Origin of the sequence: Falsirhodobacter sp. 1013, assembly GCF_051195255.1 — a bacterium.
GTDB lineage: Bacteria > Pseudomonadota > Alphaproteobacteria > Rhodobacterales > Rhodobacteraceae > Falsirhodobacter.
Genome location: NZ_JBNJLK010000001.1, coordinates 218,340 through 660,279, shown reverse-complemented (window position 1 = coordinate 660,279; position 441,940 = coordinate 218,340). Strand labels below are relative to the sequence as shown.

At 66.2% G+C, this 441,940-nt stretch carries 431 protein-coding genes, 3 tRNA genes and 4 pseudogenes (2 of these 438 only partly in view); 219 read left to right on the top strand and 219 right to left on the bottom strand.

The annotated features are described in order from the left end of the window. From ACSHZY_RS03365 to ACSHZY_RS03340, 6 genes are all read right to left on the bottom strand, one after another. On the bottom strand, nt 1–7 hold the beginning of the coding sequence (locus ACSHZY_RS03365; RefSeq protein WP_435165361.1) for a DNA polymerase IV. Its footprint begins 1,247 nt before the window's first position; the window shows 7 of its 1,254 coding nt (coding positions 1–7); its start codon is at nt 5–7; its stop codon lies off the left edge, out of view. A gap of 15 nt (nt 8–22) precedes the next feature. Continuing rightward, nucleotides 23–910 (bottom strand): DMT family transporter, encoded by an 888-nt coding sequence (locus tag ACSHZY_RS03360; RefSeq protein WP_435165359.1) that lies wholly within the window; start codon nt 908–910, stop codon nt 23–25. 59 nt (nt 911–969) lie between these two features. Further along, on the bottom strand, nt 970–1,260 hold the full coding sequence (locus ACSHZY_RS03355; protein WP_271972865.1) for an HU family DNA-binding protein: 291 nt from the start codon (nt 1,258–1,260) through the stop codon (nt 970–972). Between the two features lie 112 nt (nt 1,261–1,372). Next, nucleotides 1,373–2,833, bottom strand: coding sequence for an AMP nucleosidase (locus ACSHZY_RS03350; RefSeq protein WP_435165356.1), 1,461 nt, complete (start codon nt 2,831–2,833; stop codon nt 1,373–1,375). 212 nt (nt 2,834–3,045) lie between these two features. Further along, nucleotides 3,046–4,734 carry a malto-oligosyltrehalose trehalohydrolase gene (treZ, locus tag ACSHZY_RS03345; protein ID WP_435165353.1) on the bottom strand — a complete coding sequence of 563 codons (1,689 nt, stop codon included), beginning with the start codon at nt 4,732–4,734 and terminating at the stop codon, nt 3,046–3,048. 60 nt (nt 4,735–4,794) lie between these two features. Further along, entirely contained in the window at nt 4,795–5,592 is a 798-nt protein-coding gene (locus ACSHZY_RS03340) for an SDR family oxidoreductase (RefSeq protein WP_435165351.1), read from the bottom strand. 117 nt (nt 5,593–5,709) lie between these two features. Here ACSHZY_RS03340 and otsB point away from each other — a divergent pair, with 117 nt between their 5' ends. The 6 genes from otsB to ACSHZY_RS03310 all read left to right on the top strand — a co-directional run bounded on the left by otsB (nt 5,710) and on the right by ACSHZY_RS03310 (nt 13,341). Continuing rightward, complete coding sequence (gene otsB / locus ACSHZY_RS03335) at nt 5,710–6,459, top strand: trehalose-phosphatase (RefSeq protein WP_435165348.1); 750 nt, start codon at nt 5,710–5,712, stop codon at nt 6,457–6,459. Then, nucleotides 6,447–7,868: an alpha,alpha-trehalose-phosphate synthase (UDP-forming) gene (gene otsA, locus ACSHZY_RS03330; protein ID WP_435165345.1), complete on the top strand. Its 1,422-nt coding sequence runs from the start codon at nt 6,447–6,449 to the stop codon at nt 7,866–7,868. The genes otsB and otsA overlap by 13 nt, the downstream gene beginning before the upstream one ends. After that, nucleotides 7,865–8,299 (top strand): type II 3-dehydroquinate dehydratase, encoded by a 435-nt coding sequence (gene aroQ / locus ACSHZY_RS03325; RefSeq protein ID WP_435165343.1) that lies wholly within the window; start codon nt 7,865–7,867, stop codon nt 8,297–8,299. The genes otsA and aroQ overlap by 4 nt, the downstream gene beginning before the upstream one ends. 158 nt (nt 8,300–8,457) lie before the next feature. Beyond that, nucleotides 8,458–8,982: a TetR/AcrR family transcriptional regulator gene (locus ACSHZY_RS03320; protein ID WP_435165340.1), complete on the top strand. Its 525-nt coding sequence runs from the start codon at nt 8,458–8,460 to the stop codon at nt 8,980–8,982. Between the two features lie 30 nt (nt 8,983–9,012). After that, nucleotides 9,013–10,188 carry an efflux RND transporter periplasmic adaptor subunit gene (locus ACSHZY_RS03315; RefSeq protein WP_435165338.1) on the top strand — a complete coding sequence of 392 codons (1,176 nt, stop codon included), beginning with the start codon at nt 9,013–9,015 and terminating at the stop codon, nt 10,186–10,188. A 9-nt stretch (nt 10,189–10,197) separates the two neighbouring features. Then, nucleotides 10,198–13,341: a multidrug efflux RND transporter permease subunit gene (locus tag ACSHZY_RS03310; RefSeq protein WP_435165335.1), complete on the top strand. Its 3,144-nt coding sequence runs from the start codon at nt 10,198–10,200 to the stop codon at nt 13,339–13,341. Nucleotides 13,342–13,395: 54 nt separating this feature from the next. Here the strand turns inward: ACSHZY_RS03310 and ahcY are convergent, their stop codons facing one another. Together ahcY and ACSHZY_RS03300 are read right to left on the bottom strand one after the other, a co-directional pair. Then, nucleotides 13,396–14,784 (bottom strand): adenosylhomocysteinase, encoded by a 1,389-nt coding sequence (ahcY, locus tag ACSHZY_RS03305; RefSeq protein ID WP_435165332.1) that lies wholly within the window; start codon nt 14,782–14,784, stop codon nt 13,396–13,398. 57 nt (nt 14,785–14,841) lie between these two features. Continuing rightward, nucleotides 14,842–15,246, bottom strand: coding sequence for a hypothetical protein (locus ACSHZY_RS03300; RefSeq protein ID WP_435165330.1), 405 nt, complete (start codon nt 15,244–15,246; stop codon nt 14,842–14,844). 274 nt (nt 15,247–15,520) lie between these two features. On the opposite strand from ACSHZY_RS03300, the gene ACSHZY_RS03295 reads away from it, so the two are divergent. Beyond that, nucleotides 15,521–16,099 (top strand): HD domain-containing protein, encoded by a 579-nt coding sequence (locus ACSHZY_RS03295; protein WP_435165475.1) that lies wholly within the window; start codon nt 15,521–15,523, stop codon nt 16,097–16,099. Here ACSHZY_RS03295 and ACSHZY_RS03290 read toward each other — a convergent pair whose 3' ends face one another. Together ACSHZY_RS03290 and ACSHZY_RS03285 are read right to left on the bottom strand one after the other, a co-directional pair. Next, on the bottom strand, nt 16,100–16,414 hold the full coding sequence (locus ACSHZY_RS03290) for an H-NS family nucleoid-associated regulatory protein (RefSeq protein WP_435165327.1): 315 nt from the start codon (nt 16,412–16,414) through the stop codon (nt 16,100–16,102). An 89-nt stretch (nt 16,415–16,503) separates the two neighbouring features. Then, nucleotides 16,504–17,058 carry an ActR/PrrA/RegA family redox response regulator transcription factor gene (locus ACSHZY_RS03285; protein ID WP_435165324.1) on the bottom strand — a complete coding sequence of 185 codons (555 nt, stop codon included), beginning with the start codon at nt 17,056–17,058 and terminating at the stop codon, nt 16,504–16,506. Nucleotides 17,059–17,177: 119 nt separating this feature from the next. On the opposite strand from ACSHZY_RS03285, the gene regB reads away from it, so the two are divergent. The 7 genes and pseudogenes from regB to addA all read left to right on the top strand — a co-directional run bounded on the left by regB (nt 17,178) and on the right by addA (nt 28,292). Further along, nucleotides 17,178–18,551 carry a sensor histidine kinase RegB gene (regB, locus tag ACSHZY_RS03280; RefSeq protein ID WP_435165321.1) on the top strand — a complete coding sequence of 458 codons (1,374 nt, stop codon included), beginning with the start codon at nt 17,178–17,180 and terminating at the stop codon, nt 18,549–18,551. Between the two features lie 96 nt (nt 18,552–18,647). Continuing rightward, nucleotides 18,648–20,093: a PAS-domain containing protein gene (locus ACSHZY_RS03275; RefSeq protein WP_435165319.1), complete on the top strand. Its 1,446-nt coding sequence runs from the start codon at nt 18,648–18,650 to the stop codon at nt 20,091–20,093. A 43-nt stretch (nt 20,094–20,136) separates the two neighbouring features. Beyond that, nucleotides 20,137–20,529, top strand: a pseudogene (gene tsaE / locus ACSHZY_RS03270) (tRNA (adenosine(37)-N6)-threonylcarbamoyltransferase complex ATPase subunit type 1 TsaE); the annotation flags it as partial. Nucleotides 20,530–20,589: 60 nt separating this feature from the next. Further along, complete coding sequence (locus tag ACSHZY_RS03265) at nt 20,590–21,528, top strand: aminoglycoside phosphotransferase family protein (protein ID WP_435165472.1); 939 nt, start codon at nt 20,590–20,592, stop codon at nt 21,526–21,528. After that, nucleotides 21,516–22,169, top strand: coding sequence for a nucleotidyltransferase family protein (locus tag ACSHZY_RS03260; protein ID WP_435165316.1), 654 nt, complete (start codon nt 21,516–21,518; stop codon nt 22,167–22,169). Before ACSHZY_RS03265 ends, ACSHZY_RS03260 begins: the two co-directional genes overlap by 13 nt. Then, nucleotides 22,162–25,047 (top strand): double-strand break repair protein AddB, encoded by a 2,886-nt coding sequence (gene addB / locus ACSHZY_RS03255; protein ID WP_435165313.1) that lies wholly within the window; start codon nt 22,162–22,164, stop codon nt 25,045–25,047. The genes ACSHZY_RS03260 and addB overlap by 8 nt, the downstream gene beginning before the upstream one ends. After that, complete coding sequence (addA, locus tag ACSHZY_RS03250; protein ID WP_435165311.1) at nt 25,044–28,292, top strand: double-strand break repair helicase AddA; 3,249 nt, start codon at nt 25,044–25,046, stop codon at nt 28,290–28,292. The genes addB and addA overlap by 4 nt, the downstream gene beginning before the upstream one ends. Nucleotides 28,293–28,295: 3 nt before the next feature. Here the strand turns inward: addA and metF are convergent, their stop codons facing one another. From metF to rfbC, 6 genes are all read right to left on the bottom strand, one after another. Beyond that, entirely contained in the window at nt 28,296–29,153 is an 858-nt protein-coding gene (gene metF / locus ACSHZY_RS03245) for a methylenetetrahydrofolate reductase [NAD(P)H] (protein ID WP_435165308.1), read from the bottom strand. Between the two features lie 93 nt (nt 29,154–29,246). Next, on the bottom strand, nt 29,247–29,924 hold the full coding sequence (locus tag ACSHZY_RS03240) for an SDR family NAD(P)-dependent oxidoreductase (protein ID WP_435165305.1): 678 nt from the start codon (nt 29,922–29,924) through the stop codon (nt 29,247–29,249). A gap of 58 nt (nt 29,925–29,982) precedes the next feature. Beyond that, on the bottom strand, nt 29,983–30,855 hold the full coding sequence (rfbA, locus tag ACSHZY_RS03235; RefSeq protein WP_435165303.1) for a glucose-1-phosphate thymidylyltransferase RfbA: 873 nt from the start codon (nt 30,853–30,855) through the stop codon (nt 29,983–29,985). Beyond that, complete coding sequence (gene rfbD / locus ACSHZY_RS03230; RefSeq protein WP_435165300.1) at nt 30,852–31,697, bottom strand: dTDP-4-dehydrorhamnose reductase; 846 nt, start codon at nt 31,695–31,697, stop codon at nt 30,852–30,854. Before rfbD ends, rfbA begins: the two co-directional genes overlap by 4 nt. After that, on the bottom strand, nt 31,694–32,734 hold the full coding sequence (gene rfbB, locus ACSHZY_RS03225) for a dTDP-glucose 4,6-dehydratase (protein WP_435165298.1): 1,041 nt from the start codon (nt 32,732–32,734) through the stop codon (nt 31,694–31,696). Before rfbB ends, rfbD begins: the two co-directional genes overlap by 4 nt. Next, on the bottom strand, nt 32,731–33,297 hold the full coding sequence (rfbC, locus tag ACSHZY_RS03220; RefSeq protein ID WP_435165296.1) for a dTDP-4-dehydrorhamnose 3,5-epimerase: 567 nt from the start codon (nt 33,295–33,297) through the stop codon (nt 32,731–32,733). The genes rfbB and rfbC overlap by 4 nt, the downstream gene beginning before the upstream one ends. 123 nt (nt 33,298–33,420) lie before the next feature. Here rfbC and trxA (ACSHZY_RS03215) point away from each other — a divergent pair, with 123 nt between their 5' ends. Together trxA (ACSHZY_RS03215) and hslV are read left to right on the top strand one after the other, a co-directional pair. Then, on the top strand, nt 33,421–33,741 hold the full coding sequence (gene trxA, locus ACSHZY_RS03215; RefSeq protein ID WP_435165293.1) for a thioredoxin: 321 nt from the start codon (nt 33,421–33,423) through the stop codon (nt 33,739–33,741). A gap of 168 nt (nt 33,742–33,909) precedes the next feature. After that, nucleotides 33,910–34,473, top strand: a complete 564-nt coding sequence (hslV, locus tag ACSHZY_RS03210) for an ATP-dependent protease subunit HslV (protein ID WP_435165291.1) — start codon at nt 33,910–33,912, stop codon at nt 34,471–34,473. 31 nt (nt 34,474–34,504) lie between these two features. Here hslV and ACSHZY_RS03205 read toward each other — a convergent pair whose 3' ends face one another. Continuing rightward, complete coding sequence (locus ACSHZY_RS03205) at nt 34,505–34,993, bottom strand: pyridoxamine 5'-phosphate oxidase family protein (RefSeq protein ID WP_435165289.1); 489 nt, start codon at nt 34,991–34,993, stop codon at nt 34,505–34,507. 76 nt (nt 34,994–35,069) lie between these two features. Between ACSHZY_RS03205 and hslU the strand changes: the two genes are divergently transcribed. Further along, a complete protein-coding gene (gene hslU / locus ACSHZY_RS03200; RefSeq protein ID WP_435165286.1) occupies nt 35,070–36,368 on the top strand; it encodes an ATP-dependent protease ATPase subunit HslU in 1,299 nt (432 codons plus the stop codon). An 82-nt stretch (nt 36,369–36,450) separates the two neighbouring features. Here the strand turns inward: hslU and ACSHZY_RS03195 are convergent, their stop codons facing one another. Both ACSHZY_RS03195 and ACSHZY_RS03190 read right to left on the bottom strand, forming a co-directional pair. Beyond that, on the bottom strand, nt 36,451–37,038 hold the full coding sequence (locus ACSHZY_RS03195; protein WP_435165283.1) for a Smr/MutS family protein: 588 nt from the start codon (nt 37,036–37,038) through the stop codon (nt 36,451–36,453). 61 nt (nt 37,039–37,099) lie between these two features. Next, complete coding sequence (locus tag ACSHZY_RS03190) at nt 37,100–37,762, bottom strand: Tim44/TimA family putative adaptor protein (RefSeq protein ID WP_435165280.1); 663 nt, start codon at nt 37,760–37,762, stop codon at nt 37,100–37,102. A 102-nt stretch (nt 37,763–37,864) separates the two neighbouring features. On the opposite strand from ACSHZY_RS03190, the gene ACSHZY_RS03185 reads away from it, so the two are divergent. Beyond that, nucleotides 37,865–38,305: an FxsA family protein gene (locus ACSHZY_RS03185; RefSeq protein WP_435165277.1), complete on the top strand. Its 441-nt coding sequence runs from the start codon at nt 37,865–37,867 to the stop codon at nt 38,303–38,305. 40 nt (nt 38,306–38,345) lie between these two features. Next, nucleotides 38,346–38,864, top strand: coding sequence for a protein-export chaperone SecB (secB, locus tag ACSHZY_RS03180; protein WP_435165274.1), 519 nt, complete (start codon nt 38,346–38,348; stop codon nt 38,862–38,864). On the opposite strand, the gene dnaQ is transcribed toward secB, so the two are convergent. From dnaQ to ACSHZY_RS03160, 4 genes are read right to left on the bottom strand one after another with little or no spacing between them, the layout of a single operon-like run. Continuing rightward, on the bottom strand, nt 38,861–39,547 hold the full coding sequence (gene dnaQ, locus ACSHZY_RS03175) for a DNA polymerase III subunit epsilon (RefSeq protein ID WP_435165271.1): 687 nt from the start codon (nt 39,545–39,547) through the stop codon (nt 38,861–38,863). The genes secB and dnaQ overlap by 4 nt on opposite strands. Beyond that, the gene (coaE, locus tag ACSHZY_RS03170; protein ID WP_435165269.1) at nt 39,540–40,106 is read right to left on the bottom strand and encodes a dephospho-CoA kinase; all 567 of its coding nucleotides are present in this window, start codon (nt 40,104–40,106) and stop codon (nt 39,540–39,542) included. Before coaE ends, dnaQ begins: the two co-directional genes overlap by 8 nt. Continuing rightward, complete coding sequence (locus ACSHZY_RS03165) at nt 40,103–40,933, bottom strand: shikimate dehydrogenase (protein ID WP_435165266.1); 831 nt, start codon at nt 40,931–40,933, stop codon at nt 40,103–40,105. The genes coaE and ACSHZY_RS03165 overlap by 4 nt, the downstream gene beginning before the upstream one ends. Further along, nucleotides 40,926–41,525: a Maf family protein gene (locus ACSHZY_RS03160; RefSeq protein ID WP_435165263.1), complete on the bottom strand. Its 600-nt coding sequence runs from the start codon at nt 41,523–41,525 to the stop codon at nt 40,926–40,928. Before ACSHZY_RS03160 ends, ACSHZY_RS03165 begins: the two co-directional genes overlap by 8 nt. 410 nt (nt 41,526–41,935) lie before the next feature. Here ACSHZY_RS03160 and hemJ point away from each other — a divergent pair, with 410 nt between their 5' ends. From hemJ to ACSHZY_RS03125, 7 genes are all read left to right on the top strand, one after another. Then, nucleotides 41,936–42,373 (top strand): protoporphyrinogen oxidase HemJ, encoded by a 438-nt coding sequence (gene hemJ / locus ACSHZY_RS03155; protein ID WP_435165260.1) that lies wholly within the window; start codon nt 41,936–41,938, stop codon nt 42,371–42,373. A gap of 138 nt (nt 42,374–42,511) precedes the next feature. Further along, the gene (gene rho, locus ACSHZY_RS03150; protein WP_435165470.1) at nt 42,512–43,780 is read left to right on the top strand and encodes a transcription termination factor Rho; all 1,269 of its coding nucleotides are present in this window, start codon (nt 42,512–42,514) and stop codon (nt 43,778–43,780) included. Between the two features lie 18 nt (nt 43,781–43,798). Further along, a complete protein-coding gene (mnmE, locus tag ACSHZY_RS03145; RefSeq protein ID WP_435165258.1) occupies nt 43,799–45,070 on the top strand; it encodes a tRNA uridine-5-carboxymethylaminomethyl(34) synthesis GTPase MnmE in 1,272 nt (423 codons plus the stop codon). A 9-nt stretch (nt 45,071–45,079) separates the two neighbouring features. Further along, nucleotides 45,080–46,942 (top strand): tRNA uridine-5-carboxymethylaminomethyl(34) synthesis enzyme MnmG, encoded by a 1,863-nt coding sequence (gene mnmG, locus ACSHZY_RS03140; RefSeq protein ID WP_435165256.1) that lies wholly within the window; start codon nt 45,080–45,082, stop codon nt 46,940–46,942. Beyond that, nucleotides 46,932–47,528 carry a 16S rRNA (guanine(527)-N(7))-methyltransferase RsmG gene (gene rsmG / locus ACSHZY_RS03135; protein WP_435165253.1) on the top strand — a complete coding sequence of 199 codons (597 nt, stop codon included), beginning with the start codon at nt 46,932–46,934 and terminating at the stop codon, nt 47,526–47,528. The genes mnmG and rsmG overlap by 11 nt, the downstream gene beginning before the upstream one ends. Continuing rightward, a complete protein-coding gene (locus ACSHZY_RS03130) occupies nt 47,521–48,315 on the top strand; it encodes a ParA family protein (protein WP_435165250.1) in 795 nt (264 codons plus the stop codon). Before rsmG ends, ACSHZY_RS03130 begins: the two co-directional genes overlap by 8 nt. Next, nucleotides 48,312–49,202 (top strand): ParB/RepB/Spo0J family partition protein, encoded by an 891-nt coding sequence (locus ACSHZY_RS03125; protein ID WP_435165248.1) that lies wholly within the window; start codon nt 48,312–48,314, stop codon nt 49,200–49,202. The genes ACSHZY_RS03130 and ACSHZY_RS03125 overlap by 4 nt, the downstream gene beginning before the upstream one ends. Nucleotides 49,203–49,233: 31 nt before the next feature. On the opposite strand, the gene ACSHZY_RS03120 is transcribed toward ACSHZY_RS03125, so the two are convergent. Next, on the bottom strand, nt 49,234–49,725 hold the full coding sequence (locus ACSHZY_RS03120) for a nucleotide exchange factor GrpE (protein ID WP_435165467.1): 492 nt from the start codon (nt 49,723–49,725) through the stop codon (nt 49,234–49,236). Nucleotides 49,726–49,774: 49 nt separating this feature from the next. After that, entirely contained in the window at nt 49,775–50,833 is a 1,059-nt protein-coding gene (gene hrcA, locus ACSHZY_RS03115; RefSeq protein WP_435165245.1) for a heat-inducible transcriptional repressor HrcA, read from the bottom strand. Between the two features lie 97 nt (nt 50,834–50,930). Between hrcA and rph the strand changes: the two genes are divergently transcribed. From rph to hemW, 4 genes are read left to right on the top strand one after another with little or no spacing between them, the layout of a single operon-like run. Then, nucleotides 50,931–51,644, top strand: a complete 714-nt coding sequence (gene rph / locus ACSHZY_RS03110) for a ribonuclease PH (RefSeq protein ID WP_435165242.1) — start codon at nt 50,931–50,933, stop codon at nt 51,642–51,644. Continuing rightward, nucleotides 51,641–52,249 carry an RdgB/HAM1 family non-canonical purine NTP pyrophosphatase gene (gene rdgB, locus ACSHZY_RS03105; protein WP_435165239.1) on the top strand — a complete coding sequence of 203 codons (609 nt, stop codon included), beginning with the start codon at nt 51,641–51,643 and terminating at the stop codon, nt 52,247–52,249. Before rph ends, rdgB begins: the two co-directional genes overlap by 4 nt. After that, nucleotides 52,246–52,617: a RidA family protein gene (locus tag ACSHZY_RS03100; protein ID WP_435165464.1), complete on the top strand. Its 372-nt coding sequence runs from the start codon at nt 52,246–52,248 to the stop codon at nt 52,615–52,617. The genes rdgB and ACSHZY_RS03100 overlap by 4 nt, the downstream gene beginning before the upstream one ends. A 5-nt stretch (nt 52,618–52,622) precedes the next feature. Continuing rightward, nucleotides 52,623–53,774 carry a radical SAM family heme chaperone HemW gene (gene hemW / locus ACSHZY_RS03095; RefSeq protein ID WP_435165236.1) on the top strand — a complete coding sequence of 384 codons (1,152 nt, stop codon included), beginning with the start codon at nt 52,623–52,625 and terminating at the stop codon, nt 53,772–53,774. Here the strand turns inward: hemW and mutS are convergent, their stop codons facing one another. Next, on the bottom strand, nt 53,775–56,372 hold the full coding sequence (gene mutS / locus ACSHZY_RS03090) for a DNA mismatch repair protein MutS (RefSeq protein ID WP_435165233.1): 2,598 nt from the start codon (nt 56,370–56,372) through the stop codon (nt 53,775–53,777). A gap of 93 nt (nt 56,373–56,465) precedes the next feature. Between mutS and ACSHZY_RS03085 the strand changes: the two genes are divergently transcribed. Together ACSHZY_RS03085 and ACSHZY_RS03080 are read left to right on the top strand one after the other, a co-directional pair. Further along, entirely contained in the window at nt 56,466–58,721 is a 2,256-nt protein-coding gene (locus tag ACSHZY_RS03085; protein WP_435165230.1) for an NADP-dependent malic enzyme, read from the top strand. Nucleotides 58,722–58,771: 50 nt separating this feature from the next. After that, complete coding sequence (locus tag ACSHZY_RS03080) at nt 58,772–59,611, top strand: ribokinase (RefSeq protein WP_435165227.1); 840 nt, start codon at nt 58,772–58,774, stop codon at nt 59,609–59,611. 31 nt (nt 59,612–59,642) lie between these two features. Here ACSHZY_RS03080 and ACSHZY_RS03075 read toward each other — a convergent pair whose 3' ends face one another. Beyond that, entirely contained in the window at nt 59,643–59,774 is a 132-nt protein-coding gene (locus tag ACSHZY_RS03075; protein WP_435165224.1) for a hypothetical protein, read from the bottom strand. 13 nt (nt 59,775–59,787) lie between these two features. Then, complete coding sequence (locus tag ACSHZY_RS03070) at nt 59,788–61,011, bottom strand: argininosuccinate synthase (RefSeq protein WP_435165221.1); 1,224 nt, start codon at nt 61,009–61,011, stop codon at nt 59,788–59,790. A gap of 235 nt (nt 61,012–61,246) precedes the next feature. On the opposite strand from ACSHZY_RS03070, the gene ACSHZY_RS03065 reads away from it, so the two are divergent. The 3 genes from ACSHZY_RS03065 to ilvA are packed head-to-tail and all read left to right on the top strand — an operon-like array spanning nt 61,247 to nt 63,205. After that, the gene (locus ACSHZY_RS03065) at nt 61,247–61,462 is read left to right on the top strand and encodes a hypothetical protein (RefSeq protein WP_435165218.1); all 216 of its coding nucleotides are present in this window, start codon (nt 61,247–61,249) and stop codon (nt 61,460–61,462) included. Beyond that, nucleotides 61,462–61,920, top strand: a complete 459-nt coding sequence (locus ACSHZY_RS03060; protein WP_435165215.1) for a hypothetical protein — start codon at nt 61,462–61,464, stop codon at nt 61,918–61,920. Before ACSHZY_RS03065 ends, ACSHZY_RS03060 begins: the two co-directional genes overlap by 1 nt. Nucleotides 61,921–61,957: 37 nt before the next feature. Next, the gene (ilvA, locus tag ACSHZY_RS03055) at nt 61,958–63,205 is read left to right on the top strand and encodes a threonine ammonia-lyase IlvA (RefSeq protein ID WP_435165212.1); all 1,248 of its coding nucleotides are present in this window, start codon (nt 61,958–61,960) and stop codon (nt 63,203–63,205) included. 12 nt (nt 63,206–63,217) lie between these two features. On the opposite strand, the gene ACSHZY_RS03050 is transcribed toward ilvA, so the two are convergent. The 3 genes from ACSHZY_RS03050 to tsaD are packed head-to-tail and all read right to left on the bottom strand — an operon-like array spanning nt 63,218 to nt 65,000. Then, entirely contained in the window at nt 63,218–63,631 is a 414-nt protein-coding gene (locus ACSHZY_RS03050) for an EVE domain-containing protein (protein WP_435165209.1), read from the bottom strand. Beyond that, on the bottom strand, nt 63,631–63,903 hold the full coding sequence (locus ACSHZY_RS03045; RefSeq protein WP_435165207.1) for a YciI family protein: 273 nt from the start codon (nt 63,901–63,903) through the stop codon (nt 63,631–63,633). Before ACSHZY_RS03045 ends, ACSHZY_RS03050 begins: the two co-directional genes overlap by 1 nt. A 17-nt stretch (nt 63,904–63,920) precedes the next feature. Then, the gene (gene tsaD / locus ACSHZY_RS03040) at nt 63,921–65,000 is read right to left on the bottom strand and encodes a tRNA (adenosine(37)-N6)-threonylcarbamoyltransferase complex transferase subunit TsaD (RefSeq protein ID WP_435165204.1); all 1,080 of its coding nucleotides are present in this window, start codon (nt 64,998–65,000) and stop codon (nt 63,921–63,923) included. Nucleotides 65,001–65,048: 48 nt separating this feature from the next. Between tsaD and ACSHZY_RS03035 the strand changes: the two genes are divergently transcribed. From ACSHZY_RS03035 to ACSHZY_RS03020, 4 genes are all read left to right on the top strand, one after another. Further along, nucleotides 65,049–65,732, top strand: coding sequence for a uroporphyrinogen-III synthase (locus tag ACSHZY_RS03035; protein WP_435165201.1), 684 nt, complete (start codon nt 65,049–65,051; stop codon nt 65,730–65,732). Nucleotides 65,733–65,770: 38 nt separating this feature from the next. Continuing rightward, nucleotides 65,771–66,835 (top strand): COG4223 family protein, encoded by a 1,065-nt coding sequence (locus ACSHZY_RS03030; RefSeq protein WP_435165198.1) that lies wholly within the window; start codon nt 65,771–65,773, stop codon nt 66,833–66,835. Then, nucleotides 66,835–68,286 carry a heme biosynthesis protein HemY gene (locus tag ACSHZY_RS03025; protein ID WP_435165195.1) on the top strand — a complete coding sequence of 484 codons (1,452 nt, stop codon included), beginning with the start codon at nt 66,835–66,837 and terminating at the stop codon, nt 68,284–68,286. Before ACSHZY_RS03030 ends, ACSHZY_RS03025 begins: the two co-directional genes overlap by 1 nt. A 43-nt stretch (nt 68,287–68,329) precedes the next feature. Next, a tRNA-Thr gene (locus ACSHZY_RS03020) sits at nt 68,330–68,405 on the top strand. 116 nt (nt 68,406–68,521) lie between these two features. Here ACSHZY_RS03020 and ACSHZY_RS03015 read toward each other — a convergent pair. After that, nucleotides 68,522–69,181 (bottom strand): anti-sigma factor, encoded by a 660-nt coding sequence (locus ACSHZY_RS03015; protein WP_435165192.1) that lies wholly within the window; start codon nt 69,179–69,181, stop codon nt 68,522–68,524. Then, complete coding sequence (locus ACSHZY_RS03010) at nt 69,178–69,720, bottom strand: sigma-70 family RNA polymerase sigma factor (protein ID WP_435165189.1); 543 nt, start codon at nt 69,718–69,720, stop codon at nt 69,178–69,180. Before ACSHZY_RS03010 ends, ACSHZY_RS03015 begins: the two co-directional genes overlap by 4 nt. A 179-nt stretch (nt 69,721–69,899) precedes the next feature. Between ACSHZY_RS03010 and ACSHZY_RS03005 the strand changes: the two genes are divergently transcribed. After that, entirely contained in the window at nt 69,900–70,688 is a 789-nt protein-coding gene (locus ACSHZY_RS03005) for a DUF4394 domain-containing protein (RefSeq protein WP_435165187.1), read from the top strand. Between the two features lie 40 nt (nt 70,689–70,728). On the opposite strand, the gene ACSHZY_RS03000 is transcribed toward ACSHZY_RS03005, so the two are convergent. Continuing rightward, nucleotides 70,729–71,679: a cation diffusion facilitator family transporter gene (locus tag ACSHZY_RS03000; RefSeq protein ID WP_435165184.1), complete on the bottom strand. Its 951-nt coding sequence runs from the start codon at nt 71,677–71,679 to the stop codon at nt 70,729–70,731. Nucleotides 71,680–71,871: 192 nt separating this feature from the next. Between ACSHZY_RS03000 and ampC the strand changes: the two genes are divergently transcribed. Together ampC and rsgA are read left to right on the top strand one after the other, a co-directional pair. Next, nucleotides 71,872–73,029, top strand: a complete 1,158-nt coding sequence (ampC, locus tag ACSHZY_RS02995; RefSeq protein ID WP_435165181.1) for a class C beta-lactamase — start codon at nt 71,872–71,874, stop codon at nt 73,027–73,029. Nucleotides 73,030–73,078: 49 nt separating this feature from the next. After that, nucleotides 73,079–74,110 carry a ribosome small subunit-dependent GTPase A gene (rsgA, locus tag ACSHZY_RS02990; RefSeq protein ID WP_435165178.1) on the top strand — a complete coding sequence of 344 codons (1,032 nt, stop codon included), beginning with the start codon at nt 73,079–73,081 and terminating at the stop codon, nt 74,108–74,110. A 21-nt stretch (nt 74,111–74,131) separates the two neighbouring features. Here the strand turns inward: rsgA and ACSHZY_RS02985 are convergent, their stop codons facing one another. Genes ACSHZY_RS02985 through ACSHZY_RS02965 form a run of 5 tightly spaced genes read right to left on the bottom strand, consistent with a single transcriptional unit; the run spans nt 74,132 to nt 78,578 of the window. Further along, nucleotides 74,132–74,965 (bottom strand): transporter substrate-binding domain-containing protein, encoded by an 834-nt coding sequence (locus ACSHZY_RS02985; protein WP_435165175.1) that lies wholly within the window; start codon nt 74,963–74,965, stop codon nt 74,132–74,134. Nucleotides 74,966–74,984: 19 nt separating this feature from the next. Beyond that, complete coding sequence (locus ACSHZY_RS02980) at nt 74,985–75,740, bottom strand: ABC transporter ATP-binding protein (RefSeq protein WP_435165172.1); 756 nt, start codon at nt 75,738–75,740, stop codon at nt 74,985–74,987. Then, nucleotides 75,737–76,447 carry an ABC transporter permease gene (locus ACSHZY_RS02975; RefSeq protein WP_435165170.1) on the bottom strand — a complete coding sequence of 237 codons (711 nt, stop codon included), beginning with the start codon at nt 76,445–76,447 and terminating at the stop codon, nt 75,737–75,739. Before ACSHZY_RS02975 ends, ACSHZY_RS02980 begins: the two co-directional genes overlap by 4 nt. 2 nt (nt 76,448–76,449) lie before the next feature. Then, the gene (locus ACSHZY_RS02970; RefSeq protein WP_435165167.1) at nt 76,450–77,157 is read right to left on the bottom strand and encodes an ABC transporter permease; all 708 of its coding nucleotides are present in this window, start codon (nt 77,155–77,157) and stop codon (nt 76,450–76,452) included. Further along, entirely contained in the window at nt 77,157–78,578 is a 1,422-nt protein-coding gene (locus ACSHZY_RS02965; RefSeq protein ID WP_435165164.1) for a M20 family metallopeptidase, read from the bottom strand. Before ACSHZY_RS02965 ends, ACSHZY_RS02970 begins: the two co-directional genes overlap by 1 nt. Nucleotides 78,579–78,772: 194 nt before the next feature. Between ACSHZY_RS02965 and ACSHZY_RS02960 the strand changes: the two genes are divergently transcribed. Beyond that, nucleotides 78,773–79,381, top strand: coding sequence for a GntR family transcriptional regulator (locus ACSHZY_RS02960; protein ID WP_435165462.1), 609 nt, complete (start codon nt 78,773–78,775; stop codon nt 79,379–79,381). Nucleotides 79,382–79,456: 75 nt separating this feature from the next. Here ACSHZY_RS02960 and ACSHZY_RS02955 read toward each other — a convergent pair. Then, nucleotides 79,457–80,014 (bottom strand): annotated as a pseudogene (locus tag ACSHZY_RS02955) (helix-turn-helix domain-containing protein); the annotation flags it as partial. A gap of 209 nt (nt 80,015–80,223) precedes the next feature. On the opposite strand from ACSHZY_RS02955, the gene ACSHZY_RS02950 reads away from it, so the two are divergent. Together ACSHZY_RS02950 and ACSHZY_RS02945 are read left to right on the top strand one after the other, a co-directional pair. Next, nucleotides 80,224–81,528 (top strand): cation:proton antiporter, encoded by a 1,305-nt coding sequence (locus tag ACSHZY_RS02950; protein WP_435165161.1) that lies wholly within the window; start codon nt 80,224–80,226, stop codon nt 81,526–81,528. Nucleotides 81,529–81,622: 94 nt separating this feature from the next. Continuing rightward, nucleotides 81,623–84,052: a glycosyltransferase gene (locus tag ACSHZY_RS02945; protein ID WP_435165158.1), complete on the top strand. Its 2,430-nt coding sequence runs from the start codon at nt 81,623–81,625 to the stop codon at nt 84,050–84,052. Here ACSHZY_RS02945 and ACSHZY_RS02940 read toward each other — a convergent pair. The 5 genes from ACSHZY_RS02940 to ACSHZY_RS02920 are packed head-to-tail and all read right to left on the bottom strand — an operon-like array spanning nt 84,044 to nt 94,060. After that, nucleotides 84,044–84,823, bottom strand: coding sequence for a glycosyltransferase family A protein (locus tag ACSHZY_RS02940; protein ID WP_435165155.1), 780 nt, complete (start codon nt 84,821–84,823; stop codon nt 84,044–84,046). The two genes, ACSHZY_RS02945 and ACSHZY_RS02940, sit on opposite strands and share 9 nt — an antisense overlap. Then, nucleotides 84,823–88,329, bottom strand: a complete 3,507-nt coding sequence (locus ACSHZY_RS02935) for a glycosyltransferase family A protein (protein WP_435165152.1) — start codon at nt 88,327–88,329, stop codon at nt 84,823–84,825. The genes ACSHZY_RS02940 and ACSHZY_RS02935 overlap by 1 nt, the downstream gene beginning before the upstream one ends. Before the next feature lie 55 nt (nt 88,330–88,384). Next, complete coding sequence (locus ACSHZY_RS02930; protein ID WP_435165149.1) at nt 88,385–89,779, bottom strand: CgeB family protein; 1,395 nt, start codon at nt 89,777–89,779, stop codon at nt 88,385–88,387. Further along, nucleotides 89,772–93,323, bottom strand: coding sequence for a glycosyltransferase family 2 protein (locus ACSHZY_RS02925; protein WP_435165146.1), 3,552 nt, complete (start codon nt 93,321–93,323; stop codon nt 89,772–89,774). Before ACSHZY_RS02925 ends, ACSHZY_RS02930 begins: the two co-directional genes overlap by 8 nt. Beyond that, on the bottom strand, nt 93,320–94,060 hold the full coding sequence (locus tag ACSHZY_RS02920; protein WP_435165143.1) for a sulfotransferase family protein: 741 nt from the start codon (nt 94,058–94,060) through the stop codon (nt 93,320–93,322). The genes ACSHZY_RS02925 and ACSHZY_RS02920 overlap by 4 nt, the downstream gene beginning before the upstream one ends. Nucleotides 94,061–94,243: 183 nt before the next feature. Between ACSHZY_RS02920 and ACSHZY_RS02915 the strand changes: the two genes are divergently transcribed. Beyond that, nucleotides 94,244–95,320 carry a GSCFA domain-containing protein gene (locus tag ACSHZY_RS02915; RefSeq protein WP_435165140.1) on the top strand — a complete coding sequence of 359 codons (1,077 nt, stop codon included), beginning with the start codon at nt 94,244–94,246 and terminating at the stop codon, nt 95,318–95,320. A 4-nt stretch (nt 95,321–95,324) separates the two neighbouring features. Here the strand turns inward: ACSHZY_RS02915 and ACSHZY_RS02910 are convergent, their stop codons facing one another. The 5 genes from ACSHZY_RS02910 to ACSHZY_RS02890 form a co-directional block, all read right to left on the bottom strand. Further along, nucleotides 95,325–96,215, bottom strand: coding sequence for a hypothetical protein (locus tag ACSHZY_RS02910; protein WP_435165137.1), 891 nt, complete (start codon nt 96,213–96,215; stop codon nt 95,325–95,327). A 309-nt stretch (nt 96,216–96,524) separates the two neighbouring features. Next, nucleotides 96,525–99,860 (bottom strand): hypothetical protein, encoded by a 3,336-nt coding sequence (locus ACSHZY_RS02905; protein ID WP_435165134.1) that lies wholly within the window; start codon nt 99,858–99,860, stop codon nt 96,525–96,527. 95 nt (nt 99,861–99,955) lie between these two features. Continuing rightward, entirely contained in the window at nt 99,956–100,984 is a 1,029-nt protein-coding gene (locus ACSHZY_RS02900; protein WP_435165131.1) for a DUF2793 domain-containing protein, read from the bottom strand. 87 nt (nt 100,985–101,071) lie between these two features. Next, complete coding sequence (locus ACSHZY_RS02895) at nt 101,072–101,977, bottom strand: glycosyltransferase (RefSeq protein WP_435165128.1); 906 nt, start codon at nt 101,975–101,977, stop codon at nt 101,072–101,074. Next, the gene (locus ACSHZY_RS02890) at nt 101,974–102,795 is read right to left on the bottom strand and encodes an ABC transporter permease (RefSeq protein ID WP_435165125.1); all 822 of its coding nucleotides are present in this window, start codon (nt 102,793–102,795) and stop codon (nt 101,974–101,976) included. The genes ACSHZY_RS02895 and ACSHZY_RS02890 overlap by 4 nt, the downstream gene beginning before the upstream one ends. 251 nt (nt 102,796–103,046) lie before the next feature. Between ACSHZY_RS02890 and ACSHZY_RS02885 the strand changes: the two genes are divergently transcribed. Next, nucleotides 103,047–104,138 carry a hypothetical protein gene (locus ACSHZY_RS02885; RefSeq protein WP_435165122.1) on the top strand — a complete coding sequence of 364 codons (1,092 nt, stop codon included), beginning with the start codon at nt 103,047–103,049 and terminating at the stop codon, nt 104,136–104,138. A 5-nt stretch (nt 104,139–104,143) separates the two neighbouring features. Then, on the top strand, nt 104,144–104,800 hold the full coding sequence (locus tag ACSHZY_RS02880; protein ID WP_435165119.1) for an ABC transporter ATP-binding protein: 657 nt from the start codon (nt 104,144–104,146) through the stop codon (nt 104,798–104,800). Between the two features lie 20 nt (nt 104,801–104,820). Here the strand turns inward: ACSHZY_RS02880 and ACSHZY_RS02875 are convergent, their stop codons facing one another. Then, nucleotides 104,821–105,591: a Stf0 family sulfotransferase gene (locus ACSHZY_RS02875; RefSeq protein WP_435165460.1), complete on the bottom strand. Its 771-nt coding sequence runs from the start codon at nt 105,589–105,591 to the stop codon at nt 104,821–104,823. 148 nt (nt 105,592–105,739) lie between these two features. Here ACSHZY_RS02875 and galE point away from each other — a divergent pair, with 148 nt between their 5' ends. After that, entirely contained in the window at nt 105,740–106,726 is a 987-nt protein-coding gene (gene galE / locus ACSHZY_RS02870; protein WP_435165116.1) for a UDP-glucose 4-epimerase GalE, read from the top strand. Between the two features lie 64 nt (nt 106,727–106,790). Here galE and ACSHZY_RS02865 read toward each other — a convergent pair whose 3' ends face one another. Next, complete coding sequence (locus tag ACSHZY_RS02865) at nt 106,791–107,528, bottom strand: hypothetical protein (RefSeq protein ID WP_435165113.1); 738 nt, start codon at nt 107,526–107,528, stop codon at nt 106,791–106,793. Nucleotides 107,529–107,568: 40 nt separating this feature from the next. Between ACSHZY_RS02865 and ACSHZY_RS02860 the strand changes: the two genes are divergently transcribed. Continuing rightward, nucleotides 107,569–107,904: a hypothetical protein gene (locus tag ACSHZY_RS02860; RefSeq protein WP_435165110.1), complete on the top strand. Its 336-nt coding sequence runs from the start codon at nt 107,569–107,571 to the stop codon at nt 107,902–107,904. Here the strand turns inward: ACSHZY_RS02860 and ACSHZY_RS02855 are convergent. Beyond that, nucleotides 107,887–108,372, bottom strand: coding sequence for an NUDIX hydrolase (locus tag ACSHZY_RS02855; RefSeq protein WP_435165107.1), 486 nt, complete (start codon nt 108,370–108,372; stop codon nt 107,887–107,889). The genes ACSHZY_RS02860 and ACSHZY_RS02855 overlap by 18 nt on opposite strands. Before the next feature lie 92 nt (nt 108,373–108,464). Here ACSHZY_RS02855 and ACSHZY_RS02850 point away from each other — a divergent pair, with 92 nt between their 5' ends. The 7 genes from ACSHZY_RS02850 to ACSHZY_RS02820 all read left to right on the top strand — a co-directional run bounded on the left by ACSHZY_RS02850 (nt 108,465) and on the right by ACSHZY_RS02820 (nt 116,647). After that, a complete protein-coding gene (locus ACSHZY_RS02850; protein WP_435165104.1) occupies nt 108,465–109,442 on the top strand; it encodes an Hsp33 family molecular chaperone HslO in 978 nt (325 codons plus the stop codon). Further along, nucleotides 109,432–109,974 (top strand): CoA pyrophosphatase, encoded by a 543-nt coding sequence (locus ACSHZY_RS02845; protein ID WP_435165101.1) that lies wholly within the window; start codon nt 109,432–109,434, stop codon nt 109,972–109,974. Before ACSHZY_RS02850 ends, ACSHZY_RS02845 begins: the two co-directional genes overlap by 11 nt. Further along, the gene (locus ACSHZY_RS02840; protein WP_435165098.1) at nt 109,971–111,083 is read left to right on the top strand and encodes a CCA tRNA nucleotidyltransferase; all 1,113 of its coding nucleotides are present in this window, start codon (nt 109,971–109,973) and stop codon (nt 111,081–111,083) included. The genes ACSHZY_RS02845 and ACSHZY_RS02840 overlap by 4 nt, the downstream gene beginning before the upstream one ends. Before the next feature lie 57 nt (nt 111,084–111,140). Further along, nucleotides 111,141–112,982, top strand: a complete 1,842-nt coding sequence (locus tag ACSHZY_RS02835) for an ABC transporter ATP-binding protein (protein ID WP_435165095.1) — start codon at nt 111,141–111,143, stop codon at nt 112,980–112,982. Continuing rightward, entirely contained in the window at nt 112,979–114,826 is a 1,848-nt protein-coding gene (locus tag ACSHZY_RS02830; RefSeq protein ID WP_435165092.1) for an ABC transporter ATP-binding protein, read from the top strand. Before ACSHZY_RS02835 ends, ACSHZY_RS02830 begins: the two co-directional genes overlap by 4 nt. After that, complete coding sequence (locus tag ACSHZY_RS02825; protein WP_435165089.1) at nt 114,823–116,061, top strand: class I SAM-dependent RNA methyltransferase; 1,239 nt, start codon at nt 114,823–114,825, stop codon at nt 116,059–116,061. Before ACSHZY_RS02830 ends, ACSHZY_RS02825 begins: the two co-directional genes overlap by 4 nt. 79 nt (nt 116,062–116,140) lie before the next feature. Further along, a complete protein-coding gene (locus ACSHZY_RS02820; RefSeq protein ID WP_435165086.1) occupies nt 116,141–116,647 on the top strand; it encodes a L,D-transpeptidase family protein in 507 nt (168 codons plus the stop codon). A 34-nt stretch (nt 116,648–116,681) separates the two neighbouring features. On the opposite strand, the gene ACSHZY_RS02815 is transcribed toward ACSHZY_RS02820, so the two are convergent. After that, nucleotides 116,682–117,218 carry a CAP domain-containing protein gene (locus tag ACSHZY_RS02815; RefSeq protein WP_435165082.1) on the bottom strand — a complete coding sequence of 179 codons (537 nt, stop codon included), beginning with the start codon at nt 117,216–117,218 and terminating at the stop codon, nt 116,682–116,684. 160 nt (nt 117,219–117,378) lie between these two features. Here ACSHZY_RS02815 and ACSHZY_RS02810 point away from each other — a divergent pair, with 160 nt between their 5' ends. Both ACSHZY_RS02810 and ACSHZY_RS02805 read left to right on the top strand, forming a co-directional pair. Continuing rightward, nucleotides 117,379–117,984, top strand: a complete 606-nt coding sequence (locus tag ACSHZY_RS02810) for a L,D-transpeptidase (protein WP_435165079.1) — start codon at nt 117,379–117,381, stop codon at nt 117,982–117,984. Between the two features lie 147 nt (nt 117,985–118,131). Continuing rightward, nucleotides 118,132–118,326 carry a hypothetical protein gene (locus tag ACSHZY_RS02805; protein WP_435165457.1) on the top strand — a complete coding sequence of 65 codons (195 nt, stop codon included), beginning with the start codon at nt 118,132–118,134 and terminating at the stop codon, nt 118,324–118,326. Nucleotides 118,327–118,401: 75 nt separating this feature from the next. On the opposite strand, the gene hemH is transcribed toward ACSHZY_RS02805, so the two are convergent. Further along, nucleotides 118,402–119,415 carry a ferrochelatase gene (gene hemH / locus ACSHZY_RS02800; protein ID WP_435165076.1) on the bottom strand — a complete coding sequence of 338 codons (1,014 nt, stop codon included), beginning with the start codon at nt 119,413–119,415 and terminating at the stop codon, nt 118,402–118,404. A gap of 49 nt (nt 119,416–119,464) precedes the next feature. Beyond that, a complete protein-coding gene (locus ACSHZY_RS02795) occupies nt 119,465–120,247 on the bottom strand; it encodes a methyltransferase domain-containing protein (RefSeq protein ID WP_435165073.1) in 783 nt (260 codons plus the stop codon). A 24-nt stretch (nt 120,248–120,271) separates the two neighbouring features. Here ACSHZY_RS02795 and ACSHZY_RS02790 point away from each other — a divergent pair, with 24 nt between their 5' ends. The 8 genes from ACSHZY_RS02790 to ACSHZY_RS02755 all read left to right on the top strand — a co-directional run bounded on the left by ACSHZY_RS02790 (nt 120,272) and on the right by ACSHZY_RS02755 (nt 127,157). Continuing rightward, nucleotides 120,272–120,976, top strand: a complete 705-nt coding sequence (locus ACSHZY_RS02790) for a ComF family protein (RefSeq protein WP_435165070.1) — start codon at nt 120,272–120,274, stop codon at nt 120,974–120,976. Between the two features lie 28 nt (nt 120,977–121,004). Then, on the top strand, nt 121,005–121,256 hold the full coding sequence (grxC, locus tag ACSHZY_RS02785) for a glutaredoxin 3 (RefSeq protein WP_435165067.1): 252 nt from the start codon (nt 121,005–121,007) through the stop codon (nt 121,254–121,256). Nucleotides 121,257–121,311: 55 nt separating this feature from the next. Then, on the top strand, nt 121,312–121,704 hold the full coding sequence (locus ACSHZY_RS02780) for a MarR family winged helix-turn-helix transcriptional regulator (protein WP_435165454.1): 393 nt from the start codon (nt 121,312–121,314) through the stop codon (nt 121,702–121,704). After that, entirely contained in the window at nt 121,694–122,410 is a 717-nt protein-coding gene (locus ACSHZY_RS02775) for an NAD-dependent epimerase/dehydratase family protein (protein WP_435165064.1), read from the top strand. The genes ACSHZY_RS02780 and ACSHZY_RS02775 overlap by 11 nt, the downstream gene beginning before the upstream one ends. Beyond that, complete coding sequence (locus ACSHZY_RS02770) at nt 122,407–123,021, top strand: sugar transferase (RefSeq protein WP_435165061.1); 615 nt, start codon at nt 122,407–122,409, stop codon at nt 123,019–123,021. The genes ACSHZY_RS02775 and ACSHZY_RS02770 overlap by 4 nt, the downstream gene beginning before the upstream one ends. Nucleotides 123,022–123,105: 84 nt before the next feature. Beyond that, a complete protein-coding gene (locus ACSHZY_RS02765) occupies nt 123,106–125,016 on the top strand; it encodes a polysaccharide biosynthesis protein (RefSeq protein WP_435165059.1) in 1,911 nt (636 codons plus the stop codon). Between the two features lie 63 nt (nt 125,017–125,079). Continuing rightward, nucleotides 125,080–126,285: a capsule assembly Wzi family protein gene (locus tag ACSHZY_RS02760; RefSeq protein ID WP_435165056.1), complete on the top strand. Its 1,206-nt coding sequence runs from the start codon at nt 125,080–125,082 to the stop codon at nt 126,283–126,285. Nucleotides 126,286–126,323: 38 nt separating this feature from the next. After that, a complete protein-coding gene (locus ACSHZY_RS02755) occupies nt 126,324–127,157 on the top strand; it encodes a YihY/virulence factor BrkB family protein (RefSeq protein ID WP_435165053.1) in 834 nt (277 codons plus the stop codon). A 1-nt stretch (nt 127,158) separates the two neighbouring features. On the opposite strand, the gene ACSHZY_RS02750 is transcribed toward ACSHZY_RS02755, so the two are convergent. Together ACSHZY_RS02750 and ACSHZY_RS02745 are read right to left on the bottom strand one after the other, a co-directional pair. Continuing rightward, nucleotides 127,159–130,995 (bottom strand): translocation/assembly module TamB domain-containing protein, encoded by a 3,837-nt coding sequence (locus ACSHZY_RS02750; protein ID WP_435165050.1) that lies wholly within the window; start codon nt 130,993–130,995, stop codon nt 127,159–127,161. Beyond that, nucleotides 130,995–132,791 carry an autotransporter assembly complex protein TamA gene (locus ACSHZY_RS02745; RefSeq protein WP_435165047.1) on the bottom strand — a complete coding sequence of 599 codons (1,797 nt, stop codon included), beginning with the start codon at nt 132,789–132,791 and terminating at the stop codon, nt 130,995–130,997. Before ACSHZY_RS02745 ends, ACSHZY_RS02750 begins: the two co-directional genes overlap by 1 nt. A 132-nt stretch (nt 132,792–132,923) precedes the next feature. Here ACSHZY_RS02745 and xylB point away from each other — a divergent pair, with 132 nt between their 5' ends. Beyond that, a complete protein-coding gene (xylB, locus tag ACSHZY_RS02740; protein ID WP_435165044.1) occupies nt 132,924–134,357 on the top strand; it encodes a xylulokinase in 1,434 nt (477 codons plus the stop codon). Between the two features lie 15 nt (nt 134,358–134,372). Here xylB and ubiG read toward each other — a convergent pair whose 3' ends face one another. Next, on the bottom strand, nt 134,373–135,107 hold the full coding sequence (ubiG, locus tag ACSHZY_RS02735) for a bifunctional 2-polyprenyl-6-hydroxyphenol methylase/3-demethylubiquinol 3-O-methyltransferase UbiG (RefSeq protein ID WP_435165041.1): 735 nt from the start codon (nt 135,105–135,107) through the stop codon (nt 134,373–134,375). Nucleotides 135,108–135,164: 57 nt separating this feature from the next. Between ubiG and pip the strand changes: the two genes are divergently transcribed. From pip to radC, 4 genes are all read left to right on the top strand, one after another. Continuing rightward, nucleotides 135,165–136,142 (top strand): prolyl aminopeptidase, encoded by a 978-nt coding sequence (gene pip, locus ACSHZY_RS02730; RefSeq protein ID WP_435165038.1) that lies wholly within the window; start codon nt 135,165–135,167, stop codon nt 136,140–136,142. Between the two features lie 163 nt (nt 136,143–136,305). After that, nucleotides 136,306–138,210 carry a molecular chaperone DnaK gene (gene dnaK, locus ACSHZY_RS02725; protein WP_435165035.1) on the top strand — a complete coding sequence of 635 codons (1,905 nt, stop codon included), beginning with the start codon at nt 136,306–136,308 and terminating at the stop codon, nt 138,208–138,210. A gap of 69 nt (nt 138,211–138,279) precedes the next feature. Continuing rightward, nucleotides 138,280–139,419, top strand: a complete 1,140-nt coding sequence (dnaJ, locus tag ACSHZY_RS02720; RefSeq protein ID WP_435165032.1) for a molecular chaperone DnaJ — start codon at nt 138,280–138,282, stop codon at nt 139,417–139,419. Nucleotides 139,420–139,481: 62 nt separating this feature from the next. After that, nucleotides 139,482–140,228, top strand: a complete 747-nt coding sequence (gene radC / locus ACSHZY_RS02715) for a RadC family protein (protein ID WP_435165029.1) — start codon at nt 139,482–139,484, stop codon at nt 140,226–140,228. 31 nt (nt 140,229–140,259) lie between these two features. On the opposite strand, the gene secA is transcribed toward radC, so the two are convergent. Next, nucleotides 140,260–142,965 (bottom strand): preprotein translocase subunit SecA, encoded by a 2,706-nt coding sequence (secA, locus tag ACSHZY_RS02710; RefSeq protein ID WP_435165026.1) that lies wholly within the window; start codon nt 142,963–142,965, stop codon nt 140,260–140,262. 194 nt (nt 142,966–143,159) lie between these two features. On the opposite strand from secA, the gene ACSHZY_RS02705 reads away from it, so the two are divergent. The 4 genes from ACSHZY_RS02705 to ACSHZY_RS02690 all read left to right on the top strand — a co-directional run bounded on the left by ACSHZY_RS02705 (nt 143,160) and on the right by ACSHZY_RS02690 (nt 146,064). Beyond that, the gene (locus tag ACSHZY_RS02705) at nt 143,160–144,062 is read left to right on the top strand and encodes a peptidylprolyl isomerase (RefSeq protein WP_435165023.1); all 903 of its coding nucleotides are present in this window, start codon (nt 143,160–143,162) and stop codon (nt 144,060–144,062) included. 11 nt (nt 144,063–144,073) lie between these two features. Beyond that, on the top strand, nt 144,074–145,414 hold the full coding sequence (gene argJ / locus ACSHZY_RS02700; protein ID WP_435165020.1) for a bifunctional glutamate N-acetyltransferase/amino-acid acetyltransferase ArgJ: 1,341 nt from the start codon (nt 144,074–144,076) through the stop codon (nt 145,412–145,414). Between the two features lie 2 nt (nt 145,415–145,416). After that, nucleotides 145,417–145,809: an 8-oxo-dGTP diphosphatase MutT gene (gene mutT / locus ACSHZY_RS02695; RefSeq protein WP_435165452.1), complete on the top strand. Its 393-nt coding sequence runs from the start codon at nt 145,417–145,419 to the stop codon at nt 145,807–145,809. A gap of 111 nt (nt 145,810–145,920) precedes the next feature. Beyond that, nucleotides 145,921–146,064: a hypothetical protein gene (locus ACSHZY_RS02690; RefSeq protein ID WP_435165017.1), complete on the top strand. Its 144-nt coding sequence runs from the start codon at nt 145,921–145,923 to the stop codon at nt 146,062–146,064. Between the two features lie 112 nt (nt 146,065–146,176). Here the strand turns inward: ACSHZY_RS02690 and infB are convergent, their stop codons facing one another. The 5 genes from infB to ACSHZY_RS02665 form a co-directional block, all read right to left on the bottom strand. Further along, complete coding sequence (gene infB, locus ACSHZY_RS02685) at nt 146,177–148,678, bottom strand: translation initiation factor IF-2 (RefSeq protein ID WP_435165014.1); 2,502 nt, start codon at nt 148,676–148,678, stop codon at nt 146,177–146,179. Further along, nucleotides 148,675–149,307 (bottom strand): RNA-binding protein, encoded by a 633-nt coding sequence (locus tag ACSHZY_RS02680; RefSeq protein ID WP_435165011.1) that lies wholly within the window; start codon nt 149,305–149,307, stop codon nt 148,675–148,677. Before ACSHZY_RS02680 ends, infB begins: the two co-directional genes overlap by 4 nt. Beyond that, nucleotides 149,308–150,915 carry a transcription termination factor NusA gene (nusA, locus tag ACSHZY_RS02675; RefSeq protein WP_435165008.1) on the bottom strand — a complete coding sequence of 536 codons (1,608 nt, stop codon included), beginning with the start codon at nt 150,913–150,915 and terminating at the stop codon, nt 149,308–149,310. A gap of 18 nt (nt 150,916–150,933) precedes the next feature. Further along, nucleotides 150,934–151,566, bottom strand: a complete 633-nt coding sequence (rimP, locus tag ACSHZY_RS02670) for a ribosome maturation factor RimP (RefSeq protein ID WP_435165005.1) — start codon at nt 151,564–151,566, stop codon at nt 150,934–150,936. A gap of 125 nt (nt 151,567–151,691) precedes the next feature. Then, nucleotides 151,692–152,516, bottom strand: coding sequence for an ABC transporter permease (locus ACSHZY_RS02665; RefSeq protein ID WP_435165002.1), 825 nt, complete (start codon nt 152,514–152,516; stop codon nt 151,692–151,694). Between the two features lie 120 nt (nt 152,517–152,636). Here ACSHZY_RS02665 and cysQ point away from each other — a divergent pair, with 120 nt between their 5' ends. The 7 genes from cysQ (at nt 152,637) to ACSHZY_RS02630 (ending at nt 160,498) form a co-directional block, all read left to right on the top strand. Next, nucleotides 152,637–153,428 carry a 3'(2'),5'-bisphosphate nucleotidase CysQ gene (gene cysQ / locus ACSHZY_RS02660; RefSeq protein WP_435164999.1) on the top strand — a complete coding sequence of 264 codons (792 nt, stop codon included), beginning with the start codon at nt 152,637–152,639 and terminating at the stop codon, nt 153,426–153,428. After that, the gene (locus ACSHZY_RS02655; RefSeq protein ID WP_435164997.1) at nt 153,428–154,219 is read left to right on the top strand and encodes a 3-deoxy-manno-octulosonate cytidylyltransferase; all 792 of its coding nucleotides are present in this window, start codon (nt 153,428–153,430) and stop codon (nt 154,217–154,219) included. The genes cysQ and ACSHZY_RS02655 overlap by 1 nt, the downstream gene beginning before the upstream one ends. A gap of 138 nt (nt 154,220–154,357) precedes the next feature. Beyond that, on the top strand, nt 154,358–155,251 hold the full coding sequence (galU, locus tag ACSHZY_RS02650) for a UTP--glucose-1-phosphate uridylyltransferase GalU (protein WP_435164994.1): 894 nt from the start codon (nt 154,358–154,360) through the stop codon (nt 155,249–155,251). Nucleotides 155,252–155,255: 4 nt separating this feature from the next. Beyond that, a complete protein-coding gene (locus tag ACSHZY_RS02645; RefSeq protein WP_435164991.1) occupies nt 155,256–156,326 on the top strand; it encodes a glycosyltransferase family 2 protein in 1,071 nt (356 codons plus the stop codon). A gap of 110 nt (nt 156,327–156,436) precedes the next feature. Then, nucleotides 156,437–157,405, top strand: a complete 969-nt coding sequence (locus tag ACSHZY_RS02640) for a glycosyltransferase family 2 protein (protein WP_435165449.1) — start codon at nt 156,437–156,439, stop codon at nt 157,403–157,405. After that, nucleotides 157,402–159,099, top strand: coding sequence for a DUF5927 domain-containing protein (locus ACSHZY_RS02635; protein WP_435164988.1), 1,698 nt, complete (start codon nt 157,402–157,404; stop codon nt 159,097–159,099). The genes ACSHZY_RS02640 and ACSHZY_RS02635 overlap by 4 nt, the downstream gene beginning before the upstream one ends. A gap of 1 nt (nt 159,100) precedes the next feature. Beyond that, nucleotides 159,101–160,498 carry a nodulation protein NodH gene (locus ACSHZY_RS02630; protein WP_435164985.1) on the top strand — a complete coding sequence of 466 codons (1,398 nt, stop codon included), beginning with the start codon at nt 159,101–159,103 and terminating at the stop codon, nt 160,496–160,498. On the opposite strand, the gene ACSHZY_RS02625 is transcribed toward ACSHZY_RS02630, so the two are convergent. From ACSHZY_RS02625 to ACSHZY_RS02595, 7 genes are all read right to left on the bottom strand, one after another. After that, nucleotides 160,495–160,959, bottom strand: a complete 465-nt coding sequence (locus ACSHZY_RS02625) for a PTS sugar transporter subunit IIA (protein WP_435164983.1) — start codon at nt 160,957–160,959, stop codon at nt 160,495–160,497. The genes ACSHZY_RS02630 and ACSHZY_RS02625 overlap by 4 nt on opposite strands. A gap of 24 nt (nt 160,960–160,983) precedes the next feature. Further along, the gene (gene hpf, locus ACSHZY_RS02620; RefSeq protein ID WP_435164980.1) at nt 160,984–161,559 is read right to left on the bottom strand and encodes a ribosome hibernation-promoting factor, HPF/YfiA family; all 576 of its coding nucleotides are present in this window, start codon (nt 161,557–161,559) and stop codon (nt 160,984–160,986) included. Nucleotides 161,560–161,669: 110 nt separating this feature from the next. Next, the gene (lptB, locus tag ACSHZY_RS02615; RefSeq protein ID WP_435164978.1) at nt 161,670–162,401 is read right to left on the bottom strand and encodes an LPS export ABC transporter ATP-binding protein; all 732 of its coding nucleotides are present in this window, start codon (nt 162,399–162,401) and stop codon (nt 161,670–161,672) included. After that, nucleotides 162,398–162,883, bottom strand: coding sequence for a lipopolysaccharide transport periplasmic protein LptA (gene lptA, locus ACSHZY_RS02610; protein ID WP_435164975.1), 486 nt, complete (start codon nt 162,881–162,883; stop codon nt 162,398–162,400). The genes lptB and lptA overlap by 4 nt, the downstream gene beginning before the upstream one ends. Before the next feature lie 14 nt (nt 162,884–162,897). After that, the gene (locus tag ACSHZY_RS02605; RefSeq protein WP_435164972.1) at nt 162,898–163,503 is read right to left on the bottom strand and encodes a hypothetical protein; all 606 of its coding nucleotides are present in this window, start codon (nt 163,501–163,503) and stop codon (nt 162,898–162,900) included. A 1-nt stretch (nt 163,504) separates the two neighbouring features. After that, the gene (locus tag ACSHZY_RS02600; protein ID WP_435164969.1) at nt 163,505–164,458 is read right to left on the bottom strand and encodes a KpsF/GutQ family sugar-phosphate isomerase; all 954 of its coding nucleotides are present in this window, start codon (nt 164,456–164,458) and stop codon (nt 163,505–163,507) included. Then, on the bottom strand, nt 164,439–165,053 hold the full coding sequence (locus tag ACSHZY_RS02595) for a ribonuclease D (RefSeq protein ID WP_435164966.1): 615 nt from the start codon (nt 165,051–165,053) through the stop codon (nt 164,439–164,441). Before ACSHZY_RS02595 ends, ACSHZY_RS02600 begins: the two co-directional genes overlap by 20 nt. Before the next feature lie 108 nt (nt 165,054–165,161). Between ACSHZY_RS02595 and ACSHZY_RS02590 the strand changes: the two genes are divergently transcribed. Then, nucleotides 165,162–166,559 carry a metallophosphoesterase family protein gene (locus ACSHZY_RS02590; protein WP_435164963.1) on the top strand — a complete coding sequence of 466 codons (1,398 nt, stop codon included), beginning with the start codon at nt 165,162–165,164 and terminating at the stop codon, nt 166,557–166,559. Here ACSHZY_RS02590 and ACSHZY_RS02585 read toward each other — a convergent pair. The 5 genes from ACSHZY_RS02585 to pncA form a co-directional block, all read right to left on the bottom strand. Then, on the bottom strand, nt 166,541–167,230 hold the full coding sequence (locus ACSHZY_RS02585) for a fumarylacetoacetate hydrolase family protein (protein WP_435164960.1): 690 nt from the start codon (nt 167,228–167,230) through the stop codon (nt 166,541–166,543). The two genes, ACSHZY_RS02590 and ACSHZY_RS02585, sit on opposite strands and share 19 nt — an antisense overlap. 51 nt (nt 167,231–167,281) lie before the next feature. Further along, nucleotides 167,282–167,935 (bottom strand): peroxiredoxin, encoded by a 654-nt coding sequence (locus tag ACSHZY_RS02580; protein WP_435164957.1) that lies wholly within the window; start codon nt 167,933–167,935, stop codon nt 167,282–167,284. A gap of 122 nt (nt 167,936–168,057) precedes the next feature. Further along, nucleotides 168,058–168,528 (bottom strand): RNA pyrophosphohydrolase, encoded by a 471-nt coding sequence (locus ACSHZY_RS02575; protein ID WP_435164954.1) that lies wholly within the window; start codon nt 168,526–168,528, stop codon nt 168,058–168,060. A 5-nt stretch (nt 168,529–168,533) separates the two neighbouring features. Then, nucleotides 168,534–169,826 carry a nicotinate phosphoribosyltransferase gene (pncB, locus tag ACSHZY_RS02570; RefSeq protein WP_435164951.1) on the bottom strand — a complete coding sequence of 431 codons (1,293 nt, stop codon included), beginning with the start codon at nt 169,824–169,826 and terminating at the stop codon, nt 168,534–168,536. Next, complete coding sequence (gene pncA, locus ACSHZY_RS02565; protein WP_435164948.1) at nt 169,827–170,420, bottom strand: bifunctional nicotinamidase/pyrazinamidase; 594 nt, start codon at nt 170,418–170,420, stop codon at nt 169,827–169,829. A 114-nt stretch (nt 170,421–170,534) separates the two neighbouring features. Between pncA and ACSHZY_RS02560 the strand changes: the two genes are divergently transcribed. The 4 genes from ACSHZY_RS02560 to ACSHZY_RS02545 are packed head-to-tail and all read left to right on the top strand — an operon-like array spanning nt 170,535 to nt 175,454. After that, a complete protein-coding gene (locus ACSHZY_RS02560) occupies nt 170,535–171,401 on the top strand; it encodes a rhodanese-related sulfurtransferase (protein WP_435164945.1) in 867 nt (288 codons plus the stop codon). Nucleotides 171,402–171,457: 56 nt separating this feature from the next. Beyond that, entirely contained in the window at nt 171,458–172,966 is a 1,509-nt protein-coding gene (gene gpmI / locus ACSHZY_RS02555; protein ID WP_435164942.1) for a 2,3-bisphosphoglycerate-independent phosphoglycerate mutase, read from the top strand. Further along, a complete protein-coding gene (locus tag ACSHZY_RS02550) occupies nt 172,963–174,099 on the top strand; it encodes a murein hydrolase activator EnvC family protein (RefSeq protein WP_435164939.1) in 1,137 nt (378 codons plus the stop codon). Before gpmI ends, ACSHZY_RS02550 begins: the two co-directional genes overlap by 4 nt. Nucleotides 174,100–174,107: 8 nt before the next feature. Further along, nucleotides 174,108–175,454 carry a S41 family peptidase gene (locus ACSHZY_RS02545; protein WP_435164936.1) on the top strand — a complete coding sequence of 449 codons (1,347 nt, stop codon included), beginning with the start codon at nt 174,108–174,110 and terminating at the stop codon, nt 175,452–175,454. Nucleotides 175,455–175,484: 30 nt separating this feature from the next. On the opposite strand, the gene arfB is transcribed toward ACSHZY_RS02545, so the two are convergent. From arfB to ACSHZY_RS02520, 5 genes are all read right to left on the bottom strand, one after another. Continuing rightward, nucleotides 175,485–175,910 carry an alternative ribosome rescue aminoacyl-tRNA hydrolase ArfB gene (gene arfB / locus ACSHZY_RS02540; RefSeq protein WP_435164933.1) on the bottom strand — a complete coding sequence of 142 codons (426 nt, stop codon included), beginning with the start codon at nt 175,908–175,910 and terminating at the stop codon, nt 175,485–175,487. Nucleotides 175,911–176,154: 244 nt separating this feature from the next. After that, nucleotides 176,155–176,778, bottom strand: coding sequence for a queuosine precursor transporter (locus ACSHZY_RS02535; protein WP_435164930.1), 624 nt, complete (start codon nt 176,776–176,778; stop codon nt 176,155–176,157). Between the two features lie 66 nt (nt 176,779–176,844). Next, nucleotides 176,845–177,708 carry an esterase-like activity of phytase family protein gene (locus ACSHZY_RS02530; RefSeq protein WP_435164927.1) on the bottom strand — a complete coding sequence of 288 codons (864 nt, stop codon included), beginning with the start codon at nt 177,706–177,708 and terminating at the stop codon, nt 176,845–176,847. Beyond that, entirely contained in the window at nt 177,681–178,544 is an 864-nt protein-coding gene (mepA, locus tag ACSHZY_RS02525) for a penicillin-insensitive murein endopeptidase (RefSeq protein WP_435164924.1), read from the bottom strand. The genes ACSHZY_RS02530 and mepA overlap by 28 nt, the downstream gene beginning before the upstream one ends. Further along, entirely contained in the window at nt 178,541–179,857 is a 1,317-nt protein-coding gene (locus ACSHZY_RS02520) for an MFS transporter (RefSeq protein WP_435164921.1), read from the bottom strand. Before ACSHZY_RS02520 ends, mepA begins: the two co-directional genes overlap by 4 nt. Nucleotides 179,858–179,975: 118 nt before the next feature. On the opposite strand from ACSHZY_RS02520, the gene ACSHZY_RS02515 reads away from it, so the two are divergent. From ACSHZY_RS02515 to cysN, 4 genes are all read left to right on the top strand, one after another. Continuing rightward, nucleotides 179,976–180,263, top strand: coding sequence for a YggT family protein (locus ACSHZY_RS02515; RefSeq protein WP_435164918.1), 288 nt, complete (start codon nt 179,976–179,978; stop codon nt 180,261–180,263). After that, nucleotides 180,263–182,299 (top strand): DNA helicase RecQ, encoded by a 2,037-nt coding sequence (gene recQ, locus ACSHZY_RS02510; RefSeq protein ID WP_435164915.1) that lies wholly within the window; start codon nt 180,263–180,265, stop codon nt 182,297–182,299. Before ACSHZY_RS02515 ends, recQ begins: the two co-directional genes overlap by 1 nt. 154 nt (nt 182,300–182,453) lie before the next feature. Next, the gene (gene cysD, locus ACSHZY_RS02505; protein WP_435164912.1) at nt 182,454–183,383 is read left to right on the top strand and encodes a sulfate adenylyltransferase subunit CysD; all 930 of its coding nucleotides are present in this window, start codon (nt 182,454–182,456) and stop codon (nt 183,381–183,383) included. Beyond that, nucleotides 183,383–185,296 carry a sulfate adenylyltransferase subunit CysN gene (gene cysN, locus ACSHZY_RS02500; RefSeq protein ID WP_435164909.1) on the top strand — a complete coding sequence of 638 codons (1,914 nt, stop codon included), beginning with the start codon at nt 183,383–183,385 and terminating at the stop codon, nt 185,294–185,296. The genes cysD and cysN overlap by 1 nt, the downstream gene beginning before the upstream one ends. Before the next feature lie 70 nt (nt 185,297–185,366). Here the strand turns inward: cysN and ACSHZY_RS02495 are convergent, their stop codons facing one another. Continuing rightward, nucleotides 185,367–186,695, bottom strand: coding sequence for an MFS transporter (locus ACSHZY_RS02495; protein ID WP_435164906.1), 1,329 nt, complete (start codon nt 186,693–186,695; stop codon nt 185,367–185,369). 161 nt (nt 186,696–186,856) lie between these two features. Here ACSHZY_RS02495 and cyoA point away from each other — a divergent pair, with 161 nt between their 5' ends. Genes cyoA through ACSHZY_RS02460 form a run of 7 tightly spaced genes read left to right on the top strand, consistent with a single transcriptional unit; the run spans nt 186,857 to nt 193,563 of the window. After that, on the top strand, nt 186,857–188,017 hold the full coding sequence (gene cyoA / locus ACSHZY_RS02490; RefSeq protein ID WP_435164903.1) for a ubiquinol oxidase subunit II: 1,161 nt from the start codon (nt 186,857–186,859) through the stop codon (nt 188,015–188,017). Nucleotides 188,018–188,030: 13 nt separating this feature from the next. After that, nucleotides 188,031–190,022, top strand: coding sequence for a cytochrome o ubiquinol oxidase subunit I (gene cyoB / locus ACSHZY_RS02485; protein WP_435164900.1), 1,992 nt, complete (start codon nt 188,031–188,033; stop codon nt 190,020–190,022). Nucleotides 190,023–190,025: 3 nt separating this feature from the next. Further along, the gene (gene cyoC / locus ACSHZY_RS02480) at nt 190,026–190,643 is read left to right on the top strand and encodes a cytochrome o ubiquinol oxidase subunit III (protein ID WP_435164897.1); all 618 of its coding nucleotides are present in this window, start codon (nt 190,026–190,028) and stop codon (nt 190,641–190,643) included. Then, nucleotides 190,643–191,071: a cytochrome o ubiquinol oxidase subunit IV gene (gene cyoD, locus ACSHZY_RS02475; protein ID WP_435164895.1), complete on the top strand. Its 429-nt coding sequence runs from the start codon at nt 190,643–190,645 to the stop codon at nt 191,069–191,071. Before cyoC ends, cyoD begins: the two co-directional genes overlap by 1 nt. Beyond that, nucleotides 191,068–191,799, top strand: coding sequence for an SURF1 family protein (locus tag ACSHZY_RS02470; RefSeq protein ID WP_435164892.1), 732 nt, complete (start codon nt 191,068–191,070; stop codon nt 191,797–191,799). The genes cyoD and ACSHZY_RS02470 overlap by 4 nt, the downstream gene beginning before the upstream one ends. Beyond that, a complete protein-coding gene (locus ACSHZY_RS02465; RefSeq protein ID WP_435164889.1) occupies nt 191,796–193,040 on the top strand; it encodes an ATP-binding protein in 1,245 nt (414 codons plus the stop codon). The genes ACSHZY_RS02470 and ACSHZY_RS02465 overlap by 4 nt, the downstream gene beginning before the upstream one ends. Then, entirely contained in the window at nt 193,033–193,563 is a 531-nt protein-coding gene (locus ACSHZY_RS02460; RefSeq protein ID WP_435164886.1) for a response regulator transcription factor, read from the top strand. The genes ACSHZY_RS02465 and ACSHZY_RS02460 overlap by 8 nt, the downstream gene beginning before the upstream one ends. A gap of 9 nt (nt 193,564–193,572) precedes the next feature. Here ACSHZY_RS02460 and ACSHZY_RS02455 read toward each other — a convergent pair whose 3' ends face one another. The 5 genes from ACSHZY_RS02455 to ACSHZY_RS02435 form a co-directional block, all read right to left on the bottom strand. After that, complete coding sequence (locus tag ACSHZY_RS02455; RefSeq protein ID WP_435164883.1) at nt 193,573–194,076, bottom strand: cell wall hydrolase; 504 nt, start codon at nt 194,074–194,076, stop codon at nt 193,573–193,575. 64 nt (nt 194,077–194,140) lie between these two features. After that, nucleotides 194,141–194,344 (bottom strand): hypothetical protein, encoded by a 204-nt coding sequence (locus ACSHZY_RS02450; RefSeq protein WP_435164880.1) that lies wholly within the window; start codon nt 194,342–194,344, stop codon nt 194,141–194,143. Nucleotides 194,345–194,350: 6 nt separating this feature from the next. Continuing rightward, nucleotides 194,351–194,581 (bottom strand): LysR substrate-binding domain-containing protein, encoded by a 231-nt coding sequence (locus tag ACSHZY_RS02445; protein ID WP_435164877.1) that lies wholly within the window; start codon nt 194,579–194,581, stop codon nt 194,351–194,353. Then, entirely contained in the window at nt 194,559–194,927 is a 369-nt protein-coding gene (locus ACSHZY_RS02440) for a LysR substrate-binding domain-containing protein (RefSeq protein WP_435164874.1), read from the bottom strand. Before ACSHZY_RS02440 ends, ACSHZY_RS02445 begins: the two co-directional genes overlap by 23 nt. Further along, a complete protein-coding gene (locus ACSHZY_RS02435; RefSeq protein ID WP_435164871.1) occupies nt 194,882–195,100 on the bottom strand; it encodes a helix-turn-helix domain-containing protein in 219 nt (72 codons plus the stop codon). The genes ACSHZY_RS02440 and ACSHZY_RS02435 overlap by 46 nt, the downstream gene beginning before the upstream one ends. Nucleotides 195,101–195,178: 78 nt before the next feature. Here ACSHZY_RS02435 and ACSHZY_RS02430 point away from each other — a divergent pair, with 78 nt between their 5' ends. Continuing rightward, nucleotides 195,179–195,592 carry a DoxX family protein gene (locus ACSHZY_RS02430; protein WP_435164868.1) on the top strand — a complete coding sequence of 138 codons (414 nt, stop codon included), beginning with the start codon at nt 195,179–195,181 and terminating at the stop codon, nt 195,590–195,592. A gap of 74 nt (nt 195,593–195,666) precedes the next feature. Continuing rightward, nucleotides 195,667–196,263, top strand: coding sequence for a glutathione binding-like protein (locus tag ACSHZY_RS02425; protein WP_435164865.1), 597 nt, complete (start codon nt 195,667–195,669; stop codon nt 196,261–196,263). Between the two features lie 47 nt (nt 196,264–196,310). Here ACSHZY_RS02425 and ACSHZY_RS02420 read toward each other — a convergent pair whose 3' ends face one another. Then, a complete protein-coding gene (locus ACSHZY_RS02420) occupies nt 196,311–197,822 on the bottom strand; it encodes a CoA-acylating methylmalonate-semialdehyde dehydrogenase (protein ID WP_435164862.1) in 1,512 nt (503 codons plus the stop codon). Nucleotides 197,823–198,146: 324 nt separating this feature from the next. Between ACSHZY_RS02420 and ACSHZY_RS02415 the strand changes: the two genes are divergently transcribed. After that, nucleotides 198,147–198,551, top strand: a complete 405-nt coding sequence (locus ACSHZY_RS02415) for a cupin domain-containing protein (RefSeq protein ID WP_435164859.1) — start codon at nt 198,147–198,149, stop codon at nt 198,549–198,551. Between the two features lie 106 nt (nt 198,552–198,657). Here the strand turns inward: ACSHZY_RS02415 and ACSHZY_RS02410 are convergent. Beyond that, nucleotides 198,658–198,733 (bottom strand) — tRNA-Lys (locus ACSHZY_RS02410). Nucleotides 198,734–198,831: 98 nt separating this feature from the next. On the opposite strand from ACSHZY_RS02410, the gene dapF reads away from it, so the two are divergent. Beyond that, nucleotides 198,832–199,641 carry a diaminopimelate epimerase gene (gene dapF / locus ACSHZY_RS02405; RefSeq protein WP_435164856.1) on the top strand — a complete coding sequence of 270 codons (810 nt, stop codon included), beginning with the start codon at nt 198,832–198,834 and terminating at the stop codon, nt 199,639–199,641. Then, on the top strand, nt 199,638–200,891 hold the full coding sequence (gene mtaB / locus ACSHZY_RS02400; RefSeq protein WP_435164853.1) for a tRNA (N(6)-L-threonylcarbamoyladenosine(37)-C(2))-methylthiotransferase MtaB: 1,254 nt from the start codon (nt 199,638–199,640) through the stop codon (nt 200,889–200,891). The genes dapF and mtaB overlap by 4 nt, the downstream gene beginning before the upstream one ends. Nucleotides 200,892–200,895: 4 nt before the next feature. On the opposite strand, the gene ACSHZY_RS02395 is transcribed toward mtaB, so the two are convergent. Then, the gene (locus ACSHZY_RS02395) at nt 200,896–201,909 is read right to left on the bottom strand and encodes a LacI family DNA-binding transcriptional regulator (protein ID WP_435164850.1); all 1,014 of its coding nucleotides are present in this window, start codon (nt 201,907–201,909) and stop codon (nt 200,896–200,898) included. Nucleotides 201,910–202,007: 98 nt separating this feature from the next. On the opposite strand from ACSHZY_RS02395, the gene ACSHZY_RS02390 reads away from it, so the two are divergent. Next, nucleotides 202,008–202,084: transfer RNA gene (locus tag ACSHZY_RS02390), tRNA-Arg, on the top strand. A 150-nt stretch (nt 202,085–202,234) separates the two neighbouring features. Here the strand turns inward: ACSHZY_RS02390 and ACSHZY_RS02385 are convergent. The 4 genes from ACSHZY_RS02385 to ACSHZY_RS02370 form a co-directional block, all read right to left on the bottom strand. Then, nucleotides 202,235–204,070 (bottom strand): TniQ family protein, encoded by a 1,836-nt coding sequence (locus ACSHZY_RS02385; protein ID WP_435164847.1) that lies wholly within the window; start codon nt 204,068–204,070, stop codon nt 202,235–202,237. 168 nt (nt 204,071–204,238) lie between these two features. Next, nucleotides 204,239–204,664, bottom strand: coding sequence for a YqaA family protein (locus ACSHZY_RS02380; RefSeq protein WP_435164844.1), 426 nt, complete (start codon nt 204,662–204,664; stop codon nt 204,239–204,241). A gap of 67 nt (nt 204,665–204,731) precedes the next feature. Next, nucleotides 204,732–205,859, bottom strand: coding sequence for a nickel/cobalt efflux transporter (locus ACSHZY_RS02375; RefSeq protein WP_435164841.1), 1,128 nt, complete (start codon nt 205,857–205,859; stop codon nt 204,732–204,734). 91 nt (nt 205,860–205,950) lie between these two features. Continuing rightward, complete coding sequence (locus ACSHZY_RS02370; RefSeq protein ID WP_435164838.1) at nt 205,951–206,220, bottom strand: metal-sensing transcriptional repressor; 270 nt, start codon at nt 206,218–206,220, stop codon at nt 205,951–205,953. A 49-nt stretch (nt 206,221–206,269) separates the two neighbouring features. Between ACSHZY_RS02370 and ACSHZY_RS02365 the strand changes: the two genes are divergently transcribed. The 8 genes from ACSHZY_RS02365 to ACSHZY_RS02330 all read left to right on the top strand — a co-directional run bounded on the left by ACSHZY_RS02365 (nt 206,270) and on the right by ACSHZY_RS02330 (nt 213,240). Further along, the gene (locus ACSHZY_RS02365; RefSeq protein ID WP_435164835.1) at nt 206,270–206,599 is read left to right on the top strand and encodes a hypothetical protein; all 330 of its coding nucleotides are present in this window, start codon (nt 206,270–206,272) and stop codon (nt 206,597–206,599) included. 110 nt (nt 206,600–206,709) lie between these two features. Then, the gene (locus ACSHZY_RS02360; protein WP_435164832.1) at nt 206,710–207,387 is read left to right on the top strand and encodes a HupE/UreJ family protein; all 678 of its coding nucleotides are present in this window, start codon (nt 206,710–206,712) and stop codon (nt 207,385–207,387) included. Between the two features lie 28 nt (nt 207,388–207,415). Continuing rightward, nucleotides 207,416–208,036, top strand: coding sequence for a transmembrane anchor protein (locus ACSHZY_RS02355; protein ID WP_435164829.1), 621 nt, complete (start codon nt 207,416–207,418; stop codon nt 208,034–208,036). Between the two features lie 178 nt (nt 208,037–208,214). Continuing rightward, the gene (locus tag ACSHZY_RS02350) at nt 208,215–209,006 is read left to right on the top strand and encodes a chromate resistance protein ChrB domain-containing protein (protein WP_435164826.1); all 792 of its coding nucleotides are present in this window, start codon (nt 208,215–208,217) and stop codon (nt 209,004–209,006) included. Next, nucleotides 209,003–210,355, top strand: a complete 1,353-nt coding sequence (gene chrA, locus ACSHZY_RS02345) for a chromate efflux transporter (RefSeq protein WP_435164824.1) — start codon at nt 209,003–209,005, stop codon at nt 210,353–210,355. Before ACSHZY_RS02350 ends, chrA (ACSHZY_RS02345) begins: the two co-directional genes overlap by 4 nt. Before the next feature lie 599 nt (nt 210,356–210,954). Beyond that, on the top strand, nt 210,955–211,662 hold the full coding sequence (locus ACSHZY_RS02340) for an MT-A70 family methyltransferase (protein ID WP_435164821.1): 708 nt from the start codon (nt 210,955–210,957) through the stop codon (nt 211,660–211,662). Nucleotides 211,663–211,666: 4 nt separating this feature from the next. After that, nucleotides 211,667–212,764 (top strand): hypothetical protein, encoded by a 1,098-nt coding sequence (locus ACSHZY_RS02335; protein ID WP_435164818.1) that lies wholly within the window; start codon nt 211,667–211,669, stop codon nt 212,762–212,764. Then, a complete protein-coding gene (locus ACSHZY_RS02330) occupies nt 212,761–213,240 on the top strand; it encodes a type II toxin-antitoxin system VapC family toxin (protein ID WP_435164815.1) in 480 nt (159 codons plus the stop codon). Before ACSHZY_RS02335 ends, ACSHZY_RS02330 begins: the two co-directional genes overlap by 4 nt. 1 nt (nt 213,241) lies before the next feature. Here ACSHZY_RS02330 and ACSHZY_RS02325 read toward each other — a convergent pair whose 3' ends face one another. From ACSHZY_RS02325 to ACSHZY_RS02305, 5 genes are all read right to left on the bottom strand, one after another. Next, a complete protein-coding gene (locus ACSHZY_RS02325) occupies nt 213,242–213,976 on the bottom strand; it encodes a BglII/BstYI family type II restriction endonuclease (protein WP_435164812.1) in 735 nt (244 codons plus the stop codon). Between the two features lie 200 nt (nt 213,977–214,176). Next, a complete protein-coding gene (locus ACSHZY_RS02320; protein ID WP_435164809.1) occupies nt 214,177–214,740 on the bottom strand; it encodes a metallophosphoesterase in 564 nt (187 codons plus the stop codon). A gap of 99 nt (nt 214,741–214,839) precedes the next feature. Continuing rightward, complete coding sequence (locus ACSHZY_RS02315; RefSeq protein WP_435164806.1) at nt 214,840–215,559, bottom strand: hypothetical protein; 720 nt, start codon at nt 215,557–215,559, stop codon at nt 214,840–214,842. After that, nucleotides 215,546–216,262: an HAD family hydrolase gene (locus ACSHZY_RS02310; RefSeq protein WP_435165446.1), complete on the bottom strand. Its 717-nt coding sequence runs from the start codon at nt 216,260–216,262 to the stop codon at nt 215,546–215,548. The genes ACSHZY_RS02315 and ACSHZY_RS02310 overlap by 14 nt, the downstream gene beginning before the upstream one ends. 43 nt (nt 216,263–216,305) lie before the next feature. Continuing rightward, complete coding sequence (locus ACSHZY_RS02305; RefSeq protein WP_435164803.1) at nt 216,306–217,349, bottom strand: AAA family ATPase; 1,044 nt, start codon at nt 217,347–217,349, stop codon at nt 216,306–216,308. Nucleotides 217,350–217,839: 490 nt separating this feature from the next. On the opposite strand from ACSHZY_RS02305, the gene ACSHZY_RS02300 reads away from it, so the two are divergent. The 4 genes from ACSHZY_RS02300 to ACSHZY_RS02285 all read left to right on the top strand — a co-directional run bounded on the left by ACSHZY_RS02300 (nt 217,840) and on the right by ACSHZY_RS02285 (nt 222,958). Then, complete coding sequence (locus tag ACSHZY_RS02300; protein ID WP_435164800.1) at nt 217,840–218,385, top strand: transposase; 546 nt, start codon at nt 217,840–217,842, stop codon at nt 218,383–218,385. Between the two features lie 489 nt (nt 218,386–218,874). Further along, nucleotides 218,875–219,621, top strand: a complete 747-nt coding sequence (locus ACSHZY_RS02295; RefSeq protein ID WP_435164798.1) for a hypothetical protein — start codon at nt 218,875–218,877, stop codon at nt 219,619–219,621. Then, on the top strand, nt 219,618–221,975 hold the full coding sequence (locus tag ACSHZY_RS02290; protein WP_435164795.1) for a hypothetical protein: 2,358 nt from the start codon (nt 219,618–219,620) through the stop codon (nt 221,973–221,975). Before ACSHZY_RS02295 ends, ACSHZY_RS02290 begins: the two co-directional genes overlap by 4 nt. Then, complete coding sequence (locus ACSHZY_RS02285) at nt 221,972–222,958, top strand: ATP-binding protein (protein ID WP_435164792.1); 987 nt, start codon at nt 221,972–221,974, stop codon at nt 222,956–222,958. The genes ACSHZY_RS02290 and ACSHZY_RS02285 overlap by 4 nt, the downstream gene beginning before the upstream one ends. Before the next feature lie 606 nt (nt 222,959–223,564). Here ACSHZY_RS02285 and ACSHZY_RS02280 read toward each other — a convergent pair. The 7 genes from ACSHZY_RS02280 to ACSHZY_RS02250 are packed head-to-tail and all read right to left on the bottom strand — an operon-like array spanning nt 223,565 to nt 230,240. Continuing rightward, nucleotides 223,565–224,422: an inositol monophosphatase family protein gene (locus ACSHZY_RS02280; protein WP_435164790.1), complete on the bottom strand. Its 858-nt coding sequence runs from the start codon at nt 224,420–224,422 to the stop codon at nt 223,565–223,567. After that, entirely contained in the window at nt 224,419–225,243 is an 825-nt protein-coding gene (locus ACSHZY_RS02275) for a glycerophosphodiester phosphodiesterase family protein (protein WP_435164788.1), read from the bottom strand. Before ACSHZY_RS02275 ends, ACSHZY_RS02280 begins: the two co-directional genes overlap by 4 nt. After that, nucleotides 225,240–226,010 (bottom strand): glycerophosphodiester phosphodiesterase family protein, encoded by a 771-nt coding sequence (locus ACSHZY_RS02270; protein WP_435164787.1) that lies wholly within the window; start codon nt 226,008–226,010, stop codon nt 225,240–225,242. The genes ACSHZY_RS02275 and ACSHZY_RS02270 overlap by 4 nt, the downstream gene beginning before the upstream one ends. Next, on the bottom strand, nt 226,007–227,104 hold the full coding sequence (locus tag ACSHZY_RS02265; RefSeq protein WP_435164785.1) for an ABC transporter ATP-binding protein: 1,098 nt from the start codon (nt 227,102–227,104) through the stop codon (nt 226,007–226,009). Before ACSHZY_RS02265 ends, ACSHZY_RS02270 begins: the two co-directional genes overlap by 4 nt. A 2-nt stretch (nt 227,105–227,106) precedes the next feature. Further along, nucleotides 227,107–227,994 carry an ABC transporter permease subunit gene (locus tag ACSHZY_RS02260; protein ID WP_435164783.1) on the bottom strand — a complete coding sequence of 296 codons (888 nt, stop codon included), beginning with the start codon at nt 227,992–227,994 and terminating at the stop codon, nt 227,107–227,109. 1 nt (nt 227,995) lies between these two features. Continuing rightward, nucleotides 227,996–228,886: a carbohydrate ABC transporter permease gene (locus ACSHZY_RS02255; protein ID WP_435164781.1), complete on the bottom strand. Its 891-nt coding sequence runs from the start codon at nt 228,884–228,886 to the stop codon at nt 227,996–227,998. A 49-nt stretch (nt 228,887–228,935) separates the two neighbouring features. Then, nucleotides 228,936–230,240: an extracellular solute-binding protein gene (locus tag ACSHZY_RS02250; RefSeq protein ID WP_435164779.1), complete on the bottom strand. Its 1,305-nt coding sequence runs from the start codon at nt 230,238–230,240 to the stop codon at nt 228,936–228,938. A 133-nt stretch (nt 230,241–230,373) separates the two neighbouring features. Between ACSHZY_RS02250 and ACSHZY_RS02245 the strand changes: the two genes are divergently transcribed. Continuing rightward, nucleotides 230,374–231,528 carry an ROK family transcriptional regulator gene (locus tag ACSHZY_RS02245; protein WP_435164777.1) on the top strand — a complete coding sequence of 385 codons (1,155 nt, stop codon included), beginning with the start codon at nt 230,374–230,376 and terminating at the stop codon, nt 231,526–231,528. Between the two features lie 19 nt (nt 231,529–231,547). Here ACSHZY_RS02245 and ACSHZY_RS02240 read toward each other — a convergent pair. Beyond that, a pseudogene (locus ACSHZY_RS02240) lies at nt 231,548–231,658 on the bottom strand (IS5/IS1182 family transposase); the annotation flags it as partial. On the opposite strand from ACSHZY_RS02240, the gene ACSHZY_RS02235 reads away from it, so the two are divergent. After that, nucleotides 231,642–231,773 carry a hypothetical protein gene (locus ACSHZY_RS02235; RefSeq protein WP_435164774.1) on the top strand — a complete coding sequence of 44 codons (132 nt, stop codon included), beginning with the start codon at nt 231,642–231,644 and terminating at the stop codon, nt 231,771–231,773. The pseudogene ACSHZY_RS02240 and the gene ACSHZY_RS02235 sit on opposite strands and share 17 nt — an antisense overlap. Nucleotides 231,774–231,786: 13 nt before the next feature. Here the strand turns inward: ACSHZY_RS02235 and ACSHZY_RS02230 are convergent, their stop codons facing one another. The 4 genes from ACSHZY_RS02230 to ACSHZY_RS02215 are packed head-to-tail and all read right to left on the bottom strand — an operon-like array spanning nt 231,787 to nt 236,408. Beyond that, the gene (locus ACSHZY_RS02230) at nt 231,787–232,872 is read right to left on the bottom strand and encodes an ABC transporter ATP-binding protein (protein ID WP_435164771.1); all 1,086 of its coding nucleotides are present in this window, start codon (nt 232,870–232,872) and stop codon (nt 231,787–231,789) included. A 2-nt stretch (nt 232,873–232,874) separates the two neighbouring features. Further along, a complete protein-coding gene (locus ACSHZY_RS02225; protein WP_435164768.1) occupies nt 232,875–234,050 on the bottom strand; it encodes a carbohydrate ABC transporter permease in 1,176 nt (391 codons plus the stop codon). Nucleotide 234,051: 1 nt separating this feature from the next. Continuing rightward, nucleotides 234,052–235,038 (bottom strand): carbohydrate ABC transporter permease, encoded by a 987-nt coding sequence (locus tag ACSHZY_RS02220; protein WP_435164766.1) that lies wholly within the window; start codon nt 235,036–235,038, stop codon nt 234,052–234,054. Beyond that, nucleotides 235,035–236,408: an ABC transporter substrate-binding protein gene (locus ACSHZY_RS02215; protein WP_435164763.1), complete on the bottom strand. Its 1,374-nt coding sequence runs from the start codon at nt 236,406–236,408 to the stop codon at nt 235,035–235,037. Before ACSHZY_RS02215 ends, ACSHZY_RS02220 begins: the two co-directional genes overlap by 4 nt. Before the next feature lie 223 nt (nt 236,409–236,631). Between ACSHZY_RS02215 and ACSHZY_RS02210 the strand changes: the two genes are divergently transcribed. Then, the gene (locus ACSHZY_RS02210) at nt 236,632–236,985 is read left to right on the top strand and encodes a YsnF/AvaK domain-containing protein (RefSeq protein WP_435164760.1); all 354 of its coding nucleotides are present in this window, start codon (nt 236,632–236,634) and stop codon (nt 236,983–236,985) included. A gap of 29 nt (nt 236,986–237,014) precedes the next feature. After that, on the top strand, nt 237,015–237,878 hold the full coding sequence (locus ACSHZY_RS02205) for a YsnF/AvaK domain-containing protein (protein ID WP_435164757.1): 864 nt from the start codon (nt 237,015–237,017) through the stop codon (nt 237,876–237,878). A 58-nt stretch (nt 237,879–237,936) separates the two neighbouring features. Here the strand turns inward: ACSHZY_RS02205 and ACSHZY_RS02200 are convergent, their stop codons facing one another. Next, nucleotides 237,937–238,161, bottom strand: coding sequence for a DUF982 domain-containing protein (locus tag ACSHZY_RS02200; RefSeq protein ID WP_435164754.1), 225 nt, complete (start codon nt 238,159–238,161; stop codon nt 237,937–237,939). Between the two features lie 431 nt (nt 238,162–238,592). On the opposite strand from ACSHZY_RS02200, the gene ACSHZY_RS02195 reads away from it, so the two are divergent. The 7 genes from ACSHZY_RS02195 to ACSHZY_RS02165 all read left to right on the top strand — a co-directional run bounded on the left by ACSHZY_RS02195 (nt 238,593) and on the right by ACSHZY_RS02165 (nt 246,684). Continuing rightward, nucleotides 238,593–238,775 carry a hypothetical protein gene (locus ACSHZY_RS02195; protein WP_435164752.1) on the top strand — a complete coding sequence of 61 codons (183 nt, stop codon included), beginning with the start codon at nt 238,593–238,595 and terminating at the stop codon, nt 238,773–238,775. 223 nt (nt 238,776–238,998) lie between these two features. After that, nucleotides 238,999–239,094, top strand: coding sequence for a K(+)-transporting ATPase subunit F (locus tag ACSHZY_RS02190; protein WP_435164749.1), 96 nt, complete (start codon nt 238,999–239,001; stop codon nt 239,092–239,094). 9 nt (nt 239,095–239,103) lie between these two features. After that, nucleotides 239,104–240,762, top strand: coding sequence for a potassium-transporting ATPase subunit KdpA (gene kdpA / locus ACSHZY_RS02185; protein ID WP_435164746.1), 1,659 nt, complete (start codon nt 239,104–239,106; stop codon nt 240,760–240,762). Between the two features lie 14 nt (nt 240,763–240,776). Further along, on the top strand, nt 240,777–242,762 hold the full coding sequence (gene kdpB / locus ACSHZY_RS02180; RefSeq protein ID WP_435164744.1) for a potassium-transporting ATPase subunit KdpB: 1,986 nt from the start codon (nt 240,777–240,779) through the stop codon (nt 242,760–242,762). 8 nt (nt 242,763–242,770) lie between these two features. After that, nucleotides 242,771–243,343 carry a potassium-transporting ATPase subunit KdpC gene (kdpC, locus tag ACSHZY_RS02175; RefSeq protein ID WP_435164742.1) on the top strand — a complete coding sequence of 191 codons (573 nt, stop codon included), beginning with the start codon at nt 242,771–242,773 and terminating at the stop codon, nt 243,341–243,343. A 9-nt stretch (nt 243,344–243,352) separates the two neighbouring features. Then, nucleotides 243,353–246,004, top strand: coding sequence for a DUF4118 domain-containing protein (locus ACSHZY_RS02170; RefSeq protein WP_435164739.1), 2,652 nt, complete (start codon nt 243,353–243,355; stop codon nt 246,002–246,004). Next, nucleotides 246,001–246,684: a response regulator gene (locus ACSHZY_RS02165; protein WP_435164736.1), complete on the top strand. Its 684-nt coding sequence runs from the start codon at nt 246,001–246,003 to the stop codon at nt 246,682–246,684. Before ACSHZY_RS02170 ends, ACSHZY_RS02165 begins: the two co-directional genes overlap by 4 nt. On the opposite strand, the gene ACSHZY_RS02160 is transcribed toward ACSHZY_RS02165, so the two are convergent. The 4 genes from ACSHZY_RS02160 to ACSHZY_RS02145 all read right to left on the bottom strand — a co-directional run bounded on the left by ACSHZY_RS02160 (nt 246,685) and on the right by ACSHZY_RS02145 (nt 251,996). Beyond that, a complete protein-coding gene (locus ACSHZY_RS02160; protein WP_435165443.1) occupies nt 246,685–246,900 on the bottom strand; it encodes a DUF167 domain-containing protein in 216 nt (71 codons plus the stop codon). 7 nt (nt 246,901–246,907) lie between these two features. Beyond that, on the bottom strand, nt 246,908–249,490 hold the full coding sequence (locus ACSHZY_RS02155; protein WP_435164733.1) for a response regulator: 2,583 nt from the start codon (nt 249,488–249,490) through the stop codon (nt 246,908–246,910). Between the two features lie 111 nt (nt 249,491–249,601). Continuing rightward, nucleotides 249,602–250,837: a saccharopine dehydrogenase family protein gene (locus ACSHZY_RS02150; RefSeq protein ID WP_435164730.1), complete on the bottom strand. Its 1,236-nt coding sequence runs from the start codon at nt 250,835–250,837 to the stop codon at nt 249,602–249,604. A 64-nt stretch (nt 250,838–250,901) separates the two neighbouring features. Continuing rightward, entirely contained in the window at nt 250,902–251,996 is a 1,095-nt protein-coding gene (locus tag ACSHZY_RS02145; protein ID WP_435164728.1) for a carboxynorspermidine decarboxylase, read from the bottom strand. A gap of 122 nt (nt 251,997–252,118) precedes the next feature. On the opposite strand from ACSHZY_RS02145, the gene ACSHZY_RS02140 reads away from it, so the two are divergent. Then, nucleotides 252,119–252,772, top strand: a complete 654-nt coding sequence (locus ACSHZY_RS02140) for a ribonuclease HII (RefSeq protein WP_435164725.1) — start codon at nt 252,119–252,121, stop codon at nt 252,770–252,772. 91 nt (nt 252,773–252,863) lie between these two features. Then, on the top strand, nt 252,864–253,964 hold the full coding sequence (locus tag ACSHZY_RS02135; RefSeq protein WP_435164722.1) for a site-specific DNA-methyltransferase: 1,101 nt from the start codon (nt 252,864–252,866) through the stop codon (nt 253,962–253,964). Between the two features lie 76 nt (nt 253,965–254,040). Here ACSHZY_RS02135 and ACSHZY_RS02130 read toward each other — a convergent pair whose 3' ends face one another. After that, nucleotides 254,041–254,634 (bottom strand): exopolysaccharide biosynthesis protein, encoded by a 594-nt coding sequence (locus ACSHZY_RS02130; protein WP_435164719.1) that lies wholly within the window; start codon nt 254,632–254,634, stop codon nt 254,041–254,043. A gap of 22 nt (nt 254,635–254,656) precedes the next feature. Next, entirely contained in the window at nt 254,657–255,694 is a 1,038-nt protein-coding gene (gene mutY, locus ACSHZY_RS02125; protein WP_435164716.1) for an A/G-specific adenine glycosylase, read from the bottom strand. 83 nt (nt 255,695–255,777) lie between these two features. Between mutY and ACSHZY_RS02120 the strand changes: the two genes are divergently transcribed. Together ACSHZY_RS02120 and ACSHZY_RS02115 are read left to right on the top strand one after the other, a co-directional pair. Further along, entirely contained in the window at nt 255,778–256,308 is a 531-nt protein-coding gene (locus ACSHZY_RS02120; protein ID WP_435164714.1) for a DUF721 domain-containing protein, read from the top strand. Further along, nucleotides 256,305–256,949: a DsbA family protein gene (locus tag ACSHZY_RS02115; protein WP_435164711.1), complete on the top strand. Its 645-nt coding sequence runs from the start codon at nt 256,305–256,307 to the stop codon at nt 256,947–256,949. The genes ACSHZY_RS02120 and ACSHZY_RS02115 overlap by 4 nt, the downstream gene beginning before the upstream one ends. On the opposite strand, the gene lpxK is transcribed toward ACSHZY_RS02115, so the two are convergent. Genes lpxK through ACSHZY_RS02100 form a run of 3 tightly spaced genes read right to left on the bottom strand, consistent with a single transcriptional unit; the run spans nt 256,924 to nt 259,331 of the window. Then, complete coding sequence (gene lpxK / locus ACSHZY_RS02110; protein ID WP_435164709.1) at nt 256,924–257,898, bottom strand: tetraacyldisaccharide 4'-kinase; 975 nt, start codon at nt 257,896–257,898, stop codon at nt 256,924–256,926. The two genes, ACSHZY_RS02115 and lpxK, sit on opposite strands and share 26 nt — an antisense overlap. Further along, nucleotides 257,898–259,070 carry a 3-deoxy-D-manno-octulosonic acid transferase gene (locus tag ACSHZY_RS02105; RefSeq protein WP_435164706.1) on the bottom strand — a complete coding sequence of 391 codons (1,173 nt, stop codon included), beginning with the start codon at nt 259,068–259,070 and terminating at the stop codon, nt 257,898–257,900. Before ACSHZY_RS02105 ends, lpxK begins: the two co-directional genes overlap by 1 nt. Nucleotides 259,071–259,085: 15 nt before the next feature. After that, the gene (locus tag ACSHZY_RS02100) at nt 259,086–259,331 is read right to left on the bottom strand and encodes a DUF4170 domain-containing protein (RefSeq protein WP_435164703.1); all 246 of its coding nucleotides are present in this window, start codon (nt 259,329–259,331) and stop codon (nt 259,086–259,088) included. Nucleotides 259,332–259,554: 223 nt separating this feature from the next. On the opposite strand from ACSHZY_RS02100, the gene ACSHZY_RS02095 reads away from it, so the two are divergent. Then, nucleotides 259,555–261,666, top strand: coding sequence for a DEAD/DEAH box helicase (locus ACSHZY_RS02095; RefSeq protein WP_435164700.1), 2,112 nt, complete (start codon nt 259,555–259,557; stop codon nt 261,664–261,666). Between the two features lie 27 nt (nt 261,667–261,693). Here ACSHZY_RS02095 and ACSHZY_RS02090 read toward each other — a convergent pair whose 3' ends face one another. Beyond that, nucleotides 261,694–262,428 (bottom strand): SDR family oxidoreductase, encoded by a 735-nt coding sequence (locus tag ACSHZY_RS02090; protein WP_435164697.1) that lies wholly within the window; start codon nt 262,426–262,428, stop codon nt 261,694–261,696. 82 nt (nt 262,429–262,510) lie between these two features. Here ACSHZY_RS02090 and ACSHZY_RS02085 point away from each other — a divergent pair, with 82 nt between their 5' ends. From ACSHZY_RS02085 to ACSHZY_RS02070, 4 genes are read left to right on the top strand one after another with little or no spacing between them, the layout of a single operon-like run. After that, complete coding sequence (locus ACSHZY_RS02085; protein WP_435164695.1) at nt 262,511–263,917, top strand: hypothetical protein; 1,407 nt, start codon at nt 262,511–262,513, stop codon at nt 263,915–263,917. Between the two features lie 50 nt (nt 263,918–263,967). After that, entirely contained in the window at nt 263,968–265,311 is a 1,344-nt protein-coding gene (locus ACSHZY_RS02080; protein WP_435164692.1) for a TldD/PmbA family protein, read from the top strand. Next, nucleotides 265,298–266,065, top strand: coding sequence for a 3'(2'),5'-bisphosphate nucleotidase CysQ (locus tag ACSHZY_RS02075; RefSeq protein ID WP_435164690.1), 768 nt, complete (start codon nt 265,298–265,300; stop codon nt 266,063–266,065). The genes ACSHZY_RS02080 and ACSHZY_RS02075 overlap by 14 nt, the downstream gene beginning before the upstream one ends. Next, complete coding sequence (locus ACSHZY_RS02070) at nt 266,062–267,189, top strand: TIGR03862 family flavoprotein (RefSeq protein WP_435164687.1); 1,128 nt, start codon at nt 266,062–266,064, stop codon at nt 267,187–267,189. Before ACSHZY_RS02075 ends, ACSHZY_RS02070 begins: the two co-directional genes overlap by 4 nt. Here ACSHZY_RS02070 and ACSHZY_RS02065 read toward each other — a convergent pair. From ACSHZY_RS02065 to leuS, 4 genes are all read right to left on the bottom strand, one after another. After that, nucleotides 267,173–267,874, bottom strand: coding sequence for a hypothetical protein (locus ACSHZY_RS02065; RefSeq protein ID WP_435164684.1), 702 nt, complete (start codon nt 267,872–267,874; stop codon nt 267,173–267,175). The genes ACSHZY_RS02070 and ACSHZY_RS02065 overlap by 17 nt on opposite strands. 63 nt (nt 267,875–267,937) lie before the next feature. Next, complete coding sequence (gene holA / locus ACSHZY_RS02060) at nt 267,938–268,957, bottom strand: DNA polymerase III subunit delta (protein ID WP_435164681.1); 1,020 nt, start codon at nt 268,955–268,957, stop codon at nt 267,938–267,940. Continuing rightward, nucleotides 268,954–269,451, bottom strand: a complete 498-nt coding sequence (lptE, locus tag ACSHZY_RS02055; protein ID WP_435164678.1) for an LPS assembly lipoprotein LptE — start codon at nt 269,449–269,451, stop codon at nt 268,954–268,956. Before lptE ends, holA begins: the two co-directional genes overlap by 4 nt. Next, the gene (gene leuS, locus ACSHZY_RS02050; RefSeq protein ID WP_435164676.1) at nt 269,438–271,969 is read right to left on the bottom strand and encodes a leucine--tRNA ligase; all 2,532 of its coding nucleotides are present in this window, start codon (nt 271,967–271,969) and stop codon (nt 269,438–269,440) included. Before leuS ends, lptE begins: the two co-directional genes overlap by 14 nt. 167 nt (nt 271,970–272,136) lie before the next feature. Here leuS and ACSHZY_RS02045 point away from each other — a divergent pair, with 167 nt between their 5' ends. Then, nucleotides 272,137–273,162: an LLM class flavin-dependent oxidoreductase gene (locus tag ACSHZY_RS02045; RefSeq protein ID WP_435164674.1), complete on the top strand. Its 1,026-nt coding sequence runs from the start codon at nt 272,137–272,139 to the stop codon at nt 273,160–273,162. Nucleotides 273,163–273,168: 6 nt separating this feature from the next. Here ACSHZY_RS02045 and ACSHZY_RS02040 read toward each other — a convergent pair whose 3' ends face one another. From ACSHZY_RS02040 to hspQ, 3 genes are read right to left on the bottom strand one after another with little or no spacing between them, the layout of a single operon-like run. After that, nucleotides 273,169–273,816: a pseudouridine synthase gene (locus ACSHZY_RS02040; RefSeq protein WP_435164671.1), complete on the bottom strand. Its 648-nt coding sequence runs from the start codon at nt 273,814–273,816 to the stop codon at nt 273,169–273,171. Beyond that, nucleotides 273,813–274,265 (bottom strand): GAF domain-containing protein, encoded by a 453-nt coding sequence (locus ACSHZY_RS02035; protein ID WP_435164669.1) that lies wholly within the window; start codon nt 274,263–274,265, stop codon nt 273,813–273,815. The genes ACSHZY_RS02040 and ACSHZY_RS02035 overlap by 4 nt, the downstream gene beginning before the upstream one ends. Beyond that, nucleotides 274,265–274,594: a heat shock protein HspQ gene (hspQ, locus tag ACSHZY_RS02030; RefSeq protein ID WP_435164666.1), complete on the bottom strand. Its 330-nt coding sequence runs from the start codon at nt 274,592–274,594 to the stop codon at nt 274,265–274,267. The genes ACSHZY_RS02035 and hspQ overlap by 1 nt, the downstream gene beginning before the upstream one ends. Nucleotides 274,595–274,764: 170 nt before the next feature. Here hspQ and ACSHZY_RS02025 point away from each other — a divergent pair, with 170 nt between their 5' ends. Beyond that, complete coding sequence (locus ACSHZY_RS02025) at nt 274,765–275,346, top strand: lytic transglycosylase (RefSeq protein ID WP_435164663.1); 582 nt, start codon at nt 274,765–274,767, stop codon at nt 275,344–275,346. Here ACSHZY_RS02025 and ACSHZY_RS02020 read toward each other — a convergent pair. The 4 genes from ACSHZY_RS02020 to ACSHZY_RS02005 form a co-directional block, all read right to left on the bottom strand. Beyond that, nucleotides 275,343–275,927 (bottom strand): LolA family protein, encoded by a 585-nt coding sequence (locus ACSHZY_RS02020; RefSeq protein ID WP_435164660.1) that lies wholly within the window; start codon nt 275,925–275,927, stop codon nt 275,343–275,345. The two genes, ACSHZY_RS02025 and ACSHZY_RS02020, sit on opposite strands and share 4 nt — an antisense overlap. 139 nt (nt 275,928–276,066) lie before the next feature. Continuing rightward, nucleotides 276,067–279,141, bottom strand: a complete 3,075-nt coding sequence (locus ACSHZY_RS02015; RefSeq protein ID WP_435164657.1) for a DNA translocase FtsK 4TM domain-containing protein — start codon at nt 279,139–279,141, stop codon at nt 276,067–276,069. Nucleotides 279,142–279,144: 3 nt separating this feature from the next. After that, complete coding sequence (locus ACSHZY_RS02010; RefSeq protein ID WP_435164654.1) at nt 279,145–280,329, bottom strand: aminotransferase class I/II-fold pyridoxal phosphate-dependent enzyme; 1,185 nt, start codon at nt 280,327–280,329, stop codon at nt 279,145–279,147. Between the two features lie 115 nt (nt 280,330–280,444). Next, nucleotides 280,445–281,770: an amidase gene (locus tag ACSHZY_RS02005; protein WP_435164651.1), complete on the bottom strand. Its 1,326-nt coding sequence runs from the start codon at nt 281,768–281,770 to the stop codon at nt 280,445–280,447. Nucleotides 281,771–281,849: 79 nt separating this feature from the next. On the opposite strand from ACSHZY_RS02005, the gene ACSHZY_RS02000 reads away from it, so the two are divergent. Continuing rightward, the gene (locus ACSHZY_RS02000; RefSeq protein ID WP_435165440.1) at nt 281,850–283,064 is read left to right on the top strand and encodes a UbiH/UbiF/VisC/COQ6 family ubiquinone biosynthesis hydroxylase; all 1,215 of its coding nucleotides are present in this window, start codon (nt 281,850–281,852) and stop codon (nt 283,062–283,064) included. Here ACSHZY_RS02000 and ACSHZY_RS01995 read toward each other — a convergent pair whose 3' ends face one another. The 5 genes from ACSHZY_RS01995 to ACSHZY_RS01975 form a co-directional block, all read right to left on the bottom strand. Further along, nucleotides 283,065–283,244, bottom strand: coding sequence for a Trm112 family protein (locus tag ACSHZY_RS01995; protein WP_435164648.1), 180 nt, complete (start codon nt 283,242–283,244; stop codon nt 283,065–283,067). Then, nucleotides 283,241–283,879, bottom strand: coding sequence for an LON peptidase substrate-binding domain-containing protein (locus ACSHZY_RS01990; protein WP_435164645.1), 639 nt, complete (start codon nt 283,877–283,879; stop codon nt 283,241–283,243). Before ACSHZY_RS01990 ends, ACSHZY_RS01995 begins: the two co-directional genes overlap by 4 nt. A 39-nt stretch (nt 283,880–283,918) precedes the next feature. Further along, nucleotides 283,919–284,824, bottom strand: a complete 906-nt coding sequence (trxA, locus tag ACSHZY_RS01985; RefSeq protein WP_435164643.1) for a thioredoxin — start codon at nt 284,822–284,824, stop codon at nt 283,919–283,921. Nucleotides 284,825–284,884: 60 nt separating this feature from the next. Next, nucleotides 284,885–285,673 (bottom strand): exodeoxyribonuclease III, encoded by a 789-nt coding sequence (locus ACSHZY_RS01980; RefSeq protein ID WP_435164640.1) that lies wholly within the window; start codon nt 285,671–285,673, stop codon nt 284,885–284,887. 137 nt (nt 285,674–285,810) lie between these two features. Beyond that, on the bottom strand, nt 285,811–286,497 hold the full coding sequence (locus ACSHZY_RS01975) for a response regulator transcription factor (protein ID WP_435164637.1): 687 nt from the start codon (nt 286,495–286,497) through the stop codon (nt 285,811–285,813). Nucleotides 286,498–286,647: 150 nt separating this feature from the next. On the opposite strand from ACSHZY_RS01975, the gene ribA reads away from it, so the two are divergent. Together ribA and ACSHZY_RS01965 are read left to right on the top strand one after the other, a co-directional pair. Continuing rightward, on the top strand, nt 286,648–287,709 hold the full coding sequence (gene ribA, locus ACSHZY_RS01970) for a GTP cyclohydrolase II (RefSeq protein WP_435164634.1): 1,062 nt from the start codon (nt 286,648–286,650) through the stop codon (nt 287,707–287,709). A gap of 14 nt (nt 287,710–287,723) precedes the next feature. Continuing rightward, nucleotides 287,724–288,185 carry a L,D-transpeptidase family protein gene (locus tag ACSHZY_RS01965; protein ID WP_435165437.1) on the top strand — a complete coding sequence of 154 codons (462 nt, stop codon included), beginning with the start codon at nt 287,724–287,726 and terminating at the stop codon, nt 288,183–288,185. On the opposite strand, the gene ACSHZY_RS01960 is transcribed toward ACSHZY_RS01965, so the two are convergent. Both ACSHZY_RS01960 and ACSHZY_RS01955 read right to left on the bottom strand, forming a co-directional pair. Then, a complete protein-coding gene (locus tag ACSHZY_RS01960; RefSeq protein WP_435164631.1) occupies nt 288,179–288,829 on the bottom strand; it encodes a YggS family pyridoxal phosphate-dependent enzyme in 651 nt (216 codons plus the stop codon). The genes ACSHZY_RS01965 and ACSHZY_RS01960 overlap by 7 nt on opposite strands. Before the next feature lie 82 nt (nt 288,830–288,911). Continuing rightward, entirely contained in the window at nt 288,912–289,979 is a 1,068-nt protein-coding gene (locus ACSHZY_RS01955) for a porin (RefSeq protein WP_435164628.1), read from the bottom strand. Nucleotides 289,980–290,197: 218 nt separating this feature from the next. On the opposite strand from ACSHZY_RS01955, the gene ACSHZY_RS01950 reads away from it, so the two are divergent. Next, complete coding sequence (locus tag ACSHZY_RS01950) at nt 290,198–290,698, top strand: DUF3576 domain-containing protein (RefSeq protein WP_435164625.1); 501 nt, start codon at nt 290,198–290,200, stop codon at nt 290,696–290,698. On the opposite strand, the gene ACSHZY_RS01945 is transcribed toward ACSHZY_RS01950, so the two are convergent. The 3 genes from ACSHZY_RS01945 to ACSHZY_RS01935 all read right to left on the bottom strand — a co-directional run bounded on the left by ACSHZY_RS01945 (nt 290,695) and on the right by ACSHZY_RS01935 (nt 293,958). After that, nucleotides 290,695–291,933: a bifunctional folylpolyglutamate synthase/dihydrofolate synthase gene (locus ACSHZY_RS01945; RefSeq protein WP_435164623.1), complete on the bottom strand. Its 1,239-nt coding sequence runs from the start codon at nt 291,931–291,933 to the stop codon at nt 290,695–290,697. The genes ACSHZY_RS01950 and ACSHZY_RS01945 overlap by 4 nt on opposite strands. Before the next feature lie 26 nt (nt 291,934–291,959). Then, nucleotides 291,960–292,883 (bottom strand): acetyl-CoA carboxylase, carboxyltransferase subunit beta, encoded by a 924-nt coding sequence (accD, locus tag ACSHZY_RS01940; RefSeq protein WP_435164620.1) that lies wholly within the window; start codon nt 292,881–292,883, stop codon nt 291,960–291,962. 67 nt (nt 292,884–292,950) lie between these two features. Continuing rightward, nucleotides 292,951–293,958: a calcium-binding protein gene (locus ACSHZY_RS01935; RefSeq protein WP_435164617.1), complete on the bottom strand. Its 1,008-nt coding sequence runs from the start codon at nt 293,956–293,958 to the stop codon at nt 292,951–292,953. Between the two features lie 257 nt (nt 293,959–294,215). On the opposite strand from ACSHZY_RS01935, the gene rpsO reads away from it, so the two are divergent. Together rpsO and pnp are read left to right on the top strand one after the other, a co-directional pair. After that, complete coding sequence (gene rpsO, locus ACSHZY_RS01930) at nt 294,216–294,485, top strand: 30S ribosomal protein S15 (protein ID WP_435164615.1); 270 nt, start codon at nt 294,216–294,218, stop codon at nt 294,483–294,485. A gap of 153 nt (nt 294,486–294,638) precedes the next feature. Next, entirely contained in the window at nt 294,639–296,780 is a 2,142-nt protein-coding gene (gene pnp / locus ACSHZY_RS01925; protein ID WP_435164613.1) for a polyribonucleotide nucleotidyltransferase, read from the top strand. Between the two features lie 54 nt (nt 296,781–296,834). On the opposite strand, the gene ACSHZY_RS01920 is transcribed toward pnp, so the two are convergent. The 13 genes from ACSHZY_RS01920 to ACSHZY_RS01860 form a co-directional block, all read right to left on the bottom strand. Next, entirely contained in the window at nt 296,835–297,278 is a 444-nt protein-coding gene (locus tag ACSHZY_RS01920) for a TspO/MBR family protein (protein WP_435164611.1), read from the bottom strand. Nucleotides 297,279–297,329: 51 nt separating this feature from the next. After that, nucleotides 297,330–298,076 carry a metallophosphoesterase gene (locus ACSHZY_RS01915; protein ID WP_435164609.1) on the bottom strand — a complete coding sequence of 249 codons (747 nt, stop codon included), beginning with the start codon at nt 298,074–298,076 and terminating at the stop codon, nt 297,330–297,332. Between the two features lie 67 nt (nt 298,077–298,143). After that, the gene (gene serA / locus ACSHZY_RS01910) at nt 298,144–299,739 is read right to left on the bottom strand and encodes a phosphoglycerate dehydrogenase (RefSeq protein ID WP_435164606.1); all 1,596 of its coding nucleotides are present in this window, start codon (nt 299,737–299,739) and stop codon (nt 298,144–298,146) included. Nucleotides 299,740–299,780: 41 nt separating this feature from the next. Next, on the bottom strand, nt 299,781–300,923 hold the full coding sequence (locus ACSHZY_RS01905; protein ID WP_435164603.1) for a phosphoserine transaminase: 1,143 nt from the start codon (nt 300,921–300,923) through the stop codon (nt 299,781–299,783). 128 nt (nt 300,924–301,051) lie between these two features. Then, on the bottom strand, nt 301,052–302,065 hold the full coding sequence (locus tag ACSHZY_RS01900; RefSeq protein WP_435164601.1) for a zinc-dependent alcohol dehydrogenase: 1,014 nt from the start codon (nt 302,063–302,065) through the stop codon (nt 301,052–301,054). A 52-nt stretch (nt 302,066–302,117) separates the two neighbouring features. Then, nucleotides 302,118–302,888 carry a transporter substrate-binding domain-containing protein gene (locus ACSHZY_RS01895; RefSeq protein ID WP_435164598.1) on the bottom strand — a complete coding sequence of 257 codons (771 nt, stop codon included), beginning with the start codon at nt 302,886–302,888 and terminating at the stop codon, nt 302,118–302,120. Nucleotides 302,889–302,928: 40 nt separating this feature from the next. Beyond that, entirely contained in the window at nt 302,929–303,657 is a 729-nt protein-coding gene (locus ACSHZY_RS01890) for an amino acid ABC transporter ATP-binding protein (RefSeq protein ID WP_435164595.1), read from the bottom strand. Next, a complete protein-coding gene (locus ACSHZY_RS01885) occupies nt 303,635–304,291 on the bottom strand; it encodes an amino acid ABC transporter permease (RefSeq protein ID WP_435164592.1) in 657 nt (218 codons plus the stop codon). The genes ACSHZY_RS01890 and ACSHZY_RS01885 overlap by 23 nt, the downstream gene beginning before the upstream one ends. Continuing rightward, entirely contained in the window at nt 304,291–304,971 is a 681-nt protein-coding gene (locus ACSHZY_RS01880) for an amino acid ABC transporter permease (protein ID WP_435164589.1), read from the bottom strand. The genes ACSHZY_RS01885 and ACSHZY_RS01880 overlap by 1 nt, the downstream gene beginning before the upstream one ends. A 28-nt stretch (nt 304,972–304,999) precedes the next feature. Next, the gene (kduD, locus tag ACSHZY_RS01875) at nt 305,000–305,752 is read right to left on the bottom strand and encodes a 2-dehydro-3-deoxy-D-gluconate 5-dehydrogenase KduD (protein ID WP_435164587.1); all 753 of its coding nucleotides are present in this window, start codon (nt 305,750–305,752) and stop codon (nt 305,000–305,002) included. Beyond that, nucleotides 305,749–306,498: a GntR family transcriptional regulator gene (locus ACSHZY_RS01870; protein WP_435164584.1), complete on the bottom strand. Its 750-nt coding sequence runs from the start codon at nt 306,496–306,498 to the stop codon at nt 305,749–305,751. The genes kduD and ACSHZY_RS01870 overlap by 4 nt, the downstream gene beginning before the upstream one ends. Nucleotides 306,499–306,574: 76 nt before the next feature. Beyond that, entirely contained in the window at nt 306,575–308,200 is a 1,626-nt protein-coding gene (locus tag ACSHZY_RS01865) for a GMC family oxidoreductase (protein ID WP_435164581.1), read from the bottom strand. 6 nt (nt 308,201–308,206) lie between these two features. Next, a complete protein-coding gene (locus tag ACSHZY_RS01860; protein WP_435164578.1) occupies nt 308,207–308,923 on the bottom strand; it encodes an FCD domain-containing protein in 717 nt (238 codons plus the stop codon). Between the two features lie 149 nt (nt 308,924–309,072). Between ACSHZY_RS01860 and ACSHZY_RS01855 the strand changes: the two genes are divergently transcribed. The 8 genes from ACSHZY_RS01855 to ACSHZY_RS01820 all read left to right on the top strand — a co-directional run bounded on the left by ACSHZY_RS01855 (nt 309,073) and on the right by ACSHZY_RS01820 (nt 318,654). Further along, entirely contained in the window at nt 309,073–309,786 is a 714-nt protein-coding gene (locus ACSHZY_RS01855; protein WP_435164576.1) for an aldehyde dehydrogenase family protein, read from the top strand. A gap of 114 nt (nt 309,787–309,900) precedes the next feature. Then, a complete protein-coding gene (locus ACSHZY_RS01850) occupies nt 309,901–310,878 on the top strand; it encodes an ABC transporter substrate-binding protein (RefSeq protein ID WP_435164574.1) in 978 nt (325 codons plus the stop codon). A 60-nt stretch (nt 310,879–310,938) separates the two neighbouring features. Then, nucleotides 310,939–312,453, top strand: a complete 1,515-nt coding sequence (locus tag ACSHZY_RS01845; protein WP_435164572.1) for a sugar ABC transporter ATP-binding protein — start codon at nt 310,939–310,941, stop codon at nt 312,451–312,453. Then, nucleotides 312,453–313,403, top strand: a complete 951-nt coding sequence (locus ACSHZY_RS01840) for an ABC transporter permease (protein ID WP_435164569.1) — start codon at nt 312,453–312,455, stop codon at nt 313,401–313,403. The genes ACSHZY_RS01845 and ACSHZY_RS01840 overlap by 1 nt, the downstream gene beginning before the upstream one ends. Further along, nucleotides 313,403–314,389 (top strand): ABC transporter permease, encoded by a 987-nt coding sequence (locus ACSHZY_RS01835; protein WP_435164566.1) that lies wholly within the window; start codon nt 313,403–313,405, stop codon nt 314,387–314,389. Before ACSHZY_RS01840 ends, ACSHZY_RS01835 begins: the two co-directional genes overlap by 1 nt. 8 nt (nt 314,390–314,397) lie before the next feature. Next, a complete protein-coding gene (locus ACSHZY_RS01830) occupies nt 314,398–315,489 on the top strand; it encodes a mandelate racemase/muconate lactonizing enzyme family protein (RefSeq protein WP_435164563.1) in 1,092 nt (363 codons plus the stop codon). A 177-nt stretch (nt 315,490–315,666) separates the two neighbouring features. Next, complete coding sequence (locus ACSHZY_RS01825; protein WP_435164561.1) at nt 315,667–317,091, top strand: M20 family metallopeptidase; 1,425 nt, start codon at nt 315,667–315,669, stop codon at nt 317,089–317,091. Between the two features lie 30 nt (nt 317,092–317,121). Continuing rightward, entirely contained in the window at nt 317,122–318,654 is a 1,533-nt protein-coding gene (locus ACSHZY_RS01820) for an AbgT family transporter (protein ID WP_435164558.1), read from the top strand. Between the two features lie 42 nt (nt 318,655–318,696). Here the strand turns inward: ACSHZY_RS01820 and chrA (ACSHZY_RS01815) are convergent, their stop codons facing one another. Next, nucleotides 318,697–319,884 (bottom strand): chromate efflux transporter, encoded by a 1,188-nt coding sequence (gene chrA, locus ACSHZY_RS01815; RefSeq protein ID WP_435164555.1) that lies wholly within the window; start codon nt 319,882–319,884, stop codon nt 318,697–318,699. Between the two features lie 165 nt (nt 319,885–320,049). Here chrA (ACSHZY_RS01815) and ACSHZY_RS01810 point away from each other — a divergent pair, with 165 nt between their 5' ends. After that, entirely contained in the window at nt 320,050–322,323 is a 2,274-nt protein-coding gene (locus ACSHZY_RS01810) for a hypothetical protein (protein WP_435164553.1), read from the top strand. A gap of 81 nt (nt 322,324–322,404) precedes the next feature. On the opposite strand, the gene ACSHZY_RS01805 is transcribed toward ACSHZY_RS01810, so the two are convergent. Beyond that, nucleotides 322,405–323,517, bottom strand: a complete 1,113-nt coding sequence (locus ACSHZY_RS01805) for a 5-methyltetrahydropteroyltriglutamate--homocysteine S-methyltransferase (protein WP_435164550.1) — start codon at nt 323,515–323,517, stop codon at nt 322,405–322,407. Between the two features lie 195 nt (nt 323,518–323,712). On the opposite strand from ACSHZY_RS01805, the gene serB reads away from it, so the two are divergent. Continuing rightward, nucleotides 323,713–324,597 carry a phosphoserine phosphatase SerB gene (gene serB, locus ACSHZY_RS01800; protein ID WP_435164547.1) on the top strand — a complete coding sequence of 295 codons (885 nt, stop codon included), beginning with the start codon at nt 323,713–323,715 and terminating at the stop codon, nt 324,595–324,597. On the opposite strand, the gene ACSHZY_RS01795 is transcribed toward serB, so the two are convergent. Beyond that, entirely contained in the window at nt 324,582–325,976 is a 1,395-nt protein-coding gene (locus ACSHZY_RS01795) for a mannose-1-phosphate guanylyltransferase/mannose-6-phosphate isomerase (RefSeq protein ID WP_435164545.1), read from the bottom strand. The two genes, serB and ACSHZY_RS01795, sit on opposite strands and share 16 nt — an antisense overlap. A gap of 85 nt (nt 325,977–326,061) precedes the next feature. On the opposite strand from ACSHZY_RS01795, the gene ACSHZY_RS01790 reads away from it, so the two are divergent. Beyond that, nucleotides 326,062–326,550: an acyl-CoA thioesterase gene (locus ACSHZY_RS01790; RefSeq protein WP_435164542.1), complete on the top strand. Its 489-nt coding sequence runs from the start codon at nt 326,062–326,064 to the stop codon at nt 326,548–326,550. Here the strand turns inward: ACSHZY_RS01790 and zapE are convergent. The 7 genes from zapE to mutM all read right to left on the bottom strand — a co-directional run bounded on the left by zapE (nt 326,541) and on the right by mutM (nt 335,425). Next, nucleotides 326,541–327,626 (bottom strand): cell division protein ZapE, encoded by a 1,086-nt coding sequence (zapE, locus tag ACSHZY_RS01785; protein WP_435164539.1) that lies wholly within the window; start codon nt 327,624–327,626, stop codon nt 326,541–326,543. The genes ACSHZY_RS01790 and zapE overlap by 10 nt on opposite strands. A 1-nt stretch (nt 327,627) precedes the next feature. Continuing rightward, on the bottom strand, nt 327,628–330,072 hold the full coding sequence (gyrB, locus tag ACSHZY_RS01780) for a DNA topoisomerase (ATP-hydrolyzing) subunit B (protein WP_435164536.1): 2,445 nt from the start codon (nt 330,070–330,072) through the stop codon (nt 327,628–327,630). Between the two features lie 80 nt (nt 330,073–330,152). Further along, the gene (recF, locus tag ACSHZY_RS01775) at nt 330,153–331,223 is read right to left on the bottom strand and encodes a DNA replication/repair protein RecF (protein ID WP_435164533.1); all 1,071 of its coding nucleotides are present in this window, start codon (nt 331,221–331,223) and stop codon (nt 330,153–330,155) included. Then, the gene (gene dnaN, locus ACSHZY_RS01770) at nt 331,216–332,334 is read right to left on the bottom strand and encodes a DNA polymerase III subunit beta (protein WP_435164530.1); all 1,119 of its coding nucleotides are present in this window, start codon (nt 332,332–332,334) and stop codon (nt 331,216–331,218) included. Before dnaN ends, recF begins: the two co-directional genes overlap by 8 nt. Nucleotides 332,335–332,409: 75 nt before the next feature. Beyond that, nucleotides 332,410–333,774 (bottom strand): chromosomal replication initiator protein DnaA, encoded by a 1,365-nt coding sequence (gene dnaA / locus ACSHZY_RS01765; RefSeq protein ID WP_435164527.1) that lies wholly within the window; start codon nt 333,772–333,774, stop codon nt 332,410–332,412. A gap of 463 nt (nt 333,775–334,237) precedes the next feature. Next, entirely contained in the window at nt 334,238–334,513 is a 276-nt protein-coding gene (rpsT, locus tag ACSHZY_RS01760) for a 30S ribosomal protein S20 (protein ID WP_435164524.1), read from the bottom strand. A 69-nt stretch (nt 334,514–334,582) separates the two neighbouring features. Further along, a complete protein-coding gene (mutM, locus tag ACSHZY_RS01755) occupies nt 334,583–335,425 on the bottom strand; it encodes a bifunctional DNA-formamidopyrimidine glycosylase/DNA-(apurinic or apyrimidinic site) lyase (RefSeq protein WP_435164522.1) in 843 nt (280 codons plus the stop codon). 121 nt (nt 335,426–335,546) lie between these two features. On the opposite strand from mutM, the gene ubiE reads away from it, so the two are divergent. Beyond that, entirely contained in the window at nt 335,547–336,290 is a 744-nt protein-coding gene (ubiE, locus tag ACSHZY_RS01750; RefSeq protein ID WP_435164519.1) for a bifunctional demethylmenaquinone methyltransferase/2-methoxy-6-polyprenyl-1,4-benzoquinol methylase UbiE, read from the top strand. Between the two features lies 1 nt (nt 336,291). After that, the gene (ubiB, locus tag ACSHZY_RS01745; RefSeq protein WP_435164517.1) at nt 336,292–337,812 is read left to right on the top strand and encodes a 2-polyprenylphenol 6-hydroxylase; all 1,521 of its coding nucleotides are present in this window, start codon (nt 336,292–336,294) and stop codon (nt 337,810–337,812) included. Here the strand turns inward: ubiB and ACSHZY_RS01740 are convergent. Then, the gene (locus tag ACSHZY_RS01740; RefSeq protein ID WP_435164516.1) at nt 337,809–338,456 is read right to left on the bottom strand and encodes a flagellar hook capping FlgD N-terminal domain-containing protein; all 648 of its coding nucleotides are present in this window, start codon (nt 338,454–338,456) and stop codon (nt 337,809–337,811) included. The genes ubiB and ACSHZY_RS01740 overlap by 4 nt on opposite strands. Nucleotides 338,457–338,465: 9 nt before the next feature. After that, nucleotides 338,466–339,158 carry a flagellar hook-length control protein FliK gene (locus ACSHZY_RS01735; protein ID WP_435164514.1) on the bottom strand — a complete coding sequence of 231 codons (693 nt, stop codon included), beginning with the start codon at nt 339,156–339,158 and terminating at the stop codon, nt 338,466–338,468. 916 nt (nt 339,159–340,074) lie between these two features. Between ACSHZY_RS01735 and ACSHZY_RS01730 the strand changes: the two genes are divergently transcribed. The 6 genes from ACSHZY_RS01730 (at nt 340,075) to ACSHZY_RS01705 (ending at nt 343,360) form a co-directional block, all read left to right on the top strand. Beyond that, entirely contained in the window at nt 340,075–340,335 is a 261-nt protein-coding gene (locus ACSHZY_RS01730) for a rod-binding protein (RefSeq protein ID WP_435164512.1), read from the top strand. Then, nucleotides 340,332–340,649, top strand: coding sequence for a hypothetical protein (locus ACSHZY_RS01725; RefSeq protein WP_435164510.1), 318 nt, complete (start codon nt 340,332–340,334; stop codon nt 340,647–340,649). The genes ACSHZY_RS01730 and ACSHZY_RS01725 overlap by 4 nt, the downstream gene beginning before the upstream one ends. 179 nt (nt 340,650–340,828) lie before the next feature. Then, on the top strand, nt 340,829–341,710 hold the full coding sequence (locus tag ACSHZY_RS01720) for a flagellin (RefSeq protein ID WP_435164508.1): 882 nt from the start codon (nt 340,829–340,831) through the stop codon (nt 341,708–341,710). A gap of 62 nt (nt 341,711–341,772) precedes the next feature. Continuing rightward, nucleotides 341,773–342,141 (top strand): flagellar biosynthesis regulator FlaF, encoded by a 369-nt coding sequence (gene flaF / locus ACSHZY_RS01715; protein ID WP_435164506.1) that lies wholly within the window; start codon nt 341,773–341,775, stop codon nt 342,139–342,141. Then, nucleotides 342,138–342,542: a flagellar biosynthesis repressor FlbT gene (gene flbT, locus ACSHZY_RS01710; protein WP_435164504.1), complete on the top strand. Its 405-nt coding sequence runs from the start codon at nt 342,138–342,140 to the stop codon at nt 342,540–342,542. Before flaF ends, flbT begins: the two co-directional genes overlap by 4 nt. Beyond that, a complete protein-coding gene (locus ACSHZY_RS01705) occupies nt 342,539–343,360 on the top strand; it encodes a DUF1217 domain-containing protein (protein WP_435164502.1) in 822 nt (273 codons plus the stop codon). The genes flbT and ACSHZY_RS01705 overlap by 4 nt, the downstream gene beginning before the upstream one ends. On the opposite strand, the gene ACSHZY_RS01700 is transcribed toward ACSHZY_RS01705, so the two are convergent. Continuing rightward, nucleotides 343,357–344,652, bottom strand: coding sequence for a FliI/YscN family ATPase (locus ACSHZY_RS01700; RefSeq protein ID WP_435164501.1), 1,296 nt, complete (start codon nt 344,650–344,652; stop codon nt 343,357–343,359). The two genes, ACSHZY_RS01705 and ACSHZY_RS01700, sit on opposite strands and share 4 nt — an antisense overlap. An 80-nt stretch (nt 344,653–344,732) precedes the next feature. Between ACSHZY_RS01700 and ACSHZY_RS01695 the strand changes: the two genes are divergently transcribed. The 9 genes from ACSHZY_RS01695 to ACSHZY_RS01655 are packed head-to-tail and all read left to right on the top strand — an operon-like array spanning nt 344,733 to nt 349,163. Further along, nucleotides 344,733–345,110: a FlgB family protein gene (locus ACSHZY_RS01695; protein ID WP_435164499.1), complete on the top strand. Its 378-nt coding sequence runs from the start codon at nt 344,733–344,735 to the stop codon at nt 345,108–345,110. Then, entirely contained in the window at nt 345,107–345,484 is a 378-nt protein-coding gene (gene flgC, locus ACSHZY_RS01690) for a flagellar basal body rod protein FlgC (RefSeq protein WP_435164497.1), read from the top strand. The genes ACSHZY_RS01695 and flgC overlap by 4 nt, the downstream gene beginning before the upstream one ends. 12 nt (nt 345,485–345,496) lie before the next feature. After that, the gene (fliE, locus tag ACSHZY_RS01685) at nt 345,497–345,769 is read left to right on the top strand and encodes a flagellar hook-basal body complex protein FliE (RefSeq protein WP_435164495.1); all 273 of its coding nucleotides are present in this window, start codon (nt 345,497–345,499) and stop codon (nt 345,767–345,769) included. A 2-nt stretch (nt 345,770–345,771) separates the two neighbouring features. Beyond that, on the top strand, nt 345,772–346,038 hold the full coding sequence (locus ACSHZY_RS01680) for a flagellar biosynthetic protein FliQ (protein WP_435164494.1): 267 nt from the start codon (nt 345,772–345,774) through the stop codon (nt 346,036–346,038). Next, nucleotides 346,038–346,745 (top strand): flagellar hook-basal body complex protein, encoded by a 708-nt coding sequence (locus ACSHZY_RS01675; protein ID WP_435165435.1) that lies wholly within the window; start codon nt 346,038–346,040, stop codon nt 346,743–346,745. Before ACSHZY_RS01680 ends, ACSHZY_RS01675 begins: the two co-directional genes overlap by 1 nt. Before the next feature lie 9 nt (nt 346,746–346,754). After that, nucleotides 346,755–347,540 carry a flagellar basal-body rod protein FlgG gene (gene flgG, locus ACSHZY_RS01670; RefSeq protein WP_435164492.1) on the top strand — a complete coding sequence of 262 codons (786 nt, stop codon included), beginning with the start codon at nt 346,755–346,757 and terminating at the stop codon, nt 347,538–347,540. After that, nucleotides 347,537–347,971 carry a flagellar basal body P-ring formation chaperone FlgA gene (gene flgA / locus ACSHZY_RS01665; RefSeq protein WP_435164490.1) on the top strand — a complete coding sequence of 145 codons (435 nt, stop codon included), beginning with the start codon at nt 347,537–347,539 and terminating at the stop codon, nt 347,969–347,971. The genes flgG and flgA overlap by 4 nt, the downstream gene beginning before the upstream one ends. 8 nt (nt 347,972–347,979) lie before the next feature. Further along, nucleotides 347,980–348,711 (top strand): flagellar basal body L-ring protein FlgH, encoded by a 732-nt coding sequence (gene flgH, locus ACSHZY_RS01660; protein WP_435164489.1) that lies wholly within the window; start codon nt 347,980–347,982, stop codon nt 348,709–348,711. Next, nucleotides 348,711–349,163, top strand: coding sequence for a flagellar basal body-associated FliL family protein (locus ACSHZY_RS01655; protein WP_435164487.1), 453 nt, complete (start codon nt 348,711–348,713; stop codon nt 349,161–349,163). Before flgH ends, ACSHZY_RS01655 begins: the two co-directional genes overlap by 1 nt. Here ACSHZY_RS01655 and ACSHZY_RS01650 read toward each other — a convergent pair whose 3' ends face one another. The 10 genes from ACSHZY_RS01650 to ACSHZY_RS01605 form a co-directional block, all read right to left on the bottom strand. Continuing rightward, nucleotides 349,164–349,463 (bottom strand): hypothetical protein, encoded by a 300-nt coding sequence (locus ACSHZY_RS01650; protein ID WP_435164485.1) that lies wholly within the window; start codon nt 349,461–349,463, stop codon nt 349,164–349,166. Next, entirely contained in the window at nt 349,460–350,533 is a 1,074-nt protein-coding gene (flhB, locus tag ACSHZY_RS01645; protein ID WP_435164483.1) for a flagellar type III secretion system protein FlhB, read from the bottom strand. The genes ACSHZY_RS01650 and flhB overlap by 4 nt, the downstream gene beginning before the upstream one ends. Continuing rightward, nucleotides 350,530–351,282: a flagellar biosynthetic protein FliR gene (locus ACSHZY_RS01640; protein WP_435164481.1), complete on the bottom strand. Its 753-nt coding sequence runs from the start codon at nt 351,280–351,282 to the stop codon at nt 350,530–350,532. The genes flhB and ACSHZY_RS01640 overlap by 4 nt, the downstream gene beginning before the upstream one ends. Next, on the bottom strand, nt 351,279–353,327 hold the full coding sequence (locus ACSHZY_RS01635; protein WP_435164479.1) for a flagellar biosynthesis protein FlhA: 2,049 nt from the start codon (nt 353,325–353,327) through the stop codon (nt 351,279–351,281). The genes ACSHZY_RS01640 and ACSHZY_RS01635 overlap by 4 nt, the downstream gene beginning before the upstream one ends. A 1-nt stretch (nt 353,328) precedes the next feature. Continuing rightward, a complete protein-coding gene (locus ACSHZY_RS01630) occupies nt 353,329–353,979 on the bottom strand; it encodes a transglycosylase SLT domain-containing protein (RefSeq protein ID WP_435164478.1) in 651 nt (216 codons plus the stop codon). A gap of 63 nt (nt 353,980–354,042) precedes the next feature. Further along, a complete protein-coding gene (locus ACSHZY_RS01625; RefSeq protein ID WP_435164476.1) occupies nt 354,043–356,013 on the bottom strand; it encodes a hypothetical protein in 1,971 nt (656 codons plus the stop codon). Next, on the bottom strand, nt 356,010–356,876 hold the full coding sequence (motA, locus tag ACSHZY_RS01620) for a flagellar motor stator protein MotA (RefSeq protein ID WP_435164474.1): 867 nt from the start codon (nt 356,874–356,876) through the stop codon (nt 356,010–356,012). The genes ACSHZY_RS01625 and motA overlap by 4 nt, the downstream gene beginning before the upstream one ends. Before the next feature lie 3 nt (nt 356,877–356,879). Continuing rightward, nucleotides 356,880–357,434, bottom strand: coding sequence for a MotE family protein (locus tag ACSHZY_RS01615; RefSeq protein ID WP_435164472.1), 555 nt, complete (start codon nt 357,432–357,434; stop codon nt 356,880–356,882). Further along, nucleotides 357,431–357,730 carry a DUF6468 domain-containing protein gene (locus ACSHZY_RS01610; protein ID WP_435164470.1) on the bottom strand — a complete coding sequence of 100 codons (300 nt, stop codon included), beginning with the start codon at nt 357,728–357,730 and terminating at the stop codon, nt 357,431–357,433. Before ACSHZY_RS01610 ends, ACSHZY_RS01615 begins: the two co-directional genes overlap by 4 nt. A gap of 13 nt (nt 357,731–357,743) precedes the next feature. Beyond that, nucleotides 357,744–358,208: a flagellar basal body-associated FliL family protein gene (locus ACSHZY_RS01605; protein WP_435164468.1), complete on the bottom strand. Its 465-nt coding sequence runs from the start codon at nt 358,206–358,208 to the stop codon at nt 357,744–357,746. Between the two features lie 131 nt (nt 358,209–358,339). Here ACSHZY_RS01605 and fliF point away from each other — a divergent pair, with 131 nt between their 5' ends. From fliF to panC, 7 genes are all read left to right on the top strand, one after another. Then, nucleotides 358,340–359,851 carry a flagellar basal-body MS-ring/collar protein FliF gene (gene fliF, locus ACSHZY_RS01600; protein ID WP_435164466.1) on the top strand — a complete coding sequence of 504 codons (1,512 nt, stop codon included), beginning with the start codon at nt 358,340–358,342 and terminating at the stop codon, nt 359,849–359,851. Continuing rightward, nucleotides 359,848–360,423, top strand: a complete 576-nt coding sequence (locus tag ACSHZY_RS01595) for a hypothetical protein (RefSeq protein ID WP_435164464.1) — start codon at nt 359,848–359,850, stop codon at nt 360,421–360,423. Before fliF ends, ACSHZY_RS01595 begins: the two co-directional genes overlap by 4 nt. After that, on the top strand, nt 360,416–360,673 hold the full coding sequence (locus ACSHZY_RS01590; RefSeq protein ID WP_435164462.1) for a FliM/FliN family flagellar motor switch protein: 258 nt from the start codon (nt 360,416–360,418) through the stop codon (nt 360,671–360,673). The genes ACSHZY_RS01595 and ACSHZY_RS01590 overlap by 8 nt, the downstream gene beginning before the upstream one ends. Continuing rightward, nucleotides 360,673–361,383 (top strand): flagellar type III secretion system pore protein FliP, encoded by a 711-nt coding sequence (gene fliP, locus ACSHZY_RS01585; RefSeq protein ID WP_435165432.1) that lies wholly within the window; start codon nt 360,673–360,675, stop codon nt 361,381–361,383. Before ACSHZY_RS01590 ends, fliP begins: the two co-directional genes overlap by 1 nt. A gap of 150 nt (nt 361,384–361,533) precedes the next feature. Further along, nucleotides 361,534–362,214 carry a L,D-transpeptidase gene (locus ACSHZY_RS01580; protein WP_435165430.1) on the top strand — a complete coding sequence of 227 codons (681 nt, stop codon included), beginning with the start codon at nt 361,534–361,536 and terminating at the stop codon, nt 362,212–362,214. A 61-nt stretch (nt 362,215–362,275) separates the two neighbouring features. After that, entirely contained in the window at nt 362,276–363,097 is an 822-nt protein-coding gene (gene panB / locus ACSHZY_RS01575) for a 3-methyl-2-oxobutanoate hydroxymethyltransferase (protein ID WP_435164460.1), read from the top strand. Further along, entirely contained in the window at nt 363,094–363,921 is an 828-nt protein-coding gene (gene panC / locus ACSHZY_RS01570; RefSeq protein ID WP_435164458.1) for a pantoate--beta-alanine ligase, read from the top strand. Before panB ends, panC begins: the two co-directional genes overlap by 4 nt. Nucleotides 363,922–363,928: 7 nt before the next feature. On the opposite strand, the gene pheT is transcribed toward panC, so the two are convergent. From pheT to pyk, 5 genes are all read right to left on the bottom strand, one after another. Next, a complete protein-coding gene (gene pheT, locus ACSHZY_RS01565; protein WP_435164456.1) occupies nt 363,929–366,325 on the bottom strand; it encodes a phenylalanine--tRNA ligase subunit beta in 2,397 nt (798 codons plus the stop codon). A 12-nt stretch (nt 366,326–366,337) separates the two neighbouring features. Further along, on the bottom strand, nt 366,338–367,420 hold the full coding sequence (pheS, locus tag ACSHZY_RS01560) for a phenylalanine--tRNA ligase subunit alpha (protein WP_435164454.1): 1,083 nt from the start codon (nt 367,418–367,420) through the stop codon (nt 366,338–366,340). A gap of 95 nt (nt 367,421–367,515) precedes the next feature. Beyond that, on the bottom strand, nt 367,516–367,878 hold the full coding sequence (gene rplT / locus ACSHZY_RS01555) for a 50S ribosomal protein L20 (RefSeq protein WP_435164452.1): 363 nt from the start codon (nt 367,876–367,878) through the stop codon (nt 367,516–367,518). 11 nt (nt 367,879–367,889) lie between these two features. Further along, entirely contained in the window at nt 367,890–368,090 is a 201-nt protein-coding gene (gene rpmI / locus ACSHZY_RS01550; RefSeq protein ID WP_045387658.1) for a 50S ribosomal protein L35, read from the bottom strand. Between the two features lie 110 nt (nt 368,091–368,200). Continuing rightward, entirely contained in the window at nt 368,201–369,646 is a 1,446-nt protein-coding gene (gene pyk, locus ACSHZY_RS01545; RefSeq protein ID WP_435164450.1) for a pyruvate kinase, read from the bottom strand. 129 nt (nt 369,647–369,775) lie between these two features. On the opposite strand from pyk, the gene ACSHZY_RS01540 reads away from it, so the two are divergent. Continuing rightward, nucleotides 369,776–370,531: an N-formylglutamate amidohydrolase gene (locus ACSHZY_RS01540; RefSeq protein ID WP_435164448.1), complete on the top strand. Its 756-nt coding sequence runs from the start codon at nt 369,776–369,778 to the stop codon at nt 370,529–370,531. A 46-nt stretch (nt 370,532–370,577) separates the two neighbouring features. Continuing rightward, the gene (locus tag ACSHZY_RS01535) at nt 370,578–370,760 is read left to right on the top strand and encodes a hypothetical protein (RefSeq protein ID WP_435164446.1); all 183 of its coding nucleotides are present in this window, start codon (nt 370,578–370,580) and stop codon (nt 370,758–370,760) included. On the opposite strand, the gene ACSHZY_RS01530 is transcribed toward ACSHZY_RS01535, so the two are convergent. The 3 genes from ACSHZY_RS01530 to dgcN are packed head-to-tail and all read right to left on the bottom strand — an operon-like array spanning nt 370,757 to nt 373,632. Next, on the bottom strand, nt 370,757–371,617 hold the full coding sequence (locus ACSHZY_RS01530) for a D-amino-acid transaminase (protein ID WP_435164444.1): 861 nt from the start codon (nt 371,615–371,617) through the stop codon (nt 370,757–370,759). The two genes, ACSHZY_RS01535 and ACSHZY_RS01530, sit on opposite strands and share 4 nt — an antisense overlap. A gap of 3 nt (nt 371,618–371,620) precedes the next feature. Further along, complete coding sequence (dgcA, locus tag ACSHZY_RS01525; RefSeq protein ID WP_435164442.1) at nt 371,621–372,583, bottom strand: N-acetyl-D-Glu racemase DgcA; 963 nt, start codon at nt 372,581–372,583, stop codon at nt 371,621–371,623. Nucleotides 372,584–372,630: 47 nt separating this feature from the next. After that, nucleotides 372,631–373,632: an N-acetyltransferase DgcN gene (gene dgcN / locus ACSHZY_RS01520; RefSeq protein ID WP_435164440.1), complete on the bottom strand. Its 1,002-nt coding sequence runs from the start codon at nt 373,630–373,632 to the stop codon at nt 372,631–372,633. A 428-nt stretch (nt 373,633–374,060) separates the two neighbouring features. On the opposite strand from dgcN, the gene ACSHZY_RS01515 reads away from it, so the two are divergent. Then, complete coding sequence (locus ACSHZY_RS01515) at nt 374,061–375,020, top strand: acetyl-CoA carboxylase carboxyltransferase subunit alpha (protein WP_435164438.1); 960 nt, start codon at nt 374,061–374,063, stop codon at nt 375,018–375,020. A gap of 3 nt (nt 375,021–375,023) precedes the next feature. Here ACSHZY_RS01515 and ACSHZY_RS01510 read toward each other — a convergent pair whose 3' ends face one another. Genes ACSHZY_RS01510 through ACSHZY_RS01495 form a run of 4 tightly spaced genes read right to left on the bottom strand, consistent with a single transcriptional unit; the run spans nt 375,024 to nt 377,887 of the window. Further along, the gene (locus tag ACSHZY_RS01510; protein WP_435164436.1) at nt 375,024–375,629 is read right to left on the bottom strand and encodes a pyridoxamine 5'-phosphate oxidase family protein; all 606 of its coding nucleotides are present in this window, start codon (nt 375,627–375,629) and stop codon (nt 375,024–375,026) included. Next, nucleotides 375,607–376,317, bottom strand: coding sequence for a lysophospholipid acyltransferase family protein (locus ACSHZY_RS01505; protein ID WP_435164435.1), 711 nt, complete (start codon nt 376,315–376,317; stop codon nt 375,607–375,609). Before ACSHZY_RS01505 ends, ACSHZY_RS01510 begins: the two co-directional genes overlap by 23 nt. Then, a complete protein-coding gene (locus ACSHZY_RS01500; protein ID WP_435164433.1) occupies nt 376,314–377,216 on the bottom strand; it encodes a cell division protein FtsX in 903 nt (300 codons plus the stop codon). Before ACSHZY_RS01500 ends, ACSHZY_RS01505 begins: the two co-directional genes overlap by 4 nt. Beyond that, a complete protein-coding gene (locus tag ACSHZY_RS01495) occupies nt 377,216–377,887 on the bottom strand; it encodes a cell division ATP-binding protein FtsE (RefSeq protein WP_435164431.1) in 672 nt (223 codons plus the stop codon). Before ACSHZY_RS01495 ends, ACSHZY_RS01500 begins: the two co-directional genes overlap by 1 nt. An 86-nt stretch (nt 377,888–377,973) precedes the next feature. Here ACSHZY_RS01495 and ACSHZY_RS01490 point away from each other — a divergent pair, with 86 nt between their 5' ends. Further along, a complete protein-coding gene (locus ACSHZY_RS01490; RefSeq protein WP_435164429.1) occupies nt 377,974–378,450 on the top strand; it encodes a zinc-ribbon domain-containing protein in 477 nt (158 codons plus the stop codon). Here the strand turns inward: ACSHZY_RS01490 and ACSHZY_RS01485 are convergent. The 5 genes from ACSHZY_RS01485 to argH are packed head-to-tail and all read right to left on the bottom strand — an operon-like array spanning nt 378,447 to nt 383,843. Continuing rightward, complete coding sequence (locus ACSHZY_RS01485; protein WP_435164427.1) at nt 378,447–380,849, bottom strand: DUF4175 domain-containing protein; 2,403 nt, start codon at nt 380,847–380,849, stop codon at nt 378,447–378,449. The two genes, ACSHZY_RS01490 and ACSHZY_RS01485, sit on opposite strands and share 4 nt — an antisense overlap. A gap of 24 nt (nt 380,850–380,873) precedes the next feature. Continuing rightward, nucleotides 380,874–382,139: a diaminopimelate decarboxylase gene (gene lysA / locus ACSHZY_RS01480; RefSeq protein ID WP_435164425.1), complete on the bottom strand. Its 1,266-nt coding sequence runs from the start codon at nt 382,137–382,139 to the stop codon at nt 380,874–380,876. Then, entirely contained in the window at nt 382,140–382,283 is a 144-nt protein-coding gene (locus ACSHZY_RS01475) for a hypothetical protein (RefSeq protein ID WP_435164423.1), read from the bottom strand. It lies immediately after the preceding gene. Between the two features lie 7 nt (nt 382,284–382,290). Next, nucleotides 382,291–382,446, bottom strand: coding sequence for a hypothetical protein (locus ACSHZY_RS01470; protein ID WP_435164421.1), 156 nt, complete (start codon nt 382,444–382,446; stop codon nt 382,291–382,293). Beyond that, the gene (gene argH / locus ACSHZY_RS01465) at nt 382,443–383,843 is read right to left on the bottom strand and encodes an argininosuccinate lyase (protein ID WP_435164420.1); all 1,401 of its coding nucleotides are present in this window, start codon (nt 383,841–383,843) and stop codon (nt 382,443–382,445) included. The genes ACSHZY_RS01470 and argH overlap by 4 nt, the downstream gene beginning before the upstream one ends. A 22-nt stretch (nt 383,844–383,865) precedes the next feature. Between argH and ACSHZY_RS01460 the strand changes: the two genes are divergently transcribed. Then, entirely contained in the window at nt 383,866–384,396 is a 531-nt protein-coding gene (locus ACSHZY_RS01460; RefSeq protein WP_435164418.1) for a TlpA family protein disulfide reductase, read from the top strand. On the opposite strand, the gene ACSHZY_RS01455 is transcribed toward ACSHZY_RS01460, so the two are convergent. After that, nucleotides 384,355–384,948, bottom strand: coding sequence for a DNA-3-methyladenine glycosylase I (locus ACSHZY_RS01455; protein WP_435164416.1), 594 nt, complete (start codon nt 384,946–384,948; stop codon nt 384,355–384,357). The two genes, ACSHZY_RS01460 and ACSHZY_RS01455, sit on opposite strands and share 42 nt — an antisense overlap. Before the next feature lie 97 nt (nt 384,949–385,045). Between ACSHZY_RS01455 and ACSHZY_RS01450 the strand changes: the two genes are divergently transcribed. Continuing rightward, nucleotides 385,046–385,870 carry an EAL domain-containing protein gene (locus ACSHZY_RS01450; RefSeq protein ID WP_435164414.1) on the top strand — a complete coding sequence of 275 codons (825 nt, stop codon included), beginning with the start codon at nt 385,046–385,048 and terminating at the stop codon, nt 385,868–385,870. A gap of 44 nt (nt 385,871–385,914) precedes the next feature. Here ACSHZY_RS01450 and ACSHZY_RS01445 read toward each other — a convergent pair whose 3' ends face one another. The 3 genes from ACSHZY_RS01445 to ACSHZY_RS01435 all read right to left on the bottom strand — a co-directional run bounded on the left by ACSHZY_RS01445 (nt 385,915) and on the right by ACSHZY_RS01435 (nt 387,136). Beyond that, complete coding sequence (locus tag ACSHZY_RS01445; RefSeq protein WP_435164412.1) at nt 385,915–386,082, bottom strand: YdcH family protein; 168 nt, start codon at nt 386,080–386,082, stop codon at nt 385,915–385,917. An 83-nt stretch (nt 386,083–386,165) separates the two neighbouring features. Then, the gene (locus ACSHZY_RS01440; RefSeq protein WP_435164410.1) at nt 386,166–386,921 is read right to left on the bottom strand and encodes a tRNA1(Val) (adenine(37)-N6)-methyltransferase; all 756 of its coding nucleotides are present in this window, start codon (nt 386,919–386,921) and stop codon (nt 386,166–386,168) included. Further along, the gene (locus tag ACSHZY_RS01435) at nt 386,921–387,136 is read right to left on the bottom strand and encodes a DUF2007 domain-containing protein (protein ID WP_435164408.1); all 216 of its coding nucleotides are present in this window, start codon (nt 387,134–387,136) and stop codon (nt 386,921–386,923) included. Before ACSHZY_RS01435 ends, ACSHZY_RS01440 begins: the two co-directional genes overlap by 1 nt. 45 nt (nt 387,137–387,181) lie before the next feature. Between ACSHZY_RS01435 and ACSHZY_RS01430 the strand changes: the two genes are divergently transcribed. Then, the gene (locus tag ACSHZY_RS01430) at nt 387,182–388,183 is read left to right on the top strand and encodes a polyprenyl synthetase family protein (RefSeq protein WP_435165427.1); all 1,002 of its coding nucleotides are present in this window, start codon (nt 387,182–387,184) and stop codon (nt 388,181–388,183) included. Here the strand turns inward: ACSHZY_RS01430 and ACSHZY_RS01425 are convergent. From ACSHZY_RS01425 to ACSHZY_RS01415, 3 genes are all read right to left on the bottom strand, one after another. Next, entirely contained in the window at nt 388,180–388,995 is an 816-nt protein-coding gene (locus tag ACSHZY_RS01425) for a 4-(cytidine 5'-diphospho)-2-C-methyl-D-erythritol kinase (RefSeq protein WP_435164406.1), read from the bottom strand. The two genes, ACSHZY_RS01430 and ACSHZY_RS01425, sit on opposite strands and share 4 nt — an antisense overlap. After that, nucleotides 388,982–390,688 (bottom strand): tetratricopeptide repeat protein, encoded by a 1,707-nt coding sequence (locus ACSHZY_RS01420; RefSeq protein ID WP_435164404.1) that lies wholly within the window; start codon nt 390,686–390,688, stop codon nt 388,982–388,984. Before ACSHZY_RS01420 ends, ACSHZY_RS01425 begins: the two co-directional genes overlap by 14 nt. 85 nt (nt 390,689–390,773) lie before the next feature. Beyond that, nucleotides 390,774–392,420 (bottom strand): electron transfer flavoprotein-ubiquinone oxidoreductase, encoded by a 1,647-nt coding sequence (locus ACSHZY_RS01415; RefSeq protein ID WP_435164402.1) that lies wholly within the window; start codon nt 392,418–392,420, stop codon nt 390,774–390,776. A 239-nt stretch (nt 392,421–392,659) separates the two neighbouring features. Here ACSHZY_RS01415 and greA point away from each other — a divergent pair, with 239 nt between their 5' ends. Further along, entirely contained in the window at nt 392,660–393,130 is a 471-nt protein-coding gene (greA, locus tag ACSHZY_RS01410; RefSeq protein WP_435164400.1) for a transcription elongation factor GreA, read from the top strand. A 7-nt stretch (nt 393,131–393,137) separates the two neighbouring features. Then, nucleotides 393,138–394,001, top strand: a complete 864-nt coding sequence (locus ACSHZY_RS01405; RefSeq protein WP_435164398.1) for a hypothetical protein — start codon at nt 393,138–393,140, stop codon at nt 393,999–394,001. Nucleotides 394,002–394,011: 10 nt separating this feature from the next. On the opposite strand, the gene ACSHZY_RS01400 is transcribed toward ACSHZY_RS01405, so the two are convergent. Beyond that, a complete protein-coding gene (locus ACSHZY_RS01400) occupies nt 394,012–394,611 on the bottom strand; it encodes a GNAT family N-acetyltransferase (protein WP_435164397.1) in 600 nt (199 codons plus the stop codon). Nucleotides 394,612–394,691: 80 nt separating this feature from the next. Between ACSHZY_RS01400 and ACSHZY_RS01395 the strand changes: the two genes are divergently transcribed. Together ACSHZY_RS01395 and ACSHZY_RS01390 are read left to right on the top strand one after the other, a co-directional pair. Then, nucleotides 394,692–395,387 (top strand): AzlC family ABC transporter permease, encoded by a 696-nt coding sequence (locus ACSHZY_RS01395; protein WP_435164395.1) that lies wholly within the window; start codon nt 394,692–394,694, stop codon nt 395,385–395,387. Then, the gene (locus ACSHZY_RS01390; protein ID WP_435165424.1) at nt 395,384–395,704 is read left to right on the top strand and encodes an AzlD domain-containing protein; all 321 of its coding nucleotides are present in this window, start codon (nt 395,384–395,386) and stop codon (nt 395,702–395,704) included. Before ACSHZY_RS01395 ends, ACSHZY_RS01390 begins: the two co-directional genes overlap by 4 nt. Here the strand turns inward: ACSHZY_RS01390 and ACSHZY_RS01385 are convergent. Then, nucleotides 395,698–396,318, bottom strand: coding sequence for a hypothetical protein (locus ACSHZY_RS01385; RefSeq protein ID WP_435164393.1), 621 nt, complete (start codon nt 396,316–396,318; stop codon nt 395,698–395,700). The genes ACSHZY_RS01390 and ACSHZY_RS01385 overlap by 7 nt on opposite strands. A gap of 114 nt (nt 396,319–396,432) precedes the next feature. Here ACSHZY_RS01385 and ACSHZY_RS01380 point away from each other — a divergent pair, with 114 nt between their 5' ends. After that, on the top strand, nt 396,433–397,368 hold the full coding sequence (locus tag ACSHZY_RS01380) for an L-threonylcarbamoyladenylate synthase (RefSeq protein WP_435164392.1): 936 nt from the start codon (nt 396,433–396,435) through the stop codon (nt 397,366–397,368). A gap of 13 nt (nt 397,369–397,381) precedes the next feature. Here ACSHZY_RS01380 and ACSHZY_RS01375 read toward each other — a convergent pair whose 3' ends face one another. Next, nucleotides 397,382–398,206 (bottom strand): prephenate dehydratase, encoded by an 825-nt coding sequence (locus ACSHZY_RS01375; RefSeq protein ID WP_435164390.1) that lies wholly within the window; start codon nt 398,204–398,206, stop codon nt 397,382–397,384. A gap of 86 nt (nt 398,207–398,292) precedes the next feature. On the opposite strand from ACSHZY_RS01375, the gene ACSHZY_RS01370 reads away from it, so the two are divergent. The 6 genes from ACSHZY_RS01370 (at nt 398,293) to ACSHZY_RS01345 (ending at nt 405,685) form a co-directional block, all read left to right on the top strand. Beyond that, a complete protein-coding gene (locus ACSHZY_RS01370; RefSeq protein ID WP_435164388.1) occupies nt 398,293–398,760 on the top strand; it encodes a c-type cytochrome in 468 nt (155 codons plus the stop codon). 88 nt (nt 398,761–398,848) lie between these two features. After that, nucleotides 398,849–400,702, top strand: coding sequence for an extracellular solute-binding protein (locus tag ACSHZY_RS01365; protein ID WP_435164386.1), 1,854 nt, complete (start codon nt 398,849–398,851; stop codon nt 400,700–400,702). After that, the gene (locus tag ACSHZY_RS01360) at nt 400,703–401,797 is read left to right on the top strand and encodes a microcin C ABC transporter permease YejB (RefSeq protein ID WP_435164384.1); all 1,095 of its coding nucleotides are present in this window, start codon (nt 400,703–400,705) and stop codon (nt 401,795–401,797) included. Further along, nucleotides 401,794–402,897, top strand: coding sequence for an ABC transporter permease (locus ACSHZY_RS01355; RefSeq protein ID WP_435164382.1), 1,104 nt, complete (start codon nt 401,794–401,796; stop codon nt 402,895–402,897). Before ACSHZY_RS01360 ends, ACSHZY_RS01355 begins: the two co-directional genes overlap by 4 nt. Then, nucleotides 402,894–404,468, top strand: a complete 1,575-nt coding sequence (locus ACSHZY_RS01350) for an ABC transporter ATP-binding protein (RefSeq protein WP_435164381.1) — start codon at nt 402,894–402,896, stop codon at nt 404,466–404,468. The genes ACSHZY_RS01355 and ACSHZY_RS01350 overlap by 4 nt, the downstream gene beginning before the upstream one ends. Further along, a complete protein-coding gene (locus ACSHZY_RS01345; RefSeq protein WP_435164379.1) occupies nt 404,465–405,685 on the top strand; it encodes a glycosyltransferase in 1,221 nt (406 codons plus the stop codon). Before ACSHZY_RS01350 ends, ACSHZY_RS01345 begins: the two co-directional genes overlap by 4 nt. Nucleotides 405,686–405,701: 16 nt before the next feature. On the opposite strand, the gene ACSHZY_RS01340 is transcribed toward ACSHZY_RS01345, so the two are convergent. Both ACSHZY_RS01340 and ACSHZY_RS01335 read right to left on the bottom strand, forming a co-directional pair. Next, complete coding sequence (locus ACSHZY_RS01340) at nt 405,702–407,096, bottom strand: D-alanyl-D-alanine carboxypeptidase family protein (RefSeq protein WP_435164377.1); 1,395 nt, start codon at nt 407,094–407,096, stop codon at nt 405,702–405,704. A gap of 134 nt (nt 407,097–407,230) precedes the next feature. After that, nucleotides 407,231–407,941 (bottom strand): HAD family hydrolase, encoded by a 711-nt coding sequence (locus ACSHZY_RS01335; RefSeq protein ID WP_435164375.1) that lies wholly within the window; start codon nt 407,939–407,941, stop codon nt 407,231–407,233. Nucleotides 407,942–408,020: 79 nt separating this feature from the next. On the opposite strand from ACSHZY_RS01335, the gene clpS reads away from it, so the two are divergent. Then, nucleotides 408,021–408,365 (top strand): ATP-dependent Clp protease adapter ClpS, encoded by a 345-nt coding sequence (gene clpS, locus ACSHZY_RS01330; RefSeq protein ID WP_435164373.1) that lies wholly within the window; start codon nt 408,021–408,023, stop codon nt 408,363–408,365. Then, nucleotides 408,366–409,328, top strand: coding sequence for a class I SAM-dependent methyltransferase (locus tag ACSHZY_RS01325; protein WP_435164371.1), 963 nt, complete (start codon nt 408,366–408,368; stop codon nt 409,326–409,328). Here the strand turns inward: ACSHZY_RS01325 and ACSHZY_RS01320 are convergent. After that, the gene (locus ACSHZY_RS01320) at nt 409,310–409,720 is read right to left on the bottom strand and encodes a hypothetical protein (protein ID WP_435164370.1); all 411 of its coding nucleotides are present in this window, start codon (nt 409,718–409,720) and stop codon (nt 409,310–409,312) included. The two genes, ACSHZY_RS01325 and ACSHZY_RS01320, sit on opposite strands and share 19 nt — an antisense overlap. A gap of 100 nt (nt 409,721–409,820) precedes the next feature. Here ACSHZY_RS01320 and hemF point away from each other — a divergent pair, with 100 nt between their 5' ends. Next, the gene (gene hemF / locus ACSHZY_RS01315) at nt 409,821–410,675 is read left to right on the top strand and encodes an oxygen-dependent coproporphyrinogen oxidase (RefSeq protein WP_435164368.1); all 855 of its coding nucleotides are present in this window, start codon (nt 409,821–409,823) and stop codon (nt 410,673–410,675) included. Nucleotides 410,676–410,852: 177 nt separating this feature from the next. Here hemF and ACSHZY_RS01310 read toward each other — a convergent pair whose 3' ends face one another. After that, entirely contained in the window at nt 410,853–413,243 is a 2,391-nt protein-coding gene (locus ACSHZY_RS01310) for a ligase-associated DNA damage response DEXH box helicase (protein WP_435164366.1), read from the bottom strand. An 87-nt stretch (nt 413,244–413,330) separates the two neighbouring features. On the opposite strand from ACSHZY_RS01310, the gene ACSHZY_RS01305 reads away from it, so the two are divergent. From ACSHZY_RS01305 to ACSHZY_RS01295, 3 genes are all read left to right on the top strand, one after another. Next, nucleotides 413,331–414,143, top strand: a complete 813-nt coding sequence (locus ACSHZY_RS01305) for a TIGR00282 family metallophosphoesterase (protein ID WP_435164364.1) — start codon at nt 413,331–413,333, stop codon at nt 414,141–414,143. After that, nucleotides 414,136–415,908, top strand: coding sequence for an SLC13 family permease (locus ACSHZY_RS01300; protein ID WP_435164362.1), 1,773 nt, complete (start codon nt 414,136–414,138; stop codon nt 415,906–415,908). The genes ACSHZY_RS01305 and ACSHZY_RS01300 overlap by 8 nt, the downstream gene beginning before the upstream one ends. A 63-nt stretch (nt 415,909–415,971) precedes the next feature. After that, nucleotides 415,972–416,715 carry a YebC/PmpR family DNA-binding transcriptional regulator gene (locus ACSHZY_RS01295; protein ID WP_435164360.1) on the top strand — a complete coding sequence of 248 codons (744 nt, stop codon included), beginning with the start codon at nt 415,972–415,974 and terminating at the stop codon, nt 416,713–416,715. Here ACSHZY_RS01295 and ACSHZY_RS01290 read toward each other — a convergent pair. Then, nucleotides 416,712–416,897 (bottom strand): hypothetical protein, encoded by a 186-nt coding sequence (locus ACSHZY_RS01290; RefSeq protein WP_435164358.1) that lies wholly within the window; start codon nt 416,895–416,897, stop codon nt 416,712–416,714. The genes ACSHZY_RS01295 and ACSHZY_RS01290 overlap by 4 nt on opposite strands. Nucleotides 416,898–416,964: 67 nt before the next feature. Between ACSHZY_RS01290 and ACSHZY_RS01285 the strand changes: the two are divergent. Together ACSHZY_RS01285 and ACSHZY_RS01280 are read left to right on the top strand one after the other, a co-directional pair. Beyond that, a pseudogene (locus ACSHZY_RS01285) lies at nt 416,965–417,548 on the top strand (LysE/ArgO family amino acid transporter). Next, nucleotides 417,541–418,410 carry a DMT family transporter gene (locus ACSHZY_RS01280; RefSeq protein WP_435164356.1) on the top strand — a complete coding sequence of 290 codons (870 nt, stop codon included), beginning with the start codon at nt 417,541–417,543 and terminating at the stop codon, nt 418,408–418,410. Before ACSHZY_RS01285 ends, ACSHZY_RS01280 begins: the two are co-directional and overlap by 8 nt. Here the strand turns inward: ACSHZY_RS01280 and glgX are convergent. The 3 genes from glgX to treY form a co-directional block, all read right to left on the bottom strand. Beyond that, on the bottom strand, nt 418,395–420,434 hold the full coding sequence (glgX, locus tag ACSHZY_RS01275) for a glycogen debranching protein GlgX (protein WP_435164354.1): 2,040 nt from the start codon (nt 420,432–420,434) through the stop codon (nt 418,395–418,397). The two genes, ACSHZY_RS01280 and glgX, sit on opposite strands and share 16 nt — an antisense overlap. Further along, the gene (locus ACSHZY_RS01270; protein WP_435164353.1) at nt 420,434–421,654 is read right to left on the bottom strand and encodes a sugar phosphate nucleotidyltransferase; all 1,221 of its coding nucleotides are present in this window, start codon (nt 421,652–421,654) and stop codon (nt 420,434–420,436) included. Before ACSHZY_RS01270 ends, glgX begins: the two co-directional genes overlap by 1 nt. 119 nt (nt 421,655–421,773) lie before the next feature. Next, nucleotides 421,774–424,008, bottom strand: coding sequence for a malto-oligosyltrehalose synthase (gene treY / locus ACSHZY_RS01265; RefSeq protein ID WP_435164352.1), 2,235 nt, complete (start codon nt 424,006–424,008; stop codon nt 421,774–421,776). Between the two features lie 105 nt (nt 424,009–424,113). Between treY and ACSHZY_RS01260 the strand changes: the two genes are divergently transcribed. The 3 genes from ACSHZY_RS01260 to ACSHZY_RS01250 all read left to right on the top strand — a co-directional run bounded on the left by ACSHZY_RS01260 (nt 424,114) and on the right by ACSHZY_RS01250 (nt 427,619). Beyond that, nucleotides 424,114–424,773, top strand: a complete 660-nt coding sequence (locus ACSHZY_RS01260) for a hypothetical protein (RefSeq protein WP_435164350.1) — start codon at nt 424,114–424,116, stop codon at nt 424,771–424,773. Between the two features lie 210 nt (nt 424,774–424,983). Further along, a complete protein-coding gene (locus ACSHZY_RS01255) occupies nt 424,984–426,204 on the top strand; it encodes a putative DNA modification/repair radical SAM protein (protein ID WP_435164349.1) in 1,221 nt (406 codons plus the stop codon). Continuing rightward, nucleotides 426,201–427,619: a UdgX family uracil-DNA binding protein gene (locus ACSHZY_RS01250; RefSeq protein WP_435165422.1), complete on the top strand. Its 1,419-nt coding sequence runs from the start codon at nt 426,201–426,203 to the stop codon at nt 427,617–427,619. The genes ACSHZY_RS01255 and ACSHZY_RS01250 overlap by 4 nt, the downstream gene beginning before the upstream one ends. A gap of 33 nt (nt 427,620–427,652) precedes the next feature. Here the strand turns inward: ACSHZY_RS01250 and ACSHZY_RS01245 are convergent, their stop codons facing one another. Both ACSHZY_RS01245 and ACSHZY_RS01240 read right to left on the bottom strand, forming a co-directional pair. Continuing rightward, nucleotides 427,653–429,851, bottom strand: a complete 2,199-nt coding sequence (locus ACSHZY_RS01245) for a mechanosensitive ion channel domain-containing protein (RefSeq protein ID WP_435164348.1) — start codon at nt 429,849–429,851, stop codon at nt 427,653–427,655. An 80-nt stretch (nt 429,852–429,931) separates the two neighbouring features. Next, the gene (locus tag ACSHZY_RS01240; RefSeq protein WP_435164346.1) at nt 429,932–430,921 is read right to left on the bottom strand and encodes a zinc-binding metallopeptidase family protein; all 990 of its coding nucleotides are present in this window, start codon (nt 430,919–430,921) and stop codon (nt 429,932–429,934) included. A 147-nt stretch (nt 430,922–431,068) separates the two neighbouring features. Here ACSHZY_RS01240 and ACSHZY_RS01235 point away from each other — a divergent pair, with 147 nt between their 5' ends. Next, nucleotides 431,069–433,570, top strand: coding sequence for a cation:proton antiporter (locus ACSHZY_RS01235; RefSeq protein WP_435164345.1), 2,502 nt, complete (start codon nt 431,069–431,071; stop codon nt 433,568–433,570). Nucleotides 433,571–433,603: 33 nt separating this feature from the next. Here ACSHZY_RS01235 and metG read toward each other — a convergent pair whose 3' ends face one another. Next, nucleotides 433,604–435,322: a methionine--tRNA ligase gene (gene metG / locus ACSHZY_RS01230; RefSeq protein ID WP_435164343.1), complete on the bottom strand. Its 1,719-nt coding sequence runs from the start codon at nt 435,320–435,322 to the stop codon at nt 433,604–433,606. A gap of 118 nt (nt 435,323–435,440) precedes the next feature. Between metG and ACSHZY_RS01225 the strand changes: the two genes are divergently transcribed. The 6 genes from ACSHZY_RS01225 to ACSHZY_RS01200 all read left to right on the top strand — a co-directional run bounded on the left by ACSHZY_RS01225 (nt 435,441) and on the right by ACSHZY_RS01200 (nt 438,970). Beyond that, complete coding sequence (locus ACSHZY_RS01225) at nt 435,441–436,475, top strand: aldo/keto reductase (RefSeq protein WP_435164341.1); 1,035 nt, start codon at nt 435,441–435,443, stop codon at nt 436,473–436,475. Continuing rightward, nucleotides 436,475–436,954 carry a lipocalin family protein gene (locus ACSHZY_RS01220; RefSeq protein WP_435164339.1) on the top strand — a complete coding sequence of 160 codons (480 nt, stop codon included), beginning with the start codon at nt 436,475–436,477 and terminating at the stop codon, nt 436,952–436,954. Before ACSHZY_RS01225 ends, ACSHZY_RS01220 begins: the two co-directional genes overlap by 1 nt. Before the next feature lie 97 nt (nt 436,955–437,051). Then, nucleotides 437,052–437,537 (top strand): EF-hand domain-containing protein, encoded by a 486-nt coding sequence (locus tag ACSHZY_RS01215; RefSeq protein WP_435164337.1) that lies wholly within the window; start codon nt 437,052–437,054, stop codon nt 437,535–437,537. 54 nt (nt 437,538–437,591) lie between these two features. Continuing rightward, nucleotides 437,592–438,176: an RNA polymerase sigma factor gene (locus ACSHZY_RS01210; RefSeq protein ID WP_435164335.1), complete on the top strand. Its 585-nt coding sequence runs from the start codon at nt 437,592–437,594 to the stop codon at nt 438,174–438,176. After that, nucleotides 438,177–438,503, top strand: coding sequence for a dihydroorotate dehydrogenase (locus ACSHZY_RS01205; RefSeq protein WP_435164333.1), 327 nt, complete (start codon nt 438,177–438,179; stop codon nt 438,501–438,503). 5 nt (nt 438,504–438,508) lie between these two features. Further along, the gene (locus tag ACSHZY_RS01200) at nt 438,509–438,970 is read left to right on the top strand and encodes a periplasmic heavy metal sensor (RefSeq protein ID WP_435164331.1); all 462 of its coding nucleotides are present in this window, start codon (nt 438,509–438,511) and stop codon (nt 438,968–438,970) included. 3 nt (nt 438,971–438,973) lie between these two features. On the opposite strand, the gene ACSHZY_RS01195 is transcribed toward ACSHZY_RS01200, so the two are convergent. Then, complete coding sequence (locus ACSHZY_RS01195; protein WP_435164329.1) at nt 438,974–440,302, bottom strand: diguanylate cyclase; 1,329 nt, start codon at nt 440,300–440,302, stop codon at nt 438,974–438,976. Nucleotides 440,303–440,416: 114 nt separating this feature from the next. On the opposite strand from ACSHZY_RS01195, the gene ACSHZY_RS01190 reads away from it, so the two are divergent. The 3 genes from ACSHZY_RS01190 to acs form a co-directional block, all read left to right on the top strand. Then, the gene (locus tag ACSHZY_RS01190) at nt 440,417–440,710 is read left to right on the top strand and encodes a DUF3572 domain-containing protein (RefSeq protein WP_435164327.1); all 294 of its coding nucleotides are present in this window, start codon (nt 440,417–440,419) and stop codon (nt 440,708–440,710) included. 1 nt (nt 440,711) lies between these two features. After that, entirely contained in the window at nt 440,712–441,392 is a 681-nt protein-coding gene (locus tag ACSHZY_RS01185; RefSeq protein ID WP_435164325.1) for an HAD family hydrolase, read from the top strand. Between the two features lie 104 nt (nt 441,393–441,496). After that, nucleotides 441,497–441,940: the beginning of an acetate--CoA ligase gene (acs, locus tag ACSHZY_RS01180; protein WP_435164323.1), read on the top strand. The gene runs 1,518 nt beyond the window's last position; only the first 444 of its 1,962 coding nucleotides appear in the window; the start codon lies at nt 441,497–441,499; the stop codon falls past the right edge of the window.

Sequence of the window (441,940 nt, the reverse complement as noted above, 5' to 3'; positions counted from 1 at the left end):
TGGACATGATGCCGCGAGCGTATCACGTTCTTGCCTTGTTCTCAATCTCGCGCGCTTTGGAAATCTGCACGGCCAGAATGCCGCCGGCCACGATGACAGCGCCAAGGATGTCCCAGCGGCCCACCGGTTCCCCCAGAAGGGCAGCCGCGATCAGCACGCCGAAGAAGGGGTTGAGGAAGTGGAAGGTGGAGGCGCGGACGGCCCCGATCCGCCCTACCAGCCCGAACCAGACCCATGTCGCGCCGAGGCCGGACACCAGCGTGGTGTAAAGGAAGGCCCAGATCAGTCGCGGGGTCGGGTTGATGCGCCACGGCTCCGCCACCATCGCGACGGTGCCGAGGATCACGGCGCCGACCAGCATCTGAAGGCCCACCACCATCAGAAGGTTGCCCTTGCCGGACGCGCCCTTCACTGTCAGCGCGGCAAAGGCCAGCGCCACGACCGCGATCAGGCACAGGGCGACGCCCAACGGATCGGCCCCGCCCGACAGGCGGCTGCCCATGATGACGGCCACCCCGACCACCCCGGCCACCAGCCCCGCGACCCCAAGGGGCCGCACCCGTTCGCCAAAGATCATCCAGCCCGCCAGCGCCACGACCAGCGGCATGGCCGAGGCGATGATGGACGCAAGGCTCGCCTCGATCCACTGCATCGCGACGAAGTTGCAGCCCAGGTAGATGACGTTCTGGAACAGCCCGAACAGCACCGTTCCGCGCCACTGGGCCCGCGTCAGGCGGGCCGTCTGGCCCATGGCAGCGGCGATGGCCACGCCGATCAGCCCCGCCACCAGAAAGCGCAGCGCCAGCGCGTGCAGGGGCGGCGCGTCGATCACGATCATCCGCCCGGTGGTGAAGGCCGAGGACCACATCAGCGCAAAGCCGATCCCCATCGCAAGCGAACGCCAGTCCATGCCGTCTCCATGCAAAAAGGGGCCGCCCGAAGGCAGCCCCTGAAACATCCGATCCCGGATCAGCCGTTGACGCTGTCTTTCAGCGCCTTTGCGATCGTGACCTTGACCTGCTTGTCGGCCGGCTTGGTCATCGTTTCGCCCGTGGCGGGGTTACGGACCTGACGCTCCGGACGCTCGCGGCAGACGACCTTGCCGATGCCCGGGATGGTGACGGCGCCGCCGGCGGCGACTTCGCGCGTCACGATCGCAGCGATGGCGTCCAGTGCGGCCGTGGCGGTTTTCTTGTCTCCGCCCATCTCCTCGGCAAGCGTGGCGACCAGCTGGGTCTTGGTCATCGGTTTGTTGGACATCTGCTGTCTCCTGTTCGGTTATTTCGTTTGCCCCGGAAGGGCGCCTGAGCCGCTACACCCTTTTTTTCCTCGCGTGGCAAGCCCCTGCATGGCGAAAATGGCCGGGGCCGCCCTACAAGAACGCAGTTTCATCAAAACTGCGCAATTTCCTGCTGTGTATCCGTTCGATCGGCATGTCGCGCAGCTTCTCCATCGCGCGGATGCCGATCATCAGGTGCCGCGACACCTGCGTGCGGTAGAAGTCCGAGGCCATGCCGGGCAGCTTCAGCTCTCCGTGCAGCGGCTTGTCGGACACGCACAGCAACGTGCCGTAGGGCACGCGGAAGCGGAACCCGTTGGCGGCGATCGTGGCGCTTTCCATGTCCAGCGCGATGGCGCGCGACAAAGACAGCCGGTGCACGGGGCCCGACTGGTCGCGCAGTTCCCAGTTGCGGTTGTCGATGGTGGCGACGGTGCCCGTGCGCATGATGCGCTTCAGCTCGTAACCTTGAAGCTGGGTCACCTCCTCCACCGCCTCCTCCAGCGAGGTCTGGATTTCGGCCAGCGCCGGGATCGGCACCCAGACGGGCAGGTCCGCATCCAGCACGTGATCTTCGCGCAGATAGGCATGGGCCAGGACGAAATCGCCGAGGTTCTGGCTGTTGCGCAGGCCGGCGCAGTGGCCCACCATCAGCCAGGCGTGCGGGCGCAGCACGGCGATGTGGTCCGTCGCCGTTTTCGCGTTGGAAGGGCCGACGCCGATGTTGACCAGCGTGATCCCCTGACCGTCCGCCCGCTTCAGGTGATAGGCCGGCATCTGCGGCAACCGCGCCAGTGGCGTGATGGGCTGGTCGGCCGCCGTGATCTCCTGGTTGCCCGGCGCCACGAAGGCGGTGTAGCCGCCTTCGGCCAGCATGCGGCGGCCATAGGCCTCGAACTCGTCCACATAGAACTGGTAGTTGGTGAACAGCACGTGGTTCTGGAAATGCACCGGGTCCGTGGCGGTGTAATGCGCCAGGCGGGCCAGCGAATAATCCACGCGCTGGGCGGTGAACGGGGCCAGGGGCGCTTCCCCCGTGGGAAGACGGCGGGCGCCATTCACGATGTCATCGCTGGTGGTGTTCAGGTCCGGGACATCGAACACATCGCGCAAGGAAAATTGCAGGATGCCTTCCTGCGGGATCAGCACCGACGGATTGCCCGCCAGCGCGAAGTGCAGCGGCATCGGCGTGGTAGAGGTGGCGATCTGCACCGGAACGCCGTGGTTCTGGATCAGAAGCTCGATCTGCTGGATCAGGTAGTTCTCGAACAGGTCGGGGCGGGTGATCGTCGCCACATAGGTGCCGGGTTCGGGGACATAGCCGAAGGACAAACGACTGTCGACGCGGGTGTAGCTGGTCGTGGTCAGCCGCACCTCGGGGTAGAAGGCGCGGATGCGGCCAGAGGGAGGGTGCCCCCCCAGCACGTCGGCGAATCCTTGGGCCAGATAGTCCGTGGCCGTATCATACAGATGGCGCAGATGGGCCACGGCCTCTGCCGCGTTCATGAAATGGGCGGGGGCCGGAACTTCGGGGCTGCGGATCGTTTCGTGCATCATGCGTCCTTTTTCCGGTAGGATAAGGCATGACGTGCAACAAACAAGCGACCGCCCGCAGGAGAGGGAAAGATCCTGCGGGCGGTTTGGGGACAAGCCTGCGGCGGGAACATGACATGCGATGGGGACGCAATCTGCCGCGGGCTTCACATGGACAACATCAGGCCTTCAAATTCGTTCCAAAGATAATGATCACGGGTGCGTGATCCGCCTCAGGCCTCGATGAAGCAGGCCAGACGGTAGGCCCCGCAGTTGATCCTCCAGTCCCCTCCGTCCGGGAACGGACCGCCATTGCCAAGATCCAGGGCGATGCGCAGCGTTCCGGCGGCGTAGGGCCATTCCGCCACCAGGGATTTCGGCCCCACACGTTCGATCACCGGATCGCCGGCGCGACCAGACTTCATCAGGGGCACGATCCGGTCCTGACGGAAGGCCAGCAATTCGCGCGTCAGGCTGCGCCATTCCTCGGCCACGGCGGCATCGCCCTTGTAGGGGCGGCAGGCCTCGTAGGTGTCGATCGACATGGGATCGGGGAATTCCTTCACGCCGGGAAACTCCTCCAGCCGGCCCTTGCGGGTGGCCTCGGCCAGATCGCCAGTGAAATCGGCGAAGAACTGGAACGGCACCGTCTCGCCCGACTCCTCCCCCATGAAGATCAGCGGGATGAACGGGCCCAGCAGCAGCAGCGCGTGCACCACCTTGGCCGCATCCGGATCGGCCAGCGCCAGAAGGCGTTCGCCCTTGGCGCGGTTGCCCGTCTGGTCATGGTTCTGGTTGAAGTTGACAAAGGCGTGCCACGGCAGATGGCAGGATCGTTCGCCCCGTCCGGTCTTCTGTGGCGGGCGGGGCTGGCCCTGTTCCACGTAACCGCATTCCAGCGACAGGCACAGATCCTCGAACGGGGCGGCACCGAAGCTGGCGTAATAGTCGTAGGTTTCGCCCGTCAGCAGGACGTGGATGCAGTGGTGATAGTCGTCGTTCCATTCGCCGTCATACAGGCCCGCTTCCGGGTCATGCAGGCGGGTGATATTGCGGTTGTCCTCGGTCGTGAGGTGGATCGGCCGGTCGAACCCGCCCTTGCGGATGGAGCGGGCCAGCTCCTCCAGGAACTCCGGCTCGATCTTGTCGCGGATCTGGTCCACGGCGTCGAAGCGGAAGCCGTCCAGATGGTATTCGCGCAACCAGTGCAGCGCGTTGCCGATGAAGAAGCGACGTACGGCCGGTTCGTCGAAGGCGATGGCGGCGCCCCAGGGGGTCTTGATCTCCGGATCGAAGAAGGACGGGGCCACCTGCCCGATCCAGGCCCCATCCGGCCCGAAGTGGTTGTAGACGACATCAAGGATGACGCTGATCCCGGCCTTGTGCGCGGCGTCCACAAAATCACGGAAGTCGGCGGGGGAGCCATAGGCCGGATGCGGCGCCCAAGGCAGAACGCCGTCATAGCCCCAGCCGCGCGATCCGGGGAACTGCCCCACAGGCATCACCTCGATCACGGTGATGCCCAGCGCCGCCAGATCCGGCAGTTTCGCGGCGGCGGAGGCGAAGGTGCCTTCGGGCGTGAACAGGCCCACATGCATCTCGAAGATGACGGCCTCTTCCCACGGGCGACCGTCCCAGGGGGAAAATTCGTGGGACGGATCGACCAGCACGGAATCGGCGTGCACGTCGCCCGCCTGCGCACGAGAGGCGGGATCGGGGATGGAATGTTCCCCGACCTTCAGCCGGTAGGTGTCGCCCGCCTTCGCATCCAGTTCCACCCGGTGCCAGCCGTCGGCCTCGGTGGTCATCGGATGCGCGGTACCGCCCAGTTCCACGGCCACCTCCGCCGCGTCTGGGGACCAGAGCGCGAAGCTCCACCGTCCCGGCGCCACCTGTTCCGCACCCCATTCATATTGCCGCATGCCTGTCTCCGCTTGAACCCGAAGATCAAGTGCGGTCAGGCCAGATGGTTCCCGTTCGTGTCAACCGTTGATGGGAATGCCGCCATTCGGGTGCAGGACCTGCCCTGTCATGTAGCTGGAATCGCGGCAGGCCAGAAACAGGTAGCAGGGCGCCACCTCGTTCGGCTGGCCCGGACGCTTCATGGGAACGTCGCTGCCGAAGTTCTTCACGTCCTCCTCCGGCATGGTTTCCCCGATCAGCGGGGTCCAGATCGGACCGGGGGCCACCCCGTTCACGCGGATGCCCTTGTCGGCCAGGCTGGCGGCCAGCGCGCGCAGGAAGCCAAGCTCCGCCCCTTTGGTGGCTGCATAGTCGATCAGATACTTGTGCCCGCGATAGGCGTTGACCGAGGTGGTGAAGATCAGCGCCGCGCCTTCCGTCATCTTCTCCAGCGCCGCCTGCGCCAGCCACATGTAGCCGAAGACGTTGGTCCTGAAGATCGTCTCGATCCATTCCGGGTCCACCTTCGTGAAATCCGGCTGGGACTTCTGGACGCCGGCATTGGCCACCAGCACGTCCAGCCGCCCGAAATGGTCGACGGTCTGCCGGATCGCGTCAAAGCAGGCGTCCCGGTCGGTCGCGTCCAGCTGCAGCAGCAGCACCTCCGCCCCTTCAGCGCGCATCTGGGCGGCGGCGTCCTTGCCTTCTTCCTGGTCCTTGTGCCAGGTCACCACGACCTTCGCGCCTTCGGCCGCGTAAAGGCGCGCGACGGCCCGACCGATGCCGGAGGAGGACCCAGACACGAAGCAGACCTTGTCCTTCAACCGGCCCGAGCTGGCAAAGTGGGGGGTGAAGTCGGCGGGGGCATCACGATCCATCGGGACCTCCTTGAACATGTCGGGGCCACAGCGCCTGAAGGGGCCAGCTTGTTCCACGGTGGATTTCCCCCGCCGGCGGGCCACATACCCGTTCACCCGCAACAAGCCCGAGACACGATGACCGACCCTCTTGCCCCCCTTCTTGAAGATCCCGGCGCTTATGCGCTGTTTCTGGACATCGACGGCTGCCTGATCGATCTGGCGCCGACGCCGGAAGGCATCACGGTGCCCGAAGGCCTGCCGGCCACCCTGTCCCGCCTGTCCGCCCGCATGGGCGGCGCGCTGGCGCTGGTGACGGGGCGGAAGATGGAATGGGTGGACGTCACCTTCGCGCCCGAGATCTTTCCCCTGGCCGGCCTTCACGGCTTCCAGCGCCGTCGCGCCGACGGGCAGGTGCTGGAGGTGACGGTGCCCCCGGGGCTGGACCGGGTGCGGGCGCAGCTGGCCCGCTATGCCGACGTCCCGGGCCTCGTGGTGGAGGACAAGGGCCTTGCCATGGGCCTGCATTACCGTCAGGCGCCCGAGCGGATGGACGAAGTGAAGGCCATCATGCAGACCCTTGCGGCCGAGATCGGCCCGCAGTGGGAACTGCAGTTCGGCAAGGGCGTGGTCGAATTACGGCCCGCCGGCGCCACCAAGGGCGGGGCCGTCACCGCCTTTCTGACCGAGGCGCCCTTTGCCGGCCGCATCCCCGTCACCATCGGCGACGACGTCACGGACGAGACGATGTTCCCGATCGCGAACGCGCAGGGCGGGCTGTCGATCCGGATCGCGGACCCGTCCGAACCCACTGCCGCGCGGGCGCATCTGCCCTCGCCCTCGGCGCTGCGCGCCAGCCTTGAAAGGATTGCCCAATGGGACGCATGATCGTCGTGTCAAACCGTGTGCCGCTGCCGGACAAGGACGGCGTTATGCCGGCGGGCGGCCTTGCAGTCGCCGTGAACGCGGCCCTTCAGGAAAGTGGTGGCATCTGGTTCGGCTGGTCCGGTGAATCGGTTGGCGAAGGCGAACCCGGTCCCGTCACCCACCGTCAGCATGGCGCCATCGACTTCGCTCTGACCGACCTGTCCGAAAAGGACATGGACGAATATTACAGCGGCTTCGCGAACCGGGTTCTGTGGCCGCTGTTTCATTGCCGGATCGACCTTGCGGAATATTCGCGCCGCGACAAGGACGGCTATTTCCGGGTGAACCGCATGTTCGCGGACCGGCTGATGCCGCTGATCGAACCCGACGACATCATCTGGGTGCACGACTATCACCTGATCCCGCTGGCCGAGGAGTTGCGCCGCCGCGGCGTGACCAACCGCATCGGCTTCTTCCTGCACATTCCCTGGCCCCCGGCGGACATCCTGTTCGCGGCCCCCATCCATGACCAGATCATGAAGGGGCTGTCAGCCTACGACCTTGTCGGATTCCAGACCGACCACGATCTGGACAACTACATCTCGTGCCTGATCCGCGAAGGCGTGGGCGGGCGGGCCGAAGGCAGCGTGGCGGACGATCCGTCGCAGGCGGTGCTGACCGCCTATGGCCGCACCTTCCACGCCCGCACCTTCGGCATCGGGATCGAGACGCAGGCCTTTGCGGATCTTGCCGCGGAAGCCATCTCGGCCGAGGCGGTGCAGGAACTGCGCCGGTCGATGAACGGGCGCGACCTGATCATCGGGGTGGACCGGCTGGATTACTCCAAGGGCATTCCGCAGCGCATCCTCGCGTTCGAGCAGTTCCTGGAGATGAACCCCGACCGCGCGGGCAACGTCACCCTGTTGCAGATCGCGCCGTCGTCGAGGTCCGACGTGCCGGAATACCGCGACATGCGGGCCGAAGTCGAATCGCTGGCGGGCCATGTGAATGGCGTCATGGGCCGGATCGACTGGACGCCCATCCGCTATATCAACCAGTCGGTGGATCGGGAATCGCTGGCAGGCCTATATCGAGAGGCGCGGGTGGGACTGGTCACGCCCTTGCGCGACGGGATGAATCTGGTGGCCAAGGAATACGTGGCCGCGCAGAACCCCGATGATCCGGGCGTGCTGGTCCTGTCGCGTTTCGCGGGCGCCGCCCGGGAACTCAAGGGTGCCGTCCTGTGCAACCCTTATGACAGCGAGCAGACGGCGCGAGCCATCGAATGGGCCCTGTCGATGACGCTGGAGGAACGCCGGAGCCGCTGGCGCGACATGATGGATTATCTGGTGGAACACGACATCCAGTCGTGGTGCAAATCCTATCTGGAGGCGCTGGCCGAAACGGAACCCAGAAAGGACTTCGCATGACCATCTACATCCTCAATGGCCCGAACCTGAACCTTCTGGGCCAGCGCCAGCCCGAGATCTACGGCTACGAAACCTTGGCCGATGTGGAAGCGCGCTGCGAAACGGAGGCGCGCGACTTGGGGCTGGAGATCCGTTTCCTGCAGTCCAACCACGAAGGGCAGCTGATCGACTGGATCCACGAAGCGCGGATGGCGGCGCAGGGCATCATCATCAATGCCGGCGCCTACACCCACACCTCGGTGGCGCTTCTGGACGCGCTGAAGGCGTTCGACGGGCTGGTAATCGAACTTCACATCTCCAACGTGCACGCCCGAGAGGCCTTCCGGCACCATTCCTACATCAGCACACGCGCGGACGGGGTCATCGCCGGGTTCGGCACCCAAGGGTATGAGCTGGCGCTTCAGCGGCTTCACCGTCTTCTGGCCGCCTGACCGTAAAAACCTGCACTACAAACGCAGGATTCCTCGGTCCGGACACGCAAAGCGGGTTGACCCGCAGCTTCGCGCCCCATATCCGAACGCTCGTATGGCTATTTCCAGAACGGGACACGGATTTGGGACGCAAGCGCACGATTGACCGCGATGTGACCATGGATGCGATCGAGGCCGTGGTGCGCGAGCATGGCGTGGCCGGCCTTTCGATCGAGGCGGTGGCGCGCGCCGCCGGCATCAGCAAGTCCAGCGTTGTGTACGACTTCAACTCCAAGAACGCGCTGCTGGCGGCCTTCGTGCAAAAGCGGCTGGAACGGAAATACGACGAGCTGGAGCGTGTGACGGAGGCGTATACCGGCCAGCCGGACGCCTTCCTGCAAGGCATGCTGACTCATTGCACGCAATCCCCCTCGGATGAGGATATTTCCTGTGCCATGGCGATTACCACAAGCTTCTCGGACGACAACACGTGCCGCGAACTGATGGGCGCCTCGTTCAAGGGCGATCTTGAACGTGTCACGAAGGAAGCCGCCGATCCCAGCCGGGCCCGTCTGGCCTGGGCCGCGCTTCATGGCCTCATGTCCTTGGAGTACCTTGGTTTTTATCGTTTTCCACCGGAAGAACGCCGGCAACTTCTGGCAGACATTGCCTCTCTCGTGTCTGCCCCCTCACCCTCGACCTGACCTCCTCCCCCTCTTTTCTACAGGTTCCCCATGAAACGTCTTTGCATTGCCGTTCTGGCCGCACTGATCCCCGTTCAGGCCGCACTGGCCCAGGCCCCGGGGGGCGGTGAGATGCCGCCTCTGCCCGTCTCGTTCGTGCAGGTCCAGCCCGAGGTCCTTCCCATCATCAACGATCTGCCGGGCCGCATCTCCGCCACCCGCGTGGCGGAGGTCCGCCCCCGCGTCGGCGGCATCGTGATCGAGCGCGTGTTTGAACAAGGAAGCCGCGTTCAGGCGGGCGATGTCCTGTACCGCCTTGATCCCGCGCAATACCAGGTTCAGGTGGCCAGCGCCGAAGGCACACTGGCCCGCGCGCGGGCGGCCCAGACGAACGCGCAAGCGGAAGCCAAGCGTCAGGAAGAGTTGCGCGAACGCAACGTGTCCTCCGGATCGTCCTATGACACGGCCGTCAGCACGCTGGCCCAGGCCGATGCCGATGTCACCATCGCGCAGGCCCAGCTTCAGGAAGCCCAGCTGAACCTCGACTATACCGAAGTTCGGGCACCCATCACCGGTGTCATTGGCCGCGCGACGATCACCGAAGGTGCGCTGGTCGCGGCCCAGACCGACGTGATGGCGACGATCCAGCAACTGGACCCGCTTTACGCCGACTTCACGCAATCCACCGCCCAGATGCTGCAACTTCGCCGCCAGATGGCCGAAGGCCAACTGGTCGCCGCGGCCCCCGGAGAGGCGCAAGTGTCCATCTACTATGACGACGGCACCAAGTACGAGCATCCCGGCAAGCTGCTGTTCTCGGAAGCCACGGTGGACGAAACCACCGGTCAGGTGACCCTGCGCGCCGAAGTCCCTAACCCCGAAGGCTACCTGCTGCCCGGTCTTTATGTGCGCGTGCAGATCGAACAGGCCGTCCGCAACGACGCCCTGGCCGTGCCGCAGATGGCCGTCCAGCGGGCGCAGGATTCGTCCACCAGCGTCTTCGTCATCGGCGAGGACAACACCGTGCAGCCCCGCCCGGTCACGCTGGGTTCGGTCATCAACGGCCGCTGGGTTGTGACAGACGGCCTGAATGCGGGCGACCGTGTCGTGGTGTCGGGGGCCCAGAAGCTGAAGCCCGGAATGGCGGTCAAAGGGGAACCTTGGCAGCCGAATGCCGATCCCAACGCCCAGGGCGATACCGCCCAGGGTGAGCAACCGGCCAACTGAGGCGGCCCGATGTCACAATTCTTCATCCTCCGACCCGTGCTGGCGTGGGTCATATCCATCTTCATCGTCATCGCGGGGTTCCTGAGCCTTCAGTCTCTGCCCATCTCGCAATATCCGGCCGTTGCGCCGCCGCAGATCTCCATCTCGGCGACCTATACCGGTTCCTCCCCCGAGGAAATGTATGAAGCCGTCGCCCAGCCGATCGAGGAGGAGCTGAACAGCGTCGACGGCATCCAGTACTTCGAATCGACCTCGGACAGCTCGGGCGCCATCTCCATCACGGCGACCTTCGCGCCGGGCACGGACACGGCCCAGGCGCAGGTGGACGTGCAGAACGCCGTCGCCCGCGTGGAACCGGTCCTGCCGCAAACCGTGACCGACCAGGGCGTCACCGTGGAGGAGGCGAGCCAAGGCTTCCTGATGGTCGTGGCACTGACCTCGTCGGACGGATCGATGAACGCGGTGTCGCTGGGGGACTACCTCAGCCGCAACGTCGTGAACGAGATCCAGCGGACGGCGGGCGTCGGACGGGCGCAGGTCTTCTCCTCGGAAGAGGCGATGCGCATCTGGATCGATCCCGACAAGCTGACGGGCTTCAACCTGTCCACCGCCGACGTGATCAGCGCGATCGAGGCGCAGAATGCCCAGGTCGCCGCCGGTCAGGTGGGCGCGGACCCAAACCCCATCGGCCAACAACTGACCGCGACCGTGCTCGTGAAGGGCCAGCTGTCCTCGGCCGAGGAGTTCGGCAAGATCGTCCTGCGCGCCAACCCGGACGGATCCACCGTGCGCCTTGCGGACGTGGCCCGCGTGGAAGTAGGGGCAGATTCCTACGCCTTCAACTCGCGTCTGAACGCGCAACCGGCCGCCGCCCTTGGCGTGCAACTGTCCAGCGACGGCAACGCGCTGGAAACGTCCGAAGCCATCCGCGCCAAACTGGAGGAACTGAAGCAGTACTTCCCGCAAGGCGTCGAATACTCCATTCCCTACGACACGACCCCCTTTGTCGAGGCCTCCATCGAGAAGGTGCTGCACACCCTCGTCGAGGCCGTCGTGCTCGTGTTCCTCGTGATGTTCCTGTTCCTGCAGAACATCCGCTACACCCTGATCCCGACGATCGTCGTGCCGATCGCGCTGGCGGGCGCCTTGTCCGTCATGTTCGTGCTGGGGCTGTCGATCAACGTTCTGACCATGTTCGCGATGGTGCTGGCCATCGGCATCCTTGTCGATGACGCCATCGTCGTGATCGAGAACGTCGAACGCATCATGGCGCAGGAAGGGCTGGGCCCGAAGGCGGCGACGCAAAAGGCCATGGGCCAGATCCAGGGCGCCATCATCGGCATCACGCTGGTGCTGACGGCCGTGTTCATCCCGATGGCCTTCTTCCCCGGATCCACCGGCATCATCTACCGCCAGTTCTCGCTGACGATGGTGGCCTCGATCCTGTTCTCGGCCTTCCTGGCGCTGTCGCTGACGCCGGCCTTGTGCGCCACCTTCCTGAAGCCGATCACCAGCCACCACGAGAAGAAGGGCTTCTTCGGCTGGTTCAACCGCAAGTTCGACGCGGGCACCGAACGCTATTCGCGCGGTGTGCGGATGCTGGCCCGCCGGTCGGTGATGATGATGCTTCTGTATCTTGTCATCGCCGGGGTCACGGGCTGGGGCTTCCTGCGGCTTCCGACCTCGTTCCTGCCGAACGAGGATCAGGGCTACGTCATCTCCGACATCCAGACGCCGCCCACGTCCAGCTCGCAACGGACCGATGCGGTGCTGAAGCAGGTGGAAGGCTACTACCTGTCGAACGAGGCCGTAACGAATACGGTGGCGATCCGCGGGTTCTCCTTCTCGGGTCAGGGGCCGAACGCGGGCCTGATGTTCACGACCTTCAAGGACTGGTCCGAACGCAGCCAAAGCGCCGACGAGATCGCGGCCGGTGCCAACCAGGCGCTGTTCTTCGGCGTGCAGGACGCGCAGGCCTTCTCGCTGTCGCCGCCGCCCATCCCGGGCTTCGGCACCACGGGCGGCTTTGCCTTCCGTCTGGAAGATCGCGGCGGCGTCGGTCAGGCGGCCCTGCAACAGGCGGCCCAGCAGCTGATGGCCAAGGCGCAGGAAGGCGGCCAAGTCGTCGGTCTTCGCGTCGAAGGCATGCCTTCGGCCGCGCAGGTGTCCGTCACCGTCGACCGCGACAAGGCGCAGACCTTCGGCGTGACCTTCGCCGACATCAACCGCACGATCTCCTCCAACCTCGGCTCCAGCTATGTGAACGACTTCCCAAACGGCGGTCGTCAGCAGCGCGTGATCGTGCAGGCGCGCGAGGAATCGCGGATGCAGACCCAGGACATCCTGGACCTGACCGTGCGCAACACGAATGGCGGCATGGTGCCCTTCTCCTCGTTCGCGACGGTGGAATGGGAAGTCGGCCCCAGCCAGGTCGTCGGCTACAACGGCTATCCGGCGGTCCGCATCGCGGGTCAGGCGGCGCCGGGCGTGTCGTCGGGCGACGCCATCGCGCTGATGGAAAATCTGGCCGGTGAACTGGGTCAGGGCTATGCTTATGAATGGACGGGCCAGACCGCCGAGGAGATTGCCTCGGGCAACACGATGGTCCTGCTGTTCGGCATGTCCATCCTGTTCGTCTTCCTGCTTCTGGCCGGTTTGTACGAAAGCTGGTCGATTCCGCTGGCCGTGATGCTGGTCACCCCCTTGGGGATCATCGGCTGTATCGCCGCGGTGATGCTGCGTGACATGCCCAATGACATCTACTTCAAGGTGGGCCTGATCGCGATCATCGGTTTGTCGGCCAAGAACGCCATCCTGATCGTGGAATTCGCCAAGGAGCTTCGCGCCGAAGGCAAGGGCCTGATCGATTCGGCGGTGGAGGCGGCGAAGCTGCGCTTCCGTCCGATCCTGATGACCTCCATGGCGTTCACGCTGGGCGTGGTGCCGCTGGCCATCGCTTCGGGCGCCTCGGCGGCCAGCCAGAACGCCATCGGCACGGGGGTGATCGGGGGCATGATCTCGGCCACTGTCCTTGCGGTGTTCTTCGTGCCGGTGTTCTTCGTGTTCGTTCTGGGCGCCGTGGTGAAGTTGCGTGGCAAGGATCACGATCCGTCCCGTCCGCATCACGACGATGACCATTCGGCGAAAGCCTGAAACGGAAAAGGCGCCCTGCAGGGCGCCTTTTTTATCGGGACCGCAGGATCGCGATCAGTAGCGGTAATGTTCCGGCTTGTAGGGGCCGTCCACCGTCACGCCGATATAGTCGGCCTGTTCCTTTTGCAGCACCGTCAGCTTCACGCCGATCTTGGCCAGATGCAGGCGCGCCACCTTTTCATCCAGCGTCTTCGGCAGGATGTAGACGCCGGGCTGATATTCGTCGCCCTTGGTCCACAGCTCGATCTGCGCCAGCGTCTGGTTGGTGAAGGAGGCCGACATCACGAAGGACGGGTGGCCGGTCGCGTTGCCCAGGTTCAGCAGACGCCCTTCGGACAGCAGGATGATGCGGCTGCCCGAAGGCATCTCGATCATGTCGACCTGGTCCTTGATGTTCGTCCACTTGTGGTTCTTCAGCGCGGCGACCTGGATCTCGTTGTCGAAGTGGCCGATGTTGCCGACGATGGCCATGTCCTTCATCGCGCGCATGTGCTCGATCCGGATCACGTCCTTGTTGCCGGTGGTGGTGATGAAGATGTCGGCGGTGCCAACCTCATCCTCCAGCAGCGTCACCTCGAACCCGTCCATGGCGGCCTGCAGGGCGCAGATCGGATCGACCTCGGTCACCTTCACGCGCGCCCCTGCCCCGCGCAGCGACGCGGCCGAACCCTTGCCCACGTCGCCGTAACCGCAGACCACGGCGACCTTGCCGGCCATCATCGTGTCCGTCGCGCGGCGGATGCCGTCGACCAGCGATTCCTTGCAACCGTACTTGTTGTCGAACTTCGACTTGGTGACGCTGTCGTTCACGTTGATCGCCGGGAAGGGCAGTTGGCCCTTCTTGTGCAGGTCGTACAGGCGGTGCACGCCGGTCGTCGTTTCTTCGGACACGCCTTTCAGCAGGTCGCGCTGTTTCGTGAACCAGCCGGGGCTTGCCGCAAGGCGCTTCTTGATCTGCGCGAACAGGAACGTTTCCTCCTCGCTGGTGGGGACGTCCAGAAGGGCAGTTTCGCCGGCTTCGACCCGCGCCCCCATGAGGATGTACATCGTGGCGTCGCCGCCATCGTCCAGGATCAGGTTCGCCCCGTCCTCGAACTGGAAGATCTGGTCCGTGTAGGTCCAGTATTCTTCCAGCGTTTCGCCCTTCACGGCAAACACGGGCACGCCGGCTTCGGCAATGGCCGCCGCCGCATGATCCTGGGTGGAGAAGATGTTGCAGGACGCCCAGCGAACCGTGGCACCCAAGGCCACCAGGGTTTCGATCAGGACCCCGGTCTGGATGGTCATGTGAAGGGAGCCCGCGATCCGCGCGCCCTTCAGGGGCTGCGCCGCGCCATATTCCTCGCGCAGGGACATCAAGCCCGGCATTTCGGTTTCGGCGATGGTCAACTCCTTGCGACCATAACCGGCGAGGGCGATGTCCTTGACGATGAAATCAGGCATATGACGCTCCGTTGAATGTGTCGGAGCGGGCATACCATTCCATCCCCTTGCGGGCAATCAGAGGCTCAGGCCGACTTCCTGCAGGCGGGCGGTGGCATTGTCGCCGCTGTCCCAACCGATGCCCGACCCGATCACGCAGGCGATGCCGTCCGGACGCGTGTAGCTGACGGTCCAGGTGCCGGCGCTGTCCGAGGCCCACACCTCGAACTGGCGGCCATTGTCGCGGGTGGCGGTCAGCATCCGGTCCTCGCCGTAGGTTTCGCCAAGGTCGGCGGCCAGCATCTCGGGATTGGCGCAGTACGGATCGGTCGGCAACTGGTCCATTCCGGTCCGCTGGATGCTGTCGTAATAGGCCAGATCCACCCGGTCGCCTTCCGGCGGCATCACGGCCGCAACAGGCAGTGCAACAGAGGTCAAAGCGGCCGCGGCGAGGGCAATACGGCAGGTCATCTTGCGAAACATGATCGGTCCCTTCCTTTCGCACACAACTGTCCCGGAAGGCCAATGTTCCCGTTTTTGCTGTATGACCTCCTCGGTGACGGCCCAAGCGGTCGCTGTCATGGCACCGGAAACGGCCGGAAAAGGATCGGCTTGCATTTGCAGGATCGCCCAATGTGGCTTATCCCTTCCGGCACCCGAACCTCTTGACGGAGTGGCCTGTGACATCCTTGAATTCAAACTCCGCCCTCCCGGAAATTTTTCCTTCGGCGATGTCCGGTCCGGAGGGGGAAAACTGATGCGCGCGTGGCAACGCATGTTGTCGGGTCGGCGGTTAGATCTGCTGAATCCAACTCCGATGGACATCGAGATCGAGGACATCGCCCATGGTCTGGCGTTCGTGGCACGCTGGAATGGCCAGACCTTCGGCGATTGGCCTTATTCGGTCGCCGAACACTCCCTTCTGGTAGAGCGGATATTCACCCGCCTTCAACCGGAAGCCACCGCGACCGAGAAATTGGCGGCCCTTTTGCACGATGCGCCGGAATATGTGATCGGCGACATGATCAGCCCGGTGAAGGGGGCCATCGGTCCGGCTTACCGGGATCTGGACGCAAGATTGACCACCGCCATCCATCATCGGTTCGGATTGCCGGCCGTTTTGCCGATCGCGCTGAAACGCCGCATCAAGCAGGCGGACCGCATTTCCGCCCGCATGGAAGCCGTGCAAATCGCCGGTTTCACCGAAGCCGAGGCCACGCGGTATTTCGGAAAGCCCGCCGATCCGGCCTGGATCGACGGGCTGGGAATCGTGTTGCGCCCCCCGGTGGAGCCACGCCGCGATTTCGTTCTTCGCTGTCGCGAATTGATGGCCTGATCAGACGGCCATCTCTTCGGGGGTGCGTCCGGCGGCCGTGGCTTCCACGAACCAGCGGGGCTTCCGCCCGCGGCCCGTCCAGGTGTCGGCCGGATTTTCCGGATTGGCGTATTTCGCAGCCGCGGCGGCGGTGACCCTTTTGCGAGGGCTTGCCAAATCCACCAGATCTTTCAGCGTGAAGCCCAACTCGCGGGCCTTGGCCTCCAGTTCCTCGGCCGCTTCGCGTTTGCGGCGGGTTTCGAAGGTTTCAATGGCGCGGTCTATCCGAGCCCGCAGATCCTTCAACTCTTTCAGCGAAAGCGAATCGATGTCCATTTTTGTCTTCCATGAATTTGCCTCGGCCTGCTGAAACAGAATAAGCCGAACACATCAATGTTCAAATCAAATGGATTAGAGTTAACGGATCATTTCGGGCTGCGTTTGGCAAGAATACGCTGAAGGGTCCGGCGATGCATGCTCAGCCGTCGCGCGGTTTCCGAGACATTCCGGTCGCACATCTCGTACACGCGCTGAATATGCTCCCACCGAACGCGATCTGCGGACATCGGGTTGTCGGGCAATTCAGGCAAGGCTTCGCCTTTTGCCAAAAGCGCATTGGTCAGTTCATTGGCGTCCGCGGGTTTCGACAAGTAATCCGTCGCGCCAATCTTTACCGCCGCCACCGCGGTCGCGATCGCACCATATCCCGTCAGCACGACAATCCGACATTCCGGCCGGCGTTCGCGCAGCAATTCCACCACGTCCAGCCCGTTCCCATCCTCCAGCCGCAAATCGACCACGGCATAGGCGGGGGGGGATTGCTCGACCACGGCGCGGCCTGCGGCCACGCTGTCGGCGGTCACGGGTTCGAAGCCGCGCTTTTCCATGGCACGCGCCAGCCGCTTCACGAACGGCTCGTCATCATCGACCAGCAGAAGAGAGCGGTCGGGGCCCATGTCCGGGTGCAGGTCTTCCGTCATGTATGGGATCTCCTGTCCATATGGTGGTGCAGCGTTAGAAGATCGCGCGGCCCCCGTCAAACAACCCCGATTGATCCGGACCTTCCCGAAGATTACGACTGCGTGACAGGAGGACGCCCATGCTTGCCGTTTCCCGCCCCATGATGCCGCGTGGCGACTGGCTGCGCCTGCGCACGCTTGTCAATCTTCGCTGGATTTCCATCTTCGGCCAGCTGGTGGCCATCACCGTGTGCTATCGCTGGCTGGACGTGCACCTTCCGCTGGGCCCCTGCTACGCCGTGGTGGCGGGTGCGGTGCTGGCCAACCTCGCCTTTGCGTGGTCCAGCCCCACCAACCGCCTCCTGACGGAGGCGGAGGCCCGGCTGACCCTGCTGTTCGACATGGCGCAACTGTCGGCGCTCGTCTTCCTGACGGGCGGACTGTCCAACCCGTTCGTGCTTCTGATCCTGGCGCCGGTGGTCATCGCTGCCTCCGCGCTCAGCCTGATGACCACGATCATCATGGCGGTCTGCGCCACCGGCTGGGTCACGCTCGTGACGATCTGGCACCTCCCGATGGAGCTTTCGGACAACACGCTCCTGGAAACGCCGGGCCTGTTCCGCTTCGGGTTCTGGATGTCCATGGTCATCGGGATCACCTTCACCTCCATCTACGCGCGAAGGGTGTCCACGGAAATCCGCACCACCACGAAGGCCCTTCTGGCCACGCAGATGGCCCTGGCCCGCGAACAGAAGCTGACCGACCTGGGCGGGGTCGTCGCGGCGGCCGCCCACGAACTTGGCACGCCGCTGGCCACGATCAAGCTGGTCAGCACCGAACTCATGGACGAACTGGCCGACCGGCCCGAACTTCACGAGGACGCCGCCCTGATCCGCGAACAGGCGGACCGCTGCCGCGACATCCTGCGATCCATGGGGCGAGCGGGCAAGGACGACACCCACATGCGCCAGGCCCCCCTGACATCCGTCCTGCGCGAGGCGGCGGAGCCGCACATGGCGCGCGGCAAGAAGGTCGAAATATCGGCCCGCGCCGAAGCGGGCATAGACGAGCGCGTTCCCACAATCCTTCGCCGCCCCGAAGTGATCCACGGGCTGCGCAACCTCATCCAGAACGCGGTGGATTTCGCCGAAAGCACGGTCTGGATTGACGCCCGCTGGTCCGACGACCGGATCCTGGTGCGCGTGGCCGATGACGGCGCGGGATACAGCCCGCAGATCCTGGGCCGCATCGGGGAGCCCTTCGTGCGGTCTCGAAAATCCGTCCCCGACCCGCAGCGGCCGGAATATGACGGCATGGGTCTGGGCCTGTTCATCGCGAAGACCCTGCTGGAACGCACCGGCGCCGAGCTGTCCTTCACCAACGGCTCCAGCCCGTTCCTGAAGCCGGAGGAACGCCTTTCACGCAGCGGCGCGGTGGCCGAACTGGTCTGGCCGCGCCGTGCGCTGGCCCCGGATGATGGTCCCTTGGCGGCAAATCGGCCCTTTGATGCGTGACATTCCTGTCGCGGCCACAGGGAGATAGAACAAACTTTAATAAGTTGTTAACCCTTGTGACAGACGGTTGCCTCGCTGAAACCAGGAAAGTTCATTGTGCCCATCGGTTGGATCGATCTGTTGCGCGCCGAGGCGGTGGCCCTGCTGGCCTGCGCGGGAGGATTCGTCGTGCTTGACACGTTGCGCCGCCGTGCGGCCGCCGCGCCCGCCGACGGGGGAAGCGTGTTCCTGTTCGACGAGGACCGCCTGATCGATTGCAGCCCCTCGGCCCGCCTTCTGCTGGCGGCGCTGGACGCGGAACCCGTCGAAGCCCGTCGTCGCCTGCAGGAGCATCTGACCCAGCACCTTCCCGATCTGGCCGATCGGCTGGCGCAACTGGACCGCGAAGGTCGGGTGCAACTGACCAGCCCGTCCGGCCTGACGGTGGAAGCAAGCCTGCACGGTGGCATCACCCGCATCGCATTGGACAGCGACGCACCGGGGCAGGACGCCCTGACGCAAGCCGCCCAGTCTGCCGAGATCGCCCGCCTGCGACGGATCGTCCAGCACGCCCAGACACCCTTGTGGGAGGAAGGCCCTGCGGGCGAGGTGACCTGGGCCAACCCCGCCTATGTCCGCGCTGCCGGCACCTCCGCCCCGCAATGGCCGCTGCCGCATCTCTTCCCGCAGGACGGGCCGGTCAACCTTCCCATCGGCTGGATGCATGCCGTCCGGCAGGCGCAGGTGGGCACCGCCTGGCCCCTGGACCGCGCTGTCCTGGCCGAGGCGCAGTTGCGGGAGTTTCGGCAGACGCTGGCCCGCACCTTCGCCGACCTGCCCATCGGCCTTGCGATCTTCGACCGCCAGCGCTTGCTGCAGATCTTCAACCCCGCCTTGATGGACCTCACCGGACTGCCGCCCGACATGCTGTCCTCGCGCCCCTCGCTGTTCTCGGTACTGGACGCGTTGCGGGAACGGTCGCTGATTCCGGAACCCAAGGATTACCGCCACTGGCGCAAGCAGATGATCGATCTGGAAGAAGCCGCCACCCATGGCCGGTTCGAGGAAACGTGGAACCTGCCCGGCGGCCAGACGTGGCGCGTGGTCGGGCGTCCCCATCCCGACGGCGCCATGGCCCTGCTGTTCGAGGACATTTCGGGCGAGATGACGCGCACCCGCCGCTACCGCGCCGATCTGGAACTGGGCCAGTCGGTGATCGACGCGATGGGCGAAGGGGTTGCGGTCTTCTCCCCCTCGGGCACGCTTGTCATCTCCAACGCCGCCTATGCGCGGATGTGGGACGACGATCCCGGAACCACGCTGGCCGAACTGGGGATCGGCGCGCTTTGCGCCCGCTGGCGCGCCGCCACCGCCCCCAGCGCCCTTTGGGCCGAGGTGGAGCATTTCACCGTCACCCTTGGCCCCCGCACCGGCGGAGAAGGAACGCTTCACCTTCTGGACGGGCGGCGGATGGACTGCCGCTACACCGCGCTGCCGGGCGGGGCGACGCTGGTCGGGTTCCGGCTGCGGGAAGCCGCGCAGAAGGTGGTCCGCTACGGCTGATCCCCCTTGCGCCGGACGGTGCGCGCCGTCATTTTCACGCGTGATGACGCTGCTGCTTCCCCTTGCCGACGAAGATGCCACGGCCCGCCTTGGCACCGACCTTGCCGCCATTCTGGGTGCCGGCGACACCGTGCTGCTGTCCGGCGGCATCGGCGCCGGCAAGACGCATCTGTCGCGCGCCCTGATCCATGCGCGCACGGGGGAGCACGACATCCCCTCGCCCACCTTTACGCTGGTGCAGACGTATGAAGGGGCTCCGGAAATCTGGCACGCCGACCTTTACCGCCTGTCCCACCCGGACGAGGTGAGCGAACTTGGTCTGGACGCCGCGATGGCCGAGGCGATCTGCCTGATCGAGTGGCCCGACCGTCTGGGCAATCTGGCCTCCTCCGACGCCCTGCGCGTTACGCTTGAGGTGGAGGGAGAGGGTCGGCTTGCCCGTCTGGACGGCCCGCCCGCCCTGATCGCCCGCCTGCGCCAGCAGCAGGCCAAACATATGCTGGTCGCGGCAGGATGGAGTGATGCCAAGCACACGCCCTTGGCCGGCGACGCCTCGGCCCGTAGCTATCAACGGTTGTCGGGGACGAAGGGGCAAGCGGTCCTGATGGACGCGCCACCCCGCAGCGGCGACGATCCGGCGGATTTCGTGGCCATCGGACAGCACCTGACGGGCCTTGGCCTGTCGGCGCCGAGGGTTCTGGCGCAAAACCTGCCGCAGGGTTTCCTGCTGCTGGAGGATCTGGGTGACGACCTCTACGCCCGCATCCTGACCCGGGCGCCGGAGCGTGAGGCCGAGCTTTATTCTGCGGCCACAGACGTCCTGATCCGGCTTCAGGATGCCCCTGCGCCCCAAGGTTTGCTCAATCTCCCCGCAGGGGAGTGGGCCGACGCGGTGCAGCCCGCCTTCGACTGGTATGGCCAATGTGCCGGGGCAACGGGAAATGCCACCGCCACCATCAGGGCCCTGACTGAAGCGCTGACCGCCCATGCCGACGGCCCCCGTGTCCTGATCCTGCGCGATTACCATGCGGAAAACCTGCTGTGGCTGCCCGAACGCGACGGGGTGGCGCGGGTCGGGCTTCTGGACTTCCAGCTGGGGCAGATGGGGCAGCCGGGCTATGACCTCGTGTCGCTGTTGCAGGACGCGCGCCGCGACGTGTCCCTCGCGACCGAGGAGGCGATGATCCGGCGGTTCGATCCGTCCGAGGCCTTCCGCGCGCAGTACGCCGTGCTGGGCGCCCAGCGCAACCTGCGCATCCTCGGCATCTTCGCGCGACTGGCCGTGATGGGAAAACCAGCCTATCTGCCGCTGATCCCGCGCGTCTGGGCCCATCTTCGACGCAACATGGCCCATCCGGCGCTGGCCGGGTTTCCCTTGGATCTGCCCGCCCCCACCCCTGACATTTTGGACAGGATCGCCCGATGCCGCCCCTGATGCTGTTTGCCGCGGGCCTAGGCACCCGCATGGGCGCCCTGACCGCCGATCGTCCCAAACCCATGATCCCGGTCGCGGGTCGCCCGCTGATCGACCACGCGCTGGCCATCGCGCGCGACGCGGGCGTCCCTCGGATCGTGGCCAATACGCATTATCTGGCCAACCGTCTTGTTCTGCCGCCCGACGTCATCGTCAGCCATGAACCGGACTTGCTGGAAACCGGCGGCGGCCTGCGCACGGCCCTGCCCCATCTGGATGCGGACACCGTGATGACCCTGAACACCGACGCGGTCTGGACCGGCGAAAACCCTCTGACCCAACTGTGGAGTGTTTGGGAACCTGACCGCATGGACGCCCTGCTGCTGCTGCTGCCCGCCGCGCAGGCCACCGGCTATCGTGGCACCGGTGATTTCAACGCAGGCCCCGTGCTGACGCGCGGCGGCGATCATGCGTATCTGGGCGCGCAGATCCTGAAGACGGACGGTCTGGCCCGCATTCCCGATCAGAAGTTCTCCCTGAACGTCCTGTGGGACCGGATGATCGCCGAGGGACGTCTGCACGGCGTGATCCACAAAGGCGGCTGGTGCGACGTGGGCCGTCCCGAAAGCATTCCCTTGGCGGAGGCGCTGCTGCATGGGTGAAGTGTCCGCCGTCCCGCTGGGCGTCGATTTTCCCTCCGCGCTGGTGCGCGGCCTTCTGCACCGCATGGACGGCCAGCCACCCGAGGCGATGGCCCGTGTCCAGCTGTTCCTGAACACCGCCCGGATGCGCCGCCGGGTGGTGGAGATCCTGACGGCCCGCGGCGCGCGCCTTCTGCCGCGCATCCACCTTCTGGGCGATCTGGCAAAGCTGGTGCCCGACCTGCCGGAAGCGGTTCCCCCCCTTCGCCTGCGGCTGGAACTGTCGCGCCTGATCGCGGCATTGCTGCAGGCGCAGCCCGATCTGGCCCCCCGCGCGGCCACCTATGACCTGGCCGACAGCCTCGCCACCCTGCTGGGAGAGATGGGGCAGGAGGACGTGACGCCCGAAGCCATCGCGAACATCGACGTGTCGCACCATTCGGCGCACTGGGCGCGGACGCAAAGCTTCCTGTCCATCGTGGCGCCGATCTTTGCCGGGCGGCCCGATGCCGACCGGCGCGGGCGGCTGGCCGCCGTGGCGCTCGCCGCGCGCTGGCAGGCGAACCCGCCGGGGCCGGTGATCGTCGCAGGCTCCACCGGATCACGCGGCGCGACGGCGCTGTTCATGCACGCGGTGGCACGGCTGGATCAGGGGGCGCTGGTGCTGCCGGGCTTTGACCGCGATCTGCCCTTGCCGGTGTGGGACACCCTGTCGGACGCGCTGACGGCCGAGGATCATCCCCAGTACCGCTTCCACCGCCTGATGCGCGATCTGGACCTGACGCCCGCGGATGTGACGGACTGGACGGACGACGTTCCAGTATCGCCCGACCGCAACCGCCTGATCTCCCTGTCCCTGCGCCCGGCGCCCGTGACCGACCAGTGGCTGGCCGAGGGCAAGGATTTGGGCGACCTGCGCGCCGCCACCCAGGACCTGACGCTGATCGAGGCGCCCCGCCCGCGGGTGGAGGCGCAGGCCATCGCCCTGATCCTGCGGCAGGCGGCCGAGGACGGAAAACGCGCGGCCCTGATCTCCCCCGACCGGGGGCTGACGCGGCGGGTCGCGGCGGCGCTGGACCGGTGGGGCATCGTGCCGGACGATTCCGCGGGCGAGCCGTTGCAGCAGACCGCCGCCGGCCGCCTGTTCCGCCACATCGGCCACCTGATGGGCCGCCGCCTGACGCCCGAGGCGCTGCTGACGCTGCTGAAGCACCCGCTGACAGCCACGGGTGCGGACCGGGGCAACCACCTGCGCTGGACACGGGATCTGGAACTGCACCTGCGCCGCAATGGCCCGCCCTTCCCCACGCCCGCCGACCTGACCGCCTGGGCCTCGGCCCGGCCCGCGGATGGGGTGGCCGACTGGGCCGCGTGGATCGGCGCCACGCTGGCGGCGTTGGAGCCTGTGGGCACGCGCCATCTGGCAGCGCATCTGGACCATCACCTGACCGTGGCCGCGCAGCTGGCCGCAGGGCCGGGGGCCACAGGGGCTGGCGACCTCTGGTCCGGCGCGGCGGGCGAGGCCGCCTTGTCCATCATCGGTGATCTTCAGGCCGAGGCGGAGCATGGCGGCGACATGACCACCGTCGATTACGCCGACCTGTTCGATTCCGTCCTGTCGCGCGGCGAGGTGCGGGAAACCGTCACCGCCCATCCCGGCATCATGATCTGGGGCACGCTGGAAGCGCGGGTGCAGGGCGCCGACCTCGTCATCCTTGGCGGGCTGAACGACGGGATCTGGCCCGCCCTGCCCGATCCCGATCCGTGGCTGAACCGGCAGATGCGGCTGCAGGCGGGCCTTTTGCTGCCCGAACGGCAGATCGGCCTGTCCTCGCACGATTACCAGCAGGCGATCGCCCTGCCCGAGGTGATCCTGTCCCGAGCGACCCGGGACGCAGAGGCGGAAACCGTGCCGTCGCGCTGGCTGAACCGGTTGCAGAACCTGATGGCGGGCCTTCCCGCGCAACAGGGGCCCGAAGCGCTGGACTGCATGCGCGCCAAGGGCCGCATTTGGCTGGAGATGGCGGCGCAACTGGAAGCGCCCGATGCGCCCGTGCCGCTGGCCCGCCGCCCCGCGCCCCGCCCGCCACTGGAAGCGCGCCCGAAGCAGCTGGCCGTGACGGGCATCCGCACGCTAATCCGCGACCCGTACGCGATCTACGCCCGCAACATCCTGCGCCTAAAGCCGCTGGACCCCCTGCGCCAGACACCGGACGCGCGTCTGCGGGGGTCCGTTCTGCACCGCATCCTGGAAACCTTCATCCGCGAGGGCGGCACGCCCACCCACGCCCGCCTGCTGGCCACCGCCGCGCAGGTTCTGGCCGAGGATGTGCCTTGGCCCGCCGCCCGTGCCCTGTGGCTGGCCCGGCTGGAGCGCGCGGCGGACTTCTTCATCGCGCTGGAAACCGCGTCCGAGGCAGAACCCGTCTGGTTGGAGGATTCGGGCGGCGTTCAGGTCGATCCGCTGGACTTCCGCCTGACGGCCCGGCCCGACCGGATCGACCGCCTGCTGGACGGTACGCTGCACATCGTCGATTACAAGACCGGCACGCCGCCCACGCAAAAGCAGCAGGCCGCGTTCGAAAAGCAGCTGTTGCTGGAAGCCGCCATGGCCGAACGCGGGGGCTTCAAGGCGCTGGGCCCGACGCCCGTCCGCCGTGTCAGCTATATTGGCCTTGGCCCCCGTCCGAAGATCGAAGCGACCGAAATCACGGAGGAGCTTCTGGGCAAGGTCTGGGAACAGCTGCACGCCCTGATCGGGCAATACGGGAACCGGGCGCAGGGCTATGCCGCCCGCCGCGCCGTGTTCGAGGACCGGATGGAAGGGGATTACGATCACCTTGCCCGGTTTGGAGAGTGGGAGATGCAGGACCCGTCGCATCCGGAGGACGTGGGATGAACATGGACGACGCCACCCTTCGCCAGGTGACCGCCGCGCGGCCCGACGCTTCCACCTGGCTGTCGGCCAATGCCGGATCGGGCAAGACGCGGGTGCTGACCGACCGCGTGGCGCGGCTGCTGCTGGCCGACGTGTCCCCCCAGCGCATCCTGTGCCTGACCTACACCAAGGCCGCCGCGACCGAGATGCAGAACCGCCTGTTCCGTCGCCTTGGCGAATGGGCGATGCTGGAAGACGCCGCCCTGACCGAGGCGCTGTCGCAGCTGGGCGTGGGCGCGCTGGCACCCGACACGCTGGCCAAGGCCCGCCGCCTGTTCGCCCGCGCGATCGAGACGCCGGGCGGTTTGCGCATCCAGACCATCCACTCGTTCTGCGCGACGCTTTTGCGGCGGTTCCCGCTGGAGGCGGGCGTGTCCCCCAGCTTCACCGAGATGGACGACCGCGCGGCCGCCCTTCTGCGCGACGACATCATCGAGGAGATGGCCGACCGTCTGGCCCCCGACGCCGTTGCCACGCTGGCGCGCGCCTTCACCGGCGCGGATTTCGCGGACCTGTCGGCCCAGATGGCCAGCCAGCGCGACGGGCTGGTGCCCGCCCTGCCCGCGGCGCAGATCCGGGCCGCCTGCGGGCTGGACGACGACGACACGCCTGACGCCATCCTGTCCCGCGTGTTCCTGGGGGGTGAGGCCGACTGGCTGGCGCAGGTGGCCGACATCCTGACAACGGGCAGTGCGACGGACGCGAAGAACGCGCCCCGCCTGCGCGTGCTTCCGGACATGGACGGGCTGGCCACGCTGGAAGACGTCCTGCTGACCGGCGCCGGCGCGAAGGAGCCGTTCACCGCCAAGATCGGCAGCTTCCCGACCAAGGCCACCCGTGCCGCCCTTGGCCCCCTTCTGGACCGGCTGGAAGACCTGATGCGCCGGGTGGAAGACGCGCGGCCGAAGCGCCTTGCCTTGCGCGCGGCCCAGCGCAGCGTGGCGCTGCACGATTTCGCCGCGGTGTTCCTGCCGGAATACGACAAGCGCAAGGCCGCCCGCGGCTGGCTGGACTTCGACGACCTGATCCGCCGCACCGTGCACCTGCTGACCGACCCGTCGGTGGCGCAATGGGTGCTGTTCCGGCTGGACGGCGGCATCGACCACATCCTTGTGGACGAGGCGCAGGACACTTCCCCCGAACAATGGCGCGTGATCGAGTTGCTGGCGCAGGAATTCGCCTCGGGCCAAGGGGCGCGGGACGTGGAACGCACCATCTTCGTGGTCGGTGACAAGAAGCAGTCGATCTATTCCTTCCAAGGCGCGGACGTGGCCGCCTTCGACCGGATGAAGGGGCATTTCGCCTCCCGCCTCGCCGAGGCGCAGCTTGGCCTTCAGGACCTGCAGTTGGAACATTCGTTCCGATCCTCGGCCACGATCCTGCGGCTGGTGGACCGCACCTTCGACGACACCCCGCCCGAGGCGCTGGGCGGAGCCATGCGCCACATCGCCTTCCGCGACATGCCGGGCCGGGCCGAGTTGTGGCCGGTGGTGGAGCCGTCGGAAACGCCGGAGGACGAAGACTGGTCCAGCCCCGTCGACCTGATTTCCGACGAGCATCACCACGCGCGGCTGGCGACCCGGATCGCGGACCGCATCGGAGAGATGATCCGCACCGGCGTGCAGATCCCCGACGGGCGCGGCTTCCGGCCCTGCCATGCCGGCGACTTCCTGATCCTGGTGCGCGGGCGGGGCGGCGTGTTCAACCCGCTGATCCGCGCCTGCAAGGTGGCGGGCCTGCCCATTGCCGGGGCCGACCGGCTGAAGCTGGGCGCCGAACTGGCCGTGCGCGACCTGACGGCGCTTTTGTCCTTCCTCTCCACCCCCGAGGATGACCTGTCGCTGGCCGCCATCCTGCGCTCCCCCCTGTTCGGGTGGAGCGAGGATGAGCTGTACCGTCTGGCCCAGCCGCGCGAAGGTTACCTTTGGGCCGCGCTGCGCCATGTGGAGGGCGAGACGACGCGCATCCTGCGCGACCTGCGCAACAATTCGGACTTCCTGCGCCCCTATGACCTGATCGAGCGGGTGCTGACCCGCCATGACGGCCGTCGCCGCCTTCTGGCGCGTCTGGGGGCCGAGGCGGAGGATGGCATCGACGAGCTGCTGTCGCAGGCGCTGGCCTATGAACAGACGGACGTGCCCAGCCTGACCGGCTTCCTGTCCTGGCTGACCACGGACGAGGTGGAGGTGAAGCGCCGCATGGACAGCGCGGGCCGCATGATCCGCGTGATGACGGTGCATGGCGCGAAGGGGCTGGAAGCGCCGATCGTGATCCTGCCCGACATCGCCGATCATCGCCCACAAGACCGCGAAGAACTGGTCGCCGTGGAAGGCGGCACGCTGTGGAAGGTGGCGCAGGCCGAGGCGCCCGCCGTCATGGCCGAGGCGCTGGCCGCCCGCAAGGCCGCGCGCGAAGCGGAGTCGCTGCGGCTGCTGTATGTGGCGCTGACCCGGGCCCAGTGCTGGCTGATCGCGGCGGCGGCGGGGAAGGTGGATCAGGATGACAACTGGTACAACCTGATCCGCCAAGGCATGAAGCGCGCCGGCGCCGTGGAACATGACCGCGGGCTGCGGCTGGAGGATGGGGTCTGGCCCGATCCCGCCCCCGCAGCGGCCGAGGCGGTGCCAGACCGGGTGGCGCTGCCCGACTGGACGTGGCGGCACGCGGGCGATCCCCCCGCGCTGCCGAAGCTGCTGTCGCCGTCGAACCTTGGCGGGGTCAAGGCCTTGGCCGGCGAGGGGCTTGAGGAAGAGGCCGCCAAGGCGCGCGGCACGCAGTTGCACCTGCTGCTGGAACATCTGCCGACCGCGCCGGACCGCGCGCTTCAACGGGTGCCCGATGAAACCCTTCTGGCCGAGGCTCGCGCCGTTCTGGCCACGCATCCCGCGCTGTTCGCGCCCGAAACACTGGCCGAAGTGCCGGTGACCGCCGATCTGCATGGGGAGCGTCTGTATGGCACCATCGACCGGCTGATCGTGGCGCCCGACCATGTGCTGGCCATCGACTTCAAGTCGAACATGACGGTGCCCGCAACGCCGGATCAGGTGCCGGAAGGGATCCTGCGCCAGATGGGCGCCTATGCTCACGCGCTGGCGCAGATCTGGCCGGACCTTCCGATCCGCACGGCGATCCTGTGGACCCGCAACGCGACGCTGATGGACCTGCCGCCGGATCTGGTGCAGGCGGCGCTGAACAGGCGGGACTGAGGCCTAGGCCACGTCCCGTTCGTTCGTGCTGCGCAGGCCCAGCGCCAGGCAGACGTCGCGGCTCAGATGCGGGCGGTTGAGGGTGTAGAAATGCAGATCCTCCACACCTTCATCCACAAGGCGGGTGCAGAGTTCGTAGCACAGCCGGATGGCCAGCGCCTCGTGCCGGTCCTTTTCCGTCGATTCGAAACGTGCGGAAAGCCAATCGGGAACGGTCTGGCCGCAGCGCAGGGCGAAGCGGCGGACGCCTTCGAAATTCTCGATCGGCAGGATGCCGGGCAGGATGGGCGCGGTGATGCCAGCTTTTGCACAGGCGTCGCGGAAGCGCAGGAAGGTGTCGGCTTCGAAGAAGAACTGGGTGATGGCGCTGTTCGCGCCCGCGTCGATCTTGCGCTTCAGCCATTCGACATCCGCGCCGGGATGCCCTGCTTCGGGGTGAGGTTCGGGATAGGCGCCCACGCGGATTTGGAAGCGGCCGGTGGCGGCCAGCGCCTTTACCAGTTCCACCGAATCCGCAAAGCCTTCGGGATGGGGCGTGAAGCGTTCCACCCCTTTCGGGGCGTCGCCGCGCAGGGCCACGATCTCGGTCACGCCGGCGTCGGCATAGGTGTTCGCGATTTCCAGCGTTTCGGTGCGCGTGGCGTCCACGCAGGTCAGGTGCGCCGCGACGTTCAGGCCGAAGTTGCGGCCGATCGTCGTCACCGCCTCATGCGTCAGCTGGCGGGTGGTGCCGCCCGCACCATAGGTAACGGAACAGAAGCCCGGCTCCAGCGGGGCCAGCATGCGCACGGTTTCCCACAACCGGAACGACGCATCCAGCGTCTTGGGGGGGAAGAATTCGAACGAGATCCGGGGGGCCATGCGCGCTCCTATGCCTGTGACGAGGTCATACCATAGGAGCCACCACGCAACCAATTCATTGTTTGCAACACAAACATGAGGCGCACCGCAGGATCATCCGGCATAGATCATCTTCTTCGTCATGCCGCCATCGATCGCAAGGCATTGGCCCGTCATGAATTCCGCCTGCGCCAGATACAGGACGGCCTGCGCGATGTCGTCCGGCCGCCCCACCCGCCCTGCAGGATGTTGCGCATGATCTTCGGGCGAAAGGTCGGTCGCGTCGGTGATCCAGCCCGGCGCGAGGGCGTTCGCGCGAATCCGCGGCCCCAACTGCACGGCCAGCGCCTGGGTCAGGCCGACCATCCCGCCCTTGGCGGCGGCATAAGCGAAATCTCCGCCTTCGGACATCAGCGCCCGTGTGGACGCCATCATGACGATGGACGCCCCTTCGCGCAGGATGGGAAGAGCGGCGCGGCTCATCAGGAAGGCGCCGGTCAGGTGGGTGTTCAGGAACCCGTTCCAGTCGTCCAGGGAGGTCGTGGCCAGATCCATGGAGGTTCCGCCTGTCACCCGCCCACCATTGTTGACCAGCAGATCGAGGCTGTCCCAGCCCAGCGCCTTCATCGCCGCCGTGACAGACGCCTCATCGCCCAGATCGCAGTCCACGTGCCGCCCCAGCCGCGAGGGGCGGAGGTCGAAGCTCGCGACCTCCCACCCTTCGTCCAGCAAGCGGGCGATGATGCCCTGCCCGATCAGGCCGGCTCCTCCGGTGACGATGGCGCGTTTCATGGCGGCTCCTTCCCTGCAAAAGCGGGGATCTAGTTCGGGGCGGCCATGAAGTCACGCTTCAGCGCAGCAGGTCCTGCAGCGCCTTGCCGTAGTTCGTCTTGCGGAACAGGTTGATCCGGTCGGCCAGCTGGCTTTCGTTGATCCAGCCCTGGGTGAAGCCGATCTCGTCCGGGCTGCCGGTCTGCAGACCCTGACGTTCCTCCAGCGTGCGCACGAAGTTGCCGGCGTCCAGAAGGCTGGCATGGGTGCCGGTGTCGAGCCAGGCGTAGCCGCGCCCCATCTGCTGCACATTCAGCAGGCCTTCCTCCAGATACATTTCCAGAAGCGAGGTGATCTCGAGCTCTCCCCGCCCCGAAGGCACCACCCGCGAGGCACGTTCAGACGCCGTGCCGTCCAGGAAGTAGAGCCCCGTCACGGCGTAGTTCGACGGCGGCACGTCCGGCTTTTCGATGATCGTGGACACGCGTCCCGCCTCGTCGAAGGCGACCACACCATAGCGTTCGGGATCGGCCACGTGATAGCCGAAGACGGTGCCGCCCTTGGGCTGCGCGTCCGCCGCCTTCAGAAGCTGCGGCAGGCCGTGGCCGAAGAAGATGTTGTCGCCCAGAACCATGGCCGAGGGCGCGCCATTCAGGAAGTCCTTCGCGATCAGGTAGGCCTGCGCCAGCCCGTCGGGGCTGGGCTGGACCAGCCAGGTGATGCGGATGCCCCACTGGCTGCCGTCTCCCATCAGCCGCTGGAATTGGTCCTGATCCTGCGGGGTGGTGATGATCGCGATCTCGCGGATGCCGGCCAGCATCAGGACCGACAACGGATAATAGATCATCGGCTTGTCATAGAGCGGCAGAAGCTGCTTCGACACGCCCATGGTGATCGGATACAGGCGCGTGCCCGATCCGCCGGCCAGAATGATACCTTTGCGTTGCGTCACTTGCCCGCTCCCAATTCGGTCAACACGTCTTTCAGGCCAAGGCGCCAGTCGGGGCGCGACAGGCCGAACACCGCCAGATCGCTGCAGTCCATCCGGCTGTTGGCGGGCCGTTTCCCCAGCGTCGGATAGCCGGAGGTCGGAATGTATTCCACCTCCGTCGTCAGGCCCGCGCCGTCAAAGATCGCGGAGGCGAAATCCGCCCAGCTGACATCCGGCCCGCCCGACAGGTGGTAGATGCCGGACTTCGACGGATCGTCCTGCAGGGCCTTGGCCATCGCGATGCAGGTGTCGGCGATGTCGGCAGCGGCGGTGGGACCACCGATCTGGTCTTCCACCACGCTGACCTTCCCGCGTTCGGCCAGCCGCAGCATCGTCTTGACGAAGTTGTTGCCGTGGGCCGAAAAGACCCAGCTGGTGCGCAGGATGGCGAAGGTGCCACCGGCCGCCTGCACGCCCTGTTCGCCCGCCAGCTTGGACCGGCCATAGGCCCCGATCGGACCCGTCGCGTCCGAGGGCGTCCAAGGTGCCGTGCCGCTGCCATCGAACACGTAGTCGGTGGAGATGTGGATGAACGGGATGCCCTTTTCGGCGCAGGCGCGGGCCATGGCCGCCGGCGCGTCCCCGTTGACGACGGTGGCGGCCGCTTCCTCGGTTTCCGCCTTGTCGACGGCGGTCCAGGCGGCTGCGTTGATCACGGCCGTCGCGTCGCTGTCACGGATGGCGGCGGCGCAGGCGGCCGGATCGGACAGGTCGGCATGGGTGCGCGACAGGAAGGTGGCGTCGGGCAGGCGGCGCTTCAGTTCCTGCGCGACCTGGCCGGTTTCTCCGAAAACGAGGATCATGCCTTCACACCCAGACGCTGGCCCACGCCCTGCCGGTCCTGCAGCGGACGCCACCAGGTTTCGTTCGCCAGATACCAGTCCACCGTCTTTTCCAGCCCCTGTTCCAGCGTGACCGACGGGCGCCAGCCCAGTTCGGTGCGGATGCGCGTGGGGTCGATGGCATAGCGCAGATCATGGCCCGGACGGTCGGTCACGAAGGTGATCTGATCGGCATAGGCGTGGTTCTTGGGGCGCTTTTCATCAAGGATCGCGCAGATGGTCTGCACGATGTCGATGTTCCTGGCCTCGTTCTCGCCGCCGATGTTGTAGCTGCGGCCGAGTTCGCCCTTTTGCACCACGGTCAGCAGCGCGTCGGCGTGGTCTTCCACATACAGCCAGTCGCGGACATTCTCCCCCTTGCCATAGACGGGGATCGGTTCACCGGCCAAAGCCTTCAGGATCACGACCGGGATCAGCTTTTCCGGAAAGTGATAGGGGCCGTAATTGTTGGAGCAGTTGGTCATCACCACCGGCAACCCGTAGGTTTCATGCCACGCGCGCACCAGATGGTCCGATCCGGCCTTGGAGGCGGAATAGGGGGAGTTCGGGGCGTAGGGCGTGTCTTCGGTGAACTGGCCGGTTTCGCCCAGCGTGCCGAACACCTCGTCGGTGGAGATGTGGTGGAAGCGGAACGTGTCGGGCTTGCCTTGCTGGGTCCAGAAGGCGCGTGCGGCTTCCAGCATGTTGAAGGTGCCCAGCACGTTCGTTTCGATGAAATCACCGGGGGCGTCGATGGAACGGTCCACGTGGGATTCGGCGGCCAGGTGCATCACGGCGTCCGGCTTGTGCTGCGCGAAGATGCGGTCCAGCGCGGCACGGTCGCGGATGTCGGCCTTCTCGAACACGTAGTTGGGGCTTTTCGCCGCCTCGGCCACGTTATCCTCGCAGGCGGCATAGGTCAGCGCGTCCACGTTCACGACCGAATGGCCGTCGCGGATCGCCTGACGCACCACGGCTGAACCGATGAAGCCGGCGCCGCCGGTGATCAGGATGTTCATGCAGGCTCCATCACGAAGGGGGATTTGAAATCGGCAAGGCTTTGCGCCGCGGCGTCCTTGTCGGACAGAAGCGGGATGACACCGGCCGGCAGCGGCCAGTCAATGCCCGCGCTGTCCCAGCGCACCGCGCCGTCGCATTCGGGGGCGTAGTGGTCGGTGCACTTGTAGCAGATCTCGGTATCGTCGGTCAGCGTGGCGAAGCCGTGCAGGAAACCGGCCGGGATCCACAGTTGCTTGCCATTCTCGAACGACAGTTCCGCCCCCGTCCATTGGCCGTAGGTGGGGGAGCCGATGCGGATGTCCACCGCCACGTCGAACAGCGATCCGCGCCCGCAGCGCACCAGCTTGCCCTGCGCGTGCGGCGGCGACTGGAAGTGCAGGCCGCGCACGGTTCCGGCCTTTGCCGACATGGAATGGTTGTCCTGAACAAACTCCGGCAGATCAACCCCGGATTGCATCAGTGTACGCCGATTCCAGCTTTCCGAGAAGAATCCGCGCGAGTCGCCGAAACGCCTTGGAGTCAAAAGAAGAACGCCCGGAAGGCTTGTCGGTTCGATCTGCATGGCCACCCTCTTGTTTGCGCTTAGGTTTGTCGGGAACGCGGGCATGACGCAAGCAAATACCGGGCGCTTGACGCGTTTGGGTTGCATGCCTACCTCTATGACCCATCAGACAGGAGTTTGCCCATGGCCACCGTTCCCGTAACCGACACGACCTTCGATGCCGAAGTGCGTCAGTCGGACATTCCCGTCGTCGTGGACTTCTGGGCCGAATGGTGCGGCCCTTGCCGCCAGATCGGGCCGGCCCTGGAAGAACTGGCCGTCGAATATGCCGGCAAGGTCAAGATCGTGAAGGTCAACGTCGACGAAAATCCCGTCAGCCCGGCCGAACTGGGCGTGCGCGGTATTCCGGCGCTGTTCATGTTCAAGGACGGGCAGGTCGTGTCGAACAAGATCGGCGCGGCGCCCAAGGCGGCCTTGGCCAACTGGATCAAGAGCGAGATCTGAGAAACGGGCCCCTTCGGGGGCCTTTTCTTTTCGCGCATCGTGCGGGATCCCCTCGCATACCCCTTATTCCCAAGCAAAGTTCCGCAAGGCCGTCCGGCCTCCACCCCCTGAAGGGTTGAGGCCTCCTTGCCCTGTCGCCATATACACCCCGACAGAAAAGGAGAAACCATGGCGGAGACGCAATTTCCCGGCTGGCACGGCACGACCATCATCGGCGTGCGCCGGGGCGACGAAGTTGTCATTGCCGGCGACGGACAGGTGAGCCTGGGTCAGACGGTGATCAAGGGCACGGCCCGCAAGGTGCGCCGCCTGTCCCCCGGCGGGCGGGATGTGGTGGCCGGGTTTGCAGGCTCCACCGCCGATGCCTTCACGTTGCTGGAACGTCTGGAAACGAAGCTGGAAGCGTTTCCGGGGCAGCTGGCCCGGGCCAGCGTCGAACTGGCCAAGGACTGGCGGACGGACAAGTATCTGCAAAAGCTGGAAGCCATGCTGATCGTCACCGATGGCACGGATCTTCTGGTCATCACCGGGGCCGGCGACGTGCTGGAGCCGGAGCATGACGTCGCGGCCATCGGATCGGGCGGGAATTTCGCACTGGCGGCCGCGCGGGGGCTGATGTCTACCGACCTTGGGGCCGAGGACATCGCCCGTCAGGCGATGGCCATCGCGGCGGACATCTGCGTCTATACCAACGGCAAGCTGACGGTGGAACGCATTGCACGCCAAGGCTGAAGGACATGCCGGCCCGAAGGCCGGCATCGCATCACAGCTGGACGGTGGCCTTCTTGCCCTGCGCGTCCTTTTTCGGGTCGGACAGGCCAAGGGCCGTCTTGACGCCGGCCACGACACTGGAGCTGTCTTCCCAGATCTCGGCATGGTCGGGCTCGAAGCGGATCAGGGCGATCTTGGGATCGTCCTTGCCGCCTTCGTACCAAGCGGCGACGTGGCTGTTCCACAAACGGTCGATGACCGCGCGGTCATAGGAAATGGTGACGTTGCCGTGGACGCAGGCCCAAAGGTCATGCCCCTTGGAGACGTAGTGGACGAAGGCCGCGCTTCCGGCATGGGCCGCTTCAACCATGTCGTTGTCCTTGGTGGTGAACACCCACAGCGGGCCGTGTTCGCCCCCTTCGCTGATCAGCGTCATCGGGCGTCCGTGCCCGTGTTCGGCGTTCGACAGGCCAAGGAAGGCCGTCGCGTGGTCGTTGAGGGCTTTCCACAGTTTCTTTTCAAGTTCTGCCGGTGTTGGCATGACCAATCCTCCATATATTTCCACGACAACGATGGTCGCGCGGCGAATGTTCCGCTGGCGGCCTGAAGGAGACGCGATGACAGACCTGACCCCCCGAGAGATCGTTGGCGAGCTGGACCGCTTCATCATCGGCCAGTCGGGCGCCAAGCGCGCCGTGGCCGTGGCCCTGCGCAACCGCTGGCGCCGCAAGCAGCTGGGCGACGATCTGCGCGACGAGGTCTATCCCAAGAACATCCTGATGATCGGCCCCACGGGTGTCGGCAAGACCGAGATCAGCCGCCGCTTGGCCAAGCTGGCGCGCGCGCCTTTCCTGAAGGTCGAGGCGACGAAGTTCACCGAGGTCGGCTATGTCGGGCGCGACGTGGAAAGCATCATCCGCGACCTGGTGGACGCCGCCATGGTGGAAACGCGCGAATGGATGCGCGAGGATGTGAAGGCCCGCGCCGCCAAGGCCGCCGAAGACCGCGTGATCGAGGCGCTGGCCGGCAAGGACGCGCGCGAGCAGACGCGCGAGATGTTCCGCAAGAAGCTGAAATCGGGCGAACTGGACGGCCAGGTGATCGAGCTGGAGGTGCGCGACACTTCCAACCCGCTGGGCAACATGGAGATCCCGGGCCAGCAGCCGGGCATGATGCAGTTGGGCGACATCTTCGGAAAGGCCTTCGGCGGGCGCACCGTGCGCAAGAAGATGACCGTGGCCGACAGCCATGACGTCCTGATGAACGACGAGGCCGACAAGCTGCTGGATGACGAGGCCGTGAAGGCCGCGGCGCTGGAGGCCGTGCAGCAGAACGGCATCGTCTTCATCGACGAGATCGACAAGGTCTGCGCCCGCAGCGACAACCGCAGCGGCGACGTGTCCCGCGAAGGCGTGCAGCGCGACCTGCTGCCGCTGATCGAGGGCACCACCGTGTCCACCAAGCATGGCGCGGTGAAGACGGACCACATCCTGTTCATCGCTTCGGGCGCGTTCCACGTGGCGAAACCGTCGGACCTGCTGCCGGAACTTCAGGGCCGTCTGCCCATCCGGGTGGAATTGCAGGCCCTGACCGAAGGCGACTTCATCCGCATCCTGACCGACACGGACAACGCCTTGACCCGCCAATACACCGCCCTGATGGCGACCGAGGGCGTGGATGTCTCGTTCAGCCCCGACGGCATTGCCGCGCTGGCGCGGATCGCGGCCGAGGTCAACGGCTCGGTCGAGAACATCGGGGCGCGGCGGCTGTACACCGTGATCGAGCGGGTGTTCGAGGAGTTGTCCTTTGTGGCCCCGGACCGGGACGGCCAGGCCGTGGTCGTCGACGCGGCCTATGTGGAGGCGAATCTTGGCACGCTGGCGCGCAGCACCGACGTGTCGCGTTACATGCTGTAAAGCCAAGGCCCGTCCTGTCCTTGCACCGGGTGCGAAGACGGGACGGTTGCTAAGGGGCCGATAAACGCAGCCGGCACCACGATCAGCGCCGGCGAAGATAAACGTAATAGGCGCCCATGCCGCCGTGCTTCAGATGCGCCTCGGCCACCTGCTGCACCACCGGGCCCAAAGGCGGCAGGCGCAGCCACTGGGGAACCTGGTGGCGCAGCACGCCCATGCGGGTGGGGATGGGGCCCCCTTCGTCGCGCACCTTGCCCTTGCCCGTGATGACCAGCACCAGCCGCATCCCCTGACGGTAGGCCTCCAGCACGAAATGCATCAGTTCGGGATGGGCTTCGGCCAGCGTCATGCCGTGAAGGTCGATCCGCGCTTCGGGCGCCAGGCGGCCGCGCGACATGCGGGCGAACTGCTTGGCGTCCATCTTGAGCGGATGGGCCGCTATCTGTTCCCGCAGCGTGGGTGCGATGTCATGCGGACGAGTGGAGGTTCGGGCGCCCATGGTGAAGGGCCCCAACGACACGGGATCGGCCTTCGGGGATGACGACATCGGGGGTTCGGGGGGCGTGACCGGAACAGGCACGCGCTTTTCGGCATGCATCGCGTGGGCGGTGCGGGCCACGGCCTGCCACAGCTCCTGCTCCTCGGGGCGGAGGGTGCGACGGCGGGCCATCAGGCATCCTGCCATGCAAAAGCCGCCGGAAGACCGGCGGCCCGGGGGGAAGACGGGGCGATCACTCGCCCGTCGCGACGAGACGCCAGTTCGGATCCTGTGCGCCCATCGCCCGCTGGAACGTCCACAGGTCGCGCTGGCGCTTCAGTTCGGTATCGCTGCCTTCCACGACCTCGCCGGCGGCGTTCTTCACGACCGTCGTCATCTCGGCCATGAAGCGGACGGTGATTTCCGCGATGCGGCTGGTGTCCGAGAAGGTCGCCTCGTTCACGGCCAGTTCGCGGATGCCGATGATGTTCGAATGCACCGTCAGGCCCTGCGCCCGGCGGGCTTCGACGGCTTGGGCGAAAGCGTCGTGCACTTCGGGTGCGATGAAGCCCCGCACGCTGTCCAGATCGCCACGGTCGAAGGCCTTAAGGATCATCTCATAGGCACTGCGGGCGCCCGTCAGGAATTCGCCCACCGAAAACGACGGCTCCACCCGCTTCATCGCGGCCAGCGCCTTCGCACTGTCGGAGGATTCGGGCACATGGTCCGTGATGTCGCGATCCGGCCCGCCCGCGACCACGTCCGGTCGAAGGGTTCCCACCGGTTCGACCGTGCCCGGCTGGATGGGCGGCTTTTCGTAACCGGTGCGCGTGCCAAGAACCGATCGCAGCTTCAGGATCAGGAACACTGCAATGGCTGCAAGGACAAGAAGCTGGATCACGGTCGACGAACTCATGCATTACCTCGGTCAGGGGTTTGGGATTTGCCCCGCAGCCCTTATGTAGGGACCGCGCGCGACCAAGTCCACAGCCGCGCCGTTTTGAGAAGGAGCCTTTGCATGTGGCCTTTTGCCCTGCTGATCGCCTTGCCGCTGATCGAGATCAGCCTGTTCGTGACCATCGGGTCGGCCATCGGGCTGGGCGCGACGCTGCTGATCATCCTCGCGACGGCCATGGGCGGCATGGCGCTGATCCGGGCCCAGGGCGGCACGTCCCGCATGCGGGAGTTTCAAACCAAGGGCGATCCGCTGTCGCCGCTGGCCCACAAGGCCATGCTGGTGGCGGCCGGCATCCTGCTGATCCTGCCCGGTTTCCTGACCGACACGCTGGGCCTGCTACTGATGCTGCCGCCCGTGCGTAAGCTGGTCATACGCCGGATCGCGGCCAAGGTGCGGATCAAACGCCCCCGTCCGGCCGAGGCGGCCATCGACGGGGAATTCATTGATCTTGAATCGGAAAAGGTAACCCACCGGCCGCCTTCGGCGTGGACCCGGCACTGATTGTCTTGCTAGAACATCTCCGGACATCAAGGAGTTTTCCATGACCGACGTGAACGGCACCGCCCCGTCTGCCCCGCCTTCTGCCCCGCCGCAGGTGCGTATGCAGGCCCTGGCCCAATATGTGCGCGACCTGTCCTTCGAGAACATGGTTGCCCAGAAGGGCATTTCGGGGGCGGACGTCCAGCCGGACATCCAAGTGCAGGTCAGCCTGGACGGTCGCAAGCGTGCTGCACCGAACCAGTACGAGGTCACGACGAAGTTCAAGGTGACGTCGAAGAACAAGAACGGCGGCGAGACGCTGTTCCTGCTGGAGTTGGATTACGGGGGGCTGTTCCAGATCGAGGGCGTTCCGGAGGAGCAGATCCACCCGTTCCTTCTGATCGAATGCCCGCGCCTGCTGTTCCCTTTCATCCGCCGCATCATCTCGGACGTGACTCGTGACGGCGGCTTCCCGTCACTGAACGTGGACAACGTCGACTTTCTGGCACTCTACCGGGCAGAGCTTCAGCGGCGCGCTGCAGCCCAGCAGAACGCGCCGTCCACCGACACGGTGGTCTAACCGCGCTTTCGCCAGATCGCGCCGTCGCCCAGCTTTGCCACGAAGGCAGCATGGGCGGCGGCTTCCGCTTCGGTCAGGCGCGGGGCTAGCGGGGTCGGTCGCGGACGCGGGCGCCAGTCGCTGACGATGCCGTCCTTGCGCGCAGGGCCCGTGGTCAGCACCAGATCGGGCTGGCGGCCGCCAATCAGTTCCAGATACACCTCTGCCAGAATTTCACTGTCCAGAAGCGCCCCGTGCTTGGTGCGGGAAGAGTTGTCGATGCCAAACCGCCGGCACAGCGCGTCGAGCGAGGCGGGCGAGCCCGGAAAACGGCGGCGGGCGATGGCCAGCGAATCCAGCGCCTGCGTCATTGGCAGTTCCGGAAGCCCCATCCGCTTCAACTCGTAGTTCAGGAATTTCATGTCGAAGCTGGCATTGTGGATGACCAGCCGCGCGTCACCGACGAAATCCAGAAACTCCTGCCCGATGCTGGCGAAGACCGGCTTGTCGCGCAGGAACTCCTCCGAGATGCCGTGCACGTCGAACGCCTCTTTCGGCATGTTGCGTTCGGGATTGATGTACTGGTGATAGGTGCGGCCCGTGGGCATGTGGTTCAGCAGCTCCACGCCGCCGATTTCGACGATCCGATCGCCGGTGAAGGGGTCGAGGCCGGTGGTCTCGGTATCCAGAACGATTTCACGCATGGGAACGGAGATAGCGGATCAGGGCATGGACCTGCAAGCGTGTCGCGTCCATCTCCAGCGTCTCCATCACGTGATCGGCGCGGGCCCGCTTTTCCCGGTCCGGCATCTGGCGCGACAGGATGAGGGCGAACGTCTCCTCGGTCATGCCGGGGCGGGCCAGCACGCGGGCGCGCTGGAGCGCGGGCGGCGCGGTCACGAGGAGGGTGGCATCCACCGGGATGCCCCGTTCGAACAGCAGGGGAATGTCGTAGACGACCAGATCCGTCTGCGGACGGAACCGGTCCCGATCCGCCGCGACCAGCGGATGCACGATGCCTTCGATGCGGGCCAAGGCCGTGGGATCGGCGGCGATGATCGCCTTCAGGACCGGACGGTCGACATGATCGGTGACCGCCGCGGGAAAGGCCGTGCGCATCGGTTCCACCGCCGCGCCACCCGGCCCGTACAGCCGGTGCACGGCCGCGTCGGCGTCCCAGACGGGCACCCCCGCCTCTGTGAACATGGCGGCCGTGGTCGACTTCCCCATCCCGATGGAGCCGGTGAGGCCGAGGCGGATCATCCCTGCACGAAGTCGCGCGTCGCCTGATCCACCTCAGGGCGCTGGCCAAACCAACGTTCGAACCCGGGCGCCGCCTGATGAAGAAGCATTCCCAGCCCGTCCACCACGGTGCAGCCCATGGCGCGCGCTTCCGCCAGCAGGGTGGTTTCCAGCGGGGTGTAGACGATGTCCGAAACCGTGGCCTTGGGGGACAGCGCGTCCAGCGGCACGCGGAAGTCGGGCTTGCCCACCATGCCAAGGGAGGAGGTGTTCACCACCGTCATCGCATCCTCCAGCATGTTGGCGGCCTGGATCCAGTCCTGCACAAGGACGCGGGGGCCGAAATCGGCGCGCAGCGCTTCGGCGCGGGCGCGGGTGCGGTTGGCCACGCGAATCTCGGGCACACCGGCCTCGATCAGGGCGGCGATCACGGCCCGGGCCGCGCCGCCGGCGCCGATCAGGGCCGCCGGGCCAGCCTTCGGGTCCCAGTTCGGGGCGCCCTGGCGCAGGCTGGCCAGAAACCCGGTACCATCCGTGTTATCGGCATAGATCCGGCCGTCGGGAAGGAACGTGATGGTGTTCGCGGCTCCGATCAGGGCGGCCCGGTCCGTCACCACATCGGCCAGACCGATCATCGCCTCCTTGTGCGGGATGGTGACGTTGACGCCGACGAAACCCGCCTTTGGAAGCGCGCGGATCACATGCTCCAGATCCGGCCCTCCGACATCCATGGGAACGTAATGCCCGGGAAGGCCATAGCGTTGCAGCCAGTAGCCGTGCAGGCGGGGAGAACGGCTGTGGGCGATCGGATGGCCGATGACGCCGGCCAGCGGAATGCGGTCAGCCATCGATGAACCCCCGGTTTCCCAGCCACGCCAGAAGCGGCAGCAGGGGAAGGCCCATCACGGTGAACCAGTCGCCTTTGACTTCGGTGAACAGGCGCACGCCTTCCTCCTCCAGTTTGTAGCCGCCGGCGGAATGGCGGAGGCTGTCCCAATTGCGTTGAAGATAGCCGTCGAGCCACGCTTCGGAAAAGGGACGCATGACCATCCGCACGTCATCGATGTGCCGCCACACGGGTTTGGCGTTTTCATAAACCACCACGGCCGAGAGCAGCTGGTGCGTCTGACCGCGCAACCTCAGAAGCTGGTCCCTCGCGCGGTCCGGAGTGTCAGGCTTTCCGTAGATTTGGCCGCCGAACAACAAAACCTGGTCGCTGCCGATGACGACGGCGTCCGGATGACGTTCGGCAATCTTGCGGGCCTTCATCTCGGCCAAGGTGTCCGCCACGTCCCGAGGCTTTGCGCTTTCAGCTTCGAGGGAAGCGCGGATGGAGCCTTCATCGATGCGGGCCGGAATGCAGTCCACGGACAGCCCCGCTTTCGCCATCATCTGGCGGCGTGATTCGGACGATGTGGCAAGAATAAGGCGAGTTGTCATGGGGCTGGGCGAATCTGTGGAGGAATCAGGGTCGAATCATGAGGGCCAGTTCCGGGAAAATTTCCCTTGACGCAGGGATGGACAGAGCGGCGCGCCAAGTCAAGATTCGGCCCAAACTTATCCACCTGTGGATGACGAAAATCCGCTTGGTGGCGAATCGGGGATATTCCCGATTCCTTCATCATCATTCACAGAGTTATCCACAAACAAGGAGCAGGCCTACTACCCCTTATTTATAGGGCTACTTATGAGAAATTGGTACAATTCGGAACTGAGTCGCCCCAGCGGCCATCCACAGGGCGCAGCTTGTGCAAAAGCCCTGTGCGGGATATCCGTGATTCAGATATCCACACCCCTTACTTCATCATCATTCTTCTTCTTATAAGACTTCTTTTTAGAAAGGAGAGGGCATGTCCGACGTGCTGACCAACGCCTACCCGTGGATCAAGGCGTTCCACGTGATCGCGGTGATCGCCTGGATGGCCGGTCTGTTCTATCTGCCACGGCTTTATGTCTATCACGCCGAAAATGACGTGCCCGAGGCCTTGTTCCAGACGATGGAGCGCCGGTTGCTGCGCGCGATCATCAACCCGGCCATGATCGCGACCTGGGTGCTCGGCCTGGCGCTGGTGTTTACGCCCGGCGTGGTGGACTGGTCGCAGGTCTGGCCTTGGACCAAGGCGGCTGGCGTTCTGGCGATGAGCGGGTTCCACGGATGGCTGGCGGCCCGGCGCAAGGACTTCGAGCGTGGGGAGAACCGCCTTTCCGGCCGGACCTACCGCATAATGAACGAGGTGCCGACGCTGCTGATGGTGTTGATCGTGGTGTCGGTGATCGTGCGGTTCTAGTTGACTCGAACGCTCGGGACGCCTATCTGCGGCATCAGCAGGACCGTCCGGTCCACAGCATCCTCCGTTCCGACGTGACCCGAGCGCGCCTTGCCGCGCCCCCAAGACAAGTTTCCCCGCATGACCGAAATGACCGAGATCATCGAACGCCTCAACCTTTCCGATCTGAAGGCCAAGACGCCTGCGGACCTTCTAGCCATGGCCGAGGAGTGGGAGATCGAGAACGCGCCGTCCATGCGCAAGGGCGAGATGATGTTCCAGCTGTTGAAGGAACATGCCGAGGAAGGCTGGGAGATCGGCGGGGACGGCGTTCTGGAAGTGCTGCAGGACGGCTTCGGCTTCCTTCGGTCGCCGGAAGCGAACTATCTGTCGGGTCCGGACGACATCTATGTCTCGCCCGAGATGATCCGGCAGTATTCGCTGCGCACCGGCGACACGGTCGAAGGCGTCATCAAGGCGCCCAGCGAGACGGAACGCTACTTCTGCCTGACCCGTCTGCAGAAGATCAACTTCGACACGCCGGAAAATGCCCGCCACAAGGTGCATTTCGACAACTTGACGCCGCTCTATCCCGACGAGCGGCTGAAGATGGAAGTCGAGGATCCGACCTTCAAGGACCGCTCGGCCCGCATCATCGATCTCGTCTCACCGATCGGGAAAGGGCAGCGCGCGCTGATCGTGGCCCCGCCGCGGACGGGCAAGACAGTGCTGCTGCAGAACATCGCCCATTCCATCGCGACCAATCACCCCGAGTGCTATCTGATCGTGCTGCTGATCGACGAGCGGCCTGAAGAGGTGACGGACATGCAGCGCAGCGTGAAGGGCGAGGTGGTGTCGTCGACCTTCGACGAGCCCGCGACGCGTCACGTGGCCGTGGCCGAGATGGTGATCGAGAAGGCCAAGCGCCTGGTGGAACACAAGCGCGACGTGGTGATCCTGCTGGACAGCATCACGCGCCTGGGCCGGGCCTTCAACACGGTCGTGCCGTCCTCGGGCAAGGTGCTGACAGGGGGTGTGGACGCGAACGCGCTGCAACGCCCCAAGCGCTTCTTCGGCGCGGCCCGGAACATCGAGGAAGGCGGCTCTCTGACCATCATCGCCACTGCGCTGATCGACACCGGCAGCCGGATGGACGAGGTGATCTTCGAGGAGTTCAAGGGCACCGGCAACTCCGAGATCGTGCTGGACCGCAAGGTGGCGGACAAGCGCGTCTTCCCGGCGATGGACATCCTCAAATCTGGTACGCGGAAAGAGGATCTGCTGGTCGACAAGTCGGATCTTCAGAAGACCTATGTGCTGCGCCGGATCCTGAACCCGATGGGCACCACGGACGCGATCGAGTTCCTGATTTCCAAGCTGAAGCAGACGAAATCGAACTCCGAATTCTTTGATTCGATGAATACCTGATATATCAAGGGGTTACGTATGGACACGATCTACGCCCTTGCCAGCGCCCGTGGCAGGGCGGGGGTCTCGGTCATACGTATCTCGGGACCGTTGGCATTTGACACGGTGAAGGCCTTGGGGGTGGAAACGCTCCCGGAGCCTCGTCGTGCCGCCTTGAGACGGTTGAGCGACGAGAACGGCACTTTGGACGAAGCCTTGGTGCTGTTGTTCCGCAAGGGCGCCAGCTTCACCGGCGAAGATGTGGCGGAACTGCATGTTCATGGTAGTGTGGCCACCATTTCCGCCGTGCTGCGTGCGTTATCCAGGTTGCCAGGATGCCGGCTGGCGGAGGCGGGGGAGTTCACCCGCCGCGCGCTCGAAAACGGCTGTCTGGACCTGGCGCAGGTCGAGGGACTGGCAGACCTGATCGACGCCGAGACGGAGTCCCAGCGGCGGCAGGCGCTGAGGGTTTTGTCCGGTGCGATCGGACGGCGCGCCGAAGGATGGCGTCGCGACTTGATCCGTGCGGCAGCCTTGATCGAAGCCACCATCGATTTCGCCGATGAAGAAGTGCCGGTCGATGTCTCTCCCGAGGTGACAGCGCTTCTGGATGCCGTGTTGGCTGATCTTCGCCATGAGGTTGAAGGAAGTCGGGCGGCAGAACGTATCCGGGACGGATTCGAAGTGGCCATCGTGGGCGCTCCGAATTCAGGAAAATCAACTCTTCTCAATGCCTTGGCAGGTCGCGATGCGGCATTGACCTCGGATGTTGCGGGCACGACGCGCGACATCATCGAAGTGCGCATGGATATGGGCGGATTGGCTGTCACGGTTCTGGACACCGCGGGTTTGCGGACCACCGATGACAGGATCGAAACCTTGGGCATCGAGCGTGCCTTGCACCGGGCTCGTCAGGCCGATCTGCGGGTATTCCTGGATGATGGTACGGATCTTGTTCTGGATCCTCTGGACGGCGATATCGTCGTGGGGGCCAAGGCTGACCTGACGGGTGCGGGTGTCTCGGGCCTGACGGGGCAGGGGTTGGATGCGTTGATGGACGCTATCACCTCCAAGTTGCAAGCCCTCAGCGCCCACTCCGGCACAATCACGCGAGAACGTCATCGCGTGGCGGTCCTGCAAGCGATTGGACATTTAGAATCCGCGCGGGATGAGTTAAGATCGGGAACACGAGATGAAGTGGCCGCGGAAAAGCTGCGTCGTGGGATTTTTGAACTGGACATGCTGGTCGGCCGTGTAGATGTCGAAGATCTTCTGAGCGAGATCTTTTCAAGTTTCTGTATTGGGAAATAGGTGTTTCACGTGAAACATTATTCAGTCATCGTTATCGGCGGGGGACATGCAGGCGTGGAAGCGGCTGCCGCTGCTGCGCGTATGGGTGTTCAGACACTTCTCGTCAGCTTGGATAAGGACAAGATCGGGATCATGTCCTGCAACCCGGCCATCGGTGGCTTGGGAAAAGGCCATTTGGTGCGCGAGATTGATGCCCTGGATGGCGTAATGGCACGGGCGGGAGATTTGGCGGGCATCCAGTATCGCCTTTTGAACCGCCGCAAAGGCGCGGCAGTACAAGGTCCTAGAATCCAAGCTGACCGTAAGCTGTACCGACTTGCAGTACAAGACGCTGTGCGGCGGACGCAAAACCTTGATGTTCTTTCGGGTGAAGTCGTCGGCCTTTTGTTGAGGAACGACAAGGTTTACGGTGTGGAACTGGCGGGCGATATTCAAATTACCGCTGAGGCTGTTGTTCTGACCTCCGGCACCTTCCTGAATGGCGTCATCCATATAGGCGACAAGCATCATGCTGGTGGCCGTATGGGGGATCGCCCCTCTATCTCTCTCGCCCACCAGTTGGCAGATCTAGGTCTTCATAAAGGTCGGTTGAAGACTGGAACCCCCCCCCGTTTGGATGGGCGTACGATTGATTGGGCGCGTCTTGAACATCAGGCTGGCGATGAAGAGCCTGTGATGCTGTCGTTTTTGTCGCCGGGACCTGCAGTACCTCAAATCTCGTGTGGAGTTACCCATACGAATGACCGGACACATGATATTGTTCGATCGAATCTGGCCAGGTCTGCGATGTATGGCGGGCATATCGAAGGGGTCGGGCCACGCTATTGCCCATCGATCGAAGATAAAATCGTTCGGTTCGCGGATAAGACGTCCCACCAGATCTTCTTGGAACCCGAAGGCCTTGATGACCCGACAGTGTATCCAAACGGAATCTCTACTTCCCTACCAGCCGAAGTTCAGGAAGAATATGTCCGGACAATTGTCGGGTTGGAAAATGTCAAGATTACCCAGCCTGGATACGCGATTGAGTATGACTTCTTCGACCCTCGGGGCCTGACGGAGGCGTTGGAGCTGCGGGATATCGAAAACTTCTGGATGGCGGGCCAGATCAATGGCACGACAGGCTATGAGGAAGCGGGTGCCCAAGGGCTGATCGCCGGTTTGAACGCTGCCCTCCGGGTTCAGATGAAAGAACAAAAAACGTTCAGCCGGACGGACACCTACCTTGGAGTGATGACATCCGATCTGGTAACTCGGGGGGTGACGGAACCGTATAGGATGTTCACCTCGCGAGCCGAATTCCGACTTTCTTTGCGTGCGGACAATGCGGATCAAAGGCTTACAGAGGTCGGTGTTGACCTTGGTGTGGTTCATGAAGAACGAGCACGAGCTTTCGAAGAAAAGGTGGGTTTGATAGATGCTGGTGTGACCGAGCTTTCCGCTCTTCAACTGTCGCCTAGCGAACTTCACGCGCGTGGGATCAAGATCAGCAAGGACGGGGTAAGGAGGAGTGGCCTCTCCGTTCTTGCCATTGATGGTGTATCGGATAATTCTCTTGATGATCTCGCACCAATCTTCGCGCGTCTTCCAAAAGGGATTCGTCAGCAGGTGGTGACGGATGCGATATACAGTCAATACACGGATCGGCAGAAGGTGGCGGCGGAAGCTCTTCAACGTGATGAAGCCACCATTCTTCCGGATGAACTGGATTTCCTGTCCATATCCGGCTTATCTAACGAGCTTATAGGCAAGTTGCTTCGCTACAAGCCCAAGACAATCGCTGCAGCGAAACAAATTGAAGGTATGACCCCCGCTGCCTTGATCTTGATCTTGGCTCGGATCAGGAAAAATGGGGCTAAACTTGCTGGATGATGTTTCACGTGAAACACAACTTGTGCTGGAGGACTTCACAGCCTCTTTGTTGAAGTGGACTCAGAAGATCAACCTCATTGGAAAAGCGTCCGAGGAGGATGTCTGGCAACGGCATATATTAGACTCCCTTCAGCTCTATGCCTTGGGGGGAGAAGGCCCTCATTGGGTTGATCTGGGCAGCGGGGGTGGTCTTCCAGGGTTGGTGATTGCTATTCTTTCAAAAGAGAAGCATGAGTGCCGCAAGGTGACCATGGTCGAGTCCGACCAACGGAAATGCGCCTTTCTGCGAGAAATGGCCAATCGCTACAAGCTGAGGGTCCAAGTCCTGAATGCTCGGATCGGGGCCGTTCCTCCGCTTGAGGCAGATATTCTCTCGGCCCGTGCCCTGACGGCCTTACCTACTTTATTGGAATACACCCACCTCCATCGATCTACCTCAGGCATCGCGTTGTTCCCCAAGGGCGCCAAGCATCTGGAAGAGATTGCGGAAGCCCAAAAGAAGTGGCAGTTTGAACATGTTGTTCATCCCAGTCGAACCGCTTCCGAAGGCGTGATTGTGGAAGTCGGAAAGCTCTCTCATGTCTGAAAAACCACGTATTATTGCCATTGCCAACCAGAAGGGTGGGGTGGGCAAGACTACGACCGCCATCAATGTCGCCGCTGGATTGGCTGAAAAGGGCAACAGGACCCTTCTTATCGATCTGGATCCTCAAGGGAACGCTTCGACAGGTTTGGGGATAGAGCCGGAGGCTCGCAACCTCACGACATATGATCTTCTTGTCGAAGGCATACCGATTGGCGACGTTCTGTGCCCGACCGCATTTGATCGGTTGTACATCTGTCCTGCTAATTCCGATCTCGCTTCGGCCGATATGGAATTGATAGCGAATGAGCGCCGGACGTTCCTGTTGCAGGACGCCTTGAAGACGCTTTCCGGCGACTTCGATTACGTTCTGATCGATTGCCCTCCATCGTTGAACCTGCTGACGATCAACGCTCTTGTTGCCGCAGACTCGGTGCTTGTTCCCCTTCAGGCCGAGTTCTTTGCACTTGAGGGGCTGTCGCAACTGATGTTGACGGTTCGGGAAGTGCGCCAGACGGCCAATCCCGCCTTGCGCATTGAGGGTGTGGTGCTGACGATGTACGACAAGCGCAACAACCTTTCCCAACTCGTTGAGAATGACGCTCGTCAGACCTTGGGGGAGCTCGTCTTCGCCACGATCATCCCCAGGAACGTAAGGGTCAGCGAGGCGCCGTCCTTCTCGGTTCCTGTTCTGGCCTATGATTCCACGTCCAAAGGCAGCGAAGCCTATCGCGCCTTGGTGGCCGAGATGACCGCGTCCCATCGTACACCCATGAGGAAAAGCGCATGATGGATCGCAAGCCCGAACGTCGCGGCCTAGGCCGTGGCCTTTCCGCCCTCATGGCCGACATCAACGTGTCCGCTCCGTCTGAGAGTGCTCCCCGGCGCGCCGACATGACGCTGCCGATCGAAAAGATCATCCCCAACCCCAACCAGCCCCGACGGGAGTTCTCGTCCGAAGGTCTGGCGGATCTGGCGGCCTCCATCCGGCAGAAGGGCGTGATCCAGCCCCTGATCGTCCGGCCGCTGGAAGGGTCGGATCGCTACGAGATCGTTGCTGGGGAACGTCGCTGGCGGGCCTCGCAGATGGCGCAGCTTCACGACGTTCCGGTCGTGGTACGCGATTTTGACGACACAGAAGTTCTGGAAGTCGCGATTATCGAGAACATTCAACGCGCGGACCTGAACCCGATCGAGGAGGCCATGGGCTTCCGTCAGTTGATGGATCGTTTCGGGCATACGCAGGAAAAACTGGCCGAAGCTCTCTCGAAAAGCCGTCCCCATATAGCTAACCTGTTGAGATTGCTTAATCTTCCAGAGGATGTGCAGGCGCTTTTGCGGGAGGGGCAGATTTCGGCCGGCCACGCCCGTGCCCTCATCACCAGCGAGAATGCCTCGGCCTTGGCTCGTCAGGTGGTGGATCGTGGGTTGTCCGTGCGGGACACGGAACGGCTGGCAAAAGGTCAAACGGAGCGGGGCGAACGTACTCGTGTGCCCAAGGCAGGTCCGAAAGATGCCGACACACGGTCGCTGGAAACGGACCTGACCATAAATCTTGGCATGGAAGTGCAGATCGATCATCTGGCCGGTGGGGAAGGCGGCGTTCTGTCGATCCGCTATGCCACTCTGGATGATCTCGACAATCTGTGCCGCGCACTGTCGTCGATCCGCAAGTAAACCGCCGCGCCCTACGGCGCGGCGGTTTCATTCAGGACGCGGGGGTGGAGGAAACGCCGACCTGGGCAGGACGCAGCAGGCGGTCGTGGATCATGAAGCCTTCGGTCATCACCTGGATGATCTGACCGGCCACAGTTCCGGGAACGGGCGCCTCGAACATCGCCTCGTGGCTTTGCGGATCGAACACATCCCCGACCTTCGGCGAGATCGCCTTCACGCCATGCTTGTCCATGACGTTCAGCAGCTCGCGCATGGTCAGTTCCACACCGTCGAACAAGGCCGCGGCGACCGCGCGCTGTTCCTCCGAGGCCGCTTCCAGCGCGCGACGCAGGTTGTCATGCACCGGCAGCAGATCGCGTGCCAGCCGTGTCCCGCCATAGTTCTCGGCCTCGCGCCGGTCCCGGTCGGCCCGCTTGCGCGCGTTCTCGGCATCCGCCAGCGCGCGCATGAAGCGGTCGCGGTATTCATCCCGCTCGGCCCGCAGGGCGTCCAGCTCGTTGCGATCCGAAACCTCCATGTCCATGGCTTCGGCGTTGTCGATCAGGTCGTCTTTGTGTTCGTCCGTCATCTTTTCATCCTTTTCCCCGTTGCGTGACGAGGCGCCCGACCAGTTGGGCCGTGTAATCGACAATCGGCACGATGCGTCCGTAGTTGAGACGCGTCGGTCCGATGACCCCCACCGCACCAATGATCTTACGATCGGCGTTCATATAGGGAGACACCACCAGAGAGGAACCCGAAAGTGAGAAAAGCTTGTTCTCGGAGCCGATAAAAATACGCACACCATCGCCGACCTCCGCCAGATGCAGGTATTCGGCGATGTCGCGCTTCATCTCCAGATCCTCGAACAGGCTGCGGATGCGTTCCAGATCCTGCGCGTCGTTTTCCAGAAGGTTGGCCTGGCCGCGCACGATCAGCCGCTCCGACGGCTCGCCCGCGTTCTCCCACAAGGCAAGACCGGCATCGACCAGCGCCTGCGCCAGCGTGTCGATCTCCCGCCGCCGCTGTCTCATGTCCTGCACGACGCTTTGGCGAAGTTCGGACAAGGTCCGCCCCCCCGCAAGCGCGTTCAGGAAATTCGCCGCTTCCCGCATGGAGGAGGCGGTCTGACCGGGCGGGGGGGTGAAAACGCGATTCTCAACCTGCCCGTCGGCCAGCACCAGCACGACCAGCGCGCGATCCGCGCCAAGGCTCACGAATTCTATATGGCGGATGGGGGCCTCGTGCTTCGGCGCCAGCACCAGGCTCGCGCCGCGCGTGACGCCCGAAAGCGTCTTGCCCACGCGGTCCAGCAGCGTGGCCACGTCCGCTTCCTCGCCGCTGGCGTCGATCCGTTCGCGGTCCGCGGCCGACACGGTGCCCACTTCCAGCAGCCCGTCCACGAACATCCGTAGCCCCAGATGCGTCGGCACCCGCCCGGCCGAAATGTGGGGGCTGTCCAGCAGACCCAGATGCTCCAGATCCTGCATGACGTTGCGCACCGTGGCCGCGCTGATCTTCTCGTTCATGACACGCGTCAGGGTGCGCGATCCCACCGGTTCGCCGCTGTCGAGATAGCCTTCGACCACGCGGCGAAACACCTCGCGCGAGCGGTCGTTCATATCGGCAAGAAGTTTTGATGTGTCGACCATTCCCCTGATGTAGGAGTTCGCGGCCCGAAACGTCAATCCGGCTTGCAAAAAAGGCCGTCCGGGCGGTATCTGGCGCCATCCAGCAAAGGAGCTTTCCATGCGTCCCTCCGGCCGTTCCCTGAACCAAATGCGCGACGTGGTCATCGAGACCGGCGTGACCAAACATGCCGAAGGCTCCTGCCTGATCAAGATGGGCGACACGCACGTCCTTTGCACCGCCTCGATTGAGGAGAAGCCCCCGTCCTTCCTGCGCAACACCGGTCTGGGCTGGGTCACGGCCGAATACGGCATGCTGCCCCGCGCCACGAACACCCGCACGCGGCGCGAGGCGGCGGCCGGCAAGCAATCCGGCCGCACGCAGGAAATCCAGCGCCTGATCGGCCGTTCGCTGCGCGCGGGCGTGGATCGCAGCGCCCTGGGCGAACGCCAGATCACCATCGACTGCGACGTGATTCAGGCGGATGGCGGCACCCGCTGCGCGTCCATCACCGGGGGCTGGGTGGCCCTGCGTCTGGCCGTGAACAAGCTGCTGAAAACGGGCGTGATCGTGTCCGACCCGATCATCGACCACGTGGCGGCCGTGTCCTGCGGCATCTATGCCGGCCAGCCGGTGCTGGATCTGGACTATGCCGAGGATTCGACCGCCGGCACCGACGGCAACTTCATCCTGACCGGATCGAAGCGCCTGATCGAGGTGCAGATGTCGGCCGAAGGCGCCACCTTCTCGCGCGCCGAGATGATCGAACTGCTGGATCTGGCCGAACTGGGCGTCGAGGGCCTGGTCGCGGCACAGAAGGCCGCCGTCGCATGAGGGCGTTCGAAGGCGACCGCATCCTGTTCGCGACCGGCAACAAGGGCAAGCTGGAGGAAATGCGCGCCCTGCTGGCCCCATACGGCATCACCGTCGAAAGCAACGCCGACCACAATCTGCCCGATCCAGACGAAACGGAAACCACCTTCGTCGGCAATGCACGCATCAAGGCCCATGCAGCGGCCAAGGCCACGGGCCTGCCCGCGTTGGCCGATGACAGCGGCATCACCATCAACGCGCTGGACGGCGCGCCGGGCGTCTACACCGCCGACTGGGCCGAAACCCCGAACGGCCGCGATTTCGTCATGGCCATGACGAAAACGTGGGAAAAGCTGGAAGCCATCGACGCCCCGTTCCCCCGCACCGCCCAGTTCAACGCCACGCTGGTGCTGGCCTGGCCCGACGGCCATGACGAGGTGTTCGTCGGCCGTCTGGACGGGCAGGTCGTCTGGCCGATGCGCGGCGCGCAAGGCCACGGCTACGACCCCATCTTCCAACCGGACGGCTTCGACACCACATTGGGTGAAATGTCGGCCGCGCAGAAGAACGACATCTCCCACCGCGCGGACGCGTTCCGCAAGCTCGTCAAAGGATGTTTCTCGTGAAGCTGATCTCCTCCGGCTCGCCGTTCGAATCGAAGATGGGCTATTCCCGCGCTGTTGTGAAAGGGGACTGGTGCTTCGTGTCCGGCACCACCGGTTACGGCGCAGACGGCACAATGCCGGAAGGCATCGCCGATCAGGCGCGCAACTGCTTTGCCACCATCGCCAAGGCGCTGGCCGAAGGCGGTTTCGCCATGACGGACGTGGTGCGCGTGCAATACACCGTCACCGACGCCGCACTGGTCGATGACCTTGTGCCCGCTTTGGGCGAGGTGTTCGCCGACATCCGCCCGGCGGCCACCATGGTCGTCGCGGGCCTGATCCGCCCCGAGATGCTGGTGGAAATTGAAGTCACCGGGCTGAAGGGCTGAGGAACATGGAAGACTGGCGGAACGGCGGGTTCGGGCTGTACCTGCACTGGCCGTTCTGCCAGTCGAAATGCCCGTATTGCGACTTCAACAGCCATGTGGCCACCCGCATCGACCAGTCCCGCTGGCAGGCGGCCTATCTGGCCGAGATCGACCGTGTGGGTCGCGAAACGTCCGGCCGCGTGCTGAACACGGTCTTTTTCGGCGGGGGCACCCCGTCGCTGATGGATCCGGAGGTCGTCCACGCGATCCTGGATCGCGTGCGCTCCACATGGAACATCGCCAACGATCTTGAGGTGACGCTGGAGGCCAATCCCGGTTCGGTGGAGGCGGGACGTTTCCGCGCCTATGCCGAAGGCGGGGTCAACCGCATCTCCATGGGGGTGCAGGCGCTGAACGACGCCGACCTGCGGCGTCTGGGCCGCCTGCATTCCGTGGCCGAGGCGCGGGCCGCCTTCGACATCGCCCGCGCCACTTTTGATCGCGTCAGCTTCGACCTCATCTACGCCCGTCAGGACCAGACCCTCCCTCAGTGGGAGGCGGAGCTGCGCGAGGCGCTGTCCATGGCCGTGGACCACCTGTCGATGTACCAGCTGACGATCGAGGACGGGACCGCCTTTGGCGATCGTTTAGCGCGGGGCGGGTTGAAGGGTCTGCCTTCGGACGACCTGGGGGCCGACATGTACGCCCTGACGCAGGAGGTATGCGAAGCCCATGGCATGCCCGCCTACGAGATCTCGAACCACGCCCGCGACGGGGCCGAGAGCCGCCACAACCGCATCTACTGGCAGGGCGGCGATTACGCCGGCATCGGCCCCGGCGCGCATGGCCGCCTGACGCTGGACAGCATCCGCTGGGCCACGGTGGCGCAGCGGATGCCGGCCGCCTGGCTCGCCGCCGCCGAGGCGGGGCGGGGGGAGGAGCCGCGCGAGGCGGTGCCCCCGTCCGAGATGGCGGACGAATACCTGATCATGGGGCTGCGCCTGCGCGAAGGCCTGGACCTGACCCGTCTGCGCGCGCTGGCACCCAAGGCGATCAGCGAACGGGGGCTGACCGACATGCTGGACCTTGGCATGGTGGCGCTGGAGGGCGAGCGCCTGCGCGCGACCCCGCAGGGGCGGGTCGTGCTGAACGCGGTCATCACCGCGCTGGCCGCCTGATCACAGCATCCCGCGCAGGTCGTACAGCAGGCGCAGCGCCTCCATCGGCGTCATCTCGTCGGGATGCACCTCGCGCAAGCGCGCTTCCACGGTTGACGGTTTCGGGGCCGCGGGCGCAGGGGGCGGTGGCACACGGAACAAAGGCAGGTCGTCGATCAGCGCCGTCTTGCGGGTGCCGTCGCGGTCGCCCGATTCTAGCGCCTCCAGCACGGCCTTCGCCCGCTCGATCACCGGCGCGGGCAGGCCCGCCAGCCGCGCGACCTGCACGCCATAGGAGCGGTCGGCCGCGCCCTTCGTCACCTCGTGCAGGAAGATCACGTCGCCGTTCCATTCGCGCACGGTGACGGTGGCATTGTCCACGCCCGAAAGCTTGGCCGACAGGGCCGTCATCTCGTGGTAATGGGTCGCAAACAGGGCGCGGCAGCGGTTCTGGTCGTGCAGATGCTCCAGCGTGGCCCAGGCGATGGACAACCCGTCATAGGTCGCCGTGCCGCGCCCGATCTCGTCCAGAATCACCAGCGCGCGGTCGTCGGCCTGGTTCAGGATGGCGGCGGTTTCCACCATCTCCACCATGAAGGTCGAACGGCCCCGCGCCAGATCGTCGGCGGCGCCCACGCGGCTGAACAACTGGCTGACCATGCCGATATGCGTCGACCGGGCCGGTACGAAACTGCCCGCCTGCGCCAGCAGCGCGATCAGCGCGTTCTGGCGCAGGAAGGTCGACTTCCCCGCCATGTTCGGCCCCGTCAACAGCCAGATCGCGGGGGTCGCGTCCGGCGTCAGCGCGCAGTCGTTGGCGACGAACGCCTCGCCCTTGCGGCGCAGGGCCCGCTCCACCACCGGGTGGCGGCCCTGTTCCACATGAAACGCGCGACTGTCGTCGATCTTCGGCTCCACCCAATCCTCGGACGCCGCCAGATCGGCCAGCGCCGCCGCGACGTCCAGCACCGCCAGCGCCCGCGCCGCGGTGCCGATGGCTGCCGCGTGGCGCAGGATGTCATTCCTCAAAGCCGCAAAATGCCGCCGCTCCAGCTCCATCGCGTGGCCGGAGGCGTTGAGGATGCGCGTCTCCAGCTCCGACAGTTCCAGCGTCGTGAAACGGATCTGGTTCGCGGTGGTCTGCCGGTGGATGAAGCCCGCCCCGCGCAGAGTGGCCTCATGGGTGGAGGTCACCTCGATGAAATAGCCCAGCACGTTGTTGTGCTTGATCTTCAGGCTTTGCACGCCGGTGCGGTCGATGAATTCGGCCTGCATGTGGGCGATGACGCCGCGCCCTTCGTCGCGCAGGCGGCGGGTGTCGTCCAGTTCGGCGTCATACCCTTCCGCGATGAAGCCCCCGTCGCGGGCCAGAAGCGGCGGTTCGGCCACAAGGGCCTGGTCCAGCAGCGCCACCAGATCGTCATGGCCGGTCAGCGCGGCCAGCGCCTCGGCCAGATGGGGAGGGGCGTCGGGCAGGGCGATGCGGCGCGCCTGTTCCAGACCCGTGCGGATCGCGGTCATGTCGCGCGGCCCCGCGCGGTCCAGCGCTAGCCGCTGCAAGGCCCGGTCCATGTCGGGCACCCGGCGCAGGCTGTCGCGCAGCCCGTCGCGCAACCGCGCGTCCAAAAGGAACCGCACCCCGTCCAGCCGCGCCCGGATCGTCCCCAGATCGCAGGAGGGCGCCGCCAGACGCCGTTCCAGCAACCGTGCCCCCGGAGCCGTCACCGTCCGGTCGATCGCCGCCAGAAGCGAGCCTTCGCGCCCGCCCGACAGCGCCTGCGAAATCTCCAGGTTGCGGCGGGTGGAGGCGTCGATCTGCATCGCAGCACCCGGCGCCTCGCGCACCGGCGGACGCAGAAGGGGCAGCTTCCCGCGCTGGGTCAGTTCCAGATACTCGACCACCGCGCCCAGGGCCGCCACCTCGCAGCGCCCGAAGGTCCCGAACGCTTCCAGCGATCCCACCTGCCACAACTCGCGCAGCCGCCTTTCTGCGGACGCGCTGTCGAAGCTGGATTTCGCCAAGGGCGTTACCGCGGCTCCCACCTCGGCCAGAAGGCCGGAAAGCTCCGCTTCCTGCGTGTCGCTCACCAGAACCTCGCGCGGGGACAGGCGGGCCAGTTCCGGCAGAAGGCGCGGCAGGGGGCAGGGCATGACCCGCAACTCTCCGGTGGAGATGTCGGTCCAGGCCAGCGCGCCTTCGTCCCGGATGCGGGCATAGGCCACAAGGAAGTTGTGCCGCCGCGCTTCCAGCAGCGCATCCTCGGTCAGGGTGCCGGGCGTCACCAGCCGCACCACCTCGCGCCGGACGACGGACTTGTAGCCGCGCTTCTTCGCCTCGGCCGGGTCCTCCATCTGCTCGGCGATGGCCACGCGGAAACCCTTGCGGATCAGGCCCAGCAGATAGCCTTCGGCCGCATGGGCCGGCACGCCACACATGGCGATGTCCTCGCCCAGATGCTTGCCGCGCTTGGTCAAGGCGATGTCCAGCGCCTCGGCTGCCAGAACCGCGTCGTCGAAGAACATCTCGTAGAAGTCGCCCATGCGATAGAACAGAAGCGCCGCCGGATGCTGCGCCTTGATCTCCAGATATTGCGCCATCATCGGGGTGGGTTCGGTCATCGCGCTCTCCTTCGCCGCCCGTCTTACGACGCCGGAACGGTTGCCGCAACGCAAGCGGGCCGCTATGGGTCACGGCTGAAAGGGGATCCCGCCATGTCCAAGACCAAGATCACACCCGAAGAAGCGCTTGCCTACCATCTGGAGCCGACGCCCGGAAAGTACGAGATCACGGCCTCGACCCCGATGGCGACGCAGCGGGACCTGTCGCTGGCCTATTCTCCCGGCGTGGCGGTGCCCGTGCAGGCGATCGCGGACAATCCCGAAACGGCCTACGACTACACGGTCAAGGGCAACATGGTGGCCGTCATCTCCAACGGGACGGCGATCCTTGGCATGGGCAACCTCGGCGCGCTGGCCTCTAAACCGGTGATGGAAGGCAAGGCGGTGCTGTTCAAGCGCTTCGCCGACGTGAACGCCATCGACATCGAACTGGACACCGAAGACCCGGACGAGATCATCAAGGCCGTGTCCCTGATGGGCCCCACCTTCGGCGGCATCAACCTTGAAGACATCAAGGCTCCCGAATGCTTCATCATCGAGCAGCGCCTGAAGGAGATCATGGACATCCCCGTGTTCCATGACGATCAGCATGGCACGGCGGTGATCTGCGCCGCCGGATTGATCAACGCGCTGTCCATCTCCGGCAAGAAGATCGAGGATGTGCGCATCGTGCTGAACGGCGCGGGGGCGGCGGGCATCGCCTGCCTGGAACTGCTGAAGTCAATGGGCGCGCGGCACGACAACTGCATCATGTGCGACACGAAAGGCGTGATCTACGCCGGCCGGACCGAAGGCATGAACCAGTGGAAATCGGCCCACGCTGCCAACACGTCCCTGCGCACACTGGCCGAGGCGATGGACGGCGCGGACGTGTTCCTCGGCGTGTCGGCCAAGGGCGCGGTCACGCCCGATATGGTGCGGTCCATGGCGCCGAACCCGGTGATCTTCGCCATGGCGAACCCCGATCCCGAGATCACGCCCGAAGAGGCGCACGCCGTGCGTGAGGACGCCATCGTGGCCACCGGGCGTTCGGATTATCCGAACCAGGTGAACAACGTCCTCGGCTTCCCCTACCTCTTCCGCGGCGCGCTGGACATCCACGCCCGCGCCATCAACGACGAGATGAAGATCGCCTGCGCCGAGGCGCTGGCGAAACTCGCGCGCGAGGATGTGCCGGACGAGGTTGCCGCCGCCTATGGACGCGACCTGACGTTCGGGCGCGACTACATCATCCCGACGCCCTTCGACCCGCGCCTGATCCACGTGGTGCCGCCGATGGTGGCGAAGGCCGGCATGGACACGGGCGTCGCCCGCCGCCCGATCGAAGATCTGGCCGCCTATGAACTGGCGCTGAAGTCGCGGATGGATCCGACGGCGTCCATCCTGCAGGGCGTGCACGCGCGCGCCAAGGCCGCGCAGGCCCGCATGATCTTCGCCGAAGGGGACGATCCGCGCGTGCTGCGCGCCGCCGTGGCCTATCAGCGGGCGGGCCTTGGCCACGCGCTGGTCGTGGGGCGCGAAGCCGACGTGGCCGAGAAGCTGGAAACCGCCGGCCTCGCCGACGCGGTGAAGGAGCTGGAGGTGGTGAACGCCGCCAACAGCCCGCATCTGGAAGCCTACAAGGACTTCCTTTACGCCCGCCTGCAACGTCAGGGCTTCGACAGCCATGACATCCGCCGCCTCGTGGGCCGGGACCGTCACGTCTTTTCGGCGTTGATGCTGGCGCATGGGCATGGCGACGGGCTGGTGACCGGTGTCACTCGCAAGTCGGCGCATGTGCTGTCGGCCATCAACCACGTCTTCGACGCGAAACCCGGTGACGGGGCCGTCGGCGTCACGGCGCTGCTGCACAAGGGAAAGATCCTGCTGATCGCCGACACGCTGGTCCATGAATGGCCCGAGCCGGAGGAGCTGGCCACCATCGCCGAACGCGCCGCGGGCGTGGCCCGCGATCTTGGTCTGGTGCCGCGGGTGGCCTTCGTGTCCTTCTCCACCTTCGGATCGCCGGCCTCGGAACGCGCGGCAAAGCTCGCGCAAGCACCAAAGGTGCTGGACGCCCGCGGTGTCGATTTTGAATATGATGGAGAGATGACCGTGGACGTGGCCCTGAACCCGTCCCAGCAGAAGGCCTATCCCTTCTGCCGCCTGACGGGACCGGCCAACATCCTCGTGGTGCCGGCGCGGCATTCGGCCTCCATCTCGGTCAAGCTGATGCAGGAAATGGCGGGGGCCACGGTCATCGGCCCGATCCTGACGGGCGTGGAAAAGCCGATCCAGCTTTGCTCCACCACCTCCTCGGTCAACGACATCCTGAACATGGCCGTCATGGCGGCCTGCAAGATCGGGTAAGGGAAACGCGGGGGGCCTCCGGCCCCCGTCATCCACAGGAGGGCGTGGCCGTGGCCATCTGGACGTTCGGGTCGATCAACCTCGACCATGTGTATCGCGTGCCGCATTTCGTGGCGGCGGGGGAAACGCTGGCCGCGCAGTCCTGTCGCGTGGGCCTGGGCGGCAAGGGCGCGAACCAGTCCGTGGCGGCGGCCCGCGCGGGCGCCCATGTCCGGCATGTGGGCGCGGTCGGGCAGGACGGGCGGGGCGCGCTGGACACCTTGCAGGGCTTCGGCGTGGACATGAGCCACGTGACGGTGGGCGATGTGCCCACGGGCCACGCGATCATTAGCGTCGATCCCCATGGGGAAAACAGCATCGTCATCTTCGATGGCGCGAACCGGGCCCTGAACGCCGCGCATCTGGCGGCGCTGGGCAGTGCGCAACCGGGTGACACGCTGCTGCTGCAAAACGAAACCTCCTTGCAGGTGGAGGCGGCGCAGGCCTTCGCGGGATCCCGCATCATCTATTCCGCCGCCCCCTTCGACGCCGAGGCGGTGCGACGGATCCTGCCCCATCTGTCCCTTCTGGTGATGAACGCCGGTGAGGCGGAGACCCTGCGCGCTGCCATGGGATCGCTGCCGCAGGTGGAGATGGTGATCACCCGCGGCGCGGAAGGGGCCGAATGGATCGGGGCCGAGCCTTTGCGCGTGCCGGCCTTCGCGGTCACGGCCGTGGACACCACGGGCGCGGGCGATTGTTTCACGGGAACGCTGGCGGCGGGGCTGGACCATGGCCTGCCCCCGGCGCAGGCCATGCGGCGGGCGGCCGCCGCCGCCGCGTTGCAGGTCACCCGGCACGGGGCGGCAGACGCGATGCCCACCGCCGCCGAAGTTGACGCGATGTTGTGAAAAAGGCGCCCCGGAGGGCGCCTTTTCTCTTTCAGCCGTGTTGCTTTCGCAAAAGGTCCATGGCTTCCTCGACCAGATCGATCGAGCTTCGTCCGGTCTGCGCGGCAAGCATCTTCAGATAGCGGACCCGGTCTTCGCTGATCTTGACGTTCAGCTCTTTCACCGGGTCGCGGCTATCACTTCACGCGGGCGTTGCGGGTCGCCAGAAGTTTCAGCCGCAGCGCGTTCAGGCGAATGAAGCCCGCCGCGTCCTTCTGATCATAGGCGCCGGCGTCATCCTCGAAGGTCACATGCGCCTCGGAATAAAGCGAGTGGTCGGACCAGCGGCCCACGCAGGTGGCCAGGCCCTTGTACAGCTTCAGGCGGACGGTCCCTGTCACATGCTCCTGCGACTTGTCGATCAGCGCCTGCAGCATCTCCCGCTCGGGCGAGAACCAGAAGCCGTTGTAGATCAGTTCCGCATAGCGCGGCATCAGGCTGTCCTTCAGGTGGCCCGCACCGGAATCCAGCGTGATCTGCTCGATGCCCCGGTGGGCTTCCAGAAGGACCGTGCCGCCGGGGGTTTCGTAGATGCCGCGGGACTTCATGCCGACGAAGCGGTTTTCGACGAAATCTAGACGGCCGATCCCGTGACGGCCACCCAGCTCGTTCAGACGGGTCAGGATCGTGGCGGGCGACATCGCCTCGCCGTCGATGGCGACGGCGTCACCCTTTTCGAACGACACCTCGATGAACTCGGGCGTGTTCGGCGCATCCTCGGGGTTCACGGTGCGCTGGTAGACGTAGTCGGGCGCGGCCTCGGCCGGGTTCTCCAGCGCCTTGCCTTCCGAAGACGTGTGCAGAAGGTTCGCGTCCACGCTGAACGGCGCCTCGCCGCGCTTGTCCTTGGCGATCGGGATCTGGTTCGCTTCGGCGAATTCCAGCAGCTTGGTACGGCTGGTCAGGTCCCATTCGCGCCAAGGGGCGATGACCTTGATCTCGGGGTTCAAGGCATAGGCCGAGAGTTCGAACCGCACCTGGTCGTTGCCCTTGCCGGTCGCGCCATGCGCCACGGCATCGGCCCCGACCTCGCGCGCGATCTCCACCAGACGCTTGGAGATCAGCGGGCGGGCGATCGACGTGCCCAGCAGGTAAAGCCCCTCGTACAGCGCATTCGCGCGGAACATCGGGAACACGAAGTCGCGCACGAACTCCTCGCGCACGTCCTCGATGTAGATGTTGGACGGCGCGATCCCCAGCAGTTCGGCCTTGGCGCGCGCAGGCTCCAGCTCCTCGCCCTGACCCAGATCGGCGGTGAAGGTCACCACTTCGCAACCGTATTCGGTTTGCAGCCATTTCAGGATGATGGAGGTGTCCAGACCGCCGGAATAGGCGAGGACGACTTTCTTCGGCGCGGACATGGGCGGCTCCCTGCGTATGAATTTTCCCGCGATTAGCGATTTTGACCTTGCGCCGCAAGTGAAGCTTGCGGCTGCCGGGACCCGGCTGGCGCAGATCACGCCATGCTCACGGTTTCGGAAGTTCGATGAAAAGCTACCGCATTCTCCGCCATTCCATCCGGCGGGTGACCGGCAACCTGCGCGCCGCCCTTGTCCTCTCCATCCCCCTGATCCTCCTTCTTGTTGCGCTTCAGATATGCTTCCTGCAAATGCGGCGGCAGAGGAACGGATCCTTGCGCCCACCGCGTTTGCGCGCCTGTGTCTTGTCACGATCCTTGTCACAGCGGCATCGCCGCTGCTGGCCGTGATTGGCACCGTCATGTCCTTCTGGAACAACCGGTCACCCTTCGACCGCGCGGCCGCCGCATGGGCGCCTACCTTCTGCGCGGACTTCAGATCGGGGTCGTCCTGATGATCGCGGCCCTGGTGGTGTTCGTGGCCGTCGTGGCGCTCAACACGATACTCGACATTTCGTTGACCCCGTTCACCGCCTTGGAAGGACTGTCGCTGGTCGCAACACTGGTGGCGTTGCTGGGCGTCGTGTCCGGGATGATCGTGGGCTTCTGGATCTACGCTATGATGCTGCGCATGTCGGTCATGCTTCCCGCCGCTGCCGTTGGAAGCGGCTTTGGCCCAAGGCAGGCGCTCGGGCGCATGCGGCGAACGTCGGGCACCATGGTGATGCTCCTCCTCCTGATGAGCCTCATGGCGATCGTGATGAGCGTTCCAATCATTCTCGCCTATGCCGTAGAACTTTTCCTCTTGGCGAACGTGCTGGAGTTTGCGCTGAACTGGTTCCTGACCTTTCTGGGCATCAGCGTGCTGACCACGCTTTACGGCCACTACGTGAAAGGCCGCGCCCTCAACTGACGCTTGCGCCGCCGCGAAAAGCGGATCAAATCGTCTCATGACCGATTTCACCTCCGCCGCCCGCACCGCCACCGCCGCCTTGCGCGACCTGTTCCCGCAGACGCCGCTTCAGCGCAACGATTACCTGTCGGCCCGCTACGGGGCCGACATCTGGCTGAAGCGCGAGGATCTGTCGCCGGTCCGCAGCTTCAAGCTGCGCGGCGCGTTCAACGCCATGCGCAAGGTGCGCGATCGGCTTCCACACCAGACCCGCTTCGTGTGCGCCAGCGCGGGCAACCACGCGCAGGGCATGGCCTTCTCGTGCCGGCATTTCGGGGTGAAGGGCACGATCTTCATGCCCATCACCACCCCCCAGCAGAAGATCGACAAGACCCGTGCCTTTGGCGGGGAGTTCGTGGAGATCGTGCTGACCGGCGACTATTTCGACCGGACGCTGGCCGCCGCCAAGGCGTGGTGCGAAACCGAAGGCGCGCACTTCCTCGCCCCCTTCGACGACGAGGACGTGATCGAGGGTCAGGCCAGCGTCGCGGTGGAGATGCTGGAGCAACTGGGCCGCGCCCCGGACATGGTGCTCCTGTCCGTGGGCGGGGGGGGGCTGGCCTCGGGTGTCACGAAATACATGCGGACCGAGGCGCCTGGCACGCAGTTCCGCTTCGTGGAACCGGCGGGCGGGGCATCCCTGCGCGCGGCGCTGCTGGCGGGCCGTCCCATGGCGCTGGACACGGTGGACGGGTTCGTGGACGGCGCGGCCGTGGCGCGGATCGGCGACGCGCCCTTCGCGGCCCTGTCCTGGGCCTTCCCCGACCAGGTGCTGATGACGCCCGAAGACCGCATCTGCGTCACCATGGTGGAAATGCTGAACGTCGAGGGGGTCGTGCTGGAGCCTGCGGGCGCCATGCCGATCACCGCCCTGCAGGACCTTGGTCCGGCCATCCAGGGCAAGACCGTGGTCTGCGTCATCTCGGGCGGGAACTTCGACTTCGAGCGTTTGCCCGAGGTGAAGGAACGCGCACAACGCTACACCGGCCTGAAGAAATACATGCTGCTGCGCCTGCCGCAGCGCCCGGGCGCACTGCGCGACTTCCTGATGCTGCTGGGCCCCGACGACGACGTGGCGCGGTTCGAATACTTGAAGAAGTCCGCCCGCAACTTCGGCTCCATCCTCATCGGGATCGAGACGAAGGCGCCGGAGAACTTCCCGCGCCTCTTCGCCCGGATGGAGGAGGAGGGCTTTGCCTTCCGCGACATCACGCAGGACGCGCTGCTGGGCGAATACCTGATCTGAAGGGGTGGGGCCTTACAGCCCCGCCATCCTGCACACGATCGCCCATTCGCGGTCCGTCACCGGCTGGACGGACATGCGCGAATTCTTCACCAGCACCATGTCGGCCAGTTCGGGCGCGGCCTTCACGTCTTCCAGCGTGACGGGGCTGGGAACGGGCTGGACGGCCTTGATCATCACGCAATCCCAGCGCGGGTCGTCGGCGGTGCTGTCGGGCTGGCTTTCGCGGCACACCTCGACGATGCCCACGATCTCCTTCCCGATGTTGGAATGGTAGAAGAAGCCCCGGTCGCCCACCTTCATCGCGCGCATGTTGTTGCGGGCCAGATAGTTGCGGACCCCGCCCCATTCCTCGCCCTCGTCGCCCTTGGCGACCTGCTGGTCCCAGCTCCAGGTGTCGGGTTCGGACTTGAACAGCCAGCAGGGCATCAGCCGATCACCTTCTTCCATTCCAGGATCTCGACGCTCTCGAAAACGCCGGCCTTGGCATAGGGATCCTCGGCGGCCCAGGTCTGCGCGATGTCCAGGCTGTCCACCCGCAGGATGATCAGCGATCCGCACATCTGGCCCTTGTCGTTCAGGAAGGGACCGGCGAATTCCACGACGCCGGTCCGGGCCACATAGTCCAGATGGGCTTGGCGGGTGTCCATCCGAAGGGTCAGCGCGTCGGACTTGTCACGGCAGATCAGGGCAGCATGCATCGTTCTCTCCTTCAGGGTCAGGCTTTGGCACCCTTGCGGCCCGCGCCGACAAGGGGGGTGGCGTTCTGGTCCAGCGGCCAGCGGGGGCGAGCGGTCAGATCCATGCCGTCGCGGCCCCCGTTGCGGAACCGCTCGATCCCGGCAAAGGCGATCATGGCCGCGTTGTCGGTGCACAGCCGCAGCGGGGGCGCGACAAAGGTCGCACCGACTTGGGCGGCCACATCTTCCAGCCGCGCACGGATCAGCGTGTTGGCCGCCACGCCACCGGCCACGGCCAAGGCAGGGGCCGACGGCGCCTCCTCCAGATAGGACACCAGCGCGCGGCGCGTCTTTTCGGCCAGCACATCGGCCACGGCCAGCTGGAATGCCGCGCACAGGTCCGCCCGGTCCTGACGGTACAACCCGCCCTGCGCCGCCACCAGCTTGTCGCGTTCGCGCAGCAGGGCGGTCTTCAGGCCCGAAAAGCTCATGTCGCAGCCCGGGCGGTCCAGAAGGGGGCGGGGCAGGGCGAAACGTTTCGGATCGCCCGCTTCGGCGGCGCGGCTGACCTCCGGCCCGCCGGGCTGGGGCAGGCCCAGAAGCTTCGCCGTCTTGTCGAACGCCTCGCCGGGTGCGTCGTCGATGGAGCCGCCCAGCCGCACGAAATCCTCGGCCCCGCGCACGATCAGGAACTGGCAATGCCCACCCGAGATGAGAAGCATCAGATACGGAAAGGCCAGCCCGTCCGTCAGCCGGGGCGTCAGCGCGTGGCCCGCCAGATGGTTCACCCCGACCATCGGCAGTCCGGTGGCCGCCGCCAGCCCCTTGGCCAGCATCACGCCCGACAGGACGCCCCCGATCAGCCCGGGCCCCGCCGTCACCGCGATGCCGTCCAGATCGCGCAGCGCCATCCCCGCCTGATCCAGCGCCTGCATCACGCAGCCGTCCAGCCGTTCGGCATGGGCGCGGGCCGCGATTTCGGGAACCACGCCGCCAAAGGCCGCGTGCAGCGCGGTCTGCCCTTCCACGACCGACGACAGGATCGTCCCGTCCCCGCGCACCACGGCGGCGGCGGTGTCGTCGCAGCTGCTTTCGATGCCAAGAAAGGTCAGGGTCATGGGGCCGGCCGGTTGCTTGAAAATCACGCCAGATGTAACCTGCGGCCCATGTCCCGGCAATGCCTGCCCGTTCTTCTGACCCGGCCTGAGGAGGGAAGCGTCCGCTTCGCCGCCCGGCTGAAAGGGCACGTCGTCCGTTCCCCTCTGCTGAAGCCGCGGTTTCTGGAGGCGCACCTGCCGCGCGCCGAAGGGCTGGTCTTGACCTCGGCCGTCGCGATCATGGCGCTGCGCGGTGCCCGTCCGGCCCTGCGGGCGTGGTGCGTGGGGGACCGCACGGCCGAGGTGGCGCGGAAGGCCGGCTTCGATGCCTGTTCAGCGCAAGGCGACGCCGAGGCGCTGTTCCGCCTGATTCTGGACAGCGGCGAGAATGGCCCGCTTCTGCATCCGCGTGGGCGCGAAAGCCGCGGCGATCTGGGGCGGCGGCTCACCACCGCCGGCATCCCCACCACCGAGGCCATCCTGTACGAGATGATCCCCCACCCCCTTTCATCCGAGGCGCGGGCCCTGCTGGACGGTCCGGTGGTGGTGCCGCTGTTCTCCCCCGCCTCGGCACGGCGCTTTCTGGAGGTGGCGGGGGGCGCGCGGCCGGTCTTTGCCTGCCTCAGCGAGGCGGTGGCGGCGGTGCTGCCCCCCGACGCCGCGCGGCATGTCGCCGCCCGGCCCGATGCGGCCGCGATGGTCGAACTCGTCACTCTGCTGCAAAGGCTTGAGACATCACCGGTGCAAAGCTAGGTTCAACCCCGACATCTGTATTTCGTGAAAGGTTTGGCATGGCAAACGAAGACACCCGCCCCGAGACCCAGGAGCCCGAGGTCAGGGATGTCCCGTCAGTCGCCACACCGGAGGCGGCGAAGGTCGAGCAGGACCGTCCGTCCGAGCCGCCGCACCTGACGACGCCGGCCGAACCCCATGTGTCCGAACCCGCAGTGAAAGCCCCGGCCGCCGCCCACAAGCGTTCGGTCTTCCTGCCGCTGCTGCTGGGCGGCGCTCTTGCGGCCCTTCTTGGCTTTGGGCTGGCGCGCGTGGTGCCCAACGGCTGGCCGGTGCAGGATATCGCCCCCCTGCAATCCGAACTCCAACGCCAGGCCCAGGAAATCACCGCTCTGCGCGACCAGATCGGCGCGCTGACAATTCCCAGCCTGACGCCGCTGGAAGGCCGCGTGTCGGCGCTGGAAAACCCGCCGGTCGCCCCCGCCGCCCTTCAGGCCCAGATCGAGGAATTGCGCAACCAGATCAACTCCGGCACCGTCGGGGCCGACCTTCAGGGCATGATCGACCGCACGCAGCAGGAATTGGCCGACGCCCAGAAACAGGCTGAAGCCCTGCGCCTGCAGTCACAGGACACCGCGCAGAAGGCGCTGGTGACGGCGGCACTGACGCGCATCGCCGGCGCACTGGACAGTGGCACCCCCTATGGGGCGGCTGTGCAGGAAATCCAGGAAGCGGGCCTTGAGGTGCCGCAGCCGTTGGCCGATGGCGCAAGCGGCGTTCCGGCCCTGACCACCCTTCAGCAGGAATTTCCCGAAGCTTCCCGCGCCGCGCTGGAAGAATCGCTGAAGGTCGATGGCGGCAACGGCGTCGGAAACCGTCTGGGGGCCTTCCTGCGCGCCCAGACCGGTGCCCGGTCGCTGGAGCCCCGCGAAGGCAACGACCCGGATGCGATCCTGTCCCGCGCCGAGGCGGCCGTGCAAGGCGGCAACCTGCCCCTGGCGCTGGACGAGATCGGGCACCTTCCGCTGGAAGGGCAGGCGGCGCTGTCGGACTGGCGCGCCAAGGCCGAACGTCGCATGGGCGCCGTGGACGCGCTGGCCCAGATGAACACGGGGACGCGTTGATGCTCTGGTCTCTCATCAAGATCCTTCTGTTCATCGGCATCGTCGCGGGGCTGAGCCTGTCGGCCGGCTGGATGCTGGACAACGGCACCGGGGTGCGGATGACCGTGTCCGGCTGGGAATTCACGCTGGGACCGGTGCAGCTTCTGATCGGGGCGATCCTGCTGATGGTGGCCTTGTGGCTGCTGATGCGGCTGGCCGGATTCCTGGTGGCCTTCCTTCACTTCCTGAACGGGGATGAAACGGCCCTGAGCCGTCACTTCCAGCGCAACCGCGAACGCAAGGGACGCGAAGCGGTCTCCGACGCGCTCGTGGCCCTCGCCTCCGGCGAGCCGAAGCAGGCGCTGACCCGGGCCGAGGCCGCGCACAAGTTCCTGAACGACCCCGTGCTGACGACGCTGCTGATCGCGCAGACCGCCGAACAGGCGGGCGAACGCCAGCGGGCCGAGGATGCGTGGAAGACGCTTCTGGCCCATGACCGCACCCGCTTCGTGGGCATCCGTGGCCTGCTGCGCCAGACGCTGGACGCCGGCGACACCGCCACCGCGCTGAAGCTGGCTGAACGGGCTTTTGCCCTGAAGCCGAAGCATCCGGAAACGCAGGACGTCCTTCTGAAGCTGCAGGCCGAGAATGCCGACTGGCAGGGGGCCCGCCAGACGCTGGAAGCCAAGCGCAAGATGGGCGCGCTGCCGAAAGCCGTGTATCAGCGCCGCGACGCGGTCCTGGCCCTGCAGCAGGCGCGCACGGTCCTGCAGGACGGCGCCGCGATCGAGGCGCGGGAGGCGGCGATCGAAGCCAACAAGCTGTCGCCGGACCTCATTCCGGCGGCCGTTCTGGCCGCGCGCAGCTACATCGCCGATGGCAACAAGCGCAACGCCACGCGCATCCTGCGCAAGGCGTGGGAAGTGCAGCCCCATCCGGATCTGGCCGGCGCCTTTGCCGAAATCGAGCCGGACGAAACGCCGCAACAGCGCCTGTCCCGCTTTGGGCCGCTGACGGATGTGCATGCGAACGATCCCGAGGCGATGATGCTGAAGGCCGAACTGGCCATCGCCGCCGAGGAGTTCCCGGAAGCGCGCCGCGCGCTGGGCAAGCTGGCCGTGGAACATCCGACCGTCCGTTCCCTGACCATCATGGCCGCCATCGAACGCGGCGAAGGGGCCGAAGACGCGGTGGTGCGCGGCTGGCTGACCCGGGCGCTGACGGCCCCGCGCGGGCCGCAATGGTGCTGCGACAAGTGCCAGTCGGTCCACGCGCAATGGACGCCCGTCTGCGACCAGTGCGGCGGTTTCGACACGCTCAGCTGGCGCGAGCCGGCGGACACGGCCGGTCCGTCCTCCACCGGAACGGAACTTCTGCCGCTGATCGTGGGAACGCCCGATCCCGCACCGCGCGTCGTGAATCCCGACCCGGTGCAGGAAAGTGCGAGCGAAGAGGAAAAACCCTCACATTAGGGCTTCACGCCCCGCGGCTGGGATGCTAAGTCCCCGCCACCACGCCGCTGTAGCTCAGCTGGTAGAGCACGTCATTCGTAATGATGGGGTCGGGGGTTCGAGTCCCTTCAGCGGCACCATAGATCTCTTTATGGTTCGATAGTGAAGCCGCCCCTCGGGGCGGCTTTCTACGTTTTCAGGGTCACTGATCGCGAAGCTTGGTGCTTGCGGTCCGCCTGAAACGGCACCGGACCTGTCAGATGCCATCCTGACGCGCGGCCAGACCCTTTGCCAGGATCGTGCCCGTCGGCCTGCCGGTGGGGGAACCGCCGGCAGGTTCCAGCGTGATCTCGTAAAGCTGGCCGTTGCCCGGATCGGGCAGGCGCGGGGCATCCAGATCGGCGCCCGCCTTGCCGCCCAGAATCCCCAGCGACACCGGCCCCATCTCGGCCGAGGGGAGCGTCCAGACCTGCATCTGCCGACCCTGCGGCACCTCGACGTCGCGGACAAAGCGGATGCGGGCGTCGGAATGGCCGAAATCCTCCACCACCGCCGTGGGGGCGCCTGCGTCATCGACCAGAACGGCCAGCACGATCGGGTCGGGGGTGAACCATGTCCCGCCGATGAACAGCCCGATCAGAAGGCCCGCCGCCGTGGCCGCCCCCAAGGGCAGCCAACGGCGTGGCGGTGCGCGATGTCCGGGCGCGGCGATGCGTCCGTCGATCCCCTTCCACAGGCGGCTGGCGCCGGGCATGTCGGGCGCCGTCTCGTCCAAAGGCAGCAGCCGGTCGCGTGCCCGTCCGACCGCTGCCGCCCAGTCGCGGTCCCGGGCCAGCGCCTCGGACAACTCGTCCTCGGTGGCCGGATCCAGAAGACCCAGCACGAATTCGTCGGCGCGGAGGTCGATCTCGCTCATGACAGGCACCTCCTCAGCGATTCGAGACCCCGGCGTATCCAGCTTTTGCAGGTGCCCAGCGGGACCGAAAGAGCCACCGAAATCTCGTCATGGTTGAAGCCGCCCACATGGGCCAGAACGATGGCGCGGGCGGCCGCCGGTTCCAGCTGCGACAGGCAGGCCTGCAGGGCCATCCCGTCTTCCAGACCCGCGGCGGCCTGGCTGGCGGCCTGCATCCGCGCATCCTGCATCGCCGTCAGATCCTCGGGCGCAAAGGCCGACAGGCGCGCGCCATCGCGCAGGATGTTCAGGCAGCGATTGCGCAGGATGGCGAAGATCCAGCCGCGCGGCGACCCGTCGCCGGCATGGAACTGGTGCGCCTTTTGCCAGATGCGGATCATGGCATCCTGAACGGCCTCCTCGGCCAGATCGCGCCGGTGCAGCATCCGCTGCGCCACGCCCAGCATGCGGCCGCCCTCGACCTCGAGGATCCGACGCAGCGCGCGCTTGTCCCCTTGGGCGCAACCGCGCAAGGCATCCGTCAGTTCGGCGGACGTCACCGGCACCCCTCCCATGGTTCACCCGCAGACTGGCATGGCGCGGGGGGCCAAGTCCAGATCGGGCCTTTTCAGAGGCAATGCGATTTTTTTTCACCCGCCTGCATCCAGACGCCGCGGCCGCGTGTCCTGAAGGGCATGGGCGGCACGACGTCACCCGCAAAAACCTGAAGGAACGATCCATGACCGCTTTCCGCACGGCCGTTTTCGCAACCCTGACGCTGGCCACCTCGGCCAGCATCGCTGCCGCCTTTCCCGTGATCGGGCTGGTCGACGGCACCAAGCTGATCCGCTTCGACAGCGAATCCCCGTCGGACGTCGCCATGATGGACGTCACGGGCGCGGGAACGCTGGTCGGCATCGACTATCGTCCGGGCAACGGGACGCTGGTGGGCGTCACCTCGGACAGCAAGATCGTCACGCTGGATCCGATGACGGGCGCGGCGACGGCGCTTTCCACCATGAACACGCCCCTGCCGATGGGCGACACGCCGGTGATCGTGGACTTCAACCCGATGGCCGACCGCCTGCGCCTGATGACCGGCACCACCAACCACCGCGTCAATGTCGAGACGGGCGAGGTGACGGTGGACGGATCGCTGGCCTATGCCGACACTGACATGCATGCGGGCGAAGCGCCGATGATCGCCGCCGCCGCCTACACCAACGCCTGGGGCAAGCCCGATGCCACGGCGATGTACGACATCGACACCAAGATCGGCGCGCTGATCCGCCAGACGTCGCCCAATGACGGCACGCTGGCGGCCGTGGGCAAGCTGGGCGTCGAACTGGACGACACCACGCCCGCCTTCGACATTCAGACGACCGAGGATGGCACCAACACCGCCTGGCTTGTGGCCGGTGGCATCATCCATACCGTGGATCTGGACACGGGCGCCGCGACGGTGGTCGGCCCGCTGGACGGCGTGGACGGCGACCTGACCGACGTCACGGCGATGCCCGCCATGTGACCGGCCCCGGGCGGGCCAGCCGTGCCCGCCCGACCCCCCGTCATTCCGCCCAGCGCAGGTCGCTGGTGAAGGTGATCGTCAGCCAGCGGTCGGGGCCTTTTCCGCCGATCGCGTCCCCCAGTTCGTCCCGCAGCAGGTCCCATTCCAGCAGCGGGCGGGTGGCGCGGTCCTCGGGCGCGACGATGAAGATGCTGATCTCCCTCGACCGGCCGATCCGGGCGACATAGGCGCGGAAATCTTCAAAGCCGTGCCGTTCCACAAAACGGGCCGTTTCGGTCAGGACATGCTGGTGCAGTTCGGTCGGCGTGACCAGCAGCACATCCGCCAGCGCGTCCTTCACCGTCTGGATCGGCAGGGGGATGATGACAAGGCAGACGACCACCAGCGTGGCCGGATCGACATAGGGAACCAGCCAGCCCAGCGGCGTGCCCGGCAGCAGCAGCGCGATCCCGAAGGCGACCAGCAACGCGCCCGAAATGCTGGCCGCGATGATCCAGCCCTTGATGTCCAGCGCGATCAGCGCCGATCCCAGCCGCCGGTTCGCGATGGTGGCGACCCGCGCCATCGCCACGCAGATGACCAGCGTCACGGCGGCATAGGCGATGGCCGCCCCCATGTGCAGTTCGGTTCCGCCTTCGAAGATCGTGCCAAGGGCGGTCACCAGCGCATAGACCGCGACCGCGATCAGAAGCGTTCCGTTCAGGCCCAGCACGATCGGTTCCAGATGCCAGAACCCCATGGAGAAGCGCCGCCGGATCCGGTCGGACAGATAGCCGGACTGCGTGTCGGACAGGATCAGCTTTGCAACGAACAACGACAGAAGGCTCATCACGGAATCCAGAAGGGAATAGATCCCGTCGAACATGATGGAAGCGGAGCCGGACAGGATGCCCATGGCGACGCCCAGACCTGCCACGAGGATGGTCATGGTGATGGACAGCCGGAAGACCCCCCGTTCGTCATGCAGATCGTAAAAGGTCTGGAGTGTCATCTGGAAAGGCTTTCTGAACCGGAAGCGCGTGTCTGCCTTGCGCGCGGACGAAAGTCACCCCTGCGGGGGCGCGCGATCCTCCGCCGGTGGGGGCCGGGCGTCGGTCTTTATGTTTGCCGCCCGGGGTCTGCCCCTCCTAGATGGCCGTGAACCGGGGCCCGACAACCCCATGCGATTCAGGCAAGGAAGACGATGAACCCGTTTTGCATTCTTGGGGCCGCCCTGGCCCTTCTGGCCGCCCCCGTCCACGCGCAGGGGCTGACGGAGGACCAGTTCCACGACATGGCCGAAAACATCTTCCGGCCAGTCATGAAGGAGTTCGACATTCCCGGCATGGCGATCGGGGTGACGCTGGACGGCCGGCACCACCTGTTCACCGAAGGCTTCGCCGATCGCGAAACCTCCCGCCCCGTCGACGAAGACACGCTGTTCGAGCTGGGGTCGATCAGCAAGCTGTTCAACATGGCGCTGGCCGGTCTTGCCGAGGAACAGGGACTTCTGTCGCTGGAGGATCCTGTTTCGAAAGATCTTCCGGCTTTGGAAGGGAGCGCCTTCGACCGCATCACCCCTTACGATCTGGCGGCGCATGCGACGGGGGGCCTTCCGCTTCAGGTGCCCGACAGTATCACCGACCAAGCAGAACTGATGGACTATCTGGCCGACTGGAACCCAGACGCGGACCCCCGCTCCCTTCGCTCCTATTCGAATGTCAGCATCGGCCTTCTGGGCCTGATCGTAGGGGAGCGGTTCGGCACGTCCTATGAAACGGCGGTGACGGACCGCCTTCTGCCGGGCCTTGGTCTGGACAGCACCTTCGTGACAGTGCCGGACGATGCGATGGGCCGCTACGCCTTCGGTTATTCCAAGACGGGCGCGCCGATCCGCGTCAGCCCCGGGATGCTGGATACGGAAGCCTACGGCCTGAAATCAAGCGTCACGGACATGACGCGCTTTCTTGACGCCCATCTGGGCAACCTCGATCTGGCCGAGGAGATGGAGGCCGCCCTGTCGCGCACCCGCCTGTCGGAATACGACACCGCCCACTTCGCCCAAGCCATGATCTGGGAAGGGTATCCCTGGCCGGTGGACCCGGCCCAACTGGCGGCCGGCAACGCGCCCGACATGGTGATGAAGCCGCAACCTGTCACCCGTCACGATCCCCGGGCGCTGGAGGGGGCCGTCTTCCTCAACAAGACGGGGGCCACCAACGGGTTCGGGGCCTATGTCGCGATGGTGCCGTCCGAACGGATCGGCGTCGTCGTGCTGGCCAACCGGAACTATCCCAACCCCGTCCGGGCCGAGGCGACGCTGCGCCTGATGAAGGACTTGCTGGCCGCGAAGGGGCAGTGAAGGCCGGGTAAGGCTTGCATCGGCGCGTCGTCCCGCGCATGCATTGTGGGTGACACATGCATCAGATCCTCCGCCGCTGACCTTGGCCGCCCTTGGCTGGTCGGCCTTCTACGACGACCAGCTTCAACCCGGGGAGGGGGAACTGGCGCCGATGCGCATCGCCACCGTCCACCGGGCCCGGCTGACGGCCGAATCCGTGTCCGGCCCGACCAAGCTGAACCTGCCCGGCCACGCCAACACCTCGGATTTCGCGGTGGGCGACTGGGTGCTGGTGGAGGCCGAAACCCGGACCCTTGTCCGGCGGCTGGACCGCAAGACCCTGCTGCAACGCCACACCGAAGGGGCGCGCGTGCCGCAGCTGATCGCGGCGAATGTCGACACCCTCTTCATCGTGTCCTCGTGCAACGAGGACCTCAACCCGGCGCGTCTGGAACGCTATCTGGCCTTGGCGAACGAAGCGGAAACGACGCCGGTGATCGTGCTGACCAAGGCCGATCAGGTGGCTGATCCCGAGCCCTACCGCCAGCAGGTGATCGGGTTGCAACGCGGGCTGGAGGTGGTCGCCCTGAACGCGCAGACGCCCGAGGCGGCGCTGGCGCTGGCGCCGTGGTGCGGGCCCGGCCAGACCGTGGCCCTTGTGGGATCGTCGGGCGTGGGGAAATCGTCGCTGCTGAACACCCTGTCGGCCAAGGCCTCGGAAGAGGCGCAGAAGACCGGCAGCATCCGCGAATCCGACGCCAAGGGCCGGCACACGACCACGTCCCGCTCGCTCCACTCCATCGCGGGGGGCGGGTGGGTGATCGACACGCCCGGCATCCGCACACTGCACATCAGCGACATCTCGGTCGGGCTGGACGTTCTGTTCGCCGAGATTGCGGAGCTGGCGCCCTTGTGCCGCTTCCGCGACTGCACCCATGCGCATGAACCCGGATGCGCCGTGCGCGCCGCCGTGGCCGAAGGCTCGCTGGATCAGGGGCGTCTGGACCGCTGGCGCAAGCTTACCGAGGAAAACCGCAGCAACACGCCCGTCCAGACGGGGCCGCGCGGAAACAAGATCCAGAAGATGCCCGGCAAGCGCTGAGCGCCTGCCGGGTGTGCGGCGTCAGTAGACGGTGACGTCGAAGCCGAACCATTTTTCCGACAGGCGCTTCATCGTGCCGTCGGCCTTGGCTTCGGTGATGGCCTTGTCGAAGGCCGCGCGCAGTTCGGTGTCTTCCTTGCGGAACGCGGCCGAGCTGCCCTTGCCCAAAATGCCGCCTTGGAAGCGGGGGCCCGCCAGCGCCATGTCGGCATTGGCCGGGTCCTTCATCGCCGTCATCAGATAGGCCGGCGAGGCCATGACCATGTCGATACGACCCGAAAGAAGGTCGAGGTCATGCTCCTCGGTCGATTTGTATTCGCGGATCGTCACCGTGTCGCCGAAATTGGCCTCGATGAACTTCGCGGCGATGGAGGCGGACTGAACGCCCACGGTCTTGCCCTCCAGCAGCGGGCGCAGCTCCTCCACGGCGGCGGCCGCGCCGTCGGGGTTGGAGACGAGCGAGAACAGCTCTCCCGTCCGGGGCAGGTCGGCCAGCGGGCCGTCCTTCAGCACCGCGAAGGTCTGGCCGGTGGAACCGTAGGGCTGCGAGAAGGCCACGACCTCCTCCCGCGCGGGGGTGGCCGACATGCCGGCCATGATCATGTCGTACTTGCCCGCCAGAAGGCCCGGGATGATGCCGTCGAAGGACTGCGACACCATCGTGCAGTCGAAGTTCGCGCGCGCGCAAAGGTCCTTGTAAAGATCGACCTCCAGCCCGTCGAGCGTGCCGTCGGCCTTGGTCAGGTTCCAGGGCGCGAAGGCGCCTTCGGTGGCGATGGTGATGTGGCGCTTTTCCTGCGCGGCGGCGGGAAGGGCCGTGGCGGTGATCAGCGCAAGGGCGGTCAGGATCTTCATGGATGTCTCCCTGTGGGTCTCAGGCGGAAATGAAGCGGGCGAAGCGGTCGGAACCGCCGCCGTTGAACAAGGTCTGGGGCGTGCCTTCGCAGTCGATGACGCCCTGGTGCAGGAACACCACGCGGTTCGACACGTCGCGGGCAAAGCCCATCTCGTGCGTGACGATCAGCATGGTGCGCCCTTCGTCGGCCAGGGCGCGCATCACGCGCAGCACCTCGCCCACAAGCTCGGGGTCGAGGGCGCTGGTGGGCTCGTCGAACAGCAGGACCTCGGGGCGCTGGGCCAGGGCGCGGGCGATGGCCGCGCGCTGCTGCTGCCCGCCGGACAGTTGCGCAGGGTAGGCGTCGGCCTTTTCGGCGATGCCGACCTTGGCCAGATAGCTCATCGCCTCGTCCCGAACCTCGGCCTTGGGGCGGCCCTGCACGTGGACGGGGGCTTCCATCACGTTTTGCAGGATCGTACGGTGCGACCACAGGTTGAAGCTTTGGAACACCATGCCAAGACGCTGGCGCACACGCTCCACCTGCCGGCGGTCGGCGGGGCGGGTGCCGCGGCGGTCGGTGACAAGGGCGATCTGCTCCTCGCCCACATGCACCTCGCCCGAGGTGGGCGTTTCCAGCATGTTGATGCAGCGCAGCATCGTCGACTTTCCCGACCCGGAGGATCCGAGGATCGACACGACCTCTCCCTTCGCGGCGGACAGGTCGATGCCCTTCAGCACCTCATTCGAGCCGAAGGACTTGCGCAGCGCGTGCAGGCGGATGGCGGGGGTCATGCGATGTCTCCCACGGGTTGGGTCAGCGGGCGCAGGTGCCGCGTTAGGGAACGGTCGAGGGCGGCCACCAGCAGCGTCAGCACGAAGTTCAGCGCAAGGTAGATGGCGCCGGCCACCACGAACACCTCCACCACGCGATAGGTGTCGGAGATCAGCTTCGCCGCCATGCCCGTGATCTCCATCAAGGTGATGATGGAAGCGAGGGCGGTGGACTTCGTCATCAGGATCAGCTCGTTGCCGTAACCGGGCAAGGCCTGCCGGATCGCTTGGGGCCCGATGACGCGGCGGAAGGTCAGCCAGGGGGACATGCCGCAGGCGCGCGCCGCCTCGATCTGGCCGGGGGGCACGGACAGAAGGCCGCCGCGCAGGATCTCCGACCCGTAGGCGCCGGTGTTCAGCGACAGGGCCAGGATCGCGCACCAGAAGGGTTCGCGCAGGATGGGCCAAAGGGCCGACGCCCGCACCTCGGGGAACTGGCCGAGGCCGTAATAGATCAGGAAGATCTGCACCAGAAGCGGCGTGCCGCGCAGCGCGAAGACATAGGCCCGCGCGGGCCAGGCGATCCAGGCCGGACCCCAGACGCGGGCCGAGGCGACCAGCACCGCGATCACGAAACCGATCGCCACCGACACCCCCGCCAGCAGCAGCGTCATGGGAACGCCGTGGATCAGGGTCAGGAAGGCGGTCCACATGAATGACAGGTCCATCGTCACCTCCCCATGCCGCGGCGGGTGAAGGCTTCCGCCCGCCCGAAGATGACGCCCGAAACGGAGGTGATCACCAGATACAGGACCGCCGCCGCGAAGAAGAAGGTGAACGGCTCGCGGGTGGAGCCGGAGCCGAGCTGGGCGGTGCGCAGCAGCTCCACCACCCCGGTGACGGAGACGAGGGCCGATTCCTTCAGCGTCAGCTGCCACACGTTGCCCAACCCCGGCAGGGCGTGGCGCGCGGTCAGCGGCAGAAGGATGCGGCGGAACAGGGTGGCGCGGGACATGCCCACGGCCATCGCGGCCTCGACTTCCCTCCGTGCGACGGCGCGGTAGGCGCCGCGATAGACTTCCGTGTGCTGCGCCCCCGACACGATGCCGATGGCCATAGCCCCGGCGATAAAGCCCGGAAGGTCCACGAAACCTTCATGGCCCAGCCAGGATGCGACCTTCGTCAGGGCGATGCTGCCCCCGAAATAGAACAGGTAGATCACCAGCAGGTCGGGAATGCCCCGCAGGACGGTGGTGTAGGTGGCCGCGATGGCGCGCGCCGTCTTGCCGCCCGCGATCTTGGCCCAGGCCGCCACGGCGCCCAGCATGGCACCGATGGCAAAGCCGCACAGCGCCAGCCCCACCGTCATGGCGGCGCCGCGCAGCAGCGCGGGGCCCCAGCCCTGCGCGCCAAAGCCCAGAAGGGACAGCGCCTCCATCATTCGGCGGCGACCGGCAGGTCGGGCATCACGTCGTCGGGGATCGGGTTCACGAAAGGCCGGCCGTCCCGTTCGGCCGCGAAGTCGGCCTTGGCCGCCGCCACCAGCGCGGGATCGGTCAGCAGCCGCTTCATCAGCGCGGCCATCGCCTTGGCGGCATGTTCGGTGCCCTTGTGGGCGATGCCCGACTTGCCCTGCGCCACAAGCTGCCAGCTGTGGCCCGGCGTGCCGATGGCATAGGTGGCGCCGCGCATCTGCACGGTGGGGACGACCCAGCTGACCGTGCCCACATCGGTGGAGCCCACGCCATCGCCCGCACCCATGCCGCGCGGCACGATCCGGTCGCACAAGGGCAGGTCCATCACGGGGGGCATCCCAAACCGCTTGAAGGCGGCGCGGATGTCGGCAGGCGAAAGGGTGGCGCGGATCTCCTCGGCGAAGGCGCGGTCGGCGTCGTCGAAGACGGGCGGGCCGAGGCGTTCAAGCTCCGCCTGCATCGCAGCTTCCAGCGCCTCGTTGCCCAGAAGGTTGGCGTCGCCGCTGACGACCTCATGCTCCACCCGCGTCTGGGTCATCAGCGCCGCACCGCGGGCGATGTCGCGGACGCGGTCCACCAGTTCCAGCATCTCGTCCAGTTGCTGCGCGCGCACCAGATAGCGCACCGCCGCTTCGGCCTGAACCACGTTCGGCGCGTGGCCGCCGGTGTTCGTCACCGCGTAATGGATCCGGGCCGAGGACGGCATGTGTTCGCGCATGTAGTTCACGCCGACATTCATCAGCTCCACCGCGTCCAAGGCCGAACGGCCCAGTTCCGGCGCGGCCGCCGCGTGCGAGGCGCGGCCGGTGAAGCGGAACACCACCTCCTGGCAGGCCAGCGACATCGGCGGGTTCACGGCCACCAGCGGCGCGGGGTGCCAGCAGATCGCCACGTCCACATCCCCGAACAATCCGGCGCGGACCATGAAGCCCTTGGCGCTGCCGCCTTCTTCGGCGGGGCAGCCGTAATAGCGCACGCGACCGGACAGGCCGCTGGCCGCCAGCCAGTTCTTCGCCGCGATCGCCGCCAGAAGCGAGCCTGCGCCCAGAAGGTTGTGCCCGCAGCCATGCCCGGCCCCGCCGGTCACCAGCGGGCGCCGCTCTGCCGTGCCCGCCGCCTGGCTGAGGCCGGGCAGCGCGTCGTATTCGCCAAGGATGGCGATGACAGGACCACCTGCGCCGGCTTCGGCCATCAGGGCCGTGGGCATCCCGGCGACACCGGTGTCCACGCGGAACCCTTCGGCGCGCAGCATGGCCTCATGCTCCTGCGCCGCGGCCGTTTCGGCGAAATTCAGTTCCGGGCGGTCCCAGATCCGGTCGGCCATCGCGCATAGGGCGGGGCTTGCCGCTTCCACCAGGGGCCAGGTTGCGTCGGTGTTCGTCATCGTCTGTCTCCCATCGTCCGCACGCTCATGTCATATTGGTGCCAATTCTGGAACCGATATTGCTTATGCAAGGCGCTTGGCCGTGCGAACTGCCTAAAAATACATCAAACCGATGCCGCAGCGGGCAGGGGGCGAACCTCCTCCCTTGGTAAGGGCGGGAAAATGCCCGTATCATCGGGTGACAGGAGTTTCAGATGATCGCCGTGCAGTGCCTTCTTGACCGTATGATCGCCGATCTGCGCAGCGGGGCGCTGGCGCCGGGGTCATGGCTGAAGCAGGTGGACCTGCAAACGCGCTATGGTGTGGGGCGCCCCACGGTCCGCAAGGCGCTGGAAGCGCTGGCCCATCGACGGATGATCCGCCACGACCTGCACCGGGGGTATTCCGTGCACCCGGCCGACGATGACGATGCGCAGGCCGCGCTGGAACTGCGCGCGGTGCTGGAGGCCGGGTTCACGCCGGCCATCGTCCGGAACGCCACGGCGGACGACGTTCAGGCACTGGAACGCCTTGCCGTGGAGTTCCGGGACCGGGTCGGGCAGGGCGGGATGTCCGACCTTTATGCCGCGAACCTGGCCTTCCACGCCCGTCTGCTGACGGCGGCCGGCAACCCGCTGCTGCTGTCGATGGTGGAGGAGTTGCGCGCCCGCACCTCTCCGGCGCCTGTGTCGCAATGGGGCGGCATGCCGCAACTCCACCGCTCCGCCGCGGAGCATCTGGACATGGTGGGGGCTCTGCGCGGCCGGGATGCCGACGCGCTGGCCCTCCTGATCCGGAGGCACATCCTGGGCGACGCCGCCTGAAACGTGGTCTTGCCGGCGCCGTGCCCGATCCAGTTCGGCCAGCACCCCGGTCACGCGCATCGCGATCCACAGGATCCGCGCCTCGTCGCCTCCGCCCGTCGTCAACGCGTGCCCCATGGAGGAATCGAAGTAGACGCTGTCGCCCGCCTCCAGCCGAAGGAGGGCGTAATGCTGGCTGTGCAGGATGACGGTGCCTTTCAGGACATGGATGAACTCCTCCCCCATATGGCCCTGAGGGTCGGCGAATTCATGAAGGCTGCGCGCGCGGATGCGGGTCAGAAGGGGCGTGAACTCCTTCGCGGCAAGGCCGGCGGGCAGCATCTGGTAATCGTAGTGGGGGGCCTGATCCAGCCCCTCGCCCTGCCGCGTCACCACCAGCCGGCCGGTCGCCGCGGGCTTGGGCTTGCTGCCGAACAGTTCCGTCACGTCGACGCCCAGGCTGATCGCCAGCCGCTGGATCGTGTCATAGGTCGGAGAGGTCTGGCCATTCTCGATCTTCGACACGGCGGACAGGGAAATCCCGGCCTGCCGCGCCAGATCGTTCAGTGTCAGGCCAGCCTGAGTCCGAAGGCGGTGCACGATCTGTCCGATCGCGGGAAAGTTGTGCGTCGTCACGCCGGCCGTTTCCGTCATCTTACGCTCTCTCGGATGAGAGGTCTTCAAGCCCGGTCAAGGCTGCAGTGGAAACCGCCACGTCCTCCTGCGCAAGGGCCTCCCACCGGCGCAACCCAGGGTGGTTCGTAAAGCCTGCATTCGACAAGGTGGACACCAGCGTTGTGGCGCGGGCGGCAAATGATCTGGTCGGGTGCGGGAGCAAAAATGCCTTTACGGGGTTATGTTGCATGGCAGCGTTTCTTGAACCGGACCCCTACATACTGTTCCTGACCGGGGCGGGCTTTCTGATCGCTCTGGTGGCCTGGCTGCCGCTGGCGCTGAAAAGGCTTCCCTTGTCGCTGCCCATCGTCTGTATATCGCTGGGGGCGGCCCTCTTCTCGTTGCCGCAGGTGACGCTTGTGCCCTCACCCCTGATCTATCCCGAGGTGACGGAGCGGTTCACCGAATTCGTCGTTATCATCGCGTTGATGGGGGCCGGGCTGAAGATCGACCGGATCTTCGGCATGCGCCGCTGGCAGGTGTCGTGGCGGCTGATCCTCATCACGCTTCCCCTCAGCATTCTGGCCATCACGGCCCTTGCGGCGGGATGGATGGGCCTGCCCTGGGCTGTGGCGTTGCTGCTGGGTGCGGCGCTGGCGCCCACGGATCCGGTTCTCGCCTCGGACGTGCAGGTCGGTCCCCCCCGTACCGGAGAGGAGGACGAGGTTCGTTTCGGCCTGACCTCCGAAGCGGGCATGAATGACGGCGCGGCATTCCCCTTCGTCCATCTGGCCATCGCCCTGACGCTTGCCGCGTCGAGCGGAGAGCCGTGGGCCCTGAAATGGCTGGGGTACAACGTCCTGTGGGAAATCGGGGCGGGCGTTCTGGGCGGCTATCTGATCGGCCGCGCCTTTGGCTGGGTCACCTTCAAGATCCCGGCGGAAACGAAGCTGGTGCAGACGGGGGACGGTCTGATCGCGCTGGCGGCCACCTTCGTGTCCTATGGCCTGACCGAGATCATCCATTCCTACGGCTTCCTGTCGGTCTTCGTGACGGCGCTGACCTTCCGCCACTCCCACCGCGCCCATGATTTCCACCGCGAGATGCACGACGTCACCGAACAGATCGAGCGGCTGGCGATGATGGTGCTTCTGCTGCTGTTCGGCGGGGCGCTGGCCAAGGGGCTTCTGAACGCGCTGGTCTGGACGGATGTGGTGGGGGCCTTCGTCATCTTGCTTCTGATACGGCCGGTGGCGGGGCTGATCGGCCTTCTGGGCCTGAACACCAGTTGGACCGAACGTCTGACGATCGCCTTCTTCGGCATACGCGGGGTCGGGTCCATCTACTACATGGCCTACGGCCTCAACCACATGCCGGCGGCAGGGGGGGACCGTCTTTGGGCGATCGTCGGACTTGTGGTTCTGGTGTCGGTGCTGATGCACGGGCTGACGGTGACGCCCGCCATGCGATGGCTGGACCGCAGCCACGGCCGCGACCCGGATGCGGGCGCGGCGGCCCCGCCCGGTCTTCAGGGGCCGGGGGCAAAGACGTAAGGCGGGTTCGGCACAACCACAGGTCGCTGACCGGATGGACAGGCCCGGACACGTCGCATAGATGTCAGGCACCTAAATTGCCTATGGATATTCGATGATCTCAAGGACCGCCCGCCGCCTCTTTGCGCGCTATGCGCTGCGGCACATGCGCATCTCGTGTGCGGGCTTTCCGTTGCGGAACCTCGATGGCACCGTGGCGGGACATGTCGAACGGGTCGTCTGGACGCGCGGTGGGGTGTCGCTGTGTGGCTGGACCACGGCGGACAGCGTGGCGCTTCTGGCGGCGACCGGCCTTGTGGCGACCGTGACCCCGCGCCAGAGCCGGCGAGACGTGGCACAGCAGCGCAACCTTCCCGACACGATCGGCTTCGTGGTCGAGGCCGCCTTGCCGGATCTTCATGCCGTCCTCTTGCTGCGACATCTCGCGGATCAACGGCTGGCCTATGTCCTTCCTCCGCCCACGCTGATCCAAAGGCGGGTGGCGCAGGCCCGGCTTGTTCCCGGTTTCTGCTGGCGCCTGATCGCCAGCGCAAGGGACAGCTTGCGGTGGGAGCGCCACCGCGACCAGTCCGCCCGGTCCCGTATCAAACGGCGTTTCGGACTGGACGACCTGCCTTCAGCGCAGCTTCTGGAACCCGGCCAACTGAACGCGCAGGGAGCGGAAGGCACGGCCGAACGGCTGACCATCATCCTGCCGGTCTTCAACGCGCTGGATCTTCTGCCCGAGGTTCTGGAAAGAGTCCTGTGCCACACTGACCTGCCGTTCCACCTGATCGTCATCGAGGATTGCTCCACGGATCCGGGTGTGCGGCCATTCCTGCGCGCCTGGGCGCAGGACCGGTCCTCCGTGCAGTTGATCGAGAACGAGACCAATCTGGGGTTCATCGGCAGCGTGAACCGTGCCTTCGACATCGCGCGCCGGCGGGGCGATCCGGTGGTGCTTCTGAATTCGGACGCCTTCGTTCCCGAAGGATGGGCCAGCCGCCTGCTGCGCCCCTTGGCCGACGCCTCGGTGGCGACTGTCACCCCCATGTCGAACGACGCGGAAATCTTCTCGGTCCCTCTCATCTGCCAGCGGACCATGTTGCGGCCGGGCGAGGGGGATGCGATCGACCGCATGGCCAGACGTTTCGGCGCGGCCGAGGCCGATGCCCCGACGGGGGTCGGCTTCTGCATGGCCATTCAGCCGCAGCTTCTGGAACGTCTTCCCGCCTTTGACACCATCTTCGGCCGGGGCTATGGCGAGGAGGTGGACTGGTGCCAGAAAGCCCGTGCGCTGGGCTTTCGTCATGTCGGCATCGGCTCGTTGTTCGTTGAGCACCGGGGCGGTGAAAGCTTTGGAAGCGATGCCAAACTTGCCTTGGTTCAGGCCAACAACAGCATCGTGACCACGCGCTATCCCGGCTACGATCTGGACGTCCAGCGTTTCATCCAGGCTGATCCGTTGCGCACGGTCCGGCTGGCGCTGGCGATCGCCTATCTTGGCGCGCGCGCCGAAAGGGTCCCGGTGCATCTGGCCCACAGCTTGGGGGGCGGGGCCGAAATCTATCTTCAGGACCGCCTGCAACAGGACATTGCCGCCACCGGCGGGGCCGTGGTCCTGCGCGTGGGCGGCTTCCAACGCTGGCAGGTGGAGGTGCATCTGCCGGGCGGCGTCACCTCGGGCGTCACGGACAGCGACGAGGTGATGTGGCAGCTTCTGGACGGGCTGCCCGCCCGGCACGTGATCTATGGCTGCGGAGTGGGAGATGCGGATCCCGTGACACTGCCTGCGATCCTGACGCGGCTGGCAATGCGGCCGCAGGATCGGCTGGACCTGCTGTTCCACGATTACTTCCCCGTGTCGCCGTCCTATTGCCTTCTGGATTCCGATGGATGCTATTGCGGCGATGTCTTTGCCGGCACCACGGATCCGGCCCATTCCCTGCGTCGGCCAGAGGGGGGCGTCGTGACCTTGCCCCAGTGGCAGGAGGCGTGGAAAGCCGCGATCGAGGTCAGTACCGAAATCACCGTCTTTTCGCAGGACACCCGGCGGCACGTCGTCCAGGTCTGGCCCGAGGCGGGGCCAAAAATCTGCGTTCGGCCCCACGTCCTGCGCCACCGCCCGCCTGCCATTGCACCGGCCGGGACCGCCGTGGGTGTGCTTGGCAATATCGGCCTGCAAAAAGGCGCAGCGGTGATCGGCGAGATGGGGCGGCGGGGACAGAAACTGGTCGTGATCGGCGATTTCGATCCTGCCTTCCCCCTGCCTCCCTCCATCCAGGTGCATGGCGCCTACGGAGTGGAGCATCTGCCCGCGCTGGTGCAGCGCTATGGCATCGGGCGCTGGCTCATCCCGTCCATCTGGCCCGAAACATTCTCGTTCACGACGCATGAGGCGCTGGCCACGGGGCTGCCGGTCTTCTGCTTCGACCTGGGCGCGCAGGGCGAAGCGGTGGGCGCTGCCCCCAACGGACGTTTGGTGCCCTTCCACGGCCAGAAGGATCTGGCCGCGGCGGTGATGGAGGCCTTGGCCTCAGGCTGAAAGCGAAAAGCCGAAGCGGTTCTGGAAATACGTTTCCAGCGCCACGACGGCACTGTCGTTCTTGCCGCCACGGTTGAAGCTCAGATACAGGCTGTCCTCGTAATCGGACTCCTCGAACGTGCCGGAGCGGTAGTTCGTGTTGATCAGATAGGTGTGGATCCCGTTCAGTGACAGGTGCCAGCGGAACCACAGGTCGTCGGCGGTTGGCGCCACCTGCAGCGCATCCTCCACGTTCAGCACGTTGATGGGGAAGAAGGCGGTGTCGTAAAGAACGCCGTCCTTGCCGGTGGGCACGATCAGGGTGCCGGGATTGGTATCCACGGTGCTGCGCATCCACGTGTTGTAAGGGGCCAGCTTCCCGTTGCGCACCACCACGCGATGCCCGCGAAAAGCAATAACGCATCCATAGGTGTCATAGGCCTGGATCATCGTGGTCAGCCAGTTCGTCGGATAGACAGTGTCGTCATCCACCGTGACCACGAGGCGTGAGCTTCCCCAATGTTCCCGAAGATAGGGCAGAAGTTTCCGGTACGGCCCGACATTGGGACAGTAATGCACCGTCAGGCGGCCTCCTGAACCGGCGGCAAGGGCGGCGATGTCGGCCGGAACCTCCGGCACGCCCGCATCCAGAAGGTAGGGTTCCTTCGACAGGTAAAGATGCACGTGCACGTCCGCATAATCCTGCGCCAGAAGCGATTTCAGTGTCGCGCCCAGCGTCGCCATGCGGGAACTGATGGAGGTAAGGGAAATGTCGATGGTGCCGTAGCTCATCACGCGTCGCCTTCTGTCTGGGGGCGGAGGGCCAGCGGCACGATCACCGCATGCTTCTTGCCAAGGGGCTGCTGATCCCGCCGCAAGGCCGCATAGGACGTGCGCCGGCTGATGTTGGTCCGGAAAAGCTGAAGATGCTCGGCGCTTTCGCTTTTCGTCTTCTGCGACAGCGTGGCGCTGTCAGCAAAGCAGAGCATTGCGGGCGCGGCCAGTTCCGTCATGGCATGCTTGCCGAAATAGGACAGGACGCGCTCGCGCATCTCCACGTCTCCGCGTGAGCGGACATGGGCAAAGGACCCTACGTCGTGGAACACCGATCTGCGGAACATCGACGTCATCGGACCGTCGCCAAAGACGGTGAAGCCGGCCTCCATCTGCACATGGCCGGCGCGATCGATGCGGATATGGGGGGTGGTGACCAGACGCAATCCGGGATCGGCGGCAAAGGCGGCCAACTGGGCACGGAACCGATCGGGGTGGGACCAGTCGTCAGCGTCCTGAATGGCTATGAATTCCCCCCGGGACCGTTGGATTGCAAGGTTCCGGCCGGCGTAAGGGCCGCTGTTGATCGCCATGTGCACATAGGTGGCACCCAATTCTTCCGCAACGGAGCGGATGCTGGCGCTGCTGTCGCTTTCGCTGGCATCGTCCACCACGAAGACTTCCACGTTCCCGTGGCTTTGGTTCAGGACAGAATGCAGCGAAAGACGCAGAAGCTCGATATCCGGGTTGAAGGCCGAGACGATGACCGACACCAGAGGGCCGCTTGTGGTAGGAACGGCCGCCGTGGTCACGGCGTTGCCGAAGACCGCGGCCACCGTGTCCCCTTCGATGCGCAGGGGCGGGATGCCGGTGCGCTCGAACTTGCGGGCAATCACGCGATTCAGGCTGGCATTGTCCCCCAGGATGTTCAAGGCGACGGCGTTGATGTCGATGTCCGCCGCCAAGTATCCCCCCGCCTTCAGTTCCCCAAGCACCTGCATGTCGCTGACGATCGCGGCCGTCAGCTTGCGCTTGTAAAGATCCTGCGCCCCGACCACCTGAAGACCGTTGAGGTTCATGTCCCGCAATTCGTTGCTGAGGCTTCGGAGCGTGTCCAGAAGCTTGGCAATGTCCACCCGCGCCATGAGGGCGGGAGTCCCCGTCAGCCGTGCAAGGGATGCGGAGTCACCTGCCAGGATCGCGCTGCGGATCAGATCGCCTGCGTCGACAGTGTTCCGGATGCGCTCCATCGTGTCCGGTCCTAGGATGTCCCGCAGCACGGGCAGGCGGGGCGACGACAGCAGGCGCTGGAACGAACGCAGAATGCCGGGGTCGGCCAGAAGGTCCGGACGCTCTCGTTGAAGCCGGCCCAAGGTCAGTGCCAGAAGCGGTTCGTCGCCGTAACGGCGCAAGCATTCGCAGATGCGGTAGATGGCCTTTGTGTGCAGATCGACCGCCATGGCGGCGAAGGACAGGGTGGCCAGCAGCGACGGGCGTGGCAGGCAGCAGGCCAGGAATTCGAACATCGGCAGGATGATCTCCGGTGCGATCGTGGCCAGACGGTCCGTCACGAGCGCGAGGTTGCCCGCAACAAGATCGGCCGAAGACGCGTGGCGCGCCAGTTCCACGAACCGGATGACATGTTCGCCCGAAAGGCCCAGCAGAACGCTTGGCGCCCGCGACAGTGCCAGTGCAAAGGCATCCACCTGTTCCAGGATCGACGACAGCACCGGGTCGCGCATGTCCAGCGTGTCCAGAAGGGCCATTGCCTGCGCCAGCGACGGGGTCGTGACAAACTCGTCCAGGGTAACGACCATCTGGCGGTGCCGGGTCACGGCCGGCGTCAGCAGGGAAGCGATGGCCCAGTTGCGCGGCACATCCTGCCGCGACAGCCACGCGTCGTCCACCGCCGCGTTGCGCAGCAGCCTGTCCCGCACGGCGCTGCCCAGAGGCTGGGCGTTCAGCTGCCGCTGCAGACGCTGCAGCCCCCCCTCTTCCGGCACGGCTCCACCGGCCTTCTCGACTGCCAGATCATCCTCCAGCAGGAGGAGTCCGGTGGCGATGGCCGTGTCGATCATCGCATGGTGATCGGCGGCATAGGACAGGGGCATCGCGCAGGCGGCAAGCGGAAGCGTGCGCGTCAAGCCCGTCTCGGCTGCGGGGCGGAGGGACAGGGTCGCCTTTTGCGCGTCATAGGTCAGCCGCACCGGTGCCACGGCATGTCCGCCCGCCAGGGCCCAGTAGCGGGCCACGCTGGTTATGATGTAATCGACATTCGCGGGCGTCTGACGACCGATGAACAGCAAGGGCTTGCGACGCACCCGCGGCGCGGCTCCGGCGATGGCGGAAAGGGCGGCGTTCACGTCCTCGAAAACGGCACAACGGTCGATGTTGATGTAGCGCAGAAGGTCCACGTCCCGATCCAGCCGGACGATGACGGCATAGCTGCGGTCCAAAGCCGCCGCAGACAGGCCGACCCCATCCTCCAGATGCGCGGGAAGGGCCGTCAGCGTCAGGTTCAGGTCGGCCCGGTCGTCACATCCGACGGGCACGAAGATGCCGACGGGCGCGTGGTTTCCCGTGGGGCCACGATATCCCTCGATCATCATGTCCCAGGTCTTGCTGGCGCGCCTTTGCTGCGTCCCCGAAATGCCTATCGGGGCTGAGATATCGGCAGAGGACAGGAATGCCATCCCGATGTCCGAAATCCGCTGGCGGGCGTCAATGCGCAGCCGCGCTCCCTCGCGCGGGCCTTCGCCGAACTTTGACCAGAATTCGGTATCCTGCCGCGTGGGCTTGCCCGCCAGCTCGACCCGTAGGGGACGGCTGGCGGACAGCTGGTGGGCCACGCCTGCGGCCTGCGCCTCGGCAAGGGCCTGCAGAGCCAGCCGGTCGGCGTGACGCAGGTCGTCCGCAGCCTCTCCGGCCAGAAGATAACGAAGGAAAGCCACCCGCAGGGGATCGGGACGCGCAGTCGTGTTGGTGAAGGCGATCTTCAGGTCAAGGGCCGGAAAAAGTTCGTTCAGCAGCTCCGTCTCACCCTTGCGAAGGGCGGCGGCGATCCAGGCCGCAACCCCGCCCGAGGCTTGCAGGGCGTCCGAGAAGACGTTGTAGATCCTGATCAGCGCCACCAGTTGCGACAGCGTCGCGCGGGTGGCGGTATCGGCTTCGGCCGCTTCCGCTTCGGTGATCTTGTAAAGATAGGGCTGACGGCGGTCCGACAGCGGGACCATCATGGCCGGCATCAGGGCGTTCACCGTGGCCACGTCTCGTGCCATGATGGCATCGGCCAAGGTTTGAACGCGCAGGAGGAACCGGCGCGAGGTCACCAGCCGCGACAGGAACGCATCCATCAGCATGGGCGGCGAGGGAGGCGTGGCCGCAGTGTTTGCCTCCGCCCCATGCATCACACGAAGCGTGCGCGACATGAGGGCGGCATTCACATCCTGTTGCAGGAATTTCTGCACGTCCTGAGGATAGCCCGCAATTCTTTGCAGGAAGCGGGAGGAAAACATGTTGCTCATCACTTGTCTCATCGCATCCGTTGTCAGAGTGACGCGCCCTTGAGGCGTGCCGGGATTAGCTAAGCCTCTCGATCAGGTCCGAGAGGGTGGCCGCACGGTGGTCGAACGTGTGCGCGCCATGCACGATGCGTCGCGCTTCGGCGGCGCGTTCCAGCCAGCTTTCAGGACGTGCCAGCGCGTCCTCGACAAGACCCGCAAAGGTGTCAATGTCGGCGGCGGTCGGGATCGTGTCGCCAAACACCTCGGCAATGCCGGCGATGGCGTCGGTGATGATGGGCGTGCCGGTGGCGCTGCCGTCGAACAGCCGGTTCGACAGGAAGCCGTGATCGCGCATGCTGTCCCAATGGTCGTTCAGCAGGATCTGATGCGAGGCGTAGAAGCGCGGCAAGTCGGCATTCGCGATGGACGGCGCCCGCAGCATCGCAGGATCGATGACTCCGTCCCATCCGCCGCCATACAGGTCCAGCGGCACGCCGCGCTGGATGCACCAGCGGACCATCGTGCGGTATTCGCGACGGGAGTTTCCGACGAACAGGCAGCTTTTCTGGCGTGGCAGCGTCAGCTCGGCGCGGAACAGTGCCGCATCCGTGGCCTGATGCAGCGTCCCGACATTGGTCACGCCGTTTTGCCGAAGGGTGGCGGCATAGATGTCGGACGCGACCGCCACGTGATCATAATCGGCATATTCGTCGGGGGTCAGCCGGTCGGGATGCGAGATCAGCCACAGGAGGTTGATCTTGTCCGGCTGCACCTTGTAGCGGGCCCGCCCGCGCAGGACGATCGCGACGTCCTCGTCCTCGCGGCGGGCATACCAGGCGTCATGCGTGTCCACCATGACGCGGTGCCCAAGTCGCTCCAGCGATGTCTGGAGGGAACGCGCGAAGTGATAATCCCCCCAGGCAGGGGCTTCCTTCAGGTTCGGGCAGGCGATCTTGATGCGGATCGTCCGCCCTGTATGTGCCGGTTTGCGGGGCGCAGCGCCCTCGCGTGCCCGACCAATGGCCAGCGTCCCGTCATCCAGAAGATGGTCCGAACCGACGATGCCCAGATGCAGTACGCGCCGGGGCCCCGTCTCCGCATCCTCGGGCAGGACCAGAAGAAAGCGGCCGCCTTCCACGGCGCGGGCGGTGGCGAAAGCCAGGATGCGCGCTCCTGAAAAGGCGATGACGGCCACATCCGCCGCCGGATCGGCCAGATCCGCCGCCACCCCCGTGACGAGGCGGCCTTTCTGCCCGGTGATCCGCCCGGTCCAGCCGCCGGGGCGGATGCAGACCTTGGAGGGTCCGCCTTGCAGCGTGAAGGCCGTGTCGGGGGGGGTGATGATGCGCTGGCTTCCGTCTCCGGGCAGGGGGGTTTCGTCGAGACGAACCGAAAGTCCGGGCGGCGCATCCTGGATCAGGACAATCCCGCGATGCACGATGGGAAGAATGCGGGGACTGCCCTCAGACATGCGTGATCTCGGTCGCGGAGGACGCGTGCAGGATGGCATGAAGGGCGACGGCCAGACGTTCCTGCGTCAGTTCCGGATGATGGGTGATCTGCCACGCCGTCAGGGCAGCTGCGGACAGGCGTGCATGCTCTGGCGCCCGAAGCAGTTTGGCCAGCTTTTCCGCGATCCAGTCAGGCGTGACCCCCGCCAAAGGATAGGCGCAGCGGGACGACAACCACTGGTCGCCCAGTGGCGAAGGCGACAGGGCCGCGGGCACGCCGCACCCCTGAAAATGTGCCACCAGGGCAAATTCGCCAGGTGTCAGCTGTTCCAGCGCGGGTACACAGGCCACGACCCGGCTTTGGGCCAGCGACATCTGCAGGCCGCGGTCGAAGGACAGCCGTTCGGCTTGGCCTGTCGCGTGCAGCACCACCCAGTCACCTTCGGCCAGACCTTCCGGCGGGATCATGAACGTCAGGCCATGTTCGCGCGCGGCGGCGCCTATGGAGGTTGGCCGGTGGCGATCCTCCGGGCCCGGAAGGATCGTCACCACCGGCGCCCCACGCTGCATTCCGGCCAGAGAGGGCAAAGGCAGCGTCCCCAGATGCCAGGCCCGTTCCGGGCGCCGAAGATCGCGCATCACGATCCCGCCATCCTCTATGTCCAGCGCAAGGATGTCGGCGGCGGGCAGGGCTTCCCCAAGCGCCCGCAGCGCCTCGGTCGAGTAGCCGATGCAGAGGGTCGTGTCGGTATCGCCCTGCAAGGCCGCCGCAAAGCCGAAGCGGGACAGCGCATCGGGCACGTCGGCAGGCGGCGGAGTGGGCATGTCGATGTCCACGAAGCGGTGAGCCAGATCCGCGAAAGACTGTGCCAGAAGGGCGGGGCCACCGCCGACCGGTGCAAGCACCCGAAGCTTGTGGCGCGTGCTCCAGTCGATCGGCAGTTCCACATGGGCCTGCTCCAGACGCGCCTGCGTCTTGCGGTTCACGAAGTTCTGGGCGCCCGAGTTCTGGAACAGGTGCGTCACCTGTCCCCAAGCAACGTTCCGACGGTAATAGACAAGGCAATGATCCACGAAATCAGGGCGGAACACGGAGGTGTAACGCAGCATCAGGTCCCAGTCCTGAAGACGCGGCAGCGTGGCGTCGAAGCCACCCAGCCAGTCATAGACGTGCCGACGATGCATGATCGTGTTCAGGTCCATGAAGTTCTTCGACGACAGTCCGATCGGGTTAAAGGGTGGACGGGAAATCGCCGCCAGCTTGACGCGCGCGCCCACCATCTCGGTATCAAGATAGGCGCAGTAGACAAGCGACACGCCGGGCCTTGCCAGCAACGACCGCAGCATCACGTCCAGGAAGTGCGGGTTCCAGAGATTGTCACTGTCCAGATAGGTGATGATCTCGCCACGGGCAAAGCGCAGGCCCTTGTTGCGCGTGCCGGCCCCGTTCGACTTGGCGAACTGCATGTAGCGCACCCGCGGGTCGTCGAACTGCTTGATGACCTCGGCCGTCTTGTCCTCGCTGGCGTCGTCGCAGACCAGCAGTTCGAAATTGTCATAGGTCTGATCCAGAACGCTTTGGATGGCGTCGCCGATCGTGTGGGCACGGTTGAAGGTCGGCATGATGATGCTGATCAGGGGACGCGTCTGCAGCCGGGTCCGCCGGATGACATCGCGGGCCGCCTCCTCGTCCCGGCCCAGCGTGTCGCGCAGGGCCGGCTCTATGGCCAACCGCGACATCCAAGCGCTGAAGACGCATTCGGCGGCCGTGCGCTTGGCCGACAGGGGCGGAAGCGGGGCCTCGAACACCGCGGGCGCGGTGGCAAGGATCGGCCCCTGATCGCCGGACAGACCGGTGTCGCGCAGGGTGGCCAAGGGCTGAACCGGAACGCCGCTTGCACCCGTCCGCATCATCAGGGGCTGCAGGTCCAGCGCCCCGAGCGGGTTGAGGGACAGGCCGCCCCCAAGATGCAGGTACAAGGCGAAGACGCAGGGCAGTTCACCTTTGTCGACAAGTGCGGCGACAGCGGGATACAACCGCCGCGCACCCTGTTCGTCGAAGAAGGCCGAGGGGGACTGGCCCGTCCGCGCGCCCTCCGCATATGCGGCAACGGCTTCGGCGCGCGTCATGTCGGTGCGCCCGTGCCAGGTCAGCCCGTACCAGAGCAGGTCGAACCACTCGTCATCCGCTTCTCCACGAAGCAGCCGGTCGAACGCTTCGCGCGCCCCTGCCAGTAGGCCCGGGTCGTCCAGAGTGCGGCCTGAGATCTCATCTTCGATCCGCGTCGCTTCATCGGCCGGCCAAAGGCGGTTCTGCGCCACCGACCATCGGCCGAGGATCTTGCCTCCATCTTCATCGTTGCGAAGCACCAGCTGGCGGGCCTCGGGGGGAATGGCGAAGGACAGCACGTTCTGCGCGCGCCGCTCGCCCGACATCGCGGATACGCGGGTGCCGTTGGATGTGACGGGGGGAAGGGGCTGGCCATCCACTTCGATCCCGAAACGCAGATGCAGCGGTTGACCCATGGCGTCGGTCACCGTGGCTTGGAACCTACGGCCGATCATGCGCGCGTTGCGCAGGACCGGCCGTCCGGTGGCGGACAGCCGGAACGAGATCGGGCTTCCGTCCAGCGGACGTCCCGTGGCGGGATGCCGGACGATGGCCTTGTGCCAGTTCCCGTCCAGCAGCGGGGCGGGTATCGGAACCTCGAAGCCGCCTTGGTCGACGCCCAGGCCGGGAACGGGCGCATCGACCTTGGCCAGAATCGGGGCCGCATCATCGAACTGGACGCTGATCGACCCGCCCGGACGCAACCAGCCAGCCAAGGCCGCAGATTCCGCCCTCAGAAAAGCCACGCCTTCGGATTGGCCTGAAAAGCGCTGTTCCCCGCCGGGAAGAACGGCCCCCGTCTCATTCTCCACGATCTGGATCAGATGGGGCGCGCCGTCGAACAGGATGTCCGGCAACTGGATGCGGAAGCCGGAGGAAAGCCGCGCATGGCCTGCGGCGGCCACATCGCGCCGGTCCAGTTCGGCGCTGACGCTCAGCAGGACGCGCCCGTCCACCTTCAGGCAAAGATCCACCGCCCGATCCGCATCGGCGGGATCGAGGATCCAGCCTGTCACCTCGGTGGGACCGATCCGTTCCACCATTCCCAGAAGGCCGGAGGCCGCAAAGGCGGCAGGTGCCGTGGCCCCATCCGGCCGCAGGCGGGCCGGCATGTCAAGGGGCGCGCCCCGCAGCGCACGCCCGTTCGGCAGTCGAACAACGAATCGGTGCGCCTGCCCGTCGGGCAATCCGGCCGGCAGCTCGAACTCGAAGCCGCAGGTGTCACGGGCAAGGCCGGACGCCGCGACGTCGGGCCGCGACAGGTTTGCAAGGCGACGGGCGATCTCCGTCCCGTCCATCTCCAGCCGCAGGGCAAGAGGGGTGTCCGGCTGGGCGCGGTCCAGAACCCAGCCGGTGATGCGGCGGCCTTCCAGCCGTTCCACCCGGCCTACGATCCGACGGCTCTGTTGAAGGGTGGACTTCAGGGAACGAAGGATGTTGCGGGACATGGTCATGGCCGCACATGCGGCCAGGTTTGCGCCATGCGGCAGAGTTTGGCATGGGCCGTACGGTCGGTGGCGTCATGCAGGGCTGCCATGTCTTCCGTTGCGGGCCTTTCCGTGCGGGTGGCTGCGAAAGCCACGTGCCGATCCAGCGTCTCCCGCATCTGCGGATCCCGCTCCAGCCCAAGGAAGTCCAGCAGGGTCCGTTCCGTCCGGTCGGGATCGTCGAACATGGTGTCGTAATCCAGAAGAAGCAGGTTGTCGGGCCGGTCCGGCGTGGCCAGGTGATCCAGAAGCTGACGGTTCTGCTGGGCCCAGCTTTCGCATGCCGCGCCGAAATCCTTGGCTTGGGGCCATGGGTCGCGCTTGCGGTCAGCGCGCGCCTGCCACGACAGCGCCACGTCCTTCAGATTGCGCAGGATGTAGATGTAGCGGAAGCCGGGGTTCCTTGCGATGAACTGGGGCAGGACCGGCGTCAGGTCGGGAACCTTGTCTCCGACGATCCGCGCAGTGTCCCATTTCACGGCAATACGGTCATAGGTCTCGGTCCAGGCCGGACGCACGTCAGGGCGCAGGTTGGTGTCGCTGGACTTGAAGTCGAAGAACCGCTCCTTGCCGAACAGCTTCGGCGTGAAGTTTTCCCGGCGCAGAAACTGGAACTTGAAGCGTTCTATCCCCAGGCAGATGCCGTGATGGCTGTTCAGAAGCTCGGCCAGTGCCGTCGTGCCGCTGCGCGCAACGCCCGTCACGATAAGGATTTGTTTTGGATTAGACATTCCATACCATCATCTTCGACCGCGCATGGGCATGCGATCCTTCGCGCGCAATATCCCGAGGTGTCCCGGCAGGTGCAACCATCTAATTTTAGGTATCTTGATAGGCAGACCAAAACTTGCGAAGCATGGCTTTTGGGTAACTCATGAGGGCGGACCATGATCGCTGCGAAACGCGCCTTGATGGCCGGCCGAAACAACCAGCGCGACCGTTGGGTCGGGTCCGAAGACAGCGCCGCCGCCCGTATCGGCAAGCGCATTGTCATTCCCATGGGGCAGCAGAGCTTCACTGCCGGTCCTGAAGACACCTTCTTCACCGTGGGGTCGTGCTTCGCCCGCAACGTGGAGGAGCGGCTTCAGGACGCGGGTGCGACCGTTACCAGCCTGAACCACGACCTGATCGATCTGGGCGACACTTCGGCCCGCCGATCAGGCATTTTCAACAAGTACAATCCCGTCTCCATCCAGCAGGAACTGACATGGGCCTCCGGAAAGGAGGCCTTTCCGGAAGACGCTCTTCTGCAGTTGACCGAGGAGGATGTCTGGTACGACCCGCATCTGCGTCAGAATTCCGGTCAGGGGACCCGCGCCCAGCTGATGGAGCGTCGGCGCCAGATCTCGGACTATTTCGCGCAGATCTTCAAGGCGGATGTCGTCGTCATCACGCTGGGCCTGATCGAGACATGGGTGGATCTTCAAACCAACCTGACGCTGAACGTCCTGCCCGACCCCAAATACCTCGGTCGGAACAAGAGCCGTTTCGCGTTCCACACCCTGTCCGTCAAGGATACGATGATCGCGCTGAAGCGATGCGTGGCGATCCTGCGCGAGTTCGGCAAGCCGAACCAGCGGATCCTACTGACGGTCTCGCCAGTGTCACTTGGCCGGACCTTTACCGACGATGACATCATCGTGGCGAACACCACCTCGAAGACGACGCTGCGCGTGGCCGCCCATCGGTTTGCCAGTGACACGGACGGCGTGGATTACTTCCCCAGTTATGAGGCGGTGCTGCACAGCGATCCGGCACTGGCCTGGCAGGAGGACCGGCTGCATGTCAGCGACTTCATGGTCGGGCGCATCATCCGCGAGTTCCTGGTCCGCTACGGCGTTTCCCCTCCGGCAGAGACGGAAGAGGTCGCCGCGGACGAAACCACCGCCCTGCTCGCGGAACTGCGCCGCGAGGTTGATCGCTACAAGAACCGGCTGATCGCGCTGCAGCGCGAAAAGGGCTGAACCGCTAGAAATCGAGGTTGGCCAGCGCCATCGCGGCCCGATGCATGGCCTCTGCATCATCGTCTTCGCATCCGATCTGGGCAGGGGTATCCTCGCCGTTCAGCGCAGACTCTACCGCGCGGCGGAAGGCCGCGACGTCTCCTTCCTTGCGGGCCGCGTTCAGGGCCGGGGTCAGCCCATGATCCTGGGCGCGCTTCAGGATCGTGGCCAGAAGTTCAAGAACATGGACATGGTAGTGACAGTTGTCGATCGGCTTCTTCAAGAAATACCCAGTGCCGGCTTGGGGGGAGAAGCCGTAATAGGCCCATGTGCCATCCTGGCGCTGCAAGGGACCCGCAAAGCTATTCAAGGTCGGGGCAGTGTCCGAAAGGAACAGCCGGTTCACGCCGGCGGTGATGAAAGGCTCCAGATCCGGTTCGTCCCATCCAAGGCGTCTGACCGTGTCCTGGATCAGGCCCATGTCACGGATGGCATGAAGGTTCTGGTTCAGTGTGGCCCCCTCCTCCGGCTCTCGGTCGCGACGGGTGACGGAATGGAACCAGGTGCAGTCCTCCTCATTTCGACACCGAACCGTTGACGCAAGGCCACCGGCCTTGATGTCCGTCGTGACGGTGGCCAGGGCCAGCCGCGCGAAACGACGGTAAACATCCCGCCCCGCCAGATCCCCGTCCTTTTCGGCGTGGGCGGCAAGCTGATAAAGGAAATAGGCCATCCCGCTTTGGCCCATCGCGTTGTAGGGCAGGCCCCGGTCGTTGATGCGGATCGCGGCCACGAGGCCCGTCCGAGGTGTCAGGTCGGGGTGGAAGGCGTCGTTGAAGGGGATCAGCCGTCCGTCTTGCGTGCGAAAGCGGGTCGTGTCGGCTTGCAGGGTGGCCAGCACCTCCCGACGCGCCAACGTGGCGACATCCGTTGGCTCCGAAAGGGCCACAGGATGATCACCGCCTTCCCGGCTCCAAAGATCGCGTAATGTACGTAGGCAGGCAGAGGTTTCGTGCCACGTGTCGGGCGCCTTTGGAATGACGTGGCCCGACACCGTCCAGGTTTGCGTTCCGCAGCTGCGCAGCCGATCCGGCGAAATCGCCTCATCAGCTTGCGCAGCCGTGGACGCGAAAAGGCAGAACGGAAGAAGAAGACAGAAGGTGCGCATCGGTTTGTCCTTGGCTCCCAGCCCCATCTGGGCCGCCGGACCGCCACGGCAAGCGCGTCAGCCCAGGACAATATCTTCGAAAAGGGCAGCGGCGTCGCGGATGCCGTTCAGGGTCAGGGTGTGAGCTTCATCGAAGACAAGCGTGACCGATCCGTCGATGACCTTCTGCGACGCCAGGAATTGCGACAGCGTGCGGCCGTCCAGCAGTTCCCGATCAAAGACCAGGCCATCCATGGCCGGATCGAAATCCGTGATCGTGTCCTTGCCGGAGTCGAAGATGAAGGTGTCGCTTCCCGCGCCACCGGTCAGGGTGTCGTTGCCCCGCCCACCGCTCAATCGGTCCGCGCCCCCGCGTCCGTTCAGCTGGTCGTTGCCCGCTGCGCCTGACAGCAGATTGTCCATCTCGTCGCCGAACAGGGTGTCATGCCCCGATCCGCCCCCCAAACCCTCGATCGACGCATAGGTGTCACCGGTGGCAAATCCGGTGTTAAGCGCGGGATTCTCCATGTCGACCAGCAGACCGCCTTGGGCCAAGCGATAATCCGCAAGATCAACCCCATCCCCCCCGAACAGGGCGTCCGCCCCTTTGTCGCCGGTCAGGGTGTCATTGCCGGCCCCACCGTAAAGGACATCATTTCCGTCATCGCCTGCCAGAAGGTCATGTCCCAGTCCCCCGTCGATCGTGTCGTTCCCGCTGCGGCCCTGAAGGTTGTCATTCCCGTCGCCGCCGAAGATCCGGTTGCCGGCACCGTTGCCCAGAAGCGTGTCGTTTCCGCGGCTGCCGATCAAGTCTTCGATGCTGCTGAAGGTATCGCCCGCAGCATAGCCGGTGTTGTGGCCGGGATTGGCCAGATCGACCCGCACCTTTGCCGTGGCACTGGCATAGGACGCCGCATCGCGTCCGGCACCACCGGACAGGTGATCGGCGCCGATGTCGCCCGACAGCGTGTCGTTGCCGGCCCCGCCCGTCAGGGTGTCGTCACCGCGGCGACCGTAGAGGGCATCGTGCCCGCCGCCGCCCTGGATCACGTTGTCGGCGTTGTTTCCGTAAAGCGTGTCGCTGCCCTTGCCCCCGATGAGGTTTTCGATCGCGACATGCCGGTCGCCCGCCGCAAGGCCGGTGTTTCGCGCAGTGTTCATCAGATCGACCTGAAGGCCCGCCGTGCTGGAGGAATAGGTCACAGTGTCGCTTCCCGCATCCCCATCCATGAGATCCGAGCCGAGGCCGCCCGCGAAGGTGTCGTTGCCCACGCCTCCTTCCAGTGTGTCATCCCCTGCGCCGCCATCAAGATGGTCGTCTCCCGCTGCCCCGACCAGTTTGTTGGCGGCGTCGGTCCCAATGATCGTGTCGCGCCGGCGGCCGCCGGCCACGTCTTCGATCGACTGGAAGACGTCCCCCGCTGCAATGCCGGTGTTGTTCGCCGGACGCCCCAGATCTATTGTAATCCCGAACTTTGAATCGCGGTAATCCACCGTGTCGCGCCCTTCGCCTCCGTTCATCGTGTCGGCCCCGGCCCCTCCCACAAAACGGTCATCGCCGTCATCGCCATCCAGACGGTCGTTGCCCGCCGCACCCACCAGGAAGTCATCGCCCGAGCCGCCCATCAGGATGTTGGCCTCGGCGTCTCCTTGAAGCCGGTCGTCATGGTCCGATCCGATGAAGTTGCGGATCCCGTCATAGACGTCGCCTGCCGCTTCGCCCGTGTTGTGGCGCGGCGCGGTCAAGTTGGCATGGACGCCGGCGGTCGCACGCGCATAGCTGGCCCAGTCCGATCCACCCCCGCCAATCAGGGTGTCGGCCCCGCCGCCGCCTTCCAGCGTGTCGTCTTCCTTGCCGCCCTTCAGGGTGTCGTCGCCCGGCCCCCCCACCGTCGGCGGTGGGGGAGGTTCGGCTGGAATGATCGGAACCCGCGACATGGCATCCGTCAACTGCAAGGTGCGAATGGCGTCAACGGTCAGGGGCGATCCATTGGCCGTATAGACATACAGCACTTCGGACCCAAAGCGGAGGATGGCCCCATTGCTCAGGACCTCCACCGCAAGCTGATCGGGACCGTGCATCATGACCCAGCGCGACAGGTCCAGCCGGTCCTGCGCGGGATCGAAATCCAGGATCGTATCGTGCTCTCCATCGGCGGCCAGCACGAAGACATCGGCGCCGGCGCCACCCGTCAGGCGGTCCCTGCCGGCGCCGTCCATCAGGATGTCATCACCCGCCCCGCCGGACAACGTGTCGTGATGAGCATCGCCCCACAGCACGTCGTCCTTGTTCCCGCCCGTCAGCGCGTTCTTCTTGCCGCCGCCATAAAGGTTGAGACCGGCCTTGCTCAGGTCCACCGTCAGTTCCGCAAGGCCCCGCTCGGACCCGCTGGCCGCGAAGATGCGGAGCCTGTCACCGTCGGCCACGGCCGACAATGCGGAAATATCGGACAGAAGGCGGTCTGCCGTATCTTCCAGCGTGCTCAGATGCCGCAGCGTCCCGTCGGGAAGAAGCATCATGAGGGTGAGGCCGTCATCGGCACCGGCCGCCAGCACGTAGACGCGGCCCCCGGCTTCCACCGTGGTCATCGCGGTCACATTGTCAAAGCGGGTGCCCAGATCGTCGATCACCTGATCCCGCGGGATCAGGGTGCCGTCGCCCCCCATCTCTACCACGGACAGGGACGAGGAGCCGCTGGATCCCACGATCAGGAACGTTCGCCCCCCCAGCGTGGCCAGGGCAAGGCTATCGGGGGTGGCCAATCCCAGACCTTCCGTCGCCCCGATGGACCCCCCGGGTTTCAGCGACCCGTCCGAGTTCACCTTCCACGTGTACACCCGCCCATCGGTCATGTCGGTGGTGACAAGATAGGTGTTTCCGTCCACCTCGACCGACAGCATGTCACCGGTCGTGGCGGCGGCACCCCCGCGCAATGCGCCCGCACCCGTCGTGGGTGTCGTGGACAATGCCGGGCCACCGCCCCAGGCAAAGGTGGTGATTTCGTTTTCCGTGGCACTTGTGGCGTAAAGAAAGGTCTCGGCCCCCACGGTTACGGCCAGCGCATCCCCCACGGCCATGCCCGTTTCGAGATCGTCCACGGCCTTCAACGACCCGTTGCCCGACACCGCATAGGTCGGGAGGGAGTCGCCCCGATAGCCCGTCACGACCACCTGGCCTCCGGCAACCGCCAGTTCCGGGGACTGGCCCACGGCCGGTGTGCCGCGGATGACACCTTGCCACAATGTGCTGAGGCCACTGTCCGAAAGCGCGAAGGCCGAGAGGCCTGACCCTACGGCCGATGCGGCGTAAAGCACCGTGGTGTCGCCGCTTTGAGCCAGAACCAGATCCGTGATTCCGGTCAGCAGCGAGGTGCGGCTTCCGGTGAAGGTCAGGGAGTAGGTCAGGCTGGCCATGTTCATCCTCCTTTCGGGGAATAAGCAGGGCCAGAGTTTAAAGGTGTCTTGTCACATCAAGGCAGCATTGTGTCACATTGCCCCAATTGTCGCGATCAGGCCCAGCGGCCGGTGGCCGTAAGGATCACCTTTTCGGCCGCGGCGCTGACAGAGGTGCCGGTTTGCAGAAGGCGCAGGAAGAAGGCGCCGTTTGCCGCCCCCAGCGCCGCGATGTTGCCCAAGGCCAGGCGGGCATGGGCGGTTGCGGCGGGGTGCGACAGCGTTACGGCGATGTTCGTGCCGATAAAGGTGGCGGGAAGGGCAAAGGTCTGCGCATCGCTTCGCGCCACGTCCACCGCGCAAAGGCGGGTGCAGATCTGCGTGCCGTCCGCAAAGCGCACGGTGCGGCTGTCTGTCGCCTCAGTCGTCTGTATCACGGCGCCGGTCGGCGTGCCGCCGGACAAGGCGACCGTGCCAAGGATGTTGCCGGCATGATAGGCGCCGTACCCGCGGATCTGCAGGGCCTGCGGCACGCGGACGGTGCCGTCGTTCGCCGCCTCCAGCGCGGTCTGGAAGGTGCCGCCGTCGGGGCTCACCTTGATGGCGAAGGCGTCGTTGCCCATCAGCCCCATTTCGGCCCGTCCCGACCAGTTGGATTGGAACAGAAGGCTGGCGGTGTTGCCGGAGGCGGCCTTGTTGACCTTCAGGCGGTGGTCCGTGCCTTCATGGGTCAGCAGCGTGGCTGCCGAACGCACCGACAGGCGGTTGAGCGTATCGGCCCCCGTGTTCACACCCAGGGTGGCGGCTTGAGGATTCGTCCAGGCGTTGTTGGCGAAGGTGACGGTCTGCCCCTCCTCCTGCACGAAGGCGCGCCAGCCGGGCAGGGGGGTCACGAAGACCCAGGCGGTACCGTCATGGACCGCCAGATGCTGATCGTGCCCCGCCCAGCCGCCGGTGGCCCCGTTGGCGATGATATAGCGATTCCCCGCCTGCGGCCGTTCCGGTGGAGAGGTCAGGGTGCGGCTCGTGACGCTCAGTTGCACGATCATGTCCAGAAGGCGCAGCGCCTCGTTGTGCGTGATATGCTTCTGGGCTTGGGCCGCCTGCATTAGGGGAAGGGAAAGAAGCAGCGAAAGATCGGACATGGGGGATTCCTATGACAGGTGCGCTCCGAACCCTAGTTTCGTCCGGTTAAACCAGGCTTTGAGCTGCGCGCGCAGGGCCGCAACAGCCTAGACGCGCCCTGCCAGCGCGGCCGCATAAAGCAGTGCCGTCTGTCGTCGCCGATCGCGCCGGATTCCCATCCGCATCAGGCGCCGGACACGGGCGGGCCCGCCTGTTCCCAGTTCGGCCCCGAACGCTTTCAGCATGTCACGCCGGTCCGGGTCCAGCTTGTGGGCGTGGGGCAGGAGCGCGTCGACATTCGCCCGGATCCAACTCGCATAGTGTCCCTGCCGGGACAGCTTCAACCGGCGCAGGAAGGCGTGGCTGCGGGCTGCGTCGCCGAGTTCGTTCCCGCCATGCTGGCGATAAAGCAGGCTTGGCCGTGGATCGGAAATCATGTGAGCCCGAAGGGCCGCCAATGCCAGATAGATCCACCAGTCGTGAAACGGCACTGGCGACGCTGGGGACAGGGCCCGCAGGCATGCCACCGCCTCGGCGTTCAGAACCATCGTGTTTCCGGCCATGATGTTTTGCACCAGCGCGTTCTCGAAGGCAGGCATGCCACGCGATCGGGACAGGCGGGGATGTTCCAGTTCCGGTCCGCAGACCAACGTCGTGCTGGCATAAAGGGTCGGATGTGGCATGTCGCCGATGTCCGTCAGCGCGCGCCGCAGCCGGTCCGGCAGCCAGACATCGTCCTGATCGCTGAAGGCGACCGGACCGGGAGGCAGGTCGGGATGATGCAACAGGGACAGGAAGTTCGCGGCCGATCCCTGGCGAGGGCCGTCCATCAGCCGGATTTGCCGGTCCGGGTGACGGACGGCGAAATCCTTCACAACGGCACGAGTCGCGTCGGTCGAACCGTCGTCGGACACCCACAGCCGCCACCCCACCCCCTCTTGCGCGGCGATGGAGGACAGCTGTTCAGGAAGGTGACGTGCGCCATTGAAGGCCGCGAGCAGGACCGTGATCATCCGCGGCTGAGGATGAGACGGTGCCAGCGTCGCAGGAAGATCAACCCGAGAACCATTGGAACCAGCCCGCAGAGGAACACGTAGGTGGGGCTGACATAGCTTGCGTCATAGCCCGGATAGAAGCCGGAGCGTATCTGTCCGATCACGTGCAGCATCGGGTTGAACCACAGGTATGTCTGCGCCGACGCCGGAACCATGTCGAAGGTGTAGAACACGCAGGACAGGATCATCAGCGGGGCCATCGCGATCCCCCAGAGGCGATCCCACAGCGGGATGATGCTGACAAGAACGCAATTCAACGTGCCGATGCCCAGCGCCAGCACCGCCAGCATCGTGAAGCCCAACGCGATTGCAGAAAGGTCCAGAACGGTTCGGGTCTCGAACAGTGTGCAGATGCCCGCGAACAGGATGTAGGACACGAGAAGCTTTGTCACGAGCGCCAGCAGGAACCGCGCCAGGATCGCGTCGAGGAAGGTCACGGTCGGGTAGGCAAGAAGCGGTCGCGAGTAGTTGATGGCTGTCTGCACGCGCTGCGTGATGTGGATGTACATCGTGAAGGGCAGCATGCCCGTAGCATAGAAGATCGGGAAGTTGATCCCCAAAGGCGGCGTCCGCAGCATCAGCGAGAAGACGAAGGTCATCACCGTGATGCCCGCAAGCGGTTCCAGGATCGCCCAGATGTATCCGCCGGGCGACCGGCCATACGTCGTGGCCATCTCCCTCAGGACAAGCGCTCCGACCGCGCGGGCGGTGCCGAATCTGTGGGACGCGTGGATTGAACGCAGAACCTCGGGCGGGGGCGTGCTGGTTCCGGACATGGGACTTGCCTCTGCGACCGCTGGAATTTCAAGGGCACAGTATGTACAAGCTGTTCTGAAGGTTCAATCCGGTCCTCGGAGGTCGCTTGCCCATACCCGACACACTGCCCGCTTCCGAAGTTGCCCCACCCCGCCGCAAGCGGCGCCCGGCCCTTGTGGCTCCCGGCGCGGAACGGGGTGCGGAAGATGCACCGGCTATCGTGGTGCGACCGGCCGTTCCCGGGGCGCAATTGCTTCGGCGGCACCGGTTCGTGCTGGGAAGTTTCCTTGCCGCCGTCGTAATCCCGGCCCTGCTCGCAGCGCTGTATCTGTGGGTCTTCGCAAAGGATCAGTACGCCTCCAGCGTCTCGTTCATGGTGCGCAGCGAAAGCCAGACGTCTCCTTCGGACATGCTCGGCGGTCTGAGCATGCTGAGCGGGGCCACCAGCACCGCCTCGGACCCCGAAGTCCTGTACAACTACTTCAACAGTCAGGATCTGGTGGCGAAGGTGGATCGCAAGGTCGATCTGCGCGCAATCTGGTCGAAGCCCCGTTTCGACCCTGTCTTCGGTTTCGGCAAGCACGGCACGATCGAGGATCTTTCCCGGTACTGGAACGACATGGTGCGGGTTACGCTGGACAACCGGACCAACATCCTCAGCGTGCGTGTCCTGGCGTTCGATCCCCAGGACGCGAAGAACATCACGCAGGCGATCTTCGGCGAAGGAACGGAGATCATCAACAAGCTGTCCGACATCGCGCGCGAGGATGCGATCCGCTACGCGCGCGAGGATCTGAACACGGCCACCGAGGACCTGCGGGCCGCACGGACGGCGGTGAACATCTTCCGCAACACCAACCAGATCATCGACCCTTCCGTGGACACCATGGGTCAGATGGGCATCGTCAATACGCTGCAGGCGCAACTGGCCACCGCCATGGTGGAGATGGACATGCTGCGTCAGACCACGCGGGACGACGACGTTCGCATCCAGCAGGCGCAGCGGCGGATCGAGGTGATCAACCAGCGCATCTCCGAAGAGCGCAACAAGGTTGGCCTGTCAGGCACGGCCGAGGGCGGAAGCGCGTCGGCCTTCGCGAACCTCGTAGGAGAATACGAGAAGCTGAGCGTGGATCGCGAATTCGCGGAGCAGACCTACACGGCGGCGCTGGCCGCCTTCAACGCGGCCCGCGCCGAAGCTGGTCGCCAGAGCCGTTATCTGGCGGCGCACGTGCAGCCGACGCTGGCGGAACAGTCGCTTTTCCCGCAGCGTGGCAAGATTTTCATCCTGATGACGCTGTTCCTCATCCTTGTCTGGGCCGTGGTCGTCCTCGTGGGATACAGCCTGAAGGACCGGAAATAGGGTCCATGATCCGACTTGAGAACCTGAGCAAGACGTTCATCCTGCAAGGGCAGCGAAAAACCGTCGCCGACAATATCAGCGTCACGTTCCCGTCGCGCCGCGCCGTGGCCCTTCTGGGGCGAAACGGGGCAGGGAAATCCACCCTGCTTCAGATGATCTCCGGCACGGTGGAGCCGACAGGCGGGCGCATCCTGTCCAGCGGCACCATTTCCTGGCCCGTCGGGTTTGCGGGATCCTTCCATCCCGAACTGACGGGCGCGCAGAATGTCCGGTTCGTGGCGCGGATCTATGGGGTAGATACCGTGGGGCTGATCCAGTTCGTGGAAGACTTCGCTGAACTCGGGAAGCATTTTCATCTTCCGTTCCGCACCTATTCCTCGGGGATGCGGTCACGGCTGGCGTTCGGCGTTTCCATGGGCATCCCGTTCGACACCTATCTGATCGACGAGGTTACCTCGGTGGGGGACGCGTCATTCAAGGCCAAGAGCAGCGCCTACCTGAAGGAACGCCTGAACCGTTCGGCGGCGATCATGGTCAGCCACTCGATGTCGATGGTGCGAAAGATATGCAGTTCGGCCGCCGTTCTGGAGAACGGCCGTCTGACTTGGTATGAGGATCTGGACGAGGGCATCGCCCGGCACGAACGCAACATGGAGGTCTGACCAGACGGACGGGCAGCGTCTCAGCGCAGCAGGGCAGCCCGCGCCTCGGACTCGAAGCGCGCACGGAACATGTCGTTCAGGGCGTCGGCCTGCCGCTCGATTGCGGGCTTGCGCAGCTTCCAGTCGGACAGGTCCGCCCCTGCGAAGGTGCCGACGCGCAGCACGGCCCGACGTGGCCGCCGAACCAGATCCTCATAGGTCAGGTGCATCCGGGGAAGGCCGAAGATGGTGCAAAGCGCCTGAATCGCATTGGCGGACATCTGCGTGGCGCTGATCAGATGGTCGATCTGCGCGAAGTTGAAGACGGGTTCCACATCCAGGCCGGTCTGTTCGCTGGTCCAGCGCTTCGTCTGGTGGGCGATATGGTACGAAATGGCCTGCCCCAGCAGATCCTCACGCGTGATATGGATGACGCGCACCCCCTGATACATCGCCGGGATTCGGAAGCGGTGCAGCATGAGGATCTGGTCCCACGACGCCTTGAACCCGTGCATCTTGCCAGGTTCCGACAGAACCTCGGCGCTTTGACGAATGAAGTCGGGGAAGGTCGTGGCGTTCCACCGCTCGGCCTGCTGAAAGACAGTGGAATAGTTCAACTGCTCGTAGAACCCCGAGAAGATGGGGGTGGTGCGCAGATAGTCGGCGAGCAGGTTCGAGCCGCTGCGGTTGGAGAAGGCCAGAAGGTAAAGCGGATGGTCAAATACCGGGCCGGTCCCCTGATAGGCGACGCGGCCCCGGAAGTGGCGACGGATTTCCACCTCGTGCACACCGCCTTGGGCCAGGAACTTCACGATGTCCAAGCTGCGCTCCTCCTCCATGTCCGGGCAGACATATGCGGCGACCGGGGTGAAAGGTCAAACCAAGCCGTGATCCGTGTCCACTGGTCAAGCTGTGGAGGCTTGGCTAGGGTCCCCTCAAAGAAGTCAGGATCGTGAGACAATGGCACATAACGTTCTGGTCACCGGCGGCGCAGGCTATATCGGCGCACATGCCTGCAAGGTGCTGAAATTGGCGGGGTTCACGCCCGTCACCTTCGACAACATCTCCACCGGCTGGGAACAGGCCGTGAAGTTCGGTCCGCTGTTCAAGGGCGACCTGATGAACCGCGCCGACATCGACGCGGCGCTGGAGCAATACCAGCCCGTTGCGGTCATGCATTTCGCCGCGCTGTCGCTGGTGGGCGAGTCTATGAAGGACCCGGCGACCTACTGGCGGGTCAACGTGAACGGCGCGCTGAACCTGCTGGAGGCGACGGTGGCCGCGGGCATCCGCAACTTCGTCTTCTCGTCGACCTGCGCGACCTATGGCGATCAGGACGGCGTCCTTCTGGACGAATCCACCCCCCAGCGCCCGATCAATGCCTATGGTGGGTCCAAGCTCGCGATCGAGGAGATGGTCCGCAACTTCGGCGCCGCGCATGACCTGAACCACGTGATCTTCCGTTATTTCAACGTGGCGGGCGCCGATCCCGAGGCCGAGGTGGGCGAGCAGCACACCCCTGAAACCCACCTGATCCCGCTGATGCTGGACGCTGTCGCCGGCAAGCGTCCGGCGCTGACGGTGTTTGGAACGGACTATCCCACGCGCGACGGCACCTGCGTGCGTGACTACGTCCACGTGATGGATCTGGTGGACGCGCATGTGCTGGGACTGAAATGGCTTCTGGGCGGGAATGAAAGCCGCGTCTTCTGCCTGGGCACCGGCAACGGCTTCTCGGTCCGCGAGGTGATCGAGGCATCGCGCGCCGTCACGAACCAGGAAGTGCCGATGGTCTATGGCGACCGCCGCCCCGGCGACGCGGTGACGCTGGTCTCAGGATCGGAGGCCGCCATCCGCGATCTGGGCTGGCAGCCGAAGCGGTCGAACCTGCGCGACATGATCGGCGACGCCTGGCGCTGGGCGCAGGCGGAGGCGTTCGCGCGCTGACCTGACATCGTTCCCGGATCCGTGGTGGCGCAGGAGGGGGGTGAAGTTCCCTGCGCCCCGATCATCAGGAGTGGGCCTGCTTGATCCGGACAAGGGTATCCACGAGGTCCGCACGGTCGATCTTCAGGGTTTGCTGAAACTTCACTCTCGGTGTCTCGGCCCTCTGTGCGTTTACCAGATGGTACCGATCGTCAAAACCGCAAGCGATATCAATCTTCAGGAAGTTGATGCTGAACGTGCGCTTTTCCTCGGGAACAAGGATGTTCACCCGGCCCGCATTCCTGCAAAATCCCTTAAGGTGGAAGAACGATGACTGAAACCCGCTGACAGACAGGTATCGGTCGAACACAGATATCTGATCGCGCAGGGTCATCGTTTCGGGGTGGATGACATCGAAGCCAAGATCGCGCGCGATGTCGTCAAGGTTTCTGTCCGAAACAAAGTCGTTCGTGCCGCCTTCAAGCAGGCTTCGGCTGACGAAGGCATGCCCCGCGGCGGGTGCCCCGGCGGGTGCGGAAGGCGCAAGCACCGCCGCCTGCATATTGCGCGACAGATTGGTATCGCAGAAAATGCGATCCATGAATTGCGAGCCGAACACTGTCAGTTCATCGATTTCCATCGGAACGGTCAGGAAGTGCAGCCTGTTCTGGTTCACGCCCAGCACGTCGAAGAACTGGCGGATATATCCCACCGCAACGGGCTCGCGCAATTCCTCCAGTTCGGGCATGTGGAAAACGATGGGTTGATCGGACAGTTTGGGCCGCGCACGGGCGGGATAGGTCCGGCTCAGGCTGCCCAGCATGAGGTGCGTATAGTGTGCCGCCGTATATCGCCTTTGCAAGATGCGCCTTCGGCTGGCGTGCAAGGGCATCCGTCTCTTCGGTGGGCCACCAGATGGTGCAGTCGCCGCGCCGATCGTTGCCACACAGATCGTTGAAGTCCGTGATCCTTTCAAGCGTATAGGAATAGATGCCCTGGCTTCGACGCCGCCACCAGATATTGGTGCCGCCACGGTATATGGTCGGCACGGCGACCGCCCCGGTATGTACCTGGTAGTCGTTATCGTTGTTGGTGATACGCAGGTGATTGGAATTGCAAAGACCCGCATTGCGGGCAAAAAGATCTGCGGCTTTGAATGCGATCAGGTCATCTTGTTTCTTTCATCGGGAACACGGTGAACGGACGTCGGGGTGGTGCCGGACGTGGTGATTGCGAGTCGCCACCCCCAGCATCGCCCGGTCGCCCTCGCTGGTCAACGCCTCCAGCGCTTCCGCCACGGGCATCCAGACGGCGTGATGGCCCGCCTCGGTCGGCGGGCCGATGCGCAGGGTGGGGCGGGCCAGGTGGATCAGGCAGACCTTTTCGGCCCACTTGTCGTATTCGGGCATGAAGGTGAAGCGGCGATAGACGCCCAGACGCGGCCCGATCGCGATGCGCCAGCCGGTTTCCTCCATCACCTCGCGGTGCAGGGCGGCCACGGGGTGTTCGCCCGGGTCGATCCCGCCGCCCGGCAGCTGGATCTCGGGGGTGGGCGCCTCCTGCAGGGTGGTCAGGATCTGCCCGCCCCGCAGGCAGACGGCATAGACGCCCACCCGTCGACGATACCTTTGCCCTGCCTTCAACGCCTCGCCATATCGCCGGATCATGATGCCCTTGGGTCCTTCGGTTGCCGTCCCTATATGGACGCGGTATTGCCTTGGCCTACGATATGCCAAGGCGCCTGCCCCAAGGAAACCCCATGACCATCGGATCGCAAATCGCATGGGACGACACCGTCCTTCCCTTCCAGCTTGACCGTTCGGACATCCGCGGCCGCGTCGTGCGACTGGACGGCGTTCTGGATCAGGTCCTGTCGAAACACGCCTATCCCCCGCTGATCGAGGCGCTGGTGGCCGAATCCGCGCTGTTGACGGCGTTGATCGGCCAGACGATCAAGCTGCGCTGGAAGCTGTCGCTGCAGATCCGTGGAAACGGCGCGGTGAAGCTGATCGCGACGGACTATTACGGCCCCACCGATGACGGGCAGGCTGCCCGCATCCGCGCCTATGCCAGCTTCGAGGCGGACCAGCTGACCGACGCCCCCGCGTTCGAGCAGTTGGGCGAGGGCTATTTCGCCATCCTGATTGACCAAGGGGAGGGAACCGTGCCCTATCAGGGCATCACCCCCATTTCCGGCGGGTCGCTGTCCAAATGCGCCGAGACGTATTTTGCCCAGTCCGAACAGCTTCCCACGCGGTTCGAACTGTCCTTTGGCCGGTCGCAGGTGCCGGGCGGTGCGGAAAGCTGGCGCGCCGGCGGCGTGATGCTGCAGCACATGCCCAAAGCCTCTCCTTCGGTGGGCGAAGCTTCGGGGGAGGGCGGCCTTCTGACGCATGCCGACATTCTGGACGGGGACGAGGGCGAAAATTGGATGCGCGCCAACTACCTTCTGGACACGGTGGAGGATCTGGAGCTTATCGGTCCCTCCCTCGCGCCCACCGACCTGCTGGTGCGGCTGTTCCACGAGGAAGGCCCCCGCGTCTTCGACAGCCAGCCCCTGCGCTTCGGATGCTCCTGTTCCGAGGACAAGGTCCGCGCCGCGCTGGAACCCTATCCGGCCGAGGAGATCGCCGAGATGATCACCCCGGACGGCACCGTCACCGCCGACTGCCAGTTCTGCGGCGCGCATTACGATCTGGATCCGGCCACCCTGGGGCGTCGCGGGGATGACGCGTGACGCATTGATCGCCGCTCTGGCGCGCCCTGCGCCAGAGGTTTCACGGCCGGATTCGCTGAAGCCGGCCGCCGTGCTGCTGGCGGTGCAGGACGGGCGGCTGTGGCTGACCAAGCGCGCCTCGGGCCTGCGGCACCACCCGGGGCAGATCGCGCTGCCGGGCGGCAAGCAGGACCCGATCGACGCCGACGCCACTGCCTGCGCCCTGCGCGAGGCGGAGGAGGAGGTGGGCCTGCCCCACGCCGCTGTCACCGTTCTGGGCACGCTGCCGGTGCAGGACACCGTGACCGGCTTCGCCATCACCCCGGTTCTGGCCGAGATCACGGGCCCCTTCACCCCCTTCGCCCAGGCGGGGGAGGTGGAGGAAGTGTTCGCGGTTCCTTTGGCCCACGTGCTGGACCCGTCGCGCTATGCGCCGCAGTCGCGTTTGTGGTCGGGTCGGCGGCGGACCTACTGGACCGCCCCATGGGGTCCCTATTACATCTGGGGCGCAACCGCCGACATCCTGCGCGGTCTGGCGCTGAGGATGAGATGAAGATCAAGGGTGACTGGCTGGCCTTGGCCGAACCTGTCTGCACCATGTTGGCCGCCGGGGGCCATCGGGCCTTGTTCGTGGGCGGCTGCGTGCGCAACGCGTTGCTGGGCGCCCCCGTGTCCGATCTGGACCTCGCCACCGACGCCCGTCCCGAACGGATGATGGAACTGGCCCGGGCCGCCGGCCTGCGCGCAATCCCCACCGGTATCGACCACGGCACCGTCACCGTCCTGTCCGACGGCCATCCGTACGAGATCACGACCTTCCGCCGCGACGTGGACACGGACGGCCGCCACGCCACCGTCGCCTTCACCGACAGCGTGGCCGAGGATGCCGCGCGGCGCGACTTCACGATGAATGCCTTGTATGCGGAGGCGGACGGCACCGTCCTCGACCCCTTGGGCGGCCTGCCGGACCTGATGGCCCGCCATGTCCGCTTCGTCGGGGAACCGGCCGCGCGGATCACCGAGGATTACCTGCGCATCCTGCGCTTCTTCCGCTTTCACGCGATCTATGGCGACGGCGGGCCGGACGCCGAAGGCTTGGCCGCCTGTGCGGAACATGCGGACGGCATCGACACCCTGTCGCGCGAGCGGGTGGGGGCGGAGATGAAGAAGCTGCTGGCCGCCCGTGATCCGGCCCCCGCCATCGCCTCCATGGTGGCGGTGGGGGTGCTGCACCATGTGCTGCCGGGGGCCGATCCGAAGCCACTTGCGGTGCTGGTGCATCTGGAAGGCGACCTTCCGCCCGATCCCATCCGCCGCCTGGCGGTGCTGACCACCGAGGCCGACCTGCGCCTGTCGCGGGCCGAAACCGCCCGCCTGACCCGCCTCGCCACCGCCGCGCGGGAAGGGGAGGATCTTCGTGCGTTGGCCTTCCGCCACGGGGCCGACCTCGCGCGGAACGTGGGCCTTGTGCGCGGGGCGCTGATCGGTGCGGCCCCCGACCTGTCGGGGATCGAGGAGGCCGCCGCCGCAACCTTCCCCGTGACCGCGCGCGACCTGATGCCCGCGTTGTCGGGCCCCGCGCTGGGCGATCGGCTGCGGGAGTTGGAGTCGCGCTGGATCGCGTCCGGCTTCCGGCTGACAAAGGACCAGCTTCTGGGCTGAACGGTTTCCCTGCGGGCCCCCGCGCCTATATCCACAGGGCACGCGAAAGGCCCCTTCATGTTCCGCTTCTTCGAACGGCTCGTCGATCCCTACGCACCCTACGACCTGACCGACACGCCTCCGAACCGGCTCTGGCCGTTCCTGAAGGGCTACATGCAGCCGTTCCGCAAGGTCTTCGCCGTGACGGGCGCGCTGTCGGTGGTGGTGGCGGTGACCGATCTGGCGCTGATCTGGTATGTGGGGCGCGTGGTGGATCTTCTGGCCACCGGCACCCCGCAAGACGTCTGGGCCAGCCACGGGACCGAGATCATCGGCGTGGCCCTGGCCGTCCTGTTCCTGCGCCCGCTGGCGGCGGCGGCGAACACCGCGCTGCTCCACAACACCATCCTGCCCAATTTCGGCACGCTGATCCGCTGGCGCGCCCACCGGCACGTTCTGCGCCAGCCTGTGGGATGGTTCGAAAGCGACTTCGCCGGCCGGCTGGCCAACCGCATCATGCAGACCCCTCCGGCGGCGGGGGATGCGGTGTTCAACGTGTTCGACGCGGTGGCCTTCGCCGCCACGACGGCGGTCGGCAGCCTTGTGGTGCTGGGGCAGGCGGATCCGCGCCTGATGGTGCCGCTCCTGATCTGGTTCGCCTCCTACGGGCTGCTGATGCGCTGGACGGTCCGGCGCGCGGGGCCGGCGGCCAAGGCGTCGTCGGACGCGCGGTCGACCGTGACGGGGCGGGTCGTGGACGCCTACACCAACATTCATTCCGTGAAGCTGTTCGCCCATGACGACCGCGAGGACGCCCACGCGCAGGAAGCCATCGAGCACGCCCGCCAGACCTTCGCGCATGAAATGCGGATCGTCAGCCGCATGGACATCACCTTGACCGTCATCAACGGGGCGATGATCGTGGCGGTCATCGGCTGGGCGATCCTTCTGTGGTATCAGGGCGCGGCGACGGCGGGGGTGGTGGCCGCCGCCTCGGCGCTGGTGCTGCGGCTGAACAACATGACCTACTGGATCATGTGGGCCACGCAGCAGCTGTTCCAGTCCTTGGGAACCATTGCGGAAGGGATGGAAACCATCGCCCAGCCCATCGCCCTGACCGACGCAAAGGGGGCGCCCGATCTGGTCCTGACCGAAGGTCGCATCGATCTGGACCACGTGACGCATCATTACGGCCGCTCCTCGGGCGGGCTGCAGGACGTGACGCTGACCATCCGGCCCGGCGAGCGTCTGGGCGTGGTTGGCCGCTCAGGGGCCGGGAAGTCCACGCTGGTGAAGCTGCTGCTGCGTTTCTACGATGTGGAAGGGGGCGCGATCCGCATTGACGGGCAGAACATCGCGTCGGTCACGCAATCCAGCCTGCGCCGCGCCATCGGCATGGTCCAGCAGGACCCGAGCCTGCTGCACCGGAGTGTGCGCGAGAACATCCTCTATGGCCGTCACGACGCAACCGAGGAGGAGATGATCGAAGCCGCCAAACGCGCCGAGGCGCACGATTTCATCCTGACGCTTCAGGACGGCGAAGGGCGGCAGGGTTACGACGCGCAGGTGGGCGAACGCGGCGTGAAGCTGTCGGGCGGCCAGCGCCAGCGCATCGGCCTGGCCCGCGTGATCCTGAAGGACGCCCCGATCCTCGTGCTGGACGAGGCGACCTCGGCACTGGACAGCGAGGTGGAGGCGGCCATTCAGGATTCGCTTTACGGGGTGATGGCGGGCAAGACGGTGATCGCCATCGCCCACCGGCTGTCCACCATCGCGCATATGGACCGCATCCTTGTTCTGGACGGGGGCGGCATCGCCGAAATCGGCACCCATGACGACCTGCTGGCGCAAGGAGGGCTATATGCCCGGTTCTGGGCACGCCAATCCGGCGGGTTCATCGACACGGACGAGGACGCATGAACAGCACTCTGCGCCGCTTGGGCGGCCTGATCGACGCCTTCCGCCCCGCCGACGGGCAACCGCCCGGCACGCTGGGGCGGTTCTTCCTGTGGTGCCTGAAGGGATCCTGGCCGGCCTTGGTGCTGGCGGCGGTGATCTCCTGCCTCACCGGCTCGCTGGAGGTGATCTCGGCCTCCATCCTTGGCTGGGTGATCGACGGGGCGCAGGCGGCGGGGCCGGAGGCGCTGTGGTCGAACGGCTGGTACATCCTTGCGGGCCTTGCCGCGTTCTTCGTGCTGCTGCGGCCGTTCTTCTTCGGCCTGTCCTCGGCGTCGAACGCGATCATGGTGCAGCCGAACCTGTTCCCCCTGGTGCTGTCGCGCCTGCACCGCTGGACGATGGGGCAGGACGTCACCTTCTTTGACAACGATTTTGCGGGCCGCATCAGCCAGAAGCAGATGCAGGCCGCGCGCGCCGTGACGGATGTGGCGGCCGAAACGATCAACACGGTGGCCTTCGCGCTCGCCTCGGTCATCGGGTCGGCGCTGTTCCTGATTTCGGTGGACGGGTGGCTGGCGGCGTCGCTGGCGGTCTGGCTGATCGCCTATGCCGGGCTGATCAAGTATTTCATGCCACGCATCCGGAAGAATTCGGCCGCGCGGGCGGCGGCGCGGGCCATGGTGTCGGGGCAGGTCGTGGACACGATCACCAACATCAAGACCGTGAAGCTCTTCGCCCATGACGCGTTCGAGGACCGGGTCGCCCTTCAATCCATGGGCACCTTCCGGGACCGCAGCCTTGATTTCGGCGTCATCTCCACCTTCTTCCGGTCGGCGCTGATGCTGTTGTCGGGATTGCTGCCGGTGATCCTGATCGGCGGCACGCTGTGGATGTGGCAGCGGGGCGCGGCCTCAATCGGGGATGTGGCGGCGGCGGGGGCGATCGCGCTGCGGCTGGCGCAGATGTCGGGCTGGGTCAGCTTCACGCTGATGTCCATCTACACCTCCATCGGAGAGGTGGAGGACGCGATGCACACGCTGGCCAAGCCCCACAAGCTGCCCGACGCGCCCGAGGCCGCGGCCCTGCCCGCCATCCGGGGCGAAGTGGCGTTCGACGGCGTGACCTTCACCTATGGCGGCCGGCATGGCGGGGTGCAGGACATCAACCTGTCGATCCGCGCGGGGGAAAAGCTGGGCATCGTCGGCGCCTCGGGGGCGGGGAAATCCACGCTCGTGGCGCTGCTGCTGCGGCTTTACGACGTGGAAAAGGGCGCGGTGCGGATCGACGGGCAGGACGTGCGCCACATCACGCAGGAATCCCTGCGTCGCCAGATCGGAATGGTCACGCAGGAAACGGCGATGTTCAACCGTTCCGCCCGCGACAACATCCTGTACGGTCGGCCCGAGGCGAGCGAGGACGACCTGCACGCCGCCGCCCGTGCCGCCGAGGCCGAGGAGTTCATTGAAACGATGAGCGACCATCAGGGCCGCACCGGCTATGACGCCTATCTGGGCGAACGGGGGGTGAAGCTGTCGGGCGGGCAGCGCCAGCGGATCGCGCTGGCCCGCGCCTTCGTGAAGGACGCGCCGATCCTGGTGCTGGACGAGGCGACCTCGGCGCTGGATTCCGAGGTGGAGGCGTCCATCCAGCTGGCGCTGGAAAAGGTGATGGAGGGCAAGACCGTGCTGGCCATCGCCCACCGCCTGTCCACCATCGCCGAGATGGACCGGATCGTGGTGCTGGAAAAGGGCCGCATTGTCGAGGAAGGCGGCCACGAGGAGCTGCTGGCGAAAAACGGGGTTTACGCCCGCTACTGGAACCGGCAAAGCGGCGGCTTCCTTGGCTTGGATGAGGCGGCGGAATGAGACTGGTTGCGGAGCGACTGGGGCATCGCGGGGACGCGGTTGCCCATATTTCCGGAACGGGGGGGCCTTCGGGCCCCGTCTTCATTCCGCGCATCCTTCCGGGCGAGGAGGTGGAAGGCAAGGTCATCGGCGACCGCATGGACACGCCCACGATCCTGACGCCGTCCACCGACCGGGTGAAGGCGCCGTGCCCGCATTACCGCACCTGCGGCGGCTGTTCGCTGCAACACGCCTCGGACGATTTCGTGGCGGGTTGGAAGCGCGAGGTGGTCGTCACCGCACTGGCCGGGCAAGGGCTGGAGGCGCCGGTGGGCGAGGTGCAGACGTCGCCAGCCTTCACCCGCCGCCGCGCCACGTTGCACGGGCGGCGTACGAAGGGCGGGGCGCTTCTGGGCTTTCACGCCCGCGCCTCGGACACGCTGGTGGCGGTGCCGCACTGCCTGCTGCTGACGCCCACGCTGAAGGCCGCTTTCCCTGCGCTGGAGGCGCTGGTGAAGGCCGGCGGATCGCGCACGGCGGAACTGTCGCTGACGGTGACCGACAGCCTTGGCGGGCCGGATGTGGCGGTGACGGGCGGCAAGCCGCTGGATCCCGTCCTGCACGGCGAGTTGGCGCAGCTGGCCGAACGCTTCGGCCTGTCCCGCCTGGCGTGGGAGGGGGAGGTGATCGCCCTGCGCAACCCGCCCGCCCAAGCCTTCGGCCCCGCCCGCGTGTCGCCCCCGCCCGGAGCCTTCCTGCAGGCCACCGCGGCGGGGGAGGCCGCACTTCTGGCCTTCGTGCGCCGGTCGGTCGGGTCTGCAAAACGGGTTGCGGACCTTTTCGCAGGCTCCGGCACCTTCGCGCTTCCCTTGGCCGAAAATGCCGAGGTTCATGCCGTGGAGGGTGACGCGGCCATGACCGCGGCGCTGGACCGTGGCTGGCGCGGGGCGCAGGGGTTGAAGCGCGTCACAACCGAAGCGCGCGACCTGTTCCGCCGCCCGCTGGAACCGGACGAGCTGAAGGGCTTCGACGCCGTGGTCATCGACCCCCCGCGCGCGGGGGCCGAGGCGCAGGTGAAGGCGCTGGCCCGCAGCGTGGTCCCCGTGATCGCCATGGTGTCCTGCAACCCGGTCACCTTTGCCCGTGACGCGCGTCTTCTGATCGCGGCGGGCTTTGCGCTGGAGGAGGTGGAGGTCGTGGACCAGTTCCGCTGGTCCAGCCATGTGGAACTTGCCGCACGCTTCACACGGAGGTGAGCGGCACGTGTGAATCCTTGCTAGGCAGACCGCCCGATTCGCGTGTATTCCAAGCAAAACACCAGAAATGGCAGAAAAAATGCGGGCAGTGAAAATCCTGATGATGCTGGCACTTGTGCTGGGTCTTGCGGCCTGCGGCGGTGGACAGCCGCCGTCGAAGTTCAAGACCTATGACGGGCCGCCGATCACGCGGATCCAGGTCCAGAAGGCCGAGCGCAAGATGTACATGATCAGCGGCACGCAGGTCGTGAAGGTTTACGACATCGCGCTGGGCTTCCAGCCGCAGGGTCACAAGCAGTTCGAAGGCGACGGCAAGACGCCCGAGGGCACCTATCTCATCGACCGCCGCAATCCCAACAGCGCGTTCCACCTGTCGCTGGGCGTGTCCTATCCGAACGCCAACGACCGCATCAACGCGCTGGCCAATGGCAAGCTGCCGGGGGGCGACATCTTCATCCACGGCGACTCGCCCGGCCCGAAGCGTCAGGCGGACTGGACCGCCGGCTGCATCGCTGTGACGGATGCCGAGATCGAGGACGTCTATGCCATGATCCGCGACGGCACCGTCATCCAGATCCTGCCCTGAACGAAAAAGGCCCCGGACATCCGGGGCCTTTTCCTTATTGTGCCATGGCCATCTGCGGCGTGTAGCCACCGCCGCCCGAGCCGGTGACGATGGTCCACCACAGCTTGCCCGACGGTTCCTGGAACCAGGCGAAGCCCATGTCGGTGGCCGCGGGGTTCAGGACGACCTCGCGCGTGCCGACTTCCTTCATCCACTCGCCCAGCGTCTCGATCTCGGTCTGGTAGGTTTCGGAGATGTCTTCGCCCAGAAGGGTGCCGGTATAGCCCGCGCGCTGCGCCCGCACCAAGGGGGAGGAGCCGTCGGAGCCGAAATGCCACGGGCGGTTCTGCACCGACATGTCGCGCGAATGCGTGGCCGCGGCCGCCGTCAGGGCGGAGTTCAGCTGCAAGGGGGCCAGCCCGCGCGCCTGACGCAGCGAGTTGACCGAATCGAGCATGCGATACGTGACCTCGGCCTCCTGGCTTGCACTGATGCGGTAGACCTGGGGACCGCCGAGGGACGGTGCCGTACCGGAAGAGCAGGCGGAGAGGGCGACGACCCCGCAGATCGCTAGGATGGAGAGGTGTTTCATGACTGTCCCGTCAAAGGTTCTTAGGCACTACATAGCGAACGACGGGGTGCGGGGCAAACGCAACTCTGCGTGACAAGGCGTTCGTGATTTGCCGAAAGGCACGGGCAACGCTATGCTGCGCGCTGCACCGTTCCCACCCGGGTCAATGAGGAGTTTGAGGATGAGCGACGTGAAACTGAACCGCCGCGCGCTTCTGGGCGCCGCCGCCGCGATGGGCGCAGGCTCCCTCGCGCTGCCGGCCCTGGCCCAGCAAGCCGGAAACATGGCCAATTCCACGCAGATGGAACCGGCGGCCACCACCCGCTCGAACATCTCCAGCTTCCGCATGCTGGACTGGCGCAAGCATTTCGACAACACGCGCAACGGGGCGATTCTGGTCGACCTGACGTCGCGCGCGCTGCACTTCTGGTCCGAAGACCAGACGATCTACAAGCTTTATCCTTGCTCCATCCCCCTGTCCGAGGATCTGACCCGCCGCGGCAAGACCCAGGTGGTGGAGATGCGCGAGAATCCGTCCTGGCGCCCGACCCCCGCCATGCGCGAACGGAACCCCGAATGGCCGGAGGTCGTTCAGGGAGGTGCGCCCGACAACCCGTTGGGTGTGCGCGCCCTTTATCTTTCGTGGCAGTACTACCGCATCCATGGCACGCATGACACGCGCAAGATCGGGCGCGCGTCGTCCAACGGTTGCGTGGGCCTGTACAACGAGCATATCGTGGAACTGTACAGCCTGTCGAAAGTGGGCACGCAGGTGTTGCTAATTTGACAACACGTCGGAGTCTTTGCGGGAACCAGAACCTCCCGATTGCATTCACGTTCCCGAGATGCTTATGCATTTCATTACGAGGAACAGTCTTGGATGCGAAACGTCGCCTCTGAAACAAAAGACGTTGAGCAGTATCTGGAGGTCATTATGAAGAAAATCGCACTCGCCGCCGCTCTCTCGGTCGCAGCTTCGTCCGCTTTCGCTGGCGGCATGGCAGAGCCCGTCATGGAGCAACCGGTGATGGCTCCGGCCGTCGTCGAAGAAAACACGTCGTCGTCGTCGGCTGGCGTTGTTGTTCCGCTGCTGCTGCTGCTGGTTGTGGCTGCTGCCGCTGCTTCCTAATTCTTTAGGAAACGAAATAGGGAAAGGCGGTGGAGCGATCCACCGCCTTTTCCTTTTCTCCCGTGGCCGGTTCGATTACATCCAGCCTTGAAGCTGTTCGCGGATGATCTGCCCCAAGGCCGACACGTGGCTGGGCCGATCGTTCAGGCAGGGGATGTAGGTGAAGGTTTCACCGCCCGCGTGCAGGAACGCTTCCTGGATCTCGCCCTGAATCTCCTCCAGCGTCTCGATGCAGTCGGCCGAGAAGGCGGGCGCCACTACGGCAATGTGGCGTTTGCCCTGTTTGGCCAGTTCGGCCACATGCTCCACCGTGTAGGGCTTCAGCCATTCCTCCGGCCCGAAGACGGACTGGAATGTGGTCTGGATCATGCCCTTGTCCCAGCCCAGCGCCTCTTGCAGCAGGCGCGTCGTCTTCTGGCACTGGCAGTGGTAGGGATCGCCCTGCATCAGGTAACGCTTGGGCATTCCGTGATAGGAAGCCAGCAGCACCTCCGGTTTCGAATCAAGCTTGTCCCACGCCTCCAGCACCGACTCGGCCAGCGAGGCGATGTAGGCCGGATGCTCGAAATATTCGGGCAGGGTGCGGACGGCGGGCGCCCGGAACATCTTGGTCACGGCGGCATAGAAGGCGTCATTGGCCGTCGCGGTCGTGGCGCCGGCGTATTGCGGATACAGCGGCACGAACAGGATCTTGTCGCAGCCCGCCTCCACCATCGCGCGGACCTTCGACTCGGTGGACGGGTTGCCGTAGCGCATGCAGAAATCGACCATCACTTCGGGCAGTTCGGCTGCCAGCGCCGCGGTCTGCGCCTTGGTGATTGTCATCAGGGGGCTTTCGCCCTTGTCGTGATTCCAGATCGACTTGTAGTTCGCGCCCGAGGTGAAGGGCCGCTTGGCCAGGATCACAGTCTGCAGAAGCGGCTGCCACTTCCAGCGCGGATAGTCGATCACGCGGCGGTCCGACAGGAATTCCGACAGATAGCGGCGCATGTTCCAATAGTCGTAGCCGTCAGGCGTGCCGAGGTTGGCAAGAAGAACCCCAATGCGGCGGGGTTTGACAGGGGGATGGTCGGGGGGTAGGGGGGACATGCGCGGCTCCAATCTGGCTGAGGTGGAGATACGCGCCTGAGCGGGGGCGTCAATGCTTGGGAAGGATGTCCGCCAGACGGTGGGTGGCCGATCCGGGTCGCAGGGGCTGGGGCTGGCTTTCATGCGGAGCCCAGCCAGTCAGCCACACGATCTCGAACGTGGCAGGGATGCGGCCTTCGGCGTCGGCAAAGGCGGCTTGATAGCGGGCGGCGGCTTCCATCAGCACCGTCCGGCGGGTGAAATGCCGCGGGCGTTCGGCGAGGGCTGAGGTTTCGCCCATGGCCCGCAGATCCCCCATCAGATGCAGCGCGTCGCGGTAGCGCACGGTCAGGGTGTCGGAATCCGCCACGGGCAGGGCCAGACCCGCGCGCTGGACCAGCCCGCCCAGATCCCGGATCTCTCCCATCGGCAAGACGCGGGGGGACAGGCCGCCGGTGACCGCGGCCTCCGCTTCCGCCAGAACGGCCCGCAGCTCGTGCAGGGTCTGGCCGCCCAAGGTCGCGCACAGGAACAGCCCGTCGGGGCGCAGGGCACGGCGGGCCTGCACGATCTGGCCGACCGGATCGTCGGCCCAGTGCAGGCACAGGGCGTGGATCACGAGGTCCTGCGAGTCCGGCCCCAGATCCAGTACCTCCGCGTCGGGAATCGTGCGGAAACCGGGCCAAAGGTCGGGGAAAGGCGTCACGACGACGGCGTCATTAAACGTTCTGTTAACCTCGATCAGTCTTTCCTGCGCCTCTGACACCACCGCCTCGTGCAGGAACAGAGCGTCCCGCGTGGCGCGGGCGCGGTGAAGGGCAAGGGCGTGGCGGTCGGTCAGCTGCGGCGTCATGTGTGAAGATGTGAGGGTGCGGATATGGGAATGCAAGCGGCGGTGCGGTTGTTCTATCCGCCGACCTGTCTGTGCTGCAACGAGGTGATCGGCTCGGACGGGCTGTGCGGTGCCTGCTGGCGCGACACGCCCTTCATCTCCGGCTCCGTCTGCGACCGCTGCGGCGCCCCCGCGCTGGGGGAGGAGGCGGGCGTCTGCGACGATTGCCGCACCCTGCAGCCGCCATGGGGCAAGGGCCGCGCCGCCCTGACCTATGGCGAGAACGCCCGCCGCATGATCCTGGCGCTGAAGCATGGCGACCGGCAGGATCTGGCGCGTCCGGCGGGCCGCTGGATGGCCCGGGCGGCCGAGCCGATCCTGACGGCGGGCATGATTGTGGCCCCGGTGCCGCTGCACTGGCTGCGGCTACTGCGGCGTCGCTACAACCAGTCGGCGCTGCTGTCGCGCGCGCTGGCGCGGTCGGCCGGGCTGGCCCACGCGCCTGATCTTCTTTTGCGCACGCGCCATACCGGCACGCAGGACGGCCACGACCGGCAGGGCCGGTTCGAGAACATGACCGGCGCCCTGCGCGTCCGCCGCCCCGCGCAGGTGGAAGGGCGCCACATCCTTCTGGTGGACGACGTGATGACCACCGGCGCCACCCTGGCCGCCGCGGCCGAGGCGTGCCTTGACGCGGGTGCCAGCGACGTGTCGGTGGTGGTGCTGGCGCGGGTGGACAAAAGACCCTAGATAAAGGGGAAAGCGAAGGAGCGTTCCCATGAAATCCGTAGAGATCTACACCACGCCGACCTGCCCCTATTGCCATGCGGCCAAGGCGCTGCTGGCGCGCAAGGGCGTGACGTTCACCGAGATCGACGTCAGCCGCGATCCCGACCTGCGCGCGAAGATGACCGAACGCGCCGGGCGGCGCACGGTGCCGCAGATCTTCGTGGGCGATGTCCATATTGGCGGCTCCGACGATCTGCACGCCCTGGACGCGCGGGGCGGCCTGGACCCGCTTTTGGCCTGAGCCCGTGACCGACCGCATCGACGACATCGCCATCGCCCTGTTCGGCGAGCTGTTCATGGCCGATCAGCTTGCCCGCACCCGCATCTCCAAGGTGCTGCCGAAGGGGATGGAGTTGTCGCATTTCGGTGTGCTGAACCATCTGGCGCGGATAGGGGAGGAGCGGACCCCGGCCCAGCTGGCCAAGTCCTTCCGCGTCACGCGCGGCGCCATGACGAACACGCTGGCCAAGCTGGAATGGGCGGGCCACATCCACATCCGCCCCGACTGGGACGACGCGCGGCGCAAGTTCGTCGCAATCTCTCCGGCGGGGCGTCAGGCGCGCGACGCGGCGCTGAGCGCGATCGTGCCCGCCGTGGGCGATGTGGTCCGCGCCCTTGGCCCTGAAAAGATCCGCGCCGTCCTGCCCGTCCTGCGCGAGATGCGCACCCGGTTCGAGCATGCCGAGTGACCTGATCGTCACCGGCGCGACCGGACGTCTGGCCCGCCTTCTGCGCCCCCGCTGGCCCGACGCGGTCTGGCTGTCGCGGGGGCAGGCTTGGCCCGAAGGGCGCGGCGGCACGATCCTGAACCTTGCCGGCGTCACCGATCCCGCCGGTCCCTTGGACGACAACGTGGCCACAGCCGCCGCCGCCATTGCGGAAGGGGCAAGGCGGGGGGCACGTGTGTTCCTCATGTCCTCGGCCGCCGTTTACGGGCCGGGGGATCAGGATTTCGCCGAGGATACCGTTCTGGCCCCCGTGAACGCCTACGGTCAGGCCAAGGCGCAGATGGAGGCCCTGCCGGGCCCTGCTGTGATCCTGCGGCTTGGGAATGTTGCGGGGGCCGATGCCCTTCTGGGCCGTGCCACGGGCGAGGTTATCTTGGATCCGGTGGGGGTTGAGGGTCCCGTCCGGTCCTATATCGGGCCCGCGACGCTGGCACGGGTGCTGGCGCATCTCTTCGCCGCCGCTGATCTGCCGCGCATCCTGAACATCGCCGAACCGCCCCCGGTCAGCATGGGCGCGCTTCTGGACGCCGCCCGTTTGCCCTGGCGGTTCGGCTCCACACGCGAAGGCGCCATACCCCGCGTCGGCCTGGACACGCGCCGCCTGCAGGCGCTTTGTCCGCTGCCCCCCGCCGATCCGGCCCGCATGGTGACGGAGTGGCGGGCATGACCCTGCGCAAGCGCCTATTCGACATCGTGCTGGCCCTTGTGCTGGCGGTGCTGCTGGCGGTGCCCTTCGCGCTTCTTTGCCTTGTGCTGCTGGCGCTGGAAGGGCGGCCGCTGTTCTATGTGGCGGAACGGATGAAGGCGCCGCACCAGCCCTTCGCGCTGTGGAAGCTGCGCACCATGCGCCCTGCCGGTCCCGGCGAGGCGGGGGTGTCCGGCGGCGACAAGGCGAACCGCATCTCCCCCCTTGGACGCTTGCTGCGCAAGACCCGCGCGGACGAGATTCCGCAGCTGTGGAACGTGCTGCGCGGCGACATGAGCTTTGTGGGCCCCCGCCCACCCCTGCGCCAGTATGTCGAACGGTTCCCGGAGCTTTACGCGCAAGTGCTGCGCAGTCGGCCGGGCATCACGGGCCTCGCCTCCCTCCACATCCACCGGTTCGAGGAGCGGATCCTGTCCGCCTGCGCCACGCCCGAGGAAACGGACGCGGTGTATTGCCGCCGGTCGATCCCCCGTAAGGCCCGGCTGGACCTGATCTATCAGCGCCATGCGGGGCTGCGGATGGACATGGCGGTGATGGCCGCCACCGCATGCCGTGTTTTGAGGCGTGGCTGACTCCCGATAATAAATTAACTTCATGTTAACTTTTCGTTAACTTCTATGACATAAACATGGCGGCAAATCCGGAGATCGCCGCGAATGTCCGTCTCGCGTGAATACGCTTTTCGCCTTGTCGCGGCGATGACGCGCCCGCAAAAGCAGGCCGTTCTGCTTTGCATCGATGCAGTCTTGGCGCCTGTGGCCTTGGTGGCCGCTATCATGCTGATTCATGATGCCGACGTTCCCCCCGCATGGCGTGAAGCGCTTCCGGCGTTTCTTCCGGTCGTGGCGATTCTTGCGGGCTTGGTGTCCATGATGACGCGCCTTCACCGCATCCAGTTGAAGGCCATCGAAACGCAAGGCATGACGACGCTGGCCTTTGCAGCGTTTCTGCTGACGGCCAGTTCGGCGATATGTCTGGTCTTCAAAGGCGGCGTATTGCCCCCCACACTGTCGATCATGCTGGGAATTCTGTGGTTTCTGATGTCCGTGGGCACGCGTCTTTCGATGCTGTCGATGTTGCGGCGGGTGCTACGGCAGGGACGGCCGCCGAACCGGGTGCTGATCTATGGTGCGGGCACCACTGGTGTACAATTGGCCGCAGCCTTGCGTCCGCATCCGACCATCGTGCCCGTGGCTTTTGTGGACGACAATCCTGCCCTCCAAACGTTGTCGATCTCCGGCCTTCGCGTCATGGCGCCGGACCGTATTGGAACTTTGGCGCGTCGGCACGATGTCAGCCGGGTGCTGCTGGCGATGCCTTCGGCTTCCCCCGCGCGTCAGGTGCAACTGGCCCGGCGGCTGGAGGATCAGGGCCTGAAGGTCATGACCTTGCCGTCCTTTGCGCAGCTGGTGGGGGAGGAGGCGCTGGTCGACCATCTGGCCCCGGTGACGCCGGGGCGGTTCCTGAACCGGCCGGTCATCGACCCCATACGCCCGGAAGGGGCCGCGACCTACACCGACCGTGTGGTTCTGGTGTCCGGGGCCGGCGGGTCCATCGGGTCGGAACTGTGCCGCCAGCTTCTGACCGCGCGCCCCCGCCGCCTTGTCCTGTTCGAGGTGTCGGAATACGCCCTTTACGCCATCGACCGGGAATTGCGGGACATCGCCCGCGACCTGAAGGTGGAGATCGTGCCGGTTCTGGGCACCGTCACCGACACGCGCCTGACGCAGATGGTGATGCGCCGCTACGGGGTGGAGGTGGTGTTTCACGCCGCCGCCTACAAGCACGTTCCGCTGGTGGAGGCGAACCCCTTGGCCGGTCTGGCCAACAACGTGCTGGGCACCCGCAGCTTTGCCGAAGCGTCCCGCAACGCCGGGGTGGAACGGTTCATCCTGATTTCCACCGACAAGGCGGTGCGTCCGACCAGCGTGATGGGCGCCTCCAAGCGCCTGGCCGAGATGGTGGTGCAGGATCTGGCTGCACGGTCCTCCGGCACCGTGTTCTCCATGGTGCGTTTCGGCAATGTCCTCGGCTCCTCGGGGTCGGTGATCCCGCTGTTCCGCGACCAGATCGCCCGCGGCGGCCCCGTGACCCTGACGCATCCGGACGTGACGCGCTTCTTCATGACCGTCGCCGAGGCTGCGCGTCTGGTGATGCTGGCGGGGGCGTTTTCCGGTCAGGATTGTGGGGGCGAGGTGTTTGTCCTGGACATGGGCCAGCCGATCCGCATCGGCGAACTGGCCCGCCAGATGATCGAGGCGGCGGGCTGCACCCTGCGCGACGCCGGCAACCCGGACGGCGACATCGAGATCGTGGTGACCGGCCTGCGCCCCGGCGAAAAGCTGCATGAGGAGCTTCTGCTCGGCAACGGGCTGTTGGCTACCCCTCATCCCAAGATCCTGCGCGCCCGCGAAACCTGCCTGTCCGAGGCGGAAACCGCGCTGGCCCTGCGCAGTCTGCGCAATCTTCTGGCCGCCGGGGACGAGGCGGCGGTTCTTCCCCTTCTGGCCCGCTGGGTGGAAGGCTTCCAGCCGGAAGGCTCGGTTATTCTGGCCAGCACCGCGTAAGCTCTTTCTCTCCGAAAGGGCATGTCCTATCGATGGTGAACAACAAGAAGACGGACGGTGAAGATGATTGCGAAACAGACTCTGGCTCTTGCGGGCGTGCTCTGCGCCTTGGCTCCGGCCGCGTTCGCGCAGGACACCTGGACGGTGTTCGCCGGGGGATCGACCCATCCCGTGCTGGGACAGCGCCAGATGCTGGGCTTCGGGGACCACGCCGCCGGTGGCGTGGCCTTCGCGCGCAAGACCGACCGCTACGCCCTTGGCCTGACCCTGTCGGCCGAGGATGACGGCGACGGCCTGCGGCTGGACCACAGCTTTGCCGAGGTGCATGCCGGTGACTTCGCCTTTGGCGTAGGCGCGGTGGATCGCAACTGGTCGCCGTCGCGCTTCACCTCCCTGATCCTGTCAACGAACGCCCGTCCCTTCGCCTCGGCTTATGTGCGCAAGGACGGCTTTTCGCGCTTCGACACGCCCCTGCTGTCCTGGCTGGGGCCATGGAGTGGCGAGATCTTCCTAGGCCGAACCCAGGTGGACGGGGAGGACGATGTGAACCTTCTGGGCATGCGATTCCAGCTTCAGCCCGTGGAGGGGCTGGAAATCGATCTGGTGCGCGTGGCGCAATATGGCGCCGGCTCCTCCTCGCTTTCGGACGCGCTGGGGGGCAACTCCAACGAAGGGGCGGGGTCCGACGCGAACCAGCTGGCCGGTCTGGGGCTGTCCTACACCTTGCCCGACAGCGTCGCGCCCCTCCGCCTTTACGCCCAGGCGATCGGGGAGGACGAGGCCGGCGGCCTGCCGTCCTGCTTCATGTATCTGGGCGGGATCGAAGGAAAGGGGCAGGTGCTGGGCGTTCCCACCACCGTCACCCTGGAAGGCGCCACGACCGAGATTTCCGAATCCGGCAACGGCAATTGCGGATCGGGCACCGCCTACAACAATGGCGCCTATCCGGGCGGCTACACGAACCACGGCGATGTCATGGGCCTGCCGCTGGACACGGATTCCCACATGGTGCAGCTGCAGGTCGAACATGCCCTGCCGCAGGTGGCGGTGCACTGGTCGGTGGGCTGGCACGACATCAACGTGACGGGGCGGGACGACCACCGCCTGTCCTCCACCGCCGTGGATGGTGCGGTGGCGCGGGTGGGCGCGACGAAGACGTGGAACGGCCTCAGCGTGACGGGCGATGTCCTTTACCAATCCTACGACCTGGACCGCGCCGACACGGACCGTGGCCTTGGCGTCGCACTGCGCGTGGCACGCACGTTCTGATCGTTGCCCGCGCGCGGTCCCGGCCCTAAGCAGGTGGGATGACACATTGGCATTCCACCTGGCGCTGGCTGCTGCGGCTGCAAAAACGGATCGAGGTCGCGGATCTGTTCATGATCTCGGCCGGGATGTCCTTTTACGGACTTTTGTCGATCTTTCCGGCCGTGGCCATGGTCATCGCGATCTGGGGCTTCGCGGCCGATCCCACCGTCATCCGGGGCCAGCTGGCCGCCACGCAGGATTTCCTGCCGACGGACGCCTTCCGCCTGATCTCCGAACAGGTGGAAGCGCTGCTGGCGGCCAATTCCCGCGATCTGGGATGGGCCACCTTCGTGTCGGTCATGCTGGCGCTGTGGTCATCACGGGCGGGGGTGTCGGCGCTGATTTCCGGCATCAACGCAGTCCATCACCTGCCGCAGCGGGGGGGCGTGATGCACACGGTGCGGTCGCTGATCTTGACCTGCACGCTGGTGGGAATCGTGCTGGCGGCGATGACGCTGGCCGTCGTGATCCCCGTCATCATCCGGTATCTTCCCCTTGGTCCCGTGGCGGGGCTGCTGCTGGAATACCTGAACTTCGCGCTGGGGCTGGCGTTGGTCGTGTTCGGGATCGCGCTGGTCTATCGTCTGGGCCCCAACCGGCCCAAGGGGGAACGACGCCCGATCTTCACCCCGGGCCTGGTGACGGCGGTGGTGCTGTGGGCGCTGGTGTCGCGGGGCTTCGTCTTCTACCTGTCGAACTTCCACAGCTACAACCAGGTCTACGGCTCCATCGGGGCGGTGATCGCGCTTTTGATGTGGATGTACCTGTCGGGCTTCGCGATCCTGCTGGGGGCGGCGGTCGATGCCGATCGCGCCGCCCTTCGCCGGTTGTAGGTCAGTAGTCCCGTTCCCAGAACAGGCCGATGCCGGTGCTGCCTTCGCCGGTGCCGGTCGATCCGCGCACGGTCAGGCTTTTCGACACGTCCAGGTTCAGGCTGATCTCGCTTTGCCCCTGCGCGTCCACCTCCACCTGCGTATAGGCCTTGTCCGAGATGTACTTGCCCGCCCGCACGGACGCGCTGCCCGTGTCGTTGGTGGTCACGTCCAGATCGTCCAGCCCGAAGTTCTGGCGCAGGTTACCCACGATCCCCTCGCCGCCGCGGCCGGCCAGCGTCGCCACCGCATTGGCCAGCTGCGCCGCCTGCAGCGGAGAGATGGAGGAGATGTCGCGCCCGAACAGAAGCTGGGCCAGCACCTCCTCTTGCGGGAGTTCGGGGTTGGAGGTGAACGTCACCTCGGGATCGTTTGCCGCGCCGGTGATGTTGACGAAGCTGGTCACGCCGTTGTTCTCGCTTGACGCCGTGACCTGCAGGATCGGGACGAAATCGCCTTCCAGCGACAGCGTCGCCTCGCTCAGGTTCAGACGGCGGCCGAGGATGTCCAGACGTCCGCGCACCAGTTCGAACGCGCCCACGGGCACGATGTTGGTTGTGGTGCCCGTCAGGCGCAGCTGCCCGCCAAGTTCCGCATCCAAACCCCGCCCGCGGATGAAGATCTGGTTGGGGGCGGCGATGGTCAGGTCCAGCCCCAGGCCGGGGCCACTGGCGCCCGAACCCTCGTCTTCCGGTTCGTCCAGACCCGCGCGGGCGCGGGTGGTGCGGACCGGCGCCGGCTCGTTCACATGCTCCAGCCCCGGAAGGGTGCCGTCGGATCCGAATCCGCCCGAGGGGACCTGCACTTCCGTTTCCTCCAGCGCGATGCGGCCGGTGATGCGGCCGTTTCCGGCCAGGGGGCCGACCAGGCGCACGTTGCCGCCCGCGATGGTGCGGAACAGGGTGGGGTCGCTGAAGACGGCCCGGCTCAGGTTCACGGTCAGGTCGGCGTTGTAGGGCGCGGCAAGGCCGATCGTGCCGTTCGCGGTGATCCGCCCCCCTTCCTCGGGCGCGGCGGAGGCGTCGATGCGCGCCGTGCTGCCGTTCAGGTTGACGGTCGCGTTGATCGCGTTCAGCGCGATGTTGGTGCTGGGGTCGACCAGTTGCACGCCTTGCGTCCGCACGGTGCCGCTGACCGATTCCAGCGCCAGCGGGCCGTTCACGCGCAGATCGAAGCTGACCGGCCCGTTCACGCTGCGGGGCGACAGAAACACGTTGGCCAGCGCCGCCTGCGCCGAGCCGGTCAGCGACAGGTTCGCGCTGCCGAAGCTGGCGGCCACGCTGCCATTGGCGCGGGCGTCGATGCCGCCCGGCCCCTGCGTCGACAGGTTCAGGTCATAGCCGGACGCGCGCTGCGCCACGGTGCCCGACACGGACACCGCCCCGGGGAACTGCGGCACCAACAGGCCAAGGTTGGCCAGACGCGCCGTCAGGTCCAGTTGCTGCCCCCCGTCGATCGGGGTGCCGGTGGCGTTCAGGGTCACCTGCGGGTTCTGCACATTGGCCCGGTCGATCACCACGCGCCCGTTGGTCAGCGTCGCCGCCGCCGAAACGGTGGAATCGCCGCGCAGCAGGCGGTTCGCCTGATCCTGCGCGACGCGGATGTTGCGCGCCGTGCCGTCCACCGTCACCTGCCCGTTCTGCGGGGTGCCGGTGAAGGCCAGCGTGGTGTCGACCGCGCCGCCATATTGCCCGCCGATCACGGACAGGTCCGACAGGTTCAGCCGCGCCGTCACGTCGCTGCCGGCCTGGGCCACCCGCCCTTCGGCGGTCAGGGTCATGGCATTGCCGTTCACCTCGGCCTGACGGATCACGGCCGCGCCGTTTTCCAGCGCCGCGTCCAGCCGGATGGTGGAGGCGCCGCGCAGCAACCCGTCCGCTTCGGCGATGCCGGTGCGGATGTCGGTGCCGTCGGCGTTCAGGCGCAGATTGCCCTGCGTGGTGGTGCCGGTAAAGGCCATCTGCGCCGTGGCGCGGCCTCCGTATTGCGGACCAAGGACGCCAAGGTTTCGGGCCTCCACATTGGCCGTCAGGTCGCTGCCGGTGCTGGAGATCAGGCCTTGCGCGGTGGCCGACAGATCCTGCGCGTTGACCTCAAGTTCCCGGATCCGGGTGCCGGCGGTGTCGCGCAGGGCCGAAAGGTGAAGGGTGGACTGGCCCGCCAGCAGGCCATCGACCTGCGGGATGCCGACGGTCAGGTCCGTACCGGCAATGTCGGCCACGATGTCGAAGCCGCCTTCCAGCACCGTGTAGCGGCCCTGCACGGTCGCATCGGCGGCACCGGACAGTGGACGGTCCGCGATCGCGGCAAAGCGCGACAGGTCGCCCAACTGCGCCTTGGCGTCGCCGGTGATCGTCATGCCGGTGGACAGCCCCTGGATCGTCGCATCGGTCTGCAATCCATAATCCGATCCATCCAGCGTCAGCGAGGGGATCTGAAGCCCATCCTCGCCCTGCGCCCATTCGATCTGCGCGGCCCCCGTCACCTGCGGTCCAAGGGCAGCGTTCAGGCCGGGATCGGCGGCCACCAGTCCGGTGGCGGCCAGATCCAGATCCGCCGTCACCTGCTTCAGGTTGCCGCCGGTGATGCGGCCCGTGCCGGTCAGCACCAGCGTGTCCGCGTCGAAATCGGCCCGGTCCAGACCGGCGATGCGGATGTCGCCGCGCCAATCCTCGGACCGGCTGGCGTCGAACTGCACGTCCAGATCGGCGGACTGCACCCGCGTTTCCTGTTCGGTCGTCAGGGGCAGCAGCACGGGATCGCCGTCGGGGGCGGCGATGCGGCCCTTCAGGTTGATGCGGCTGGGCAGGCCGTCGGCCCCCACCGTCACTGCGCCGTTCAGCTGCAACTGCTGCGCCACCAGCGACAGGGACGGGATGTCCAGAACGCCCGCGTCCCGCGTGCCCTGCACCTGCAGCGCCAGGTTGTCCCCGAAGAATTCGGCATAGTCGGGCAGGAACAGCGGGGCGGCGTTGCCCGACAGGTTCGCGGCGAAGCCCATGGGGCCGGAGGCCGGCGCCTGAAGGGTGACCTGACCGGCCAGCCGCGGCTGGGCGTCCGTCGCCAGCGTGATCTGGGCGGTGTAATCATCGATGGGCGCGGTGCCGTTCACCGTCAGGTCGAGGGAGGGGGCGCCGGGCAGGCCCAGCTTGCGGGTGACAAGACCGTTCGCATCCTCGTGCAGGGTCAGGTCGGTGACCAGTTGGCGGCTTTCATTGGCGAAGCTTGCGTTCAGCCGCAGGTTCAGCGCCGGACCGTCGTCGATGCGCTGGGCGTCGATGGTCACGCCGCCTTCGCCGCCCCCCAGCACCAGCACCCCGTTCAAGGAGGCGACCACGGCTTCGCCCAGCAAAGGCGCGCCCAGTTCCAGCCGTTCCGTCGCGATGCGCCCGATGTTGATCGACACCGGCAGATTGGGAAGCGAGAAGGGCGAGGCTTCGGGCGAAGGCGCGGCTTCCAGCCCTTCGGGGGCCACGGGCGCGCGGGCGACGATGATGTCGGCCGCCGTCAGTTCCGACACCTCCACCCGGCCACGCAGAAGGGCGGACCGGTTCCAGTCCAGCACCACGTCGCGCAGGGTCAGCCAGACGCCTTCGTCATCGGCGATGGTCAGTTCGTCCAGCGTCGCGCGCGAGGACAGCGCGCCCTCGAACCCCACGATGTTCACCTGCCGCCCGGCCGAGGACAGGTTGTCCTCGATGATGCCTTCCAGCCAGCCGCGGTCCGCCTCGCCCCCCTGATCTTGCGCCAGCGCGGTGCAGGGCAGGACGGCGACGAAAAGGATGAATAGCTTGCGCATCAGAATGCCTGCCCTATGCCCACGTAGATCTGCACGCCTTCGCCGGTGTCGCCCGACACGGGCGAGGCCACGTCGAAGCGGATCGGCCCCACGCCGGTGTTGTAGCGCAGGCCAAGGCCCGCGCCCGATTGCTCGCTCATGTCGCTGAAGTCGTTGGCGCCCACCTGGCCCGCGTCGAAGAAGCCGACGACGCCGATGTTCTTTGTCACCATCACCCGCGCTTCCACCGAGGCGGCAAGGAAAGCGGCGCCGCCGATTTTGTAATCGTCGTCACCCGCGATGGGATACACGCCCAGCGACTGGTAGGGCTGACCGCGCACCGTGCCGCCGCCACCGGAATAGAAGAGGTAGTCGCGCGGCGTGTTCAGCAGGTCCGCCCCGAAGACCTGGCCCGCCTGCACGCGTCCCGCGAAGGTCACCTTGCGCGGCGTGCCAAGGCTGTAATAGCCCCGCGCGTCGATCGTGGTGCGGAAGCCGGAATCGGCGTCGCCCGCGCCCGCGAAGGGCTCGGCGCTGGCATTGGCGTAGAAGCCCTCGGTCGCGTCCAGATCGTTGTCGCGCGAATCCCAGACCACGCCCAGCGGCAGGGACAGCGTCTTGAAGGTGTATTCGCCCAGATCGTCCTTCACGTCCGACTGGCGGTAGGTGATGCCAAGGCTGGTGGACAGCTGGTCCGTGATGATCCGGTTGAAGGACAGGCCCAGTTCGAACCCGTCCGAGGTGAAGTCTTCCTCTTCCCGGTGGAAGATTTCCGCGTTCACGCCGGCGGTGGTGTCGGCGTCGGGCGTGGCAGGCCGTTCCAGCGTCACGCCCAGCGAATAGTCCATGCCCGAGTTCTGCGCGCCGATGTTTTCCACTGCCGCGTCCACCCGCAGGTTTTCACCCCCGCCCAGCAGGTTGCGGTGCATCCAGTAGCTGGTCAGCGAGGCCCCTTCCGACGACGAGATCTCAGCCCCGATGCTGTAGCGGCGGGGCAGCTGTTCGACCACCGTGGTCGTGATGGGCAGAAGATCGGGATAGCGTACGTTCCCTTCCGTCATCGTGACCGAGGAAAAGATGCCCGTGCGGCGCAGGCGGTTGGCCGCGGTGTCCAGATCCTCGGGCGAATAGACTTCGCCTTCGGGCAGGCCGGCGATCTTCTCGATCCGGCGCGGGCTCATGCGCTTTTGCCCCTGAACGGTCATGGGTCCGAAGCGCAGGCGCGGGCCGGGATCCAGGCTCAGTTCGGCCAGCAGGGTGTCGCGGCGATGGTCGGCGACGATGTGTTCGCGCGCGATGTCGGCCTTGGCGTGACCCGCTTCGCGCCAGCCTTCGACGCCCGCCTGCGCGGCGTCGGCGATCAGGCCCGATTCGGCCACCTCGCCGGGGCGGAAGCCGTCGGGAAACTCCGTCCCCTCCACATAGGGGGTGACGACGGCGCGGGAAAAGCGGAACTCGGGGCCGGGATCGACAAGGATCCGGATCTCGCGGATGCGGTCGGCCCTGGGGGCGTTCAGAGGGGCGATGCTTGCGGCCTCGCGCCCGTCGATGGTGATGTTGATGACGGGGGAATACCGCCCCACGGCGTACATCGCGCCGATCAGGCGGCCGTAATCGGCCTGCGCCGCGCCGAACAGCTCGTCCGCGCGGTCCGGATCTTCGGCCACCTCGGCGGTAAGGGAGGCGTTGCGCAGCGTCTCCGTCAGATCCCTGTCATTGCCGGCCACCTGGAACACGACCCGGTCCAGCGCCTGGGCGCCCCCCGTGGCCGAAAGTCCCAAAGCGGCGGCCAGCGTCAGCGCGCGAATTCCTGCCACGATCGTCCCCGTTCTTCTTTGATTGGGGTAACTATTGCAGCTTGGGGACAAGTCGACAACGACGCAGAGCCGGGATTGGCAAGAACGGTGCCAATCGTGATAAGGGTGCGGCAAAAGGGACGGGGGAACGTCATGTATATCGGTCTGGATCTGGGCACATCGGGCATCAAGGGCGTGCTGATCGACGACAACCAGCGCGTCGTGGCGGAAGCCACGGCACCGCTGACGGTGCAGCGTCCGCAAGCCGGCTGGTCCGAACAGGACCCCGCCGCCTGGATCGCCGCGACCGAGGCGGTGCTGACGGCGCTGGGCTCGGCAGACCTCTCGGCCGTGCGCGGCATCGGCCTGTCGGGTCAGCAGCATGGCGCCGTGACGCTGGACGAGGGCGACCGCGTGCTGCGCCCCGCGATCCTGTGGAACGACACCCGCGCGCATGTCGAAGCGGCGGCGCTGGACGCCGATCCGCGTTTCCGCGCGATCAGCGGCAACATCGTCTTTCCAGGCTTCACCGCGCCGAAACTGGTCTGGATGGCGAAGCATGAACCCGAATTGCGCGCCAGGGTCGCGAAGGTCCTGCTGCCCAAGGACTACCTGCGCCTGTGGCTGACGGGCGAACATGTGGGCGACATGTCGGATAGCGCCGGCACCTCGTGGCTGGATACTGGTGCGCGGGACTGGTCCGACGCGCTGCTGGGCGCGACCGATCTGGGGCGCGAACACATGCCGCGCCTGGTGGAAGGGTCCGAGGCCTCGGGCACGCTGCGGGCGGAACTGGCGGGGCGCTTCGGTCTGCCGTCGGGTGTGGTGGTGGCGGGCGGGGGTGGCGACAACGCCGCCTCGGCCGTGGGAGTCGGCGTGGTCCGCGCGGGGGAGGCGTTCGTGTCGCTCGGCACCTCGGGCGTGCTGTTCGCGGCGACCGAAGGGTATGCGCCCGATCCCGCGACGGCGGTGCACACCTTCTGCCACGCCTTGCCGAATTCCTGGCACCAGATGGGCGTGATCCTGTCGGCCACCGATTCGCTGAACTGGTATGCGGGCATGGTCGGGCAGGGCGCGGCCGCGCTGGCGCAGGAACTGGGCCCGCTGGAAGCGCCCGGCCGCGCGCTGTTCCTGCCCTATCTGGGCGGGGAGCGGACGCCGCTGAACGACGCGGGCATCCGTGGCGCCTTCCTTGGGCTGGAACATGCGACCGACCGCGCCGCCGGCACCCGTGCGGTGCTGGAGGGCGTGACCTTCGCGCTGCGCGATTGCCGCGACGCGCTGGCCGCCACGGGCACGCGGCTGGACACGCTGCTGGCCGTGGGCGGCGGCACGCGGTCCGACTACTGGCTGTTGGCCATCGCCACCGCGCTGGACGTGCCGGTCAGCCTGCCCGCGGCGGGCGATTTCGGGGGCGCGTTCGGCGCGGCCCGTCTGGCGCTGATGGCGGCGACGGGGGCGGGCACGGATGTGCTGACCCTGCCGCCCGTGGCGCGCGAATTTGCCCCGGTGGAGGCGCTGAAAGGCGCCTTCGACGAAGGCCACGCCCGTTACCGCACGGCGCAGGCGGCGATCCGGGGGCTGTGAGGCCCCCGTCACGGATCAGCGGCGGACGCTGGCCGTGACGTAGTTCACCGACAGGTCGCGGGGCGACAGGCTCCACGACCAGCCGACCGGGTTGAAGACCATCCCCTTGCGGTCCACCGGGTCCAGGCCCGCGCCGCGCAGCAGGGCGAACAGCTCGTCCGGGGTGATGAACTTCTTCCAGTCATGCGTGCCCTTGGGCAGCCAGCGCATGACCCATTCGGCCCCGACGATGGCCATGGCAAAGCTTTTCGCGTTCCGGTTCAGGGTGGAGCAGACCATCAGCCCGCCCGGACGCAGCAGGTCGTGGCAGGCGCGCAGATAGGCCGCCGGATCGGCCACATGCTCCACCACCTCCATGTTCAGGACGACGTCGAACTGCTCACCCGCCTCGGCCAGCGCCTCGGCCGTGGTGTGGCGATAGTCGATGGTCAGGCCCGACTGTTCGGCGTGCAGTTGCGCCACGGGGATGTTGCGCGGGGCGGCGTCCGCACCGACCACCGTCGCCCCCAGCCGCGCCATGGGTTCCGACAGCAGTCCGCCGCCGCAACCGATGTCGAGGATGCGGAGGCCCTCGAAGGGCAGGGCGGCGGTCAGGTCGCGGTCGAACTCCATCGCGATCTGGCCGGTGATGTAGTCCAGCCGGCAGGGGTTCATCTGGTGCAGCGGCTTGAACTTGCCGTTCACGTCCCACCATTCGGCGGCCATCGCTTCGAATTTCGCGACCTCGGCGGCGTCGATCGTGGTGGTCATCGCAAACTCCTGCTTTTTGGCGCGACAGCGCGGGGCTTCCCGCTATATAGGCCGATGATGGATCACAGATCAGGCCAAAAGCGCGCGGGCGGCACCCTTTATCCGCCGATCGAGCCGTTCGATCAGCGGATGATGGAGGTTGGCGACGGCCACCAGATCTATGTGGAACAATCGGGCCATCTGGAAGGCGTGCCGGTTCTGGTCCTGCACGGCGGTCCGGGTGGCGGCTGTTCGCCCACGATGCGGCGCTTCTTCGACCCGTCCCATTACCGCGTGGTGATGTTCGACCAGCGCGGCTGCGGCCGGTCCCGCCCCACGGCCGAGGTGGAGGCCAACACCACCTGGCACCTGATCGAGGACCTCGAGCGCATCCGCGAGCGGCTGGGGATCGAGCGGTTCCTCCTGTTCGGGGGAAGCTGGGGCGCCACACTGGCGCTGATCTATGCCATCACCCATCCCGAACGCGTGCGGGCGCTGGCGCTGCGGGGAGTGTTCCTCGGCTCGCAGGCCGAACTCGACTGGTTCTATGGCGGCGGCGCGGCCCGCTTCTTCCCCGAGATGTGGGAGCGTTTCATCGCCCCCATCCCGGAATGCGAGCGCGGCGACCTGATCGCCGCCTATCACCGCCGCCTGTTTTCCGGCGACCGGACCGAGGAGGCGCGGATGGGCCGGATCTGGGCCAATTGGGAAAACGCCCTCGCCTCCGTCCAGTATGACGGCGTGCCGGGGGAGGCGCCTTCGGAATACGCCCGCACCTTCGCCCGGCTGGAGAACCACTACTTCACCCATCGCTGCTTTCTGGACGGGGACGAATGGATCCTGCGCAACCGCCGCATGATCGAGCATCTGCCCGCCGTCATCGTGCAGGGACGGCTGGACATGATCTGCCCGCCCGTGTCGGCCCGCCGGCTGGCGACGGGGTGGGACGGGGCGCAGTTGCGGATGGTGCCGATGGCGGGCCACGCCCTGTCCGAACCGGGCATCAGCCAGGCGCTGGTGGAAGCGATGGACGCGTTTCGAACCATTTTCCCCTGATGTCACACGGGCGTGACGCTTGCAGCGCCAAAACGCCCTCCTTATATACCGAACCGTAGCCGGGTGGGGCGATCGCCCCGGTCGGCCGCATCTGGGATCGGGGGCCATGCGCCGTGTTCGGGCCTGGACCCCAAAATATCGCCGCAAGTAGAGGTGCATGAATATGGCCAAAGTCATCGGGATCGACCTTGGGACGACCAACAGCTGCGTCGCCATCATGGACGGCGCGCAACCCCGCGTGATCGAGAACTCCGAAGGGGCGCGCACGACGCCCTCCATCGTCGGCTTCACGGACAGCGAGCGCCTTGTGGGCCAGCCCGCCAAGCGTCAGGCCGTGACCAACCCTTCCAACACCGTCTTCGCCGTGAAGCGCCTGATCGGTCGCCGCACGACGGACGCCGAAGTGACCAAGGACAAGAAGCTCGTTCCCTATTCCATCGTGGATGGCGGCAACGGCGACGCCTGGGTCGAAGTCCGGGGCGACAAGTATTCGCCCTCGCAAATCTCCGCCTTCATCCTGCAGAAGATGAAGGAAACCGCGGAATCGTATCTGGGCGAGTCGGTCACGCAGGCCGTCATCACGGTTCCGGCCTATTTCAACGACGCCCAGCGTCAGGCCACCAAGGATGCGGGCAAGATTGCCGGCCTTGAAGTGCTGCGCATCATCAACGAGCCGACGGCGGCCGCGCTGGCCTATGGTCTGGACAAGAAGGACACGAAGACCATCGCCGTGTACGACCTTGGCGGCGGCACCTTCGACATCACGATCCTTGAGATCGACGACGGCCTGTTCGAAGTGAAATCGACCAACGGGGACACGTTCCTGGGCGGCGAAGACTTCGACATGCGGATCGTCCAGTATCTGGCCGACGAGTTCAAGAAAGAGCATGGCGTCGACCTGACCGCCGACAAGATGGCCCTTCAGCGTCTGAAGGAAGCCGCCGAGAAGGCCAAGATCGAGCTGTCGTCCTCGCAGCAGACCGAGATCAACCAGCCGTTCATCTCGATGGACCGCAACACGGGCACGCCGCTGCACATGGTCATGAAGCTGACCCGTGCGAAGTTGGAAAGCCTTGTGAACGACCTGATCAAGAACTCGATCAAGCCGTGCCAGGCGGCGCTGAAGGATGCGGGCCTGTCCGTGTCGGACATTGACGAGGTGGTTCTGGTCGGCGGCATGACCCGCATGCCCAAGGTCATCGAGGAAGTGACGAAGTTCTTCGGGAAAGAGCCCCACAAGGGCGTGAACCCCGATGAGGTCGTGGCCCTCGGCGCCGCCATCCAGGCCGGCGTGCTGCAAGGTGACGTGAAGGACGTGGTCCTGCTGGACGTGACCCCGCTGAGCCTCGGCATCGAAACGCTGGGCGGTGTCTTCACCCGTCTGATCGACCGCAACACCACGATCCCGACCAAGAAGTCGCAAGTCTTCTCCACGGCCGAAGACAACCAGAATGCCGTGACGATCCGCGTCTTCCAGGGCGAGCGTGAGATGGCGGCCGACAACAAGATGCTCGGTCAGTTCAACCTTGAAGACATTCCGCCGGCCCCGCGCGGCATGCCGCAGATCGAGGTGACCTTCGACATCGACGCCAACGGCATCGTGTCGGTTTCGGCCAAAGACAAGGGCACCGGCAAGTCGCAGAACATCACGATCCAGGCGTCGGGCGGTCTGTCCGATGAGGACATCGAGAAGATGGTCAAGGACGCCGAAGCCAATGCCGAGGGTGACAAGGCCCGTCGCGAGCTGGTCGAGGTGAAGAACCAAGGCGAAAGCCTCGTGCATTCGACCAAGAAGTCGATCGCGGATCACGGCGACAAGGTGGACCCGTCCACCGTCGAGGCGATCGAGTTCGCGATCACGGCGCTGGAAGACGCGCTGGCCACGGACGACGCCGGCAAGATCAAGGGCGCGATCCAGAACCTGACCGAGGCGTCCATGCGTCTGGGTGAGGCCATCTACAAGGCCCAGGCGGCCGAGGAAGGTGGCGAGGACGCGCCTCGTGCGGCCGACGATGAAGGCATCGTCGACGCCGACTTCGAGGACCTTGGCGAAAACAAGCGCAAATGATCCTTAGGGATCGGATGTAAGGGAGGGGCGGTCCGGGAACGGGCCGCCTCGCCTCATAGAGGACCCCGAATGGCAAAACGTGACTATTACGATGTGCTTGGCGTCGCCAAGGGCGCTTCGGCCGAGGAGCTGAAGAAGGCCTACCGTATCAAGGCCAAGGAACTGCATCCCGACCGCAACGCCTCCAACCCGGAGGCGGAGGCGCAGTTCAAGGAAGTGAATGAGGCCTATGACGTCCTGAAGGACGCCGACAAGAAGGCGGCCTATGACCGCTTTGGCCATGCGGCCTTCGAAGGCGGCATGGGCGGCGCGCGTCAGGGCGGCGGCTATGGCCAGCAGGGCGATTTCGGATCGGCCTTCTCGGACGTGTTCGAGGATCTGTTCGGTGACTTCATGGGCCGCGGACAGGCCCGCAGCCGCGTGCAGCGCGGGTCGGACCTGCGCTACAACCTCCGCATCTCGCTGGAGGAGGCGTTCCTTGGATCGCAGAAGACGATCGACGTGCCGTCCTCCACCGCCTGCGATGCCTGCCACGGCACCGGCGCCGAAGGCGGGGCGGAGCCTGTGACCTGCCCGACCTGTGCGGGCATGGGCAAGGTACGCGCGCAGCAGGGCTTCTTCACGGTGGAACGCACCTGCCCGACCTGCAACGGTCTGGGCCAGATCATCAAGAACCCCTGCAAGGTCTGTCAGGGCGTCGGCCGGGTGGAAAAGGACCGCTCGCTTTCCGTCAACATCCCCAAAGGGGTGGAAACCGGAACGCGCATCCGTCTGGCGGGCGAAGGGGAGGCCGGTCTTCGCGGCGGACCCTCCGGCGACCTCTACATCTTCATCGAGGTGCGCGAGCACGCGATCTTCCAGCGCGACGGCGTGAACCTGTACTGCCGCGTGCCGGTGTCGGTGGCGACGGCGGCCCTGGGTGGGGAAGTCGAGGTGCCCACGATTGACGGCGGCATGTCCCGCGTGAAGGTGCCGGCGGGCAGCCAGACCGGCAAGCAGATGCGCCTGCGCGCCAAGGGGATGCCCGCGCTGCGTGGTGCCGGGCAGGGTGACATGCTGATCGAACTGGCGGTGGAAACTCCGGTGAACCTGACCGCCCGCCAGAAGGAAATCCTGCGGGAATTCGACACCCTGTCGGCCGACAACAACCCCGAAGGCAAGAGCTTCTTCTCCAAGGTGAAGGGCTTCTGGGACGGGATGAAAAGCTGAGACAAGGGCGCCTTCGGGCGCCCTTAACCTTTTGGTAAGGATGCTGGCGCATCTTCCGGCGCATGAAATCCTTTCACGAAGCCCCGCGCCTGTTCGATGAGGATGAGGCCACGCCCGTGCCGGTCACCGGCAAGCTGCCCTCCTACATCGCCGATCATCGCAAGCGCCTTCGCGCCCGCTTCATGGAAGGGGGGGCCGTGCCCATGCCGGATTACGAGCTGCTGGAACTGCTGCTGTTTCGCGCCATCCCCCGTCAGGACGTGAAACCGCTGGCCCGCCTGCTTCTGGACACGTTCGGCGATCTGAACCGCGTGGTCACCGCCCCGCCGTCCCGTCTGATGATGGTCAAGGGCGTGGGGGAGGCGGTGGTGCAGGACCTGAAGATCCTGGAAGCCGTCGCCCAGCGGATGATGCGCGCGCGGGTGATGCACCGGCCTGTCCTGTCTTCTTGGGACGCGCTGGTCGATTATTGCCACACTGCCATGGCGCACCGGGAAACGGAGCAGTTCCGCGTGCTGTATCTGGACCGCAAGAACGTCCTGATCGCGGACGAGGAGCAGGGCAAGGGCACCGTGGACCACGTTCCTGTCTATCCGCGTGAGGTGATGAAGCGGGCGCTGGAACTCAACGCCTCCGCCATCATCGTGGTGCACAATCATCCTTCGGGGGATCCCACGCCGTCGCAGGCTGACATTTCCATGACGATCCAGATCCAGGATGCGGGGCAGGTGCTGGGCGTGACCCTGCACGACCACCTGATCATCGGGAAAGAGCGGGAACTGTCCTTCCGGTCCGCCGGCTACCTGTGAAAAAGGCGCCCGTCGGGGCGCCTTTCGGGTGTCAGGCCAGACGGCCGTGGCAGTGCTTGAACTTCTCTCCGGACCCGCAGGGGCAGGGGTCGTTCCGCCCGACCTCTCCCCAGACCGACGGGTCGATGTCGTCCGACGGGCCCTGTTCCTGCGTCACCGCCGGCGCTTCCGGCTGCGGATCGGCGGCGGGGGCCTGCTGGATGGTGATGCCGCGTTCCTGCATCATCTGGGCCAGCATCGCCTGACGTTCTTCCTCAGTCAGCGGGCGGATCTGCGACAAGCGCTGGGTCACGTCTTGGCGCAGGGTTTCCAGCATCGTCTCGAACAGCGAGAAGCCTTCGGTCTTGTATTCCGACAGCGGGTCGCGCTGCGCATATCCGCGGAAGCCCACGACCGACCGCAGATGCTCCAGCGTCAGCAGATGTTCGCGCCACTTGGTGTCAATGGCCTGAAGCAGGACCTGCTTTTCGATCATCTTCATCTGTTCGGGGCCGAACTGCGCCAGCTTTTCGGCCATCATCTCGTCCGAGGCGGTGAAGATGCGGTCGCGGATGTCGTTCTGGTCCACGCCCTCCTCGGCCGCCCAAGCGGCGATGGGCAGGTCCAGCGTCAGCTTTTCCTGCACCGCAGCGTGCAGGCCTTCCACGTCCCAGCTGTCGGCATAGGATTTCGGCGGCATGTGCTCGTCCACCAGATCCTCGATCACCTGATGGCGCATGTCCTGTGCGATCTCCGACAGATCCTCGGCGGCCATGATTTCCATACGCTGGCTGAAGATCGCCTTGCGCTGGTCGTTCATCACGTCGTCGAATTTAAGGAGGTTCTTGCGCATGTCGAAGTTGCGGCCTTCGACCTTGGCCTGCGCCTTTTCCAGCGACTTGTTCACCCAAGGGTGCACGATCGCCTCGCCTTCCTTCATGCCCAGCGTGGACAGGACCTTGTCCAGACGCTCGGACCCGAAGATGCGCATCAGGTCGTCTTCCAGGCTGAGGAAGAAGGCGGAACGGCCGGGGTCGCCCTGACGGCCCGAACGGCCGCGCAGCTGGTTGTCGATCCGGCGGGATTCGTGGCGTTCGGTGGCCAGAACGAACAGGCCGCCCGATTCAAGAACGCGGGCCTTTTCCTCGGCATGCTCGGCCTCGATCCGGGCGCGCAGGGTGTCGGGGTCGGCTTCGGGATCGGCGGCCAGCGCTTCCATCACCTTCATGTCCACGTTGCCGCCCAGCTGGATGTCGGTGCCGCGGCCGGCCATGTTGGTGGCGATGGTGACGGCGCCCAGCTTGCCCGCATCGGCGACGATCTGGGCCTCCTGCTCGTGCTGGCGCGCGTTCAGGACGTTGTGGGCGATGCCCTCGGCCGTCAGCATCTGCGACAGCATCTCGGACTTCTCGATCGACGTGGTGCCGACAAGGATGGGCTGCTGCTTGGCGTGCGCCTCCTTGATGGAGGCGACGACGCCGAGGTATTTCTCGCGTGCCGTGCGGAACACCTGGTCGTGCTCGTCGGTGCGGTTCACGCCGCGGTTGGTCGGAACCTCGACCACGCCCAGCTTGTAGATCTCCATGAACTCCTCGGCCTCGGTCACGGCCGTGCCGGTCATGCCCGACAGCTTGTCGTACAGGCGGAAGTAGTTCTGGAACGTCACGGATGCGAGGGTCACGTTCTCCGGCTGGATCTTGACGCCTTCCTTGGCCTCGATGGCCTGATGCAGACCCTCGGACAGGCGGCGACCCTTCATCATGCGGCCGGTGAATTCGTCGATCAGCATCACCTCCTCTTCGCGGACGATGTAGTGCTGGTCCTTCTGATACAGCTTGTGCGCCCGCAGCGCCTGCGTGACGTGGTGCACCAGCGTCGTGCTTTCGGGATCGTAAAGCGACTGGTCCGCTGGCAGAAGGCCGACGCGCTTCAGCTCATCCTCGATGAACTCGTTGCCCTCTTCCGTGAAGGTCACGTTGCGGGTCTTCTCGTCCAGCTTGAAATGCTCGGCCTGAACGGACGGGATCACCTTGTCGACGGCCATGTAGAGGTCGGAACGGTCCTGCGAGGGGCCGGAGATGATCAGCGGCGTCCGCGCCTCGTCGATGAGGATGGAGTCCACCTCGTCGACGATGGCGTAGTTGTGGCCGCGCTGCGCCATGTCCTCGATCGCGTTCTTCATGTTGTCACGAAGATAATCGAAGCCCAGCTCGTTGTTGGTGGCGTAGGTGATGTCGCAACGATAGGCGTGCCGCTTCTCGTCCTCGGGCTGGAAGGGATAGACGACGCCGACGGTCAGGCCCAGCTGGCCGTGGACCTTCGACATCCAGGCGGCGTCCCGCTTGGCCAGATAGTCGTTGACCGTGACGACATGGACGCCCTTGCCCGTCAGCGCGTTCAGATAGGCCGGGAACGTCGACACCAGCGTTTTGCCCTCGCCTGTCTTCATCTCGGCGATGTTGCCCTTGTGCAGGAAGATCCCGCCCATCAGCTGCACGTCATAGGCGCGCAGGCCGATGGCCCGGCGTGCGCCTTCGCGGCAGTTGGCAAAGGCTTCGGGCAGCAGGTCGTCCAGGCTTTCGCCCGCGCTGGCGCGCTGTTGCAGTTCCGCCGTCTTGTCCTTCAGGCCCTGATCGCTCAGCGCCTTAAACTCCGGCTCCAGCGCGTTGATCTGCGCGACCAGCGGGCGGACCGACTTGACGATGCGGTCGTTGGGGCTGCCAAAGACCACCCGGGCGAGGTTTCCGAAACCGAGCATGTTTTCTCCGATAAGCCCCGGATGCGGGGTCTCGTGACAAGATCGTGTGAGGCTGCGGCCTTGCCCGTCTTTTCGCCGCTGCTTACAACGGTGTAAAGGCCCGGTGGCCCCGCGCTCGTGCGTGTAGCGATGTAAGGGGCGGCCGGACCCAAGTCAACGTTGCGCAACCCCGCGCGGCCCAACCGGAGATGACGATGCTGATCAAAACCCTTCTTGGCGCCACGGCGATCGCGCTGGCCCTTGCCGCGCCCACCTTCGCGCAAGAGGCGCAGCCTTCGACGCCTGCCCCGACCGCAACGGCCCCCGCCACGGTTCCCGCCACGGACGCCAAGGCCGACACGGTGGTCGCCACCGTCAACGGCACCGACATCACGCTGGGCCAGATGCTGGTCCTGCGCCAGCGCCTTCCCGCGCAATATCAGCAGCTTCCCGACGATCAGCTGTTCAAGGGCGTGATGGAACAACTGGTCCAGCAGCAGGCGCTGGCCGACACGGTCGGCGACAAGCTGACCCCCAAGGACGAGATCGCGATCGAGATCGAGCGTCAGTCCTATCTTGCCGCGAAGGCGCTGGAAGAGCTGGCCGCCGCCGCCGTGACCGATGACGCGCTTCAGGCGGCCTATGACGAAAAATATGCCAACGCTGAGCCGCAGACCGAATACAGCGCCGCCCACATCCTGGTCGCTACCGAGGAAGAGGCCAAAGCGGTGAAGCAGCAACTGGACGACGGCGCCGATTTCGCCACGGTCGCAAAGGAGAAATCCACCGACGGCGCGGCCCAGAACGGCGGCGACCTTGGCTGGTTCGGACAAGGCATGATGATCGAGCCGTTCCAGGACGCCGTCGCCGCCATGAAGGTCGGCGAAATCTCTGCCCCGGTGCAGACGCAGTTCGGCTGGCACGTGATCAAGCTGAACGACACGCGCGAAGCCGCCAAGCCCACGCTGGACGACGTGCGCGACGAGCTGACGCAGGAGATCCAGCAAAAGGCCGTGACCGAAAAGCTGGCCGAACTGGAAAGCTCGGCCGAGGTGACCCGCCCGGGTGAAGGCCTTGACCCGGCCGTCATTCGCAACGATGCCCTGATCGACAACTGAGGGAGTGCGTCATGGCGAAGACCGACTGGAAAGCTGAAGCGAAAACGCTGAAGAAAAAGCTGAACAAGGCCAAGGCCCGGCTGGACACCGCACCGGTGGCCACGACGGCCAAGGTCAAGACGGTCTCGCCGCTGGCGCCCAAGAACGGATTCCCTGCATTGCCCGACATTGCGGGGGTCGAATTCGCGGCGGTGGAGGCGGGCGTGCGCTACGCCGGCCGCACCGACGTGACGCTGATCCGGCTGGCGGGCGGCACCGCCGTCGCCGGCGTGTTCACCCGGTCCTCCACCCGCTCCGCCTCGGTGCTGGACTGTCAGGCCAAGCTGAAGGTGGACGTGCCGCGCGGGGCAGGGGCCGCGATCCTCGTGAACTCCGGCAACTCCAACGCGTTCACGGGCCGGGCGGGCGTCCGGTCGGTGGAGGCGGTGACGGGGGCCGTCGCCTCGGCGATGGACCTGCCGCAAAGCCGGGTCTTCTCCTCCTCAACCGGCGTGATCGGGGAACCGCTGCCGCATGATCGGATCGTGGCCAAGGTGAACGACCTGGTGACCGGCCTTGACCCGCGCGGGATCGAGATGGCGGCACGCGCCATCATGACGACCGACACCTTCCCCAAGGGCGCCTCCGCCATCGTGCAGGGCGAAGGCGGAGAAATTCGCATCGCCGGCATCGCCAAGGGCTCGGGGATGATCGCGCCCGACATGGCGACGATGCTGGTCTACATCTTCACCGACGCCAAGATCGCACCCGCCCGCCTGCAGGCGATGCTGTCGCGTCAGGTGGACAACACGTTCAACGCGATCACGGTGGACAGCGACACCTCCACCTCCGACTCGCTGATCCTCGCCGCCACGGGCAAGAGCGCGGCGGCCGAGGTGAAGGCCGGTCCGGTGGCCGCGGCCTTCGAGGCGGCGCTGAAGGGCGTGATGCTGGATCTGGCGCAGCAGGTCGTGAAGGACGGCGAAGGGGCGACGAAGTTCGTGGAAGTGCGCGTCACCCGCGCCGCCACGCCCGAAGACGCGCATCGCGTGGCCATGGCCATTGCCAACTCGCCCCTGGTCAAGACCGCCATTGCGGGCGAGGATCCGAACTGGGGCCGCATCGTCATGGCCGTGGGCAAGTCCGGCGCCGCGGCGGATCGCGACAAGCTGAAGATCAGCCTTGGCGACATGGTTCTGGCGGAAAAGGGCTGGCGCAGCCCCTCCTATTCCGAGGAGGACGCCGCCGCCTACATGAAGCGCGATGAACTGGTTCTGACGGTCGATCTGGGGATGGGGCGTGCGGCGCGCACGGTCTGGACCTGCGATCTGACGCATCGCTACATCGACATCAACGCCGACTACCGCTCGTGACGCTGATTCTGGTATCGGCCGTGGCCCTGATCGATGATCGGGGCCATGTGCTTTTGGCGCAGCGCCCCGGGGGCAAATCCATGGCCGGCCTGTGGGAGTTTCCCGGTGGCAAGGTGGAGGCGGGGGAGACGCCCGAAGCCGCCCTTGCGCGTGAACTGGCGGAGGAGCTGGGGATCGAGGTGCGGGAGGCCGATCTGGTGCCCCTGACCTTCGCCAGCCACGCCTATGACCGCTTTCACCTGCTGATGCCGGTTTTTGTCTGCCGCCGGTGGAGCGGGAAGGTGCAGGGGCGGGAAGGGCAACAGCTGGCTTGGGTGGCGGCGGCAGAGCTGGACAGCTTCCCCATGCCCCCGGCCGATCTGCCTTTGCTGCCGGCCATTATCGCCGCTCTGTAACAGGAAGATCACAATCCTGCCAACAAGCGGGCAATCGCTCACTTTCGTTGATGAAATTTTAACGACTTCAGGTATGAATGGATCCATGGGGCAAGCCAGAGGGGATTCAGCATGCTGCGTACCATCACTATCGGAAGCTGCATTTCGGTGCAGGGCACGTTCGTCGGACCTGCGACGGATGGCAAGATCATCGTAAGCGTCGGCGAAAAGCAGTTCGTCGGCCGTCCGGTTGCCGGGGCCGCTGTCGCAGCCTGAACGCTGCCAATGGGACGCTGAAGAAAAACCGGGCCCAAGCCCGGTTTTTTTATGTTCTGAAGATAACAGAGGTCAAGGAAAAGCCGGGCACAGGGCCCGGCCTTCTTGTGTCTTAGTCCAGCTTGCGGACGACTTCTTCCCGCTCGAAAATCTCGATCACGTCGCCGGCACGGATGTCTTCGTACCGTTCGAACGCCATACCGCATTCCTGACCCGAGATGACTTCCTTCACCTCGTCCTTGAAGCGCTTCAGCGTCTTCAGCGTGCCTTCGTGGATCACCACGTTGTCGCGCAGAAGGCGCACACCGGCCGAGCGACGGGCCACACCTTCTGTGACCAGGCAGCCCGCAACCATGCCAACGCCGGTGACCTTGAAGGTCTCCTTGATGGTGGCATAGCCGATGAAGTGCTCGCGGATCTCGTTCTTCAGCAGGCCCGAAGCGGCGGCTTTGATGTCGTCCACCAGATCGTAGATGATCGAGTAGTACCGGATCTCCACGCCCTTCTGGTGAGCCGAGTTCCGCGCCGAAGCGTTGGCCCGGACGTTGAAGCCGATGATCGGGGCGTTGGACGCCTCGGCCAGACCCACATCCGAATCGGTGATCGCACCGACGCCGGAATGCAGGACGCGCACGCGCACCTCGTCGTTGCCGACCTTTTCCAGCGCCTGAACGATCGCCTCGGCCGAACCCTGAACGTCCGCTTTCACCAAGACCGGCAGTTCCGCCACGTCCTTGTCGGCCTTGGCCTTCGCCATCAGCTGTTCCAGCGTCGTCGCGGCACCGACCGCGGCGCGTTTGTCCTTGGCGGCGTTCTCGCGATAGGAGGCGATCTCGCGCGCCTGCGCCTCGGTTTCCACCACGTTCAGCACGTCACCGGCACGCGGGGTGCCGTCCAGGCCCAGAACCTCGACCGGCACCGACGGACCGGCCTCGTTCACGCGTTCGCCCTTGTCGTTGATCAGCGCACGGACCTTGCCCCACTGCTCGCCCACGACGAAGATGTCGCCGCGCTTCAGGGTGCCGTTCTGCACCAGAACCGTCGCCACGGGACCACGGCCCACATCCAGCTGCGCCTCGATCACGGCGCCGGAGGCAGCACGCTCGGGGTTGGCTTTCAGTTCCAGGATCTCGGCCTGAAGGGCGATGGCTTCCAGCAGGTTGTCGAGGCCCTGACCCGTCTTGGCCGAAACCTCGACGTCCTGAACCTCACCCGACATGGCTTCCACGACCACTTCGTGTTGAAGCAGGTCGGTGCGGACCTTGGTCGGGTTCGCACCCGGCTTGTCGACCTTGTTGATCGCCACGATCATAGGCACCTTGGCGGCCTTGGCGTGGTTGATCGCTTCCACCGTCTGCGGCATGACCGCGTCATCGGCCGCGACCACCAGCACCACGATGTCCGTCACATGCGCGCCACGGGCCCGCATGGAGGTGAACGCCGCGTGGCCGGGCGTGTCGAGGAAGGTCAGCAGCGCGCCGCTTTCGGTCTTCACCTGATAGGCGCCGATGTGCTGCGTGATGCCGCCGGCTTCGCCGGACACCACGTTCGCTTTGCGAAGCGCGTCCAGAAGCGAGGTCTTGCCGTGGTCCACGTGGCCCATGATCGTGATGACCGGGGCGCGGGTGTACAGGTCCTCGTCCTTGTCGCCGACCTGCTGGATCACCTGCTCCACGTCCGAATCCGACACGCGGACCGCACGGTGGCCGAATTCCTCGATCACCAGTTCGGCGGTGTCGGCGTCGATGGCCTGGTTCATCGTGACCATCATGCCCATCTTCATGAGCGACTTGACCACGTCCGCGGCCCGTTCGGCCATGCGGTTCGCCAGTTCCGACACCACGATGGTTTCGGGAATGCGGACGTCGCGCACCTGCTTTTCAGGCCGAACGTTGCCCATCATCTTCTGACGGGCCTTTTCCTGCTTCCGCTTCATCGCGGCCAGCGAACGCGTGCGTCCGCCTTCGCCCGACAGGGCGTCGTTAAGTGTCAGCTTGCCGCCGCGACGGCTGTCTTCGCGGGCCTTGCCGGCACGATCGCGTTCCTCGCGCTCACGGTCCGCCTTGCGGGGGGTGGCGACGCCGGGACGGGTCGAGGCCGGGGCAGGGCCTGGCTGCATGGCCTGACGCGGCGCCGGGGCGTCCGCTTCGGCACGCTTGGCGGATTCAGCACGACGTGCGTCCGCGTCGGCCAAGGCCTTGAGGCGTTCTTCTTCCTCGGCCTTGGCTTTCAGCGCTTCCTGACGCTCGCGCTCCTCGCGGTCGCGGGCCTCGATTTCGTCACGACGACGCTGGCGTTCTTCCTCGCGCTGACGTTCCTCGGTGGCCCGACGCTCGGCATCCTCGGCCTCGCGGGACTTGGCGAGCTTCAGCGCGTTGAGGCGACGTTCCATCTCGGCATCGGTGATGCCGGCGGGGCGCTTGGACGGGTCGCCCAGACGCTGGCTTCCGCCAGCGGCCGACCCCGAAGCGGCCGGCTTCGGCACGACAACGCGCTTGCGCTTCGTTTCCACCAGAACGCTTTTCGTCCGGCCATGGCTGAAGCTTTGCTTCACGGACCCCGAACGCGGGGCGCCACCCAGGCCGAGGGGTTTCTTACCGTCTGTATCGCTCATGCGTCTTTCGTATCCCTTCCGGCGGGCCTGCCGCCGATATTTCCGCGAAGCCCGGCGAGTCTTGCCGCTTCCTCTACAACACGCGTCGTGAGTCCACCAGCCGCAAGCGCGCCGTGTATCGCATGTTCACGTCCGAAAGCCAAACCCAATTCCTGCGCGGTCAGGCAGCCAATGAACGTCTCCTTGCCGCCCGGAGGGTGCAGCTTCGACTTGCCGCGTTCCGAGCCGTCGCTGGCCTGGACAAGAACCTGCGCCTTGTCCTTGGTCAGCCAATCCTTCACCTTCTCGTATCCCGTCACGGCCCGGCCCGCCTTGCGGGTCAGGCTGATCAGGTCCACCACCCGCCGGGCCACCTGGGCGTCGACCATGTCGGCCAACCCTTCCGGCACCTTCACGGGCTGACGTGCGGCGCGGGCAAACAATCCCTTCGCCGCCGCCTTCTCGATCGCCTTGCGGTCGGCCGAGACATAGAATCCGCGCCCCGGCAAGCGCCCGAGCACGTCGGGCACCACCTGCGCGTCGGGGCCAAGACCGAACCGGATCAGCCCCGCCTTCGGGCCACTGGTGCCCGTCACGATGCATTTCCGTTCGGGGTCGTCCCGCATGTCGTCCCGGCCGCCGCGCGTCATTTACGCCTCTTCGTCTTCCTCTTCGGCTTCCTCTTCCGAAGCCTCCAGTTCCGTCGGATCCACCCAGCCCAGCATCACGCGGGCGGTCATCACCATGGTCTGCGCGTCTTCCAGCGACACGCCGAACGATTCCAGCACGCCTTCATCCTTCACGCGCTTGCCGTCCTGGGTCGTCCAGCCGCCGGCCAGTTCCCAGTCCGCGCAGGTGGCGAAGTCTTCCAGCGTCTTGATGCCGTCCTTGGCCAGGGCCTCGACCATCTGCGGGGTCAGCCCCTCGAACTCGATCAGGCTTTCCTCGACGCCAAGACCGCGGGCTGTTTCCAACGCCTTGATGTTGGCCGCTTCCAGGTGATCGCGGGCGCGGGCCTGAAGTTCGGACGCCGTCCCCTCGTCAAAGCCGTCGATGGAGAGAAGCTCGTCCAGCTCCACGTAGGCGACTTCTTCCAGGTTGGTGAAGCCCTCCGAGACAAGGAGTTGGGCCATCATCTCGTCGATATCAAGGACCTCGGTGAAGAGATTCGTGCGCTCGTTGAATTCGGCCTGACGGCGCGCGCTTTCGTCGCTCTCGGTCACGATGTCGATGTCCAGCGCGGTCAGCTGGCTGGCCAGACGCACGTTCTGGCCGCGGCGGCCGATGGCCAGGGACAGTTGTTCGTCCGGAACCACCACCTCGATCTTGCCCGCATCGTCGTCGATCACGACCTTGGACACCTCGGCCGGCTGCAGCGCGTTCACGAGGAACGTCGCCTGATCCTCGTTCCACGGGATGATGTCGATCTTCTCGCCCTGCAGTTCGTTCACCACGGCCTGCACGCGGCTGCCGCGCATGCCGACGCAGGCGCCGACCGGGTCGATGGAGTTGTCGTAGGAGATCACGGCGATCTTCGCGCGCGAACCCGGGTCGCGGGCCACGGCCTTGATCTCGATGATGTTATCGTAGATCTCCGGCACTTCCATCTTGAACAGTTCGGCCATGAACTGCGGGTCGGTGCGCGACAGGAAGACCTGCGGGCCCCGCGGTTCGCGCCGGACATCCTTGATGTAGCAGCGGATGCGGTCGTTCGGGCGGTAGGATTCGCGGCCGATCTTCTCGTTCCGGCGCAGGATGGCCTCGCCGCGACCGATGTCGACGATGATGTTGCCGTATTCCTCGCGCTTGACCAGACCGTTGATGATCGTGCCCTTGCGGTCCTTGAACTCGTCGAACTGGCGGTCGCGCTCGGCTTCGCGGACCTTCTGCAGGATCACCTGCTTGGCCGACTGCGCCGCGATCCGGCCCAGATCGACCGGGGGAACCTCGTCGGTGACCTCGTCCCCGACCTGCGGATCGGCAAGGTAGGATTTCGCCTGCTTCACCGTCAGGTGGGCGTGGTGATTCTCGAACTCGTCATCGGCGACGACGGTGCGGACGCGCGCGAAGGTGGCGCGGCCCGTCTTGCGGTCGATCTTCACGCGGATGTCCAGTTCGGCGCCGTAGCGCGACTTCGCGGCCCGGGCGAGGCTGTCTTCCATCGCCTGGATCACCAGGTCCGGATCGATCATCTTTTCGCGCGCCACCGCCTCGGCGGTCTGCAAAAGTTCAAGCTGGTTGGCTGAGGTGATCGCCATGTCAGAAGGCCTTTCGGGTCAGTGCCGGGTAGGGGGGGTGTCGGAGGAATCGTCTTCGTCCTCTTCGCCCGCATCATCGGAATCGGTGGTCTGGACTTCGTCGAAGTCGGCTTCGTTGAACACGCCGCTGGCCTTCTTCTGGCGCAGCATTTCCGCGATCAGCTCGTCCGTCAGGATCAGCTTGGCGTCCGACAGCCAGTCGAACTCCAGCCCGATGGTCAGGATCTCGCCCGATTCCTCGATCTCGATCAGGATCTCGGACCCTTCGGTGCCGCGCAGGAAGCCCTTGAAGCGGCGGCGCCCGTCGATCAGCTCGGTCGTTTCCACGCGCGCCTCGTAGTCGGCCCACATGTCGAAGTCCTTCAGGCGCGTCAGCGGCCGGTCGATGCCGGGCGAGGACACCTCGAGGACGTAATTGTCCTCCACCGGGTCCTCGACGTCCAGCACGGCCGAGACGGCGGTGGAGATCTGCGCACAGTCATCGACATCGATCCCACCCTCGGGCTTGTCGGCCATGATCTGAAGCACGCGGGTCCGGCCGCCCATCAGGCGGATGCGGACCAGTTCGAACCCCAGTCCTTCGATCGTGGGGGTCACGATTTCGGCGAGGCGCCGGTCGATGGCGGTCTTGGCAATGAGGTCGGTGGTCATGAGGGTTCCAGAAACAAAAAAGCGGGCCCGAGCGGCCCGCATATTCATCCGGTGGAGCGTCGGGTTTGGACACCGACACGCCGCTATGAAGGTTCATATAGTGCGGATCGCGCCGCGACGCAAGCTCAGGTGCGCTGGTTCCAGCTGGCCGACGCATAATTGCGGGTGTAGAAGATGCCCATCAGCCCGATCATGAAGAACACCAGCGTGACGATCAGCGGATAGGTGATGTTCGTGTTGCGCGGCAGGTAGTTCAGGAAGATGAAACCGCGGTTCTGGTCGATGATGTGGAACAGCGGGTTCCAGTCGAACATCACCAGCATCATCGCGGGAAGGGAGTTGGCGAGGAACATCTTGCCCGACGCGATCATGTTGACCCGCTGATACAGCGTCACGATCATGCTGACGGTCCGCGGCGCCCAGGGCATGAAGGCATAGGCGACCATCCCGATCGCCACGCCGCTGCCCCATGCCAGCAGGAACATCCCCATCATGCCCTGCCATTCGTCGATGTGGATCGGGTTCACCGCCGCATGGTAGATGTACAGCACCACCGTCGCCGACAGCAGCTGCACGTAAAGCTGCGACAGCGCCGCCGCGAGGATCGCCACCACGGGGTTCATGGGCGAATGCTTCATCATCTGCGACGTCATCCCCTCGGCCCGGGACACGGCGGCCATGGTCTGGGTGTGAGTGATGAACAGGAAGATGCCCGACATCACGTAAAGAATGAAGTCGCCCCGGATCGCGCCGCCCTTCAGCCCCGACAGCGACATCAGCACCGTGAAGGCCGTGACCATCATGATCGTGCCCAGCATGTTCATCAGCAGGCCGATGATGGCGTTGCCCGATCCCTTGCGGATGTGCCGGACGGTGGCGTGGAACACCACTTCCCCCGTGCGCAGGATGGCGGCGAAGGTGGAACGGCGGTTCAGTTCGATCTGGAACATGGCGTCCCCTTCCATGGGTTTTCGGCGGAGAGCTTGCCGAAGGCGTCGGGCTTGATGATAAGGGGAGCGGGCGCCACGATCAACGCGCCTCATGTCGCGACGGCACAGATGGAGACGACGATGGACTTTCAAACCCTCATTCCCACCTTGCGCCGCCTTGCGCTGGAAGCCGGCGACCGGATCATGGACATCTATGATTCGCCCGATTTCGACGTGCGGGCCAAATCCGACGACAGCCCCGTGACAGCGGCGGACGAAGCGGCGGACGCCCTGATTTCTGAAGGGCTGCGCGCGGCCTTTCCCGATGTGACCCTGATCACCGAGGAACAGGCCGACAGCCACGCCCTGACCGCCTCCACCTTCCTGATCGTGGACCCGCTGGACGGCACGAAGGAGTTCGTGCAGCGCCGCGGCGACTTCACCGTCAACATCGCTTATGTGGAAAACGGCGTGCCCGTGCGCGGCGTGGTTTTCGCGCCGGCCAAGGGACGCCTGTTCTACACCCAGGCCGATGGCACCTCGGTGGAGGAGATGGGTCCCCTGCACAAGGACATCGTGGGCGACGTGACGCCCTTGAAGGTGTCCACCCCCGACAACGCGGCCCTGATGGTGGTCGCGTCGAAATCGCACCGGGATCAGGCAACGGACGACTACATCGCGAAATACGGCGTGCGCGACATGACCAGCGCCGGATCCAGCCTGAAGTTCTGCCTTGTCGCGACCGGAGAGGCGGACCTGTATCCGCGTCTGGGCCGCACGATGGAATGGGACACCGCCGCCGGCGACGCCGTGCTGCGCGGCGCGGGCGGTCACGTGGTGCGTTTCGACGACCACACGCCGCTGGCCTATGGCAAGGAGGGCTGGGACAACCCGTTCTTCATCGCCCACGCCCCGGGTGTGGAGCTGAAGTGATGTCGGTCCTGATCGCGATTCCCGCCCGCTACGCGTCCACTCGCTATCCCGGCAAGCCGCTGGTCTGCCTGCGCGGCCCGGACGGGCAGGGCAAGACCCTGATCCGCCGCAGCTGGGACGCCGCGATGGCCGTGAAGGGCGCCGACCGCGTGGTCGTGGCCACCGACGACGACCGCATCCGCGAACATGCCGAAGGTTTCGGGGCCGAGGTTGTGATGACCTCCGTGTCCTGCCGCAACGGGACCGAGCGTTGCGCCGAGGTGGCGGCGAAGCTTCCCGGTCACGACATCGTGGTGAACCTGCAGGGCGACGCGCCGCTGACCCCCGCCTGGTTCATCGAGGATCTGGTGGCCGGCCTGCGCGCCGACGCGGATGCGGAAATCGCGACCCCCGTGCTGCGCTGCGACGGGGCGGCCCTGAACGGGCTGCTGGCCGACCGTCGTGCCGGCCGCGTAGGCGGCACGACGGCGGTGTTCGGGACCGGGGGGCGGGGGCTCTACTTCTCCAAGGAAGTCATTCCCTATACCGGGCAGACCTATGCCGACGACGCGGCGACGCCCGTGTTCCACCATGTCGGCGTCTACGCCTACCGGCCCGACGCGCTGGCGGCCTATCCCGGCTGGGACATCGGCCCCTTGGAAACGCTGGAAGGGCTGGAACAGCTGCGCTTTCTGGAAAACGGCCGCCGCATCCTGTGCGTCGAGGTGGAGGCCCGCGGGCGCGAGTTCTGGGAATTGAACAACCCCGAGGACGTGCCCCGGATCGAGGCGATGCTGGCCCGCGCCGGATAGGTCGTTACAACTTTCGCGGCAGTGCCCTTGAATTCGGGCACGGTCCCTCTATCCTTCCGGTCGGATCGTTCCCGTGCTTGTCAAGGCGATACGAAATCCGCTTACTGGCATCGCCGATGTCACCAATATGTGAGAGTCATGAGCATCAAGAAGGTCACGAAAGCCGTTTTCCCGGTCGCTGGTATGGGAACACGTTTCCTTCCGGCCACCAAATCCGTTCCCAAGGAGATCCTCTCCCTGGTGGACCGTCCTCTGGTCCAGTACGCGATCGACGAAGCGCGCGAAGCCGGGATTGAGGAGTTTATCTTCGTGACGTCTCGCGGGAAATCCGCGCTGGAAGATTACTTCGACGTGTCGCCCACCCTTGAGGCGTCGCTGAAGGCTTCGGGCAAGGACGACCTGCTGAAGATTCTGAACAACACGAACATGGACGATGGCAAGATCGCCTATGTCCGTCAGCACCGCGCCCTTGGCCTGGGCCACGCGGTCTGGTGCGCCCGCCGCCTGATCGGTGACGAGCCTTTCGCCGTCATGCTGCCCGACGACGTCATCACCGGCGACACCCCCTGCCTGAAGCAGATGGTCGAGGCCTATGAACAAACGGGCGGCAACATCGTGGCCGCGATGGAAGTCCCGGTCGAGGCGACGAAGTCCTACGGCATCCTCGACGTGTCCGAGGACATGGGCAACATGGTCCGCGTCAAGGGCATGGTCGAAAAGCCGAAGTCCAACCCGCCGTCGAACCTGGCCGTGATCGGCCGCTACATCCTGACGCCCTCCGTGCTCGACACGCTGGACAAGAAGGAAACCGGCGCAGGCGGGGAAATCCAGCTGACCGACGCCATCGCCAAGGAAATCACCACTTCGAACAACGTCTTCGGCTTCCGCTTCCGTGGCCAGCGCTACGACTGCGGTTCGAAAGCCGGCTTCCTGCAGGCCACCGTGGCCTTCGGTTTGGCCCGCGACGATCTGAAGGACGAATTCAGCCTGTTCCTGAACGACATCGTCGCGGCCCAGAAGGCGGCGCAATAAGCACGTGATCTGGCGGAGCCCGAAAGCCCCGCCCGTTTCCCTGCTGGACCTGCCTCCGATGCGCCATTCGCCCCGCGAGTGGCGCATCGCTTATGGATTGTGGTGGAAACGGAGACGCCTGTTGCGGCAGGCCGAACGCAGCGGGAACGACCTGACGTCCCTGCGTGACCTTACCCCCACGCTGTCCCCCCGTGCCATCCTGTGCTTTTCCTCTGTCCGCAACGAGCGGGCGCGGCTGCCGCATTTCCTGCGGCATCATCGTGCCTTGGGCGTGGACCACTTCCTGATCGTGGACAATGGCAGCGACGACGGCACGGTCGACTGCCTGCTGGACCAGCCGGACGTGTCGCTGTGGTCCACCCAAGCCGGTTACAAGGCCGCGCGCTTCGGGCTGGACTGGACGACGTGGCTGCAGCGCCGGCACGGTCATGGCCGCTGGTGCCTGACGCTGGATGCAGACGAGCTGCTGGTCTATCCCTATTCCGACAGCCGCGACCTGCGCGCCCTGACCGGCTGGCTGGAGACGTCGGGCCAGGACATGTTTCCCGCGATGATGCTGGACCTGTACCCCAGGGGACCGATCGGGACGGCGGGCGATCCGGACGATCCCCTGCGCACCCTGTGCTGGTTCGACGCCGGCAATTACGGGCTTCAGGTGCAGCCGCGAATGCGCAACTTCTGGATTCAGGGCGGCCCGCGCAGCCGTGCGCTTCTGGACGATCCGCAACGGGGACCGACGCTGAACAAGGTGCCGCTGATCCGCTGGCAAAGGCATTTCGCCTATGTGAACTCCACCCACTCCGCGCTGCCGCGCCGCCTGAATCGCTTCTACGCCGAGGATGGCGGAGAGTGGCCGTCGGGGGTTCTTCTGCACACAAAATTCCTCGACTCCGCCCCGGCGCGTGCCATCATCGAAAAGAAGCGGGGGGAGCATTTCTTCGATGGTTCCCTTTACGCGGGATATTACGACGCCGTTGCGGCCGATCCGGATCTTTGGCATCCCCACGCCCGGCGGCTGACCGGGTGGCGGCAACTGGAAGCCCTTGGCCTCATGTCGCGCGGAGGATGGGTTTAAGGCGTGTTTACAAGGTTCCGCCCTGACACTACCACTTCACCCATCCGCAAACCGGAAAGGGGCTGAGCGTGGGTCTGGTTTCGACACTCCAGCTGCGCCTGCGTCGGGAGATGTGGCACCTGCGCGCCCGCCGGCGGGCCAGCGACCTGTCAGTCGTGGCCAACCGCACGGGGCGGATCCAGCGGGGCGACATCCTTTTGTTCTGCACCCTGCGCAATGAACGTGTCCGGCTGCCCTTCTTTCTGGACTACTACCGCCGGATGGGGGTCAATCACTTCTTCTTCGTGGACAACAACAGCCACGACGGCTCGCGCGAGTATCTGGCCCGGCAGGACGACATCTCGGTCTGGGGGACGAAGGACAGCTACAAGCGGGCGCATTTCGGGGTGGACTGGCTGAACGGCCTGCAACGGCGCCACGCGCATGGCCACTGGTGCCTGACGGTCGATGTGGACGAATTCTTCGTGTATCCCTTCTGCGACATGCGCCCCCTGCGGGCGCTGACGGACTGGCTGGAAAGCTGCTCGATCCGGTCCATGTCGGCGATGCTGCTGGACATGTATCCCAAGGGCCCGATCGGGGCACGGCCCTACCACGAAGGGCAGGACCCGTTCGAGATCGCGAGCTGGTTCGACAGCGGCAACTACCTGATCAGCCGCAACGGGCAATACGGCAACCTGTGGATCCAGGGCGGGCCGCGCGGGCGGGCGTTCTTTGCCGACGCGCCAAAGTCGGCGCCCGCGCTGAACAAGATCCCGCTGGTGCGCTGGCATCGCAACTACGCCTATGTCAGTTCCACCCACATGATGCTGCCCCGCGGTTTGAACAACGTCTATGACCGGTGGGGAGGGGAGAAGGCCTCCGCCTGCCTGCTGCACGCCAAGTTCCTTGACACCTTCGGCGCCAAGGCCGAGGAGGAGATCCGCCGCGGAGAGCATTACGCCCAAAGCCGCGAATACATCGCCTACAAGGAACGGATGGCACAGGAACCCGATCTTTGGACCCGGTGGAGCGAGCAATACGTCAACTGGCGGCAGCTGGAGATCCTGGGCCTCATGTCGAAGGGAAACTGGGCATGAGCGTCGGTTTCGTCATGCTGTGCCACACCGCATTGGACCGGGCGGCCGAAGTGGCCCGCCACTGGGCGCAGCAGGGCTGTCCGGTGGTGATCCATGTCGACGCCCGCATCCGGCCACGGGCCTTCCGCGAGATGCGGACCGCGCTGGCCGATTATCGCAAGCTGATCCGCTTCAGCCCCCGGCATCGCTGCCATTGGGGCAGCTGGAACCTCGTCGCCGCGACGCAGGACGCCTCCGCCCTGATGCTGCGGGAGTTTCCGCAGGTGCAGCATGTCTTCCTCGCCTCGGGCGCGTGTTTGCCGTTGCGACCGGCGGCGGATCTGGCGGCCTATCTGGCGGAACGTCCGGGCACCGATTTCATCGAATCCGTCACCACGCGCGAGGTGGGCTGGACCGTCGGCGGTCTGGACATCGAACGGTTCCAGTTCTTCTTCCCCTTCTCGTGGCGGCGCCACCGGCGGCTGTTCGATCTGGCCGTGCGCGCGCAGCGGCGGTTGCGCGTGCGCAGGCGGGTGCCCGAAGGGCTTGTGCCGCATCTGGGCAGCCAATGGTGGTGCCTGTCGCGCCCGACGCTGGAAGCGATCCTGAAAAGCCCGGACCGGTCCCGTCACGACGCGTACTTCCGGCGGGTCTGGATTCCGGACGAAAGTTATTTCCAGACACTGGTGCGCCGCTATTCCAAAGCCATCGAAAGCCGGTCCCTGACGCTGTTCAAGTTCGACCATCAGGGCAAGCCGCACATCTTCTATGACGATCACCTGTCGCTGCTGCGCCGGTCGGACTATTTCGCCGCGCGCAAGGCCTGGCCCCACGCCGACAAGCTGTACGATGCCTTCCTGCGGCCCCAGAAGACGGGCGCCCCACGGGCGGAGCCCAATCCAGGGCGGATCGACCGGCTGTTCACGGCCGCAAAGGAACGCCGCCTGAAGGGGCGGGCAGGGCTTTACATGCAAAGCCGGTTCCCCACGAACAACTTCGAAAACGGCAAGACCGCCGTGTCCTATTCGGTCTTCCAGGGGTTTTCCGACGTCATGCCCGGCTTCACGGAATGGCTGACCCATGTGACGGAAACCCGCGTGCACGGCCACCTTTTCGGACCCGATCGGGTGGAGTTCGCGGGCGGGGAGTCGGTCTATCGCGGCGGGCTGTCGGACAGCGCGCGCCTGCGCGACTACAACCCGAAAAGCTTCCTGACGAACCTGATCTGGAACACGCGCCCCGAACACCAGTGCTTCATGTTCGGGCCGTGCGACAACCAGAAGGTCAACGACTTCATGGCGGCCGATCCGAACGCCCGCTTTGCCATCATCACGGGCGCCTGGGCCGTGCCGCTCTACCGCTCCGGTCAGCCGTTCGAGGAGATCCGCCGCGAAGCCGCCCGCCTGCAACGGGTGGAGATGGAGCTTCTGGACCTTCTGAACCAACACTGGGTCAAGGCCCGCGTCCGCATCTGGTCCCTTGCCGAATTTCTGGACCACCCGATGGAGCCGTTGCAGACCGTGGTGGAGGACACCGCCCCGCGTCTGCGCCCGCGCGTCACCTCGGTCCCGCCACTGGTGGACCTGACCGGCTTTGGCGCGTTTCTTCAAAGCCTGCGAAATCATGGCATGCAACCTTTGGTCATGGGGGATTATCCCGCCAACGACCTGTTCCACAGCGACGATCAGCAGAGCCGTCCTTATCTAGTGAGTTGAAATGACCTTCACCAGTTTCGTCATGTTCGCAGCGATGCGGACCGGCTCGAACTTTCTGGAAGCGAACCTGAACGCCATCCCGGGCCTGACCTGCCACGGCGAGGTGTTCAACCCCGGCTTCATCGGCAAGCTGAACCAGACCGAGATGTTCGGCTTCGACATGGCCGCGCGCGACGCCGATCCCGTGGCGGTCCTGACCGCCATGCGCGCGCAATCCGAAGGCTTGGCCGGTTTCCGGCAGTTCCAGGACCACGACCCCCGCATCACCGAGGCGGTGCTGAACGACCCCACCTGCGCCAAGATCATCCTGACGCGCAATCCGCTGGAATCCTATGTCTCGCTGCTGATCGCGCGATCGACGGGGCAGTGGAAGCTGTCGCATGGGGGGAAGCTGCGCAGCGCACGCGTGCATTTCGACGCGACGGGCTTCGAACGGCACATCGATTCGCTGGGACGCTTCTATGCCGACCTGATGCACCGGCTGCACGTGACGGGGCAGACCGCCTTCCACATCGACTACGAAGACATCCAGGACATCGACGTCCTGAACGGTCTGGCCCGGTGGCTGGGGATCGAGGGGCGGCTGGAAGCGCTGGACACCAAGCTGAAGAAGCAGAACCCCGAACCCTTGTCGGAAAAGCTGGAAAATCCCGAAGGCGTGGTGGAGGCGCTGGCCGCGATCGACCGCTTCGGCTTCTCTCGCATTCCGAACTTCGAACCGCGCCGCCCGCCACCGGTCCCCACCTTCATGGCCGCGGCGCAGGCGCCGGCGCTGTACATGCCCATGCGCAACGGGCCGGACGATCAGGTGTCGGCCTGGCTGTCGGCATTGGGTGATGGCTTGCTGGAAAAGGTGGACCAGCGCGCGCTGGGCGAATGGCGCCAAAGGGTGGGAAGTGTCCGCAGCTTCACCGTCCTGCGCCATCCACTGGCCCGCGCCTACGAGGCGTTCAACACCCAGATCGTGGAAAACCGTCTTCCGGGCATCCGGCAGCAGCTGGTGCGCCGCTTCGCGCTTCCCCTGCCGGCCCCCGACACGGTGATGGAGTTCGAGGAGCAACGGACCGCCTTCCTGGCCTTCCTGCGCTTCCTGAAGCTGCATGTGGCGGGACAATCGGGCGTGCGGGCCGAGGCGGGATTTGCCTCGCAGACCGCGATGCTAGAGGCGTTCTCGCGCTTCCGCAGCCCGGACCTGGTGTTGCGCGAGGGTCGTCTGGCGGAAGGTCTCGCCTTCCTTGCCTCGCAACTGGATCTGCCATGCCCGGCGCTGGGGCCGGCCGCCGCGCCAGACCGCTACCCCTTGGCCACGCTGGTGGATGACGAGATCGAGGCCGCGGCGCGCGACGCCTACCTTCGCGATTACGAAGGTTTCGGCTTCGGCGACTGGCGCGACGGTTAGGCCGCCTGAGAGGCGCGACCTTCCGTCAGGATGGCATACAGCTTGGCCGGGTCCGTGTTGGCCCGCAGCTTCTGGCAGATGGCGGCGTCGCGCATGGTGCGCGACACCAAGGCTAGGGCCTTCAGGTGATCCACGCCCGAATCCTTTGGGGCGAACAGGGCAAAGACGAGGTCGACCGGCTGGCGGTCGACGCTGTCGTAGTCCAGCGGCTTTTCCAGCCGCAGGAACACGCCCTGGATGCCCGGCAGGTTGTGCAGGCGGGCATGGGGCAGGGCGATGCCGTGCCCCACCCCGGTGGGCCCCAGACCTTCACGTTCCTGAAGCCCGTCCGTGGCCGTGGCCGCCGTCAGCCCATAGGCCCCGGCCGCAAGTTCGCCCAGTTCCTGAAACAGGCGCTTCTTGCTGGTCATGTGACCCGTGACGCGAACCGCGCCCGGCGCGAGAATCTTGCTCAGTTCCATAGCATCCTCGGCCGTGACCGGCCCTTATCGACTGTTGCGGGGGTCGATCCATCCAATGTTGCCGTCTTCGCGACGGTACACGACATTGACGCCCCCGTGTCCTTCGTTGCGGAAGACAAGCATCTGCTGTCCGCCAAGTTCAAGTTGCATGACCGCCTCTCCCACCGTGATGGCGGGCACGCGGCCCTCCGTTTCGGCGATAATCATGGGCTGCCACACGTGATCCTCGGGTTCGTCAGCCTCCTCGGATGGGGCGAGGATATACGAGGAAGCGCCTCCGAATTCAACCGGGGTCGTCCGGTCGCGGTGGTGGTCGCGCAGGCGGCGCTTGTAGCGGCGGACCTGCTTGTCCATCCGCTCCCGCGCGGCCTCGAACGCGGCATAGATCTCGGTCGCGCGGCCCTTGGCCGAAATGTCGAGTCCGGTAGACAGGTGAATCACCACCTCGCAGGAAAATTCATGGGCGATCCGGGAAAAGAAGATCACGGCCTCCGTGGGACGCTGGGCATATTTCTCCATCATCTCGGCGAGTTCGGAGCGCACATGGGTTTGAAGCGCGTCGCCGATGTCGATCTGCTTGCCACTGATCTGGTAGCGCATGGTCATCCTCCTTGATCACGGGGCCGCCTGAGGCCCATGACTCAATGATGGGGATACATTGTACGAAATCCAGTCTTGTTTCACCGATCCGTTACAAACGGAGGATTCGCTCAGGCCATCGTGAAGGCTTCGCCCAGGTAGACCTGCCGCACCATCGGGTCGGAAATGATCTGCGCGGTGTTGCCGCTTTTCAGGATGGTGCCGTCATGCAGGATATAGGCGCGGTCCACGATGCCCAGCGTTTCGCGGACGTTGTGGTCGGTGATCAACACACCGATTCCCCGCCGCTTCAGGTCCTGCACCAGGTGCCGGATCTCTGCCACGGCGATGGGATCGACCCCGGCGAAGGGTTCGTCCAGCAGCACGTAGAAGGGGTTGGCGGCCAGACAGCGGGCGATCTCCACCCGCCGGCGTTCGCCGCCCGACAGGGCCAGCGCGGGCGAGCGGCGGATATGGGTGATGGAGAAGTCCGACAAGAGCTCCTCCAGCCGTTCCCGGCGGCGGTGGCGGTCGGGCTCGCGAATCTCCAGCACCGCGAGGATGTTGTCTTCCACCGACAGGCCGCGGAAGATCGACACCTCTTGCGGAAGGTAGCCGATGCCAAGGCGCGCCCGGCGGTACATCGGAAGCGCGGTCACGTCGCGCCCGTCGATCAGCACCTCGCCGCTTTCGGGGGTCACAAGGCCCGCGATCGAATAGAAGCAGGTCGTCTTGCCGGATCCGTTGGGCCCCAGAAGCGCCACCACTTCCCCGCGGTCCAGATGCAGCGACACGTCGCGGATCACGGGCCGGCGCTTGTAGCTTTTGCGCAGGTTGCGGACGGTCAGGCCGGACCCGGTCATTGCGACTGGCCCGGCTGGAAGGTGGTCTGCACGCGCCCTTCCATCCGGCCCGTGCCGGCGGCGGCGTCGATGGTCAGCTTCTGGCCCGCGATGGTGCTTTGCCCTTGGGTCAGAAGCACGTCGCCCGTCATCTCGATCACGCCGGATTCAATGGTATAGGCGGCCTGCTCGGCCTCGGCCGCGATGTCCGCATTGGCCAGCGTCACATTGCCATCGGCGTGCAAGGTGCGGATCTCGCCCTGCGCCTCGCCGTATTCGACGCGGACCTGGTCGGCGGCCAGGCGCAATTCGCCCTGGACGACGCGCACGTTGCCGTTGAAGGTTGCGACGCCCGTGGCCTGATCGACCGACAGGCGGTCGGCGTCCACGGTGACGGGGGCGGAAGTGTTCTGGCTCATCCCGCCAAGATCGATCTGCGCGGCCTGCGCGAGCACCAGGGATGGGCAGGACAGGGCGGCCAGCAGGACGAACGTTTTCAGCATGGGGGATTCCGGGATCAGTTCCTAGGAGTGTATATCAGCTTGACCCCGTCCGTGAAGTCCAGCCGGTAATTGGCGCGGGTGGCGTCTTCGGCCGTCAGCGTCATTCCGCCCGCCGTCAGCTGGCCCATCGGGGCAAGCCCGGTGACAGGGCCTTCGCCCACGACCTGCGTGGCATCGGTGCGGGCCGTCACGGTGGGCAGGCTGATGTCGTAGCCTTGCGAATTGCGCATCCGCACCTGCCCCGACAGCGTGACCATGCCGATTTCGGGATCGAAGGTGCCGGCGGCCGCCTGAAGCTGGGTTTCCACCCCGTCCGGCGTGTCAAGATCGGCGCGCAGGGCGGACAGGCTGGCGGCCCGTTCGTCGGTCGGGGGGCGGGCCTCGGCGGCGGCGATGTTCAGGGTGGCGCCGTCGCTGGTGACGCCCGACCAGGTGGGCAGGGTCAGGCGCGGGTCCATCGCGCGGCCGGTCACGTCCACCGTGGCGTAGGGAATGGCCGCGTCGGGGTTCACCGTGCGGGATACGAGGAAGATCGTGGACAGCAGCACCAGCGCCGCCAGCGGAAGGATGACCTTCAGCCAAGCGACGGTTCGGGTATGTCGGTCCGTGATCTTCGCCATGTCAGACCACCCCGGCCCGCAGACAGTCGTGGATGTGGATCAGGCCAACGGGAACCTCGCCCTTGACGACGAACAGCGCGGTGATCTTGCGGTCCTGCATTACGGCCACGGCCTTTTCGGCCAGCGAATCCGGATCGATGGTGCGGGGGCCGCGGGTCATCACCTCGCCGGTGGTGTGGGTCAGAAGGCCCGCCATGTGGCGACGAAGGTCGCCGTCGGTGATGATGCCGACCAGACGGCCATTCTCGGTCACGCCCAGCACGCCGAAGCCCTTGCCGCTCATCACCAGAAGCGCTTCGGACATGGGCATGTCCATGGGCACCAGCGGCAGGTCGTTGTGCATCAGGTCTGCCACGCGCGACAGGCGGGCGCCCAGCTTGCCGCCGGGGTGGAAGACGCGGAAATGTTCGGGCGTGAACTCCCGATGCTCCATCAGCGCCAGCGCCAGCGCGTCGCCCAAAGCCAGCGTCATGGTGGTGGAGGTGGTGGGCACGATACCGGTTCCGCAGGCCTCGGGGGCCGAAGGCAGCAGCAGCGCCACGTCCGCCTGCCGCAGCAGGGTCGAATCCGCGCGCCCGGCGACGCCGATGAGGGGGATGGCGAAGCGGCGCGTGTGGGCGATCAGGTTGGCTAGCTCCGGCGTTTCGCCGGAAAAGGACAAAACCAGCGCCACGTCGTCGGCCGTGACCATGCCCAGATCGCCGTGGCTCGCCTCGGCGGGATGGACGAACTGCGCCGGCGTGCCGGTGGAGGCGAGGGTGGCCGCGATCTTCTTGCCGATGTGACCGGACTTGCCCATGCCGGACACGATCACGCGGCCCTTGGCGCCAAGGATCATCTCCACCGCGGCGGCAAAGCTGTCGTCCAGCGCGACGCCCAAGGCGGTCAGCGCCTGCGCCTCCGTCTCGATCACGCGACGGGCGGTGGCAAGATAATCAGTGGTGGAAGATGTCATTCGGCTCGTCCCATCCCATCAGGTCCAGTTGCGCGCGCGTGGGCAGGAAGTCGAAGCAGCGCTGCGCCAGCTCCGTCCGGCCCTCGCGCTGCAGGCGGTGTTCCAGTTCCGCCTTCAGTGCGTGCAGGTACAGCACGTCCGACGCGGCGTAGTCCTTTTGCGCCTCGGTCAGTTCCTCGGCCCCCCAGTCGGAGGTTTGCTGCTGCTTTGACACGTCCACGCCCACCAGTTCGGTCAGCAAGTATTTCAGGCCGTGCCGGTCGGTGAAGGTGCGGATCATCTTCGACGCGATCTTGGTGCACCACACGGGCGCGGTCCGCACACCGAAGGCCTTCTGCAGGGCGGCGATGTCGAAGCGGCCGTAATGGAACAGCTTGATCACCGCCGGGTCGGTCAGCAGCCGTTCCAAGTTCGGGGCCTCGGTCTGACCCTTGGCAATCTGCACCAGATGCGCGTTGCCGTCCCCGGACGACAGTTGCACCACGCACAGCCGGTCGCGGCGCGGGTCCAGACCCATGGTTTCCGTGTCGATCGCGACAACGGGACCAAGGTCCAGGCCGTCGGGCAGATCGTTCCTGTGCAGGTGAATGGTCATGGTTGCCCCGATGCAGAAGGTTTGCTTTCAGCTATGCGCTTTGCCGTCCGACCGCAAGGAAGTGGTGGCTGTCATCGGGCCGTCACGCGAATGTCGTAAGGCCGCGCCATGACGCACAGCGCACCCGACCCCTATCGCCACCGCATCGGCCTTCTGGCCGATCCGCATGTGCACGCCACGCGCCTTCCGGGTGTCGACGGCCCCGCCCTTCGGCCGTTGGAGGAGGTGATGGCTTCCACCCGCGTCTTCAACGAAAGCGTGCCCGCCTTCCGCGCAACGCTGGCGGGGATGGAGGCGCAGGGCGCGGCGCTGGTGCTGCTGCTGGGCGATCTGACCGATGACGGGCAGGAAACGGACCTGCGCACCGCCCGTGCCATCCTCGCCGAGCACGAGGCGCGGGGCATGCGCTTCCTGATGGTGCCCGGCAATCACGACATGTTCGGGATGAAGGGACGGCACCTGACGCAGGGCTATGTCGTCGGCGACAGGACACAGCGCCGGTCCAGCCAGCCCACGGCGGGGGAGGTTCACGATCCCGGCATGCGCGCGCTGGGTTACCCCGAGGCGCTGGCCCTGCTGCCCGGTCTGGGCTTCACCCCCGATCCGCGCGACCTGCACTGGGAAAGCCCCTTCGGCAGCGCCGACTGGGTCCGGCGCACCTATGGCCCGAACAACCAGATCGACGCCAGCTATCTGGTGGAGCCGGTGGAGGGCGTCTGGATCCTGTCGCTGGACGCGAACCATTTCGTGCCGGGCGCGGCGAAGGGGGCTATCGAGGGATTGGCCGATCCGAACCATCAGGGCTGGGCGGCCGTGGTGCGCGACCGGCCTTACCTGCTGGACTGGATGACGGACGTGGCGGCACGGGCACGGGACGGCGGCAAGCGCCTGATCGCCATGTCCCACTATCCGATGCTGGAGCCTGCGGATCGCGTGCTGGCGCTGGACCTGCCGCTGCGAGGCGGGGCGCCGGACGCCCAGCGCGACGCGGTGGCGGAGGCCTTGCGCCAGACGGGCATCGGCCGCGTGGTGACCGCGCATTACCACCTGAACGCCGATGTTCGGCTGGGCGGCCCGGATGGGCGCGTGCTGGCCAATCACGCCGTGCCGTCACCCGTCACATGGCCCGGCGCCTACCGCACGCTGGGGCCGGAGGGGCTGGTCACCCATCTGGTGCGCCCGGCCGATTTCATCGACGGCGATCCCTACGGCGGCGCGCTGCCGACCGATGACTATGGCGCCTTCCTGAAAGCGCATTACGAGGCGCAGATGGTGTGGCGCTACTACCGCCCCGAATGGCCCGAGGCCGCGTTGAAGGGGCTGGAGACGGCCCGCATCGCCGACCTGCCCGCACGGCAGGTGTCGGACGATTGGTATCACCTGCGCAAGGGCGCCCCGATCCCGGAGGAACGGCTGCGCCTGTATCGCCGCCTGTCGCCGGATCCGCTGACGGCGCTGACGCGCCGCCTGACGGCCTTCGTGCAGGGTTATTCGGCGGCGGAATAGGTGACGGTCACGCCGTCCAGCCCGTCCACGCCGCCTTCAACCTTGCTGCCGTCCACGACCGCGCCGATGCCGGCAGGCGTCCCCGTCATGATCAGGTCACCCGGTTGCAGGTGGTAGAATTTCGACAGGTAGACCAGAACCTCCACCGGGCCCCGCACCATGTCGGACACCTTGCCGTCCTGGCGCATCTCGCCGTCCAGGCTCAGCCAGATGCGCTGGTTGGCCAGGGTGAAGGCGTCGGCCTTGGTGATCGGGCCCATCACGGCCGACTGCTCGAAGTTCTTGGCGAAGTCCCACGGGCGGCCCTTCTTCTTGGCCACCGCCTGAAGATCGCGCCGCGTCATGTCGAGGCCGACGCCATAGCCGTAGATCGCGGCCTGCGCCTCCTCCTCGGTGGCGCGGAACAGGGGGGCGCCCAGTGCGATCACCAGCTCGATCTCGTAATGCAGGTTTTCGGTGCCGGGGGCATAGGGCAGGGTGCTGCCGGTCGGCACGATGGCCTGCGCGTCCTTCAGGAAGAAGAACGGCGCCTCGGTGTCGACGGTCGATCCGACCTCGGCGGCGTGATCGGCATAGTTCTGGCCCACGCAGAAGATGCGGTGCACCGGATAGGCGTCGGTTTCACCCTGAACGGGCAGGGTCGGATAGGACTTCGTGGGAAACAGGGTCATGTGCGGCTCCTCCGGTATGCCGGAGGAGCCTGCGTCAGCGGCGCGCGGGTTTCAAGGCTGCTTGGCGAAACGCAGATAGGGCAGCTTGATGTCCAGATCGCCGAAGCGTTCCCTGGCCTGTTCGTCGTTCAGCGACAAGGCCACGATCACGTCCTGACCGGGCTGCCAGTTGGCGGGCGTGGCGATCGGCACGCCGTCGGTGGCCTGCACCGCGTCCAGCGCGCGCAGGATTTCCGCGAAGTTGCGGCCCACCGACATGGGGTAGGACAGGGTCAGCCGCACCTTCTTGTCCGGCCCGATCAGGTAGACCGTCCGCACCGTCGCCGTGTGGGCCGGCGTCCGGCCCTCGGTGGGGGTGTAATATTCGGCGGGCAGCATGTCATAGGCCTTGGACACGGCCAGCGAGGTGTCGTCGATGATCGGGAAGTCGGCGGGATTGCCGGCCACCGCCTCGATGTCGCGCTTCCACTTCTGGTGTTCGTCCACCGTGTCCACGGAGACGCCGATCACCTTGGTGTTGCGCTTGGCCCATTCGCCGGCCAGCTGCGCCACGGCGCTGAATTCGGTGGTGCAGACGGGGGTGAAGTCGCGCGGATGGCTGAAGACGAGGCCATAGCTGTCGCCCAGCCATTCGTGGAACCGGATGGTGCCGGCGGTGGATTCGGCCGTGAAGTCGGGGGCGACATCGTTGATGCGGATCGACATGGACATCTCCGTTTTGCGAAATTGTGCCGAAAGGGTAGACCGCCCCTGCACGCAATGCACCACCCGCCAGCGAAAAAGAGCGTTCGCCCTGCGCCGGTCCCGCCGCGTGGAACGGGTTTCCCTCAGGCCAGATGGGGACGGAACGCCGCCACCACCTGTTCATAGACCTGCCGCTTGAAGGGAACGATCCCCGCGACCATCGCCTTTGCGTCGATCCAGCGCCATTCGGCGAATTCCGGATGCTCGCTGGCGATGTTCACCTGGTCGTCCGAGCCCTTGAAGCGGAACAGGAACCACTTCTGCTTCTGCCCGCGATACTTGCCCTTCCAGACCTTGCCCAGCAGTTCGGGCGGGAGGTCATAGGTCACCCAATCCTCGGTCCGGTCGATCATTTCCACCAGATCGGCGGTGATGCCGGTTTCTTCCCACAGTTCGCGCAAGGCGGCGGGTTCCGGGTCTTCGCCCTTGTCGATGCCGCCCTGGGGCATCTGCCAGGCGGGAACATCGCTGTCGATGCGGCGGCCAGCGAAGATCTCGCCCCGGTCGTTGATCAGCATCACGCCCACGCAGGGGCGATAGGGGAGGTCCGTCATCGTTCTTACACCTTCACATCCATGGCGACCTGTTCGCCCACGCCGAACACGCGCTTGTAGCGCGCGACCTGATCGGCCGGGCCCAGCGCCTTGCTGGGATTGTCTGACAGCTTCACCGTGGGGCGGCCGTCGGCCGACACGGCCTTGCACACCAAGCTGAACGGGTCCAGCGCGCCATCGGGCACCAGATCGCGGAAATCGTTGGTCAGCATGGTGCCCCAGCCGAAGGACACGCGGACGCGGCCCGTGAACTGCGCGTGCAGCTCCTCGATCTTGTCGACGTCCAGCCCGTCCGAGAAGATCACCAGCTTGTCGCGCGGATCCTCTCCACGCTCCTGCCACCAGCGGATGGCGCGTTCCGCCCCGGCCGCCGGATCGCCCGAATCGATGCGGATGCCGGTCCAGGTGGTCAGCCAGTCGGGCGCGCGGGACAGGAAGCCTTCGCTGCCGAAGGTGTCGGGCAGCATGACGCGCAGGTTGCCCTCATGCTCCTCGTGCCAGTCGGCCATGACGCGATAGGGGGCCTGGGCCAGTTCCTCGTCGCTGTCGGCCAGGGCGGCCAGCACCATGGGCAGTTCGTGGGCGTTGGTGCCGATGGCCTCCACCTCGCGCCGCATGGCGATCAGGCAGTTGGAGGTGCCGATGAACGAATGCCCCAGCCCTTCGCGCATCGCCTGCACGCACCAGTCCTGCCACAGGAACGAATGGCGGCGGCGCGTGCCGAAATCGGCGATCAGCAGCCCGTCGATCTTCTTCAGCCGTTCGATCTTCTCCCAAAGCTTGGACATGGCGCGGGCGTAGAGTACCTGGATCTCGAACCGGCCCATGCGTTCCAGGACGGCGCGGGACCGCAGTTCGACCAGGATCGCCAGTGCCGGGATCTCCCACAGCATCACCTCGGGCCAGGTGCCCTCGAAGGTCAGCTCGTACTGGCCGTCCTTCTTTTCCAGGTGATAGGGCGGCAGTTCCAGATTCTCGAACCACTCCATGAAGTCGGAACTGAACATCTGGCGCTTGCCATAGAAGGTGTTGCCGCGCAGCCAGGTGGATTCGCCGCGAGTCAGGCGCAGGCTGCGGACATGGTCCAGTTGCTGGCGCAACTCCCCCTCGTCGATCAGGTCGCCCAGGCGGATCGACTTCGTGCGGTTGATCAGGCTGAACTTCACCACCGTCGTGGGGCGGTTGCGCAGGATCGACTGGCACATCAGCAGCTTGTAGAAGTCCGTGTCGATCAGCGAACGGACGATCGGGTCGATCTTCCACTTGTGATTGTGCACACGGGTCGCGATATCGACCATTCAGTCCTCCAGCTCCACTCCGGCGGCGCGCATCTGGCCCGTCGCCTCCTCCAGCGATGCGTTCAGGTCGATGGCGCGGCAGGCGCCCATCGCCACGCGGGTCGCAAAGCCCAGTCGTGCCGCGTCCAGCGCGGAAAACGCCACGCAGAAATCTGTGGCAAGGCCAGCCAGCGTCACCTGCGTCACGCCGCGGGTCCTCAGATAGCCCTCCAGCCCCGTCGGGGTGGTGCGGTCATTCTCGAAGAACGCGGAATAGCTGTCGATGGCCGGGCGGAAGCCCTTGCGCAGGATCAGGTCCGCCGCGTCCGTGTTCAGATCGGGATGGAAATCGGCGCCCGCCGTGCCTTGCACGCAATGGTCGGGCCACAGCACCTGCGGGCCGTAAGGCATCTCGATTGTGCCGTAAGGTGCAAGCCCGTGGCCCGAGGCGAAGCTGGAATGCCCGGCCGGATGCCAGTCCTGCGTCAGCACGCGAACGGGAAAGGCGCCCATCATCGCGTTGACGCGGGGCAGGATGGCGTCGCCGCCGGCCACGGCCAAGGCGCCGCCGGGGCAGAAATCGTTCTGCACGTCGATGACGATCAGCGCGTCCATCGGTCCCTCTCCTCCCTGAAAGGCCCATGATGGGTAGGGGGGTCCTGCGGTGGCGTCAATGGCGGGTCGTGCGGGGCCCTTGATTTTCGGACCGCTTCGGCGCATCTGGCGGCCATGTTCACCGTCGCCGCCTTGTATCACTTCACCCGCTTTGCGGATCCCGCCGCCCTGATCGCGCCTCTGCGCGCCGTGGCGGAAGGAGGGGGCGTGCGCGGATCGCTTCTGATCGCGGGCGAAGGGATCAACGGCACGATCGCCGGCCCCCGCACCGGCATCGACGCGGTGCTGGCCGCCATTCGCGCCCTGCCGGGGTGTTCGGATCTGGAGTGGAAGGAAAGCACCGCCGCGCAGCTGCCCTTCGACCGCCTGAAGGTCCGCCTGAAGCGCGAGATCGTGACCATGGGTCAGCCTGACGTCGATCCCCGCGCCCGCGTGGGCCATTACGTGGAAGCAAAGGACTGGAACGACCTGATCCGTCAGCCCGACGTCGTCGTTATCGACACCCGCAACGACTACGAGGTGGAGATCGGCACGTTCGAGGGCGCGGTCGATCCGCAAACCACGTCCTTCGGTGAGTTCCCTGCCTGGTGGGAGGCGAACCGCGACCGCTTCCACAACAAGCGCGTGGCCATGTTCTGCACGGGCGGCATCCGGTGCGAGAAGTCCACCAACTACCTTCTGGGGCAGGGGGTGGAGGATGTGTTCCACCTGAAGGGCGGCATCCTGAAGTATCTGGAGGAGGTGCCGGAGGAGCAGAGCCTCTGGAACGGCGAATGCTACGTCTTCGACAAGCGCGTGTCGGTCACGCATGCGCTGGGGCAGGGGCGGTACGGCATGTGCCACGCCTGCGGGCGGCCCGTGGGCGCGGACGCCAAGGCGCATCCGGATTACGAGGAAGGCGTCTCCTGCCCCCGCTGCATCGGCGAATACAGCGAGACGGACCGCGACCGCTTCCGGATGCGGCAGCGGCAACGCGGCTGACGGTTGCGGGGCTTTCGCCCGCACCCTACAACGGGGGCGAACCAAGGAGGCCCTCCATGTCCAAACCCGTCGTTCTCTGCATCCTTGATGGCTGGGGCCTGCGCGAGGAGCGGGAGGCGAACGCCCCCGCGCTGGCGAACACGCCCAACATGGACCGGCTGATGGCCACCTGCCCCCATTCGACGCTGGTGACCTTTGGCCCCGATGTGGGCCTTCCCCGCGGCCAGATGGGCAATTCCGAGGTGGGCCACACCAACATCGGCGCCGGCCGCGTGGTGGCAATGGATCTGGGCCAGATCGATCTGGCGATCGAGGACGGGACCTTCTTCACGAACCCGGCGCTGCTGGCGTTCATCGACAGGCTGAAGGCTTCGGGCGGGACGGCGCATCTGATGGGCGTGATTTCGGACGGGGGGGTGCATGGGCATGTGGTGCATGTGCTGGCCGCCTGCCGCGCGGTGGCGGCGCAGGGCGTGCCGGTGGTCCTGCATGCCATCACCGACGGGCGGGACGTGGCCCCCTCTTCGGCCCGCGCGTTCATGGCGCAGGTTCTGGCCGATCTTCCGGCGGGCGTGACGATCGGCACCGTGTCGGGCCGCTACTACGCGATGGACCGTGATACGCGGTGGGAACGGGTGATGCGCGCCTGGCAGGCGATGGTGGAGGGGGAGGGCGAACGGGCGGCCACGGCCATGGGGGCGATCGACGCCGCCTATGCGCGCGGGGAAACGGACGAATTCATCGCGCCCACGGTGATCGGCGCTTACCCGGGGGCGAAGGACGGCGACGGCGTCTTCTGCCTGAACTTCCGCGCCGACCGTGCGAGGGAAATCCTGTCGGCGCTGGCCGATCCCGCCTTCGAGGCCGCCCCCCGCCGCGCCGTGCGCTGGGCGTCGGTGCTGGGGATGGTCGATTATTCCAAGGCCCATGACGCCTTCATGACCACGGCCTATCCCAAGCAGACGCTGGTGAACACGCTGGGGGAATGGGTGGCCGCACAAGGCAAGACCCAGTTCCGGCTGGCCGAGACCGAGAAGTATCCCCATGTCACCTTCTTCCTGAACGGCGGGCGCGAACAGCCTTTTGCCGCCGAAGACCGCGCCATGCCAAAATCGCCCAAGGTCGCCACCTACGACCTTCAGCCCGAGATGTCGGAGCCCGAGGTGGCCGAACAGCTCGTGGCCGCCATCCGGCACGGCTACGACCTGATCGTCGTGAACTTCGCCAACCCCGACATGGTGGGCCATACCGGCATCCTGAGCGCGGCGATCGCCGCCTGCGAGGCTGTGGACACCGGCCTTGGCCAGGCGCTGGCGGCACTGGAACAGGCGGGCGGCGCAATGCTGGTCATCGCCGATCACGGCAATTGCGAAACCATGGTCGATCCGGTGACGGGCGGCCCGCACACGGCGCACACCACGAACCTCGTCCCCGCGATCCTGTTCGGGGGGCCCGAAGGGGCGGCGCTGCGCAACGGGCGGCTGGCCGATGTCGCGCCGACGCTGCTGCAGCTGATGGGCCTGCCCCAACCGGCCGAGATGACGGGCGAGGCCCTGATCGCATGATCCGACGCGCGGCCCTTGTTTCCACCCTCGCGCTGGGCCTGATGGCGCCGCCGGCGCTGGCCGCGGATGTGGCCGGACAGGCGCAGGAGGCCGCGGCCTCCTTGCGGCAGTCGGTGGAGGACATGCGCTCCGCCCAGACGGGCCGCGACCGCGTGGCGGCGCTGACCCGCACCATCGGGGCCTATGAAACGGGCCTCGCCTCCCTGCGGGAAAGCCTGCGGGGCGTTGCGGCGCGCGAGGCTGCCTTGTCGGCCGAACAGGCGGCGAAGCGGGCCCAGATCTCGCAATTGCTGGGGGCGCTGGCGCGGATGGAAGGGGATCCGGGCCCGATGCTGCTGCTGCATCCGGGCGGCCCCTTGGCCACCGCCCGCACCGGTATGATCCTGGCCGACGTGACGCCCGCCCTTCAGGCCGAAGCGGAAGAGTTGAAATCAGAGCTGACCGAGCTGAACACGCTGAAGGCCGTCCAGCAGGCGGCGGTGGAAACGCTGGCGCAGGGTCTGGGCGTGGCGCAGCAGGCGCGCGTGGCGCTGGGGCAGGCGATTTCCGACCGGACGGACCTTCCGCGCCGGTTCACCGACGATCCCGCCGTGCTGCGCGCGCTTCTGGAAAGTTCGGAAACGCTGGACAGCTTTGCCGCGCAGCTGGACCCCGCCGGAATGCCGCCGGGCTTCGTGAACGCCAAGGGCCACCTTCCCCTTCCCGCGCAGGGCGTCCTGATCCGGGGCGCGAACGAACCGGACGCGGCGGGCGTGCGGCGGCCGGGGATCATCCTGGCCACGACGCCCGGTGCGCTGGTGACGGCCCCGGCCGCCGCGACCATCCGCTATCGCGGGCCGCTCACCGACTACGGAAATGTGATGATCCTGGAGCCGGGAGACGGCTATCTGATGGTGATCGCGGGCCTGGAAACGGTGTATGGCCAAGTGGGTGAGGTCGTGCCCGCGGGGGCGGCTTTGGGCTTGATGCCGGGCGGGGATCAGGGTCTGGTGGACTTTCTGGATCAGACTGCCCATCAACAGGGATCTGAACCACAGGATTCAGGACGTACGGAAACGCTGTATCTGGAATTGCGCCAGGGGTCCGGGCCGGTCGATCCGGCCGTCTGGTTCGCCGGGCTTGGGCAAGAATAGGACGAGGTATGAGGAAATATGTTCTGGCCGCCCTGGGCGGCACCGTGGCAGGGGTCTTGGCCACCACGCAGATGGCCGCGCCGCTGATCGCGCAGGAACAGAAGCAGGAGTCCTCGGTCTATGAGCAGCTGGACCTGTTCGGGGACGCGTTCGAGCGGATCCGCAACCAGTATGTCGAAGAGGTCGATTCGAAGAAGCTGATCGAGGCCGCCATCAACGGCATGCTCACCTCGCTGGATCCGCATTCCTCCTTCATGCCACCGGACGACTTCACCGACATGCAGGTGCAGACGCGCGGCGAATTCGGCGGCCTCGGGATCGAGGTCACGCAGGAGGACGGGTTCGTCAAGGTCGTGACGCCGATGGACGACACCCCCGCCGCCGCCGCCGGGATCGAGCCGGGCGACTTCATCACGGCCGTGGACGGCGAATCCCTGCAAGGGCTGCCGCTGGACGAGGCTGTGGACAAGATGCGCGGCCCGGTCGGGTCCGAGATCGTGGTCACCATCGTGCGCGAAGGCCGGGCCGAGCCGTTCGACGTGTCCATGATGCGCGACACGATCAAGCTGACGGCCGTGCGCACCAGCACCGTGGGCGGCCACACGATCGTGCTGCGGGTGTCCACCTTCAACGACCAGACCTATCCGGGGGTGGAATCCGAACTGGCCAAGCGCGTCGAGGAGTTGGGCGGCATGGACAATGTCAACGGCATCGTCCTTGATCTGCGCAACAACCCCGGCGGTCTGCTGACGCAGGCGATCAAGGTGTCCGACGCCTTCCTGAACGAAGGGGAGGTGGTGTCCACCCGCGGGCGGAACGCGCAGGACAACGAACGCTACAACGCGACGGCGGGCGATCTGGCGCAGGGCAAGCCCATCGTGGTGCTGATCAACGGCGGCTCGGCCTCGGCCTCGGAAATCGTGGCGGGCGCGCTGCAGGACCACAAGCGGGCCATCGTGGTCGGCACGAAAAGCTTCGGCAAGGGGTCGGTCCAGACGGTCATCCCGGTGCGCGGTGATGGCGGGATGCGCCTGACGACGGCGCGCTATTACACCCCGTCGGGCCGGTCGATCCAGGCGCTGGGCGTGTCGCCCGACATCGTGGTGGACCAGCCGCGCCGCGATCCCGAAACCACGCCGGAGGATGCGGACACCACCGCCTCCTCCATGCCGATGCGGTCGGAATCGAGCCTGCGGGGCATCCTGTCCAACGACTCGATGACCGAGGAGGAGAAGAAGCAGATGGAAGCCGATCGCGCGCTGGTCGAGGAGACGGCGAAGCTGCGCGAGGAGGATTACCAGCTGGCCTATGCCGTGGACATCCTGCGCGGATTGTCCGTGGTGGAAGGCAAGTGACACAAGGCGGGCGCTTTGGCGCCCGTTTCCTTATCCGTCGTCGTCCGCGATCGTGCCGCGTCCGGCCTTGATCTGGGCGCGATTCGCCTTTGCCGCCAGCCGGCGGCGCTGGCTGCCCAGCGTGGGCTTCGTGGGAATGCGGCGCTTGGGCGCCACCAGCGCCTGACGGATCAGGTCGGCCAGCCGTTCGCGCGCGATCTCGCGGTTGCGGGCCTGCGACCGCGTTTCGTCCACCTGAAGGATCAGCGCGCCTTCCAGCGTCCAGCGCCGTCCGGCCAGCCGTTTCAGCCGCGTCTTTACCGGCGCCGAAAGATGGGGCGAGCGTTCGGCCTCGAACCGCAGTTCGACCGCCGTGGACACCTTGTTCACGTTCTGCCCGCCAGGACCCGAGGCGCGGACGAAGTTTTCCGTCAGCTCCCAGTCGGCGATGAAAATGGTGTCGTTGATGTGCAGCATGATCGTTCAAAAACAGAGAAAGGGTCGCCATACGGACGACCCTTTCCGAGATCCAAGGAGATGAGCCAGTTAGGAATCACCCCAATCGTATGGTCCGTCTGCCAGGGGGCTGCCCCTAGCCGATGAGCCCTCCGACTGTCCCGACACCTCTCTCCAATATCACTCTAGACACTGGATCACCTCCTTTCAAATGTGTTGCCGATACCACAAAGGTTGGCACAGATGTGGTGGATGTCAACGGTCATCACGCAAGAGATGTCGTCATCCGGCGGACAATCATCCGGAAGGGCAAAAGCGCCACAATTGCGAGCACGATCTTGACGCACCAGTCGGCGGCGGCCAGCGACATCCACAAGGGCAGGGCAGGACCGGTGCCCAGAAGGGGAACCAGCTCGTTCGCCCAAGCCACATCGGTCGCGGGATGCAGGACGGTCAGCCAGGCTGAGAAGGCGATCGTGAAGAACAGCGCCGTGTCGAGGGTGGAGCCGAGGAGCGTGGAAATCGCAGGCGCGCGCCACCAGGATGCGTGGCGCAGCCGGTCGAACACGAACACGTCCAGCATCTGCGACACGAAGAACGCCGTGGCCGAAGCCAGCGCCACGCGGAACGACACCAGCGGCCCGAAAGCGCCTTCGATCTGCGTGCCCACCAGAGAGCAGGCCAGACCCGTCAGGAAGCCCGCGATCACCACCTTGCGCGCGGCGCGGGCGCCGTAAAGGCGGTTGGTGATGTCGTTGACGAAGAAGGCCAGTGGATAGCTGAACGCCCCCCAGGTCAGCCAGTCGCCCAGCACGAACTGCACGAGGATGTTGGAGGCGACGACTGTCGCCGCCATGGCGAAGATCAGCGGAATGAGGGGACGCGTCATGGAATGATCCGTTTTGGCAGGGTGGCGGAGAACCTGGAGGAAGGCCGCGCCTATAGCCGAAAACGTTCAGTCGGGGAAGCGGTATTCCACGAATTCCGTTCGCTCGACCGGGATGAAGTTGTCGTCCGAGATCATGGTCAGTACGGTGTCCGCCCCGTCGCGCCAAACCGACAAGCCTTCCAGATTGTCGAACTTCCCGGGGCGCGAGGTCAGGAGCGTAATCTCCCCCCCGCCGTCCAGGTCGAAGCGGCGGACGCGGCTGGAAAAGCCGAAGCCGAAGAAGGCGCGTTCCAGGATGTAGAGATGACCTTCAAACACGTCAGCGTCGGCCACGCGGAAGATGCCGCGTTCGGGGATCATGAAGTCGCGCCGCCATGTGCCGTGGAGCCGCCAGACGGTGAAGGTGCCGTCGTTGGGCGCTTCGGGAATAGTGAGCAGGTCGGAGCCGTCGAAGGTCAGCGCCTCCAGCCCCGCGTTGAAGGGCAGGGTGTGGAACGGCCTGTCGTCGATCACCTGCGGCACGCCTTCGATCGTGGGATAGCGGCGCAGGCCCGTCCGCTGTTCGAAGGTGACGAAGACGGACCCGTCGGGCGCGAAGGCAAATCCTTCGCTGTCGGATTCGGCGGGGGCCACGGGGCGGCCCTTGACGTCGCGCAGGGCGGTCAGGGGTCCTGCCTTCACGCCGACGATGCGGGTGCCGTCGCGCAGCAGCGTGCCCTTCAGCCAGTCGCCCTTGTCGGTGATCGTGGTGAAGCCGCGCCCGTCCCGGTCCAGCCGGATCGAGGAAAAGCCCCCGAAGCGCGGATCCTCCATGTGCCAGCGGAAGGTGGCCGCGTGCTGCCCCCCGGCCGGAAGTTTCCAAGATCCGACGGCCGCCAGAACAACCAGCAAAGGAACCGCGATCAGCGCGCGCGCAAGACGGCGGAGCATTGGGCTGGAAGATCGGACAAGGCGTATTCGCGCGGATGGGTGCGCGCCGGGGCAGAGGGGGCCGGGGCCGGGCGGTCCTCCAGCCACGACGCGAGCGAGGCGTCGCAGCCGCTTCCGCCCTGCGACAGTTCGGCCACGGACGGGGTTTGCGGCGCGCAGGTGCGGCTGCCGGCGGGGCAGCGCAGGCGGACGTGCATGTGTTCGTCATGCCCGGCGGCCGGGCGGATTTTCTGCAGCCAGGCCGCATCGGCGGGCGTGGCCGTGCGGCACATCTCCATCTTGATGGCGGCGTTCAGGAAGATGCGGTCCACGCGCGGGTCCATCGCCGCCGACTGCACCAGCGCCCGGTGGCGCGGCGTCCAATAGGCGTTGACGGTGCGCCGGTCGCGCAGGACGGACACGAAAGGCAGATCCTCGCGTGCTGCAGGGGACAGGCGCAGCGTGTCGGGCATCCGCAGCCATATGTCCGCGTCCAGCCCTGTCTGGTGGCTGGCATGGCCGGAAGGAGCGGGGCCGCCCCGCGGTTGCGCAATGTCGCCGATGTAAAGCCCCTGCCAGCCCATCTTCGTGGCCGCGACCGACAGTTGCTGCAGGAAGGCCACCATTTCCGGCTGGCCCCAGTTGCGGTTGCGCGACAGGCGCATGGCTTGCCAGGTCGGGCCGGTTTCGGGCAGTGGCACAAGACCCGTGGCACAGCCGCGGCTGTAGAAGCCGATGGCCTGCGCTGCGCCATGGGTGGACGTCGACGCCGCGCCGAACAGCGTCGAGGCTGGCGTTTCGGCCCCTGCGGGAAGGGCCAGCGCGAGGCTGAGCGCTACGGCAAGGGATCGGATCATGTTCGGGGCCTGCGGGTCATGTCGGCCCACCATAGCAGCCCCAGCCCCGCAAGGAAGAGCACGATGACCGGCAGCACCCCGATCCGCTGGGATCCGCTGATCTGCGTGGCGAATCCGATGGCCAGCGGCGCCAGGAACGCCGTGGCCTTGCCGGACAGGGCGTAAAGGCCGAACGCTTCGGTCATGCGGGTGGGATCGGCGCGGTCGATCAGCGCCGTGCGGCTGGCCGCCTGAAGCGCGCCGCCGGCCGCGCCGATCACGGCCCCGACGGCATAGAAGGCGAGGGTCGGCGCCAGGGCGGGCACGGGCAGGCCGAAGATGCGGGCCGGCCCGATGCCCGCCACGCACAGCGCGCACCCCATCAGCGCCAGCAGGCTGCCCACGATCACGGGGCGGGGACCGAAACGGCTGTCGGCCCGCCCGCCCATCCACGCGCCCAAGGCCCCGGTGATCGCGGCCAGGATGCCGAAGATCCCCACATCCCGCACCTGCCAGCCCAGCACCCCCACGGCGTAGATGCCGCCAAAGGCGTAGATGCCGTTCAGCGCGTCGCGATACAGCATCGACGCGCCAAGGAACCCGGCCAGCGGGCGGTTCTGCGGTAGGCGGCGCAGGCTGGCCTTCAGGTCGGGCCAGGCGTGGCGCAAGGCGGTACAAATGCCGTCCGGTCCTGCCGGGGGCATGGGCACGAAGGCGAAGAAGGGCAGGATGAAGACCGCATACCACAGCGCGGTGAAGGGACCGACGGCGCGTGTCCCCTCGGCCATCGCGGGATCAAGGCTGAAGGCGGGGGCGAGGCCGACGAGGGTCGTGCCCTCCGGCCCCTCTTGCAGGAACAGCAGCACGAGGATCAGGGCCACGACCCCGCCCGCATAGCCGAACGCCCAGCCGGAGCCGGAAAGGCGCCCCAGATCGCCGCGCGCCGCCAGTTTCGGCATCAGGGCGTTGGTGAAGCTGGTGGCGTATTCCATCCCGATCAGGCCCAGCGCAAAGCAGCCGATGGTCCACACCACGCGCGGCTGCCCCGGTTCGGCCCACCACAGCCCCCACGCCCCCAGCATGTACATGGCCGAGAAGACCAGCAGGAACCGTCGATGCCCACCCGACCGGTCCGCCACCGCCCCCAGAAGGGGGGAGCCCAGCGCAATCAGCAGCCCCGCCGCCGCAAGCCCGTAGCCCCAGACCGTCTGCGCCGCCGTGCCGTCGCCCATGATCCGCGCCATGTAGGGGGCAAAGATGAAGGTGGTCAGCAGCGTGGCATAGGGCTGGCTGGCCCAATCGAAGAAATACCAGCCCCAGATCGTCCTGCGCATGACCGCCCCCGTGATTGGCCGCATCAAGCGTGAAAGAGGGGGGTGTGGCAAGGCGGGATGTTGTGCCGGGGCACGGGATTGCTTACCTCTGGGCCAACAGTTCCTTACAGGCCGGCCCATGGTATCCCTGCTCCAGATCCTCCTGCTGATCCTCAGCGTCGTGCAGTTCATCATCCTTGCCCATGTGATCATGAGCTGGCTGATCAATTTCGGCGTGCTGAACCTGCGCCAGCCCGTGGTCTACCAGATCTGGGAAGGCCTGAACCGCCTCCTGGAGCCGGTCTATGGCCGCATCCGCCGCATCCTGCCCGCGATGGGCGGCCTTGATCTGGCGCCGCTGATCGCGCTGCTGGCGGTCTATGCCCTGCGCATCGTCATCACGAACAACGCGGGCTATCTCATCTGATGCCCACCCCTGCGACGCTGCTGCGCGAGGTCTTCGGCTTCGACGACTTCCGCCCCGGCCAAGCCGAGATCGTGGAGGCGGTCACGGAAGGCCGCAACACGCTGGCCATCATGCCGACGGGCGGCGGCAAGTCGCTGTGCTACCAGATCCCGGCGCTGAGCCGGGAGGGCGTGACCGTTGTCATCTCCCCCCTGATCGCGCTGATGCGGGATCAGGTGCGCAGCTTGCGCGAAGTGGGGGTGGAGGCCGGCGCCCTCACCTCGGCCAACACGGAGTCTGAGAACGAGGAGGTATTCTCCGCGCTGGACGAAGGGCGGCTGAAGCTTCTTTACATGGCGCCGGAACGGCTGGGCGTGGCCGAAGGCATGCTGCGGCGCGTGGGCGTGAACCTGATCGCCGTGGACGAGGCGCATTGCGTGAGCCAGTGGGGCCACGACTTCCGCCCCGACTATCTGCGGATCGGGGCCTTGCGCCGGTCGCTGAACGTGCCGCTGGCGGCCTTCACGGCCACCGCCGACGCCGAAACGCAGGCCGAGATCGTGGAACGGCTGTTCGGGGGCGAGCAGCCCGCGACCTTCCTGCGCGGCTTCGACCGGCCGAACATCCATCTGGCCTTCGCGGTGAAGGACAGTCCGCGCAAGCAGATTTTGGACTGGGCCAGCCGTCGCAAGGGGCTGTCGGGCATCGTTTATGCCGCCACGCGCGCCAAGACGGAAACCCTGTCGCGCGCGCTGGCCGAGGCGGGGCACCCGACCTGCCATTACCACGGCGGGATGGACCCCGAGGAACGCCGCATGGTGGAAACGCGTTTCCAGCGCGAGGACGGGCTGATCGTGGTGGCCACGGTGGCCTTCGGCATGGGGATCGACAAGCCCGACATCCGTTGGGTGGCCCATGCCGACCTGCCCAAGACCATCGAAGGCTATTATCAGGAGATCGGACGGGCGGGCCGCGACGGGGCGCCCGCCGAGACGCTGACCCTTTACGGCCCCGACGACATCCGCCTGCGCCGCAGCCAGATCGACGAAAGCGTGGCCCCGCCCGAACGCAAGGCCGCCGATCACGCCCGCCTGAACGCGCTTCTGGGGCTGGCCGAGGCGATGAGCTGCCGCCGTCAGGGCCTGTTGCGCTATTTCGGCGAAACGTCGGAGCCCTGCGGCAACTGCGACATCTGCGACCGCCCGGTGGACACGTTCGACGCGACGGAGGCGGTGCGAAAGGCGCTGTCGGCCATCCTGCGCACGGGCGAATGGTTCGGCACCGGCCACCTGATCGACATCCTGACCGGCAACCGCACCGACAAGGTGAAGGAGCGTCGGCATGACGACCTGCCCACCTTTGCGGTGGGCAAGGATCTGTCGAAGGGGGCTTGGGGTGCCGTGTTCCGCCAGATGATGGGCCGCGATCTTGTGCGCCCCGATCCTGAACGCCATGGTGCGCTGCGGATGACGGACGAGGCCCTGCCCATCCTGAAGGGCGAACAGAACATCACCCTGCGCCGCGACACCGTGGACAAGGCCGCCACCCGCAACGTCGTCAAGACGCTGGTCAGCGATGAGGCGGCGCCCCTGATGTCGGCGCTGAAAGCCAAGCGCCGCGCGCTGGCCGAGGCGCAGAACGTGCCCGCCTATGTCATCTTCACCGACCGGACCCTGGCCGAGATGGCGGAAACCCGGCCCGCGACCTTGGACGACATGGCGCGAATCAGCGGTGTCGGCGCGCGCAAGCTGGAAAGCTATGGCGACGTGTTCCTTCAGGTGATCAACGGCTCGGTAGAGCCGATGCACCCCCAGCGCCGCCGGCTGGCCGGTCGCGACGCGGGCGTGCTGTACGACCGCCTTGCCGAGGAGCATCTGCGGCTGATGCGGGGCGAGGACGGGACGGCCAAGCCGATGAGCCTGTCCACCACGACGCTGAGACGGATCGCGGAGCGTCGGCCTGCCACGCTGGAGGAGCTGGACCGCGCCGGCGATCTGGGCGAAGCGCGTCTGGAACGGTTCGGCCCTGCTTTCCTATCGGTGCTGGAGACGGAGTGACGGAGAACGTCGTTCCTTCCAGCCCACCCGGCAGGACGGCGATGTTCCGCCACAGCGCCCCGTTGCGAACCTTGGATTTTTTTCACATTGATACCTTTCGGTTGCGTTAAGAGCGTGGCACGACAAGGATACGCACGACACTTGCACCCCAGACTTGTCCGAGAAGGCGACCATGGCACTCGATGACCGGCAACTGACCCATCTGCAGCGGCTTGAAGCCGAAAGCATCCAGATCATGCGTGAGGTCGTTTCGACCGCGACGAATCCGGTGATGCTGTATTCCGTAGGCAAGGATTCGGCCTGCATGCTGCATCTGGCCAAGAAGGCCTTCTATCCCTCCCCCCCGCCGTTCCCGCTGCTGCACGTGGACACGACCTGGAAGTTCCGGGAAATGTACAAGCTGCGCGACAAGGCGGCGGCGGATGCCGGGATGCAGCTTCTGGTCCATCACAACCCCGAGGCGATGGAAAAGGGGATCAACCCCTTCGACCACGGATCGCTTCACACCGACATGTGGAAGACCGACGGCCTGAAGCAGGCGCTGAGCCATTACGGCTTCGACGCGGCCTTCGGCGGCGCCCGCCGCGACGAGGAGAAGTCCCGTGCCAAGGAACGCGTCTTCTCGTTCCGGTCGGCCAACCACCGCTGGGACCCCAAGAACCAGCGGCCGGAACTGTGGAGCCAGTACAACGCCCGCAAGTCCAAGGGCGAATCGATCCGGGTCTTCCCGCTGTCGAACTGGACCGAACTGGACATCTGGCAATACATCCAGCTGGAAGGGATCGAGATCGTTCCGCTGTACTTCTCGGCCCCGCGCCCCGTGGTGGAACGCGACGGCCTTCTGATCATGGTGGACGACGACCGTTTCCCGCTGCGCGAGGGCGAGACGCCGGAACTGCGGTCCATCCGCTTCCGCACGCTGGGCTGCTATCCTCTGACGGGTGCGGTGGAATCGGAAGCGGCCACGCTGTCCGAAGTCATCCAGGAAATGCTGCTGACCACCACGTCCGAGCGGCAGGGCCGCGCGATCGACCATGACAGCGCCGCCTCGATGGAAAAGAAGAAGCAGGAAGGTTACTTCTGATGTCGATCGAACAGACGCAGGAATACAAGGTCGACGCGCTGATCGCGGAAGACATCGACGCCTATCTGTCCAAGCACCAGCACAAGACGATGCTGCGCTTCATCACCTGCGGGTCGGTGGATGACGGCAAGTCCACGCTGATCGGCCGTCTTCTGTACGACAGCAAGATGATCTTCGAAGACCAGCTGGCCACACTGTCGAAGGATTCGAAGGCCGTCGGCACCCAAGGGCAGGAGATCGACTTCGCGCTTCTGGTGGACGGTCTGGCTGCGGAACGCGAACAGGGCATCACCATCGACGTGGCCTACCGCTTCTTCGCGACCGACAAGCGCAAGTTCATCGTGGCCGACACCCCTGGCCATGAACAGTACACCCGCAACATGGTCACCGGCGCCTCCACCGCCGATCTGGCCGTGATCCTGATCGACGCGCGGCAGGGCATCCTGACCCAGACGCGCCGTCACAGCTATATCGTGAACCTGTTGGGCATTCCGAACGTGGTGCTGGCGGTCAATAAGATGGACCTTGTCGGCTACAGCCAAGAGCGGTTTGACCAGATCGTGGCCGATTACCGCGACTTCGCGACCTCCATCGGGATCAGGGACTTCACGGCGATCCCGATTTCGGGCCTGAAGGGCGACAACATCGTCGACCGTTCGACGGGCATGGACTGGTACACCGGTCCCACTCTGATGGCCCATCTGGAGGAGGTGCCGCTGTCGGACCGCAGCGCGCTGCAGCGTCCGTTCCGCATGCCGGTGCAATGGGTGAACCGCCCGAACCTCGACTTCCGCGGGTTCTCCGGCACCATCTCCTCGGGTGAGGTGAAGCCGGGGGATGCGGTGCGGGTCGTGCCGTCGGGCAAGACCTCCATCGTGAAGTCGATCGTGACCTTCGACGGCGACCTGGACCGGGCCGTGGCGGGGCAGGCGGTGACGCTGACCTTCCAGGACGAGATCGACTGTTCGCGCGGCAACGTCATCGCGACGGCGGACAGCCCGCCTGAGGTGGCCGACCAGTTCGAGACGACGCTGATCTGGATGGACGAGCACGAGATGCTGCCCGGCCGTCCCTACATCCTGCAGCTGGGCACGCAATCCGTGACCGCCACGATCACCGAGCCGAAATACGAGGTGAACGTCAACACGGCCGAGCAGTTGCCGTCCCGCACGCTGAAGCTGAACGCGATCGGGGTGTGCAACATCTCCACCGACCGTCCGCTGGTCTTCGAAAGCTACGACGACGACCGGACGATGGGCGGCTTCATCCTGATCGACCGGATGACGAACGCGACGGTGGCCGCCGGCCTGATCCACTTCGCGCTGCGCCGGTCGCAGAACATCCACTGGCAGGCCGTGGACATCGACCGCAACGCCCATGCCCAGCAAAAGGGCCAGAAGGCGCGGGTCGTGTGGTTCACCGGCCTGTCGGGATCGGGCAAGTCCACCATCGCCAACCTGGTGGAAAAGAAGCTGCATTCGATGGGGCGGCATTCGTTCCTGCTGGACGGCGACAACGTCCGCCACGGCCTGAACCGCGACCTTGGCTTCACCGACGCCGACCGGGTGGAGAACATCCGCCGCGTGGGCGAGGTGGCCCGGCTGATGACGGATGCGGGCCTGATCGTGCTGACGGCCTTCATCTCTCCCTTCCGGTCGGAACGCCGGATGGTCCGCGACCTGATGGCCGAAGGGGAGTTCATCGAGGTGTTCGTGAACACGCCGCTGGCGATCGCGGAAAGCCGTGACGTGAAGGGCCTCTACAAGAAGGCGCGGGCCGGGCAGTTGAAGAACTTCACCGGCATCGACAGCCCGTACGAGGAGCCGCAGAATGCGGAAGTTACCGTCAACACGGCCGAGATGACGGCCGAAGAGGCGGCGGAGATGATCGTGGATCACCTGTTGCGCACCTGAGGCGCAGCAAATCTGACCGATAAAAAAAAGCCCCGCGGAAGCGGGGCTTTTTCTTTGGAAGGGGAGGGGGTCAGTGACGACCCATCTCCGAGCTCATGCGGTTCAGGCGCAGCGCGAACATCGTGCCGATCGCGCCCGAAAGCAGGTAGGCGCCCGCCGCCCAGATGCCCAGCGTGGCCGTCAGGTAAAGGGCGACCAGCGGCGCGAAGCCCGCACCCGCAACCCAGGCCAGATCCGACGTGATGGCTGAGGCGGAGTAGCGGTATTTCGGACCGAAGCTGGACGCAACCGCGCCCGAGGACTGGCCGAAGCTGAGGCCCAGCAGGATGAAGCCCACGACCACATACAGCGTCTGACCGGCACCGCCCAGGGACAGAAGGAACGGCCCGATCACGGCGAAGATCGCGATGCCGATCGTGCTCCAGGTCAGCAGCGTGCGACGGCCGATACGGTCCGACAGGAGGCCCGAGGCGATGGTGGAGAAGAGGCCCACGAAGGCGCCCAGCAGCAGCGTGGTCAGGAAGCCGACCGGGCTGTTGTCCGTGAACAGGTACACGTAGGCCAGCGGGAACACGGTCATCATGTGGAACAGTGCAAAGCCCGCCAGCGGCGTCAGGGCACCGGCCAGGATGTTGCGACCCTGGTTGGCAAAAGTTTCCCGGTAGCCGCGGGGCGCGAGTTCCGCCTTCTTGAACATCTCCTCGTATTCCGGGGTCACGACCAGGCGCACACGGGAGAACAGGGCCACGACGTTGATCGCGAAGGCCACGAAGAACGGATAGCGCCAGCCCCAGTCGATGAAGTCGGCCTGCGACACGCTCATCACCAGATAGACAAAGAGGCCGGCCGACACGATCAGCGCGATCGGGACGCCCAGCTGCGGAATCATCGCGTACCAGCCGCGCTTCTTTTCCGGCGCGCTCAGCGCCAGAAGCGAGGCGAGGCCGTCCCAGGCGCCACCAAGGGCAAAACCCTGCGCCAGGCGCAGGATGCACAGGATGATGATGGCCCAGCTTCCCAGCACCTCGTAGGTGGGGATCAGGCCGAAGGCGACCGTGGATGTGCCCAGCATGAACAGCGCGGAGGTCAGCTTGGCGCTGCGGCCGTAGGTGCGGTCCACCCACATGAAGAAGGCCGAACCGAAGGGCCGCGCGATGAATGCCAAAGACAGGACGGCAAAGGCGTACAGCGTTCCCGTCAGGGGATCGACGAACGGGAACAGGCGGGCCGGGAAGACCAGGACGCAGGCGATCGAGAAGACCAGAAAATCGAAGAACTCGGCGGACCGTCCGATGATGACGCCGATGGACATTTCGCCGGGGTCGGCCTCGTGTCCGTGACCTTCGTCGTGCAGGCGGCGCGCGTCCCGCTCTCCCGTAATTGATGCAGGGGTGCTCACGTCCTCAACTCCGTTGGATAGGTTGATATGCTCTGTGCCTTTTTCGAAGTAGACTTTGGATTGGGCAAATTGTCCAATGTTGTCGTCGCGCCTTCAGGATTACTCGAGGGCATACAAACGCCACCTCGGCCGCAAGTCCGACCGTTCCGAATGGATTCGCCGTGAAAAGCCTCCGTCTCGCCGCCTTGGCGCCCCTTGCCTTCATAGCCGCCTGCAAACCCGTGGTTCTGGCCCCTGCAGGGGACATTGCCGCACAGCAGCGCGACGTGCTCGTGATTTCCACGCTTCTGATGCTGCTGATCATCATCCCGGTGATCGCGCTGGTCATCTTCTTCGCGTGGAAATACCGCGAATCGAACAAGGACGCCGAATACGATCCCGAATTCCACCACTCCACCCGGCTGGAGCTTGTGATCTGGGCCGCCCCCCTGATGATCATCATCGCGCTGGGCGCGCTGACCTGGGTCGGCACGCACCTGCTCGATCCCTACCGCCCACTGGACCGGATCGCGGCCGACAAGCCGATCACGGAAGACTACGCACCCCTTCAGGTGCAGGTGGTGGCGATGGACTGGAAGTGGATGTTCATCTACCCGGAATACGGCGTCGCGACGATCAACGAACTGGCCGTTCCGGTGGACCGTCCCGTCGAGTTCACGATGACCGCGACCTCGGTGATGAACGCCTTCTACATCCCCGCGATGGCCGGCATGATCTATGCCATGCCCGCGATGGAAACGAAGCTGAACGGCGTCCTGAACAACGAGGGCACCTATGAGGGCTTCTCGTCGCACTATTCGGGCCACGGCTTCTCGCACATGCGCTTCGACACGCAGGCCCTGCCGCAGGCTGGCTTCGACAGCTGGATCGAAAAGGTCCGCACCGAAGGCGGCGCGCTGGACCGCGCCCGCTACGCCGAACTGGAAAAGCCGTCCGAGGCCGTTCCGGTGATGTATTTCGGCAATGTCGCACCCGATCTGTGGCACGCGGTCCTGAACCGCTGCGTCGACGCCAACCGCATGTGCGTGGACGAGATGATGGCCGTGGACGAGGTGGGCGGCTTCGGCATGGCCGGCACGCTCAACGTGACCGAACTCACGCAGAAGGTCTTCACCCGCGGCCCGACGCCCTTCGGTTCGCAGCCGGTCGTGGTCGACGCCTTCTGCACCGTGCTGGACTCGCAGCGCGTGTACGGCCAGGACCAGGTGATTGTCGCGGCCCGGGACACGAGCCCGCTGCGTGGTCACGGTCTGAAGCCCGGCATGTCGCTGACGCCCACATTCACCCTTCTTTCTGCGCCTCAGCGCGCACAGGCCCTTTGACGGAACAGGCGCAATGACCCTAACCGAATTCATCTTTGGCCGCCTGACCTGGGCTGCCATCCCGATCCACGAGCCGATTCTCATCGGCACCTTCGCGGCCGTTGCGGTTCTGGGCGTGGTGCTGCTGGGGACCATGACCTACTACCGCCTCTGGGGGCCATTCTGGACCAACTGGGTCGTCAGCATCGACCACAAGAAGATCGGCATCATGTACATGGTGCTGGGCATCGTGATGCTGCTGCGCGGCTTTGCCGACGCGCTGATGATGCGTCTTCAGCAGACCCTCTCCTTCGACGGGGGGGAGGGCTATCTGAACGCCCACCACTATGACCAGATCTTCACGGCGCATGGCGTCATCATGATCTTCTTCGTGGCGATGCCCTTCGTCACCGGCCTGATGAACTTCATCATGCCGCTGCAGATCGGCGCGCGCGACGTGGCCTTCCCGTTCCTGAACAACTTCTCGTTCTGGATGACAGTGGGTGGCGCGGTGCTGACCATGCTGTCGCTGTTCATAGGTGAATATGCGCAAACCGGCTGGCTGGCCTTCCCGCCGCTGTCGGGGATCGGCGCCTCTCCGTCGACGGGCGTGGACTATTACATCTGGGGCCTTCAGGTCGCCGGTGTGGGCACCACGCTGTCGGGCATCAACCTGCTGGTGACCATCGTCAAGATGCGCGCGCCCGGCATGACCATGACGAAGATGCCGATCTTCTGCTGGACGGCGCTGTGCACGAACATCCTGATCGTCGCCTCCTTCCCGATCTTGACGGCCGTTCTGGTCCTGCTGACGCTGGACCGCTATGTCGGCACGAACTTCTTCACCGCCGACCTCGGCGGCAACCCGATGATGTACGTCAACCTCATCTGGATCTGGGGCCACCCGGAGGTGTACATCCTCATCCTGCCGCTGTTCGGCGTCTATTCCGAGGTCGTGTCGACCTTCTCGGGCAAGCGTCTGTTCGGCTACACCTCGATGATCTACGCGACGGTCGTCATCACGATCCTGTCCTACCTCGTCTGGCTGCACCACTTCTTCACGATGGGGTCGGGCGCGTCCGTGAACTCGTTCTTCGGGATCACCACGATGATCATCTCCATCCCGACGGGTGCGAAGATCTTCAACTGGCTGTTCACGATGTACAAGGGCCGCATCCGGTTCGAATTGCCGATGTACTGGGTGATCGCCTTCATGATCACCTTCACCGTGGGCGGGATGACCGGCGTTCTGCTGGCCGTGCCTCCGGCCGACTTCGTGCTGCACAACTCGCTGTTCCTGGTCGCCCACTTCCACAACGTGATCATCGGCGGCGTCGTGTTCGGCGTGTTCGCGGGCATCAACTACTGGTTCCCGAAGGCCTTCGGTTTCAAGCTGAACGAGTTCTGGGGCAAGGTGTCGTTCTGGGGCTGGGTGCTGGGCTACTGGTTCACCTTCACACCGCTTTACGTCATGGGCCTGATGGGCGTCACCCGCCGCATGCGCGTGTTCGAGGATCCGAGCCTGGCGCCCTGGATGTACTGCGCCATGTTCGGCGTGTCGCTGGTGGCCATCGGCATCGCGGCCTTCCTGATCCAGATCGCCGTGTCGATCCTGCAGCGCGACAAGCTGCGCGACCTGACGGGCGACCCCTGGAACGGACGCACGCTGGAATGGGCCACGTCCTCGCCCCCGCCCAGCTACAACTTCGCGTTCACGCCGGTCGTCTACGAGATCGACAGCTGGCATGACATGAAGAACAAGAAGTACGAGCGTCCGGCCGGTGGTTACCGTCCGATCCACATGCCGCGCAGCACCGAAGCCGGTGTGATCCTGGCCGGCCTTGCCACGATCTGCGGCTTCGCCCTGATCTGGTACATGTGGTGGCTCGCGGCCCTGTCCTTCGTGGCCATGCTCGCCTACGCGATCTACCACACCTACAACCGCGACCGTGACTTCTACATCACGGCCGAGGAGGTCGCCGAAACCGAAGCCGCGCGCACGAAGCTGCTCGCCTCGCAGGTGTAAGACATGAGCACTGTAACCTTGCCCAAAGACGGCGCCTTCCACCTGACGGAAGAGCCGCATCACCCCGAAGGCGCCAGCACGCTGCTGGGCTTCTACATCTACCTGATGAGCGACTGCCTCATCTTCTCGGTCCTGTTCGCGACCTATGCGGTTCTCGGCGGCGCTTATGCCGCCGGGCCCGGCCCGAAGGAACTGTTCGATTTGGACCTGATCGCGGTGAACACGGCGATGCTGCTGTTCTCCTCGATCACCTACGGGTTCGCGATGCTGGCGATGCAGCGCCACAATTCGAAGCAGGTCATCGGCTGGCTGCTGGTGACGGCCGTCTTCGGCGCCTGCTTCCTGGGGATCGAGCTTTACGAATTCCACCACCTCATCCACGAGGGGGCGGGTCCGCAGCGTTCGGCCTTCCTGTCGGCCTTCTTCCTGCTGGTCGGCACGCACGGTCTGCACGTGACCTTCGGTTTGGTCTGGCTGTTCACGCTGGTCTTCCAGGTCCGCAAGTTCGGCCTGACGACCGCAATGCAGCGCAGGCTGTCCTGCCTCAGCCTGTTCTGGCACTTCCTGGACGTCATCTGGATCGGCGTCTTCAGCTTCGTCTATCTGGTGAGGATGGTTTGATGGCACATCACGCACACACCCACGCGCATGACGACCATCACGGCGCGGAGCACGATCACGGCTCGATGAAATCCTACATGACGGGCTTCGTGCTGTCGGTGATCCTGACGGTCATCCCGTTCTGGCTGGTGATGGGCGAAGTGCTGGAAAATCGCACGGCCACGATCCTTCTGGTGGCCGCCTTCGCCGCCGTGCAGGTCATCGTCCACGTGATCTACTTCCTGCACGTCACCCCGCACGCCGAGGAAGGCTGGACGCTGACCTCCACCGTGTTCACGCTGGTAGTCGTCATCATCATGATCGCGGGTTCCGTCTGGGTCATGTTCAACATGAACGCCAACATGATGCCCAACCACGAGATGGGCGGAAACCTTGGCGCCTATGCCCCCGAAGGGCAGGGCAGCGGCGAACCGGAAAGCCCGAGGTGAACGGGGCGGGGACGGATCGTCGGCCCCGCTCTGCCCTGACACTGGCCGTTCTGGCGGTTCTGGCAGCAGCAGGGGTCGCCCTTCTGCTGTCTTTGGGTGTCTGGCAGGTGCAGCGCCTGGCCTGGAAGACGGCCCTGATCGAACGGGTGGAGGCGCGTCTTGACGCCCCGGCCGTTCCGGCACCCGAATCGGACGAATGGGCCGCCGTCACGCGGGAATCGGCCGAATACCGCAAGGTGCAGGTGCAGGGGCAGTTTCTGAACGACAAGGCGGTGCTGACGCAGGCCGTGACCGAACAAGGCGCGGGCTTTTGGGTCCTGACCCCGCTGGTGGCTGGTGACGCCACCTATCTGATCAACCGCGGTTTCGTTCCGGCGGCGACGCGCAACGACTATACACGCCCTGAAGGTGAGCAGGTGGTGTCGGGCCTTCTGCGCATCACCGAACCGAAGGGCGGCTTCCTGCGCAGCAACGATCCGGTCGCCGACCGCTGGTTTTCCCGCGACGTGGCCGCCATCGCCCAGGCGCAGGGGCTGACCAACGTGGCCCCGTTCTTCATCGACGCCGCACGTTCGGGCGATGCGGCGCCGGTCGGTGGGCTGACGGTTGTGCAGTTCCGCAACTCGCATCTGAGCTATGCGCTGACATGGTTCGCGCTGGCACTTGGGCTGGCGGGGGTGTCAGTCTTCGTGGGGTGGCATGAATGGCGTTTGCGGCGCGACTCTTGACCGATGAGGTTGCGGACGGCCGCAACCTCAACCTTCTGGTGCAGTTGCGATGGCTGGCGGTGGCCGGCCAGATCGCCGCCATCAGCGTCGTGCACATCTTCCTTGGTATCAATCTTCCGCTGGTGCCGATGTATGGCGTGCTGGCCGTCCTGATCGTGATGAACCTGATCAGCCGCACGCGGTTCCGCAACTGGCGGTGGGCCGCCGCGTCGGAAATGGTGGTTGATGTCCTCGCGCTGACGACGCAACTGGCGCTGTCTGGCGGGGCCACCAATCCCTTTACCATCCTTTACCTGCTGCAGATCACCCTGTCCGCCGTCTTGCTGCCGCGCGCCGTCACCTGGGCGCTGGTGGGGCTGGTCGTGGTTATGCTGGGCCTGCTGATCCCCTTCCACTACACCTTCACCCTGCCCGAGGGGTTGGAGTTGTTCCCCATCTACATCATCGGCCTGATGTTCGCGCTTGTGGTGGACGCGGTGCTGATTGCCGCCTTCATGACGCGGATCACGGCCAACCTGCGCGACCGGACCCAGCGTCTGGCGATCATGCACCAGCGCGCGGTGGAGGAGGACCAGATCGTGCGGATGGGCCTTTTCGCCTCGGGTGCCGCGCATGAACTGGGCACGCCGCTGGCGTCGATCTCGGTGATCCTTGGCGACTGGCGCCATTCGGTGACGGACCCGGAGCAGCGCGAGGAGATCGCGGCCATGCAGAAGGCCGTGGACCGCTGCAAGGCCATCGTGACCGGCATCCTCATGACCTCGGGCGAGGCGCGGGGCGAATCGCCCCATCCGACGACCGTTCACCGCTTCATCGAGCAATTGGCCGAGGATTGGGCCGACCTGCGCGACTTCGAGGGCCTGATCGTCCGGAACGACTTCGGGCCGGACATGCAGATCGTCCTCGATACGACGCTGACCAAGATGCTGATGAACGTGCTGGACAATGCCTATGAAGTGTCGCCGCAATGGGTGCGGCTGACCGTGGAACGTGCGGGCGACGATCTGGTTCTTATCGTGGAGGATCGCGGTCCCGGCTTCACGCCCGAGATTCTGGCCGACATCGGTCGTCCTTATCGCAGCACCAAGGACCGCCCCGGGCGGGGTTTGGGGCTGTTCCTGACGGTCAGCGCCCTTCGCAAGCTGGGGGGCGACGTGATCGTCGCCAACCGCCCGCGCGGGGCCGAAGTGACGTTGCGCCTGCCGCTCGAATCCCTGGCGCTGAGGAGACACGATGCCTGAAGGTCTGATCCTGCTGGTGGAGGATGACGAGGATTTCGCCGCCACGCTGAAACGCTCACTGGAAAAGCGCGGCTATCAGGTGGTGCATGCGACGGGGCCGGAGGGTCTGGCCACTGTTCTGGAAGCGCAGCGCCCCACCCATGCGGTGGTGGACCTGAAGCTGGCCGGTGGGTCCGGCCTTGTCTGCGTGGACCAGCTGCACCGGTACGATCCGGACATGCTGATCGTGGTGCTGACCGGCTTTGCCAGCATCGCCACGGCGGTGGAAGCGATCAAGCTGGGCGCCTGCCACTACCTGACGAAGCCGTCGAACACCGACGACATCCTGGACGCGTTTCAGCGCGGCGCGGGAGACACGGGCGTGGCGGCCGCCACCCAGCCCACCACGATCAAGACGCTGGAATGGGAGCGGATCCACGAAACGCTGGTGGCCACCGACTTCAACATCTCCGAAACCGCGCGGCGGCTGGGGATGCACCGCCGGACGCTGGCCCGGAAGCTGGAAAAGTGGCAGGTGCGCTAGGGCGTCGTCCTACCAGCCGGTGATCCCCTCGATCGGGGCAGGGGGCGTGGGCTGAGTGACCCGTTCGCGCTTGCGCCGTTCGTAGAAGGCGTTCCCGCCGGTCACGAGGACATAGTGCATGTTGTTGTAGCCGGCGCGATATCCGGCGGTGTGGAAGAACTGCGCGTTGCCGATCAGCGGGTGGCGTTCGCCGCGCAACACGGACACCGCCGCCTCGCGGATGCGGGGGGCAGAGCGGCTGTCCATCCGGCGCGACATGACGCCGGGCGCGAACTGCTTCTTCTGCGCCACGACGCCGCAGACTGACCGGGGGTAATTCCCCGACTCCACCCGGTTCATCACGACGCTGCCCACCGCGATCATCCCGTCGCGGCTGGAGCGATTGGATTCGAAATACATCGCGCGCTCCATGCACTCCAGCTCCGTAGGGCGATGGAAGATGCCGCAGCCCATCAGCAGGGCCAGCGCGGCGACCGGAAGGCCCCGTCGCAACATTCGTGTGAAAGATGTCATCCGGGGGGACCTGCTGCCTGAACCTGCTTTTTGTCAGAACCTTAGCAAGGTCGGGCCCTGTCCTTCAACCGTCCTGCGGCGGCGGGTGCGCCCCGTCCGCCATCAGGCGCTGGAACAGCCAGCGACCGGCGGGGCCCAGCGTCCGCGACCGCAGATGGGCACAGGCCAGCGGCACCCGGAATCCGAAGGCGTTTTCGGCGGTGGGGTCCAGATCCAGCCGGACCAGCCACCCTTGCCGCAGATCCTCTACGATCATGTGGCTGGGCATGCTGCTTTATCCGATGCCGGCCAGCAGAAGGCGGTGGCGCATGTGAAGGTCGTGGATGCGCCAGCGGTTGAGGCCGACGCCCGAATGATCGGACGCGGTCAGGGTGCCGGAGGACAGCATCAGCTGCGTGTGGTCGCGCAGGTCGTTTTCGGCCAGCGGACGATCCGCCCGCGCCAGCGCATGATCCGGCGCCGCGACCGGGACCAGCGAGAGCTCACCGAAGGTGCGAAACTCCACCCCCCTCCAGAAGACGATAGGCGGGGGGCGCGATGACCACGCCCAGATCGGCCGTCCCGTCCTGAAGCGCCAAGAAGGTGTTGTCGAGGACGCGGGTCAGAAGCACCAGCTCCACCCTCGGGAATTCGGCATAGAAGGCCTTCAGGGTGGCGGTGACCAGATCCGCAGGCGCCGTCACATCCGCGACCAGCGTCAGGCGCGCCTCGACCCCGGCCAGAAGGTCGTGCGCCTGAGGGCGATAATCCTGCACCCCGCTGACGATCCGTTGCGCCTGCGGCAGCAGGACGGGCCCCGCCGCCGTCAGCGCAGGCCGATAGGAGGAGCGGCCAAACAGTTCGGTCCCCATCTGCGTTCCAAGTTCTGGATGCCATAGGTGATGGCGGAGTGCGTCCGCCGCAGATGCCGGGCGGCGGCAGAGAAGCGTCCCTGCTCCGCCACGGCGAGGAAGATCGTCAGCTGATCCAGCGTCAGGCCGGCAATGGCAGGCTCCACACCCACTCCATCGCAATATCGGATCATCAAAGTGTCTTATGCCCAGTTTTCGGTACGAATCGCACGCCCATGCCTTGCCGCAACATGATCCGGGATGAAGAAAGAATGACGCAAAGATCCAAGGCCGCCACCGTGGCCCTGTGGGTTCTGCGCGTGCTGATCGCGGCGGCCTTTCTGGCGGCCGGTTTCATGAAGCTGAGCGGCCAGCCGATGATGGTGGCTGAATTCGACCATGTCGGCCTTGGCCAGTGGTTCCGCTGTTTCACCGGCCTTATGGAACTGGTCGGGGGCCTCGCTGTCCTGATCCCGGCCGTTTCTGCCTATGGCGCGATGGTGGTGCTGGTGGTCGACATCGGCGCCTTCGTGGCGCTGGTGGCCGTGCTGCACATGGACTGGATCCATGCCGTCGTCATCGGCCTGATCCTGGGCGTCCTGATCTATCTGCACCGCGAGGTCTTCACCTCGTGCAAGGCCCCGGCCTTTTCAAGTCGCCCCTCGGGGCGATGCCCGCCAATGTGATCCCGGCCCCTGCTGACTTGTCGGGGAACACCCGCTACTCCTGCCTGCGATGAAGCCATCGAAAGGACCATCCGATGAAACTCTTCTACTCTCCCTGGGCTTGTTCGCTGAGCGTTCACATCACCCTGGCCGAAGCGGATCTGGCCTATGATCTGGAAGCGGTGGACCTGAAGACCAAGAAGACCGCGACGGGCACCGACTTCCTGACGATCACCAAGCGCGGCGCGGTGCCCGCCCTGCGTCTGGAAGATGGCGAAGTGCTGACCCAGAACGCGGCGATCCTGCAATATGTGGGCGACCGTTCCGATGTGGCCGCGTTCAAGCCGGCCCAAGGCTCCATCGAGCGTGCCCGTCTTCAGGAAGCGCTGGCCTTCTGCAGCGACCTGCACGACGCCTTCGGGGGCCTGTTCGCCCCGGACCTGACGCCGGACGCGCTGGCCGCCGTCACGAAGAAGATCAACCGTCGCATGGCGCAGATGGAGGAGATGCTGACCGGCGACTACTGGCTGGGCGAGTTCACGCAGGCCGATGCCTATCTGGCGGTCATCATGAACTGGGGCTTTGCCAAGAACGTGGATCTGAGCGCCTATCCCAAGGCCTGCGCGCTGCGCGAACGCGTGCTGGCCCGTCCGGCCGTGCAGCGTGCCATGAAGGAAGAAGGCCTGATCTGAAGGCCGAAGAACCGGCCGGGGGTAATCCCCGGCCGATCCGACACGGGTTACTTCGACACGGGCATCGTGAATTCGGCGCCTTCCACGATGCTTTCGGGCCAGCGCTGCATGATCGACTTCTGCTTGGTGTAGAAGCGGACCCCTTCCTCGCCATAGGCGTGCATGTCGCCGAACAGGCTGCGCTTCCAGCCGCCAAAGCCGTGCCACGCCATGGGCACCGGGATCGGGACGTTGATGCCCACCATGCCCACCTGCACCTGACGTCCGAATTCCCGCGCCAGATGGCCGTCGCGCGTGAACAGCGAGACGCCATTGCCGAATTCGTGGTCGTTGATCAGCTTCAGCCCTTCGGCGAAGGTGTCCACGCGCAGGCAGGACAGGACCGGCCCGAAGATTTCCTCGCGGTAGATCTTCATGTCGGGCGTGACATGGTCGAACAGGGTGGCGCCCAGCCAGAAGCCGTCCTCATGGCCCGGAACGGTGAAGCTGCGGCCGTCGACGACCAGTTCCGCGCCCTCGGCGACGCCCGCGTCGATGTAACCTGCGATCCGGTCGCGCGCGGCGGCGGTGACGATGGGGCCCATCTCGGCGTCCAGTTCCACCCCGTTGCGGATCTTCAGCGTCTCGGCCCGCGCCTTCAGGGCGGGGATCAGCCGATCGGCCGCGTCGCCCACCATCACCACGGCCGAAATCGCCATGCAGCGTTCCCCGGCCGAGCCGTAGCCGGCCCCGATCAGCGCGTCCACGGCCTTGTCCATGTCGGCGTCAGGCATGACCATCAGGTGGTTCTTGGCCCCACCCAGCGCCTGCATGCGCTTGCCGTGCCGCGCGCCCGTTTCATAGATGTGGTTGGCGACGGGGGTGGATCCGACAAAGGACACCGCCTTCACGTCCGGATGCTCCAGCAACGCGTCGACCGCCACCTTGTCGCCCTGCACGACGTTGAACACGCCGTCCGGGAAGCCCGCCTTCCGCATCAGCTCGGCATACAGCAGCGACGCCGAAGGATCGGTGGGAGAGGGTTTCAGGATGAAGGTGTTTCCCGCGGCGATCGCGACGGGGAACATCCACATCGGCACCATGACGGGGAAGTTGAACGGCGTGATCCCGGCCACCACGCCCAAGGGCTGGCGCAGCGTCCAGTTGTCGATCCCGGTGGACACCTGATCGGTGTAGTCGCCCTTCAGAAGCTGGGGGATGCCGCAAGCAAATTCGATGATGTCGATGCCACGCTCCACCTCGCCCTGGGCGTCGGTGAAGACCTTGCCATGTTCGGCCGTGATGGCGTGGGCAAGCGCATCCTTGTTTTCGCGCACCAGGGCCAGGAAGGCGTTCATCAGACGCGCGCGGCGGATGGGGGGCATGTCGGCCCAGGCGGGAAAGGCGGCCTTCGCGGCGGCCACGGCACGGTCCACGGTGCTGGCATCCGCCAGCGCGACCGCGCCCGTGATCCGGCCGGTCGCGGGGTTCGTCACCGGCTGCGTGCGGTCGCCCGTGCCGGGCGTGATCTGGCCGCCGATGTAGTGGCCGATCTGCGGGATGTCGGTGTGGTCTTTCATGATGGTTCTCCTTCAGGCGACCTTGCGCAGGAAGTGTGCCTGTGTCGAGACAAGCCTGTCGATGTCCTGTGGGCGCGAAGTGTCGTCGGCCTTGGCCGGCGCGGCAATGCCGCTTCCGGGCCAGGCGGATTTTGTTGTCGGCATTGGCGATTCTGATCATCCTGCTTCGGATCCGAAGCGGGAAAGCGGGCATGGAAGCGGAACCCTTGGCCGAGGCGCTGGTCGCGATGCGCCTGCGTGCAATGCGCAAGGCGAACGGTTTGTCGCAACGGGAGTTGGCGCGGCGGACAGGGGGGCAGCGGCACGATCTCGCAGATCGAGTCGATGGGGATGCAGCCGTCGGTGTCGGTTCTGAAGAAGATCCTCGATGGCATTCCCGTGGATCTTGGCCGGTTCTTCAGCTTCGAACTGGCGCAGGAACAGGCGCGCGTCTTCCGCTGCGACGATCATCTGAACATAGGGGCACAGGGCGTCCGTTACCTGCTGGTGGCCACGCAACGGTCGGACCACGCGCTGCAGATGCTGCACGAGTTCTACGATCCCGGCCGCCGCGCCCTGTCGCATGATGGAGAGGAATGCCACGCTGGAGGTGACCATCCACGAGGAGGTGCATGTCCTTCACGCCAGGGACGCGTATTACTTTACAGCCGCACGCCCCACAGGTTCCGCAACATCGGCAGCAAGATCTGCGGGGGGGTGGTCAGCGCCTGCACCCTGCCCGCGTTCTGAACGGGAAACCGCAGAAAACCCGACCACAAAGCGATCAACCTGTTGCGTTATATCGACTTCGGGAAGATGTCCCTGTCCTGACGGTGCCGCCGGACAAGGGATACAGTGGTGAGCCCAACAGGATTCGAACCTGTGACCCACTGATTAAAAGTCAGTTGCTCTACCAACTGAGCTATGGGCCCACATCTGTGAGGCGCTGATTACGTATTACCGGCGGGGGGGTCAACACCAAAATGCACAAGCTCTGGCAAAAAGATTACCAGAGGCGTATATCGCGCCCATGCACCCGATCAGTTTCATCAAGATGCACGGCCTTGGCAACGATTTTGTCGTGCTGGACACGCGTGGCCGCGAGGCGGTCACGACGCCGGCACTGGCAAAGGCGCTGGGCGACCGCAACCGTGGCGTCGGCTTCGATCAACTGGCCGAGATTCGGGACTGCGATCATGCGGATTACGCGCTGGAATTTTGGAACACGGATGGCAGCCGCGCGGGGGCCTGCGGCAATGCCAGCCGCTGCGTCGCCTCGCTGATGCTGGACGGGCGGGATCGCGTGACCTTCGCGACCGAACGCGGCCTTCTGCACGCCGAACGTGCGGGCGATCTGATTCGCGTCAACATGGGTGCTCCCCAGCTGGAGTGGGCGGAGGTTCCGCTGGTGCGGGAGATGGACACCGCCCACCTTCCCATCGACGGCGATCCGATGGCCGTGGGCATGGGCAATCCGCATTGCATCTTCTTCGTGAAGGACGCCGAGGCGGTGGATCTGACCGGTCTTGGCCCGAAGATGGAACATCACCCGCTGTTTCCGCAGCGGACGAATGTCGAATTCGCCAGCGTCCTTGGCCCCGACCACCTGCGCATGCGCGTGTGGGAACGTGGTGCCGGGGTGACGCTGGCTTGCGGTTCCGGCACCTGCGCCACGGCCGTGGCCGCGCATCTGCGCGGGCTGACGGGCCGCAGCGTGACCGTCGATGTCGATGGCGGACGGTTGCAGATCGACTGGCAGGACGATGGCGTCTGGATGACCGGCCCCGTGGCCCGCGTCTTCGATGGCACCTTGTCCCGCGAATGGCTGGAGGCTGTATGAACGCGCCCGTCTTCTCCACCCTCGGCTGCCGTCTGAACGCGTATGAGACGGAGGCGATGAAGGAACTGGCCGCCACCGCGGGCCTGTCCAACGCCGTCGTGGTCAACACCTGCGCCGTGACGGCCGAGGCCGTCCGCAAGGCCAAGCAGGAGATCCGGCGTCTGGCGCGCGAAAACCCCGGCGCGCCGATCCTTGTCACCGGCTGCGCCGCGCAGACCGAGCCCGAGACCTTCGCCGGGATGGCCGAGGTCACCCGCGTCATCGGCAACCACGAAAAGATGCAGGCCGAGACGTGGCAGTCCCTGCGCGCGCCCGACCTGATCGGCGTGACCGAGAAGGTGATGGTCGACGACATCATGTCGGTCAAGGAAACGGCGGGCCACCTGATCGACGGGTTCGGCCGTCACCGCGCCTATGTGCAAGTGCAGAACGGTTGCGACCACCGCTGCACCTTCTGCATCATTCCCTTCGGGCGCGGCAACTCCCGCTCCGTTCCGGCCGGCGTGGTGATCGAGCAGATCAAGCGTCTGGTCGGCAAGGGCTTCAACGAGGTGGTGCTGACGGGCGTCGACCTCACCTCTTGGGGGGCGGACCTTCCAGCGACGCCGCGTCTGGGCGATCTGGTGATGCGGATCCTGAAGCTGGTGCCGGACCTGCCGCGCCTGCGCATCTCCTCCATCGACTCGATCGAGGCGGACGAGAACCTGATGCAGGCCATCGCGACGGAATCGCGCCTAATGCCGCATCTGCACCTGTCCCTGCAGGCCGGCGACGACATGATCCTGAAACGGATGAAGCGCCGCCACCTGCGCGACGACGCCATCCGCTTCTGCGAGGATGCCCGCAAGCTGCGTCCCGACATGGTCTTCGGCGCCGACATCATCGCCGGCTTCCCGACCGAAACGGAGGCGATGTTCGAAAATTCGCTGAAGCTAGTGGACGATTGCGGCCTGACCTTCCTGCACGTCTTTCCGTTCAGCCCCCGCAAGGGCACCCCGGCCGCGCGGATGCCGCAGGTGAAGGGCCCGGCCATCCGCGACCGCGCCGCACGTCTTCGGGCGGCCGGGGCGGTGCAGGTGGCCGCCCATCTGGATGCCCAGCAGGGGCAGATGCACCGCATCCTGATGGAAGGCCCTCGTCTGGGCCGGACCGAGCAGTTCACCGAGGTGGACTTCGCCACCGACCAGCCCGAAGGCCAGATCGTGACCGCGTGCATCACGGGGCGGTCGGACCAGCGGCTGCGGGCCTGACCGTTCAGCGGATCGTGTCGCCCCGCGCCAGCTTCGGCGTCAGGGCGATCACCTCGCCCCCGATGATCCCTTCGGGATGGCGGCCGGCCACGATCGCCGCGGCCTGACGACCGATTTCCGAACGGCAGGAATCCATCGTGGCCAGCCGCATCGGCAGCCCGTCCAGCAGGTCCACGTTGTTGAAGCCCGCCAGGCCAAGGCGGCCGGGAATGTCGATCCCCCGCTCCATACAGTACAGAAGCCCGCCAGCGCCGATCATGTCGTTGGAATAATACAGGAAGTCGAGGTCGGGGGAGCGTGCCAGCATCGCCGCCGTCATCTCGCGCCCCTTGGCCAGCGCCGAACCGCCTTCGTAGAATTCGCGGTCGGCCAGCGTCACCCCCGCCTCGGCCAGCGCCGCCTCGAACCCTTCCAGCCGCTTGCGGGCCCGGTGGTCGCCCGTCATGCGCGTGCCAAGGAAGCCGATGCGGCGATAGCCGGCCGCCAGGATCGTTTCGGCCATCATCCGCCCCGCGCGGGCGTGGGAAATGCCGACGGCCGTGTCGATCACAGGGCCGTCGGTGTCCATCACCTCCACCACCGGGACGCCCGCGTTTTCCAGCATGATCCGCGCCACGTCCGAATGCTCCAGCCCCGCGACAATCAGGCCGGAGGGACGCCAGGACAGCATCTCGTAGATGACGGTTTCTTCCTTCTCGGGGGCATAGCCGGTGACGCCGAACACCGGTTGCAGGCCCGTATCCTCCAGCACGGCCGAAATGGCGCCCAGCACTTCGGGAAACACCATGTTCGACAGGGACGGGATGACCACGCCGACAAGGTTCACCCGCTGGCTGGCCAGCGCGCCCGCGATCTTGTTGGGAACGTAGCCAAGGGTCTTCGCCGCCTCCAGCACGCGTTCACGCGTGGCGGGGGACACGTCCCCCCGGTTGCGCAGCACGCGGCTGACCGTCATCTCGCTGACGCCCGAGGCTTCGGAAACGTCGCGCAGGGTGAGGGGTCGGCGAAGGTCGGCCATGGGGGTCTCCGGCTGTTTCACCCTTGTTACAGCGAAGCCCGCCTCTTGTCCAAGCGGGCTTGCGGCGCGGTTAATTTCCCCTCAAAAGGGAAGCTGGCGACCCCGTGGCTCAACTGGATAGAGCAGCCCCCTCCTAAGGGGCAGGTTACAGGTTCAAGTCCTGTCGGGGTCACCAAATCAGCAAGTTGCTGATGAAGCATAAGCGTGCGCAAACCACCCATAAGCGTGCGCACTCCTGTCAAGCAAATTGTGCAAACCAATCCCTGCTTGGCTGCTTCGCCATTGTGAACACAAGCGGAATATCTACGCTTGAGAAGATCGCTTCTCAGCCGAAGGCCGGCTCGACATCCTTGCGGTGGAAGATCGCTCCAAAGCTCTGACCCTCCACCTCGAAGCGTGGCACGTCTTTCGCTGCCAGAATCGTCCGCACGCTGTTTCGGTGCATGCCGTATTCGACCGCGATCGTGTGGGTCGTCATGAAGGTCCGGTGGAAGGTCGCGATGTCGTCAGGGCTCATCATTCTTTGCGCCCGTCGGCTGCGGGGGTTCCATTCCTTGCGGGAGGGGACGTGCCCGGCCTCGACCATGGCCGCGAAGCCGCCCGCACCGCGGATGCCGATGGATCGCCCGAATTCGGCGACAGGCACGAGATCGGTCGGGGAGGCTAGGCGACGCGCCATAACTGCGGCCACCGTCTTCGGAACGACAAGGGCATGGTAGCCCTCGGCGCCCGTCCGGCGACCGACGGGCAGCGTGCCTCTTCGAATCTCGGCGATCAGGTCGGCGACCGGAACGCCGCGCCGCACCTTCGCCAGCTGGATTTCTTCCCAGCCAACGTCATCCGGGGTGACGGGCACGGCCAGCGCCTCCAAGTCGCGCAAAAAGACCTCGCCATCCTCGGTCAGCCAGCGGGCACGGGTCGTGGGCACGCGAGTGCGGGGCGTCAGGAGCCCCGCCTCCTCAAGCGCGCCGAGTTCGATGGCGGTAGCCCCGATCGCGCGGCGCATCTCGCCGTTACGCACAAGCTGCGGGATTGTGGCGAGCAGGTCACGGCAGGCGGCAGCGGCGAAGGTGGTGCGGCTATCGGGGCGGGGATCGTCCTCGGCGACCAGACCGGCCTCGATGAGGAAGGCTCTCATCAGCGCGGTGGAGATGCCCGCTTCGCGTGCTGCGGTCAGGACGGAATGCAGGTGCCGCTGGGGCACCTCCTCCCCCAGCACCACCTGACCTCCGGCAACGGGCCACACCTCCAGGATGCAGGTGCGCAGCAGGTCGATGAAAGGCGCAAATGCGGGATCGTCGGTGTGGTCGAAGTTGAACTTCTCGTAAAGCTTGCCGAAGGCCTTGCTCGGCTCGTCCAGCTTGCCGGTGGCATGGCTGGCAAGACGATGGAGCGCGGCGAGGATCGCATCATCCCCGCGCCTGGCAACGTCGAAGCCGGCGGCGCGGGCAAGACGGGGGTCTGGGTCGACCTGTCCGTCCAGCCGCAGGAGCTCCGTGCCCAAAAGACGGCAGAACGTCGTCGCGGCATGAAGCGAGCGACCGGCAAGCGCCGTCTCGTCCTGCCCATCTTCCAGCCGCCGGTCGAGCCAACGGTCGTAGCTTGTAGGCTCGACGGTCGGAATATCGTCGGCCAGGCTTGCCATGATCTCGTCGAGGCGGGCCGGAACATCGTAGCGGCTCGCCGGCGCGTCTACTGTCCACAACTCCACCAGCGGCACCGAATGTCGAAGGCAGATCGACACCTCGCGCAACTGCCAGTCGCCCCGCATCACCATAGCTTCCAGTGGTGCCTCGGGCCGTGATGCCGCATCCTCCCGCAGGCAGGCGGTGCATCCCCGCATGACAGGATTGCGGAGCGCTCGGGACACGAAGACCTCGCCCCGAAACCGCATCTTGACATCACCCAGTCGCTGTCCGGACCAAGAGCAGAGGTCGTCTATCTGCCCTTGCGACACACCCGCCCACATCGAGAGCTTGTCGAGGAATGTCGGATCGAGGTTGAGCATCTGTCTCATGGAGCCGCCCAGGTCGAGCACCAGGTCTGCCACAGCCACCCCCCGAGACGCCGCGAGGCGGCCGACGTAGGAGGTAAGAATTTCTCGTTGGGCCGGAAAAAGCATGAAGACGGTCCGTAACAGGGTGCGCGCCTTGTCGTCCACTGATCATCAGATCGCAACCTGAGCGACGCTTAATCCTAGGGGAAGCTCTGGGGTCATGTCGGGACCTTCCTCCTACCCCCATGATCCATCGATCAGGCAAATCAGCGTCTGCTCGTGGGACATTCCTGCCATTCGCTGCGCCGCAGAAACCACCGGGGTTTTCCCGCTTCATGCGACGCTGAGGACCACCGCGTATCTACCGGCCTTTGCAATACTGACGACGAGCAGGAAGCGCCAGAATGGCTCCTTCATTGCCCCGGCGATCAGGGTCAGAGGATCGCCCACGACCGGTAACCAGCTGCCAAGCAGCGTCCACCAGCCCCACCGTCGATACCAATCCTCGGCGCGAGCGCGTTGGTCCGGCTTCATCGGAAACCAACGCCTGTCCCGATATCGATGCAAGCTCCGCCCCAGGATCCAATTGACGATGGATCCCAGGATGTTTCCGAGCGATGCCACCACAAGCAGGGTGGCTGCCGGAATTTCCCCTTGCCTGCCTAACATGAACAGCAGGGCCTCGGACTGAGCCGGGATCAATGTCGCCGCCAGAAAGGCCGAACCGAACAGGCCCGCCAAGGTCACAAGATCGGTCATCCCATCATCCTCCGGGCGACGCATACGCGCCAGAGTCTGCTGATCTGAACCCACCCCATGTTACGGCTCAGGCCAAAATAGCTGCGGCACCATGCCAGCCAACATAGATGCCCACGAGGATGATCAGAACGCCCGAGAGGTAGGGCGCACGTGCCGCAACTTTCGACAGCCACGGGAACCGACCCCGCGCCTTGCGAGATCCGATCGCCGCCAGCGCCCCGACCGTTACCAGCGTGATTGCCAGTCCGAGGGAGAAGCACAGCACCATTACGGCACCCAACGAGATCTCCTTCAGTTGCAGACAGATCAGCAGGACGGTGATCGCGGCCGGACAGGGCAGCAGCCCGCCGGTAATGCCGAACAGCGCGATCTGCCAGTTCGTCACCGGACTGCCGTCGAACCGGCGACGGATGTCGTTTGCGTGGGCGAGTGCGTGGGCATCCTGATAGCCGTCGGTTGCCAGATCCAGCCTCTGCACCTCGCGATGCATGGCGTCGTGGCCGTGGCCCTCCACGAAGGAAAGGTCGTAGTCATGCGCGTGATTGCCGTGGCTCAGCGTCAGACGCGCCATGAACTCGTGCGGTTCTGGGATTGGATCGGCAGATTCGAGAATGCCATCCTTCGCGACGAAGGGGAAACTTTGGCGCGTGCCGTCCGGGCGCTCGGTTTCCACGCAGATGTCGCCGACCTTCCAGAACTGACCGCTGACCGTTCTGAAGCGCCAATGCGGCGGTTGGCCTTCCTCGAAAATCGATAACTCCACGGTCCCGTGGCCGGTATCCACCAGTCGCGTTTCGTCATGGTCATGATGGTGATCATGATCGTGGTTGCCCGCCTCTGCCGCCCGCTTCTGATCACGGCGGGTGCGCAGGATCATCCAGACCGCCAGCCCGATGATGATCACGCCCGAGAGAAGCTGAAAATACGGCTCCACCACTTCGGCATCCATACCTTGATAGAGCCACATACCGCCAAGGGCGATCGCCCAGACCACGATGGTGTGCGAGACTGTCGCCGCCAGACCCAGAAGCACGGCCTGCTTAACCGTCCCGCGGATCGCGACGATGAACGCTGCCATCATCGTTTTGGAGTGTCCCGGCTCCAGCCCGTGCAGAGCGCCAAGCAGGATGGCACTCGGGATGAAGAACCAGGCGCGGGCACCGCCTTGGGCGATCAGGTCATCGAAGGGGGTCATGTAAATCCACCGGCTGAGTCGGGGATGATGTATCCCCCCTCAGGGGATACCTTAGATGCGCTGTCGGCATCAATCCCCCCTAGGGGGATACTTATAGCATCTTTGCCAGTGCCTTGATGTCCTCAAGGTCGTGCGGGCCGGATTCATCATTTGCGGTGCCGAGACAGTGATCGATGTGATCGTGGATCAACGCCCGCTTGGCGGCCACGATCCCGCGTTCCACGGCGAGCATCTGGCGGGCGATGTCGAGACAGTCCTTCCCCTCCTCCAACATGCCGATGACATGGCGCAGGTGGCCTTCGGCGCGTTTCAGCCGCTTTACGATATCGGGGTGGCTTGCATGAATGTGTGTATGTGACATACAGCTACCTTATCCCCCCGATGGGGATGCAAGCAACGGGTTCGACACGATGAAGCGGCACGGCCTGCTTTCCGGGATCATTGGAGTGATACTCATCGCGATCATGGCGTTGACGCCGATTGTGAATGCTGTTTCGCATGGCCCTGCCGCGGTCGTTGCCAGTCTCGAGGATCCGTTGGACGACCATGGCCATTCCCATGGTGATGAGGATGACACGCGATATTCGCACGATGCGTCAGACCATGATCATCCGGCGTTCATGCTGCCGATGCGGGCCGCCGCCGATGCCGATGTAACCATTGCCATGGTGCTTCGATCCGAGCAGCCTGAATTCATAGGCAGGATTCCTTACGATCTGGAACGCCCCCCTCGCGCCTGAAGCGATCAAACCGTGCATTCGGCACGGCTTCTTCCGTTTCAACGCAAGGATAAAATCCCATGAACCTCGACTTCCGAAGGAAGCGAGCCCCGTTCGCGACGCGCAGGCTGATGCTGGCCGCCGTCGCAAGCGTGGCCTGCTTCATAATGTTCCTGCACCCGGCCTTTGCCCATAACGTCACCGAGGGCGATCGGGGCTATATTCAGGAAATCTATGGGGTGAACCTCATCCCGTTCCTCTACCTTGGGGCCAAGCACATGGTCACGGGATACGACCATCTGCTCTTCCTTTTCGGCGTGATCTTCTTTCTCTACAGAATGAAGCATATCGGGATTTACGTCAGTCTCTTCGCCCTCGGTCACTCGACGACGATGCTGCTCGGGGTCTATTTCGACTGGGCGGTCAACGCTTATGTCATCGACGCGATCATCGGCCTGTCGGTCGTCTACAAGGCGCTCGACAACATCGGCGCATTCGAGCGCTGGTTCGGGGTCCAGCCGAACACGAAGGCCGCGACGCTGATCTTCGGGTTCTTCCACGGGCTTGGCCTCGCCACGAAAATCCTCGAATACGACATCGCCTCCGAAGGGCTCATCCCGAACCTTCTCGCATTCAACGTGGGGGTCGAGATCGGCCAGCTGATCGCCCTCTCGATGATCCTGATCATCATGGGGTTCTGGCGCCGCACGCCCAGCTTCTGGAAACACGCCTACACCGCGAACGTCATCATGATGAGCCTCGGCTTCATCCTGTTCGGCTATCAGGTCGCAGGCTTCTTTGCGGCCTGAGGGCCGCTGGCAAACAAGGACAGATCTTATGCATAACGTCAAAAAACCGACCCTCGACGAGCTGCCGACCTCCGCACAGCTTCTCCGGTCCACCTTTATCGCGGCGGGTGCTGCGGCAGCGATCCTCGTGACCGTGGTCCTGCCATCGGAATATGCCATCGATCCGACGGGCATCGGCGAGGTGCTCGGCCTGACCGAGATGGGGGAGATCAAGACCCAGCTTGCCGATGAAGCCGAGGCCGACCGCCTGCTGCTGGAAAGCGAAGACCAGTCGAGCCTTGGCAGCACCATCTTCGGTTTCTTCGTCGGCACCGCGCACGCACAGACAGCGCCAGCCTGGACGGACACGATCCAACTGACGCTGGAGCCGGGCGTAGGCAGCGAAGTCAAACTGGTCATGGAGGAAGGCGGTGTTGCCGCCTATGCGTGGTCCGTCGACAAGGGCGCGGTCAATTACGACCTCCATGGCGACGGTGGGGGAGAGCAGATCAGCTACGAAAAAGGCCGGGGTGAGACGAGTGGCGAAGGGGAACTCACGGCCGCCTTCACCGGCAACCATGGCTGGTTCTTCCGCAACCGTGGGTCTGACGTTGCAACTGTCACGCTCAACGTCGGTGGCGCCTACACCGAGGTGAAGCGCTTCGACTGACCCTGTCTGCCGGGAGTGACGTCCCGGCAGCACACCCTGATCCCATTCGGAACGCAGGAAAGTTGACAACTGGCCCGAATGACGGAAGATGGGCGAATGGGGACCAGCGACCTCCCCACGAGGCGCCAGCCAAAGTTCGCGTTCCAGTCCATCAACCCCGATGAAGGGAGGAACGCCGATGCCTGCGCCAGACGCAATCAGCTGCGACAAGCTTGCCAAGCTCATAGGCACATCCAAATCTCCGCAGATTTTCGATCTGCGTGATGACGCCATTTTGCTCATTCCGGGTGCTCGGTCAGTCGACCGACACTCACTGATCTCTGAAGATGCAGGATCCATCGTCGTGGTCTGCGCCCATGGTGGTGCCGATAGCCAAGGGGCTGCGGCGCTGCTCAGATCGAAGGGAATGGCCGCCGAATATCTCGAAGGTGGCTATCAGGCGTGGGAGGAGGCGCACCTACCGGTCTTCGACGGCAGCAAACTGACCTGTCGCGACGAGGCGGGCCGGAGTCTGTGGGTCACTCGCGCCCGCCCGAAGATCGACCGCATCGCCTGCCCATGGCTGATCCGCCGCTTCATCGACCCCCGCGCGGTCTTCCTTTACGTCTCGCCCTCCGAAGTTCTGGCCGTGGCCGAACGGCTGGGTGCCGCACCTTTCGACGTGGAAGCGGCATTCTGGAGCCATGACGGTGACCGATGCACTTTCGACAAGATGATCGCGGAGTTCGGGTTGAACCTGCCCGCCCTCGACCGGCTTGCCACGATCGTGCGGGGAGCCGACACCGCTCGTCCCGATCTCGCACCCGAATGTGCCGGACTGATCGCGGCCTCCCTCGGCCTGTCGCGGATGTTCACGGACGATCTGGCACAGCTCGAGGCGGGGATGGGCCTCTACGACGCCTTCTACCGTTGGGCACGCGATGCGACGGGCGAGACCCATAACTGGCCGGCGAACAAGGTGACGACATGAGTGTCGAGCGCCCCAGCCTCAGGGCCGCGTCTAAGGTCTGGGCCCGCATTGCCCTTCTGTCCTTCGGAGGTCCCGCAGGCCAGATCGCCGTCATGCACCGCATTCTGGTGGAGGAGAAGCGTTGGCTGGGCGACAGCCGCTTTCTTCACGCCCTCAACTTTTGCATGCTGCTGCCGGGGCCGGAAGCGCAGCAGCTTGCGACCTATATTGGTTGGCTGATGCACGGCGTGCGCGGTGCGGTCATCGCAGGCGCGCTGTTCATCCTGCCGGGCCTCGTCTCCATCATGGCGCTCAGCTGGATCTACGTCGCCTTCGGCGATGTGGCGGCAGTGGAAGCGCTGTTCTTCGGCTTGAAGGCGGCCGTCCTCGCCATCGTGCTGCAGGCCGTGGTGCGCGTGGGCAAGCGCGCGCTGAAAAACAGCGCGATGAAGCTAATTGCATTCGCCTCCTTCATCGCGATCTTCGCATTCGGCCTGCCGTTCCCCGCGATCATCGCCGCTGCCGCGTTGATTGGCTGGGCAGGCGAACGGGCGGGGATGACCGCCTTTCGTGGCGGTGGGCACGGGTCGGTTGCCGGGGATGCGGTGGAGGATGCGGAAACGCTGCTTGGCGTCGAACTCGACCTGCCACCTGCGGCGCGTCGGGGTGCCCTGCGTGCCGGACTGATCGCGCTGATGCTGTGGCTGCTGCCGGTTGGCCTCCTCCTGCTGGCAGGTCCTGGCGTCTTCACCGACATCGCCGTCTACTTCTCCAGGATGGCGGTGCTGACCTTCGGCGGCGCCTACGCGGTCCTCGCCTGGGTCGCGCAAGAGGCGGTCAGCACCTACGGCTGGCTGGAACCGGGCGAGATGCTGGACGGCCTCGGCATGGCGGAAACGACACCAGGGCCGCTGATCATGGTCCTGCAGTTCGTGGGCTTTCTGGGTGCCTATCGCGAGGCGGGTTGGGCAAGCCCAATGCTTGCGGGCACGCTGGGTGGCCTTCTGGCAACGTGGGTGACTTTTGCGCCTTGCTTTGCGTGGATACTCCTTGGCGCGCCCTTCATGGAAGGGCTGCGGGCAAACCGCGCCTTGTCGGCGGCGCTCACCGCCGTGACCGCGGCCGTGGTGGGCGTCATCCTGAACCTGGCGATCTGGTTCGGGGTCCACGTCATTTGGCGCGAGGTCGAAAGGTGGGAAGCCGGTCCGATCTCGTTCGAGTTGCCGGTCCTTGCATCCATCGATGGGATGGCGGCAGTTTTGGCGGCACTGGCACTTTTGGCTGTGTTCCGGCTGAAGATGGGAATGACGGCTGTGCTTGGTAGTGCAGCGGCGCTCGGGCTTTTTCTCCATCTCATCGGCTGGCGGTAGTCGCTTGCTATGGTCGTCGCCGCCACGCGATCCGCGATCTTGCTGCAATTGCAAAAGTTGCTTCTTCCCGAAGGTCGGCTTTGGGGCTTTCGCGTAGGGCGGCGTCCGCGCCTCGCGAAGGTCCGGTTTGGGCTCTGAACGCCAATGCTGCTCGCCGCGCCAAGCGTCGGCTTTGCAATAGCGGATGGAACATTGCCGACATTCGCTGCACTGCAGCGTAATCATTGCTGTTGCAGCGAACCCAGCGAGAAGTGTGGGAGCGGCCTGATGGCACCGCGGCCCAACAGCCGAAGCGAAACCAAGGCAGCGGTCATTCACCCACGGTGCCGCTATCACCCTGCTACGGCCCCATGAACGGCCACGCCCTCCCAAGGATCGTTGGGCATGTATGATCTTGCAGACCATACATCGTCACGCTGCGAGAAAACGTCTGTGTGGTGGTGGCTCGGACCCTGCAGTGTGAACGCCTCAAGGGATGGGAACGATAAGAGAACAACAGCCCGGAAAACTCTTGCCGACCGAGTGTGCCGGGCGTGGACTTCACCAGCATGTTGTGGTCTCTTGGGCGGAAATCACTACAGACGCAGGCGGAGATCAGCATGGCAGACGCAAAAAGCGCATCGGAAGAGCTGAGCTCCTTCTTGCACGGGCAAAAATTTGGCTGCGTGATGGCCGATCCGCCTTGGAGATTTACGAACCGGACAGGGAAAGTTGCGCCTGAACACAAGCGGCTAGCTCGGTATCCGACAATGGAGCTGGATGAGATCTGCGCGCTGCCTGTCGCCACGCATCTCGAGACGCGGGCTCACTGCTACTTATGGGTTCCGAATGCCCTCCTGCCGGACGGACTCCAGGTGCTGAAAGCTTGGGGCTTCGAATATAAATCGCACATCGTCTGGGAGAAGATCCGGAAGGATGGAGGCCCGGACGGCCGCGGGGTGGGGTTCTATTTCCGCAACGTAACCGAAATCTTGTTGTTCGGCGTTCGCGGCAGGGATGTCCGCACGCTCGCGCCTGGCAGGAGCCAGGTCAACTTCATCGAAGCTGAAGAGCCCGGTGACGATGATCATGTCGGCCCCGATGGGGACCTTCTGAAGACACGGAAGCGCGAGCACTCTAGGAAGCCCGACGAACAATATCAGATCATCGAGTCCTGCAGCTGGGGTCCCTACTTGGAGCTTTTCGGCCGCGGAAAGCGCAAGGGCTGGACCGTTTGGGGCAACCAGGCGGACGATGACTACAAGCCGACTTGGAAAACTTACTCCCATAATTCGGCGACCGACGTGATCGCCACACCCGCGGAATAATCCGTTGGCCGAGGCCGACTACGCCTGGAAACCAGGAAGCTTCACGAAGAACTTTTCTTGGGGCAAGGATACAGTCGGCCTCATCGAACTCTACACCGTAATCCGGGAGGGTTTTGCTGATCGGCTTGAGGATGTTCCTCGGGCCGTCTTCCGTGAGCGCATCGCTGAAAGCGGTCGCCCGGACTACATTCCGATGAACTTCTTCCTGTTCAACAATACGATCGAGGGCGAGGATTACATTGTCGCCGATGAACTCGTGTTTCAAGCGCTCGCATGGGAGCACAGTCCGGCATTCGACCGGGTAGCGCTGTTTGCCTTCCTATTTAGCTATGCCGGGCGGTGGAAACGGGCCGGAGGTGACCAGCGTCGTCCCGCCCTGTGGGCCAATGCCTACATCACCGAGCGCCTGGCGCCGGCTCTCGGGTGGAACGCAGACCTCATTACGGCAGACGATATTCAGACGTTTGTCGATGGGGATCCCCGCTATCAGGCGGAGACTTCTCGGAAGCTCGCCACAAACCTTAATTATCTTCTGCACATCGGGCGCATCCAGGATTTCGCGGACCCGAATGTCAGTCGGTGGTGGGTCGACTGCCTGTTCCTTGCCCTAGACCGGCTAGTTGAAGACGCAAGCATAGATAGCGGCACTTCCGTGAAGCGCACGGGGCACCACAGTCTGCTGATGCAAAGCTCATTCATGGCGCTGACCGGTGGAAAGAACCTCGAGAAGGACCTGGCGGTCAAGCACCTAGTCAGGCTCTACACCGCCCTAGGTGGACGCAACCGTCTTTTCGAAGACATCGTGATCCAGAAAACGAAGGACGAGTTGCCCGGCGTTTACCCGGTGCGGCCCAACGACAACCGGCCGCGGGGCGCTGTCCATCGGACAAATGCGAAGATCCTTAAGAGCATACCGCCGATGTGTGCCGATCTTGCGCGCCACGCCGGCTTCGATGTCATCTCGCCTGGAGAGATGAATGAGATGCAGCTCGAAGAATTCGTCCGGCTTCGAACTGAGGCGGCAATAGCCGTGCTGAAGGATCGAGGCATCAAGCCGAGCATGACTATCGACGAACTCCTGAAAATCACGAGGGGTGAATGACGGTATTGGTCGACACGAACATCGTCATCGCCCTGCTTGACGACGACAACTTCTTCCATGGATGGGCGACCGAACAGGTCGCGTCTCTCAAGGCCTCATCGCCGCCCCTGATCGTGCCGGATATCGTATATTGCGAGGTGTCGGTGGCGATGGAGCATCAGGACCAGATGGATCAGGCCATCGCCGAGCATGGTTTCGAACGGCTGTCCCCATCTGACGAGGCGCTGTTCCGAGCAGGAAAGGCATACCGGCAATATAAGGATTTGAACAACGGCCCCAAACTCGGAGTCTTGCCGGATTATCTGATCGGCGCGATGGCTGAAGTCCTGAACATCCCGCTCTTAACCGCAAATCCCAAGGACTTTGTTGGCTATTTCCCAGATGTCGTCACAATTCAGCCCCCGGATCAGGTCGAGCAATCCCCACCTGCTGCGGTAGCGAACATCGGGAATTTCGAAGACCTCCTAGGGAATTGACCTATTCAACAATCACGGACGCTGGCAATCCGATTAGCAGAAGCGGGCATGGGTTTCCGACCCCCCGGTTGATGCGATCTTCCAACTTGCGCCAGTGAGTCGTCGCTTGACCGAATTTGTCGCTTACGAAGTGACGCGCGAAGGCGTGAGCGAAGGGCACCTGCTGATTAACGAGGCGCTGGACAGATTGCCGCTGGCGGGCTGTCCGGTCCTTCATATCCAGCGTTGCGACCATCTCAGCCTCGTCGATGAATCCGTGTTTCTTGATGCACCGCTCGACCATACCCAACAGGGCATCCTGAAGGCTGGCACCGCGGGTGATCAGAACCCCGACCGAGATGGCCGATTGCGCATGCAGTCGCTGGAAATTCTCTAGATCGCGGTCGTAGAACGGGTCCTTGTTGTTCCATTCTATTTCGCATGCGACCGTGCCTCCATTCGCCCGGCGAACATGGTCGATTTCGTGGCTGTTAGCTACGGTCTCAACGCCATCAACGATAAGGCGGAAGCTGAAATTGTGCTTCGGCCAGCCGGCGTCGTAGAGGGCCCGGCGTAGCCGCTGGGTTGACTGGGCCTCCCCGCCGCCGGATTTAATTAGCTCTTCAGCAGGGATGCTTACGGAAAGCAGAGCCTGCTCCAACTCGTCGGCGATTTCGGGGAAATCTACAGAAAGAATGGCACCGGCATGGTTGCGGATGGCGATGTCAAATCCGCGGTCGCGTAATGCATCAAACATGTCTTGCCCTTACAGAAACTTCGGTAGTCATAGCGACCCAAGGAAAATGGATCTAGATCAATGCCTTGGCCGAACTGGGAAAAGGCCCGGCGCGGCATGCCGGCGGCCTCCTGGCCTGATGGGTCTGCTGGACGGCGCGACAGCGGCGACGCATTGGCCATCCTGCATCTGCGGATCACGACGTCTATTGCAGATGCACATCAGGTGGACGGGAACACGCGACCAGGTTCGACCTCGTCCCAATAAGCATTCACCGAAAGCGCCATGGCCCGCGTGACGATCTGCTGGGTTGAGACGGGGCGGAAGCCCCAGACGTCGACTCCAACGTTGACGCTGTTGCGTGTGCCCTGCCAGTTGCCATGGACGTGCCCGAACAACTGGATCGACTTCCTCCTTGCCCCGGGAAAGGTGATCATCGGGTAGTGGCACAGGAACAATCTCTGCCCCTCGACGGCGAAGTCCCACATGTCATGAACGCTGGCCCATGGAAGATTTCGGATCCATGGTCGATCATGGTTGCCTGCAACAAGATGTTTCCGACCTGGGATCGCATCGAGGATATCTGCCGCACGCTGCCGCTCGGCGGCACCCCTCGCAAAGGCGAAGTCTCCGACGATCCAGAGATCGTCTTCGGGTTCCACGGTTTCTCGATAGGCGTTCAGGAGATGCGCATCCATTGCCTGGACGTTGTCGAACGGGCGCTTGCAATGCCGAATGATGGCATCGTGTCCGAAGTGCGGGTCGGCGGTGAACCAGTGCGTCATGCGCTCTCTCGCATAGGTTAAGGGAATGACATCGGCAACGCCAAGAGGGCTGCGGAAGCCGAGAACAACTTAACGGATCGAAGCGCTGCCCCGGCCGTCTTATGCGGCGCGCGAGGTTCGAATGAGCTCGACCGCCATCCACGACGCGAGCGCGTCTTGTGGGATGCGCAACAGGTGAGGGCCCGTCGCGGATGCTGCCAGCCATCCCTCAGGGTATCGCCATCGCCGCGCGAGGAGGTCCATCATACCGAGTTGCCACAATGACGGTCGCTCCTCCTCAAGGATGTCCGACATCTCCGCCGCAACGTCTTCGGGGATCTCGTTGATCGCATTTGTCCGGAAGGCATGGAGGCCCGGGACGGCGTCGAAGTCCGGCAGGGGGTCCAATGCCGCATGATACCGCAGCAAGGCCGGTATCGCAGGTTCGGTCCATGCACCATCCTCCACGGCTCCGAGCTCCATGAAGAATGCGAAGACGTCAGGCGACGCGGCCAAGTCTCGGTGGAGCGGGTCGTTACGGATCTTCATTCGCCGGATCCATCGATGCGCTCCCTGCCCAAACCCGTAATCACGTTCCGCTACAAGGAGAAGCGCCAGAAGCGTGTCGTCCATCCGTGGCAGACTGCCCGGCGAACTGGGCGGATCGAGAGGTTCTGCGCCCCGCTCGGCCCTGGTGGCGTGACCGAGCGCGATGAGCAACTTACGGGCCATCGTGCATGAAACGCTGCGGTCACGGCCCCAATCCTTCCAACCCCGAGGAAAATGGCGGTGCAGGAAATCGATCACGTCAGCTGCTGCTTTACGGTCAATGCTTGTCATTGGCTGCTTCCTTGTTGCACAAGCCGAGCAGCAAACATCGAAGCTCGAACAAGTCGCCGATCGATGCTTGGTCGCGCGCACCCTCCCGCGCACCATCCACGTCCGAAACTTGGTTGTCGCCTACGACCAAGATGTCACTTGGGGGGAGATCCAGCTGTGCGCACAGTCTCGCGAAGATCTCCGGTTGAGGTTTTGCCGACCCGACATCGCAGGAGTAAACTTCGACATCGACATGGCGTTTGAGAAGCGACTGAACCACAGAAACATATGGCTTCGCGAGGTTCGAGATGATCGCCAGTTTGATGCCCTCGAGCCTCAGTTCCTCGAGTGTCTCAAGGGCATCCCCATACGGTCTGATTGATCGGAGTTCGGCGTCGAGATCACTCGCCCAGTTTTCGTTCCACGGCACCCCGCACGCAGCCGCGAAACCCTGCAGGTCTATGGGCACAACCCGTGGATCGATACTATAACCGGCACCTGCCTGCGCGATTCGCCTCCACGGATTTCGATTATCCTCTATGTTGAGCAACGTCCCGAATGCATCGAACGCTACCGCGCGAGGACGGCTCGTCTGCTGATGCCCCGATCGGTCCGGCGAAAGCGAAGATGCGACGGACATGTCCTTCGGCGTCAGGTTCGGTCTGCTCGATGTCCTCCGGTCGATCAAGAGCAGGAAAGCGGTCACGATGCCGACGCCGAACACCAACGTGGCCGCCGCTATAGCCACTGCCCACCCCGAGGCCATCTCAGTGCACCATGGGCAGGGCGTCATGACGCTCCGCCAAGTCGAGCATCCGTGACAGGATCCTGAGGTCAGGCTGGACCGGGGAGGAAGCGGTCTCCTGCAGGGCGCCGACGATGCCTTCCGTCGCCGGATCGGACAGACCGCGCCGCCGCTGCTCACGCAGCGTGATCGCGACGAGTTCGGCCGTGGTCAGGCGGCGCAGGCGCAATTCTCGACAGCGGCTGCGCAAAGGGGTGGGGACAAGCCCGGCATCGTTGGCCGTGAGGATCCATGAGATCCAGGACATGTCCATGGAGACGCGATAGAACGGGCAGGTCCATGCCTTCGCCGTCGACGGCTCGAGCAACGGAAGAAGGGAGTTCTGCAGGGAGTGCGCCACTCCGCTTGCCCCATGTATTGTGCCCGTCTTGTCGATCTCATCGATGACGACCATCGGATTTCCAACATGCTCCCTCAAGATCAGCGCAACGGGCTGACCGGATTGCGCGCTGGACCATCCCCGTTGGACGCCCACGATGCCAAACCCGGCGGCTTCGGCGCTCGCGTCGATGGCGAGGCTCGGAACGCGAACTTGCCCGGCCACATAACGAGCCCATGAGCTCTTGCCGATTCCCGGTGGCCCGTCGAGCAGGATGGGGGTGAAACGAAACCCCGCATCGCCGCGTCGCACGGACCGGCGCAAATCCTGCCAGAGCGCGTCGGTGGCCTCTGCCATCCAAGGGTATTCGTCGTGCACCGCCGCGGCGATCTCGTCCGCCTGATGCTCGGTGTCGATGCGCATGAGACTCACGCCCGTCCTGACGGACTGCAGTGCTTCCCGCTCCTTGTCCGTGAGGTGGAACAGCTGGCCACTCCGCCTGTAGGCTGCCTCCAGGCTGTTCGCGCGCCGAATGATCTTGCTGGAAACCGCATGAGGCATGATGAGCTGATCGGTCCATGCTTCCAGTTTCACGCTGTGGAGAGTGCCGTCAGGCTTCGTCGTCACGTCGGGGGCGGGTCCCGCCTTAACTTCGCGCATCCGCCTCCAGAACGCTTGCAGTCTCATGGCCAATTTGCGGCTCGTATAGTCTGGATCAGGCCATCGCACGTGAAGGAACGGGGCACGGGTCGCGGAACGACGCTTGGGGGTCTTCGCGGGTGCTGCTGCTTGGGCCATGACTTATCTCCGACGTCAGCGTGCGCTGCGTGTTCAGGCAGTAAGGTTGGCGTTGGTCTCGTCGATGTCGCGCTCAGGTGCTCGTAGACCCGAGGGCGGTAGTCCGCTCGGTGCCGTCATGAGAGCATGAAAGCTGACGCACGACAAGGCATATCTTAAAAAAATACATACATATCATATATTTACAAGAATTACTGTTTTTCTCAAGGTGGGAGGCGTGCCGATCGCGCCCTATTACATGGCACGCTCAAGCGGGGCGCCGATTTCTCGCATGCACCTGTTGAATCCCCTGTGAGATGGGCGTCGAAACCGGCGACGTATGGCATCTGCCGAGTGTCGATGGCATGACAGACGGGTCATGCTCGCGGCCGGAGACCGAATGAAGCTGTCTGGCGACGATATGGAAGAGATCCACTGGCGGACGCTGCGGCTCGAGTTGCCCGAGCACGGCGTCGGAACGCTCTACGATACCGAAGAACAATGCCGCGCATCGTTCGCGCGAGTTCGTTGGCCGGAGGGTGCGCAATGCCCACGGTGCGGTGCCTCGGGTCCCACACGGCTGGCATCCCGGCACGTCTACCAATGCGAAAAGTGCCGGCACCAGTTCTCGGAAACATCGGGGAGTGCGCTTCACCGCACCCGAATCAGTCTCCGGACCTGGTTCGTGGCGACCGAGATCATGATCCTCCGCCGGACCGGTTTCGGTCAGAATCGCCATGTCACGACAGATAGTTTTGCGAAAAACGTTGGGTTGCAGTATGTCGCCGCGCATAGGATGAAGCGGATCATCATTGCAGACCTGTCACGTTCGGACGGACTGCTACGTCAGTGTGTCTGCTGCAGGCGCTTCTCGCTTCCAGACGGCGTGCAGCCCCTCACGGTCGAGCATCTCATGTGGCTGATCGAGATGTCGTATGCCGGCTAGCTGAGTTAAGCATATAAGCTATCCCCGACCACGCCTCCTGCCGGCATTCTCGCGCCTCGTCGGCTCGTGTATCGTCCACGATGAAGATTACGGACGCGGCCCCTTGGAAGGGTCAGGAATGAAGGAGCACCACGACGGCGCTGAAGCGGATCGGCTGCACCGGCCATAAAGACTTCGGCCGCAAGATTTTTCGCAGATAACCGTGGAATCGCAGGGGATTGACTCGCGAGTTTCGGCGGGGAAGGTCGATCTTGAAGGCCGTTTTGCTTGTGACCGTCGCCTATGAAGACCCTGATGTGACACCCTGCGCCGATAAGTATCCGAAAGAAAAAAGCGCGCCACCACAGTGACGCGCGTCTGAAGTTGGGGCTGAGATCGCCCGTGTTTCACTTGCCAACCTAGAGTCCGAATACGGACCGGGCAAGAGCGGATCTCTCCCTCGTCAACCGTAGCGCACCGATCAGCACGCTGGCCGGTATCGGAGATCGCATGTCTGAGATCATCGACCACGACACCTGGAACTACTCGCTGCCGAAGAGCGCGGTTGCGCCGAAAATCCACCTCGGTCCCATCCACGGCGTCCTGCCCTATGACGGTGTCCGCAATCCGAGTGGCCGCAGTGCGACCTCGCAGAAGGTCTTCCTGGCCTACCGGACGCGCGCGAACAACTGGACGCCGAAGGTGGGTGTCGCGGAGAGCGCGGCCGAGGCGGCCGTCGCCCTCGAGGCGTTGATCGCGCCGTCTACGGACGACATCCGCTTCCAACCGCTGTCGGTGCACTACACCGGGGAAAGCGGCAGACGCGTCACCTACACCCACGACCTGCTGATCACGTCGACATCGGGCCACCGTCGGCTGGTCTTCGTGCGAAACGAGCACAGCCTCTCGAAACCCGCAACCATCCGGTCGATCAAGGAGATCGTGAAGGCCACCCCGAGGGGCGAGGCGGACGACATGATCGTGGTCAATGCCGCCGACTATCCCCGCGCGCGCCGCGACAACTTGTTCCGCCTCCACCATTTCGTCTTCAGCCCTGACCCCGAAGCCGACGAGATCGTCTGGCACGTCGCTACGCGGACCAGGTCGTTCTACTACATGCGAGACCTGTTTCCGAAAGCACCGATCTCCGCGCCTAGAGTGTTCGCGGCTTGCCACCGGCTCGTGGCGCGGCAGCGCCTCCATGCGAACCTGAATCACGTGCTCTGGGAATACTCCCGACTGGATGTTCGCACATGACGGTGCCGAAGTTCTCGGTCCCCGGCGGCACGCACGTGACGCTCGGCGGGGTTCGCGTGATGATCGCCGGAAGGGGCGAGATCGGCTACGAGGCCGTCGATCTCGATACCGGTCAGGAGCGGATCATCCCGTTCGGCGTCCTTGTCGACTACCTGAACCTGCCCGGCGCGCGCATCGACACAGCCACGGCAATAAGCGGTGATCGCATCCGGCACCGGCTGGGCGGATACTTATCCTCGAAAGGGCTGTCGAAAGATGCCCTTAACCAGGCGCGGGTCTACACCGCGTGCTGCATAGCAATGGCGACCATCAGGAACCGGATGCGGGAAGAGGCCGGTGATGACACGTTGCAGCTTTCCGGTCGTCTCGTAGACCTGCACCGGCCGGAGATCCGCGACATCGTGCAGGATCTTACCGGCGAAAGGATTTACCTGTCCGTTCCCCGGAATGGAAAGTCGGATCATCGTCATCTTCTTAAGGGTCGCAAGCTCATGGAGAAGTTCCGCGTCTACGAAAACCTCGCGCCCGGGGAAAGCGCTATCGACGCATTGGTGCCGGTTGTCCATCTGCGGGGAAACCGCACGGCAAGGATACAACCGCGGACGAAAGAGCTCATGACCCGCGCATGGGAAGAGGTCGGTCTCGACGAAAAGAAAGCCAGCGTGGCCAGCGTGCTTCGACACCTGGAGATGCTGATCGATGAAGAAAACACGCTTCGGGCGCGGAATGACCTGGGCCCCCTGAAGCTGCCGTCTCCCGCAACGATGTCTGCACACCGCAAAGCCATCATCGGCGACACTGCGTATCTTGTCGCCACGACCGGCGAGCGGAACGCGCGCAAGAAGGTGGGGCGCGGCAGCACGGATATTCGAGCCTTGCTCGTCGGCGAGTATGTCGAGATCGATGAATGCAAGGCGTCGCTCGTGGTTTCGGCGAAGGCGACGGGTCGATGGGAAAGTCTCGGCAACACCGACCGCAAGGTTCTGGAGGCGATGGACAAGGAAATCCGCGAACGTCTGCACATCCTGGTCATGATCGATGTGGCGTCTCGGATGCCCCTTGCCTGGGTCGTCAGCGATCAACCACGGGCAGAAGCGACTCTGGCATTGTTTCGCATGGCGACCCGAAGCAAGGCGCGGGAAGCGCGAGTCTTCGCGTGCGAGGGGCAAGCCCTTCCCGGAATCGGGATCGGGCATGTCAAGAACGACAACGGCACCGGCCTCAGGAACGCCTCGACCGTCGCGGCATTGATGGGCGGCGCCGCTTCGATGAACACCATCGCCCGCGCGTATTCCCCAACCGAACGTCCCTATATCGAGCGCATGTTCGGCACCGAGGAATCTGTGCTCCTCCAGTTGATTCACGGCTACACCGGTCGGAAGCCCGGGGAACTGCCGGGCTATGACGCCGTCGAAAATGGCGTTCTCGACGTCGAAGCGCTGATGGGCATTCTGACCCGGTTCATGATCGATGAGTATCCTGCGATGCGGCATACAGGCATCGGCATGGGGTCGCGTCGGCCGATCGAGGTCTGGAACGAGATCAACGACACGCGTGGCTGTATCCTGAAAATGGATGCGGACCTCCGGCGCATCCATCTCGGCTGGGAATGCAAAGCCACCCCGTCCGACGAGGGGGTAAAGGTTTTTTCGGGGCTGTGGTATACCTCCGATGCGCTCCAGGAGAAGCGCGAGGAACTGCGCCACAAGGGCAAGGTGTCGGTGTTCGTCGACCCTGACGACGTGACGCGGGCGACCGTGCTCATGCCGAAGTCGTTGGATCCGATCCCGGTCGATTTGCAGATCACCGCCTTCGCGGACATGACCGTGCCCGAGGTCTTGGAACTCCTGGAAATCCAGCGTCGGGAAGATCCCCGTCTGACGGAATACTACGAGGACCGGCTCGCCCGCATCCGTCGCGAGCGGTTCAACAGTCTCCGTGCAATCGGCGTCGAGAAGAGGTTGCGCCGCAGCTACAGCACGCTCGAGGAGTGCGCCAGGAAGGCGCGCGCCCTTTTCGCGGGTGCCCGCATCATCCGAAATGCGCCCCTTGCGGGCACGACGCCGGCAGGTCGGGTCACGGATCTGACCCCGGGTGCCCATGTCTTCCAGATCGGGGGCGAGGACATGCTGATCGACGGCCAAGCCGAGCCCGTCGAAATGTTCGATCTCGCGCACTCGGAAGAAGGCGCTGATGTTCCCATGCTTCAGGCCGACGATGCCCTTGAGGCGGAGAGCCGTCCGGAGCTGCTCCATGCGCCTTCTATGCCCCGCCAGTCGCAGAAGATGTCGAAAGACCCAGCCCATCGGCCGACCTCCCTCGGCCGCCCCAGCAGATTGAAGGACCTCGAGTGAACGACTTCATCGATATGGCCGCGGTGAAAGTCGCAGCCCCCCTCAAGGCCGTATACTACCCCTTCGCGCGAGCGGAGGCGCTGCACGGAACCATTAAGTCATGCTTAACAGACTACTACATGAAGGCAGACGTCGGCGCTGCGTTCGAGGCACGTGGCGTGCTCGTAACCGGCAAGTCGCGCAGCGGAAAGACGCGTGAACTCCAGCACCTGATCCAGAAGGTAAACGAAGCGCAGATCATGATGCCGTCCGGGCTCCCGGCGCGCATCGTGAAATGCACGTTGCCCGCACGCATGAACTGGAAGGAGTTGGGGCTGAAGACCCTTACGGCCCTCGGCTATCCGGGGGAGGGAAGTCGCCGGACGACGAACGCGATCTGGCAGATGGTTCGCGATCAGGCGAAGCGGCAAGGTGTCATCGGAATCCACTACGACGAGGCCCAGCACATGTTTTCGGATACCGGCAACGCGGCGAACAGGGTTGTGCTCGACTCGTTCAAAGCGGTCATGAAAGAGGCAGACTGGCCGCTGATGATCATCCTCTCGGGCGTGCCGTCCCTGAAGACGCACATCGAGACCGATCACGCGTCCGAAGAGCGAAAGCAGTTGCGGTTCCTGTTGACCCCGGTGCACTTCGAGCTGATCCGGCCGAAAGCCCCCGAGGACATCCACGAGTTGAACACGCTCGCCTATACCTACGCGGACAAGGCCGGTATCGACTTCGATCCTCTGTCCAACGTCGACTTCTTCGAAAGGCTCAGCCACGCATGTGCCTACCGGTGGGGCCTTGTGATCGAGATGATGATCGAAGCCTTCACCATCTGCAAAGTGGCCGGTGAGACCACGATCGGGATCGGACATTTCGTCGAGGCGTTCTCTAGGATCCACGGAATTCCGAACGGCTACACGCCCTTCACGGTCGACGACTACATGGATAGCTTCGACCCGGACAACCTGCTCAGACTCCTCTCCCACCAGGATTGACCTTCCCCTTCATCTGCCCTCGGAAGCCCGCCTCGTGCGGGCTTTCTGCATTCCAGCGGGGCCAGAACGGAAAGGTGTGCACGCTTATGCCATGAGCGTGCGTCCTTATGGTGCAACAAGACAATTGCTCAATCTAAGTTATTGATTTAGCGAAATATTATCCGTAAAACTCATTGCAAGCGCTAGGGTGCGCACGCTTATGCTTCATTTGCACGAAGCAATGGCTTGCGAAGATTTGGCGAAGACAAGACCGTTCCCCGCCCGAAACATTACTAGAACGTCGAACCTGAATCGAACCTCCTGCCGTACAAACCACGTACAGCGCCGCGCTTGCCGCGCGCATTTTGTTCGGTGTTTGTCCGCGATGTTCTCCAACCGGGGGATGGTCGCGTGAGCCACGAAGCAACCATCTGGGCCATCAAGCAAACCGGCAAAGGCCTCAGCCCTGGCGCAAAGCTGGTGCTGTGGCATCTGGCCGACTGGCCTCACCACTCGCGAAAGCCTGCTTTGGGCTCGCAGGGTCGATCATGGACATTGCCGCTATTCATTGACACGCAAGTAGTCCGATAAGCTCATCTCGACTTCTTCAAGCAGACATCCATCGAGCTAACCGGCAGTCAGTATTTCATCCACTTGCTCATCGCATAGGCCAGCCCGGCACTCCGACCAAGACTTCACATCAGGAGCCAGCAGAAGATGCCCTTTTCGGCGCGAGGGGACATAGGGCGATCCATCGAGCATCGCGGAATACCCTCCGGCTTCCGAGTGGATCAAAGCACCCGCCGCATGGTCCCACGGCATCAAGCTGGCCGTCATCGTAAAATCGACAGCTCCAGTAGCCAAGAGACGGTATTCGAATGCAGAGCAGCGCCAGTTCAAGACGTTTCGGAACTTGAGGCTATTGGACGCGATTTTGGCCCGAAGATCGGCGGGCAGGACGTTCATGGTGATAAAGCCGGTCATCTCGCTTATGGACGACGCGACGGACACGCATAGGCGTTGCCGCGCGCCGTCCGCTGCGACATGCCACGCGCCGTGACCTGCTCGCGCCACGACGAAATCGCCCGTCACCGGATAGTGGATCACGCCCGCGATGGTGCGCCCCTTGGCGGTGATCGCAAGGATCATGCCGAACACCGGGATACCGTGGGCGAAGTTCCACGTCCCGTCCACCGGATCGATGATCGCGCACAGATCGGCATCCGCGATCCGGTCAAGGATGGTCTTGTCGGCCGAGACCGCCTCCTCGCCCACCAGCACGATGCCCGGAAGACGCGTGACCAGCGCGGTGCCAAGTGCCTTTTCGGCAGCGATATCGGCATCCGTCACCAGATCGTCCGGCGCGGTCTTGGCGCGGGCGCTGTCCGACGCGATGGCTTGGAACCGAGGCAGAACCTCGACCTTGGCCACCCGTGCCATGTCGGCCATCAGCGCATCCAGCAGTGCGTCATCCACTTCGGTCATGCCTTGCGTCCTTCCAGCCATGCGCGCAGCGCCTCGGGTTCATCGGTCTGGATGCAGCTGATGCCTGCGCCGATCAGCGTGCCCCAGATCGCGTCGGGGTCCTTCAGCGCCGCCGCGTCGTTCCATTCGCCGCTGTTGGCCGGATCGAGCGTGTTCTTCCACAGCGCCATGCCCGCCGCACGGAAGCGGTCCTGATTGGTGGCGATGGTGGACAGATCGTCGAAGCGAATCTCGGCCATGAAAGGCGCGGCGTGCGACAGAAGCTCAAGGCGGGCGTCGATGTTTTCAGCTGTGAATGTGGTCATCGCGATGAACGCCACCGGCGCGATACCTTGCGCGGCCACCCAGTCTAGATGCGCCCGTTCGTGGATTTCGGTCTTCAGGTCCACGTAGGCTGCTGCCCCCATGCGGCGGGCGGCCTCGGCCACCTGCGGGAACAGGGCGCGGTCTTTCAGGTCCAGATCAGCGAAGATGTTGCCGCGGATCAGGTCCAGCGCCTCGTCCAGCGTGGGGATGCGTTCGGCGGTCGCATTGCGGTGGCCGCCATTGTCCTCGCGCAGGGCGAAGGCTTTCAGTTCGGCCATCGTGAAGCTTTCGACGTCGCGGTCCACGCCCGCCATTCGCTCAAGCGTGTCGTCGTGGCACAGGAACAGCACGCCGTCGGCGCTGCGGCGCACGTCCAGTTCCACGATGTCGGCGCGGACGTCCATCGCGCGCTGGATGGCCGCAAGGCTATTTTCAGGTGCGCCATGCCATGCCCCGCGATGGGCAACGATGGCGCAGTCGCGGTTCGGGTCGCGGATGAAGTCGGAATAGCTCATGGTCGGTCCTGCTGAATGAGACGGCGCAGCGCGCAAGCCTCGTCGGTCTGGATAAGGGTGACACCCGCTGCAATCAGCGTGCGCCATGTCGTTTCGGGGGCCGTGCGGTCATCGAAGGCCGCAGGGGCGATGCCGGGCAGGGTGTTGGCCATCAGCGCGACGCCCTGCGCGTTCGGCGCGAAGGCAGCGATCTGGTCGGGATGGGCGAAGCGCAACTCGCAGATCTCGGGGTGCAGGGCGTGCAGGCGGGCGGTCTGCGCGGCAATGTCGGGCGCATCCAGCCACAGCCGCGCCATACGCAGCATCCCCTTCGGCACCACCTGCCGGAACCAGTCCAGATCTGCGCTCGAGCGCAGATCGCCCCAGACATCTACCTGTTCGGCCATGCCCATGCGGGTGGCGGTGGCGATGACCTCGGGCAGGATGCGGCGGTCCTTGGCGTCCAGATGCACGCAGGCGCGGTCGCGGCACAGTTCCAGCGCCTCAGTCAGCCGCGGGATGCGATGCCCGTCATGCAGCCGCAGCCACGATAGATCGGCCGAGGTCATGCTCTCGACCGGCTGGTCGAGGCCGGTCATACGCAGCAGGCTGTCGTCATGCATCAGCACCAGAACGCCGTCCGCCGTGGCGCGGATGTCGATTTCCAGCACGCTGTGCCCCGCCGCAATTGCGGCCTCCAGCGCGGAAAGGCTGTTTTCCGGCGCATGGGAGCAAAGCCCGCGATGGACGATCGGACAGGGGCTGTGCAGGTGGTCGCGGTAATTCAACTGAACACCCTGCTTTCGGCGAAAGTGGTCTCGACCCGCAGGCCCGCCGTGTCGAACAGATGCAGTTTCTCGGGCGGGAATCGCAGCGCCAGATCGCTGCCCTCGGGCGGGGCCGCGCCGAAGGGGGTAGCGATGCGGATCTCGGCCAAATCCATCGTGGCAGTCAGCACGGAATGTGAGCCCAGGTCCTCGCGATAGCGCAGGCGGGCGCGAAGGGGAGCGTCTTTGATCAGCAGGATGTCTTCGGGGCGGATGCCAAGCTGGAAGTCGCCGCGCAGCGGGCTTGCGGCCAGCACCTGCCCGTCGGCCAGGCGCAGCCTGTGGCCGTCGCCGCTGACCTGTAGGATGTTCATGGGCGGTGCGCCGATGAAGCGGGCGACGAAGGTGGAGGCCGGGCGGGAATAGATTGCCTTCGGGGTATCGAACTGCTCGATCCTGCCCTTGCTCAGGATCAAGATGCGGTCGGCGAGCGTCATCGCCTCCACCTGATCATGCGTCACGAACACCGAGGTTGCGCCTATGCGGCGGTGCAACTCGCCCAGTTCCAACCGCATGTCATGGCGCAATTGCGCGTCGAGGTTCGACAGCGGCTCGTCGAACAGCAGAACCCCAGGTTCGCGGATGATGGCGCGGCCGATGGCCACACGCTGGCGCTGGCCGCCCGAAAGCTGCGACGGTTTGCGCACCAGCAGATCGCCAAGGCCCAGCATCCCCGCCACAGCCTGCACTTTCGCTGCGCGTTCGGTCTTCCCCATCCCCGCCACGCGCAGGGAATAGCCGATGTTTTCGGCCACGGTCATGTGCGGATAGAGGGCGTAGTTCTGGAACACCATCGCAAGGCCGCGCGCTTTCGGTTCCAGATCCTGCACCTCGCGCCCGCCGATCTCGATCGTGCCCGCTGTCACACGCTCCAGCCCCGCCAGCATTTGCAGCAGGGTGGATTTGCCGCAGCCTGAGGGGCCGAGGATCACCGTGAACTCGCCCGCCCGCATTTCCAGATCCATCGGCGGGATGGTCTGGTGCGCGCCGTCATAGGACTTCGTGACGCCCTTCAGGCGGATGCCCTGCGCCGTGGAATGGATGGAGGCGGTCATGGTCATTTCTCGGTCATCACAAGGCCGCGGACAAGGAAACGCTGCAGAAGCGCGATCATCGCCAGCGGGATCAGCGATACGATCACGGCACCCGCCATGATCATCGGAAAGTCGGGCATCCGCCCGTCATTGTCGGGGGCAAGGCGGGCAAGGCCCACCACCGCCGTCTGCATCTCGGGGCGCGAGGCGCCGACCAGGGGCCACAGGTATTGCGTCCAGCCCGACAGGAAGGTCAGCACGAACAGGGCGGCGACTGAGGTGCGCGACAGTGGCAGCAGGATGTCCCACATGAACCGCAGCGGCCCCGCGCCATCCATCCGCGCCGCCTTGAACAGATCGCGCGGCAAGGTGAGGAAGAACTGGCGGAACAGGAACGTGCCGGTGCCATGCGCGATCAGCGGCAGGATCAGGCCCGCGTGGGTGTCGAGGATGCTCAGCTCCAGATGCAGCGGCACGCCGACCAGGTCCATCACCGCGTTCAGGGGCGAGAACACGTTGGCCGCCACCTGATAGGTGGTGACCACGCGGATATCCAAGGGCAGCATGATGGTCGCAAGGATGGCGGCGAAGGCCACGGCGGCCCAGCGGATGCGGAACCACACCAGGGCGAACGCGGTCAGGAACGACAGCACGCAGGTCAGCACCGCGTTGCCAAGCGCCACAATCAGGCTGTTGGCCATCTGCTGCGGGATGCGCGTTTCCATCCAGATGCGGCGGATGTTGTCGGGCAGATCGTTCCCCGGCAGCCAGCTTATGCCGTTCTGCAGCATCTCGGTATAGGAGTGGCTGGCGGTGGTGACGGCCAGATACAGCGGCCCGAGGATATAGACGATGCCGAGCGCGAGGATGATCGTGGCGGCAATGTTGATGGAACGGGCTTTCTCGATCATCTCAGCGCTCGTAATCGATGCGGCGGCCAAGGACGCCGAATTGCAGACCGGCAAGGATCAGAACGAAGACCATCAGGATCGCCGTTTGCGTCGATGCACCAGAAAGGTCGTAGCCGCGGAAGCCGTCGGCATAGATCTTGTAGACCAGCAGCGTGGTCGAACCGCCGGGTCCCCCTTGGGTGATCGTGTCGATCAGCGAAAAGGCCGAGGTGATGCTTTCCGTGAACTCCAGCACCAGCGTCAGGAACAGTTGCGGCGCGATCAGCGGAAGTTGCACGTCGCGGATCCGCCGCCACGGGCTCGCGCCGTCCAGCGCGGCGGCCTGATACAGCGTGTGCGGCACGGCGCGCAGGCCCGCCAGCAGGATCACGAAGTTGAAGGGAATACCGCTCCAGACATGGGCGGCGATCAGGGTCAGGAAAGCGTCGGTGCCGTGCAGACCGGGGTTCCATGCGCCGGGGAACCATGCGTTCAGCGGCGCCATGACGCCGACGAACGGGTTGAATATGAAGGCGAACACCACCCCGATGGACGCCCCCGCCACGCCCTTTGGCCACACAAGGATGTTGCGCGCCGGAACTGACAGGCGGATCTGCCGGTCGGCGGCGATGGCCAGCACCAGCGGCAGGATCACTGCCAAGGACGATGCCGTGACCATGAACACCAGCGTTCGGCCCGTCGCGGCCCAGAACTCGGGGTCGGCCAGCACGCGGGCGAAGTTTTCGAACCCCACGAACTGCGAGCCGCCACCGAAGGGTTGTTCCAGAAAGAACGACCAGTAGAATGCCTGAACGACCGGCGCATAGAAGAAAACGACGATCAACAGAAGCAGTGGCGCCGCCAGAAGGGCGGGCAGCCAGCCATTCGCGAAACGGGCGGAGTCGGAGGTCATGGGGCAGTCCTTGGGAATGGGCGGGCCACTCGGGCCCGCCGGTCAGGGCTTACGGCAGATCGGCGTTGCGGTAGGTCTGCTGGAAGCGGCGCAGCAGTTCGTCACCACGGCGTGCGGCGTTGTCGAGCGCGACCTGCATCGGCTGGTCGCCCGACCATGCCTTCTGGGTTTCCTCCATGAAGATTTCGCGGAACTGAACGTAGAAGCCCAGACGGATGCCGCGCGTGTCGGGGGTCGAAGGTTGGTTCATCGACTCGACGCCGATCTTGGCGGTCAGGTATTTCGGCGTATCGGCCTCGCCGCTGGCTTGAATTGCCGCCAGACCTTCGTTGGTCACAGGGACGTAGCCGGTGGCCGCCGTGAACGCCATTTGCTGCTCAGGCGCACGCAGGAAGTCGAGGAAGGCCTTGGCCGCCGCGATCTCGTCATCCGCATGGCCTTTCATGACATAGATGGACGCGCCGCCGACGAAGGTGTTGTGGCGTTCGTGGCCTTCATACATCGGAGCCATCGCGGCGGTCAGTTCGTATGTGTCGCCGAAGGCTTCCTTGGCGGCGGCGTAGCTGCCCGAGGATTGCTCCATCATCGCGCATTCGCCCGCGTTGAAAGCGGCGGTGTAGTTTCCGGCCTTGGTGTCGGCGGCGATGCGGACCAGACCCTCGTTCCGCCATTCGACCAGATTGGCCAGATGTTGGGCTGCGAAGGTGGTGTTGAAGGCATATTCGGCGTCCATGCCGTCGAAGCCGTTATGCTGCGTCGCGATCGGCAGCGCGTGACGGGCCGAGAACTGCTCCAGCACGCGCCACGTGTCGCCGTCCGTCACGAACGGACAGGCATGGCCTGCGTCCTTCAGCTTCTGCGCGGCGGCGATGATCTGTTCCCACGTCTCGGGGGTTTCGGTCACGCCTGCGGCTTCGAGTTGGGTCTTGTTGGTGTAGAACAGCAGCGTGGACGAGTTGTAGGGCTGCGCATAGAGCTTGCCGGTCGAGGTCTCGTAATAGCTGCGCGCGCCGCCGATGTAGTCGTCCCAGTCCACCTCGGGCATGATGTCTTCCACCGGCACCACGGCGTCCGAAAGCATCAGATCCAGCGTGCCCGCGTCGAAGAACTGGATCAGCACCGGATGCTGTTTGGCGCGATAAGCCGCGATGGCCTTCTGCATGCTGACTTCATAGCTGCCTTGGCCGACGCATGTGACGGTGTGGTCCGTTTGCGCGTCGTTGAAGGCCGCGCATTGGTTCTGGATCGCGACCTCGACATTGCCGGTGTTGCCATACCAGAACTCGATATCCGCCGCGTGCAGTTGCGGGGCAAGGGCCAGAAGGCCGGCTGCCGCCAGAAGGGTGGGTTTCACGGATCGTCCGCCTTTTGTCAGTGTCACACTTTTCAGGTGACTCGATTGTGCTTGGCGGAGAGTTACTCTTTACGTGTGACAGAGAAATGACGTATTGCTGTTGCCACCCGATAATTTCAGAAATGACCTATCCATGCGATACTGCCCCGACGCCTTGGTCTCGCCCGCTTTCCTGCGCGGGATGGATGACGGCGTGGTGTCGGGCAACGAACGCGCCATCCTGCGCCGCATCTGGCAGGCGCCCGACATCTCGCGGCGCGAGTTGACGGCTCAGGTCGATCTGACGCAGCAATCGGTCCACCGGATACTGGACACGCTGTCCGGTCGCGGGATCCTCTGCTTTGGCGCGCCGAAACCGGGCCTTGGCAGCGGCCAGCCCAGTCCGATGCTGCGGTTGAACGGGGATTACGCATGGAGCCTCGGCATCTCGCTCAACAGCGACGTAATCGACCTGTGCCTTCTGGATCTTGCGGGAACGGTGCTGGCGCAAGACAGCTTCGCGCTGGACGGGCGTCCGATGGACGCCTGCCTGACCGAGGTGGAACGCATTCTTGACGTGCGGCGCAAGGCGCTGCGGCTGGACCCTGCACGGATGTTCGGCATCGGCTTCGCCATCGCGGGCTTCCACCTCGGCGGCACACGGTTCAATGCCACCCTGCCGTTGCAGGAATGGTCGCTGATCGAACTTGGCCCGATCCTGTCGCATCGTTTTGGAGTGCCGGTCTGGTCCTTCAACGGAGGCAAGGCAGGCGCAGTGGCAGAAGCGATGTTCGGCGTCGGGCGACAGCACCGCCACTTCGCCTATCTCAGCTTCAACTACGGCTTCGGCGGCGGCCTGATCTGTGACGGAGAGCTGCTGGAGGGCGGCAACGGCAATGCGGGCGAATTCTCGCAGATGTTCGACGAGGAGGAGGTTCGCCGTCGCCCCGCGCTGCAACTGCTGATGGAGACGCTGAAGCGGAACGGCGTGGATGTTCCGACCATCGCCGCCATGCGCGAAGGGTTCGATCCCGCTTGGCCAGGCCTGGCGGATTGGGTCGATGAGGTCACGCCCGCGTACCGCCGTCTGATCAACGCGATCTGGGCGGTCTATGACCCGCAGGCGATCGTTTTCGGCGGCGAGGTGCCGCCCGAATTGGCGAAACTTCTCATTGATCGCACACGACTGTTTGGCGCGTCCCGATACGGCGCTCCGCGACCGAACCCTGCCCTGATCGTATCGAACATCGGCGCCGAGGCTGCGGCGATGGGAGCTGCGGTGAAGCCGTTCAAAAGGTGTTTCTACTAGGCTCCAGACTCATTGAGTTTCAGAGCCAGAACAAGACGGCGGCTGCGAGAGCAATGGCGGAGAAGAACGTCTCCGGGCCTCGGTCGTAACGGGTGGCGATCCGCCGCCGACCCTTGAGGCGTCCGAACAACCCCCGCGTCGGCAGCTGGAAGGGCACCTTCACCGCCCCGCCGGCCGAGGTGACCGGGGCCGTGCTGATCCTGCCGAACCTTGCCCCCGTGCCGCTGACGATCAAGGACCGCTGACGGTCGGGCCGCTTCAGGCCGGCCGCAACGAATGCCCGTTCGCGAACAGGTGCACGCGGGCGGGATCGGCCGTCAGGCCGACGGTGGTGCGTCGCGCTTGCCTGTGGATGCCGGGCAGCTTGGCGATCACGCCGGGCCGGTCGCCTTCGGCCACGAAATACAGCAGCGTCACCTCGCCCAGCGCTTCCACGTAATCCACATGACCCTTGTAGATGGCGGGCCCGTCGGTGGGCACGAAATCCTCGGGGCGGATGCCGATGTTGACCTGCCGGCCCATGGCGTCCGGCGGGGTCGGGATGGCGGACACGGCAACGCCGCCGGTTGCCAGAGTGACCTCGGTCTGCGCGCCCGTGGCGGTGATCTTGCCCGGCAGAAGGTTCATCGAAGGCGAGCCGATGAACTGGGCCACGAACTCGTTCTTCGGCGCCTCGTACAGCTCCAGCGGGGTGCCGACCTGGCTGATGCCCTTGTTGGCCAGCACCACGATGCGCGTGGCCAGCGTCATCGCCTCCACCTGGTCGTGGGTGACGTAGATCATCGTGGCGTCGGGCATGCGTTCCTTCAGCTGCGCGATCTCGATCCGGGTGGCGACGCGCAGGGCGGCGTCCAGGTTCGACAGCGGCTCGTCGAAGAGATACACCTTCGGGTCGCGCACGATGGCGCGGCCGATGGCGACCCGCTGGCGCTGTCCGCCCGACAGCGCCTTGGGCAGCCGGTCCAGATAGGGCGTCAGTTGCAGCGTCTCGGCCGCGACCTCGACCTTGCGCGCTGCCTCGGCCTTCGGGACCTTGGCGATGTCCAGCGCAAAGGCCATGTTCTCGCGCACGGTCATGTGGGGGTAAAGGGCATATGACTGGAACACCATCGCGATGCCGCGCTGGGCGGGGGGCGTGTCGTTCACCACCTGCCCGTCGATCTCCAGCGTGCCGCCGCTGATCTTTTCCAGCCCCGCGATCATGCGCAGAAGGGTGGACTTGCCACAGCCCGAAGGACCGACGAAGACCACAAGCTCCCCTTGCCGGATATCAAGGTCGATGTCCTTCAGCACGTTGGTCGCGCCATAGGATTTCGACACGTCGGTCAGCGTCACGTTTGCCATGGTTATCCCCCCTTGACCGATCCGGCGAGAAGGCCGCGGACGAAGTATTTCTGAAGTGAGAAGAAGACGATCAGCGGCACGATCATGGAGATGAAGGCCGCCGCCGTCAGCAGTTCCCAGTTGTTGCCGCGCGAACCCAGAAGCTCCACGATCCGGCCCGTCATCACCATCTGCGTGTCGGAGGTGCCAAGGAACACCTTGGCCACCAGCAGGTCGTTCCACGTCCACAGGAACTGGAAGATCCCGAAGGCCGCCAGCGCGGGCAGGGACAAAGGCAGGATGATCTTGCGGAAGATCTCGAAATCCGTGGCCCCGTCGACGCGCGCGCTTTCAATCACCTCGCGCGGGAGGCCGACCATGTAATTGCGCAGAAGATAGATGGCGAGCGGGAGGCCGAAGCCCGTATGCGCCAGCCACGCCCCGATATAGCCGCGCCCCAATCCAATGCCGTTGTGCAGCTGCAAAAGCGGGATCAGTGCCAGTTGCAGCGGCACGACCAGCAGCCCTACCACAATGGACACCAGCAGCGCCCGCCCCGGAAAGTGCATCCAGGCCAGCGCATAGGCGGCGTAGGCGGCGACCAGGATCGGGATCACCGTGGCGGGAATGGCCACCGTCAGCGTGTTCAGGAAGGACTGGCCCATCCCGTCGGCGTTGAGCACGGTGCCATAGTTGCCGGTGGTGAAGTCCGGCGGTTCGGTGGAGGTGACGAAAACGCGCAGCCCGCGCGGGGCCGTTCCGCCCGCCGTGTCGCCGGCGGCCACCTCGGGCGGGGTGAAGGGCCGGGCCTGTTCCAGGCGGTAGCTTCCGTCGGCATTGACGGTCAGCGTGCCACCGTCGGGGCGATCGGCAGTGTCACCGGCCGCGAATTCCTCGGGGGCCATCGGGCTGACGCCGAAGGCCACGACCTTGCCCGTGGCATCGCCGAAGACGTTGCCTTCCAGCACATAGGTTCCGCCGTCGTGCACCGCTGCATCGGGCGCGGCGGACCGGGCGGACCAGGATTCCTGCTGCGGCGTCAGCGATGTCCACCAGCCCGACGTCTGAAGCTGTTCGGCGTCCCGGAACGAGGAGATCAGCAGCCCGATGGTCGGGATCGTCCACAACAGCACCAGAAGAAGGACGGCGATGTTCAGCGCCCATGTCAGCCGCCCGCGTTTGCCCGCGATGTTCTCCATCTCAATCCCTTTCCCGGCTGGCGTTGCGGATGTTCCAGACCATGATCGGCAGCACGGCGATCATGATGACGATGGCGATGGTGGCGCCGCGGTTGAAGTCGCCCGCGCGGAACGACCAGTCATACATCATGTTGGCCAGAACCTGCGTGCCCCATTGGCCGTTGGTGATGGCAAAGACGATGTCGAAGATCTTCAGCACCATGATCGTGATGGTGGTCCACACCACGGCGATGGTGCCCCAGATCTGCGGCACCTGGATGCGCCGGAACACCTGCCAGGGCGACGCGCCATCCAGAATCGCGGCCTCGATCGTCTCATCGGGGATGCCGCGCAGGGCGGCGGACAGAAGCACCATGGCAAAGCCCGCCTGCATCCAGACCATGATGATCATCAGAAAGAACGTGTTCCACACCGGCAGCGTCAGCCAGGCCTTGGGCGCGAACCCCATCGAGGTGACGATCGCGTTCAGAAGGCCGATCTGGGCCAGCTCCTCGGCCCGAAATTCGTAGATGAACTTCCAGATGACGGCGGCGCCCACGAAGCTGATCGCCATGGGCATGAAGATCAGCGATTTCGCGGCCGCGCCCCACTTGATGCTGTCGGTCAGCTGCGCCGCGATCAGGCCGACAAATGTGGCCATGGTCGGCACGAAGATCAGCCACAGAAGGTTGTTCAGCAGGCTTTCGCGGAACTTCGGATCGTTCACCAGCCAGACAAAATTCTCCACCCCCACGAACTCCCCATTGCGCGAGAAGGCGAGCCACAGGGACGCGAAGACCGGATACACAAGGTAGACGGCCAGAAACAGGATGGCCGGCGTCAGGAACAGCCAGGGGCGGATGCGGCCCGACCGGCGCAGGTTGTGGGCGGCGTTCGTTCCGCGCGGCGGAAACAGGCGGTCCAGCAACAGGTTCGACAGCCAGAAATAGGCGAGGCATCCGGCCACGCCGACGAGGATGGTCACGGCGGCAAGGAGGATCTGGTTCATCCGTCGATACCTCCGGTGCGGGCCAAGCTGTCCCAGGTTTGTTCGATCATTCCGGCGGCCTCGGCCGCGGTGTCGCCCGCCACGTAATCGATCATGCCGGTCCAGAAGGCGGCCGCCCCGATCGCGCCCGGCATCAGGTCCGACGCGTCGAAGCGGAAGGTGTCGGCGTTCACCAGGATCTCTCCCATCCCGCGCAAGGTCGGGTCGCCATAGGCATCAAGGTTCGCGCTTTTCAGCGGCGTCAGGAAGCCGGTCTGCGCCATCCACACCTCATGCGCCAATGGAATGCGCAGGAATTCCAGAAACGCCTGCGCCACCGGCGTGTCGCGGGTGAGCGAGAAGGTCGTGCCCGCGCCCAAGACGGGCTGGCCCAGTTCCGGGCGGCTGGCATAGGGGGGCATGTAGAAGAAGTCGACATCGCTCCCGAACTCCGTCCCCGGGGGGAAGAACGATCCGATGAAGGACGCCTGATGCATCAGGAAGCAGCGCGGCGGAATGGCGAACAGGCCGGTCGGGCTGTCGCGGTGGTCGATCCAGCCGACGCCGCCCGCGCCTCCATCCACGAAGGCGTCGGTCTTGGCGAACCAGCCGAACTCCTCGATCGCGGCAAGGACGCGCGGATCGTCGAAGGGGATCTGGTGCGTGACCCACTGGTCATAGACTTCGGGCGTGTTCACGCGCAGCATCAGGTCTTCCACCCAGTCGGTGGCGGGCCAGCCGGTGGCCGATCCCGCGCCAAGCCCGATGCACCAGGGCGTGCCGCCGTCGGCCACGATGCGTTCCGTCAGGGTCTTCAGATCCTCCATCGTGCGGGGAACCTCATAGCCCATCGCGGCGAAGTTCTCGGGCGAGTAGAACACCAGCGACTTCACGTCGATCTTGTAGGGCAGGCCATAGACATGGGGTTGCCCGTCCGGGCCGGGGAAGGTGACCAGTTCCACCCAACTGTCGCCGGCGGCATAGTTCTCGCGCAACCAGGGGCCTGTGTCCTCGGGCAGGGGGGTCAGCTTGCCCTGCGCCGCCAGCCCGCGTGCCAGCCCCGGCTGCGGAAAGACTGCGATGTCCGGCGGCGATCCGGCTGAGGTGTCGATGACGATCTGCTGCTCGAAACTGTCCGAACCCGCATAGTTCACCGTGGCCCCGGTGGCCGCCTCGAAATACTCGAACACGCGGCGAAAGGTCACCTCGTCCTCGGCCGTCCAGGGGCCGGCGATGGTGACGCTCTGGCCACTCAGGTCATGACCAGTCTTGAAGGCCTCGTAGGACGCCCAGTTGAAGCGTGCGTCCTCACCCGGGGGGAACAGCAGGTCCTGCGCCTGTGCCGTGCCGGCGGCAAGGATCAGCGCTGCGGACAGCAGCGGATGTCGCATGGTGCCTTTTCCCCCTCAGGTTGCTGAGGGAAAGTTAGGTCCAGCAAAGAGCGTATCAAATCTTTGCGACAATCCCGGGAACATCCGGCCGCGTCCTCCCGTCGGTCATTTTCCGCCTGTGCCCGGAACCTGACGGAACATCGTCCCGCTCATACGGTTGTCACGTCGCTCTCTGTGAAAGGATGTCATGGCCGAGGAACATCATACGGACTTTCTTCCCCTGATGGAGGAACGGGCAACCGTGACGAAGGAAAAGATCGTCACGGGCCGGGTGCGTGTCAGCACGCACACGGAGGCGGTGGAATCGCTGGTCCCCCTCGAACTCGGGAGAATGGAAGTGGAAGTCGTACGGGTTCCCGTGGATCGCAAGGTCGACAAGGCCCCGGAGGTCGTTGTCGAAGGCGATCTGACCATCATCCCCATAGTGGAGGAGCGGCTTGTCGTTCTTCGCGAACTCTACGTCCGCGAAGAAATTCACATCCGACGTGTGGAACATCGGGACACGACCGAAGTGCCGGTCACAACCCGCAGGCAAACCGCTTCCGTCGAGCGGCTTCTTCCCGAAGACGACCGCTGATTCAATGAAATGACGAAAGGACGACCCCGATGACCTATGACACTGATATCGGCACATCCGGTGCAACCTCGATCTCCGCCCTGTTCGACAACCGTGCCGACGCGGACGCCGCCGTCGCGCGCCTGAACCAGGCCGGAGTGTCTTCGTCGCAAATCCGTGTGGAAGGCGACTCCGCCACCGGCACGACGACCACCCCCACCGCCACGACGTCCGGCGAGGACAAGGGCTTCTGGGACAAGCTGGGCGACTACTTCTTCCCCGATGAAGACCGCTACACCTATGCCGAGGGTCTGTCGCGAGGCGGCTACCTTGTGACGGTCACGGGCATCGCCGGTACCGAATACGACACCGTGCTCGACATCCTGGACGACGAAGGCACCGTCAACCTGGACGAGCGTGAAGCCAGCTGGCGTTCGGAAGGCTGGGGCGGATACGAATCCAGCGCCTATGCCGCGCCGGTGGCACGCCCGGTGTCCGACGTCGACCGCACCGATCTGAACCGCACGGATGACGACGTCATCCCGATCGTGGAAGAGCGTCTGCGCGTCGGCAAGCGCGACACCCAGCACGGCCGTGTCCGCGTCCGCGCCTACACGGTGGAAGAGCCGGTCAGCGAAACGATCGACCTGCGCGAAGAGCATGTCTCGCTGGAGCGTCGTCCGGTGGACCGCGACGTGACCGCCGCCGACACCTTCACAGACCGCACGCTGGAAGCCGAGGAATACCGCGAGGAAGCCGTCGTGTCCAAAGACGCCCGCGTTGTGGAAGAGGTCGGCCTGCGCAAGACCAGCGAAACCCACCGCGAGACGATCTCGGACTCGGTCCGTCACACGGAAGTGGAGATCGAGGACGACCGCACCGATCGTCCCGGCTTCGACACCACCAAGCGCTGATCACTGCCAGACAGTGTGACGAAGGGCCGGATCTTCCGGCCCTTCTGCTTTGCGCGGGTCAGTGATGGGGTCCGGGGGTGAACAGCGTGGCGAAGCAACGCCGCGCCTCCTCATGAGAGCCAAGGCCGCTGGCGGCCTTGAACGCTTCGGAATAGGCGATGCGGCGTTCGGCGGGCGGCAAGCTTCGCCATTGGGCTTCAAGAAAGGAAAGGGCGTCTTCGGTCGTGGCCACCCGCATTCCGTCGGGAAGCACCCATACAGGTCGCGTCCAGTTTGTCGTCATGTCCTGCCCCACATTTTAAGGTTGTTTTCGGAACAGACGAATGAAGCGTCAAGACGTTCCCGATGCGGCGCAGCTTCAACGAAACCGTGGCGGCAAAACCACAGGCGTTCGGGGGAGTATCACATTAAACCCATATAAAGTAAGGGAAAATCCGGTGACGGGTGCGGTCACATACTCGCACAAACAAACGCTCGATGCACACTGGTTAAGCTTCACCACACCCGCCACCGCGACCTAACGCACTTTCCTGAAATCAGGTTCCGCATGTTTTTCGAGAAAATGAACAACAAATCCGCTCTTCTTCCAAACGATCCTGGCCCGATTGTCCCGCAGCAATTCCATCCCATATATTCCAAAGCCGTCCGGTATCTTCCGTCCGGCCTTATGGAGGACCCCTCATGGGATCCGGCAAACCCGACACTCTTCCAAAATTGCAGAAAGTCGCCGTGACGAGCCCGCTGCAGGGTGAACCGCGGTCGATCTTCAACGCGTCCTACGGCGTCCCCGACACGGGCGCGACGCATCGCGCGAAACCGAAGCCGCCAAAGAAACTCGCGCCGGCCAAGCCTGCGAAAAGCGCGGCCGAAGGGATGTGGGGCGACATGCTCCGCTAGGCCTGTCCGGCCTCAGGGGCGCGCCTGACCAACGCGCGAGATGTTCCGTCTTTACGATCCCTTTACGCCCGACCCTGCATTCCGAATGGCGCCCTTACGCGCCCCGGCGCCATCTCCCTCTTATCGAAAGACAGGAGATGTGGATGTCGGATCTAATCTATCTTGCCCTTGGCCTTGGCGGGTTCGCGGCCTTCGCCGGTGCGGTGCACCTGATCGGAAGGGTGTGACGCGCATGTTCGACCTGATCCTCGGGCTGGGCGTGGCGACCGGCCTTTTCGTGTTCCTTGTTCTGGCGCTTGCCCGCCCCGGCCGTGGCTGAGGGGGCATCATGACCGATCTTCTGGCCTTTGCCCTGTTCGCCGCGCTGCTGACGGCGGCGGGCTGGCTGCTGGCCGCGCACATGACGCGCGTCTATGACGCAGCCCCTGTTCATGCCGCGGAAAAAGGTCTTTATCGTCTGGCCGGCATCCGGACGGACCTTCCGCAGGACGGGCGCAGCTATGCGCTGGCCGCGCTGGCCTTCAACGCCGCCGGCTTCGTGCTGCTTTACGCCATCCTGCGCGCGCAGGCGATGTTGCCGCTGAACCCCGATGGGGTCGGGGCCATGGCCCCGCATCTGGCGTTCAACACCGCCATCAGCTTTGTCACCAACACCAACTGGCAGGCCTATTCCGGAGAGGTGCAGCTGTCCTACCTGTCGCAGATGGCGGGTCTGACGGTGCAGAACTTTGTCTCCGCCGCAACCGGCATGGCGGTGGGCGTGGCCGTGATCCGCGGTTTTGCGGGCCGCCCCTTGGGCAACTTCTGGGCGGACATGACCCGTTCGGTCCTGTATGTGCTGATCCCGCTGTCGGTGGTGCTGGGGGGGGTGCTGATCCTGCAAGGCGTGCCGCAGACGCTGCTGGGCACCGCCCATGTGACGACGCTGGAAGGGGCGGATCAGGCGATCGCCCGCGGCCCCGCCGCCGCCCAGATCGCGATCAAGCAGCTGGGCACGAACGGCGGCGGCTTCTTCGGCGTGAACTCTGCCCATCCGCTGGAAAATCCCACCGTCCTGTCGAACATGGCGCAGGTCTTCGCAATCCTGCTGATCCCCGTGGCCTTCTGCTTCCTGTTCGGCCGCATGGTCCGCGACAGGCGGCAGGGCTGGGCGATCTTCGCGGCCATGGGCCTTCTGTTCGTGGCGGGGCTGGCCGTGATCCATGTCTCGGAACTGGGGGGCAACCCGCTTCTGGGCGCCGGTCCCAACCTTGAAGGGAAGGAGATGCGCTTTGGCGCCGCCCTGTCCTCCCTTTGGGCCGAGGCGACGACGGCGGCCTCCAACGGCTCCGTCAACGCGATGCATGACAGCTTCATGCCCTTGTCCGGTCTGGTGATGATCGTGAACATCGCGCTGGGCGAGGTGATCTTCGGCGGCGTGGGCGCGGGCCTTTACGGGATGCTTCTGTATGTCGTGCTGGCCGTGTTCCTGGCCGGCCTGATGGTGGGCCGCACCCCCGAATACCTTGGCCGCAAGATCGAGGCGCGGGAGGTCACGCTGGCCGTGCTGGCCTTCCTGTCGATCCCGCTGGGCATCCTTGTGGGGGCCGCCATCTCGGCCACGGTGCCGCAGGCCGCGGCGTCGGTGCAGGACGCGGGCCCCCACGGGTTGGGAGAGATTCTTTACGCCTACGCCTCGGCCGTGGGGAACAACGGGTCGGCCTTCGCGGGCTGGGGGGCCGCAAGCCAATGGCAGACGACGGCGCTGGGCCTTCTGATGCTGCTGGGGCGTTACGCCGTGATCCTGCCGATGCTGGCCATCGCGGGATCGCTGTCGGTGAAACGGCAAAGCGTGTCCGGCGCCGGCACCTTCCCGACCCATGGCCCGCTGTTCGTGGTGCTGCTGATCGTCACGGTGGTGATCTTCGGCGCGCTGACCTTCTTCCCGGTTCTTGCCCTTGGCCCGGTCGCGGAATTCACCGCGCTGCTGGCCGGGCAAAGCTTCTGACAAGGACGATGACGATGTCCAACCTGCAAATGGCGGCCAGGGCCGCCGTGCTGAAGCTGCACCCCCGCGCGCTGAAGGCCAACCCCGTGATCTTCGTGACCGCCATCGTGGCGGCGATGACCACGGTGCTGGCGCTGCGCGATCTTCTGACGGGGGCGGCGGGGGCGGGGGTGAACCTGCAGATCGCGCTGTGGCTGTGGATCTGCGTGCTCTTCGCCAACCTGGCCGAGGCGCTGGCCGAAGGTCGCGGCAAGGCCCGCGCCGACAGCCTGCGCGCCACCAAGGCCGAAACCACCGTGCGCCTTCTGGCCAGCCTGGACGATTCCGCCCCACGCGAGGTTCCGTCCTCGGCCCTGAAGGCGGGGCAGCTTGTGCGCGTGGACGCGGGCGACCTGATCCCCACGGATGCCGAGGTGGTGCGCGGCGTCGCCTCGGTCGATGAATCCGCGATCACGGGCGAAAGCGCGCCGGTGATCCGCGAATCCGGCGGCGACCGGTCTTCCGTCACCGGGGGCACGCGCGTCGTGTCGGACCACCTGATCCTGCGGGTGGTGGCGGAACCGGGGAAAAGCTTCCTCGACCGCATGATCGCGATGGTGGAAGGCGCCGAACGCCAGAAGACCCCGAACGAGATCGCGCTGAACATCCTGCTGGCCGGCCTGACGCTGATCTTCCTGATCGTCGTCGTCACGCTTGAGCCGTTCGCGCGATTTTCGGGCTTCGTGATCCCCGTCATCACCCTGGCCGCGCTGTTCGTGACGCTGATCCCTACGACGATCGGCGGCCTTCTGTCGGCCATCGGCATCGCGGGCATGGACCGGCTGGTGCGCGCCAACGTCATCGCGAAATCGGGCCGCGCGGTCGAAGCCGCGGGCGACGTGGACACGCTGCTGCTGGACAAGACGGGCACCATCACCTTCGGCAACCGCATGGCCGACGCCTTCGTGGCGGCGCAGGGCGTGGCCGAGGCCGATCTGGTGCGCGCCGCCTGGCTCGCCTCCTTGGCCGACGACACGCCGGAAGGGAAGTCCATCGTGGCGCTGGCCGACCGCATGGGCACCCACACGCCGCAGGCGGGGGAGCCCGTGGAGTTTTCCGCCCAAACCCGCCTTTCGGGCGTGGACCTGCCCGACCGCACGCTGCGCAAAGGCGCGGTGGATGCGGTGGAACGCTTTACGGGCACCGCCGCCGATCCGGCCCTGCGCGACGCCATCGACGGCATCGCGCGGTCGGGGGGCACCCCGCTTCTGGTGGCGGAGGGTGCGCGCATCCTGGGTGCGATCCATCTGAAGGACGTGATCAAGCCCGGTGTACGCGAACGCTTTGCCGAACTGCGCGCCATGGGCATCCGCACGGTGATGATCACGGGCGACAACCCGGTCACCGCCGCCTCCATCGCGGCGGAAGCCGGGGTGGACGACGTTCTGGCCGAGGCGACGCCCGAGATGAAGCTGGACTACATCCGGCGCGAACAGGCAGGCGGGCGGCTGGTCGCCATGTGCGGCGACGGGTCGAACGACGCGCCGGCGCTGGCGCAGGCCGATGTGGGCGTGGCCATGAACTCCGGCACTCCGGCTGCGAAGGAGGCCGCGAACCTGATCGATCTGGACAGTGACCCCACGAAGCTGATCGAGATCGTGATGGTGGGCAAGCAGCTCCTCATCTCGCGCGGGGCGCTGACCACGTTTTCCATCGCCAATGACGTGGCGAAATACTTCGCGATCCTGCCCGCGCTATTCGTGGGCGCGTTCCCGGGGCTGCAGGCGCTGAACATCATGCGCCTGAACCCCGACAGCGCGATCCTGTCGGCGGTGATCTTCAACGCGCTGGTGATTGTGGCGCTGATCCCGCTGGCGCTGCGTGGCGTGCGCTACCGCCCCTCCAGCGCGGCCGCGCTTCTGCGCCGCAACCTGACGATCTACGGCCTTGGCGGGCTGGTCGCGCCGTTCCTTGGCATCAAGGCCATCGACATGGCCGTGATCGCGCTGGGCCTTGCATGATGAAGGAGATGACGATGATCCGTCCCGCGCTGACCTTGATCGGCCTGATGACCCTGCTGACCGGCCTTGCCTATCCACTGGCCATGACCGGCCTTGCCACCGCGCTGGTGCCGGAAAAGGCCGCGGCCAGCCTGATCCTGCGCGACGGGCAGCCGGTTGGTTCCACCCTGGTGGGGCAGGGGTTCACGGCGGCCGCGTATCTGCATCCCCGACCCTCGGCCGTGGACTATGATGCGGCGGCCGGGGCGGGCACGAACCTTGGCCCCACGTCCGACACCTTGCGGCAGGCCGTGGCGGACCACCGCGCGGTGTGGGAGGCGGAGAAGGGCACGCCCGCGCCCATGGACGCGCTGACGGCCTCCGCCTCGGGGCTGGACCCCGACATCTCTCTCGCCAACGCACGGGGGCAGGCGCGGCGCATCGCCGAAGCACGGGGCGTGCCCTTGGCCGAGGTGCTGGCGGTGCTGGCGGCACACGAACAGCCTCCCCTCTGGGGGCTTTACGGCACGCATCGGGTGAACGTGCTGGCGGCGAACCTGGCCCTTGACGCGGCGCATCCCATGGCGCCTGCTGCGCCCTGAGGAAAACCGATGCCCGACACCCGCCCCGATCCCGAAGCCCTTCTGGCCGAAGCCCGCCGGATCGGGCGCGGGCGGCTGAAGATCTTCCTTGGGGCGGCGCCGGGCGTGGGCAAGACCTTCGCCATGCTGGCGGCGGCGGCGCGCCGTGCCGAAGGGGGCGACGCCGTCCTGATCGGCGTCGTTGAAACCCATGGCCGGGCCGAGACGGAGGCGATGGTCCGCGGCCTGACCGTCCTGCCACGACGTCCCTTCCTGCACGCGGGCCGCATCCTGCACGAACTGGACGTGGACGCGCTGATCGCGGCGCGCCCCGGTCTGGCCCTGATCGACGAACTGGCGCATTCCAACCTGTCCGGCAGCCGCCACGACAAGCGCTGGCAGGATGTGGAGGATGTGCTGGCCGCCGGCATCGACGTCTACACCACGCTGAACGTCCAGCATGTGGAAACGCTGAACGACACGGTGGCCCGCATCACCAATGTCCGCGTGCGCGAAACCGTCCCCGACCGCGTTCTGGAACAGGCGGACGAGATCGAGCTGATCGACCTGCCCCCGGACGAGCTGCTGGAGCGGCTGCGCGCGGGCAAGGTCTATGTGCAGGATCAGGCGGCCCGTGCGGTCGCCAGCTTCTTTGCCAAGGGCAACCTGACGGCGCTGCGCGAACTGGCCATGCGGACGGCGGCGGACCGCATCGACGCGCAGTTGCAGGAACACATGGCCGCCCATGCCATCGCCGGCCCTTGGCCCACGCAGGAACGCATCCTCGTGCTGCTGCCCGAAGGGGCGGTGGGGCGCGACGCGGTGCGGATCGCCAAGCGTTCGGCCGACCGGGCGCGGGTCGAATGGCTGGCGGTGGCGCTGACCAGCCTGAACGGGCCGGGCGATCCCGCCCCCGACGCGCTGCGTCTGGCCGAACGTCTGGGGGCCGACGTGTCGGTCGTGCAGGCCGAAGGCGACGCCACGGCCGAGATCCTGGCCTTTGCCCAGCGCCGCAACGTCCGCCGCATCGTGCTGCCCCGCCCAAGCCCGCGCGCCTGGGGCCGGCTGCTGCCCAACCCGCACGAACGCCTTCTGCGCGGCCTGCTGCGCCACGCCCTGCAGTTCGAACTGACGCTGGTCACGGATCAGGAAGCGACCCGCCAGCGCCGCCGCCCCCAGCGCCCCACGGCACCGTCCCTGCGGGGAGTGGCCATCGTCTGCGCGGCCGTTCTGGGCACGACGGTTCTGGCGCGCCTGATCCAGCCCATGTTCCCTGTGGTCAGCCTGCCGCTTCTGTACATGACGACCGTGGTCGCCGTCGCCTCGCGCATGGGGCGCTGGCCGGCCGTGCTGGCGGCGGGATTCAGCTTTCTGGTCTACAACTTCCTCTTCACCTCGCCCTACTACACGTTCCGCATCTGGAACCGCGGGCAGCTGCTGACGCTGGTGCTGTTCCTCGCCGCCTCCATCCTGACGGGGAACCTGGCGGCGCGGCTGCGCGAACGGGTGATCGCGCAGCGGGCCATCGCGGACCGGACGGGCAAGCTTTACGACTTTTCCCGAAAGGCCGCCGCCGCTGCCGCCTTCGACGAGGTGGTGTGGGCCGCCGTCAGCCATGTGGCGGCGGTGCTGGGCTGCCGTTCCATCCTGCTGGTGCCCGAAGGCGACCGTCTGGCCATCGTCGGGGCCTTCCCGCCCGAGGATCGGCTGGGCCCGCGTGAACTGTCCGCCGCCCGCTGGTGCTTCGATCACGGCGAACCGGCGGGCCACGGATCGGGCACCCTTCCTGCGGCGGACTGGCTGTTCCTGCCCCTGTCGGCGGGTGAACGTCGCATCGGCACGTTGGGCATCGCTTTCGACGACGGGCGCAGCGCGCAGGCGTCGGATCGCCGTCTGCTGGACGCGCTGACCGACCAGGTGGCGCTGGCGCTGGAACGCATCCGCCTGTCGGACGACCTTGCCCAGACCCGCGTCACCTCCGAGGCGGAGCGGCTGCGCTCGGCCCTCCTCTCCTCGGTCAGCCACGACCTGCGCACGCCCCTCGTTTCCATCCTCGGCGCGGCGGAGGGGCTGGAGGAACCGTCCCTGACCGAAGACACGCGCGCGGCCCTTCTGTCCATCGTGCGCGAGGAAGGGGAACGGCTGGACCGCTACATCCAGAACCTTCTGGACATGACGCGGCTGGGGCACGGGGCGCTGAAGCCGAACGCCGTGCCGACGGACCTGCGCGAACTGGCGGGCATGGCGCGGCACCGCCTGCGTCGGTCTTTGAAGGGCCGGCCCATCGACGTGTTCATCCCTGCCGATCTGGCCCCCGCACAGGTGGACCCGGTGCTGATGGAACAGGTTCTGGTCAACCTTCTGGACAACGCGGCGAAATATGCGGGGCCGGGCGTGCCGATCCGCATCGGCGCCCGCCTGTCCGGCCCCCGCGTGACCCTGTGGGTGGAGGATGACGGCCCCGGCCTGCCACCGGGGGCGGAGGATCAGGTCTTCGACATGTTCTGGCGCGCGGGGCAGGGCGATGGCCGCGGCACTGGCGCTGGGCTAGGCCTTGCGATCTGCCGGGGGATCGTGGAGGCTCATGGCGGAACGATCCACGCCCGCGCCACCCATCCCGACGGCCACGGCGCGCGGATCGAGATGACCTTGCCCCTGACCCGTCCGGAGAGCCCTGCATGAGCGCCCGCATCCTTGTCGTGGAGGACGACGCCCCGATCCGCCGCTTCCTGCGCGTCGCGCTGGAAGGGGAGGGCCATGCCGTCACCGAAGCCGTCACCGCCCGCGAAGGCATCGCCCGCGCCGCGCGCGAGGATCCGGACGTCATCATCCTCGACCTTGGCCTGCCCGATGCCGACGGGCTGACGGTGCTGCGGGCGGTGCGCGAATGGACGCAGACGCCGGTCCTGATCCTGTCCGTGCGGGACGGGGATGCGGGCAAGATCGCGGCGCTGGACGCGGGCGCGCAGGATTACGTGACGAAGCCCTTTTCCACCGGAGAACTGCTGGCGCGCCTGCGAAGCCTTTTGCGCGACCGGGCGCGGCCCGTGGCCCCGGCCGTGCTGATACTCGATGGGCTGGAGATCGACCGCACCGACCACCGCGCCACGCTGGACGGCAAGGACCTGCGCCTGACGCGGAAGGAATTCGACCTTCTGTGGCTGCTGGCCAGCCATGCGGGCCGCCTTGTCACGCAGGACATGATACTGAAGGCGATCTGGGGCCCGGCCCATGCCGAGGACAGCCAGTATCTGCGCGTCTATATCCGCCAGTTGCGGGCCAAGCTGGGGGATGACGCGGGCAACCCCCGCTGGATCTTCACCGAGCCGGGCGTCGGCTACCGGCTGTCCTCCGGGGCCTGATCAGTCCAGCCGGAAGGTCTTGGTGCGGCTTTGCGCGCCCTGCACCAGCACAAGGCGCGACGGCGCGACATCCAGATGCCGCGCCAGAAGCTTGCGGGCCGCCTCGGTCGCCTTGCCGTTTTCCGGCACGGCGGTCACGAGGATCCGGAGCGGGCCGCCCTCTTCGGACGGGCGCACCTCGTTGCGCGACGCGCGGGGCGTGACGCGCACCCTGATCGCGGTGCTATCCGCGGACAGGGGCCACCTGCCGCACCCGTGCCACCGCCTGGGCGATGGCCGCGCTCAGCTCCGCCTGACCGTAGGGCTTTTCCAGCCGCGTGGCATGGTTGCACTCGATCGCGCTGTCGCCGGTGGCCAGCACGATGGCCATGTCCGGATGGGCCTCCAGAACCTGTTCGATCAGTTGCAGGCCGGACATGCGCGGCAGGTTCAGGTCGGTGACCAGAACCTCCACCGTGCGGCCCTGCAGCATCATCAGCGCTTCCTCGGCGCTGGCGGCGGCGCAGACGGTGTGGCCCATGTCTTCCAGAAGGTCCGCCGTGCTCATCCGGATCAGGGCGTCATCCTCCACCAGCATGATCCCGTGGGTGCGGGCAGCAGTCGGAGCGGCGGCGGGCGGCGTCACGGGGGCCTTGGGCGCGGCGCCCTTCCGGCGTTGCGCCTCGTTCGCCAGCACGTGGCGCACCTTCCGGGCCAGCGCCTCGCGGGTGTAGGGCTTGGAGATCAGCTCCACCCCCGCGTCCAGACGTCCGCCATGCACGATGGAGTTTTCGGTGTAGCCCGAGGTGAACAGCACCGCGAGGTCGGGCAGACGCTCCTTCGCCTTGCGGGCCAGTTCCGGGCTTTTCAGCGTGCCGGGCATGACGACGTCGGTGAACAGAAGGTCGATCTTGATGCCGCTTTCGATCACGGTCAGACCCGATTGCGCGTCCACCGCCCGCAGCACGCTGTAGCCAAGCTCGGTCAGCAGCTCGACCACGGTGTTGCGGACATCCTCGTCATCCTCCACCACAAGCACGGTTTCGGTGCCGCCCTTGACGGGTTCGTTGACGGCCACGACCTCCACATCCTCGCTTTCCAGTGCGCGGGGCAGGTACAGGCGGATGGTGGTGCCGTGGCCCACTTCGGAATAGATCTTGATGTGGCCGCCCGACTGCTTGACGAAGCCGTAAACCATCGACAAGCCCAGACCCGATCCCTTGCCTTCCCCCTTGGTGGAGAAGAAGGGCTCGAACACGCGGGCCAGAACCTCGGGCGTCATGCCGCAGCCGGTGTCGGTCACGGCCAGCATCACGTATTGGCCGGCCTCCACCTCCTCATGCGAACGGGCATAGGTTTCGTCCAGGCTGGCATTGCCGAGTTCGATCGTCAGCTTGCCCTGACCGTCCATCGCGTCTCGGGCATTGATGGCGAGGTTCAGCAGCGCGTTCTCGATCTGCGTGGGGTCGATGAAGGTGTTCCACAGGCTGCCGCCGGCGATGGTCTCGATCTCGATCCCTTCGCCCAGCGCGCGGTGCAGCATGTCATCCATGTTGCGCACGAATCGCGTCACGTTAACGACCCGGGGTTCCAGCGCCTGACGGCGGCCGAAGGCCAGCAGCTGGGCGGCAAGCTTCGCCCCCCGCGCCACGCCCGCCATGGCGTTGGACACGCGGCGCTCGGCGCGCTCGTTGTTCATCACGTCGGTCGCCAGAAGCTGGAGGTTGCCCGACACGACCTGCAACAGATTGTTGAAGTCATGCGCAATGCCGCCGGTCAGCTTGCCGATGCTTTCCATCTTCTGCGCCTGCGCCAGCGCCACCTGCGCCTGACGGCGTTCGTCCACGGCGGCGATGATGCGCGCTTCCAGCGTCTCGTTCAGGGTGCGAAGCTGTTCCTCGGCCCGTTCGCGGTGACGGATCTGGCGTTGCAGATCCTCGGCATGGCGCACAAGGGCGGTTTCGGCCAGGCGCTGCGCGGTGATGTCGGTGTGGATGCCCACCCATTCGCGAATGGCGCCCTGTTCGTCGAAGATCGGCACGGCGCGGATTGCGAAATGGCACCATGTGCCGTCGGCGCGCCGCACGCGGTGTTCGTGCACGAAGGTCGACTTGGACGCGACCGCGTCCTGCCACGTCGCGACCGAGGCGCCGCGATCGTCGGGGTGAACCGCTTCGGCCCAGCCAAGGCCTTGATATTCTGCCGGGCTTTGGCCCGTCAGCTTGGCCCAGCCGGGCTGTTCGCCTTCCATCCGCCCATCGGGCGTGTTGGTCCACAGAACGCCGTGAACCGCGCCGACCGCCGCCGCGAACCGTTCGTTGCTGCGCTTCAGGTCACGCTGGGTCTGGACGAGGGTGGTTGTTTCCAGCACCGTGCACAGCACGCCGCCGACCGATCCATCCGTTTCACGGATGGGGGTGTAGAACAGGTCGAAGACCAGTTCCTCCACCTCTCCGTGTCGCAGAAGGGACATGGGCTGGTTGCGATAGGTTTGCGCCTGGCCGCGCAAGCCGGCGTCCAGCACGCGGCTGTTGAAGTCCCACACCTCGGAAAGCACGACCGCGACCTGTCCGCCAAGGGCGCCAGGGTGGTAGCCGCCCAAAATCTCGCGATAGGCGTCGTTGTAGATCATCCGGTGGTCGGCGCCCCACAGCATCACCTTGGGGATGGGGGAGTTCACGATCGTGTCCACGCCGGACCGCAGCGCCTGCGACCAGTCCGTGATGGGACCAAGGGGGGTGCTTGCCCAGTCGAACTCCGCGATCAGGGCCGCGGTCTCGCTGTCTCCGGACAGCCATAGCGGGCGGGCGTGGTTCAACTCGGTCAAATATCTTTCCCCCGGAATGAACGGAAGGGCAAGCCTTGGCTCACCCTTCACGACAGGACCTATTTAAGGGTTTGTCCCGGCGTTTCCAGAGGGGAAACGCGTACCCTTGCGTCACCCCTCGAAGGGGCGGTCGCCGTTCGCGTCCTTGATGCGGGTCGGCAGGCCCATGGTGTTCAGAAGGGCCAGGAACGGCTTGGGGTCCAGTTCCTCCACGTTGACCATCTTCGCCACGTCCCAGGTGCCGTCGGCCAGCAGGAGCGCTGCGGCCACCGGCGGTACGCCGGCGGTGTAGCTGATGCCTTGGCTGCCCGTTTCCTCGAACGCGTCCTTGTGGTCGGCGACGTTGTAGATGAACGTCTCGACGTCCTTGCCGTCCTTCGTGCCCTTCACGATGTCGCCGATGCAGGTCTTGCCGACATAGTCGGGGGCAAGGCTTGCGGGATCGGGCAGCACGGCCTTCACCACCTTCAGCGGGATGACTTCCAGCCCCTCGGCCGTGGTCACGGGCTTTTCGGACAGAAGGCCCAGCTTGTTCAGCACGGTGAACACGTTGATGTAGTGATCGCCAAAGCCCATCCAGAAGCGCACATCGGCCCCCGGATAGTTCGCGGACAGCGAATGCACCTCGTCATGGCCGGTCATGTAGGCCTTCTGCTTGCCGACGACGGGCAGGTCGAACTCCTGTCCCACCTCGAACATGGCGTTTTCCTGCCATGCGCCCTTCTGCCAGCTGTAGACGGTGCCGGTGAATTCACGGAAGTTGATCTCCGGATCGAAGTTGGTGGAAAACCAGCGCCCGTGCGAGCCTGCGTTGATGTCCACGATGTCGATGGACGTGACCGTGTCCATCTGGTCCGCCGCCAGCCGTGCATAGGCGTTGACCACGCCCGGATCGAAGCCCACGCCCAGGATGGCCGTGACGCCCGCCTCGGCGCAGCGCGCGCGCCGCTTCCATTCGTAGTTGCCGTACCACGGCGGGATCTCGCAGATCTTGGCCGGATCCTCGTGGATGGCCGTGTCCAGATAGGCGGTGCCGGTCTGGATGCAGGCTTCCAGCACGGTCATGTTCACGAAGGCCGATCCGACGTTGATCACGATCTGCGCGCCGGTGTCGCGGATCAGCGCGGCGACCGCGTCGGAATTCATCGCGTCCACGGCATGGGCCTTGAACACGCCGGGGGTCTTCATCGATCCCTTTTCGTTGACCGACGCAAGGATGGCCTCGCATTTCGCGACCGTGCGCGAGGCGATGTGCAAATCGCCCAGCCGGTCGTTGTTCTGCGCGCACTTGTGCGCCACCACTTGCGCGACGCCGCCGGCGCCGATGATCAACACGTTTCGCTTCACTTCGAACCGTCTCCTTTAAGGACAGAGGGAAGGTGCCAGCCAGTGGCTGACGGGGGGAGGGAGGTCAGCCGAGGCTGCTCTCGTAATCGGCATAGCCGAATTCGCGGACGACACGTTCCGTGCCATCCAGTTCACGCACGACGATGCTTGGCATCTTCACGCCGTTGAACCAGTTCTTCTTCACCATGGTGTAGCCCGCCGCGTCCGCGATCGACAGTCGGTCGCCCACCTTCAGCGGCGCGGGGAAGACGAAATCGCCATAGATGTCGCCGGCCAGGCAGGACTTGCCCGCCACCTGGTATTCATGGGGTCCCGAGGTCAGCATCTTGCCCGGAATGCGGTAGATCAGCAGGTCCAGCATGTGCGCCTCGACCGAGCTGTCGACGATCGCCAGCTTCTTGCCGTTGTCGAGGATGTCGAGAACCGTCACCTCGAGGCTCGCGGTGTTGGTGATCGACGCCTCGCCCGGCTCCAGATAGACCTGCACGCCGAAGCGTTGCGAAAACGCCTTCAGGCGCGTGGCCAGCTTGTCCAGCGGGTAGCCTGCGCCGGTGAAGTGGATGCCGCCGCCCAGGCTGACCCATTTCACCTGTTCCAGAAGGTTTCCGAAGCGGGTTTCGATGTCCGACAGCTGGCGGTCGAACAGGTCGAAATCCCCGTTCTCGCAGTTGTAATGGATCATGAAGCCCGAGATGCGGTCGATCACGGCCGTGATCTTCTCCGCATCCCATTCGCCCAGCCGGCTGAACTTCCGCGCCGGATCCGCCAGATCGAAGCCGGAGGTGGAGATGCCGGGGTTCAGGCGCAGACCACGCTCGATCCCTGCCGCACGGTCCTCGAACCGCTCCAGCTGGCCGATGGTGTTGAAGATGATCTTGTCGGCGTAGCTCACGGCCTCGTCGATCTCGTCCTCGCCCCAGGCGACGGAATAGGCGTGGGTTTCCTTGCCGAACTTTTCGCGTCCCAGCCGCAGTTCGAACAGGCTGGAGGAGGTGGTGCCCGCCATGTGGGGCTGCATCACGTCGAAGACGGGCCAGGTGGCGAAGCATTTCAGCGCCAGCAGGGCCTTCGCGCCCGACGCCTCGCACAGGCGTTCCACGATCTGCATGTTGCGCAGGACCGCAGCCTTGTCGATCAGGTAGTAGGGTGTCTGGATCATGGCGCGCCCCCCGCAGGACCAAAGGGAAAGTGAGGCGCGTACATATGGCCCCCCCTTTCCACGTGCAAGCGTTTTGCCCGTGGGGCGTGACAGGGGCATGACAGGACGTTATGGGAGCCGCCATGAACGAGCTTCCCGATTTCCCGCCCGCGCCTGATTTCCGGCACGAGGACGACGCCCGCACCCGCGGCTTCCTGTGCATCGCCGGCGTGGACGAGGTGGGCCGCGGCCCGCTGGCCGGCCCCGTCACGGCCGCCGCCGTCTGCCTGCACCCCGACCGCATTCCCGCGGGCCTGAACGATTCCAAGAAGCTGACGGCCGCGCGGCGCGAGGCGCTGGCCGCCGAGATCCATGCCGTGGCCGAGGTGTGCATCGCCCATGCCAGTGTGGAGGAGATCGACAGCCTCAACATCCTGTGGGCCAGCCATCTGGCGATGCGGCGGGCGGTGGCGGGGCTGGCGCGGATCGCCGATTGCGTGCTGGTGGACGGCAACCTGAAGGTGCGGGATCTGGCTTGCCATTGCGTGCCGCTGGTGAAGGGCGACGCGCGGTCCCTGTCCATCGCCGCTGCGTCGATCGTGGCCAAGGTGGAACGGGACCGGATCATGTGCGAATTGGCGCAGGCGCATCCGGGCTACGGGTGGGAGCGGAACGCGGGCTATGGCACGGCTCAGCATCAGGCCGCGCTGCAAGATCTGGGGATAACTCCGCACCATAGACGTTCGTTCAAAACCATCCACAATATCTTGTATCAAGTGGAAATCTTAACCTCTTGATTCATTAATAGAATTGACCTTACCCCCAATTCTGTCCCATGTTTTATCCACAAGACCACGGCGCAAAGCCGGGAAGCATTGAGGCGGATACATGGCAAAGACCGGGGTCAAGGCGGCGAAATCGCTGCCCCTGAACGATATTCTTTCGGGGGACTGCGTGGAGGCGATGAACGCCCTTCCCGAATCGAGCGTCGATCTGATCTTCGCCGATCCGCCCTACAACCTTCAGCTGAAGGGCGAGTTGCACCGCCCGGACAACAGCCGGGTCGACGCCGTGGACGACGCCTGGGACCAGTTCGCCTCTTTCCAGGCCTATGACACGTTCACGCGGGCCTGGCTGGCGGCCGCGCGCCGCATCCTGAAGCCGAACGGGGCCATCTGGGTCATCGGCAGCTATCACAACATCTTCCGTGTGGGTGCGGCGTTGCAGGACCAGGGGTTCTGGATGCTGAACGACGTGATCTGGCGCAAGTCGAACCCGATGCCGAACTTTCGCGGCAAGCGGCTGACCAACGCGCATGAAACGCTGATCTGGGCGTCGAAGTCGGAAAAGTCGAAATACACCTTCAACTACGAAGCGATGAAGGCGTCGAACGACGATCTTCAGATGCGTTCCGACTGGACCTTGCCGATCTGCACCGGGCACGAACGCCTGAAGGACGCCAACGGCGACAAGGCGCATCCGACGCAAAAGCCGGAATCTCTGCTGCACCGCGTGCTCTTGGCCACGACCAATCCCGGCGATGTCGTGCTGGACCCGTTCTTCGGCACGGGCACCACGGGCGCCGTGGCCAAGATGCTGGGCCGCAACTTCATCGGGATCGAGCGTGAGGAGGCCTATCGCGCCATCGCGGCCGAGCGCATTTCCCGCGTGCGGGTGCTGGACGCGGCGGCGCTGGAGGTGACGGGGTCCAAGCGCGCCGAACCGCGGGTGCCCTTCGGCACGCTGGTGGAACGCGGCATGCTGCGCCCGGGCGAGAATCTCTATTCGGTCGGCAACCGCCACAGCGCCAAGGTGCGCGCGGACGGCACGCTGGCCTTTGCCGACGTGAAGGGCTCCATCCATCAGGTGGGCGCAAGGCTGGAAGGCGCGCCGTCCTGCAACGGCTGGACCTATTGGCACATCCAGCGCGAAGGCAAGCTGATCCCCATCGACACCCTGCGCCAGCAGATCCGGGCCGAAATGGTCTGATCCGAAGGACGTTGCCCGCATCGCGGCGCTGCCTGCGCGATGCGACTTGCCCTGCCGTTTCGACGGCAGGGTTTTTTCATGCCTTGCCGTTGATCACCTCGAAGATGAACCAGAAGCTGCCCGTGGACAGGATGGCCGCGATCAGGATCACCAGCCCGTCGCGCGCCATCAGGCCCAGCCCCATCAGCGCGATTGCCCCCATCGGGATGGACGAGGCGAAGGGCAGCAGTTCCAACGGCGGCACGGTGCAGCACAAAAGGATGCACAGCACCGCCACGACCCGCAGCCCGGCCCCTCCCGCGATCTTCTGCAGGCGCGGGCGCAGCAGGCGGTCCAGCCAGCCGGCGGGCTTGTCGATCCACTCCATCCCCTTCTTCAGCTTGTCCCCACCGATCTTGCGGTTGTCGAGAAAGCCGGGAAGCCACAGGTGCTTTCGCCCGAAGGCGAGTTGCGCCGAAATGATGGCGATGATCAGCGCGATCACCGTGGGCAGGCCGGGAATGCCGCCGATCGGGCTCAGCTCGATCAGGGCGGGGACGGCCAGGAAGGGGCCGTAGCTTCGTTGCCCCATCGTGTCGCGGATGTCGTGAACGGAAACCTCGTCCCGCTCATCGCCCAGATCGCGCAGGCGCGCGACGATATCCTGAAGGTCTTGTTCATGCTCGGCCATGCGCGGGGAACGCCAGATCGTTTCAGACGGTTCCCGGCGCGGCCAGATCGAATGCCTTTCGCATGACGGTGGGCAATTCGCGTCCCTTCAGGAGGCGGAAGCTGCCCCGTTCCGGGTTGGCGCCCTGTGGGACCGTCGCCGTCAGGACGGTCAGGATCAGGTGGAAATGGCTGAAGGTGTGGCGCACCTCTCCGGCCGGTTGCCAGTCGGCGCGCAGGGGTTCGGTTCCGCCACCGCCGTCCCACGGCGATCCGGGCCAGCCCCACATGCCGCCCAGAAGGCCCTTGTCGGGCCGATCCTCCACCAGCCACAGCCCGTCGGCGCGGCGGGCCAGCCAGACGGTGCCTTCGCGCACGGGCTTCGCGGTTTTCGGCAGCTTGCGGGGCAGGGTGGTCTGGATGCCTTCGGCTCGCGCGGCGCACGGCTCCATCCACGGGCAGATGCCGCAGGCCGGATTGCGCGGGGTGCAGATGGTCGCACCCAGATCCATGATCGCCTGCGCGTAATCGCCGGGGCGGTGCGCAGGCGTAATCGCCTCGGCCAGCCGCGCGATCTCGGGACGGGCGGCGGGCAGCGGGGTTTCCAGCTTGCGCAGGCGGGTGATCACCCGTTCCACGTTGCCATCGACCACTGTCGCCTGTTCGTCGAACGCGATGGAGGCGATGGCCGCGGCGGTGTAAGGTCCGATGCCGGGCAAGGCCAGCAGTTCGGCCTTGCTGCCGGGGAAGCGGCCGCCGTGGCGGGTCACCACCTCGCGCGCGCATTTCAGAAGGTTGCGGGCCCGGGCATAATAGCCAAGGCCCGCCCATTCGGCCATCACCTCCGCGTCCGGGGCGGCGGCCAGATCGGCAACGGTCGGCCAGCGTTCGGTGAACCGCTGGAAATATCCCTTCACGGCGGCCACGGTCGTCTGCTGGCACATCACCTCGGACAGCCAGATGCGATAGGGGTCAAGGGTCTGGCCGGCCAGCAACGCGCCGGGCGGGGCGCGCCAGGGCAGTTCGCGGCCGTGGCGGTCGTACCAGTCCAGCAGGGTCTGGCTGAGGGTGTCGTCACGCAATATTTATGGCGTCCTTCGGGGCATTCTTCTGGCGCAGGGCGCGCGCCTGCCGCAAGATATGCACGATCAGCGCAAGGAACCAGATGCCGCCGCCCACCCCCCCCACCAAGCGCCGCTTTCGCGGGTTCGAGCCGGCGTCGAGCCTGCTGCGCGACCGCATCCGCAGCGCCGGGGAATCGCGCGGCTTTGCCGTCACCCGCCTGCTGACCGGCTGGGCCGAGATCGTGGGCGACGATCTGGCCCGCATGACGCGGCCGGTGAAGATGTCCTATCCCCGCGACGGGTTCGGGGCGACGCTGACCCTTCTGGTCCGGTCCGCCCACGCCCCGATGGTGGAGATGCATAAGCCCCGCCTGATCGAGAAGGTGAACGCCTGCTACGGCTATGCCGCCATCTCGCGCGTGCACCTGACGCAGACCGCGCCCACCGGCTTTGCGGGCGGGGAGGCTGATTTCATGACCCCGCCCAAGGCGCCCGCGCCCCCCGATCCCGTGATCGAGGCGGAGGCGCGCCAACGCACAACGGGTGTGGCCGACGACGGCTTGCGCGCGGCGCTGGAAAACCTCACACGCAATTACCTGACGCGATCAGCGTCGACGAAGAAAGGCAGATGACGATGAAGAACGGCTTTGCAACGCTGGCGCTGATCGCCGCTTTCGGCGCATTCGGCACGGCGGCGACGGCGCAAACCGCCACCCCGGCACCCGCCACGACCGAGGCACCGGCCCCGGTGATCGCGGACATGACGATGGGCCAGAAGGACGCGCCGGTGCAGGTCATCGAATACGGCTCGTACACCTGCCCGCATTGCGCGGACTTCCACGCCAATGTCATGGACAAGCTGAAGGCCGACTACATCGACACCGGCAAGGTGCAGTTCACCTTCCGCGAGGTGTATTTCGACCGGTACGGCCTGTGGGCTGCCATGATGGCCCGCTGCGGCGGAGAGATGCGCTATTTCGGCATCGCCGACATCCTGTACGACACCCAGCGCGACTGGGCGGCGTCCAGTGATCCGGCAGTCGTGGTGCAGAACCTGAAGAAGATCGGCCGTCAGGCGGGCATGGACGACGCGGCGCTGGACCAGTGCATGCAGGACGGCGCCATGGCGCAGGCCCTTGTCGACACCTACGAGGCGAACGTGAAGAAGGATGGGGTGGAAGGCACGCCCACGATCTTCGTCAACGGCACGAAGCATTCGAACATGAGCTATGACGATCTGAAGAAGATCATCGACGGCGAGCTGAACGGATAAGCCGGTCCAGCGCCGCGTCCAGTGGCGCGGCATCGTCGAAGACCAGCCGCACGGGCAGGGTCAGGACATTCGGCCGGAAGGACGCGGGCAGGCGCACCGCGTCCTTTTCCGTTGTGACCAGTTGCGCGTTCAGGGCCACCGCCTCGGCCTGAAGGCGCGACAGGACGGCCGGTGTCAGCGGCTGGTGATCGGCCAGGGCACGGGTGCCGGCGATGTCAGCCCCTAGGGCGCGCAGCGTGGCGAAGAACTTTTCGGGATGGCCGATGCCGGCAAAGGCGAAGACGCGGGCGTCTTGCCAGTCCATGCCGGTGGGCAAAGGCTCCAACCGCGCGGTCAGGTGCGGGGGGGCAGGGGGCGGAGCGAAGGGCGCGTCGCCGATGGACAGCAGCAGGTCGGCCCGGGCCAGACCGGCCGCCACGGGTTCGCGCAAGGGGCCCGCGGGAAGGCAGCGGCCGTTCCCGAAGCCCCGTGCGGCGTCCACCACCACGATGGACAGGTCCTTCTGGACCGAAGGGTTCTGGAACCCGTCATCCAGGAGGACCACCTCTGCCCCTGCTTCCGCCGCCGCCCGCACACCGGCCGCGCGGTCCTTGGCGACCCAGGTGGGTGCAAAGGCGGCCAGCAGCAGCGGTTCATCCCCCACCAGATCGGCGGACTGCCCTGCCACGCGCACGGGGCCTTCCAGCCGCCCCCCATGGCCGCGCGACACGACATGCGCGGCCACGCCGCGTGCCGCCAGCATCTGAAGGATCGCGATGGCGGTGGGGGTCTTGCCGGTGCCGCCCGCGTTCAGGTTGCCGACGCAGATCACCGGCACGGGGGCGCGCCAGCCCGGTTGCGCCACCCGTCGCGCCGTGGCCCGCCCGTACAGCCATCCCAGCGGCGCCAGCAGCCGGGCGGGCGGGGCGGGGCGGTCCGGCGGGGTGAACCAGAAACCGGGGGTGCGCATCAGCGTTCGTCCATCATGCGTTCGATCAGCGCCAGCACCCGGTCCGTCACCTCGCTCCCGTCCGAGGCGACGTCCCACGCCTCACCGGCCAGCTTGGCCACGCGTTCGGGCGACAGAAGGTCCGCCAAGGCCTCCGACAGCGCTTTCGGGTGGGCGATGGGGCGTGTCGCCTTGCGAGACATCAGGCGCTGGAACGTCGCCCCGTAGATCCCCGTCTTCGGCCCGTGGATGAGGGCGGAGCCGAGGCCCGCCCCTTCCAGCGGATCGCGGATCGCACCACCGGTCAGGCTGCCGCCCAGATAGCAGATGGGGGCCAGCCGGTACCAGAGCCCGAACTCGTCGGGATTGTCGGCCATGTAGACCTCGGTTTCCGGCAGGATCTCGTCCTCGTCGCAGCGGGCGGCGCAGGCAAGGCCCGCATCTTCCATCTTATGGGCCAAACCCGAGGCGCGGTCGGGATTTTCCGGCACCACGATCAGCAAAAGCCGGTGCGACAGGTGCAGGGCCGAATGATGCGCCGCGATGATCGCGTCCTCCTCCGCCTCGGGCAGGGCGGCCGCCAGCCAGACGGGGCGGCCGGCAATGGCGCGCGTGATCTCTGCCCGTTCCGCCTCGGTGCAGGGCAGGACCAGATGCGGCTCTTCCATTCGGCCGGCGACCTTCACCTGCGCCGCGCCCAGCCGCCGGAAGGCGCGGGCCGCCGGTTCGTCCAGCGTCAGGATATGGGTAAAGGCGTGAAGCGTGCCGCGCAGCAATCCCGGCCAGCGACGGCGGCCGTCCGGCAGATGGGGAAGCCCGGCTTCCACCATCATCATGGGTGTGCCGCGTTCCTGCAGCGCCGCGACCAAGGCAGGCCGCACCTCCGCCCCCGCGAACACGGCAAGGTCGGGGCGGAAATGCTCCAGAAAGCTGGCCGCCTCGGCGGGGGTATCCTCGCCCAGCGGGGTGTGCAGGGCGGTGGTGGGGCCGACGGGCGGGGCGCCGGTCAGAAGAACGAAATGCCCCAGCTCCTCTTCCACCCGGCGCGCCAGTTCGGCGATGGTTCGTGCGTTGTCGGGATCCGGGGCGTGTAGCCACACCAACGGCCCGCCGGGGCGCGGCGGGCGGGTCTGGGGCGCGGCCTCGCGTCGCGACGCGAGCGTGTACAGCGTGAGGCCGAGCGAGTGCGCCATAGGCTCCGGATCGTGTCAGGCGCCCAGTTCTTCGGTGGGCGAGGCTGGTTGCGCTTCGTCGCGCAGCCGGTGAATGTGCGCGATATAATAGCGGACATGCGCGTCGTCCACCGTGCGCTGCGCCGCGCCCTTCCACGCAAGGAAGGCCGAATCGTAGTCGGGGAACATGCCGACGATGTCGATGTCCTTCACGTCCCGGAAGACGTTCTTCGAAGGGGAGACGAGTTCGCCGCCAAAGACGAGGTGAAGTCGCTGCGCCATGATGCCTCCTGGGGTGCTGGCCTTTGGGGGACCGTAGCGCGTCAGGGGGGCGGGTTCAAGATTGTGTGCAACGGCATACACATATCGCCCCTATACAATCCTGAACGGAGCGGTTAGAGACCCGCCTTCGGCCAAAGGTCCGACGCGGTGGAATTGGGCCACCGCCAAGGGGATGGCAGGCCGGTGAACCGGCGGTTCAGGCCGCCCCCTTTGGAAAAGAATCATGACGGAAATGACACAGATCGCCGGGCCGTTGGCCGCGGCTCTGGAAGCAAAAGGCTATGCGAACCTGACCAAGGTTCAGGAAGCCGTTCTGGCCCCCGAGATGGCCGGTCGCGACGCGCTGGTGTCGGCGCAGACGGGTTCGGGCAAGACCGTGGCCTTCGGTCTGGCCATCGCGCCGGAAATCCTGAACGGCGCCGACCGGCTGCTGTTCGCCGACGTGCCGCTGGCCCTGGCCATCGCCCCTACCCGTGAACTGGCCCTGCAGGTCGCCCGCGAACTGGAATGGCTGTACGCCGAAGCCGGTGCCGTGATCGCCACCTGCGTGGGCGGCATGGATTACCGCACTGAAAAGCGCACGCTGGACCGGGGCGCCCACATCGTCGTCGGCACCCCCGGCCGTCTGCGCGACCATATCGAACGCGGGTCGCTGGACCTGTCGGGCCTGCGCGCCGCCGTTCTGGACGAAGCCGACGAGATGCTGGATCTGGGCTTCCGCGACGATCTGGAATTCATCCTGCAGGCCGCGCCGGAAGACCGCCGCACGCTCATGTTCTCGGCCACCGTGCCGAAAGAGATCGCGGCGTTGGCCGAAGATTTCCAGAACGACGCCCTGCGCATCCAGGCGGGTGGCGAGGCCAAGCAGCACGTCGACATCGAATACCGCGCCTATTCGGTCGTGTCGCGTGACAAGGAAAACGCGATCTTCAACACCCTGCGCTTCCACGAGGCGCAGACGGCCATCGTCTTCTGCAAGACGCGGGCGAACGTGAACAACCTGATGGCCCGCATGGGCAATCGCGGCTTCAAGGTCGTGGCGCTGTCGGGTGAGTTGTCGCAGCAAGAACGGACGCATGCCCTGCAATCCCTGCGGGACGGGCGTGCCAACGTCTGCATCGCGACGGACGTGGCCGCACGCGGGATCGACCTTCCGGGCCTGGAGCTGGTGATCCACGCCGATCTGCCCTCCAACTCCGAAACGCTGCTGCACCGTTCGGGCCGGACGGGCCGCGCGGGCTCCAAGGGCGTGTCGGCGCTGATCGTGCCGCAGGCCGAGTTGCGCAAGGCGCAACGCCTGCTGCAGGGCGCCAAGCTGGTGGCGGAATGGGGCAACCCCCCGTCGGCCGACGACGTGCAGGCCAAGGATGACGAACGCATCGTCAACCATCCCGCGCTGTCCAAGGATGCCGGTGACGAAGCCGCGCTGGCCGGCGCGCTGATCGAGCGTTTCGGCGCCGAAGGCGTGGCCGCCGCGTTCATCCGCCTGTGGCGCGAAGGCCGCTCGGCCCCCGAGGTTCTGACGGACGTGTCGGTGCCGGCCGCCGGCAAGGCCGAAGCCCGTCCGCGTGGCGAATTCGGCGATTCGGTCTGGTACACGCTGACGGTGGGCCACACGGGCCGCGCCGAAGCGCGCTGGCTGCTGCCCAAGCTGTGCGAGGCCGGCAACATCACCAAGAACGAGATCGGCGCGATCCGCATCCAGCAGGACCGGACCTTCGTGCAGATCGCCAAGGCCTCCGCCTCGCGCTTCGGCGACCGGCTGACGGTGGAAGACGGCATCGACATGGTGAAGATGGACGGCGAGCCGTCGCTGGACCGCCCTGAGCGTCCGCGCCGCGAGGCCCGTCCGGAGCGTCCGTTCCGCGAGGATCGCGCCCCCCGTGCCCCGCGCGAGGATCGTGCCCCGCGTGAAGAGCGTGCGCCCCGTTTCGAACGCCCCGCCCGCGAGGAGCGTCCGGCTCGGGACGAGCGTCCGGCCCGTGAAAAGCCCGCCTACGCGCCGAAGCCCTCGCGCTTTGTCGAGGATGAGGGTGCACCCCGCGCCGCCGCCGACGCGCCGCGCGAAAAGAAGGCCCGCTGGTCCCCCGAGGACCGCGCCCAGCGCGAGGACACCCCCCGTCCGCGTGCGGCCGGGTTCAAGAAGGACGGTGACGCGAAACCGCGTTCGGCGGGCTTCAAGTCCCATGGCGGCAAGCCGGACGGCAAGCCGCGCGCCGCCGGCTTCAAGAGTCATGGCGACAAGCCCGCCGGCCGGTCCACTGGCTTCAAGGCACAAGCCCCGCGCAGCGCCAGCGACACGTCGAAGCGCTTCACTCCGCCGAAGAAGAAATAAGGAAAGGGGGCCGAAAGGCCCCCTTTTTCACATCAGGTCGATGGCGCGGCGGATGCCTTCGTCGCGCAACGAGATTTCCTCGCCCAGATGGGCATCCCCCTCTGGCCCGCACATCCACAACAGGGCGCGCGCCGGCCAGTCGGCGGGGATGTGATCGGCGAAGTCGATCTGGCTGACTGCGTTCACGCCGCTCGCCTTGATGCGCCGCTGCATGTCGGTGGCCACCGTGCCGGGCGACAGCCCCATGATCCGCAACCCATGGGCCGCTTCCTCCAGATGCGCGGAGCGTGTGAGCATCGCGGCTCCGGCCTTGGACGCGCAATAGGCGCTCCACCCCTCCAGGGGGCGATGGGCCGCGCCGGAGCTGACGGTGACGATGGTTCCGCCCCCCTGCGCCCGCATCACCGGGATCGCCGCGCGCAAGCCGTGGAACACGCCCTTCAGGTTCACGTCGACCGCTCGGCCCCATTCGACCGGATCCGCCTGCGCCAGATCGCCGATGGGATCGATCACGCCGGCGTTGTTGATCAGGACGTCCAGCCGCCCGTGCAGGGCCGCGATGCGGGCCACGGCGCCTTCCACCTCGGGCCACAGGGACACGTCGCAGCGCAGGGCGGTCGTCCCTTCCGGCGCGTGGCGCTGCATCGCCTCCTCGTCCCGGCCCAGCATGACGACACGCGCGCCCGCCGCCGCAAACCGGCGCGCCGCTTCCAGCCCGATCCCGCGCCCCGCGCCGGTGATCGCCACGACCTTGCCCTGCATGTTTATTCCCTTCCGATGACTTGACCCTTGCGGCACGCCGCCCAACACTCAGGCGAACCGCTTTTCAAGGGAAGGTCAACGCATGAAACCGATTCGTCTGGCAGGGGCCAGCCTCGTGGCGCTGTGCATCGCTTCGGCCGCGACGGCCGCCGTCACGCCAGAGGAGGTGTGGGACAACTGGCAGGCGCTTGCGAAAAGCTGGGATCAGCAGATGACGGCGGACCGGACGGAACGTCAGGGCGACAGCCTGATCGTGTCGGGCGTGAAGGTGGTACAGGACAAGGAGGGCAACCATCTGGCAGGCACCATCGACCGCATCACGCTGGCCGATCAGGGCGACGGCACGGTTCTGGTCACCATGTCCGAACGCTTTCCCATGACCGTCGTGTCGACCCCCCCGGCGGTGGAAGGCGAACCGGCGCCTGAATCCGTCACCTCGCAGGTGGTGCAGTCGCAGGAAAACCTGCGCGTCATCGCCTCGGGCGATCCGTCGAACATCCGCAACGACCTGACCGCCGACCGCGTCGTCGTCGCCATGAACGACGTGAAGAAGTCCGACGGCACGGCGATCCCGATGACCATGACTGTGACGATGCAGGGCCTTGAAGGCTACTGGGAAGGGAACGAAGAGGTGGACTCCGTCACCCGCGCCTCGGACGTGGACATGATGGTCAAGTTTTCCGACCCCGAACAGCGCGCGTCCTTCGACACGAAGATGCAGGACGTGGCGATCACCCTGGCGGGCAAGACGAACGTCGCCCCCCAGTCCATCGGGTTCCTGGGGCAGATCGGCTTCGCCTATGTCACCTCCACCTACCGGCTGGACATGGCGGGGCCCAAGACCCTTCTGGCCGAAGGGGAAACCGGCGCCGGCACGACGAACATCGACCTGCGCGGAGAGGACATGACCAGCGACAGCGACGTGGAAAACGCCACCCTGCGGCTGAGCGGAACGCAGATGCCCTTCCCGATGGACCTGCAGATGGCCGGCGCCCGGCAAAGCGTCACGCTGCCGACCCAGCCCGAGCGCACGGGCCCGTTCAGCATGATGCTGGACCTGCGCGACGTCACCGCTTCGGACGAGACGTGGAAGCAGTTCGACCCGAAGGGCGCCCTTCCGCGCGATCCGGCGCAGCTGTCGCTGTCCCTGCACGGGACGGAAGGGGAAACGCCCGTGGTGACGCTGGAAAACCTGCGCGTGCTGGCCGCCGGGGCGGAACTGACGGGGCAGGGCCAGATGACGCCCACCCCCGACGCCGTGGGCCCCACGGCCGGACTGGGCCGCGGGCGAGTCGATCTGACCCTGCGCGGCGGCAATGGCCTGCTCGACCGGCTGGTGGCCGGCGGCATCCTTCCGGCCGAGCAGGAGATGGCGGCCCGCATGTCCCTGGGGGCCTTTGGCCGCGCGGTTCCGGGGCAGGAGGACACGATCACCTCGGCCATCCAGTTCGGCAATGGCCTCAGCGTGAACGGCATCCCGCTGCAATAGCTTGCCCATCGCGGGGGGAGGCATTACCTCCGCCTGCAAAGGAGCCGCCGATGACCGACATGCTGGAAACCCTCACCACCCGTCTGCTGGAGGCGGCAAAACGCGCCGGGGCGGGGGCCGCCGACGCGGTGGCCATTGACCAGAGCGCGACCGGCATCGACATCCGGGGCGGCAAGCTGGAACAGGCCGAACGGTCCGAAGCGGTGGAGGTCGGCCTGCGGGTGCTGGTCGGCCAGCGCCAGGCCTGCGTGTCCGTGTCGGACCTGTCGGATGCCAGCTTTGCCATGGCCGCCGAGCGTGCCGTCGCCATGGCGCACGAGGCACCGGAAGATCCCCATGCCGGTCTGGCCGATCCGTCGCAACTGTCACGCGACTGGGATCTGGCCGCGCTGCAACTGGCGGATGCTACGCCCGAACCCTTGCCGTCGGATCTGGAGGAAGACGCTCGCGAGGTGGAGGCCGCCGCCATGGCCCGGACGGGCGTCGTGCAGGTGGAAGCCTCCGCCTCCTACAGCCGGCGGGCGGTGCATTTGGCGGGAACCAACGGATTTTCGGGCGGCTATGCCCGCACCTCGCGCTCCGTCTCGGCTGTGGCCTTCACGGGTGAGGGACTCGGGATGGAGCGGGACTGGGCCGGCGAATCCCGCATCTTCCAAAGCGATCTGCCCAGCCCCCGCGGCGTGGGGGATCTGGCCGCCGAACGCGCGCTGGAACGGATTGGGGCGCGGCGTCCAAAAACCGGAGCCTATCCGGTGCTGTTCGACGAACGCGTCGCGGCGGGGCTGATCGGGCATCTGCTGCAGGCGGTGAACGGGGCCAGCGTCGCGCGGGGCGCGGGCTGGCTGCGCGACCGCCTGGGCGAACAGGTGCTGCCGAAGGGCCTGTCGGTGATCGAGGATCAGCTGCGCCCGCGCACCTCTGCCTCCCGTCCGTTCGATGCGGAAGGTCTGGCCTCGCGCCGGAGAGAGATCGTGACGGATGGCGTGTTGAACGGCTGGACGCTGGATCTGGCGACGGCTCGCAAGCTGGGCATGAACAGCACGGCGTCGGCCTCGCGCGGGCCGACGGCGCCACCGTCGCCCGCGTCTTCCAACATCGATCTGACGCAGGGGACGGCCACACGGGCCGAACTGATCGCCCAGATGGGCACCGGGCTTCTGATCACCTCCATGATCGGGGCGTCGATCAACGGCACCACGGGGGATTATTCGCGCGGCGCGTCGGGCTTCTGGGTGGAGAATGGCCAGATCACCTATCCGGTCAACGAACTGACCATCGCAGGCAACCTGCGCGAGATGCTGATGCGGATCACCCCGGCCAACGACGCGCGGATGCACCTGTCCACCCGGGTGCCCAGCCTTCTGGTCGAGGGTCTGACCCTTGCCGGATCGTGATCTTCTGATCCGCGCCGCCCGCGAAGGCGGGCACATCGCGCTGACCTTCTGGAAGCGCGATCCGCAGGTCTGGGAAAAATCGGGCGACCTTGGTCCCGTGACCGAGGCGGATCTGGCCGTCAACGCCGCGCTGGAGCGGATCCTGCGCGGCGCGCGCCCTGATTACGGCTGGCTGTCCGAGGAAAGTGCCGACGATCCCACGCGCCTGACGGCCGACCGCGTCTTCATCGTCGATCCGATCGACGGCACCCGTTCCTTTATCGCCGGGGAGGACACGTTCGCCGTGTCCCTTGCCGTGGCCGAGCGGGGGGAGATCGTCGCCGCCGCCGTTTATCTGCCCGCGCTGGACCGGATGTACGCCGCCGACGCCACCGGTGCGATCCGCGACGGTCAGCCGATCCAGGCCAGCGGCCGCACGGGGATCAAGGATGCCTCGCTTCTGGCCACGCGCGCGAACCTGTTGCCGGAACACTGGCCCGGCGGCGTGCCGGAGTTGAAGCGCAGCTTCCGCTCCTCCATCGCGTTCCGCATGTGCCTTGTGGCCGAAGGGCGGCATGACGGCATGCTGTCCTTGCGCGACAGCTTCGAATGGGACATTGCCGCCGGCGACCTTATCGCGCGGCGGGCCGGGGCCACCGTGACCGACCGGCACGGCGCCGCGCTGGTGTTCAACCGCCCGCAGCCCTGGGCGGCGGGCATTCTGGCCGCGGCGCCCGGCCTGCACGACGCGCTGCTGGAACGGCTGGTGCCATGACCGACGCGGTGGTGATCGGGGCCGGACCGGCGGGCCTGATGGCCGCCGAGGAGATGGCCCGTGGCGGGATGCGGGTGGTCGTGACCGACCAGAAACCTTCGGTCGCGCGGAAGTTCCTGATGGCGGGCAAGTCGGGCCTGAACCTGACCAAGGACGAACCCTTGGACGCGATCCTGGCCCGCTTCCCCCCGTGGCTGCACCCGATGCTGGAAGCCTTCGGGCCGGAACAGGTGATGGCCTGGGCACGCGGGCTGGGGCAGGAGGTGTTCACCGGCAGCTCGGGCCGGGTCTTTCCGGTGGCCATGAAAGGGTCCCCCCTGCTGCGGGCCTGGCTGGCGCGCCTTGGCAATCTGGGGGTGGAGGTGCGGACCCGCTGGCGCTGGACCGGCGATGGCTTCCAGACGCCCGAGGGTTTTGCGCGGATGGAGGCGCCGGTGCGCGTTCTGGCGATGGGCGGGGCCAGCTGGTCGCGATTGGGCAGCGACGGGGCCTGGGCCGCGCATCTGGAGGTGCCGCTGGCGCCGTTCCAGCCCGCCAATATGGGCTTCGTGATGCACTGGTCGCCGCATATGGCGCGGCATTTCGGCCAGCCGGTCAAGGGCGCCGTCCTGATCGCGGGCGACCAGCGCGAACGGGCAGAGTTCGTGATCTCGGCCAAGGGGATCGAGGGGGGTGGCATCTACGCCGTCAGCCGCGCGCTGCGCGACGGCGCACCCCTGCGTCTGGACCTGCTGCCCGACCGGGATATCCCGTGGATCGTGGAAAGGCTGGCGCGCCGCGACAGCATCGCCAACCGCCTGCGCAAGCTGGGCCTGTCGTCCGCCGCCATCGCGCTGGTGCAGGAGGTGGCGCGGCCCCTGCCCGAAGGCGAGGCGCTGGCCCATCTGCTGAAGGCGCTGCCCGTCCCGCATGCGGGACCAAGGCCGCTGGAGGAGGCGATCTCCTCCGCCGGGGGCATCCGGGCCGAGGCGCTGACTGAAGGGCTGGAGCTGCGCGCCATGCCCGGCACCTTCGCCTGCGGCGAGATGCTGGACTGGGAAGCGCCGACGGGCGGCTATCTTCTGACGGCATGTCTGGCGACCGGCCGTTGGGCCGGTCGCGCGGCGCTTACAGGCCGGGGATGATGTTCAGGACGCCGCGACGGTTGAACGAGGTGCCGCCATTGGCGCCGAAGCTCATCTTCGCGTTCACGCCCACAAAGGTTTCGCGGCCCCAGGAATCGCTCAGATCCGCGCGGAAGCTGCCGATTTCGGCGCCGAGGGTGATGTCGGGACGCACGGCATAGTCCGCTTGCAGCGCAACGCGCGACAGGTCCAGATTCTCGATGTCCGCGCGGTCATAGGCAAGGCCCAGACCGAATTGCGGCGTCACGGAATACCGGCCCGACACGCCGCCCATGATCCCGTCCCAGCCGAAATTCTCGCCGCGGCCGACATAGAGCTCCACGTCGAACTGTTCCGTCTGCTGGCCCAGTTCGAAACCGTAGAAGTTCTTGGTGTCGCCGGCGATCCGCTCTCCGCCATAGAAGACGCCCAGATCGGCGGGGCCGTCATGCCAGATGCCGTGCAGGGTCAGGTTGTGTTCGGTTTCGTCCACGCCCAGGAACTTCGACACGCCCGCATCCAGTTGCAGGCTGACCGAAGGGGTGATCCCGACTTCGGCCTGGCCCGTCAGGCTGGCGCGGGAGGTGTCCATGTCGTTCTTCAGGCCTGAATAGCCCAGCGTGACGTTGCCGCCCATGAAATCCAGCGCAAGCGCGGGGGAGGCCAGAACCAGCGCCATCGCGCTGACAGCTGCAAGTGTCTTCATGTCAATGTCCCGTGTGTTTGTTCGTGATTTTGCGGCCACGATAGCGCAGACGCCCTTGCGCTTCTACCGCTTCATCATCGACAGGCGGATCAGCGCCCGTTCCATCACCGCCATGTGAGGGGCGCGTGAAGCGGATCGCAGGGTCAGGTCCGTGTCCACCAGAAGCGCCAGCGCCTGTTCCAGCCGGTGCATCCCCCAGCCCGATGCCTGACGCAGCATCCGGTCGCGCCGGGGGCCGAAGACGGGGGGTTTCATGCGGGCCATCCCCTCGGACGCGCCGGCGGGATGGCTTGCCGCCACGTGAAGGGTGCGGAAGTGGCGCAGGGCAGCGATGCATAGCGCCACGGGCTGCACGCCCTGACCTTCCAGTCGGCGCAGAAGGGGGCTGATCTCGGCCGCGCGATGTTCGGCGGCGGCGTGCAGGATGTCGTCCAGATCCGCCTCGATCGTGGCGGGGGCCATCTGGGCCACTTCGGCCGGGGTCAGGGGGGTGGTGTCGCCATGCTTGTACAGGCCGATCTTTTCCACCGTCTGACGGAAGTCGCCGGGGTCCAGCGCGCGGGCCAGCACCGTCAGGTCGTTCATCGCCGCAGGATCCACGGCGCGCAGCCCGGCGCGGCGCAGGGTGTCCTCGATGTCCTCCCGGCTGGGCGGATCGTCGTAAAGGCCGATGCAGACGGACTGGGGGGAGGGTTCGAAGACCTTCCGTAGCGCCGATTTTGCCGTCAGGTTCCCCGCCGTCACGACCAGCTGCGCGTCGCCCGCGCGCCAGTCCTTCAGGGCGGCGGCGATGGCGGGGGCATGGGCGTCGCCCGCCTCCTCCAGAAAGGCCACGCGGGGGCCGGGGAAGAACCCTTGCGCCTTCAGCGCGTCCAGAAGCATCGCCGGATCGCGGCGCAGGTCGCCCGCCCCCATTCGGGTCAGCCGCATCTCGGCCTCCCCCTCGGGGCCGATGAGGGCGGCGATCACCTCTTGCCGGCGCAGGGCCACGCGCATGGTGTCCGCGCCGAAGATCAGCAGGCCCGCCTTGGACGGGTCGGGCTTTGCGAAATAACGCGCCGCCTCGGCCCCTTTCAGGATCATTTGGCCCAGCGGCCGGCGGTGGCCGTCAGCTGGGTCACGATCTGGTCGGCCAGGATGCGCATCAGGCGGTATTGCGCGTCTTCCTGCGCCGAAAGGCTGGCCAGCGTGGACCCCGTGGCCGAATAGGAGGTGAAGTTCGTCACCTTGCCGCCTGTCAGGCGCGCACCACTGTCGCGATCCACCACGCCCCAATCGACGCTGCCGGTGATGTTGTAGCGGGTGGTCGTGTTGTCGCGCTTGCTGCCGATGCCGACCGTGTCCGTGGTGATCACATAGGTCAGGTCATAGCGGGGGTCGATGTCGCGGCCCAGCCGTTCCTCCATCCGCTGGACAAAGTCGAACCCGGCCTTGTCGTCGGGTTCCGCCATCCGGAAAGCCCCCTGCAGGCCGGTGGCCGGGGCGCCGGGGGCATAGGCGGGCGTGAAGCCGCAGGCGGCAAGGCCCAGCAGCCCAAGGCCCGAGGCGAGGAGGGTGCGGCGATCAGGCGACGACATTGATGATCCGCCCCGGCACGACGATCAGCTTCTTGGGGGCATTGCCTTCCAGAAAGCGGATCACGGTTTCATCGGCAAGGACCAGCGCTTCGATCTGGTCCTTCGGCATGTCCTTGGGCACGGTCACCTCCGCACGGCGCTTGCCGTTGATCTGGATGGGAAGGGTCACAGTATCGTCCACCAGCAGCGCCTCGTCGGCCTTGGGCCACGGGGCCTGCGCCACAAGACCGGTTCCGCCCAGCATGTGCCAGACCTCCTCGGCCAGGTGGGGGACCAGGGGCGACAGAAGCTGCGCCATGACCTTCATGGCGTCGCGCTTGGCATCCGCCCCGGCCTTAGACTTCGACAGGGTGTTGGCGAATTCGTACAGCTTCGCCACGGCCTTGTTGAAGGCGAAGCCTTCGATCCCCTGTGTCACGTCGGCGATGGCGCGGGCGGCGGCGCGGGCCAGCGCGTCATCCTCGGGATTGGCCGGGGCGTCGTCGCGCGTGATCTCGTCCGCGATGCGCCACAGGCGGTTCAGGAACTTCGACGCGGCCTCCGCGCCCGAGGCGGTCCATTCCACGTCACGTTCAGGCGGGCTGTCGGACATCACGAACCAGCGGGCCGTGTCGGCGCCGAACGCGCTGATGATGTTCATCGGGTCGACGACGTTCTTCTTCGACTTCGACATCTTGGCCGAGGGGATGACCTCCACCGGCACGCCGCCGTCGCGGGTGCGGCCGTCCACCACATCCTCGGGCAGGTGATAGACGGGTCGGTTCTGCGCGTCCCGCGTCATGTAGATTTCGTGCGTGACCATGCCTTGCGTGAACAGGGCGTTGAACGGCTCCTGTGCCTCGGCCTTCAGGTGGCCGGTGCGGTGCATCGCCCGGCAGAAGAAGCGCGAATACAGAAGGTGCAGGATCGCGTGTTCGATCCCGCCGATATACTGGTCCACGTTCATCCAGTACTCGGTCTCGTCGGTCGTGGGCGTGTCGGCGCGCGGCGCGGTGAAGCGCGCGAAATACCACGAGGAGTCCACGAAGGTGTCCATCGTGTCCGTTTCACGCTTGGCCGCCGCACCGCAGGACGGGCAGGGGGTGTCGCGCCAGGTCGGGTGACGGTCCAGCGGGTTGCCGGGCTGGTCGAAGGTGACGTCGTCGGGCAGGCGGACGGGAAGATTCTCCTTCCGCTCCGGCACCACGCCGCAGGAGGGGCAATGCACGACCGGGATCGGGCAGCCCCAGTAGCGCTGGCGGGACAGGCCCCAGTCGCGCAGGCGGTAGTTGGTGACGCCTTTGCCGATGCCCTTCTCCTCGCAAAGCGCAATGGCGGCGGCAACGGCGGCCTCACCCGTCTGCTCCGCCTCTCCGGCCAGCGGACGGATGTAGCGGACCTTTTCCCCCTTCATCGGGGCATAGGCGCCGGGCGGGATGCCTTCGTCCAGCGGCTGGAAGACGGGATCGATCGGCAAGGAATATTTCTGCGCGAAGTCGAAGTCGCGCTGGTCATGGGCCGGGCAGCCGAAGATGGCGCCGGTGCCGTAATCCATCAGGATGAAGTTCGCGATGTAGACCGGAAGCTCCCACGACGGGTCCAGCGGGTGCTTCACGCGGATGCCGGTGTCCATGCCGCGCTTTTCGGCGGTTTCCAGCGCCTCGGCGGTGGTGCCCAGCTTGCGGCATTCGGCGTTGAAGTCGGCGATACGGGGGTCGACCTCCAGCGCCTTCGCCAGCGGGTGGTCCGCGCTGATCGCGGCGAAGCTCGCCCCCAGCAGCGTGTCGGGACGGGTGGTATAGACCTCCAGCGTCTCGAATCCCTCGGGCGCGCCGACCGTGTCGAAGGCGAACTGAAGCCCGCGCGACTGGCCGATCCAGTTGGCCTGCATCAGGCGCACCTTTTCGGGCCAGTCCTTCAGCCCGTCCAGCGCCTGCAGCAGATCCTCGGCAAAATCCGAAATGCGGAAGAACCACTGCGTCAGTTCCTTGCGCTCCACCGCCGCGCCGGACCGCCAGCCCTTGCCGTCGATCACCTGCTCGTTCGCCAGAACCGTCATGTCGACCGGGTCCCAGTTCACCTGCGCCGACTTGCGATACACCAGCCCCGCGTCCAGCATGTCGAGGAACATGGCCTGCTGCTGGCCGTAATATTCCGGATCACAGGTGGCGAATTCGCGGGTCCAGTCGATGGACAGACCCAGGGGCTTCATCTGGTCCTTCATCACGGCGATGTTGCCGTAGGTCCAGTCCTTCGGGTGGCCGCCTTTTTCCATGGCCGCGTTTTCGGCGGGCATGCCGAAGGCGTCCCAGCCCATCGGATGCAGGACCGAGAATCCGCAGCTCGCCTTGTAGCGCGCGACCACGTCGCCCATCGTGTAGTTGCGCACATGGCCCATGTGGATGCGCCCCGACGGATAGGGGAACATCTCCAGCACGTAATACTTCGGCTTCGACTCGTCCCGCTTCGCAAGAAAGACCTCGGCCTTGTCCCATTCGGCTTGCCACTTGGGTTCGGTCTGGGCGGGGGAGTAGGACATGGACGGGCCTTCTTTCGCGGGTTGCGTCACGAGGTCTACACCCATGGGCGCGACCCGTCCAGCAGCGCCGCCCGTCCTGCCGACCTGCACAGACTTGACGCCGTTTGGGCAGATTGTGACGGCGGGGGGCCGCCGTTAGGTTCGGGGCAACGCAGAAGGATACGGCCATGACACTGGAACTGGGCCTCGACACGTTCGGGGATATGACGAACGCCGCCGACGGGACGCCGAAAACCCACGCGCAGGTGGTGCGCGACGTGGTCGATCAGGGCGTGCTGGCCGACGAGGTCGGCATCGACTTCATCGGCATCGGCGAACATCACCGCGAGGATTACGCGATTTCCGCCCCCGAGGTGGTGCTGGCCGGGATCGCCGCGCGGACACAGCGCATCCGGCTCGGCTCGGCCGTGACGGTGCTGTCCTCGGACGATCCGATCCGGGTGTTCCAGCGCTTCGCCACGGTCGACGCCATCTCGGACGGGCGGGCCGAGGTGATCCTGGGGCGCGGGTCCTTCACGGAAAGCTTCCCGCTGTTCGGCTATGACCTGTCCGATTACGAACGCCTGTTCACCGAAAAGCTGGACCTGTTCACCAAGCTGTCGCGAGAGCGGGAGGTGACGTGGAAAGGATCCATCCATCCCGGCCTTCAGCGTCAGCGCGTCTTCCCGCCGATGGAATCGGGCACGCTGAAGACGTGGATCGGGGTGGGCGGCAGCCCGGAATCGGTGATCCGCGCGGCCAGCCACGGGTTGCCCATGATGCTGGCGATCATCGGCGGCGCGCCCGCACGGTTCCGGCCCTTCGTGGATCTTTATCATCAAGCCTTGGAGCAGATGGATACCAAGGTTCTGCCCGTGGGCGTCCATTCCCCCGGCCACGTGGCCGAAACGGACGAGGCGGCGCGCGACCAGTTCTTCGCGGGCTACCGCATCATGCACCGTCTGGTCGGCCGCAGCCGCGGCTGGGGCGAGCTGAAGCGCGAGGATTTCGACCGCGAATGCAATCACGGTTCCATGTATGTGGGCAGCCCGGAAACGGTGGCGAAGAAGATCGCGGCCACGGCCCGCGCGCTGAGCCTGTCGCGTTTCGATCTGAAATATTCGGGCGGGCCGGTGCCGCACGATCTCTCGATGAACTCCATCCGCCTGTATGGCGAGAAGGTCATTCCGATGGTCCGCGACATGCTGGCCTGAAACGGCCTAGAACGGAACCGGGGCGAGGAAGGTCATGCTTCGCCCCGTGCCCGGATGCCGGACGCGCAGCGTTTCGGCGTGCAGCATCAGGCGCGGGTGGTTTGCGGCGGCGCCGGTTGCGTAAAGCGGATCGCCCAGGATCGCGTGGCCGGTTTCCATCATGTGCACGCGCAACTGGTGGCTGCGGCCCGTGATCGGCATCAGGTGCACGCGCGTTGTGTCGCCTTCGTAGCCCAGCACCTGCCAGTCGGTCTGGGCCGGCTTGCCGGTGTCGTGATTCACATGCTGGCGGGGGCGGTTCGGCCAGTCCACGATCAGCGGCAGGTCCACGCGGCCCGTTTCCGGTTCCAGCCGCCCGTCAAGCCGCGCCTGGTAGACCTTCTTCGTCAGCCGCTTTTCGAACTGCTGGGAGATGTCGCCCTGCGCGGGCTTGTCGCAGGCGAAGATCATCACGCCGGACGTGTCCAGATCCAGCCGGTGGATCAGCAGGATGTCCGGAAACTCCACCCTCAGCCGCGCGATCAGGCAATCGGCGCGGTCATCCCCGCGCCCCGGCACCGACAGAAGCCCGGCGGGTTTGTCGGCCACCACGATCCGGTCGTCGGCGTGCAGGATGTTCAGCGGAACGTCCGGCGGGGCGTAGACGAAGGTCACTCCGCGTCCTTGAAGATGCGGGCCATGATCGCGGTCAGCTGATCCGCGTCGGTCTGGTCGAAGGCGGCTTCGGTGTCGCTGTCCAGATCCAATACGCCCAGAAGCTTGCCCTCGCCGTTCCACACCGGCAGCACCAGTTCCGAACGGGTGGAGGAGGCGCAGGCGATGTGGCCGGGAAACAGCTCCACGTCCGGAACGATCTGGGGCTGGCCGGTGCGCGCGGCGGCCCCGCAGACGCCGCGGCTGAACGGGATGACCAGACAGCCATGGCCACCTTGATAGGGCCCGATCTTCAGCAGGTCCGGCGCCACCACGCGGTAGAAGCCGGTCCAGTCCGACAAGGGATGGGCGTTGTGCAACTCGCACGCGACGGTGGCCATCAGGGCGACCGTGTCCGTTTCCCCGTGGCACAGCGCGTCCAGCGTCGAAGAAAGCGTCGCGTAATCCATCAGTTCATCTGCACCTGAAGAGGGTAGCAGCCATCCTCGAAATCGCCGAACAGGTCGGCAAGGTCGGGATGGTCCACCGGTTCGCCCGTGTCGTCGGGCACGAGGTTTCCTTCGGACACGTAGGCCACGTAGTAGCTTTGATCGTTTTCGGCCAGAAGGTGATAGAAGGGCTGGTCCTTTGCCGGGCGGCTTTCCTCGGGGATCGCCTCGTACCATTCCTGGGTGTTGGCAAAGATCGCGTCCACATCGAAGACGACACCGCGAAACGGGTGCTTCCGATGGCGGAGCACCTGACCCAGATGGTATTTGGCTTCGGATCTGACGGTCATGGCCACTCCCTTTCGGCTGCGGGGCATAACGCCCCTTGGGGCCCGAGTCCACAATCCGCCGCAGCCCTCGCGGCGAAACCCCGCCTTTCGCACGGCTTTCACACGCTCGCGCATTTCCCTGTGAACGGTTTTCGCCTACATTCGGGCAAAACAAGAAGGCGAGGGGCAGTATGAGCAGATTTCTTCGCGCGTCGATTCTGTTGTTGTTGCTGATGTCCTGCGGACGCAGCGACTTTACGGCGCCGCGCAATCTTGATGATGCGTGCAGCATCGTCAGCGAACGGCCGGCCTACTGGCGGGCGATGAAAGCCACCGAACGGCGCTGGGGCATCCCCGTGCAGGTGCAGATGGCGACCATCCACCAGGAATCGTCCTTCATCGGCAATGCCCGCACGCCGCACCAGTTCATGCTGGGCATCATCCCGATGGGGCGTCAAAGCTCCGCCTATGGCTACAGCCAGGCGCTGGACGGCACGTGGGAGGAGTATCAGAAGGACACCGGCCGCTACCGCGCGCGCCGCGACCGGATCGAGGATGCGACCGACTTCATGGGCTGGTACATGAACAAGTCCTCCACCAACCTCGGCATTTCGCCCCATGACGCGGCGAATCAATATTTGGCCTATCACGAAGGCCGCGCCGGTTATGCGCGGGGCAGCTACACCGCCAAGCCGTGGCTGATGAACGTGGCGAACCGCGTCGCCTCGCGCGCGACGCGGTATCAGGCCCAGCTGGCGATCTGCCGCGGTTAACGCCCGCGGCTTTGCTGTTCCAGCGTGATGGAGAAGAGCGAGGAGGGCAGGCGCACGCCCTTCCGCAACTCGCCCAGGATCACGGTCGTCTTTGCCCCGGCGCCATCCGTGATGATCCATTGGCGCAGTTCGGTCGGGTTCGCGGTGAACACCATGTCGATCGTGCCGTAATCCGGATGGTCGGGGTCCTGCGCCACCACATGCGTGGTGTTGTCGATTTCCTGATGGCCCACGACCATGCGGGCGCGGCCCAGGTTCACGTTTTCGGCCAGGATGATCGACAGCGGCGTGCGGGCCAGCGGATACTGTTCCGGCGGCTGGTTCGACTTCGCGTCGAACACGGCCACCTGGCCGCCGCCCGCCATCACCACGGACCGGTCGGGCTTTGCGTATTCGAAGCGGACGCGACCGGGCCGATGGATCATCAACTCCCCGGTGGAGACGGAGCCGTCGGGATTGACCTGCGTGAAATCCGACTGCGCCGTGGTGAGCGAGTTCAGATAACGCGAGATCTCGGACAGCGGAAGCTTCTCGGCCATGGCGGGCACGGCAAGAAGGGTGACAGCGACGGCCGAAGCCATGAGGGTGCGAAACGGTTTCATGAAACGCAATCTAGGACGCCGCCGCGCCGCGTTCCAGTAACCGCGCATCACCGTTGCGCCATCCCGCCGACATGAAAAAGGGCCCCGAAGGGCCCCGTTTCGTGTGTCCTGTTTTGCCTCACTGCTCGGGCAGCAGGATCTCGCGCTTGCCGACGTGGTTGGCGGCGGTGACCACGCCCTGTTCCTCCATCTGCTCCACCAGCTTCGCGGCCTTGTTGTAGCCGACCCCCAGCTTGCGCTGGATGTAGGAGGTGGAGCATTTGCGGTCCTTCGCGACGACCGCCACGGCCTGATCGTAGAGCGAGTCTTCTCCATCCGTGTTGCCGCCAAGGCCCAGAACCGCGTCGATGTCGTCGGCGCGGTCATCCTCGGGGCCTTCCACGACGCCCGACATGTAGGTGGGCGGGCCGAAGGACTTGAGGTGGTTGACGATCTCCTCGACCTCCTCGTCCGAGACGAAGGGGCCGTGGATGCGGTTGATCTTCGATCCGCCCGCCATGTAGAGCATGTCGCCCATGCCCAGCAGCTGTTCCGCGCCCTGTTCGCCCAGAATGGTGCGGCTGTCGATCTTGGACGTGACCGAGAACGAGATACGGGTCGGGAAGTTCGCCTTGATCGTGCCGGTGATGACGTCGACCGAAGGGCGCTGCGTGGCCATGATCAGGTGGATGCCCGACGCCCGCGCCATCTGCGCCAGACGCTGGATGCAGGCCTCGATCTCCTTGCCCGCGACCATCATCAGGTCGGCCATCTCGTCCACGACGACGACGATGAAGGGGATCACCACGGGCATGAACTCTTCCGTCTCGAACACGGGCTCGCCCGTATCCTCGTCGAAGCCGGTCTGTATGGTGCGCTTGAACATCTCGCCCTTGTCCAGCGCTTCGCGGACGCGACCGTTGTAGCCTTCGATGTTCCGCACGCCCATCTTGGACATCTTGCGGTAGCGCTCCTCCATCTCTCCCACGACCCATTTCAGGGCGACGACGGCCTTCTTGGGGTCCGTCACCACGGGCGACAGCAGGTGCGGGATGCCGTCATAAACGGACAGTTCCAGCATCTTCGGGTCGATCATGATCAGGCGGCATTCCTCGGGCGTCAGCTTGTAGAGGAGCGACAGGATCATCGTGTTGATCGCGACCGACTTGCCCGAACCGGTGGTCCCCGCGATCAGCAGGTGGGGCATCTTGGCAAGGTTGGCCACGACCGGGCCGCCGCCGATGTCCTTGCCCAAGGCAAGCGGCAGGCGGTGGGTGCCGTCGCTGAAATCGCGGCTGGCCAGGATCTCGCGCAGGACGACCTTTTCGCGGTTGGCGTTGGGCAGTTCGATCCCGATCACCGTGCGGCCCGGAACGGTGGACACGCGGGCCGACAGGGCCGACATGGATCGTGCGATGTCGTCGGCCAGACCGATCACGCGGCTGGCCTTCAGGCCGGGTGCCGGTTCCAGTTCGTACATGGTGACGACGGGGCCGGGGCGGACCGAAACGATCTCTCCCTTCACGCCGTAATCGTCCAGAACGGATTCCAGCATGCGGGCATTTTCCTCCAGCACTTCCACGGACAGCGGGTTGCGCTGGATCGTGTCGGGGCTGGACAGAAGCGACAGGGGCGGAAGCTCGTAGGGAACGGGATCGTCGAAGCGGACCGGCGGACGCGCCGCCTTGGGCGCGGCGGCCATCGCCACCGGGGCAGGGGAGGGGGCGTCATCATGGTCGAACGTCGCGGCGTCCAGCTGCTCCTCGGGCCAGTCGTCTTCCTCGGCGGCATAGGTTGCCGTGTCGAGCTGGTCGGCCCAGAACTCGTCGTCCATCTCGGGGCCGTCCTCGGCCCACTGCTCCTCCTCGATGCGCTGGGCGGCGGTGGTCACGGGTTCGTTCGTGGCCGGCCCGAGGCGCGGGATCGCGCGGACGCCACGCACCGGGGGTTCGGGGGGCAGGTCCACGGCCTGACGGGTGCGGCGGGTTTCGGCCACCAGCGGCTGGGGCGACTTGCGGCGCCCGGCCAGCGGCGGTTCGCGGCGTTGCACCGCCGCCGTGACGGGCGACACGGGCGGAAGGGACTGGTGCGCGCGCACGCGGATGGCGTCGTTGATGCGGGCCTTGATGCGATCTTCGGTCGGAACGTCCACGGGCTCCGGCTCGGGCTGCGGATCAAGGTCCACGACGCGGCGCATCATCTGCGCGCCACGGGCCAGAAGGCTTCGCGGCTGCGGCGGCGCCACCTCGCGCGGTTCGGCGGCCAGACCGCGCGGCGCGGCGGACAGGGCGTCCGGACGGCCCCATGCAGCCTCGTGCCGCTGGGCGGCGGCGCGGGTCAGATCCCCCATCCGCGTGGCCGAAGGTTCGGGAAGGTCGATCTCCTCCGCCGCGGGACGGGCGGACAGGCGGGCGGCCAGACCGCGCACGGCGCTGCCCAGAAGGGCGGTGCGGGTTTGGGGATGCTCCTCCTCCTCGACCACCTCATCGTCCCAGTCCTGCATGCGGGCGGCCTTTTCGCGGCGCCGGTCCTGCACGTTGGCGGCCATCTGCGCGGCCCCCGTGGCCGAACGCCCGGCCAGGCCAAGGATCGTGGTGTAGGTCAGGATCAGGCCCAGCAGCAGGAAGTGCCAGATGCGCCGCATCTCGGTCATGGTGAAACCGCTCACGAAGAGGATGGAGGCCAGCACCCCCACGCCCCCCACCAGCGACAGCAGTTTCAGCCCCGCCACGGTGGGCAGGGGCAGCAGGTTCAGAAGTGCGGCCAGAACGGTGTCGCCGAACAGCCCGCCAAGGCCGAAGGTTTCCTGCCAGTCCGGACCGGGCGCGTGCGTGGCGGCGAAGGCCGAGGCGACGGCCACCGCGACCACGGCGAAGACCACACGGCCCACGGCGCGTTCCGACCCCTGATGCAGCACGAAACGCCCGCCCCACAGGAACAGGATGGTCGGGATCGCCCAGGCGCCCTTGCCCACGACCACGATGAGGGTGGAAGCGATGGCCGCCCCGAACCCGCCCAGCATGTTCTGGATCGGCTGGTCGCTTTCGACCATCCAGCCCTTGTCCTGCGGCGAGTAGCTGCCCAGCATCATCACGAAGATCAGGCCGAGGATGACGAGGCCGACGCCCAGAAGTTCACGCCCGCGCTTTTGCAGCATCTCCTGCGTGGATTCGTCCAGAAGCGGATCGCGCTGCCTGACGTGATAGGAAGCCATGCGTCAATCCTTCCGGTAAAGGCAGTCGTGGATCCGTTCCAGACCGCGTCGGGTGTCGTCATGGGAAGCGACCAGCGCCACCCGGATATAGCCGTGACCGGGGTTCACACCCCCGACATCACGAGAGAAGTAGGCCCCCGGCACGACCCGCACGCCGGTGTCCGTCCAAAGCTTCAGGGCCGCCGCCTCGCCGTCCGGAACCGGCAGCCACAGGAAGAAGCCGCCTTCGGGCGTGCGGTATCCCGGCACGTTGCCGAAGATGCGCTGCGCCAAGTCGAATTTCTGGTGGTACAAGGCAAGGGAGGCCTGGACATGCGCCTCGTCGTTCCAGGCGGCGGTGGCCACGGCCTGAAGGGGCGCGGGCACCGGCGCGCCGGAAAAGGCGCGCAGCTTGCGGATGTGGCGGATGCCCTCGGCCCCGCCCGCGACGAAGCCGGACCGCAGGCCCGGCAGGTTCGACCGCTTGGACAGCGAGTGGAAGACGAAGACGCGTTCGGGATCGGCCCCGATCTCGGCCGCGACCTCAAGGGCACCGGGGGGCGGGGCGTCGCGCCAGATCTCGGAATAGCATTCGTCGACGAACAGGCGGAAATCATGCTTTTCGGCCAGCCGGATCATGTCCGCCAGCCGGTCGCGCGACGCGATGGCCCCCTGCGGATTTGCGGGGGAGCAGAGATAGGCGACCGTCACCCGGTCCAGAACCTCGGCGGGCAGGGCGGCGTAATCGGGCAGGAAGCCGGTGTCGGCGGTGGCGGGGACGTAGACGGGCTCCGCCCCCACGGCCAGCGCGGCGGCGGCATAGACCTGATAGAAGGGATTCGGCATCAGGAAGACGGGCTGGCCGCCGTTCTTGCGTTCGGGCGATAAGGCCAGCGCGGCGTTGAACAGGCCTTCGCGCGTGCCGTTCAGAACCATCAGCCGGTCCGTGCCGACCTCTACCCCATAGCGGCGGCCCAACCAGCCTTGAATCGCCGTCAGCAGGGCGGCGGTGCCGTCATTGGCCGGATAAATCCCGAATCCGTTCAGATTCGCGGCCATCACCTCTGCCACGAAGGGCGGCATGGGATGCTTCGGCTCCCCGATCGACATGTGGATCACGTCGCCGCCCGCCGGATGCGGGTCCAGCAGCGCGCGGAGTCGCGGGAATGCGTAATCGGGTAGGTTCGAGAACCTTTCGGGGAACTGCATCGACTGCCTCGTGTCCGGGGTCTTTTGCCCCTTTTGTCCGCAGGATAGCGGGTTCAGGGACGCGGGTCCAGAAATTACCCCGCCCCGATGCGGTTCTGGCGGATCCGCGGACCTGTCAGCGGACCGCCCGCTCGGCCGCCATGCCCAGCCGCAGCAGCCGTTCTTCCTGCATCGGGGGGCACATCAGCATGATCCCGCAGGATGGCGTGTCGGTCGGCAGGGTCAGCGCGCACACCCCCAGAAGGTTGCCGATGCGCGTGTTGCGCAGCGCCAGCAGGTTCATGCGGGCATAATAGTCGGCATCTTCCATCAGGCGGCGCGCATGGGGCGGCAGGATGGCCGAGGTGGGCAGGATCACCGCGTCGAAAGGCGCGGAGGCGGCGCGCCATTCCCCCTGGATGCGCTTCAGGCGGCGGCGGTGATCGATGTAGTCGGCCGCGCCGACATTCCGCCCCGAAAGGAAGCGTTCCAGGATGGGCGGGAACATCCGTTCGGGATGCGCCTCGATCTGGTCGCGCCAGATGGCATAGCCTTCGGCCGTGAACAGCGCGCCCGAAAAGGCCATCGCCTCGCGAATCGGTTCAAAGGACAGGCGGGTGACATGGGCCCCTTCCTGCGCCAGCTTCCGGCAGGCGGTGTCGAAGGCGCGGGCCGGGGCGTCTTCCAGATCCTCCATCCCGACGGTGTCCAGAACGGCCAGCCGCATGCCGGACAGGGGCGTGCAGGTCATGTCGCCCGGACGGCGGCCTTCCAGCGCGGCCAGCAGCAGGGTGCAGTCTTCGGTGGTGCGGGCCAGGGGGCCGATCGTGTCCAGCGTTTCGCACAAGGGAACGACGCCCTTGTTCGACAGCCGGCCATGGGTGGTCTTCAGGCCCACCAGATCGTTCCAAGCCGCCGGCGTGCGGACGGACCCGCCCGTGTCCGACCCGATCGCCGCCGCCGCCAGCCCAAAGGCCACCGACGCCGCCGCGCCGGAGGACGATCCCCCCGCCACCGCCTCCGGATCGTTCACGTTGGGCGAGGTGGCCGTGACGGGGTTGAGGCCGAGACCCGAGAAGGCCAGCTCGCTCATATGCGTCTTGCCAAGGCACAGCAGACCGCCCGCGGTGGCCGTGGCCAGCACCGGCGCGTCCCGGTCCGGCACGCGGCCGGCCAGAAGGGCCGACCCCGCCTCGGTCGCGACGCCGGCGGTGTCGAACAGGTCCTTCCAGCTGATGGGCACGCCGTCCAGGGGGCCGCGCCGCCTCCCGTCCTTGGCGCGCGTGGCGGCAGCCAGCGCCTCGTCCCGCGCGCGTTCGGGGGTCAGGCGGGCATATATGCGCTTCCCGTCGGGATGGGAGGCCGCCGCGTCCAGAAAGGCTTCCGCCAGTTCGACGACGTTGATGCGCCCCGTGTGGATGCCCCGTCCAAGATCCGCCGCACTGCGCCTGAGCCACTCCATTGTCTTCGCTCTCCCTGTCCGGTTCGGGGCATGCTATCCATCGCGGAACGGATGGACAATCCCGACATCCCGTCGCTAGATCATGAGCATGAGCGATATCGTGATCATCGGCGGCGGTCTGAACGGCCTGCCATTGGCCTTGGCGCTGGCGCAGGGCGGGTTCGACGTGACGGTGGCGGACGCGCGCCCCGCGCCCGACCGCGCGGCGGCAGGGTTCGACGGGCGGGCCTATTCGTTGGCCGCCGCGTCCCGCAACCTTCTGGGCGCGGTCGGCGTCTGGAGCCGGGTGGAAGATCGGGCCCAGCCCATCCGCCGCATCCGCACGGCGGGCGGGCGGGCGGGCTTCGGGGCCTCGCCCTTCTCCCTCACCTTCGACGGGGCGGAGATCGAGGGCGGCCCGATGGGCAGCATGCTGGAAGACCGCTTCCTGTATGCCGCCCTTCTGGACGCCGTGCATGACGAACCGCGCCTCCGCCTGATTTCGGGCGACCGGGCCGTGGCGCAGGGCGAAGGGCGCGTGACGCTGGCCAGCGGCACCGAACTGGCCGGGCGGCTGATCGTGGCCTGCGACGGGCGCGGCAGCGGCATGGCGCAACGTGCGGGCCTGCGCCGCACCGGCTGGGACTATGGCCAGATGGCCCTGGTCGCGGCGGTGGAGCATGAGCGTCCGCATGAGGGCGTGGCCCACCAGCTGTTCCTACCCTCGGGGCCGCTGGCGGTCCTGCCCCTGCCTGGCAACCGTTCGTCCATCGTGTGGAGCGAGAAGACCGAGATCGCGCAGGCCGTGCAGGCCTTGCCCGACGCCGAATATCTGGCGGCGCTGGAGCCGCGCTTCGGGGGATTCCTGGGCCGTTTGGCGCTGGTGGGGCACCGTCACAGCTATCCCCTGTCGCTGAGCCTTGCGGACAGTTTCGTCGCGCCCCGGCTGGCGCTGGTGGGGGATGCGGCGCATGGCGTGCATCCCTTGGCGGGACAGGGGCTGAACCTTGGCCTGCGTGACGTGGCGGCGCTGGCCGAGGTGGTGATCCACGCCCGGCGGCGGGGCGAGGATATCGGCGCCCCCGACGTGCTGGCCCGCTATCAGGACTGGCGCCGACCCGAAACGCGGGCGATGGCGCTGGGCATGGACGCGATGAACCGCCTTTTCTCGAACGAGAATCCGATCCTGCGGCTGGGCCGCGATCTGGGGCTGGGGGCGGTGAACGCGCTGCCGGGCGTGCGGCGCGGGTTCATCCGGCAGGCGGCGGGGCTGTCGGGACGCTTGCCGGCGCTGCTGCGGGGCGAGCGGCCCTGATCAGTCCAGCGGGCGCGCTTCGGTGGGCAGCATGATCGGGATGCCGTCCCGGATGGGGAAGGCAAGACGCGCCGCCTGCGACACCAGCTCCTGCTTTTCGGCGTCATAGGACAGGACGGACTGGGTCAGGGGGCAGACCAGCGCTTCCAGCATGCGGCGGTCAAAGGCAACTTCGGTCATTGCAGGATGTCTCCGTTCGGGCCGCCGCGCAGGGCGAATTCGATCAGGGTGACCAATGTCTCACGCCGCGTCGAAAGGGAAGGCGCTTCCAGCAGAGCCTGCTTGTCCTCGGACGGGAAGGGGCACAGCATGGACAGGGAGTTGATCAGCAACTCCTCGTCCGCTTCCTTCAGGCTGGACCAGTCGGTCGACAGCTCCATCGTCTCGAAATAGCGCGACAGGCGGTCCATGAAGGCGTCGCGGTCCAGGCCCGGATCATGCTCCACCGAACCCAGATCGCGCTGGAAGCTGGACCAGTCCACCCGCCCGCGGCGATAGGGATGGAAGCCGTCCTCCTCCTCCATCAGCCGGAAGCGGGAGATGCCGGTCAGCGTGATCATGTAGCGCCCATCCTCGGTTTCCGAGAATCCGGTCAGCCGCCCCGCGCAGCCGATGGCCTGAAGGCGGTCGCCCGCCGGGCCTTCGCGCAATTGGATCAGGCCGACAAGGCGCTGCGGCGTCTTCATCATGTCCTCCACCATCTGAAGATAGCGGGGTTCGAAGATGTGCAACGGCAACCGGGCGCGCGGCAGAAGCAGCGCGCCGGGCAGCGGAAACAGCGGAAGGGTGTTGGGCAGGTCTGCGGCCTTGATCATAGCCGCGGACTTAGCCCGCCTTTCGTGCAGGAAAAGCCGTCACGCGAAGATCATGGAGGAGAGCTTGCGCCGCCCCTTCAGAACGATGGGGTCGGTGGGCTTCAGCGCGTCGAAGATGGTGAACAACTGGGCGCGCGCGGCACCGTCGTTCCAGTCACGGTTGCGGCGGAACAGGTCCAGCAACTGGTCCACCGCTTCCTCCACCTTGCCCGAGGCGTGGAGCGCCTGCGCCAGATCGAAGCGCGCCTGAGGATCTTCGGGATCGGCTTCCACCTTGGCGCGCAGATCGGCCTCGGGACCGGCATTGGCGGCCTGACGGGCCAGCGCGATCTGGGCGCGGGCGGCGTCCACCTCCTTGCTGCCGGCGATCTTGGCCGGGGCGGCGTCGGCCATGACCTGCGCCTGGTCCAGATCGCCCACGGCCAGCTGGCACCGGATCAGGCCCGCATAGGCGGCGGCGTTCTCCGGCTCCTCGCCCAGAATGGCGGCAAAGGTTTCGGCGGCGTCGGTCACGGCGCCTTCGGCCAGCATCTGCTCGGCCACCTCAAGCGCCTCGGCCAGGCCGCCGTCACCGGCCAGCGCGGACAGCTTTTCCACGAAGGCCTTGATCTCGGACTGCGGGACGGCGCCTTGGAACGCATCGACCGGCTGGCCCTGCCAGAAGGCGTAGACGGTGGGGATGGACTGCACACGCAGCTGAGCCGCGATGCGCTGGTTCTGGTCCACGTCGACCTTCACCATCTTCACCTTGCCCTTGGCGGCCGTCACCGCCGCCTCAAGCTGGGGGCCCAGCGTCTTGCAGGGGCCGCACCAGGGGGCCCAGAAGTCGACGATGACAGGAACCTCCTGGCTCGCCTCGATCACGTCCTGCAGGAAGGTGGCTTCGGTGGTGTCCTTGATCAGGTCGCCTTTGGGTGCTGCGGTGGTGTCGCCAAGCCCGAACATCTGTGCCTCCGTTTAGGGTCGGACCCTATATGCGCGTCCGCGGCGCGAAGGCCAAGGGGATCACAGGTCGAAGGTCGCGAAAACCGGCACGTGGTCCGACGGCTGTTCCCACCCCCGCACGGGGCGCAGCACGCGGCTGGAATGGCCCGCAGCCGCGATGTCGCGCGTGGCCCAGACGTGGTCCAGACGCCGGCCCTTGTCGGCGGCGTGCCAGTCGGCGGCGCGATAGGACCACCAGCTGTAGAGCTTGCCCTCAGGGTGGTCCTGCCGGGTGATGTCCACCCAGGTGCCCGCGTCCTGCGCCATGCCCAGATGCTCCACCTCGATCGGGGTGTGGCTGACGATCTTCAGAAGCTGCTTGTGGGACCAGACGTCATCCTCGCGCGGGGCGACGTTCAGATCGCCCACGAGGATGGATTTCGCGGGCTTGTGGGCATGGGCCCAGTCCCGCATCTCGGTCAGGAAGTCCAGCTTCTGGCCGAACTTGACGTTCTGTTCGCGGTCGGGAATGTCGCCACCGGCGGGGACATAGCAGTTGTGGATCGTCACGCCGTTGTCCAGCGTGGCCGCGACATGGCGCGCGTGGCCAAGGGAGGCGAAATCGCGGTCGCCCGCGTCCACCAGCGGCCGGCGCGACAGGATGGCCACGCCGTTGTAGCCCTTCTGCCCCCGCGCGACGATCCAGTGATAGCCAAGGGCCCGAAACTGCTCCAGCGGGATCTTCTCCACCGGGCTCTTGCACTCCTGCAGGCACAGGACATCGGGCAGCTCCTCGGCCAGAAGGCGCGCGACGAGGCCTTCGCGCAGACGGACGGAGTTGATGTTCCAGGTGGCAAGCGTGAAGGGCATGGGGCGTCTCCTTTGCCCACCGCATTAGCCACAAAAAGAGGCCGGGCGAAAGCCCGGCCCAAGTCCAACAGGGAGGTGTCGCGCCAAGGCACGACATGGCTGAGATATGATCGCCCCCGCGCCGGACAAGAGGCGGGTTAGGCGACCAGCCGGTATCCGCCGCTTTCGGTGACCAGAAGCCGCGCGTTCGAGGGATCGGGCTCGATCTTCTGGCGCAGGCGGTAGATGTGGGTTTCCAGCGTGTGCGTGGTCACACCGGCGTTGTAACCCCAGACCTCGTGCAGCAGCACGTCGCGCGGGACCACGCCCTGCGTCGCGCGGTACAGGAACTTGAGGATGTTGGTTTCCTTTTCCGTCAGGCGGATCTTCTTGTCCTTGTCGTCGACCAGAAGCTTCTGCGCGGGGCGGAAGGAATACGGGCCCAGCTGGAAGACGGCGTCCTCGGACTGTTCGTGGGTGCGCAGCTGCGCGCGGATGCGGGCCAGCAGCACCGGGAACTTGAAGGGCTTGGTGATGTAGTCGTTCGCGCCGGAGTCGAGGCCGAGGATCGTGTCCGCGTCGGTGTCATGTCCCGTCAGCATCACGATCGGCGCCTTGACGCCCGCCTTGCGCATGCGGCGGCACAGTTCGCGCCCGTCGGTGTCGGGCAGGCCCACGTCCAGAATCACGAGGTCGTGGTGACCGGCCTTCGCCTTTTCCATGCCGTCGGCGCCAGTGGCCGCCTCGAAGACGTCGAAGTCCTCGGTCATCACGAGCTGTTCGCTCAGCGCCTCGCGGATGTCGTCGTCATCGTCGACCAGCAGAATTTTCTTCAAGGCTGCCATCTGGCCCTCCATTGCTTTGGACGTGACATGCAAACCCGCGGGCGGCAGGGCAAGGAACGTGACAATCCTTCACGCGGACGTGTCGGATGCGCGGGATATGTTTCAAAATCCCGCCGCCGCGCGTATCTGTCACGGGCAGAAGGAGCCGCCATGCTGTCGTTGACCATCACCGAACGTCTTGCCCGTGCCCGCAGCGACCTGCGCCTTGGCCTGCCCGTCGCGCTGACCGGCGGCGTGCCCGCGCTTGTGGCCGCCGTGGAGGCGCTGACGCCGGAACGGCTGGAGGATCTGCGCGCGCTGGGCCCGCTGGAACTGGCGATCACGGCGCGGCGGGCAGAGACGCTGAAGGCGCATGCCTATGACGGGGACGTGGCGCGGATCGCCGTGGGGGATGCGCCCTTGTCGTGGCTGCGGGCCGTGGCGGATCCGGCGGGAGATCTGGCCTCCCCGCTGAAGGGGCCGTTCCACAGCGTACGGGGCGGGGACGCCGTGGCCCATCGCGCGGGCGTGCAATTGGCCAAGACGGCGCAGCTTCTGCCGACCGTCGTGCTGGTCCGCGCGCCGGCGCCGGAGGTTCTGACCGCGCTGCCGTCTGACATCGCCTTGGCGGAAATGGCGCGCGAACATGCTTTGACGCCCGTCATCTCGGCCCGTCTGCCGATGGTGGCGTCGGACGCCGGCCGCGTGCACATCTTCCGCCCGCATGATGACACCGCTGAACATTACGCGATCGAGATCGGCCGCCCGGACCGCGACCAGCCGGTTCTGGCGCGGCTGCATTCGGCCTGCTTCACCGGCGATGTGCTGGGCAGCCTGAAATGCGACTGCGGCCCCCAGTTGCGCGCCGCCCTTACCGAGATGGGGGCGCAAGGGACGGGGGTGCTTCTGTATCTGAACCAGGAAGGGCGCGGCATTGGTCTGGCCAACAAGATGCGGGCCTATGCCCTTCAGGATCAGGGCTTTGACACGGTGGAGGCCAACCACCGCCTGGGGTTCGAGGATGACGAGCGGGACTTCCGTCTGGGCGCGGGCATCTTGCGGCAGATGGGCTTTTCCGCCGTGCGCCTGCTGACGAACAACCCGGCGAAGATCCGCATGATGGAAAACCATGGGGTGCGGGTGGCCGAACATGTGCCGCTGAAAGTGGGGCAGACGGCGCAGAATGCGGCCTATCTGGCGACCAAGGCCGCCAAGTCGGGGCATCTGCTGTGATCCGTGTCACACCGATGGGCGCATTCTTCGCCGGTCGCCGATTTGCCTGCACCTTGGGCCGCAACGGCGTCACGGATCGCAAGCGCGAAGGCGATATGGCCACGCCGCGCGGCGATCATCGCATCGTGGCGATGCTGTATCGCCCCGACCGGCTGGTGGGAATGCCGGACTGGGCGCAGCCGGTCGGGCCGCGGGACCTGTGGTCGGACGACGTGAGGGATGCGGACTACAACCTGCCCGTCCGCGCGCCCCACGCCTTCAGCCACGAGGCGTTGCGGCGGCCCGACCCGCTTTATGATCTGGTGCTGGTGACGGACTGGAACATGCCGGCGACGCCGGGGCGGGGGTCGGCCATCTTCGTGCACACGTGGCGCCGGCCCGGCTATCCAACGGCGGGCTGCGTGGCTTTCGCGCAATCGGACCTGCTGTGGATCGCCCGCCGCATCCGCTGGGGCGAGGTGCTGCGCGTTCAGTAGGTGCGAGCGCCGAACAGCGCGCTGCCCACCCGGACATGGGTGGCACCGTGGGCGATGGCGATCTCGAAATCCGCGCTCATCCCCATGGACAGGTGGGGCAGGCCGTTGCGTTCCGCGATCTGCGCCAGATGGACGAAATGGGGGGCGGGGTCCTCGCCCTCGGGCGGAATGCACATCGCGCCGGTCACCGGCAGGTCCAGCGCGCGCGCTTCGGCGATGAAGGCGTCGGCGTTGGCGGGCAGGATGCCGGCCTTCTGCGGCTCCTCCCCCGTGTTCACCTGCACGAACAGGTCGGGGCAGCGTCCTGCCTCCTGCGCCAGACGGGCCAGCCTGTGGGCCAGCGAGGGGCGGTCCAGCGTGTGGATGGCGTCGAACAGGTGCAGGGCAGGTTTGGCCTTGTTCGTCTGGAGGGGGCCGATCAGATGCACCTCCACCGGGCCGAAGGTGTCGCGGAAGGTGGGCCACTTGCCCTGCGCCTCCTGCACATAGTTTTCCCCGAACAGCCGGTGCCCGTCGCGCAGGACCGCGTCCACCCGCGCGTCCGGCTGCACCTTGGACACGGCGATCAGGTGGACCGAGCCTTCGGCGCGCCCTTGGGCGGCTTCGGCGGCGCGAATGCGTTGGAGGATGTCGTCATATGCCATGGGCACAGGGGTAATGGGCGCGGGATGAAAAGAAAAGAGCGGGCTTTCGCCCGCTCTCTCTGAAGGTGGTGATCCGGAAGGATCAGAAGTTCAGGCGGATGCCGACGTCGGCAACCGTCTGGCCTTCGCCTTCGATGTCGTAGATCAGGTCGGTGTCGACAACACCGGCGCGCAGCGAAGCGCCACCGCCGAGGTCATAGACGGCGCCGATGCCGTAGGTCGTCAGCGAGTCCTCGCCGAAGACGTTTTCGCCATCGAGTTCGTCGCGACGGAAGAAGCCGTCAAATTGGATGGAGTTCACTTCGTACGAAGCGTTGATGCCGAAGGTCTTGTCCAGTTCGACATCGCCCTGCAGGACTTCATCGCCGGCGAGGCCTTCGTACGACGTCCAGACGTCGTCATAGCTGGTGTAGTAGGCTTTCAGGCCAACGCCCGCCACTTCGGTTTCACCCGAAATGATCCACTGGCTGCCGCCGTAGTTGTTGTTGTTGTCGTCGTAGTCGCCGTTGTCGAGGTAGCCCAGACCCAGCTTGAAGTTGTCCCCAGCATACGCAAGAGCGGCCGAATAGGTCGGATCCCGGTCGTCTTCGATGGAGACCGCGATCGGCTCGCCGAGTTCGCTCTCGCCGATCTGACGGCCGCTCAGGCCGAACTGACGGCTGCCATCGGTCATGCCGAGGTGGAATTCGAAGCCGCCCATCGTGTACGAGTACAGAGCGCCCGGGCCTTGGTCCAGGTTGTCCGCGCCATCGCCGTTGATGTACGGCGTATCGGTCAGGTCGCCGAGACCCGAGAAGCCGATGGGGTTCAGGTCACCGAACGCTTCTTCGGCGGCCGAGTTCACGTCGCCCATTTCCAGCTTGCCGAAGGCGCCGGAGATCCAGACGGTGCCGCGCTTGCCGGTGTCATTGCCGAACGAACCGCCCGAAGCCGAACCGTTTGCTTGGTCTGCACGGAACGAGGCGCCGAATTCCAGACCGGTGTCGGTCTGACCCGACATGTTGAAACGAACGCGTGCGCGCTCGGAGAACTGCACGTCCTCACCGTCATAGACGACACCCATACGAGCGTCACCCGTCAGGGAGATTTCAGCGGCCGCGTAGCCGGTGGTTGCGGCGAGGATCGACGTCGCCAGAAGAAGCTTTTTCATGTTTTCCCTCGTTTACCTAAAAAGGCGGCCCGACCTTTCGGGCGGGACTGGAAAATGTTCTCGGCTCTCGTGATCGTGAAATCAACGATTTCGAGCGGGGGTTTCACCGTGGTGCCAATACTGATGCAGCCATGCAACACAGGGGGGGATCGGGAAAGGTCTTGTTTGGCTGAAAGCCCTCGGATACCACAGCCAGAGAAATGCAGAATGAGGATCGCATGACCTTCAACCGTACTGCCCGGGTCGTTTTCCTTGGGGGGCTGGTCGTCCTGGTCGCCGCCTGTGGAAACCGCGAGGCCGCGGATCGTCAGCGCGAACAACTGGCCGCGGCCGAACCCTTCCGCAGCGATGTGGTTGGCGGTCAGCGTGGGGATGGCAACATCTGGACCCTGTTCCGCAACAACGACGATCCCAACACCCGCATTGCCGTGAACCGCTACATCTGGACCGCTGCGCTTGACGTGCTCAGCTTCCTGCCGGTGCAGACGGTCGATCCCTTCTCGGGCGTGTTCACGACGGGCTATGGCACGCCGCCCGGCGGTGGCCGCGCCTATCGCGCGACCGTCTACGTGCAGGATGCGGCGCTGGACGCGCGGTCGCTGCATGTCGCCCTTCAGACGAATGGCGGGGCGGCCGTTTCGGCGGAAACGACCCGCACGATCGAGGATGCGATCCTGACCCGCGCGCGCCAGCTGCGCCTGGCGGACGGAAAACGCTAGGCGTTCTCGCGCAGGATCGCCCCCGCGAGATACAACGAGCCGCAGACCAGCACACGCGCCTGCGGCTCTTTCGCCACAATGGCTTGCAGTGCTTCGGCCACGGAGTCTGCCATTGTTGCGGGCAGGCCCGCGGCCAAGGCGGCGTCGCGTGTCGTCTCGGCGGGCAGGGTGTTCGCTTCCCCCGGAATGGCGACGGCGGTGAGGGTGGTCGCGACATCGGCCAACGGCCGCATGTAGCCGGTCACGTCCTTGGTGTTCAGCATCCCGCAGACCAAATGCGTCGGGCGCTGCGGCATGGCCGCCAGCGTGGCCGCCACGGCCTGACCGCCCGCAGGATTGTGACCACCGTCCAGCCAGATCTCCGCCTGCGGGGCAAGTTCCACCAAGGGCCCTTTGCGCAGGCGCTGCATGCGGGCGGGCCAGACGGCGCGGGTGACCGCGGCCTCGCAGGCGGCCTCGTCATGGCCAAGGTGGCGCAGGGCGGCCAGCGCGGTGCCCGCGTTCTGGATCTGGTGCGGGCCGGGCAGTACGGGCAAGGGCAGATCCAGCAGGCCGTTTTCATCCTGAAAGATCAGGCGGCCATGTTCGGTGGTGACGTGCCAGTGCTGGCCATGCACCAGAAGCGGCGCGCCCAGACGGGCAGCGCGGGCCTCGATCACGTCCAGCCCCTCGGGCGCCTGAGGGGCGACGATGCAGGGCATGCCGCGCTTCAGGATGCCCGCCTTTTCACCCGCGATCTCGGCCAGTGTTTCGCCCAGATATTGCTGGTGATCGATGGACACGGGGGTGATGATCGTCAGGCGCGGGCGGTCGATCACGTTGGTCGCGTCCAGCCGTCCGCCCAAACCCACCTCCAGCAAGGTGGCGTCGGCAGGGGTGCGGGCGAAAGCCAACATCGCGGCGGCGGTCGTGATCTCGAAGAAGGTGATGGGGTCGGCGCCGTTGGCGGCCGAACATTCGTCCAGCAGCGCCGTCAGCTCCGCCTCCGAGATCAGTTCCCCCGCCAGGCGGATGCGTTCATGGAAACGGGCCAAATGCGGCGACGTGTAAGCGTGCACGCGCAGGCCCGCCGCTTCCAGCCCCGCCCGGATCATCGCCTGGGTCGATCCCTTGCCGTTGGTGCCCGCCACATGGATCACCGGGGGCAGGCCGCGTTCGGGGTGGTCCAGCACCGCCAGAAGGCGGTGCATGCGGTCCAGCGTCAGGTCGATGACCTTCGGGTGCAGCGCCATCATGCGCTGCAGGATGACGTCCGAGCGGATCACGCGTCTTGCGGGGCCGGAGGGGTGATCGGCGCCTCGGGCGGCGGGGCGGGCAGGTCGGCGCGGACGGCCGGCGTCTGGCGGGTCAGCATGCGCAGGATCGTGACCAGCTCCTCGCGCAGCGCCTTGCGGTGCGTCACGCGGTCCAGCATCCCGTGATCCAGCAGGTATTCGGCGCGCTGGAAGCCTTCGGGCAGCTTTTCGCGAATCGTCTGCTCGATCACCCGTGGGCCGGCAAAGCAGATCAGCGCGTTGGGTTCGGCAATGTGGACGTCGCCCAGCATCGCGTAGGAAGCCGTCACGCCGCCCGTCGTCGGGTGCGTCAGCACCACGATGTAGGGCAGGTTCGCTTCCTTCAGCATCTGCACGGCCACGGTGGTGCGCGGCATCTGCATCAGGGACAGGATGCCTTCCTGCATCCGCGCGCCACCGGCGGCCGAAAACAGCACCAGCGGGCGTTTCAGCGCGACGGCGCGTTCGGCGGCGGCCACGATGGCGTTGCCCACATACATGCCCATGGACCCGGCCATGAAGCTGAAATCCTGGCCGGCGGCCACGACCGGCGTGCGGGCGATCTCGCCTTCCACCACCAGCATGGCTTCCTTTTCACCGGTGGATTTCTGCGCGCCCTTAAGGCGGTCAGGATACCGCTTCTGGTCGCGGAATTGCAGCGGATCGGCCACCGGCTCCGGCACGGGCACCTCGGTGAAGATGCCGCCGTCGAACAGGGCGCGGAACCGTTCGCGCGGGCTGATCGCCATGTGGTGATCGCAGTTCGGGCAGACGTTCAGGTTGTCGGCCAGTTCCCGGTGAAACAGCATGGTCCCGCATTCCGGGCACTTCGTCCACAGGTTCTCCGGCACCTCGCGGCGCGAGAAGAGCGAATTGATCTTCGGGCGTACGTAGTTCGAGATCCAGTTCATGGGCGGTTGGGCCTTCTGCTCGCGTCTGACCGACCCGAGATAGCCGCCAGCCGACCGAATTGCAATTCTACGCGTGCAGGGGGACGAAGCGGATGCCGGCGGGGTCCATGCCGGTGACGCCCTTCAGGATGGCCAGGGGCTCTCCGTCCACAAGGACATGGGTGGCGTCTCCCATCTCCTGCAGCTCCACGACCGGAACACCTTGGGCGGGATCATAGCTCAGATCCAGCTGGTCCTGCGCGGGGTCGTAATCCATCAGGGTCACCGGCTGGCCGGCGCTGCCTTCGCCCAGAACGAAGGTGTCGAGGCCTTCGCCGCCCGTGCCGTAATCGTCCGCGGACAGAACCAGACGGTCATCCCCGGCGCCGCCGTTCAGGAAGTCCTGCTCCGCATCGTCGCCGCCGAACAGGACGTCGTCGCCGTCATCGCCGTCCAGCGTGTCGGCGCCGGTGCCGCCGTCCAGGGTGTCGTCGTCGTCGTTGCCGGTCAGCCAGTCGTCGCCCTCGTCCCCCCACAGTTGGTCTTGGTCCGCGCCGCCGATCAGCGTGTCGTGGCCCACGCCGCCTTTCAGCGTGTCGTTGCCGCCCTGACCCTGAAGGCTGTCCGCGTCCGCGCCGCCCTCGGCCAAGTCGTCGCCACGGCCGCCGCGCAGGGTGTCCGCGCCCGCGCCGCCGTCCAGGGTGTCGTCGCCATCGCCGCCTTCCAGATGGTCCCGGCCGTCGCCGCCCTGAAGAGCATCGTCGCCGCCGCGCCCTTCAAGCCCGTCGCCGCCGCCCGCGCCGGTCAGGATGTCGTTTCCGCCCCCGCCGTTCAGCGTGTCGGCCCCGTCCGTCCCGACCAGCGTCGCGGGGGCGTCCACCGGGTCGGGAAGGTCGTCCGATTGCGGCATGCCATCCTTGGGGGGCGTGATCAGGTCCAGGAAATCCCCGCCCGTTGCGTCGTCGTCGGATTCTTCCTCCGGTGCGGGTTCCTCGTCTTCGGGAAGATCCTCCTCCAGCGGGCGGAAACGGCCTGCCACGGCGTCGGCGGCGGCGCCCGCCATCATCGCGCCCATGATTCCGATCAGACCGATCATAGCCCCACCCCCCATTTACCATCGCGGGCACCCATGGGCCGCGTCTGTCCTGAAAAGATAACCCAATCTCACCTCTGCGCGAAGCGTGTTCTTGAAACGTTCTTACAATGTGGTTAATTTTAGCAAGGGCAAACACCCTTCCCTTGAAGGGGATTTTCGCGTATAGGCGCGTATCCGTCCGCGTTCGCGGGCGGTCCGGGCCCTGCTGGACGACATCCTGGCTTGCGCCGTCACACCGAACATCGAAGGAGACCCCGATGTCGATCACCGTTGAAGAAAAGAACCGCCTCATCAAGGAATACGCGACCAAGGAAGGCGACACCGGTTCGCCCGAAGTTCAGGTCGCCGTCCTGTCGTCGCGGATCGCCACCCTGACCGAGCACTTCAAGACCCACAAGAAGGACAACCACTCCCGTCGTGGCCTTCTGATGATGGTGGCCCAGCGCCGCAAGCTGCTCGACTACCTCAAGGGCAAGGACGAAGGCCGCTACACGTCCCTGATCGGACGTCTGGGCCTGCGCCGCTGACCTTTCCGACGCGCCCCCCCCTGCGGGGCGCGTCGCCGTTTTTCGCATCGCGCGGCCCAGGTCCGCCCGCGCGGCAGAAGTTTCAGGACCCCGGGCGAATGCCGTCCGGACGCGAAGCCGGGGGAGGGTCCCCCGGCCAGAACAGGAAAATACATGTTCAACATTACCAAAAAGTCGATCGAGTGGGGCGGCGAGACGCTGACGCTCGAAACCGGCAAGGTGGCCCGTCAGGCCGACGGCACCGTGATCGCCACGCTTGGCGAAACCTCGGTCATGGCCAACGTGACCTTTGCCAAGGCGCAAAAGCCCGGCCAGGACTTCTTCCCCCTGACCGTCCACTACCAGGAAAAATACTACGCGGCCGGCAAGATCCCCGGCGGCTTCTTCAAGCGTGAGGCCCGTCCGTCCGAGAAGGAGACGCTGACCTCCCGCCTGATCGACCGCCCCTGCCGTCCGCTGTTCGTGCCGGGCTTCAAGAACGAAGTCCTCCTGATGTGCACCGTGCTGAGCCACGATCTGGAAAACGAGCCCGACGTCGTGGCGATGATCGCCGCGTCGGCCGCGCTGACGCTCTCCGGCGTGCCCTTCATGGGTCCGATCGGTGCGGCCCGCGTGGGCTTCGTCAACGGCGAATACGTGCTGAACCCGTCGGTCGACGACATGCAGAACCTGCGTGGCAACCCAGACCAGCGTCTGGACCTGATCGTCGCCGGCACCAAAAACGCCGTGATGATGGTCGAATCGGAAGCCTACGAACTGACCGAGGCCGAGATGCTGGGCGCCGTGAAGTTCGGCCACGAGGCGATGCAGCCGGTGATCGACCTGATCATCGACCTGGCCGAAGACGCGGCGAAAGAGCCGTTCGACTTTGCGCCGGCCGACTACTCCGCCCTGTACGCCAAGGTGAAGAAGGCCGGCGAGACGCAGATGCGCGCCGCCTTCGCCATCAAGGACAAGGGCGACCGCGTCGACGCGATCGACGCCGCGCGCGAGGCCGTGAAGGCCGCGCTGTCCGAGGAAGACCTGGCGGATGCGAATCTCGGTTCCGCGTTCAAGAAGCTGGAATCGTCCATCCTGCGCGGCGATGTCGTGAAGAACGGCACCCGCATCGACGGCCGCAACACGACCACCGTGCGTCCGATCACCTCGGAAACCGGCATCCTGCCGCGCACGCACGGCTCCTCGCTGTTCACCCGCGGTGAAACGCAGGCGCTGGTCGTGACGACGCTGGGCACGGGCGAGGATGAGCAGATCATCGACGCGCTGCACGGCAACTCGCGCTCCAACTTCCTGCTGCACTACAACTTCCCGCCCTATTCGGTCGGCGAAGTGGGCCGCGTGGGTTCGCCCGGCCGTCGCGAAGTGGGCCATGGCAAGCTGGCCTGGCGCGCGCTGCAGGCCGTCCTGCCGTCGCCGACCGACTTCCCCTACACGATCCGCGTCGTGTCAGAGATCACGGAGTCGAACGGGTCGTCCTCCATGGCGTCCGTCTGCGGCGGTTCGCTGGCGATGATGGATGCGGGTGTTCCGCTGAAGGCGCCGGTGGCCGGCGTGGCCATGGGTCTGATTCTGGAAGAGGACGGCTCCTACGCCGTGCTGACCGACATCCTGGGCGACGAGGATCACCTCGGCGACATGGACTTCAAGGTCGCGGGCACGGAAAACGGGATCACCTCGCTTCAGATGGACATCAAGGTCGCGGGCATCACGCCCGAGATCATGGAGCAGGCGCTGGCACAGGCCAAGGATGGCCGTCTGCACATCCTGGGCGAGATGGCGAAGGCCCTGACCTCGGCCAACGCGTTCTCCGCCTACGCCCCCAAGATCGAGACGCTGACCATCCCGACCGACAAGATCCGTGAAGTGATCGGTTCGGGCGGCAAGGTCATCCGCGAGATCGTGGAAACTTCCGGTGCCAAGGTCGACATCAACGACGACGGCATGATCAAGATCGCGTCGAACGACGCGGACGCGATCAAGCGCGCCTATGACATGATCTGGTCCATCGTGGCCGAGCCGGAAGAAGGCAAGGTCTACACCGGCAAGGTCGTGAAGCTGGTCGATTTCGGCGCCTTCGTGAACTTCTTCGGCAAGCGTGACGGTCTGGTTCACGTGTCGCAGATCGCCAACAAGCGCCTGCAGCACCCGAACGAGATCCTGAAGGAAGGCCAGGAAGTGAAAGTGAAGCTTCTGGGCTTCGACGATCGCGGCAAGGTGCGCCTTGGCATGAAGATGGTCGATCAGGAGACCGGCGAGGAAATCGCGCCCGAAGCCAAGGCCGAAGGCGACGCGTAAAAAGAAAGGCCCCGCCATCGTGCGGGGCCTTTTTCCTGGAGTGGCCGTGCCGCCTCAGTTCAGCAGGATCAGCGTCCCGTTCAGCGCGAGCGCCACCGTCACCCAGGCGGCATAGGGCACGAACAGCAGGGCCGACAGCTTGTCTTGGCCCCAGGCCCGCCCGATGAAGGCCACGATCGTCAGCCATAGCGCGGCGATGATCGCCACCCCTGCCACCATGTTGTGCGCCCCGAAGAAGACGGGCGTCCAGACGAAGTTCAGCGCCAGTTGCAGGATCCACAGCAGCACCGGCCCGCCCTGGGTGAAGATGCGCGCGCCCACGAACCCGATGATGACGTAAAGCGCCGTCCAGACCACGGGGAACCAGGCGTTCGGCGGGGTGAAGAACGGCTTTTGCAGTGCTGCATACCATTCGCCCGGCGGCCAGTGCGTGCCGACGAACATGCCGATCCCGACAACGGCCACGACAAACAGGATATAGGTGATCAAGCTACGCATTTACGGCCTCCGGACGTCCGCGGGGACCCTTGCTTTTCCGGGGCCCGAAGGTCAACCCGCGCGTGGCGTGTCGGCGGGAATCGGCTTGCGGCCGGTCTTCGTCAGAAGGAACGCCTCGCGCCCCTCGATGACGACGGCCGACAGAGGACCGCCATAGGCGGCGCTGCTGTCCAGGTTGATGCGGTTGCCGTAATGGGTGGCGTGGTCGATGGCCGTGTGGCCGTGCACGATCAGCGCCTCGAACGGCTCCGTCACCTCAAGAAAGCCGCGGCGGATCCAGCACAGGTCCTGTTCGGTCTGTGCGCCCAGCGAGGCGGAAGGGCGGATGCCCGCATGGCAGAAGAAGCACCCGCCGCGCTGGAAGCCGACAGGGCGGGAGGCGAGAAAGTCGCGATGCGCTTGCGGAACGGCGGCCACCGCCTCGGCGTGGACCTTGGCAACAGGGCGGTCGCCGGCGTTCAGGACACCATAGCTGGCTAGCGTCGTGGCACCGCCGATGCGCGGATGCAGATAGCTGTAATCGGCCCGCAGCCCCGGATCGGCCCATTCGGGATCGTCCAGAAAGCCTGACAGCATCCGGTCATGATTGCCCTTCAGCACGATCCAGTCCTGTCCGGCGGCGATCCCCGCCCGCAGAAGCTCCACCACACCCGCCGAATCCGGCCCGCGATCCACCAGATCGCCGATATGCACCACCGGCGCGGCCCCGTGTGCGGCCATGTCCTGTGCGATCAGGTCATGCGCGGCGTGCAGAAGGTCGATCTGGCCGTGAATGTCGCCGATGGCATAGATGTGCATGTCGTCTCCAACGCAAAGGACCGGAGCCAAGGCTCCGGTCCCGATAGAAGCGCGCGGTGCGCGAAGGTCAAGCCACGTCGAAGGCCAGCGGACGCACCTGCTGGAACTTGCCGGTGGCCTGAAGGGCCTCGATCGCGTCGGCCTTCAGCGGCTCGTCCAGATAGATCACGGCGATGGCCTGCTTGCCGGCGGCGGCGCGGCCCAGCGTGAAGTTGGCGATGTTCGCGCCGTGCTGGCCCAGCGTCGTGCCCAGAAGGCCGATGATGCCCGGCACATCCTCGTTCGTGGTGTAAAGCATGTGGGCCCCGATCTCGGCATCGACATTGATGCCCTTGATCTGGATGAAGCGCGGCTTGCCGTCCGAGAAGACGGTGCCCGCGATCGACCGTTCGCGGTCGTTCGTCACCACGGTCACCTTGATGTAGCCGTCAAAGGTGCCCGACTTTTCCTGACGGGTGGTAGAGATCTGGATCCCGCGTTCCTTCGCGACCACGGGGGCGGACACCATGTTGGCGTCGGGGTTCGCGACCTTCATGATGCCCGCGATGGCGGCGGCGTTCAGCGCGGCCAGGTTCATCTGCGATACGGAGCCGTCGTAAAGGACGTTGATCGCCGTGATCGGCTCGTCCGTCATCTGGCCGATGAAGGTGCCGATGTGGGAGGCAAGCTTCACCCACGGGCCCATGACCTTGGCTTCCTCGGCCGTGACGGACGGCATGTTCAGCGCGTTCTGCACGGCACCCGTCAGCAGGTAGTCCGACATCTGCTCGGCCACCTGAAGGGCCACGTTTTCCTGCGCCTCGGTGGTGGAGGCGCCAAGATGCGGCGTGACCACCACGTTCGGCAGGTTGAAGAGGGGGGACTCCGTCGCGGGCTCCGTCTCGAACACGTCGAAGGCGGCGCCGGCGACATGGCCGGATTTCAGCGCTTCGGCCAGTGCGGCCTCATCCACCAAGCCGCCGCGGGCGCAGTTGATGATGCGGACGCCGGGCTTGGCCTTGGCCAGCGATTCGGCGTTCAGGATGCCCTTGGTCTTGTCGGTCAGCGGCACGTGCAGGGTGATGAAGTCGGCGCGCGCCAGCAGTTCGTCCAGTTCCACCTTCTGCACGCCCATCTTGGCCGCGCGTTCGTCCGACAGGAAGGGATCGTAGGCCACGACCTTCATGTGCAGGCCCAGCGCGCGGTCGCAGACGATGCCGCCGATGTTGCCCGCGCCGATCACGCCCAGCGTCTTGTTGAACAGCTCCACCCCCATGAAGCGGGTCTTTTCCCACTTCCCGGCATGGGTGGAGGCCGACGCCTCGGGCAGTTGGCGCGCGACGGCGAACATCATCGCGATCGCATGTTCGGCCGTGGTGATGGAGTTTCCAAAGGGCGTGTTCATCACGATCACGCCCTTTTTGGACGCGGCGGGAATGTCCACGTTGTCGACGCCGATCCCGGCACGGCCGATGACCTTCAGGTTCGTGGCGGATTCCAGCAGCTTGTCGGTGACCTTCGTCGCCGAACGGATCGCAAGGCCGTCATACTGGCCGATGATGCGGGCCAGCTCTTCCTTGTCCTTGCCGAGCTTGGGCAAATAGTCGACCTCGATCCCGCGGTCGCGGAAGATCTGGACGGCGGTTTCGGACAGGGCGTCGGAGACGAGAACGCGGGGGGCCATGGCAGGCTCCTTATCTTTGAGGGGGGAGGGGAGAGAGGCGCTTACTGCGCCTCGATCTCCGTGTTGAAGGCGTATTCGATCCACGGCATCAGGGCCGCGACGTCCGCGGTTTCCACCGTGGCACCGCACCAGATCCGCAAGCCCGCCGGGGCGTCGCGATAGGCCGCGACGTCCAAGGCCACGCCTTCCTTTTCCAGCCGCTTGGCCACGGCCTTGGCAAAGGCCGCATCGTCCTTGATGCGGTCATCCGTGAACTTCAGGCAGACCGAGGTGCAGGACGCGGTGGCCGGATCGACGGCAAGGTTCGCGATCCACGGGCGCGTGGCGGCGAAATCGGTCACGGCCTTGGCGTTCGCCTCGGACCGCGCGATCAGCGCCTTCAGGCCGCCAAGGTTCTGCGCCCATTTCAGGCTGACCAGATAATCTTCCACGCACAGCATCGACGGCGTGTTGATCGTCTCGCCCTTGAAGATGCCCTCGATCAGCTTGCCGCCCTTGGTCATGCGGAAGATCTTCGGCAGCGGCCAGGACGGGGTGTAGCTTTCCAAACGTTCGACCGCGCGGGGCGACAGGATCAGGACGCCGTGACCGCCTTCACCGCCCAGCACCTTCTGCCACGAGAAGGTGACGACATCCAGCTTGTCCCACGGCAGGTCCATCGCAAAGGCGGCGGAGGTCGCGTCGCAGATCGTCAGGCCCTGACGGTTCGCGGGGATCGCGTCGCCGTTCGGCACCCGCACGCCCGAGGTGGTGCCGTTCCAGGTGAAGACCACGTCCTTGTCGAAATCGACCGTGTTCAGGTCCACGATCTCGCCGTAAGGGGCCTTCTTGACCTCGGCATGGATCTTCAGCTGCTTGACCACGTCGGTGACCCAGCCTTCGCCAAAGGATTCCCAAGCCAGCATTTCCACCGGGCGCGGGCCCAGCAGCGACCAGAGCGCCATTTCAACGGCCCCGGTGTCGGAGGCGGGAACGATACCGATGCGGTAATCTGCAGGAACGCCCAGAACCTCACGCGTGAGGTCGATCGCCTCGGCCAGCTTGGACTTGCCAACGGCGGCACGGTGCGAACGGCCCAGCGGCGCGTCGGACAGCATGTCGAGGGAGAAACCGGGGATCTTGGCGCAGGGGCCGGAAGAAAAGCGCGGGTTTGCCGGACGCGTGGCCGGAGCTTGGAAAGCCATTGATGTTATCCTTACAGATATACGCCCTTCGTTGGGGAAGGGTGTCCCACCAACAGCGATACGGCCCTGTTCCGGATAACGCAAGAAAAAACTGTCTGCGGTCCGGCCCGCAGACAGAAGGGTCGCCCTCAGCCGACCTGCACCAGCGTCTTCATGGCATGGCCGTCCGTGTCCAGATCCGCAAAGGCCAGCGACACCTCCTCCAGCGGGCGGATCCCGGTGATCATCGTCTTCGCGTCGATGACCCCGCGCGCCAGAAGGTCGATGGCGGCGTCGAAATCCTCGGGCTCGTAGACACGGGCGCCGATCAGTTCCAGCTCGCGCCAGAAGAACCGGAACAGGTCCACCTGCGGGCGCGTGGTGTGGATGGCGACCATCACGATCCGTCCCCGGCTGGCGGCCACGTCCGTCATCAAGTCGGTGCCCGCCTGTGTGCCCGACACTTCAAAGACCACATCCGCGCCCTTGCCGCCCGTGGCGTCGGTCACATGCGCGACGGGGTCGGTTTCCCGGGGGTTCAGGGTGGCAAAGCCCAGCGCTTGCGCCACGCCCAGCCGGTGGGGGTTCACCTCGGACAGGATCACCTTCGCGCCCGCTTCCCGCGCCACCATCGCGATCAGCAGGCCGATGGGGCCGCCGCCGATCACCAGAACATCCTCACCCGCCCGCACCCGTCCGCGGCGGACGTCGTGGCAGGCGACGGCGACGGGTTCGGTCAGGGCGGCGTGTTCCAGGCTGGCCCCTTCGGGCAGGCGGTGCACTGCATGGGCCGGAACCGTCCAATATTCCTGCAGCGCCCCGTCGGTGTCGAGGCCGAGGAACTTCAGCCGGTGGCAGATATGGGCAAGCCCCGCATTGCAGGCCGGGCAGTCGCCGCAAGGCGCCAGCGGACGAATCGCGACGGCCGCGCCCATCGGCAGATCGACGCCGTCCCCCACCGAGGCGATGGTGCCCGAGGTTTCGTGCCCCAGCACGCGGTTGTGGCCGATGCGTGCGTCCATCGCCCCGTGATAGGCGTGCATGTCCGTGCCGCAGATGCCGTTATAGGCGACCCGCACCTCCACCTCGCCCGCCTTCGGGGGCTGGCGGGGGATGTCGCGGATCTCGAACGTCTTGTGGCCGGTGTAGAAGGCGGCTTTCATGGCGTGTGTCCCTTGAAAAAGAGGCTGGGCGCTTCCCGCGCCCGGCACAGGATCAGCGCGAGGTCAGATCGTCCGGCAGGTCGCGGTCGTGGAACCGGGTGAACAGTTCGCGCAGCGTGCCGTCGGCGAAATGGGTGGTGATCCAGTCGTTCACCCAGGCCTGAAGCTCGGGATTGCCCTTGGGCAGGCCCACGCCAAGGTTCGTTTCCTTCTGGACGAACTTGATCTCCATCGGGGTGCCGCTGCGCTTGGCATTGATGCCGCCGATCACGGCGGACTGGCTGGACAGGATGTCGATCTGGCCCGACACGGCGGCGGTGATCAGCGTCGCGTCATCCTCGAAGCGTAGGATATCGGCGCCGGGGGCGTTGGCGGTCAGGTCCTGGTCGTTGGTGGTGGCGCGGGTCACGCCGACGCGCTGGCCTACAAGATCATCGTATCCTGTGATCTCCACATCCTCGGGCGCGGCCACGACGATGGCCAGCGTGGCGTAGGGAACGCTGAAGTCGATGGCCTGCTTGCGTTCCTCGGTGATGCCAAGGGCGGACACGACCAGATCGGCCTTGCCGGTCTGGATGGTGGGCACGCGGGCCGCGTTGGTGATTTCCACCAGTTGCAGGTCGACGCCCAGATCCTTGGCGATCAGCTTCGCCGTTTCCACGTCCGATCCCGTGGGCTGCATGGACCCGTCGATGTAGGAATATTGCGGGATGCCCATCGCCACGGCGATGCGGATGCGCCCCGCGTCCCTGATCTGCTGCAGGTCGGCATGGGCCGCCCCGGCCACAAGCGCGAAGGCCGTCGCCATCAGTGTTAGTTTCATCGTTTTTCCTCCCTTTCGGTCCGGCCTCCCCGCCGGACGGTTACAAGTCGTGGTCCAGGAACTCGCGCAGTTCGGGCGTTCCCGGGGTCGTCAGGATGTCCGGGCCGCCCACCTCGTGGACGTGGCCCTGATGCATGAAGATCACCTTGTCGGCGGCGCGGCGGGCGAAGGCCATTTCGTGCGTGACGACGACCATCGTCATGCCGCCGCGGGCCAGATCCTCCATCACGCGCAGCACCTCGCCCGTCAGTTTCGGATCAAGGGCCGAGGTGACCTCGTCGAACAGCATCACCTTGGGCGACATGGCAAGGCTGCGGGCGATGGCCACGCGCTGCTGCTGCCCGCCTGAAAGCTGTTCGGGATAGCTGTCGATCTTTTCGGCCAGCCCCACCTGAAGCAGTACGCGTCTGGCCACCTCCAGCGCCTCGGCCTTCGACATCCGCTTCACCCGCTTCAGGGCGAGGATGACGTTCTGCCCCACCGTCATGTGCGGGAACAGGTTGTAGGACTGGAACACCATGCCCACGTCCTGCCGCAGCACACGCGGGTCCAGCGCCTCGTCCTCCACCCGGTGGCCGCAGACCTCGATCCGGCCGCCCTGAATCCGCTCCAGCCGGTTGATGCAGCGCAGCGCCGTGGACTTGCCCGAGCCGGAGGCGCCGATCAGCGCCACGACCTGTCCGGGCTCGATGTCGAAGGAAATGCCCTTCAGCACCTCCAGCGCGCCGAACCGTTTGACGACATTCTCAAGCGTGACGACGGCCGGCATTCAGCTTCCTTTCAAGCGTGCGGCTCCACAGCGACAGCGGGTAGCAGACGGCGAAATACAGCGCCGCCGCGATCCCGAAGACGAGGAACGGCTGGAACAGAGAGTTGTTGATGACCTGGGCCGAACGCGTCAGCTCCAGGAACCCCACGACGGAGGCGAGCGAGGTGTTCTTCACCAGTTGCACCGTGAAGCCGACCGTGGGCGGCGTGGCGATGCGGGCGGCCTGCGGCAGGATCACGTCGACCAGCGTCTGCCAGCGGGTCAAGGCCAGCGTCTCGGCGGCCTCGAACTGCGTCTTCTCGATCGACAGGACCGAGCCGCGCCAGATCTCCCCCAGATAGGCCGAGGAGTAGACCATCATCGCGAGCGAGGCCGCGACAAGGGCCGGAACCTCCACCCCGGCCACGCCAAGGCCGAAATACATCAGGAACATCTGGATCAGCAGCGGCGTGCCCTGCACGATCTGGACATGGCCCAGCGACACCCGCCGCAGCCATCGGCGGCGCGAGATGCGGGCGAGCATCACCACGAACCCCGCGATCCCGCCCAGCAGCAGCGCGCAGGCCGACAGCACCACCGTCCACAGAAGGCCGTTCAGAAGATAGATCAGGTGGCCTTGGGAAAATCCGTCCATCACTGCACCCCCAGCTTGCGCTGACGGGGGAAGGCGACCAGCCCGATGGCCCAGAACGCGCCCCGCATCGCGAAGGTGATGGCGATGTACAGAAGGCCCACCACGATATACGTCTCGAACGACCGGAAGGTGTTGGACTGGATGTTGTTGGCGACGCCCGTCAGCTCCTCGGCCGAGATCTGCGAGGCGATGGAGGTGGTCAGCATCATCAGCACGAACTGGCTGGTGAGCGAGGGGTACACCTTCTCGATCGCGGGCATCAGGATGATGTCGCGATAGATCTGGAATTTCGTGAGGCCCAGCGATTCGGCCGCCTCGATCTGGCCACGCGGGATGGCGTCCATGCCGGCGCGCACGATCTCGGCCGTGTAGGCGCCCACGTTGATGACCAGCGCGAAGATGGCGGCCCACAGGATGGGCATCCGCAGCCCGACAGACGACAGGCCGAAGAAGATGAAGAAGATCTGCACGATGAAGGGCGTGTTCCTCACCGTCTCGATATAAATACCCGCAACCGTCTGAAGGCTGCGAAGACGGGACCGGCGCGCCACCGCGCACAGCACCCCGATGACCATGCCGAAGGCGACCGAGGCCACCGTCAGCTGGACCGTCACCCAGGCGCCCGACAGGAAGTTCTGCCAGTAGGGCGCAAGGGCCGCGAAGTTGAACTCGTATTGCATCGCCGGGCCTCCCCTCCCAGTGTTGCGGTCACCGGGCGAGCCATCCTCCGTCGACCGGCAGGGTGATCCCGTTCACGTAGTCGGACGCGGAGGATGCAAGAAACACCGCCGCCCCGCCCATGTCCGACGGCCGTCCCCAGCGCCCCGCCGGAATGCGGCCCAGGATGTCCGCGCTGCGCTTTGGATCCTCGCGCAGGGCCGTCGTGTTGTTCGTCTCGATATAGCCGGGGGCGATGGCGTTCACGTTCACGCCCTTGGCCGCCCATTCGTTGGCGAGGATCTTCGTCAGTCCCGCCACGCCGCTTTTCGCCGCCGTGTAGGACGACACGCGGATGCCGCCCTGAAAGGACAGAAGCGAGGCGACGTTGATGATCTTGCCCGATCCCTGTCCGATCATCGCGCGGCCCGCCGCCTGAGACAGGAAGAACAGGGACTTGAGGTTGGTGTCCATCACCGCGTCCCAGTCGGCTTCGGTGAAGTCCACGGCGTCGGCGCGGCGGATGATGCCCGCATTGTTCACGAGGATGTCGATGCAGCCCATGGTCGACACCACCTCCTCCACGATGCCGGCGGCGGGCGCGGCGGTGGACAGGTCGGTGCGGATGTCATGGTGGCGCGTGCCTTCGGGCAGCATCGCGCGCGTCTCGTCGGTCGGGGACCGGCCCACCGTCACCACGTCGGCGCCCGCCTGGGCCAGCGCCACGGCGATGCCTTGTCCGATGCCGGTGTTCGCCCCCGTGACCACGGCCACGCGGCCCGAAAGATTGAAAAGATCCGTCACGCCTGTTCCTCCCAGTCGTCCAAGAAATAGTCGGGGTGGGCGCTGCCGGCGGTGTCGAGCTCGGTCAGCATCTGCCCGATGTGCAGGTTCATGGCCTGCGCCGTCGCCGCGCCGTCGCGGGCGGCCAGCCCGTCGCGGATGGTGCCATGTTCGCGCACCACGCGGGCCAGCCGCCCCGCCTGTGGCAGGGTCGTCAGCCGGTAGCGGTCGATCTGCGCGCGCACCGTGTCCACCGTCGCCATGATGGTGCGGCGGCCCGACAGCTCTCCGATGATGCGGTGGAACTCGGTGTCGGTGCGGTGGAAGGCGTCGGTGTCGCCATCGCGCCGCGCCGCGTCCAGCGCCGCAAGATTGGCGTCCAGGCGGGCCAGGACGGCGTCGTCCACCCGCGCCGCCGCTTCCTCGGCCATGACGAGTTCCAGCGCCCGGCGGATCATGATGCTTTCATGAAGAACGCGCAGCGGGATGCGGGCCACGAAGGTCCCCACCTGCGGGTAGATGACGACCAGCCCTTCATCCGCCAGCCGCAGAAGCGCTTCGCGCAGCGGGGTCCGGCTGACGCCGAAATGCTCCAGCAACTCACGCTCGGGCAGGGGGTCGTTGGGCTTGCGGCGGAAGGCCACGATGTCGTCGTGAAGCTCGCGGTGGATCAGGCTGGCGGTGCGCGGCTGCTCGGCCCGCGACCGCGCCGCCGCGGTCATGGCACCGACACGCCTTGGTCGCCGCTGACGCGCTTCCTGTTCCATCCCGCCGCCTCCTGATTCTTCGACAATACTAGTATGTTTGTAAGAAGCGGAGGAAGCGTTTTGTTGAAGCGCCCGTTCAGGCAGGGTTCAGGATGAACTCGGCGCAGCGGTCGCCCAGCATCATGGCGGGCGCATTGGTGTTTCCGGCGTTGATGTCAGGCACCGCCGACATGTCGGCGACCCGAAGCCCCTGGATCCCGCGCACCCGCATGCGTGCGTCCAGCACCGCCATCGGGTCGCCATCCGCCCCCATCCGCGCGGTGGAGGCGGGGTGGTAGTTCGTCTTGACGAAGCGGCGGCAGTGATCCGCCAGCGCCGCGTCGTCCAGTTGTTCGGGATCGGGCACGGCCAGCCGCTTGATCCGCTCGGCCAGCGGGGAGGTTTGGAACGCCCGCAGGAAATAGCGCTGGCCCGCGATCATCGTCGCCATGTCGTCGGGGTGCTTCAGCATGTTGGGGCTGACCAACGGCTTGTCGGCGGGATTGGCGGATCGCAGCCGCACCTCGCCCCGCGACTTGGGCTTCACCACGACGGTGGTCACGGTCAGCCCGTGCGTGTTTTCCACCAAGGACAGCGTGTCGCGGTCCAGATAAACGATCGGCACGCAGAACGCCTGGATCGTCGGTTCGGCGGCGGGATCGACGGGGTTGACGAAGGCCCCGGCCTCCACACCCGCCGACAGGATGCGGCCCGTGCCGAACAGCCGGAACTGAAGGCCGTTCATCACCATCCGCCAGCCATTGCCCTGCCCGAAATAGCCGTAGGGGCCGTTGGCGGTCGCGATGATCGGCACCTCCGGATGGTCGATCAGGTTCTGGCCCACGCCGGGCAGGTCGGCCCGAACCTCGATCCCGTGAGCGCGCAGATGATCCGCCGGACCGATCCCCGACAGCATCAGAAGCTTCGGCGTGATCAGTGCGCCGGCGGTCACCACCACCTCGCCCTGCGCGTGGCTGCGGTGTTCGATGCCGGCCTTGTCGCGCCAGATCACGCCGACCGCGCGTCCGTTCTCGATCAGGATACGCTCCACCCGTGCCTCCAGCCGCACACACAGGCGCGGATCACCGTCCAGCGGCGCGAGGAAGGCATAGGCGGCGGAGGACCGGCGCCCATGCCGGTTCATGAACTGGTAGAAGCCGACCCCGTTCTGCGACGCGCCGTTGAAGTCCGGGTTGAACGGCTGGCCCATGGCCTGCACCGCCTGCACGAACCAGCGCGACATCTGGTCGATATGGCCAGGGTCGGACACCTGCATCTTGCCGCCGACGCCGTGCAGGTCGTTGAACAGGCGGTTGTTGTCCTCCATCCCGCGGAAGTGCTTCAGCACCGCGGTCCACGACCAGTCCGCGCCGTCGTTGTTGCCCCGAAGCTGCGCGTCCCATGCGTCGTAATCCGACGGCCGCCCCCGCATGTAGACCTGCGCGTTGACCGAGGATCCGCCCCCCAGCACGTTCGCCTGCGGGATGTCATGGGCCCGCCCGTTCAGGTGCGGCTGCGGTTCCGTGGTGTGGTAGTGCATGAACTTGGAGCCGTTGATCATCCGGAAGATCCCCGGCGGCATGTCCAGAAGCGGGTGCCGGTGGGAATGCCCGCCTTCGAGCAGCAGCACGCGGCCGCCGCCGTTTTCCACAAGGCGCGCCGCCGCCACGCAGCCCGACGATCCGCCGCCCACGACGATATGGTCGAAATCCTCGCGTGCCATGGGTCCTCATTCCTCGGTGAAGGTGCCGCGGACATATTCCCACGCGGCGTGCAGATGAGAGGTCAGCGCCGCCTCGGCCCCATCCGGATCACGGTCGCGGATCGCGACAAAGATGTCGGAATGGCGCAGGAAGTTGACGCGATTGCGTTCCGGCGAGCGGGGCATCTTCACCCAGTGCGGCGCCAGCCAGCCCGTGAAGGCCTTGTGGATCGCCGGAAAGATCGGGTTCCTGGAAATGTCATAAAGCACGGCGTGGAACGCGACGTCGGTGCTGTAGAACTGGTGGCTGTCGGGGATCGCCGCCTCGTTCGCGGCGAGGGCCAAACGAAGCGCTTCCAGATCGTCCTTGCGCGCAGTCAGCGCCGCCTGGCGCACCAGCGCCGCTTCCAGGAAGATGCGCGTGTCGTAAAGGTTCTTCACCCCGCCGCTGTTGGCCAGAAGATGCCCGACCACACCGTTCGCGGCGGCCAGCGCCGCATCCACGCCCGGCCGCCGCACCACGGGGCGAAAGCGCGGCCGGTTTTCCACCAGCCCCCGGCTGGCCAGCGTCGCCACCGCCTCGCGCACCACGGTGCGGCTGACGCCGAACGTCTCGATCAGGTCACGTTCGGGGGGCAGGGGGGCGCCGTCTGCAATGTCGCCCGACACAATCCGCGCCTCCAGTCCGTGAACAACGGCGTCCGAGGCGCGCGTGCGGTTGTTGGTGGAAGAGGCGGTGGTCATCGGCTGGTCCTTGTTGTTTGGTATGATCATATTGGCTTCGGACAGGGCTTCAAGGGGTTTATTTATCTGTATAGTGGAACAAATTTGTTGATGAACGCGAGAATTGCCCGCTAATCTAGCAAACATGGTCATACCAAAGGCGGCGATTCGTGCTGAACGTGTTAAACCAGTTGCTGACGGACCACCGACCGGCGACGGCATGTATGTTCGTCGAGGGCCGCTGGATCCGTGACGCGGCCGATTGGCACGAGGTCGAAAATCCCGCCGATGAGGCCCTGATCGCCCGCACACCCGCCGGGGGTGCGAACGTGGCCGAGGTGGCGCTTGACGCCGCGCGGCGCGCGCAGCCCGCCTGGGCCGCACGTCCGGCGGTCGAGCGGGGGCGGGCCGTGGCCGCCTTGGCCGATCAGGTGCGGCAGCATGCCGACCTTCTGGCCCACATCGTGGTGGCCGAACAGGGCAAGCCCCTGGATCAGGCACGGGGAGAGACTGGGGGGACCGAAAACTTCCTGCGCTTATCCGCCGAACAGGCGCGGCGGATCGAGGGGAAAATCCTCCCCTCGGACGCACCGGATGAGGAAATCCAGATCCGCCGTCTGCCCCATGGCGTGGTTCTGGGGCCGACAGCCTGGAACTACCCCTCTGCGCTGGCGGGGCGCAAGATCGGGCCAGCCTTGGTGGCCCGCAACAGCTTCATCCTGAGGGCGCATGACTTCACGCCGCTGTCGGGGTTGGCGGCCTTCGCCGAAACGGCGGGCATCCCGCCGGGCGTGCTGAGATCTACTGCAACCGCGTCAACGGCGAACGGGTGCAAGGCTTCCATTCCGGATGGCGCTGTCCGGGCTTGGCGGGGAGGACGGTAAACACGGGTTCGACGGGTATCTGCGCAAGAAGACGATGTACGTCAACTGGGCCTGAGGAGGGCCCATCATCATCGTGCGGCCGGAGGGGGCCGCACCCTTTGGGAGGAGGAAGACATGCAACGACGCATCCTGCTTGGTGCCGCGGCCGTGGCCGCGACGCTGTCGATGACGGGTCTGGCGATGGCGCAGGGCCTGCCGCCGCTGGAACAGCAAGACCGTTACAAGGTCGGGTTCGCCCAGACCGAAAGCAACAACCCCTGGCGCATCGCCCAGACGAAAAGCTTCGAGGACGCCGCCGCGGGCTGCAACTGGGATCTGGTCGTGACCGACGCCGGTGGTTCGGCCGCCAAGCAGGTGGCCGACGTGGACAGCATGATCGCGCAGGGCATCGACGTGCTGTTCCTTCCCCCGCGTGAGGAAAGCCCCCTGATCCCGGCCGTGATGCGCGCCAAGGCGCAGGGCATTCCGACCTTCCTCGTGGACCGGTCGGTCGACAAGTCGGTGGCCGTGGCCGGGCGGGATTACGTCAGCTTCCTCGGGTCCGATTTCGTGGAACAGGGCGGGCGCGCGGCCGACTGGCTGACCGCCAACTTCAAGGGCGACAAGGGGGTGATCATCGAACTGGAAGGCACCACCGGATCCTCCCCCGCCAACGACCGCAAGAAGGGCTTTGACGACAAGATCGCGGCCGACGACCGTTTCGAGATCGTGGAAAGCCGTTCGGGCGACTTTGCGCGCGACGCAGGGCGCAAGGTGATGGAAACGCTGCTGCAATCCCATCCCGACGTGAACATCGTCTACGCCCACAACGACGAGATGGCGATCGGCGCGATCCAGGCGCTGGAAGCCGCCGGCCGCAAGCCCGGCGAGGATGTCACGGTCGTGTCCATCGACGGCACCCGCGACGCGCTTCAGGCGATCATCGACGGCAAGATGGGCGTCACGGTGGAAAGCTCTCCGTTCTTTGGCCCGCTGGCCTGCGACACGATGAAGCGCTACGCCGCAGGCGAGACGATCGAGCCGTGGATCCGCGTGGAGGACCGCATCTTCACGTCCGAAAACGCCGCCGAGCATATCGGCGAAGCCTACTGACCCTTGGTCTTGGAGCTGCGGGTTTCCGCGGCCCCTTTCTTTTCAGGATGTGGCGCAGGCATGACGGAACCGCTTCTTCAGATGACCGGCATCACCAAGGCCTTCGGCGGTGTGCCGGCGCTGTCCGACGGGCAACTGACGATCGGCGCGGGCGAGGTCCACTCGATCGTCGGGCAGAACGGGGCGGGCAAGTCCACCCTGATCAAGATCCTCACCGGGGTGTACCGGCGCGACGGCGGCACCATCCGCTGGCAGGGGCGGGAGGTGGACCTGCGCTCCCCCCGCGACGCGCAGGAGGCCGGGATTGCCACCATCTACCAGGAACTGACGCTGGTGCCGCAGCGCACCGTGATCGAGAACATCGTGCTGGGCTATGAGCCCCGCACCCGCTTTGGCATGATCGACTGGAAGGCGGCCGAAGCCCGCACGCGCGAGGTTCTGTCGCGTTTGGGCATCGACATCGACCCGCACCGCCCCCTGGGCAGCTATCCCACCGCCATCCAGCAGCTTGTGGCGATCGGCCGGGCCGCCTCGATGGACGTACGCCTGCTGATCATGGACGAACCCACGTCGTCCTTGGACGAGCGGGAGGTCGAGGTGCTGTTTGGCGTGATCCGGCAGCTGCGCGCCCAGGGCACGGCGGTGCTTTACGTCAGCCACTTCCTTGAGGAGCTGTTCGCGATCTGCGACGGCGTGACCATCCTGCGCGACGGGCGCACCACGGGCACGACACGGATCGCGGACACGACGAAGCTCGACCTCATCGCCGGAATGCTGGGCCGCAGCGCCGAGGACATCCGCGCCGCGGGCCGGACCGATCTGGTCCTCGACACCGATCCGGACGGGGACGTCGTGCTGGACACGCGCGGCCTTGCGTCGGACCGGCGGCTGCGGAGCCTGGATCTGACGGTGCGGTCGGGGCAGATCGTGGGGCTGGCCGGCCTTCTGGGGTCGGGCCGGACCGAGGCGGCGCGCGCGATCTTCGGCATGGACCGGCAAACGGAGGGGGAGGTCCGCATGGACGGCCAACCCTGCCGCTTGTCCTGCCCGCGCGACGCCATCGGCGCCGGCATCGCCTTCCTGACCGAGGATCGCAAGACCGAAGGCATCATCCCCGACCTGTCCGTGCGCGAAAACCTGACGCTCGCTTTGCTGCCCCGCCTGTCCCGCATGGGCGTGGTGGACGAAAACCGCGAACGCCGCATCGTGACCGACTTCGTGAAGGCGCTGGGCATCAAGACGGCGGACATGGACCAGCCCATCCGCGAACTGTCGGGCGGCAACCAGCAGAAGGTCCTTTTGGGCCGGTGGCTGGCGGTCGAGCCCCGCCTCCTGATCCTGGACGAACCGACGCGCGGCGTGGATGTCGGCGCCAAGCGCGAGATCCAGGCGATCATCCGCGACCGCGTGGCCAAGGGCTGCGCCGTGCTCCTCATCTCCTCGGAGTTCGAGGAGCTGATCGAGGGAGCGAACGAGATCGTCGTCATGCAGGACGGCCGCAGCACGCGCCGCCTGGTCAACCCGGGCGTGACCGAAAACAGCCTGATCAACGCCATTGCGGCGGGGGCGTCCTGATGCGCCGGGGGCTGAACACCCGGCTGATCGGCCTGATCGTCGCGCTGGCGGTGCTTCTGGTGCTGAACGTGGCGATCACGCCGAACTTCCTGAACCTGCAAACGCTGGCCGTGAACGCAAGCCAAGTGTCGACCATCGCCATCGTCGCGCTGGGCATGACGCTGGTGATCGCCTCGGGCGGGATCGACCTGTCGGTGGGCGCGGTCATGGCCGTTGCAGGGGCGCTGGCCCCGATCCTGTTCCTGTCGGATTGGGGCGTGGCCCATCCGGGGGTGGGGTTGGCGGCGGCCATCGTGCTGCCGCTGTGCGCCGCGGCGCTGTGCGGGCTGTTCAACGGAACGCTCATCAGCCTTGTCGGCGTGCAGCCGATCATCGCGACGCTGATCTTCTTCATCTCGGGGCGCGGGATCGCGCAGGTGATGACCAACGGCAACCTTCAGACCTTCAACAACCCCTCCTTCGCGTGGCTGGGAACGGGCCGCGTGCTGGGGCTGCCGGTGCAGGGCTGGATCGCCCTTGCGCTGGTGCTGATCATCGCGTGGACCGTCCGGCGCACCGTCTATGGTCGCTACCTTCTGGCCATCGGCGGGAACGAACGGGCGGCGCTCCTGGCGGGCGTGCCGGTGACGCGCGTGAAGATGGTGACCTACGTGATCTCGGCCACGCTGGCGGGGCTGGCGGGGCTGATGGTCGTGGCCATCAATTCGGCCGCCGACGCCGCGCGGATCGGGCAGCTGATGGAACTGGACGCCATCGCGGCCTCGGTCGTGGGCGGGGCCGCGCTGTCGGGCGGGCGGGCGCCGATCCTTGGCACCCTTCTGGGCGCGGTGTTCATCCAGCTGATGCACTACACGCTGGTCGCCAATGGCGTCCCGGACGAGGCGACGCTGATCGTGACCGCCGGCATCATCATCGTCGCGGTCTGGCTGCAACGGGAACGGAGGGTGTGATGACCTTTGGCATGACCGGAACCCCCCTGCGCCGTCTGGGCGGTGGCGCGCATCTGGCGGTGTGGGTGGCGCTGGCTGCGCTGCTCCTGTTCGGGGTGCTGCGCTACGACAACTTCGCCTCGGCCTACAACCTGTCCTCGTTCCTTGGCTACAACTCCATGTTCATCCTGATTTCGGTCGGGATGTGCCTTGTGATCATGACGGGCGGGATCGACCTGTCGGTGGGGGCGGTGGCCGCCTTGTCCAGCGTGGTGGCGGCCTTCCTGTCGCCGCAGGGGCTGGTGGTGGCGCTGCCCGGCGGGCTGGCCACCGGCCTTGCGATCGGTGCGCTGAACGCCCTCCTGATCACGGGGCTGCGCCTGCCGCCCTTCATGGCGACCATCGCAACCATGCTGGCGGCCAAGGGCGTGGCACTGTGGCTGTCGGACAATCGCGCGGTCCCCGTCAGCTGGTCGTCGGACTTCACGAAGCTGGGCATGAACAAGGTGGTAGGCCTTCTGCCCTGGACGATCCTTCTGGCCCTTGCCGTCGTGATCGCCGCCTGGATCGTGCTGGAGCGGACATCGCTGGGCCGCACGATCCTGGCCATCGGCGGCAACGCGGAAGCGGCCCACCTGATGGGCCTGAAGACCCGCCGGGCCGAGGTCTTCGCCTATGTGTTTTCCGGTGCCTGCGCGGGTCTGGCAGGGGTCTTCCTTGCCTCAGGCTATGGCGCGGGGCAGCCGCTGGAAGGGGCGGGCTGGGAACTGGCGGCCATCGCCGCCGTGGTGGTGGGCGGCACGCTTCTGACGGGGGGCATGGGATCGATCCCGGCCACCGTGGCGGGGGCGCTTCTGTTCGGCCTCGTCCTCAACCTTCTGAACTTCGAAAACGGGCGCGGCACGTTCAGCCTGTCGGCCCATTGGCAATCCGTCATCCGTGGCGCGTTTCTTTTGATCGTCATCCTTCTTCAGGCACGGCTGTCGCGCCCTGCCACCAGGACCTGAGGTGTTTCATGCCCCGCATCACCGACCTGCAATGCCGCCTGTTCCGCGTGCCCCTGGACGAGGTGATGGCCGACGCCAAACACGGTGAGCATACGCATTTCGAACTGGTCACCGTGACCCTGACGGCCGAGGACGGGGAAACGGGCACCGGCTATACCTATACCGGCGGGAAGGGGGGGCACGCGATCCGGGCCATGGTGAACCACGACCTGCGCCCCCTTGTCCTTGGGCGGGACGCGGCCGACATCGACGGCGTTTACGACGCGATGCAATGGGGGGTGCATTACGTGGCGCGGGGCGGGATCGCGTCCTTCGCCATCTCGGCCATCGACATCGCGTTGTGGGACCTGAAGGGGCGGCACGAGGATCGGCCGCTGTGGCGCATGGCCGGGGGCGCGTCGAACCGCAGCCGCGCCTATCGCGGGGCCATCGACCTGAACTTCCCCTTGGAAAAGCTGCTGGCCAACGTGCAGGGTTTTCTGGACGAAGGCTATCGCGCGGTGAAAATCAAGGTTGGTCAGCCGGACATGCGCGACGACTTCGCCCGAGCCGAGGCGGTGCGTGATCTGCTGGGCCCCGACCGCGCCTTCATGGTCGACGCCAATTACGGGTGGAGCGTCGAGGAGGCGATCCACGCCGCCCGCGGCTTCGCCCCCCTGAACCTGACCTGGTTCGAGGAGCCGATCGTCCCCGACGACTACCAAGGCTACGCCCGCATCTTCGAGGCCACCGGCATCCCGCTGGCGATGGGGGAGAACCTGCACACGATCCACGAATTCGAATACGCCGTGGCGCAATCGCGCTGCGCCTATCTTCAGCCCGACGCCTCCAACTGCGGGGGCATCACCGGCTGGCTGCGCGCTGCCCGACTGTGCGCGGCCCACGGCATCCCCGTCTGTTCCCACGGAATGCAGGAGCTGCATGTCAGCCTTGTGGGCGCGCAACCCAATGCGGGGTGGGTGGAGGTGCATTCCTTCCCGATCGACCGCTACACGACCCGTCCGCTTGTGCTGGATGGATTGCACTGCGTCGCCCCGGATGTTGCGGGAACCGGGGTGCAGTTCGATTGGCCCCGCCTTGCGCCCTTCGCCGTTCCGTAAGGCCCGCCGCCTGTGATTTAATTCATTGCTTATCAGTTGGGCAGTACGATTAAATCGAAGGCATCAGCCCTGGGGGGCCTGTGGAGCTTTGGCCAGCGGGGCGGTTGATGCGGGCCGTCCCTTGCATCAGGAACGGTTCCTTGCAGTGTCCCCCTCACGTAACGGAAGGACACGGCCATGATGAAGAACGAAGCGGAAATCTGGACTTTGGTGGAGGCGAACGCCGCCCGCATGATCCAACTCAGCGACGATGTCTGGGCCGTGCCCGAAACCTGCTACACCGAAACGAAGTCGGTGGCCCTGCATCAGCAAGCCCTTGAGGATGCAGGATTCCGCGTCCGCGCGGGGGTGGCCGACATTCCCACGGCGGTGATCGGCGAAGCGGGCGAGGGCGGTCCCGTCATCGCCATCCTGGGGGAATACGATGCCCTGCCGGGGCTGAGCCAGCAGGCCGGTCTGGCCGAGCATTCGGAGGTGGAGCCCGACGGTCACGGCCATGGCTGCGGCCACAACCTGCTGGGCGCGGGGGCATTGCTGGCGGCGGCCGCGGTCAAGGACTGGCTGGCACAGACCGGCGCGCCGGGTCGCGTCCGCTACTATGGCTGCCCTGCGGAAGAAGGCGGCGGCGCCAAGGCGTTCATGGTCAAGGCAGGCCTGTTCGACGACGTGGACATCGCGATCACCTGGCACCCCGAAAGCCTGACGGACGTGCAGGGGGGCGGGTCGCTGGCCAACACGCGCATCGACTTCGCCTTCCACGGCCGCGCGTCGCACGCCGCCTCCGCCCCGCATCTGGGCCGTTCGGCGCTGGACGCGGTGGAACTGACCAATGTGGGCGTGAACTACATGCGCGAACACATGCCGTCAGACGCGCGGGTGCATTACGCCATGATCAACGGCGGCGGCATCGCACCCAACGTAGTGCAGCCCTATGCCCGCGTCCGCTATTCCGTGCGTGCGCCGCAACTGCCCGACATGGTCAAGCTGGTGGACCGCGTCCGCAAGGTGGCCGAAGGCGCCGCGCTGATGACCGAAACACGGGTGGAGCCGGAGGTGCTGAGCGCCGTGTCCAACCTGATCGCCAACGCCCCGCTGATGGAGGCGATGGAAGCGGAACTGCAACGCCTGGGCCCGGTCCCCTTCGACGAATCCGACCGCGCCTTTGCCGAGGAGATCCGCGCCACCCTGTCCGAGGAAGAGAAGCGCGACGTCTTCGCCCGCTTCAACGCCCCGGTGCAGGAGGACAGGATCCTGTGCGACTTCCTGCTGCCGGCCGGCAACCCCAAGCCACCGATCAGCGGGTCCACCGACGTGTCCGACGTGTCGTGGGTGGTGCCGCTGGTGCAGGCCATGGTCGCGACGGCCGCCATCGGCACCCCGCTGCATTCCTGGCAGATGGTCGCGCAAGGCAAGGCGCCCGCCGCGCACAAGGGCATGACGCACGCCGCCAAGATCATGGCGGGCACGGCGGTCGCCGCCCTGTCGGACCCGACGCTGATCGAGCGGGCCAAGGCCGATCTGGCGCGGCGCGTGGGGCCGAAAGGCTACACCAGCCCGCTGCCGGACGGAACGAAGCCGCCGATCGCGCTCATGTCGCTTTGATCTGACCCCTTGCCAAGAAGGACACCGAACATGAGCGCGTCGCTGCATGCCCCGCCCCCCCCGCCCGGCCGGGGGGACCGTTTTCTGAACGCCATCGAACGGATGGGAAACAAGCTTCCCGACCCGTTCATCATCTTCGTCGTGCTGGCCGTTCTGGTCGCGGCGCTGTCGGCGCTGGGGGCCAGCCTTGGCGCCAGCGTGGTTCTTCCCGCCTCGGGCGAGGAGGTGGCCGTGCGCAGCCTCCTGTCCGCCGAGGGGCTTCTCTACATCCTCAGCTCGCTCATCGACAACTTCGTGGGCTTCAAGCCGCTGGGTCTCGTGCTGACGGTGATGCTGGGCATCGGTCTGGCCGAACGGGTGGGGCTGCTGACCGCGCTGATCCGGCGGATCATGATGGCGGCACCCGCGCGTCTGGCCACCCTGATCACCTGCTTTGCCGCCATCTGCATGAGCATCGCCTCCGACGCGTCGATCATTCTGCTGCCCCCGCTGGCCGCGCTGATCTTCCGCGAGATTGGCCGCCATCCCGCCGTGGGCTTCGTCGCGGGCTTTGCCTGTTCCGGCGCGGGTTTCACCGCCAACCTGCTGATCCAGGGCACGGACGTGCTTCTGGCCGGCATCAGCACCGAGGCCGCGTCGATCATCGACCCGACCGCCGTGGTGACGCCGGTGGCCAACTGGTACTTCAACATCGTATCGGTCTTCGTGCTGACGCTGGCCGGCGCCTTCATCACCGACCGGATCATCGCGCCAAAGTTCGCGGGCCGCGAATCCGAGGTGGAGATCGAGGTGGCGCCCGAGGCCGAGAATTCCGGCCGTGGCCTGCGGAACGCGGGGATCGCGGCGCTGGTCTTCCTGGCGCTGCTGATCACTGCCATCGCCTGGCCCGGATCGGCGCTGCGCAACCCGGCGGGCGGGCTGGTTCCGTCGCCCTTCCTGTCGGGCATCGTGCCGATCATCTTCGCCTTCTTCGTGACCGTGGCGCTGGCCTACGGGATCACGGTGGGCGCGATCCGCAGCACCAAGGACGTGGTGGACCGCATGACCGCCTCCATCGCGGACATGGCGCCCTACATCGTGCTGGTCTTTGCGGCGGCGCAATTCATCGCGTATTTCAACTGGTCGAACCTTGGCACGTGGCTTGCGATCAACGGGGCCGAACTGCTGGTGCACATCAACTTCACCGGCTTCCCGCTGCTTCTGGCCTATTCCTGCCTGAGCGCCGTGCTGGAGTTCTTCATCACCTCCGGTTCGGCGAAGTGGGCGCTGGAGGCGCCGATCTTCGTGCCGCTGCTGATGCAGCTGGGCTATGATCCGGGGTTCATCCAGCTGCCCTATCGCGTGGCGGACAGCGCCTTCAACATCCTGGCGCCGACGAACCCCTACGTGTTCGTGGCCTTGGGCTTCCTGCGCCGCTACAAGCCCGAGGCGGGGCTGGGCACGCTGATCGCCCTGATGCTGCCCTATGCCTTCATCTTCTTCGGGTTGTGGCAGGTGATGATCGCGATCTTCTACTTCCTGAACCTGCCGGTCGGTCCGGGCGTCCTGCCCATGGCGGGCTGACCCCATCACGAACGCGGAAAGGCGCCCTTCGGGGCGCCTTTTTCATGCCACCAGCGCAAGCCCCACACCCGCCATCGCGCCCAGCGCCACGACGGCCCAGGGCGGCACCTTCCACAGTGTCAGCGCGACCAGCCCGACCAGCGCCAGCGCGAAATCCGTCCGGCCGGTGATGCCGGTGGTGAAGACGGGATCGTACAGCGCCGATGCCAGCACCCCCACCACCGCCGCGTTGGCCCCGGCGACGGCGGAATGCGTCCATACGGCGCGCCGCAGCCACGTCCAGCCGGGAAGGGCCGCGATCAGGATCAGGAAGCCGGGCAGGAACAGCGCCAACAGCGCCAGCAGCGCGCCCGGAACGCCGGCCATCGCCGCGCCCAGCCAGGCGGCAAAGCTGAAAAGCGGCCCCGGCACGGCCTGCGCCAGCCCGTAGCCCGACAGGAACACATCCTCGGTGACCCGGCCCGTCGCCACCACCTCGGCCTGCAGAAGCGGCAACACCACATGCCCGCCGCCAAAGACCAGGGATCCCGCGCGATAGAAGCTGTCGATCATCGCGAAGGCGGCACCTTGTCCGTGCAGCGCGGGAAGCAGAACCAGCAGCAGAACGAAGATCGCCAGTGCCCCCAGCCCCGCCGCCCGCGTGACGGGGAAGGCAAGGGCTGGCCCCGCCGCACTTGCGCCGGGCACCCGCCACAGGCCCAGCGCCATGCCCATTCCGATCGCGCCCAGCATGGCGGCCGGGCCCGAGATCACGGCCAGAAGCACCACGGCCGCCACGGCGATGGCCGCCCGGTCCCGATCCGGGCACAGAGACCGCGCCATGCCCCAGACGGCCTGCGCCACGATGGCCACGGACACGATCTTCAACCCGTGGACCAGCCCGGCCGCCGCCACCCCGTCCACGGCCGCAGCCGTCAGGGCCAGCGCCACCAGAACCAACGCCGAGGGGAGGGTGAAGGCCGCAAACGCTGCCAGCGCACCGCCCCAGCCCGCGCGCCCCAGCCCGAGCGCAAAGCCGACCTGGCTGGAGGTGGGGCCCGGCAGGAACTGGCACAGCGCCACCAGTTCGGCATAGGCGCCCTCGTCCAGCCAGCGGCGGCGGATCACCAGCTCGTCCCGGAAGTATCCCAGATGCGCGACCGGCCCCCCGAACGAGGTCAGGCCCAGCTTCAGGAAGGCCCCGAAGACCTCGGCCACGGAGCCCGGGGCGCGTTTGGTTTGCGGTGTCATGCACGTCTCCCCCAGATGCCGGGTGGCCGACCGAAGGTATCCGGCACCCTGTGCCACTTCGGCAAGCCTGCGCGTTGCCGCATCCTGCGGCGCGCCCTTGTCACATCCGTGTGACCTTGCGGCCCTACAGGAAGGCGTTCCCCTGCCAGCAAGGATCCTGTTCCGGTGCCTCTTCCCCTGTTGCCTTCGCGGCTTGCGAGCCTGACCTTCACCCTTCTTTGCGCCACGGCGCTGTCCGGCGCGGCCTTTGCCCAGTCGGCCTGCGAATCCTCGGCCAGCGGCGTGACCTGCTCCGGTTCCGGCACCGGTCTCGTGGACAAGGACCTGGACGACGCAACGCTGATCATCCAGTCCGGCGCACAGGTGGAGGCGGCGGAGGCGCAGGCGTTCCGCTTTGGGGACGGTGGCACGCTGTCGAATGCGGGCACGGTGCGGTCGGCCTTCGATCACGCGATCCAGGGGGGTGACGACGCCACGGTCACCAACACCGGCACGATCGAAAGCACGGGCAAGGACGGGATCAACCTGAACGCCGGCGCAGTGGTCGACAACTCGGGCGTCATCACCGCCACTGATGACGGCATCCAGACCGAGGGCCTGTCGCGTGTCATCAACAGCGGTGCGATCACGGGGGGTGCCGCAGGCATCAAGATCGAGGGCGACGATTCCAGCGTAACCAACATGGAGGGGGGAACCCTCACCGCGGGCGAGGATGGCATCCGCATCGAAGGTCTGCGCGGGCAGGCCACCAATGCCGGCAGCATCACCTCGGGCGAGGATGGCATCAAGATCGACGATGACGAGGGCATCGCGGAAAACACCGGCACCATCACGGCCGGACGTTTTGATGCGTCGGGCGCGGTGCTGGTCGAAGGGGACGGCATCCAGACGGAGAACAACAGCTTCGTCGGGAACAGCGGGACGATCCGCGCCAGCAAGGACGGCATCAACGTGGGCGACAACAGCGCGGTCGCCAACTACGGCACGGTCACGGGCGCCGATGACGGGATCCAGATCGGGGCTGGAAGCGAGTTCTTCAACGATGATCCGGGGGTGGTCGTGGCGGTGGGTGAAGGCGTCAATGCCAACGAGGATGACACCACCGTCTACAATCACGGCACGATCCAGGCCGGGGATGACGGGATCAACGCCGGCCGGAACGCGACCATCGTGAACGCGGGCACCATCCTGTCCAACGGGGGCGAACAGGACGGCATCGACCTCGATTCCGGAACGGTGCGGAACACGGGCACGATCCTGGCGCTGGGCAGCCAGGACGGCATCGACTTCGATCCCAGCACCGACGCGTCGACCGTGACCAACAGCGGGCGGATCGAAGGGGCGATCGGGATCAACACCGATCCGGCCGACACCGGCGCGCAGACGGTGATCAACACGGGCACGATCACCGGACGCGACGGCACGGCCGTCAACCTTGGCGCGGGGGAGGATCGGCTGGTCCTGAACGACGGCTCCCAGATCGACGGCGCGATCGAGATGGGCGAGGGCGCCGACACGCTGGAGGTGAATTACGTCGCCTTTGAGCGTCTGGAGTTCGGATCGGAGATCGAGACGGTCACGACGGCGGGCACCGCCATCGTCGGCGCCTCGGCCATCGTCCTGCTGGAGGATGACGCCCTGCGCGCCGAAGATCGAGACACGCAGACGCTGTCCTACGGCCTGTCGCGTCAGGTTCTGGCCGCCCCGATGGGCGAGGGCCTGTGGACCGCCGGGCGCGGGCAGGACGGCGATCATGACGGCTCGCTGGCGCTGGGTGTCGTGGGCTATGACCTGCCGTTGGGCGGCGGCACCGCGGGCGCCTTTGTCAGCCTGTCGAAAAGCGGCGACGTGACGGCAAAGGTGGCGGGCCTGCGCCTTGGCCTGACGAACGACCGCCTGACCGCCACGGCCATGGCCTTCGCGGGCCGGACCGAGGGCGAGGACATCGCCGGAACCGCAGGCGCGGACGGCGACGTCGCGGGCGTCGCGGGCCGCGTGACGATGCGGCTGCGCACGCCGCAGGCCGGGGGCGTCGGCTTCGATCTGGCGGCCGAGGGCGGGTGGAGCCGCAACGCGCTGGACGGCTACGACCTGACGCGTCTGGACACGCGGGTGGAGGGTCGCGATGTCGACAGCCACTACATCCGTGCGGAAGCGGGTCTTCCCGTGGCACTGGGCGGCGCGGACGCCTTGCGCGGCTATGCCGCCGTCACGCGAATGGACGGCAGCGCCGATGACATCACCGCCCGCTTCGACGGGCAGGCGGTCACGATCGGCGGCGCGGGTATGGACCGGACCGTCTACGGACTGGGCGCAAGCTGGTCGCGGCACTTCGGCGGCGACGCTGTTCTGGACGCGCAGGTGGAGGCGAGCTTTGGCGACGACACCGATGGCGACATCGCCCTTGGCGTGTCGTTCCGGATGCCGCTGGGCCGCTGAGGCGCGAACGAAAGGGCCTCCGGGATCACCGGGGGCCCGTGTCGCGTCAAGAACGGGGCGGAGGTGCCGCCCCGACAGGCCTCAGTTCTCGCCCCAGATCACCTGGGCGGTGTTCACCACCAGCTCCAGCTTGCGCTTCTGGTCGTCTTCGGTGATCGCGTTGCCATGTTCGGTGGAAGCGAAGCCGCATTGCGGGGCGATGCCCAGCTGGTCAAGGTCCACGTATCTCGACGCCTCGTCGAACTTCGCGCGCAGCCAGTCGGGGCTTTCCAGCTCGCCCGTCTTGGTGGTGATGAAACCGGCCATGACGCGCTTGTGGCCCTTGGGCAGCAGCCTCAGCGGCTCCAGCCCTCCGGCGCGTTCCGTGTCGTATTCCATGAAGTACACGTCGACCGAGGTGCGGTTGAAGATGGCGTCCGCCGCGACGTCGTAGCCACCTTCCGCCACGTGCGAGGAGCGGAAGTTGCCACGGCACATGTGCATCCCGATGACCATGTCCTGCGGGCGGTCCTTGATCGATTCCTCCAGCATCCAGGCGTATTGATCGATCAGCCAGTCGGGATCCTGGCCCATGGCGCGGCGCTGTTCGCGTTGCTTCGGGTCGGCCAGATAGGCAAAGAAGATGTCGTCCAGTTGCAGATACCGGCAACCGGCATCGTAGTAGGCCTGCACGGCCTTCTTGTAGGTTTTGGCGATGTCGGCGAACAGCACCTCGGGGTCGTTGTACGGCGCGTGTTCGATGTTCTCCGGCTCCATCCGGAAATGGCAGGCCGAGGGGCCGGGGATGGAGATCTTGGGCACCTCTCCGGCCTGCACCAGACCTTTCACGAAGGTGAAATGCTCGATCATCGGGTGGTCGGCGGGGAAGTCCAGCGGGCCGGTCAGATGCGCCTCGATCGGCGGGGTCTTGTGTTCGGTCTTGAAGGGCAGGCTGCGGGTGGAGGGCTTCATGTCCAGCCCCGTCAGCATGCCCATGAAGTCGTAATGCCAGAAGGCGCGGCGCGCCTCGCCATCGGTGATGACCTTCATGCCGGCGTCGCGCTGCAGCTGCACCAGGTCGCGGATGCCCGCATCCTCGATCGGGCGCAGCTCGGCGGGGGCAAGATGCGCGGCGCGGGCCACGGCCACCGCGGCCGGGCGAAGGAGGGAGCCGACATGGTCGGCGCGGAAGGGTGCGGTGCGGGTGCTGGTCATGATCCTGGCCTCATCTCCGGCATGGCCGGGCTGTGTCATCGGTGGAAAAATCGCGGTTCGTCCTCGGGTTGTCAACATGACCCCGGGCGCGGAGTTCTCAAGATGATCATGAAGGAAACCGAACATCCGGGTGGCTGGCGAAGCGGCGGGAATGGTTGTAATCCTGCCCAAACGCCTTTCTGGATCGGAGCGATCATGCATGTTGTCACCCTCCTGACCCGCCCGGACACGCCCCGGCTGACCACCGCGCTGGCCGAAGGGGTGCGCCGCACCTGGGGCGGTGACGCCCTGCGCTGGCTGGAGCCGGAGGTCGCGGCGGAATTTGCGGTGGCCGCCGTTCCGGACGACCGCTGGGACATGTGGGAAGCGCTTCAGGCGCAGGGCATCGACATGGCCGTGGTGCCGCAGGCGGGCCGGCGCAAGCGCCTGCTGCTGGCCGACATGGACTCCACGATGATCCAGCAGGAATGCATCGATGAACTGGCCGACATGGCCGGCGTGGGGGCCTTCGTGTCGGCCATCACCGCCCGCGCCATGAACGGAGAGCTGGATTTCGAGGCCGCCCTTCGCGAACGCGTGGCGCTGCTGAAGGATCTGCCGGTGTCGATCATCGACCAGGTGATCGCCGAACGGATCACCTTCATGCCTGGTGGCGCGACGCTGATCGCCACGATGAAGGCGCAGGGCGGCCGGGCGGTGCTGGTGTCGGGCGGGTTCGTCGATTTCACGGCGCGCGTGGCCAAGGTTCTGGGCTTTGACGAAAACCGCGCCAACATCCTGCTGGCCGAGGGTGGCAAGCTGACCGGCAAGGTCGCCGAACCCATCCTTGGCCGCGAAGCGAAGGTGACGGCGCTGGAGGAGGTGACCCGCCAGATGGGCATCACCGCCGCGGACGTGATCGCCGTGGGCGACGGGGCCAACGATCTGGGCATGCTGGGCCGCGCGGGCATGGGCGTGGCGCTGCACGCCAAGCCCGCCGTGGCCGCGCAATGCGAGCTGCGGGTGAATCACGGCGACCTGACGGCGCTTCTGTTCCTGCAGGGATACGCGCGCGAGGACTTCGTTCAGGCCCGCGCGTAGGAGTCGGCGTATCGGGTGATGTCGTCCTCGGCAAGATAGCTGCCGGTCTGAACCTCGATCAAAACCATCGGTACCTTGCCGGGGTTTTCCAGCCGGTGCACCGCGCCCAAGGGGACGTAGATGGACTGATTCTCGGTCACCAGCCGCTCGGCCCCGTCGATGGTCACGCGGGCGGTGCCGGACACCACGATCCAGTGTTCCGACCGGTGCACATGGCTTTGCAACGACAGCGCGGCGCCCGGATGCACGGTGATGCGCTTCACCTGAAACCGATCGGCCAAGGCCAGCGTTTCGAACCAGCCCCAGGGGCGGTGCGCGCGGGGGAAGGTATCGGCCTGCGTGGCGTTGCGGGCGCGCAGGGCGGTCACGGCCAGACGCGCCTCTTGCGCGCGGTGGCGGTCCATCACCAGCACGGCGTCGGGCATGGCCACGGCCACGATGTCGCGCAAACCGATGCCCACGATCTCCTGCCCCGGCGATTCCGACCGCAAAAGGCTGTCCTGGCAATCGATGGCGGTCGCCGCCCCATGCCGGGCCACGCCCTGCGCGCAGCGGGGGCTGCCCTGCCACACCGCGTCCCAGCCGCCCATGTCGGACCATGCGCCGGCAAAGGGTACCACGGTCAGGTTCTCCGCCCGCTCCATGACGGCATAGTCGATGGACAGGTCTGGAAGCCCGGCCCAGGCCTCCGCGTCCAGCCGCAGGAAGCCAAGGTCGGGGCGGGCCGCCTTCATTGCCGTCCGGACGAGGGTCAGGATGTCCGGGCAATGGCGGTCGGCGGTGGCGATCAGGGTGTCGGCGCGGCACAGGAACAGGCCCGCGTTCCACAGGAAACGGCCGTCCTGCAGCATCGCCTGCGCTTCCGGCAGCGCCGGCTTTTCCACGAACCGCTTCAAGGGGGACACGCCCGGCCTCTCCGCCTCCAGCCAGCCGAAGCCGGTTTCAGCGCGGTCGGGCGTGATGCCGAAGGTCACGATCCGGCCCTGCCGTGCCGCGTCCACTCCCTGCGCGATGGCGCCGTGAAACGCCTCCACATCCGGCAGGGCATGGTCCGAAGGGGACACCAGCAGCAGCGCCTCGGGCGGAAGGTGAAGGGCTGCGGCAAGGATGGCGGCGCAGGTGTTGCGCGCCTGCGGTTCGATCAGGATGGCGCCGGGATCGACCCCCACGGCCGCCAGCTGTTCGGTCACGATGAACCGGAAGTCCGACGCGGTGACGATCACCGGCGGCGCGAAGCCCGGCCCCGTCAGGCGCAGGGCGGCCTGCTGGAACAGGCTGTCCGGGCCCAGAAGCGGCGCGAACTGCTTGGGATAGCTGCGGCGCGACAATGGCCATAGACGCGTGCCCGACCCACCGCATAAAAGAACCGGAGTGATCACGCCCAACCCTCGACCTTGCTTAACCAACCCTTTCCATGGATCGCTTTACAAAGGGTTAACGACACCTTCCCAGCCCGGAGCCAGCATGCCTGCCACCCACAGCCACCACCTGAACATGACCGAGCTGATGACCCCCGACATGGCGAATTTCAGCGGCAAGGTGCACGGGGGGGAATTGCTGAAGCTTCTGGACCGCGTCGCCTTCTCGCTCGCCTCGCGCTATTCGAAGCATTACACGGTCACGCTGTCGGTGGATCAGGTGATCTTCAAGCAGCCGATCAACGTGGGAGAGCTGGTGACCTGCCTTGCCTCCGTGAACTACACCGGCCGCACCTCGATGGAGATCGGCATCCGGGTGGAGGCGGAGAACATCCGCACCGGCGAACGGCGCCACACCAATTCGTGCTATTTCACGATGGTGGCCGTGGGGGATGACGGGCGTCCCGTGGGCGTGCCGCAGCTGGAACCCACGAACGAGGCCGAACGCCAGCGCCACCGCGCGGCCGAGTTGCGCCGCACCCTGCGCCGCGAACATGCGGAACGCATGCGCGCGGCGGCCAAGGATCAGGCCTGACCCCAGCTCGCGTCCTGCATTTCCCGCAGGCGGGAAGCGGTGCGCTCGAACTCGAACGCGCCTTCGCCTTCTTCGTACAGCTTTTCCGGTTCGTCCGCGGCACTGGCGATCAGGCGCACCTTCGCCTCGTACAGCGCGTCGATCAGCGTGACGAGGCGCTTGGCCTCGTTGTTGCGGGCGCGGGACAGGCGGGGGATGTCTTCCAGGATCAGGACGCGCACGGCTTCGGCCAAAGCCAGATAATCAGCCGGCCCATGCGGCTTGACGCACAGGTCTTTGAACGTCGCCCAAGCCACACCATTGGCAAAGCGCGGCACCGACACCGTGCGCCCGTTGACGGTCAGGACCAGCGGTTCGCCCTTGGCGTCGCCCGTCAGGTGATCCCAAATCTCCTCCAGATGGGGCTTCGCGCCTTCGGCCGGGTGGAAATAGACGGGCTGGCCCGTCAGCCGGTGCTGGCGGTAATCATGCTCGCTGTCCAGCCCATGCACCACGAGCCGTTCCTTCAACAGGTCGATGAAGGGCAGGAACAGCTGCCGGTTCAGCCCGTTCTTGTACAGGTCGTCCGGCACGCGGTTGGAGGTGGTGACGATGGTCACCCCCCCTTCGAACAGCTTCTGGAACAGCCGGCCCACGATCATCGCGTCGGTGATGTCGGTGATCTGCATCTCGTCAAAGGCCAGAAGCCTCAGCTTCGAGGCGATGTCGGCGGCCACCGGGGCGATGGCATCGTCCACGCCCTTCTTGCGCGCCTCGTGCATTCCGTGATGGATTTCCTGCATGAAGGCGTGGAAGTGCACGCGGCGCTTGGCCGGGATGTCGACCGCGTCGATGAACATGTCCATCAGCATCGACTTGCCGCGCCCGACCCCGCCCCAAAGATACAACCCGCGGATCTGCGGGGTTCCCGTCTTCGTGAATCGCGCGAAGAAGCCGCGTTTCGCCGGGGGCGGGGGGGCCGCCTCCAGCGCCGTCTTGATGCGTTGCAGTTCCGGCAGCACGGCGCGCTGCGCGTCATCCGGTTTCAGCAGACCGGCGGCCACCCGCTGGTCGTAAAGCTCAGCGAGTGTCGGCACGTCAGATGTCCAGATTTTCCACGTTCAGGGCGTTCTGCTGGATGAACTCGCGGCGCGGCTCCACCACGTCGCCCATCAGCTTGGTGAAGATGTCGTCCGCCTCGGCCATGTCATCGACCTTGACCTGCAGCAGCGTCCGCGCGTCCGGGTCCAGCGTGGTTTCCCACAGCTGTCCGGGGTTCATCTCTCCCAGCCCCTTGTAGCGTTGCAGGCTCAGGCCCTTTTCGCCTTCGGCCAGGATCGCCTTCAGAAGGTCGACCGGCCCGTGGATCAGTTGTTCGCGGTCCTTGCGGATCAGGCGCGAGGTGCCCTGATAGACGTTGCGGTGCTGCTGCGACACGGCCGCGATGCGCCGCGCCTCGCCCGACCGCAAGACGGCGCCGTCCAGCGTCCGCAACTCCTCCACGCCGCGCAGGATGCGGCTCAGCCGGATGCCGTGGTCCTGCGTGATCCGGCCCGACCAGCCACGTTCGTATTCGCGGGCCACCTCGTCCAGACGTTTGGCCACCGTATCGGCCAGCGCCTGCAGATCGCCGGAATTGGCGTCGAACGCCCCGGCCAGCGCGGCCTGTTCGACGATGTGGCGCGGGTAATGGGTCGGGAACGCTTCCAGCACGCGGCGGAACTGGCGGGCGCCCTCGATCACGCGGATCAGGTCCTGACCGGCGATGACCTCTCCGCTGCCAAGGCGCAGGGTGGCGCCGTCGGTGCCCTGCTGGATCAGGTAATCCTCCAGCGCCGCCTGGTCCTTCAGGTAGACCTCGGACTTGCCGCGGGCGACCTTGTAGAGCGGCGGCTGCGCGATGTAGAGATATCCGCCTTCGATGATCTCGGGCATCTGGCGGAAGAAGAAGGTCAGCAGCAGCGTGCGGATGTGCGCGCCGTCCACGTCGGCGTCCGTCATGATGACGATCTTGTGGTAGCGCAGCTTGCCGATGTTGAATTCGTCCCGGCCGATGCCGGTGCCCATCGCGGTGATCAGCGTGCCGATCTCCTGGCTGGCCAGCATCCGGTCGAAGCGGGCGCGTTCCACGTTCAGGATCTTGCCCTTCAGCGGCAGCACGGCCTGGTTGGCGCGGCTGCGCCCCTGTTTGGCCGACCCGCCGGCGGAGTCACCCTCCACCAGGAACAGTTCAGATTTCGCGGGGTCGCGTTCCTGGCAGTCGGCCAGCTTGCCGGGCAGGGAGGCGACGTCCAGCGCCGTCTTGCGCCGCGTCAATTCGCGCGCCTTGCGGGCGGCTTCGCGGGCCAGCGCGGCTTCGATGATCTTGCCGACGATGATCTTGGCCTGCGCGGGGTTCTCCTCGAACCATTCCGACAGCTTCTCGTTCACGAGGTTCTCGACCGCCGGACGGACCTCGGACGACACCAGCTTGTCCTTGGTCTGGCTGGAGAACTTGGGATCCGGCACCTTCACCGACAGCACGCAGGTCAGGCCTTCGCGGGCGTCGTCGCCGGTGAAGTCCACCTTCTCGCGCTTGGCGATGCCGGAGGTCTGGGCGTAGTTGTTGATCGTCCGCGTCAGCGCGCCGCGGAAGCCCGCCATGTGCGTGCCGCCGTCACGTTGCGGGATGTTGTTGGTGAAGGGCAGGACGGTTTCGTGATAGGTGTCGTTCCACCACATCGCGACTTCGACGCCGATGCCGTTCTTTTCGCCGGTCATGAAGATCGGTTCGGCCATGTGCGAGGATTTGGAGCGGTCCAGATAGCGCACGAATTCCCGTACGCCGCCTTCATAGAACAGCTCGGTCTTCAGCGGTTCGGCCGGGCGTTCATCCTCGATGATGATCCGCACGCCGGAGTTCAGGAAGGCCAGTTCCCGCAGCCGCGTTTCCAGCGTCTTGAAGCTGAAGTCGAGGTTGGAGAAGGTGCCTTCCGGGTCCGTTTCCTTGGAGGAGGCGAAGAACCGCACCTCCGTCCCGCGTTCGCCGGGCGCGTCGGCCACGACGCGCACATGCTCCACGCATTCGCCCTTTTCGAAGCGGGCGTAGTATTCCTTGTCGTCGCGCCAGACGCGCAGTTCCAGCCACTCGCTCAGCGCGTTCACGACCGACACGCCCACGCCGTGCAAACCGCCCGACACCTTGTAGGCGTTGCCGCTTTCGTCGGTGTTGTTGAACTTCCCGCCGGCGTGCAACTGGGTCATGATGACCTCGGCCGCGGAAACGCCTTCTTCCTCGTGCAGGTCGACGGGAATGCCGCGGCCGTTGTCGCGCACGGACACGCTGCTGTCGGCGTGAATCTTCACCGTCACCGCGGTTGCATGGCCCGCCAGCGCCTCGTCGATGCCGTTGTCCACCACCTCGTACACCATGTGGTGAAGGCCCGAACCGTCATCGGTGTCCCCGATATACATGCCCGGACGTTTCCGCACCGCCTCCAAGCCCTTGAGAACCTTGATGGAACTTGCGCCATATGCGTCAGGTTGCCGTGCTGCTTCGGCCATGCGGAGTTACCTCTTCTTACACTCCGATCTTATACAGGCGGGCGGGGGGAATGTCACGCGACGGGGGGGCTTTTTCGCCTTTATCCGGCCGTTTTCACGGTGGATTCGCCAGCCGCTTCCCCCACGCACATCCTTTGCGCCCGGGGGCCGAGGCTGTCGAACAGTTCCGCCCCCGTTCCCGTCATCAGGACCTGCGCGTCCAGCGCCAGAAGCGCCTCGTACAGCGCGGCGCGGCGGTCGGCGTCCAGATGGGCCGCCACCTCGTCCAGAAGGATCACCACGGGCGCCTCGCCCGACAGGGCGCGGGCGTTGGCAAGGATCAGGCTGATCAGCAGGGCCTTCTGTTCCCCGGTGGAGCACTGGGCGGCGGGCATGTCCTTGGCGGCATAGGTGGCACGCAGATCGGCGCGGTGGGGGCCCGCCAGCGTGCGTCCGGCGGCCATGTCGCGGCGGCGATCGGCCCAGGCCTCGGGCCAGCCGTCTTCCTCCGTAATCTCCAGTTCGGCCCGGGGGAACACGCTGTCCGCCTGCGCCTGCGACAGGCGCGACAGGGCCAGCGCGCGGTTGGCGGTGATGGCCTGCGCGGCATCCGCCATCTGCGTTTCCAAGGCCGCGTACCAAGCGGGATCCGACACCTCGTCCCGAAGCAGGCGGTTGCGTTCGCGCATGGCTTTCTCATAAGCCAGCGAGGCTTCGGCGTGGTCGGGCAGGAAGCTCATCGTCATGCGGTCAAGGAACCGCCGACGTCCCTCCGCCGCTTCGATCCACAGCCGGTCCATGGACGGGACCAGCCAGACCTGCCGCAACAGGCGCGACAGGGCGATCTGCGGGGCAGGCTTGCCGTCGATGCGGACCTGCCGGGTATCGCCGGGCTCGGCCCAGGTTTCCAGCTCATGCCCCGGCGTTTCGGCCCGGATCTTCCAGCCCAAGGCCTCGGGCTTGCGGGACAGATCCTCCGCCCCCGCGCGGCGCAGGCCACGGCCGGGCGACAGAAGGGACACCGCTTCCAGCACGTTGGTCTTGCCGGCGCCGTTCGGGCCATAGAGCGCCACCGGCCGCCCGTCGAAGGACAGCCGCGTGTCGCGGTGGCTGCGGAAATGCGACAGCCTCAGCCCGGCGATCGCGGGGCCGGTCCGCTGCGTCTCAGACACGCATCGGCATCACGACATAGACGGCCGAGGCGTCGTTGCCTTCGCGCATCAGGGTCGGATCGCCCGAGGAGTTGAACAGGAAGACCGCATTCTCGCGGTCCACCTGGCTGGCGATCTCCAGCAGGTATTTCGCGTTGAAGCCGATCTCCAGCTTCTCGTCGCCGTAAGCCACGGCCAGCTCTTCCTCGGCGGCGCCGCTGTCGGGTGCGTTGACGGACAGGACCAGCCGGTCGTCCTCCATGCTCAGCTTCACGGCGCGGCTGCGTTCGGACGACACCGTGGCCACCCGGTCCACGGCCTTCGCGAATTCCGTCGCGTCCACTTCCAGCCGCTTGGCGTTCGCCTGCGGGATCACGCGGGTGTAGTCGGGGAAGGTGCCGTCGATGACCTTGGAGGTCATGATGATGTTCGGGGTGGCGAAACGTACCTTGGTTTCCGACACCGACACCTCGATGTCCGCATCGTCATCGTCCAGCAGCTTGCGCAGCTCACCCACCGTCTTGCGGGGCACGATCACGCCGGCCATGCCCTGCGCGCCGTCGGGCAGCGGGGCATCGATGCGGGCCAGACGGTGCCCGTCGGTCGCCACGCAGCGCAGCACGGGCCCGTCCTCTCCGGTCGCGACATGCATGTAGACGCCGTTCAGGTAATAGCGCGTTTCCTCGGTGGAGATGGCGAACTTCGCCTTGTCGAACAGGCGGCGCAGCATCTTGGCCTTGGCCGTGAAACTCGCCGCATATTCGGACGAGGCCATCACGGGGAAATCCTCGCGCGGAAGCGTGGTCAGGCTGAAGTTCGACCGGCCGGCCATGACGGTCAGGCGGCCCGCCGCCGCGTCCTCGGTCAGGTTGACCAGCGCGCCGTCGGGCAGCTTGCGGACGATCTCGTGCAGCATGGTGGCCGAGACGGTGGTGGCACCGGCGCGCTCGACCTGCGCGGGCGCGCGGTCAATCACCTCGATGTCCAGGTCGGTGGCGCGGAAGGACACGGTGTTGCCTTCCGCCTCGATCAGGACGTTCGCAAGGATCGGGATCGTGTTGCGGCGTTCCACCACCGACTGGGCCTGAGAGACCGCTTTCAGAAGTGTGCCGCGTTCGATGCTGATCTTCATGGACGTCTTTCCCGTTCACGGCCTTCGGCCGAAGTGTCGGTGGGACTTTCCAATTATCTCAGCCGGGCGTCAAGGTCACGCCTGAAGCAGGCGGCGCAGCATCTGCAGATCATCGGACAGCTGGGAATCGGTGGACATCAGCTCCTCCACCTTCTTGACGCCATGCATGATGGTGGTGTGGTCGCGGCCGCCGAAACGGCGCCCGATCTCGGGCAGCGAGCGCGGGGTCAGCTGCTTGGCCAGATACATCGCCACTTGGCGGGGCCGCGCGATGGTGCGCACGCGCTTCGGCCCGATCATGTCCGACAGGCGGACATTGTAATGCTCGGCCACCTTGCGCTGGATCTCCTCGATCGTGACCTTGCGGTCCGAGGCGCGGAGGATGTCCGACAGGCATTCCTGCGTGACTTCCAGCGTGACGGGACGGCCGACGAGGTTGGCAAAGGCGAACAGACGCGTCAGCGCGCCTTCCAGCACGCGCACGTTCGTTGTGATGCGATGGGCAAGGAATTCCAGCACGCCGTCGGCGATCACCAGATCGCCCATCTGGCGGCGGTAATGTTCGGCCTTCTGCTGCAGCACGCCCAGACGCAGTTCGTAATCGGTCGGGTGCAGGTCCACAACCAGCCCGCATTGCAGGCGGGACTTGATGCGGTCCTCCAGATCCTTGATCTCCCCTGGCGCGCGGTCGGCCGAGATGACGATCTGCTTGTTCTGGTCCACCAGCGCATTGAAGGTGTGGAAGAACTCCTCTTGCGTGGAATCCTTGCCGGCGATGAACTGCACGTCGTCGACCATCAGCACGTCGACCGAGCGGAACATTTCCTTGAAGTCCATGATCTGGCGTTCGCGCAGGGCCTGCACGAAGCGATACATGAACTGTTCGGCCGAAAGATACAGCACGCGCAGGTGCGGCTGGCGCAGCTGCAATTCATGCGCGATGGCGTGCATCAGGTGCGTCTTGCCCAGACCCACGCCCCCATACAGGAACAGCGGGTTGAAGGTCACGGGGCCTCCCTCGGCCACGCGGCGGGCGGCGGCATGGGCCAGCGCGTTGGGCTTTCCCACGACGAAGCTGTCGAACGTGAAACGCGCGTCCAGCGGGGCACTGGCGATCTCCTCCTCGCGCCGGGCGGGGGCCGCGGCCGGGGCCGCCACGGGTGCGGGGCGCGGGGCGCGGGTGGCCGCGGGGGCCGCCGCACGGGCCACGCAGAAGTCGATGCGCGACACCTCGATCCCGGCCTCGTTCAGGCGGTGGCGGATCTTGTCGGCGAAGTTGCGCTGCACCCAGTTGCCGAAGAACGAGGTCGGAACCTCGAACTCCGCCCGGCCTTCCGCCAGCTGCGTCAGCTTCAGCGGCTCGATCCAGGTGACGTAGTTGTTCCGGCCAACATGAAGCAGCAGGTCTTCACGCAACTTCGTCCATGTGTCGTTCGTCATGCCTGACCGCTCCAAATCCACCGCGCGGGCCTTTGCCCGATTTTTCTTGTGCCTCACCCGAACCCGAAGGACGGCAAGCCGCAGGGGATGACCGGCCGGCACAATGCCGACGGCCGCAACAACAGGACAACCTCACGGGAAACACGTCCCGTGAGGATATCGGGGCGCCGAAGGCACCCTGTTCGATCGTGCAAGGATCGCATCCCGCTGGCGGCCCTGGTCGCGCATGCGCGACGTACTGGCAGCCGGGCCCCAACGGGATGCGATCACGTCATGTCCCCCAGGACAGGTGAATCGCTTCAAGGACGCTAGCCCCGGAGCCGAGGGGTCCGCAACCGAACTTCGCTGTTGACAGAAAATTGGCGGGGCCGAATCCGGAACCTGCGATCTTGCCGCATCATCCCGAAATAAAAACGAAAAAGCGCGCCCAAGGGCGCGCCAATTCAACGGAATGTCTCTGGACTCAGGCCGCGGCGGCGCTAAGGGCCTTCACGCGCGACGACAGGCGCGACATCTTGCGGGCAACGGTGTTCTTGTGCAGCACACCCTTGGTCACGCCGCGCGCCATTTCGGGCTGGGCAGTGCGAAGGGCTTCGGCCGCGACAGCCTGATCGCCGGATGCGATGGCTTCTTCGACTTTGCGCAGGAAGGTGCGAATCCGCGAACGGCGCGCCTTGTTGATTGCAAAGCGTGCTTCGGACTGCCGGGCGCGCTTCTTGGACTGGGGCGTATTTGCCATTAATCGGTTTCCGGTTCTGTCGGGGTTCTATTCTTGAAGCCGGGTCTTTATGCCCGACTCGGGCGCAAGTCAAGCCTTTTGGCAGTCGGGACAGAAGAAGGTCGACCGCCCGGACTGAACGATCCTCTGCACTTGGGTGCCGCATTCGGGGCAGGGCCAACCCTCGCGGCCATAGACGCGGAAGCTGTGCTGGAAATAGCCCAGCTCCCCGCCCGCCTGGCGATAATCGCGCAGGGAGGACCCTCCGGCGGCGATCGCCTCCTCCAGCACGTCGCGGATGATGGGGACCAGCCGGCCCACCTCGTCCCCCGTCAGCTGCCCCGCCAGACGGCGCGGGTCGAGGCGGGCACGGAACAGCGCCTCGCACACGTAGATGTTGCCAAGACCGGCCACGATTCGCTGGTCCAGCAGGGCCGATTTCACGGGCGTGTTGCGCCCCTTCAGCCGCGCCGCCAGATAGTCCGTGTCGAAACTGTTGCCCAAGGGCTCCGGCCCCAGAATGGCCAGCAGCGGGTGATCGCCGCCGGTGGGCAGCAGGTCCATCGCGCCAAACCGCCGGGCGTCGTTGAAAGTCACGCGGGCGCCGGTTTCCATGGTCAGCACCACGTGGTCGTGCTTTTCGGGCGCGGGGTGTTCATGATGGAACTGTCCCACCTGCACGCCGGAAATCAGCATCCGGCCGGACATGCCCAGATGGATCAGCAGCGTTTCGCCACTGTCCAGATCGGCCAGGATGTATTTCGACCGCCGCCGCAGCCCCAGCACCCGCGCCCCGGTCAGCCGCGCCGCCATGTCGGGCGGGAAGGGCCAGCGCAGGTCGGGACGGTTCACCGCGGCCTTCGCGATCACATGGCCGGTCAGCACGGGCGCAAGGCCGCGGCGGACGGTTTCGACTTCGGGCAATTCGGGCATGGGCGACCTCCGGCGCATCGCTATATATGTGCGAAGCGCGGGCGACAAAGCGGTTTTCCTTTGCGCCGGCACCATATACCCATTCGGCGAACGACGGCCAACTTCGACATGAGGGCGCAGCATGAGCGACAAGACCACCCATTTCGGCTTCCGCACCGTGGATGAAACCGAGAAGGCGGGCCTCGTGCATGGCGTCTTCTCCTCCGTCGCCTCGCGCTATGACGTGATGAACGACCTCATGTCCGCCGGCGTCCACCGCCTGTGGAAGGATGCGATGATGGACTGGCTGGCCCCGCGCCCCGGACAGCGCCTGCTGGATGTGGCGGGCGGCACGGGCGACGTGGCCTTCCGCTTCCTGAAGCGCGCGGCGGGGTCGAAGGCCGTCGTGCTGGACATGACGGAATCGATGCTGGTCGCGGGGCGCCAGCGCGCCGATGCGGGCAACATGGCCGATCGTCTGGACTGGGTCGTGGGCGACGCGATGGCGCTGCCGCTGCCCGACAACAGCTTCGACGTCTACACGATCAGCTTCGGCATCCGGAACGTGACCCGCGTTCAGGACGCGTTGAACGAGGCGTATCGCGTCCTGCGCCCCGGCGGCCGCCTGATGGTGCTGGAGTTCAGCCAGTTGCCCAACCCGATGATGCAGAAGGCCTATGACCTCTACAGCTTCAACGTCATCCCCCAGATGGGCAAGATGGTGACGGGCGACCGCGACAGCTACCAGTACCTTGTCGAATCCATCCGCAAGTTCCCGGATCAGGAGACGTTCGCCGGCATGATCCGTCAGGCGGGCTTCGATCTGGTGAAGTATCGCAACATGTCCATGGGCATCGCGGCGCTGCATTCCGGCTGGAAGGTCTGACTTGAGGGGCCCGCACAACATTCTGCGGCTGATCCGCACGCTGGCGACGTTCCAGCGGACCGGCGCGCTTCCCGTCATCCTGCAACAGGCCGAGGCTCCCGCCCGTTTGCGGCTTGTGGCGCATCTTCTGGCCTGGCCCTTCACCTGGCTCGGTCTGAAGGGCGATCCGGCCCTGCCGCCGGTGGTGCGGGCGATCACGGCGCTGGGGCCGGCCTACATCAAGTTCGGCCAGATCCTGTCGACCCGACCCGACATCGTGGGCGGCGATCTGGCGATGCAGCTGCGCTATCTTCAGGACCGCCTTCCGCCGTTCCCGACCGTCCTGGCCAAGCAGCAGATCGCGGCGGAGCTTGGGCCGGAGGCGATTGACGCCTTCACCGACTTTTCCGAACCCGTGGCCGCGGCGTCCATCGCGCAGGTGCATTCCGCGCGCCTGATCGACGGGCGGGAGGTGGCGGTGAAGGTCCTGCGTCCCAGCATCGAACGCGCCTTCCGCGTGGACGTGGACGCCTTCTACACCGGTGCGCGGATCGTGGAGGCGCTTCTTCCCTTTTCGCGCCGGTTGCGGCCGATGGACGTGGTGCGCCATTTCGACGGCGTGGTGACGGGCGAACTGGATCTGCGGCTGGAAGCCGCGGCGGCCGGCGAATTCGCCGTCAACACGTCGGCCGACGAAGGTTTCCGCGTGCCGGCCCCGATCTGGAACCTGTCCGGCCGCACGCTCATGACGATGGACTGGGTGGACGGCATCAGCCTGGCCGACACCGACGCCCTTGACGCCGCAGGCCATGACCGCACGGTTCTGGGCGCGCGCGTGCTGCAACTGTTCCTGAACCATGCGTTGCGCGACGGGCTGTTCCACGCCGACATGCATCACGGCAACCTGAAGGTGGGTCCGGACGGCGCCATCGTCGCCTATGACTTCGGGATCATGGGGCGGCTCGACCCCTACACCCGCCGTGTCTATGCCGAGATCCTGTATGGCTTCATCCGCCGCGACTACCGTCGCGTGGCCGAGGTGCATTTCGAAGCGGGCTACGTCCCCCGCGACCGCGACATCGATGAATTCGCCCGCGCCCTGCGCGTGATCGGAGAGCCGATCTTCGGCATGGACGCGACCCACATTTCCATGGCGCGGCTGCTGTCCTACCTGTTCGAGGTGACGGAACGCTTCGGCATGCGCACCCGGACCGAACTGATCCTGCTGCAACGCACGATGGTGGTGGTCGAAGGCGTGGCCCGGTCGCTGGATCCGCACATCAACATCTGGCAGGTCGCCCGCCCGGTGGTGGAGGCTTATATCCGCGAGAATGTCGGCCCCCGGGCCGCCCTGCGCGATCTGGCACAAACGGCCCGCGTTCTGGCCCGCTTCGGGCCGCGCCTGCCCGAACTGGTCGAACAGCGGCTGATCCGAGACGATGCCGAACCGACCGTGATCGTCCGCACGCCGTCGCGCCTGAAGCCGATGGCGGTGGGGGCCGCCATCGCCCTGATCGGCGTCGCGATCGGCGCGCTGATCTAGCGTTTCAGGCTGGTCACGTCGGAGGCGGCGACCTCCGTCCCGTCTGCCAGCACCAGGACGGTGCCGTTGGCCCCGATCTTCGCCTCGGCCACCTCGGCATAATGCTGCACGGTGGTGAGCGACAGCGCCGTCTCGCCGGAATAGTTCTCCACGCTCAGCGCATAGCTGCCCGAGGGGAGGGCCCCGCCCGTGGCGTCCGTGGGGGACCATTCCAGGCTCTTGGCGGTGGGGTCGATCTCCTCGCGCGCGACGGTGTTTCCGGCGGCGTCCTTGACCACCAGAACCGCCCCGTCCGCCTTGGCGTCGAATTGCGGATACAGCGTCACCGGGCTGCCATCCACCGTCACGGGGGCGGTGACCATCGCCTGCGCCCCCAGCCAGGACGACAGGTCCGACAGCGTCATCGCGTCCATCTTCCCGCCGATGGATTCGAGGTGCTGGTTGGTGAGCGTCTGCTGCTCCACCCCCGAAAAGGTCGCAAGCTGCACCGCGAAATCCGTCGATTCCATGGGGGAGGTCGGATCCTGGTTCTTCAGCTGCGTTGTCAGCATCGTCAGGAAGGTCTGATAATCGGTGCTTCCCGACATCGTGGCCCCGCCCGAGGAGGTGCGCGTGGTGACGGAGGTGGTGCTGGTGACGTCCATGATCTGTCCTTAAAGCCGAAGGTCCAGGCCCGAAGAGGGCAGGAGGGGCGAATGCGTGTAACGGGCCATTTCGGCCCGGGGGGCGGGAACCTCATGTCCCGTGTCGGCTTGGGGCTCCGGCGTCTCCGGCTCCTTCCACTCCGAAAAGTCGAGCTGTGCGCCGCCGAAGCCCTGCTGGGCCAGATCCTGCTGCAGCTGGTCGGCGTGCCGGCGCATCAGGTCCAATGTCGCGGGGTTGTCCGCGCTGACCACGACGCGCCAGTCATCGCCGTCGCGTTGCAGGGTGACATGGACGCGGCCCTGATCCTCCCCCACGCTGTCGCGGGTCAACGTCTCGGCCTGGGCATGAACCACGGCCTCGGCCTGTTTGCGCGCGGCCTCGGGAACCGCTGCCTCGAATCCGCCCCTCGGGGTGTCGAGGCTGGATGTCGGCGTGGGTGCCGCGGTCGGCTCGGCGGGCACAGGGGGGATGTCCGCGCGCAGATCGAGGGGTACCACCGATGCGGCGGCCGGTTCGCTGGCCGACACCTCGGTGGCCGTGTCAGGGCGGGGGCGGGGCACCTTCGCAGACGCAACGTCCTGCGAGGGTGAGGTGGGGGCAGGCATGGTCGTGGGCGCATAAGCAATGGCGGCAGAGTCGGGGGTGGTGACGGCCGGGGATGAGGCGGCCTCCAGCCCCGTTGAGAAGGCAGCCGCACGCATAGGGGCGGGCATGAGGTCAGGGGGCAACGCTCCATCAGTCGCCCTGTGCAGGCCCGCGTCCGCGGCCTGCACAGGGGCAGGATTGGGCGGAACGACAGCCGCGTCCGCAGGAGTTGCCGCGGAAGGGATAAGGCCAGGGGCGGGGCCCCCCAGGACGACCATATCTTTCTCAGCCAATGCTCTCGGTTGATTGGCCGCGACGTCCGCTTGACGCATAGGCGCCGCCAAAGGCGCCATCCATCCCGGTGCCGCAGGCACGGGCGGTGCTAAGGATCTTGCATCCGTATTCTCCGCGATCACAGCCCCATCCGGTGCCGCAAGCATGGGAGGTGCCAAGGGTCTTGCATCCACATCCCCTTTGACGGCAGTCCCCTCTGGTGCCGCAGGGATGGGTAGGGCGGTGGGTCCCGCATCCCCATCTTCCGTGATTGCTGGCCTCTCCGGTGCCGGTGTCACGGGTCCCTTCGATGCGGCCCATACCTTCGCCGCTGCGGCGTCGGACGCCACAGGCATCGGGATCGGCACGATCTGATTTTCCGTCACGCTCTGATCCGATGGCATCACGCTCTCGGACAGCACGTCATCCGTGGCGGCATCAGCCTCCTCCGTCAGTCCGACCTCATCAGGCTGGGGGGCGATGGCCGCTTCCTCCACCGCCTTAGGGGTCTTGCCGTCGGCCGTGACGCCGGGCGGCACCGACACTCCACCCCCGGTAGCGACGCCTTCATCCAGCGCAAAGGGAACCTCCCCGGCCGACGGCTGGGGCGGGGACAGGCGCGGCGCCAGAAGCGCCTGCAGAAGATTCGCGGCCACCAACATCAGGACATCTCCGGTAATGGCCTTCTTCCTGGCATGGCGACCATTACCGGTTTCTTTACCGCGCCCCGCCAGACTGCCGGAAATTTCAGGAGGCTTCATGATTTCCGCCGTCACATCCCCCGCCATGCCCCGCCCGTCCGACCCGCTGCGCGACAAGGCCGCGCAACTGGAAACCACCTTCCTGTCGCAGATGCTCGGGCAGGCCGGCCTTGGCGCCACCTCCGGCGCGTTCGGCGGCGGCGCGGGGGAGGCGCAGTTCGCGTCCTTCCTGCGCGACGAACAGGCCCGCGCCATGGTGGATCACGGCGGCATCGGCCTGACCGAATCGCTGTATCGCGCGATGGGGGGTAAGGAATGACCGTGCTTGCGCTGATGGCCCGGATCGACACCGCGCTGGACACCGGAGATTTCGCTGAACTCGCCACCTGCGCCCCCCTGCTGAAGGCGGCGGCGGATGCGCTGCAGCCGGACGACGAACTGGTCGCCCTGCGGCAAAGGGCGCTGCGCTTGTCCTCCCGCCTGCAAAGCGCTGCGGAAGGGGTGCGTGCCGCACGCTGGCGCCTGGCCGACATCCGGTCGATGGGGCAGGCCGGGGACAAGCTGGTGACCTATGACGGCACGGGGCAGAAGCGCGACGCCGGAGGGACCGGCCTTCTGACCCGGAGGTATTGATTCAAATGCGCTTTATCTGGCCCGCCGCCATTAGCACGCCTTTAAGCATTGCGGTCCAAAACGGACCTGCGTCCCAAGGTTGGGGCGGCGCGCCGGACACAACCGGCGCAGGGTAGAAGCCCGTCAGATGCCGCAAACGCGGCAGGACCACGCAAAGCCGTGGAACAAGGGAAACTAAAATGTCTTCGATCCTGACCAACTCCAGCGCAATGGTTGCCCTCCAGACGATGAAGGGCATCAACAGCAACCTGAACCAGGTACAGAACGAAATCTCGACGGGGAAATCCGTCTCCTCCGCCAAGGACAACGCCGCCGTCTGGTCTATCTCGAAAACGATGGAATCGGACGTCTCCAACTTCGAGACCATCGGCGAGAACCTGTCGCTGGGCCAGTCCACCGTTTCGGTCGCGCGGGAAGCCGCAACCTCCGTCACGGACCGCCTGACGGAGATGAAGAACAAGATCGTTTCCGCCCAAGGCAAGACGGGCGAAGACCAGAAGACCATCCAGGCGGACATCGACGCTCTGAAAGAGCAGATCAAGTCGACGGTCGACTCGGCACAGTTCAACGGCGTGAACCTCGTCTCCAGCGACGACTACAAGGTGGACGACGCGGACGCCACGTCGGGCTACCAGGTCCTGTCCTCGCTGAACCGCGGGACGGACGGCACCGTCACCACGGGCAAGATCACCGTGTCCGGCCAGAACCTGAGCCAGGACGCGGGTGGCGGTCTTGAAGGCCTGGCCGACATCACGCTGACGCCGGCCGCGGGTGAAGAACTGGATATCGACGCGCTGCTGACGCAGATGGACACCCTGATCGGCGTGGCCACCGACGCCGCGGCTTCCTTCGGTTCGAAGGAAAACCAGCTGACGATGCAGTCCGACTTCGTGTCGAAACTGTCGGATGCCGTGGAAACCGGCATCGGCGCCATGGTCGATGCCGACATGGAGGAGGCTTCGGCCCGCCTTCAGGCCCTTCAGGTGCAGCAGCAGCTGAGCACGCAATCGCTGTCGATCGCGAACCAGGCGCCGCAAAGCATCCTGTCGCTGTTCCAGTAAGCGCAGACGGGGGCCGGGCGCATGTCCGGCCCCCAACCTGAACCCAATCGGGAGAAACCGGATTGAACGCCTATCATCCGCACGGCGCCTATGGGCGCACGGACGCCCCCCTGCGCAACGCGCGCAGCATCGAATATGACGCCTTCGCCCGCGTGACCCGCGCGCTGACCGCCGCCACCGCGCAGCGTGACACCGCATTTTCCGCCTATGCGAAGGCCCTGCACGACAACCAGCGGCTTTGGATGGCGCTGGCCGCCGATCTGGGGCGCGAAGGGAACGGCTTTCCCGCCGCCTTGAAGGCGCAGCTGTTCTATTTGTTCAAGTTCACCGCCCAGCACACGCCCAAGGCCTTGAAGAAAGATGTCGGGCTGGAGGTTCTGATCGACATCAACACTTCCGTCATGCGCGGACTGCGGGGGGAGGCGGCATGACCGGTCTTGTCCTGAAGCTGGGCCCCAACGAACGCGTGCTGATCAACGGCGCGGTGATCGAAAACGGCGATCGTCGCACGCGGCTGGCGGTGAAGACGCCGAATGCCCATATCCTGCGCCTGCGTGATGCGATTCCCGCCGATCAGGCCAACACGCCCGTGCGCCGCGTCTGCTACATCGCGCAGCTGGTCCTATCCGGGGATGCCGAACCGATGCTCGCCCGTCGCCAGTTGCTGATGGGGATCGAGCAGTTGAGCCAGGTGCTGACCGACCCCGACAGCCGGGCCCTGCTGACCGAAGCCACCAGCGCGGTCCTGACGCAGCAGTTCTACAGCGCGCTGAAGACGCTCCGCACCCTCCTCCCGCGGGAGGAGAGGTTGTTGGCGGCCCACGAGGCATGAGCTTCACCCCGATCGTCCCGATGTCCGGCTATGGCGGCTGGGCCTTTCTTCAGCGCACCATGGACCAGCAGAAGGAGGCGTTCGACTCCTCCTCTACCATGCAGCGGGAAGAAGCCTATTTTCGCGAGAACATCGGCAATGTCCGCACGGCCGAAGATCTGGTGTCCGACCGCCGCCTGCTGAAGGTTGCGCTGGGCGCCTTCGGGCTGGACGGGGACATCAACAACACCTTCTTCGTCCGCAAGGTGCTGGAGGAGGGGACGACGGAAAAGGCGGCCTTGGCCAACCGTCTTTCGGACAAGACCTACCTCGCCTTGTCCGAGGCGTTCGGCTTTGACAACGCCAAGGGCCCGAAGACGACCGAGGCCGGATTCGCCGACAAGATCCTGTCCCGCTATTCCGACCAGCAGTTCGAAACCGCGGTGGGGGAGCAGGACAGCGACATGCGCCTTGCCATGAACGCGCAGCGCGAACTGACCGAACTGGCCAAGAAGGACTCCAGCGACCTGACCAAGTGGTACACGGTGCTGGGGTCGGAGCCGCTGCGTCAGGTGATGCAGACGGCGTTCAACCTGCCGACGGCCTTCGCCTCGATCGACCTGGACCAGCAGGTCCGCCAGATTCAGAACAAGTTCGAAGGGCTGATGGGCACGGAGTCGCTTTCCACGCTTTCCGACCCCAAGCAGATGGACAAGCTGCTGAAGCGCTTCCTGACCATGTCGCAGATCGCAGGCAGCGCCAACACCGCGACCTCGCCCGCGTTGCAGATCCTGCAAGCGGGCGGATCGGCCAACAACATTTTCTCGATTCTGCGTTAGCGCAGTGCGTCTTCCAGCCGCTGGAACGCGTGGGTGACGCTGGAAGAGGATTCGGCCAGAAAGGCATCCAGCTTCGGCCACAAACGCACGGCGAGATCTACCTGCGGGTCTGATCCCTTCGCGTACAAGCCCGCCTGCACCATCATCTCGGCCCGGTCCCATGCGCCCAGAACCTGCCGTGCGCGGGCGATCTGCTTGTTCTCGTGCTCCGTTGCCGCCTTTGGCAAACTGCGCGACACGGACCGCAACAGGTCCACCGCCGGAAAGCGCCCGCGTTCGGCGATGCTGCGATCCATCACCACGTGGCCGTCGATGGTCCCGCGCAGGATGTCGGCCACAGGCTCCTCCATGTCCGATCCCGCGACCAGCACGCTGAAGACGGCAGTGATGTCGCCTTGGCCTTCGGCCCCCGGTCCCGCGCGTTCCGCCAGCGACATGATCGCATGGCTGGTGGACGGGGGGTAGCCGCGAAGCGAAGCCGCCTCACCCCCCGCCACGGCCATTTCGCGATGCGCTTCGGCGAAACGGGTGATGGAATCGGCCAGCAGCAGCACATGCCGTCCCTGATCGCGGAAATGTTCGGCCACCGTCATCGCGGCCAGCGCGCAACGCCGGCGGATCGCGGGCGACCGGTCCGAGGTGGCGGCCACGACCACCGCGCGGGCCATGCCGTCGGCACCCAGCACATGCTCCACGAACTCCCGCACCTCGCGCCCGCGTTCGCCCACCAGCGCGATCACCACCAGATCGGCCTGCACCCCCCGCGCAAAACCGGCCAGCAGCGTCGACTTGCCCACCCCGGAACCGGCGAACAACCCGATTCGCTGGCCCCGCACCAGCGGCAGAAGCGTGTCGAACACCGCCATTCCCGTGGCCAGCCGCGCGCCCATCGGGCGCCGATGCGCCGGGGGCGGGGGGGCGGCCCGCAGGCTGCGGGGCAGGGGGCCCTCCATCAGCGGGCGATCGTCCAGCGGGCGGCCAAGGGGATCGATCACCCGCCCGATCCAGCTGTCATCCGGCGACAGCACGGCCGCCCCTTCCAGAAGCACGGGATCGTCGATGGCCAGCCCCTCGGTCGCGTCGTCGGCCATGACGGTCAGGGTGTCGGCGGACAGTTCCACCACCTCTCCTCCGCAGCGGTTGGCGATGGTCACCCGGTCGCCCAGCGCCGCCACGTCCGACAGGCCGGACACCCGGATGGCGCCCCCGCCCAGAAACGCGATGCGCCCCACCCGGCGCAGGGGGGAGATGCGGGCCAGACGCGCGGTCAGCCGGCTGAACGATGCGGACATGATCCATCCTTTCCGATGCTTACGCTTTCTAAAGGAATCACCCTTAAGCCTTGGTGAAGGTGATCGAGGGAGAAACCCCGATGTTCGAGAGTTTGAAGATCGTGAAGATGGCGCATGCCATGGCGGAACATGCCGGCGCGCGGCAAGGGCTGGTGTCGCAGAACATCGCCAACGCCGACACGCCCGGTTACAAGGCGCGGGACCTGGCCGATTTCGGCCAGAGCTATGCCGAGGCGGGCGGCCTGCGGGCCACGCGCCCCGGCCATATCGGCGGCGGCGCGTCCGCCACGGCGCAGATCGTGCAATCCTCCGTGGCCGAGGATCCGAACGGCAATACCGTTTCCCTGGATCAGGAAATGGTGCGCGCGGTCAACATCCGGCAAGAACACGACATGGCGTTGTCCGTCTATCAGGCCACGTCCGACATCCTGCGCGCCAGCCTGGGCAACAAGGGATGAGCGATCTTCTCCAGTCCCTTTCTCTGTCCGCCTCGGGGATGACGGCGCAAACGCAGCGCCTGCGCCACGTGTCGGAAAACATCGCGAACGCCGACACGCCCGGCTATCACCGCAAGACCGTCAGCTTTGCCGAAACGCTGCAGGGCGGGGTCGCCACCGGCCCTGTGCAGCTGGACCGCAGCCCGCTGACCAGCGTCTACGACCCCTCGAACCCGCTGGCCGACGACACCGGGCATTTCGACAGCTCCAACGTCGATCTCGTGGTGGAAATCGCCGACGCGCGTGAAGCGCAGCGCAGCTACGAGGCCAATCTTCGCATGTTCGACCAGGCGCGTCAGATGACGCAGGGCCTGTTCGACCTTCTTCGCCGTTAAAAAGGGTCCGGAATGGATATCAGCGCAACCTTTGCCGCGCAGGGCTATGTCAAGGCACGCCCCGCGACGGAGCCTGCCGCCGGCGGCCTTCTGGGCGCCGCCAGCGATTTCACCAAGGTGCTTCAGCAGGGCGAAAGCACGGCCGCGGCCGCCATGACCGGCGGCGCCGATCCGCACGCCCTGGTGCAGGCGCTGTCAGCGTCCGAGATGGCCGTCGAAACCGCCGTGACGGTGCGCGACAAGGTCGTCGCCGCCTATCAGGAAATCCTGCGGATGCAGATCTGACCATGAACGAGAACGCAATCTTCGACATGCTGCGTCAGGCGCTCTGGATCTCGGTCCAGATCTCGGCCCCGCTTCTGGCGGTGGCGCTGATCGCGGGCGTGGTCATCGGCCTGTTCCAAGCCCTCACCTCGGTGCAGGAAATGACGCTGACCTTCGTGCCGAAGGTGGCCACGATGCTGGCCGTCTTCTGGGTGTCGATGAGCTTCATGACCTCCACCCTCGTGGCCTTCTTCCAGACCGGGGTGCTGCCCCGGATCGTGGGTCCGTGATGGAGGCGTCGGGTTACGTCACGCTGACGCGGCAATCGGGCCTGATGCATCAGATGCAGACGGTCGCGAACAACATCGCCAACCTGTCCACCACCGGCTTCCGCCGCGAGGGCGTGGTGTTTTCCGAACATGTGAAGCGGCTGGAGGAGGCGCCTTCGCTGTCGATGGCCACCGCCTCCACCCGCCAGATCGACCTGACGGAAGGCGGCCTGACCACGACCGGCGCGCCATTCGATTTCGCGATCCGGGGCGACGGGTTCTTTGCCGTCCAGACGCCGGACGGGGAACGCCTGACGCGGGCCGGCAGCTTCACCCCCTCGGCCGAGGGGATGCTGGTGAACGCCGACGGTCATGCCCTTCTGGACGATGGCGGCGCGCCCATCATGGTGCCGCCCGACGCGGGCCCCGTCTCCGTGGCGCAGGACGGCACGCTGTCTGCCGAAGGCCAGCCTTTGGCTCGGATCGGCCTGTTCCTGCCCACCGACCGCAACGCCCTGCGGCACGAAGGCGGCACGCTGTTCGAAGCGGGGGACACCGAACCCGCCGACGGCACGATCCTGCAAGGCAGCCTGGAAGATTCGAACGTCGATCCCATCGGGGAAGTCGCCCGGATGATCCAGGTCCAGCGCGCCTATGAAATGGGGCAAAGCTTCCTCGACCGCGAGGATGACCGCCTGAAAACCGCCATCCAGACACTTGGACAATAAGGACCGCCCATGAACGCCCTTCAGATCGCGGCCTCCGGCATGGCGGCCCAGCAGATGCGGGTCGACACCGTGTCGAACAACCTCGCGAACATGTCGACCACCGGCTACAACGCCCGCCGCGCGGATTTCGCGGACCTGCATTACCAGCAGCTCGCCCGCCCCGGCACCATTGCGGCCGAGGATGGGACCATGCTGCCCACGGGCGTGCAGATGGGCATGGGCGTGCGCCCCTCCTCCGTTTCCGTCGTGCTGGCCCAAGGGTCGCTGGCGCAGACGGGCGGCGATCTGGATCTTGCCATCGAAGGCACCGGCTATCTGGAGGTGACGCTGCCCAACGGCAACGCCGCCTACACCCGGGACGGCGCGATGAAGCGGTCTGCCGACGGGCTGATCGTGAATGCCGACGGGCACGAAGTGGCCCCCGGCATAACCATTCCCGACGACGCCAGCAGCGTGTCCATCAACGCCGCGGGCGAGGTCTACGCCTATTTCGCCGGCGCTGTTCAGCCGCAGCTTCTGGGCCAGATGAACCTCGTCAACTTCACCAACGCCAAGGGGCTGGAGGCGCAGGGGTCGAACCTCTTCCTCGAAACCGAAGCCTCCGGCCCGCCCATGCAGGGCATCCCGGGCGAGGATGGTCTGGGCACCCTGCGGCAGGGCTATCTCGAGGACAGCTCCGTCGACGCGGTGCGCGAGGTGACGGAACTGATCAAGGCCCAGCGCGCCTACGAGCTGAACTCCAAGGTCATCACCGCCGCGGACGAGATGCTGTCGGCCACGGTGCAGGTGAAATGATCCGCCCGGTCCCCGCACTGGCCCTGATCCTGTGCCTTCTTCCCTTCGCGGGGCAGGCCGACACCGTTCTGGCCGCCCGCACCCTGCGGGCCGAAACCATCATTTCCGAACAGGATCTGAAAATGGCCCCGGGCACCACGCCCGGCGCGCTGGACGATCCCCTGCTGGCCGTCGGGATGGAGGCGCGGGTCGCGCTTTACGCCGGCCGCCCCATCCGCCCCGAGGATGTCGGCCCGCCCGCGATCGTGGACCGCAACCAGCTTGTCCCTCTCAGCTATCACGCGGGAGGTCTGTCGATCCTGACCGAAGGTCGCGCCCTCGGGCGTGGCGGGGCGGGCGACGTGATCCGCGTGATGAACCTTCAATCCCGCACCACCGTCACCGGTCGCATCGCGAACGATGGCCGGGTGGTTGTCGGCCCCGGCCTGTAGGAGAACCCATGCGCGCCGCCCTGATCACCCTGATTGCCCTGTCCACCGGCGTGTCCGCCTGTGGGCGCCTGTCCCAGGTGGGCAAGGCCCCCGACTTCGCCGCCCAGCAGGACAGCTACCAGTACCACGCCCTTTACGCGACGCCCCTGCCGGAATCGAGCCAGCAGGCCACGCCCGCGGCCACCTCCTCGCTCTGGACCGGGAACCGCACGGCGCTTCTCAGCGATCGGCGGGCGGAACACCGGGGCGACATCCTGACCGTCGTGATCGAGATCGACGACCGGGCCGAGATGTCGAACACCTCGGGCCGCACGCGCGAAGGCAGCGACAAGATGAAGGTGCCCTCGCTGTTGGGCATCCCGCAGCGGGTGGACCGCCACCTGCCGGACGGCGCGTCGATGGCCAATGCGGTCGACACCTCCTCCTCCTCCAGCTACGAGGGCGACGGTTCCACCAAGCGGAACGAGACGCTGGAGCTGCGCATCGCCGCCACCGTGGTGGAGGAACTGCCCAACGGCGTGCTGCGGATCGAGGGCCGGCAAGAGGTCCGGGTCAACTACGAACTGCGCGATCTGAAGGTCACGGGCTATGTACGCCCCGCTGACATCACCCGCCAGAACGAGGTGACCTATGACAAGATCGCGGGGGCCCAGATCTCCTATGGCGGGCGCGGGCAAATCACCGACGTGCAGCAGCCGCGCTATGGCCAGCAGGTCACCGACATCCTGATGCCGTTCTGATGAAGAAGATCCTTCTGCCCCTGATCCTGATCCTGGTGGGCGCCGGCGCCGGCGTCGGCGCGGGCCTGTTCCTGCACACCCCGGCCGAGCCGGAGGAAGACGCCCCGGTCGCCAAGGCCGAAGCGACTGACCACGATTACGTCAAGCTGAGCAACCAGTTCGTCATCCCCGTCGTGTCGGCAGGACGCGTCACCTCCATGGTCGTGCTGTCCTTCAGCCTGGAAGTGACCGTCGGCGGCACCGAGGCCGTCTTCGCGCGCGAACCCAAGCTGCGCGACAGCTTCCTTCAGGTCCTGTTCGACTTCGCCAACACCGGCGGCTTCCAGGGCAGCTTCACCGACGCCGACAACCTTGTCGTGCTGCGCCGGTCCCTGCTGGAAGCGGGGCAGCGCGTGCTGGGCGACATGCTCGGCGACGTGCTGATCGTGGACATCATGCGCCAGGACAGCTGATCACAGCTTCCGCAGCACCTGCGCCCGCCCGAAGGCCAGGCGGGCGCGGTCCTGCGCTTCCAGCCATTCCGCCGTCTGACGGGCCAGAGTCACGTTGATCTCGGCCCGCCGCGTGTCGGCCCATTGCTCATACCGCAGCGCGACACGGGCCGAGGCCGGATCCTCCACCATCATCGGCACCTGCAGCGTGTCCAGATGCCCGAGACTTTCGCGCCGCGCGCGGTCGGCGGCCTGAACCTCCGCCAGCTTGGCGTCCAGGATCAGGTTCGCGATCTTCTTCAACCGGTCGATGCGCTTCATCCGCGTTCCTTTGCCTTCTTGCGCATGGCGTCGGCGAAGCGGATCGCGGCGGCGACGGCACGGTAATGATCGGGATGGATGGTGTCCCCCACTTCCAGCGAGGCGTGGAGCGCGCGTGCCGCCGGCGGGTCGCGGTGGATCGGCACGCCGGCTTCGGCCGCGCGTTCGCGAATGCGGGCCGCCACTTCGTCCACGCCCTTGGCCACGCAGACCGGCGCGCGGCCCGCCGCACGGTCCCATTTCAGGGCGACGGCGTAATGGGTGGGGTTTACCAGCACGACATCGGCCTTGGGCACCTCGGCCAGCATCTTGTTCATCGCGATCTGCATCCCTCGCTGGCGGCGCTGGTGCTTCATGTGCGGGTCGCCTTCCGAGGACTTGTGCTCGTCCACCACCTCTTGCCGGGACATGCGGTTGCGTTTCGTGAACCGCATCCGCTGCCACAGGAAATCCGCCCCGCCGATCACAAGCGCCACGCCGAAGGCCAGACCCAGAAAGCGGGTCACGAGGCCCAGCATCACCGACATCGAGCCGGCAGGGTCCAGATACAGCATCCCCATGATCCGGTCGGACTCGCTTTGCAGGAACCAGACCAGAAGCGCCCCGACGACGATCATCTTTCCAAGGCTCTTGCCGAACTCGACCAGGCCTTCCGGGCCGAACTTGTGCTTGGCGTTGGACAGGGGGGACACGCGCGACGCTTTGGGCGCAAGGTTCTTCGGCGTCACCAGAAAGGCGCGCTGTACGACCAGCGATAGCACCGCCGCCACCATCGGCATCAGCAGGAACGGCCACATCGCCAACCCCAGTTGCAGGATCAGCCCGGCGATGGGGGCGCTGGCCCCCTGGGCCATCAGGGGGGCCAGACGGTCGGCCTGGTCCAGCAGCACCTTCGCCGCCTCGCCCGCCCGCTGAAGAGAGGCGGGCCCCGCCATGGCCGCCGCAAGAACGAAGCCGCCCAGCACCGCCGCCCAGGTCAGATCCTGCGATCGCGGGATGTCGCCCTCGGCCCGTGCGTCGTCCAGCTTCTGCTGGGTCGGGTCGTGTTCCTTTTCGGCATCCTCGCTCATCCGAGGGGACGCTCCAGCCAGCCGTTCAACGCGGTCAGCCAGACGGTCAGCACCAGGGGCGTCAGGATGGCCAGAAGGATCAGCACCCCCAGCCCGAGGGCGGGCGCGCCGATCATGGACACCATCAGCTGCGGCATGGCCCGGTTGATGATGCCGATGGCCACGTTGTAGATCAACGACCCGGCCACGAAGGGCGCGGCCAGCACGAAGGCCAGCCGGAAGGCGTGGGCCACTTGCGCCACCCCCCATTCCGCCATGGCGCCGGCATCGGGCAGCAGGCCTACGGGAAAGATGCGGTAGGACAGGATCAGGAACTCCGCCACCCGCAGGTGCAGGTCGGCCGCCATGGCGAGCGCCAGCCCCCCCATCGTCAGCAGGTGTCCGATGGCCGGCTGCGGTTCGCCCGCGCCCCCCAGGATCTGCGACAGGGAGGTGGCGTTCGCCATCATCGCCCCCGCCGTCTGCAGGGCCAGCACCAGAAGCCGCACGCCCAGTCCCAAGGCAAGGCCCACGATCACCTCGGCCCCGTAGCCGCCCGCCGTCAGAACCGGCACCTCCACGGTAGGGGCCACGACGCAGGTGAAGGCCAGCGCCAGCCCCAGCTTCACCCTTTGCGGGACCGAGGATTCGCCAAAGCCCGGCAACAGCGCCGCCACGGCCCCCAGGCGCAGGAAGATGGCAAAGCCGTGGCGCCACATCTCCTCGCCCTGTCCGGTCAGCTGGGTCAGGATCGCGAACAGGTGGGTCACACCGGCACCACCCCGATCATGGAGGGTTTGGCGTCGAGCCCGATCTCGTCATAGGACAGGACGGGCGCGCCAAGGCCCTTGGCGGCCACCACCGTCCGCAGGAACCGGCGCCGCAGGGTGGAGGTGACGATGGCGGGATGCGCCCCCATCTCGGCCGCCTTATTCAGCTGGTTGGCCAGGTTCACGGCCAGCCGGTTGAAGGTGTCGGGCGGCAGCGCCACGTCGCGCCCGCCGTCCATCGTGTGGCGGGCGAAGGTCGGCTCCCATTCTTGGGCCAGCTGGATCAGGGGGATCGTGCCGTCGCCGCGGCGCAGCTCCGCCACCATCTGGAAGCCGAGTCGCTGACGCACATGTTCCGTCACAGCCTCGGGCGCCCCGAGGCTGCGCCCTTCGGCGATCGCTTCCAGGATCAGGGGCAGGTTGCGGATCGACACCCGCTCCTCCAGCAGCAGGCGCAGGACGGACAGCAGCAGATCGACCGGCACCTTGTCGGGCACCAGTTCGTCCAGAAGGCGGCGGTTCGCGGCGGACCGGACGGGATCGGACAGGTTCGTGAATTCGTCCAGAAGGCGGCGCAGGCCCTTCAGCGTCAGAAGACGGCCCAGGTTGATCTTCAGCACTTCCAGCAGATGCGTGGCCAGAACCTCGGCCGGGCTGACGACGGTCATGCCGGCCAGGGCCGCATCCTCGTGCCGGTCGCGGGGGATCCAGCGGGCGGCGGCGCCATAAACGGGTTCGCGCACATCTTCCCCGTCCGGGGCGGGGACGCCGTCCACCAGCAGCACCAGCGCGCGGTCCGGCCGAAGGCGGTCGCGCGCGCGTTCCACGCCGTGCAGGCGGATGCGATAGGTGCCGGCGGGCAGGGAGGCTTCGTCCGTCAAACGCATCTCGGGCAGGATCAGGCCGAAGGCGCTGGCGATGTGGGTGCGCATGTTGGTGATGCGCGCGTCCAGCCCCGTGGCCGGGTCCAGCACCATCGGCACCAGGTCGGGCGCGAATTCGATATGGATGTCGTCGAAATCCAGGATGTCGCCCATGGAGCGTTGGGCGGGCGCCATCTCCACCTCTGCCACCGGCGCGTCCTTCCGGCGCCGCGCGCCGAACCACGCGCCGGCGGCCAACGCCGCCGCGGCGCAGATAAAGGGCAGGAACGGCATCCCCGGCACGATGGCGAACATCGCCATCAGCGCGGCCACGGTGCCCAGCGCGGCCGGATAGCGGCCCAGCTGTTCAAAGAAGGCCACGTCGGCCGTGCCCTTGGCGTCGCCCCGCGTCAGCAGAAGCGCCGTCGCGATGGAGATCAGGACCGCCGGGATCTGCCCCACCAGACCGTCGCCGACCGTCAGGATCGCATAGGTTTCGAACGCGCGGCCGACCGGCATGTCGTGCAGGAAGATGCCTGCGATCAGCCCCACGACGATGTTCAGGCCCGTGATCATCAGGCCCGCCACCGCGTCGCCCTTCACGAATTTCGACACACCGTCCAGCGCGCCGAAGAAATTCGTTTCGGCCAGTTCGCGCTCGCGTCGGGCCTTCGCCTCGGTGTGGTCGATGGCGCCGGCGGCCATGTCGGCGTCGATCGCCAGCTGCTTGCCCGGCATCCCGTCCAGCGCGAAGCGGGCTCCCACCTCGGCCATGCGGCCCGCGCCCTTGGTGATGACAATGAAGTTCACGATCAGCAGGACGCAGAAGATCACGATCCCCAGCAGGATGTTGCCGCCCATGATGAAATAGGCGAACTGCTCGATCACGTGGCCGGCGGCGTCGGTGCCGGTGTGCCCTTCGCCGATGATCAGCTTGGTGGAGCTGACGTTCAACGCCAGCCGCAGCACGAGCGAGGCCAGAAGGATCGTCGGAAAGGCCGAGAAATCCAGCGGTCGTTCGATGAACAGCGTCACCGTCAGCATCAGGATCGCCAGCGCGAACGAAACGGCAAGCCCCACGTCCAGCATCCAGGCGGGAACGGGAAGGACCATCATCACGATGACGGCGGTCAGCGCCAGCGCCAGCAGCACGGTCGGTTGGTAAAGGGAGCGGATCGTCATCTCAGTTTCCGATCAGTCGAAGGCCAAGCCCACCGGCGGGCACCAGCGATCCCGCGGTTCCCCGACCGCCGCGCAGAAGGGGAAAGCTGTTCACGCGGGCCTCGGCACGCGCCACCTGCGGGCTGTCCAGCCCTTCGCGCAGTTCCGCAAAGCGGGCGCTGTAGCGCTGGGCGTGTTCGGGCGTCAGCGAGTGGTAGGCGCCGGCGGCGCGGGTCCAGTCGCCCGTCTGGTCATACTGGCGGCGCAGGAAACGCGCGGCGTACAGGGCGTTCTCCACCGGGTCGAACATCATGCGCAGGTTGGGAAACCCGTCCGCGTGCCAGCGATGGTTCAGCTGGAAGCACCCGACGTCGAAGTTGCGCGCCCCTTGGGCAAGGGTGGAGGTGGCGAAGGCCATCGCCTCGGCTTCCGTCTGGAACCAGTGGCCTTCGCCGGCGCGGTTGATGGCCCAGGGCCATGGGCGCAGCGTGCCGTCGCGGCGGTGGCCGGTTTCCGTCAGCGTCAGCGCGCGCATCACGTCCAGCGGCACGCCTTCGCGGCGCGCCGCGACCTGCGCCGCCTGTTCGCACAGCAGGGCCGGATCGCGCGCGGCCAGCGCGGCCTGCGGAAGCAGCAGCATCACAAGGAAGCACAAGGCCTTCACGGGTTTCACCCAATCGTCGCGCGGCTTCGCCGCCTGTCCGGAACAGGTTAGAGCGGGAACCTTTCCAACCGGTTACCGAAGCGCCGTCGCGTTCAGCAGCGCTTCGATCCGTGCACGGGCGTCGGCCGCGTCGGTCACCAGCGCGCGCCCCTGCGCCAAGACCCCGGCGGGGGTGTCCGGTGCCGCGTCCAGAAGATTCTGCGCTTCCGTCACCCGGGGGGCGGCGGGGTCCGACAACTGCGCCTCGGCGGTTTTGCGGATGGCCTCCGGCTCCTCCCCCCCCAGCCCCGCGATCAGGCGCAGCGCTTCCCGCGCGTCCCGGCGGGCCATCTGGGCGCGGGCGGCGGACAGGCGTTCCGGCGGCATCACGGGATCGACCGGCAGCCAGCGCAGGGCGGGATCGGGCAGGCCCAGCGCGGTCAGCCGGTCGGCCAGCATCAGGCGCGTGGCCATCGGAAGGGTCGGGGGCACGGCGGCCTGCGGCAGAACCGCATGGCGCAAAAGCGTGTCCTCACCGCCCGTGCGGGCCAGCCAGTCCCACAGTTCGGGTTCTGCCTTCGGGGCCTTGGGCAGTTCGGCAAAGGCGTCGTCAAAACGGGTGACGGAGGCGAGGCCCAGTGTCACCAGGCGCCGCAGATGCGCTTCCTCCTCCCCTCCGGTCCGTTCCTTCAGCAGGGCCTGAAGGGCCACCAGCGTGCCTTCGTCCAGCGCTTCCTTTCCCGTCAGGCGGCGGTCGGCCAGCGCGATCAGCGCCTCATCCGCGCTGTGGCCGCCATCGGACACGATCTCGGCCAGCTTCGCACCATCGTCCTGCGCCTGACGCGCCACCAGAAGGCGGGTGGCGGGATCGGGATCGGGTTCGGCCCGCAGCACCGCATCGCGCGCGATCCCGGCCGAGGTGGCGTCGCCCCGCTGCGTGAACCGCTCCACCAGCTGGGGCGCAAGATCACGGCGGAGATGCTGCGGCAGCGCGACAAAGGCCTGAAGGGCGGCGCCGGTGTTTTCGGGCTGGCCCACAAGGGCTTGTGGCAGCGACAGGATGCCCCACAGCGCGGCCGCCCCGTCGCAGCCGGCCATCGGCTGCAGCAGGGGGTCGGTCACGGGTTCGTCGTCCAGGATCCGGGCGATGGCATCGAACAGGCGGCGATCCTCGGGATCGACCGCGTAGACGGTGGAGATCTGGCGTGCTTCGGCGCCGAACCCCAGGAAAAGGTAATAGCGCACGGCCCGCTCCACCGCCTCGGCGTCCGGAACGTCGAACTCCCCCTCCAGCCCGGCGCGGGCCGACCCAAAGGCTTGCGCCACCGGCAGATCGCTCCCCCAAGAGGCAAGGTCCAGCCGGTCATCGGACATGCAGGTGCGCCCTTCGGCCGTCAGGGGCGTGTCGGGGTCTTCGATGAAGCCCGGCTCCTCCTGCATGCGGATCTGGGGCGGCAAGGGGCCGGAAGCGGGGCGGGGCGGAAGGGTTTCCACCATCTCCACCACGCCGCGGGACGCGCCATCGGCCAGCTGCCGCAGAACCGCGTCGCGGAACGGGTCCAGCGCGGGAGAGATCGGGACATCCACCGGAACGCGGGGCATGCGTGTCCAGTCGTAGCCGGCGGCGGCTTGGGGGGCTTCCGGCAGGTCTGGCCGCGTGCGCGGGCGCGGCGGCGCCAGGGCCAGACGTTCCTCGAACGGGGAACCGGCGGGGGCGGGGCCGTCCTTCACGTCGATCACCACGGTGCCGCGACCCGCTTCGAACGCGATCGCGTGACAGGTCCCGCATGCAAGCGAAAGGTGCAGGCGGCCTTTCTCGGCCTTCAGGCCGGCAATGCGGTCGCGCCCGATGGCCGTCCAGATGCGGGACAGGTTCAGGTCGACCTCGGCCGGCAGTGTCAGCACATAGCCCCCGTCGCCGCGCCCGAACTGCCACGGACGCGGGTCGGGCAGATTGAAGGCCAGCCGGGAGTAGCCGGGATGGGCGCCGGACCGGACGGTGACCGTTTGTGCCGCAACGCCGGAGGCGGCCAGGCAGAAGGCGGCGGCCAGAAGATATTTCATGCCGCCTCTTTCAGGCTGCGCAGCGCGGCGTCCAGATCGTTGAAGCCGGGACGGAAATGATGCGGTGCGTTCTGGCGGCCCACCTCGATGCAGATGTTGGCGGGATGGGCGTGCAGGTTGGCCACCAGAACCTCGCGGATGAGAGCATAGAAGTGGCCGTCCTCCTCGGCCACGGTCTTCAGGCGGGTGGCGAAGGGACCCACGAGGCCATAGGCCAGAAACACGCCCAGAAAGGTGCCGACCAGGGCGCCGCCGATCATGCCGCCCAGAATCTCGGGCGGTTGGTCGATGGAGCCCATGGTCTTGATCACCCCCAGGACGGCCGCCACGATCCCCAGGGCAGGCAGTGCGTCGGCCATGGTCTGAAGCGCGTGGCTGGTGATCTGTGCGTGATGGGCGTTCGCCTCCATCCGCTTTTCCAGCACCTCCTCCACCTGATGGGGGTCGTCATAGTTCATGGAGGCTGCGCGCAGCGTGTCGCAGATCAGGTCCACCGCCTCGTGGTCCTTCTGGATGCGGGGATAGCGGCCGAAAACGGTCGATTCGGCCGGATTCTCGATATGCTCCTCCAGCGCGATGGGGTTGGCGCGGGCGATGCGGATCAGTTCGAACAGCAGGCACAGCAGGTCCTGATAGTCGGCGGGCTTCCAGTGCGCTCCCTTGAACACCTTTTTCACGTCGCGCAGCGTCGCCTTCACCGTTGCCATGTCGTTGCCCAGAAGGAAGGCGCCGATGGCCGCCCCGCCGATCATCGCCATTTCATAGGGAAGGGAATGGAGGATGACGCCCATCTTGCCCCCGGCGACCACGTAGCCGCCGAAGACCATCACGAAGATCACCGCGATTCCGACAATACCCAGCATCCGCTATTCCTTCGGGACAAGTGCGTTGCGCCCGGCCAGCAGCAGGCTGATGGCATAGGCGGTGTCCGAGGGCATGCCGGCCATGACGGCGCCCGCAGCCTCGGGTTTCATGCGGCCGACAAAGCCGGCGGCGAAGTCGGGTTCCATCTGCGTGAACAGCGCGGCGGCGTCCTTGGGCTTCATCGCCTCGTACACCGCCGTCAGCCGCGCCAGATCGTTTTCGGACGCCCCGTCGGCGCGGGCCAGCGTGTCGGACAGCCGCGCCTCGGCGGCGGAAAGTTCGGCCAGACGTGCGTCGATCGCCTGCGCCGCCAGCTCCAGCGCGGCGCGGCGTTCGGCCAGCGCCGCTTCCTGCGTGACGATCTGCGCCTCGCGCTGGCGCAGCGCCTCGGCCAGCGCGGCGGGGGGCGGGGGGCAGACAAGTGGGGTGGCCGCCGCACTGGCCGGCGCGGGGTCCGGCACGCGCGCCAGGGCCGAGCCGACGCCCGATCCCAGCCGCATCGCCCCCGCCGAGGCCAGCAGCAACGCCGTGATGACCAGTGCGCGGCCGCGTGTCATCGCGCCGCTTCCTTCGGAAGGTCGTGGAGCGAGGCCAGAAGCAGTTCCAGCCGCTTGGCCGCCGCTTCGGCGCGGGCCACCCGCTCCTCCAGCCGGTCGGCCGAATCGCCGGCGGTGGTCTGGGCCATGTCCAGGGCGCGCGTCATGTCGTCCACCTGCTGGGACAGCACGGCGATCGCGCCGCCCATGCCGCCTTCCAGCCGTGCGAAGGCCCGCAGCCGGCGCCCGAGCATGTGACAATAGAAGGCCGCCCCGAAGGCCCCGGCCGCCAGCACGATGTCCGCGATCACATCCATCGCCGAATCCCCTTCAGTTCAAAACGAATTCGGTGACGAGGAGATCGCGCACGCGCCCCTCGCCGGTGACGATCTGGATGCGGCGGAGCATCTGCGCCCGCAGCCGCACCAGATGCGCGGGGTTGTCCAGATCGTTGACCGATACCGCGCGCAGATAGCCGTTCAGCACGTCGAGGATGCGCGGCTTCAGCAGGTCCACCTCGGCCTGGTGTTCGGGCGCCACCTCCAGTTGTGCGGCGAAGCGCAGGTGTTGGCGGCTGTCGGCCTGGCCCAGCGACACGACCATCGGATCCAGCGCCACGAAAGCCACGGGCGGCAGTTCGGCCACCGATTCGTGCTTGCCGGGCAGGGCCAGAAGCCCCGAATACGCGGCATAGAATCCGCCGCCCCCCAGCATCAGCGCCACCACCGCCCCCAGGATCAGGGGCAGGCGCGAGGGCTTTGCCGGTGCGTCCTGCTGAACTGCCATATCCGCCATGTTCTTCTCCGCCTTTCTGCGTCGAGGGGGTTATAGGCGGCATTCCACTAACCGATTGTTAAGTCCGATGCGGCACACAGGACCCAAGGGCAGAAGCCCGTGAAGGCGCTGGAAAGACAAGGTGTTGCGACATGCAGAACGTGCTGTCCCTGTGGAAGGCCATGACCCTTGCACGCAAGGCGGTGGTGGTGGGGGCGACCATGGCGATGTTCGCCGCGATCCTGATCCTGTCCCGGGTGGCCACCACGCCGGAGATGGGTCTTCTTTATTCGGGTCTGGACCCCCAATCGGCCGGAGAGGTCGTGACCGCCCTGGAACAGCAGGGCGTGGCCTATGTGATCGAGGGGGATTCGATCCGCGTGGACGTGACGCAGCGCGACCGGCTGCGGATGATGCTGGCGGGGCAGGGCCTGCCCGATTCCGGCGCCGCGGGGTATGAGATCCTGGACGGGCTGTCGGGCTTCGGCACCACCTCGCAGATGTTTGACGCGGCCTATCTGCGCGCCAAGGAAGGGGAGCTGGCCCGCACCATCCTGGCCATGCCCGAGGTGAAGTCCGCCCGCGTCCACATCGCGGCGGAAAACGGACAGGTCTTCCGGCGCGAGATGACTCCGACGGCCAGCGTGACGCTGACGGCCAGCCGTGCGGGCCTGACGCCCGCGCAGGCCAAGGCGGTGCAGTCGCTGGTCGCGGGCGCCGTGTCCGGCATGCGGGTGGAGGATGTGGCTGTCATCGACAGTCAGCGCGGGCTGATCGACACCAACGCCACGCCCCCCGCCACCGACCGCGCCGAGCAGTTGCGCCAGAACGTCGAACGCCTACTGGCGGCGCGCGTGGGCACGGGCCATTCCGTCGTGGAGGTCGCGGTGGAGCTGGAGACCGAGCGCGAACAGATCATGGAGCGGCGATTCGATCCGCAGGGCCGCGTTCCCGTCAGCCAGGAAACCGTGGAAAAGACCGCCAGCGATACGCGGCCTTCGGGCGCGGTGACCGTGGCCTCGAACCTGCCCGACGGCGATGCCGCGGAAGAGGGCGGGGAAGGGCGCAGCTCCAATTCGGAAACGCATGAAACGGTGAATTACGAAGTGTCGGAAACGCAGCGCGACCTGCTGCGCCAGCCCGGCGACATCCGCAAGATCAGCGTGGCCGTTCTGGTGGACGGGATGCGGACCGACGACGGCTGGACCCCGCGCCCCGAGGAGGAGATGCAGGCGCTGCGCGACCTCGTCGCATCGGCCGTGGGGCTGGACGAAGGGCGGGGGGACGCGCTGACGATCCGCAGCCTGCAGTTCGACGCCAGCGCCACGCCGGAAGGCACCTTGGCCGAGGCGGGGATGCTGTCATCGCTGGGTAAGCTCAACCTCATGCAGATCGTGCAGATCGGGGTGCTGGCGCTGGTGGCGCTGATCCTGGGCCTGTTCGTGGTCCGCCCGATCCTGACGCGCCAGCCCGAGCCGCTGGCGATCGAACCGCCGCTGCTGGCGCTGCCCGGCACCGCGCCCCTGCAAGGGGAGATCACGGAGGCCGAGGCCGTGGAGGAAGCGCCCGATCCCGTTGCCCGCCTGCGCCGCCTGATCGAGGCGCGGCAGGTCGAATCGGTGGAGGTCCTGCGGGGCTGGATGGACAAGGAGGAACGCGCATGATCCCCCTGCGGCTTGAATCCTTTGATGAAACCGAGGTTCTTCTGACGGACGCGGCCGAACTGGACGAGATCCGGCGCCTGGCCCGTGCCGAAGGGCGCGCCGAGGCCGAGGCGGAACAGGCGGCCGCAACTCGCCGCGCCGAACTGGATCTGGCCGAAACCCTGTCGCGCAGCCTGCAGGACATGGCCTTCGCCTGGAACGGCGCGCGGGAGGAGATGCTGGCCGAACTCGATCCGCTGCTGCGCCAGATCCTGGGGGCGGTTCTGCCGGCCGCCGCCATGGCGGCGCTGGGCCCCCTGGTGGCCGAGGCCGTGGCGCCCTTGGCCGCGACCGCCACCGCGCGTCCCCTTCGGCTGGTGCTGCACCCGGAGGATATGGCCGCCCTGCGCCCGCACCTGCCCGCCCCGACCTTCCCCCTGATCATCGACAGCGATCCGCAGGCCCCGCGTGGTGCCGTCCGGGTGCTGGGGGGTGCCGCCGAAACACGCGTCGACCCTTCGGCCGCCGTAACGGAGATCCTGTCGGCGCTGGACGATCTTTTCACCCTGAACCAGGAACTTCGCCATGGATGACAGCCCGTTTTCCCACGTCCCGATCGAGATCACCGTCTCGGTCGGCAAGGCCCGCCCGCAGGTGCGGGAGCTTCTGAAAATGCAGCGCGACGCCGTGCTGACCCTGGATCGTCGGGTGGAAGACCCGGTGGAGCTGTATGTCGGCGATCGGCTGATCGCGCGCGGCGTGCTGCAGGAAGGCGAAGGCGATCAGGCCGGCCAGTTGGCCGTGCGCCTGACCGAAGTGGCCAGTGGCGGGGGCACGCTGTGATCCGCCTTGCGCTGCTGCTGGTCCTGCTGGCGGGTCCGGCCGCGGCGCAGCAGCTGACCCTCGACATGGGGGCGGGGGGCGAATCGCTGACAGGGCGCACGGTCCAGCTGATCGCACTGGTTACGGTGCTGAGCCTGGTGCCCGGCATCGCCATCATGGTCACGTGCTTTCCCTTCATCGTGACGGTGCTGTCGATCTTGCGTCAGGCCATCGGATTGCAGCAGGCACCGCCGAACATGCTGATGATCAGCCTGGCGCTGTTCCTGACTTGGTTCGTGATGGACCCGGTGCTGACCGAGGCCTGGGTGAACGGGGTGCAACCGCTGACCGAAGGGCGGAGCGATCTTCAGACGGCCTGGCCCGCCATCACCGGCCCGTTCCGCGCCTTCATGCAGGCGCGTCTGGATCCCGACGCCTATCAGGCCCTTGCGGCGCTGCGCGAAGGCCCTGTGCCGGCCTTGCCAGACGCGCCGCTGTCCGTTCTCGTGCCGTCCTTCATGCTGTCGGAAATCCAGCGCGCGTTCGAAACGGGGTTCCTGCTGTTTCTGCCGTTCCTGGTGATCGATCTGGTCGTCTCGGCCGTGCTGATGTCGATGGGGATGATGATGGTGCCGCCGGCCGTCGTGTCCCTGCCGTTCAAGCTTGCCTTCTTCGTGGTGGCGGACGGATGGTCGCTGGTGGCGGCGGCGCTGGTGCGCAGCTATTCCTGAAGGGTGGCTTTCGGGCCACGCCTTGGGCCCAAAGGGCACAAGACGGGTTGACCTCCGGCCCCCCCGGCGCAGTTTGCCCCCCTGAGAATACGAGAATGGGGAAATAAACCGGTGCGTCTCAAGATCCGCCATGTCGCTGTCATCCTGTCGATGGCGCTGCTGTCCGCCTGTGCCTCCACGCCGCCCCAGGCGACGCGTCCGGCCGTCCACCCTGACTATGCCCCCGTGCAGGACGGGGACATCCTGATCCCCGCCGTGGACACGCGCCTGCTGAACGAGGAGAAGGTGCGCCAGGAAGTGGCCTATACCGGGCCCGAAGCGGCCAACACTATCGTCGTCGATCCGTTCGCGCGCCGCCTGTACTACGTTTTGGGGAACGGCCGGGCGATGCGCTATGCCGTGGGCGTCGGTCCCGAAGGCAAGGCCTTCCGCGGCAACGCCACGATCGGCATGAAACGCCAGTGGCCGAACTGGACCCCGACGCGCAACATGATCCGCACCCAGCCGGAGCTTTATGCCGAATACGCGGGCGGTCTGCCGGGCGGTCTGGAAAACCCGCTGGGCGCACGGGCGCTGTATCTTTATCGCAACGGCCGCGACACCTATTACCGGATCCACGGCACGATCGACAACCGTTCCATCGGGCGGGCGACGTCGGCCGGATGCATCCGCCTGTTCAACCAGGACATCATCGACCTGTACAACCGGGTGGAAACGGGCGCCCGCGTCAAGGTGCGGACCGAGGCGGAAAGCCTGAACTACGAAGGCCGCTGGGTTGAGGATGCGGATGGCGACATCGAACCCGTGCCGCAACTGGCCCTGGCCGGCTGAGGCTGGCATCCCGGGAACCGCGCCGTTATAACCCTACCCGCACAACCATCGGGGAGGCCACATGAGCGCGAATGTCCAGATCCGGAGCCTGACGGCTTCGGACATCCGGGGGCGCAAGGGTGCCAAGCCCGTTGTCTGCCTGACCGCCTACACCACGCCCATGGCGAAACTGGTCGACGCGCATTGCGATCTGGCGCTGGTGGGTGACAGCCTTGGCATGGTGCTGCACGGCCTGCCGTCCACCCTTGGCGTCACGATGGAGATGATGATCCTGCACGGGCAGGCGGTGATGCGCGGGCTGTCCCGCGCGTTGTGCGTGATCGACATGCCCTTCGGCAGCTATGAGGAAAGCCCCGAACAGGCCTTCCGCAACGCTTCGCGCCTGCTGCGTGAAACGGGGGCTGCGGCGGTGAAGCTGGAAGGCGGCGTGTCCATGGCCGACACCGTGGCCTTCCTGACCGCGCGCGGGGTGCCGGTGATGGGCCATGTGGGCCTGACCCCGCAGGCGGTGAACACCCTGGGCGGCTACAAGGTGCAGGGGCGCGACGCCGATGGCGACCGCGTTCTGGCCGACACCGTGGCCGTGGCCGAGGCGGGGGCCTTCGCGGTGGTTCTGGAAAAGGTGCCGCAGGGCCTTGCGCGCCGCATCACCGAAGCCGTGGCCGTGCCAACCGTCGGCATCGGCGCGGGACCGGACTGCGACGGGCAGATCCTGGTCGTGGACGACATGCTGGGCCTGTTCGCGGATTTCCGTCCGAAATTCGTCAAACGTTATGCCAATCTGGCGGGCGACGCCGATCAGGCCATCGCTTCCTATGCCGCCGAAGTGCGCGCCCGCACCTTCCCCGCCGCCGAACATTCCTTTGCGGACAGCGTGAAATGATCGTCCGGACCGTGGCGGATCTGCGTGCGTTGGTCGCGGGCTGGAAGGCGGATGGCGCGACGGTGGGGCTGGTTCCCACGATGGGCGCGCTGCACGAAGGACATCTGAGCCTTGTGGACCGGGCCCGCGCCGACTGCGGGCGGGTGATCGTGTCGATCTTCGTCAACCCCAAGCAGTTCAACAACCCCGAGGATCTGGAGAAATATCCCCGGGACGAGGCGCGGGACGTGGCGCTGCTGGACGGCGTGGACGCCGTGTTCCTGCCCACGGTCGAGGAGATGTATCCTGCGGGCTTCGCCTCCTCCCTGCATGTGGACCGGCTGGGCGACCGACTGGAAGGCACGCACCGGCCGGGACATTTCGACGGGATGGCGACGGTGGTGTTGAAGCTGTTCACCATGTCGCAGGCCGACGTCGCCTTCTTTGGCGAAAAGGACTGGCAGCAGCTTCAGATCGTGCGCCGCTTCGTGACCGACCTGAACCTGCCGATCCGCATCGAAGGCTGCCCGACGATGCGCGAGGCCGACGGCCTTGCCATGTCCTCGCGCAACCGCCGTCTGGGGACGGGCGCGCGGGCCGAGGCCGTGGCGATGCACGAGGCGCTTCAGCACGCCGCACGGGCGGTCCGGCAAGGTGGGGAGGCCGCGACGGTTCTGCACAATGCCACGCAAGCACTGCGGGCGGCGGGCTTCGCATCCGTCGATTACGTGGAGCTGTGCGACGCCGAAACGCTGGAGCCGGTCGGGACCCTGTCCCGTCCGGCCCGTCTGCTGGCGGCGGCGTCGATCGACGGCGTGCGCCTGATCGACAACATCGCCGTCTGAAAGGGCCTCAGGCGCGCAGGGTCGCGCCCGAGGCCTTGGTCACCTTTTCGATGATCTTGGCGCTGACCGCCTCAATGTCCTTGTCGGTCAGCGTCTTTTCGGTCGGTTGCAGACGCACGGTCAGGGCGATGGACTTCTTGCCCGCGCCCATCTGCGCCTCGGCCTTGTCGCCGGTGAATTGATCGAACACGCGCACGCTTTCGATCAGCGCCTTGTCGGCCCCGGCGGCGGCGTTCACCAGCGTCAGCGCCTCGGTCCGGGCGTCCACCACGAAGGCGAAGTCGCGATCCACCGCCTGCAGGTCCGACAGCTTCAGTGCGGGGCGCGTGGGCGTCTTCACCTTGGGGTAGGGGATGGCCGCCACGTGGATCGTGAAGGCCAGCGCCGGCCCCTTGACGTCCAGCGCCTGCAGGATGCGGGGATGCACTTCCCCGAACGTGGCAAGGGCGTTGGGGCCAAGGCCGATCACGCCCGAACGGCCCGGATGCCACCACGATCCCACCTTGCGGGTGATCTGCACCTTCGCGGGCGCGCCAAGGGCGGCCAGCACCGCCTCGGCGTCGGCCTTGGCGTCGAACACGTCCACCGCGCGGTGCGAGGCGAAGGGATCGCGCGCGGCCGAGGCACCGACCAGAAGGCCCGTGGCGTGCAGCACCTGTTCACCCGGCTCACCGCCGGTGAAGGCGGGGCCGACCTCGAACAGGGCCAGATCCATGAAGCCGCGCGCCTGATTGCGCGCCGCGGCCCGCAGAAGGCCGGGCAGCAGGTCGGGCCGCAGATGCGTCATTTCGGAACTGATGGGATTTTCCACCCGCACGGCGTCCGCGCCGCCGCCGAACAGCGCCGCATCCCCGGCATTGATGAAGCTGTAGGTGACGCATTCGTTGTAGCCGAGCGAGGCCAGCGTCCGCCGCGCCATCTTCTCGCGCTGTTGCAGCGGGGTCAGGATCGGCAGCGGCACACCGGCAGCGCTGCGGGGCAGCGGCTTGCCCTCCAGCTTCGTCAGCGAGGCAACGCGGGCGATCTCCTCGACCAGATCCGCCTCTCCCAGCACGTCAGGGCGCCAGGTGGGGACATGGGCCATGTCGCCCTCCAGCCGGAAGCCAAGGGCTTCCAGCGTGGCGCGCTGTTCGGCGGCCGGAATCTCCATCCCCACCAGCGACACGACGCGGTCGGTGTCCAGACGGTAGGCACGGGCGGTGTCGGGCACGGCGCCTGCGACCTGTACCTCCGACGCCTCCCCCCCGCACAGGTCGAGGATCATGCGCGTGGCCAGTTCCATCCCGTCCACCGTGAAGGCGGGGTCGATGCCGCGTTCGAAACGGTAGCGCGCGTCGGAGTTGATCTTCAGCGCGCGGCCGGTGGTGGCCGTGGTGATCGGGTCGAAATACGCGGCCTCCAGATAGACGTCCGTGGTCGCGTCGTCGCAGCCCGACACCTCGCCGCCCATGATGCCGCCAAGGGATTCGACGCCGTTGTCATCGGCGATTACCACCATGCCGGGGCGCAGGGCATAGGTCTTGCCGTCCAGCGCCAGCAGTTCCTCGCCCTTCTTCGCCTCGCGCACCACCAGATGGCCCTGCACCTTGGCCGCGTCGAAGACGTGCAGCGGGCGGTTCAGATCGAAGGTGAACAGGTTGGTGATGTCCACGAGCGCCGAGATCGGACGCAGCCCGATCGCCTTCAGCCGCTGTTGCAGCCAGTCGGGGGAAGGGCCGTTCGTCACGCCGCGGATCACGCGGCCGGCGAACAGCGGGCAAGCCGCCGTTTCCAGACGCAGCGTGATCGGATTGGGGAAGGTGCCCGGCAAGGGTTCGACGGTCAGCGGCTTCAGCGTGCCAAGGCCGCGGGCCGCCAGATCGCGCGCGATGCCGCGCACGCCAAGCGCGTCGGGGCGGTTCGGCGTGATCTTGATGTGGATCATCGGATCGACCGCGCCGGGACGGTTCTCGGCCAGCCAGTCGACGAAACGCTCTCCGACCTCGCCCGAGGGCAGTTCGATGATGCCGTCATGCTCCTCCGACAGCTCCAGCTCCCGCTCCGACGCCATCATGCCGTGGGATTCGACGCCGCGGATCTTGCCCACGCCCAGCGTGGTGTCGATGCCGGGGACATAGTCGCCGGGCTTGCACAGGACGACCGTGATGCCGGTCCGGGCGTTCGGGGCGCCGCAGACGATCTGCTTTTCGCCCTCGTCCGTCAGGACGCGGCAGACACGCAGGCGGTCGGCGTCGGGATGCTGTTCGGCGTGCAGGACCTTCGCCAGCGTGAAGCTTTTCAGCTTCGAGGCGGGGTCCGCGATGCCTTCCACCTCCAGCCCCAGATCAGTCAGGGCATAGGCGATGTCGTCCAGGCTGGCGGCCGTGTCGAGATGGGTCTTGAGCCAGGAGAGGGTGAATTTCATGTCGGTGTCTCCTTAACGGCTCAGCCCGCCGGCGAGGTCGGGCATGTCGAGCGAGGCGAAGCCGTAATGGCGCAGCCAGCGCAGGTCGGATTCGAAGAAGGCGCGCAGGTCGGGGATGCCGTATTTCAACATGGCAATCCGGTCGATGCCCATGCCGAAGGCGAAGCCCTGCCAGTGGGTCGGGTCCACGCCCGCCGCTTGCAAGACCTTCGGGTGCACCATGCCGGAGCCGAGGATCTCCATCCACGAGTCCCCCTCGCCGATCTTCAGCTGGCCGTCCTTCCACGAACAGCGGATGTCGACCTCGGCCGAGGGTTCGGTGAAGGGGAAGTGCGAGGCGCGGAAACGCAGTTCCACCGACGGCACCTCGAAGAAGGCGCGGCAGAACTCCTCCAGCACCCATTTCAGGTTTGCCATGGAGATGTTGCGGTCGATCGCCAAGCCTTCGACTTGGTGGAACATCGGCGTGTGGGTCTGGTCCATGTCCATGCGATACACGCGGCCCGGCGCGATCACGCGGATCGGCGCGCCGTTCGCTTCCAGCGCGCGGATCTGCACCGGCGAGGTGTGGGTGCGCAGCACGTGGGGCGGGCGGTCGTCGCCCGGCGCGCGGTGCATGAAGAAGGTGTCGTGTTCCTGCCGGGCGGGATGCTCGGGCGGGATGTTCAGCGCGTCGAAGTTGTACCAGTCGGATTCGACCTGCGGGCCTTCGGCCACGGAAAAGCCCATGTCGGCGAAGATGGCGGTCAACTCGTCCATGACCTGGCTGACGGGGTGGATGGTGCCCGTGCGGCGCGGGCGGCCCGGCAGTGTCACGTCCAGCCATTCGGAGGCGAGGCGCTGTTCCAGCGCGACATCGGCAAGGCTGGCCTTGCGGGCACGCAGGGCGGCGTCGATCTCGTCCTTCAGGATGTTCAGGGCGGCGCCGGTGGTCTGCCGCTCCTCGGGCGTCATCTTGCCCAGTTCGCGCATCTTCAGGCTGATCTCGCCCTTCTTGCCAAGGGCGGCAAGGCGAAGCTCCTCCACCGCAGCCTCATCCCCGGCATCCTTGATGCGATTGAGGTATGTGTCGCGAAGCGTGTCGATCCCGTCCATGCCGGCCTCCTTGGTCCGGCCTTGGATTAGCCGTCAGGGCGCGTGCTGGCAAGGCGGGCAATAAAAAACCCCGCCGAGGCGGGGCTTTTCGAAGATCAGGCGAGAGCTTTTTTCGCCTGCGCCGCGATGGCGTTGAACGCCTCGGGCTCGCGCACGGCCAGATCGGCCAGAACCTTGCGGTCCACTTCGATCCCGGCCACGGCCAGACCGTTGATGAAGCGCGAATAGGTCATCTCGGCGTCGAACAGACGGACGGCCGCGTTGATGCGCTGGATCCACAGGGCGCGGAAGGTGCGCTTGCGGGTCTTGCGGTCGCGGGTCGCGTACTGGTTGGCCTTGTCGACGGCCTGGGTCGCGGTGCGGAAGTTCGTCGAACGGGCGGCGTAATAGCCTTTGGCCGCCTTGATGACTTTACGGTGACGGGCGTGCGTGACAACGCCGGATTTGACGCGGGACATCTACGCTCTCCTTACCGGTTATAGGGCATGTATTTCTTGACGATCTTCTCGTCCGAAGCGCACAGGATCATCGTTCCCGTGACGTCGCGGATGAATTTCGTCGAGCGTTTGATCATGCCGTGGCGCTTGCCGGCGGGGCCAGCCTTCACCTTGCCGGAAGCCGTGAAGCTGAAACGCTTCTTCGCGGCCGATTTGGTCTTCATCTTGGGCATTTTCATCTCCTCTTGCGAGTTGTGAACGTGCGCCACGGCAATGCCACGTCGGCCGGGCGCACGGGTATCAGGGGGCGGCGTATAATCGGGATCGCCGCCCCCCGCAAGGATCATTCGCTTTCGGCGCTGACGATCAGGCGTTCGTCGCAAGGCGCGACGCGCAGGATGTTCGTGGTGCCTGCGCGGTTGAAGGGCACGCCCGCCATGACGACGATGGATTCGTCGATCGTGGCGAAGCCGGCTTCGCGCGCGGCCTTGGCGGCGGCCAGAACGGCGCCCTTGAAGCGGTGCTGCACGTCGGTGATGGCGCTGTGCGTGCCCCAGGTCAGGGTCATGCGGCGTGCGGTCGCCATCAGCGGGGTCAGGGCCATGATCGGCACGCGGGGGCGTTCGCGGGCCACCAGCGACACCGTGGTTCCGGTCTGGCTGAAGCAGCAGATCGCCTTGATGGGCGTGCTTTCCGCGATCTCGCGCGAGGCGGCGACGATGGCGTCGGCCACGGTGGACCGCTTGGCGCGGCGGCTGGCCTCGATCACCTCGCGGTAGGTGCGGTCGCTTTCGACCGAGATGGCGACGTTGTTCATCGTCGTCACCGCCTCGATTGGATAGCTGCCGGCGGCCGATTCGGCCGACAGCATCACCGCATCGGCGCCTTCATAGATCGCGCCCGACACGTCCGACACCTCGGCCCGGGTGGGCACGGGGGAATCGATCATCGATTCCAGCATCTGCGTGGCCACGATCACCGGCTTGGCCGCCGCGCGCGCGCCGCGCACCAGGCGCTTCTGGATGGGCGGAACGGCGTGGACCGGCAGTTCCACGCCCAGATCGCCGCGGGCGACCATGATGCCGTCGGACACTTCCAGGATGGCGTCATAGGCGTTGACCGCCGCCGGCTTTTCGATCTTGGACAGGATGGCGGCGCGGCCCTTGGCCAGTTCGCGCGCCTCGATCACGTCCTCGGGGCGCTGCACGAAGGACAAGGCCAGCCAGTCGCAGCCCAGCTCGCACACGAATTCCAGATCGCGCCGGTCCTTTTCGGACAAGGCCGCCACCGGCAGCACCACGTCCGGCACGTTCACGCCCTTGCGGTTGGAGATGGTGCCGCCGACTTCCACCACGCAATTGGCGAAATCGGGGCCGCATTCGTTGACCCGCAGGCGGATCTTGCCGTCGTTCACCAGAAGCGAGGTTCCGGGTTCCAGCGCGGCAAAGATTTCCGGGTGGGGCAGGTTCACGCGGGCCGCATCGCCCGGCGCGTTCGACAGGTCCATGCGGAAGGGCGCGCCGACGGCCAGTTCCTCGGACCCGTTGGCGAAGACGCCCACGCGCAACTTCGGCCCCTGAAGGTCGGCCAGGATGCCGATGGGGCGGCCGGTGTCGGTCTCGATCCGGCGGATGATCTCGTGCCGGGCGCGGATGTCGTCATGCGTGCCATGGCTCATGTTCAGGCGGAACACGTCGGCTCCGGCCTCGAACAGGGCGCGGATCACCTCGTAGCTGCTGGAGGCCGGACCCAGGGTGGCCACGATCTTGACGTTGCGAAGGCGTCTCATTCAATTCTCCCATTCCTCGACGAACGTTCTGCCCGCATTCCTGTTAGCGCACAACATCCGTCGGCTGGCATCTGTCGCGTCAACGGGCCATATAGGCCGAAGTGCAAGGAAATGCGACAAGGAGCGCCCGTGACACCCTTCATCATTCACGGCGACGCGCGGGATGCCCAAATCCTGATCACTTGCGATCACGCGACGAACCATGTGCCGCCCGATGTGAACGGCGGCGATCTGGGCGTGGCCGCCGCCGACATGGAGCGTCACATCGCCTATGACGTGGGGGCGGCGGGCCTGTCGGTGGCGCTGGCCGACCGGCTGGGGGCGACGGCGATCCTGTCCAATTTCTCGCGTCTGGTCATCGATCCGAACCGGGGGGAGGATGACCCGACCCTTCTGATGCGGCTGTATGACGGGACGATCATCCCCGCGAACCGCCACGCCGACGCGGCCGAGGTGGAGCGGCGGCTGAACGCGCTGTACCGCCCATATCATGCGGCGCTGGCGCGGCTGGCGGCGCGGCGGGACGACACGGCGATCGTGTCGATCCACAGCTTCACGCCGCGCCTGAACGGGCGGCCGCCGCGGCCCTGGCATGTGGGGGTGCTGCATTCGCATCTGGACAGCCGCCTGTCGCAGACCCTGATCGCCCGCCTGCGGGCCGAACCGGACCTGTGCATCGGCGACAACGAACCCTATGACGGGCATCTGCCGGGCGACGCGATCGACCGTCACGCCCTTCGGAAGGGCCGCCACAACACGCTGATCGAATTGCGCAACGACCTGATCCGGACGGATGACCAGCAGGCCGCCTGGGCGTACCGTCTGGCCCCGATCATCGCGGCGGCCGTGCAGGATGTGGGCAAGGATCACGCAACCGCGTTTTGACGTGAAAGGGGCGCCCCGCCATCTTCGCCTCATCATCCGAACGGAGATGAGCATGCTGAGATGGCTGGCCGCCGCGATCTGTCTGGGGATGGGCAGTCCCGCCCTTGCCGCATTGCCCGACGACATGCCGCAAATGGCGCGGGACACGCCCCGCGCGGACCTGCCGCGCGAGGATGTGGCCGATATCTGGCTGCGGGAAAGCGCCCCCCGCTCGCCCTCGGGCCGTTAGATCGCGGCTTTCTTGCCTTCGGCGATGTACAGCTCGCGCAGGCGGCGCGCGACGGGGCCGGGGGCGCCGGTGCCGACGGGCTTTCCATCCACCTCGATCACCGGCATCACGAAAGTCGAGGCACCCGTCACGAACGCCTCGTCCGCCGATTGCGCTTCTTCGATAGTGAAGGCGCGCTCCTCGATCTCGAACTGCGCCTCGGCGGCATAGACCAGCAGGGTGGCGCGGGTGATGCCGTGCAGGATGTCGTTCGACAGCGGGCGCGTGATGATCTTGTTGCCCTTGACGATATAGGCGTTGGAGGACGAGCCTTCCGTCACCATGCCGTCCTTGACGAAGAACGCGTCGTCGCAGCCGGCCTTCTTGGCCGCCATCTTCGCCATGGATGGCCACAGAAGCTGCACCGTCTTGATGTCGCGGCGGCCCCAGCGCAGGTCGTCGAAGGCGATGACCTTGATGCCGGTCTGCGCCGACTTCGGCAGTTCCAGATCCGGCACGGATTGGGTGAACAGCACGATGGTGCCGGGGACCGAGGTGTCGGGGAAGACGAAGGAGCGGTCGCCCGCATTGCCGCGCGTGATCTGCAGATAGATCAGCCCGTTCTCGATCCCGTTGCGCTCCACCAGCTGGCGATGGACTTCCAGCAGATCCTCGGGCGTGACGGGGTTGACCATGTCCAGCTCGTTCAGCGAACGGGCCAGGCGCTTTTCATGGCCCGCATAGTCCAGAAGCTTGCCGCCCAGGACCGAGGTCACCTCGTACACGGCGTCGGCCATCAGGAAGCCGCGGTCGAAGATGGAAACCTTGGCTTCGGTTTCGGGCAGGTAGTCGCCGTTCACATAGACGGTGCGTGTCATGGTCTATCCCCAGAGTGTCGCGTCGGACGGGTGGACGCCGGCCTCGTCGAAGCGCAGCGGATGCTCGCGGTCTTCGGCCAGAAGCAGGGGGCCGTCAAGGTCGGTGAACTGCGCGCCCTGCGCCACCAGAAGGGCGGGGGCCATGGCAAGGCTGGTGCCGACCATGCAGCCGACCATCAGGCCATAGCCTTCGGCCCGCGCGGCCCGCTTCAGTTCCAACGCCTCGGTCAACCCGCCGGTCTTGTCCAGCTTGATGTTGATGACGTCGTACTTGCCCTTCAGATGCGGCAGGCTGGCGCGGTCGTGACAGGATTCGTCGGCGCAGACGGGCAGGGGGCGGGCGATCTCGGCCAGCATGTCGTCGGCGCCGGCGGGCAGCGGCTGTTCGACCAGCGCCACGCCCATGCGGACAAGATGGGGGGCAAGGTCGGAATAGACCTCCGCCGTCCAGCCTTCGTTCGCGTCCACGATGATCTTCGTGTTCGGCGCGCCGGCGCGGACGGCTTCCAGCCGCGGCATGTCGTCGGGGGTGCCCAGCTTGATCTTCAAAAGCGGACGGTGCGCGTTCTTCGCCGCCGCCGTCCGCATGTTCTCGGGCGTGTCCAGCGACAGGGTGTAGGCCGTGATCTCTGGCCGGGGGGCGGACAGGCCCGCCAGTTCCCAGACGCGCTTTCCGGAAGCCTTCGCTTCCAGATCCCACAAGGCGCAATCCACGGCGTTGCGGGCAGCCCCCGGGGGCAGCAGGCCCTGCAACTGGGCGCGTGTCACGTTGGCGGGCAGGGTGGCGATCTGGTCGGCCACGCTGTCCAGCGTTTCGTCATAACGGGCATAGGGCAGACATTCGCCCCAGCCGGTGACGCCGCCCTGCGCGATCCTGACGGTGATGACCCGCGTTTCGGTGCGCGAACCGCGGCTGATGGTGAAGACCTGGGCCAGCTTGAAGGTCTCGGCCAGAACGTCGATCATGCCGACCTCCTTTGGTTGTTGGGGGCGCGATGGCCCCCGCGACAGTTTCAGATCGCGTCCAGCGCGTCCACCAGCTTGCCCGCGCCAAAGCGGAAGGGGTCGGTGGCGGGCAGGCCCAGATCGGCTTCCACCTTGGCGATGTAGGCCTTGGCGTCGGCGTCCGACATGTGCTGCGTGTTGATGGAATAGCCGACGACCTTGCACTCGGGGTTCGCCACCTTGGCCAGCGCCAGCGCCATGTCGCGCACGGCTTCCAGCGTCGGCAGCTTGTATTCCGGCAGGCCGCGCATGTGGTCGCGGGTGGGTTCGTGGCACACCACCAGCGCATCGGGTTGGCCGCCATGCACCAGCGCCAGCGTGACCCCGGAATAGGACACGTGGAAGAGCGAGCCCTGACCCTCGATCAGGTCCCAGTGGTCGGCGTCGTTGTCGGGCGTCAGGTATTCCACGGAACCCGCCATGAAGTCCGCGATCACGGCGTCCAGCGGCACGCCGCCGCCGGTGATCAGGATGCCCGTCTGACCCGTGGCGCGGAAGTCGGCCTTCATGCCGCGGGCGCGCATTTCCTTTTCCACGCACAGCGCGGTGTACATCTTGCCGATCGAACAATCCGTGCCCACGGCCAGCATCCGCTTGCCCGTGCGCTTCTTGCCGTTGGCGATGGGATACTGCACCGCCGGCACGCGCACGTCGTGCAACTGGCGGCCGTGGGCGCTGGCGGCGGCGACCAGATCGGCCTCGTCCCGCAGCAGGTTGTGCAGGCCCGAGGCGAGGTCGAGACCCTTCTCCAAAGCCTCCACCAGAACCTTCTTCCACGCGGGGGAGATGACGCCGCCACGGTTCGCGACTCCGATCACCAGCGTCTTCACGCCGGCGGCGACCGCCTCGTCGATGGTCATGTCGGTCAGGCCCATGTCGGCCTTGCAGCCTTCCATGCGGAACTGCCCCTTGGCGTATTCCGGACGCCAGTCCTTGATTCCCTGCGCGACCTTGGCGGCCAGGGCGTCGGGCGCGTCGCCCAGGAACAGCAGGTAGGGAGTTTCGATCATCGGGCGAATCCTTTGCACGGTTTCACCAAGCCTAGGATGACGTTGCGAAAATCGGCTTTCAAAATCAGGGGTGGATGGCAGATCTCGTCGAAGAATCTTCGGCTTTTTTTATAAAATGCAATGGATGCTTCTCCATATGCTTTGATCTGCGCAACGTTGTCTGACGGAAGGCAAGGATTTTGCGCTTACACTCCTTTGTAAACTTTTGTTGACAGACTGCCTGAATCGCGGTCACTCTCTCGTCATGGCTGATCGTTTGATTGGCCGCAGACATACCCGGCCGCCGATGCGGGGAGGCTTCGGCGGCATTAAGGGGAGGATGGCACGCCTCGGGGGGAACCCCGGGGCGTTGTCGTTTCCGGCGGCGCGGTTGCATCAGGCGTGCGACACGGGCATATAACCCGCAACATCCATCAGGGACCCATGCAATGCAGTATCTGGAATTCGAAAAGCCGCTTTCCGAGATCGAGGGCAAGGCCGAGGAACTTCGCGCCATGGCCCGCCAGAACGACACGATGGATGTGGAGAAAGAGGCCGTCGCGCTGGACCGCAAGGCCGAGACGATGCTGCGCGACCTCTACAAGGGGCTGACGGCCTGGCAGAAGACGCAGGTGGCGCGTCACCCCGAACGCCCGCATTGCAAGGACTACATCGAGGCGCTGTTCACCGAATACACGCCGCTGGCCGGTGACCGGAACTTCGCCGACGATCACGCCGTCATGGGCGGCATCGCGCGCTTCCACGATCAGCCGGTCGTGGTGATCGGGCATGAAAAGGGCCACGACACCAAGTCCCGGATCGAACGCAACTTCGGCATGGCCCGTCCCGAAGGGTATCGCAAGGCGATCCGCCTGATGGACATGGCCGACCGCTTCGGCCTGCCGGTCATCACCCTGATCGACACGCCCGGCGCCTATCCCGGCAAAGGCGCGGAAGAACGCGGCCAGTCCGAGGCGATCGCCCGTTCGACCATGAAATGCCTTGAGATCGGGGTGCCGGTCTTGGCCACCGTCATCGGCGAAGGCGGCTCGGGCGGGGCCGTGGCCTTTGCCGCCGGCAACCGCGTCGCGATGCTGGAACATTCGGTCTATTCCGTGATCTCTCCTGAAGGGTGCGCGTCGATCCTGTGGAAGGACGCCGAGAAGATGCGCGAGGCGGCGGAGGCGCTGCGCCTGACCGCGCAGGACCTGCAAAAGCTGGGCGTGATCGACCGCATCATCCAGGAACCGCTGGGCGGCGCGCAGCGCGGGCGGACCGAAACGATCGACGCCGTGGGCAAGGCCATCGCCACGATGCTGAAGGAACTGTCCGGCCTGGACGCCAAGACGCTGGTCACGGACCGTCGTCAGAAGTTCCTGAACATGGGCAGCAAGAGCCTCGCGGCCTGAGAGCTACCACATGGTCCGGGTGGCGCGGGCCGCCCATTCCCGGTCATAGGTCTGACCGTCGAAGGTCCCGCCCGTCGCCTCGCGCAGCATGTCGCCGACGGTGGGCAGACCTTCCGCGTCCGGTCCGCGCGACCACAGGCCGGACCGCAGCAGCGCCCGCGCGCATTGGCTGTAGACTTCCCCTACCCGGAACAGGATGACGCTGCGCGGAAGCAGGTCGCCCCGCGCGAAGCTGGCCCGCAGCCCGTCATCCGCCGTCAGCTTTGCGGTCGCGTTCACCCGCATCGCGTTGTTCGACCCGTGCACCAGGAACATCAGGCTGCACCGTCCGTCGCGCACGATGTTGCGCAGGGAGTCGATCCGGTCGTTCCCCTTCCAGTCGGGCATCGCCAGCGTCCGTGCATCCAGGACGCGCACGGCCGGGCCATCATCCCCGCGCGGGCTGCCATCCGTCCCTTCCGGCCCCACGGTCGTCAGCACGCAGAACCGGCTGCGTTCGATGAAGGCGGCATAGGCGGGGGTCAGGTGGTCCGTCACCTTGCTGCGGGCGGCCTCGCTCGGCTGGCCGTACAGGGCGTGAAGGTCGTCAAGCGTGGCGATGGGGGTCATGGTCGGTGTCCAGAAGGGCGGTGGAGGAGGCTTCGATCCGCGCCTCGATCAGGGTGAGGAACAGGTCGGGGGGTAGGCCAGGGGCGATGGGGTCCAGAAACTCCACTACCGCAAGGCCGGGGTGGCGGCGCAGGCCAAGGGGCCAGAAGCGGCCGACATTGGTCGCCACCGGCACGCAGGGCTGGTTCAGGTGGCCATAGAGCGCGGCCACCCCGTAACGGTAGGGCCGATCCTCCCCCACCGGCACGCGCGTGCCCTGCGGATAGATGACGACCTGGCCGCCGGTGTTCCGCCCCACGGCGGCGATCATGCGGGCGGTGGTTTCGCCTTTCCTGCCCGGCTCCACCGGGATGCAGCCCAGGCGGCCGACATACCAGCCGAAGACGGGCAGGCGCATCAGTTCGGCCTTCAGCACGAAACGGGGGCGGGGCAAGGCCGCGAAGATCAGGATCACGTCCAGAAAGGACTGATGCTTGGCCGCGACCAGAACCGGCCCGTGGGGTGGGGTGCCCCGCACCTCGGTCCGCAGGCCGATCATCCAGCGCGCGGTCCAGCGCACCCAGCGGCACCACAGCTTGCAGGCGCGGATCGCCCCGTCAGGCGACACAAGCGCCGCCGGCAGGAACACCAGCCCCAGAACCCCCATCGCCACATACATCTGCACTGCGAAGAGGAGGGAGCGGATCATGGCATTTCGGCCAGTTTGCGGAAGGCCGCGGCCCGGGTGGCCGCAAAGGCCACGCCCCCGCACAGAAGGGGCAGCAGCCACGGCAGCAGCCAGCTTGCGCCCGAAAATCCAAGGTTCGTCAGGAACCCTTCGGCGGCCTGCGAGGACGGCGTGATCCAGATGGCCACCAGCGCCATCAGAACGCCCGCCGCCGATCCGCCCAGCGTGCGCAGCGTGAAGCGCCGCACGAAGGCCCGCGCGATATAGCCGTCCTGCGCCCCGATCTGGCGCAGCACCCGCAGCACCTGCGCGTTGGAGGCGAGCGAGGCGTTGGCCGCCAGTGTGATGACCGCCCCCGTGGCCGCAAGGATCAGCAGAAGCGAGCCCCAGCCCAGCAGCCGCAACCGCCCGGCCGCCGCCGCCAGCGGTTGCCGCCAGCGGGCGTGGTCGTCCAGCACGGCGCCCGGCGCTTCGGCCGCAAGGCGCTGGCGTAGGCCTTCGGCGTCATAGCCGGCCCCGTCCTCGGTGATCTCCACCAGCTTGGGGATGGGCAGGGTGTCCAAGGGCAGGTCCGCGCCGAACCAGGGGGCGAGCAGGGCGCGCTCCTCCTCGTCCGACAGGGGGCGGGCGTTGGCGATGCCGGGGGTCGATTGCAGGACCGCCATCACGGCGTCAACCTGGGTCTGGACCTGCGCCGCCTCGGCCGAAATGCGGATGGTGGAGGTGCGGGCCAGCGCGTCGGACCAGCGGTCGGCCAGCCGCCCCGCGGCCAGCGACAGGGCCAGCGCGAAGACGGCCAGAAAGGCCATGACGCCCGCCGTGAAGACCGTCAGCCAGGCGCCGGTGCCGGTGGGGGGCACCAGCCGTTCGGCGCCGGGATCGGGGCGGGTCAGGTCGCGCAGGATCGTGCCGATGGACATCACAGATCCGCCCCCGCCAGTTCCAGCCGGCCCGCCCGGATGCGCAGAACGCGCGCGCCCACCTGCGTCTTGGCGGCGCGGATCAGGTTCAGGTCGTGGGTGGCGATCACGATGGTCTTTCCCATGCGGTTCAACTCCACCAGCAGGGTCAAAAGGCGCAGCGACATGTCCCAGTCGAGGTTGCCGGTGGGTTCGTCGGCCAGCAGCAGGTCGGGGGACATGATGATGGCGCGGGCCAAGGCCGCCCGCTGGCGTTCACCGCCCGAAAGCTGCGGGGGCAGGGCACCCGCATGCTTTGTCAGGCCCACCCAGTGCAAGAGGTCCGAGAGGTCCTGCGGATCGGCCTCGCGCGCCGTCACGCTCAGCGGCAGGGTGACGTTCGTGGCCACCGGAAGATGGTCGAGGAAGCGGCAATCCTGTTCCACCACGCCCACGCGGCGGCGCATGCGGGCCAGCCCGTCGCGGTTCACGCTGCGGATGTCGCGGTCGAACAGGGTGACGGTGCCCTGCGTGGCCAGCAACTCGCCATGGCACAGCTTCAGGAAGGTGGATTTGCCCGCCCCTGACGGTCCGGTCAGGAAATGGAACGATCCGGGCTGCAGGGCCAGCGTGACGCCGGACAGCAGCTCCGCTCCTCCATAGCTGTAGGCGACATTGTCGAAGGCGATCACCCTGTTCCCCTGTTGCGATGCGGCGGCTCCGGCCTTGGATAGCATTCCCGTCATTGCTACAACACCCGAAAGCGAAGGGAAAAACGATGCGGCTTGGCTGTCCGGGATGCGGCGCACAATATGAGGTGGGGGCGGACGCCATTCCCGAGGCCGGGCGCGAGGTGACCTGTTCCGCCTGCGGCCACCGTTGGTTCCAGTTGAAGCCCGCGCCGGCCCGGCCCGCGCCCGTTCCGCTGCCCAAGCCCCCCGCGCGCGCGCCCGAGGACTTTCGCGCCTTCCTGCGCGAGGAGGCCGAGCGCGAGGCGGCCCAGCGCCGCCGGGACGGCGTGCCCCCGCCGCCCGTGGTGTCCGCCCCCCGCCGCCGCCGCCGCCGCGGCTTCGTGACGGGGATATTTCTGGCCGTGGTGCCGCTGGGCCTGCTGACCGGGCTTTACATCGGCGCACCACGGCTGGAGCGGGAGGTTCCGTCGCTGACTGGCCCGCTGACCCGTTACACCGATCAGGTGGACGCCCTGCGCCTGCAGGTGCATGACTGGATCCTGCAGGTGCGCGACTCGCGCTAGAAGAAATCCAGAAGCCGGCGAAGGTAGTCGCGCTCCTCCTCGGGGCGCTGCTGTTCGCCGGCGCGGCGGCGGATTTCGCCCAGCAGTTCCTCGGCCCGCTGTCGGGCCTGATCCTCGCCCTGCAGCAGGTTCCGGTCAGAGCCGATGCGCGCCGAATCCCCCGGCGGGCGGCCAAGGGGATCGCGGCCGTCGCCTTCGGTCTGGCCCTGTTGTTCAGAGGGCTCGCCCCCTTGCGGTTCGCCCTGTTCCTGCGCCAGCGCCTCGTTCATCTGGCGCAAACCGTCGCGCAGCGCTTCCATCGCCTCGGCCTGCTGGTCCAGCGCGCCGGACATGTCGCCGTCGCGGAGCGCCTGTTCGGCCTTGTCCATGGCGCGGCCCGCACGGTCGATCTGGCGCTGGCCTTCCTGTCCGGGGGGCGTGTCCTGACCCGGAAGCTCCCCCAACTCACCCAAACGCTCGCGCAGCTCGCGCTGGCGGTCGGCAAGGCCCTGACGGTCGGGCTGGCCGTCCTGAAGGCTTTCGAAGCCTTCGTCCGACAGGTCCTGCTGGTCGCGCAGCGTGTCCTGCAACTGGCGCATGGAGGGGGGACCGGAGCCTTGGCCGCCTTCCCCTTCGGTCACCTGCAGGTTTTCCATCATCTGGCGCAGCTGGTCCATCAGGGCCTGCGCTTCGGCCATGCGGCCCTGCTGCATCAGCGACTGGATCTGGTCCATCATCTGCTGAAGCTGGTCGCCGGTCAGTTCCTGCCCTTCGCCCTGCGCCTGCTGCTGGTCGGGGTTGCGCTGGGCGTTTTCGGCCAGTTCACGGATGTAGTCGTCGGTCGCCTGCCGCAGTTCCTGCATCAGGCTTTCGATCTCGGACGGATCGGCACCGTCGCGCATCGCCTGGCTCAGCCGGTCCTGCGCGCGCTGCATGCGTTCGCGGGCGGAATTGGCATCCCCATCCTCCACCAGAAGGGCGATGGCCCAAAGCTCTTCGGCCAGGCGGTCGCGCGCTTCGGTCGTGATCTCGGGGCCGGCGGTGGACAGGTCCCGCATCACGGCCCGCAGGCGCAGGAAGACGCGGTTGTTGCGGAACAGCCCTTCGGGACGATGGGTGATGGCGTGCAGCACCTGATCCACGCGGGGCGCGTTGCCGCGCGACCACAGAAGATCGCGCCGCATTTCGACCAGCGCGGCGGCGAGGGGATCGAAGAAGCGCTTGCCCGGCAGGGTGGTGTGGATCGGCTCCGCCATCCCGGTCTGCCCGGCCGCGTCGGTGGCGCTGAGGCGGATCGTCACCGGCAGGTTGGCATAAGGATGCTGGGACAGATCCTGCACCAGCACATCGGAAAACGCGGTGCGCTGCCCCGACACCGGCAAGGGCAGGTCGATGCGGATGGGATCGCGCGGCTCCGGCTCGGCCGTCAGGCCATAGCGGCGGTCGACGGCGGGCAGGTCCAGCGCGATCTCGGCCTGGCCGCCGGTGACGCCGTAATCGTCGGCGGCTTGGAAGGGCAGGCGCATCTTGCCGTCCGCTTCCCTCGTCAGATCGCCGGTGCCGGACAGGGTGGGCGGCGCGTCGGGCGTGACCGTCACGGACCATTCGCGGCCACCGTCGCCCGCTATGGTCAGAAGGCCGGATTGCCGGATGTCGAACTCCTGCCGGGGGGCGGAGGCGGTGGCCGCCTCGGTCCGGGCCGACACGGTTTCCGCCACGGTCAGATCGCCCACGCCCCCGTAAAGGCGCAAAAGGACGTGGCTGTTCACCGGCACGGTGATGGGCCCGGTCAGATCGTTCAGATACAAGGCGGGCTTGCCGGTATAGGCGGGGGGCTGGATCCAGCCTTCCCACATGGGCCCCGTGGCGGCCACTTGACCACCCGGAAGCCCCGCCACCGTCGCCACACGCCAGACCGACCCGAACAGAAGCGCCACGACCAGCGCCGTCAGCGCGAAATAGCGCAGGGCGAAGGGGTCGCGCCGGGGCAGGTCGGGCTTGGGCGCCACGGGCCGCGCGCCTTCGGCCCTTTGGGCCATGCGGCGGCGATGCGCGTCCCACACGGCGGCCGAGGCGGGGTCCGCGCTGCCGATGGCCTGCGTGTCGGTCAGGGACGCGATGGGCTGGCCGGGAAGCGAGGCGTCCAGACGGGCCACCGCCTCGGCCCGCCGTGGAATGCGGAAACGGCGGATGCCCCGGATCAGCAGCGCGCACCCGCCCAGCACGATGACGACCATCCAGCCCCAGACCACCTCCAGCGGCAGGCGGTCCTGCACGCCGAAGGCCAGCGTGGCGAATGTGATGAGGGCAATCGTCCACAGCGGCCAGAAGGACCGTGCAAGCCGCTCGGCCCACAGGCCCGCCAAGGTCAGCCGGATCGGCCACCGCAGCCGGCGGAGGGTCGCATCAATGTCGGACATCCCACCTGCCTAGCCTGACCGCAACTACAGCCAGTCCGGTATGGTATCGCGCGACAGGATTTCGTCAAACGTCGGACGGGCGCGAATGACGGCATAGTGATCGTCTTTCACGAGGATTTCGGGAATGAGCGGCCGGGTGTTGTATTCCGACGCCATCACCGCCCCGTAGGCACCGGCCGAACGGAAGGCGACCAGATCCCCTTCGGCCAGCGCGGGCAGGGGGCGGCCCTTGGCAAAAGTGTCGCCGGTTTCGCAGACGGGGCCCACCACGTCGTAGGGCTGCTGGTCGGCGCCGACCAAAGGCTCCTCCACCGCGACGATGTCGTGATGCGCGCCATACATGGACGGGCGCACCAAATCGTTCATCGCGGCGTCGAGGATCAGGAAGTCCCGCCCTTCGCCGTTCTTGACGTAGATCACGCGGCTGACCAGCACGCCCGAATTGCCCGAGATCAGGCGGCCGGGCTCGATCTCGATCTCGCAGCCCAGATCGCCCACGGTGCGCTTGATCAGCCCGCCGTACTCCATGGGCAAAGGCGGGGCCTCGTTCCCGCGGGCATAAGGGATGCCAAGGCCGCCGCCCAGATCCAGACGGCGGATGTCGTGCCCTTCGGCGCGCAGGCGACGGGTCAGGTCGGCGACCTTCAGGTAGGCCTGCTCGAACGGTTCCAGCTCGGTCAGCTGGCTGCCGATGTGAACGTCGATGCCGACCACGTCCAGACCGGGAAGGCGGGCGGCTTCGGCATAGACTTCGGACGCGCGGGCGATGGGGATGCCGAATTTGTTTTCCGACTTGCCGGTGGCGATCTTTTCATGCGTGCGGGCGTCCACGTCGGGGTTCACGCGGATGGTGATGGGGGCGACCTTGCCCAAAGAGGTGGCCACCTCGGACAGGGCCCGCATCTCGGGCTCGGATTCGACGTTGAACTGGCGGATGCCGCCTTCCAGCGCAATCCGCATCTCCTCCCGCGTTTTGCCCACGCCGGAGAAGACGATCCGGTCCCCGGGAACGCCTGCGGCCTTGGCGCGCAGGTATTCGCCCGCCGACACCACGTCCATCCCCGCGCCGAGGCTGCCCAGCGTCTTCAGCACCGCCACGTTCGACAGCGACTTGATGGCAAAGCACACAAGATGCGGCAAGGGCGACAGCGCTTCGGTGAACAGTTGGTAATGGCGCGTCAGCGTGGCCGTGGAATAGCAGTAGAAGGGCGTGCCGACGACGCGGGCGATGTCGGCCAGCGCCACATCCTCGGCGTGCAGCGTGCCGGAGCGGTAGGAGAAGTGATCCATCTAGCGGTTGATCTCGGGCTGGGTGTCGGCGGGGAAGATCTCGGTGCCGTTGGGCGCGACAGGGTCGCCGTCCACGCCACAGCCCGACAAGGCGAAAAAGGTGGCCACGGCCAGCAGGCAGGCCAGAAGGAGCGGATGTGTCATTGGAACCTCAGGGGCTGACCGCCACGCCGACACCGCCCATGCGGCCGCTGACGGAAGGGGCGACATAGACGCCGCCGGGCCCGATGCCGATGCCCGCGTTCAGATACGGGCCGGTCTGGCACGCGGACAGCAGCAGAAGGGACAGGACGGCAAGGGGTTTCATCCAAGGATTTCCTTCCAGCGGGCGACCTGCGCGCGGACCTGGTCCGGCGCGGTTCCCCCGTAGGATTGCCGCGAACGGACGGAGTTGTCCACGCCCAGAACATCGAACACGTCCGCGCGGATGCCGGCATGAACGCCCTGCATGTCGGCCAGCGTCAGGTCGGGCAGGTCGCAGCCCTTGGATTCGGCCAGGGCCACCAGCGTGCCGGTCACGTGATGGGCATCGCGGAAGGGCAGGCCCAGTTCGCGCACCAGCCAGTCCGCCAGATCCGTGGCGGTGGAGAAGCCGGAGGCAGCGGCCTTCTTCAGTTCCGCCACGTTCGCCTGCATGTCCCCCACCATTCCGGTCATCGCGGCAAGGCACAGCATCAGCGTGTCGGCGGCGTCGAAGACCTGCTCCTTGTCCTCCTGCATGTCCTTGGAATAGGTCAGCGGCAGGCCCTTCATCACGGTGAAGAGCGCGACTGTCGCGCCCAGAATGCGGCCGATCTTGGCGCGCAGCAGTTCGGCGGCGTCGGGGTTCTTCTTCTGCGGCATGATGGACGATCCGGTCGTCCAGCGGTCCGACAGGCGCACGAAGCGGAACTGGGCCGAGGACCAGATCACCAGCTCCTCGGCAAACCGGCTCAGGTGCATCGCGGTGATGGTGGAGGCCGACAGGAACTCCAGCGCGAAATCGCGGTCGGCCACGGAGTCGAGGCTGTTGGCCGTGGGCCGGTCGAAGCCCAGCGCCTTCGCCGTCGCGTGACGGTCGATCGGGAAGCTGGTTCCGGCCAGCGCGGCCGCGCCCAGCGGGCATTCGTTCATCCGCGCGCGGGCGTCGCGGAAGCGCGACAGGTCGCGGCCCAGCATCTCGGCATAGGCGAGCATGTGATGGCCCCAGGTCACGGGCTGGGCGGTCTGCAGATGGGTGAAGCCGGGCATGACCCAGTCGGCCCCCGCCTCGGCCTGGGCGACGAAGGCGCGCAGCAGCGCCTCGATCCCCGTGATGGCCGCGTCGCACTGGTCCCGCACCCACATGCGGAAATCAAGCGCGACCTGGTCGTTGCGCGAACGGGCGGTGTGAAGGCGGCCCGCCGGTTCTCCGATGATCTCCTTCAGGCGGGCTTCCACGTTCATGTGGATGTCTTCAAGCTCCACCCGAAAGGGGAAGGCGCCGCCCTCGATCTCTGACAACACCGTGAGAAGGCCTTGGCCGATCGCCTCCGCATCGTTATCCGTGATGATGCCCTGTGCCGCGAGCATCGCCGCATGGGCCCGCGATCCGGCGATGTCCTGTGCCGCCATCCGCTGGTCGAACCCGATCGAGGCGTTGATCGCCGTCATGATCGCGTCCGGACCGGCGGCAAAGCGCCCGCCCCACATGGCGTTGGCAGAGGTCTGGTCGGATGCGGTCATGGAATAGCCTTCGGAGGTTCTGATGCTGCGCGTCCTGTTCGTCTATACCGCCTTGGCGCTTGGCGCAAATACGGCGATGGCCGATGTTCCGGCGGCGCAGGCCGTGCAGGCGGGCGACATGCGCAAGCTGGCCTTCGAGGAGGCGAAGCCCTTGCCCGCCGCCGATCTTCTGACGCTGGAGGACGAGGTGCAGGCCCTTCCGGCCGGCCAGTGGACGGTGCTGAACTTCTGGGCCACCTGGTGCCCGCCCTGCCGGAAGGAGATGCCATCCCTGGACCGGCTGCAGGCCGCGCGTCCCGACCTTGCGGTGGTGACGGTGGCCACGGGCCGCAACCCGGTGCCGAAGATCCGCCAGTTCTTTGCCGAACAGTCCGTCACCCATGTGACCGCCTTGCGCGATCCCGACCAGACGCTGGCGCGCAAGGTGGGGGTGATCGGCCTGCCGGTGACGCTGATCCTGAATCCCGAAGGACAGATCGTGGGCCGCCTGACCGGCGACGCCGAATGGGATTCACCCGACGCGCTGGCCGTTCTGGACGCGCTGTCCCGCTGAGAGGCAGCGCGCGCGGGCGGGGCAGCCGACCAGATGGTCGTTGATCAACCCCGACGCCTGAAGAAAGGCGTAGGTGATGGTGGGCCCGCAGAACCGGAACCCGCGCTTGCGCAGGTCCTTCGAGATGCGGTGCGACAGGTCCGTCGCCGCCGGAATGTCGGCCGGGGTTTCGGGCGCGTTCACAAAGGGCGTGCCGTCCACGTAGTCCCAAAGGAAGGCGCCGAAATCGGGCATGTCCAGATAGGCGCGGGCGTTCAGGATTGTCGCCTCGATCTTGCCGCGGTGGCGGATGATGCGCGGATCGGCCAGAAGGCGCGTCACCTCCGGCTCCCCCCAGCGGGCGATGGTGTCGGGATGAAAGCCTTCAAACGCGTCGCGGAACCCGTCGCGCCGCCGCAGGATCGTGATCCAGGAGAGCCCTGCCTGGAACCCGTCCAGGATCAGCTTTTCCCACAACACGCGCGGATCCGTGTCGGGCATGCCCCATTCGGTGTCGTGATAGGCGACATAGACGGGGTCCGTCCCGCACCAGTGGCAGCGCTGCCCGTCCATGTGCCGGTCCGCCCAATTCGATGCAAATGCGAAATCTTCAGCTTTTGTTTACGAGCCATGCCCCAAGTTGTCCAGCGTGGGACTCGGAGAGGATTCGATGGCTGAGAACAAGCGCAAGGCGGCGATCGAGGGCACGCCTCTGGGATTCGCGATCTCGGAAAACGACCGGCAGACGTTGGCGATGGTGTCGCAGGCGCTGGATCAGAAGCGGGTGAAACTGGCCTTCCAGCCGGTCGTGCTCGGCTCCGATCCGACGCGGGTGGCGTTTCACGAAGGGCTGATCCGCATTCTGGACCCGTCGGGCCGGGTGATCCCGGCACGGGATTTCATGGCGGCGGTGGAGGAACAGGAAACCGGCCGCCGCATCGACGTCGCGGCGCTGGAGGCGGGTCTGTGGACGCTGTCGCAGAACCCGACCCTGCGGCTGGCGGTGAACATGTCCGCGCGGTCCGTGGGCTATGCTCCGTGGATGCGGGCGCTGCGCCACGGGCTGAAGCGCGACGCCACGGTGGGCGAGCGGTTGATCCTGGAGATCACCGAAAGCTCCGCCATGCTGGTGCCGGAGCTGGTGGTGTCGTTCATGGACGAGCTGCAGCAGTACGGCATCGCCTTTGCGTTGGACGACTTCGGCGCGGGCTTCACGGCCTTCCGCTACTTCAAGGACTTCTTCTTCGACATGGTGAAGATCGACGGGCAGTTCGTCCGGGGCATCGACCGTGACCCGGACAATCAGGTGCTGACGCGGGCGCTGCAATCCATCGCCCAGCAGTTCGAGATGGTGACGGTGGCGGAATCCGTCGAAACCGTGGCCGAGGCGGAGTTCCTGCGCGGGATCGGGATCGACTGCCTGCAAGGCTACCTGTTCGGTGCTCCGACCACGAAGCCGGACTGGACCCGCGACGCCCTTTCGCTGTCGGCCTGAGACCTGCGGCGCTGGCGGGGGGAGGCCGCCAGCGCCGGCACGCTTCAGATGCGCGCCAGTTTGGTGATTTCTTCCTTGAGACGAAGCTTCTGCTTCTTCATCTCGGCAACCTTGATGGCGTCGGCGGCGGGTTGGCGCTGTTCCCAGACCACCGAGTTCGAGAGAGAATCGTGTTTGCGGCGCAGTTCTTGCAGATGCGAGGCAACAGACATGACGGTCTCCTGTGTGATTGCGTGTAAAAGAATTGCAACACGCTCTTTGAGTCGTGTCACGCGTTCTTTTCGCCCATGTGCGGTCACCCGCGCGAAGCGGCCGCCAAGGGCTGCGGAAAGCCGCCACCCTCGCGCAGGATGAGGCGGGCGAGGGGGGTGACATCTTCGCCATCGTGCTTATGTTCCGCCGCCGCGTGCAGGATCGCGGACGCGGCCAGCACGAACGCGGCCCGTCCGCCCTTCCTTGCCTGAAGGATCAGCCGTTTCGGCGCCCGTCCTTCCCGCGCGGCCAGCGGCAAAACCACCACCGACCCGACCGAGGATGGCATCGCACACAGCGCATCCGGCAACCGGTCCGCCCCGAAAATCAGCGTCATCGTCCCGCCGGGGCGCAGGCGCCGGGCCATCACCTCCATCCAGCGGGCCAGCGGCAGATCTTCCCGCAGGGCGATGTCGCGGCCGGCATCGCGCGAGGGGGTGCCGCCGGAGTAATAGGGCGGGTTGGCCATGACGTGATCGAAGCTGTCCGTAAGGGCAAGGCGGTCCAGATCGCCCTCGATCACCTCCAGCGGCAGGGCGTTTGCGTCGGCGTTGCGTCGCGCGAGGTCGGCGTAATCGGCCTGAACCTCCACCCCCGTCAGATGCGCGCCCGTGCGGTGCGCAAGGCACAGCGCGGCCACGCCCACGCCGCAACCCAGTTCAAGAACGCGCTGCCCTGCGCGCGCGGGCACAGAGGCGGCCAGAAACACCGGATCGGTGGCGGCGCGGTAGCCGTCCCGCGGCTGCAGGATGCGCAGGCGGCCGTCCAGGAACCGGTCCTCGGTCACAGCGGCGAACATCAGTGGCCCGGCAGGACGCCGTTGTCGATCAGGGCGCGGGCGGCGGCCGCGTGGTCGTCCTCGTGCACCATCATCCGGCGGGGAAGCGCGCCGATGCCGCCGTCCAGGATGCTCATGTGGACGTCCATGACAAAGACGTCTATACCCTCGCCCTGAAGCAGCGCCTGTGCGAAGGCGATCACTGTGGGGTCGGTGGTGCGCAGAAGCTCTTTCATCTTAACAGGATATGCGGCAGGCGCAGGTTTGTCGAGGATCGGGGACTGAACGTGGACGACGTTTCGCAAAAACCGCATGACCGGCTGGGCGACTGGCTGGGATCGGACATGGATCGGGTCAACGTCCTGATCCGGGAACGGATGGCCTCGGAACACGCGCCGCGCATCCCCGAGGTGACGGCCCATCTGGTGGAGGCGGGCGGCAAGCGCCTGCGCCCGATGCTGGTTCTGGCCGCCGCGCGGATGTGCGGGTATGACGGTCCCTTCCACATCCATCTGGCGGCCACGGTCGAATTCATCCACACGGCGACGCTGCTGCATGACGACGTGGTGGACGAAAGCGCCCAGCGGCGCGGGCGTCCGACGGCGAACCTGTTGTGGGACAACAAGTCCTCGGTCCTTGTGGGCGACTATCTGTTCGCGCGGTCGTTCCAGACCATGGTCGAACCGGGGCGGATGGACGTGCTGGACGTGCTGTGCAACGCCTCTGCCACCATTGCCGAGGGCGAGGTGCTGCAACTGACCGCCGCGCAGGATCTGGCGACCACGGAAGCGATCTATCTTCAGGTGGTGCGCGGCAAGACGGCGGCCCTGTTCGCGGCCGCGGCCGAGGTGGGCGGCATGATCGCCGACGCCGCACCGGACCAGGTCCGGGGCCTGCGCGATTACGGCGACGCGCTGGGCATCGCGTTCCAGATCGTGGACGATCTTCTGGATTACGGCGGGGTGGCCGAAACCATCGGCAAGAACACCGGCGACGATTTCCGCGAACGCAAGCTGACCCTGCCCGTGATCAAGGCCGTGGCCCTTGCCGATGCCGAGGAGCGGGCCTTCTGGCAACGCACGATCGCCGAAGGGGATCAGCGCGACGGCGATCTGGACCACGCGCAGGCGATCCTGAAACGCCATGGCGCGCTGGACGCGGCCCGCGCGGACGCGCTGGCCTGGGCGGACCGGGCCAAGGCCGCGCTGGATCCGCTGCCCACGCACACGCTGCGCGAGATGCTGGTGGATCTGGCCGATTACGTCGTGGCGCGGATCCGCTAGGTTTCCAACGGGGCTGCGGCGCGCCACCAGTCTTGGGGCAAGGCGGCGACGCCGGCCCGCGCCTCGGTCTCGGTCGCAAACAGGCCAAAGCAGGTCGCCCCCGATCCCGACATCCGCGCGAAGAGACAGCCCGGCAGGTCTGCCAGCGCGTCGCGCACCGTGGCGATGACGGGGGCAATGGCGATGGCGGGCGCCTCCAGATCGTTGCGGGTGGCGCGCAGCCAGCGGGCCAGTTCCATCACCGTGGCAAAGGCCGGAATGTCCGGCAGCGGGGCACCGAACCCGGCCAGCCCCTTGAACACCGGGCCGGTGGGCACGGGCACGCGCGGATTGGCCAGCACCAGCCACGCCTTCGGCATCAGCACCGGGTCCAGCCGTTCGCCGATCCCCGCCATCCGCGCCGGAGAGCCGTTGAGGCAGACCGGCACGTCCGCGCCCAAAGCCAGCACCTGTTCGGGCGGGGGCAGGGGGCGGCCCGTCAGGCCCGACATGATCTTCAGCGTGGCCGCCGCATCCGCCGATCCGCCGCCGATGCCTGACGCCACAGGCAGCACCTTGTCCAGCCGCAGCCGCGCCGTGCCCATCAGGCGCGCCGCGCGCAGAACCAGATTGTCATCCTCGCCCTGAAGGCTGGCGGCCTCGGGTCCGGTCACCTCCAGCGTCAGGGTGTCGGCGGTGTGGCCGACCAGACGGTCGCCCACGCCGGCAAAGACGACCAGGCTGTTCAGCAGGTGATACCCGTCGTCCCGCCGCCCCGTCACGTGCAGGGCAAGGTTCACCTTGGCGCGGGCCAGCGCCTCAATGGTTGTCATGGCTGGCCTTGGTCAGCGTGGCGGCGAAATCAGCCTGGCCTTCGTCGGTCAGAACCTGCGTCAGGCCCTTTTCCAGCTTGCGGTTGATGCGCTCCACCTCGGCGGGTTCAGGGTTGAAAACCAGCGCGCGGCGCCACTGGAACCGCGCCTCGTCCTGGCGACCGACGGCCCAGTAGATGTCGCCCAGATGGTCCGTCAGGATGGGGTCGGCGGGTTCCAGAAGAACCGCCGTCTCCATCGGACCCACGGCCTCGTCGAAGCGACCCAGCTTGAAGAAGGCCCAGGCGAGGCTGTCTTGAATGGCGCCGGACTCGGGCATGGCGGCGACGGCGCGCTCGATCATGTCCAGCGCCTCGTCCAGCTTGCGGTGCTGTTCCACCAGCGAATAGCCAAGGTAGTTCAACACGTCCGGCTGGTCGGGCACCAGTTCCAGCGCGGCGCGCATGTCGGCCTCGGCTTCCTCTTTCCGGCCCAGGCGGTCATTGGTGATGCCGCGGCTGAACAGGACGGGCCAGTATTGCTTGGAAGGGGAGCCGATCATCTGCAACGCCTTGTCGTATTGCGGCAGGGCGGCGGTGAAATCCTCGGTCTGGCGCAGGGCGTCGGCCAGCGCCACCTGCACGCCCAGGGCGTCGGGGCGTTCGGCGGCCAGCGCCTTCAGCGTGTCCACGGCCTCGGCGTCCTGATCGTTCGAGAACAGCGCGTCCGCCTTGGAGATGTTGGCCGCCTCGCGCAGCGGATCGGTGTCGGGAACGGCGCCATAGGCCGCGATGGCCATGGCCGTCTGGCCCTGTCCGCCCAGAAGGTCCCCGACCAGGATCTGCGCTTCGGCGTGGTCGGGACGCAGGTCCGTGGCCATGCGCGCATAGACCAGGGTGAAGGTGTCGCCCGCTTCCTCCGACAGGGCCGAGGCGAGGGTGTAGAACACCTCGGCCATGCCGTCCTGCGGGTTGCGCACGATGTCCCAGGGCAGCGTTTCCCCGGCATCAAGGGCGGCAGTCAGCATCCGGCGCGCCGGATCGGATTCGGCGAAGGTCAGGGCCAGCAGCTCCCGCGCCTCGTCCTTGCGGTCCAGCTGCGACAAAAGCTGCACGCGGGCCAGCGTGCCGCGACGGGTGACGGCGACGGGATGGTCGGGATCGGCCAGAATCGCCTCTGCCCCTTCCAGATCGCCCACCATCGCGAGGGCCAGCGCCTTGTGATACAGGCCGAAGGCCTGAAGGCCTTGCGACTGCGCCACCTTGTCGAAGGCTGTCATCGCGGCGTCGGCCTGGCCGCGCCCCAGTTCGGCCCATCCGTCGATCAGCTGCTGCATCACCGCGCCCACGGCTTCCAGATCGGTGTTCAGCGCGAGGATGCCGTCCCAGTCGCCCGCCTTGGCCAGCTTGTCGACCAGCGCCACGTACATGGTCGGGCTGTTGAGGTTCAGCGATCCCATGGTCTGCGCCACGGCCGAGGCCTGATCGAACTGGCCCGCCGCGATATGGGCGATCAGCGTGCCTTCCAGCAGCGCCGGGTTGGAGGCGTCGGCGGCGGTCGCCCGGCTGTACCAGGCGGCGGCCGAGGAATGGTCCCCCCCTTCGGCGGCCACGCGGGCGGCCAGATACGCACCTGCGTCCTGCGCCATGGCGCCGGCGGGAAGGCACAGCGCCAAAGCCAGCGCGGCGAAACGGGAACGGGACGTGTCGGGCATGGGGCCTCCGGCTGCAACCACGCGACGATAGGGTGCATCGCGCCGGATCGCAAACCCTTCAAGGGTTTGTCTGTGACCCATACCCTCACATGTTCGGGTAGTTTGGTCCGTCGCCGCCCTGGGGCGTGGTCCATGTGATGTTCTGGGGCGGGTCCTTGATGTCGCAGGTCTTGCAGTGGACGCAGTTCTGGAAGTTGATGACAAAGCGGGGGCCGGCGGCGTCCTCCACCACCTCGTAGACGCCGGCGGGGCAGTAGCGCTGCGAGGGTTCGGCAAAGGTCGGCAGGGTGTAGGCGATGGGAACCGCCGGATCCTTCAGCTTCAGGTGACAGGGCTGGCTTTCCTCGTGATTGGTGAAGGAAAAGGCCACGTTGGTCAGCCGGTCGAAGGACAGGACGCCGTCGGGCTTGGGGTAATCGATCGGCCGGAAATCCGCGGCCTTGCCCGTGGCCGCCGCGTCCGTCTTGCCGTGGCCCAGCGTACCAAAGACCGAGAAGCCCAGCTTCTCGTTCGTCCACATGTCGATGCCGCCCAGCACCAGCGAGCCCTTGAGGCCGTAGCGCGACCACAACGGCTTGACGTTGCGGACCGTCTTGAGGTCCTTGCCGATCGCCCCGTCCCGCACCGCCGTGTCGTAATCGTCCAGCGTGTCGCCTTCCCGGCCCGCGGCGATGGCCGCCGCCGCCGCCTCGGCCGCCGCGATCCCTGACAGCATCGCGTTGTGGTTGCCCTTGATGCGCGGCAGGTTCACCATGCCCGCGCTGCACCCCAGAAGCGCCACGCCCGGCGCCACCAGCTTTGGCAGCGACTGCCAGCCGCCTTCGGTGATCGCCCGCGCGCCATAGGACACGCGCTTTCCGCCCTTCAACAGCTCGGCCACCATCGGGTGGTGCTTGAAGCGCTGGAACTCGGCATGGGGATAAAGATACGGGTTCTCGTACCCCAGATGGACCACGAAGCCGATCAGGATCTGGTTGTTCTCGGCGTGATAGATGAAGGAGCCGCCGCCGGCATTGTTGCCCAGGGGCCAGCCCAGCGTGTGCGTGACCGTGCCGATCCGGTGCTTGGCGGGGTCGATCTCCCAGATCTCCTTCATGCCGAGGCCGTATTTCTGCGGCTCGCCCACCTCCAGCCCGTGACGCGCGATGGCCTGCTGGGACAGCGATCCGCGCACGCCTTCGGCCAGCATCACGTATTTGCCGTGCAATTCCATTCCGGGTTCATAACCGGGGCCGGGGGTGCCGTCGGCGTTGCGGCCGAACTCGCCCGCCACGACGCCCTTCAGGCGGTCGCCTTCATGGACAAGGGCCGAGCACGCCATGCCGGGGAAGATTTCCACCCCCAGCCCCTCGGCCTGTTCGGCCAGCCAGCGGCAGACGTTGCCCATCGACACGATGTAGTTGCCGTGATTGTTCATCAGCTTCGGCATCGGGCCGTTGGGAAGGCGCGTCTGCCCGGTTTCGGTCAGGTAGAAGAAATCGTCCTCGGTCACGCCGACGGTGACAGGGGCGCCCTTGGCCTTCCAGTCCGGGATCAGCGCGTCCAAGCCCACCGGGTCCAGAACCGCGCCCGACAGGATGTGGGCACCGATCTCCGATCCCTTTTCCAGCAGGACGACCGAAAGGTCCGGGTTCATCTGCTTCAGGCGGATCGCCGCGGACAATCCGGCCGGACCGCCGCCCACGATGACGACATCGTATTCCATCGATTCGCGCGTGATCTCGTCGGTCATTCCGTCCTCCGGCTTGGGGGCGTCCCCGGGCTGAGTGCTGTATGTGGCGCAGGCGAGACGCACGGTCAACGTGACAATCCCCCCCGTTGCCCGTGAAAATGCGGGGCGATGGGACATGTTTCGCGCATGTCCGGGCAGGGTGCTTGCAATTCGCGCCCTGCTCTGTGCAGTCTGCCAGCGAAGAACCCAAGGTCACGGCTCCCTCGCGGACCGTGGCTTTGCTTTTACGGTAAAGGCCCATGGACAAGATCCCGATGACCCGCGCGGGGTTCAACGCGCTCGACCAAGAACTGAAGACGCTGAAAACGGTGGAGCGTCCTTCCGTGATCCGCGCCATCGCCGACGCGCGCGAACTGGGCGATCTGTCCGAAAACGCCGAATACCATTCCGCCCGCGAGAAGCAGAGCTTCATCGAGGGGCGCATCAAGGAGTTGGAAGGCACCTTGTCGCTGGCCGAGGTCATCGACCCGACCAAGCTGTCGGGCGCCATCAAGTTCGGCGCCACCGTGACGCTGGTGGACGAGGACACGGACGAGGAACGGACCTACCAGATCGTGGGCGAGGCCGAGGCCGACATCGAGAACGGGCTTCTGAACATGCGCTCGCCGCTGGCGCGAGCGCTGATCGGCAAGGACGAAGGCGACACGGTGGAGGTGAAGACCCCCGGCGGTGATCGCAGCTACGAGGTCGTTTCGATCCGATACATCTGAGGGCGGCATGGCAGACAATGACAGGCAAGGCTCTGGTGCGGGACGACCCGGCGCCGAGGGACCGTTGATCGAGATTGCGGGCGCGGCGGGCATCGTCCTGTGGCTGGGCGCCGTGATCGGCTGGTGGGTGTCGCAGCCCGAAGGGCAGGGGCCGGGCCTGTTCATGGCGCTTGTTCTGATCGGGGGGCCGCTGGCGCTGATGGTGGTGCTGATCTCCACCCTGCGGACGCTGCGCGATCTGCGCGCCGAGGCGGACCGCCTGCACGGTGCGCTGGCCGCCGCGCGGGCCGAGCCGAAGGGCATGACGCGCCCGACGACGGCACGGGCCGAAGCGCCGCGCGCGGTGCCGATGGCCGAAGCCCCGCAACCTGTCTATGAGGAGGAGGAGCCCGTCGCCTCGGAGCTGACGCTGGAGGATTACCTTCGCGCCCTGAACTTCCCTGATTCGCCCGACGATGCCGAAGGGATCGCCGCCCTTCAGGCCGTGCTGGACGATCCCGAAGCCGCGCGGCTGATCCGTTCCGCGCAGGACGTCCTGACCCTGCTGGCCGAGGATGGGCTGTTTGTGGACGATCTTGTGCCCGAACCGCCGCGCCCCGATCTGTGGCGCCGTTTCGCGGCTGGGGAACGGTCTCCCGCCACCTCGGCCATTGCCGCCATCCGCGACCGTGCCGCCCTTGGCACCGTGGCCGCGCGCCTGCGCGAGGATCAGATATTCCAGGACGCCGCGCATCACTTCCTGCGCAGCTTCGACCGCAGCCTGCCCGCCTTTGGCGAATACGCCACGGATGGGGAGCTGGCGGCGCTGGCGGAAACGCGCACCGCGCGGGCCTTCATGCTGGTGGCGCGGGCGGCCGGCTCGTTCGAATAGGGGCTGTTCGTCACCCCCGGTCTGGTGGTGACGCCGGTTCCGTGCGCACCATGGTGACGGTGGCGGCAAATCCGAAGAGCGCCGCCACCGAACGCACCCGATGCGTCCCGACCGCCCGGAAGCCCAGCCGTTCATACAGCCGCCGCGCGTCAAGGTTCGTGTCCACCACGTCCAGCCGGACCGCCTCGTATCCCTGATGACGCGCCTTGGCGCAGATCGCCTCGATCAGGGCGGTGCCGATGCCCCGGTCCCGTTCCCCGTCGGCCACGCAAAGGCCGTCGATCAGGAAACGTTCATTGTCGATGTCCTGCACCAGCAGGCCCAGGGCCTGTTGCCGCCAGAAGGCCCCGAAGGTGCCGTAGCTGGCCCGCATCACGCCCGCATCCGCCGCCACGAAGGCCCCGCGCGCCGTCTTGAAGCCGCAGATGCCCAGAAGCCGGTCCCCTTCTTCGGCTGCAAGCACGTGGTCGGGGCGAAGGGCGCGGCGCACGAAGTCCCGGCCCCGGTCGTCGGGGCCAAGGACGCGGCCCAGCTTTCCCCCGAACGCCTGCCAGTAAAGCTGTGCCGCGGCTGTCCGGTGCCGTTCGGGCAGTCCGTCGAGGATCTTCATCTGCGCCTCCCCCTGCCGCCGATTGCAATGGTTCTTTCAAGCGCCTATGCCAGCGGCATCCTTGCGTAAAGCGTGAACCTATGCCGCGCCGTTTCTTTCTGCTGGGCCTTCAGGCCTCTGCGCCCTTTCTGATCGTCATCGTGCCCTTCGCCCTTCTGTTCGGCGTCGTCGCGACCGAAGCCGGGCTGAACCTGGCGGAAACGATGGGCTTTTCCGTCCTGATGGTGGCGGGGGCCGCGCAGTTCGTCGCGCTGCAACTGTCGCAGGACAACACGCCCACGCTGATCATCCTGATCACGGCCCTGGCGGTGAACCTGCGCCTGATGATGTATTCGGCGGCGCTGGCCCCGCTGGTGGGGCAGGCCAGCCTTTGGCAGCGGATCGCCATCGCCTACACGCTGACGGATCAAAGCTTCGCGCTGACCGTGGACATGGCGGAGCGGGAGCCGCGCAGCTTGCCGGACATCCTGGCCTTCTATGCCGGGACGGCGGTGCCGACCCTGTTGCTGTGGTATGTCTTCACGCTGGTGGGGGCCGTTGCGGGGGCGGCCATTCCCGCCGCCTTCGCGCTGGATTTCGCGCTGCCGATCACCTTTCTGGCCATGCTGGCCCCGATGCTGCGGACGCTGGCGCATGTGGCGGCCTGCCTCACCTCCATCCTCGGGTCGCTTGCGTTGACGGGGGTGCCTTACGGGCTGGGGGTGCTGGTGGCGGCGATGCTGGCGATGGCGGTCGGTGCGCAGGTCGAAGCGTGGCAGAAGCGGGAGGCCGCGTGATGGACGACATCTGGACGCTGATCCTCGTGCTCGGTCTCGGCACGTTCCTTTTGCGCTTTTCGTTCCTGGGCCTGATGATGGGGCGGCAGTTTCCCCGCTGGGCGCGGCGGTGGCTGCGCTACACGCCGGTCGTGGTTCTGCCCGGGCTGGTGGCGCCCATGGTCCTGTGGCCGGACATCACGGGCGGAGAGATCGATCCCGCCCGTCTGGGGGCCGCCCTGATCACGGTGTTGCTGGGGGTCGTGACCCGCAGCACGATGTACGCGATCCTGGGCGGCGCGGCCATGTTGTACGGCCTTTTGTGGATGCTTCAGTAGGCGGCGACCTGTGCGCGGGGATCGCCAGGCTGCACCAGTTCCACGCCGTAATCCTTGCGGGCGGTGGCGTCGGTGATGCGCCGTTCCTGAACGCCCGGAACCTCAGCGAACTCTTTCCGCAGGTTCGCGGGGAACCACGTGCCGCCGACGGATTCAAAACCCGGCACCCCGTTCAGCATGGCCGAGATGGAATGCGCGCATTGCGCCTTGCCCACCGCGCCCCAGCCTTGGGCCCGCCGCGCGACCATGTCGGCCACTTCGCGGGACACGGGCACGGTCTGTTCGATCATGTCCCAGTTTTCGCGCGCGTGATAGTCGATGTAGAAGTCGACCATCTTGTCGTTCATGCCATAGACCACGTCGTTGCGTTCCGGCAGCTGCGGATGCGAGAAGGTGCCCGCCGGGTCGAACAGGATGCGCTGCGTGCCGTTGATCAGCAGGCCGGAATGCCCGCCGCGCCCGTTGCTGGGCCGCACCACGGTGAACAGCGTGATCGAGGGCGGGTCGTCGCTGTGGAAGGCGGCGCGCTGGACGGCGGCGTCGGGGGCCCATTTCGGCTCCGCGCAGGCCGCAAGGCTCAGCACGGCCAGAAGGCTCAGGAAGATGTTGCGCATGAAAGCTCCGGAAGGTCGGTCGCACTGGGGTGTAGCGCGCAAAGGGGGGGCTGTCACCCTTGCGGCACCACGGATGTGGAGGTAGCGAGGGAGGTGTGTTGCAAAGGCCATGATATGGACACCCGCCTGATCCTTCCCGACGACGCCGGCCTGAACGAGGCGGCCGCGATCCTGCGCGCGGGCGGGCTGGTCGGCTTCCCCTCGGAAACCGTCTATGGTCTGGGTGGAGATGCGCGCAGCGACCGCGCCGTGGCCCGCATCTACGAGGCGAAGGGCCGGCCCAGCTTCAACCCCCTGATCGTGCATCTTCCCGATACCTGCGCCGTGGCGCAATACGCCGTGCTGCCGCCGGACTTCGAACGGCTGGCCGGGTTCTGGCCAGGGCCGCTGACACTGGTGCTGCCCCTGCGGCCCGATGCGGGCCTGTCGCCCTTGGTGACGGCGGGTCTGGACAGCGTGGCCGTCCGGGTGCCGGCCCATCCGGTGGCACGTGGCCTGCTGCGAGCCTTCGGCGGGCCGATGGCAGGGCCGTCGGCCAACCCGTCCGGCCGCATCAGCCCGACGCGGGCGGAACATGTGCTGGACGGCCTTTCTGGCCGGATCGAGGCGGTGCTGGACGGCGGCCCCTGCGCCGTCGGGGTGGAATCGACGATCCTCGGGCTGGTGGGGAGGCCGCAGCTGCTGCGCCCCGGCGGCGTCCCGGCCGAGGCGCTGGAAGCCGTGCTGGGTCCGCTGGCCACAGGGGGCGATGCGGCCAAACCCTCGGCCCCTGGCCAGCTTCTGTCGCATTACGCGCCGCGCGGCCGGGTGCGGCTTAACACGCGGGCGCAAAGGGGTGAGATCGGGATCGGCTTCGGCCCGGGGCCCGAAACGCTGAACCTGTCCCCCTCCGCCGATCTGGTGGAGGCGGCGGCCAACCTGTTCCACCTGCTGCGGCAGGCCGACGCGCAGGCGGGGGAAGGCGGCACGATCGCCATCGCCGCCGTGCCCGAAAGGGGCTTGGGCCGCGCGATCAACGACCGTCTTCGCCGCGCGGCGGCCCCCCGCTGATCAGGCCCCGAACTCAGGATCGCCGGCGCGGATAGGTGCCGAGGATCGTGATGTTGGTGGTGAAATACGCCAGCTCGTCCAGCGCCAGCTTCACGTTCGCGTCGTCGGGATGGCCTTCGATGTCGGCATAGAATTCGGTCGCGACAAAGGCGCCGCCGACCATGTAGCTTTCCAGCTTCGTCATGTTGATGCCGTTCGTCGCGAACCCGCCCAGCGCCTTGTAAAGGGCGGCGGGAATGTTGCGCACGCGGAAGGTGAAGGTGGTGACCATGCGGTCGGCGCGGCGCGACAGGTCCGCCGTGCGCGCGCACAGAAGAAAGCGCGTGGTGTTGTCGGCGTTGTCCTCCACCCCGTCGGCAAGGATGTCGAGGCCGTAGATCTCCGCCGCAAGACGCGGGGCAAGGGCGGCGAGCGTCGGATCGTTGCGTTCCGCCACCACGCGGGCGGAACCCGCCGTGTCGGCGCCCGTCACGGTCGTGATGCCGTTCTGGCGCAGGAAGCCGCGCACCTGTCCCAGAAGGACCGCATGGCTCATGGCTTGGCGGACGCCGGACAGGGTCGCGCCGCGCGGACCCATCAGCGCCACCTCCACCCGCACGAAGGCTTCGTCGATGATCTTCAGGCCGGAATTGGGCAGAAGGGCGTGGATGTCCGCCACGCGGCCATAGGTGGAGTTTTCCACGGGCAGCATGGCCAGATCGGCCTCGCCGGAACGGCAGGCCTCGATCGCGTCCTCGAAGGTGGGACGGGGCAGCACCTCCATGTCGGGGCGCGCGTTGCGGCAGGCGGCGTGGGAATAGGCGCCAGGTTCCCCCTGGAAGGCGATGCGTGCGGTCATATGTCCCCCTTTTGCCTTGTTCGTATACCTTGCGAGGGAAGGGGGGAAGCCGCTACATCCCCCGGTATCGGTTGCAAGGGGGACGCATGATCCGGCTGATCGCGGCGGGGGCCGGAGCGCTTCTGGTCTATCTTGGCCTGAACCTCGTGGCCTCCGTTCTTTACGCGCCGCCGGTGGTGCCGCTGGCCTATGCCATCGCGCCCGTGGCCGAACCGCCACCCCCGCCCAGCGCGGTCCAGGTTCTGGCGCAGGGCGATGCCGCGCGCGGGCAGGACGTCTTCGGGCGCTGTCAGGCCTGTCACAGACTGAACGACACCAATGGCATCGGCCCGCATCTGGACGGGGTGGTGGGGCGCGCCAAGGCGTCGGTTCCCGGTTTCGCCTATTCCGGCGCGTTGCGGGCGATGTCCGGTCAAAGCTGGACGCCGGAGAACCTCGACGCCTTCCTGACCAACCCGCGCGGCTATGCCCCCGGCACGAAGATGGCCTTCGCGGGGCTGCCCGACGCGCAGGACCGCGCGGACCTGATCGCCTATCTGCAAACGCAGCCGTGAAAATTCCCCGCCGCGCCTCACACAATCGCAACTTGAGGGGGGCGCGGGCGAAGGATAGCATCCCCGGAACGCTTTGAAGGAGAACGGGATGATCTTGTCACGCCGGACGATGATGGGGGCCCTCGGCCTCTCGGGGTTCGCGATGGCGTATCCGGGCCTTCTTCCCGCGCCCGCCGGCGCGCAGGAACCCGTGGGTGATCCGTCGAAGATCCTCACGGCGCACGGTTTCTCCACCTTCGGCAACCTGAAATATCCCGCGGATTTCGCGCATCTGGATTACGTCAACCCGCAGGCCCCGAAGGGAGGGGAGATCTCCATCTGGGCCCAAGGCACCTTTGACAGCTTCAACCCCTATGCCCGCATCGGCCGCGCCCACGCCGTGTCGGTCCTGCCCTATGAAAGCCTTCTGGACTCGGTCGCGGACGAGGTGAGCGGGAGCTATGGCCTTGTGGCAGAACACCTGGAATATCCGGAAACGCAGGACTGGGTGATCTTCCACATGCGCCCCGAGGCGACGTTCTCGGACGGGACGCCCGTGACGGCCCATGATGTCGTGTTCAGCCACAACCTGCTGCTGGAACAGGGTCTGCCGTCCTATGCACAGGCGGTGAAGGCCCTGATCCCGCTGGCCGAGGCGCTGGACAATCACAGCGTGCGCTTCGTCTTTGCCGACGGGGTGCCGCGCAAGAACCTGATCAGCCAGGCGGGCGGCGTGCCGATCTGGTCGAAGGCCTGGTATGAAAAGACCGGCGCCCGGCTGGACGAAAGCCGGATGGACGTCTCGCCCGGGTCCGGCCCCTACATGCTGGACAGCTGGGACGTGAACCGCCGCATCGTGATGAAGCGCAACCCTGACTACTGGGGCCGCGACCTGCCCATCCGGCAGGGTCGCGCCAACTTCGACACCATCCGGGTGGAGTTCTTCGCCGACACCTCGGCCGCGTTCGAGGCGTTCAAGGCCGGGCAGTTCACGTTCCGGCAGGAAAACAGCTCCATCACCTGGGCGACGGGATACGACTTCCCGGCCCTGACGCGCGGCGACGTCGTGAAGGAGGAGTTGCCGAACGGCTCCCTCCCCCCCGCGACGGGGTTCGTGTTCAACCTGCGCCGCCCGCAGTTCCAGGACCGGCGGGTGCGGCAGGCGCTGTCGCTGATGTACAACTTCACCTGGACGAACGACACGCTGCAATACGGCCTGTTCCAGCAGCGCGAAAGCTTCTGGCAGAACAGCGATCTTCAAGCCCGCGGCGTGCCCGAAGGGCGGGAGTTGGCCTTCCTGCAGGAGGTGCGGGACCTTGTTCCGGCCGAGATCCTGACGGACGAGGTGACGGTGCCGCATACCTCGGGCGACCGTCAGCTGGACCGGCGCAACGTGCGCGCGGCGCTGGCGCTGATGCAGGACGCCGGCTGGACCCCCGACGCGACGGGCCAGCTGATGAAGGACGGCCAGGGGCTGGTGGTGGAGTTCCTGACGGGCGACCCGCAGATGGACCGCTACATCCTGCCCTATGTGGACAATCTGAAGGCGCTGGGCGTGAACGCCACCTATCGCCGCGTGGACCCCGCCCAATACACCAGCCGCGAACGTGGCTACGACTGGGACATGATCATGGACGGCTACTCCAACGGCCCCGAGGAAGGGACCGGGATGGAACAGCGCTACGGCACCGCCGCCAAGGATCAGGACTTCAACCCGGCGGGCTACGCCTCTCCGGCGGTGGACCACCTGATCCGCCGCGTGATCGAGGCGAAAAGCCAGGAGGACATGGCCGCCGCCGTGCGCGCCATCGATCGCATCCTGCGCTACGAGACGATCATGGTGCCCACCTGGTATCTGGGAAAGCACTGGGTCGCCTACTGGAAGGACTACGGCCGGCCCGAAAAGCTGCCCCCTTACGATCTGGGGCAGCTGGACTTCTGGTGGTCCACGAAGGCCACGTGAATGGGAGCCTACATCCTTCGCCGACTTCTTCTGATCGTGCCCGTCCTGTTCGGGATCATGGTCATCAACTTCGCGCTGGTGCAGTTCGTGCCGGGCGGACCGATCGAACAGATCATCGCGAACATGCAGGGGCAGGGGGACGTGCTTCAGGGCGTGTCCGGTGGCCAGCAGGATGCGGGGGTGACATCGGACGTCACCTCGGGGCTGACGGGCACGACCTATGTCGGATCGCGCGGCCTGCCGCCCGAATTCATCGCCCAGCTGGAAAAGGAGTTCGGCTTCGACAAGCCGCCCCTGGAGCGCTTCGTGATGATGATGGGCAACTACCTGCGGCTGGATTTCGGGGAAAGCTACTTCCGCTCCGTCTCGGTCGTGGATCTGGTGTTGGAAAAGATGCCGGTGTCGATCTCGCTGGGACTGTGGTCCACGCTGATCGCCTATCTTGTGTCGATCCCGCTGGGCATCCGCAAGGCCATGCGGGACGGATCGCGCTTCGACACCTGGACCTCGGCGCTGATCATCGTGGCTTATGCGATCCCGGGCTTCCTGTTCGCGATCCTGCTTCTGGTGATGTTCGCGGGGGGCAGCTACGTGCAGTGGTTCCCGATCCGCGGGCTGACCTCGGACAACTGGGAAAGCTTCGGCCTGCTGCACAAGATCGCGGACTACTTCTGGCACATCGCGCTGCCGGTGCTGGCCTCCACCATCGCGAGCTTTGCGACCCTGACGCTGCTGACCAAGAACAGCTTCCTGGACGAGATCAAGAAGCAATACGTGATGACCGCCCGCGCCAAGGGCCTGACGGAAACGCGCGTGCTGTATGGCCACGTCTTCCGCAACGCGATGCTGATCGTGGTGGCAGGCTTCCCGGCCGTCTTCGTCAGCGTTTTCTTCGGCGGCAGCCTCATCATCGAGACGATCTTCTCCCTCGACGGATTGGGGCGTCTGGCTTATGAATCGGCGGTCGGGCGCGATTATCCGGTCGTGTTCGGGACACTGTTCATGTTCAGCCTGATCGGGTTGGTGGTGAACCTGATCTCGGACCTCATGTATGTCTGGATCGACCCCCGCATCGATTTCGGGAGCCGCGGATGACCCCCCTGAACCAGCGCCGCTGGCGCAATTTCCGGGCCAACGGGCGGGCCTTCTGGTCCTTGTGGATCTTCGTCGTGCTGTTCGGCCTGTCGCTGATGGCGGAGGTGGTGGCCAACGACAAGCCGCTGCTGATCAGCTATCGCGGCGACTGGATGACGCCGGTCACGACCTTCTATCCCGAAACCGCCTTCAACGGCGACTTCCGGACCGAAGCCGACTACAACGCCCCCGAGGTGCAGTGCCTGATCGCGACCGGCGGATCGGACTTGTGCCTTGACGATCCCGAAACCTACAAGGCCGAGGCCGAGGAGCATGGCACCGTCGACGGGCAGCCCGTGCAGGCGGGCTGGATGCTGTGGCCGCCAATCCCTTACAGCTATGACACGGTGAACAACCTGAACGGGGCCGCCCCTTCGGCGCCGGACGCGCAGCACTGGCTGGGCACCGACGACACGGCGCGCGACGTGCTGGCGCGCGTGATCTATGGCTTCCGCCTGTCGGTGGCCTTCGCGCTGATCGTGACGTTCCTCACCTCGGTTATCGGGATCGCGGCGGGGGCGGTGCAGGGCTTCTTCGGGGGCTGGGTGGATCTGTTCTTCCAGCGCGTGATCGAACTCTGGTCCTCCACCCCCATGCTGTATGTCATCATCATCGTGGGGGCGATCTGGCAGATGGGGTTCTGGCTGCTGGTGGTCCTGTCGGTGCTGTTCGGATGGACGGCGCTGGTGGGCGTGGTGCGGGCCGAATTCCTGCGGGCGCGCAACTTCGAATACGTGCGGGCCGCGCGGGCGCTGGGCGTCGGCAACGCGCGGATCATGTTCCGCCACGTGCTGCCCAACGCCATGGTCGCCACGGTCACGATGCTGCCCTTCATCATCGCGGGCGCCATCGGCAGCCTTGCGGCGCTGGACTTCCTCGGCTTCGGGCTCCCGTCCTCCGCCCCCTCGCTGGGAGAGCTGACGTTGCAGGCCAAGCAGAACCTTCAGGCGCCGTGGCTGGGCTTCACCGCCTTCTTCACCTTCGCCCTGATGCTGTCGCTTCTCGTCTTCATCTTCGAAGGCGTGCGCGACGCCTATGACCCCAGAAAGACCTTCAAATGACCGTGCTGGAGGTGTCCGACCTGAACATCCGCTTCCACCAGGAAGGGGCCACGCATCACGCGGTGCGCGGCGTGTCCTTCTGCGTGGAAAAGGGGGAAACCGTGGCGCTGGTGGGCGAAAGCGGGTCGGGCAAGTCCGTGACGGCCTTGTCCACCGTGTCCCTGCTGGGCGATGCGGCCGCCGTCACGGGGTCCATCCGCTATCAGGGGCGCGAGATGGTGGGCGCGCCGGAGCGGGAGCTGCGGGCCGTGCGCGGCAACGACATCAGCTTCATCTTCCAAGAGCCGATGACCTCTCTCAACCCCCTCCACACGATCGAACGGCAGTTGGCCGAAAGCATCGCCCTGCATCAGGGGCTGCGCGGGGCGGCGGTGCGGGCGCGGGTGCTGGACCTGCTGGACAAGGTGGGCATCCGCGACGCCGAAAGCCGGCTGGGCGCCTATCCGCACCAATTGTCAGGTGGGCAGCGGCAGCGGGTGATGATCGCGATGGCGCTGGCCAACGGGCCGGAGCTGCTGATCGCGGACGAACCCACCACCGCGCTGGACGTGACCATCCAGGCGCAGATCCTGGAACTGCTGGCCGACCTGAAGGCGCGGGAGGGGCTGAGCCTTCTGTTCATCACCCATGATCTGGGCGTCGTGCGCCGCATCGCCGACCGTGTCTGCGTCATGCAGAACGGCGTGATCGTCGAGCAGGGGCGCACCGCCGACATCTTCGCCAACCCGCAGCACCCCTACACGCAAAAGCTGCTGGGGGCCGAACCCAAGGGCGTGCCCGATCCCGTGGCCTCTGACGCGCCCGAAATCCTGCACACGAACGATCTGCGGGTGTGGTTCCCGATCCATGGCGGCTTCCTGCGGCGGGTGACGGGCCATGTGAAGGCGGTGAACGCGGCCACCCTGTCCGTCCGCGCCGGGGAGACTTTGGGCGTGGTGGGAGAGTCGGGGTCGGGCAAGACCACGCTGGCGCTGGCCGTGCTGCGCCTGATCGACAGCGAAGGTCCCATCGTCTTCATTGGCCGCGACGTGCAGGGGGAGCGGGGGCGCGCCCTGCGGGACCTGCGGCGCGACATGCAGGTGGTGTTCCAGGACCCCTTCGGCAGCCTGTCCCCCCGCATGACGGTGGAGGAGATCATCGCCGAAGGCCTGGGCGTCCACGGCACCGATGGCAACCCCCGCAACCTGGTGGCGCAGATCATGGCGGAAGTCGGCCTCGATCCCGCGACGATGTCGCGCTATCCGCACGAATTCTCGGGCGGGCAGCGCCAGCGCATCGCCATCGCCCGCGCCATGATCCTGCGCCCGAAGCTTGTGGTGCTGGACGAACCGACCTCCGCCCTCGACATGACCGTGCAGGTGCAGATCGTCGATCTGTTGCGCCGGTTGCAGCGGAAATACGGGCTGGCCTATCTGTTCATCAGCCACGATCTGCGGGTCGTGCGGGCGCTGTCGCACCGCATCATGGTCATGCGCAACGGCGACGTGGTGGAGGCGGGGGAGGCGGCACAGGTCTTCGCCAATCCGCGATCGGACTACACGAAGGCTTTGTTGAAGGCGGCGCTGTCATGAAGATCCTGTTCGTGCATCAGAACTATCCGGGGCAGTTCCTGCACCTGGCGCCGGCGCTGGCCGCGCGCGGCCACGACATCCGCGTTCTGACGGACGCGCGCAACCCGCGCGACGCGGGCTTTCCCCGAACCTCCTACACCTTCAAGGCGGAACCGGTCGATGCGGGTGCGACGCGCCTGGGCCGCAACTTCACCACCCACAGCGACCGGGGGGTGATCGCGGCCCGCGCGGCCCGGAAGATGCGGGCGGAGGGGTATGTGCCCGATGTCATCTTCGGCCATTCCGGCTGGGGGGAAACGTTGTTCCTGAAGTCCGTCTGGCCCGAGGCGCGGCTGATCGTTTACGCCGAATTCTACTACAACGGCGTGGGTCAGGACGTGGGCTTCGACACGGAATGGAACAAGGCCGGATTCGATCAGGTGATGATCGCCCAAGGACGCGCCGCGCATCTGGGGCAGGCGCTTCTGCACGCCGATGGAGGCCTGTCGCCGACGCAATGGCAGGCGGACACCCATCCCCCCGCCCTGCGCCGCATGATCGAGGTGATCCATGACGGCGTCGACACCGCCCGCATGGCGCCCGATCCGGACGCGGTGGTGACGCTGCCCGACGGACCCACCTTGCGCGCGGGGGATGAGGTTCTGACGCTGGTGAACCGCAACCTCGAACCCTATCGCGGGTATCACATCTTCATGCGGGCCTTGCCCGAGATCATGAAGGCGCGCCCGGAGGCGCAGGTGGTGATCGTGGGCGCCGACGGCGTCAGCTATGGCCGCGCGCCGGAAACGGGAACCTGGCGCAACCTGATCCTGGACGAGGTGCGCGATCGCATCGACCTGTCGCGCGTGCATTTCACCGGCCATGTGACCTATCCCGTGTTCCGCAGCCTGATGCAGGTCACGCGGGCGCATGCCTATCTGACCTATCCCTTCGTGCTGTCCTGGTCGATGCTGGAGGCGATGTCGGCGGGGGCGCTGGTCGTCGGGTCCGACACCGCCCCGGTGCGGGAGGTGATCCGCGACGGTGAAAATGGGCTGATCGTCGATTTCTTCGACGTGCCGCGCTGGGCCGAGGTGTTGACCGAGGCGCTGGCCGAGCCGGAACGTTTCGCCCATCTGCGGGCGGCGGCGCGGCGGACGGTGCAGGAGCGTTACGATCTGCACGGCCTTTGCCTGCCGCGCATGATCGCCTTCGTGGAAAACCAAAGGCCGGGCTGAAGCCCGGCCTTTCGCGTTACGGTCCGATCTCGAAGCATTCCTGCGACCTGGCCCTCAGCCGTCGGCAGGCAAGGCTGGCCTGATCTTCGGACAGGCCCATGATGTTCGCGTCATACCCGTCCGCCCGCTTCACGATCTTGCGCAGCCCTTCGTTCAGCGAGGCGCTTTCGGTCAGGGCGATCTGCGTCATGGCCCGGTCGGCGGCATAGCTGGAATTGAAGCGCCCCACGTTCACCCCCCAGTGACGCCCGCCCGAGGTGGAAACCATCGTCACCACCTCCTGCGGTTGGGGTTCGGCGATCTTTTCGGCGATGACCTCGAAGGGCAGGGGTTCGGCGGCGGCGGCCGCGACGGCCGCGTTGATCGACGCCGTGTCCGTGGCGGGCAGCGCGGCCGAGGCGACCTGGACAGTGCCTTCGTCAACCGCACCCGCCATGCCCGGCCGCAGGCGCGGGCGCAGGGAGCTGGCCATCGTGGTGGCCTCCGACGTGGCCGGTGCTGCGGGCGAAGGTGCCGTGGCCTGCGGCGCGCTGGCGACCAGCGGCGCGGAGGTGCCCGAATAATTCGGCGCGGGGGGCGGGATGATCGGCGCGTTGGACGGGGCCTTCTGGAAAGCCATGTCCAGCAGCTTCGTCATTTTGGCGTTCCGGTCGGCGGTGGAGGTGCCGCCCATGACCGTCGCGATGATCCGGACGTTGCCGCGCAGGGCCGAGGCCGTCAGGTTGAAGCCCGCCGCCGAGGTGTAGCCCGTCTTGATCCCGTCCGCACCTTCATAGGCATCAAGGAAGCGGCGGTTGGTGCTGGCCACGGTGGCCATGCCCGCATCCGTGGTGCGCCGCGAGAAGAGGTTGTAATATTGCGGGAAGTCGAAGAACAGGTGCCGCCCCAGCGTCGAAAGGTCGTGGGCCGAGGCGAGGTGGCCCGCCCGCGTCAGGCCGTTCGCGTTCTTGAAGGTGGAGTTCGGCATGCCCAGCGCCCGCGCCGTGCGCGTCATCATCTGGGCAAAGGCTTCCTCGTTCCCGCCCAGGGCGTCGCCGATGGCCGAGGCCGCGTCATTGGCCGATTTCACGGCTGCCGCGCGGATGAGGTAGCGCAGGGCGATCTTCTGCCCGGCGCGCAGGCCCAGACGCGACGGCGGCTGCGAGGCCGCGTTCTTGGACACCGTGACCAGCGTGTCCAGCGTGACCTTGCCCTGCTGGATGGACTGGAACGCGATGTACAGCGTCATCATCTTGGTCAGGGACGCCGGGTTCAGTGGCGTCTCGGCGTTTTGCGAATAAAGTGTCTCACCGGTGCGCGCGTCCATGACGTAGGCGGCGTAAGGCGCGGCGCGCGCCATGCCGGCCAGCCCAATGGCCACCCATGCGGCGAGAAGCGTGATACGGACACACTGCCCCAGAAGCGAAGTCATCGCCTGTCCCTTGTCTGTTCCTGCCTTGGACGCCCCTTTCATTGATCGAAGGGGCTTTGTCCAGGAAACGGTAACACAGGGCCGCCCCTGTCGGAACCCTTATTCCTCTGGCATTTTCGTGACGTCGCGTGCGGTCAAGATGATGTGCCCGCCGTGTCCAGCGTCGCAAGAAGTGCCGGAAGTCCGCCCAGATCGGTCAATTCGTGAAAGCAGGGTCCCGCTTCGGGCGGGTCGGCGTGGTCCAGCGCCCAGACGGGCCCGTGGGGCACATGCACGCCATGGCCACCCGCCGCCAGCATCGGCAGCACGTCGGAGTTGAGGGAGTTTCCGACCATGATTCCCCGCTCCGCCCCGTCCCCATGACGCGCGAACAGGCGGGCGTACACGGCCGGCGTCTTGTCCGACACGATCTCCACCGCGTGGAACAGATCGCCGAGGCCCGAGGCCGCCAACTTGCGTTCCTGGTCCAGAAGGTCGCCCTTGGTGATCAGAATCACCTTGTGGGTCCGGGCCGCCGCCTCCACCGCCGCGCGGGCATAGGGCAGAAGTTCGACGGGATGGGCCAGCATCTCGCGCCCGGCGGCCAGGATCTTGGCGATGACGCCGGCGGGGATGCGGGCTTCCGTCACCTCGATCGCGGTTTCGATCATGGACAGGGTGAATCCCTTCACCCCGAAGCCGTAGCGGCCAAGGTTGCGGCGCTCCGCCTCCAGCAACCGGTCGTGCAGGTGGTCCGCCGGGGCATGGTCCGCCAGCAGTTCGGCAAAGCGGTCCTGCGTCAGCCGGAAGAAGCTTTCATTGCGCCACAGCGTGTCATCCGCGTCAAAGCCGATGGTCGTCAGCATGTGTCCCCCTTTTTCCCGGCCGCTGAATGGGCTATATTCCATTCCATCCCCCTCCGTGAACCGTCAAGGGCCCGCTTTCATGGCAATCACTCCGCTTTTCATGGCCGGATCGCCCAATCAGCCGGGCGACGACGCTTCGATCCTGACGAAGACCAAGCCGAAGACGCAGCGCCCGCCGCTGTACAAGGTGCTGCTTTTGAACGACGACTACACGCCGATGGAATTCGTGGTCCACGTGCTGGAACGTTTCTTCGGCCTGTCGCACGCCCAGTCGTTCGAGATCATGCTGACGGTCCACAAGAAGGGCCTCGCGGTCGTGGGCGTGTTCAGCCATGAGGTGGCGGAAACCAAGGTGGCGCAGGTGATGGATTTCGCCCGCCGCCACCAGCACCCGCTGCAATGCACGATGGAAAAGGAAGAATAAGTGCGATCAGCCCGACTGGAGCTTGCCCTTGGCAGTCTGGACCTGCCGGAAGGGCGGATCGCCGTTCTGCGCCCGCGTATTGGAGATGACCTGACCGCCCTGCCGAAAGAGCGGGTGACCGTCGTAACGGGCTTCAAGCCGGATCACGACCATTTCGCGGCCCAGGGCTGGCAGGTCGCCACCGACTGTCCCGAAGATGCGATAACCGTGATCGTCTGCCTGCCGCGCGCCAAGGCCCACGCCCATGCGATGCTGGAACGTGCGTCGCGCGCCGAACTGGCCGTGGTGGACGGGCAGAAGACGGACGGCGTCGATTCGATCCTGAAGGACCTGCGCAAGCGGGGCGAGGTGTCGGAGCCGGTGGTGAAGGCGCATGGCAAGCTGTTCACCTTCCGCGCCGATCTGTCGGACTGGGCCGCCCGCCCAACCATGGTGGAGGGGTTCCAGACGCTTCCCGGTGTCTTTTCCGCCGATGGCCCTGATCGCGGATCGGTTCTGCTGGCGCAGGCACTGCCCGCCCTGAAAGGCCGGGTTCTGGATCTGGGCGCGGGATGGGGCTTTCTGGCCCGCGCCGCGCTGGAAAAGGGCGCTAGGCAGGTGGACCTGGTGGAGGCGGAGGCCGACGCGCTGGCCTGCGCCCGGATGAACGTTCCGGACGAACGCGCGCGGTTCCACTGGGCGGACGCCACGACGTTCCGGCCCGACCAGCTGGGCCATCACGTCATCTGCAACCCGCCCTTCCATGTGGCCCGCGACGCCGATCCGCGGCTCGGCATGGCCTTCGTTCTGGCGGCGGCAGGAATGCTGGTGCCGGACGGGACGCTGTGGCTGGTTGCCAATCGCCACTTGCCGTACCGCGAGGTTCTGGATGCCCGCTTCCGCAAGGTGGAGGAGATTGCCGGAGACAGCGCCTTCCGCGTGATCCGTGCCGACGGTCCGATCCGTCAGCGCGTGGCGGGATAGGTCGCCGCGCATTGCGCCACGGCCGTGTTGGCCGTGCGCGCAAGGCTGGCCCGCTTGTCGCGCAGGCTTTTCAGCGTCGCCGCTTCTTCGTTCAGGTTGACGGCGACGGCGCGTTCCCGCGTCTCGATCTCGTCGTCCCAGCACATGCGGGGGGCGCCGCGCACGATGTCGCCCTTGCGGGTGCGCACGGGGTACCAGCCGCATTGCCGCCAAGTGGGGCGCGTCACCTGATACTGTTCCACGCCATAACCGCGGGACAAGGTCGCCTCGCTTTGCACGATCAGGCGGTCGACCACGCGCAGGTTGCGGGTCGCTTCGGAAACACAGCGTTCGCGGGGGGTGGCGCAGGCGGCAAGGGCCGCCATCAGGGGCAAGACGAACAGGGCTTTCATCGGATCCTCCACTGCGACGAAATATAGCGTGGGCACGTGGCGCTTCCAATGGTCCTTGAAGGGCGTTCCTGCTACGAATCCGGTCCAAGGAGTGCTTGCCATGGACGAATTCAAGACCCGCGCCTCGGACTGGTTCAACCAGCTTCGCGACACCATCACCGCCGCCTTCGAAGCGGCGGAGGACTCGACCACCTCCTCCGCGCCTGCCGGCCGGTTCGAGGTGACGCCGACCACCCGCGCCGAGGGCGGTGGCGGAGGCCGGATGAGCGTTATGCGCGGCGGCCGCCTGTTCGAGAAGGTTGGCGTCAACATCTCCACAGTGCACGGGACACTGTCGGCGGGGGCGGCCAAGGCCATGGCCTCGCGCGGGGTGCCGGGGATCGAAAGCGATCCGCGCTTCTGGGCCTCGGGCGTCAGCCTTGTGGCGCATATGCAGAACCCGCATTGTCCGGCCGTCCACATGAACACCCGCATGTTCTGGACGCCGAATGCTTGGTGGTTCGGGGGCGGGTCGGACCTGAACCCCTGCATCGAATACGATCAGGACACGGCCCAGTTCCACGACACGCTGCGCGCGGGCTGCGACCGGCACGACCGCAGCTACTATCCCCGCTTCAAGGCCTGGGCGGACGAGTATTTCTTCATCCCCCACCGCAAGCGCGCGCGGGGCGTGGGCGGCATCTTCTATGACGACCTGAACACCGGCGACTGGGAGGCGGATTTCGCCTTCACGCAAGAGGTGGGGCGGACCTTCCTTCTGGCCTTCCTGCCGCTGGTCGACCGCCGCCGCGACACGCCCTTCAACGAAAGCGACCGCGAAACGCAGCTGATCCATCGCGGGCTGTATGCGGAATACAACCTCGTCTATGATCGGGGGACGAAATTCGGCCTGGAATCCGGCCACGACCCCAACGCCGTGCTGATGAGCCTGCCGCCCCTGGCCCGCTGGCCCTGATCCGGCGGAAAGGCGCCCTGATCGGGCGCCTTCGAGTCTTTCATGGCGCTTCATCGCCGCCCGGCTGCGTTCCGGCAGGGTGAAGCTGGACACTCTCCCGGCCAACGGGAGCGTCCCTGCCGTCAGGGGCATGCGGTTCTGGAACGGCTGGTGACCGAGAGGGATCATCGGCATCACTTACAAAGTGGACAAACCGGACTCCGCCATCAGGCGTTCGGCCTCCGCCTCCATCAGGCGTTCGCGGCCCGCGCCCGCCACGGGGACGCGTCCGCGTTCCAGCATCAGGGGCGCGGCCAAGGGCGTGACGCGGTCGCGGCGGATCATGTCGATCTGGCCGTGGACGCGGGTCAGCATCTCCTCGATCCGGCCGAAATCCACCAGCCCGCGCTCCGCCTCCTCGCGCGTGACCTGAAGCATCAGGTGATCGGGGTCGTAGCGGCGCAGCGTGTCGTAGAGGATGTCGGACGAGAACGTCGCCTGCCGCCCGGACTTGCGCCGCCCCTGATGCGTACGCTCGATCAGTCCCGCGATCACGGCGGAGTTCCGGAAGGTCCGCTTCATCACGGCGTTGCCGTGCAGCCACGTTTCCAGCCCCTCGCGCAGGTCGGTCGGGTCGAACAAGGGGGCGGGATCGGTCACCTGCTCCAGCCCCCAGATCAGGACGGCGTAATCGGTGGCAACAAAGCCCAGGGGGGCAAGGCCCGCCACCTCCATCCGCCGCGTCAGCAAAAGGCCCAGCGTCTGCATCGCGTGCCGGCCGGCAAAGCCGTAGACGCACATGTACTCGCGGCCCGCATCGGGGAACGTTTCGATCAGCAGGCGGTGTTCCGTGGGGAGGCGCGACACCTCTTGCTGCAGGGTCAGCCATTCGACGGTGTGGCGGGGCAGGGCGCGGAAGTCGCCCGTTTCGAACATCTGCAGGATGCGGTGCGTCAGCAGGACCGAGGTCGGGGCCTTTACCCCGCCATACATCGCCACCCGTGGCTCTTTCGCGGGGGAGCGTGTCACCTCCACCGTCAGCTCGTTCAGACCTTCGTAGCGGACGATCTGGCCCGCCAGAAGGAAGGTATCGTTCTTGGTCAGGCTGGCGGCGAACATCTCCTCCACCTCGCCCAAGGGGGCGCCGCCGCGACCCTTGAAGCGGACCTTCAGCTTGTCCGTGTCCACGATGGTGCCAAGGTTCTGGCGGATCACCAGCGCGGATCGGGGATCGCGCAGTTGCCATTTGCCCTCCCGCTCCATCAGCCGGCGCCAGCGGTCATAGGCGGCCAGGGCGTAGCCCCCCGTCGCGCAGAAATCGAGGCAGTCGTCGAACTCCGCCCGCGTCAGGCCGGCATAGGGGCCGGCGGTGCGCACCTCCGCGAACAGGGTGTCCGCCTTGAACGGGCCGGCGCAGGCGGTGGCGAGGATGTGCTGGCAGAGCACGTCGCGAGGTCCGCGCCCGCGCGGCTCCCCGTCCAGATCATGGGCCTTCACCGCTTGCAGGGCGGCCACGCATTCCACCACCTCGAACCGGTTGGCGGGGATCAGCAGCGCTTTCGACGGCGCGTTGTAGCGGTGGTTCGCCCGCCCGATCCGCTGCACCAGCCGCTTGACGTTCTTGGGCGCGCCGACCTGGATCACCAGATCGACATCGCCCCAGTCGATGCCAAGGTCCAGCGATCCGGTGCAGACGATGGCGCGCAGGGCGCCCGCCGCCATCGCCGCCTCCACCCGCTGGCGCTGTTCGCGCGACAGCGATCCGTGGTGGATGCCGATGGGCAGCGACTCTTCGTTGGCCAGCCACAGGTCGTGGAAGAACAACTCCGCCTGCGCGCGGGTGTTGTGGAAGATCAGGGTGGTGTTGTGGCGCTTCACCTCGGCCAGCACGTCGGGGATGGCGTAGCGGCCGCCCTCGCCGGCCCAGGGGGGGCTGCGTTCGGTGTCCATCATGCGGATGTCGGGATCGGGGCCGGGATCGGCGTGCAGGATCCGGCAGCCCGTGGGGCTGAGGAAACGGGCCAGCGCAGGCGGATCCTCCACCGTGGCCGACAGCCCGACGCGCCGCAGGCCGGGGGCCAGCGTCTGCAACCGCGACAGGCCCAGCATCAGCTGGTCGCCCCGCTTGCCTTCGGCCAAGGCATGGATCTCGTCCACGATCACGCGTTGCAGGCCCGCGAAGATGCGCGGCGCGTCCTCATAGCTCAGCAGCAGGGCCAGGCTTTCCGGTGTGGTAAGCAGGATCTGGGGAGGGTCGGCCCGCTGGCGGCGGCGGGCGCTGTAACTGGTGTCGCCGGTCCGATCCTCCACCCGGATGTCCAGCTTCGCCCCTTCGATGGGCGCTGTCAGGTTGCGCCGGATGTCCGCCGCCAAGGCCTTCAGCGGCGAGATGTAGAGCGTGTGGAGCCCCTTGTGGCCCGCCGCCTCGGCCAGCGTGGGCAGAAAGCCGGACAGCGTCTTGCCCCCGCCCGTTGGGGCGATCAGCAGGGTGGCGGGTTCGGCCGCCACGTCCAGCATCGCCTGCTGGTGCGGGTGCAGCGCCCATCCGCGCAGGGAAATCCAGTCTGACAGCGATCGGGGCAAATCCATCCGACATAGATAGGTCTGCCTGTGCGTGGCGGAAAGACAGCAAGAATGTTCTTGCCTGCCAAGTCCCTCGCCCCTAACGCTTTGCGCATGAAGATACTGTTTCTGGGCGATGTGATGGGGCGGGCAGGGCGGACGGCGATAGCCGAGCGCTTGCCGAAACTGCGGGCGGATCTGGGCGCGGATTTCGTGATCGTGAACGGCGAGAATGCCAGCGGCGGCATGGGCCTGACGGGGGGGCATGCGAAGCTGATCCTCGATTCCGGCGCCGACTGCGTGACGCTGGGCGATCACGCCTTCGACCAGAAGGACATGCTCCAGTTCATCGAGAACGAGCCGCGCGTGATCCGGCCCCTGAACTTTTCCAAGATGGCGCCGGGCAAGGGCGCGCGGGTGTTCACCGCCACCGGCGGCCGCAAGGTGCTGGTGGCGCAGGTGCTGGGGCAGGTGTTCATGAAGCGGCCGTTTGACGATCCCTTCTCGGCCATCGACGCGGCGCTGAAGACGCATGGCGGCGCCGTGCAGGCCAGCGTCGTCGACATGCATTGCGAGGCGACGAGCGAGAAGATGGCCATGGGCCATTGGTGCGACGGACGCGCCAGCCTTGTGGTCGGCACGCACACCCACATTCCCACGGCCGACGCGCAGATCCTTCCCGGCGGCACGGCCTTTCAGTCCGACGCCGGCATGTGCGGCGATTACGACAGCGTCATCGGCATGCAGAAGCTGGAGCCGCTGCGCCGCTTCATCACCGGCATGCCGAAGGAACGGTTCGAGCCGGCCAACGGCCCCGCCACGCTGTCCGGCGTGTTCGTGCAGACCGACGACCGCACCGGCAAGGCCCTGTCCGTCACGATGATCCGCACCGGCGGCCGTCTGCAGGAGTCGCTTCCGCATGCTTGAGCTTTCCACCTCGGTGATGCCCTGGGTCGCGCTGGCAATCCTGTTCGGCATGCTGGTCCTGTTCATCATGGAAACCTTCCCGGTGGAGGTGACGGCCATCGGCGGCGCGGCGCTGATGATGATCCTCGGCATCCTGCCGATGGAGGCGGCGGAGGGCATCCTGTCGAACAACGCCCCTTGGACCATCGCGCTGATGTTCATCGTGGTGGGCGCGCTGGTGCGGACTGGCACGCTGGACAGCATCACGCATCTGGCCAACACGTGGGTCCTGACCCATCCCGCCCGCACGGTGGGCCTTCTGGGGATCGGCATCGTCGTTCTGTCGGCCTTCGTGAACAACACGCCCATCGTCGTCGTCTTCCTGCCCGTGTTCATGCAGCTGGCCAACACGATGAAGGTGGCGCCGTCGAAACTGCTGATCCCGCTGTCCTATCTGTCGATCATGGGGGGCACGCTGACGTTGGTCGGCACCTCCACCAATCTTGTCGTGGACGGGGTGGCGCGGCAGGCGGGACTGGAACCCTTCGGTATCTTCGAGATCACGCCCGTGGGCATCCCGATCGCGATCGCCGGGCTGATCTATCTTGGCCTGTTCGGCCGCTGGCTTCTGCCCTCGCGCGAATCGATGAGTTCGATGCTGGGCAACCGCACGAAGATGAAGTTCTTCACCGAGGTGGCCATCGCCCATGACAGCGCCCTCGTCGGCACCCCGGTGCTGGAGGCGGACCTGTTCAAGCGCAACGGTGTGCGGGTGATCGACGTGCTGCGGGGCGACGTGTCGCTGCGCCGCGACCTGTCCGGGATCGTGCTGTCGCCGGGGGACCGCGTGGTGCTGCGCACGCCCTTGCAGGAACTGCTCAGCTTCCAGGACCACAAGGACCTGACGTCGGTGGACAAGCTGTCCTCGGTCCAGACCTCCACGGTGGAGGTGCTGATCACCCCCGGCTGCCGCCTGATCGGCCGCCGGCTGGGCGAGATGCGCCTGCGCCGCCGTTACGGCGTCTACGTGCTGGCCGCGCACCGCCGCAACCAGAACATCGGGCGGCAACTGGACGATCTGGTGGTGGCCGTGGGCGACACGCTTTTGCTGGAAGGGCGGATGGAGGACATCCAGCGTCTGGCGTCCGACATGGACATGGTGGACCTGACCCATCCGGTCGAACGCCCGTTCCGGCGCAAGCGCGCCCCCATCGTGATCGCGGTGCTGACGGGCATCATCGTGCTGTCCTCGCTCGACATCGCCCCGATCGAAATTCTGGCCTTCATCGGGGTCGCCATCGTATTGCTGACCCGCTGCATCGACGCAGACGAGGCGTTCGCCTCCATCGACGGGCGGCTTCTGGGAATGCTGTTCGGCATGATCGCCGTGGGCGCGGGCCTTGAACATTCCGGCGCGGTGGAGCTGATCGTGGGGTATGCCCAACCCTACATGGGCGATCTGCCCGGCTGGGCGCTGATCTTCTGCGTCTATGCCCTGACCTCGCTGTTGACCGAGCTTTTGTCCAACAACGCGGTGGCCGTGGTGATCACGCCGGTGGCCATCGCGCTGGCGCAGGGCCTTGGGGTCGATCCGCGGCCGATCCTGATCGCGGTGATGCTGGGGGCGTCCTTCGGCTTTGCCACGCCCATCGGGTATCAGTGCAACCTGCTGGTCTATGGTCCGGGTGGTTACACCTTCGGGGACTTCCTGCGCATCGGCATTCCGCTGAACGTCCTGATGGGGGTGGTGGCGGCCATCGTGATCCCCTTGCTTTACGGGCTCTAGGGCTTGCGGGGGGCGGCCCCCGCTGGCATATGGAAACCGGATTTCACGGACGGAGACGGGGATATGGCAGGCCATTCCAAATGGGCAAACATCCAGCACCGGAAGGGCAAGCAGGACAAGTTGCGCTCCAAGATGTTCTCGAAGCTGGCGAAGGAGATCACCGTCGCCGCCAAGATGGGCGATCCCGATCCCGACAAGAACCCGCGCCTGCGCCTGGCCGTGAAGGCCGCGAAGTCCGTCTCCATGCCCAAGGACGTGATCGACCGCGCGATCAAGAAGTCGCAGGGTGGCGACGCCGAGGATTACACGGAACTGCGCTATGAAGGCTACGGCCCGAACGGCATCGCGGTGATCGTGGAAACCATGACCGACAACGTGAACCGCACGGCGTCCAACGTCCGCAGCTATTTCACGAAGAACGGCGGCAACCTTGGCACGACGGGGTCGGTGTCCTTCATGTTCGACCGGGTGGGGGAGATCACCTATCCCGCGTCGGCCGGCGACGCCGACACGGTGATGATGGCCGCGCTGGAAGCGGGGGCCGAGGATGTGGAGTCGGACGAGGACGGCCACTGGATCTATTGCCCGATGGACGATCTGGCCGCCGTGTCCGACGCGCTGGAAGCGTCCTTGGGCGAGGCGGACGAGGCCAAGCTGATCTGGAAACCCCAGACCCGCACCCAGGTCGATCTGGACACGGCCCGCACGCTGATGAAGCTGATCGACACGCTGGAAGAGGACGATGACGTGCAGAACGTCACCGCCAACTTCGACATTCCCGAAGATGTGGCCGCGCAGCTGGACTAGACCAGCACCTCGTTCCAGGGGTGGAGGGGGATCTCCTCCACCTCGATCGACCGGGGAAGATCGGGCATCAGCCGCGCCAGGACGGGGCGTGCCGCCCGTTCCGCCAGCCATTCCCCTACAAACCACGCGTCCATCTGCGGGCTCCAGACCCATACGTCCGTCTCGTTCAACATGTGCGGCATTCTGCCGGTCCTTTTCCTGAAGATGGCGCGTGATAGTCGGCATGGCTGAAGGAAGCGTGAACACAGCATGATCTCCGGTTTTCTGACCTCCTTGTTCCTGATCCTGGCGATCGGGGCGCAGAGCGCCTTCGTGCTGCGTCAGGGGTTGCGGCGCGAACATGTGGGTACGGTCGTGCTGTGGTGCGCGCTGTCAAACGCGGTGCTGATCACGACCGGGGTGGCGGGGTTCGGCGCGGTGGCGCGGGCCGTGCCGTGGCGGGTGATGCTGTATGCCGGGGCAGGGTTGCTGCTGGTTTATGGCGCGCTGCGGTTCCGCGCCGCTTGGCAGGGCACCGGCGCACTGGATCCGGCAGCTGCGGCGCCCGTGTCTCTGGGCAGCGTTGTCGCCACCTGCCTTGCCCTGACCTGGGCCAACCCGCATTCTATCTGGACACTTTAGTCCTGATCGGGTCCATTGCGGCGCAGGCCGAAAACCGCGTAACCTTCGGCGCGGGCGCGGTGCTTGCGTCCTTTATGTTCTTCACGCTGCTGGGTTATGGCGCAGGCTGGCTGGCGCCGCTGTTCCGCGAACCGGCCGCCTGGACCCTGCTGGAGATTGCGATGGGCCTTCTGATGTGGACCTTGGCCGCAAGGTTGATCCTGGATGCGTGACCGCCCGGTTCAGGGCATCCTGTGGATGCTGGCCTCGGGCCTTGCCTTTGTCACGGTGAACGGGGCGGTGCGGGCGGCGGGAAGCGATCTTCCTTCGGTCCAGGCGGCGTTCCTGCGGTTCCTGTTCGGGATCATCCTTCTGCTGCCGATGCTGCCCCTCTTGCTGCGGCAACGCTTTTCCGCGCGGATCTGGCGCCTGTTCGCGGTGCGCGGGGTCTTCCACGCCTTGGCCGTCAGCGCGTGGTTCTATGCGATGGTGCACATTCCCATCGCGGAGGTGACGGCGATCAACTACCTCAACCCCGTGCTCGTGACGCTGGGCGGGGCCCTTCTGTTCGGAGAGAAGTTCACGTGGCGGCGGGCCGTGGCCGTGGCCATCGCGCTGGTCGGCACGCTGATCGTGCTGCGCCCCGGCCTCCGGGCGATCGAATCCGGTCACGTGGCGCAGCTGTTCGCCGCCTGCATGTTCGCCGGCAGCTACCTGTCCGCGAAAAGGTTGAGCGGCGAAATTTCGGCGGGACTGATCGTGGCGATCATGTCGGTCAGCGTGACGATCCTGCTGGCCCCGCCCGCGCTGATGGTCTGGGTGACGCCGTCGCAAGGCGACCTCGCGTTCCTCGCGATGTCGGCCGTCTTCGCCACGCTGGCCCATTACTGCATGACCCGGGCGTTCGACTGCGCCCCTGTGACGGTGACGCAGCCGGTGGTGTTTCTTCAGCTCGTCTGGGCGACGATGCTGGGCGCCATCGTCTTTGGCGAGGCCGTGGACATCTACGTCCTGCTGGGCGGCGGGCTGATCATCTCGTCCATCGCCTACATGGCGTGGCGCGACGCCGCCCGCGCCCGTCAGGCGCGGACGTAGGCGCTGGAGGACTGCCAGTTCAGCTGAACGGCCCCGCTGCACGGTTCCTGACAGGCGACGGGGTCCAGCGCGGTGTCGATGCGCTTGATCCAGTCGCCTTCGGGCAGCGTGAACGTTCCTTCATCTCCGGCGTTCAGGATCAGGAACACCTCGGCCGTGGGGGTGATCAGGTTCATCCCGATCACTTCCAGCCCGGCATCGGCCCAGTCGCCTTCGGCCATCTCGCGGCCTTCGGGATGGTGCCAGGTCACCGTGGGACCGTCCATGCCGCTTTCGGGGCCAGTGGCCCAACGGATGCGGGCCAGGCCCGTTTCCTTGCGGAAGGCCATGAGGTCGGCCACCGCTTGGGTGATGTTATCGCGCGCCTTGTCCCAATGCAGCCAGGCCGTCTCGCTGTCCTGGCAATAGGCGTTGTTGTTGCCGTTTTGCGTCTGGCCGAATTCGTCGCCCGCCAGGATCATCGGGACGCCCTGGCTGAAGAACAGCGATCCCAGCATCGCCTTCACCCGGCGTTCGCGGGACGCGTTGACGCCTTCATCCTCGGTCGCGCCTTCGATGCCCATGTTGTCGGAGATGTTGTGGTCGTGGCCGTCGCGCCCCTCCTCGCCATTCGCCTCGTTGTGCTTTTCGTTGTAGGACACGGTGTCCCACAGCGTGAAGCCGTCATGCGCCGCCAGGAAGTTGATGGAACTGGTGGCCGGACGGTGCGAATGGTTGAACTGCACCGGAGAGCCGGTGAGCCGCTGGCTGACATCGGGCACGAGGCCGCCCTGACGTTTCCAGAAGGCGCGCAGGTCATCGCGGGCCTTGTCGTTCCATTCGCGGAACGGCCAGGGGAAGCCGCCCACCTGATAGCCGCCTTCGCCCACGTCCCACGGTTCGGCGATCAGCTTCACCTTGGACAGGATCGGGTCCTGACGGATGGCCGCGAAGAACGCGCCGTCCCGTTCGAAGCCCTGCGATTCACGGCCGAGGGTCGAGGCCAGGTCGAAGCGGAAGCCATCCACATGCATCACCTGCACCCAGTAGCGCAGCGAATCCAGCACCATGCGCAGCACCATCGGATGCGCCACGTTCAGCGTGTTGCCCGTGCCGGTGGTGTCGAAGGAATGGCGCGGGTTGTCGGGCGACAGCACGTAATAGGAGGCATTGTCGATGCCCTTGAAGGACAGGGTCGGCCCACGCTCGTTCCCTTCAGCGGTGTGGTTGTAGACCACGTCGAGGATGACCTCGATCCCCGCGCGGTGCAGCTTCTGGATGGCGGCCTTCACCTCGCGCGGCTTACCGGATTTGAGGTAGCCGCGATGGGGCGCGAAGAACAGAAGCGAGTTGTAGCCCCAGTAGTTGTTCAGCCCCTTTTCCTGCAGGTGACGGTCGTGCAGGAAGCCGTGGATCGGCAGCAGCTCCAGCGCAGTGGCGCCGATGCGGTGCAGGTGGTCGATCACCGCGTCCGAGGCGAGGCCCGCGAAGGTGCCGCGATCCTCCTCGGGGACGCCCGGGTGCAGCTGCGTCAGGCCCTTCACATGGCCTTCGACGATCAGGCTGTCATACCAGCGGTATTGCAGCGTCCAATCCGCGTCCCAGTCGAAGTCCGGATCGGTGACCACGGCCTTCGGCATGAAGGGGGCGGAGTCACGCTCGTCGAAGGTCAGGTCGTCGCCGGGCAGGGCATAGCCGAACAGCGCGTCGTCCCAGACCGTATGGCCGATCACTTCGCGGGCATAGGGGTCCAGCAGCAGCTTGTTGGGGTTGAAGCGGTGGCCCTTTTCCGGCTCGTACGGGCCATGGACCCGGTAGCCATAGGCCTGGCCCTTGCGGACGCCGGGAAGGTATCCGTGCCAGATGCCGCCTTCCATCAGGGGCATGTCGAGGCGCTGAATCTCGTTCTCGCCGGTTTCGTCGAAAAGGCAAAGTTCGATGCGGGTGGCGTTTTCGGAGAAGATGGCGAAGTTGGTGCCATCGGCATCCACCTCCGCGCCCAGAACGTCCGAGCGGGAAGCCTCACGGTCAAAGGCGAATGTCATTAGATGCGGCCTGAATTAAGGGTGGCGGAAGAATGGATGCGGGTCCGCGCAGCGGTGCGCTGATCCAGCATGGATTGCGTAACAAGGGTGGTGCCCGCGCTGGTGACGCGGAACCAGCGGGCGTCTTCGGCCATGTCCTCGCCCACAGTCAGGTCGCCGGGGACCATGGTTCCGGCGGCGACGACGGTGCGCGTCAGTCGCGCGCCGGGTTCGATGCGGGCGCCGGGCATCACCACGGTGTCGTCTAGCATCGTCCAGCGACGGGTGCCCGAGGCGGGGGGCGTCAGCGTCAGGCTGCCCGCACGCAGGGCGTGGCCGTAGAAGCCATCATGGCCGGGGTCCAGATCGCGCCGCAGGCCGACGCTTTCGGGCAGGCGGCACCGGGCATGGCCGTCGCGCAGGTCGATCCAGGTGCGGCGGAAGGCATCCAGCGTGCCGACATCGCGCCAATAGGGGGCGCGGCCTTCGGCATCGACCGGACGGGTGTGGGCATAGGCGTGGCCGGAGGCGACGGCGCGGGGCAGGATGTCCTTGCCGAAATCGTGGCCGGACCGCAGATTGGCCATGTCCTCCACCAGAACGGGCTTCAGCCAGCGCCAGCTGAAGACATAGATGCCCATGCTGGCCAGCGCGCGCGACGGATCGCCCGGCATGTGCGGCGGATCGGCGGGCTTTTCGACGAACATGCGGATGCGGCCGTCCGCGTCCGTGCCCATCACGCCAAAGCCCGACGCGTCGCGCAGCGGAACTGCGTCCACGGCCACGGTCGCGTCGGCGCAGGTCATGCGGTGGTCGGCAATCATGGCGGTCAGGTCCATGTCATAGACATGATCGCCCGCCAGGACCACGATCTCCTCGGCGCCCGAGGCGTCGATTTCGGCGATGTTCGCCGACAGAACGGAGGCGGTTCCAGTGTATCCGGCCGCATGGCCGGTGACCGTCGGGCCATGCCGCAGCGACAGGGTGTCGAAGGCCTGGCCCCAACGGTGGCGCATGTGCATGTTCAGCGTTTCGGGGCGGTACTGGGTGCCCACGATCATGTTGCGGATGCCGGCGCGCACAGCCCCGGCCACCGTGAAATCGACGATGCGGCGGGTGTCGCCGAAGGGAAGGGCAGGCTTGCATTCGGCCTGGGTGAGTTCGTACAGGCGCGATCCTTGGCCCCCGGCCAGTAGAACGCCCAGCGTCCGGCTGAAATCGATCATGTGGGGGGTGTTCATCGCTTCAGCCTCCGTGCATCTGGACCGAGGAAGAACATCCTGATCACGCACAAGTTCCGTCCGCCCGCGCGAATTTCGCGCGGGTTTGGCCCAAATGTCACAGCCGCCGTGCAGGGGTGCTACACCTCCGTCCAGTGGATGCTGACGGCCCCGGTGCCGGAGGCGACGTTTCCGGGTGCAAGCTCCGTCCCGTCCAGCGCCACGACCACCTCCAGCCGCCCCGCGCCTTCGCGAACAAGGCGCAGCCGGTTCGGTTCCGGCGCGTCGGCATGGGCGGAGGCGTTTTCGAAGAACGCAGGGTGTGCCTGCCGCAGCCCCATCATCGTGCGGGTCAGCCGGGCCTTCGGCGTGTCCAGCGTGTCCAGCAGCGTGTAATCGACCGGCAATCGGTTGTCCGGGTCGGTCAGGTGGTACGAAAGGGACTCGGTTCCTTGATACAGATAAGGGATGCCCGGCATGGCGAACTTCAGCGCGACCTGCGCCATGCTCATCTGCTCGGCCCGGCGCATCAGGACCGTGGCCGCCTCGGGAAGATGGGCAGTCCAACGGGCCAGAAGCGCGGCGGCGAAGGCCTGGGCCTTGCCTTCGGCCTCCTCGCGCGGGTGGGTCCAGTTGGTGATCTCCTTCGCTTCGCGCATGGCCTTTTGCAGGTGGTCGCGCAGGCGGGTGCCCAGATCGTCGCGGTCCTGCCAGACGGCCAGCAGGGTCTGCACGATGAACCAGCGCAGGTTCGGATCGACGCCCTCCGCCTCGGGGAGGGTGGTCGACTCCTGCCACAGCGACTGGAACTGGCGGGGCAGGTGGCTGATGGCCACAAGGCGCATCCGCGCATCCTCGGCCCGCTTGGTGTCGTGGGTGGAGGTCAGGTTCACATGGCTGGGCGCCATGCCCTGCAGGAAGGCGTCGAAACCGGCGACGTCCAAGGTCGCCTCGTCCGGAAGGCCACCCACTTCGTTCGTGGCCAGATAGCGGTTCCAGCGGAAGGCGGCCGTGTCCTCGTGCGACTTCGCCAGAAGCGCGCCTGTCACCTGCTGGAAGCGCATGCGGAAGCGCTCCGCCTCGGGCGTGGGAGCGGTCAGGATCGCTTCCACCAGCAGGCGCGCCACGCGGTCTGTGCGCAGGTCCTGCGCGGCGGCGGCCAGCGTCTCCTCCATGATCCGGCGGTCTTCGTCCCGCGCGGTGTCGGCGTTGAAATAGGTGCGGTAGCGGGGGAAGTGGCGCAGCAGGGCCACGATCGCCTCGCGCAGCCAGGCGTCGCCCGCTTCGGCCTTCGGACCCACGGCGGCGCGGCCCAGTTCCACCAGTTGCAGCAGCTCGGCGGCCAGATCGCCTTCGATCACCTCTTCCTTGGCAAGGTCCAGCGCGGTTTCGAAATCGCCGGTCCGGCCGGTCGCCTCGCGCCACATCGTGTCGATGGCCTCGAAGCCTTTCGCATCCGTCAGCACGCGGGCCAGGGCGCGGGCGGATTCGTAGCCGGTGGTGCCCATGGTCTTCCATTCGGCGGGCAGGCATTCCGGCCCGGTCAGGATCTTTTCGACCCAGACCGGGGTGTCGGGCAGCGCGGCCGCCAGCCGATCCAGATACTGCTTCGGATCGGCCAGACCGTCGATATGGTCCACGCGCAGGCCCTGCACCTCGCCGGATCGGACAAGATCGAAGATCAGGGCGTGGGTGTCTTCGAAGACCTTCTCATCCTCCACCCGCATGCCGATCAGGCCGGTGACGTTGAAGAAGCGGCGATGGGTGATGCTGTCGCGCTCCATCTCCCAGAATGTCAGTCGGTAGGCCTGATCCTCGTGCACCTTGGCGATGTCGTCGCCCGCCGTGCCGGGGCGCAGGGGGAAGGACAGGGTGCCATCGGTCAGCTTGTCCTCCTCGATGCGGAAGCGCTCCGCCGCGAAGGGTTCGCCCAGGAAGGGCACGACCAGACGGCCCTTGGACCAATCGATGTCGAAATGGCGGGCATAGCGGCTGTCCTGCCCATGCGTCAGCACGTCCAGAAGCCAGGGGTTTTCCAGGTTGAAGGCGGTGTGGTTGGGCACGATGTCCAGCACGATGGCGATGCCGGCCTCCTTCGCGGCCCGCGCCAGTTCCGAGAAGCCTTCGCGCCCGCCAAGGCTCGCGTCGATGGCGGTCGGATCCGTAACGTCATACCCGTGGGTGGAGCCTTCGGTCGCCTGGAAGATCGGCGACAGATACAGGTGGCTGATCCCCACGCGCTTCAGTCGCGGCAGCAGGTCTATGGCGGTCCGGAACGTGCGGCCCTCGCGCAGAAGCAGATGGTACAGGGCGGTGGGAAGCGGCATGGAAACCTCGGGCAGGGGGCGGGACTGCCTGAGCAACACTTCGCGCATCCGCTGGTTCCTGCGGTTCGCGCCCAGCGGAACTTTTAAGCGGCAGCGGCGGTTGTCCCCCCGATCGCGACGCAGAACCGCGCCGTGAATGAGAAGGAGTTTCGCATGAAGACGCTTGCACTTTCGACCGCAATCCTGGCCCTCGTGTCGGGCGCATCTTTTGCACAAACGGCCCCCGATTCCAGCAACCCGACCACCGGAAGCGGCGCGCAGCAGGCCCCGATGACCGGCAACGAGGCCTCGCCCGCGGCCGATCCGGTCAACACCGGCAACACGGGCGGCGAACCGGCGATGAACTCGACCCAGACGCCGTCGGTCCCGGGTGAATCGGCCCCGCCGAACGCCCAGAACGCGCCTTCGAACACGGCGACCCCGCCCGCCACCACGACGGAGCCACCCGCCGGTTCCAACGCGGCGCCGAATGATCCGGCCGCGGGCGACAGCCTGCCGGGTGCCGCGATGACCCCGCCGGAAGGCTTCACCCCCGTGAAGACGGAAGAGGTCACCGCCGACATGCTGGGCGACATCACGGTCTACGACTCCGAGGAAAGCTCGGTCGGCAAGATCGCGTCCGTGATGCCGGAAACCGGCACGCCGACGCAGGTGATCGTCGATGTGGGCGGCTTCCTGGGCATTGGCGCCAAGCCGGTGTCGCTGAACATTTCGGAGTTGATGGTCTACAAGAAGAACGACGGTGACGAGGTTCGCGCCTACACCACCATGACCGAAGACCAGATCAAGGACCTCCCCGAACACGAGGGATGATCCTTCCGGAGCGTAAGATAATGGCGGCAGGACACCCTGCCGCCATTTCACTTTCACAACACTCGTACACGTTTCACTCGTCAATACGCCTCATCTAGCGCAGGGCGAAAAGAGGGTGAACTGTTAATTAAAGTTAACAACACCTAAATAGCAGACATGGTTTACGGCCCGGATCTTGCAATGCACGCTGCGCGAACATAATATGAACATATGCCCCGCACACTGACCGAAAAACTCGCCATCCTGTCGGACGCCGCGAAATACGACGCGTCCTGCGCTTCCTCGGGCGGGGAGCGGCGGGATTCCCGTGACGGCAAGGGTGTGGGCAGTTCGGGTGGGTCGGGGATTTGCCACGCCTATGCGCCGGACGGTCGCTGCATCAGCCTTCTGAAGATCCTGATGACGAACTTCTGCATCTACGACTGCGCCTATTGCGTGAATCGCGTGTCGTCGAAGGTGGAACGGGCCCGCTTTTCCGTGGAGGAGGTGGTGCGGCTGACGATGGAGTTCTACCGCCGCAACTACATCGAAGGGCTGTTCTTGTCCTCGGGCATCATCCGCAGCCCGGACGACACGATGGCCGATATGGTGCGCATCGCCAAGACCCTGCGCGAGGTGGAGAATTTCCGCGGCTACATCCACCTGAAGACCATCCCCGACGCCTCGCCCGAACTGATCGACGAGGCCGGGAGATACGCCGACCGCCTGTCGATCAACATCGAGCTGCCGACCGAACGGTCGCTCGCCGATCTGGCCCCGGAAAAGTCCGCGCAAGGCATCCGGCAAGCCATGGGCGCCGTCCGCCTGAAGCGCGAGGAGTCGCGCGAGAAGACCCATACCGGCAAGGCGCGGGCGAAGTTCGCGCCGGCCGGCCAGTCGACGCAGATGATCGTGGGCGCCGACGCCGCCGACGATCGCGCCATCCTTGGCAACGCATCGAACCTGTACGCCAATTACGGGCTGAGCCGGGTGTATTACTCCGCTTTTTCCCCCATCCCTGATGCGTCGAAGATGCTGCCCTTGGTGAAGCCGCCGCTGATCCGCGAACACCGCCTGTATCAGGCCGACTGGCTGCTGCGCTTTTACGGGTTCGAGGTGGACGAGGTGGCGGGGCAGGGGATGCTCGACCTTGACGTCGATCCGAAGACCGCCTGGGCCATCGCGCATCGCGAGGCGTTTCCGGTGGACGTGAACCGCGCCACGCGCGAGGCGCTGTTGCGGGTGCCGGGCTTTGGGGTGAAGACGGTGGACCGCATTCTGGACACTCGCCGCCGTGGGCTGGTGCGGTACGAACATCTGGTGGCGATGGGGGCGATCCTGAAGAAGGCCAAGCCCTTCATCACCCTTCCCGGCTGGCAGGCCAAGGGGCTGGAGGTGGCCGACCTGCGCGCCCGCTTCGCCCCGCCCCCGGAACAGCTGAGCCTGTTCTGATGCGGATCGTCCTGCCCGTCATCGGAACGGTGGCGGCCTGGCGCGATCACGTGCGGCGGCTGGCGGCCGAAGGCGTCGCCCCCGAAGGCGTGCGCTGGACCGTGGGGGAGGAGGCGCGCGACCTGCTGGTGCCGGACCTTCCGCCCATTCTCCCGCGTCCATTGAAGATCGGGCGCGAGGCGTTGGATGAGATCGAGACGGCCTTGTGCCATTCCGATTCCGAACGCTTCAACCGCGCGCACGCACTGGTCTTGCGCCTGAACGACGGGCTGGCCTGGGGCGACCGGACCGACCCCGCCCTGCGCAAGCTGATGGAGCAGGCCAAGACCGTCCGCCGCGACATCCACAAGATGCACGCCTTTGTCCGCTTCCGCGAGGTGCCCACCGAAGGCCCCCGCCGCGCCTTTGCCGCGTGGTTTGAACCGGACCATCACATCGTGGAACGTGGAACACCCTTCTTTGCCAAACGTTTTGCCGACATGGACTGGGTGATCGCCACCCCGGCCGTGACGGCGCGGTTCGACGGCACGCTTCACTTCGAGGAAACGGCCGACACCGCCCGCCCGCCGCCGGACGCGACCGAGGATCTGTGGCGCACCTATTACGCCAGCATCTTCAATCCCGGTCGTGTCATGGTGAAGGCGATGCAATCCGAGATGCCGAAGAAATACTGGAAGAACCTGCCCGAGGCGGACCTGATCCCCGACCTGATCCGTGGCGCCGACGCCCGCGTGCGCGAGATGCAGGCCCGCGAGGCCGAGGAAGCGCCCGAACGTCGCCGCGCCGTCGCCCGGACCATGGCCATGCCGGAACGCCTTCAGCCCGAGGCGGGAACGCTGGACGCCTTGCGGGCCGAGGCCGCCGCCTGCACGCGCTGCCCGCTGTATGCGCCCGCCACGCAAACGGTGTTCGGGGAAGGGCCGCGCGACGCGAAGATCATGGTCGTGGGCGAACAGCCCGGCGATCAGGAGGATCTGGCCGGCCGCCCCTTCGTAGGCCCCGCCGGCAAGGTTTTCGACGAGGAGGCAGAGGCCGCGGGTCTGGACCGCCGCCAGCTTTACGTCACCAACGCGGTCAAGCATTTCAAGTTCACGCCGCGCGGCAAGCGCCGCATCCACCAGCGTCCCGACACGGGCGAAATCCGCGCCTGCCACTTGTGGCTGGAAGGCGAACTGGGGCTGATCCGTCCGAAGCTGATCGTGTCCATGGGCGCCACCGCGCTTCAGTCGCTGACGGGCAAGGGGGAAGGCATCCTGAAACGCCGTGGCGGGATCGAGGAGATGAAGGACGGGACGCCGGTTCTTGTCACCGTGCACCCGTCCTATCTTCTGCGCCTGCCCGACCCGGAACTGGCAAAGGTGGAACGGGCGAAGTTCCGCGAGGACCTGGCCCAAGCCGCCCGCTACCTGGATTGAAAAAGCGCCCCAACGGGGCGCTTTTGCTTTGGGTCAGGCCGGGTTCTTCGGAACGACTTTCTCCGGCGCTGCGGCCAGCATCTTCTCGAACCCTTCCGGCAGGTGAAGCTGGCGTTGGGGGAACGGGATCTCGATGTTCCATTCGTCCATGACCTGCTTGACCAGTTCGGTGTAACGACGCCCCACGCCCCAGTGCTTGGCCGGCAGCGTCTTGATGATGACGCGCAGGTTGACCGAATCCGGGCCCAGGCCCATGACGCCCTGCATGTCGAGCGGGGCCGTGACCAACTCGCCGAATTCCGGCTCCTTGATCAGGCGGTCATAGGCTTCCTGAAGGGCCGCCTTGGCGCGCGTGATATCCTCGCGGTACGCGATGCCGACATCCATGATGTGCGCACCGAAGTCACGGGTCATGTTGGTCACCGTCGTGACCGAAGAGAAGGGCACGATGTGGACCGAGCCGTTGCCCGCCCGCAGGCGGACGGTGCGGATGTTCACCTTTTCCACCGAGCCGGACACGGCGCCGACTTCGACCACGTCGCCCACGTTGATCGCGTTTTCCAGCTGGATGAACACGCCTGTGATGACGTCCTTCACCAGCGTCTGCGCGCCAAAACCGACGGCAAGGCCGATGACCCCGGCGCCCGCGATCAGCGGCGCGATGTTGATGCCGATCTGCGACAAGGTGATCATGGTCGCCACGACCACAAGCGCGATGGTGAAGCCATTCCGGAACAGCGCCAGCAGTGTGCGGGTGCGGTTCGTGGCGGATTGGCCGTTGATGCCATGCGTCAGCTTGTATTCGATCCAGCCGTCCACCACGGCCCAGATCACGGCGGCGATCACGGACAGAAGCAGGGCCGACAACACGCGCCACAGCACCGCTTGCGCGATGGGATCGCCCAGAATGCTGCGGCTGACCCAGCCCCAGCCCGACAGCGCCAGCGACAGGGCGAAGAGCATCAGGAAGATGGCCGCGATCCAGGTCAGGATCATCACCACCATGCTGGTGCGCCGTGCCAGCGCCGGCGACAGGGCCAGAAGCGTTTCCGGCAGCGACACGTTTATGTGCGTGGCCGACCGCAGCAGGCGCATGCCCATCAGCAGCAGGAACACGGCAAGGATGGTGTGGACGGTGCCGCGCAGGATCACCGTCTCGATCAGGGCGGGGCGGGTCACGACGATGAACCAGCTGTAGGCGATGTAGATCAGCGTCAGGGCCGGCCAGATGGTCCGCCAGGTCCGCTGCGCGCCCAGGGCCACGGCGGATCCCGCATTTGTTTCGCCGCTGAAGCGGTCGCCACGGGCCAGGTCCAGCGCGCGTGCGATCCGGCGGATGGCGATCACGGCCGCCACGGCGGCGATGGTGGCCACCACGGTCCGCATGGGACGCACGGCGGCAAAGCCCATCCAGATGCGCGTCAGGGGCACCACGAACAGCAGGCCCTGGATGACGATCCCCGACACCATGACCAGGTTGCGATAGATGATGGCCTGCGCCCCGGGCGCCAGAACGCTGAGGGTGGGTTCGTCATCGGCGTGCGGGCTGTTGATGGCCCGCAGGATGACCCGCACCACGCCATAAAGCAGGAACGCGTTGAGGTAGAGCGTCTGAGACGCGCTGGGGCTGCCCGTGTGCGAAAAGACGAAGCTGGCCAGCGCGTATCCGGCCGTCCAGGCCAGAACGATGCCCACCGCCCGCAGCGCGGTGATGAGCAGTGCGGCCCGCGTCCGCCGCCAGAAGCCGGCCGTCGGCGGCGGGGAACGCCGCCCGGCCACGATGTTGGCGCCGCGCATCAGCACGGCGGCGATGACGATCGTGGTGAAGATCGTCATGAACAGCTGGATGGCTTCCATCCGATGGGCCCCGCCCACCTTCAGATCCTGGAAGAGGCCGAGGCTGCCGACCAGTTGCTGCCCGACGCGGGCCAGTTCGCCCGCCACCTCGCGCCCCGCCGCGGCCGTGCTTTCAGCCACCTGCTGGGCCAGCGCGGGGGGCGGCTCGTCCTCGGCCGCAGGGTCGGCGGCGGCGACGGCCGGGTCGGCCTTCAGCGTGTCGATGAGCGCCGTGCGGGCCTGATCATCCTGCAACACGTCCAGAAGGCGTTGAACGGCCTCGTCGGGGGAAATGGCGGGGGTGGTCGGGGTGTCCGTGCCGGGCAGCTGCTGGGCAAGGCCGGCGATGGGCAGCAGCGCGAACATCAGGGCGGCAAGGAGGGTGCGAAGTGACATGTCGCGCCTTTTTGATCTTTTCGTTTTCAGATGGCAGAACCACTGGTCCATGGCCCTGATGGCCTGTTCGGGCCTGTGGTTCAACCCCCGGCAGGGGCCTGTCCGTGGATCAGGTGCAGCATGTAATCCATCTTTGCGGCCACCGGCGGCGGGATCACGAAGGGATAGAAATCGCCATGCCCGATGGATCGGTTCATCGCGTTCAACGCCTCGGCAACCGGGGTCCAGGCGGCCAGCAGGGTTGCCGCGTCGTCAATGGCGTGGGCGTCGGACAGGCCGGTTCCCGACGGATCCACCCCGTGGCTGCGGGCGGTGTCCAGACCGTCCACGATGTGCAGGATATGCGCCCAGGTTTCGGCCCAATCCTCCCACGGATGGGCGGCGGCATAGCTGGAGATGAAGTGCTCCTCCCAGTCGGCGGGCGGCCCTTCGGCATAATGGCGCTGAAGGGCGGCGGCGTAGTCCTGGTTCGCGTCGCCGAACAGGCGGGCGCATTCCGCCTCGCGGCCGGCGTCGCGGATCAGCACCTCCCAGTAGTAATGCCCGACCTCGTGCCGCAGATGGCCCAGAAGCGTGCGATAGGGTTCGCCCATCGCCACGCGCCGCGCCTCACGCTCGTCATCGTCGGCTTCGGCGATGTTCAGGGTAATGGCGCCATCCTCGTGGCCGGTCAGCACGCGCTGGGCCACCGACCCGTCGGGCGCCAGCTGGTCGCCCAGGAACGAAAAGCTCAGTTCCTTGCCCGAAGGCGCGCGGCGGGGTAGGCCCAGCGCGATGAGCGAATAGTAAAGCCGGCGCTTTTCCGTTTCCAGCCGCCGCCAGCGGTCCAGGTTGCCCGGAATGCTCAGGTCCGGTATCACGTGCGAGGAGGCGCAGCATTCGCAAAGGCCTCCGCCTTCGGTCTGCCAGTTGCAGTCGATCAGGTCGCGGTTGCCGCAGGCCCGCGCGTCGTCCAGCGCCACCATCGAGGCGGTGTCCGGATCATAGGCCAGTTGCGTCCCGCAATTGAGGCAGAGCGTGTTCTTGAAATGTGTCCGCTGCTGGCAGACGGGGCAGGAAAATCGTTTCATGTGGGGCTACCTCGGGCTGCGGAAGGAACGGTCCGGTGGCGGCGACGGTTCCCGCGAAGACGAACGCTCGGCTTCTTGTCGCGAAGGCTTGCCCTTTGACGGGAAAGTGGCTTTCACGGGGCAAAAGGATCAGCGTAGAGATTACGGATGGATATCACCCTGATTGTCGGCGTCACCGCGCTGTTGTTCATCGTCATCGCCCTGTCCGAACCGCTGTCGGTGCGGTTGCGATTGCCCTATTCGGTGGTGCTGGCGGTGGTGGGGGCCGCGCTGGGCTCGGCGGCGCTGATCCTGCAGACGATGGATGCGGGCTTCGGCCCTGATCTGCGCGAGGCGCTGGCGCTGCCCATCAAGTCGTCGGTCTTCCTTGTCGTCTTCCTGCCCACGCTGCTGTTCGAGGTGGCGCTGGCCCTGAATGTCCGCCGCATGGTGGATGACTGGGTGCCGATCCTCGTGATGGCCGTTCTGGCCGTGCTGGCGGCCACGCTGGTGATCGGGCTGGCTCTGACGCCGTTCAGCTCGATGCCGCTTGTGGGCTGCCTTCTGCTGGGGGCGATCGTGTCCACCACGGACCCCTCGGCCGTGGTCAGCATCTTCCGCAACGTGGCCGCGCCCCAGCGCCTGATGCGGATCGTGGAAGGCGAAAGCCTGCTGAACGACGCCGCGGCCATCGCGCTCTTCGGCTTCTTCCTGACCTATGTGATGGCCGGCGTGCCGAACCCGACCCTGTTGTCGGGGCTGAGCACGTTCCCATGGCTTCTGGGCGGGGGGCTTCTGGTCGGGCTGGTCGTGGGCCGCGCGGGTGTGGAACTGATGCGCCTGATGCCGGGCCATCCGCTAGCGCAGATCTCGGTCAGCGTGGCGCTGCCCTACATCACCTACATCGCCGCCGAGGAGTTGCACGTGTCGGGCGTGGTGGCCGTGGTGGGCGCGGGGCTCTTGCTGAACCTGTCCGGCCCGTCGCGGCTGGCGCCTTCCACTTGGGCGCAGTTGCGTGAATTGTGGGGGTTGCTGGCGCATTGGGCGGGGGCGCTGATCTTCGTTCTGGCCGCGCTGCTGATCCCGCGCCTTCTGGGGGATGTCCGCTGGCACGACCTGCTGCTGATCCTGATCGTGGCGCTGGCGGCCTTCGCGTCGCGCGCGCTGATCCTGTGGGGGGTGATCCCGGCGCTGCGCGTGCTGAAGCTGTCGCCCCGGGTGGAACCGGCCTATCGGGCCGCGCTGCTGTGGGGCGGGCTGCGCGGGGCCGTGACGCTGGCGCTGGCGCTGGCCGTCACCGAAAACGCGCTGGTCCCCGCGAACATCAAGCGCGAGATCGGGATTCTTGCCACCGGCTACGTGCTGTTCACGCTGTTCGTGCAGGGCACGACCCTGCGCCGCGTGATCCGCCGTCTGGGTCTGGCGCAACTGTCGCCGCTGGATCTGGCCTTGTCGAACCAGGTGATCGCCGTCGCCCTGCAGAACGTCCGCGAGGAAGTGGCCGGCTCGATCCGCGAACATGAACTGTCGCGCGACATCGTCCGGTCCGAGGCCAAGCGGTTCGGCCAGCGGCTGGAAAACGCCGTTCAGCGCGCGGAGTCTACGGACGAGATTCCGGACCGCGAACGCATCACCCTTGGCCTTGTGGCCCTGGCAGTGAGAGAGCGGGAAGAAATCCTGAGCAGCTTCCACGAACAGCTGATCACCCCGCGTCTGGTGGAAGGGATGCTGTCCAACGTCGACTACCTGATCGAACGGACGCGCCAGCAGGGGCGGGACGGATACCGTTCGGCCGCGCGGCGCAGCCTGACGGCGGGGCCGATGGCCAAGATCGCCGTGGTGCTGCACAACCGCCTGCGCCTGTCCGTGCCCTTGGCGAATGTGGTGGCGGATCGGTTCGACACCCTTCTGATCCAGCGCACGATCCTGCGGCACCTGCATGACTACATCGACCAGAAGGTGCGCCGCCTGTATGGCCGACGCGTGTCGGACCTGCTGCACGAACTTCTGAAACGCCGCGAGGAGGAAACGGAGCGGGCGCTGGAAAGCCTTCACCTGCAATACCCTCTTTACACCGAGGAGATGGAGCGTCGCTACATCCGCCGCACCGCCCTTCGGATGGAGGAACGGCAATATGCGGCGCTGCTGGAAGACGGCCTGATCGGACCCGAGCTGCACAAGACCCTGTGCGACACGATCGAGGAGAACCGCGCCCGCAGCCAAGCCCGCCCCCGGCTGGATCTGGCCGTTCACAAGGACGAGCTGATCCGCCAGTTCCCCCTGTTCGCGGGCATGGACGACGACCAGCGCGCGGCGCTGTCCAAGGCGATGTACACCTTCTATGCCCAGCCGGGCGAGATTCTGGTGCGGCGCGGCGATCCGGCGCGGCGCGTGTTCTTCATCGCCTCGGGCGCGATCGAGTCGGAGATCGCGGGCGAGAAGCGCCGTCTGGGCCGGGGCGACATGTTCGGGCAACTGTCGATCCTGCTGCGCAAGACGCGCTCGGCCCAGGTGACCTCCATCGCCTATTCGACGCTGCTGGCGCTGGACGAAAACCGGTTCCGCGACCTTTTGGCCCGGAACCGCGAATTGCAGGAAGCGGTGATCGAAAGCGCACGGGCGCGGGGGGTGCAACTGGACATGGACCTGTTTCCGCCCCTGACCGCCTGAACCGAAAAGGCGCCCTGCGGGGCGCCTTTCACGTCAGCTGCGGATGCCGGCGAAGCGGGTCTGCCAGTCGGCCCGCTCCTCGTCCGTGATCTTGCGGAAGGTGACGTCCGGCACGGTGAAGGCGTGGCCGGCGGGCAGGATGGCCAGCGCCGCCCCCACATCTTCGGGCCAGGTCCAGTCGTCGCAGCCCATCGCGTCCATCATCGACTGCGCCGCGTCCGGGATGAACGGACGCGACACGACGGCGTAAAGGCGGATCAGGTTCAGGGCCAGACGCACCATCGCCTCCGCCGCCTCGGGGTCCGTCTTGATCACCGTCCACGGGGCCGCCGATTGCAGGTATTCGTTGCCGGCCACCCAGATGGCACGCAGTTCGGTCGCGGCCTTGCGGATCTCCATCGCCTGCATGTTCGCCTCGTAGGCGCGCAGGCGGGTGGTCAGCTCGGCGATCAGTTCGGCCTCGCGCGGGCCGGTTTGGCCGCCCGTGGGAACGACCTCGCCGAACTTCGCGCGGCAGAACTTGGTCACGCGGGACACGAGGTTGCCCAGAACGTCCGCGAGGTCCTTGTTGACCGAGGACTGGAAGTTTTCCCACGTGAACTCGCTGTCCGAGGATTCGGGGGCGTGCGACAGCAGCCACCAGCGCCAGTAGTCCGACGGCAGGATCGACAGCGCCTGATCCATGAAGATCCCGCGCCCCTGGCTGGTGGAGAACTGGCCGCCGTCGTAGTTCAGGTAGTTGAAGGACTTGATGTAGTCGACCATCTTCCACGGTTCGTCCGCGCCGATCTGGGTGGCGGGGAAGGACAGGGTGTGGAAGGGCACGTTGTCCTTGCCCATGAACTGAAGGTAGGTCACGTCCTCCGCGCCCTTGTCGGTGCGCCACCAGCGTTCCCAATCGGCGTCGGTCTTGCCGTTGGCCTCCGCCCATTCGGCGGCGCAGGCGATGTATTCGATGGGCGCGTCGAACCAGACGTAGAAGACCTTGCCTTCCATGCCGGGCCAGTCCTGATCGCCCTTCTTCACCGGGACACCCCAGTACAGGTCGCGCGTGATCCCGCGATCCTGCAAGCCGTCGCCGTCGTTCAGCCATTTCTTCGCGATGGACGTGGTCAGGATCGGCCAGTCGGTCTTGCTGTCGATCCAGGCCTGCAATTCGCCGCGCAGCTTGGACTGGCGCAGGAACAGGTGCTTGGTTTCCCGCACCTCCAGATCGGTGGAGCCCGAGATGGCGGAGCGGGGGTTGATCAGATCGGTCGGATCCAGCTGCTTGGTGCAGTTTTCGCACTGGTCGCCGCGCGCCTTGTCATAGCCGCAGTTCGGGCAGGTGCCCTCGATGTACCGGTCGGGCAGGAAGCGGTTGTCGGCGATGGAGAAGACCTGCCGCTCCGACACTTCCTCTATATAGCCGTTCTCGGCCAGCTTGCCGGCGAAGTGCTGGGTCAGCGCCCGGTTCTGCGGGCTGGAGGAGCGGCCGAAATGATCAAAGGACAGCCGGAAGCCCGCAGCGATGCCGGCCTGCACCTCGTGCATCTCGGCGCAGAACGCCTCCACGGGCTGGCCGGCCTTGGCGGCGGCGAGTTCGGCCGGCGTGCCGTGCTCGTCGGTGGCGCACAGGAACAGCACCTCGTGCCCGCGCGCGCGCAGGTAGCGGGCGATCAGGTCGGCCGGAAGCTGGCTGCCGACAAGGTTGCCCAGGTGCTTGATCCCGTTGATGTAGGGAAGTGCCGAGGTGATCAGATACCGTGCCATGCCCGCGCCTTTTCGTCCGATTTGAATGGGGTGTATCCTGCACGGCCCGAACGCTCAAGCGGGGCTTGTCATCGGCGCGCGGACCTCTAGGGTTTGAGCGGCAACAAAAGGGCCGGACATGAAGCAGATCGCACTTGGGCATACGGGACTGAACGTGTCGGAACTGTGCCTTGGCACCATGACCTGGGGCACCCAGAACACCGAAGCCGAGGGCCATGCCCAGATCGCCATGGCGCTGGATCACGGGGTCAACTTCCTCGACACCGCCGAGATGTATCCGGTGAACCCCGTGTCCGCCGAAACGATGGGGCACACCGAGACGATCCTTGGCAACTTTCTGGCCAAGGGCGGACGCGACCGCTTGGTGATCGCCACCAAGATCACGGGCGAAGGCAGCGTGGCCACGGGCGGTGCGCCCATCACGCCGGCGCGGATGCGGCAGGCGGTGGAGGATTCGCTGAAACGCCTGCAGACGGATCACATCGACCTGTACCAGATGCACTGGCCCAATCGCGGGTCCTACCATTTCCGCAAGCTGTGGGGATACGAGCCCCCGCGCGACAAGGCCGCGATCGAGGCGGAGATGCTGGCCATCCTGCAGGAAGCCAAGCGCCTTCAGGACGAAGGCAAGGTGCGCCATTTCGGCCTGTCGAACGACACCGTCTGGGGCGCGGCCGCCTGGCTGCGTCTGGCGGACCAGCACGGCCTGCCGCGCATGATGACGGTGCAGAACGAATATTCGCTGCTGTGCCGCCAGTTCGACAGCGACTGGGCAGAGTTCGCCGCGTTGGAGAACATGCCGCTGCTCGGATACTCCCCGCTGGCGACGGGCCTGCTGACGGGCAAATATGCGGGTGATGTGGTGCCGGCCGGATCGCGGCGCGAACGCTCGCCCGAACTTGGTGGCCGCATCACCCCCTTCGTGTTCGAGGCGGTGTCGGCCTATCTGGGCGTCGCGAAGGAGCATGGGCTGGACCCGGCGCAGATGGCGCTCGCCTTCTATCGCACGCGGCCCTATCCCTGCCTGCCGATCATCGGCGCCACCAACCTCAAGCAGCTGAAGACATCCCTGGAGTCCGTCAACGTCACCCTGTCGGAGGAGGTTCTGGACGACATCGCGCTGGCGCGCCGCCAGTTCCCGGCACCCTATTGATGCGCCGTTTCCTTTTGCTGCTGGCGCTGGCCGCCTGCGTCCGCACGCCCGCACCGGCCCCGACCGAAGTGTTCCGCAACACGCAGGTGCCCATCTATTCGAATGCGGGCTTCGATCCGGCCTCCCTGTCCGGAACGTGGCGGCAGGTGGCGGGCTTCGGCGCGGCGTGCGCGCCGGGCGGACTGACGTTCAGCCCCGGCCGTGTGGACGGATCATTGTGCCTGAACGGGGAAACGCGGCGCATCTCCGGCCCCTTCGCCGTCACCGGTCCCGCCCGCATCCTGCCGGCAGGGGAAGGGGAGCCGTGGTGGATCCTGTGGATCGACTATGACCGGCGCAGCATGGCCATCGGCACGCCTTCCGGAAAGATCGGCTTCGTGCTGGACCGCACGGCGGGAATTCCGGCGGACCGGATGAAGGCGGCCGCCAGCATCATGGACTGGAACGGCTACGACATGGCGCGTTTCCGGCCCCTGTGACGTTTGCCGGCAAGTTTTCGCGACGGAAAGGGCGGTGGGCCGCGTTTCATCTTTCGGAAGGCGGATGCACCGCCGCCATCGCAACCGGAGTGACATGATGAAAACGTACCTGACCGGCGCTGCCCTGCTTGCCATCTCGATCGCCAGCCTGTCCACGGCCTTTGCCGAACCCGGGGATCGTCCCGGCCGTCCGGGAATGCCGCCCTTCGAAGCGCTGGACACCGACGAGGATGGCCGCATCACCGCCGAAGAGGCGAAGGGCGACCGTGCCGAACGTGCCGCCGCGCTGGACGCGGACAACGACGGCAAGATCTCGGCCGCGGAACTGGCGCAGGTCGACATCGCCCGCGCCACGGACCGTGCCAACCGCCGCGCCGAAGCGATGGTGAAGCGGATGGACGTGGACGGCGACAATCTTTTGTCGGCCGCCGAACTCGCCACACCGCCCGAAGGTCTGGACCCGCGGATGCTGGAACGTCTGGACACCGACAAGGACGGCGCGATCAGCCGCGAGGAGGCCGACGCCGCCCGCACCTTCATGCGCGAACGTCACCAGCCGCATCCCGATCACCGTCAGGATTGACGGGCGCGGCCGGGGCTGTCATGCCCCTGCCTTTTTCAAGGCTTCTGACAGGCGATGACCGTGCCCCTTGATACCCTACCGGACGTTTCGGACGAGGCGCTGCTGGTGCTTTACGCCAATGGCGACCGGGCCGCGGCACGCGCCCTGACCCTGCGGCTGACGCCGCGGGTCCTTGGCTTCGCGGCGCGGATGCTGACCGACCGCACCGAGGCGGAGGATGTGACGCAGGAGGCCCTGCTGCGCCTGTGGCGCATCGCCCCGGAATGGCGGCAGGGGGAGGCGAAAGTGACGACCTGGCTGTACCGCGTGACGTCGAACCTTTGCACCGACCGTCTGCGCCGCCGCCGCGGCATCGCGCTGGACGACGCCCCCGAGGTGGAGGACGACACCCCCAGCGCCGAGCAGGACCTTATGGAGGGCGAGCGCATGGCGGCGCTGGACGCGGCGCTGGCCCGGCTGCCCGACCGGCAGCGGCAGGCCGTGCTTCTGCGCCACATCGAAGGACTGACCAACCCCGACATCGCCCGCATCATGGACATCGGGGTGGAGGCGGTCGAAAGTCTGACGGCGCGCGGCAAGCGGGCCTTGGCGGCCCTTTTGTCCGGGCAGCGTGAACGGATCGGCTATGAGGAAGGTTGAATGATGGAACAGGATCTGGACGATCTTCTGGCCACGGCCCGCAATCACGCGCCGTCCCCTTCGGGCGCGCTGCTGGCGCGCATCCTGACCGACGCGGAGGCGGAGCAGGACCGGTGGCAGCCACGCGCTGCGTCGCGCCGCCGCTGGACGCGGTTCCTGCCGCTGGTGCTGGGCAGCGTGGGTGCCACGGCCGGCATGGCCACGGCCGCGCTTGCCGGGGTCTGGATCGGCTACGCCCAGCCCGAAACCCTGACCACCGTGACCGGCGCGCTTTGGGCCGACCAGCGCGTGGACCTTCTTCCCACCTACGACTTCGTGACGGAATGACGCCCATGCTTTCCTCCCGCACCCTGCGCCTTCTGCTGATCCTGTCGGTCACGCTGAACCTTGCCATTGCCGGCATCGTGGCGGGCGCCGTGCTGCGCCATCCGCCGCCGCCCGATCCCGGCCGGGGCCCCGCCTTCGGTGTCTACGACCGTGCGTTCAGCGAAGAGGACCGCAAGGCCCTCCGCGAGGCGTTCGGGCGCGAGGCCCCGGACTTCCGCAAGGGGTGGCAGGCGATGCAGGACGACACAGCCGAACTTCTGACCACCCTGCGCACCGACCCTTACGACGCGGCCAAGGCCGAGGCGATCTTCGCCCGTCAGCGGGAAAGGGGCGGGCAGATGATGGCGTTGGGCCAGCGCCTGATGGCGCAGCGCCTGGGCGAGATGACGCCGCCCGAACGGCAGGCCTTTGCCGACCGGCTGGCCGAAAAGATGGAACGGGACCGCCATCGCCACAAGGATCGCTGATCCTCAGGCGCTGCGGGCGGTCCATTCCGACGGAGAGGAGGCGACCGTCACGCGGTTGCGGCCGTCGCGCTTGGATTGCAGCAGCGCACGGTCGGCACGGTCCAGCGTGTCGGCCATGGTCTCGCTCCCCAATCGCCGGCGCGTGGCCAGCCCGATGGAGATGGTCACATCCACCAGCCCGCCGGTCGGAAGCGCGACGGGGCTGAGGGCCATCCGCTGGCACAACTGGTCGGCCATGCCGATGGCCTGGGCCAGTTGCGTGTCGGGCAGGGCGATCAGGAACTCCTCCCCGCCGATGCGCGCGGCCAGATCGCAGGGACGCAGCCCTTCCGTCAGGCGGGCGGCGACCGTGCGCAGAACCGCATCCCCCGCCGCATGACCGAAGCGGTCGTTCACCGACTTGAACCAGTCAAGGTCGATCTGCAGCACGGCCAGATCGCCATGGGCCATCGTTTCCAGGCGCGGCATCGCATAGCGGCGGTTGTGCAGGCCCGTCAGCGGATCGACCATGGCCATCCGCAACCCCTGCGCCACCGAGGCGCGACGCCGGTCCTGCCGGCGTTTCATCCGCAACAGGATCGACAGGCGCAGCGCCAGTTCGGGGGCACCGATCTGTGCGGGCACCACCTCGTCCGCGCCAAGGTCCCAGGCCATGGCCACGGCCTGGGGATCTTCGTCCGGGTCCAGGATGCAGACCGGCACGTTGCGTGTTTCCGCGCGGGCGCGCAGTTCGGACATCAGTCGCAGGCCGGCGGCCGATCCGCCCAGACCCGCCTCGATCACGAACAGGTCGGGAACGGTCGGGCCGGTCAGCGCGTCTTCCCGCGTCATGCGCAGCACCCGATCGCTGAGATAGGGGGCAAGGTCGGTCCGCAGGCGGGCCGTGCCGTCCGTGCGGTCGGTGAGGAAGGCGATGGAGGCCGGCATCTCGAATCCCGCGCCCTCCTCGGCCAGCCCGGTGGAATGGTGCTCCTCGTTCTGGGCGCGGTGGCGCAGCATGGCGCGCAGCCGGGCCAGCAGGACCGCTTCTTCCACGGGGCGGGTCAGGACATCGGTGGCGCCCGCCCGGATCAGGGGCAGCCGCTCCTGCTCGTCCGAAAGCACCAGCAGGGGGACGTCCCGAAGCCGCATGTCGCGGGCCAGCTGCAGCAGCAGGTTTGCCGCGTCCGGCATGTCGATCAGGACCACATCGGGGCGGGTCTGGCGCGCGTCGATCAGCGCCGCCTCGGCCGAGGCGACGAAGGAGGTCGTGTAGCATCCGGTCGCCAGACGCCGCTTCAGCGCCGTCCGGTTTGCATGGGAAACATCAATGACAAGCGCGTGTCGGGTCATTCTGCCTCTTTCCCGGTGGGTCCTCTGCCGCAGATTCCTTTCTATTGGTTAAGAAATCCTTTCGCGGGAATGAGCCGTCTTGCAATTGCCCCGGCGATCGGCACGATGTCGCCCATGAGAGACGAACTTCCCAGCCGCGACGCGGCCGAACGCACGGCCCTGCAGGCCCTTGGCTGGCTGGCCGCCCAGCATGAACTTCTGCCGGATTTCCTGGCCGCCACGGGCGCGTCCCCGGACAGCCTGCGCGAAGCGGCCGCCCGTCCGGAATTCCTTGGCGCGGTGATGGACTTCCTGCTGTCCGAGGATTCGCTGGTCATCGCCTTCTGCGACGCGGCCAATCTGCCCTATACCCTGCCCATGCGGGTGCGGGCGGTGCTGCCTGGCGGCGATCTTCCGCACTGGACCTGAGATGATCCGCGGCATCCTGTTCGACAAGGACGGCACTCTGTTCGATTTCCAAGCCAGCTGGGGGGCGTGGGCGGCGGCCCTGCTGCACCGCTTGTCCCCCGATCCGGACCCGCTGGCCCGCAGGATTCGCTTCGACCTGCGCACCCAGCGATTCGCGCCCGACAGTCCCGTCATCGCCAGCACCTCGGCCGAGGTGGCGGATCTGATGCTGCCCGATCTGCCCGACTGGACGCGCGACGACCTTCTGGCGCTGATGAACCGCCTGTCCGCCGATGCGCCGATGGTGGAGGCCGTGCCGCTGGCCCCCCTTCTGGAGGGCCTGACCGCCCGCGGCATGCATCTGGGCGTCGCGACGAACGATGGAGAGGCGCCGGCCCGCCGGCAGATGGAACGGGCCGGCGTGGACCGTCTGTTCCCCTTCGTCGCGGGCTTCGACAGCGGGCATGGCGGCAAGCCCGCGCCGGGCCAGCTTCTGGCCTTCTGCGCGGCGACCGGCCTTCCGCCGTCGCAGGTGGCGATGGTGGGCGACAGCGCGCACGACCTTCACGCGGCGCGGGCGGCGGGCATGGCGGCGGTCGCCGTCCTGACGGGGCCGGCCCTGCGCGGCGATCTGGAACGTTTGGCCGACGTGGTGCTGAACGACATCGGGGAACTGCCGGCCTGGCTGGACGAAACGGGCTGAAATTTTCGTTCGCCTTGGGGGAAAAGCCGCGTTAGCATCTTTCACGAGGGGCCGATCGAGGGGAGGAGGAAACCCGCTTTCGGCACCGCCGAAGGAGGATTGCCATGCTTGATCACGCCCGCGGAACCTATGTTCCGTCGCCCGAAGCCGTTGCGCGCGCCCATGTGAACGCCGCCGATTACGACCGCCTTTATGCCGAGTCCCTGTCGGACCCGGACGGGTTCTGGGGCCGTGAAGGGCAAAGCCTTGAATGGATCAAGCCGTTCACCCGCGTCAAGAACACCGATCTGACGCATGGGCAGGTGTCGATCCGCTGGTTCGAGGATGGGGTGCTGAACGCCTCGGTCAATTGCATCGACCGGCATCTTCCCGCACGGGCGAACCAGACGGCGATCATTTGGGAACCGGACGATCCCGCGCAGCCGGCGCTTCACATCACCTATGCCCAGCTGTCGGAAAAGGTGAACCGCTTCGCCAACGTGCTGCTGAGCCAAGGGGTCATGCGCGGCGACCGCGTGGTGATCTACCTGCCCATGATCCCCGAGGCG

What these genes read in the sequence shown, in the direction of transcription:
- ACSHZY_RS03360 (WP_435165359.1), bottom strand. Translation starts at nt 910, where the DNA reads ATGGACTGGCGTTCGCTTGCGATGGGGATCGGCTTTGCGCTGATGTGG.
- ACSHZY_RS03355 (WP_271972865.1), bottom strand. Translation starts at nt 1,260, where the DNA reads ATGTCCAACAAACCGATGACCAAGACCCAGCTGGTCGCCACGCTTGCC.
- ACSHZY_RS03350 (WP_435165356.1), bottom strand. Translation starts at nt 2,833, where the DNA reads ATGCACGAAACGATCCGCAGCCCCGAAGTTCCGGCCCCCGCCCATTTC.
- treZ (WP_435165353.1), bottom strand. Translation starts at nt 4,734, where the DNA reads ATGCGGCAATATGAATGGGGTGCGGAACAGGTGGCGCCGGGACGGTGG.
- ACSHZY_RS03340 (WP_435165351.1), bottom strand. Translation starts at nt 5,592, where the DNA reads ATGGATCGTGATGCCCCCGCCGACTTCACCCCCCACTTTGCCAGCTCG.
- otsB (WP_435165348.1), top strand. Translation starts at nt 5,710, where the DNA reads ATGACCGACCCTCTTGCCCCCCTTCTTGAAGATCCCGGCGCTTATGCG.
- otsA (WP_435165345.1), top strand. Translation starts at nt 6,447, where the DNA reads ATGGGACGCATGATCGTCGTGTCAAACCGTGTGCCGCTGCCGGACAAG.
- aroQ (WP_435165343.1), top strand. Translation starts at nt 7,865, where the DNA reads ATGACCATCTACATCCTCAATGGCCCGAACCTGAACCTTCTGGGCCAG.
- ACSHZY_RS03320 (WP_435165340.1), top strand. Translation starts at nt 8,458, where the DNA reads ATGGATGCGATCGAGGCCGTGGTGCGCGAGCATGGCGTGGCCGGCCTT.
- ACSHZY_RS03315 (WP_435165338.1), top strand. Translation starts at nt 9,013, where the DNA reads ATGAAACGTCTTTGCATTGCCGTTCTGGCCGCACTGATCCCCGTTCAG.
- ACSHZY_RS03310 (WP_435165335.1), top strand. Translation starts at nt 10,198, where the DNA reads ATGTCACAATTCTTCATCCTCCGACCCGTGCTGGCGTGGGTCATATCC.
- ahcY (WP_435165332.1), bottom strand. Translation starts at nt 14,784, where the DNA reads ATGCCTGATTTCATCGTCAAGGACATCGCCCTCGCCGGTTATGGTCGC.
- ACSHZY_RS03300 (WP_435165330.1), bottom strand. Translation starts at nt 15,246, where the DNA reads ATGTTTCGCAAGATGACCTGCCGTATTGCCCTCGCCGCGGCCGCTTTG.
- ACSHZY_RS03295 (WP_435165475.1), top strand. Translation starts at nt 15,521, where the DNA reads ATGCGCGCGTGGCAACGCATGTTGTCGGGTCGGCGGTTAGATCTGCTG.
- ACSHZY_RS03290 (WP_435165327.1), bottom strand. Translation starts at nt 16,414, where the DNA reads ATGGACATCGATTCGCTTTCGCTGAAAGAGTTGAAGGATCTGCGGGCT.
- ACSHZY_RS03285 (WP_435165324.1), bottom strand. Translation starts at nt 17,058, where the DNA reads ATGACGGAAGACCTGCACCCGGACATGGGCCCCGACCGCTCTCTTCTG.
- regB (WP_435165321.1), top strand. Translation starts at nt 17,178, where the DNA reads ATGCTTGCCGTTTCCCGCCCCATGATGCCGCGTGGCGACTGGCTGCGC.
- ACSHZY_RS03265 (WP_435165472.1), top strand. Translation starts at nt 20,590, where the DNA reads ATGCTGGTCGCGGCAGGATGGAGTGATGCCAAGCACACGCCCTTGGCC.
- ACSHZY_RS03260 (WP_435165316.1), top strand. Translation starts at nt 21,516, where the DNA reads ATGCCGCCCCTGATGCTGTTTGCCGCGGGCCTAGGCACCCGCATGGGC.
- addB (WP_435165313.1), top strand. Translation starts at nt 22,162, where the DNA reads ATGGGTGAAGTGTCCGCCGTCCCGCTGGGCGTCGATTTTCCCTCCGCG.
- addA (WP_435165311.1), top strand. Translation starts at nt 25,044, where the DNA reads ATGAACATGGACGACGCCACCCTTCGCCAGGTGACCGCCGCGCGGCCC.
- metF (WP_435165308.1), bottom strand. Translation starts at nt 29,153, where the DNA reads ATGGCCCCCCGGATCTCGTTCGAATTCTTCCCCCCCAAGACGCTGGAT.
- ACSHZY_RS03240 (WP_435165305.1), bottom strand. Translation starts at nt 29,924, where the DNA reads ATGAAACGCGCCATCGTCACCGGAGGAGCCGGCCTGATCGGGCAGGGC.
- rfbD (WP_435165300.1), bottom strand. Translation starts at nt 31,697, where the DNA reads ATGATCCTCGTTTTCGGAGAAACCGGCCAGGTCGCGCAGGAACTGAAG.
- rfbB (WP_435165298.1), bottom strand. Translation starts at nt 32,734, where the DNA reads ATGAACATCCTGATCACCGGCGGCGCCGGCTTCATCGGTTCAGCCGTG.
- rfbC (WP_435165296.1), bottom strand. Translation starts at nt 33,297, where the DNA reads ATGCAGATCGAACCGACAAGCCTTCCGGGCGTTCTTCTTTTGACTCCA.
- trxA (WP_435165293.1), top strand. Translation starts at nt 33,421, where the DNA reads ATGGCCACCGTTCCCGTAACCGACACGACCTTCGATGCCGAAGTGCGT.
- hslV (WP_435165291.1), top strand. Translation starts at nt 33,910, where the DNA reads ATGGCGGAGACGCAATTTCCCGGCTGGCACGGCACGACCATCATCGGC.
- ACSHZY_RS03205 (WP_435165289.1), bottom strand. Translation starts at nt 34,993, where the DNA reads ATGCCAACACCGGCAGAACTTGAAAAGAAACTGTGGAAAGCCCTCAAC.
- hslU (WP_435165286.1), top strand. Translation starts at nt 35,070, where the DNA reads ATGACAGACCTGACCCCCCGAGAGATCGTTGGCGAGCTGGACCGCTTC.
- ACSHZY_RS03195 (WP_435165283.1), bottom strand. Translation starts at nt 37,038, where the DNA reads ATGGCCCGCCGTCGCACCCTCCGCCCCGAGGAGCAGGAGCTGTGGCAG.
- ACSHZY_RS03190 (WP_435165280.1), bottom strand. Translation starts at nt 37,762, where the DNA reads ATGAGTTCGTCGACCGTGATCCAGCTTCTTGTCCTTGCAGCCATTGCA.
- ACSHZY_RS03185 (WP_435165277.1), top strand. Translation starts at nt 37,865, where the DNA reads ATGTGGCCTTTTGCCCTGCTGATCGCCTTGCCGCTGATCGAGATCAGC.
- secB (WP_435165274.1), top strand. Translation starts at nt 38,346, where the DNA reads ATGACCGACGTGAACGGCACCGCCCCGTCTGCCCCGCCTTCTGCCCCG.
- dnaQ (WP_435165271.1), bottom strand. Translation starts at nt 39,547, where the DNA reads ATGCGTGAAATCGTTCTGGATACCGAGACCACCGGCCTCGACCCCTTC.
- coaE (WP_435165269.1), bottom strand. Translation starts at nt 40,106, where the DNA reads ATGATCCGCCTCGGCCTCACCGGCTCCATCGGGATGGGGAAGTCGACC.
- ACSHZY_RS03165 (WP_435165266.1), bottom strand. Translation starts at nt 40,933, where the DNA reads ATGGCTGACCGCATTCCGCTGGCCGGCGTCATCGGCCATCCGATCGCC.
- ACSHZY_RS03160 (WP_435165263.1), bottom strand. Translation starts at nt 41,525, where the DNA reads ATGACAACTCGCCTTATTCTTGCCACATCGTCCGAATCACGCCGCCAG.
- hemJ (WP_435165260.1), top strand. Translation starts at nt 41,936, where the DNA reads ATGTCCGACGTGCTGACCAACGCCTACCCGTGGATCAAGGCGTTCCAC.
- mnmE (WP_435165258.1), top strand. Translation starts at nt 43,799, where the DNA reads ATGGACACGATCTACGCCCTTGCCAGCGCCCGTGGCAGGGCGGGGGTC.
- ACSHZY_RS03130 (WP_435165250.1), top strand. Translation starts at nt 47,521, where the DNA reads ATGTCTGAAAAACCACGTATTATTGCCATTGCCAACCAGAAGGGTGGG.
- ACSHZY_RS03125 (WP_435165248.1), top strand. Translation starts at nt 48,312, where the DNA reads ATGATGGATCGCAAGCCCGAACGTCGCGGCCTAGGCCGTGGCCTTTCC.
- ACSHZY_RS03120 (WP_435165467.1), bottom strand. Translation starts at nt 49,725, where the DNA reads ATGGACATGGAGGTTTCGGATCGCAACGAGCTGGACGCCCTGCGGGCC.
- hrcA (WP_435165245.1), bottom strand. Translation starts at nt 50,833, where the DNA reads ATGGTCGACACATCAAAACTTCTTGCCGATATGAACGACCGCTCGCGC.
- rph (WP_435165242.1), top strand. Translation starts at nt 50,931, where the DNA reads ATGCGTCCCTCCGGCCGTTCCCTGAACCAAATGCGCGACGTGGTCATC.
- rdgB (WP_435165239.1), top strand. Translation starts at nt 51,641, where the DNA reads ATGAGGGCGTTCGAAGGCGACCGCATCCTGTTCGCGACCGGCAACAAG.
- hemW (WP_435165236.1), top strand. Translation starts at nt 52,623, where the DNA reads ATGGAAGACTGGCGGAACGGCGGGTTCGGGCTGTACCTGCACTGGCCG.
- mutS (WP_435165233.1), bottom strand. Translation starts at nt 56,372, where the DNA reads ATGACCGAACCCACCCCGATGATGGCGCAATATCTGGAGATCAAGGCG.
- ACSHZY_RS03085 (WP_435165230.1), top strand. Translation starts at nt 56,466, where the DNA reads ATGTCCAAGACCAAGATCACACCCGAAGAAGCGCTTGCCTACCATCTG.
- ACSHZY_RS03070 (WP_435165221.1), bottom strand. Translation starts at nt 61,011, where the DNA reads ATGTCCGCGCCGAAGAAAGTCGTCCTCGCCTATTCCGGCGGTCTGGAC.
- ACSHZY_RS03065 (WP_435165218.1), top strand. Translation starts at nt 61,247, where the DNA reads ATGCTTCCTGCAAATGCGGCGGCAGAGGAACGGATCCTTGCGCCCACC.
- ACSHZY_RS03060 (WP_435165215.1), top strand. Translation starts at nt 61,462, where the DNA reads ATGATCGCGGCCCTGGTGGTGTTCGTGGCCGTCGTGGCGCTCAACACG.
- ilvA (WP_435165212.1), top strand. Translation starts at nt 61,958, where the DNA reads ATGACCGATTTCACCTCCGCCGCCCGCACCGCCACCGCCGCCTTGCGC.
- ACSHZY_RS03050 (WP_435165209.1), bottom strand. Translation starts at nt 63,631, where the DNA reads ATGCCCTGCTGGCTGTTCAAGTCCGAACCCGACACCTGGAGCTGGGAC.
- ACSHZY_RS03045 (WP_435165207.1), bottom strand. Translation starts at nt 63,903, where the DNA reads ATGCATGCTGCCCTGATCTGCCGTGACAAGTCCGACGCGCTGACCCTT.
- tsaD (WP_435165204.1), bottom strand. Translation starts at nt 65,000, where the DNA reads ATGACCCTGACCTTTCTTGGCATCGAAAGCAGCTGCGACGACACCGCC.
- ACSHZY_RS03035 (WP_435165201.1), top strand. Translation starts at nt 65,049, where the DNA reads ATGTCCCGGCAATGCCTGCCCGTTCTTCTGACCCGGCCTGAGGAGGGA.
- ACSHZY_RS03030 (WP_435165198.1), top strand. Translation starts at nt 65,771, where the DNA reads ATGGCAAACGAAGACACCCGCCCCGAGACCCAGGAGCCCGAGGTCAGG.
- ACSHZY_RS03025 (WP_435165195.1), top strand. Translation starts at nt 66,835, where the DNA reads ATGCTCTGGTCTCTCATCAAGATCCTTCTGTTCATCGGCATCGTCGCG.
- ACSHZY_RS03015 (WP_435165192.1), bottom strand. Translation starts at nt 69,181, where the DNA reads ATGAGCGAGATCGACCTCCGCGCCGACGAATTCGTGCTGGGTCTTCTG.
- ACSHZY_RS03005 (WP_435165187.1), top strand. Translation starts at nt 69,900, where the DNA reads ATGACCGCTTTCCGCACGGCCGTTTTCGCAACCCTGACGCTGGCCACC.
- ACSHZY_RS03000 (WP_435165184.1), bottom strand. Translation starts at nt 71,679, where the DNA reads ATGACACTCCAGACCTTTTACGATCTGCATGACGAACGGGGGGTCTTC.
- ampC (WP_435165181.1), top strand. Translation starts at nt 71,872, where the DNA reads ATGAACCCGTTTTGCATTCTTGGGGCCGCCCTGGCCCTTCTGGCCGCC.
- ACSHZY_RS02985 (WP_435165175.1), bottom strand. Translation starts at nt 74,965, where the DNA reads ATGAAGATCCTGACCGCCCTTGCGCTGATCACCGCCACGGCCCTTCCC.
- ACSHZY_RS02980 (WP_435165172.1), bottom strand. Translation starts at nt 75,740, where the DNA reads ATGACCCCCGCCATCCGCCTGCACGCGCTGCGCAAGTCCTTCGGCTCG.
- ACSHZY_RS02975 (WP_435165170.1), bottom strand. Translation starts at nt 76,447, where the DNA reads ATGGACCTGTCATTCATGTGGACCGCCTTCCTGACCCTGATCCACGGC.
- ACSHZY_RS02970 (WP_435165167.1), bottom strand. Translation starts at nt 77,157, where the DNA reads ATGGAGGCGCTGTCCCTTCTGGGCTTTGGCGCGCAGGGCTGGGGCCCC.
- ACSHZY_RS02965 (WP_435165164.1), bottom strand. Translation starts at nt 78,578, where the DNA reads ATGACGAACACCGACGCAACCTGGCCCCTGGTGGAAGCGGCAAGCCCC.
- ACSHZY_RS02960 (WP_435165462.1), top strand. Translation starts at nt 78,773, where the DNA reads ATGATCGCCGTGCAGTGCCTTCTTGACCGTATGATCGCCGATCTGCGC.
- ACSHZY_RS02950 (WP_435165161.1), top strand. Translation starts at nt 80,224, where the DNA reads ATGGCAGCGTTTCTTGAACCGGACCCCTACATACTGTTCCTGACCGGG.
- ACSHZY_RS02945 (WP_435165158.1), top strand. Translation starts at nt 81,623, where the DNA reads ATGATCTCAAGGACCGCCCGCCGCCTCTTTGCGCGCTATGCGCTGCGG.
- ACSHZY_RS02940 (WP_435165155.1), bottom strand. Translation starts at nt 84,823, where the DNA reads ATGAGCTACGGCACCATCGACATTTCCCTTACCTCCATCAGTTCCCGC.
- ACSHZY_RS02935 (WP_435165152.1), bottom strand. Translation starts at nt 88,329, where the DNA reads ATGAGCAACATGTTTTCCTCCCGCTTCCTGCAAAGAATTGCGGGCTAT.
- ACSHZY_RS02930 (WP_435165149.1), bottom strand. Translation starts at nt 89,779, where the DNA reads ATGTCTGAGGGCAGTCCCCGCATTCTTCCCATCGTGCATCGCGGGATT.
- ACSHZY_RS02925 (WP_435165146.1), bottom strand. Translation starts at nt 93,323, where the DNA reads ATGACCATGTCCCGCAACATCCTTCGTTCCCTGAAGTCCACCCTTCAA.
- ACSHZY_RS02915 (WP_435165140.1), top strand. Translation starts at nt 94,244, where the DNA reads ATGATCGCTGCGAAACGCGCCTTGATGGCCGGCCGAAACAACCAGCGC.
- ACSHZY_RS02905 (WP_435165134.1), bottom strand. Translation starts at nt 99,860, where the DNA reads ATGGCCAGCCTGACCTACTCCCTGACCTTCACCGGAAGCCGCACCTCG.
- ACSHZY_RS02900 (WP_435165131.1), bottom strand. Translation starts at nt 100,984, where the DNA reads ATGTCCGATCTTTCGCTGCTTCTTTCCCTTCCCCTAATGCAGGCGGCC.
- ACSHZY_RS02895 (WP_435165128.1), bottom strand. Translation starts at nt 101,977, where the DNA reads ATGATCACGGTCCTGCTCGCGGCCTTCAATGGCGCACGTCACCTTCCT.
- ACSHZY_RS02890 (WP_435165125.1), bottom strand. Translation starts at nt 102,795, where the DNA reads ATGTCCGGAACCAGCACGCCCCCGCCCGAGGTTCTGCGTTCAATCCAC.
- ACSHZY_RS02880 (WP_435165119.1), top strand. Translation starts at nt 104,144, where the DNA reads ATGATCCGACTTGAGAACCTGAGCAAGACGTTCATCCTGCAAGGGCAG.
- galE (WP_435165116.1), top strand. Translation starts at nt 105,740, where the DNA reads ATGGCACATAACGTTCTGGTCACCGGCGGCGCAGGCTATATCGGCGCA.
- ACSHZY_RS02865 (WP_435165113.1), bottom strand. Translation starts at nt 107,528, where the DNA reads ATGCTGGGCAGCCTGAGCCGGACCTATCCCGCCCGTGCGCGGCCCAAA.
- ACSHZY_RS02860 (WP_435165110.1), top strand. Translation starts at nt 107,569, where the DNA reads ATGCGCCTTCGGCTGGCGTGCAAGGGCATCCGTCTCTTCGGTGGGCCA.
- ACSHZY_RS02855 (WP_435165107.1), bottom strand. Translation starts at nt 108,372, where the DNA reads ATGATCCGGCGATATGGCGAGGCGTTGAAGGCAGGGCAAAGGTATCGT.
- ACSHZY_RS02850 (WP_435165104.1), top strand. Translation starts at nt 108,465, where the DNA reads ATGACCATCGGATCGCAAATCGCATGGGACGACACCGTCCTTCCCTTC.
- ACSHZY_RS02845 (WP_435165101.1), top strand. Translation starts at nt 109,432, where the DNA reads ATGACGCGTGACGCATTGATCGCCGCTCTGGCGCGCCCTGCGCCAGAG.
- ACSHZY_RS02840 (WP_435165098.1), top strand. Translation starts at nt 109,971, where the DNA reads ATGAAGATCAAGGGTGACTGGCTGGCCTTGGCCGAACCTGTCTGCACC.
- ACSHZY_RS02835 (WP_435165095.1), top strand. Translation starts at nt 111,141, where the DNA reads ATGTTCCGCTTCTTCGAACGGCTCGTCGATCCCTACGCACCCTACGAC.
- ACSHZY_RS02830 (WP_435165092.1), top strand. Translation starts at nt 112,979, where the DNA reads ATGAACAGCACTCTGCGCCGCTTGGGCGGCCTGATCGACGCCTTCCGC.
- ACSHZY_RS02825 (WP_435165089.1), top strand. Translation starts at nt 114,823, where the DNA reads ATGAGACTGGTTGCGGAGCGACTGGGGCATCGCGGGGACGCGGTTGCC.
- ACSHZY_RS02820 (WP_435165086.1), top strand. Translation starts at nt 116,141, where the DNA reads ATGCGGGCAGTGAAAATCCTGATGATGCTGGCACTTGTGCTGGGTCTT.
- ACSHZY_RS02815 (WP_435165082.1), bottom strand. Translation starts at nt 117,218, where the DNA reads ATGAAACACCTCTCCATCCTAGCGATCTGCGGGGTCGTCGCCCTCTCC.
- ACSHZY_RS02810 (WP_435165079.1), top strand. Translation starts at nt 117,379, where the DNA reads ATGAGCGACGTGAAACTGAACCGCCGCGCGCTTCTGGGCGCCGCCGCC.
- ACSHZY_RS02805 (WP_435165457.1), top strand. Translation starts at nt 118,132, where the DNA reads ATGAAGAAAATCGCACTCGCCGCCGCTCTCTCGGTCGCAGCTTCGTCC.
- hemH (WP_435165076.1), bottom strand. Translation starts at nt 119,415, where the DNA reads ATGTCCCCCCTACCCCCCGACCATCCCCCTGTCAAACCCCGCCGCATT.
- ACSHZY_RS02795 (WP_435165073.1), bottom strand. Translation starts at nt 120,247, where the DNA reads ATGACGCCGCAGCTGACCGACCGCCACGCCCTTGCCCTTCACCGCGCC.
- ACSHZY_RS02790 (WP_435165070.1), top strand. Translation starts at nt 120,272, where the DNA reads ATGGGAATGCAAGCGGCGGTGCGGTTGTTCTATCCGCCGACCTGTCTG.
- grxC (WP_435165067.1), top strand. Translation starts at nt 121,005, where the DNA reads ATGAAATCCGTAGAGATCTACACCACGCCGACCTGCCCCTATTGCCAT.
- ACSHZY_RS02780 (WP_435165454.1), top strand. Translation starts at nt 121,312, where the DNA reads ATGGCCGATCAGCTTGCCCGCACCCGCATCTCCAAGGTGCTGCCGAAG.
- ACSHZY_RS02775 (WP_435165064.1), top strand. Translation starts at nt 121,694, where the DNA reads ATGCCGAGTGACCTGATCGTCACCGGCGCGACCGGACGTCTGGCCCGC.
- ACSHZY_RS02770 (WP_435165061.1), top strand. Translation starts at nt 122,407, where the DNA reads ATGACCCTGCGCAAGCGCCTATTCGACATCGTGCTGGCCCTTGTGCTG.
- ACSHZY_RS02765 (WP_435165059.1), top strand. Translation starts at nt 123,106, where the DNA reads ATGTCCGTCTCGCGTGAATACGCTTTTCGCCTTGTCGCGGCGATGACG.
- ACSHZY_RS02760 (WP_435165056.1), top strand. Translation starts at nt 125,080, where the DNA reads ATGATTGCGAAACAGACTCTGGCTCTTGCGGGCGTGCTCTGCGCCTTG.
- ACSHZY_RS02755 (WP_435165053.1), top strand. Translation starts at nt 126,324, where the DNA reads ATGACACATTGGCATTCCACCTGGCGCTGGCTGCTGCGGCTGCAAAAA.
- ACSHZY_RS02750 (WP_435165050.1), bottom strand. Translation starts at nt 130,995, where the DNA reads ATGCGCAAGCTATTCATCCTTTTCGTCGCCGTCCTGCCCTGCACCGCG.
- xylB (WP_435165044.1), top strand. Translation starts at nt 132,924, where the DNA reads ATGTATATCGGTCTGGATCTGGGCACATCGGGCATCAAGGGCGTGCTG.
- ubiG (WP_435165041.1), bottom strand. Translation starts at nt 135,107, where the DNA reads ATGACCACCACGATCGACGCCGCCGAGGTCGCGAAATTCGAAGCGATG.
- pip (WP_435165038.1), top strand. Translation starts at nt 135,165, where the DNA reads ATGGATCACAGATCAGGCCAAAAGCGCGCGGGCGGCACCCTTTATCCG.
- dnaK (WP_435165035.1), top strand. Translation starts at nt 136,306, where the DNA reads ATGGCCAAAGTCATCGGGATCGACCTTGGGACGACCAACAGCTGCGTC.
- dnaJ (WP_435165032.1), top strand. Translation starts at nt 138,280, where the DNA reads ATGGCAAAACGTGACTATTACGATGTGCTTGGCGTCGCCAAGGGCGCT.
- radC (WP_435165029.1), top strand. Translation starts at nt 139,482, where the DNA reads ATGAAATCCTTTCACGAAGCCCCGCGCCTGTTCGATGAGGATGAGGCC.
- secA (WP_435165026.1), bottom strand. Translation starts at nt 142,965, where the DNA reads ATGCTCGGTTTCGGAAACCTCGCCCGGGTGGTCTTTGGCAGCCCCAAC.
- ACSHZY_RS02705 (WP_435165023.1), top strand. Translation starts at nt 143,160, where the DNA reads ATGCTGATCAAAACCCTTCTTGGCGCCACGGCGATCGCGCTGGCCCTT.
- argJ (WP_435165020.1), top strand. Translation starts at nt 144,074, where the DNA reads ATGGCGAAGACCGACTGGAAAGCTGAAGCGAAAACGCTGAAGAAAAAG.
- ACSHZY_RS02690 (WP_435165017.1), top strand. Translation starts at nt 145,921, where the DNA reads ATGCTGCGTACCATCACTATCGGAAGCTGCATTTCGGTGCAGGGCACG.
- infB (WP_435165014.1), bottom strand. Translation starts at nt 148,678, where the DNA reads ATGAGCGATACAGACGGTAAGAAACCCCTCGGCCTGGGTGGCGCCCCG.
- ACSHZY_RS02680 (WP_435165011.1), bottom strand. Translation starts at nt 149,307, where the DNA reads ATGACGCGCGGCGGCCGGGACGACATGCGGGACGACCCCGAACGGAAA.
- nusA (WP_435165008.1), bottom strand. Translation starts at nt 150,915, where the DNA reads ATGGCGATCACCTCAGCCAACCAGCTTGAACTTTTGCAGACCGCCGAG.
- rimP (WP_435165005.1), bottom strand. Translation starts at nt 151,566, where the DNA reads ATGACCACCGACCTCATTGCCAAGACCGCCATCGACCGGCGCCTCGCC.
- ACSHZY_RS02665 (WP_435165002.1), bottom strand. Translation starts at nt 152,516, where the DNA reads ATGTTCCAGATCGAACTGAACCGCCGTTCCACCTTCGCCGCCATCCTG.
- cysQ (WP_435164999.1), top strand. Translation starts at nt 152,637, where the DNA reads ATGGACTTTCAAACCCTCATTCCCACCTTGCGCCGCCTTGCGCTGGAA.
- ACSHZY_RS02655 (WP_435164997.1), top strand. Translation starts at nt 153,428, where the DNA reads ATGTCGGTCCTGATCGCGATTCCCGCCCGCTACGCGTCCACTCGCTAT.
- galU (WP_435164994.1), top strand. Translation starts at nt 154,358, where the DNA reads ATGAGCATCAAGAAGGTCACGAAAGCCGTTTTCCCGGTCGCTGGTATG.
- ACSHZY_RS02640 (WP_435165449.1), top strand. Translation starts at nt 156,437, where the DNA reads ATGTGGCACCTGCGCGCCCGCCGGCGGGCCAGCGACCTGTCAGTCGTG.
- ACSHZY_RS02635 (WP_435164988.1), top strand. Translation starts at nt 157,402, where the DNA reads ATGAGCGTCGGTTTCGTCATGCTGTGCCACACCGCATTGGACCGGGCG.
- ACSHZY_RS02630 (WP_435164985.1), top strand. Translation starts at nt 159,101, where the DNA reads ATGACCTTCACCAGTTTCGTCATGTTCGCAGCGATGCGGACCGGCTCG.
- ACSHZY_RS02625 (WP_435164983.1), bottom strand. Translation starts at nt 160,959, where the DNA reads ATGGAACTGAGCAAGATTCTCGCGCCGGGCGCGGTTCGCGTCACGGGT.
- hpf (WP_435164980.1), bottom strand. Translation starts at nt 161,559, where the DNA reads ATGCGCTACCAGATCAGTGGCAAGCAGATCGACATCGGCGACGCGCTT.
- lptB (WP_435164978.1), bottom strand. Translation starts at nt 162,401, where the DNA reads ATGACCGGGTCCGGCCTGACCGTCCGCAACCTGCGCAAAAGCTACAAG.
- lptA (WP_435164975.1), bottom strand. Translation starts at nt 162,883, where the DNA reads ATGCTGAAAACGTTCGTCCTGCTGGCCGCCCTGTCCTGCCCATCCCTG.
- ACSHZY_RS02605 (WP_435164972.1), bottom strand. Translation starts at nt 163,503, where the DNA reads ATGGCGAAGATCACGGACCGACATACCCGAACCGTCGCTTGGCTGAAG.
- ACSHZY_RS02600 (WP_435164969.1), bottom strand. Translation starts at nt 164,458, where the DNA reads ATGACATCTTCCACCACTGATTATCTTGCCACCGCCCGTCGCGTGATC.
- ACSHZY_RS02595 (WP_435164966.1), bottom strand. Translation starts at nt 165,053, where the DNA reads ATGACCATTCACCTGCACAGGAACGATCTGCCCGACGGCCTGGACCTT.
- ACSHZY_RS02590 (WP_435164963.1), top strand. Translation starts at nt 165,162, where the DNA reads ATGACGCACAGCGCACCCGACCCCTATCGCCACCGCATCGGCCTTCTG.
- ACSHZY_RS02585 (WP_435164960.1), bottom strand. Translation starts at nt 167,230, where the DNA reads ATGACCCTGTTTCCCACGAAGTCCTATCCGACCCTGCCCGTTCAGGGT.
- ACSHZY_RS02580 (WP_435164957.1), bottom strand. Translation starts at nt 167,935, where the DNA reads ATGTCGATCCGCATCAACGATGTCGCCCCCGACTTCACGGCCGAATCC.
- ACSHZY_RS02575 (WP_435164954.1), bottom strand. Translation starts at nt 168,528, where the DNA reads ATGACGGACCTCCCCTATCGCCCCTGCGTGGGCGTGATGCTGATCAAC.
- pncB (WP_435164951.1), bottom strand. Translation starts at nt 169,826, where the DNA reads ATGGTCGATATCGCGACCCGTGTGCACAATCACAAGTGGAAGATCGAC.
- pncA (WP_435164948.1), bottom strand. Translation starts at nt 170,420, where the DNA reads ATGGACGCGCTGATCGTCATCGACGTGCAGAACGATTTCTGCCCCGGC.
- ACSHZY_RS02560 (WP_435164945.1), top strand. Translation starts at nt 170,535, where the DNA reads ATGTTCACCGTCGCCGCCTTGTATCACTTCACCCGCTTTGCGGATCCC.
- gpmI (WP_435164942.1), top strand. Translation starts at nt 171,458, where the DNA reads ATGTCCAAACCCGTCGTTCTCTGCATCCTTGATGGCTGGGGCCTGCGC.
- ACSHZY_RS02550 (WP_435164939.1), top strand. Translation starts at nt 172,963, where the DNA reads ATGATCCGACGCGCGGCCCTTGTTTCCACCCTCGCGCTGGGCCTGATG.
- ACSHZY_RS02545 (WP_435164936.1), top strand. Translation starts at nt 174,108, where the DNA reads ATGAGGAAATATGTTCTGGCCGCCCTGGGCGGCACCGTGGCAGGGGTC.
- arfB (WP_435164933.1), bottom strand. Translation starts at nt 175,910, where the DNA reads ATGCTGCACATCAACGACACCATTTTCATCGCCGACTGGGAGCTGACG.
- ACSHZY_RS02535 (WP_435164930.1), bottom strand. Translation starts at nt 176,778, where the DNA reads ATGACGCGTCCCCTCATTCCGCTGATCTTCGCCATGGCGGCGACAGTC.
- ACSHZY_RS02530 (WP_435164927.1), bottom strand. Translation starts at nt 177,708, where the DNA reads ATGCTCCGCCGTCTTGCGCGCGCGCTGATCGCGGTTCCTTTGCTGGTT.
- mepA (WP_435164924.1), bottom strand. Translation starts at nt 178,544, where the DNA reads ATGATCCGATCCCTTGCCGTAGCGCTCAGCCTCGCGCTGGCCCTTCCC.
- ACSHZY_RS02520 (WP_435164921.1), bottom strand. Translation starts at nt 179,857, where the DNA reads ATGCGCAGGACGATCTGGGGCTGGTATTTCTTCGATTGGGCCAGCCAG.
- ACSHZY_RS02515 (WP_435164918.1), top strand. Translation starts at nt 179,976, where the DNA reads ATGGTATCCCTGCTCCAGATCCTCCTGCTGATCCTCAGCGTCGTGCAG.
- recQ (WP_435164915.1), top strand. Translation starts at nt 180,263, where the DNA reads ATGCCCACCCCTGCGACGCTGCTGCGCGAGGTCTTCGGCTTCGACGAC.
- cysN (WP_435164909.1), top strand. Translation starts at nt 183,383, where the DNA reads ATGTCGATCGAACAGACGCAGGAATACAAGGTCGACGCGCTGATCGCG.
- cyoB (WP_435164900.1), top strand. Translation starts at nt 188,031, where the DNA reads ATGACCCTAACCGAATTCATCTTTGGCCGCCTGACCTGGGCTGCCATC.
- cyoC (WP_435164897.1), top strand. Translation starts at nt 190,026, where the DNA reads ATGAGCACTGTAACCTTGCCCAAAGACGGCGCCTTCCACCTGACGGAA.
- cyoD (WP_435164895.1), top strand. Translation starts at nt 190,643, where the DNA reads ATGGCACATCACGCACACACCCACGCGCATGACGACCATCACGGCGCG.
- ACSHZY_RS02460 (WP_435164886.1), top strand. Translation starts at nt 193,033, where the DNA reads ATGCCTGAAGGTCTGATCCTGCTGGTGGAGGATGACGAGGATTTCGCC.
- ACSHZY_RS02455 (WP_435164883.1), bottom strand. Translation starts at nt 194,076, where the DNA reads ATGACATCTTTCACACGAATGTTGCGACGGGGCCTTCCGGTCGCCGCG.
- ACSHZY_RS02450 (WP_435164880.1), bottom strand. Translation starts at nt 194,344, where the DNA reads ATGCCCAGCCACATGATCGTAGAGGATCTGCGGCAAGGGTGGCTGGTC.
- ACSHZY_RS02440 (WP_435164874.1), bottom strand. Translation starts at nt 194,927, where the DNA reads ATGGGGACCGAACTGTTTGGCCGCTCCTCCTATCGGCCTGCGCTGACG.
- ACSHZY_RS02435 (WP_435164871.1), bottom strand. Translation starts at nt 195,100, where the DNA reads ATGATCCGATATTGCGATGGAGTGGGTGTGGAGCCTGCCATTGCCGGC.
- ACSHZY_RS02430 (WP_435164868.1), top strand. Translation starts at nt 195,179, where the DNA reads ATGACGCAAAGATCCAAGGCCGCCACCGTGGCCCTGTGGGTTCTGCGC.
- ACSHZY_RS02425 (WP_435164865.1), top strand. Translation starts at nt 195,667, where the DNA reads ATGAAACTCTTCTACTCTCCCTGGGCTTGTTCGCTGAGCGTTCACATC.
- ACSHZY_RS02420 (WP_435164862.1), bottom strand. Translation starts at nt 197,822, where the DNA reads ATGAAAGACCACACCGACATCCCGCAGATCGGCCACTACATCGGCGGC.
- ACSHZY_RS02415 (WP_435164859.1), top strand. Translation starts at nt 198,147, where the DNA reads ATGGGGATGCAGCCGTCGGTGTCGGTTCTGAAGAAGATCCTCGATGGC.
- dapF (WP_435164856.1), top strand. Translation starts at nt 198,832, where the DNA reads ATGCACCCGATCAGTTTCATCAAGATGCACGGCCTTGGCAACGATTTT.
- mtaB (WP_435164853.1), top strand. Translation starts at nt 199,638, where the DNA reads ATGAACGCGCCCGTCTTCTCCACCCTCGGCTGCCGTCTGAACGCGTAT.
- ACSHZY_RS02395 (WP_435164850.1), bottom strand. Translation starts at nt 201,909, where the DNA reads ATGGCCGACCTTCGCCGACCCCTCACCCTGCGCGACGTTTCCGAAGCC.
- ACSHZY_RS02380 (WP_435164844.1), bottom strand. Translation starts at nt 204,664, where the DNA reads ATGACCGATCTTGTGACCTTGGCGGGCCTGTTCGGTTCGGCCTTTCTG.
- ACSHZY_RS02375 (WP_435164841.1), bottom strand. Translation starts at nt 205,859, where the DNA reads ATGACCCCCTTCGATGACCTGATCGCCCAAGGCGGTGCCCGCGCCTGG.
- ACSHZY_RS02370 (WP_435164838.1), bottom strand. Translation starts at nt 206,220, where the DNA reads ATGTCACATACACACATTCATGCAAGCCACCCCGATATCGTAAAGCGG.
- ACSHZY_RS02365 (WP_435164835.1), top strand. Translation starts at nt 206,270, where the DNA reads ATGAAGCGGCACGGCCTGCTTTCCGGGATCATTGGAGTGATACTCATC.
- ACSHZY_RS02360 (WP_435164832.1), top strand. Translation starts at nt 206,710, where the DNA reads ATGCTGGCCGCCGTCGCAAGCGTGGCCTGCTTCATAATGTTCCTGCAC.
- ACSHZY_RS02355 (WP_435164829.1), top strand. Translation starts at nt 207,416, where the DNA reads ATGCATAACGTCAAAAAACCGACCCTCGACGAGCTGCCGACCTCCGCA.
- ACSHZY_RS02350 (WP_435164826.1), top strand. Translation starts at nt 208,215, where the DNA reads ATGCCTGCGCCAGACGCAATCAGCTGCGACAAGCTTGCCAAGCTCATA.
- chrA (WP_435164824.1), top strand. Translation starts at nt 209,003, where the DNA reads ATGAGTGTCGAGCGCCCCAGCCTCAGGGCCGCGTCTAAGGTCTGGGCC.
- ACSHZY_RS02340 (WP_435164821.1), top strand. Translation starts at nt 210,955, where the DNA reads ATGGCAGACGCAAAAAGCGCATCGGAAGAGCTGAGCTCCTTCTTGCAC.
- ACSHZY_RS02330 (WP_435164815.1), top strand. Translation starts at nt 212,761, where the DNA reads ATGACGGTATTGGTCGACACGAACATCGTCATCGCCCTGCTTGACGAC.
- ACSHZY_RS02325 (WP_435164812.1), bottom strand. Translation starts at nt 213,976, where the DNA reads ATGTTTGATGCATTACGCGACCGCGGATTTGACATCGCCATCCGCAAC.
- ACSHZY_RS02320 (WP_435164809.1), bottom strand. Translation starts at nt 214,740, where the DNA reads ATGACGCACTGGTTCACCGCCGACCCGCACTTCGGACACGATGCCATC.
- ACSHZY_RS02315 (WP_435164806.1), bottom strand. Translation starts at nt 215,559, where the DNA reads ATGACAAGCATTGACCGTAAAGCAGCAGCTGACGTGATCGATTTCCTG.
- ACSHZY_RS02305 (WP_435164803.1), bottom strand. Translation starts at nt 217,349, where the DNA reads ATGAGACTGCAAGCGTTCTGGAGGCGGATGCGCGAAGTTAAGGCGGGA.
- ACSHZY_RS02300 (WP_435164800.1), top strand. Translation starts at nt 217,840, where the DNA reads ATGAAGCTGTCTGGCGACGATATGGAAGAGATCCACTGGCGGACGCTG.
- ACSHZY_RS02295 (WP_435164798.1), top strand. Translation starts at nt 218,875, where the DNA reads ATGTCTGAGATCATCGACCACGACACCTGGAACTACTCGCTGCCGAAG.
- ACSHZY_RS02290 (WP_435164795.1), top strand. Translation starts at nt 219,618, where the DNA reads ATGACGGTGCCGAAGTTCTCGGTCCCCGGCGGCACGCACGTGACGCTC.
- ACSHZY_RS02280 (WP_435164790.1), bottom strand. Translation starts at nt 224,422, where the DNA reads ATGACCGAAGTGGATGACGCACTGCTGGATGCGCTGATGGCCGACATG.
- ACSHZY_RS02275 (WP_435164788.1), bottom strand. Translation starts at nt 225,243, where the DNA reads ATGAGCTATTCCGACTTCATCCGCGACCCGAACCGCGACTGCGCCATC.
- ACSHZY_RS02265 (WP_435164785.1), bottom strand. Translation starts at nt 227,104, where the DNA reads ATGACCGCCTCCATCCATTCCACGGCGCAGGGCATCCGCCTGAAGGGC.
- ACSHZY_RS02260 (WP_435164783.1), bottom strand. Translation starts at nt 227,994, where the DNA reads ATGATCGAGAAAGCCCGTTCCATCAACATTGCCGCCACGATCATCCTC.
- ACSHZY_RS02255 (WP_435164781.1), bottom strand. Translation starts at nt 228,886, where the DNA reads ATGACCTCCGACTCCGCCCGTTTCGCGAATGGCTGGCTGCCCGCCCTT.
- ACSHZY_RS02245 (WP_435164777.1), top strand. Translation starts at nt 230,374, where the DNA reads ATGCGATACTGCCCCGACGCCTTGGTCTCGCCCGCTTTCCTGCGCGGG.
- ACSHZY_RS02230 (WP_435164771.1), bottom strand. Translation starts at nt 232,872, where the DNA reads ATGGCAAACGTGACGCTGACCGACGTGTCGAAATCCTATGGCGCGACC.
- ACSHZY_RS02225 (WP_435164768.1), bottom strand. Translation starts at nt 234,050, where the DNA reads ATGGAGAACATCGCGGGCAAACGCGGGCGGCTGACATGGGCGCTGAAC.
- ACSHZY_RS02220 (WP_435164766.1), bottom strand. Translation starts at nt 235,038, where the DNA reads ATGAACCAGATCCTCCTTGCCGCCGTGACCATCCTCGTCGGCGTGGCC.
- ACSHZY_RS02215 (WP_435164763.1), bottom strand. Translation starts at nt 236,408, where the DNA reads ATGCGACATCCGCTGCTGTCCGCAGCGCTGATCCTTGCCGCCGGCACG.
- ACSHZY_RS02210 (WP_435164760.1), top strand. Translation starts at nt 236,632, where the DNA reads ATGGAGGAACGGGCAACCGTGACGAAGGAAAAGATCGTCACGGGCCGG.
- ACSHZY_RS02205 (WP_435164757.1), top strand. Translation starts at nt 237,015, where the DNA reads ATGACCTATGACACTGATATCGGCACATCCGGTGCAACCTCGATCTCC.
- ACSHZY_RS02200 (WP_435164754.1), bottom strand. Translation starts at nt 238,161, where the DNA reads ATGACGACAAACTGGACGCGACCTGTATGGGTGCTTCCCGACGGAATG.
- kdpA (WP_435164746.1), top strand. Translation starts at nt 239,104, where the DNA reads ATGACCGATCTTCTGGCCTTTGCCCTGTTCGCCGCGCTGCTGACGGCG.
- kdpB (WP_435164744.1), top strand. Translation starts at nt 240,777, where the DNA reads ATGTCCAACCTGCAAATGGCGGCCAGGGCCGCCGTGCTGAAGCTGCAC.
- kdpC (WP_435164742.1), top strand. Translation starts at nt 242,771, where the DNA reads ATGACGATGATCCGTCCCGCGCTGACCTTGATCGGCCTGATGACCCTG.
- ACSHZY_RS02170 (WP_435164739.1), top strand. Translation starts at nt 243,353, where the DNA reads ATGCCCGACACCCGCCCCGATCCCGAAGCCCTTCTGGCCGAAGCCCGC.
- ACSHZY_RS02165 (WP_435164736.1), top strand. Translation starts at nt 246,001, where the DNA reads ATGAGCGCCCGCATCCTTGTCGTGGAGGACGACGCCCCGATCCGCCGC.
- ACSHZY_RS02145 (WP_435164728.1), bottom strand. Translation starts at nt 251,996, where the DNA reads ATGATCCAGACACCCTACTACCTGATCGACAAGGCTGCGGTCCTGCGC.
- ACSHZY_RS02140 (WP_435164725.1), top strand. Translation starts at nt 252,119, where the DNA reads ATGAACGAGCTTCCCGATTTCCCGCCCGCGCCTGATTTCCGGCACGAG.
- ACSHZY_RS02135 (WP_435164722.1), top strand. Translation starts at nt 252,864, where the DNA reads ATGGCAAAGACCGGGGTCAAGGCGGCGAAATCGCTGCCCCTGAACGAT.
- ACSHZY_RS02130 (WP_435164719.1), bottom strand. Translation starts at nt 254,634, where the DNA reads ATGGCCGAGCATGAACAAGACCTTCAGGATATCGTCGCGCGCCTGCGC.
- ACSHZY_RS02120 (WP_435164714.1), top strand. Translation starts at nt 255,778, where the DNA reads ATGCCGCCGCCCACCCCCCCCACCAAGCGCCGCTTTCGCGGGTTCGAG.
- ACSHZY_RS02115 (WP_435164711.1), top strand. Translation starts at nt 256,305, where the DNA reads ATGACGATGAAGAACGGCTTTGCAACGCTGGCGCTGATCGCCGCTTTC.
- lpxK (WP_435164709.1), bottom strand. Translation starts at nt 257,898, where the DNA reads ATGCGCACCCCCGGTTTCTGGTTCACCCCGCCGGACCGCCCCGCCCCG.
- ACSHZY_RS02105 (WP_435164706.1), bottom strand. Translation starts at nt 259,070, where the DNA reads ATGGCGCACTCGCTCGGCCTCACGCTGTACACGCTCGCGTCGCGACGC.
- ACSHZY_RS02100 (WP_435164703.1), bottom strand. Translation starts at nt 259,331, where the DNA reads ATGGCGCAGCGACTTCACCTCGTCTTTGGCGGCGAACTCGTCTCCCCT.
- ACSHZY_RS02095 (WP_435164700.1), top strand. Translation starts at nt 259,555, where the DNA reads ATGACGGAAATGACACAGATCGCCGGGCCGTTGGCCGCGGCTCTGGAA.
- ACSHZY_RS02090 (WP_435164697.1), bottom strand. Translation starts at nt 262,428, where the DNA reads ATGCAGGGCAAGGTCGTGGCGATCACCGGCGCGGGGCGCGGGATCGGG.
- ACSHZY_RS02085 (WP_435164695.1), top strand. Translation starts at nt 262,511, where the DNA reads ATGAAACCGATTCGTCTGGCAGGGGCCAGCCTCGTGGCGCTGTGCATC.
- ACSHZY_RS02080 (WP_435164692.1), top strand. Translation starts at nt 263,968, where the DNA reads ATGACCGACATGCTGGAAACCCTCACCACCCGTCTGCTGGAGGCGGCA.
- ACSHZY_RS02070 (WP_435164687.1), top strand. Translation starts at nt 266,062, where the DNA reads ATGACCGACGCGGTGGTGATCGGGGCCGGACCGGCGGGCCTGATGGCC.
- ACSHZY_RS02065 (WP_435164684.1), bottom strand. Translation starts at nt 267,874, where the DNA reads ATGAAGACACTTGCAGCTGTCAGCGCGATGGCGCTGGTTCTGGCCTCC.
- holA (WP_435164681.1), bottom strand. Translation starts at nt 268,957, where the DNA reads ATGATCCTGAAAGGGGCCGAGGCGGCGCGTTATTTCGCAAAGCCCGAC.
- lptE (WP_435164678.1), bottom strand. Translation starts at nt 269,451, where the DNA reads ATGTCGTCGCCTGATCGCCGCACCCTCCTCGCCTCGGGCCTTGGGCTG.
- leuS (WP_435164676.1), bottom strand. Translation starts at nt 271,969, where the DNA reads ATGTCCTACTCCCCCGCCCAGACCGAACCCAAGTGGCAAGCCGAATGG.
- ACSHZY_RS02045 (WP_435164674.1), top strand. Translation starts at nt 272,137, where the DNA reads ATGACACTGGAACTGGGCCTCGACACGTTCGGGGATATGACGAACGCC.
- ACSHZY_RS02035 (WP_435164669.1), bottom strand. Translation starts at nt 274,265, where the DNA reads ATGGATTACGCGACGCTTTCTTCGACGCTGGACGCGCTGTGCCACGGG.
- hspQ (WP_435164666.1), bottom strand. Translation starts at nt 274,594, where the DNA reads ATGACCGTCAGATCCGAAGCCAAATACCATCTGGGTCAGGTGCTCCGC.
- ACSHZY_RS02025 (WP_435164663.1), top strand. Translation starts at nt 274,765, where the DNA reads ATGAGCAGATTTCTTCGCGCGTCGATTCTGTTGTTGTTGCTGATGTCC.
- ACSHZY_RS02020 (WP_435164660.1), bottom strand. Translation starts at nt 275,927, where the DNA reads ATGGCTTCGGCCGTCGCTGTCACCCTTCTTGCCGTGCCCGCCATGGCC.
- ACSHZY_RS02015 (WP_435164657.1), bottom strand. Translation starts at nt 279,141, where the DNA reads ATGGCTTCCTATCACGTCAGGCAGCGCGATCCGCTTCTGGACGAATCC.
- ACSHZY_RS02010 (WP_435164654.1), bottom strand. Translation starts at nt 280,329, where the DNA reads ATGCAGTTCCCCGAAAGGTTCTCGAACCTACCCGATTACGCATTCCCG.
- ACSHZY_RS02005 (WP_435164651.1), bottom strand. Translation starts at nt 281,770, where the DNA reads ATGGAGTGGCTCAGGCGCAGTGCGGCGGATCTTGGACGGGGCATCCAC.
- ACSHZY_RS01995 (WP_435164648.1), bottom strand. Translation starts at nt 283,244, where the DNA reads ATGACCGAAGTTGCCTTTGACCGCCGCATGCTGGAAGCGCTGGTCTGC.
- ACSHZY_RS01990 (WP_435164645.1), bottom strand. Translation starts at nt 283,879, where the DNA reads ATGATCAAGGCCGCAGACCTGCCCAACACCCTTCCGCTGTTTCCGCTG.
- trxA (WP_435164643.1), bottom strand. Translation starts at nt 284,824, where the DNA reads ATGTTCGGGCTTGGCGACACCACCGCAGCACCCAAAGGCGACCTGATC.
- ACSHZY_RS01980 (WP_435164640.1), bottom strand. Translation starts at nt 285,673, where the DNA reads ATGCCCTTCACGCTTGCCACCTGGAACATCAACTCCGTCCGTCTGCGC.
- ACSHZY_RS01975 (WP_435164637.1), bottom strand. Translation starts at nt 286,497, where the DNA reads ATGGCAGCCTTGAAGAAAATTCTGCTGGTCGACGATGACGACGACATC.
- ribA (WP_435164634.1), top strand. Translation starts at nt 286,648, where the DNA reads ATGCTGTCGTTGACCATCACCGAACGTCTTGCCCGTGCCCGCAGCGAC.
- ACSHZY_RS01965 (WP_435165437.1), top strand. Translation starts at nt 287,724, where the DNA reads ATGGGCGCATTCTTCGCCGGTCGCCGATTTGCCTGCACCTTGGGCCGC.
- ACSHZY_RS01960 (WP_435164631.1), bottom strand. Translation starts at nt 288,829, where the DNA reads ATGGCATATGACGACATCCTCCAACGCATTCGCGCCGCCGAAGCCGCC.
- ACSHZY_RS01955 (WP_435164628.1), bottom strand. Translation starts at nt 289,979, where the DNA reads ATGAAAAAGCTTCTTCTGGCGACGTCGATCCTCGCCGCAACCACCGGC.
- ACSHZY_RS01950 (WP_435164625.1), top strand. Translation starts at nt 290,198, where the DNA reads ATGACCTTCAACCGTACTGCCCGGGTCGTTTTCCTTGGGGGGCTGGTC.
- ACSHZY_RS01945 (WP_435164623.1), bottom strand. Translation starts at nt 291,933, where the DNA reads ATGATGGCGCTGCACCCGAAGGTCATCGACCTGACGCTGGACCGCATG.
- accD (WP_435164620.1), bottom strand. Translation starts at nt 292,883, where the DNA reads ATGAACTGGATCTCGAACTACGTACGCCCGAAGATCAATTCGCTCTTC.
- ACSHZY_RS01935 (WP_435164617.1), bottom strand. Translation starts at nt 293,958, where the DNA reads ATGATCGGTCTGATCGGAATCATGGGCGCGATGATGGCGGGCGCCGCC.
- rpsO (WP_435164615.1), top strand. Translation starts at nt 294,216, where the DNA reads ATGTCGATCACCGTTGAAGAAAAGAACCGCCTCATCAAGGAATACGCG.
- pnp (WP_435164613.1), top strand. Translation starts at nt 294,639, where the DNA reads ATGTTCAACATTACCAAAAAGTCGATCGAGTGGGGCGGCGAGACGCTG.
- ACSHZY_RS01920 (WP_435164611.1), bottom strand. Translation starts at nt 297,278, where the DNA reads ATGCGTAGCTTGATCACCTATATCCTGTTTGTCGTGGCCGTTGTCGGG.
- ACSHZY_RS01915 (WP_435164609.1), bottom strand. Translation starts at nt 298,076, where the DNA reads ATGCACATCTATGCCATCGGCGACATTCACGGCCAGATCGACCTTCTG.
- serA (WP_435164606.1), bottom strand. Translation starts at nt 299,739, where the DNA reads ATGGCCCCCCGCGTTCTCGTCTCCGACGCCCTGTCCGAAACCGCCGTC.
- ACSHZY_RS01905 (WP_435164603.1), bottom strand. Translation starts at nt 300,923, where the DNA reads ATGGCTTTCCAAGCTCCGGCCACGCGTCCGGCAAACCCGCGCTTTTCT.
- ACSHZY_RS01900 (WP_435164601.1), bottom strand. Translation starts at nt 302,065, where the DNA reads ATGAAAGCCGCCTTCTACACCGGCCACAAGACGTTCGAGATCCGCGAC.
- ACSHZY_RS01895 (WP_435164598.1), bottom strand. Translation starts at nt 302,888, where the DNA reads ATGAAACTAACACTGATGGCGACGGCCTTCGCGCTTGTGGCCGGGGCG.
- ACSHZY_RS01890 (WP_435164595.1), bottom strand. Translation starts at nt 303,657, where the DNA reads ATGCCGGCCGTCGTCACGCTTGAGAATGTCGTCAAACGGTTCGGCGCG.
- ACSHZY_RS01885 (WP_435164592.1), bottom strand. Translation starts at nt 304,291, where the DNA reads ATGGACGGATTTTCCCAAGGCCACCTGATCTATCTTCTGAACGGCCTT.
- ACSHZY_RS01880 (WP_435164589.1), bottom strand. Translation starts at nt 304,971, where the DNA reads ATGCAATACGAGTTCAACTTCGCGGCCCTTGCGCCCTACTGGCAGAAC.
- ACSHZY_RS01870 (WP_435164584.1), bottom strand. Translation starts at nt 306,498, where the DNA reads ATGGAACAGGAAGCGCGTCAGCGGCGACCAAGGCGTGTCGGTGCCATG.
- ACSHZY_RS01865 (WP_435164581.1), bottom strand. Translation starts at nt 308,200, where the DNA reads ATGGCACGCGAGGATTTCGACCATATCGTCGTGGGCGGCGGATCGTCG.
- ACSHZY_RS01860 (WP_435164578.1), bottom strand. Translation starts at nt 308,923, where the DNA reads ATGACCACCGCCTCTTCCACCAACAACCGCACGCGCGCCTCGGACGCC.
- ACSHZY_RS01850 (WP_435164574.1), top strand. Translation starts at nt 309,901, where the DNA reads ATGCAACGACGCATCCTGCTTGGTGCCGCGGCCGTGGCCGCGACGCTG.
- ACSHZY_RS01845 (WP_435164572.1), top strand. Translation starts at nt 310,939, where the DNA reads ATGACGGAACCGCTTCTTCAGATGACCGGCATCACCAAGGCCTTCGGC.
- ACSHZY_RS01840 (WP_435164569.1), top strand. Translation starts at nt 312,453, where the DNA reads ATGCGCCGGGGGCTGAACACCCGGCTGATCGGCCTGATCGTCGCGCTG.
- ACSHZY_RS01835 (WP_435164566.1), top strand. Translation starts at nt 313,403, where the DNA reads ATGACCTTTGGCATGACCGGAACCCCCCTGCGCCGTCTGGGCGGTGGC.
- ACSHZY_RS01830 (WP_435164563.1), top strand. Translation starts at nt 314,398, where the DNA reads ATGCCCCGCATCACCGACCTGCAATGCCGCCTGTTCCGCGTGCCCCTG.
- ACSHZY_RS01825 (WP_435164561.1), top strand. Translation starts at nt 315,667, where the DNA reads ATGATGAAGAACGAAGCGGAAATCTGGACTTTGGTGGAGGCGAACGCC.
- ACSHZY_RS01820 (WP_435164558.1), top strand. Translation starts at nt 317,122, where the DNA reads ATGAGCGCGTCGCTGCATGCCCCGCCCCCCCCGCCCGGCCGGGGGGAC.
- chrA (WP_435164555.1), bottom strand. Translation starts at nt 319,884, where the DNA reads ATGACACCGCAAACCAAACGCGCCCCGGGCTCCGTGGCCGAGGTCTTC.
- ACSHZY_RS01805 (WP_435164550.1), bottom strand. Translation starts at nt 323,517, where the DNA reads ATGACCAGCACCCGCACCGCACCCTTCCGCGCCGACCATGTCGGCTCC.
- serB (WP_435164547.1), top strand. Translation starts at nt 323,713, where the DNA reads ATGCATGTTGTCACCCTCCTGACCCGCCCGGACACGCCCCGGCTGACC.
- ACSHZY_RS01790 (WP_435164542.1), top strand. Translation starts at nt 326,062, where the DNA reads ATGCCTGCCACCCACAGCCACCACCTGAACATGACCGAGCTGATGACC.
- gyrB (WP_435164536.1), bottom strand. Translation starts at nt 330,072, where the DNA reads ATGGCCGAAGCAGCACGGCAACCTGACGCATATGGCGCAAGTTCCATC.
- dnaN (WP_435164530.1), bottom strand. Translation starts at nt 332,334, where the DNA reads ATGAAGATCAGCATCGAACGCGGCACACTTCTGAAAGCGGTCTCTCAG.
- dnaA (WP_435164527.1), bottom strand. Translation starts at nt 333,774, where the DNA reads ATGACGAACGACACATGGACGAAGTTGCGTGAAGACCTGCTGCTTCAT.
- rpsT (WP_435164524.1), bottom strand. Translation starts at nt 334,513, where the DNA reads ATGGCAAATACGCCCCAGTCCAAGAAGCGCGCCCGGCAGTCCGAAGCA.
- mutM (WP_435164522.1), bottom strand. Translation starts at nt 335,425, where the DNA reads ATGCCCGAATTGCCCGAAGTCGAAACCGTCCGCCGCGGCCTTGCGCCC.
- ubiE (WP_435164519.1), top strand. Translation starts at nt 335,547, where the DNA reads ATGAGCGACAAGACCACCCATTTCGGCTTCCGCACCGTGGATGAAACC.
- ACSHZY_RS01740 (WP_435164516.1), bottom strand. Translation starts at nt 338,456, where the DNA reads ATGGACGTCACCAGCACCACCTCCGTCACCACGCGCACCTCCTCGGGC.
- ACSHZY_RS01735 (WP_435164514.1), bottom strand. Translation starts at nt 339,158, where the DNA reads ATGCGTGCGGCTGCCTTCTCAACGGGGCTGGAGGCCGCCTCATCCCCG.
- ACSHZY_RS01730 (WP_435164512.1), top strand. Translation starts at nt 340,075, where the DNA reads ATGATTTCCGCCGTCACATCCCCCGCCATGCCCCGCCCGTCCGACCCG.
- ACSHZY_RS01725 (WP_435164510.1), top strand. Translation starts at nt 340,332, where the DNA reads ATGACCGTGCTTGCGCTGATGGCCCGGATCGACACCGCGCTGGACACC.
- ACSHZY_RS01720 (WP_435164508.1), top strand. Translation starts at nt 340,829, where the DNA reads ATGTCTTCGATCCTGACCAACTCCAGCGCAATGGTTGCCCTCCAGACG.
- flbT (WP_435164504.1), top strand. Translation starts at nt 342,138, where the DNA reads ATGACCGGTCTTGTCCTGAAGCTGGGCCCCAACGAACGCGTGCTGATC.
- ACSHZY_RS01705 (WP_435164502.1), top strand. Translation starts at nt 342,539, where the DNA reads ATGAGCTTCACCCCGATCGTCCCGATGTCCGGCTATGGCGGCTGGGCC.
- ACSHZY_RS01700 (WP_435164501.1), bottom strand. Translation starts at nt 344,652, where the DNA reads ATGTCCGCATCGTTCAGCCGGCTGACCGCGCGTCTGGCCCGCATCTCC.
- ACSHZY_RS01695 (WP_435164499.1), top strand. Translation starts at nt 344,733, where the DNA reads ATGTTCGAGAGTTTGAAGATCGTGAAGATGGCGCATGCCATGGCGGAA.
- flgC (WP_435164497.1), top strand. Translation starts at nt 345,107, where the DNA reads ATGAGCGATCTTCTCCAGTCCCTTTCTCTGTCCGCCTCGGGGATGACG.
- fliE (WP_435164495.1), top strand. Translation starts at nt 345,497, where the DNA reads ATGGATATCAGCGCAACCTTTGCCGCGCAGGGCTATGTCAAGGCACGC.
- ACSHZY_RS01680 (WP_435164494.1), top strand. Translation starts at nt 345,772, where the DNA reads ATGAACGAGAACGCAATCTTCGACATGCTGCGTCAGGCGCTCTGGATC.
- ACSHZY_RS01675 (WP_435165435.1), top strand. Translation starts at nt 346,038, where the DNA reads ATGGAGGCGTCGGGTTACGTCACGCTGACGCGGCAATCGGGCCTGATG.
- flgG (WP_435164492.1), top strand. Translation starts at nt 346,755, where the DNA reads ATGAACGCCCTTCAGATCGCGGCCTCCGGCATGGCGGCCCAGCAGATG.
- flgA (WP_435164490.1), top strand. Translation starts at nt 347,537, where the DNA reads ATGATCCGCCCGGTCCCCGCACTGGCCCTGATCCTGTGCCTTCTTCCC.
- flgH (WP_435164489.1), top strand. Translation starts at nt 347,980, where the DNA reads ATGCGCGCCGCCCTGATCACCCTGATTGCCCTGTCCACCGGCGTGTCC.
- ACSHZY_RS01655 (WP_435164487.1), top strand. Translation starts at nt 348,711, where the DNA reads ATGAAGAAGATCCTTCTGCCCCTGATCCTGATCCTGGTGGGCGCCGGC.
- ACSHZY_RS01650 (WP_435164485.1), bottom strand. Translation starts at nt 349,463, where the DNA reads ATGAAGCGCATCGACCGGTTGAAGAAGATCGCGAACCTGATCCTGGAC.
- flhB (WP_435164483.1), bottom strand. Translation starts at nt 350,533, where the DNA reads ATGAGCGAGGATGCCGAAAAGGAACACGACCCGACCCAGCAGAAGCTG.
- ACSHZY_RS01635 (WP_435164479.1), bottom strand. Translation starts at nt 353,327, where the DNA reads ATGACGATCCGCTCCCTTTACCAACCGACCGTGCTGCTGGCGCTGGCG.
- ACSHZY_RS01625 (WP_435164476.1), bottom strand. Translation starts at nt 356,013, where the DNA reads ATGAAATATCTTCTGGCCGCCGCCTTCTGCCTGGCCGCCTCCGGCGTT.
- motA (WP_435164474.1), bottom strand. Translation starts at nt 356,876, where the DNA reads ATGCTGGGTATTGTCGGAATCGCGGTGATCTTCGTGATGGTCTTCGGC.
- ACSHZY_RS01615 (WP_435164472.1), bottom strand. Translation starts at nt 357,434, where the DNA reads ATGACACGCGGCCGCGCACTGGTCATCACGGCGTTGCTGCTGGCCTCG.
- ACSHZY_RS01610 (WP_435164470.1), bottom strand. Translation starts at nt 357,730, where the DNA reads ATGGATGTGATCGCGGACATCGTGCTGGCGGCCGGGGCCTTCGGGGCG.
- ACSHZY_RS01605 (WP_435164468.1), bottom strand. Translation starts at nt 358,208, where the DNA reads ATGGCGGATATGGCAGTTCAGCAGGACGCACCGGCAAAGCCCTCGCGC.
- fliF (WP_435164466.1), top strand. Translation starts at nt 358,340, where the DNA reads ATGCAGAACGTGCTGTCCCTGTGGAAGGCCATGACCCTTGCACGCAAG.
- ACSHZY_RS01595 (WP_435164464.1), top strand. Translation starts at nt 359,848, where the DNA reads ATGATCCCCCTGCGGCTTGAATCCTTTGATGAAACCGAGGTTCTTCTG.
- ACSHZY_RS01590 (WP_435164462.1), top strand. Translation starts at nt 360,416, where the DNA reads ATGGATGACAGCCCGTTTTCCCACGTCCCGATCGAGATCACCGTCTCG.
- ACSHZY_RS01580 (WP_435165430.1), top strand. Translation starts at nt 361,534, where the DNA reads ATGGCGCTGCTGTCCGCCTGTGCCTCCACGCCGCCCCAGGCGACGCGT.
- panB (WP_435164460.1), top strand. Translation starts at nt 362,276, where the DNA reads ATGAGCGCGAATGTCCAGATCCGGAGCCTGACGGCTTCGGACATCCGG.
- panC (WP_435164458.1), top strand. Translation starts at nt 363,094, where the DNA reads ATGATCGTCCGGACCGTGGCGGATCTGCGTGCGTTGGTCGCGGGCTGG.
- pheT (WP_435164456.1), bottom strand. Translation starts at nt 366,325, where the DNA reads ATGAAATTCACCCTCTCCTGGCTCAAGACCCATCTCGACACGGCCGCC.
- pheS (WP_435164454.1), bottom strand. Translation starts at nt 367,420, where the DNA reads ATGGACGGGATCGACACGCTTCGCGACACATACCTCAATCGCATCAAG.
- rplT (WP_435164452.1), bottom strand. Translation starts at nt 367,878, where the DNA reads ATGTCCCGCGTCAAATCCGGCGTTGTCACGCACGCCCGTCACCGTAAA.
- rpmI (WP_045387658.1), bottom strand. Translation starts at nt 368,090, where the DNA reads ATGCCCAAGATGAAGACCAAATCGGCCGCGAAGAAGCGTTTCAGCTTC.
- pyk (WP_435164450.1), bottom strand. Translation starts at nt 369,646, where the DNA reads ATGAGACGCCTTCGCAACGTCAAGATCGTGGCCACCCTGGGTCCGGCC.
- ACSHZY_RS01535 (WP_435164446.1), top strand. Translation starts at nt 370,578, where the DNA reads ATGAGCATGCTGAGATGGCTGGCCGCCGCGATCTGTCTGGGGATGGGC.
- ACSHZY_RS01530 (WP_435164444.1), bottom strand. Translation starts at nt 371,617, where the DNA reads ATGACACGCACCGTCTATGTGAACGGCGACTACCTGCCCGAAACCGAA.
- dgcA (WP_435164442.1), bottom strand. Translation starts at nt 372,583, where the DNA reads ATGATCGACGTTCTGGCCGAGACCTTCAAGCTGGCCCAGGTCTTCACC.
- dgcN (WP_435164440.1), bottom strand. Translation starts at nt 373,632, where the DNA reads ATGATCGAAACTCCCTACCTGCTGTTCCTGGGCGACGCGCCCGACGCC.
- ACSHZY_RS01515 (WP_435164438.1), top strand. Translation starts at nt 374,061, where the DNA reads ATGCAGTATCTGGAATTCGAAAAGCCGCTTTCCGAGATCGAGGGCAAG.
- ACSHZY_RS01510 (WP_435164436.1), bottom strand. Translation starts at nt 375,629, where the DNA reads ATGACCCCCATCGCCACGCTTGACGACCTTCACGCCCTGTACGGCCAG.
- ACSHZY_RS01505 (WP_435164435.1), bottom strand. Translation starts at nt 376,317, where the DNA reads ATGATCCGCTCCCTCCTCTTCGCAGTGCAGATGTATGTGGCGATGGGG.
- ACSHZY_RS01500 (WP_435164433.1), bottom strand. Translation starts at nt 377,216, where the DNA reads ATGTCCATCGGCACGATCCTGCGCGACCTGACCCGCCCCGATCCCGGC.
- ACSHZY_RS01490 (WP_435164429.1), top strand. Translation starts at nt 377,974, where the DNA reads ATGCGGCTTGGCTGTCCGGGATGCGGCGCACAATATGAGGTGGGGGCG.
- ACSHZY_RS01485 (WP_435164427.1), bottom strand. Translation starts at nt 380,849, where the DNA reads ATGTCCGACATTGATGCGACCCTCCGCCGGCTGCGGTGGCCGATCCGG.
- lysA (WP_435164425.1), bottom strand. Translation starts at nt 382,139, where the DNA reads ATGGATCACTTCTCCTACCGCTCCGGCACGCTGCACGCCGAGGATGTG.
- ACSHZY_RS01475 (WP_435164423.1), bottom strand. Translation starts at nt 382,283, where the DNA reads ATGACACATCCGCTCCTTCTGGCCTGCCTGCTGGCCGTGGCCACCTTT.
- ACSHZY_RS01470 (WP_435164421.1), bottom strand. Translation starts at nt 382,446, where the DNA reads ATGAAACCCCTTGCCGTCCTGTCCCTTCTGCTGCTGTCCGCGTGCCAG.
- argH (WP_435164420.1), bottom strand. Translation starts at nt 383,843, where the DNA reads ATGACCGCATCCGACCAGACCTCTGCCAACGCCATGTGGGGCGGGCGC.
- ACSHZY_RS01460 (WP_435164418.1), top strand. Translation starts at nt 383,866, where the DNA reads ATGCTGCGCGTCCTGTTCGTCTATACCGCCTTGGCGCTTGGCGCAAAT.
- ACSHZY_RS01455 (WP_435164416.1), bottom strand. Translation starts at nt 384,948, where the DNA reads ATGGACGGGCAGCGCTGCCACTGGTGCGGGACGGACCCCGTCTATGTC.
- ACSHZY_RS01450 (WP_435164414.1), top strand. Translation starts at nt 385,046, where the DNA reads ATGGCTGAGAACAAGCGCAAGGCGGCGATCGAGGGCACGCCTCTGGGA.
- ACSHZY_RS01445 (WP_435164412.1), bottom strand. Translation starts at nt 386,082, where the DNA reads ATGTCTGTTGCCTCGCATCTGCAAGAACTGCGCCGCAAACACGATTCT.
- ACSHZY_RS01440 (WP_435164410.1), bottom strand. Translation starts at nt 386,921, where the DNA reads ATGTTCGCCGCTGTGACCGAGGACCGGTTCCTGGACGGCCGCCTGCGC.
- ACSHZY_RS01435 (WP_435164408.1), bottom strand. Translation starts at nt 387,136, where the DNA reads ATGAAAGAGCTTCTGCGCACCACCGACCCCACAGTGATCGCCTTCGCA.
- ACSHZY_RS01425 (WP_435164406.1), bottom strand. Translation starts at nt 388,995, where the DNA reads ATGACAACCATTGAGGCGCTGGCCCGCGCCAAGGTGAACCTTGCCCTG.
- ACSHZY_RS01420 (WP_435164404.1), bottom strand. Translation starts at nt 390,688, where the DNA reads ATGCCCGACACGTCCCGTTCCCGTTTCGCCGCGCTGGCTTTGGCGCTG.
- ACSHZY_RS01415 (WP_435164402.1), bottom strand. Translation starts at nt 392,420, where the DNA reads ATGACCGACGAGATCACGCGCGAATCGATGGAATACGATGTCGTCATC.
- greA (WP_435164400.1), top strand. Translation starts at nt 392,660, where the DNA reads ATGGACAAGATCCCGATGACCCGCGCGGGGTTCAACGCGCTCGACCAA.
- ACSHZY_RS01405 (WP_435164398.1), top strand. Translation starts at nt 393,138, where the DNA reads ATGGCAGACAATGACAGGCAAGGCTCTGGTGCGGGACGACCCGGCGCC.
- ACSHZY_RS01400 (WP_435164397.1), bottom strand. Translation starts at nt 394,611, where the DNA reads ATGAAGATCCTCGACGGACTGCCCGAACGGCACCGGACAGCCGCGGCA.
- ACSHZY_RS01395 (WP_435164395.1), top strand. Translation starts at nt 394,692, where the DNA reads ATGCCGCGCCGTTTCTTTCTGCTGGGCCTTCAGGCCTCTGCGCCCTTT.
- ACSHZY_RS01385 (WP_435164393.1), bottom strand. Translation starts at nt 396,318, where the DNA reads ATGCGCAACATCTTCCTGAGCCTTCTGGCCGTGCTGAGCCTTGCGGCC.
- ACSHZY_RS01380 (WP_435164392.1), top strand. Translation starts at nt 396,433, where the DNA reads ATGGACACCCGCCTGATCCTTCCCGACGACGCCGGCCTGAACGAGGCG.
- ACSHZY_RS01375 (WP_435164390.1), bottom strand. Translation starts at nt 398,206, where the DNA reads ATGACCGCACGCATCGCCTTCCAGGGGGAACCTGGCGCCTATTCCCAC.
- ACSHZY_RS01370 (WP_435164388.1), top strand. Translation starts at nt 398,293, where the DNA reads ATGATCCGGCTGATCGCGGCGGGGGCCGGAGCGCTTCTGGTCTATCTT.
- ACSHZY_RS01365 (WP_435164386.1), top strand. Translation starts at nt 398,849, where the DNA reads ATGATCTTGTCACGCCGGACGATGATGGGGGCCCTCGGCCTCTCGGGG.
- ACSHZY_RS01360 (WP_435164384.1), top strand. Translation starts at nt 400,703, where the DNA reads ATGGGAGCCTACATCCTTCGCCGACTTCTTCTGATCGTGCCCGTCCTG.
- ACSHZY_RS01355 (WP_435164382.1), top strand. Translation starts at nt 401,794, where the DNA reads ATGACCCCCCTGAACCAGCGCCGCTGGCGCAATTTCCGGGCCAACGGG.
- ACSHZY_RS01350 (WP_435164381.1), top strand. Translation starts at nt 402,894, where the DNA reads ATGACCGTGCTGGAGGTGTCCGACCTGAACATCCGCTTCCACCAGGAA.
- ACSHZY_RS01345 (WP_435164379.1), top strand. Translation starts at nt 404,465, where the DNA reads ATGAAGATCCTGTTCGTGCATCAGAACTATCCGGGGCAGTTCCTGCAC.
- ACSHZY_RS01340 (WP_435164377.1), bottom strand. Translation starts at nt 407,096, where the DNA reads ATGACTTCGCTTCTGGGGCAGTGTGTCCGTATCACGCTTCTCGCCGCA.
- ACSHZY_RS01335 (WP_435164375.1), bottom strand. Translation starts at nt 407,941, where the DNA reads ATGCTGACGACCATCGGCTTTGACGCGGATGACACGCTGTGGCGCAAT.
- clpS (WP_435164373.1), top strand. Translation starts at nt 408,021, where the DNA reads ATGGCAATCACTCCGCTTTTCATGGCCGGATCGCCCAATCAGCCGGGC.
- ACSHZY_RS01320 (WP_435164370.1), bottom strand. Translation starts at nt 409,720, where the DNA reads ATGAAAGCCCTGTTCGTCTTGCCCCTGATGGCGGCCCTTGCCGCCTGC.
- hemF (WP_435164368.1), top strand. Translation starts at nt 409,821, where the DNA reads ATGGACGAATTCAAGACCCGCGCCTCGGACTGGTTCAACCAGCTTCGC.
- ACSHZY_RS01310 (WP_435164366.1), bottom strand. Translation starts at nt 413,243, where the DNA reads ATGGATTTGCCCCGATCGCTGTCAGACTGGATTTCCCTGCGCGGATGG.
- ACSHZY_RS01305 (WP_435164364.1), top strand. Translation starts at nt 413,331, where the DNA reads ATGAAGATACTGTTTCTGGGCGATGTGATGGGGCGGGCAGGGCGGACG.
- ACSHZY_RS01300 (WP_435164362.1), top strand. Translation starts at nt 414,136, where the DNA reads ATGCTTGAGCTTTCCACCTCGGTGATGCCCTGGGTCGCGCTGGCAATC.
- ACSHZY_RS01295 (WP_435164360.1), top strand. Translation starts at nt 415,972, where the DNA reads ATGGCAGGCCATTCCAAATGGGCAAACATCCAGCACCGGAAGGGCAAG.
- ACSHZY_RS01290 (WP_435164358.1), bottom strand. Translation starts at nt 416,897, where the DNA reads ATGCCGCACATGTTGAACGAGACGGACGTATGGGTCTGGAGCCCGCAG.
- ACSHZY_RS01280 (WP_435164356.1), top strand. Translation starts at nt 417,541, where the DNA reads ATGCGTGACCGCCCGGTTCAGGGCATCCTGTGGATGCTGGCCTCGGGC.
- glgX (WP_435164354.1), bottom strand. Translation starts at nt 420,434, where the DNA reads ATGACATTCGCCTTTGACCGTGAGGCTTCCCGCTCGGACGTTCTGGGC.
- ACSHZY_RS01270 (WP_435164353.1), bottom strand. Translation starts at nt 421,654, where the DNA reads ATGAACACCCCCCACATGATCGATTTCAGCCGGACGCTGGGCGTTCTA.
- treY (WP_435164352.1), bottom strand. Translation starts at nt 424,008, where the DNA reads ATGCGCGAAGTGTTGCTCAGGCAGTCCCGCCCCCTGCCCGAGGTTTCC.
- ACSHZY_RS01260 (WP_435164350.1), top strand. Translation starts at nt 424,114, where the DNA reads ATGAAGACGCTTGCACTTTCGACCGCAATCCTGGCCCTCGTGTCGGGC.
- ACSHZY_RS01255 (WP_435164349.1), top strand. Translation starts at nt 424,984, where the DNA reads ATGCCCCGCACACTGACCGAAAAACTCGCCATCCTGTCGGACGCCGCG.
- ACSHZY_RS01245 (WP_435164348.1), bottom strand. Translation starts at nt 429,851, where the DNA reads ATGTCACTTCGCACCCTCCTTGCCGCCCTGATGTTCGCGCTGCTGCCC.
- ACSHZY_RS01240 (WP_435164346.1), bottom strand. Translation starts at nt 430,921, where the DNA reads ATGAAACGATTTTCCTGCCCCGTCTGCCAGCAGCGGACACATTTCAAG.
- ACSHZY_RS01235 (WP_435164345.1), top strand. Translation starts at nt 431,069, where the DNA reads ATGGATATCACCCTGATTGTCGGCGTCACCGCGCTGTTGTTCATCGTC.
- metG (WP_435164343.1), bottom strand. Translation starts at nt 435,322, where the DNA reads ATGGCACGGTATCTGATCACCTCGGCACTTCCCTACATCAACGGGATC.
- ACSHZY_RS01225 (WP_435164341.1), top strand. Translation starts at nt 435,441, where the DNA reads ATGAAGCAGATCGCACTTGGGCATACGGGACTGAACGTGTCGGAACTG.
- ACSHZY_RS01220 (WP_435164339.1), top strand. Translation starts at nt 436,475, where the DNA reads ATGCGCCGTTTCCTTTTGCTGCTGGCGCTGGCCGCCTGCGTCCGCACG.
- ACSHZY_RS01215 (WP_435164337.1), top strand. Translation starts at nt 437,052, where the DNA reads ATGAAAACGTACCTGACCGGCGCTGCCCTGCTTGCCATCTCGATCGCC.
- ACSHZY_RS01210 (WP_435164335.1), top strand. Translation starts at nt 437,592, where the DNA reads ATGACCGTGCCCCTTGATACCCTACCGGACGTTTCGGACGAGGCGCTG.
- ACSHZY_RS01205 (WP_435164333.1), top strand. Translation starts at nt 438,177, where the DNA reads ATGATGGAACAGGATCTGGACGATCTTCTGGCCACGGCCCGCAATCAC.
- ACSHZY_RS01200 (WP_435164331.1), top strand. Translation starts at nt 438,509, where the DNA reads ATGCTTTCCTCCCGCACCCTGCGCCTTCTGCTGATCCTGTCGGTCACG.
- ACSHZY_RS01195 (WP_435164329.1), bottom strand. Translation starts at nt 440,302, where the DNA reads ATGACCCGACACGCGCTTGTCATTGATGTTTCCCATGCAAACCGGACG.
- ACSHZY_RS01190 (WP_435164327.1), top strand. Translation starts at nt 440,417, where the DNA reads ATGAGAGACGAACTTCCCAGCCGCGACGCGGCCGAACGCACGGCCCTG.
- ACSHZY_RS01185 (WP_435164325.1), top strand. Translation starts at nt 440,712, where the DNA reads ATGATCCGCGGCATCCTGTTCGACAAGGACGGCACTCTGTTCGATTTC.